Below are 461,373 nucleotides of genomic sequence, written 5' to 3' on the forward strand. Positions count from 1 at the left end.
TGCGCGTCGAGGCGGTCATCCGCCATTCGGATGGAACACGGGCGCCCGTCCGGATGTCCGGCCAGCTCGTCCCGCAGAAGCGGCAAGGGATGACCGATGCCGTGACCTTCACGGCCTTCGGAATCACGTAGAGCGGCGGCCGCGACTCGCCCGTGCGGTGGGCTTTCATCGCCTCCGATTCTTTCCGCGGGCTGGTGGCGTCTTCAATCAGCACTCGCTTATGATTGGGCTCCCGCCTGAACTGGCTCGCCTGTTCGACGTCCTCCCCCCGCCACTGCCTCAGCGAGTTCCCCGTGACACGATCCGGCTCCTCTCTGGCTGTCCGCTTCCTGACCGCCGCTCTTCTGCTCTCGGGTGGGGGAGCTGTCGCCCGGGCTCAGGCTCCGGCGATCTCGGCGGTCGCTCCACGCGGCCTCGCCCCCGGACAGCAGATCAATGTCGTGGTCCGCGGCGAACGGCTCGTCGGAGCGAAAGGTCTGTGGGCCTCGTTCCCGGCCGATATTGCCCTGGCGGCGATCGACAAGAACGGCACCGATGCGGCCCAGGTGACCTTCCAGATCACCCCCCAGCCCGAGGCCCCGCTCGGCATCCACGGCCTCCGGATCCTGACCCCCGGCGGTGTCAGCCCGATCTATCCGGTCATGATCGACCCGCTCCCGGTCGTCGCCGAAGCCGGCACGCACAACACCCCCGCCACGGCCCAGGAGATCACCCTGCCGTGTGCGGTCGAAGGGACCGCCGACAGCCTGGGCCGCGACTTCTTCCGCTTCACCGCCAAGAAAGGGGAGACGATCTCCTTTGAAGTCTTCGCCCGCCGACTCGGTTCGCCTCTCGATCCGAGCCTCGTGATCCACCGCGCGGACGGCAAGCAAATCACCTACTGCGACGACGCCCTCGGCCTGAGCTCCGACTGCCAGCTCGCCTTCACCGCGCCAGACGACGGCACCTTCCTGGCCGAAGTCCGCGACATCCGTTTCCAGGGGGGCGGCAATCACGCCTACCGCCTGCGGGCCGGACAGTTCCCGCTCATCAACCGCGTCGTGCCGTCGGCCGTCCAGAAGGGACAACCGGGGACGATCCAGCCCGCCGGCTCGCTCGTGAAGGACATTCCCGCCGCCACGGTCCCGGCCGGGGACAGCACGTGGCAGGGGGTCCGGTTCCGGGCTTCCGACGCCGCCGCGGACGGGTTCACCTGGGTCTCGGTCGTCGACTCGCCGGTCTTCACCGAACAGGAACCGAACAATACGCCGGCGGAAGCGAAGCCGATTCCGGGAGCGCCAGGGGCGCTGTGCGAAGTCCACGGCCGGTTCGATGCGCCGGGAGACGTCGACCGGTTCGTGATCGACGCCAAGGCCCAGCAGCGGGTCGTGATCCGGGGGATCACCCGGCAGGAGGGCTGGCCGACCGACCTCAACCTGCGGCTCCTCAACAAGGACGGCGGCCAGGTCGCGGCGGCGGAAGACCAGGGGGCCGATGAAGGGATGATCAACTTCACGTTCCCCGCCGATGGCCCCTACACGCTCGAACTCACCGAGCTCCTCGGCCGCGGCGGTCCGGAGTTCGGCTACCGTCTGGAGCTGGAGCCCTATGCCCCCGGCTTCGCCCTCGAAGCCTCGACGGAGTCCGTGACGATCCCCGCTGGCGGCGTCGTCCCGGTGACGGTCACGGCGTCGCGGCTCGACTACGGCGGCGCGATCGATCTGGAAGCGGTCGGGCTGCCGCAGGGAGTCACCTCGGTCCCCACGCGGATCGGCCCCGGCATCAACTCCACGGTCCTGACGCTCCAGGCGGCCAAGGACGCCCCGCAGGCGAACCTGGCGATTGTTCGCATCGTGGGGAAGGCCAAGATCGGCGATCGGGACGTGCAGTCGACCGCCGGTCTGGAAGACGCCCTCAAGGCGAAGTGGTCCGGCGTGAAGGTCGTTCCACCGTTCGCGGCGGAGGAGATCGCGCTCGCGGTCGCTCCCGCGTCGAAGCTCTCGTTGCGGGTCGAGCCGGCGGAGGTCGTCTTCGGTCCCGAGCTCAAGGCGAAGGTGAAGGTCATCGCCGAGCGGGGCGAAGGGCTCGACGAGGCGATCACGCTCGCGACGGAACCCGCCAAGGACGCCGTCCCGGCGACGATCACGATCGCCCCGAAGCCGATTGAGAAGGGGAAGAACGAAGTCGAGATCGAGTTGACCGGGGGTGAAAAGGCCCCGCTCGGTCCGTTCACCCTCGTCTTCCTGGGGACGCACAAGAAGGGCAATGACACCACGACCGCCTACACGCCAGGGGTTGGCCTGAAGCTCGAAGGGGCGTTCACGGTCCAGGTCGACGGAAACCCGAAGAAGATCGCCAAGGGGGCCGAGCTGCCGGTCAAGGTGCAGGTCCAGCGGAACCCGGCGTACCAGGGGGAGATCAAGCTGACGGCCGACAAGCTCCCCAAGGGAGTGACCGCTGCGGAAGTCGTGATCCCGGCTGACAAGTCCGAAGGGGATCTGGTCCTCAAGGCGGCGGCCGACGCGATGCCGGGCGAGGCCAAGGAGGTCGTCCTCCAGGCGGTCTCGCCGGCCAATGCCAAGCTCAAGGCGACCGCTCCGGTCCCGGGAATCGTCGTCGAATAGTCTTGGACCGCCGTCGTCCGTGGAAGAAGATGCATCGAGTTCGGCTCAGTGCTCCAGCGTTCCGCCTTCGGCCTTAAGCCTTCCGGCTCACTCCCATGATTCCCATCTTTGTCACCGGCACCGATACGGGGGTGGGCAAGACCTGGGTCGCCTCGCTCCTGATCCGCGGACTGCGGCAGGCGGGCCATCGGGTTGGCGCCTACAAACCGGCCTGCAGCGGAGCCGAGACCGCGGCCGATGGCACACTCCACTGGGACGACATTGACGCTCTGGCGGCGGCGGTCGATGACCCGCATTTGTCGATTGATGCCATCTGCCCGCAGCGGTTCGCCGCTCCCCTGGCTCCGCCGCTGGCGGCGGCTCGCGAGGGGAAGGACGTCAATCGCAGTCAGCTCACGACCGGGATCGACTGGTGGCGGAGTCGCGTGGACGTGCTGGTGATCGAAGGGGCAGGGGGGATCCACTGTCCGATGACGCACCAGACGACGCTGGCGGACATCCTGGCGGTCTGGCGGTTTCCGACGGTGGTTGTTGCGGCCAACCGGCTCGGGACGATCAACCACACGCTGCTGACGATTGAGGCGGTCCGTTCGCGCGAGATCCCGCTGCTTGGGTTCATCATGAACGATGTGGGGCCGCACCTCGACCGGTCGGCTCGGGACGAGAACATTACGGAGATTGTCCGTCGTGGGCGGGTGGCGTGCCTGGCGCACGTCGATTGGGAGCAGCGGGAGATGGATGTCGGCTGGACGCAGGACGTGCTGGGCGGAAAGACTTAACTCGCGTCCTCGCCGGCACGACTCGATAGCTCAAACCCAACGTGCCACGGCCGCTGGGGTCAAGGGGGTCTCACCCCCTTGCCGCCGGAGGCCTCTTCCATCAGGAACCGTGGGACACAACGGATGTCCCCTTTGTGGTACCGGCGTTGAGGACTCACCGCTCGCTCTGGACTCCCCGCGGGTTGGTGAGGGGGCATCCGGCACGGCGCCCGCGCTCGGATGCTCACTCCTTCAGACATCTCCCGACGGCCAGGCCTCCGGCGGGCAAGGGGCATTCTGCCCCCTGCACCCCCTGACCAGGGTGCCCCTGGACCCAGCTCTTGCTGTCACTTTGTACGCCGCGCCCACGGCGGCCAGAACGCCTTCAAACTCTCAATGATCGGCCGCGGGTCACGCCACGATAACCGCGGATGCTGATGCAGCTGAAGCATCGACTTGAGGTAGCCCGCGACCGTCAGGTCCCCGTTCCAGAGAGCCCCCTTCTTGCGCGAGAAGCAGCAATAAAGATCCGCCGGGATATCGATCCAGGCCACCCCCCGTTCCCGCCGCCGCCGTGGCTTCCGCGTCTCGCGACCGAGCAGGAACGCCAGCAGATGATGTCCCGAACGGTCCGCCAGCGCGAACTGCAACCAGGGACGCGGGTTGACCTCAATCACAAACAGCTCGCCCGTCGCGTCGTCGTACAGGATCTCGATCTCGGCCAACCCATACAGGTCCAGTCGTCGGGCGATCGTCTCAGCCAGTTCCTGGACCCGTCTCTGCGGAGCGAGCGCCACATAGGTGCCGGCTGCACAGTGCCGCGGTGCGGGACGGACCCGCTCAGCAACCAGACTCTCAATCTCCCCGTCGCGGCGGCGGGCCAGTCCCACCGAGTAACAGCGGATCGAAGGCCGCAGCAGCGATTCCGCAAGCACCGGCTCCACGGCCGCGGATCGGAACCGCTCCAGGACGGCGGACAGTTCCTCCGGCGAGCGGACCTCGACCGCCTTCGGAACTTCCCGTGACCGATGATGGCACGTAATCCGTGGCCGGACCACAACCGGAAAATGAACCGCGCCGGAGTCCGCCACGTCGTACCGCCGCGGCGTCGGGACCTCGTTTCGGTCGCACCAGCCGTGGAACGCTTCCTTGTCGAGGCAGAGTCCGAGCGCGGCGTCGTCGGCGTGCAGGATCTGGAACCGCCCCGCGAGCTGGTCGCGGTGCTGCTGCAGGAATCGAAGCCAGACGTCGCTCTCGGCCAGCAGCGCGGTCGGGCCCCCCTGCGACAGGGTCCGGAGTGCTTCGAGGACTTCGGCCGGATGGTCGGAGCGGAGCTGTCGGAACTCGGCAAAGCGGCTGTAAGCGGCGTCGCGGCGCTCCGTGTCGAGCACGATGGTCCGGAGCCCGACGTCCTGTCCGCTGCGGACGACGGCGAGCGCGGTGGCCGAGGCTCCGAGAATCACAAGCGTCGTCAACTCACGTCGCTCCCGGCGGGAAGACGACAGGGGAGGCGGCGCGGGAACCGGTGTCGGAGCGAACACACTCGTCCAGCCGGACGATGTCTTCGAACCGTTCACGTTCGCGGAGGCAACGGACATGGCGGCCCTCAATCAGGACAATGGCAGGTCGCGGCTGCGAGAAGTTGAGCTGGTTGGGAACGAAGTACGCCCCGGCATCCATCACGGCCAGGATGTCCCCGGCCCGCGGCGCGGGCATCCGCTTGTGCCGCGCCAGAACATCCCCCGGATGGCAGAGCGGCCCATACAGGTCGCACGTGGCGGCTTCGGGCTCGTTCATCCGGCTCGCCGGGAAGATCTGATGCGTCTCCCACTCCAGCGGCAGCGTGAGATTCTTTCCGCCGTCGAGGATCACCGAGCGGCGGCCGTCGCCGGCCTCTTTCACCGCCAGGACTCGCAGGAGCAGCACCTGGGCGCTGCTCGTGATCGCCCGGCCCGGCTCCAGCAGGATCTCGGGCTCCCGGTCGCCGCAATGTTTCCGGATCAGCGGAACCAGGGCGGCGGCGTAGTCGTCGGGTGTCGGGCAGTCTGCCGGGATCGCCAGTCGGGCCGGGTGTCCGTGATGGTTCAGGCGGTCGTCCCAGGCCGATCGAGTCCGGACCGTCGGAACGCCGAAGCCGCCGCCGAAGTCGAAGCTCTCGATCGTCACGCCGAGCTTGCGCTGGAGCGTGCCGGCAAAGCGAAGCACCTCTTCGACCGCGGTCGCATACGCCGCAACGTCCTTCACGCCGGTGCCGATATGCAGGTGCAGCCCGACCGGTTCGAGTGCCGGATGCCGCCGCATCTCGGCGAAGGCCCCGAGGGCCGAGCCGTCGGCGAGACTCAGGCCGAACTGCCCCGACCAGCCGACCGAGGTGACGACGCGAAGCCCGACCCTCGGCCGCTTCCCGAACTCCCGGGCGGCGGCGGCAATGGTCTCGATCTCATGCAGGCCGTCGACGTGAATCAGCCGGATCCCCGCCTCGACTGCCTGCCGCAGTGACTCCGGCGTCTTGCCGGGGCCGTTGTAGACGATCTGCTCTCCGGGAACCCCCAGCTGGAGCGCGAGCCACAGCTCGAAGGGAGAGATGACTTCGGCCAGCGTCCCCGCTTCATGCAGGATCTGCAGGACGCCGGGGACGGGATTGGTCTTGTACGAGGAGGCGAGCCGGACGCGGGGATACCGCTGCCGGAAGGGGCCGAGGAAGTCTTCGACGTTCCGCACCAGCCGCTCGCGGTCGACGACATGCAGCGGCGTGCCGTACTGCCGGGCGAGGTCGACGAGCGAGACATCCCGGATCGCGAGCTCACCGCGGTCGTTAACGCCGCAGCCCCACAGCTGGGGAGTGAGCCCCCCGTGCTCGCGCGGCAGGCCCGCCCGCTCCCGCCGATCGGCGCGGACGACCCGCTCGACCATGACGGAGGTCACGGCCCGTTTGAGTCGTCGCGTCAGCGTCAGCCTGGGCATCGAATGGGGGAGGATTCGGGTTCCGAAGTGTGCGAAGGAACTGCGGTAATCTTGCCCGCCAAACGGTCGTCTGCCTGACGACTTCGTAATATTGGCCGCCAGTTGCGAGAAGACCGCATTCCGGATGTTCCGGTTCCAGCGACTGCGCCGGGTTTCGAACTCCTGTTGACTTTCCGCAACGGCCGGACGATGGTCCCGTCGAAATGCTCCCGCTCGAGGCCCCCTCTTCGCCCCCGCTCGAATCGGCTCCGGTCCCCTCCGGAGGTCCGCCCGGTGAACACACGGACGCGTCGGGACCGACGCCGCTCGACCGCCGTCTGGCTCCCGTCATGTTCGGGCTGACGACGCTCTTCACGCTGACGCTCGGAATCCTGCTGCACCTGCCTGCCGGCCAGGCGGATGAGCCCTACGCGATCGGCATCTGGATTTGTGTTGCCATCCTGGCGGGGGCCGCGGGGCTGCTCCTCCTGGAGGCGCTCGGCCATTCGGTGGCGGGGACGCCGCGGTGGGGGCGGGATCTCGTCTGCGTTCTCTTTCCGCCGGCGCGGCTGGTGGGACGGGACCATGCGGGCGGCCGGCACGTCTGGCTGCCCGGCCTCGGCTGGCGGGTGGCGGACGACGAGCTGGCCGAAGAAGTCGAACGGCGGCTGGGGCTGCCGATGATCGGCGTGGCGCTGCTCGTCCTGCCGCTGCTGGGCGTCGAGATGATGTTCCTCGACAAGCAGGAGCAGCTTCGGGGTTGGGAGTTGGCGCTGCGGCTTTGCTCCGCCTTCATCTGGACGCTGTTTACGATGGAGTTCCTGGTGATGATCACGATCGTCACCCGGAAGCTGCAGTACGTGAAGCAGCACTGGCTTGATCTGGCGATCATTCTGTTGCCGCTCGTCGAGTTCCTGCGGGCTCTTCGGATCGGTCGTCTTTTGCGGCTGCATCAGCTCACCAAACTCAGCCGGACGGCGCGTGTCTTCCGGATGCGGGGGATGCTGATGCGGACCTGGCGGGCGTTGTTGCTGCTGGGGGTGGTGCGGCGGCTGCTGAAGGGGTCGACGGCGAAGCAGATTGCGGCGCTGCAGGAGCGGATTAGGACGGCTGAGGAGGAGTTGGCCGAGATGCGGACGGAGCTGGCGCAGCTGGAGGCGGAAGCGGCGTCCTTGCCGGCACGACTCTCGTAGTTCAAACCCAACGTGCTACGGCCGCCGGGGTCAAGGGGGCCTCGCCCCCTTGCCGCCGGAGGCACTTTCACGAGGAACCGTGGTAAACAACGGACGTCCCCTTTGTGGAACCGGCGTTGAGGACTCACCGCTCGCTCCGCAATCCCCGCGGTTTGGTGAGGGGGGCATACGGCACGTTGTCCGCTCTTGGACACCAACTCCTTCAGAGATCTCTCGACGGCCAGGCCTCCGGCGGGCAAGGGGGCCAGAGAAACAACACAGGCCCCCTTGCATCCCCCACCAGGGGTTCCCCCTGGACCCCGGTTCTAAAGCTCCATCAAGACTCAACGCGCCCGAGCCGCGTACACCTGATAATCCATAAACCCGCTCCGCAACGGCTCGGTCCACTCGACCTCGAACACCGGCTCCAGCAGCGACGCATAATGCTCCGCCGTGCGAATCAGACCCCCCGCATCCAACCGGTGCACCAGCCGCCCCACCAGGTTCCCCGCACTGCGGGTCGGGACATCCTCCCACATCAGGAGCCGCCCCCCCGGCCGCAAGACCCGACGAACCTCTCCCAGCAACGCCCCCGCACCGGCATCATCAAGGTGATGGATCACGCCGCACAACAGCGCGGCGTCGAACGCTCCATCCGCCAACCCCAGCCCGCGGGCATCCATCGCGCAGAACACATGGGCCGAATTGCGGACACGAGCCCGTCGAAGGAACTCCGGCTGCAGATCCACCCCCAGATAACGCTCCGGCGGAAAACTCGCGGCCAGCAGTCCCGAGCCGCACCCGACGTCGAGAACCCGCGGACCCGCCTCCGGGAACTCCCGCGCAAGCAACTCGCGATGCCGCCGAAACCCCCCTTCGCAAAGCCCCCGCGCGAAGTCGGAGAACCCCGGATGGCAGGCCAGTCTTTCAAGGAGGGAGACGAGAAAAGTCACTTGGAGGGATCCACCGGCGCGAAGGTGTAGTGGATCAGCCGCGCGGTGCGGAATTCATGGCTCTCCTGCTCCCGCCCTCCCGCCTTCCGGACCAGGTACTGAAAGCCGTGCAGCGACGCCAGGTTGAGGTCGGTGTCGGTCGCCGCGGCGACCCAGAACGTCGGCTGCTCCGCGTCCCGCAGCTCCTCCAGCCGTTCTTCAAAGTACCGGACCATGCCGCCGTTGCTCTTCCACAGGAACGGGAGAGCGAACCGCGGGTGGGGCTGCTTGAGATAGAACCGCCCGAGGCGGCTCGCCGTGTAGTCGTGCATAAGAGGGTCGCGGTAGTCGCGGGGAATCAGGAACCCTTCCCCCAGGCCGCTCTGGACGAAGAGCGGCTCCCCCGCGATCCCCTCCTGGCCGACGATCCGGGCGATCTTCCGCCACTCGCGCGAGGCGACGGAACCGAGCCGCCTCAGCCGCCAGGGAGGGGTGTCGGCCGTTACTGTGGCGACCGTCGCGGCCATGAGGCAGCCGGCAATCGCCGGCAGCGGCCGGACATTCCGCACGATCATCCAGGCGATGAAGCAGGCCCCCGGCACCGCAAAGCCGATGCGGTACCGCGAGTTCGCCAGGCTGGCCAGATCCCCCTGGCAGACGATCGGGACCAGGAGCGCCGGCACCAGACCCCAGAGCCAGAGTGGAACGGGGGGGAGGCGGTTGACCCAGACCGTCCCGAAGACCGGCCGCGAGACGAACCGGTCGACGATCCGCGCCGCGGCCCAGCCGGCCGGGAGCCCCAGCCACCAGATCTTGCTGATATCGCGCCAGAAGGGGAGGTCCCCCTGGAAGCCGAAGTGCCGGCCGTCCTCAGCCATCCGCAGAACGGAAGGAATGAGCGGAACACCGCCGACGGCGACGATGCAGCTGCAGAGGAACAGCCACCGCGTGGTGTGCTTCCCTTCCAGCACGATGGGGAGGAGCGTCAGGAACTGGAAGATCACCACGAAGGCGTTCAGGTAGTGGGTCCACATGAGCGCCACGGCACACAGGGCCCACAGGGGACCCCAGCGGCGCTCGTCCGGTGCCCGCAGCCAGCGGACCGCCAGCCAGAAGCCGATCGTCGCCAGCAGGAGCGACAGGCCATACACGCGGGCGAGGCGGACTTCGCTCACGACCGCCGGCCAGCACGAGAGGATCAGCGCCGTCAGGCTTCCGAGCAGCGGCCCCTGCAGATCCCGCCCCAGCCAGTATGCCGCGGCGATCGCCCCCCAGAAGCAGAGGATCCCCGGGAGCCGGAAGACGAACTCCGACTCGCCGAAGACCTCGAGGAAAGCCCGCTGGATCAGCGGGGCGAGCGGCGGGATGTTCTCGTAGTTGAGGCTCCGGATCGCGAGGGTCGAAGGGTTCTCCGGGCCGGTGAGCCAGTAGGTCCCGTGCTCGTCGAGCGCCAGCGGTCCCGCCCACAGGACCGGCGTCATGAAGGCGACGCCGGACAGGAACGCCAGCACGAGGATCCACCGCGCCCAGTCGTCCGCCGCATACGTTTTCGCGGGACTTGCCTCCTGCGACGGGGAGAGGGCCTGCGCGGTGACGCGGGACTTGGCGGACGATCGCTCGACCGCGGGAGCCTGCGGGGCGGCTGTGCCGGCCACGATGAGGGTCTTCAAGTCGCGTTCTCCGGAGCGGGGGTGGGGACGGAGACGAAAGCGGGGGCAGCGATCTCGCCGGCCAGCGGCTTGCGGCCGACGGCGACAATCGAGCAGCCGAAGGGGAAGCGGATCCCCCGGGCGATCAGCCAGTTTTCGAAGGTGACGATCGAGAGCAGCAGGCGGTTCACCGGCCCCGACGGGACCGAGAGATCGGAGACCGCCTCGTCGCGGCCGACGGCCCGGAGGCCGAGCAGGTCCGGGAGCCGGCGGAGAACGACGAGGGGAAAGAGGAGCGAGAGGCGGTACGTCAGGGTCTCGATCTGCAGCTCCAGCGACGCCAGGAGATCCCGGATCTGCCCGAGCGTGAACCGCTCCCGCGTGTGGACCGCGGCGTCGTGGGCGCTGTAGAGCCACTGATAGGCGGGGACATGCAGGAGCAGCGCCCCTCCCGGCGCGAGGCTGTCCCGGAGAGCGGCCAGCCCGTCGCGGGCGGGACCGAGCCCCGTTGCGTAGAGGACGTCGCAGCAGAGGACCAGCTCATACGGCGCGTGGCGCAGCTCGGGCCGGGTCAGGTCGGAGCGGTAGACGTCCGCCCCCGGGTTTTTCTCCCGCGCCCGCAGGACCGCGTCGTCCGAAAGGTCGAAGCCGGCGAGGTGCCGCGGATGAAGCTGCTCCGCGATGAGTTGCAGGTTCCCCCCCGTGCCGCAACCGGCGTCGAGGATCGAGGTCGGCGCCGGATCGGCGGGAAGCGACGTCCGGAGGAGCTGTGCGAGGAGTCCCCGCAGCCCCCGGAACCACCAGTGGTCCCGTTCGGCGCGATCGAGCCGTTCGTACTCGGCAGCGTTCATCGCGGTTCCTCACCCGGCGAGCAGGACGGAGAGCACCTCGTCGACCTCATCCGGACGGAGCCCCGGATAGAGCGGCAGCGACAGGACCTCCCGCGCGAGCTGCTCCGCCACGGGGAGCGGCGGCCGGCCGGCGTGGAACGGGCGGAAGGCGGGCATATGGTGCAGCGGCGGCGAGTAGTGGATGCCGTATCCGATCTCGTGGCGGCGGAAGCGGTCGATCACTGCGTCGCGGTCCGGGCAGCGGATGACAAACTGGTGGTACACCGCCTCCATCCCCTGCTCGATCTCCTGAACCGCGTAGACGCTGCCGGCCAGGCCGCGGCGGTATTGCTCCGCCAGATCCCGGCGGGCGGCGTTCGTGGCGTCGAGGGCCCGGAGCTCGACCCGCAGGATCGCCGCCTGGATCTCGTCGAGCCGGCTGTTGATCCCGTCGCACTGCGCCACCCGCTCGGCGTCCATGCCGTAGTTCTTGATCGTCCGCAGACGGGCGGCGGTGGCGTCGTCATGAGTCACGCACATCCCGGCGTCACCGAAGGCGCCGAGGTTCTTCGTCGGATAGAACGAGAAGCAGCCGATATCGGCGATCGGGCCGATCCGCTGCGTTCGGCGGCGGGCCCCGTGGGCATGGGCGCAGTCGGAGATGACCCGCAGGCCCAGGTCGTGCGCCCGGGGGACGATCTCGCTCAGTTCGACCGGGTTGCCGTAGAGATGGACGGGGATCACGGCCCGGGTCCGCCCGGTGAGCGCGGCCGACATCGTCTCGGCCGTCATGAGCCACGTCCGCGGGTCAACGTCGGCGAAGCGGGGGATGGCTCCCACGGCGCGGATCGCGGAGGCGGTCGGGACCGAGGTGTTGGCGACCGTCACCACCTCGTCCCCCGGCTCGATGCCGCAGACACGCAGGGCGAGGATCAGGGCGTCCGTCCCCGAGGCGACGCCGATAGCGTGCCTTGCTCCAACGTACTCCGCGAACTCCGCTTCGAAGGCCGCCGACTCCGGACCGAGGATCAGATGGCCCGAGTCGAGGACGCGGGCGATGGCCGCGTCGATCTCGGACCGGTGGCGGGCCAGCTCGGGACGGTAGTCGAAGGCTCGAATCATGCGAGCGTTCTCACGGAAGTGTGGGGGGGAACGGGGGACAGAGTGGAAAACGGAACCTGGTATTCCTCCGCATGGGCCCGGAAGTAGCGGATCGTCCGACGCAGTCCTTCGCGGAGGGGGACCTCCGGGGACCACTCGGTGGCGTTGTGGAACTTCTGATAGTCGCCGCAGTAGTGGCCGATCTCGATTGAGCGGTATCCCTCGGGGAACGGGACGTGCCGAACCGGGACGGGGAGGAGCTCGCTGAGGGCGTCGACGAAGTCGCGGACGGAGCAGGGCCACGGATCTCCGAAGTTCCAGACCTGCCCGTCGAGGTCGCGGGCGGGGAGGTCGGCCGCCAGCTCAAGGGCCCGGACGACATCGCCCACGTAGTTGAAGTCCCGGACCTGCTCTCCCGTTCCGAAGACGGAGATCGGCTCGCCCCGCAGCGCCTTGCCGATCAGGACTCCGGCGAACCCGCGGTCCCCTCGGACGACATCCATCCGCGGGCCGTAGGTGTTGGTCAGCCGCAGCGACGCGGTCCGCAGTCCGTGCTGCTGCGCGTACAGCCGGAAATACTCCTCGACCGCCCGCTTGTGGACTCCGTTGATGTCGACCGGCGCCACGGAACTCCGCTCCGTCACCGGGAGCTCGGTCTGCCGCCCGTAGACCTGCCGGGTGCTGGCGTAGAGAAGCGTCGCCCCGGGATTGGTCTCCCGGCACGCTTCCAGGATGTTGAGATGGATCTGGCAGTTGCCGCGGAGGTCCCCCAGCGGATCGCTCATGCTGGCGATGTGGCTCACCTGCCCGGCGAGGCAGTAGATGATGTCCTGGCCGGTGACCGCCTCGCGGACCGGCTCCGCGTCGAGCAGGTCGAAGCGGCGGATCGCGAGTTCGCCCGCGGCGCCCTGCAGGCGGCTGGCCGCGACGGTCGACCCAGGATCGACGACGTCGGCAGCCGTCACGAGGGCGCCGCGCTCGATCAGGTCCCGCGCCAGGTTCGTTCCGAGGAATCCGAGCCCACCGGCGATCAGCACCCGCCGCCCGCGCCAGTCGTCACGCATGGGAGTCCTCCGGCTGGGCATCGGGATCCAGGTCGGGATTGGTGGAGGAAGCCCGCGGAGCGATCCGGTAGCGGACGATCGACTGCGGCTGGCCGTTCTGCGTCAGGACGATCCGCCCGATGTATTCCCCGAGCATCCCCAGGAGGAACATCTGCAGGCCGGCGAAGAGGGCGATCGCGATCAGGACCGTCGGGATGCCGACGGGGACCTGCGGGTTGACGAAGAGCTTGTCCAGGATGACGGCGAGCAGGAGGAACGCGCTGAAGGCCGACGTCCCGAACCCGAGCATCACCGCCGCGCGGAGGGGCGCGGTCGAGAAGCCGAGGAACATGTTCATCCACAGCCGCACGAGCTTGCGGAACGTGTACCCGGACCGTCCCGCCTGCCGCGGTCCGTGTTCGACGTCGATCTGCTCGATCCGGTCGGTGACCTGGAAGATGAGTCCGTCGATGTAAGGGAAGGGGCCCTCGTACCGCGTCACCTCGCGGACGACGAAGCTGCTGATCGCCTTGAAGCTCGAGAGGTAGAGGTGCCGCGGCTTGCGGAGGAGCCATGTCGCGGCCGCCCCGTTGAGCCGGCTGCCGATGTTGCGGAACCAGTGGTGGCGCTTCTCGCGGTAGCGGCCGTAGACGACGTCGCAGCCACGTTCGCGGATCGCCCGCCAGAGCCGCACGGCCTCCTGCGGGGGGTGCTGGCCGTCGTCATCGAGGACGATCGCGTAGCGGCCGCGGGTCTCGTGCAGTCCCGCCATGACCGCGGGATGCTCTCCGAAGTTCCGCGAGAGCTGGAGGAACCGGACGACCCCGGAATGCTTGGCCGCGAGATGGCGGCAGACCGCTTCGCTGTCGTCGCTCGATCCGTCGTTGACGAGGATGACCTCGAGCCGCCCCCCGGAGCGGAGGTCCACCAGCTCCGGCTCCTCTGCAAAGACCGACAGCGCCGCATCGACGACCGGTTCGATCGTCTGCGCTCCATTGAAGACCGGAATCACGAGCGATAATTCCAACGGTCAGTTCAACAGACGACGGGACTATGAATTGAGGAGATATTCAGGATTTATTGAGAGAGCCTTCATCTGAATGGCTCATGAAGTGTTCAGGTCAGTATGTGCTGATGCAAAACCATGCACAAGCGACCTTAGATGAATTTGGCTTTATCCAGGGAAACCCGGAGGAAACCCTGTCAGTGTGGCCAAACGGAGCACCTGCGATGAACGAGCCGACGGGAATTTCCTGGTCGGGGGTGTTACCGTTCGGCCGGCGCGGGTTGCCCGAGAGTGTTCCGGCGGCACGCGCAGTGAGAAGCTTTTCCGTACCGATCCCGCGAGACGCCCAGACAGGACCAGGCCCATGAAGTACCGCTTTGAAGAGCTTGCGGGGATGATCGATCACTCGCTGCTGCATCCGACGATGACGGACCGGGAGCTGGAGGAGGGGTGTCGGCTGGCGGTGCGGTACGGTGTCGCTTCGGTCTGTATCAAGCCGTATGCGGTCCGGGTGGCGGCGGAGCTGTTACGGGGGAGCGGGGTGCGGGTGGGGGCGGTGATTGGGTTTCCGCACGGGAGCGCGTGTACGGAGTCGAAGCGGTATGAGACGCAGCTGGCGTGTCAGGACGGGGCGGTCGAGATCGACATGGTGATCAATGTCGGCAAGGCGCTGAGTGGCGACTGGGAGTATGTCGAGCGGGACGTGCGGGCCGTGTGCGATGAGGCGCATGGCCGCGGGGCGGTGGTGAAGGTGATTCTGGAGAACGATTTTCTGTCAGGGGGCGGGGCGGGGCTGACGAGTGATGTGCTCAAGGAGAAGTTGTGCCAGATCTGTGAGCGGGCGGGGGCGGACTGGGTGAAGACGTCGACGGGGTATGGTTTCGTGAAGCAGCCGGGCGGGGGCTACGACTACAAGGGGGCGACGGAGCATGACCTGGCGCTGATGCGGCGGTCGTGTTCGGAGAAGGTGCAGGTGAAGGCGGCGGGGGGGGTGCGTGATCTGGATGGGTTGATGCGGGTTCGTGAGTTGGGAGCGTCGCGGTGTGGTGCGTCGGCGACGGCGGCGCTGCTGGATGAGTATCGGCGCAGGGAGAGTGCTGGGGAGTCCGGTGGAGCATCGACGGGCCGACTGGGAGACGGCGGCTACTGAACTTTTTTCACCGGGTCCAGGGGCACCCTGGTGGGGAGTGCAGAGGGGCAACGCCCCTTTGCCCGCCGGAGGCCCTCTCGTCGAGAGATGTCTGAAGGAGATCGTGTCCAAACGCGGACACCGTGCCGGATGCCCCCTCACCAACCCACGGGGAGTCCAGCGCGAGCGTTGAGTCCTCAACGCCGGTTCCACAAAGGGGGCGTCCGTGGCTTACCACGGTTCCTCATGGAAGTGCCTCCGGCGGCAAGGGGGCCTGTGTCGTTTTCTGGCCCCTTGACCCCTGTGGCCGTGGCACATTGGGTTTAAGCGAGCGACGTCGTGCCGGCATGGACGCGGTTAATCACGCTTTGCCACCGGGCCGTGCTTTTCCGTCCAGTCACTCGTCAACCACAGAATCGCCTTCCCGTCCCGGCTGGCCGTCAACACCTCCCGGCCATCCGGCGAGAACGTCACTGCCGTCACCTCCTGCGAATGCCCCTTCAGCGTCAGGATCTCCTTGCTCTCCGCCCGCGTCGCATCCCACAGCTTGGCCGTGTTGTCCTGACTCGCCGTAAAGGCCCGCTTCCCGTCCCGCGAGAACGCCACCGACGTCACCGCGGCCGTGTGCCCCCGCAGGACCGAAACCGTCCCCCGCGACTCCACATCCCACAACCGCGCCTCATTGTCCTCCCCGCCCGTCAGGATCCGTGACCCATCCGGCGAGAACTGACCCGACAGCACTGCCCAGGTATGCCCCTCGAAAGGCTTTCCGACCTGCTCTCCGGTCGCGGTGTTCCACAGCCGCGCGGTCTTGTCATTCGACGTCGTCAGGATCTGGCTCCCATCCCGCGAGAATGTCGCCGACCGCACCCGGTCCGTGTGTCCCTTCAGCGTCCGCAGGATCTTGCCGGTCGCGGCGTCCCACAGCTTGGCGGTCCCGTCGTCGCTGGCGGTCAGGATCAACCGGCCATCGGGCGAATAGACTGTCGCGTTGATGTAACCGTCGTGCCCATGCTCCAGCTTGAGGAGTGCCTGGCCGGTCTCAGCCTGCCAGATCTTGGCGGAGTTGTCCCAGCTCCCCGTCACGACCTTCGCCCCGTCCGGCGAGAACCGCGCCGAGGCGACCGCGCCGTGCGGACTGAAGGTCATGCTCTCGCGGGTCGTCGTCGCATCCCACAGCCGGGCGTCGCTTCCGCCGACCGTGATGATCGAGCGGGCATCGTCGGTCAGCCGCGCCGACCACACGAGTCCGCCGCGGGCGTTGAAGTCGATCAGCGGCGCCGCGACGGGCTTCTCGCCCCCCGGCGTGATGAGACGCACCGTGTTGTCCGAACAGGCGCTGAGCAGGCTCTTGCCGTCCGGCGTGAAGTCGATCGACGTCACGGTGAACTGCTTGATGTCGAACGCCTCCAGCGGCTTGGCCGTCACGGCATCGAAGATCGTGACGTGCGAGCCCTCGGTGAACGCTCCCGCCGCCGACTCCAGCTCGCTCACCGTCGCGATCCGCGTCCGGTCCTTCGAGATGGCCACGACCGTGACCGCCTCGGCGTGCTTGAGAAGCAGCCCGTCGACCTCCTGGCCATTCGCCGCGTTCAGCCGGCCGACCGTGTGGTCGCTGCTGGCGGAGAGGAGCTCCTTTTCATTCAGGAATTTGAGTGACGTCACCCGCCGCGTGTGGTGGCGGACGTTCCAGACAAGCTCCGACGAGCCGTTGTCGTGGATCCGGTGCAGCAGGCATCGGCCGTTCGTGTCGCCCGTCGCGACGAGGTTCGACCCCGGGGCGAACGCGACGGCGGTGATCCGCCCGTTGTGGCCATTGAGCCGCGCCGGCTCGGCGATCCGCCCGGCGTGCTGCGCGTCCTCGCCCGCTTCGCGGCTCAGCGTCCGCAGATCCCACAGCCGAGCTGCCTCGTCGTCACTCCCGGTGACGAGCCACCGCTCGTCGGAGGAGAGCGCGACCGCCGCGGACCAGCCGGTCCCCGGAAGCCGCTGGAACTGCGTCCCGGCGGCGATGTCCCAGAACCGGACCGTGTTGTCGGCCGCGGCCGTGATCAGCGTCCGGCCGTCGCGGAAGACGAGGGCGCTCGAAGCGAGGTAGTCATGCCCCTCGCGGAAGGTCTGCAGCTCCTTACCGGTCCGGGCATCCCACGAGCGGGCGGTCCGGTCGCGGCTGGCGGTCAGGACCTGCTTCCCGTCCGGCGAGAACGAGGCCCCCAGGATGGCGTCGGTATGGCCGGCCAGCGTGCGTCCTTCGAGGACGCGGAACTCTTCGTAATCCTCGACCCCCCACAGGAGGACCCGCTGGTCCTGGCTGGCGGAGGCGACGGTCCGGCCGTCCGGCGAGAAGACCGCCGCGCGAACGGCGCTGTTGTGGCCGCGGAGGGTCTTGAGCGACCGCCCCTGCTCGATACTCCAGACCTTGACGGAGTTGTCCCGTCCGCCGGAGACCAGCAGCGCCCCGTCCTTCGAAAAGGCGACCGACTGGACCGGCGCGGTGTGGCCGTCGAGTTCGCGGAACTTGACTGTCTTACGTCCCTCGGTGTCCGAGAGGCTGAACGGCGGGACGTCGACCGGGTTCCAGAGCAGCACCCGCCGGTCATACCCGGCCGTGGCGACCGACTTGCCGCTCGGATCGAAGGCGACACTGTAGATCGGTCCTTCGTGCGACGTGAACCGGCCGACCGACTCCGCGGTCACGTCCAGGCTCTCTCCGTTCTTCTTCGTCGATACCTTCCAGACCACGGCCTTGCCATCCTGGCTGACCGTCACGATTCCGTTCGTCGAGTTCGGCTCGCCGGGGGCAAAGTTCGGGGAAAAAGCGGCATCCCACACCCACCACGTGTGTTCGCGGAGCACCGCCGCCTCGCGAGGCTTCGCGGGATCGGCCATGTCCCACAGCCGCGCGGTCTCGTCATAGGAGGTCGAGAGGAGCCAGCGACCGTTGTCGGAGAAGTTGACGCTCACGGCGGCATCGGTGTGGCCGGGAAGCGTTGCCACGAGTTCGCCCGTCGCGGCGTTCCACAGGTTGACGTACCGGTCCCGGGCACTTCCCGCCGTCGCGAGCAGTTTTCCGTCCGGAGACCATGCGACGCCGTGAACGTAGAGATCGGGATGCGGGATCGAGAGCTTGAGCTTGCCGGTCGCGGCGTCCCAGATCCGGGCCTGCCGGTCCCAGCTTCCGGTGGCGATCAGCGACCCGTCCGGCGAGACCGCCACGGAGTCGACCGGGCCATCCATCGTCAGGGCTCGCGACGCCTGCCGGCAGAGGTGCATCAGCCGGCCCCACTCCCAGTTCCGGAGCTCCGGCTTGCACTGGTTGAGGAGCGTCTCCGCAACGTCGAAGGCGTTCTCGTCGATCTTGGCCGCCGCCAGCCCGATCCGGGCGACGTAGGACTCGTACTCCTCGGCCTCTTTGGCCGTGACCGCGATCGTCCGCTGCTTGTCCGCCTCCTGCCGCTGGGCCTCCGCGAGGAGCTTCTGCTCTTCGGCGAGCTTCTTCTGCTCGATTGCCCGCATCTCCTGCTTCTTCGCCTCGTCCCGCTGCTCCTGGGCGATCTTCTGCTGCATCTGCGCGTTGTCCCGCTCCTTCTTGGCGATCATCGACTGCTCGACGGCAATCTTCTGCTGCATCTGGGCGTTGTCCCGCTCCGTCTTGGCAATCTGCGTCTGCTCGACGGCGATCTTCTCCTGCTTCTTCGCTTCGTCCCGCTGCTCCTGGGCGATCTTCTGCTGGGTCTGCGCGTTGTCGCGCTCTTTTTTGGCGATCATCGACTGCTCGACGGCAATCTTCTGCTGCGTCTGGGCGTTGTCCCGCTCCGTCTTGGCGATCTCGGTCTGCTCGACCGCAATCTTCTCCTGCTTCTTGGCGTTGTCCCGCTCGACCTGGGCGATTGCCGTCTGTTCCTTGGCAATCCCTTCCTGCTTCTTCGCCTCCTCGCGCTGCGCGATGGCGACGTTCCGTTCCGACCGGATCCAGAAGAACGCCACGCTGGCGATCAGGAAGATCACCGCCGCCATAAGCCCCATGGCCCGCTTGGCCGCCTGGAGCCGTCGCTGCCGGGCGTTCCGTTCCTCGAGACCCGCCTTCAGCTTGTTCCGGACCGCAATGTGGGCCGGCTCGGCGGACGTCGCCAGCGACAGGCCGAGGTCATAGTCGTGCCGTTCGAGGGCGGTCTCGGCGTAGGCCAGCCGGGCCGCCAGAACGCCGGTCCTGGCCTGCGCGTTGGCGGGCCACAGCTCGATCGCTTCTTCGAAGCCGAAGACCGCTTTGTTGAAGCCGGTGTACTCCTTCGTCTTCCGGGCGGCGTCCAGGTCCTCCTGAGCCCGGACCGCCATGGCGATGCTCTCGGAGTGCGAGAGGTACTCGCGGATCGCCGTCTGGAAGTCCTGAACGGTGGCGTATCGATCGGGCGGATTGGTCGCCATCGCCTTGTAGGCGATATCGAGCAGCTCGCCGGACTTGTCGGTCTCGGTAAGGACGTTCCGCATCGCGTTCAGGAGGCACTCCTGAACCTTCTTGCCCGGATGCGGAGCCTTGTTGGTGATCAGCTCAAAGAGGATCGCCCCCAGCAGATAGACGTCGCTGGAGTACGTGATCCGGTCGAGCGGCCCCGTCGCCATTTCGGGGGCCATGTAGGCGGGGGTGCCTCCCATGCCCGGGAGAGCGATGTCCCGCCCCTTCTGGAACTGCTCGGTCGGGAGTGCCAGCCCCCAGTCCATGACGAGGACTTCACCGAAGCTCCCGAGCATCACGTTCTCGGGCTTGAGGTCCCGGTGGATGATCCCGCGGGCATGGGCGAACGCCACGGCGTCCGCCGTCCGGAGGAGAATCTCCAGGTTCTCATGCAGCGTCTTCTTCTTGAGGACCTTGAGCCACGGCGTCCCCTCCACCTTCTTCATGCTGTAGAAGAGGATCCCCTTGGCGTCCGAACCGACGTCGTAGATCGGGACGATGTTGGGGTGCTCGAGGTCCCCGGTGACGATCGCCTCCGCCAGGAACTTCTGCCGCTGGGTGCGGTTCGAGGCGGCCGGCCCCTTGATCATCTTGACCGCCACGTTGCGGTCGACCGAGGTCTGCCGGGCGGTCCAGACGACCCCCATCCCCCCCTCGCCAAGGACCTTGATCAGGTCGTAGTCCGGGCTGCTGATGTGCTGCGTCTCGCCCGAGCGCATCGAGCGGCGGGGGACGGTGTCGAGCGTGCCGCGGACCGACTCCATGCTCTGCGAAGGGAGCTCGCGGGACTTGAGCGTCGCCGCCGGCTGTTCGCCACTGAGGTCCTCGAAGTTCGTCTGCAGCGTCCGCATCTCGCTGGCGCGGACTTCCGCGTCTTCGTCGCCCGCATCCGACATCATCGTCTGGGCGCTCTCGTTCGGCCCTCCGTCGCCGCCGTCGGACTGGAACGTCTGCGCGCTCTCGTCCGGACCCTGGGAGTGGCTCCCCTGGGTCACGATGACGTAGCCGCTCTCGTTGCTCCCCTGATCGAAGTCGTCCGACGTCATCGTCTGGGCGGAGCTGTCGATGGGCGACGGCGGCGAGTCGGAAGCCCGCGTCTTCTTCGAAGGCTCGATCGCCTCGTGCTCCGGCCACTCGTCGGAGACGAACGTCGCGTCGACGCTCGTATCGCCCGTGGCGGGGGGCATCTCGCCGGAGTCGAGCGTCCGGTCGGGCGCGGCGCCGCGGGGAGCGGCCGGCGGCGAATCGGACTCCGCCTCCGCCATGGTCTGATCGGGCCGGGGCTCCGGGCGCGGCTTCGCCGGTTTCGCGGCGGGAGGGGCCGGCCGCGCCGGGGGACGCGAGCGGGCCAGAGTCGGAGCCGGGGCGGGGGGAGCGGTGGCGTCTTCGGCAAACGTCAGATCGGGGCGCTCGGGCCTGGGCGCCGCGGGGGGGCGCTCGGCCGCCGCCTGAGATTCGAAGACGATGTCGGAGGTCATCGGGTCGGCGGACTGCTGGGCCGGCTCCCGTCCGCCGAACCACATGTCGAGGGCTTCATCGGACTGCATGGTCCGGGCGGAGTCGGAGGCGGGACGCGGCTCGCCGGTCCCGTCGTCGGAGAGGAGGGTCTGCGAGGAATCCCCCGTCGCCCGGACATCCTCCTCGGAGGCGAATTCGTCGGCCTGCAGCGTTCCGCCGGGGTTCTCATGCGGCAGGGGAAGGGGGGGAGCGGGGGACTTTGCGAAGTGTTCCGGCAGGGCGCTGCCGCAGCTCGGGCAGCGCTTCAGCCCGGCTCCGAACAGGGGAGCATGACAATCAGGACAGATCATGAGGACACCCGGCCGAAAAAGAACCCGCCGCCATCCTGACATCTTTCGCCGTGGTCCGTCACAGCTGTCAAACGCAAAATGCCCGATCGATCCGCAAACCCCCGGACGTTCCGGCAACAGACGGAGCCCGGTGCCCTCGGCCGTTGCCGGGGGACTGCGCTCCCGGCCAACAGTCACAATCCCTATGTCGGGCCGCATGTCTCGCGAGCCACCGCGACGGCAGACGGTCAAAGGAGGATTGGCGCCGTTGATCCGCCGGCGGATCGGACCCGTTGTGGTCTCCGGTGCCCGCCGGAGGAAAACGGACCCGGAGCTGGAACGTCCTGATTCTACCGAGTTTGGAACGATCCGCTTCTCAAAAGGCCCCGATTTCCGCAGACTGCCCGGCGGCCCGGGTTGACAGCGACTGGAGAGGAAACCAATGGGATTCATTCGCGTGATGGGGATCGTCCCGCTGGGGATCGGGCTGACCGTCCTGGGATTCCTGTGGCTGACGCCGTTCAACGAGTTCGGCTCCCCGCCACTGTTCTTCCGCGTCTTCGGCTCGTTCATCGCCCTGGCGTTCGTCCTCCAGGGGGGCGCGATGGTCTACGGCCGCCTGCCGATGAACGCCGAAGCCCTGCGGAAAGCGATGGACCTGGTCCGCCAGGGAGGCCCGCCGACAGAGCCGGGAACCGGTGTCGGAGCCAGCCAGGGAGCCGCCGGCTACCGCTGCCCGAACTGCGGCGCCTCGATCGCGGAGGGGGCCGACGTCTCCCCCAGCGGCGACGTGAAGTGCGACCACTGCCGCCGCTGGTTCAACATCCACCGCCAGGGCTGAAAGAAAGAACCCTGGGGTCCAAGGCGAGCAGCACTGGCCGCCGGAGGCACTTTCGTTGAAACGGTCGCGGGCGGAGTGCTTTGGCCAGGACGCTTCAAAGCGAGTGGGAAAGGCGACGAGAGAACTTCGCCGGCTTCAGCACCGCGCTGACTCGTTCCGGCGTCGCGACGGAGGGGGCCTCCGACCCCGTCGGCTCGATCCCGTTCGCGAGCTCTCCCCAGGTCTTCGACCAGACCTCCAGAAACATGCACCCGATGGCAATGACCACCGGCGCCGTCAGGATCACCAGCATCGGAATCAGCAGAATTCGTTCTTTCATCTCGGCCTCCTCGTGGAGCCCCTCGGACGCCTGAATGCGACCGACGGGACACCGTTCACAATCGCCATCGCGAGTGAGAGGAGGGTGACGCGTACTTAAAATCGGCTTCAGGGTTCTTCTTGTCCCTGCAGCGCTCTGTGGGAATTGGACCGTTCCTCAGCGAAAAGGCCTCCAGCGGCCAGGGCGGCCCGCCCTGGACTCGGGGGGCTGCGGGAATCCCTTCGGCAAACGGCCCGGCGCGCTACCCGTCGTGGGGCGCACATTCTCCGGCGATCTCGACCTCGTCTCCGGTGACGACCAGCCGCTCTACCGTGTAGGCCCAGTACTTCAGCGGGCCCCCCTTCATCTGCGGCGGGATCCAGGCCCGCAGCGTGTTGAACAGCGAGGCGGTCTTCATCACGCTCAGCTCAATCTCGCCGCGAGCCTCGAACCGGTCCTCCATCTCCCGCCCCAGACCCTCCCGAGCGATCACCAGGACGTACCGGTGCTGGTGCGATTCGGACTTGGCGTGGGCGTGCATCTGAAGAGACCGCAGCTCCACGTCGTTTCCATCCACGGTCAATCGGAATCGGTCCGGCAACGCGACCTCCCGGTTCGGAGTGCTGAGCCTGAATGGCTCAACGGCCCACATCATCGGTAGGGAGCGAAACCATAATACTTCGGTCGTTCATCCAGCCGGACATGGAGCCAGGAGACCCCGGCTCCGGCGGTACTGAGCCAGACGGGCCTGGTCCCGATCCGCCGCGCCGTGGTCTCCCCGACGAGCCGCCACAACGCGTCCCGCTGATCCGTGGGAGCCTGTCGAACGAACGCCGCCAGGTGTCCGTACGCGGATTGGTCGGCGACCGGGCATGGAACGACGAGGATCGCATCCCCGCTGAGATTCGGGATCGCCACGACGTCCTCCTCCGCTCCAGCAAAGTGCTCGGAAAACGCCTGTGGATCGGGAGTCCGAGCCAGCCCCGGAGCATCGAGGACCACGCACTCAAATGGACGCGACACGGTGTCGGTCGTAACGGCTGGCGTCTCCCACCGGAACTCGGCGAAGGGAACCGCGGCCAGCAGCCCGTTGAACCAAGTCCGAAACCCGGCCTCCTCGCGCCAGCCCCGTAGCACCTCCATGACGGTTGCCGGACGCGATTCGAGATCGAGCGCCAACCGCAGGCCGCGGTGACTGGGGAGTTCTTCGCTGCGACTTGTCCACATCGGCAGGGGACTCCATGACGAAGAAGGCGACTGCCGTCACTGTCCTGCCCAGACTTCCGGGGAACAAGTCTCACCCGCTCGAACCGCGTTCTTGCCGGCATAGCGTTGCTCGCTCAAACCCAACTTGCGACGGCAGCCTGGGGTCAAGGGGGCCACGCCCCCTTGCCGCCGGAGGCACTCCTGTGAGGAACCGTGGTGCACAAGGGACGTCCCCTTGGTGGAACGAGTGGCGAGGACTCCCTCAAACCACATCGCTCGCTTTGCAATCCCCGCGGGTTGGTAAGGGGGCATCCGGAACGGTGTCCGCGCTTGGACACGCTCTCCTTCAGACATCTCTCGACGAGAGGGCCTCCGGCGGGCAAAGGGGTCGAGAAAACAACACAGGCCCCTCTGCACTCCCCACCAGGGGGGCCCTGGACCCGGTGGACGAGGGGCGTCGGCTGCGCTGGGGAGACCCGGCCGCCTTGTTGACGATTCCTCGCTGGATATCATCGCCGTCCGCGGGGCATTGAGGCCGGCGCCCTCGTCCAGAAACTCTGAGACCGGCCCGTCCCGACTGTGCGGGAGCAAACTTCGTGGCGAAAGCGAAGACGGCGGCCGTCAACAGGGAGACCCGGAAACCACGAAAGTGGCCCCACACCGCCGACCTCCGGCCATGGCTCGAAGTCCAGCTGGACCTGTGCGAGCAGCACCCCAAGCCAGCTGCCGCCGGACTCCAGGCCTGCGTTCCACTCAAGCAGCTCGCCGAGTGCGGACAAGAGACCGCAGCGCTCAAGCGGCTTCAGCGGCTGCTCGACCGGTTGCCCCCCTCGGAGTGCCAGGCCAGCGGCTTCCTGGCCCTGACGGCAGTCCAGATCGCCCTCGACCTGCCCGATCCCCGCCGCGCCGAAAAGTACCTTCGGCTGGCCGAAGCCCGCGAGTCGAACGCTCCGCCGCGTGAGCGGAAGGCCCTTCAGATCCGGCTCAACCAGGTCCGGAAACTGAACGGACTGCCCGAACCGCCCGGCTCAAGCGCGGGGGGCAAGGACGATCCCCTGTGGCAACTCGGCCAGTCGCGGCTGGCCTTTCGCACGGCGCTCCTGGCGGGGGACAAACCCACCGCCGCCAAGGCCCTTCAGAAGACGACGAAGCTCATCCCGGAGGTCGATCAGTTCTGGCTGAAACCCGGCCTGACGCTCAGCGCGGTGAACGCCTTCCGTCGCCTGGGGGACGACGCGGCCCTGGCCCGGTATGTGACGTGGCTCGACCGGAACAGGCATTCCAGCGACCTCGCCACCGGCAGCCTCTGGGGAATGGGGCTGACCGATCTGGCGAACAAGCGGGCGCAGGACCGCGTCGCCAGCCATTTGAAGAAGCTCAAACGCGATCCCGACTCCAACATCCATTTCCCCGTCCACGAGATCAGCGAGGAGCTGTGGTTCTTCCTCCAGACGGGCCAGGCGGACACGGCGGCCAGACTGCTGCAGCGCACCCTCCGCGATCTCCCCAGTTGGCCGGGCCTCCACGGCGGATTCGTCGGGGCCGGCGTCCTGACGGAGCTGGCCGAACTGCTGGCGGAACTCGACAGTCCCGAGGCGGCTCGTGAGCTGCTCGGCTTCGCTATCCAGGCGGGCAAAGCGGAACGGGACCCCGGATTTCGCAAGGGGGCCCTCAAAGCCGCGGACGAGCAGTTCGAAGCCCCGGGGCTCGCGGCCATGATCGCCAAAGCGAGATCGATCAAGAACGCCGCAAAGCGGCGAGAGACCTTGATCCCTCTCCTGACGAAACAGTCTGCCTGGTCCGAACTGGCCAAGGTCCTCGACGAGATCCCGAACGCCGACGAACTCCTCGGCTCGCTGCACTCTGTCCTGTTCAGGCTCCCCGGCGGATCCAGGCTGGCCTAGCGTAGGCACACCGGCCGGAGATCGTTGGCAGATCGGATGTGTCGATTGTTGTCCCTGCCCGCTTGAAGCCTCCCCGCTTGAAGCCCCCTGCGCGAAGAGAGTCCCCACCATGAAGATCCTTGTCTCGGGCCAGGCGTCGGCTCACGATGACGAGACCGGCGAGATCATCACCGACGCGGCGCGGCTCCGGTCACTCGGCGGCCTGCGGTACGACGGCGACCTGTGCGCGAACTATCTCGATCATGAGCAGCTGAACGACATCAGTATTGTCGGCGGCGCGATTGAAGTTGTGTGGGCTCCGGACCAAAGCGGTCTGCGGGTCGTCAGCGAGTACTGGTCGCCGGTGGAGCTCAGCCCAGACCAGCTCCAGGCGCTCACCGATCAGACTCTCGGACAATGGAGCGACGGCATCGGCGAAGGGTGTTTTGACGAATGGTCGCAGGAGAGCGGCATCGGTCTGGATCTCGCCCCGTTCGCCCGGGACGACTACCAGGATCCGGTCGCCGAGCAGGTGGACGACGACCGCGAAGTCCCTCGCTTTGCCCATCTGGCCAAGGCGGTGTGGAAAGGAAGGCTCGATGTCGTGCAGCAGGCCGTGGAAGAGAAAGCGGACCTGAACGCGGTCTACGACGGCCACACCGCGCTGCTCCTGGCGATTATGAAGAAGGACGTGGCGATCGCGCTCCTCTTGATCGAAGGGGGAGCGGACGTCGATCGCGGCTCCGTCATCGGGACCACCCCGCTGATGGCCTGCACCTCCCTCCCGCCGGCCGACGCAATGCGGGTGGCGAAGGCCCTCGTGGCCCGGGGATGCGATCTCGAGGCGGTCGACTACGAGGGCCAGACTGCCGCCACGATCGCGGTGAACACCAACCAGCCGGAAGTGGCGGAATTCCTGAGAACGCAGAGAACTTCGTAGGGGCCGCCGGTGTCGTTGCCGTCGCTTCGGCAACCGTGCCGAATGTCGGCCGAAATTCCAGAGAGACGCCAGCGCGATGGCAATGTTCGTCCACCTGGCTTCGAATTCGTGCCTGGCCCGAATTCGCCGAAGCGGCATCGCCCGGTTGCGACGTCCTGGAGGAGAATTCCCCGTAGGACTCTTTGCCGTTCCGGTGACGAGGAACTTTTTCCTCTCGCACCAGTGGCTGCGGGAGCTGAGGCGAAACAGTTCGGGTCTCATGTCGGGGGTGTACTTTCGGATTCCCGACGAAGAGGCGGTCTGGGTTGGCCACTACGGCCAGCCCCACCGCTGGATGACCGCCGCCGAAGCGGTATGCGCGTTCTCCTCCGCCGAGGACGCTCGAGGCTGGGAAGTCGTGATTCCGCGGCGGATCGAAGTCGATGAGTTGCACGCGATCCGGAAGGTGCCTCAAGTCGTGGGCTGGCGGTTCTCCCCGTCAGCGAAGGGGAAGCCGCCGTACTGCACCTGTCCGTTCTGCATCCGGGGGACGTACGGAGCCAGGCGGCTGCGGGAGCGGCTGGGAGCCCCGGATGACGGACGACGTTGAACGGGCGAGCCGAGTTTCGCCATCGCTGAAACGGACTCCGTCTGATCGTTCTCCGCGGGCGGCAGTGGAGGGGTAAGTGAGCTCAGGACGCGACCTCTCCTAACTGCCGGACGCCGACCGTCTCCGTGGCGCGGGGGATTCACGCCTCACTTGGCCGCTCGGCACGAGCCGGCCAGCGCGAACGGCTCCGGGCTGGCCTGGAATTGCCGCTCGCGATCCCCCACCCTCTACTGCGACCCGCCGCAACGGACTCCCGTAGTCCGTCGCCCTTCCCCTGCTGTTCCTCCGGAAAGCCGCTCATGAGATTCCCCCTCCGTTCCCTCCTTCTTTGTCTGGCTCTCTGTCCGTTGATGCCGGGCCGGGGCGTCCTCGCTCAGGACGCGGCCCGGAAGCCGTTCGTCCCGCAGCCGATCATCGCCGGCGGGCAGGTTCTCCCGCTCTATCCGGCGGACTCGCCGAAGCTCAAGCGGGAGAAGCTGCACGAGGCGGAGCAGTACAACACGAAGGGAAAGTCGGACAAGACGCTCAACGTCATCGGCGTCCACAACCCCTCGATCGAGGTCCACCTGGCCGGTGATGACCCGGCGAACACCGGCGCGGCGGTCATCATTGCTCCCGGGGGCGGGCATCAGATCCTGTGGGTCGGACCTGAAGGGGGGGACTTCGTCCCGTTCTTCAAGAAGTACGGCGTCTCGACGATCATCCTCCGCAACCGCCTGCGGATCGACGGCTACGAACCGACCACGGACGCCGTGAACGACGCCTTCCAGGCGATCCGTCTCGTCCGCTCGCACGCCGCCGAGTGGAAGCTCGACCCCGCCCGGATCGGGATCATGGGCTTTTCCGCGGGCGCGGAACTCTCCGCGCCGACGGCCCTCTTCTTTGACGACTTTGAAAAAGAGAACTCCGGCTCCGCCGATCCCCTGGCCAAGGTCTCCCCGCGACCGGACTTTGTCGGGGTGATCTACCCCGGCCCGACGCCGTTTACGAAGGCCCCGGAGACGAAGATCCCCAAGAACTGCCCGCCGAGCTTCATCGCCTCGGCCGGCCCCGGTGACCGGGTCCATGCCCTGTGGGCCGCCGACTACTTCACGGCGATGCTGAAGGCGGGGGTTCCGAATCTCGAGATGCACATCTATGGCAACGGCGGGCACGGGGGAGGGCTCACGGCCCGGGGCGGTATTCCGTTTGCCACCTGGACGGACCGCTACATCGACTGGTTCAAGGATCTGGGATTCCTCGACAAGCCGGGAACGCCGACAAAGGCGGCCAAGGATGTTGAGGCGTTCGGGAAGAAGGGGAAGTAGTCTTCGGTTGGCAGGCGTTCGCTGAAGTGAGAGGAACCAGAGCCCCGGGTCCAGGGCTGGAAGCCCTGGCCGCCGGAGGCACTTTCAATGAGGAACGGTCCAAACCACAACGGACATGGCCGAGCGGTCCGAGCGAAAAACCTCAACGCACGACGTGTCCGTTCTTCGGATCCGTCCGCAGGTCCAGCGTCTCGTTGTCGTCGGTGTAGAAGAAAAACCCGAACATCATCTCGTGAATGGTCTGCGGTCCGTTCCGCACCGTCGCCTCCGGGTCGGGATTGAACGGGTTGAACCGCGAGTTGTCGAAGTGCGCGATCACCTCGATCCGCGTTCCCTTCGCGAACCGCTTGTCCCCCGGCGCCCACCGGTAGTTCTGCTGCCAGTCGTAGTGGTAGTTCGGAATCGACAGTAACCGGTCCGGTCCCACTTCGGGTCCCGACGCGCCGGCGTCCCCGGCTTCGGGGGGATGCGCCAGGAACGTCATGTCCTTCCCCCGCAGGTGCATGTGGGCGAACATCCCCACGCCGGTCGCGTCGCAGGGGAGCGTGCGACTCGCCCGGACCTCGTGGGCCCCCGCCCCCGGCGGGATGGCGAACTTCGAGGTCGTGACCTGCAGGTGCTTCAGCTCCTTGCGGACGACCCCCCGCGGATACCGGAACCCGACCGACATCCGGTTCTTCTCTGGCTTGCCGGTCGTTGTGTAGTGGATCTGCAAGCCCACCACCGACCCTGCCGGGATCCGCAGGGCGTAGCCGTCGTCGAGACGCATCGCCGTCCCCCCCGGGACCCGCCCTGTGATGAAGTTGCTGTCGTCGAACTCCTTGCCGATTTGGAAATAGCCCATGTTGCAGTGGTGGACCACGGCCGGATTGGAGGGGAGGGTCTCCGCCGCCGAGATCCAGGTCTCCTGCAGGAACAGGTGCGGCAGGACGACGTACCGGTAGTCGACGAATCCGTCCGCCGGCAGGCTGTGGGTCTCGACCGCCTTCAGCACGAGGTCCGGCTCGCCGATCTCCCACTTTCCGTCCGGGAACGTCCGCGGCGGCGGCGCCTTTGCCGTGTCCCCCGCCGGGCACCCGGCCCGCACCCAGTCGATCACGCGCCGCCGCTCGGCCGAAGTCAGCCCCCGCTCGTTGGCAAAGTGTTCGCTCCGCGCGGCGTGCCAGGGGGGCATCCGGCGGTCGGCCACCACCTCCGCGATCATGGCTCCCTGGCTGCTCGTCTCTTCGTGCGTCATCAGCGGGAACGGCGCTCCGCCCCCCGTGTGGTGACACTCCTGGCAGTGAACCTGGAGGAGCGGGACGATGTGCTCATGAAAGGTGACCGGTTCCGCGGCACGAGGCGCGGTCGATCCCGTCGCGGCCGCGAACTCCGGGATCAGGCATCCGTCGACCGGCGTCTCGCGCACCGCGACCTCCCGTCCGGCCAGCAGGTCCTCGAGGGCCAGACGCAGGTCGTCGCGGGTCGGCTGCGGCCGCGCGCCGCCGAGACGATTCTGATCGTCGATCTGCCCGCGATACCGGAGCCGCCCGTCCGCGTCGAGGACCGCCACCTCCGGCGTCCGCCGCACCCCCAGGGCCTTCGCGCACGAGCCGTCGACATCCTTCACGAGCGGAAAGGGGACGCCAAAGTCGATCCCCTGCTGGGCGATCTCGGCGATCTCATCGTCCGGGCCGACATTCACGCCGACGAACTGGACCCCCCGCGGCCGGAACGCCTCCTCCATCCGGACGAGCCGCGGCCACGACTTCTGGACGATCGGGCAGGTCGTGTTGGTGAAGACCAGGACGTCCCCTTGTTCTCGCCGAGATCGCGAAGCGACCGATTGAGCGAGCGGATGTCCTTGAACCGCAGGTCGCCGATGGTATCCCCGATCGCAGGCTCATCGGCCCGAGCGGCCGCGGCAACGGCTGCGAAGAGACAACACACGAGCAGCGCGCGAAGGAAGGCCATCGGCAGAGTTCCGTGAGGTCAGAGCCCGGTCATCATAGATTTCGGGGGTCACTGCCGAACAGCCGGGTCGTGCTACTTGGACGAGGCCGCCTTGGACGCGGTCTCGATCGTCTCCCGAACGAACTGGGCGTGGAGCACCATGCTCAGCCCCAGCGGAACATGCACCGTCCGCTCTTCGAACTCCGTCGTGATCCGCTCGTCGTGCCGGTACTGGGCGAGGGCCATCCCGATGAGCAGCGGGTTCCCGTTCTTCCCCTCGACAAAGACCGGCCCTCCGCTGTCGCCGCTGAACGCCGTCAGGTCGGCGAGGAACGTGTGATGCCGCTCGATCGGCAGGAACGGATGGCTGGCAATGATTCCCTGCCGCGCCACGGCAAACCCCGCCTCGTTCGCCTCGAACCGCTGCGGGTAGGAGAGGGCGAAGATCGGACTGCAGATGTGCAGCCCGGCATCCCGGAGCGACGCTTCGTCCGCCAGCGCGGACGCCGGCAGCGGCGCGACTGGAACCGGCAGGTTCTCCGCCAGCCGGAGGACCGCCGCATCCTCCGTGGGATGCTTCACCCACAGGGGCTCGTCCCCTTGCCGGACGGCGATCGTGTGGTCGCGCCGGACATAGGAGCCGTCGTCACGCTGTTCCCTGAGTACCAGGATCGCGGTCTCGCCTTTCGTCCGCTCCAGCACGTGGGCCGCCGTCGCCAGGTAGAGGCTCTCGTCCTCCGGCGAACGGTCGCGCCGAATCAGGACGCACGCGGCGGTCGAGTCCTTGTGAAACAGCTTGAACGTCGCGTCGAGCGTGGCGGTAGCGAAGTCGCCTCCCCGGACCGGAGAGGCACTCACCGCGAACAACCCCAGCAGGGCAGTCAAAAAGACGGATCTCATCAGATGGCTCACGGGAACGAGGTCGGCTTGGACCGTGACTCGGTGGAATCTCTCACGCGGCGGTCGGACAAATCGGAGTGGAGGCCGCCTCACGATGGAAAGCTGGGAGCGGAAGGGGCGGGCGTCAATCGGCGCCGGGAGGAAGGGCCCGCAGCAAACCGAGCTCCCAGGGGATCTCGCCGTACTTCCGTCCACGGTAGTTCTCGTCGCGAACCCCCTGGATCAGGAACTCCAGCTTCTTCACCGAGATCTCCATCCGCTCGTCGACCCCGAGCCGCAGGAACTCTCCATGGCTGATGTGGTCGGTCCACCGCGGGGAGACATCCGGGACCACGTTCTCCGACGAGGCGAACGGCCGCTCCCAGGAATCCGCCAGCGGCGACCACTCCCCATCGAGCCGGTCCGAGTCATAGGCCTTGTAGTATCGCCGTCCGTGGCCGATCGCCTCGATGATCGTCAGGTATCGTTCGGTCTCCTTCACGCGGTACGTTTGGCTGGCCTCGAAGATGTCTCCCTGGAGAACGATCTTCGGCTCGTTCCAGCCGAGCGGAAAGTCGGCCAGGAGGGCGTCGGACCGCCACATCCGGCCGTCGTTCGACGTAAAGAAGAGACGCCCGTGGGTCTCGTCGCAGATCACCCAGAAGTCGATCCACGATTTCACGCTCTCGGGATCGCGGGAGAACATCAGCCGCGGCTTCGTCCAGGACGCGGGATCGCCGAGGTCCGCCGTGGTCGAGTAGGCCGGCTGAAGCCCCTGCCGGTGCCCCTTCTCGCTCACCTGATAGACGAGATACCAGAGCTTGTGCGGCGCGTAGTAGAACACCTGCGGGGCGCAGAAGTACCCGTCGTTCAACGTGAGGACGTGCCGCGGCGCGGCGTCGGCGTTCTTCCAGTCGTCGAAGGCGAGGTTCTCGATCTGGTGCGTCCGCTTCTCGCTCCGGATCGTGCAGAAGAGGTGCCACTTTCCGTCGTGGCGGACGACCGTCGGATCCTTGATCGAGACGCACCGGTCGGAGGAGCGCTCGGCGGGCCGGACGAGGGAGGCCGACAGCGACCAGCGGAAGGGCGGACGCAGCTCCGCCGGCTCATCGGCGGCCCGCAAGGCGCCGCATGCCGAGACGACGGACCAGACAAGCAGGAACCGGACAGGCGACATGCAGCGTCCTCCATTTCGAAAGGGCGGGCTCCCGCCGCCGCGCCGAATGTCCGGGGCCGCGCCGGAGTCTCGCGAGGCGACGAGGTCCAGTGCCGGAAGATACCTCGTCCCGTGCCGGCAAACGACCATCGGGCCGGCGGCGGCCAGGCCAGCGCCGGGCAGGGCGGGACAAAGTACGGCGGTGAGAGGACGTTCTTCCCCTCGATGAGCCTTCTTCACCCGCGCCACGTCCCGTGGTCTGGCGACCCGGCGACCGGTATGCTGCCGCCATGCGACCCCTTCGATTTTCCATCAATGTCTCGCTGGACGGGTGCTGCGATCATCGGGAGATGGTCCCGGACGAGGAGCTGCATCGTTACGCGGCGGAGGGGATCGCGCGGGCCGATGCCCTCATTTTCGGCCGGGTGATCTACGAAATGATGGAGTCCGCGTGGCGGCCGGTCGCGGAGACTGGAGTGCGGCCGGACTGGATGCCGGAGTGGACGGAGCCATTCGCCCGATCGATCCACGCGGCCAGGAAGCACGTCGTCTCCAGCACGCTCGACCGCGTCGACTGGAACGCGGAGCTCGTCCGCGGGGACCTGGGAAAGACCGTTCAGCAGCTCAAGGAGGAGCCGGGGGAGGGGCTGTACACGGGAGGGGTGACGCTCCCGCTGGCGCTCGCCGAAATGGGGCTGATCGACGAGTACGAGTTCATCGTGCACCCCAGGCTCGTGGGGCACGGACGGACGTTGTTCGCGGGGCTGTCGAAGTACGTCGACCTGAGGCTGGTCGGCCGGCGCGAGTTTGCCTCGGGGGCGGTGGCGCTGCGCTACGAGCCGAAGCGGTAATCCGCATGCCCTACCGGGCGGGCGACTCCGCGGACGGGCCGGCGATGTGGCCCAGGAGGAGCTTCACGATCAGCGCCACTTTCCGCGGCGGCGTCGGAAGGGGACCGGTCCCTTCGATCGCCAATAGCGCGAACGTGCCGCCGAGCGCGCGGTACTTGGCTTCGGCGACGCGCGATTCGCGGTCCAGGAGCGGGTCGCGGGTGCCGCAGGAATGGATGATCGGGACATGCGCCTTCGCCAGCGTCTCGAGGCCGTCCATCGGCTGGGCCTTCGTCATCGTGCACCGCAGCATCGGGTTCTCGCCGTAGAGGCACGCCACCTTGTCCGGGTTGGCGATCGCCCAGGCGTACGCTTCGCCTGCTGCCCCTCCGGAGCCCGCCAGGACGGGGCGGTTCGAGAACCCGTACTTCGTGAGGTGGGCGTAGACCTTGTTCCAGTCTTGGGCGCGGGGACCGTCGCCGTTGTAGGGGACCGGACCGACGACGATCGCGACCCCCTCGGCGAGGAGCGCGAGATCGACGGTCGAGGCGGCGGTCGGGATGTCGGCCCGGAAGACCCACGGGTTTCCGGCCGCGGCCTTCCGTGGCAGGATCACCTGCACGGTCCCTTCGACGCCATCGAGGCCGAAGGCGTAGCGATCGTAGAACGGGCTGAACAGCGGTCCCCGCCGCGTCAGGAACGTCCCTTCCTGCGGGACTTCCTCGTAGGTCGCCGGCGCGCCGTAGAAAGCGGAGCGGGTCACCCGCCCGGCTCCCCCCACGGCGATCACGTCCGGGACGGTTCTCTCCGGCGCAGGAAAGCTGGCCGTGATGAAGTCCGCGATCAGTTTGGGATCGCGGAGGCTGTGGGGATGGTGACCCACTCCTTCCTTGATGACCACGGAAATCTTCCCGCCGAGCTGGCGGTAGATCGTCTCGATCGTGTTGGAGCAGCGGTCGAGGAGCGGGTCGATGCTGCCGCAGACATGCAGCAGCGGGACCTCGGCCCTGGCGAGGTCCCCGAGCCGCCCGAGCGCCTCGGGGTGAATCGCCGGGTTGTCGCCGTAGACGCAGGAGACCTTGTCCGGGTGCCGCGTGGCCCAGGTGTAGGCGTACTCGCCGCCGCGGCTCATGCCGACGAATGCGGGCCGCGGGGAGAGCCCGTGTTTCTCCGTCAGGAACGCGTACCACGCTTCCCAGGTCTTGTCCGGCTTCAGCGCCGCGTTCGCCGAGACGTAGGCGATGTGGTATCCGCGGCGGAGAAGCTCCACCTCCGCCTGCGGCTGATGGTCCCAGTAGCACCCCTGCCACGACCACGGATTTCCGTCGGCCGGCTTCTTCGGCGCGACGACGAGGCACCGCCGCTTCCCCGCCGGAGGATCCTGGATGCCGAAGCCCTCCTTCTCCGGCCGCTCGAATGGTTCGATCTGGAGCGTCTCCTCATCCAGGAGGTAGTCATACCGGGCGAACCCGTCGTGCCATTCCGAGCGGGCGCCGGTGAAGGGGGCCGGCTCGGCCGCCGCGGCGTCGCCGGGTCCGCCGAGAAGGAGGGCCACCAGGAGCGAGGCGACCGGCAGCCAGGGGGCGATCCCGGAACCGAGGGAACGGAAGCGGCGCATATCCCGATCTCGACGAGGGGGTGTACAGCGGATGAGTGGCGCCGCGGCTCGAGACCGCGTGAACGCCCGGAACCCGCGGCCGATGATAGGCCCGCCGTCGCCCCGGTTCTACCGGCCGCGTCCCATTGCCGCCCGAGCTGACGAATCGGAAAGGTCAGCGCGCGTCCAGTATCCGTGCGCCTCCGATGGACCTGCTGCTCTCGGTTCGTCAACGCAGGCCGCGAAGAGGGGAGGGGGCATCTCGCACCGAGCCGCGATCGGACACAACCCGCTTTCAACGGCTCCCGACGGTCGGCCTCCGGCGGGCAAGAGGGGTGTGACCCCCCTTGCATCCCCTCACCAGGGTGCCCCTGGACCCGGTGAGACAGGAGCGTTGGTCACGTGATCGGCCGCCCCATCGACCTTCGGCCTTCCGCCTTGAGTCTTCAGCCTCGTCACACCGGGAAATTCACCAGCGGATTCACCCGGATCGCCGCATCGTGCGGACAGCTCGAAACACACGCCGGATCCTGACTCGGCAAGTGGCTGCACAGGTCGCAGACCGCCGCCCGGTGCGTCACCAGTTCCAGCTCCGGCCGCTGATCCGGACCGGCGACTTCCATCGCCCGCGCTCCCGCCTCCGGAACCGCGTCGAGTCGCGCGGAGAAGAGAGGCTCGCCGAGCTTCGCAAATTCCTTTCGCAACAGCTCGACCGCCAGCACGTTCCCCGACCGCCGGAACTTCTCCGCCGAGACATCCGCCTCATGCTCCCCGCGGTTCGACTGGGCCATCGACTGCGACAGCTTCAGCGGCTCCCCGTTGAGCCACACCGATGGCGTCGCCCCCTTGGCCTGCAGGATGAGGCGATACATCCGGGAGGACCGGTCCCCCCGCGGAGCGTCGAACAGATGCCGGAAACAGAGATCGAGGACTTCCTCCTGCTCCCAGTTCCCCCGGTGCCGCGGCAGCGAATGGACGAACTCCGTCGTCCACGTGAACGGCGAGAGCCCCGAGGACCACCGCCCCGACGCCCGCCGCGAGGAATACCAGTTCGGACTGACCCGCTTGCGGGTCGCGAACGTCCAGCCGATCGACTGGTCCGGGATCAGCCCCAGGTCGTGCATCTGGATCGAGTCGTACGGACACTGCTCCGCACACTTCTCGCATCCGATGCACCAGTCCGCGATCTCGATCTGGCCGTTGTCTCCCCGCATGATCGAGCCGACCGGGCAGCCGATCATGCACGACGGGTTGAGACAGCTCCGGCAGGCGGACGGAATCAGGAACCGGTCGAACCGCGGCCCGTCGAGGAACAGCCGCGAGTAACCGTCGTCATGCGTCTCGATACAGGCGTTGACGCAGTCCCCGCAGCGGGTGCAGGAATCGAGGTCGATCAGGAGGAGCCGGCTCCCCTGGAACAGCCCCAGATCCTGGAACTCCTTCGAGGAGGTGATCGCCGTTGCGGCCGAGCTGTCTTCCTTCTTCGCGCTCTCGCGGAGCCGGCGGGTCGCCGACTCCCGCATCTTCTTGGAGAGCGAGCGGGACTCCCGCATCAGCTTGCGGAACACGGCGCCCGAGATCCGCACGAGCTCCACCCGCCCCTTGCGGCGCTTGGGGTCGTTCGAAGCATGGTCATAGGCGATACAGCTCGCGCTCCGCGGCTCCTTGCGGATGACCGCGATCTCGCCGAAGCAGTCGCCGCGGGAGAGGTACGCCAGGATCCGCGGCGGCCCCTGCGACTCCTCGCGCTGCTGGATCAGCTTGGGATAAAGGTGCGGGATGAGGACGCGGCCGGCGGTCCGCAGCTCAAGCTCGGACCACTTGTCCTTGATCCCCTTGAAGCCGCCGGGGAACGACGCCGTGTACCGGCTCACCTCGGCGTGCTCGTACTCCTCTTCGAATCCCTTGGAGCCCAGGAACGCCCGCGAGCGGATCAGCTCATTGATCGCCTGCAGGATGATCTCGCACGTCTCGCGGCTCGGTCCGGCGGCCGGAGCGTTCGCCACCTCCCGGACGAGGTCCTGGACCTTGTCGCTCAGCCACAGGAAAACGAGCGCCGGCGGGCTGGCGGTCGACGGCGGGAGCGAGACGCGAACCAGCTGGGCCGGCGCCGCCTTGGGGGCCGCCGGCGCGGCCGCCTTCAGGGGAGCCGCGGCGACAGGGGCGGCGGCCGGCGCGGTAGCCGCCGCCTTCGGCGGGGCGGCGGGGGCCGGCGATTTGGACGGAGAGGGGGAAGGTGCCGCCGCTTTCAGCGAGCTGGCGACCGGCGGAGGAATGATGAGCGAGGCCCCGATATTGTCGCCCAGACCCCCTTCGTCCGACATCAGGTACTTGTCGAAGACGTCCCAGTCCGGCTCCTTCTCCGGTTCCGGATCAGCGGCCGGCGCTGCCTTGGGAGTCGCCGCCGCCACCGGGGCGGTGGGTGGAGCGGCCGGTGCAGCAGGAGCGGCCTCGGCCGGCGCGGCGCCGGCGTCACCCCCGGCCTTCCTGGCCCGGATCGCCGCGAGCATGTCCTGCGGGCTGGCCTTCTTGGGAGCAGCAGCGGGAGCCGCTGCGGTCGGCGCCGGGGTTTCGGCCGGAGCGCCCCCTTCGGCCGCCGCCTTCTTGGCCTTCATGGCGGCGAGCATGTCCTGGGGGCTCGGCTTCTTCTTGACCGGCTCCTCGGCTGCCGGCACCGCGGCAGCCGGTTCTTCGGCGACCGGAGCCGGCGCAGCGCCCCCTTCGGCGGCGGCCTTTTTGGCCTTCATGGCCGCGAGCATTTCCTGCGGGTTCGGCTTCTTCTTGACCGGTTCCGCGGCGGCGGGGGTCGCGGCAGCTGGTTCTTCCGCGACCGGAGCGGGAGCAGCGCCCCCTTCGGCGGCGGCCTTCTTGGCCTTCATGGCCGCGAGCATTTCCTGCGGGTTCGGCTTCTTCTTGGCGGGCTCTTCGGCGGCGGGGGCCGCGGCAGGTGGTTCCTCGGCGACCGGAGCAGGAGCGGCGCCCCCCTCGGCGGCGGCCTTCTTGGCCTTCATGGCCGCGAGCATTTCCTGCGGATTGGGCTTCTTCTTCGCCGGCTCCTCAGCGGCCGGTGCGGGGGCCGGTTCTTCGGCGACCGGAGCGGGAGCAGCGCCCCCTTCGGCGGCGGCCTTCTTGGCCTTCATCGCCGCCAGCATCTCCTGCGGGTTCGGCTTCTTCTTCGGGGCGCCTTCGTCCGCGGCGGGGGCTGGCGCGGGAGAGGCTTCGGCGGCGGGGGCGGCTCCCCCTTCGGCAGCGGCTTTCTTGGCCCGCATGGCGGCCAGGATGTCCTGCGGACTCGGCTTCTTTCCCTCGGCGGGTGCGGCCGCTGGAGCAGCCGGTGCGGCTCCCCCGCCATCGCCCGCCTTCTTGGCCTTCATGGCGGCCAGCATGTCGGCCGGGGAGGGCTTCTTGCCCGGCTCGGCCGGGGCCAGCGCCGCCGCGGCCTTGGGGACCGCAGCTGCTCCGGCGGCGGCTGCGGCCGCCACCTTGGTCGGGGCTGCCTTGACGATCGCCTTCGGCTCCGCGGCGGCCGCCGTCACGATTCCGCCGCTCTTGACCAGCGCCTCGCAGAACCCCTTCCAGTTCAGGATGTCCGAATACTTGAGCGAGACGCTCACGTTACTCGCCACCTGGACCACGCCGCTGCGGACGATGAACACGTCCAGCGCCTTGTCTTCCGTCGCCTCTTCTCCCTCTTCGCAGATGATCGCCCCCGGGTCGACTACCTCCAGCGAGACCCCTTTCCGCAGCGTCTCGATCTGGGCGTCGTCGAAGTCCTGGAAGATCTCCAGGCGGCGGAGGTGGGTGTCGAGGACGCGGGAGATGTAGACCGAGTTGACCCAGTCGTTGTGGTTCTTGTCCTGCTGCATGTGGTCGAAAATGTTCCGGTTGAACTCGATCAACCGGCAGTCCCGCCGCGCAATGACCGTCGCCGAACGGGGGGCGAACGTCATGCAGCTCATCTCGCCGAACATGTCCCCTTCAAACAGAGGGGCCTCGCGGGTGTTGGCGTCGATGTCGGTCGGCCCGTCGTTCGGAATCGCCTTGGGCGCCTTGACCCCCATCCCGACGGTCTTCGAGCCCTTGCTCCCGAACAGCGAACTGAAAAAGCCCTTCTTCTTGGCGGTCGTCCGCCCCGAAAGGATTCGCGCCGTCAGGACCTGCTTGTCCCGGCCGGGATCGGTGGAGAAGGGGATCTCCATCGTGTCCTTGATCGTCCCCTTGATCTCCCGGAACCGCTGCATGTCCTCGCCGGTCGGGATGTAGAAGGCGCTCCCCCCCTCCTGCCCCTGCTGGCAGATCAGCTCCCCCTGCCGATAGCTGCGGAGAACGACCGACCCCGGATAGCGGGTCACGGGAGCCGACTTGGCCAGGCGGCGGAAAATCTCGAAGGCCGCCGCCTCGTTGGAGGTGATGAAGTCATCCCCCGGGCGGTTCTTGAGCTTGATCTCCGCCTTGATGGCGAGAGCCTTGAGTGCCGGTGCGGGCGCACCCGCTGCTCCAACTGCCGCTGCCCCGGCCGCTGCTTCCGCACTCATCCCGCGCCTTCCTGAACTGTCCGAGTTCCTGTAGCTTTAGCGATCAACCGAGTTTATGGTGACGCGGCCTCCGTGGCAATTCGCGGTTCTCGCCGAAGGGCCTGCCAGACGGGGCTGTCCGCATGATGTGGGGAGTTGGGGGTAGGGAATGCTGCTGAACCGCACGCACCGGTCGTGGCTGCTGGCGACGATCGCCGTCGTCCTGCTCTCGTCCGCCGCCTACTGGTGGTACGCCACCTCCGCGGTCAACGGTCCTCGCGGCGGCACCTGGCAGGGATTGCTGTTCGGGATCGCCGGTTCGATCTGCATGATCATCGCCGGGCTCCTCCCGGCGCGGAAAAAGGTCCCCGGCGCCCGGGTCGGAACCGCCAAGGGCTGGTTGCGGGGGCACCTCTGGATCGGGCTGTGGAGCGTCCCCCTGATCCTGTTTCACGCCGGTTTCCGGCTCGGCGGCTCGCTGGAGCAGGTCCTGATGGCGGTCTTCGGCATCGTCATCTTCAGCGGGATCTTCGGCGTCATCCTCCAGCAGTACCTGCCGCGGTACATGACCGCCGCCGTCCCCGCCCAGGCCATTACGGAGCAGATTCCCATTGCCTGCGGCCGGCTGCGGAAGCTGACCGAGGAAGCGGTCCTGGCTGCCTGCGGCCCGGAGGCGCTCGCCGAGGCGATGAAGGCGGAAGAGAAACGTTCCGGCCCGACCGTGACCCTCTCGTCGATCGCCTCGCTCCAGACCAGCTCCAAGACCGGCAAGGCCAAGAGTTCCCTCACGAACGCGACGATCTCCTCGTCGGTCCTGATGGATTTCGTCGTCTCGCCGCTGGACGAGAACTATTCGCCGGAAGGGGAGCTGGCGAAGTTCTTCTGTGAGGACGTCCTGTCGTTTCTCAGCCCGTCCGCGACCCGGGAGCACCCGCTCGCCAGCCCGACGCTGGCGCTCGCCCGCATTTCGCGGCTCGAAGGGAGCGTGCCGACCCGCCTGCGGCCCGCAGTGGAGGAGATCCGCGTCGCCTGCGACGAGCGACGGCAGCTGATGTCGCAGCAGCGGATCCACAACTGGCTCCACGGCTGGCTCTTCCCGCACATCATCCTGTCGATGGTGCTGCTGATTCTGGCGGTGGCCCACACCGTGATGTCGTTGTTTTATTGAGAGTTCTCAGTTGTCAGTTCGCAGCCGGCACGGCCTCGTCTGACTGAGAACTGACAACTGATGACTGACAACTTCCTCACAACATGATCGAAAAATAGTTCTGCACCGCGGCGTCGATGGCGTCTTTTGTGACGGCCCGCGGCAGGCCATGGAGGGTGCAGCGGTTCTCGATCTGTCGCAGGATGTCCCGCGGATGGCAGTAGCGGAACGGCCAGTTCTTGGGCCGGTAGTGCGACTGGATCAGATAGTCGACGTCCGCCTGGGAGACCTCGAAGCCCAGCTCGCGGCATTGCCGCAGGAAGAGGGCGCGGAACTCCTCTTCCGAGGGATCGCGGACTTCAATCTTGTAGGGGATCCGGCGGAGGAAGGCGTCGTCCACGAGGTCCTTCGGCTCGAGGTTGCTGGAGAAGACGATCAACTGGTCGAAGGGGACCTGGATCGACCGGCCGCTCTCGAGCTGCAGGTAGTCGTGCCGCTGCTCCAGCGGGACGATCCAGCGGTTCAGGAGCTCGTCGACCGGCATCCGCTGACGGCCGAAGTCGTCGATGAGCAGGGTGCCGCAATTCGATTTCATCTGCAGCGGGGCTTCGCCGATCCCGGTGCTGCGGATGTAGGTGATCTCCAGGTTCTCCATCCGCAGCTCGCCGCCGGCAATGATCGTCGGACGCTGGATCTGCACCCAGCGGCCGTCGATCTCCTTCCGCTCCTCCGTCGAGAGCGACGGGGCGAGCCGGTGGCGGTTCGGGTCGAAGAGGCGGATGATCTCGCCGTTGGCGTGGACCGCGCGCGGGATCCAGATCGTGTCGCCGAACGACTTCGTGATCCGCTCGGCGATGCTCGTCTTTCCGTTCCCCGGCGGGCCGAAGAGGAACATCCCCCGGCCGGAGTGGATCGCCTGGCCGATCCCGCTGAGGAGACTGTCCTTCAGATTGAGGTCCCCCATCGCCTCGCGGATTGCGGTGAGCGGCGGCTTGCGGCCGGAGAGAGTCTGGGCCGTCACGGAGGCCGCATAGTGGGCCAGCGAGACGGGAGCGGTCCCGCAGTAAGTCGTCTGCCGGCTCAGCTTCTCCCCCCGGACCCGTCCTTCGTCCGTCAGCTCGTAGAGGTAGTCGCCGGCCGTGAGGCTGTTCTTGTAGGTGAGGAGCTTGTCCTGTTTGAGCTGCCGGAGGATCTGGTCGATGATCGGAAACCGGAGGCCGATCTGGTTGGCGATCTGGTATCCGGTCTCCACCGATCGGGGGAGCAGGAACTTGAGGACCAGCGAGCCGACATCGCTCTCCGTCAGGCCCGCCTCCTCGAGGGAGCGGGGGGCGGTGGGCTCGAAGACCGGTTCGGCGCGGGGATCGACTTCCTTGGGCCGCAGCGGTGAAGGGGGCCGGGTCGGCTCATTGAGGATGAAGTTCCGCAGCTCCCGTTCCAGCAGCCCGACTCGGTTTGCCCGCGACGTCGTGGCAGCCGGGGCGGCCGTTGTCTCGACGGCTGTGGGGCGGGGGACGGGAACGGACTGCGGCGGGGCCGGTGTCTCGTCGTTCGCCGGGGACGCAGGAGCCTGAGAGGAGAGCGGGGCCGCGGAAGGCCGGTCTCCTTCCGGGGAACCGGGAGGACGCGGTGCGGCGGCGGTGCTGCGGGGCGCGCCGATCCGAAGGCCGCGGAGGAGAGTATCGAGGGTTTCCATGTCCGTCGTCCGCCCAGGGCAGGGGAGGAGGAGAGGGGATCGGGAGGGGACACTCGAAAGTGTGTCACATCTCCTCATTCGCCAGCGGAATGCGAGGAGGGGGAAGAAGAATTCCTCCGAAGGGACCGATTGTGCAGGAAGTGCCAGTCGTTTGTCTCGCGTCTCGATCCAACAGACTGATGGCCGGATGATCGAATGGGAGTCATCGCCTGCCGCCGCGGTGGCCACCGTCCTCGGGCGAATGTTCCTCTTTCACAACCTCTCCCGGCACCCGCGGAAGGGCGACGCGGATCTCGTCTGGCAATCTCCTTCTCTTGAGGGGAGGCGAAAAATCCGGCGGGCTCGGCGCGGGGGCGGTCATGAAAGTTGCAGCGAGGTTCGAGGCGGGCTCGCTTGGAAAAACCTCAAATCGCCGTTTGCGGATCGACCGGCGTCCCGACGCTTGCGGCGGGTTGGCGGAAAAGCCGCCGCGTTCGGGATGCGCGTTAACGCTGGGACAATTCCGAAAGTCCAATATTTTTTTTGCACCATTCTGCGCGTGACCTAGGGTTGAAGGGAGTCGGAGTCCATTCGCAGCCTGCGCCACGGCGGCGGGCTCGAAGTCTAGGTTGAAGCGAAATGCAGTCGGTCCGTCATCGTCGTCCTGCCTTCCGTCAATCCGGAAGAGGGGCCGCGCGCCGCGGGACCTACATCGTCGAGTTCGCGCTCGTCTTTCCGGTCTTCATGGTGTTCCTGATGGGACTCGTGGAGTTCGGGCACGTCAACCTGGTCATGAACACGTTGAATAACGCGGCCCGCATCGCCGCACGCCTGGGGACGGTGGAGGATGTGACGACCGCCCAGGTCCGGGCTCGCGTCAACGAGATCCTGGGATCCTCCTTTGCCTCCAGCGAGGCGACCGTGCTGGTCAAGGACGCGTCGGTCTTCGACAACGCCGGCGTCGACGCCCGCGATGTCGATTACTCGTCCCTGCCGAACATCGAAGTCAAGAACGCAGACGACTCGCAGCTGTTTCTGGTCCGCATCACGGTCCCCTACGACCGCGTCGCGCTGCTCCCCCCCTTCTGGGCGCGGGAGCTGAACCTGGTCGGTCAGGCGGTCATGCGGCACGAATAATCCATGAAAGCGACACGAATCCACACACCGTCCCGGCTACGACGCTCCCTCTCGCGAGGGATGGCGACGGTGGAGTTCGCGCTCATGGCCCCCCTCTTCCTCCTGCTGATCCTCGGCATGACGGAAGCCGGGCATGCCTTCCAGGTCAGCGGGGACCTGTGCGCCGCCGTCCGCGAAGGGGCCCGGACCGCGTCGATGGACCTCAGCGAAGTCACCTCGTCCACCCAGACGCTCAATCAGAAGGTCACGCAGGACATCCGCAACTTCCTGTCGGCGAACGGGATCGCCGGAGACCGGGTCACGATCACGATCACGCACGCCGACAGCTCCGCCACGTTCAATCTTTCGGACGAGGCGAACTACCTGAAGAGCTTTCGGATCACCGCCAGCGTTCCCTACTCGCAGGTCAGCCGGTTGCCGGCGGACTATCTCTCGGGGCGGACGCTGTCGTTCTCGGCGGTCTACCGCATGGGACGTTCGCAGGTGACAAACTGAATCCGGTCCAGGCGTCTCGGGATCGATGAAGACAGTCGGGGGGGACCGCAGGCCGCTGGCGACGAAACCGCCAGGGTGTCCGGTGCCGTGGGGGGATGGTTCGATGCACGCTGTTACCAGTCAATACTCCCGGCAGCCGGTCGGCTCCGGCCGGCGCGGGTCGTTCATGGTCCTGGGCGTCGTCTGCCTGGTGGCGATGATGGCGTTCGTCGCCTTCTCGGTGGACCTGGGCTACATCTCCGTCACGCGGAGCCAGATGCAGAACGGCGTCGATGCCGCGGCGCTGGCGGCGGCCCTGGAGATCACGAATGCCGTACAGAACGCGGGGCCGGACGTCCAGGACGTGACCGCCTACGCGATGCAGCAGGCCCGCCTCAAGGCGGCCGAGATCGCCGGACTGAACGGGATCTACGTCGATCCGCAGCAGGACGTCGAGTTCGGACTCCGGACGCAGAACGCCCAGACCAAGGCGTATTCGGTGAGCTGGGGCTCCACGCCGGCCAACACCGTCCGGGTCCACGCCCGGCGGACCGAGGACGACACGTCCGCTCCGGACGGGCTCCTGCCCCTCTTCTTCGCCCCGGTCTTCGGCCGCGACACCCAGCAGCTCCAGACCTCGGCCACCGCCTACGTCGAAGCCCGTGACATCGTGGCCGTGCTCGACTACTCCGGCTCCATGAACGACGACAGCACCTATACGTCGCTCAGCCTGCGTTCGCAGTCGGCCATCGAGACCAACATGCAGAACATCTGGAGCGCGCTCATCGCCGTCCGGAATTACGGGACGCTCCCGTTCACGCCCGCCTGGGCGGGTTACACGGTCACGAGCAACAGCCAGAGCGGTACGGGGGAGTTCCGGAACACGCAGTTCGTAGTCAGCAACCTGACGCGGGCCATGAACCAGGTGACGCTGACCTACAGCGACAACACGACTTCCACGCTCACCGCCTCCGGGACGAGCGGAACGTTCACCCGCAGCGGCACGGCCAAGACGATCACGGCCGCGAACGTCCGCATCCAGTACACGACGAACGGCGACCCTGACTCCGGTTCCGGCTCCAGCAGCAGCCGGACCGCGACCGTGACGTTCAACCATCCCAACTACCGCGTGGTGACGAACACGAACATCACGCAGATCGTCCTGAACTACTACGGCGGCGGAAGCTCGACCACGAACGTCTCGGGATCGGTGAAGGACCGGACGGTCTCCGGTAACGGGACCTACGTGAGCAGCGTGACGGTCAAGATGGGGTCGTACACCGTCACCGTGGCGAATCCCAACGGCTCCTCGCCGCCGACGACCACCGTCAATCTGGCCTTCACGTCGAATGCCGCGGCCAAGGCCAAGTTCGGCTGGAACAGCGTGTCGTGGCCTTATGCCGCCGGAAGCTGGGACGGTTTCATCACCTTCTGCCAGACGGACAGCTACATCAATACCGCCGGCTACCGCCACAAGTACGGCGGGATGTGCCTCGTCGACTACCTGATGCGGACCTATCCGAGCTACTCCCAGTGCAACGACCTGTGGCGGACGCCGCACTACCCGTTCCACTCGGTCAAGCAGGGGGCGCAGCTGCTGGCGACGTTCGTCGAGGACCTCGGCTTTGGCGATGAGCTGGGGCTGGTCTGCTATGCCGATACGGCGGTCGACGAGCACACGCTCAACTACGACGGCTACAACATCAACCTCAGCTCCAACCCGATCTGCGACAAGTTTGCGGACCTGCGGCAGATCGTCGGCCACCGTCAGGCGGCTCACTACACGAACAACACGAACATTGGTGACGGGATCGCCCGCGGCAAGCTGATGCTCGACAACTCGAAGCGTCCCGGAACCCGCCCGACGATCGTCCTGATGACCGACGGTCTGGCGAACCGGAACGGCACCCTGCAGATGCCGAACGGCTGGAACTGGAACACGCTGTTCGACTACGACAACAACGGAACCGCGGACTACACGACGACGAACACGGCCGCCCAGTACGCCCTCGTGAAGGCCAAGGAGGCGGTCGACGCCGGCTACACGATTCACTGCATGTCGGTGGGGCTGGGGGCGGACCAGGACCTGATGTCGGCGATCGCGTGGCTGGGGCGGGGGATCTACATCCATGTCCCGGGCGATCAGAGCGTGGCCGAGATGGAGGCGGACGTGCTGGCCGCTTTCAATCGAATCGCCGCCTTCGTCCCGCCGGCCAAGCTCGTCAAGGAATAACCGCCGGCCCGGGCACGGTTCGGAACACTCTCTCAAAGCCACCTGGACGACTTCGCGTCGCACAGGTGGTTTTCCTTTTTGTCGAGCAAAGATGGAACGGTGCGCGGTGCGGGACACGGTGTCCGGTGCTGCCCAGGGGCAGGTCCGTCGCTCATCGCTGCCGATGCTGTTGCGTTTCGTAACGCCTTCGGGTTTTGAAACACAGAGGCACAGAGGACACGGAGAGAAAAGACGCAGACGCCGGACGGGAGGCCGTGGGGGCACCTTCCTGCCCGAATCTGTGTTCATCCGTGTTGATCTGTGGCTCTTTCTCTCCCTCTCGAAAACCTTGCAACCGTCGACTCTCCGGCCGTCCCTCTCCGTGTTCTCTGTGTTTCCAGTCTCTTCTAATCAGGAACCTGCACCGATGCCTCGCGCGCGAGGCTCAGTCGTCAGGACGTCATCCCTACAGAAGTGTTCCGCGGAGGAAGAGAAGCGCGACACTGAAGTAGATGACGAGGCCGGTCACATCGACCAGTGTCGCCACGAAGGGGGCGGAGGAGGTCGCCGGGTCGAGGCCGCAGCGCTTGATCAGAAAGGGGAGCATCGATCCCGAGAGGGTCCCCCAGAGCACGATCCCGACGAGCGAGATCGCCACGGTCAGGCCGATCAGCGGCCAGTGCGGCCCGTAGACGGAGGAGAACGAGGACCACAGGGCGATCCGGACGAAGCCGATCGTCCCCAGGACAAGGCCGAGGAGGAGGCCGGAGAACAGCTCCCGCTTGAGGACGAGCTTCCAGTCCCGCAGCGCGATCTCGCCCACCGCCAGGGCCCGCACGATGAGGGTCGCCGCCTGTGACCCGGAGTTCCCGCCGCTGGAGATGATGAGCGGGACGAAGAGGGCCAGGACGACCGCTTTTTCGATCTCCTCCTCGAAGAAGCCCATCGCGGTGGCGGTCAGGAGTTCCCCCACGAAGAGGATCACGAGCCAGGTGGCCCGCTTGCGGACGAGGGTTCCGACCGGGGTGGCGATGTAGGGCTCGTCGAGGGCTTCGAGGCCCCCGAACCTCTGGGCCTCGCGGGTGGCGGTTTCCTCGGCGACATCGAGGACGTCGTCGACCGTCACGACTCCCACGAGGACTCCTTTGGAGTCAACGACGGGAAGGACGGACCGGTCGTATTTCCGGAAGAGCTCGACCGCGGTCGTCTCGGCGTCGGTCACCCGGAGCGCGACGAACTGTCCGTTCATCAGGCTTCGGACCTGGGCGTCCGGGGGGGCGAGGAGGATCTCCCGCATCCGGATGTCGTCGATGAGGTGGTGCGAGTCGTCGAGGACGTAGACGGCATTCAGGGACTCGCTGTCGCGGCCGACGGCGCGGACGTGTTTCAGGACGTCGGTGATCGTCCATTCCTCGCGGACGGCGATCAGGTCGGGGGTCATGAGCCGGCCGACGGTTCCTTCTCCGTAGGCGAGGAGGGACCGGGCGACGCGCTGGTTTTCCGGCGTGAGCAGCGTGAGGAGCCGCTCGATCTCTTCGGGGCCGAAGCCGCTGAGGAAGGCGGTGCGGTCGTCGGGCGAGAGTTCGTTGAGGATGAACCGCAGGTCGGGTTCAGGGAGGAGCCGGCTGAGTTGTTCCTGGACGGACCATTCGAGGTATTCGAAGGCTCGTGCGGCGCGGGGTGCGTCGAGGCATTGAAAGGCGACGAGGTCTTCTTCGCTGGAGAGGTCGTCGAAGAGCATGCCGAGGTCGGCGGGTTCCCAGCGGTTGAGGACGTCGCGGAGGGTGTCGACGTCGCGTTCCGCGATGAGTTCGCGGATCTCGGGGAGCAGCAGCTTTTCGAGCATCGTCATGATCGGCCTCACAGGAGAGGCCCCGATCATAGCGAATTGCGTCCACCCCCTACCGGGGTCCAGGGGGTACCCCTGGTGGGGGATGCAAGGGGGCAACGCCCATTTGCCCGCCGGAGGCCTGGCCGTCGAGAGATGTCTGAAGGAGATCGTGTCCAAACGCGGGCAACGTACCGGATGCCCTCCACATCAACCCACGGGGATTCCAGGGCGAGCCGTGAGTCCGGAACGCCGTTTCCACAAAGCGGACGTCCGGTACCTACCACGGTTTCTCATGGAAGCGCCTCCGGCGGCAAGGGCGCGGTCAGCGGGCCGGGACATTGACGTAGTTGAAGCGGTTCAGCTCGTTTCCATTGATCGGATCGAGGTCCTGAATCTCCACCATCTTCCAGCCCGCCGGCTCCTTCTGCCAGCGGGCCCGGAAACGGAAGGGGAAATGCGATCCCGCACCATGCCCGCGAAGGCCCACCGTCCCATTGACCCGGAAATGAGAACTCGCCCGCGTCCCCTGCGACAGGACCTCGACCTGGACATCGGTGACGTGAATATCGTTCCCGACCTCGACGACATCGATCGCGTGATCGGCGAGGTCGTAAAGCGTTTTCGCCTGGGGAGACGTCGAAATGTACTGCAGCGTCCCCGGACGGTTCTGCCGCTGGAACTGACGGACCAAGTCGTGAACCGAGGCGTCGATCTGCTCGCGGTCGGTGACGATCGCCTGCTCCAGATAATAGGTCCCCCCTGCGAGAGCCAGCATCAGCCCGATCCCGGCGAGGTAGATCATCCGCTGAGCTCCGCTCCAGGCGATCCCGAAGACGACCGCTCCGCTAAGGAACAGGAAGATCGGCGGCCAGGGATTCTCGGTGAACCACATGATGGGATCTCAAACCAGGGGAAGCAGGGATGCCCTTCATAAGAGGACTACGACTCTGGCAGCTCTCTCTGCAAACGCAATCCGGCCGGCCGAATTCACGAGGAGCGAAGACTCCCCGCGCCATCACGCCTCCATCAGCCGGACCGCGTCACCGGCGAACGGGACCCGGAAAACGAAACAAGCCCCGATCCCCACTTTGGGGACCAGAGCTTGTGCGACTTGCGGCTCGGCGGCGGCGATCCCGGAGGACCATCCGACCGTCCAAGCCTATACTCTGCCTCGCGACCTTCCGATCAACGAGGCTTGTTCACGTTCTGGGCGATGTCCTTCGCCTTCTCGATCATGTCTTCGGCGACTTGCTTCGTCTTGCCCATCGCCTGATCGATCTTCCCTTCCCGGCGAAGCTGATCGTCGTCGGTGATCGCCCCGGCGGCTTCCTTCACCCGGCCTTTGATTTCATCGGTTTTCCCAGACATGACTCTCTCCTATATCTGTGAGTTGTGGAGGTCATTGCCTGGTTGAGCAAATGGTAGGCCTTCCGGGGCGAGGAAGAAGGACCATTCCGGTGAGAGATCTGCAAGCGTCGTGTTCACAGCATGTTAGGGCGGACGGATTCCTCTCGAGCCCCTGGCCGACAGTTGATGGACGACCGATCAGGCTGGCGATGGCGGGGCCAGCACGTCGGCGGGCGAGCTTCCGGGGAGGCCCGGCCCGGCGAGGCACAGGGAACGGGCGGGGCGGCGTTGATTTCCCCAGTCTTGACGACCTCCGGGCGATGCCCTACTTTCGCGCCGCGCTTCGGCACGCACGTGGTTTGCCGACGTCCCGGCGGACGAGTGGGTCGTTTCCCGGCTGTGTTTTGAACTTTGTCCGTGTCGTGACACCTGCGTCGCGAACACAGTCCAGTTCTCGACCGTTATCTCGTAACCACATCCCTTTCCGATTTGAACATGGCCGATCTGATTGCTCCGCATGGTGGCTTGTCTGAACCCGTCTGCCTGACCGTCAAGGACGCCGATGTCGCGGCGTTCAAGGCCGAAGCCGAAGCGCTCCCGAAGGTCCCGGTCTCCGCCGCCGACCTCTCCAGCGTCTACCGCTTCGCCGACGGAACCCTGAGCCCGCTCAAGGGGCCCATGACCTCCGCGGTCTACAACCGCGTCCTCGATGAATCGGTCATCGAGAACAACGGCAAGCTCTACGCCTGGACGATTCCCATCGCGTTCCCGGTCACCGCCGCTCAGGCCAAGGAACTCAAGGCCGGCCAGAAGGTCGCCCTGACGAACCCGGCCAACGAAGTCGTCGCGATCCTGGACGTTGAAGACGTCTACGCCTGGCCGAAGCTCAAGTACATCCAGTCGGTCTACCAGACCGACCGCGTCGACCACGCCGGCGCCAAGATGGTTCTCGAAGGGGACGCGAACAACACGCACCTCATCGGGGGCACCCTCCGCGCCCTGCCGCAGCCGAAGAACGCCAAGTTCGGCAAGTACGTCCTGACGCCGCGGGAAGTCCGCAAGCTGATCGCCGAATCCGGCTGGGACGCGGTCGTCGCCTTCCAGACCCGGAACCCCCTGCACCGGGCTCACGAATACGCGCTGGTCTACGGTCTCGAGACCCTGATCCGCGAAGGGAAGAACGCCGGCGCCGTCCTGAACCCGCTCATCGGCGAGACGAAGGGTGACGACGTCAACGCCGAAATCCGGATGGACACCTACGAGAAGCTGATCACCGAACGCCAGCTCGGCGACGGCGACAGCGACCAGGCCCTGTGGGGCCCGCGGAAGGAGTCGGTGCCCGATCGCGTCAAGCTGCTCGGCCTCGACATCAAGATGTTCTACGGCGGCCCCAAGGAAGCGGTGATGCACGGCATCTACCGTCAGAACATGGGCTACAGCCACATCATCATCGGCCGTAAGCACGCCGACGTGCCGTACTCCGACGGCTCGAACATCTGGGGCGACTTCGACGCCCAGGAAATCTTCGGCAAGCTCAAGGGCGACCTGAAGATCACCCCGGTCAAGGTCGGCTTCGCCGCCTTCTACGAGTCGTGCGGCCGCGTCGACCTGACCGAGAAGCACCCGGGCGAGAAGCCCGTGTCGATCTCGGGCAAGGACGTCCGCAACACCCTCCAGAAGGGTGAGCAGGTCGATCCCCGGATCATGCGTCCGAGCACGTCGCGGATTCTCGCCGCGGCGATGAAGACCGCCTGATCGCTGCGACAATCTGAATGACGCGAACGCCCGAAGTCTTCTTCGGGCGTTCTTTCTTTTGGGGGGGAGGTTTCAGGCGGAAGACTGCAGGGAGAGGGACGGTCGGTCTGGGCGCGACCGTCGTTTTCTGTTGGACAGACTGGCTCGTGATCGCGGTTCGGCAGTGAATCGGCCCTGCCGCTTCGAGGTCGTAGGGTGACTGCCGGGAGGTCCTGATAGACTTCAAACCTCCGAAGTCTCCGCGTTAAGGATCCGCTGCGATGTCCAACTGCTGCCGTCTGTCCGCTATTGGTCTGTGCCTGGGGCTGGCCTTGCCGCTTCTTTGTCTCGCGGACCCGCCGGCTGGGGACCGGGCGAGCACGACGCCAGGGCGGGGGACCGCGTCGCCGCTCCATGTCGGATCGATCGCCTGCGACCGCGTCCTGTATCTCGGGAACTCGATCACGCTGCACGGCCCGGCGGAGAAGATCGGGTGGACCGGGAACTGGGGGATGGCCGCTTCGTCCCAGGCGAAGGACTACGTCCATCTCCTGACGGCGAAGATCGCGGCTGCGGCGGGGGGTGAGCCGCAGGTCCGGATCAAGAACATTGCCGCCTTTGAACGGACTCTCGACCAGTACAACATTGCGACGGAGCTCAAGGAGGAGCTGGCGTTCCGGCCGGAGCTCGTGATCGTCGCCATCGGCGAGAATGTCGCCGCGCTGAAGGAGGACGCCGACCGGGACCGCTTTCGGACATCACTGGACGCCCTGCTGAAGGCGATCAACGCGGCCGGGGCGCGAAAGGTCGTCGTCCGAGGCAACTTCTGGGTCGCTCCGGACAAGGACGCCGTCCTTCGCGAATCCGCAAAGGCCGTCGGGGCGACGTTTGTCGATCTTGGGGAGATTGGCCGCGATCCGTCGATGATGGCCCGCTCCGAGCGGAAGATCGACCACGACGGTGTTGCCGCCCACCCGGGGGACAAGGGAATGAAGGCGATCGCCGATGCCCTGTGGGCCGCGATCGAGGCGGAAGCGAAGGCGGAGGCCCGGTAACAGTCCCTTGTCTGCCGCGACTCAGAGGCGGATCGGTCCCGGAAGCATCCTGTCGGACCGCGTTCGCGTGATTGGACTGGTAAGTGATTGGACCGGGGTAGAACCAGATCATTGAACGTGGGACGTCATGGACGCACGGCTGGACTCTGATTCAAGCGGCTTCACGCTCTCTCCCCCCAAGGGGGAATCCATTCACGTCCGGTGGGAGGAGGTCCGTGAGATCCGGACGTACAAGATCGATCTCCTCTCCTACGATGAAATCTGCCTGTGCTTCGAAGTGGCGGGCACCGGGACGACGGAAGGCGGGACGCTATGGATCGAGGTCACCGAAAGCGATCAGGGATTTCGCTTGCTCACTGATCACATGGAGCGGCGGTTTCCGGAAATTCCATCCGACTGGTATCGAAAGGTCATGTTTCCGGCGTTTGCGACCTGCGAGGCCGTTCTCTACCGGGCCGAGTGATGACGAAACGAGCGGAGCGTGACGGCCGACGCGCCGCCGGATGTGCTTCCTGACAGGACTGTCCGCTGACACAAACACGCGGAAGAAACCGCCCCTGAGCATCTCCGCTTGACTTTTTACTCAGTCTGTCTAAATAATCAGTCATGCAAAGGATCGAGCGAGACACGCTTCGTGGCCACCTCGACGCCATGGTGCTTTCCACCCTGGAACGGGGGGAGGCCCACGGCTTTGAGGTCCTTCGTCGGCTCGAAGAACTCGGCTGCGGGGCCCTGAGCCTCAAGGAGGGGACTCTGTACCCCGTTCTCTATCGCCTCGAAGAAGCCCGCCTGATCCGCGGGGAGTGGGAAGATGACACGCAGGGCCGCCGCGGGCCGCGGCGCCGAATCTACCGCCTCACCGATAAGGGGCGACGCGACCTGGTCCGCCGCCGCGAAGACTGGTCGCATTTCGTCTCGACCATCGGCCGTATCCTGGGAGTGCCGACATGAATCCGCAGGTCTTCATCGAGGCCATTGAACAGGTCGTAGGCCCCGTCCGGGCGAGCGACACGCGGAAAGACCGGATGCGTGAAGAGCTGGCCGCGCACCTGGCGGCCGGCTGGCAGGAGGAGATCGATCGCGAGGGGACCGGTTCCCCCGCCGAACGCGTTCTCCGGCGGTTGGGCCCGATCGACGAGCTGACCCGCAGCCTGCAAGACTCTGTCCCACAGTTCGAACAATGGATGTTCACGCCTCTCCCCGGCGCCAGCGGACTCGATCGCATCGATCGTCTCGTCCAGCGGCGCGAGGGGGAGACGCTCTTTCGTCATGCGACACGGATCACGACCGGGCTCGTCGCGGCGCTCGCGGCCCTCGAACTCGTCGTCGTCCCGCTGGCGATCGCCATCCGGGGAAGGGGACCTTCGTCCTGGCCGACCACGCTGCTCTGGGCCGCCGCGTCGCTGGCGGTCACGGCAATCGGCTGCATGGTCCTGATGCTGCTTGACGCCCGAATGGTCGGCGCGCTTCAGGAACGCCGCCATGACCGTCCTCGCCAGTGGCTGCTCCTCGTGTTCTCGAGCCTCGTTGTGATCGGGCTGGGGGCCGGCTTCGCCGTGACGGTCTCGCTCGGCAGCCGGGACGGGATGATGTTCGTCCGGTCCGACTGGTTGCGGCTGGGGATCTGCTCCCTCCTGGCGCCGGTGGTCCTGGCGGTCTCCGCCCGCGAATCCCTCTCTCGCGGACGTCGACGCCGTGGCTGGGGACTCGCTGAACTCACTCGGTGACGGTGATTCGGCGGCGAGTCGAGAGGGAACTTCCGTTGGCTTGAACCAGTCCTCACTGGAGGTCTCGGGTGGCTACGGCCGCGCGGTCCGTCCCAAGAATGCAGCCAGGGCTGTCACAAATACGAGGCTCCGTTCGTCCTTACTGCAGATGGACGAAACGCACTTCCTCTCCCAGGAGCCTCACATGACCCCTCGCATCGACTATGCCACGACTGCCCCCGAAGCGGTCCGGGCCTTCTACGGCCTCGAAAAGTACCTGTCGGGCTGCGGACTCGAACGCAGCCTGTTCGAACTGATCAAGATCCGCTGCTCGCAGATCAACGGCTGCGCCTACTGCCTCGACATGCACACCAAGGACGCCCGCGCGGCCGGCGAGACCGAGCAGCGGATCTACACCCTCTCAGCCTGGCACGAGACGCCGTTTTTCTCCGAACGCGAACGGACCGCCCTCGCCTGGGTCGAACGCGTGACTCGGATCGCCGACGGCGCCCCCTCCGACGCTCTCTACCAGAAGACCCGCGAACAGTTCTCCGAAAAGGAGGTCGCGGACCTGACCTGGGCCGCCGTGGCGATCAACGGCTGGAACCGGATCGCCCTGAGCTTCGGCAACGTCGCCGGGACGTATCAGCCGCCCAAGTCGCACGCCTGACCCAGCCAGATGCCGGTCGGAAAGAGGTTAAACACCAAGGCACAAAGGAGGCACAAAGATCACCAAGAGAAGACAAGGCAAAGGAAACGCAGTTCCGCTCCTTCGTGTCCTTGGTGCCTCCTTTGTGTCTTGGTGTTTAATCCTGGCTCCCTCAGCTGATGATGCTCTTCCGGCGGTTCACGTAGTCCCAGACGACGAAGCGGTCGAGGTCTCGGCCGGCTGTGAAGAAGACGCGGCCCTTCGTCGTCTCGGCGAGGCGGTGGGCAAAGCGGATGTCCTCTTCCGACTGCGACCAGCTCGACAGGAGGAAGATGTTGATCACGATTCCCTCCCGCTGGCAGAGGAGCGCTTCCCGCATCGTCGCCTGTTCCGTCTTCTGATCGGACGGGTAGAGCAGGTAGAGGTGCGAGCCCTCGAAGTGGGCGGTCGGCAGGCCGTCCGTGATAAGGACCATCTGCCGGTTCGGCGTGTCGCGGGTCGTGAGGAACTGCCGCCCGAGCTGCAGCGCGTGCTGGATGTTCGTGAAGTGCGGCGGGACGTCGCTCTCGCTGATCTCGGGGCGGGACATATCGGCCCGCAGGCGGACGACCGGGTTGAAGATCGTCACCGGCTTGGGCATCAGGGCCGCGATTCCGCTCGGATGAACCGGCTTGGCGAAGCTCGCCATCTCGATGAACTGCAGGAAGTCGCCGGGGTACTCCTTGCGGATCAGGCCGTCGAGGGCGAGGGCCATCCGCTTGACGTTGATGTACTGGCCGCCGTGCCCCATCGAGCCGCTCATGTCCATCAGGACCGCGGTGGCGCACTTGGGGTTGTTCTTGGTGCGGTGGATGACGATGTCTTCCGCCTTCATCCGCAGCGGAACCTGCGGGCCGCCGCGGACGATGGCGTTCATCATCGACTGGACGATGTCCATCTGGGCGACCGAATCGCCGAACTCGTAGTCCTTCGTCGTCGGCAGCTCGACCGCTCCCTCGCCGACGATCGGCCCCTGGTGCCGGCCGCTTCGCGACGCCTGGAGCTGGCTGAAGATCTGCTCCAGCAATCGCCCCTGGAAGATGCGGTACGCCTTGGGGGTCATTTTGTAGCCGCGGCCGGACTTTTCGAGCCCCTGCTCTTCGGCCATCCGCTGCAGGAGCTGTTCGACCTGCTGCTGCAGCCGGTCGAGCTCGCCCATCTGCTCTTCGCTGGCGAACTGGCTCATCTCCGAGAGGTCGATCAGGGCGACCTGGGCGTTCTTCTTGGCCTCTTCGAGCTGCTTCAGAAGCCGGTCGATCGTCTCCAGCTCCTCCTTGACCGCCAGCCCTTCCTCGACCGTCAGCGATTCGCGGCCGGTGAACTCGTATTTCCCCGCTAGCTCATCGATCTGGTATTTTTCCCCCAGCTTATCGACGAGCTTCAGGAGCTCGCGGGCGAACTTGGAACGCTCGCCGCCGGCGCGGTACCAGAGCCGTTCGAGTTCGCGGAGCTGCTCGTCCTTCACCGCGCGGCGGAGCGACTCGGCGTGCTCCTTGGGGGCGTGGGTCGTAGCGGCCTGCTGCTCGAACGCCTTGGCTGCCTCTTTGACGACCTTCGTCGTCTCATAGGTTTCGAGGATCTTCCGCTTCCGCTCCTCGAGCATTTTGCGGAGCGACTCCAGCGTCGGGCCGAGGCCGGCGATCTGGTTGATGTCGAGCTTCACCGCGTTGGCGAGCTGCTCCTCCGTCAGCTCGTCCATGTCGCCGTACGCGAGCATGTGCTCGAATGCTGGCGAGACGAGGTCCGGCGGCGGCTGCGTCGGGCTCGGGAAGTTCTGGGGGTCGTACCGCTGGTACGAATGGATGATCCCGCCAAGCGATTCCGGCTTCATGTTTTGTGGCTGCTGATTGGCGGGGAGGGGATTCAACACCAAGACACCAAGGAGGCACAAAGAGCACCAAGAAGAACTCCAGGGAAAGGCATCGCGGTCGGTGAGACGGCGTCACCTTTAACCCCTTTGTGTCCTTGGTGCCTCCTTAGTGTCTTGGTGTTTAAAATTCGTCAGGTTTCGTAACGGATCCGCCCGTTGGTCTGGGCGCGGGAGATCTGGTCGGTGGCGTAGAGGCCGGCGAGGACGAACTCGACGCACGAGGCCCGGACCGCCGGGTCGCTCGAGGCGTTGAGCTCGAAGGCCTTGTCCCATGCCGGAGGGACGCGCTTGAGCCGCTCTGTGTACTGGGCCGAGGGCAACAGGTCGCCGACTTCGATTTTCACCCCCTGGCAGAAGATCTGGGCAATCTCCTCCAGGCCGTGCCGGTCGACGTACTCCTCGAACACCTTGCGGACCGCCTCGGCGACGAGGGAGTCGAGGATCTGCCGCTCGCTCATCTGGTGGCTCCCCATCAGGTCGAGCTCCAGCTTGCCCAGCGACGACGAGTAGAGGTGGCCGAGGTCGCTGATCCGGGGAACCGCCGGGGCTTCACTGAGGCGGGCGGAACGCTGCCGGGCGCTGGCGATCATGGTCCGGTAGTTGGCGATGCTGAACCGGGCGCTGACGCCGCTGGCGTGGTCGATGTATTTCGACTTCCGGGCGGCGATGCTGATCTCTTCGACGATCTCCTTCATGAACCGCGGCACGACAACGGGGAAGCGACCGCCGAGGTCGAGCCCCGCTTCCTGCTCCATGATGTCGATGCCGAGATCACGCTCCCGCGGATAGTGGGTGTGGATCACCGACCCGATCCGGTCCTTGAGCTGCGGAATCACCTTGCCGCTGCGGTTGTAGGTGGCGGGGTTCGCCGAGAAGAGAATGAGAACGTCGATATCGAACCGGACGGGGTAGCCGCGGATCTGGACGTCGCGCTCTTCGAGGATGTTGAACATCCCGACCTGAACCAGCTCGTCCAGTTCGGGGACTTCGTTCATGGCGAAGATCCCGCGGTGCATGCGGGGGATGAGCCCGAAGTGCAGGGCGGACTCGGCCGACATGCTGGTGCCGCCGGCGAGTTTGGCGGGGTCGATCTCGCCGATGATGTCGGCGAACTTGGTTCCCGGGGCGAGCCGTTCGACGTAGCGTTCCGAGCGGGGCCACCAGGCGATGGGGACCTCTTCTTCGGGGACGCTGGCGACGAGTTCGCGGCCGAGGCGGGTGATTGGCTTGTACGGATCGTCGTGGAGCGGGATCTCGGGGTGGGCGATGTAGGGGATTTCGTCGTCGAGGAACCGGGCGAGGGTTCGCATCAGGCGGCTTTTGCCCTGGCCTTTTTCGCCGAGGAAGAGCATGTCGTGCCCGGCGATGAGGGCGATGCTGATCTCGGGGATGACGGTGCTGTCGTAGCCCAGGATCCCGGGGAAGAGCGTTTCCCCGGAGGCGAGGGCCTTGAGGAAATTGTCCCGCAGCTCGTCTTTGATCGTCTTGGAAACCCACCCGCTCTCGCGGAGCTCTCGCAGATTGCCTGGTTTTTTGACCGCTGTCGCTTCCTGGGCCACTTCGTCTCCGCCTTCCGGACCGGGAGTGTGGTGAAATTGAATGCCGCCGGATTATAGCGCCGGCGGAGTGTCAGCCAAATCGGAGGGGGTGACGGCGTTCCAGCGGGAGGAGCCGAAAGCCGGAGTCAAGGGCCCCAAGACACAACACAGACCCTTGCCACCGGAGGCGCTCCTGTGAGGAACCGTGGTAAACAACGGGTGTCCGCTTTGTGGTTCCGGCGTGAAGGACTCGCTCACATCGGAACGCTCGCTCTGGCGTTCCCGCGGGTTGGTGAGGGGCATACGGCACGGTGTCCGCGTTTGGATATGCACTCCTTCAGACATCTCTCGACGGCCAGGCCTCCGGCGGGCAGGGGGTGGCCCCTGCACGCCACCAGGGGATCCCTGGACCCGGTCAGGGCAGCGATGGAGTGGTCGGAGGTGGTCAAGGGTGCCACAATAGGCGTTTTTCCAGCCCTGAGAGCCCCCGATGAAGTCCACCCCCGCTCCGCTCGACGGCGTAGTGGTTCTCGAAACACCCCTCTTTCACGACGAACGGGGATACTTCCGCGAACTGCACCACGCCCAGAAGTTCAGCGCAGCCGGACTGGAGATGACATTCGTCCAGGACAACCTCTCCCGCTCACGTCGCGGCGTCGTCCGCGGACTGCACTACCAGATCGAGCAGCCCCAGGGAAAACTCGTCACCGCCCTGACCGGAACGATCTTCGACGTCGCCGTCGACCTGCGGCGATCCTCCCCGACCTTCGGACAGTGGTTCGGCGTCGAACTCTCGGAATCGAACGGACGAAGCATCTACATCCCCCCCGGCTTCGCCCACGGCTTCTACGTCCTCTCCGACACCGCGGACGTCCTCTACAAGTGCACGGCCCTCTACGCCCCTCAGTTCGAGCGGACGGTGCTGTGGAACGACCTCGCCCTGGGGATCACGTGGCCGCTCGGTGACCGGCCGACGATCGTCTCCGGGAAGGATCAGGCCGGCGCGCCGCTCGCCCAGGCGGAGACATTCCGATGACCGACCACCGTCCCACGATCGCCCTCACGCTGGGGGATGTGTGCGGCGTCGGTCCCGAAACGGTCGTCCGTGCCCTGGCCACGTTTCCGGCCGAGTCCTTCCTGCCCGTCATCGTCGGACACCCCGACGTCCTGCGGCGGGCGCTGGCGCTCGTCGGGGCATCCCGGATGGTCGTCGAAGTCGATGGCCCGGAGGACGCTGACCGAGGGGGCGAAGCCCTGGCGTGCTGGAATCCTTCGGCGGCGGACGTCGGCTCGCTCCCGCCGGCGAAGGTCGATGCCCGGGCGGGGCAGGCCGCCTACGACTGGCTCGTCGCGGCGACCCGGGCGGCCCTGGCCGACCGGATCGACGCCATCGTCACCGCGCCGCTCAACAAGTACGCGCTGCATCAGGCGGGACTCGACTTCCCCGGCCACACCGAGATCCTGGCCCACGAGTGCGGCGTCGCCGAGTATGCCATGATGCTCTACCTACCGCCGGCCGAAGCCGACGCAGCGGGGGTGAGGAACCCGAATGCGCTCAGCGTCGCCCATGCCACGCTGCACACGTCGATTGCCAGCGTGCCGGGGCTCCTGACGGAGAACCGGATCCGCGAGACGATCGAACTCGTCGATCATTTCCTGCAGCGGATCGGACAGCCGACGCGGCGGATCGGCGTCTGCGCCCTGAATCCGCATGCCGGCGAAGAGGGGCTGTTCGGCGAGGAGGAGATGCGCGTCATCGGTCCTGCGGTCGCCGGCTCGCGACGCGACGGCCTCGATGCCGTGGGACCGTATCCCGCCGATACGCTGCTGAAGCGGGCGGTCGAAGGGGAGTTCGACGGCGTCGTGGCGATGTACCACGACCAGGGGCACATCGCCCTCAAGCTGATCGGCTTCCACCGGGCGGTGAACGTCACGCTCGGCCTGCCGATCATCCGCACGAGCCCCAGCCAGGGGACGGCGTTCGACATCGCCTGGCAGGGAGGGGGGAAAGCGGACCCGTCCGGGATGCAGGCCGCGATCGACGTGGCGCTGCGGCTGGTCGCGTCCCGCGGGTAGGGCGGACTGGCCGAATCGCAGGCTGCAACTGGCTTGCGGCTCGGCGGGAGCCTCGCCCTCCCGAACCAGAGGGCTCAGTAGCTTGAGACGAGCTCGCGGCCGACGCGCCGCTGGCCGTTCTTCAGCGGGGCCGGGCCGTACCAGGGGGGGTGCCAGTCGTTCTCTTCGAGGAGGGCCGTCATCTCCGCCAGCGACTCGACCACCAGATCGGGACGGTAGGCGAACCGATGGAGGTCTTCCCGCTTGGTGCCGCCGCTGAGGACGAGCGCGGCGTGCATTCCGAGCTGGACACCGCCGAGGATGTCGGTCTCCATCGTGTCGCCGATCATCGTCGTCTCGTCGGTCGAGAGCCCCAGCTCCTTTCGGGCGGCCCGCATCATGTAGGGGCTCGGCTTCCCGACGCTGAACGCTTTGACGCCCGTCGCGGTCTCGAGCATCGCCACCATGGCCCCGCAGCCGGGGCGTAGGCCGTTGTGCGTGGGGCAGTTCGGATCGAGGTTCGTCGCGATCAGCTTCGCTCCGCCCAGGATCATCCGGACCGCAGCTTCGACGAGCTCCAGGTTGAACGTCCGCCCTTCGCCGACGACAACGTAATCGGGGTCGTGATCGACGACCGAGTAGCCGTGATTGTGCAGCGCCGTCAGCAGTCCTCCTTCGCCGATGACGAAGGCGGTGCCGTTGGGCTTCTGTTCGGCGAGGTACCGGGCGGTCGCCATCGCGCAGGTGAAGACGTGTTCCTCTTCAACGTCGATCCCCATCCGCTGCAGCTTCGTAACGACGTCGCGCCGTGTCCGCTGGCTGTTGTTCGTGAGAAACCGGAAAGGGATTTCTCTCAGCCGCAACTGTTCGATAAACCGATCCGCACCAGAGATCAACTGGGAGCCTCGATACAGAACACCGTCCATATCGATCAGAAAGCCGTACTTCATCTCACTCGACTCACGTCCATGACTGCTGCGCACGTGTCAAACAGAGAGTGTGGTCACCGTCCCGGTGAGTTCGCTGCGAGGCAAATCGGACACGCACCCAGCGATGAGGCAGAATCGCACTTACCATGCCGGGTTGCCGTTAAGAGGATGTTGCGATCCGATAACCCGTTTCATGCAGGCAGGTTACGGTTTCGTCTTCCACGAATGTTCCGAAGCGTCCGCCCGCGAGGCTGCCGAGATATCAGGCAGCGGAGATCCTGTGAGGCCGGCGCAGTTTCTGTCGCGTTCGTGGCGACAGGGATTGAGCGGCCGGGATTCCCGGTCGGCAGAGAAGTGGCCACACAGCAGGTCGGTTTGATGCGTTGTCGTTTACAATGAATTCCCCCGTGAACCCTCCCCGGCAGACAGCAATGCGATCGATTGGCGTCCGGCAGATTGACCATGTCACGTTCGTCGTGAAGGACCTCGACACGTCGCGGCGGTTCTATGAGGACGCCCTCGGGATGCAGCCGGCGCCGCGGCCGAACTTCCCGTTCCGGGGGCTGTGGTTCTCCGCCGGAGCGACCTACATTCACCTGATCCACGAGCACGACCAGTCCGGTCCCGCCGGGGCGACGATCGATCCTTCCGCCGCCGTCAGCCGGACACGGCACGTAGCGTTCGAGGTCGAGGACGCCGCCCGGACGATCGAGGTCCTCAAGGAGCACGGGATTGCGATCGTCTCCGGTCCCAAGAACCGGCCCGACGGGCCGATCCAGATCTACGTCCTCGACCCGGACAACAACTGCATCGAACTGTTCTCGATGAAGAGCACGCTGTAGCGAAGACAGACGCCTGGGCGCGTCGCTCATGGCATCCACTGAAAACTGACGACTGAAAACTCCCACAATGTCTCGCCACATTCGATGCCGGAAATGCGGGACCGTCTTCTCCATCGAGGAGATGTCGGCCGAGGGCCGGGCGGTCTGCCCGGTGACGGACTGCGGCCAGTCCTACGAAGTCCGGACCCGGCACCGCGCCTTCGCCGCCACCAGGCCCTCCGCGCGTTCTCCGCGGCGACGATCCCGGTGGCCGCTCTGGACGTCGCTCGCCGTAGGGCTGCTGGTCGTGCTGGGCCTGTTCCAGCTCCCGTTCGCGCATCAGGCGGCGATTCTTCCCGGAGCCAATGTGGTCCACGCGGAGGAGACCGCGCCGGCGGCTCCCGCTCAGCCCGACTTTGCGACCGAGATCCGCCCGCTCCTCAAGACCTACTGCTATGACTGCCACACGCAGGAGACGCAGGAGGGGGGGCTCGTCATCGATGGCGACCGGGACCTGGCTTCGATCCTGAAGCACCGCGAGCAGTGGACCAAGGTCTTCGAGCGGGTGCGGATCGGGGCGATGCCCCCCAGCGACGCCCCGCAGCCGACGAAGGAGGAGCGGGAGAAGATCGCCGCCTGGCTCGACCATGCGCTCTTCTATGTCGACTGCAACGGGCCGCCGCATCCGGGGCGCGTCACCGTCCGGCGGCTCAACCGGTCGGAGTACCGCAACACCGTCCGCGACCTCCTGGCGGTCGATCTCGATGTCAGCGCATTCCTGCCGCAGGACGACGTCGGCCACGGGTTCGACAACATCGGCGACGTCCTTTCGGTCCCGCCGCTCCTCATCGAAAAGTACCTCGCGGCGGCCGAGCAGGTGGCGCAGCGCGCGGCCGTCGTCCCGGATGAGCGGGCCTTCGACCGGACCTGGACGCCGAAGGAACTGTCCGAACGGGGAAGCACGCGCGACGAAGACGACGGGACCCGGACCCTGACGGGGCGGGGAGAGTTCTCGGTCGAGATCGACGTGAAGAAACGCGGGACCTACGAGGCCCAGTGGATCGTCTCCGGGGAGCCGATGGGCCGCGATCTTCCGCGGACGAGCCTCCGGATGGGTGAGGACGATGTCCTGCGGTTCGATGTCGTGGGGAGGAAGACACAGACCTTCCGGCAGAAGACGGCGCTCGAGGTCGGCTCGCAGAAGGTGTCGCTGTCGCTCTCCGGCAACCGGGATCGGAAGCCGGAAGATCCGATCCCGACCGCCTCGGTCCACCGTCTTCGGGTCCGCGGGCCCATCGAAAACCTGCCGGACCTTGACGGGCCGGCCTCGAAGGTGACGCTCGTCCAGCCGGATCCGGAGAAGCTGGCCGGCGAGGGCCGCGGTGCCGAGATCCTGCGGGCCGCGCGGGAGACGCTCGCTCCGATCGTCCGCCGGGCTTTCCGCCGGCCGGTGACGGAGGAGGAGATCGCGAAGTTCACCCGCTTTGTCCCCGTCGCCATGGAGCGGGGGGATCCGTACGAGCGGGGCGTGCAGGTGGCCCTTCAGGCGGTCCTCGTCGCGCCGCAGTTCCTCTTCCGCGTGGAGAACGGCCGCCCGGGTTCCGGGAACGGCGCGCGGCGGCTGACGGATCATGAGCTGGCGTCCCGGCTGTCGTACTTCCTGTGGAGCAGCATGCCGGACGAGGAACTCTCGGCCCTGGCGGAGCAGGGGAGGCTGTCGAGCGACGAGGTGCTGACCGAACAGGTCCGGCGGATGCTCGACGATCCGCGGTCGTCGGCGCTGATCGACAACTTCGCCTCGCAGTGGCTGGCCCTGCGGAAGCTCTTTACGGAGGAGGTCTCGCCGGACGTCCAGCAGTTCCCTGAGTTCACTCAGCGGCTCCGCGAGGACATGGCGACCGAGACGGAGATGTTCTTCGGCTCGATCCTTCGGGAGGACCGGCCGCTGACGGACCTGATCGCGGCCGACTACTCGTTTGTGAACGAGCGGCTGGCGCGGCTCTACCGGATTGAGGGGATCGACGGGGACGAGTTCCGCCGCGTGACGCTCCCCGAGGGGCGGCGGGGGCTGCTGACGCATGCCAGCATCCTGACGCTGACGTCGTATCCCAACCGGACTTCACCCGTGAAGCGCGGGGAGTGGATCCTGGCGAATCTGTTGGGGGACAGACCGCCCGATCCGCCGCCGGTGGTGCCGGGGCTGGAGGAGACGCAGAAGTCGAATCCCGATCTGCCGCTGCGGAAGCAGCTGGAGATGCACCGGGCGGACGCGGGGTGTGCTTCGTGTCACAAGGTGATGGACGAGCTGGGATTTGGCCTGGAGAACTATGACGCCATTGGCCGGTGGCGGGAGAAGGATGGGCGGTTTGAGGTCGACAGCACGGGGACGTTGCCGACGGGTGAGACGTTCCGTGGAGCGACGGAATTGACGGCGATTCTGCGGCAGCGGGAGGAGGAGTTTGCGCGGTGCTTTGTCGAGAAGCTGCTGACTTTTGCCTTGGGGCGGGGGCTGGAGTATTACGACAAGTGTGCCGTGGACGGGGTTGTGGATCGTGTGCGGAAGGAAGGGATGCGGGTTTCGGCCGCGGTGCGGGGGATCGTGCTGAGTGCGCCGTTCCGCATGCGGGGCGAGTAACGTGCTTGCCGGCACGACGGTGCTACGTCAAACCCAACGTGCTACGGCAGCCGGGGTCAAGGGGGCAACCCCTTGCCGCCGGAGGCGCTTCCCTGAGGAACCGTGGGACACAACGGACCTCCCCTTTGTGGGACCGGCGTTGAGAACTCACCGCTCGCTTTGCAATGCCCGCGGGTTGGTGAAGGGGCATACGACACGTTGTCCGCGTTTGGACACGTGCTCCTTCAGAGAGACTCCCGACGAGAGGGCCTCCGGCGGGCAAAGGGGCGTTGCCCCTCTGCACTCCCTACCAGGGGTTACCCCCTGGACCCCGGTGATCTTTAGCGGCCGCCGCGGTTTCCGCCGCCGCCGAAGTTGCCACCACCGAAACCGCCGAACCCACCGAAGTTCCCCCGCGAACGACCGCTGTCGCCCCCACCGCGGTTCCCCCGTCCGGAGTCCCCGCCGCCAAACGTCCGGCCGCCTCCTCCGCCACCACCCGGGGTGAACCCGCTCGGTGCGCCGCCTCCACCTCCGCCGCTCCCGCCGCGGTTCTGCATCCGCTGCTCGAACATCCGGCGAAGATCATCCGGATTCGGAGCGGGAGGCGTCGTCGGCTGTCCGCCGCTCTGCCCGTCGTTCGTCGTTGGCCGGCTCCGCCCCCGCGACGACGAGACCCGCACCTTGGGCATCAGTGTCCCGAGAGTGCTGGAAATGACCGCCGCGTTCGTGTTCTCCAGCGAGACGATCCGGACCGACTTGCGGGAGTCGAGAGCCGCCTTGTCGAGCTGCCCCACGAGTTCGCGGATCTCGTTGTACAGCGAGTCATTGGCCGAGACGATCAGCGTATTCGTCTGGTCGTCCATCGAGAGGGCCAGCTTGATCTGCGGCGGACGACCCTGCTCGTTCCCGCGGCCTCCCCCCCCCATCATCATCGCCATGATGTTGGGGCCTCCGCGGCCTCCCATCATCTGGGCCTGCATCCCTTCTTCGGTGTAGTCGCGATACAGCTCCCGGACGGACGTGAAGACGTCCGCCACGTCGGCGTACTCGACGGGGATCATCCGCGGCTGACGGTCCCGGTCGGTGTCCGGGAGCTCCGACAGGTCGAGGATGTCGAGCATCTCTTCCACTTCCCGGACGCGGTGCGGCGGTCCGGAGACGAAGAGGGCGTTCAGCCGCGGCTCGGGGATGATCCGCAGGCTGTTCGTGGCGAGAGTCGAGGTGATCCCCGTGGCGTCCATCATCGTCGAGCCGAAGCCCGACAGGCCGCTGGTCAGGCTGCCGAACGTTCCGGAAGAGCTCGACGATGACATGACCCGGCTGTCCGGGATGAGCTGCTCCAGCATGGTGGCCGCTTCGGTCGCGTCCGCCGAGCGGAGTGTGAAGACGGTCCACGAGTTCCGGATCGGAATCGAGGCAAGCGTGCTTTCCAGCATCTCCTCCAGCCGGTCGAGCGACGCTTCATCGGTCGACGAGAGGATCAGCTCTCCGCCGACGACCGTCACGATGACGGGCGGGGCCTTGGGATTGTTCTGTACCGCGGGATTCCGGGGACTGCTCGCCGGCGGGGCGGCGGGGGCCCCCTCTCCCCCCTGCGGCATCGGCGCGGGACGCTGTGGAGTCGCGGAGCCCGCGTTCGGCGGGGTTTCCGCTGGTTGCGCCGCACCCGCCTGAGCCAGGCGGGCGGGGGCCGGCTCCGCGTCGCTGGAGACGTCGACGAACTGAAGGGCGGAATCGTCGCCCCGCCGGACGCGGGCCTGCGTTCCGTCACGGTCGTTCGGCGCGGAAGTCGGCGTGCTGGGCGGAGAGGCGGCCGGCGCTCCCTGGGGATCAACCGCACTCCGCGGCTCCTCCAGGGGGAGGGCAGCGGGACGCGCGGGCGAGGACGCCGGGGTCTCTCCGGTCGGCGCCCGCATCCCGCGGATCAGACCTCGCTGGTCGGGCGTGACGATCCGGATCGGAGTCGGAGACTCGTTCGCCCAGATCTTTTCGATCAGCGGCATCACCTCTTCCGGATCGCGGCCGTAGAGGGAGAAGGTCCGCACCATCCCCCGCTCGGACGGCTTCTGGCCGGTGCCGTCTTCGCCAAGCTGCGTCAGGAGGTTCTTGACCTGCGTCACCTGGTCGAGCGTGCCGCGGACCATGACCTGCCGGCCCGCGAGGTCCGCCTCGACCGTCGGGGCGTTCTGCCCGTCGGTGGCGAACATCGACCGGATCGTCGCGGCAACGGCGACGGGATCCTTCTTCACGAGCGGGATCACGATGACCTGCTGCGCCCCGAGGCCGACGCCGTCCATCTGGCGGATCAGCGCCTCGACTTCGCGATGCTGCTCCTGCGTCGCCATGATGTGGATCTTGCCGTTGCGGCCGTCCTCATTGATGACGATCCCGGGCATGATCGAGTCGATCGACTTCGTCACTTCGCGGGGATCCGCGTTGTCGATCTTGTAGACGACGAGGTACGGCTTGCGGCTGCCGCGGCCCCCCCCTTCGCCCTCGACGTCGACCGTCTCGAGAGCCGACTTGACGATGTCGTGCTCGGCGATCGTGGCAGTGACGAGGAGCTTGTTCGTCCGTTCGTCCGCGGTGACCTGGGTGTGGCCGGTCGGCGAGGCGGCCGACTGCGCCCGCTGCATCATCGCCTGCATCTCGCGCGGGTCGCGGTCCCCGCGGCCGCGGTCTCCAAACCCGCCGCCGCCGAAGCCGCCGCCAAAGCCCCCGAACCGGGAGTCCCCACCGGCCGAGCTGCTGACGTTCGAGACCGGCTTGGCGATGCCGAGCAGGCTCTTGACGATCGTTTCCGCGTCGTAGGCGTCGATGTTCTTGACCGCATACGCCCGGAAGACCCGGTCCTGCGGCGAGTGCTGGCTCGCCAGGCTGTCGACGATGTCCCGGATGCGGCGGAGGTTGGCCCCGGTGTCGGTGGCCATGATCGTGTTCGTCGACTTGAGGCCGACGACTGAGCCCTGCGGTCCGCGGAGGGAGTCGAGTTCCTTGGCGACCTGGCTGACGTCGACCCCCGTCACCGGGAAGGCGACCGTCAGCAGTTCATTCCGTCCCCGCAGGTCGAGCTCGGAGGGGCGGATCTCGGGAATGAGGTTCGGCGGAATCGGGTTGCCGTCGAGCCGCAGGCAGACGAGGAACTCGTCGCGGCGGACGAGGATGTACCCCTTCTGCAGCAGGTAGCCGTTGAGGATGTCGAGCGCCTCGGTCGGCGTGTACGACTTCTTGTCGTAGTAGTTGAACGTTCCCGGCGGAGTCTCGGTGAGGTCGAGCGTCAGGCCCGCCCGCTCGGCGAACAGCTTGAGGACTTCAGCCCACGGGGCGTAACGGAAGTTGAAGGACATCCGGACGTCGCTGGCGAGTCCGCCCGAGGCGGGCGCTGCGGCCGGCTGTTCGGTCGTTCCCTTGGGCGGGGCCGTTCCGCCTGGGACGGCGGCCAGCATCGCGCCTGCGCCGAAATCGATTGTCGGCACCGCTCCTTCGGGGACCGCTTCGATGAACGGGACGCCGGGGGTGCTGTTGGCGTTCCGCGACCCGCCGCGGCCGCGGTCCCGTCCACCACCCCGGTCCCACCGGTCGTTGGTGTCTTCGGGAGCAGCGGCGCCGAGGCTCGTCGTCCACTTGGACTTCTGGTCCGCCGTCAGGACGCCGTTCATCTTGGCTTCGAAGTCGTCCCGCAGCTTCTGGCGGTCCTCTTCGCTCGCCTGGAAGCCCTGCTGGAAACGGGCGTTGTCGTACTCGGTCTGGAGCGCCCGCATCTGCTCAATCTGCTGCGGGCTGTATCCGAGCTCCTTGGCGACGTCGGTGCGGGTCAGCGCGCGGGTCCCCTGCCGCTGGAGGTTGATCTGCCGGGCGCGGGTGAACTGCTTTTCGTCCAGGACCAGCTTGGCCTTGGCCTCGACTTCCGCGTTCAGGGCCTCGCCGGCGACGCGCATCTCTTCGCGGGCCGCGGCCCGCTGCTCTTCGGTCTCGGCGGACCGCATCTTCTGAAACGCCGGGCCCATCTTGCCGAAGAAGTCCGTCTCTTCCGAGATCTTCCGCAGCTTCTCCGACTGGTCGTCCGTCAGCCCGACCTCGGACTTCACGGAATCCCGCCGCAGTTCGTCGAGGATCCCGCCGCCGCCGAAGCCGCCCCGCGGACCTCCTCCGCCTCCCGGTCCGCCCCCACGGAATCCGCCAGGACCACCGCCCTGTCCGCCGCCTCCCGGCGGTCCGCCGCGTCCCCGCTCTCCGTCCTGGGCGATGACCCCCGAGCACAGGAGGGCCGACGTGATGACGAGGCTGAACAACCTGGAAACCCGTGACCGCATGGACTGCTCCCAACACACGGACGACGATGTCCGGACTGTCGTATTCGGACTGCCTTCTGGCACGCGCTGATCAGGCGCTTCGGCGAATCTGTCGTGGGACAAGACTGCCGCGTGAACGGACGTTTACTGCGGTCGCCGGCATGACCGCTCCGGTCCGGCTGGCCGTGCACTGGCACCAGTCGGACCGCTTCCAACGTCGGAACACACACAATTCGGTCGGGAATGAAACCCGCCAAACCCGGCGCGGTTTCGCCCCGCCTTCGTAGATCGGCGGATGATATCCCGATCCCCGCCTAGTTTACCGGACGACTGCGTTCCGTCCGAGAAGAAAGACGCGCAGAAGCACCGTATTCGTCACAATCCGAATGCCATAACTTGATGGTTCATGAAGAATTGAGGAGAAGGTCGATGGCCGGAAGCCTGCGGCCTGGGGCCAGGCCGTCTTCAGGAGGAAATGAGCGTTCCTCGTGGGCCCTCAGAGCGAGCCCCTTGCCCCGGGGCCTCCCTAAAAACGGCGAACGGGACGTCCCAGCCTCAATGCCGGTTCGTCCCGTTCTTCGTAGTGATGCAGACCCGGGAAGGTCGTGCTTCGTGTGGCCCCGGCCGTGGGGCCTTTCGTCTTCAGTCTAGTTCAAGGCCATCGCGGGGACGCGGCCGAACCGCTTGAATTTCCCATTCGCCGTCGGACCGGGCCGGTCGACGGGGTTAAGCTTAGGACCCGACTCTTCACGGCTACGAGCGCCGGTTCCGGCGTCATCGCGAGGAAGAACCGGTTCCGGCGTCAGAATCGGCTTGGCCACTTCGGTGTCGACCGCACCCGGCACCGTCAGGATGTTCGGCGTGGTCGAAGGGACCGAGTAGGAGGGATCGAACGTGGTGATCGATCCGGGAGCGACGGCCGGCGAACCGGTGACCGGAGCAGGAACTCCAGCCGGAGCGGCGGTGTCGCAGCAGTTCGTCACCGGGACCATCCGGCAGACCTCGTAGGCGACCTGGCGGGGGACCACCTTGGAAACCATCCGCGTGTAGCAGACCGGCTCCTGGCGGCAGACCGTCCGGCTCACCTTGCGGGTCACCGTGTAGGGGACCTGCTTGGCGACGCAGTACGGGACGCGGCAGGTCTTGGTTTCGCAGACCATCTTGCAGGTCTGGACCGGGATCTGACGCTGGCGGGTTTCGCAGACCATCCGGCAGACCTGGTAGGGGACCTGGCGGTTGACCGTCTCGCAGACCATCCGGGTCACCTGGACCGGGATGTTTTCGCAGACCTGTTCCGGGACGACCCGGCAGACCTGGCGGTTGATCGTCTCGCTCACCTGCTGGGGGACCCAGCGGCAGACCTGGATCGGGCAGGACTGGCGGACCACCTGCGGCTGGTAGCTCGTGCAGGGGATCTGCTGGGCGACGATGTTGGGGCACCAGACGCGGTTGCAGACCGTCGTGCCGGGGCACTGGACGTAGCAGACTCGTGGGCAGCCGCAGTTCCAGACGATCCGCGGGACGACCGGTCCCGGGCGGAAGGACTGCTGCATCTGCCACGTTCCGCAGTCGCGGGTGACGGTCCGGTAAGTCGTGACCGGCTGCATGACGGTGTAGCAGCGTTCCTGGTTGACCGTCTCGGTCACCTGCCGCATGACCGTCCGGCAGATCGTCTGCGGGCAGTTCTCGACGACGTTGCGGTAGACCGTGCGGGTCACCTGGCGGTTGACCGTTTCGCAGACGGGCCGCTGGACCTGATAGGAGACGTTGCGGTAGGCCGTCTCGGTGACGGGCCGCTGGACCTGGTATTCTTCGACGCGGCAGGAGGTCTCGTAGACTGGCCGCTGCACCTGGTACTGGACTTCGCGCTGGCACTGTTCCATGACAGTGCGGTAGCAGGTCTCGTGGACGTCTTCGCAGACGTTGTCGTAAACCGTGCGGTTGACCGTGATCTGCTGTGGCTCGCAGACGGTCTCATAGACCGTGCGGTAGCAGGTTTCCCGTTCAACGCGACAGGCGGTGTAGCAGGCTGTCGGCTGGCAGCTCGACACCGGGCAACAGTTGTAACCGGGACTGCAACAGGCCGAGGCCCATGCTGTCCCGCCCGATAGGGAGGCCAACAGGGCCGCCACGCTCAGGAAGGCTCGCTTCATCACAATTCTCCGTAGAGAAGACGTGAACCGAGTCCGTTCGACACAGACCGCCCGGCCATCGGGTCAATTCCCGCCGGTCGGTCACGCAGCAAAGTCCATCCTGCCGCTGAGGGGAGCCTGCATCAAGTGCGCCATGACCGTCACGGCATCAACTTTTCGCAGGGGGGACGCACGTCGCGAATCTTCGGAGATGTCGCCGCAGCCGACGGGACACTCCGAACGCGCAGGCGTTCCCCGACCATCCTAAATTCCGCTCGGAGGGAACTTGAGCACAATCGTGGGGAAAGCGGGTGGAGCGTGTGGGATCTCGTCATCTGTCGGAAAAGACGGCAGAGCTTACCCAGTTTCCGGGGTGGTTCCTGGATTCGTCCGGTGCAAGGTATTGACAGGCTCGCTTGTGCGGGTTGCACCGACGGGGCGGGCGGTACGACGTTCTTGCCGGCACGACGCTGTTCGCTCAAACCCGATGTGCGACGGCAGTCGGGGTCAAGGGGGTCTCACCCCCTTGCCGCCGGAGGCACTTCCATGAGGAACCGCGGTCAGCAACGGACGTCCGTTTTGTGGAACCGGCGTTGAGAACTCATCGCTCGCTCCGCAATCCCCGCGGGTTGGTGAAGGGGCATCCGGCACGTTGTCCGCGTTTGGACACTGACTCCTTCAGACATCTCTCGACGGCCAGGCCTCCGGCGGGCAAAGGGGCGTTGCCCCTCTGCACTCCCCACCAGGGTGCCCCTGGACCCGGTGGAACAGCCGGCAAAGTCCCGCCAACTCACCCCACCGTCACTCCCTGCGCGGCCCGACTCCGCTTCCCGACGCGCACCTTGAATCCCCCTTCGAAGAACGTCGCCCCGCGACTTGCGGGACATTCCACCCTCCGCCACCTCCCAACCGAAAACGACTGTGGAAGAACTCCCGCCGGGATGAGCCCTGCGCGCCCGGAGCGAGACTTCCCAACGGTCCCGAGCGGGCCTTTCACGGAGGAGGGAACATCATGTCCGATGACCAGATGGCGATTCTTGGCTGCGGCGCCGCCGTGGTGATCTGCACCATGATCCTCATGATCAGTGCCCAGATCGGAAAGTACACCCGCCGCCAAGAAACCCAGGCGGAACCGGAGTCGATCCGCCTTCCGCAGCGGCAGGTAGGCCGCCGGGCCGCCTGAGCGGCGCCAGCCGGAAGACGCGGACGGCGGCGGGAAAAGGCGGTCGCTCTGTGCGGACTGTGACGCCGGATCCGGCCATCGCGGTGGTGCGGCGACGGAAACCTCCGCGAAACGCAACCCGCTCGCGGGAAACGAATTGACCACGTTTTTCGGCGGTCGATACATTCGAATGACCCGCCGCGGGCGGCCGGACCCGTTCCGGCGAATGCCCGGTTCGGGGAAACGCCCTGGCCGGGAACAGCACCCGATTCAGGGAATCACAAGGGACTCCTTCATGTCTGACGCGTCTCTCTCCCTGACCCGCCGCGACGTCCTGCGGGGAGCCCTCGCGACGGCGCTCGCCGGAGCCTGGCTGCCGCTGGGCGCGTTCGCCCAGGAGCGGCTCGACATGGGGTTCGCCCGGCTCGTCCCCGGCGTCGCCTCCGGTGAAGAGCTGGCCCGGCAGCCGGAACTGTGGGTGATGGACATCGCCTACAAGCCGATGCGGCTGATGTTTGTCGAAGTCCTCGATAAGGCGACGGGAAAGAAGAAGCGGGAGCAGATCTGGTATCTGTGCTACCGCGTCGTGCGGCGTCCTGTCCAGGGACGCGATCCGGGCGGGGCGGAGCCGATCAATCCGCTCGAGCCGGTGCCGGGGACTCCCAAGTTCCTGCCGCAGTTCACGCTGGTGACGTACGACAATCCGCAGTCGCAGGTTCCGACGCGGATCCAGCTCGACATGATCATTCCGGAGGCGGTCGCGGCGATCAACAAGGTCGAGAAGCCGTACACGTACAAGGATTCGGTCCATATCGTCCAGAACCTTCCCGAGGCGGTTGCGGCGGGGACGCCGGATGTGCCGTACGTTTACGGCGTCGCCACGTGGCGGGGGATCGATCCCCAGACCGACTTCTTCAAGCTGATCGTTTCGGGGATCACGAACATCTACGAGACCCGCGGCGCCGAAGGGGAGGCGAAGTCGCAGTGGCGGAAGGTGCTGGTCCAGAAGTTCCATCGCCGGGGCGACCAGTTCGACCCGAACATTCGTGAGTTCGAGTTCGATGGCGCGGCGGAGTGGCAGTACCAACCTGATCGGCCGGATGCAGTGCCCAGTGCGCCGACAATGTAAGACGGACGCCCCAACGTTTCTTCACCGGGGTCCAGGGGCTCGCCCCTGGTGGGGAGTGCAGAGGGGCAAAGCCCCTTTGCCCGCCGGAGGCCCTCTCGTCGGGAGTCTCTCTGAAGGAGCACGTGTCCAAGCGCGGACACCGTGCCGGATGCCCCCTCACCAACCCGCAGGGATTGCAGAGCGGGTGTGGAGTTCTCAACGCCGGTTCCACAAAGCGGACGCCCGTTGCTGACCAAGGTTCCTCACAGGAGTGCCTCCGGCGGCAAGGGGCCTGCGTCGCTTTTTTGGCCCCTTGACCCCAGATGCCGTGGAACATTGGGGCTGAGCAAACAGCGTCGTGCCGGCAAGCACGCTCGTCGTCTCAGTCCGCGTCGCCATTGCCGTTCTGTGATACACCGGCCCGGTGAAAGTCCGACATTGGGCTGAACCACTGCGGACGCGTCGGCCGGCGAGCATTCGCCCGCGCTTCGGCCTCCGCGTAGACCTCCCGGTTGCGGCGGATCTGGTTTGCCGCGGCCACGAGCCGTTCCCCGATCGGGACCGTCGGCCGGTTCGCCTTCCGGTCTCCCGCGTACGCCAGCTTGGCGTCCTGCACGAGCCGCTTGAGGTCCGCCCCCGAGAACTCGTCCGATCGCTCGACGACGGGAGCCAGGTCGACCCCCTCGAACAGCGGTTGGCCGTCGATGTGCTGCTCCAGGATCTTCTGCCGGGCTGCCGGATCCGGCAGACGCATTTCGAGCCACAGCTCGATCCGCCCGGATCGGACGAGGGCCGGCGGGATGTTGCCGACGTCCATCGCCGTCAGCATGACGCAGACCCGCCCGGCGCTCGCGCTCTCCAGCCCGTCGAGCTTCGTCAGCAGGTAGCGGTAAAGTCCGTGCTCCTTGCCGCTCTCGAAGATCACGTCGCTGTCGTCGATGAACACGACCGACGGTGAGTTGTGGACCGCCCGGCGGAAGGTGAAGTCGATCTGGTGGTAGAAGTGATCGGTCCCCGAGATCGCCGTCCCGTCGACCAGAAAGAACTTTCCTCCGAGGCGATGCGCCAGGGCCCGGCCGACGGTCGTCTTGCCGGTTCCCGGGGGCCCCGCGAGCAGGACGCCCCGCTTGGGCTGCAGGTCGAGTTCCTCGGCCAGTTCGTCGTCCGTCAGCGGGAGGACGATGTTCTCCTCCAGAGCGGCCACGACCTCATCGACTCCGAAGAGATCGGAGAGTTCGATGTCGTCGACCTCGTCGATCTCGACGTTGCTCGCGAGATGGTGGCTCGCCAGGTACTCGAGCAGCGAGTCGGTGTCGAGCGGGGTCTCGTGCGCCACGAGCCACGCGCAGCTTTTGCGGAGCTCCCGCGCGGTGAGGTACGGAGCGAAGCGGTGGACCTTGGTCCAGTCAACCTGCTGGCTCGAATCCCCCAGGCAGTTCCTTCCGATCGCGGCGAAGTCCTCTTCCGCGAAGAGCCCGATTCCGCAGCCGACCATCCGCTTGGCGAGTTCTTCATTGAGACGCCCCTGGGTCGCGACGATCAGCCGGCGGCCGGACCGCTCGGCGTAATCCGAGACCGCTTCCATGGCGGCGGACAGGTAATCGGAGCGGGGGTTGTTGCAGTTCTGGGAGACCGCCTGGGCGAGGTGGAAGTCGTCGACGAAGACGGTCTCGTGCTTCTTCAGCCGGCGGATCAGGAGGTCGCACAGCCACTCGTCGGTTCCCAGCGGAGGCTTGCCGGCGGTCACCTTCACGTAGTCCCGGATGGTGACCATCGACCCCCCGAGCTCCTTGTGAAGAGCTTCGAGGATGCTGGTCCGGCCGGTACCGTCGCGGGCCGAGAGGTGGATGAGGGGATGAAAGGCGAGGCAGCGGCGAACGGTGTCGACGCACGCCGCCTGACGGGGAGTGAATTCTCCCGCAGAGAGTGTTTTCATGTGCCCGGAGAGCGCTTTGGCTCGGTGTTTGGCCGGCAGGCCCGCGGCGCGGGTTGCGACCGGCGCGAACGGAAAGAGTCGAAACAGGAAGAGAAGAAACGTCTCCCGCGGAGGGCGGGGGCTCATTGGCGAAACAAGATAGACGCGTTCGTGTGGTGCGGTGCACCAGGCCAGAGGACGAAGTTGCGAGTCGCCGGGCAACCGGACACGGTGGCCGGAGGCCGGTTCGGAAGATTTTCCGGTTTTTCCGGCGGGACGACAAGGAATCGCAAGAACCGTGTCCCGGCCGGCACTGCACATTCACACCAGCCCGAAGCGCCAGCGAGGGGCGAAGCGTGAATTCCCTCGCCGGCGCTTCGGGCTGGTGTCCCGCCTCCCAGGCAGAACCTAGTCCGGCAGCACGGCCAGAGTGAGCTCGAAATCCTTCGGCTTCCCGTCCCGCAGGACCTGCAGTCGCACCTTGCGACCCGGCTCCTCCTCGCCCACGAGCTCGATCAGCTGCTCCAGCTCGTCGACCTTCTTTCCCTGAAAGGTCACCAGGACGTCATCCGCCTTCAGTCCCGCCTTGTCCGCCGGCGAGTCCCGGAACACCTTGGTGATCTTGAGCCCGGCCGAGACCTTTGTCCCCGCGATCCCCAGGAACGCCCCCGAGTGCTCCTTGACGTCCTCGCCCGACTTCATTGTCTCCCAGTGCTCGCGATAGACGTCGATCGCCACGTGGAAGTTCATCGCCGTCTGCGGCCCGATGCGGCTGTTGATCCCGATCACCTGTCCCGCCATGTCGAAGACCGGCCCCCCCGAATCGCCGCCGACGAGTTCGCAGTCGGTCTGGATCGTGTTCGGAGACATCCCCAGAACCCGGCCGAACCGCAGCGGCGCGGCCCGCTCCTTATTGAATCCGCCTGGGTGGCCGAGCGTGAGGCACCACTCTCCCTCTTCGATGGAGCCTTCCGCCGCCATGGCGGTGTGCGGCCAGTCGGTGCGTTCTCCCTGGATCTTGATGAGGCCGGCGTCCGAGCCCCGCACCCGTCCGAGCGTTCGCCCCTCGACGATCTGACCTGACGGCAGGATCACCCGTGCCCGTCCGTCCGGAGCGCCCGAGACGTGGCCGGCCGTCAGCACATACCCATCCCCGGTGACGATGACCCCGCTCCCCTGGGCCCGGCCGATCTGCAGCCCCACGACCGTCGGACCGACCTTGGCCGCGACCGCTTTGAGATGGGCTTCCATCTCCCGCAGGTCGGCGAGCGTCTCGGGCTTCTTTTTGGAGAAGACCGGCGGGACTTTCAGGCCGGTGTTCGCCTCACTGGAAGCGGAGGCGGTCGGCGGAGCAGGGGATGCGGCTTCCGATTTGACCGGAGAGGTCTTGTCCTGGGCCGACGCACCACCGGCCGCGCCGAGACATCCCAGCACCAACAGGATCCAGACCGAACGGACCATCGCGCGCCTCCCTGGAGCACAGCGGCTTCGTGCCGGCGATGGCCGGTCACGGGGTGTGCCGGTTCCATCGTACGCCGGGAAGGGCGGGGACGCGATGGGAGCTGTGTGGAGGGGCGCCAGTGCGTTCGCCAAACGATCTGCTCGCCGGCGCGACTCTGCTTGCTCAAACCCAACGTGCGACGGCAGCCGGGGTCAAGGGGGCAACCCCTTGCCGCCGGAGGCACTTCTATGAGGAACCGTTGTCAACAACGGATGTCCCCTTTGTGGTACCCGCGTTGAGAACTCCCTCCAGCCACACCGCTCGCTCTGCAATCCCCGCGGATTGGTGAGGGGGCATACGACACGTTGTCCGCGCTTGGACACGATCTCCTTCAGACATCTCTCGACGAGAGGGCCTCCGGCGGGCAAAAGGGCGTTGCCCCTCTGCACTCCCCACCAGGGTGCCCCTGGACCCGGTTCAGTAGCTTCGCGGACGGACTCGGCCCTGGACTCGCAGCGGCAGACCCATGATCCGCAGGAAACCTTCCGCATCCGTCTGGTTATAGCTGCCACCCGCCTCCATCGAGGCAATCGCATCGTCGTACAGGCTGAACGGCGACTTGCGGCTGCTCACCCGCACGTTCCCCTTATACAGCGTCAGCTGCACTTCCCCGGTCACCGGCTTCTCCGTCTCTTCCAGGAACGCCATCAGGGCGTCCATCTTCGCGCAGTACCAGAAGCCGTAATACACCATCTCGGCCACTTCCGGCGCCAGCCGGTCCCGCAGGTGCGTCAGGTCCCGGTCGAGCGTCATCTGCTCCAGACCCTGGTGCGCGGCATACAGCAGCGTCATCCCCGGAGCCTCGTACACGCCGCGGCTCTTCATCCCCACGAAGCGGTTCTCAATGATGTCGATCCGGCCGACACCATTCCGGCCGCCGATCTCGTTCAGCTTCAGAACCAGGTCATCGGCATTCAGCTTCTTCCCGTTCACCGAGATCGGAACGCCCGACGCGAAGCCGATCGTCACGACCTCTTCCTTGTCCGGAGCCTCCTGCGGCGAGACCGTCATCCCGAAGTCGACCGTCGCGATCCCGTCCACCTGCGGATCCTCGAGCTTCCCCGCCTCGTAGCTGATGTGGAGGCAGTTCTCGTCGCTCGAATACGGCTTGGCGATGCTCGCCTTCACCGGAATGTTCTTCTTCTCGCAGTACTCGATCATCTCCTTGCGGCCGGGGAACTGGGCCCGGTACTTCTCCATCCGCCACGGAGCGATGATCTTGACGTCCGGCTGCAGCGCCTCGGCGGCGAGCTGGAACCGGCACTGGTCGTTTCCCTTGCCGGTCGCCCCGTGGGCAAAGGCGACGGCGCCGACTTCGCGGGCCCGCTCCAGGCACTTCTTGGCGATGAGCGGCCGGGCGATCGAGGTGCCGAGGAGATAGATGTTCTCGTACTTGGCCTGCCACTGCATGACCGGGAAGGCGAAGTCGCGGCAGAGCTCCTCGCGAGCGTCAACCGCTTCCGACGAGGCGGCCCCGATCTTGCGGGCCTTCTCGAGGATCTCCTGCCGGTTTTCGCACGGCTGGCCGAGGTCCACGTACAGGCAGTGGACTTCGTAGCCCTCGTCCATCAGCCAGCCCACGAGGACCGACGTATCCAAACCACCGCTGTACGCCAAAACGACTTTGTCTGCCACGGAATTGCCTGTCGGTCTTTTTTCCAGACGTGTTGTCAAGAGGTCGCGCATGTGCGACAAGCGGTAGAAATACACGATTCCCACCCCTGGAACAAAGGTGCCGGCGCGGCATCGCCCGGCGAAGTCTCATGACGATCTCGATCCCCTGTCCGTTGTGCGACCGGACCGTCTCGCTCGACGAGCGGCGGATGGGGCGGCAGGTCGAATGTCCCGCCTGCCGGGGACGGTTTCTCGTCGTCGACGAGGGGAGCCTGTCGGACGGCGCCTACGTCCTCGGAAGCCTGCCTCGGGACGGCGGGACCTCCGCCGCGAATCCTCATCGTCCGGCGTCATCGGGTTCGCCGGGCTGGACGGCCAGGGGAACGGCGGGCGGGGTGGGGATGGGGACGGGGCTGGTCGAAGAGGATGCCGGCGGCGACGAATCGCTGGGGATGCTGGCGACGGTGTCGATGTTTCTGGGCGGGCTCTCGTTGGCGATGGTCTGCATTCCGGCCTTCGCGATCCTGACCTCGGTGCCTGGGATCGTGCTGGGAATCGTGAATCTGAACACGTCGCAGCGGGCCCGGGCGATTACCGGGATTCTGTTGAACGCGTTCGCGTTCTTTGCTGCGGTCATTCTGTATGTGCAGCTGCTTCAGGACGTGGAATTGCGGATGTAGCGGCGAAAGACGCAGATGCCGGCACGGCTGTGCTCGCTCAAACCCATCGTGCGACGGCCGCTGGGGTCAAGGGGGTCTCACCCCCTTGCCGCCGGAGGCGCTTCAGTGAGGCCCCGTGGTACACAACGGGCGACCGTTTTGTGGTACCGGCGTTGAGAACTCATCGCTCGCTCTGCAATCCCCGCGGGTTGATGAGGGGGCACACAGCACCGTGTCCGCGATTGGATACTTACTCCTTCAGACATCTCTCGACGGCCAGGCCTCCGGCGGGCAAGAGGGCGTTGCCCCCTTGCATCCCCCACCAGGGTGCCCCCTGGACCCTGGTGAGGCCGCGACGATGGTACGCGCTGACGACCTTTAGGCCCTCCACCTTCCGCCTCAAGCCTCCCCTCCGCCCCCTCCCCATAGCCCGGCGACCCGCCAACGCGATACCATGACCGTTTCCCCAAGAACCACGATGCACCAATGAGCCTGCTCCCTCCCCGACTCGCCCGCAAAGCCCTCGTCACCGGAGTTACCGGGCAGGATGGGTCCTACCTCGCCGAACTGCTCGTACAGAAAGGCTACGAAGTCTGGGGAATGATGCGGCGGTCCTCCCTCCGCAACACCCAGCGGCTCTCTCCGCTCGAATACGCGATGCGCCGCGAGGACACCCGCCTCCACCTCTGCCACGGCGATCTCTCCGACACCTCGTCCATCCGCCGCATCCTCGACGAGGTCCGCCCCGACGAGATCTACAACCTCGGCGCCCAGTCTCACGTCCACGTCAGCTTCGAGATGCCCGAATACACGGCCGACGTTACCGGCGTCGGGACCGTCCGAATGCTCGAAGCGATCCACCAGCTCCAGCTCCCCGCGAAGTTCTACCAGGCGTCGACCTCCGAGCTGTACGGCAAGGTCCGCGAGACCCCCCAGACCGAGACGACCCCCTTCCACCCCCGCAGCCCCTACGGCGCCGCCAAGGCCTACTCCTTCGAAATCACCCGTGTCTACCGCGAGTCCTACGCGATGTTCGCCGTCAACGGGATCCTCTTCAATCACGAGTCGCCGCGCCGCGGCGAGACCTTCGTGACGCGGAAGATCACCCGGGCCGCCGCGGCTATCGCGGCCGGCCGGCAACGGGTTCTGAAGCTCGGAAACCTCGAGGCCCGCCGCGACTGGGGCTTTGCGGGGGACTTCGTCGAGGCGATGTGGCTCATGCTCCAGGCCCAAGAGCCCCGCGACTACGTCATCGCCACCGGCGAGACCCACGCGGTCCGCGAGTTCTGCTCACTCGCCTTCGACCGTGCCGGCCTGCCGCTTTCATGGCAGGGCTCTGGAGTCAACGAGCGCGGGATCGGCCCCTCGGGAGAGGTATTGGTCGAGGTCGACCCGCAGTTCTTCCGGCCCGCCGAAGTCGATCTCCTGATCGGCGACGCAACGCGGGCCCGGAACGACCTGGGCTGGAAGCCCAAGGTCACGTTTGAGCAACTGGTCAACCTGATGGTTGACCACGACATCTCACTGCTCGAAGCCTGCTGAGCCGCTGGTCCATTACGACTTGGGCTTGAGCGTTACCTCGGTCTTCTCGCCCCCCTTGAGGTCGACCGCCACGGGTGGCGTCTCGTCGTTTGCGCTGCCGGGGTTGGGACGCCCGGTGATCCGGTATTCGCCCGGCGGGACGTTGCGGAACACCATCTTCCGGTCGCCGTCGATGTTCCCCGAGCCGGACCACTTTCCGACCGCTTCGCCCCCCTTGGGGACCATGTTGACGATGTAGCCTCCCGATGTCGGGAGAAGATCCTCCGGCACCGTGATTGTGACTTCCGCGGCAGGGAACATCTTGAGGACGACGTCCTCCGCAGGCGTCTTCATCGGCTGGGCCAAGCCGAGCTTGCAGTAGCCTTCTTTCCAGGTCCAGAGAGCGGCGGTCCCGCGAGGGAGGGCCTCGGCCTTGAACCGGCCGTCGGCGGCGGTCACGAACTCGCGGTCGTCCGGGATCTCGTACTGCATGCCGTCGCCGGCCGAGACCTGGTCCAGGCGGACCTTGACCCCTTCGAGCGGCTTTCCGTCACCGTCGACGACCTGGCCGGTGATCGTCGCCGACTTGGCGAGCGACGTCGGGAGGCTGGCCCACCGTGGTTCGTCGGTCACCTGCCGGTGCCCCAGGACCCGCGGCGCGTGGCCGTCGGCCCGCGCGACGAGCCGAATTCGCCCCGGCGGACAGTTCTTGACGACCCAGCGGCCTGTGGCATCGGTCGTGGCCTTCGTCTTCTCGGTGTAGAGGTAGCCCCCCTTGGGATTGGACTCCATCTCCTCGATCGAGATCGTGGCGGCCACCGGCTTGCCGCCGTCGGCTGCGGTTACGATTCCTTCGAGAACGGTGCCATCCGATGGTTTAAAGCCGTGGGCTTCGAGGCGTTCGTCGACGACTTCGATCCCTTCGGGGACGACGACGTCGGACCAGATGATCCGTCCGCCGGTGTAGACGTCGATCTGGACGGGGGGCTCTTCGCGATCCGGGAGGACGTCGGGCGGGCGGAAGCCGACTGGAAGTTTGCGCTGCCGCTGCCAGTTGGCCGGAACCCAGACGATGAAGGTCCAGTCGGTGACGGCGGCCGCCTTCTTTTCGGGGGCGCTGTTCGTGTTGAGCCAGAAGCTGGCTCCTTCGCCGTCATGGACGACGAGGCGTTTTGTCTTGGCCTCGATCTTGGCGAAGTCTTCGAGGACGAGGTTGAAGACGGCCGCGTTGCCGCGGCATTCGGCGTGGTACTGTCCGCCCCCGAAGGGGGGGCCTTCCCAGTAGGCGATGCGGGATTCGGTATTGAAGACAGCGGCGGCTCCAGCGGGCCAGCCGGGGTCGTTGATCGGGTCGTTTCCTTCGCCCCCGAGGATGAGGGCTGAGGCTGGGGAGGTGATTCCCAGGACGATCGCAGCCAGGAGGAGGGCCTGGCGGGCCCAGTTGAGAACACACACGTGACGCCAGTTCGATCCAGATGTGCGCATATCCGGCCTCGTTGGGGGAGTGTTTGGCGGATTGTGGTGAACGGGTTTCCGCCGGTGCAAGACGCTGCGGTAGTGAGAAAAGTTCCCGAATCGGGACTCATCGAGCATCAGACCGGGGTCCAGGGGGTCACCCCTGGTGGGGAGTGCAGAGGGGCAACGCCCCTTTGCCCGCCGGAGGCCTGGCCGTCGAGAGATGCCTGAAGGAGGGCGTGTCCAAGCGCGGACGACGTGTCGTATGCCCCCTCACCAACCCACGGGGATTGCATAGCGGGCGGTGAGTTCTCAGCGCCGGTTCCACAAAGCGGTCGTCCGTCGCTTACCGCGGTTCCTCATCGAAGCGCCTCCGGCGGCAAGGGGGTGAGACCCCCTTGACCCCGGCTGCCGTCGCACGATGGGCTTGAGCAAACAGAGCCGTGCCGGCAAGGACGTCGTTCGAGCCAGCGCGCAAAAACAAACCCCGCCGACGGCATGTGCCGACGACGGGGTTCAAGACTCATCGTCTCGCTGACGTCATCACTTCAGCGGCAGCGTGAAGTTCTCGATCACGGCACCGTTCTCGTCCGGGATCGCGTAGCTCATCTGCGGACGGAAGTACTTCCGCACCGAATCGAACTCCGGCAGCTTGCTGAAGTCGACCTCGGCTTCGGTCAGACCGTCGATCTTGCCGGTCCGGGCCATCTCGTAAAGCCCTTCGAGAGCCTTGTCGAGCCGGCTGAACGTGAACATCGAGACCGTTTCCGGCGTGTCTTCCATCAGGGCCTTGAAGTCCGCGTTGGCCGAGAGCGGCTTGTCCGCCTTGCCAGTCCGCAGGATCCCCTCGATCGACTCCACGCTCGTGCTGATCATGAGCTGACCGTTCGCAACGGCAAAGGCCGGCTGCAGCGCACCACCCGCCGGGACTTCATAGATCGTCGTCCCCTGGAAATCACGCTTCTCAACCTGCGGAGCCATGCCGGCCAGACGGCCGATCAGGTCCTTGATCTGCGACTCACCCTTGAGTTCGAGCAGGAAGACCTGCTTCTCCTGCGGCTGGCCGCCGTCCTTGCCTTCTTCGATCCCCTTGGAGATGAGCTGCAGCTTGCCGCTGAGCTGGTCGATGACGTCCTTCTTGATGTGAATGTTCGGCGGCTGCTTGGCGAGCTTGTCGACCATCGCCGCCGTGGCTCCCTGCCGGCTCTGAACCGCGTCGCCGACCGCCAGGATCCCCTGCCACGCCGCCTGCGCGTCCCAGTTGAACGAGCTGTACTGAGCGACGCTCTCCTCAACCCAGGCGGGAACTTCCGCCTTGATCGCCGGGAACTGGAAGATCTTCATCACGCCCTTGGAGGGCTGGTCGGAGTAGATGAACGTCTTGGCCCAAGAGTCGTAGTCCTCGCCGCCGATTTCCGCGGCTCCACCGACCCCCTTGAGCTGGCCGAAGCCGAGCGACTGGACGTAGGTGTTGAAGACGACCGCCTGGAACGAGAGCTCCTCGTTCGATTCCATGATCCCCTGGACTAGCTCGATCGGGCTGGCGAAGTAGCTGAAGGCGATGTCTTCCGAATCGCCCTGGCACTTCTCGGCGATGTAGCCGTAGACCTCGTCTTCGGCCAGGCACTCGTCGCTCTTGCCGTCCCAGCGGCCCAGGACCCCTTCGATCAGGTCGGCGCTCGTCGCAAAGACCAGCGTTTCATCCTTCGTGCAGTAAGCAACCTTCTGCGGGACCTCTTCGCCGTCATCCTTCTTGAAGGTGAAGACGGTGATCTCGGTGCCGGCGACGGTGTCGGTCGAGCGCTCGGCTCCCTTTTCTTCGAGAGCCTTGTCGAGCAGGTTCAGGGCGGTCTCGAGGTCCTTGCTCTTGTCGCCGTAGTCGAGGAAGGCAACTCCGCCGACCGGGCCGTCTTCTTCACGAACGACGGCGAAGGCGATCTCGCCCTGCGGCAGCTCGAGGAGGGCCTTGAGGGGAACCCCTTCCTTCTCCGCGTCCTTCAGGGCTTCTTCGTACTTGGCCTCGATTTCCTTGCGGAACTCGGCCATCTGCGACGAGTTCCAGAGCTGTCCGAGGGCGGCCTTGCTCCACGATTCCTTGAGGGCCGGCAGGTCGGAGATCTCGAAGAAGACCGTCGCGCCGCTGGGAACCAGCCGGTCGGCGGGGGCTCGATCCGCCGCCATCAACGGGCTGACGACCAGCACTGCACACACCGCGCAAGCCGATCGCACCTTGGCGGCGGCCCGAGTGAAAATCCCCATCTCCGACATCCCTTTCCGTAACAGCGTCCGAGTGATTGGTGAACAAATCCGCCGGGGCCGATGCCCTGGAGCGACAGATCGGTCGGGATCATATAACCGCAACAACCGTTCTGTCAGCATCGGCTGTACCCCGAAAGAAAGCGTCCGGTTGCGGTCCTCTTCGAGAATTTCTCCGTGTCGCGGTGGCGGTCCGTGTCGGCGGGCCGCCGGGCGTGCTCTACACTGGATGTGTCCGGCGACCGGTCGGGAGGCGGCGATGGCCCTGTCGCGGCGGAGGCCCGTGAAGACGAGGGCGACGCGAAAACTTCATCGGCCGGCGGCACAATTTCGACCGTCCCGCATTCGACTGCCGGACTCGGCAATTCCTTCGAGATTCGAACAGGCAGAGTGGAATGTCTCAGGCGATGGCGTGGGTGCAGTGGCTGATCGGTCTGGCCAAGCCGGAAAACCTCCGTGTCATGGCCGCCGCCTACGGCTGGGTCGGCTATGTGCTGCTCACCGCGATCATCTTCAGCGAGACCGGGCTCCTGATCGGGTTCTTCCTGCCGGGGGACTCGCTCCTCTTTGCGACGGGATTCCTGGCCAGCCAGCGGGTGTTCGACCTCACCCTGATCCTGACGATCCTCTCTGTGGCGGCGATTGTGGGAGACGCGCTCAACTACTCGCTCGGCCATCGGGCGGGGGTGCATGTCTTCGAGAAGGGCCGGCTGCGTTTCGTGAAGCACGAGCACCTGATGGCGGCCAAGGCGTTCTATGATCGGCACGGCGGCAAGGCGATTATCCTGGCCCGGTTCGTCCCTCTCGTCCGAACGTTCACGCCCTTTGTGGCCGGCGTGGCGGGGATGAACTACCGGCAGTTCGCTCTCTACAACATCGCGGGCGGGATCGGCTGGGTCGTCTCGATGACGATGGCGGGGTACTTCCTCGGGCAGATCCCGTGGGTCGAGAAGAACTTCGAGAAGGTGACGCTGATGATCATCTTCATCAGCATCCTGCCGGTACTGATCGGGGCCTGGAAGCATCGTCGGGAAGTCGCCGCTCAGCAGCGGGCGACCGCCTGACGTCGCCGCTTCTGTGCCTATCGGGAGGGCGAGGCTCCGGCCGAGCCGCGGCGGTGGAGAAGGTGTCCGATCATCTCCCTGGCCCAGCGAGAACGAGGCAAAGACGACCGTGGGGATGCTCCTGCGAACCTTCGCGGCTCAGCAGGAGCTTCGCCCTCCCGGGATCGGCGATCGGGCTCTGCTGGCGCGCTGGTCGTCCGATGGACGATCGGCGCGGGTGTTCTGTAACCTCCGGCTCCTTTTCCGGAGAGGACCTCGCGATGGCTGCTCAAGTCGACTGGTATTACCACCGTAAGGGCTGCAAGACGTGCAGCCGGATGGATGCGCTGCTGGAGCAGTGTGGTCTGTCGGCCAAGGAAGTGGTGAGCGCCAACAAGACCAAGCTGAGCTTTGACGACGCGAAGGAACTGGTGTCGCAGGTGAACCGGATTGTCGCTTCGAAGGGGACGAAGCCGGTCGGGATCGATCTCAAGAAGGAGCAGCCGACCGAGGAGGAGCTGCTGGCGCTTCTGATCGGGCCGACGGGGAACTTGCGGGCACCGACGATCCGTCGGGGGAAGACGTTGTTTGTGGGCTTTCACGAAGAGACGTTCGCGCCGGCGCTGGGCGGGAAGTAGCGTCCTTGCCGGCATAGCTGTGCCAGCTCAAACCCATCGTGCTACGGCAGCCTGGGGTCAAGGGGGCCACGCCCCCTTGCCGCCGGAGGCACTTCTGTGAGGAGCCGTGGGGCACAACGGGCGTCCGCTTTGTAGAACCGGCGTTGAGGACTCCCCGCTCGCTCCGGACTCACCACGGGTTGGTGAGGGGGCATACGGCACGCTGTCCGTGCCTGGACACGTGCTCCTTCAGACATCTTCCGACGGCCAGGCCTCCGGCGGGCAAAGGGCCAAGAAAACAACACAGGCCCCTCTGCACTCCCCACCAGGGTGCCCCTGGACCCGGTGAGGGGCGTTGTCGTGGGTTATCACGATCAGTCTCGCTTCACCGCTGCACGAATCTCCTCAATCTGCCGCTGCATGTCCCGCAACATGGTCATCTGCAGGTCCACCCGCTGGCGATCAATCGCCGGACGATACTTGTGCCAGTACAGCGTCAGCAGAACACCCGTCGTCAACAGGCTGAGGTTCCCCAGAACCACATAGGTCACGCGGGCCCAGTGGATCGCACCCAACCGAAAAAACTCGAACGGCAGGATCCCGATCCAGAACGCCACTGTGATCCCCACCCCGATCAACGAGGCCCGGCGGACCTTCTTCGCGAACTCCTCCGTCTCTTCCAGCTTCAGTTCCAGTTCCATGCGTTGTCTCCTCAGAGCGTCTTGGGTCAGGTCAGGGTCTTGTGACAACAGGTTCTCGATAAGCCGGGCAGTCGGGTCATGATCCGGCATGATGGTCTCCTTCAATGAGCCGGCGGATGGCCCGCAACGCATAGTGCAGCCGCGAGCGAACCGTCCCCGCCGGACACTGCACCACCGACGCGATCTCCGCCGGCTCCAGTCCCTCCAGAAACCGCAGCGTCAACACCTCCCGCTGCTCCGACGTCAACTGCGCCAGTCCGTGATGCACGAGCTCGGCTCGTTCCAGTAACTCGAACTCGTTCCCGACATCCCCCTCCGAGAGTCCGTCGAGATCATCCCGGCTCTCCTCCCGCGGCCGGCGTCGGCAGTGCGTCACGACCAGGTCATGCGCAATCCGATACAGCCACACTCGAAAGGCAGCCGGAGACCGCAACGTCGGCAGCCGCCGATAGACCCGCAGCCAGATTTCCTGCGTCACATCCAGGGCCTGGGCCGGATCGCTCAACATCCGCCGGACGTAGTAGGCCACGCGGCGGTCATAGAGCGCCATCAGGTCATGGAACGCCGCCCGGTCGTTCCCCTGAGCCCGCAGGACGAGCAGCTGCTCGTTGAGGGCCTCAAGAGGATCGTGCCGGTGCGGGGCCATGCTCGAAAGTCCGCTGCGGGAAACGTCAGTCCACAGGGAAGCCGCGCGGACGGGGGCCGGCGTTCAGCGATCGCCGACGGATTCTCGCGAATCCAAAAGAAAAACCCGCCGTGCGAAGTTCGCAGGCGGGTTTGAAGGTGGAGGATAGCGGGCTCGAACCGCTCACCTCTTGCATGCCATGCAAGCGCTCTCCCAACTGAGCTAATCCCCCAATGTTGGGCCGACATCAACAAGCCCCTTGGAAGGGGCCGGCATGATGCCGGTGCCCGACTGGTATCGGTCAGCCCACCGCAGTGGGTTGAGCGATTCCTGGCCGGAGGGCAAAAGGTAACGATTGGGGAAAGTTTGTCAAATACATCCGGCCGCGTATCGGGGCTTCTGCACGCTTCGGGCCGGGGCGCTCCCTCCCGGCAAACTGGAGTTGTCCCGTTTCGACGCGCCCGGTAGCATCCCCGCCCGAACGGTCCGGCCGATTTTGCCGGATAAGGGCATGACGCCGCGTTCCGGACACGGAGGTCCCTTTCCATGAGAAGTACGATCGCGGCCTTTCTCATGTCGGTCCCGCTCTCGGCCATCGGTCTGATGGCGGTCTTCGGGATTCCACAGATGGCTCCCGGGTCCCTCTTCAACAAGTCGCAGGACGACGACATCGTCCGCGGCAACTACTTCGACGAAGAAGAACCCGCCTCCCGCCGCCGCCGTTCCCGCGGCGACGGTCACGAGGACCACGCTCACCACGGCCACGACGAAGAGGGCGCGCCGGCGTTCGGTGACAAGTTCGCCGAAGACCGCGAGTCCCGCTCGGACCGGGGCACCCCGCAGTGGAAGCGCGACGAGTTCGCCAGCCGCGACGACGCTCGCGGCAATGCCCGCCCCGCCAGCCACAGCAGTTTTTCGTCGGACGAAGAAGGCCGCGATCACGGTGCTGAGCCTCGCGCTTATATGGAAGCGGGGAGCTCGAACCTGACCTGGAAGGCGGCCCGGCAGCGGCTGGCGGAGCTGGGGGTTACGCACTTCCATCTCGAACGCGGTGCGACCGCCGACAACTTCCTGTTCGTGTGCATGTTCTCGCCGGGCGACGATCCGCGGGTGACCCGCCGGTTTGAAGCCGAGGCTCCGGAACCCTTGGCGGCTGTGGATGGCGTGCTGCGGCAGATCGATGGCTGGATGCAGAAGCGGTTCGCGTATTCGAACTCCGGCGTCTCGTACTCCCGCTGATCGTTCCCGCCCTGGCGGAATCACGCCCCGTTCTTCCGGGCTGACGTTCTGTGTTCATGACCGGTCATTCTTTGTCTGGCCCGCTGCGTTCGCCCATTGCCCGGGCGACTGAGACGCGGAATGCCGCGGAGTTCCGCCGGGTTTTCTTTCGGCGGCGGACGATTGCCGCGGCCGAGTCGAGTGAACGATCGACGCTTCCCCTGACGGTCCGGACGTCGAAGGCGGCGCGGGTCGAGGCGGCGCTGATGGTGGCGGAAGGGGCTTTGTCAGAGCGGAAGCTGTTGCAGTTTGCGGGGCTGGCTGAGGTCGCGGAGGTTCGGCAGGCGATTTCGGAGCTGAACACCGCTTATGACCGGACGCGGTCGGCGTTCCGGATTGAGCGGCTGGCGACGGGGTATCAGCTTTTGACGGACCCGGTGTTTGCGCCGTGGTTGGACCGGATTCATCAGCGGCAGGCGCGGTTGCGGCTTTCTGCGGTGGCGATGGAGACGTTGTCGATCATTGCGTATCGGCAGCCGTTGACGCGGGCGGATATTGAGTCGGTGCGGGGGGTGCAGTCGGCGGAGATTGTGAAGCAGTTGATGGAGCGGAACCTGGTGAAGATCGTGGGTGAGGACGATTCGCTGGGTAAGCCGTATCTGTATGGGACGACGCGGCAGTTTCTGGAGGCGTATGCGTTGGGGAGTCTGGACGATCTGCCGATGTCGGCGGAGATGCGTCGGCCGATGTCGCGGACAAGGATTGAGGAAGAGCCGGCTGAAGACGGTGGAGAGGCAGCAGCTCCGCGAGAGGAATCCGCTTGAACCGGGGTCCAGGGGGTACCCCTGGTGGGGGATGCAAGGGGGCAACGCCCTCTTGCCCGCCGGAGGCCTGGCCGTCGAGAGATGTCTGAAGGAGTGAGTGTCCAAGCGCGGGCAACGTGCCGGATGCCCCCCTCACCAACCCGTGGCAATTGCATCGCAGGCGGTGTATCTGGAGGGAGTCCTCAACGCCGGCTCTACAAAGCGATCATCCGCTGCTTACCGCGGTTCCTCATTGAAGTGCCTCCGGCGGCAAGGGGGGCTGTGTTGTTTCTTTGGCCTCCTTGACCCCCAACTGGAGAATGACGCTGCGTTCGCGTGGGAGATCCGTCCGCCGAGGATGGTGTTAAAAAGGCCGTTTGACACCCCGCCGGGACTCCTCATGATGTCGTCTGCCTCGCTCCTCAGGAACCGGAATGACGTCTTCCCCGCGCCCCGCCAGCCCGCACGCCCGGACCCGTCGCGATCACGCCACGGAACTGGCGGAGGACTACGTCGAAGCGATCGATGACCTCGTCCGCACGACCGGGAAGTGCCGCGTCACCGACCTGGCCAAGCACTTCGGCGTCAGCCACGTCACGGTCAACCGCACCGTCGCCCGCCTCGTCCGCGACGGCTACGTCCAGACCGAACCCTACGGACCCGTCACTCTCACTCCCACCGGCCAGAAAACCGCTCGCACCGCCCGCACCCGCCACGAGATCGTGGAGCGCTTCCTCCGGGCCCTCGGCGTCGGCGACCGCATCGCCGCCATCGACGCGGAAGGGATCGAGCACCACGTCAGCGCGGAAACGCTCCGGGCCATGGAACGCTTCGCCAACGAACACAAGCCCGCTCCGCCGACCGAAGAGGCCTGAGCGGGCGACGACGGCCGAGCGAGGGGGCAGACCGATGCCGCTTCCCCGATTTTTCGAAGCCGGGCCGGCTGGGGCTCATCGGGCGGGAACCGCAAGCTACAATGCGAACCCTCAGCCGTTCCGCGGCGTCTGACCTGAACTCATCGTTTTCCCCCCCAACACAGCCCCCGCCCCATGTCGCAAGACGGCCCCAACTTCGAAAAGTCCGTGCTCATTCCGGTCGTCGCCCAGGACGAGTCGAGCGGCGATGTCCTGATGCTGGCCTACATGAACCAGGAGGCGTACGACGAGACGCTCCAGACTGGGCGGGTCTGCTATTACAGCCGCAGCCGCAAGAAGTTGTGGCGAAAGGGCGAGGAGTCCGGCAACGTCCAGGAACTTAAGTCGATCTACTACGATTGCGACGCCGATACGCTGCTTGTGAAGGTGAACCAGATCGGCGGGGCAGCCTGCCACGAGGGGTACAAGAGCTGTTTCTTCCGCAAGATCGATCCCGCGACGCGGAAGGTCGAAGTGGTCGGCGAACGAGTGTTCGATCCGGCCGAGGTTTATCGCAAGTGAAGGGGATGGCTTCCGGTCGTCGATCGTGAGACAGTTTCTCACTTTCCGACGCGAATCCGCCGCGCCGTCCGCTATCCGGAACTGCCCGCCATGCCCCGTTTCCTGACCGACGTCCGGACCCTCTGCCTGCTCGGCGTGTTCGTCGCCAGCCAGTCCCCGGTCTCGGCCCAGGACGCTCCGGCGGCCGCCCCGAAGGCTCCCGTCGCCGCACCGGCCCCAGCGGCTTCGTCGGACAAGCCGGTTGAACCGACCCTCGCGCCTGACACGGCTCCGAAGACCGAGGCTGGTTCGGCCGCGCCGATGCCGATGGTGTCGCCCGCCGGGACCGTTGTCGCGACGCCTCCCGCGCCCGCTCCGCATCCGGCGGTCTTCCGTTACTACGACAAGGATGGGGACGGCACGCTGTCGCAGGCCGAGTTCGACCAGCTTCCAGAGCCGATCCGCGAATGGCTGACGAAGGAAAAGGTTTCCGCTGAGCAGGGGATTCCCCGTGAGGCCTTTGAGGCGAAGCTTCCGGCCCTGACCGATGCGCTTCGCAAGCGGACCGCAGCCACGGTGCTGGGGCCGACGCCCCTTCCGATGCCCGGTTCCACGCCGGCTCCGTCCGGGAATTCGCGCGGGCAGGGCTCGTCCGAGTTCCAGGGGCTGGATCTCGATCGCGATGGTCAGCTTTCCTTCCGCGAGTGGCGGGCCGGCAAGCGGTTGGCGGCGGACTTTGGCGTCCGTGATCCCAACGGCGACGGGATGGTGACCTCTGCCGAGTTCGACAAGACCCGCGGGCAGACCGCGGCAGCGGCTCCTGCCGTGGCGGGAACGCGGCCGCCTGGCACCCCTGGAGCGCCGCTGGCTCCCCCTTCGGCCCCTGGTACGTCCACTCCGATGCCGACGCCTGGGGCGCCGGCCACCCCGGCAGCGCCTTCGACGACTTCCGGTTTGGGGACGACGGCTTCACGGTCGATGTTTGGAAGCCTGGACCGAAACAAGAACGGCTCGGTCGATCCGGATGAGTGGCAGTACAGCCGCCGTGTCGGCCCCGCGTTCAAGGAGAAGGGGGTCGACATGACGAAGCCGATGTCCGAGGCCCTGTTCCATGAGAACTACGCCAAGGCGTTCCCTCCCTCCAATCGCTCCTGATTCCGCCTCGTCTTCTGGGACTTCATGTCGGAAGAGATCTTCGACGTCTGTGATGAGCAGGACAATGTGATCGGGCAGGCGCCGCGGTCGGTGGTGCATGCCCGCAAGCTCTTGCACCGGGCGGTGCATATCTGGGTGTTCAATTCCAGTGGGGAGCTGCTGACCCATATGCGGTCGGCGACGAAGGATGAGTTTCCTTCGACCTATACGTCGTCGGCGTCTGGGCATCTGTCGGCGGGCGAGACGTATGACGAGGCGGCGCCGCGGGAGCTTGAAGAGGAGTTGGGGATTCGGGCGGAGCTGACGCGGTTGACGTCGCTTCCGGCATCGCCGGCGACGGCTTACGAGCACACGGTTCTTTACCGGTGCACGACGGATGCGACGCCTCGTCCGGATCCGGGCGAGGTGGCGGCGGTTGAGTTCAGGCCGTTTGCGTACGTGGCGGAGATGGCGCGGACGTCGCCGGAGAAGTTCTCGCCGCCGTTTCTGCAGCTGGTGGAGTGGGCTGTGGCGAACGGCGTCGGGCGCTCATGAGCAGGCCCTAGCCGGGGTCCAGGGGGTACCCCTGGTGGGGGATGCAAGGGGGCAACGCCTCCTTGCCCGCCGGAGGCCGTCTCGTCGAGAGATAGTGGAAGGAGCACGTGTCCAAGCGCGGACAGCGTGTCGTATGCCCCCCTCACCAACCCGCGAGGATTACAAGGCCAGCGTTATCGAGTGAGGGAGTCCTCAACGCTGGTATTACAAAGGGGACGCCCGTTGCTCACCGCGGTTCCTCATTGAAGCGCCTCCGGCGGCAAGGGGTTGCCCCCTTGACCCCAGCTGCCATGGCACGTTGGGTTTGAGGTAGCACCCTCGTGCCGGCCAGGACGCGGTTTTGGCTCTGCGCACAAAAACACCCCGGACGCCATTTGGCCTCCGGAGTGCTTCGTTTCTCAGGCGAATCGCTGGCGGCTAGCCGCCAACAACTCAGTTCTTGCCCGGCATCTGGAACAGCGGGCCACCCGTGTCCCCCATACCACCCTTGAGCTCCTTCGGAGCCGCCGGGCGATCGCTCTGGGTCACTTCCGGCTGCTCGACCGGAGCGTCCAGCTTGCGGCTGAGGCCGATCTTCCGGTCGTCCGTGTCGATCCGCAGGATCTTGACCTGGACGCTGTCGCCAACCTTGAGCTGGTCTTCGCCGGCTTCGCCGAGCTCAGACACATGCAAGAGGCCTTCGAGCTGCTCTTCCAGTTCGACGAAGACACCAAAGTTGGTGATCTTCGTGACCTTGCCCTCGACGATCGAACCCGGCTTGTACTGCTGAGGAATCCGGTTTTCCCACGGATCGTTCTCCAGCTGCTTCATGCCGAGAGCAATCCGCTTGCGGACCTCGTCGACCGAGATCACCTGGCAAGTGAGGACGTCCCCCTTCTTCAGCATTTCGCTGGGGTTCGAAATCTTGCGGGTCCAGCTCATGTCGCTGACGTGCAGGAGGCCGTCGACCCCCTCTTCCAGCTCGATGAACGCACCGTAGTTCGTGAGGTTCCGCACCGTTCCCGTGACCGTCGTTCCGATCGGGTACTTGGCCGTGACGTTGTCCCACGGATTCGGCTGGGTCTGCTTCATCCCCAGCGAGATTTCCTGCTTGTCGGTGTTGATGTTGAGAACAACAACCTCGACCTTGTCCCCCTTCTTGACGAGCTCGTCCGGATGGGAAACCCGCTTGGTCCAGGACATTTCGCTGATGTGGACGAGACCTTCGATCCCGTCTTCGAGCTTCACGAAGGCCCCGTAGTTCATCACGTTGACGACTTCGCCTTCGACGCGCGAGCCGACCGGGTACTTCTGCGAAACGTTTTCCCAAGGCGAAGGCAGCTTCTGCTTCAGGCCGAGAGCGATCTTTTCCTTCTCCCGGTCGATGTGCAGGATCTTGACTTCGATTTCGTCGTCGATCTTGACCATTTCGGTCGGGTGATGGATCCGCTTCCACGACATGTCGGTGATGTGGAGCAGACCGTCGATCCCGCCCAAGTCCACGAACGCGCCGAAGTCGGCGATGTTCTTGACGACCCCCTTGCGGATCTGACCTTCGGAAATCTCGGCGAGGAGATTCCGCTTCATCTCGGCCCGCATGTCTTCGATCAGCTTGCGGCGGCTGACGACGACGTTGCGGCGGGTCTCGTCGATCTTGAGGACCACGCAGTCGATGTGCTGGCCGATGTAGGCTTCGATCCGCTGCGGACGGCGGATGTCGACCTGGCTGGCCGGCAGGAACAGGTTGATCCCCTGTCCTGGAGGCGCCGTCGAGGCTCCCTGGCTGATGTTCACCAGCAGACCGCCCTTGATCTGGCGGGTGACGGTGCCGGAGACCTTGTCCCCTTCTTTGAAGTTCGTGGTGAACCAGATCCACTCACGGGCCCGGTCCGCCTTGCGCTTCGAGAGGAGCACGAGGCCGTAGTTGTCTTCGACTTCTTCGAGGAGGACCTCGATCGTGTCGCCGGTCTTCGGCTTTTCTTCGTCATCACCCCATTCGGAGAGGTGGACGGTTCCTTCGCTCTTGTAGCCGATATCGACGAGGACATCGTCTCCATCGATGCTCAGCACCACGCCCTTGACGAGCTGGTTGACGTCGAAGGACTGGGCGGTTTCGTCGTAGATCTGGTCGGCGTAGCCTTCGCCGTCATCGAGCTGACGGAGGACATCGCCGAGTTCGGCTTCGAGATCTTCGTCCGAAACCTGGAATTCACGAATCAAATTGCGATCGACCATGTGGACCCTTGCGCGTCGCCGCGCCTCCAGGCAACACTCCTGGAGTCATGCTGCTGGGTTTTGACCTTTCTGAACGCGACCGGCGATGAGTCAACGTGGCTCATCCAATAGGCGCGGTCCCGCCCGGAAAAATCGGAAGTCGGGAATGGTACTGATCTTCGCGAAGTTTGCCTACCCCATTCGCTGGGGTGGGATGCCGGGGGTAAGTTCGCTGGATACGGGGCCGGCACTACGTCTCTAACCGGGGTCCAGGGGGTACCCCTGGTGGGGAGTGCAGAGGGGCAACGGCCCTTTGCCCGCCGGAGGCTGTCTCGTCGGACACCATTGGAAATCTTGTGTGTCCAAGCGCGGACACCGTGCCGTATGCCTCCTCACCAACCCGGGGGGACCCCAGGGCGAGCGTGGAGTTCTCAACGCCGGTTCCACAAAGCGGACGCCCGTTACTTACCGCGGTTCCTCGTCGAAGAGGCCTCCGGCGGCAAGGGGTTGCCCCCTTGACCCCGGTGGCCGTGGAACGATGGGATTGAGCGGGCGGGAGCTGTGCCGGCGGGGACGTGGTTCGCCCCAATCCCTGAAACCGGCCGACATTCGGCAGGGTAATTCCCACGAGGACTCGTGCTCTAAGAGGCGTTTCTGCCACCGCTTAGGTCGTGGCGGCCGGGACCCCTGATCGAAACGGCCATGATCCAGACGGCGACGCTCGAACCGCACCCCCACCCGCTCGATGAGACGCTTGTCGACGCCGCGGATCCGGGTACGGCGGTGGAGAGGCCGGCGTCGGCCGAAGTCCCAACCTCGGACGACAACCCCGGTGGATGGCGGCTTGGGGCCTGCCCGGTCCCGTGGCGGCATCCGATCCGGGCGACGGGCTGGCTCGTTCGGGCGATTTTCGGCGTGGGGAGCCTGATCCTCCTGCTGGCGGTGATTGCCGCCATCCCGATCGTGAACGTCGCCGCCCTCGGCTACCTGCTGGAGGTGGAGGGCCGTGTCGCCCGCACCGGGAAGCTCCGGAACGGCTTTCTCCTGCTCGACGTCGCCCCGCGGCTCGGGGCGATTGCGCTCGGCGTTTACCTCTGGATCCTGCCGCTCCGGCTGGTCTCCTTCGCCGCGGCGGATGCCCGGATCATCGACCCCGGCGGACCGGCCGACCGGAAGCTCCACTTCGCCGCGCTCGTTCTCTGGGCGCTGATCTCGACCCACCTCTGTCTGGCCCTCGCCCGCGGCGGATCGTTCTGGACGTTCTTCCGGCCGCTCAAGAACGTGCTCTGGTTCCGCCGCCGGCTCCGCGAAGGGAACTACTGGGAGACCGCCAGCGACCATGTCCGTGACTTCGTCTCACGGCTCCAGTTCCGGCACCACTTTTCGCTCGGCCTCCGCGGGTTCCTGGTCGGACTCGCCTGGCTTGTGATTCCCTCGGCGGTCTTCGCGGCGGCGAAGCGCCCGGATGGGCCCGCCGTGCTGCTGCCGCTTGTCGGCGGGATGATGCTGGTGCTCGTCTTCTCCTGGCTGCCGTTCCTCCAGGCACGGTTCGCGTCGACGAACGAGTGGCGGGCCGGCTTCGAACTGCGGGCGGTCCGGGACCTCTTCGGCTACGCCCCGCTGACGTGGCTCGTCACGGTCCTGTTCGTCTACGTCCTGGCCCTGCCGATTTACCTCTTCAAAGCGTTCCTGCTGCCGCCCGACGCCCTCTGGCCCATCACGCTGATTTTCATCGCCTCGAACTACCCCGCCCGCGTTCTGACAGGCTGGGCCTATCACCGGGCGACGCGGCGGAAAGTGCAGGGAAAACGCTCGTGGTGGATCACGAGGACGGCGATCCGCTTCCCGCTCATGCTGGCGGTCCTGGCGGTCTTCACCTTCATCCTCTACTTCACGCAGTTCATCGGCGAGCACGGCCGGGCGGAGCTCTTCAAGCACCACGCCTTCCTGCTCCCGTGGCCGTATCTGCTCCCCTGGCGGCCGCAGTAGAAGCGGTCCGCTGTCAGAGATCAGCCGTCAGCCCAGGACGGGGCCAGGCCGGTTACTCGCGGGACGCTGGCCGTTTCGTCCCAGTACTGGGGCCCGCGCTGGGGCGGATACCGGAGGCCGGGACGACACCGCTGGTGGGGCCCTGGATCAGAACTCCGACCTGGATCGCGTCGAAGTCCTCGTCATTGGTCTTGATGGTCAGCCTGGCAAAGTTGCGTCCGGAGGGGACCTCGCCCGCCACATCAATCCGGATCGGGTACCGCCGCCGGCCGTCGTCGTCGACTTCCAGGCGGCCCACTGTGACCTGGGCGTGGGGCGAGTTGATCTCGGCGGACACGACCTCGAGCTGGCCCCCGCGCGTGTCGACGACGTGGATCGTCCGCGAATCGGGCTGGCCGGTGAGCTGGTAGAAATAGACCTCGGGTGGCTCGACCGTCACCTTCTGCTTCGGCAGGATCACTCGCAGGGCGAGCGTCTCCTCGTAAGTCCGCCCGTCGGCGACGTACTCGACCTTGGTCAGGTACTCCTTCGGTCCCGCCTGCTCGCGGTCGGTCTTCACGCCGACGGTGAACCGCCCCCGCTCGCCGGGGCCGTAGTCCTTCTTGCCGTCGTAGAGCCGCGGGGTGATACAGCCGCAGCTCGGCTCGACCTTGGTGATCTGGATCGGCTTGTCGCCGCGGTTTGTGAACTGGAAGAAGGCGCTGATCACCGGCTGGAGGGCGACTTCATGGAGGTTGACGGTGTACTGGTCAAAGGCGAGCGGCGGCCGTTCGACCGCAGCCGCGAGCGGCGCGGGCCGGACCGGCTGGGCGTGGACGATGACCGCCAGCAGGCAGGGAAGGGCGGCAAGGGCCCAGAGCCCGGCCTTGAGTCGCGTCCCCGTCGAAGGCGAAGCCGCCGCGGGGGCAAGGGGAGGGGCGGGGGCGGGAGAGGAGTCAGAGGGGGCGCCGTCCATGGTCCCGTCGTCCTGAGGTGAGGAATTTTCAGGCCGTTTTGTAGCCGAGCCCCGCAAAACCGGGCAACGCGAATGTTTTCGGCCGTACCCGATCTCCGACCTGTCTTTGTCCGTGTGCATCTGTGTTCATCTGTGGCTCAACAATGTTTTTTGCCACGGATGAACACAGATGAACGCAGATCAGACCCGTTCCGATTCCACACGCAGTGGCTTCGGCCGCAGTCTGGACGGCTCTTGCTGACGGCTGAACGCAGCTTCCGTGGCATCGCTGCCGGGCTTTCGACAGAATCCGGATGCGCGCGGCAACTCACCTGCTTTGAGGATCTTTCCCGATGGATTTGCTGACGACTCTCCCCGGCTCGCTGATGGAACATTTTTTCCCCGCCGGGTGGGATCTCAAGAAGATTGACGCCTGCGTCGACGACGACCCGAAGTCGATCACCATCCGCCAGAAGTTCTGGCATCCCAAGTTCCAGCCGGTCCCCTGCGACTCGATCCACGACTTCGACACGCTACTCGGCCACGAGATCGCCCTCACGATCAAGCAGAGCCGCGACGCCGGCGAGAAGCTGGCCCTGATTCTGCCCGTCGGGCCCATGGGGATGTACCGCTGGGCGGTCTATTTCCTGACCGAGTGGGGTGTGCCATGCGACCACGTCTTCGGCTTCAACATGGATGAGTGGAGCGACGCCCAGGGGAACACTCTGCCGTCGACCAATCCCGGGGCGTTCCAGTACGCGATGGAGCAGGCGTTCTACGGGCCGCTCGGCAAGTTGACCGTCCCCAAGAAGCAGCGGAATTTTGCACTGAAGAAGAATCTGCCGACTTACGCCGACCGGATTGGCGAGTTGAAGTCTGGCGGGGCGAAGCTGGGGGTGATCTTCGGGATCGGGCGGGTCTGTCACATCGCTTTCTGGGAGCCGCACTTTGCGGCGGAATACAAGACCGAGGCGGAGTGGAAGCAGCAGTCGTACCGGATCGGGGCGAAGCTTCATCCGCTGACGGTGGAGCAGAACGCGATTACCAGCTTCAAGAGCCGGACGACGCTTGTTCCGGCATATGCCAACACGATTGGGCCGGCGCTGTTCCTGAGTGCTGATAAGATCATTGGCGGGGCGGACGGGACGCTGGGGCGCGGGATGATGTGGCAGGGTTTGAGCCTGTGGATGACGCTGCGGCACGGTCCGAGTCCGTGGATTCCTTCGAGCTACATGCCGACGCAGCCGGGGCGTTTGTTCTTTTTGAAGGAACTGGCGGGACCGCTTGTGGCCGAGTGCAATTGAGACGCCACAGAGTAGCGCGCCGGTCCAGATCGCGTTCTGGCCGGCAGAGCGCTGTTTGCTCAAACCCAACGTGCGACGGCAGCCGGGGTCAAGGGGGTCACCCCTTGCCGCCGGAGGCAGTCTGGTGAGGAACCGTGGGATACAACGGATGTTTCCTTTATGGGACCGGCGTTGAGGACTCCCTCAAAATACACCGCTTGCGATGCACTCCCCGCGTGTTCGTGATGGGGCATCCGGCACCTTGTCCGCGTTTGGATACGTACTCCTTCAGACATCTCTCGACGGCCAGGCCTCCGGCGGGCAAAGGGGGATTCTCCCCCCTTGCATCCCCCCACCAGGGTGCCCCTGGACCCGGTTGATCGGCCCTGCTGGTCTGCCGCGATCGAGGAAGCGTCTGCGGAGCGGATCCGACGTACACAAAACAGAACCGAGGTCGTATAAGTTAGGACCAGGATTCCGAGAGCGGGGGCGCCTCGACATGATTCGGGATCACTGGCTCGGCTGGCAGGCTCATCCCGCGGAGCGAGATGACTGCATTGATCGCGACGGTGGAGGTTTCGATGGTGCGACGGATTGGCCTCGGTCTTCTTCTGGCCTGGTGTCTGGCGATCTCGGTGCAAGAGGCCACGGCGGGAACGTCGAACAGCCTCATGGACATCTCGACCGACGGGAAGCTGATGGCGTGCGCCAATCGCGACGCCAACAGCCTCTCGATCATCGACCTGTCCTCGAAGAAGACAACTCACGTCCTCCCGATCGGCCTCCATCCCGAAGGAGTGACGTTCCTCGGCGACTCGCACGATGTTGCCGTCGCGGTCTACGGCGACGACCTCATCAAGGTGGTCTCGGCCGAGACGGGCGAGACGAAGCAATCGATCGAAGTCTTCGACGAACCCTACAGCGTCGTGGCCTCGAAGGACGGCGCGACGATCTATGCCACGCTCGACTACCCGGGGAAGGTCCTGGCTATCGACGCGGCGTCCGGGAAGATCACACAGGAGTGGTCCGCCGGCCAGTTCCTCCGCGGGCTCGCCCTCGGTCCGGACGGGACGCGGCTCTACGTCACTGAGTACTACACCGGGATCGTGAAAGCGGTCGACACCGCCACCGGCCAGGTGGTCGAGGAATGGGTCGGCTCCGCGCAGGACAACCTCGCCCGGCAGATCATCCTCCATCCCTCGCGACCCAAGGCATACGTCCCACATATCCGCTCGCGGATCACGGTCGCCCAGGGGGACGGCTCGATCTTTCCATACATCAGCATGATCGACACCGACTCGAAGGAAGAGTCGCGGCGGCGGCGGGTCCAGATGGACTCCTTCCGCGGAACGTATGTGACCGCCAACCCGTCGGAAGTCGCGGTCTCGCCCGACGGCTCGCGGCTCTTCGTCGTGTTCGGCGGAACGGACGACATGTTCGTCTGCGACGTCCTCGACGATAACTACCGCGAGATCAAGTTCCGGCAGCTCATCCAGCTCGGGGCGAATCCCCGCGCAGTCCGCGTCTCGCCCGACGGCGAGCGGTTCTACGTCTACAACGCCCTCGACTATCAGGTCGTCTCCTACGACGCCGGGAGCGGCGAGCCGCTCGGCAAGATTCAGACCTGCGAGAACCCGCACGACGAGGAGATGTGGCTCGGCAAGCGGCTGTTCTATCTCGCGAAGCAGCCAATGGTCGGATTGCGGTGGATCTCCTGCTCGAGCTGCCATCCCGACGGCGACCCCGATGGCCGGACCTGGCAGCAGCCCGAGGGCCTGCGGCAGACGCAGCCCCTCGCCGGCCTCGCCTGGACGCATCCGCTCCACTGGTCGGCGGACCGCGATGAAGTCCAGGACTTCGAACACACCGTCCGCGGACCGCTGATGCAGGGCCGGGGGCTCGTGAAGGGCCGGATCCACGATTCGCTCGCCAATCCGAACAGCGGCCTTTCGAAGGAACTCGACGCCCTCGCGGTCTACTCGAACTCCCACCAGTTCCCGCTGAGCCCGTACGCCAGGAACGGCCTATCGGCCGCCGCGAAGCGTGGTCAGACGCTGTTCCACTCGGAAGCGGTCGGCTGTGCCAAGTGCCACAGCGGCGCGTTCTACAGTGACTCCCGGCCGGGCGAAAAGTTCACGATGCACGACGTCGGGACCGGCACCGCAGACAAGTCCGAGAAGATGGGAACGAAGTACGACAGCCCGACGCTGCTCGGTCTCTATCGCTCCGCCCCGTACCTCCACGATGGCACCGCGGCGACGCTCGAAGAGGTTCTGACGACGCAGAACGCCGGCGACCGCCACGGCAAGACGAGCCAGCTTTCGAAGACAGAAGTCGCCGACCTCGTCGAGTTCCTCAAGGCCCTGCCGTTCGAGGACCCCGTCCCCGCCGCGAAGGACCAGGGACTCAAGCAGGTCCGGAAGTAGCGGCGGATCGGTCGCGAGCCCGGCGGCGGAATCCGACCAGGATCGCGACCCCCGCGGTGGCGATGAGGCTCCACTTGAGCTTCGTCAGGAGCGACGCGGCGACGATCCGGGCGTCTGAGGCGGCGTTCGGATCGGACGCGATCGACGCCAGGAGTCCGTTCTCTCCCCAGTCGGCGAGGACGATCCCGACCGGCAGCCAGAGGAGCCGGGGGCCGGCCCTGGGATAGAGCCGGGCCAGCGGGATCGCCAGGAGCGTCGCGAACAGGACCGGGAAGACGAGATCGAGCGACAGGAGCGTGCGGACATAGAGCGTCCGCCCCTCGTCGCCGATGGTCGCCAGGAAGGTCCGGGCTGACTCTGGCGTGTAATGGAACTGCTCGTCGAGGGCTCTGTTCACCGCGCCGAACTTCGCAGCCCGCAGACGGAAACCGGCTCCCGCGACGAGGAGCAGGATCACGACCGTCAGGACGAAGCCTCGCGGCAGCCGGCGGCGAAGTCGGTCCTGAAGGGGCGTCAGCAGGGGGGGCATGGTCCGTCGGCCGTCAAGAATGGAGGCGGGGGTCAGACGCGGCAGAGGTGGCTCAGGCCCGCGGCTTGGCGAGGGTCACCTTCAGCGTGACCTCCTCCATCCCGCGGCGGACGGTGACGTCCACCTCTTCTCCCGCTTTGAACTTCCGCAGCGCGAGATCGAAGTCGTCGAGGCTGCCGACCTTGTCCTTGCCGACGCCGATGATGACGTCCCCCGCCTTGATCCCACCCTTCTCGGCCGGGCTGTCCGGCGCGACCCCCTGGATGGCGTACCCCTTCGCATCGCTGTTGAAGTCCGGGATGCTGCCGAAGTAGGGCCGGCTTCCTTCGCGGGCGAGCTGCGAATTCCCTTCGATCCGGATGTACTCCGGCCGCTTGTCCGCCCGGGCGATCCCCAGGATGAGCTGCTCGTAGAAGTCGCAGATCCGCCGCATGCCGGGGACGTTGAGCTTGTCCCAGTCGTCCGCCGGGCGGTGGTAGTCGGCATGCAGTCCCGTGAAGACATGCATCACCGGGATCTTTTTGGCGTAGAACGATGAGTGGTCGCTCGGGCCGAACCCTTCGGGCTTCTTCGTGATCTCGAACTTGAGCGACTTGTTCGCTTCGTCGACGAGCGCGTTCCAGACCGGGGCGGTTCCGGTGCCGTAGACCGTGAGCTTGTCGGCGTCGAGGCGGCCGATCATGTCGAGGTTGAACATCGCGATCGTGTCTTCGAGCGGCACGAGCGGCGTCTTGACGTAGTAGGCCGAGCCGAGGAGGCCCCGTTCTTCGCCGGTGAAGGCGATGAAGACGATCCGTCGCGGGATCCGCTCCCGCTCGGCGGAGAGGCGGCGGACGAGTTCCAACAGCCCCGCGGTCCCCGAGGCGTTGTCGTCCGCCCCGTTGTGGATTTCCTTCGAGCCCGGCAGCATCGAGCCTTCCTCGCCGTAGCCGAGGTGATCGTAGTGGGCTCCGACGACGATCGTCTCCTTGGCGAGCGGGCCGGCGGCCGGTTCGAGGACGCCGACGACGTTCTTGATCTTCGCCCGGAGGACTTTGAGGTGAACCTGGCCGACCGCTTTCCAGCCGATCAGGTCGGCGGAGAGGGGCTTGCCGGTCTTGTCGATCTCGGCCTCGATCTCCTCAGAGGTCTTCTTGAGGGTCGCCTTGAGGACCGGGTCGAGGACGGAGCGCTTGAGGTGGAAGATCGGGACCGAGTCCCCCGGCTTCGCGCCGCCGTAGCCGAAGGCCATCAGCGGGTCGGTGTCGTTCTTCTCGACCTGTTCCTTCACTTCGCGGTAGTGCTTGGCTGCTTCGGCGAGGGTCTTGCGGACCTCTTCGTTCTTGTCCGCGGGCGTGGAGTCGAAGGCGAGGGCCGCTTCGGCGATGCGGCTGCGTGCTTTCTCGAGCTGCTCCTGAAGCCGGGCGGCGTCGTCGCGACCGGTGTGCGGGTCGTTGAGGAGGATGATCCCCTTGGCCCCGCGGCGGAAGGCGTTGCTGACCTTGGTCCGGAGGGCTCCGTACTGGGCGGCGCCGTGGCCGGAGAACGGTCCGTCCTTGGCGTCCTGCTGAGGGGTCCGCCGCATCAGGACGACGACCTTGTCCTTGACGTCGATGCCGTCGTAGTCGTTGTAGGCCCCTTCGATGTCGATGCCGTAGCCGACGAAGACGAGGGGCGTGTCGAGTGTCCCGCTGTCGCCGAACGAGCCGACTTCGAAGTCCCCTTTGATCTTGAGGGGCGTCGCCTTCCCGTCCGGTCCGACCAGCGCGAGTTCGTTGGTCCCTTCCAGTTCGACGCCGTTGACGACGTCGAACTCCTGGAAGGCGTCACCGTCGTCGACGGTGACGTTGAGTCCGGCCGCAGCGAACTGGTCGCGGATGAAGTCGGCCGCTTTGTTGATCCCCTGGGTGCCGAGGCCGCGGCCTTCCCATTCGTCGGAGGCGAGCTGGCGGACGTCGTCGAGAAGCCGCTTCTCGGAGTCGGTCGTGGCATCTGCCAGGAGGAGTGATGCTCCGGCGAGGAGGCCAAGAGCTGTCAGGGTTGTCAGGGGGAGCAGACGGCGAAGGGACAACGGCATCGGCGGGACCTTGCTGGCAGGAATTTTCCGTCGCGTTGCGCGGGGAGGGGGCTCGATGTGGTGGAGCGGGTCGAGTCTATCGGACGTCTGTGGATGGACGAAAGCGGTGGGCCGTTCGCTTTTCGGGCGGGTGGGCGGAACCACGTTCATGCCGGACGGACTTTCATGGCTCAAACCCAACGTGCCACGGCAGCCGGGGTCAAGGGGCCAAGAAAACAACACAGCCCCTTGCCGCCGGAGGCGCTTCTGTGAGGAACCGTGGTCAGCAACGGATGTTCCTTTTGTGGGACCAGCGTTGAGGACTCCACGCTCGCCCTGGAATTCCCGTGGGCTGGTGAGGGGGCATCCGGCGCGTTGTCCGCGGTTGGACACGCGTTCCTTCAGACATCTCTCGACGGCCAGGCCTCCGGCGGGCAAAGGGGCGTTGCCCCTCTGCACTCCCCACCAGGGTGCCCCTGGACCCGGTTGGGATGAGTAGGGCATCATCCGTTGGTTCGATGCGGCCAACAGCGGTTCTGTTTCGTGGAGCGCTCCCATGACGCGATCCTTGAGTCGACGGCAGTTTCTCGTTGCGTCCGGCGCGGCCGGGATCGCCGGAACCCAGGGACTCGAATTGTTCGCCGCTGCGGCCGAGGTGAAGGGGGCCGCGGCGCCGCTCCCCTCAATCACGATCCCCGACTGGGTTCGCGACGTCACCCGCATGTCGTTCCTCGCTCCGGGGCTCGTTCCCGACGTCGCCCGCGCCGGCGTTCAGGTCGTCCACGGCAACGCCGTCTGGCCCTACTACCCCCTGCGGCGGGACCGTGGAAACCTCAAGCCAGAAGAACAGACCTCTCTGCGGCAGTTCGTCGACGAAACACACCGCCACGGAATGCGGCTCGTCCTGGGCCTCCCCCCATTCCCCTCCGTCGCGGCGATGCAGGCCCACCCCGAATGGCGGGTCGCGCCGGAGCCCGGCGAAAAGTCACTGGCGGTCGTTCCGGAGGAGGGGAACCTCGGGACCCGGATCCCCTGCAACCTCGGCCCGTGGGGGGACTACCTCATTGAGCTCTGCGCGGAGCTGATGACCGACTACGGCCTCGACGGCTACTCGTTCGACGGCAACTACGCGCCGCCTCTCTGCTACTGCGGGACCTGCCGCGCCGCCTACCGGGCCGAGGCCGGGCAGGAGCTTCCGCCGGCGGTCAATCTCGATGACGTCGCCTATCGCCGCTACCTCGTCTGGCGAGGCGAGAAACTGGAGCAGCACTACGCCCGGCTGCAGGCCCGGCTCAAGGGGCTGCGGCCCGACGCCGTCATCATGACCTGGACCGTCAACGCCGGACGGTACGGGCACTTCCTCCATTCGCCCCGGGCGATGCCGGCGCGGCTCAACCGGCTGATCGACCTGCCGATGCAGGAATGGTGGCTCGACGAAACGAACCTCGGAATGAGTGTCATCCCGTCGTTCGGGGCGGAGTACCTGGCGTGCGTGGCGGGCTACGGTCCCAACGGGTGCGAGCCGTACCTGATGTCGCGGGGCAACCCCTACAGCGGCGACAGTTTTCCGGCCCACGAGCGAATGATCCGCTCGATGCAGGTCCTGGCCCACGGGAGCACGACCGCCCACTCGGTCGGCTGGACGAACGGCGTCGAGGGGGCCGCCCCAATCTTCGCCGAGACGAAACGCCGCGAGCCGTGGATCACCAGGGCCCGACCGCTACCGTGGTGCGCGATGCTCGTCAGCGAGCAGACGCGGCAGTTCTACGCCTACCGGGATATCGCCGAGCGGTTCCTCCCCGCGCCGCTGGGAGCGTACCGCGCGGCGCTCGAAGACCATCTGCCGCTGTCGCTCCTCAACGACTGGGATGTGACGGCCGAATCGCTGGCGAAGTTCCGCGTGCTGGTCCTCCCGAACGCCGCAGCCTTGTCCGAGGTCCAGATCGAAGCGATCCGGAGATACGTGACCGAGGGCGGGGGGCTCGTCGCCTCGACGGAGTCCTCGCTGTGTGACGAACTCGGCCAGCCCCGGAAGGACTTCGGGCTGGCCGATCTCTTCGGTGTCTCGTACCGAGGGCGGCCGCAGACGACGGTGGGGAAGGCGCCGATCGATCCGAACTTCGCCATCGCGCTCGACGAGCGGTACTGGCAGCAGCGAGTCGGTGCCGCGACGCTGGCGTGGGAGGCCCATCCCCTCGTCGACTTCGAAGGACTCCAGGCGCTCGTCCCGGCGAAGCGGTCCCGGTTCAAAGGCCCGCAGGTTCTGGTCAGTCACCCGGAGAAGCCGGAGGAGGTTGCGGCCCGACTGATTCCCGACGGAGAGGGGGGCGTCCCGATGGACCAGGCCGCGTCGCCCGCGATCGTCGCCCGAACCGTCGGACGCGGGCGGGTCGTCTACTTTGCGGCGGGCGTCGATGCGGGGCTGTGGAGCTACGCCTACCCCTACGAGCGGATTCTCTTTAACCGGGCGATCGAATGGGCCGCCGGCGGGCCACCCCCGATCCAGGTCACCGCGCCGCGGTGCGTCGGGGTGACCTTCAAGGAGCGGGATGTCGAGGGAACTGACAGTCGCCAGCTTGTGATCCACTTCCTGAACAACGTGCAGACGACGGCGGGGCACGGCCTTCCGGGGACCGACGTCCCGCTCCGCGAGGAGTCACTCCCGATCCATGGCATCCGCGTCACGTTTCGCGATCGGGCCAGCGTCCCGAGGCGGTTCCACGTCGAGCCAGGGAACATCCAGCCTCGCGTCATCCACGAAGGGGACCGGACCACGGTCGAGCTTCCCCCGCTCGACATCCACTGCATGCTGATCGGCGAGCCAGCCTGAGCCGGTTACGGCCTACAACGTTTCGGAGCGAAGCCACTCCATCCGCACATTCACAAGCCGCTCGCCACGGCACTCGACCGTCTGCCGGGCGATCGTCGAGAAGCCGAGCGATTCGAAGAACGGGAGCGCGGTGAGGCTCGCTTCGACAAAGAGCCGCTCGAGCCCCTGCCGTTCCGCTTCGGCCAGGATCGCTTGCAGCATCGCCCGGCCGACGCCCTGCCGCTGGTGGTCCGCCGAGACGTAGACCCGGTCGATGTGTCCATCGGGCTCCAGCTCGGCGAAGCCTGCCACGCGCGGCGGCTCGGAACTGTCCTCCGCCACGACGACGAAGCGGTCCTCAAACCGCCGGCACCATGCCGATGCGTCGATCTCGTCCGAGGCCCAGGCGGTGATCTGGCTGGCGGGATAGTCGCGGATGTTCACGCGGCGGATCGTGTCGCGGAACAGGTGGAGCAACCGGGGGCCGTCATCGGGGCGGTAGGGGCGGAGGCGGATCATCAGGATGGCGGCGGGGCAGAGAAGGGCGGTGGCGGACGAGGTGACCGGCGTGTCGGGACTCAACCGGCGTAGGCTTTCCGGAGGACTTCGATGTCGAGCTTCTTCATCTAGAACATCGCCTGCATGGCCCGCTGGGACTTCACCGGGTCCGGTCCGGAGATGAGCTCCGGCAGGACCTTCGGGACGATCTGCCAAGAGACGCCGAACTTGTCTTTCAGCCAGCCGCACTGCTGGGCACTCGGGTCGCCGTCTTCGTTGAGCTTCACCCAGTAGTGATCGACTTCCTCCTGCGTGTCGCACATCACCTGGAACGAGATCGCCTCGTTGAATCGGAAGATCGGGCCGCCGTTGAGTCCCGTGAACGGAACTCCGTTGAGCTCGAACTCGACCGTCAGCACCGAGCCCGGCTCCTTTCCGTGGTACTCCTTGCCGGCTTCGCCGTAGTGGGCCGTCCGGCCGATCCGCGAGTTGGGGAAGATCGCTGTATAAAATTTGGCCGCCTCTTCCGCCTGATGATCGAACCACAGGCAGGTGACGATGGGCTGAATGCTGGGCATGAGACGCTCCGGGCTGGGACGGGTGACAAGTCGGCGTTTGAGTGACGCCAGTCCGTCGGAGTGCGAACCGCGCGCCCGAAATGGTAGACTCCGATCGTGGCCGCGTCCCTCGCGGCTCTCGCGGGCAATGCGCAAGAAGGGCACCATGAACGTCGACCAGGTTCAAGAACTGATCGCCTCCGGCGGACTTTTGACCGAGTCCGGTCTCGAGCGACATCGCCAGGCGTGGCGGGAGTCGGGAGGGACGGACGAACAGGGGGATGAGTTCATCCGCTCGCTGGCGGCGCAGCAGATCCTGACCGACTTCCAGGCGGCCGCCCTGCTCGCGGGGATTCCGGGGCCGTACATGCTGGGCCCGTACCGCGTGCAGTCCTATGTGGCGGCGGGGCGGCTGGGGAACGTCTACCGGGCGGTCCATGCGGAGTTCGACCAGCCGGTCAGCCTGAAGGTTTTTCCGGCCTCCCTGGGGCAGAACCCGGAGCGGGTGGCGCGGCTGGGGCGGGAGGCCCGCGTTGGTGTGCTGGTCGACAACCTGCACGTCATCAAGACGTTCCAGGTTGGGAAGGTGGGCGACGTCACGTTCATCGCCATGGAAGAGCTGAACGGCGAGACGCTCCAGAAGCGGCTCGACCGGGAGGGGGCGCTGCCGATCGAGGACGCCTGCCAGCTCATCGCACAGGCGGCGACGGGGCTTGAGTACCTGCACTCGCAGGAGATTATCCATCGCGACATCTGCCCCGCCAACCTGTGGATCACCGCCTACGGGATGGTGAAGATCATGGAGTTCGGGGCGGCCCTCGACGCTCTGGCGTTCCTGGATTCGCTCACGGAGGAGACCCCCGCGGAGCAGGTCCAGCATGCGGATCCGGTCGGGACCTACGCCTATATGTCCGCCGTTCAGGCTCGGGATCCGAACCAGGCGGACGTTTCGACCGATCTCTACAGCCTGGGGTGCACGCTGTACCACGCCTTGGCGGGGCAGGTGCCGTTCCCCGATGCGGATCCGGTGCGGCAGATGCTTCGGCACGCGACGGAGACGCCGCGGCCGCTGAAGCTGTTCAATCCGGACGTTCCCGACGAGCTGCAGGCGATTGTCTCGCGGTTGATGGCCAAGCCGTCCGAGCCTCGATTCGAGTCCGCCGCCGAGGTGTCCGAAGCGCTGGCTGCGATTCACGCTCCCGAGCCGCACTCGAATGTCCCGCTGTTCAAGCAGGACTTTATGACGTGGGTCAGTACGGGAGCGGAGTTGAAGGAGGATCCGGTGGAGGAGTACGAGCCGGAGTTCCAGAATTTTGTGGATTGGGTCGCCGACCAGAGCCTGCCGAGGGTGTAGTCAAAGAACCGGGTCCAGGGGCACCCTGGTGGGGGATGCAAGGGGGCAACGCCCTCTTGCCCGCCGGAGGCCTGGCCGTCGAGAGATGTCTGAAGGAGTTTGTGTCCAAACGCGGACACCGTGCCGTATGCCCCCTCACCAACCCGCGGGGATTCCAGGGCGATCGGTGAGTTCTCAACGCCGGTTCCACAAAGGGGACGTCCGTGGCTTACCACAGTTACTCATAGAAGAGGCCTCCGGCGGCAAGGGGTGACCCCCTTGACCCCGGCTGCCGTCGCACGTTGGGTTTGAGCTATGGGCGTCGCGCCGGCGAGGACGTCGTTCAGTCGCCCGCGCCAGGGGGAAACGAAAAAAGCGTCAGAGGGATCGCATCCCTCTGACGCTTCTCATTCTCAGAGGCTCAATCTCTACCGCACGACGCGGTCCGCGTTGTACCCGACAATCGTCGCCTCGGGAGCCAGGACGTAAATCTCGACGCGGCGGTTCTTTTGACGGTTCGGCTCGCTGACATTCGTCACGACCGGCTGATGCTTGCTGTAGCCGCCAATCCCCATCCGGTACTCAGAGACACCGTTCTTCGCAAGGTGCTTCACGACCGACGTCGCCCGGTGAGCCGACAGCTCCCAGTTCGAGTCATGGCGGGCCTTGGTCGCAGGCCGCACGACCGGCTGGTCATCCGTATGCCCGACGACCAGCACATGGAACTGCTTCGCCTCGGCATCGTTGACGATCGCAGCGAACTCGTTGAGCAGGGCGTGGGCCTCCTGCCGCAGAGCGTCGCTCCCCGATCCGAACAGCAGGTCCTCGTTGAACTTGCTGACACCCGTGACCGGGTCGAACTCGAAGTCCGGGAACCGCCGGGCCAGCTCTTCAAACCGCTTGCTGAGAGCCCCGTTGAGCGGGTTCTTCTGGCTGGCGAGCATGCTCGAATACTTGTTGTGCAGCTTCTCCCGCTCGTCGTTGAGATTCGCCAGCCGCTGGTTGGCGATGTCGAGCGACTGCTTGGCGCCGGCCAGTTCTTGCTGGAGCTGGCTCGACATCATCTGGCTCTCCTGCATCTGCCCCATCAGCATCTGGTTCTCGTTGCAGAGCTCCATCGCCCGCCACTCGGCGTCGCGAAGCCGCATCCGCCGGGCCAGGAACGGCCGGGGCCAGCAACCACAGCACCCGCTGAGTTCGAGAGCGAAGACGCACAGGAGAGACAGGAGGGCGAGGCGTCGCAGGGTGGGGAGGGGCATGATTGGTCCAGGGTCTGGGGCCTAGGGACTAGGGCCAGAAAGGGGACGCAGGGACGGCCGGGCCACCGGGGAAGGGAAGGGGGGGGCTTCGGACGTCCGGAGGGATTTCAGGAAGGGAATCGCCGCCGGGGCGACGATGTCGAGGCTTATAACCGCCGTCTTTGCCGATGAACCAGACCGACCGCGGTTTTGTCTCTCCTGTCCGGCAGCATTCGCCGCAACCGGCCCTCCGGACCGTCGGTTTCTGCTGGTTTCCGCCGGGAATCGGGATTCCAACCAGTTTTCCTCAAGGAGGTTACGGCAGAAACGGCCTGGAGGCTCGAGCCCGGCCACCGGGGCTCGTGGGAGAAAAACCCTCGGTCCTTTTCGGCCCTGGACCTGAGGCCCTAGGACCTCGGCCTCCCTCCACTACAATCCCCACTTGCCGCTGCTCCCCACGGACCACCGCATGTCAGAACGCCGCATCCTCGTCACTTCCGCTCTCCCGTACGCCAACGGGCACATCCACATCGGGCACCTGGTCGAATACATCCAGACCGATATCTGGGTCCGCTTCCAGAAGCTTCGCGGGCACCGGTGCGTCTTTATGTGTGCCGACGACACCCACGGCACCGCGATCATGATCCGCGCCCGTCAGGAGGGGCGGACAGAGGAAGCGGTCATCGCCGATATGCGGGAGGCCCACGTCCGGGACTTCTCCGGGTTCGACATCGCCTTCGACAACTACGGCAGCACGAACAGCGAAGAGAACCGCGAACTGTGCCACGAGATCTGGGGGGCGCTGCGGAAGGCCGACGTGGTCGTCGAGCGGACTTCGGAGCGGCTCTACGATCCGGAATTCCAGACGTTCCTGGCGGACCGGTTCGTGAAGGGAACCTGTCCCAAATGCGGCACGGCGGATCAGCATGGTGACGGCTGTGAAGTTTGCCTGACGCAGTATGCGCCGACGGACCTGATCAATCCCAAGAGCACGCTCTCCGGAGCGACACCGGTCCCGAGAGAGAGCACTCAGCTGTTCGTCCAGATCGAAGGACTGCACGAGTTCCTTGATCAGTGGACGCAGACGAGCGGCGCCCTCCAGAGCGAGACCGCCAACTACCTCAAGAATCATTTCCTCAACGAGCCGCTGCGGGACTGGGACGTCTCGCGCCCGGCGAAGTATTTCGGCTTCGAGATCCCCGACAGCCCGGGGAACTTCTGGTACGTCTGGTTCGACGCTCCGATCGGCTACATCGCCTCGACCGCCGAGTGGTGCCAGAAGAACGGAGAGAAGCTCGACGACTGGTGGAAGAACCCGGCCACAGAGGTCCACCACTTCATCGGCAAGGACATCACGTATTTCCATACACTGTTCTGGCCGGCGATGCTCAAGACCGCCGGGTTCAACCTCCCGAAGAAGGTCCACATCCACGGCTTCCTGACGGTCGACGGGAAGAAGATGTCCAAGCGGGACGGGACCTTCATCAGCGCCGCGACGTACCTCAAGCATCTCGATCCGAGCTACCTGCGGTACTACTACGCCTCCAAGCAGGGGACGCGGCTCGACGACCTGGACCTGAACCTCGACGACTTCCAGAAGAAGATCGACTCCGATCTCGTCGGCAAAGTGGTGAACATCGCCAGCCGGTGCGCGAAGCTTCTGGCCGGGCAGACCCTCGCTCCGACCTATCCGGATGACGGCGGGCTGTTCGCCCAGGGAGCGGCGGCGAGCGAGCGGATCGCCGAGCTGTACGAGGCGTGCGACTACAACGCCGCGATGCGGGAGATCGTCGAGCTCGCCAACCGGGCGAACGAGTACATCGACCGCACGCAGCCCTGGATGGTCCGCAAGGATCCGGCCCGGCAGGAAGAGGTCCGCGCGATCTGCTCGATCGGCCTCAATCTGTTCCGGCAGATCGTGGTCTACCTCGCTCCGGTCCTGCCGCGGCTGGCGCAGCAGACGGGCGAGCTCCTGGGGACGCCGGTTACAACTTGGGCCGACGCCCAGACGCCGCTCGTGGACAAGACCGTCCACGAGTACCAGCACATGATGAAACGAGTCGAACCGAAGAAGGTGAGTGCGATGGTTGATGAATCGAAGCCGGCGGAACCTCAGGTCCAGAAGATGGCTGTCGCCGTGGAGTCGGCGGAGCAGCAGGCGGCCGAAGCGGTTCGTGAAGGGGAAGCCCTCGTGGCGGACAGCGGTGATCAGCTTGCCGCCGAGCCGCTCGTGGCGGATCACTGCTCGATTGACGATTTGATGAAGGCGGACCTCCGCGTCGCCCGCGTCATCGAGGCCAAGCATGTGGAAGGGGCGGACAAGCTGCTCCAGCTGACGCTGAGTCTGGGCGGGGACGTGACTCGCAACGTCTTCGCCGGGATCAAGAAGGCGTACAAGCCCGAAGACATGATCGGCCAGCTCGTCATCTGTTGCGCGAACCTGAAGCCGCGGCAGATGAAGTTCGGCCTCAGCGAGGGGATGGTCCTCGCCGTCGGCCCAGGCGGCAGCGACGTCTTCCTCCTCCGCGCCGACAGCGGGGCGAAGCCGGGGATGCGCGTGCATTGAGAAGAAGTTTTTTAGCCACAGATGAACACAGATAAACACGGATAAGAGGGGCGGCAGGTCGGGCTGTTCCTTTTATCCATTTTCAGTGTTTGTCGTGTGGCCGCTTTTCTCTGGCGGGGTGTTCGATGACCGAACAGGAGTTGAACGCCCTGACGGAGCGCGTCATTGGATGCGCGTTTCAGGTTGGCAATACACTGGGATGCGGTTTCCTGGAGCGCGTTTACGAGAACGCCCTTGCACATGAGCTGCGGCTGAGCTCGATCGTGGTCGAGTCGCAGATTCCGCTCCCCGTCATCTACAAGGGCGTTACAGTTGGAGACTACATCGCGGACCTACTGGTCGAACGAGTCCTGTTGATCGAGGTCAAGGCGACTCGCGAGCACAACGAGGCGTTTGCCGCCCAGTGCTTGAACTATCTGAAAGCGGCCAAGCTCCCGCTGTGTCTCCTGATCAACTTCGGGCGCCCCAAGGTGGACATCCGCAGGCTCCGAGCGAATGACGGTTGGCGCGATCCCTCCTGACCGCGCCACCTCCTCTTATCCGTGTTTATCTGTGTTCATCTGTGGCTAACCCTCTCTCACTCAATCAATCTCGCCAACCATCTCAATCAGCTGGTCGAGCAGTTTGACCGAGGCGTCCCGCTCCAGGCGGTTGGTCCCGATCCACGTCTCGTAGCCGCCAAGGTCGTGCTGCGCCGGCGTCGGCAGATAGCCGTAGTACCCGTGGTTCAGCGAGACCATCCAGGCGGGCTTGAGACCGGACCGCTCGCGGAACTCGAGACCGATCTCACAGAAGACCTCACACGGCATCGTCCCGATCGCCGCGTCACCGATCCGGAAGACCTGGACCGGAACCGGCGTCGTCTCGGGATACTCGGCCAGGGAAAGCGTCCGCTGCGCGTAGATCCGGGAGAGGTCGGTCTTGCCCGGGACCTCGGGACGGTTCGTGAGTGTGTCCTTGGCCCACTGCAACTCGGCGTCCGTGGCGCGGCGCCACTTGAGGACAGGTTCCCGGTAACGGGCCGCGAGTTTGACGTCCGTCTTGTAGGTCAGCTCCGGGAGTTTGGCGTGGACACGCTTCGCCACGTCGTGCGCGACGTACCGCATCTGCTCGTAGGGCTTCTTGCCGGGCCGCGGGTTCTTGAAGTCGATGTTGTTGATGTCGCCGCTCGTCCCGTTGGCCAGGAGGGCGGCGAACGGCGGATCGAGGTGCTCGGCATCGAGGAGCCGGGCCAGCTCGGTGCAGAACATCCCGTAGTAGTCGCTCGAGATGTGGCCGTTCCCCACCCCGCCGACGTAGTGCAGCGAGTAGGTGGCGAAGACCGAGATCGGCGGTCCGCCCGGCTCGCGTACGGAGACGATCGAGACCGTGGGATCGGTCGGCCCGACCGGCTTCACAAGGTTCGGGCTCCCGGCGGGGGGATTCATCTTCGCCTTGTCGATCTTGCCGAAGGGGTTCTCGGGCATCGTCCCCTCCTTCATGAACCAGCGGCGGTTGAAGACATGCTCGGGGATCTCGACGGTCCCGATCGCCAGCTCGGCGGGACGGAGCGTGTTGGCGGCCGAACGGACCCCGTCGGCGATCCGGCGGGCGATGAATTTCTGGTAGTTGTCGAGCTCCTGGTCGTTCTTGAAACGGTTCTGCCCGAGGGCGCTCGCGGCGGAATGGGTGTGCGTCGCGGAGATCAGGACCTGCTCCGGTGGAATCCCGGTCGTCTCCATGATGATCCGGCGGGCCTCTGTGCTGACGCTCCGCCCGATCCCCAGGAGATCGCAGACGACGATGGCGAGCCGGGTCTGCCCGTCGTCCAGGACAAGGCAGCGTGCGCGGAGGTCATCGTGGACATGCGTGGCGGGGAACGGCGCGAACCCGCCGATGATCTCCGAGCCGAGTTCGGGCGTCAGGTCGCTCGTCGCGGCCCCGGCCCGGAATGGACTCGCCGGCGGATCGGCGGCACGGGCCATTGGGCCACTGAGCAGGACGACGAAGACAAAGGCCGCAAAACGAACCATTCAAAAGCTCCCAAGAGGGCAGGTCAATTTCAAAGAGGGAGAGACGCACTGAGAACCGCCGAGGGGCACGCCACCACACCAGCCTGAAGCGCCAGCGAGGGAGGCACGACGAGGAAAATCCCCCGCTGGCGCTGCGGGCTCGTGTGAGCTCCCCAACGCCGCCGCTGGTCCCTCGTCTCTAGACCCTAGTCCCTCGTCCCCTCTCACCCCATCAGGCCGGGGATCACATCCCCCTGATAGATGTGGTGCGGGCGGTTCTGTTCGTCGTGCCAGGCGGCCGACTCGGGGATGCCGAGGGCGGAGTAGATCGTGGCCGCCATGTTCTCCGGAGTCTGCGGCAGAGCGGCCGGGTAGGCCCCCTGGGCGTCGGAGCTGCCGATGACCTGACCGCCGCGGACGCCGCCGCCGGCGAAGAACGCGGTCTGGACGCCCCCCCAGTGATCGCGTCCCGGGCCTTTGTAGTGAGCGGTCAGCGTCGAGGTCTTCGGCGTCCGTCCGAACTCGCCCGCCATGACGACGAGCGTGGAGTCGAGCAGCCCCGAATCGCGAAGGTCGTCCAGCAGTGCGGCGACGGCCCGGTCGGTCGGGGGGAAGAGAAAATTCTTGAGGTGCGGGAAGGCGTTGCCGTGGGTGTCCCACGCCTCGTTGTTGCCGAGGTTCACCTGCACGAAGTTGACCCCCGCCTCGACGAGCCGCCGGGCCATGAGGAGCGACCAGCCGAACGAGTTCTTGCCGTACCGCTCCTGGATCTCGGCCGGAGCGTTGAGGACGTCGAACGAGGCCCGGACCCGCTTCTCGGTCAGGAGGGTGACGGCCGCGTCCCGGTAACGGTCGAACTTGGCCTGGGTCGCGTTCCGCTCCAGCTCACGGCGCTGGGTTTCGATCGTCTCCAGAAGATCGAGCCGCGTCTGGAAACGCTTTTCGAGGAGCCCCTCGGGGAGCGAGAGCTGCGGGACCGTGAAGGCCATCGCCTTATTGTGCTCGGCTCCGTTGGCGTGGTGGAACTCGTACTCGGGGTACGCGCCGTAGGTGACGCTGTTGTATGGGGAGGCTTCGACGAACCAAGCGTCGCCGCGGGAGCCCATCGTGCCGCCGAACTGGCCGGGGATCGTCCGTCCGGTCCGGTGGACGAGCCGCTCCGGCAGGACGACCGCCGGCGGAAGGTTGTTCCGCGGCCGCGTCACGGCGCCGACGACCGAGGCCATTGCGGGCCAGTCGCTCGACTGCGGCTTGTCCGGGAGGAACCGCGGCGGCTTCTCGGCGCGGCCCGTCAGCATGATGTGGTGGGCGAGCGAATGGTCGTTGCTCGGATGCGTCAGCGACCGGACGAGGGCCCAGTCGCGGCTCCGCTTCGCCAGGAGCGGCAGGTGCTCGCAGATCTCGATGCCGGGGGTCGCGGTCGAGATCGGGTTGAACTCGCCGCGGATCGTGTCGGGCGCGTTCGGCTTGAGGTCGAAGCTGTCGTGCTGGCCGAGGCCCCCCGACAGGAAGATGTAGATGATCGACTTGGCCTTCCCCGTCGACCCGGTCACGACATCGGCCGCCTGGAGAGCGGAGGCGGAGTCCATCGACAGCCCCAGCAGTCCGACGGCCCCGGCCTGGATCATCGACCGCCGCGAGACGGCGGGATGGGCGAAGGAGGAGCGGAGCGAGGCGGCCGCGGGCGGGGTGGAGAAGGGGCGGGACATTCGGTCTCACCAGGCAGGAAAGGTGGTGGGAGCGCGGATCGGTAGCGTCGCATAGGAGGAAGGGGAGTTCAAGCCTGCTTCAACATTCGTTGATGCGTTGTCGGCAGGTTGCGGGGCGAATTCAAAGATTTGTCGGTTGGGACTCCGCAACCGGGCTGGGGCCGCAGGGTTGGTGAACGTTTGTGCCAGCTGCGCAAACGTCCGGCTTGTTGGACCGGACGAGGATGAGCAGGATGGTTCAATCTCAGGAGGGCCTCGATGCAGACGGTGCTGCTTGCATGTTGGTTGGTCGGCCAGGTGAGTTGGGCGTCCGAGGTCCCCCCTCCGCCGCCGTTGCCGGTCGTCGTCGAAGCCGATTCCGGCGAAGGTCCCCTCGACGGGTGGGCAAGGTCGCTGGCCGAATCCTGGGATCAAAATTGGAAGCAGGCGTACGCAGAGCGTTCTGCCGTTCTGCCGTTCGACAGTCATGGTCGCGCCGAGGAAGACGCCCCGTCGCTGGAGCCGGCCACCGCGTCGAGCGTGGAGCTGTGGGCCCGCTTCAATCAGCCGGTCCTCCGCTATCGCGTGCGGTTCACCCGCTACCTCTATGAGCCGATCTCGGGGGTCGAGACGCGAGCGGACGGGGAGCTCTTCTGGGATCAGACTTCGGCTCGTCTCGATCTGAATCCCCCCGCGAAGCTCCCCAAGCCGGGCGTGAATCCGGCTCGCAAGGATCGCAGCGGCCAGCCCTACACGGTGGTAGGGGCGAGGCGGGCGTCGTATGTCGTTCGCGGTGAATCGGTGGTCGTCGCGAACCACGAGGAGAAGACGTTTGTGCGGCATCAGGAGCCGCCCCGGAACGCCCGGAACACCTGGAGAGCGAGGTTTCCCGCGATCTCCCCGTTTCTCAAATTCGATCCGGCCGACCGGCAACGGACCTTTGCGATCGACCCGGGGGGGCTCACCGCGACCGAAGAACGCATCCACCTCCGGCTCCGCGGCCTGTGGGACGGCTGGCGGCGGAGCTACGGCCGTGTCGAGATCCTGCTCGACCCGAAGACGGGGCGTCCGCAGGCGATGAAGATCGTCGACTCGCGGGCGGTCCAGACGGTCTATGTCTACCAGGAGGTCCAGCGCGGCGGTCCGGGGGAGGTCTGGCACGGAGATCCCTTTCGGCTCGACCTGAAGGGCTACGTCGATGCCACTCTGCACACAGCGCCCTGAGGATTTGTACGGGCTTGGCTCAGTGTAGGAGCGGTCCGGAAAGACTCGGGATTGCCGTACCAGACCGCGTGTGGCACGCTTCAGCGATCCAGGGAGGGCTTCATGCTGACGGCTTTACTCATCTATTTGCTCCTCGGTCCGCAGGAAACGGCGCCGGCTGTCCCCCCTCCGCCGCCGCTGGCGAGGCTCGAAACCGACTTCCATGTAACACCCTTCGACGCGTGGTGGAGAACACTGGACGCTGATCGTGAGGAACGCTGGAAAACCTTCTTTGAGCGGCTCGCCATCCTGCCTCTGGATACAAATGGCAGGGCGGAGGGGCCGGCCCCTCCTCTGCCGTCGGGGGTCGCACCAAGCCTGGAACTTTGGGCTCACTTCAACCGGCCGGCTCTCCGTCAACGCGTCCGGTTCCGCCGTTACATCTATGACTCAGTGTTCGGAGTCGAAACCCGGGCGGAGGGGGAAATGTTCTGGGACGAGAACTCCGTTCGTCTCGATTTCCGCGCGCCGCGAAACTTGCCCAAAGGGGGCGAGACCGAGACTCGCCAGGATCGGACCGGCCGGCCCTACAAGATTGCGGCGAGCGGCGCGGAATCGTATGTGGTTCGAGGCCGGTCCATGATCACCGTGAATCATGACGCCAAGACCTTCGACCGATGCGAGGCTCCGCCGCTGTGGCTGTCTGGCCTCTATTCTCTACCCGCTTCACCGTTCCATGAGTTTCGTGCTGCCGATCGGGCCAAGACCTTCGCGATCACAACGGGGCCCAAACAAGACCCTAAGCGGCAAATCCATCTGAAGCTCGAAGGCCTGTGGAGAGCCTGGCACCAGAACTATCGCACGGTCGAGGTCCTGCTCGACGCCAAGACGGGACGTCCGCTGGCGATGAGGGTGATCGATCCGGGCGAAACGAGAGAGACGGTTTACGTGTACGAGGACTTCCAGCGCGGGGGCGAGGGGGAAGTCTGGGATGGGGACCCTTTCGACCCGGACCTGGCTGGCTATGCCGGCACCGTGCTCAGTGTGGCGCGCTGATCACCGAACGTCTCTTGAGACGCACGACTCCGAGGGCGAGCAGTCCGCCGAACGCCGTCGCCGTACTGAGGAGGCCTCCCCTGTAAACGCTCCGGGGCCGATAGAGCCACTCGACCGTGTGAACGCCTGCTGGGACTTCGACCGCGCGGAAGCGTTCGAGGGCCACTTCCGCGGTCGACGGTTCACCGTCGACGGTGACCGTCCAGCCCGGATAGGCGAGGTCCTTGAGGACGACCTGTCCCGGTGAGGCGAGGTCACATTCGAGCGTGACGCGGTCGGCCTCATACTTCGCGATCCGGGCCGTTCCCTGAGCTCCCTGGCCGAGTTCCAGTCGCCCCGTCGCGTCGGCTAGCTCGTAGAGATAGAGCGGCCTGTCGAACTGGCCCCAGGCGCGGTTCAGGAATTCGTCGAAGCCCTGCCAGACGAGCTTCAGCGGCCAGCGGGAACTGTCCCACCGCTTCTGCCCGAGGACATGCGTGATGCCGGATTCGCGGAACCACCGGACGTGTTCGGCAATCTCTTCGTCCGTCGGCGGACGGTCTTCGGGGAGCTTCGGGGGATTCAGCTTGGGGGAAAAATACTCGGCGGGGCCGATCCCGAGGTACACGGGGAGCTGCGAGACGCCGAGGATCGTCAGGACGTTCTGGCCGGGGCCGAAGACGCGGGCCTGCGGCGTCCGCCGGAGGATCTCCCGGACTTCGCTTTTGCTGCGGTACTGGAGCGGCGAGGGGACGGTCACCACGTAGCTGACGTAGGGGACGACGCGATAGAGGTCGTAGGCCGTGACCCCCATGAGGAGGGTGAGCGCCACGGTCGCGGTGCCGAGGCTGCGTCCGGCGAGGAGGCGGTCGATCCCGGCACCGCTGGCCAGGGCGATCGAGAAGGCGGTGACCATTCCGTAGCGTCCCGCCCCGCGGAAGAAGCTGAACCCCGGCAGGGCCTTGAGCCAGACCAGTGGCTCCCCGGTCGCCAGGGCGAGAAAGACCACGCCGAGGACCAGCCACGCCGTCACGACCGTCCAGCGGCGCTCCCGGAAGTGCGTCCAGGCGACCCACAGGGCCAAGGCCAGCGGGATCAGGCCGCAGTACAGGTGGGCTTCGACGCGGTTCGATCCGCCGAGGACCGTGTCGGGGTTGGTCTCATCGTTGAACCACATCCACGGAGCGGCAATGTGGCTGAGGTACGGGACCGGGATCCGGCCGTAGAGCGGGTTGTGTTCGCTCGAGAAATCGAACCGCTGGCTCCGCTCGCGGAGTTCGAGCGTCGGCAGGATCTGGACGGCGGCGAGCAGGAACCCGACGGCGATCGCGGCCAGCAATCCGGACGATGTCAGAAGACGGTCCCGCCATCCGTTCGGCGCAGAGGCGGGAGGGGCCGTGGAGGCCGGAGCTTCGACTTCGGGAACCAGGGCCGGGCGGAGGAGGGCGTAGCCAACGACCGCCAGGAGCGTGATGAAGGCCAGGTGGAAGTGGCCTGCGAACAGGAAGACCGCGAGCAGGATCGCGATCGTGACCAGCCATCGCAGGCGGCGCTGCTGGAGCCAGAACTCCGCGGCCCACAGGAGGAAGGGGAAATACGCGCCGCCGATGATCGCCCATTCGAGGCAGGCCCGGGCCGGAAACCAGCCGTAGACGAAGACCAGCCCGCAGAAGAGCGAGCCGAAGGGCAAGAGGCCGAGGCGCCGCGCCAGAAGCCATGTTCCCAGGAACGCGGCTACGGCGTGAAGCAGATGGCTGAGGTTGTAGGCAGTCTGAGTCTCGAACAGCCGGTACAGGACCAGATGGGGCGGATAGAGGACGCCGGTCTGACTCTCGGCGAGCAGCGGATAGCCCTCGCCGACGAGGTTGTTCCACAGCGGAAACGTCCCCTGGCGGAACTGGTCCGAAAGGAACGTCTTCTGAGGGTAGAAGTACGGGTAGGTGTCCCCCCCGACGAAGCTCGCTCCGTTCCACAGCGGGGCCCAGAAGATCCCGGTCAGCAGAATCGCGATTGCCGCGGCGAAGGCACCCGGTGCCCAGGCGGGAGGCACCCACGGTTTCGTCGTCCGGACAGGTCCCCGTTTCGCCATCATGCTCTCAGTTCAGGCCGGGAACCCCCGGATTCAAAGAGGGCATTCTCCACGTCGGAGCGGCGAGAGCAAACGGTCGAGCAGTCTTGTCGTCAGGAGAGGTGAGAAGACCTGGTGCGGGAGAAGAGAACACCGGTCACGGTCGTTCCCAGCGAGGGCCGGAAGCGGAAGAGGTCTGGCTCAGAAAGCCCGGGCGGATGGCGATGGTCAGGGTGAGCGCCAGGAGACGGAAGTCTCGCTCCTGAATGGACTACTGAGCTCTTCATCCGTGTACCGGCCCCCCTGCGTGGAGAAGGCCAGATGAATGGCGTCCGAAAAGCTGCGCTGCTCGTAGACCATCGATCCCGCGATGTCCAGAGTCGTTTCGCCAGCGATCACGCCGCAGAACAGCGTGGTCAGAATCACCAGCTCAGCGAATGGGGGAACTCTCATCATGAGACCCTCCGGAAAAATGGAATACTCAAATATTAACTACGGCTTCATGAGTTGTGAACACAGGAAATCCTACCGATGCAATCGGCGGGCCGGAAGTCGCCGTGAATTGCCGAAGGAAGCGGGGATCGCGGCGGGAATGCACGGCCCGGACACGTCGTACGACGAAGAAGAGATCGCGGGCCTTCGAGAACGAAGAGCTCCGGCGGTTGACGGCGCCCGCGTGATTTCGCGGAGAGAAAACGCCGCCGGCAAATGAAAAAACGCCCGCTGCCTAGAGGGGCAGCGGGCGCTCTCGAAAGTGACCCCACGGGGATTCGAACCCCGGTACTCAGACTGAAAATCTGATGTCCTGGGCCTCTAGACGATGGGGCCGTCGTGTGCCCAAACTTTAGTGGCTGCCCGCTCTCTGTCAACGACGCGTGAACACGGTTTCCCGCATTGGCGTGCGACTCGGACGGACAGATCCCATTCTGTCGGCGACCGCCGGTTTTCCGTCGCAGATCCATCCAGTTTGGCTGGTGGATTCGCGGCGGATCGGACGATCGTGGGCCGGTCCCCCGTGGTTCGGCCGGACAGTCACCGCGAATTGAATCGTTCTGTTAAGATTCCGGGGGATCCACCGACCGGTCCCAATCCCGTCCCTCACTCCGTCACAAAGGTTCCGCATGCGTCTGGCACTGGCTCAGCTCAACCCGACCGTCGGCGACCTGCAGGGGAATGCCGACCGGCTGGCGGCCGTCGTCGGACAGGCGCAATCGGACCAGGCGGAACTGGTCGTCACCCCCGAGCTGTACATCAGCGGCTATCCGCCCAAGGACCTGCTGCTCCGCGCGGGATTCGTCGAGCACTGCGATGAGGTGGTCGAAGAACTCGCGACGCGGTTCCGCAGCGGTCCCGCCGTCCTCGTCGGGCATCCGACCGCCCGCAAGGTCCCCGAGGGACGGATCGCGAACGCTGCGAGCCTGCTGGCCGGCGGAAAGATCGTGGCGACCGTTCAGAAGATGCTTCTCCCGAACTACGACGTCTTCGACGAGCGGCGGTATTTCCGCCCGGCCGAGTACGTCGCCCCGATCGAGTACGACGGCTGGAAGCTCGGGATCCACATCTGTGAAGACGCGTGGTGGAAGGAGCCGGAGACCTCCTACCACATCGACCCCCGGCCATTCCCCGATCCGGTCGAAGAACTGGCGGCGCTCGGCGTGGACGTCTTCATCAATCTCTCGGCCAGCCCCTTTGAGGTCGGGAAGCCGGGCCGGCGGTACCGGCTGCTGGGCCGCCACGTTGCCCGGCACGAGCACCCCTTTGTCTTCGTCAACCAGGTCGGCGGAAACGACGATCTGATCTTCGACGGCAACAGCCTCGTCCTCGACCGCGCCGGCGGTGTCGTCTGGCAGGGGAAGGGGTTTGACGTCGACTACCGGGTGGTCGATCTCGAAGACCTGGGGCCGGTCCACTCCCTCCGCCACGACTCGCGCGAGGGAACGATCCTCGATGCCCTGGTCCTGGGCCTGCGGGACTACATGCGGAAGTGCGGGTTCCGCGACTGTGTGCTCGGCCTCTCGGGGGGGATCGACAGCGCGCTCGCCTGCTACATCGCCGCCAAGGCGGTCGGGCCGGAGCATGTCCACGGCCTCCTGATGCCGAGCCGCTACAGCAGCCGGCACAGTGTCGACGACGCCATGGCGCTCGCCAAGGCGCTCGGGGTCGACGCTCAGGTGATTCCGATCGACGCGGTCCACCGTTCCTATGAGACGCTGGAAACGATCGGCGAGGATCTCTCCTCGCAGCCGCAGGGGCTGGCGGACCAGAACCTCCAGGCCCGGGTCCGCGGCGCGATCGTGATGACCCGCAGCAACCGCTACAACTGGCTCGCCCTGGCGACGGGGAACAAGAGCGAGCTCGCGGTCGGCTACTGCACGCTCTACGGCGACATGTGCGGCGGCTTCGCCGTCCTGAGCGACCTCTTCAAGCGGGACGTCTATGCGGTCTCCCGCTACGTCAACGAGCGCGAGGGGCGGGAGGTCATCCCCTACAGCACCATCGAAAAGGCTCCGAGCGCTGAGCTGGCCCCGAACCAGTTCGACCAGGACACGCTCCCGCCATACCCGATCCTCGACGGCATCCTCGAAGGGCTGATCGAGCGCGAGGAGTCCGTGAAGATCCTCAGCGAAAAGTTCCCGGCCGAGGTCGTGAAGTGGGTGGCGGTGCGGCTCGACCGCAACGAGTTCAAGCGGCGGCAGATGGCCCCGGGGATCAAGCTCTCGGAGCGGGCCTTCGGAACCGGCCGCCGCATGCCGATGGCGGCACGGATCGCATACGAGTGAGGCGAACCGGACAGGTTTAAGAGCGGTGCGGCGGAAAGAGCGAGTCGACGCGGCACTGGAAACCGGGCAGCACGTCGTTCCCCGTGAGGGTCTGCGACGACGTGAGGTGATCGATCCGGCCCGATCGGTCGTACGCGACGATCGTTCGGCTCTCGGGGCTGATGACCCAGATCAGGAGCACGCCGGCGTCGAGGTATTCGTAGACCTTGCGCTCGACTTCGTAATAGGCGTCATGCGGTGAGACGACCTCAACGACCAGCTCCGGTGCGATCGGGCAGTAGCCCTGCGGGAAGAGATCCGGCTTGAACCGCGCCGCACTGAAGTAACAGGCGTCCGGCTTGCGGATGCGGTCCGAATCGTCCGGGAAGCAGCGAAGCTGCAGTCCGTCCGCGAAGGCCACGCCGCGACCATCGACCCTGGCGTACTCCCGGAGGAGGCTGGCGATTTCGAGGCAGATCCAGGCGGACTCGTTGCTCATGCGGTCCTCGACCAGCTGTCCGTCCACGAGTTCGAAGTGATCGCCGTCCGGCATCTTGAGCAGATCGTCCGGCGTGACTCGCGGCGGGCTGGCTGTCGAAGCCATGCGCTAGCTCTCGGAGCGGGTGATGACCGGGAAGTTGTGGCGCTCGCCGCGGCCCTTGAGCGGGTAGTCCTTGCGGAGCGGGTAGGACGTGAATTCTTCGGGCATCAGGATCCGGCGGAGGTCCGGGTGGCCGGCAAAGGTGATGCCGAACATGTCGAACACTTCCCGCTCCATCCAGTCGGCCCCGCGCCACAGGTTCGTGGCGGTTGGGAGCGTCGGGTTCGGCTCGTTGACGTGCGTCTTCACAACGAGCCGCTCGCCGGTCTCTGTGCTCAGGACGCAGTAGACGACGCCGAAGCGGTCCGTCGCCCCTTCGTACTCCAGGTAGTCGACGGCGGTGATGTCGACGAGCATGTCGAAGCCGTGCTGCTCCTTGAGCGTGGTCAGGAGCGCGTGAGCCTTGTCGGCCGCGACGACAACCCGCACGTTGTCACGGAACTGGCTCGTGGTGGCCTGAAACTGATCGAGGAGCGGCTGGAGGTTCAACATGGGGAGTTGTCAGTGGTCGGTCGTCAGTTTCAGTCGGCGGCGGCGCGGGCAGTGGAGCGTTGGGCGGCAGGCCTTGTGTTCTAGCCGAGCTTCGGCGGCTGGAAGATTTCGAGCCCTTCGACCAGGGCCGCTTCCTTGGCGCGGCGGATTTCGTCGAGGTCGAGCGGCACGGGGCCGGTGGCCTGCGTGCGGTGGGCGAACTCGCGGCCGTCGAACGTGCCGGTGTTCATGATCTTGCTCTGCATCTCGATCAGAGCGGCGATGAGCTGTTCCGGACGCGGCGGGCAGCCGGGGATGTAGAGGTCGACCGGGATGAAGCGGTCCACACCCTGAACGACGGCGTAGGTGTCGAACACCCCGCCGGTGCAGGCACAGGCGCCCATCGAGATACACCACTTCGGTTCGGGCATCTGGAGCCAGATCCGCTGGAGAACCGGGAGCATCTTCATCGCGACCCGGCCGGCGACGATCATGAGGTCGCACTGGCGAGGGGAGAACCGCATCACCTCGGCGCCGAAGCGGGCGAGGTCGAACCGGCTGGAGGCGGTCGCCATCAGTTCGATGCCGCAGCAGGCGGTGGCGAAGGGCATCGGCCACAGGCTGTTCGAGCGGGCCCAGTTGGCGGCGGCGTCGATGGTCGTCAGGAAGACGTTGTCGGGCAGGCCGGAACGGGAGTTGGTGGTGCTGTCGACCATGGGGAGCCTGGGGGCTGGGGCCCGGAGCCTGCGGCCGGGAGCCACAGGCGGGGCCTTCAATTTCAATGTTCGCTAGTCGAATTGTACCGGACGGGGCAGCGGAATCGGCATCGCTTTTCGTCGTGGCCTGATCCCGTCGTCTTCTCTGGGCCCGGGGCACTTGTCCCTGCGCCCTACTCCAACTTTACCGCCACTTGAACACACCCTTGCGCCACGCATAAACGTAGGCAATGACGAGCGTGGCCATGAAGACGAGCATGATGCCGAAGACGGTGCCGCGGAGCTCGATCGGGATTCCCCCTTCGCCGGTGTATGCGCTCACCGCCCAGGGGTAGAGGAACAGGAGTTCCACGTCGAACACGAGGAACAGGATCGCGACGAGATAGAACTTGACGTCGAACGGCTGGCGGGCGTCGCCGATCGGGTCCATTCCGGACTCGTACGGCATGTCCTTGACGGGCGTGTGCTTCGTCGGACCGATGATGTGGGTCAGGATCAGGTTCGTCAGCACGAATCCGATCAGGACGCCGATGTAGACGAGAATCGGGGGAATCGACATCCGTCACCCAAGTCGCATGCAAACAATACTTTAGGACGACTTCGGCGGTGAGCGGACCACCATCGTCGGCGTGCGATGCTAGGGGAAGGGGCCGTGGGGTTCAAGCGGGGGTTGCTGGCGTCCCGCCGGGGAGAAGCGTCAGGAGCCAAGTATCAAGTAACAGTAATGTTGAATCGCCCACTGATGACTGAAAACTGACGACTCCCCTCAAATTCCATCGCCGTCGTAGAACTCGTGCTGGAAGCACTGGTTCATTTCCAGGGCAGGGCGGGCGACTTCGGGGCGGCCGACGACGCGGGCCGGGACCCCGGCGACGGTCGTGTGCGGGGCGACCGGATCGAGGACGACACTTCCGGCGCCGATCTTGGCTCCTTCGCCGATCACGATGTTTCCCAGGACCTTGGCTCCGGCGCCGATCAGGACGCCGCAATGCACTTTGGGATGGCGGTCGCCGCAGGACTTGCCCGTTCCGCCGAGGGTGACTTCGTGAAGGATCGAGACGTCGTCTCCGACGACGGCCGTTTCACCGATGACGATGCTGGTTCCGTGGTCGAGGAGGATTCCCGAGCCGATGCGGGCCGCGGGGTGGATGTCGACGGCGAAGACTTCGGAGATCCGGCTCTGCATGTAGACCGCCATCGAGCGGGCGTTGGTCATCCAGAGGTGGTGGGCGACGCGGTAGGCCTGGAGGGCGAGAAAGCCCTTGAAATACAGGAAAGGGACCGAAAACTCGCGGGCTGCGGGGTCCCGTTCGCGGACGGCGCGGAGGTCGGCGCGGATCGCTTCACCGATGCGGGGTTCGGCGAAGGCTTCGTCGAACATCTCCCGGATGGACATTTCCTGGAGGCTGGGGGCGGCGAGTTTGTTGGCGAGGTGGAAGCTGAGAGCGTCTTCGAGGCGGTTGTGTTTGAGGACGGTGGCGTGGAGGAAGCTGGCCAGCATGGGTGTGCGGGCGACTTCCTCGGCGACTTCGGCGCGGATGGATTGCCAGACGTCGTCGTTTTCGGCGGGGTTGACGATCGCGAATTTGAGCGAGGTGGACATGCGGCGATTTCCGGGAGAGGGCTCGGAGACACAGTGTATGCATCCGGGGTTCCGCTGTAGAGGACGGACGGCTCTCTGGCCTCACCGGGTCCAGGGGCACCCTGGTCAGGGGGTGCAGGGGGCAGAATGCCCCTTGCCCGCCGGAGGCCGTCTCGTCGGGCACCGTCTGAAGGAGGGAGTGTCCAAGCGCGGACAACGTGCCGGATGCCCCCTCACCAACCCGAGAGGATTACGGACCGAGCGGTGAGTCCTCGACGCCGGCTCCCCCAAGGCGGTCGTCCGTTGCTTACCACGGTTCCTCATAGAAGTGCCTCCGGGGTCAAGGGGGTGAGACCCCCTTGACCCCAGGCTGCCGTCGCACGTTGGGTTTGAGGTGGCATAGCCGTGCCGGCGAGGACGCGGTTTGAACACTCGTCTGGACGAAAATTGCCTCCGCATGTTACCGAACCGCTTCAACTTCCGACGAAACGCAGGATGCGAGACGCTCCCCGACCCACGTTCACCGCCGACCCGCACCCCGAGCGGTGGTCGGTCGACGCTGCGCCCACCGCCCGCCTCGCACTCCTCTTCCTCGCCTTCCTCACGCTCTTCTCCCTCATCGCGGCCCGCATCGTCTGGATCCAGGGAGGAGCCCGCGACCGCTTCCTCGCTGTCTGGGACCGCCCCGTCGAGTCGCTCGAACCCATCCCCGCCCGCGACGGCCGGATCCTCTCGGCCGACGGCCAAGTCCTCGCCTACGACGCCCCACGGTTTGACCTCCTGATCCACTATCGCTGGCTCGAAGAACCGGCCAACGACGCCTGGCTTACAGCCACAGCCCGTGAACGCCTCGCCCCCTCGGACCGCCGCAAGAAAGCGAAGCTCGCCGCCGCCCGCGAAGAAGTCCTCCGTGAGCGGGTCCGCCTCTGGCAAGGACTCGTCGATGTCACCGGCCGCCCCGCCGAAGAGCTTGCGAGTTCCCGCCAGGCGATCCAGACCCGCGTGGAGCGAATGCTCCGCGCCGTCGAAGCCCGCCGCGGCGGAGCACCGACCGAGCCGGCCTCGGCTCCCCTCGCCGAAGCCCCGGCCCGACCCGGCCTGCCGGGCCTGTGGGACCGAGTCGTCAAGGAGCTGACCACCCCGCCGCAGCGCGATCGCCGCGACCCGCTCGTCATCCAGGAGCAGCTCAACGATCACATCCTCGTCCGAAACGTCCCGCTCCCGGTCGTCGCAGCGGTCGAGTCCCAGGGGGCACGGTTCCCCGGCGTGAAGACACACGTCGCGACCGACCGGGTCTATCCTCACGGCGACCTGGCGGCCCACGTTCTCGGCCTGCGTCAGGAGATCCGGCCGGAGGACCTGGCCGTCCGCCAGGAGCGGTATCCCGGCGGCGACCCGCTCGACTATCGCGCCGGTGACCGGATCGGGCAGGGAGGGATCGAGCGGACCTACGAGGCGGTCCTCCGCGGCCAGCGCGGCGTGCGGCGGATCACACGAAACCGGCGCGGCGAGACGCTGTCGTCGGTCATCGTCCGCGAACCGCGAGATGGGCACGATGTCACACTGACCTTCGACCTGGCGGTTCAGCTTCGCGCGGAGCAGCTCCTCGATGGTGCCCTGTCGGCCGGGTCGAACCGCGTTCCCGAATCGCTCCCCGAGGAAGTGAACGAGGTCTCGTCTCCAACCGGCGGCTGTGTCGTCGCGGTCGATATCCGGACGGGGGCGCTTCTGGCCGCGGCGACCGCACCCCGCGTCGATCAGCAACTGCTTCTCCATCCGGACCGCGACTCGTGGAAACAGATCGCAAAGGATCCGCGGCGGCCTCTCTTCGCGCGACTGACGCAGGCCGCCGTGCCGCCGGGATCGGTGTTCAAGGTGGTCTCCGCCGTGGCCGGACTGCAGGAAGGGGCGATCCAGCCGGACGAGCCCTTCCTCTGCCGCGGGTTTCTGAACGAGCCCGACCGCGACCGCTGTGCCGTCTATCGCCACACCGGCCGCGGGCATGGCGAGACGACGCTGGGCGACGCCCTGTGCTGGTCGTGCAACGTCTACTTCTTCGACATGGCGACGCGGCTCGGTCCCGGTCCGCTGGAGGACTGGGCGTATCGTTTCGGTTTCGGCGTCCGGACGGGGATCGACCTGCCGGGCGAACGGGTCGGGGCGGTTCCCAATCCGCGCGGCGGCGGCGGAAAGTGGTACCCGGGGACGACACGGCAGCTCGCCGTCGGGCAGGCTTCGCTCACGGTCACGCCGCTGCAGGTCGCCCGGATGATGGCGGCCGTCGCCAACGGAGGGACGCTGGTGCCGCTGCATTTGCGTCAGGCACCGGGGGATGAGTCGCCGTCCGCCGGAGGGCAGGGAACGATGGAACTGGTTGAGTTCGCCTCCGGACCGGAGCGTGCCGCTCAGCCGATCGAAGGGCTCATTCCTGGAACGCTGGAGCGGATTCGCGAGGCGCTGCGTCTGGTTGTCGAGGACCCGCAGGGGACGGGGCGGAGCGCCCATCTCGGCCGGGTCGCCATCGCAGGGAAGACTGGGACGGCCGAGGCGGGCGGCGGGAAGCAGGATCATGCGTGGTTCGCCGGATATGCCCCGGCCGAGGAGCCGCGGGTGGCATTCGTCGTGTTTCTGGAACATGGCGGCTCGGGGGGGAAGGCCGCGGGGCCCCTGGTGCGGGAGCTCGTCCGGACGCTGGATGACGCCGGGCTGCTCCGCGGCGAGCGGTAATCGCTCGAACGTGACGTCCGTCCGGCTGCCAGGGCTATTGAGATTCCATCTCGCGTGAGTCCCGCTCTCAGTTCGCTGGAAATGCCGCCAACACGGGACCGGCGGGTAGCCGCAACGGGGGGGCGATTTCTATGATTCCTCTCTTCACAGCACACGCATCGAAACCGGAACGACATCATGCAAGGCAGCCAGAAAGTCATCGACGCCCTCAACGCCGGGCTGACCATCGAACTGACGGCGATCAACCAGTACTTCGTGCAGAGCAAGATGTGCAAGAACTGGGGCCTGAACCGCCTGGCCGCCCACCACTACGAAGAATCGATCGATGAGATGAAGCATGCCGACATGCTCATCGACCGGATTCTGTTCCTGGAAGGGGTTCCCGAGATCGCGCGCTACGACGTGATCCGCGTCGGTTCGGACGTTAAGGAGCAGCTCGAGAACGCCCTGGCGCTCGAGAAGAATGCCAGCGTGACGTACAACCAGGGGGTCGTGATCGCGACCGCCGAAAAGGACGCCGCCAGCAAGATGATCATGGAGCAGATCATCAAGGAGAGCGAAGACAGCATCGACTGGCTCGAGGCTCAGCTCGACCTGATCGCCAAGATGGGGATCGGCAACTACATGGTCACGCAGGTCGGCGAAGACAAGGCCGGCGGCCACTGAGCCGCTCAGACTCTGAGGCCCGCAGAGGCGGCGGTGACGCCGTGAGGTCGAGCCAAATAGGAATCCGTTCGTACAATCAACGGAGTCGGTCACGCCCGGTGGCCGGCTCCGTTTTGGATTTTGCCATGAGTCAGCTGTACCGCAATTTCGGCATCCAGTTCCGCTATCCCGAGAAGTGGACCCTCAACGAAGAGGAGGGGGACGAGGAGCAGGTCACGATCACCGTGATGCGCGATCCCGCCTGCTTCTGGTCCCTGACGCTGTTGGCCGAGCGGCCCGCTCCCGAGGAAGTGCTTGACGAGGCGCTCGACGCTTACCAGGAGGAGTATCCGGACGTCGAGGTCCGCGAGGTGAAGGCGACGATCGCGCGGCGGCCGGCGGTGGCGATCGACGTCGATTTCTTCTGTATGGAGCTGTGCAATACGGCCCATCTGCGGGCGTTTCAGTCGGAGCAGCACACGCTGTTCGTGATGTATCAGGTGACGGATCACGAAGAGGGGGAGACGTACCCCGAGTTCGACGAGATTACGAAGTCGCTGGAAGTCGACCTGCCGGCCTGAGGTCGATCAGCGCGCTTGCCGGCACGGCTATGCCACCTCAAACCCAACGTGCTACGGCCGTTGGGGGCAAGGGGGTCTCACCCCCTTGCCGCCGGAGGCACTTCCATGAGGAACCGTGGTAAACGACGGACGTTCGCTTTGTGGGACCGGCGTTGAGGACTCTCTCAAATACACCGCTGGCGATGCACTCCCGGCGGGTTGGTGAGGGGGCATACGGCACGGTGTCCGCGCTTGGACACGATCTCCTTCAGACATCTCTCGACGGCCAAGCCTCCGGCGGGCAAAGGGGCGTTGCCCCTCTGCACTCCCCACCAGGGGTGCCCCTGGACCCGGTGTGGCTGTGGCGCGGTCGAATGCCCTCTTGACGTGGTAGACTAATTGTCTATTTTGGTGGCATGATTCGGCCCGGGCTTGAGGGTTCCGATGAAAACAGCTCAGCACGTCCTGCGGTGCAGCGGTGACCCAAAGCGGACAACTTGGTTCCGCACTCTCATAGGCCTTCTCGCGATCGCGGTCACTACCGCCGCGTCTGCGGACGAACCCTCCTCCGCAGACGTCCTCAAAGCCATGCACCGCCGCGTCGCCTCACTCAAGGTGACCGCCGGAGCCGAACCAGCCACACCGGTCAAACTCGTCGAAACCCCGCTCCTCCGCTACAGCAACCCCGGAGGACTGACCGTCACCACCGACGGCGCTGTCTGGGCCTGGGGTACAACCGGACGTCCCAAAGCACTCACCGCCATCTTCTTCGAACAGCTCCCCGACAACGCCGGCTCCAAGTGGAGCTGCGAACTGACCGCCCTCGCCGACGAACCGGTCACCGTCACCTCCGCGGCCGGCTGGAAATGGTCGCCCCCTCACTCCGGGACCGAATGGAAAAAGTGCCCCGACGCCCCGGCCGTCGCCGAGTCCGCCAACGAACGGCTCCGGCAGATGAAAGACCTCGCCCGCCAGTTCACGTCGTCCGAATCGTTCCCCACCCAGACGGACGAACTGCGGCTCCTCATCCGTCCGATCCATCGCTACGCGGACGCCGACCACGGACTGATCGACGGCGCCCTGTTCGCATTCAGCGCCGGAACGAACCCGGAATCCGTCCTCGCCCTCGAGGCGGTTGCGGAAGCCGGCGGGGAACGCCGCTGGCAGTACGCCTTCTTCCGGATGGGAGCCGCCGCGACGCGGGCCAAGAGGGGAGAGTCGATTGTCTGGGAACGACCAGCAGTCGATGTCTGGGTTCCCAAAGAACCGTACTTCTCCGCCTTCGGAACCGACCGCGACGTCTTCAACCTGGCGGACTCGACCGAGTGACGAGACGGGCCGGCGTCAGTGGATGCCCCGAACCGCGGAAGTCGACGACCGCGGCACGGTTCGTTTGAGCTCGACCTCGGGATCAAAAGTGAACGCGTCGCTCTGCGACCGCGACGGCCGGACGACGATCCGCGACCCCGTCCGCGGGGCGGAGCCTTCCCCCGGGGCGACCCCGGGCGGCTTGGCCAGCCACGCGTCGGAACTCGATCCGATCTCCCGGCCGGTCCGGTACAGCCGCTGCATCGTCTCGATATCGAACTTCAGCGAGCTGGTACTGAGCAGGATGTGCGGCGGGATGGCCGCCAGGTGGAACGTCGCTCCCGTGAACTGCGTCAGGAGCTGGATCCGGTTGAGCTCATGCGTCTGGAGCGACTTGAGGACCCCCTGCAGCGACGCGCCTGTGATCTGGAGAAGCTCCCGCTCCACCGGCATCCGGTCAGGAATCGCCTTACCGGCCACGATCACGTAGACGTGCGAGTTCGCCGCATCCAGCGATGCCGCGACATCCTGCCGGTCGATGCCGAGCATCTGCGGGAGCAGCAGCATCGACGTGCTGACGCTGCCATCCACGTGGAGCTCCGTGTACGGCTTCCCTTCGACCTGGATGTTGATCGGGACCGGAGGAAGAAGCCCGGGGACGGAGCAGGAGGCGAGCAGAACGTCGCGGAAAAGACGTGTCCGGTTCGGATCGTCCCCCGCGGCGATCGCCCCCAGGTCCCACACCACCAGCTCCTGGGAGTCGAGGCTGGTCGTTCCCGCAAACAGTCTCCGTCCGCGGCGATGCTCGACCGCGATGTGCCGGAGGAGTTCGTCGGTGATCTCGTTCTCGATCCGCTTCCGGAGCGGTTCCGAACTGGCCAGCGCGTCCGACCAGAACAGCAGCGGTCGCGGGCTGTAGACCTGCGTCGCCTCCTTGGAGGTGTAGACGCGCTGCAGCGTCCCGTCGTACTCCCGCCCGAGGAAGGCAAAGGGGGCCACGAGGGCGCCGGTACTGATGCCGGTCACGATGTCGAACTGCGGCCGCGTTCCCGATTCCGACCATCCGGCGAGGACGCCCGCGGTGAAGGCTCCGTTCACGCCTCCTCCGGAGAGGACGAGGATGTGCCGGGGGGCTTCCTGGGTGCCGCTGAGGCTGCCGCCGCCGCTCGTCAGTTGGACGAGCCCTTCCGACGGATCGTCGGTCTCGCCGAGCGACTCCTCGGGCTGGCTATCGGACGGGAGAGGGAAGGGGGGCGGAGGGTAGTCCCGGGCGACGCTCGCGCATCCCGCCAGCGCCAGAGCGAATGCGCACTGGCGGAGGAGGTTGATGACGGAACGAACGCGGTCCATGCTCGGGAGCATCCTACTCACTGAGGCCGGGGCGATGCCCGACGCGGGTCGCCGGGCCGATCTCGCGACGTGAGCGCCGCGCGGGACCGGCTCAGGGACCTGCGACGGGAGTTTCCCGGCAACTCGCGGGAGGGGGCAACGTCAAGTTGGGTTTGAGACGCCCGCATCGGCAATTGGCGGCGATTGGGCGAATGGCAGGTTTCAGCAGTCCCCCCAGTTTGCCACGGCGAACGACGTACTTGCCGGCACAGCCCCCATAGCTCAAATCCAACGTGCTACGGCAGCCTGGGGTCAAGGGGGCCACGCCCCCTTGCCGCCGGAGGCCTCTTCCATGAGGAACCGTGGTAAGCAACGGATGTCCGCTTTGTGGAACCGGCGTTGAGAACTCACCGCTCGTTCTGGAATCCCCGCGGGTTGGTGAGCGGGCATACGGCACGGTCTCCGCGTTTGGACACGCTCTCCTTCAGACATCTCTCGACGAGAGGGCCTCCGGCGGGCAAGGGGCATTCTGCCCCCTGCACCCCCTGACCAGGGTGCCCCTGGACCCGGTTCGATGTGCACGCTTGACCGTGATCGCGGGGTTGACGATGACTTCCGCCGTCACTCCGATTCTTGAGGTGCCGATGCGCTCGTTCCTCCTCTTGGCCGTTGTCCTCTTCGCTCGATCAACAGGACCGTCGCCTCTTCTCGCGGCACCACCGGCCGAAGCGGTCGAACAGGCACATCAGGAGATCTGGCGACGCTTCGTCGACCGGCACGGAGTCATGCTCGACTTCACCGACCTCGACGGCACCGTCACCTGTCCCACGCCCGAAGAGTGCCGCGAAGGAAAACCAAACGCCCTCGGCTGGTGGACCCCGATCGAGAACGGAGCCATGTTCGGCGGCATGTACATGGACGCCGCAGTCCTGCGGTGGGAGCACTCCCGCTCCGACGAGGACGCCGCGAAAGCCCGGCGGCTCATGGAAGGGCTCCTGTTCCTGAACTCCCTCAGCGACGTGAAAGGCTTCGTCGGCCGCGGCGCCAGCACCGACGGAACGTCCCACTACGCGATGGGATCGAACGACCAGACGCTCCCCTGGCTGACAGGGCTCTGGCGATACCGTGAGTCAGCGATCGCGACGGAGGCGGAGAAGACCCGGATCGCGAAACACCTGACCTCGAACGTCGAGGTCATCGCCGCCCGCGGCTGGACGATGCCAGCTGAAGCCCCGTTCGGGACGCGGGGGACGTTCGAGGGATTCCACTTTGAAGAGGTGGCTCGGAAGCTGTTCACGATGAAGATGATGCACCGTCTCACGGGCGATGCAGCCTGGGATGAGAAGTACCGGCTCGAACTCGCCCGCCGCGGTGGTGAGGGGAACCGCACGAAGCGGGAGGTATGCGAGGCCGGGATGGCGTTCTTCTACGCCAAGACGCACAACTGGACGTCGTGCGCCGGCGTCGGTGCACTGCGAGGGCTGTGGGAACTGGAGGCCGATCCAGAGCTCAAGGAGACGTATGCCCGGGGACTGGCGGCCAGTGCCCGGCTGGCGGCGGAGAGTCTGCCGCTCGCGATGGAGTTTGATCCGCAGGATGCGAGCCACTTCGAGATGGACTGGCGGGCGTCGATGCTGCCGCTCTGGAAGCCGCAGCGGACCGAACAGGAGGCGGTGAGCGTCGCTCAGGAGCAATTGCGGGCGTATCTCAAGGTGTCGCCGCGACGGCAGAAGGAGACGGCGTTCATCCGTGAGCCGACGTCGGCGGCGTGGATCGTGACGTTATGTCCGGACCGCGAGGTGGTGCTTCGCCACCGGGAGGCGATCGAGCGGGTGATCGCCAGGTACGACTATTCGCGCCTCTACTATTCGACGTACTTCTGGGTTGAAGGAGCCTGGTGGCGGCTGCACGCGGCAAGCCAGTAGAGGAACCCCGGGTCCAGGGCTGGAAGCCCTGGCCGCCGGAGGCGCTTCCATCGAGGAACCGTCCAATCCACAACGGCGACGGGAACTCAGTGCGCCGTACCGCGGCGCTGAACGCGGACAAACTGCTGGTGGCACGAGAAGCGATATTGCCCGTCCGGCTGAGCGAAGTGCCGAGCGACGTATTCTCTCACGTCATCCCGCGCAGGAGGCGACGGAAGCGGGATCAGGTTCAGCATGAACACGGCAATCTCGTAGGCCGGTTCCAGCGAGTCCGTCGTGATGTGGGCCTCCACGAGATCGTGCCGGACGTCGAACTCGTCCGCGAACTCCCCGGCGAAGCTCTCGGCGACGGACGAGAGGTCGAATCTTAGCCCCGTGAAGTGATGGAGCATCCGCATGCAGTCGGTCCCGTGATGTTGGAGGGCGATCGCCAGGACGCCCCCGGGAGCAACCCAGCTGGCAAGGCGGCGGAGGGTTGCGGCCCACTCGGTGCGGTCGATGTAGTAGAAGACGTGCGAGCAGAGGACGAAGTCGCCGGGGGCGGGGGGCTCTGCCCGGGAGATGATTTCCCCGAGCGCGGTCGCGTCCGGACAGGCGGCGATGAGGTCCGCCCGCAGCGACGAGTTCGGCTCGATCGCGATCGTCTTCGTGAATCGCTCCTGCAGGATCTGGGTGAGCTTTCCGTTCCCCGCTCCGGCGTCGATGAACGTGCCGCGACGGGGGAGGGCCTCGATCTCCCGCTCCAGCCAGACCATCGCGTTGGCCTTCTGGTCGGTGTGGGCGAGGAACGTGCTGAACGCCTTCCGGTACGGTTCTCCGGCTGAATCGAACACGTCAATGAGGCGTGGATCAGGTGTCATGGCGAATCCGATCGGGAGTGCCGCCGCGGCCAATGCGGGGTCTGACACACGGCGAATCGAGGGAGGGCGTTCGAGCCAGCAGCGAAAGTCCCGCGATCAGAATGACTGACCGGATCAGCGTCAACGCCGAGCGGAGCTGCGTCTCGGAGACGGCGCCTCTCCTTCGGCCCGGCGTCACTTCGCCACGGTCGCCCAGATGCGCGTCGGCCCGCCGGAGCCATTCTCGATCTTGATCGGGGCGACGATGACACCGAAGCCGGTCGCCGGCAGGTCTTCAACGTTCGTGACGTTCTCAAGCGCGTAGCGGCCCGCCTTGAGAACAACGTGATGAATCTCGAACTTCGACGAGAGACCCCGGTCGACGCTCATCGTATCGATCCCGATCCCGCGGATATCGCGTTCGCGGACCAGCCAGTCAGCCGCCTCCGCGGAGTAGCCGGGAAAGTGGAGTTTTCCGGTCGCATCCCGGTTCTGGTAGCGGTCGACGTTCCCGACATGCCGTCCCCAGCCGGTCTGGAGCAGGACGATTGTCCCTTTAGGGATCTGCCCATGCCGCCGCTCCCATAGCTCGAGATCGTCCACGGTGAGCATCGCGTCCGCGTCCTGCTCCCCCTTCAGCGACATATCGATCCGCACCCCGGGACCGAAGAGCTGCGAGGCCGCGATCCCATCGACCCCCGGCCGGTCCGCCACGAAGTGGTTCGGGGCATCGATGTGCGTCCCCATGTGCTCAGGCATCGTGAACGCCTTGGCGAGCATCCCGTCCTTCTCGAGCGTATCGATCGTCTGCAACCGAAACGGAGCCGCCCGCTCCCCGGGCCAGACCGGCGTCCGCTCATTGAGAGGGAGGCTGAGGTCCACCAGACGGGTCCGTTCAGAATCGAACGGCGAAGGAATCGATTCCTGCCCATCGGCCGGGCGGATGCCGAGGAAAAATGAGCCGAAGACGGCGAAAACCAGCAGACGCATGAGACGTTCTTCCGAATGTCAGATGAACATTGATGGCGGTCTGCGTTTACTCTTGCAGGCGGAGCCTTCGTTCGAACGAAGTTCTCCGTCTCGCAGTTCGCCGGTCGAAGTCAAACTCAGCCGATTGGCCCTCAAGTCCGGGGCCATGGGCAGGGGCCACAGGGATCTGCGAAGGGACCGTCCCTTCCGCGTTCACCTAAAACACACATTCACGTTGACTGATGCAGCTGCGTCACGGAAGATATCCGGAGACTCCAGCTTCTTTCTCTTTCGGGCATTCATCAAAACGTCAGTTTTTCGGGGGACCTGTCACATGTTGCGCCGACGTGGATTCACTCTGATCGAGCTGCTGGTGGTCATCGCCATCATCGCGGTTCTGGTCGCCATCCTGCTTCCTGCCGTTCAACAAGCCCGCGAAGCGGCCCGCCGTTCGACCTGCACCAACAACCTGAAGCAGTTCGGAATCGCCCTTCACGGCTACCACGAAATTCACGGGATGTTTCCCCGCATGGTGCAGGGGCCGGTGGTTGAAGGGAATGCCGGAAACGGCTGGCGATCCTACAGCGCACACACGATGCTGCTGCCGTTGATGGATCAGTCCGCACTCTACAACCAGATCATTCCCCTCATCGATCAGAATCGCCGGGCGAACGACGACGGAACGGTTAGCGCGGAATCGATTCTTGGATTGAACTCCAAGCGGGTGGCCGGCTTCCTCTGCCCCTCGGACAGCCCCCCGCAGGATCGCGTGGATTGGAACAACTACGCCGGATGCGCTGGTTCGAACAAGGGCTGGGGGATCGGGACCACGGACCAGAACGGGATCTTCAACCAGTCGGTCTGGGTCCGGATCGGCGACATCAATGACGGCACGAGCAACGTGATCGCCTTCGCCGAAATCGTCACGACCGATCAGGGGGGAGCACTGGGAACGCCTGCCAATCTGGCGAAAGTCCGGGAAGGGAACGGGATCTCCGGTGCCAACGCCGCTCCGGACTCCTATCCCACCCTTACGAAGGCCACGATCGACGGCTGGTCGGCGGCTGCGGTTGCGATCACGACCTTCAACGGCAACCGGGTGGGCGAGAAGTGGATCCGGGGCCAACAGTCTCGAACCGGCTTCACGACTCTGTTGACGCCGAATTCACAGACGCCGAACGTGACATTCCATTGTGCGGGATGCAACTACGATGGTCGCGGCATGCACGCGGCCCGCAGCAAGCACGCCGGCGGCGTCATGACGATGCTGGCCGACGGATCGGTCAAGTTCTTCGGCGAAGCGATCGACTGGGAAGTCTACCAGCGATACGGCTCGCGACTGGACGGGCAGAGCGTCCCGCCGATCGAATAGTTCACTCCTGCTGACTGGCTCTCTCGACCCTTCGGGGACCACCCCGAAGGGTTTTGTCGTACCCTGCCGAGGTTCTCCAAGTATGGCCGCTCGCCACCTTTGCGCTCTGATGATCGTCTCGCTCGCGTTCGGATGTGGATCCGGCGCTCCCGCCCCCGCCCCCTCCGTTTCGCCGGAGGTCAGTTCCGCCGACCAGTTGAAGGAGCGGCTGAAGTATGTGGCCGAAAGCGGAAGCGGCGGAAGCGCCCTGGCGGGGATGTCGGAAATGGTCGAGAAAACGGACAAGAGTCTGATGCCGGACTATCAGGCTCTCGAGAGAGCTCAAACTCCCGATCAGGTCAAAGCGGCCGCCAAGAAGCTGTTGGACAAGCTCAAGTAGTTCCGGCCTCCGGAGCCGCTGTTCGGCCGGATCTCTCAGGTCAGGTCGAACGGCGGTGTGAGGTGGACGACAATTTCCGGCATGCGTGCTGGCGTGGTGATGATCGCTTGCTGCTTTGGGCGTCGACGTTGATTTGATCGGGCGCAGCGAGACGTCGAACAGCCTGTGGGCCTTTGGTGAGGCTGCCGTCGAGGGGGACTCGCGACAGTGCCCGCGACCAGTCGGCTGATCCTGAGTCGGCAGTCGATTGATGGCGCCTCTTGACGGCGTCATGCGCGGGCGTTCAGGATGAAGTCTCTGGGCCGAGGCAGGCCGACGTTCTCACGCGAGGTGGCCAGATGCAGTCTGGCCGTGACATCCTCCACGTCCCCTTCGTTCTCCAGGGGAGGGTCCTCCCAGACGTGGCGAACCATGGATCGTCGAAGAGCTGCGCGGCCACCTCGCCGGTTGGGAAAAATCGCTGACGCTCACCTCTCGCTGTCCGGCGACGGTGGACCGAAGCGTGGGCGAGTCCCGGGCGATCGAGTACGAATTCGGATCGTGGGACAAGACGGGAATCGAAGTCTTCCGCCGGGAATTTCGCGACGGCTTCGACGAGTCCCAGCGACGGATCCAAACCTCGTATCTCGCCCGGGGTGTCGTGGTGATATGGGACGACGTCCGGGAAGCTTCCGCCGCGCTCTACCGGACGCGGGCCCAGTAGACCAGCCATGTCTCCCACCGGCCCAAAACTGGCCACGACGGATGTGCCGGATCGGACTTCGGGCCGGCCACGGAGTCGCCTCAACGGGACATCCTGGCGATCCGTCCCGCGGAATGAGGGTTGCTTTCGGCTACGCTGTCCATCGGCCCGATTTCCGGTACTTCTCCGAAAGGATGTTTCCGATGCCAACCCTGGACCCCGCCGCTGACCCGGCGATCGACTTTCGGATTCGTGACTTCCTCAAGGAACTGAACTCCAGCGGAGGGAAACCGATGGAGAAGATGTCGCCCGCTGAGGCCCGCGCGGTCCTTGTCTCCGCGCAGTCCTCCGTGGCGGTGGAACTGCCACCGTGCGACGTTTCCCGGGCGTCATTCGATCACGAGGGGCAGAGCGTCGAACTCACGGTCGTGCGGCCGGCGGGGGTGAAATCGACGCTCCCCGTGTTCATGTTCTTCCACGGGGGAGGCTGGGTCCTGGGGGACTTCCCGACGCACGAACGCTTCGTCCGGGACCTGGTGGCCGGTTCCGGGGCGGCGGCGGTCTTCGTGAACTACACTCCGTCGCCGGAAGCCCGGTTTCCCGTCGCCATCAACCAGGCCTACGCGGCCACGAAGTGGGTTGCCGAGTCCGGCCAGACCCTGAACCTGGACGGCCGGCGGCTGGCGGTCGTCGGGAACAGCGTCGGCGGCAACATGGCGGCGGTTGTCGCTCTCATGGCCAAAGCGCTGGGCGGTCCGGAGATCCGGCTGCAGGTCCTGATGTGGCCCGTCACCGACGCCAGCTTCGAGACCGGCTCGTACCACCAGTATGCCGAGGGACGGTTCCTGACCCGGAACATGATGATGTGGTTCTGGGATCACTACACGACCGATCCCGAGGAACGCGCCACGAGCTACGCGTCGCCCCTCCGAGCCGCCCCGGACGAACTGCGAGGGCTGCCGCCGGCGCTCATTCAGGTCGCGGAGCACGACGTTCTCCGCGACGAAGGAGAGGCGTATGCCCGCAAGCTGAACGACGCCGGTGTCGATGTGACGGTCGTCCGCTACGACGGGATGATTCACGACTGGGGGCTGCTGAATCCGCTTGCCACCATCCCCGCCGTTCGGGCGTCCCTGCGGCAGGTCGCGACGGAACTGAGGCATCACCTGCAGTAGAGGATGCGGGCGGTCATGTATGCCGTGCGTGGCGTCAGGGGCGGTCCGGCGCGGCGGATCGGCGCGCCGGAGGCCGATTCATCAGTTCGTTGAAGGCCTCCGAGGCCGCCGTGGGATCGACGCCGTCCGTGAAGTCCGACGTGTACTGCTGCCGGGAGTCGTCCGGCGACGGCTTCCAGGCGTTGCGGCCGTAGACGTCGATCTCGTTGTGGCCTTCCGTGACGACCCGGAAGAACGGCTCGATTCCCCGGACGGCGATCCACACTGCCACCTGGTCGGCGCTGTGCTGCCGGGTGGAGGTCGCGGCCGGAGAACGTCCGGCGAAGAAGAGCTCATACACCTTGCGGACGGGGTTCGACTCGGGCGTTTCGTGCAGCCGTTCGCCGCTGCCGCACCGCATCGCGAACTCTCCTCCGCCGGTAAAGTGAATCAGGGTCGGCCACTGTTCCGTGACGGTGATGGCCGACTGCGGATCGGGGCGGAAATTGCCCCAGGCCCCTGCCTGGGTCTTCTGGGGCGGCGCCGTATCGGCCGGGTAGCGGCTTCCCATGCTGACGAGAGCTTTCACTTTCTGACGGACCAGGTCGCGGCCACCCAGCGGGCTGTGCTCGTCGGGACCGCTTGCCAGCAGGTCCCGCTGGTTCGTCAGGTAGCCGAGCGTCACGAAGACCACGCTCCCGTCCTTCGCACCCGCCAGAAGCCGCCGCTGCAGCGAGACCGCTTCGACTGCAGATTCGCGGGTGCAATCGTTCGGAAAGTGTTCGGCGACGTACCGGGCATAGCGGGAGTCCTGGTCCACCCCTTTGGCGACCTGGCCGATCGGCAGGTTCGGGCGGCCGTAGTAGGTGTTGATGGCGTCGATGCAGGGGACGGTCCAGCGGTGTCGCGAGCAGGAGAGGATCGCCAGGATTTCGCATTCCCCCTGGTCGGCCAGGGCATGCGCCATCGCGAGGGCTCCCGCGTCGTCGCAGTCCGACTCCATGTCGACGTCGATGATCATCGGGATGGGAGGCTTGGTCGCGGTCGCGTCCGGCTTGGCCCCTTTCTGGTCCGCCGCCCCTGCGGGGCGGATGGAGAACAGAACCATCGCGGCGAGGATCGCTCGGGCGAAGGCGATTCGGATTCCGGAGATCGGTTCATTCGTCATCGGTCGACGGCTCTTCGAAACAGGACTCGGTGTGAACGCCCTGGAGGTCAATGTCCCAGGCGGTGAGGACGAAGTCGGGGAGGAACTGGAAGCACGCCCGTCCGTCAGCCCACTTCCGCGTTTCGGGGCGTCGCGCCGCCTCCGTACAGAGGCGGCTCGGGTGGGGCTCGATGCCGACCCGTCCCAGGTCGAGCCGATCGGCGTCCCAGCAGGTCTGGATCGTGACGTCGGGGTGCGTCAATTCGTGGGTATGCCCCTCGCAGGCCCGGCAGAGCAGGCGGAACGCACCCTCCTCCAGCTCGAAGAGCGAACCGCGGAGCTTCGTTGCCAGCTTCGCCCCGCGCGGTCCATGATCGGGGTCGTACCCTTCGTTGACGCGCCGCGCGTCGTGGAAGACCGCAAAGAGCTCGACGACCGCGATCTCCGCGCCGGTTTCGCCGGCCAGACGCCGTCCGTTCTCGAGGACTCGCGCCCAATGGGCGACGCCGTGCAGGCCGGTCGGAGGGAGCCGGTACGTCCGGAGGATTTCGTCGACGAGCGGTTTGAGGTGTGCAGGCATCGCTGGCCTCGGCCCCTTCACTTCTGGGCGGAGCGTTCGGGAGGTTCGTCGTGCGGGATGGCTCCCAGGAGCGGGCGGATCAGGTAGTTCATGACCGAGACCCGGTGCCGGACCCAGACCGAGAGCGGGAGGGGCTTGGCCCCGAGGCGGGCCTTCGGTTCGAGAGCGGTCCGCCCCAGCGACAGTTGCCGGCAGCCGAGAGAAATGGCGTCCGCCACGGTCGCCTGCAGCAGCCGCAGATAGACCGGCACCTGCTCGTTCGCCGCGTAGTCGATCCCGATGTAGTAGCCGATCGCGGTGTCGCCATCCTTGAGCGTGGTCACGAACCCGGCCACATCGTCTCCCCGGCGGAGCAGCGTGCAGCGGAACCGGTCGGGGCCGAGCGCCCGGGCCAGGGCAGGGAGGTAGCTCTCCGGGGCGGTGACGGGACGGATCGAGGCCCGGTTGTGGACGTTCCCGTACAGCTCGTGGATGCGGCGCTCGTGGCCGCCGCAGTCCGAAAGTGATTCGACGCCATACCCCGCCGATTCGACATCCGCAGCGATCCCGCGGGCCGATTTCCTGTAGCGGGAGTTCAGGCTTCCGAGGTAGTCGTCGTACCCCCGCCACGCGGAGGGGATCGCGAGGAGCATGTCGGGGTCGGTCTCGACGGGGCGGTACCCGAAACGCCGGAGCGCTTCGCTGCCGGCCCGCAGCGGAGCGGGGATGTCCTTGATGAGGACGTAATCGGTCTGATCGAACAGGCCTTCCGAAGCACGGATCCGGTACATCGCCTCCGCGATGGCGGGCCAGAGCCGCGCCGCATCCTCCCCGGGGGCGATCGCGATGCCGTGGTTCCCCCAGGCGAGCAGGTTGCCGCCGACGAGAACGCGGGCCTTGACCGCGGCTGTCCCCTTCTTGCCCAGTTGCTTGAGGGTGTCCTGGGTCCGGGCCTTGAGCGATTTCTCCCGGGTGTTGGCGCCCGTGGCCGCTCGTCCGACGAGGCGGCTTCCGCCGATCGAGATCATCTGGGCCGAGAGGGCGGCGACCGGCCGTCCCTGTTCGGCGATCAGCGCATAACGCGGGCTGATCTCGCGGGGACCGGCTGTTTCGATCGCCTCGAGCACGTCCCGCTGGAGGAAGATCGAGGCCCCCGCGGCGACGGCGTCCCACCCTTCGCGAGAGAGAAGTCCCACGCGATCGGCGAGCGCGAACTCAAACCCGGTTTTCCGCCGCCGTTCCCGATGGTCCGCCTGGGACTGCTTCAGCCGCTCGAGAATCTTCTTCATGGCCGCTCCCTTTGCGCTGGGGGTGCCCTGTGTGCCGCGGTCCCAGTGTAGCGACGGAGAGATGGGAGTTCGCGGCCTCCAGCGAGGGGAGCTTGCGAGGTCGCTCGGCGTTCAGGACCCGCGACCCGCGGCCCGTCGCGGCGGTCCTATCGGGGAACAAGGCGGTCGGCCCGCTCGTTCAGATAGAACTCGAGGTAAGGATACCCCCGGTGCCGGTCCCCCTCGGATCCACCCGTTGGCACAATCCGGCCCGCGTCGGCCGGATCGCGGAGGTCCAGTCCGTGGGCCTGTTCCCAGTCGTCGGGAAGACCGTCGCGATCCGTGTCCCGGGGGGCTGTTCCGGGAGACAGCCCCTCCAGGAACCATTCGTCGGTCGGCTTCAGGGGGGCGTTGCGGCCCCATTGGCCGGACTGTCCCTGGACTTCCTCCACCGTCCGTTTCGTCACCCGATCGCGCGGCCAGCAGCCGGCCTGGGCGAGGACGACCTCATAGGCCGCCTTGGCGTCGACAGTGGTGATCGGAGGAACCTGCGCCGGTTCCGCCAGCTCGCGGCCGTTGTTGTTGAACTGGATCCACCGCGGCACGCTCCCGGCGCCGCCCCCGTACCGCCAGTGCCGCGGGTGCCCCTGGTCGCCCCACCCCTCGAAGTGGTTGTCCGCGACGTAATAGTCCATCTCCGGAGAGAGGGCGTAGGGATAGATCCGGTCCATCGTCTGCGGGCCGCGGCGGTAGTAGTTCCGGTGCAGGTTCACCGGGCTGCGGGCCCGGGCGCCGTGGCCATCGTCGGTGTATCCGCCGCGGCAGTTGTAGACCACGTTGTTGCAGAAGTCCCCCGCCGCGTTCGTCCGGTACGGGGCGAGGCAGGGGACGCGGCGGGCGTGATGAGCCCAGAGGTTGTGGTGCAGCGACACCGCTCCGCTGTCCTCCGCTGCGGAGATCAGTCCGAAGTTGTGGGCCCCCTTTTCATGCCCCTGATCGTCCGATTCCTCGATGGAGCACCACTGGACCGTCACGTCATGGGCGTGATAGAGGTCGATGACCTCGTCGTTTCCCCAGCTCACCGAGAGGTGGTCGAGAATGACGTTGTACGTCCCGCTCCGTCGCGGCCCGAGGCCGCCGATCTGAAGACAATCTCCCCCCTGGCCTGTGCTGCGGGGCGGGCGAACTCGCAAGTGACGGATAATGACATCGTGGACGCCGTGGTCGTACGTGGAGACCAGCCCTTCAATGGTGATCCCCGCGCCCGGCGCGGTCTGTCCGGCGATCGTGATGTGCGGCTGGGTGATCCGGACATCTCCGCGGATGACGCCGCTCACGTCGAAGACCACGATCCGCGGTCCCGCCGCGGCACACGCCTCGGCCAGGCTCCCCGGCCCGGCGCCGTTGAGATTGGTGACGCGGATGACCCGCCCACCGCGCCCGCCGACGCTGGCCGCTCCCCAGCCTTCGGCTCCAGGAAACGCACGAACAACGGGTGACGTGGAGGCTGCTTCCTGGGCCAGGCCGATGGACGAAACCGCCCCCAGGCAAACACCGACCGCGACAGCGAAGAGACTGGCTTTCATGGGAGCCTTGGTGTTCAGCCACCGAAATCGGACTGGGATTCGTCTTCGAGGCTCCGTAACCCCTCCATCAGCGCCTCAAACTCCGCCTGGCAGCACTGGCACTGACGGAGATGCACCTCGACGGCCCGGAGCGCTTCCGGAATCTCCTTGTGAGCCAGTTCCAGCTCCGCGAAGGCCGCCAGTTGCGCAAAGCAGCCGTCACAGTCGAGCCGATCCGTCTCGGCGGTCGCGGCGAGTCTGACCAGATCGGAGATCTGCTCGTCGGAAAGTGACATCTCGCGGTCCTCCCTCCTCAGGCAAAAACGGCGTTCACGTCGCTGGGCGAGATCCCGGCCGCCTCAAAGCCGTCGCGGAGCCGCATCCGCGCATCGTGGACCAGTTTATAGACCGCATTCCGATTGCTCCCGGTCCGCCGGGCGATCTCCTCGACCGGCAGGCCATCCAGGAGCCCCTGCGTCGCCTCCCGCTGCTTCTCGGTCAGGACCGTGTCGATCAGCATCCTGAGCGTTTCGAGCATGCGGCGACGATCGACTTCCCCGTCCGCCAGCTCGCCTCCAGCCGCCGGGACCGCGATACGGAGGTGCGCTCCCGTCATCGAGTCGAGCGAGACCGCCCGGTAGTGCTTCCGCCGCAACTCATCGATCCCGATACGGGTGGCGATCGTCATCGCCCAGGTTGTGAACCGGCTCCGGCCCGCGAACTGATCGAGCGAGGCCAGGATGCGGAGGATCGCCTCCTGAACGACGTCCTCCACCAGGACGCCTCCCCCGTAGCGCTGGGACAGCGACTTCGCCAAACCGCGGGTCAGCAGCCGGGTCAGTTCCGCGAGGGCATGATCGCGAACCGGGCCGCCGGCCTTCAGGCGGTCTGTCCAATCGTCGGTGTATGACGGCTCCCGTTCCACGCGCCTGTCTCGCTGCCGGTCCCTTTGTGCACAACGCCCATCCGGTCCGCAGGCCGCAGCTTGCCGGAAAGGCTGCCTCCTTGTCCATCGACGCCTGAGCCGGTCCGATCGCGGACGCGGCTCCCGGAGATCGACGGCGGCCTACCGTCCGGAGGCGAGCGCCTTCAGAGAATCGCCCAGCGTCCAGAGGGCGGCCCCCAGCAGGACCACATCTTTGAGGAGGAACTGTCCCGGCATCCCGGAGAGCGCGGGGAATCCGACCGAGGCTTCCACGACCCCCGGCGTCGAAAACAGGAAACTGAGCGTCGTGAGGAACATGCCGATCGCGAGCAGGCCGCCGACCGCCGACGCCCGGGCCGACCAGGGACGCAGGGCGATCAGGCCCGCGATCACGAGTTCCGAGGACCCGATGAGTGCCGACAGGCCCCGCACACTGAAGAACGAGTACGTCCAGGACATCAGCGGACTGTTGCGGACCAGCCCGCTGATCCCTTCCGCCTCGTAGGCCGTGAACTTCAAGGCCCCGATATAGACCAGAACCACAACGAGGCTGTACGGGATCGCGAACTGCCCAGCGGCCTCCACGCGAGCGGCCAGCGATGTGAGCCCCGACGGCCTGCTCTCGCGGTCGGAGAGAGCGGAAACGTTCTGAGGCCGGGCCGAAATGACGTTGGACATGATCGAAGCTCCCGAGGCTGACAACAGAGTTGACCGGCAGGCCATTCGGCCTTGCCCACAGCCATGAGACGAAGCCATCGCGCAACGTCTTACCCCCCATCCGTCCCGGTTTTTCCAGGACAGCCGTCGAGTCGCCGGGGCGAAGCGACGAGAGCGGATCACGACTCCGTGTTCCCTTCCGGACTACCGGTGCACAGTTCCGTTCAACACACTCCAGAGGAGCGCGTGAGGTTGTCTTGCTCCCAGGAGGTCCAGGATGAAGTCGTCGTCCGTCGCCACACGCATCCGGCGAAGGAGATCGGGGCCTTGACCGTCGTCCGGCGGGGGCGATTCGAGGAGAGAGGGATCGAGAGCCCAATGAACGACCAGGGACCGTATGGTCACCCTGAGGCTGGTGATCTCCGCATCCTTGTCTCTTAGCTCAATCCCCTGCCGAATCGAGACGACCGTGGTGACGATCGCCAGCAGGAGCGCCCCGATCGTCGTGAGACCGGTCCTGCGAACCAGCCGCCGCAATCGCTGCCACAGTCTCTGCAGGGGGCAGGTCATTCGAGCCACGATGGCATCGCCATCCAGAAAACGCTGCAGGTCCTCAGCCAGCGCTTCCGCCGTCTCGTACCGATCGGCCGGATTTTTGGCGAGACACTTGAGGCAGATCGTCTGGATGTCCACTGCGATCGAGGGGGTCACCTGGCGCGGGGGAATCGGGTCACGTTCGATGATCTGCTTCAACGTTTCGAGGACGCTGGCCGCCTGAAACGGGGGGCGGCCGACGACCAGGCAGTAGAGAATCGCCCCAAGGGAGTAGATGTCGGACCTGGGGCTGATCCGTTCGACGTCTCCCTCGGCCTGCTCGGGAGCCATGTAGCTGGCCGTCCCCATGATCTGGCCGGGGAGGGTCACACCGCTTTCCGCCTCCAGCCGTTTGGCGAGGCCGAAATCCGCGACCCTCGGGTGGTCATCCCGATCGATGAGGACGTTCTTTGGCTTGAGGTCCCGGTGGACGATCCCCTGCGTGTGCGCGTAGTGAACGGCTCGGGCGATCCGCGTGACGAACCAGGCGGCAACGGTACTCGACAACGGACCGTCCGCCAGCCGATCCTCCAGGCTTCCCCCCCTCCACGTACGGCATCGAGAAGTAGTGATACCCTTTCCATTCACCCCGGTCGAAAATCGGGACGATTCCCGGATGGGCCAGCGAGGCGGCCGCCTTCGCTTCCGCCTGAAAGCGGTGGATCTCCTGCGGGGAGGCGGTGGTCCCGCTCCGAATCATCTTCAGCGCGACAGGTCGGTTCAGGCTTCTCTGACGAGCCCGGTACACGATCCCCATCCCGCCACTACTGATTTCTCCGAGGATCTCGTAGTCGTCGAGAAGCGGTGAGCCCGTCGTCTTCCGGTCGGCATTGTCGAATCCCGACGGATGTGATTCCGCGCCTTCGCCGGGGAACGTCTCGGCCAGAGAGGCGATCTGCCGCAGCTTCCCGGGCAGCAGTTCCAGGGGCGAGTCCACGTGACCCGTTGCACCGGAGTTGGTGCTCGCTGACGCTCCACTGGCGCTATCGCCTCCAGACTCCCCCAGGAAGCCGGAGTTGACGTCGTCCGCCGCCAGGAGCCGGAGAACAAGGTCCGCGGTTTCCGGGGAGTCGCCGCAGCGCGCCCGGACCCAGGACTGGCGGTCGGCGGAAGGGACATCCTTGGCCTCGCGGTAAAGGTCATAAAGATTCTCGCCGTCTGGGATCGCCATGGGAGAAGGTCATCATCCTTTCAGGGCGTCGTAGAGAAACGCCTTCGCGAATCTCCAGTCCGTGTGCACGGTGCCACGCGTGACTCCCAGCAGTTCGGCGATCTCCTTGTTCCTGAGGCCGCCGAAATACTTCAGTTCGACGACTTGGGCGGATCGCCGGTGCAGCTTCTTCAGGGCCACCAGGGCGTCGTTCAGGTCGACGATGTCGAAGTCCTCGCCGGACCCCGCGACAGAAACCATGAGTGTTTCCGAAGTCGCACCCGGCGCCTGTTCCACCCGCCGCCGTCGATTTCGTCCGTACTCCACGAGACGCCGCCGAATGATCCTCGCGCCGACCGCCAGGACCCGGTTCCGATTGCCCCGGTCGACGTTCCGCTGTTTGAGCAGTCGGAAGTAGGCGTCGTTCACGAGCAGGGTGGGCTGGAGCGAATGCCCCGGCCGCTCCTTGGAGAGAGCCCTCTCCGCGATCGCTCTCAGTTCGCGGGCGACCTCGGCAAACCACGCGAACTGGGAGTCCGTTGGACGAGGAGTATTCATGACTTCATCAACGCGCTGGCCGTGGCTGACGAATGACTATTTTCGATTCTTCTGATTTTTGACTGCACAGTTTGCCCGCATCGGACGCCAATAGATATGGAGTCCTGATTCAGTTTGAGCAGATGTCGGGAGAAAATGTCGAGCTCGAATCCGGGCTACACGGAGTGATCGCAGCGGACGGAGGCCGAGTCTGCCGAAGGCGGGCGGGCAGAGGGTCTTCGTTGTCGTCTCAATCGCACCGGGCACGACATCGAACGGTGAGGCGGGCCCCGTGCGCGAGGCCCTTCGTCAAGAAGGGTTCTCGCCACGGCCCCCCCCGGCACTACGTTGCTACGTCAAACCCAATGTGCGACGGCAGCCTGGGGGGCCGTGGCAAACAATGGATGTCCCCTCTCTGGTGCCAGCGTTGAGGACTCACGGCTCGCTTTGGAATCCCCGCGGATTGGTGAGTGGGAATCCCATACGTTGTCCGTGCTGGATACATGCTCCTTCTGACGACTCTCGACGGCCAGGCCTCCGGCGGGCAAAGGGGCGTTGCCCCTCTGCACTCCCCACCAGGGTAGCCCCTGGACCCGGTGGATAGACGTCGCGGTGGGCTTGGCTCTTCCATCTCCTCTTAGAAATAAAAAAGCGGCGGACTTTCGTCCGCCGCTTCTGATTGCTATCCGCGAGCAACAACCGACTCTTAGTAGCGGTAATGATCCGGCTTGTATGGGCCGTTCACCGGGATTCCCAGGTAGTCCGCCTGCGTCGGCGTCAGCTTCGTCAGCTTGACACCGAGCTGGTCGAGGTGCAGCCGGGCGACTTCTTCATCGAGGTGCTTCGGCAGCGTGTGGACGCCGATCGAGTACTGCTCGGCCCGCTCCCACAGCTCCAGCTGCGCGATGACCTGGTTCGTGAAGCTGTTGGACATCACGAAGCTCGGGTGGCCGGTCGCGCAGCCGAGGTTCACTAGCCGCCCTTCGGCGAGCATCAGGATCCCCTTGCCGTCCGGGTAGACGTAACGATGGACCGGGCCGCCGGCCTGCGCGTCGGTCTTGATCGTGACCCGCTTGATGTCCTTGCGGCCGTTCAGGTAGGCGACGTCGATCTCGAGGTCAAAGTGGCCGATGTTGCAGACGATGGCGTTGTTCTTCATCACGTCGAGGTGCTCGCCGCGGATGATGTCCCGGCAGCCGGTCGTCGTCACGAAGATATCGCCCTTCGGAGCGATCTCTTCCATCGTCGTGATCTCGTACCCTTCCATCGCCGCCTGGAGGGCGCAGATCGGGTCGATTTCGGTGACGATCACGCGGGCGCCGAGGCCCCGCATCGCGTCCGCACAGCCCTTGCCGACGTCGCCGTAACCGGCGACGACGACGATCTTGCCGGCGACCATCACGTCGGTCGCCCGCTTGATCCCGTCGCCGAGCGATTCACGGCAGCCGTACAGGTTGTCGAACTTGCTCTTGGTGACCGAGTCGTTGACGTTGATCGCCGGAACGGCCAGCTTGCCGGCGGCGTGCATCTGGTACAGGCGGTGGACGCCGGTCGTCGTCTCTTCCGACAGACCCTTGATCCCCTGGAGGAGCTCGGGGAACTTGTCGTGGACCATGACGGTGAGGTCGCCGCCGTCGTCGAGGATCATGTTGAGGGGCTGGCCGTCGTCCCAGAACAGGGTCTGCTCGATGCACCAGTCGAACTCTTCTGCGGTCTCACCCTTCCAGGCGTAGACCGGGATGCCGGCGGCGGCGATGGCGGCGGCGGCGTGGTCCTGGGTCGAGAAGATGTTGCAGCTCGACCACTTCACTTCGGCGCCGAGGGCCGTGAGGGTCTCGATCAGGACGGCCGTCTGGATCGTCATGTGGAGGCAGCCGGCGATGCGGGCCCCCTTGAGCGGCTTCGAGGCGCCGTACTTCTTGCGGAGGGACATGAGGCCGGGCATTTCGTGCTCGGCGATCTCGATCTCCTTGCGACCGAATTCGGCCAGGGACATGTCCTTGACCTTGTACGGCTGAAGTTTGGGCATGGCGGTCGGCATCGGAAAACAATCCTTGGACAGACGAGACAGAACAGACGAAACCGGCCTCCGCGCACGGCCGGAGGGCCTGACCCGTTGGAAACGGACCGCCGCAGAATAGGGGAAGGCCCCCACCATAAACAAGACGCTGGCAAGGAAATCGCTGGGTGGGAGGTCATTTTGACGGATGCGAATTCCTTGTGAAGATGGGAGTTACGGCGAAGAGAACCGGGTCTAGGGCGGATGCCCTGGTGGCGTGCAGGGGCCACCCCCTGCCCGCCGGAGGCCTGTCTCGTCGGGAACCATCGGAAGGAGTTCGTATCCAAGCGCGGACGACGTATCGGATGCCCCCTCACCAACCCGCGGGGATTGCAACGCGAGGGGTGTACTTTGAGGGAGTCCTCAACGCTGGTTCCACAAAGCGGTCGCCCGTTACCTACCACGGTTCCTCATCGAAGCGCCTCCGGCGGCAAGGGGTGACCCCCTTGACCCCGGCTGCCGTGGCACGTTGGGTTAGAGCAAACACAGCTGTGCCGGCAAGGACGCGGTTTGTGCATCCCCGTTAGGAACCCAAACGGCCGAACTGCCGGTCCAGCTCCACCCGCGAGAGCATCAGCGCCGTCGGCCTCCCGTGCGGACAGTGGTGGGCATCGTCCACGAGATGTCGCTGGGCCAGCAGCGACTCGATCTCCTCCGGCTTCAGCCGCTGACCCGCCTTGATCGCCGCCTTGCACGACATCATGTGCAGGATCGAATCGAGGAGATCCCGCCGCGTCACCTTCTGACCGGACGCCTCCAGCTCGTCGACGACGTGCCGCAGGATCTCCGCCGGGTCCGCCTTGGCCAGCATCGTCGGATAGCCCGTCAGCGCAACGGTGTTGCCGCTGAACGACTGCACCTGCAGCCCGAGCTCGGCCAAGACATCGGTCTGGTCGATCAGCAGGCCGACTTCCCGCGGCGACAGTTCGATCGTCACCGGGATCAGGAGTCGCTGGACCTCGACCGACTTCGCCAGGACCCGCTCCCGCAGCCGCTCGTACATGATCCGCTCGTGGAGCGCGTGCTGGTCGATGAGCTGGATCCCCTCCGTCGTCTCGACAATGAGGTAGCAGTCATGGACCTGCATCGCCCGGACTTCGGCACCGGCCGACGTTGGCGCGGACACATCGTGTGCGGTCGGGGCGTAGACGATGGACGAGGGACGCGGCTCGACCTCCGTCGGAGAGAAACGCTCGGCGGGAGGACCTGAATCGGCGAAGCGGTCGTCTGGAGCGGACACCGCCGGTCGCGGGGCGCCGAAGTCGGGATAGGGCCGGAACGGCGCGGGGGCGGCATCGGCACTCCATGAGGAGGACCGCGGGGCGGTGTCTCCCGAATCCCGTTCATGGCCCTCGACGGCCCGGGCGGGGAACGCGGTGCGTTCAGCGTCGCCGTCGCTGCTGGCCGGGCGGTCGAAGAGACTCGGCGCCGGCGGGGCGGGGGAGAGCTGACGGTCGATCCAGGAGGCGAGCTCCTGCTGCATTGTCGGCCGCTGCTCCCACTCGCCGTCGCCCTCGGCGCGACTCGTCTCGCTTGGTCCCCCCAGGCTCGACAAGACGAATCCGCTGCCGGTCTTCACCCCGCCGCCGGACTGCATCCCGCGGGCGTCGAGGTTCGAGTCGAGATTCATCGACAGGAACTTCGTCCGGATCGTCGCCAGCACGAGCCGGAACAGCGGCTGACTGTCGAGGAACCGGACTTCTGACTTCGTGGGATGGACGTTGACGTCGACGTTCTCCGGCGACATCTCGAGGAACAGGAAGGCGATCGGATATCGCCCCACCATGACCAGCCCGCGGTACGATTCGGTCAGTGCCTGCTGGAGCGTCCGGTCCTGAATCCAGCGGCCGTTGAGGAACAGGTACTGCCCCTTGCGGGTCGGCTTCGTCTGGCTCGGATGGGCCACGAAGCCCCACAGTCGGTTGCCGTCCCGCTCCCCTTCGATCGGGATCAGGTGCTTCGCCAGTTCGGAGCCGTAGAATAGCTCCAGCCGCTCGCGGAGCTGGTCTGTCGCCGGGAGCTCATAGATCGTGCGGTCGTTGTGCCGCAGGACCATGTGGAGGTTCGGATTCGCCAAGGCCAGCCGCGTGAACTGTTCGGCGATATGGGCGAACTCGGTCGACGGCGACTTGAGGAACTTCCGGCGGACCGGCGTGCTGACGAAGAGCTGCTTGACCTCGATGGTCGTTCCGACCGGGCCGCCGCTCGGGATCGGCTCTTTGAGGATGCCGGCGTCGACCTGCAGCTCATGGCCGATCGGATGCTCGGCCCGCCGCGAGCGGATGCGGAACTGCGAGACTTCGGCGATCGACGCCAGGGCTTCGCCGCGGAACCCCATCGAGCGGACGTGGAACAGGTCGTCCGCCTCGCGGATCTTGCTCGTGGCGTGCGGCGTCACCGCCAGCAGGAGATCGTCTGGATGGATCCCCTCGCCGTTGTCGAGGATCCGGATCAGCTCCGCGCCCCCCTGGCCGATGTCGACTTCGATCCGGGTCGCGAGGGCGTCGATCGAGTTCTCGACGAGCTCCTTCACGACGCTCGCCGGGCGCTCGATGACTTCCCCGGCGGCGATCTTGTTGACGACGCTGACCGAGAGCTTCTGGATCCGCGATCCGGCGTCGGCGGTGGAAGAGACTTCGGTCGCCGGGAGGTCAGGGTCGGTCGAAGCGGTCATGGAGTCGGACGCGGAAACGCGAGAGGTCGTCAAAGGGTGAAGGTTACCAGAAGGGGGCGGGGGATTCACTTCGCCCTTCCGCGGGTTTTCCCTGTTCATTGGCGTACTCCTTATTGTGTCCTCCGTGTCCTCTGTGATCTCCGTTCCTCTGTGTTTCAAAATTCCTCCGGAAGGAAAACACAGAGGAACGGAGGACACAGAGAGAAGACGAGAGGGGGGAGCGACACATCGGGGGCGGTGGCGATCGCTGCAGCTCAAGATGAGCTTCGCCCTGCCGGTCGCCGGCGATCAGGCTTCCCCGGTCGAGAGACGCCACCGACTTTCGAGACACACGCTCTCCCCTCGATGGACAGTCCCATCAGTCGATCCTAATGTCACCCCGAGCCAAGTCCCCTGGGAGATGACTGATGTTGCGACTGCTGTCTGTGGCGGCCCTGGTGGCCGTGTTCGCCGGATCGATCGTGGCGGGTTCCGCGGCCTCGGCGGCCGAGCCCTCGACCAGCGTCTATGAGATGCGGACCTACTACGCCCCCGAGGGGAAGCTGGATGCGCTCCATGCCCGGTTCCGCGATCACACCCTCAAGCTGTTCGAGAAACACGGGATTCAGAACGTCGGTTACTGGGTGCCGATCGAGAACCCGGACCGCAAGCTGATTTACTTCCTGGTCTATCCGAGCCGCGAGGCCCGCGAGGCGTCGTGGAAGGCGTTCCAGGCCGATCCGGAATGGCAGAAGGCGAAGGCCGAGAGCGAGCGGGACGGGAAGCTGGTCGCCAAGGCGGAGTCGCTGTTCCTGAACCTGACCGATTACTCCGTCCCGGTGGAGCTCAAGAAGGACTCGCCGCGGGTCTTCGAGCTGCGGACCTACACCGCTTCGGAAGGGAACCTCGACGCGCTCCACGCCCGGTTCCGGGACCACACCTGCAAGCTGTTTGAGAAGCACGGGGCGACGAACATCGCCTACTGGTCTCCGATGGCCGATCAGCCCGGCGCCAAAGACACGCTGATCTACATCATCTCCCACAAGTCCCGCGACGCGGCGAAGGAGTCTTTCGCCGCCTTCGGCAAGGACCCCGAGTGGACGGCGGCGCGCAAGGCTTCGGAAGAGAAGGCCGGCGGCTCGCTGACCGTGCCGATGGGAGTGAAGTCGCTGTTCATGAACGCGACCGACTACTCGCCGATCCAGTAGGTCGCGAGTCGCCTGAACCGCTGAGAAGTCATCACGCCAGCCCGAAGCGCGAGCGAGGACCGGACGCACGTTCCCTCGCTGGCGCTTCGGGCTGGTGGCGTTCGTCCACGTTGCCCCCGCTCGGAGGATTTCCGCATGACCTGGTTTCGATGGCTCTCCGGTCTCGCGTTTCTGATGTTCGCGTCGGCTCCTGTCGTCTCGACCGCCGCCGACGAGCCGCTGCGGATCATCGTCTTCGGGGCCCATCCTGATGACGCGGAGTTCAAGACCGGCGGGACGGCGATCAAGTGGGCCCGGCAGGGGCATCAGGTGAAGCTGGTCTCCGTGACGAATGGGGACATCGGGCACTGGCGGATGGCGGGGGGGCCGTTGGCGATCCGCCGGGCTGGCGAGTGCGAAGCGGCGGCGAAGGTGATGGGGACCACCTCGCAGGTTCTCGACATCCACGACGGCGAGCTGGAGCCGACGCTGGAGAATCGCAAGACGATCACCCGTCTGATCCGCGAGTGGAAGGCGGACATCGTCATCGCCCATCGGCCGTGGGACTACCACCCGGACCACCGCTACGTCGGGGTCCTTGTGCAGGACGCCGCCTTTATGGTGACGGTGCCGTTTATCTGTCCTGAGGTTCCGCCGCTTAAGAAGAACCCGGTGTTTCTCTATTCGAGCGATGGGTTCAAGAAGCCGTACCCGTTCCAGGCGGACGTGGCGGTCGCGCTCGATGATGTGTTCGAGAAGAAGCTCGATGCCGTTCACGAGCTGGAGTCGCAGGTCTACGAAGGGGGGGCGTCGGGGAGCGAGGAGTACGTCCGCAATGTCCCGCCGGCGGCGGATTTGCCGGCTCGGAGGGCGTGGCTCAAGCAGCGGTGGGAGCGCCGGCACGGGGATGAGGCGAACAAGTTCCGCGACGTTCTTGTGGAGTGGTATGGCGAAGAGAAGGGGAAGGGGATCCGGTTCGCCGAGACTTTTGAGATCTGCGAGTACGGCCGTCAGCCGACGAAGGAAGAGTTGCGGACGCTGTTTCCGTTTTGAGGGGGGAAGGAGGCTAGGGAAACGAGTTGGGAACTCCGTCAAACCGGGTCCAGGGCGGGCCCTGGTGGGGAGTGCAGAGGGGCGACGCCCCTTTGCCCGCCGGAGGCCTGGCCGTCGAGAGATGTCTGAAGGAGATCGTGTCCAAGCGCGGACACCGTGCCGTATGCCCCCTCACCAACCCGCGGGGATTGCAAAGCCAGCGGTGTGATCTGGGGGAGCCCTCAACGCCGGTGACCTAAAGCGGAAACCTGTTGTGCCCCACGGTTCCGCGTAGAAGAGGCCTCCGGCGGCAAGGGGGCCTGTGTTGTTTCTTGGCCCCTTGACCCCAGGCTGCCGTGGCACGTTGGGCTTGAGCAATCCGAGCGAAACCGGCGAGGACGCGGTTCGAGGTGGCGGGACAAAACTGGACCTCCCGCGCATGTATCCCGTTCGCTCAGTCATCCCTAGACCTGCTCCTACTCCACCAGATCACACGGATGCGGCGTGCGGTCAACGAGCGGAATGACCTGCGGGGCGTAGACCGTCTGGTAGGCGTGGGCCTTGCGGTGTTCGTCGAGGGCTTCCTGCGACTCCCAGTGCTCGTTGAGGATGAACAGGTTCGGCTGGTTCTTCGAGTGGTAGACGTTGAACCGCACGCAGCCCGGTTCCTTCTTCGAGAGCTGGCACTGCAGCTTCAGCAGGTCGCTGACCTTGGGGATGTCGGCTTCGTTCTTGACGGTGAGCAGGACGTTGAGCGTGAGCATCGGGGCTCCCTTCGAGTGGTGTCTCGGTTGGCAGGCGAGAGTCTGATCGGCCCCTTCGCAACATTCAAATCAACGCCAATGCAGCCACACTCAGGGGAACCAGGGAGTGTGTGCCTGGAAAGTCGGTAGCATCTTTCGGGTGGTGAAGGCCTGATCGTTGGGACTGGGAGGGCGAGGCTCCTGCCGAGCCGCGAAGGTTCACAAACGCGTTCCCTTTGTCGCCTCGACGTCCCGCCCCTAATTCCTGGGGAACAGCCTGTCTCTCGTCGGCGGGGACGAGGGGCGATTGGAGACGTGTTCCACCGCCGCGGCTCGGCAGGAGCCTCGCCCTCCCGACATCTTCCCCTCCACCGGCCGGTTGGATTTCTCCCCGGAGATCTGGGACACACATAGCCAGGGACCTCGCCGCCAACTCCCTTGCAACTCGATCTCCGAATGGTCACCCTCGCCGCCTCTCCCCAGACCCTCGTCCCCAGTCCCTAGTCTGCGCCCCATGTCCACCGTCGATCCGGCGAAGCTGACGCCGATGATGCAGCGGTATCTCGAAGTCAAAGCCGAGACTCCGGGAACGATCCTCCTGTTTCGGATGGGGGACTTTTATGAGCTGTTCCACGAGGACGCGGAGATCGCCGCGCGCGTCCTGGGGCTGACGCTGACGAGCCGTGACAAGGGCTCGGCGAACCCGGTCCCGATGGCCGGCTTTCCGTACCACGCTCTCGAAGGCTACCTCCACAAGCTCATCGCCGCGGGGCACAAGGCGGCGATCTGCGAACAGGTCGAGGACCCCAAGACCGCCAAGGGGATGGTCCGCCGGGAAGTGACCCGGATCGTCACCCCCGGCACGCTGACCGATGACGCGCTTCTCGATCCGAAGGAGAGCAACTACCTCGCGGCCGTCATCCCGATGAAGGAATCGATCGGCCTGGCGTGGATGGAGCTCTCGACCGGACTGTTCCAGTGCATGGATGTGGGGAAGGTGGAAGCGGTTCGGCGGAAGGGCGACGGGAAGAATGCGGGACGGGGATCATCTGCGGCCGAGCCGTCGCCCCTCGGTCTTCCGGCGGCTGCCCTCCTCGACGAACTCGCGCGGCTGCGGCCGTCGGAGTGCCTTGTCGCCGAGAACCTGCGCCAGGATCCGACGATCCTCCGGCTGTCCGAGCTGAGCGGGATGGTCCTCACCCACCGGCCGGCGTGGTGCTTCTCCGCGACGCAGTGCCTGGAGCGGCTGCTGAAGCACTTTCAGACGGCCACTCTCGAAGGGTTCGACGTCGAAACCGAGTCGCCGGGAGTCACGGCCGCCGGGGCGCTGCTCGACTATGTGCAGGAGACCCAGAAGGCCTCCGCCGGTCACGTCGTGCGGCTGGAACCGTACCGCCGCGGGGCGAACCTTCTCATCGACGAGGCGACCCGCCGCAGCCTCGAACTGACCCGGACGATCCGCAGCAACGAGCGGGAAGGGAGCCTGCTGGAGGCGATCGATGAGACCTCGACGGCGATGGGGGCCCGCCTTCTGGCGGACTGGCTTTCCAATCCGCTGACCGATCCGGCCGCGATCCACCGGCGGCTCGATGCGGTCGAAGAGCTGACGCGGGACTCGGCCCTCTGCCGCGATCTCCGGGAGCAGCTTCAGCAGGCGTACGACCTCCAGCGGCTCTGTGCCCGCGTGGCGACACTCCGGGCCTCGCCCCGCGATCTGGCGGCGCTCGGCCGGACACTCGGGCTCCTGCCGCGGCTGAAGGCGAAACTCATCGGCCGCTCGTCAGACCTGCTCCGGACGCTCGAAGTCCGGCTCGACCTGTGCGGCGAGATCCGCGGCGAGATCGAGGCGGCGATCGTCGACGAAGCTCCGCTGATCACGAGCGAAGGGGGGATGATCCGCGACGGGTATTCCGCCCCGCTCGACGAGTTCCGCGACCTGGCCCGCGGCGGCAAGAAGTGGATCGCCGAGTACCAGGCCCAAGAGATCCAGCGGACCGGGATTCACAGCCTCAAGGTGGGCTTCAACAAGGTCTTCGGCTATTACCTCGAAGTCACCGCCGCCCACTTCGAGAAGGTCCCGGTCGACTACATCCGCAAGCAGACGCTCAAGAACCAGGAGCGGTTCATCACGCCCGCTCTCAAGGAGTACGAGGACAAGGTCCTGCGGGCGGAAGAGCGGGGGATCGCCCTTGAGAACGAGATCTTCTCGCGACTGCGGGACCGGGTGAACGCCGAGTGCCGGCGGCTGCAACAGACCGCCGAGACGCTGGCCCAGATTGACGTCCTGATTTCGCTGGCGACCCTGGCGGTCCAGCAGCGGTACGTCCGGCCCCGCGTCGTGAGCGAGCCGGTCCTCGATATCCGTGAGGGCCGCCACCCGGTCCTCGACAAGATCCTGAAGAGCGGCGCCTTCGTTCCGAACGACATCCTCCTCGGCGTCCCCCGCGGACCGGTTGCCCCAGGAACGGGAGCCCCTTCGCCGCGGCGAACTCTCAACATCGCTGCTCCCTCAGAGCCTTCAGCCTTCAGCCTTCCGCCTTCAGCCTCTCCTCCTCCCTCCCCCTTCATCCAGCTCATCACCGGCCCCAACATGGCGGGGAAGAGCACCTACATCCGGCAGGCGGCGCTGCTGACGATCCTGGCCCAGATGGGCTCGTTCATCCCGGCGAGCGCGGCGACGATCGGGATCGCGGACCGGATCTTTGCCCGCGTCGGGGCGAGCGACGAACTTGGCCGCGGTCAGAGCACGTTCATGGTCGAGATGACCGAGGCGGCCCGGATTCTGAACGCCGCCTCGGACCGCAGTCTTGTGATCCTCGACGAGATCGGCCGCGGGACGAGCACCTACGACGGGATCTCGCTGGCGTGGGCGATCACGGAGTACATCCACGACGAGCTCCGCTGCCGGACCCTCTTCGCGACGCACTACCACGAGCTCACGGCGCTCCCGGATTCGCTCCCGAACGCGATCAACTGGAACGTCGCGGTGCATGAGCAGGGGGGAGAGCTCGTCTTCCTGCACAAGATCGTCCCCGGGGCGGCGGACCGCAGCTACGGGATCCACGTCGCCCGCCTCGCCGGCGTTCCGCGGCATGTCATCGCCCGCGCGGACACGATCCTGCACCAACTCGAGAACGACCATCAGGACGTCACGGGGAAGACCACAATCCCGCAGCGGAAGCGGACGTCGAAGCATAAGCAGCTCGTCCTGTTCAACCCGGAAGAGCACCCGGTCGTGGACGAGATCCGCCGCCTCGACATCACCGGCTGGACGCCGGATCAGGCGCTGGAGGAGCTGCAGAGACTCAGGAACCAAGTGTCGAAGTAGAGGGGAGGCGGAAGGCTTAAGGCGGAAGGCGGAAGGTAGAGGGAAACAGGCGGGTTCAAACGGGGCTCTCTCTCCACCAGAGGCGGAATTGTCCTCTCTACCTTCAGCCTTCGGTCTTCAGCCTGTCTCCCTCCCTCAAAAAACAAAAGCGGCCGAAGTTCGTCTCCCCCGAGACGTCTTCGGCCGCTTGATTCAAGCCGCTCATCCGCGATTCCGGTCGCGTCACCTCGTCCGTGTCCTGGTCATTCGCTCCGTGAGTTCGTCAGGGTTTCCCGGCACATCTCGGTTCTTCCGCTCCACCTCTCGCCCTCGGGTTTGATGGACCCACGGTTTCGAGAGTTTCGAGGCGTTGCGGGTGGAGAGCCCGCTGTGTGCCTGAATCGCCTTTCGCACGCACTTCGCTCCTGACATCGAACGTGCCCATCTTCCATGACGGGGCCGAACGAGTGCCGGCAATCCGTATTGGCGGCAGCGTCCGCGTGTCCGACTTACGCCAACTGCTTCTTGCGGTTGACGAGGGTCCGGACGCGTTCGGCCAGCAGGGCTGAGTCGAACGGCTTGCGGAACGTTTCGTTGAACATCGACCGGTCGAATCCGGCCGCGTTGTCATCGTCCGAGAGGAGGGCGATCAGAACGGTGTCTGCGTAGTCCGCATTCTTGCGGAGGTTGGCGGCAATCATCAGGGCTTCGTTGCGGCCCATTGCGAAGTCGATGACGACGCAATCGGGATGCAGCGATTCCGCCTGGATGCCGGCTTCGAATCCGCTGGCCGCGAATTCGGTCTTGAACTCTTCCGCCGTAAGGATGGCGGTGAGGTTGCCGCGGACGGCTCCGTCGATGCCGACGAGGAGCAGCTTGCCCATCGCCTCATCTTCGAGCTCACCCAGGGGCATTCCGTGTTCCTTGAGGAACCGGATCAGATGCTCGCGGGGAATGCGGCGGTCCTGGGAGCCAGGAATCCGATACCCACGCAGCCGGCCCGAATCGAACCATTTGCTGACGGTGCGGGGTGCGACCTTACAGATCTTGGCAACCTGTCCGGTCGTGAAAATTGTCCTCATAGCGGGGCTCTCCAAATCTTCATTTTTGTCCGGGTTCGAGGTCATCCCTCGATCGTCCCCCCCGACATGGCCGGCGTCCTTGCCCGTGGGTCCTGGGGCGAGTCACCATGTCGTCGGGCCGACAAAACGTGCGCCCGTCAGCGGCAACCGTGTCCGTTGCCGGCGTGAAACGAAGTCCCCCCCTGGTCATCGCCTGGCCAGAGTTCTTCGCAGTCACATTACGTGCGCGTGGCAGACGCGAGTCTGCTCCTGGGGAGCGGGCCGGTACTGAAGGCGCAAGGACATCCCTGCTCCTGTGGCCGGTCACATACCAACAACTGCCCCCCGATTCCCCTCGACACCACTCGCCTGATCGCCCAGGCGTTCGGTCTCATCACTCCGATGGATGTCGAGATGAATCCACTGAGGTTCTTATCGGAAAAGCGACGCAATGGATTTCAACCTGAATTTCCGGAATCTCGGGTCTCACGGGTGAATCCTGCCGAACCGAGCCTGACCTCCTGTCGGGCTCTGCCGGTTGAATGAACTGTACCGCTTCTCCCGCCGCAGGCCCCCGCGTTTTCCGCTCAGCCCGCATAATCCGATGTTGACCGGACGTAACGCGTCGGCACAACCGGACCATCTTCACATGTGCGGATGACGTTTCGTCCCGCGGCGCGAGAGGGGAGCGCAAAGTCTTCGCTTTTTCCCCACGCGGAACCAGCGGTAAGGTCCATGGCAGTCGTCCGCGAGAAAGCGAATGCGACGATTCACAACCGATGATTCCATTTTGGTTCACCTCGGCGCTTGCACGGCGTTTGTCCTCTTGGCAGAGTGACCTAGGTTCCCAGAAGCCCGTCGTGAATGTGTTCTGACGTTGCCCCTGAGAGGCGCGTTTCGATTCACGGCGGTGACCAGAGTCCGCCGCCTCCGGGACCAGCCGCAATTCACGCGGTTCCCGCCGGCAGCGTGTGGGGGAAACGCTGATGTCGTGTTCGTCATTGCGTCGGTCGATTTGGGAACGCTCCGTCTTCGGTGGCGCAGCGCTCCGCCGGTCTCTGCTGCGGGCCACGGTCTTCTTCGGGGCCGCCGTCGCAGGGATGAGCCAGGCCACCGCCGAGCCGCTGCGGCTGACGGACGCCAAGACCGCCGCGACGGACGCCGCCCGCCTCGAACGGGAGCGGAAGTGGCGCGACGCGATCGACCTCTACAAGCAGGCCCTCAAGACCTGGCCGCAGGACGAGGCCCTGAGCTACGGCCTCCGCCGGTCGCAGTTCCAGTTCGCCGTCGAGCGGCGCTACACCGATCCTTCGTTCACGAAGCAGCTCCGGACGCTCGACCGCGAGACCGCCCTGACGCTGTTTGACGACGTCCTGGACAATATCCAGAACCACTTCGTCGATCCGATCAACACGACCTCGATCGTGGCTCACGGGACGGAAAGCCTGTGGCTGGCCCTCTCGAACGAGCGGTTCCTCGAAAACAACCTGTTCGGCGTGGCGGACGACCGCCTCAAGGCGTTCCGCGACGTCCTCCGCACCCGCTACTGGAACAAGCCGGTCTACTATAAGGAGGGAGCCCGGCAGACGATCAGCGAAGTCTGTGCTCTGGCGCAGGACCAGCTCGGTCTCGATCCGGGTGCGGTCGTCATGGAATACGTCTTCGGGGCCTGCAACTGCCTCGACGACTACAGCAACGTCCTCAGCCCCGGCCGTCGCGGCGACCTTTACAGCAACATCCGCGGTTCGTTCGTCGGGATCGGAATCGTTCTCGAGGCGGAAGTCGGCAAGGGGATGCGTCTGGTCCAGGTCCTGCCGGAGAGCCCGGCGGCCGAGTCCGGTCTTCGGGCCGGGGATCTGATCGCCCGGATCGATGGAACCGATTGCCGGTTCATGTCGACCGACGAATCGGCCAACCTGCTGAGCGGCCAGGAGGGTTCGCGTGTTCAGCTGGAGGTCATCCGCAGCAGCGAGAACCTGAACGTCGCCTGCACCCGCCGTCCGGTGAAGGTCCGCAGCCTGCCGGTGGTCAAGATCATCGATCGGTCGAACGGTGTCGGCTACATCCAGATGACCGGCTTCCAGCAGGGCTCGGTGGCGGAGCTGGATGCCGCTCTGGCTCAGCTGGAGCAGGAAGGGATGAAGTCGCTGGTGTGGGACCTGCGGGGGAATCCCGGCGGCCTGCTCCCCGCTTCCGTCGAAATTCTGGACCGTTTCATTGAAGAAGGGGTGCTGGTCTCGACCCGCGGCCGGAATGCCGACCAGAACTTCACTTATACGGCCCATCGGCCCGGCACGTACAACATGCCGCTCGTTCTGCTGGTCGACGGCAACAGTGCCAGTGCCAGCGAGATCGTGGCGGGGGCGATCCGGGATCACAAGCGGGGCCAGATCGTCGGCCGGAACACTTACGGAAAGTGGTCTGTCCAGAGCATCTACGACATCCGCCTGAGCTGTGGGGTCCGTCTGACGACCGCCAAGTTCTACTCGCCCAAGGGGGACACGCTCGGCAAGATCGGTGTGAAGCCGGACGTCGAAGTTCCGGAAGGGGAGCAGTTCGAGCGGCGGCTGGGCGAGGTTGATGCCGAGAACGATCCGGACGTCGTGAAGGCCCTTGAGATTCTTCGCGGTCCGAACACGTTCACGAAGCGGTAACGGATCCGCTCAACGAGAGAACTCCAGCGACCACCCTTCGGGGTGGTCGTTGACGTTTTAGAGGGCTTGTCCGCTGACGCAAACCGCGTCCTCGCCGGCGCGGCTTCCATAGCTCAAACCCAACGTGCTACGGCCGCTGGGGTCAAGGGGGTCTCACCCCCTTGCCGCCGGAGGCACTTCCATGAGGAACCGTGGTAAGCAACGGGCGTCCGCTTTGTTGAACGGGCGTCGAGAACGCACCGCTCGCTTTGCACTCCCCGGGGGGGTGATAAGGGGGCATACGGCACGTCGTCCGCGCTTGGACACGATCTCCTTCAGACATCTCTCGACGGTCAGGCCTCCGGCGGGCAAAGGGGCGTTGCCCCTCTGCACTCCCCACCAGGGGTGCCCCCTGGACCCCGGCAATGTTCGCCGGTGGCATCGCGCGGACTGCATTCTCCAGCCCGCAGGACCGGAACCCCCCCCACCCATCCGCTCCGATCCAACCCACTTGCTCTCGCACCCCCCGCCAACCGGCGACGATAGACGGAAGACACGTCGATCGTGTCTGCGCGGTGCGCGGAGCCCAGAGGATCCGGATGATCACAGCTCTCTATCAGCGCATCAGTCGCCCGCTCCTCCTCCTGGTGCTCATCAGCACCCCCTTCCTCTGGTATCAGGCCTCCAAGGGGAAGTCCAACAACGATATCGAGACCTGGCTCCCCCGCAACACTCCCGTCCGGGCACGGTACGAGGACTTCAAGCGGAACTTCGGCCTCGAAGAAGTCATCGTCGTCGGCGTCTCCCCCCAGATGGAGCCCCGGCTCGTCGAGGCGGTCGCGAAACGGATCGAGACGACCCACGGCGTCGGTGCCGTCTGGACCCCGACCCGGATGATCGACCGCATGGGCGAATTCGGCGTCGACGCCGACGAAGCCCGCCGCCGCGTCACCGGCCTCCTCGTCGGCGAGAAGGCGACGCTCGACGGAATCATGGTCGTCCTGAACCATGCCGGGACCGCGGACCGCTCCGGCGTCGTCCAGCGGGTCCGGGAAGTCCTCGACTACTGCCGCCTCCAGAACCCCGAAGCCTTCCTGACCGGAGCCGCCGTCGTCGTGACCGAGCTCGACCGGCTCGGAAGCCCGCAGGCATCGATCAAGTTCTTCGGCCTGACGGTCGTGATCTGCCTGGGGCTGCTCCAGTACTCGATCGGCCACTGGCGGATGAGCCTCTCGCTCCTGGGGGTCACCCTCTGGAGCATCTACCTCACGCAGGCGACCGTCAAATACTTCGGCGGGGAGATGAACTTCATCATGGGCGCCCTGAGCGTCATGGTGATGACCTTCACCCTCTCGATCGCCGTCCACTTCCTCGACTACTACTCGGCCGCCAAGGCGTCGGGCGCGGAAGACCCGCTCCGCAAGGCGATGAAGGACTCGCTCGCCCCCTGCCTCTGGTCGACCCTCACGACGCTCCTCGGCCTCCTCTCGCTCAACATCAGCTCGATCGGCCCGGTGAACCAGTTCGGTTTCGCCACCGCCTTCGGAGCGACGGTCGCGGTCGTCGTCGGTCTGGGGATCACCCCCGCCCTCTGCACGATCTGGCCCGCCTGCACGGTCCAGGAAGGGCGGATGCACTTCGACTTCCACGCCTGGGGTGGCTGGATCGGCCGGCACCGCTGGCGGATCTTCCAGTACTCGATGGCGGGCCTCGTGCTCGTCGGGATCGGGATCTCGATGCTGGAGCCGAAGATCGACCCGGTCGACTTCCTCCCGCGGAACAGCATCGTCACGAGCGACCTCAAGCGGGTCGACAGCGAACTGACGAGCGTGAACTCGATCGAAGCGGTGATCGACTTCGGCCTGACCGGCTCCTCGTTCGTCGAGCGGCTCAAGAAGGTCCAGGAGTGGGAAGGGATGATCCGGGCGATGCCGGGGGTCCGGCACACCTTCTCCGTCGCCGACTTTTTCCCGAAACAGCTTCCCGACAGCCCGACCGAGCTCGGGACCATGCTCGGAAAGGCTCAGTCGCAGCAGGCGAGCCAGGGCTACCTCGCCCAGCAGCAGCGGCTGTGGCGGATCTCGGTCCGCATCCAGCCCGGGGTCTCGCCGGCCGTGGCGTGCAGCGACCTGGAGAAGCTCACCGCCGGCCTGCCGATCGAGTATACCGGCGTCTCGCCGCTCCTCGTGAATGCCCAGAACGAGATCTTCACCGGGTTCTGGCAGAGCTTCACCGGTGCGGTCGGGATGATCTCGATCGTGATGGTCGTCGCCCTCCGCTCGTTCAAGATGGCGGCCCTGGCGATGATCCCCAACATCCTGCCGATCTGGCTCGTCTTCGGCCTGATCGGATACGCCGGGGTGCCGGTCGACATCGGGATGATGATGACCGGAAGCATCGCGATCGGGATCTCGGTCGACTGCACGTTCCACTTCCTCGTCGCCTTCCGTGAGAAGCTCGACGAAGGGGGAACGCCGATCGAAGCGTGCCAGGCGGCCCTCGAGCACTCCGGACGCCCGCTCGTCGAGAGCACGTTCATCAGCGCGGTCAGCATGCTGGCCCTGTGCCTCAGCAGCTTCCGCCCGACGTGCCGCTTCGGCTGGATGATGTCGGCCCAGATGCTGGCGTCGCTCCTCGGCGAACTCGTGCTGCTGCCGGTCCTCCTGTGCCTCTTCACCCGGGCCAAAAAAAAGACGAAGGCCAGGCTCGAGTCGCAGGGACACGCTCACGCCGTCCGTCGCGCCGCCTGATTCTTCCCGGAAGAACGCTGCGCTCCGGGAGGGGGAGGCTCCGGCCGAGCCGCGATGGGTCGATCGACTATCAACCCTCGTCGAAGCCGCTCCGCTCCAGCAGCATCACCAGGTAAGACCGCCGTTCCGATTCCCCCAGTCCCAGCCGCGCGGCGAGGGCAAGCAGGGCATCGCGGGCCACGGTCCAGCGGGGTTCGTCGGCAAGCGTCTCCAGCTCGACGAACTCCCCGAGCCCCTCGACCCGGTCGTGGCAGAGATGCAGGTCGAGTGAATCGACGCGGCCCTCATACTCGGTCCGGTCCTTGACGACCGCCGGCCGCGCGACGAACCCGAGCGCGGTGAGCATCTCTTCCATGCTGCGGCGGGCGCTGTCCCCCTCGGCGAAGTCGATCTCGATCTCCTTCCGCGTCTTGCTGACGCGGTCGAGAAGGGGGCCCTTGTAGGTCAGACAGTTCCGCTCGCCGACTGCCCGGATCCGGAATGCCTCGTCGGTCGCGCGGAAGTCGCGGGCAGGGTGCTGGTAGTAGACGTCGATCTGCCGGACCGTCTCGCCCGCCCGTCCGCCGATCTCGGCGACGAGCGAGGCGATCGTCTTTCCTTCGGGCACCCGGAACTTGAGTTCGACTTCGATCACGGGCGTCTTCCTGATCTCGTTTCGCTGAGAGCCACTGATGGCAATTCTCTGCGGATCTGATCTGTGTTCATCTGTGTTGATCCGTGGCTGATGAATTTTTATGCCACTGATGAACACAGATAGACACAGATCAAGGCAGGGGATGCCGGGCGATGAACGACGGCTGTCACAGGATTGCGAGTGGATTGCGGCGCTCTTCCAGCGTGCCCCGTGTAACGCCGACGCGATTCGCCGCCCGCAGGCCTGTCCAGACGTCGCGGCCGGTGACTTCGCCCGCGAGGAGCTGCCGGTAGAGCCGGAGGACGGCGTCCATCTCCTCCGGAGTCTCGCTCAGGAACTCCAGACGGTAGTTCGCGATCCCCTGCGCGAGGAGCGCGGGGACGACCTCCGCGGCGCTCTGCGGGACGGCGTTGAACAGGGTGTTCCGGCAGCCGACGTCGGCCGTCAGCGGGTGCTGCATCCCGATCCGGTCCCGCAGCTTGACCTCGTGGGTGTCGCAGGGGCGGCCGCAGTTCGTCTTGTTCGTCCCGGGGGAGATCACGGCGCAGAACACGCAGTGCTCCATGTGGAACATCGGCATGTGCTGGTGGACCACGACTTCGAGTGCGGAGGCCGGGACGACCCGGACGAGGTCGAGGAGCTGGTCGCGGTTGAGGTCGTACGAGGCGGTGACCCGGCCGCTGCCGAAGGAGAGGAGGTAGTCCGTTGTCAGTTCATTGGTGACGTTCAGCGAGAAATCGGCGACGAACGGAATCTCCTTCTCGCGGAAGTACCGCATCCCGGAAAGGTTCCGGACCAGGACACCGTCCGGGGCGTACTTGGCAAGCAGGTGAAAGATGCCGATCTCGTCCGGCTTCTGGATCCGCGGCGTCGCGAGGAACAGCGGGCGGCCGGCGTCGCGGGCGAGGGCGACTGCTTCGCGATACTCGCGGATGTCGGCGAAGTCGACGTAGTGCTCGAGGCCTTCGTGCGTCAGGAGGTGCCGCAGCTGCGCGAGGCTGCGGCTCAGGACGCGAAGGACAGGTGGAGCCGCTCCACTCTCGGAGCCGGCACTCGAAGCCGCGAGCCGTGAGCGGAGCTCCGTGAGCGCGGAGTCTTCGCGGATCCGCCGCGGCGGAGGGGCGGTGCCGGCGGCATCGAGCCGTTCGATCAACTGCCGCCGCAGTTCGGAGAGAAGACTCAGCGGGACCATCGGCGCGCCGTCGATCTCCACGGCGACCGACCGCAGCTCGTAAACGCTCGCCCCGAGCCGGTCCATCTGCTCCGTCAGCTGTTCCCGCGTGGCAGGGTGCTTCCGGGCAGTCTCCAGCGTTTGCTCGGAGGCGACCGTGACGGCGTGCCCCGAGTCAGTCGTGGCCGAAAGGGCCAGGGACTCTCCGACCGCGGCCCGGACCGTGACCGCGATCGGCACGCGGCGGTGGATCTGCGGCCCGGTGAAGGTCTTCCGCAGGCGGTTCGTCAGCTGCGGATCGTCGGTCTTCCAGACCTTGAGACCCGGACGGAGGAGGGAAAAATCGATCGCCCCGTGCTGGAACTCCAGCTCGACGACGCCGGAATCGGCCACGTCCTCGATGCGGATCCGCCGACGGAGGATCTCGTAGACGCGGCCCCCCTGCTCGGAGTTCGTCGTCCGGTCCCCTTCGAAGACAATCCCGTCCCCCCGCCGCAGCGGCGCCGCGAGCCGGACATCGACGGTCCGGTGCGAGACGCTGACGACTTCGCCGAGCAGCACTCCCCGCTTGGTCGAGCTGAGGCCGGGGACCAGCATCTTGTGGTCGTTGCCCTGAAGCCACCCGGGCGAGAATCCGCGGGAGAAGGAGAGCTCCATCTCCCGGACCTCTTCAGCGGTGAAGTCGACCTTCCGGCCCGCCATCGCGGCGTCGATTGCCCGGCGGTAGTGGCGGGTGATGTTCGCCACGTATTCGGGGGTCTTGAGCCGGCCTTCGATCTTGAACGAGATCACCCCGGCCTCGATCAGGTCATCCGCCAGAGCATAGGCGGCGAGGTCCTGCGGGCTGAGGAGGTACTTCTGGTCGCCGAGGTCGACATCCGCCCCGTCGACGATCAGGTCGTAGGGGAGCCGGCACGCCTGGGCGCACTGGCCGCGGTTGGCGCTGCGGCCTCCGAGTGATTCGCTCGTCAGGCACTGACCGGAGTAGGCGACACACAGGGCCCCGTGGACGAACGCCTCCAGCGGCACGTCGCACTCGCCGGCGATCGAGCGGATCTCGGCGACCGACAGCTCGCGGGCCAGCACGACCCGGTTGACGCCGAGGGCCGCCGCTTCGCGAACGCACTCGGCGCTCGTCAGCGTCATCTGCGTCGAGGCGTGGATGGCAAGGTCCGGGCAGATCTCGCGGACAAGCCGGACCGCTCCCAGGTCCTGCAGCAGCACGGCGTCGACGCCGCACCGGGCGACATGCCGGACGACGTTCTCGAACTCCGGCAGCTCATCGGTGAAGACGAGCGTGTTGAGTGTGACGTACCCCTTCACCCCCCGCTGGTGCAGCTCCGCCAGGATCTCCGGCAGGTCGCCGGGGGTCATGTTCGTCGCCCGGGCGCGGGCGTTGAAGCCGACGTCGAGGCCAAAGTAGACCGCATCGGCCCCGTTCTCGATCGCCGCCCGGATGGACTCCCGCGAACCGGCTGGAGCCAGCAGTTCCGGCGCGAGGGGAGCAGGGGCTGAGGGCCTGTGGGACATCCGCTGCAGTTCGATCAGGACGGTGGGGAGGGGGAGCAGCGTCACGCTGCAGAAGACGATGGAGGATTCTACCGCGTCGGCTCGCCGGACCAGTCCGCATTCGCGACGGCTGGCAGTAAACCCCGGAGAGAGCCATCTGGCAAAACGACATCGGCCATCGGCACGCAGGGCGCCGATGGCCGATCGAGTTCACTGGAACGCCGGACCGATCAGTCGTTCCGCAGCTTGAGGTTGACCTCGGTCAGCTTGGCCCGGATTTCGTTGAGCGACGTCACGCCGAAGTTCTTGGCGGAGAGGAGCTCGTCGGGCGTCCGGGAGGTCAGCTCGCCGATCGTCGTGATGCCGAGGCGGGTCATACACTTGCGGCTGCGGACCGACAGGTTGAGGTCGGCAACCGGCTGGCCGAGGATCGCCTGCTCTTCCGGGGAGAGGTCGCGGTAGTCGACGCTCGCTTCCCGCGGCTTCTCGTGCAGGTTCATTCCGATCTTGAGGCCGTGCAGGCCCATCAGCTCGCGGACTTCCTTCAGCGACGTCTCGCCGAAGTTCTTCCCGGCGAGGAGCTCCTGTTCGGAGATCATCGTCAGGTCGCCGAGGCTCTGGATATTCATCCCCTGGAGGCAGTTGCGGCTGCGGACCGACAGTTCGAAGTCGGTGACCGGGCGGGCCAGGAGCTGCTCGAGCTTCTGCTGCTGCTTGAGGGTCTCGTCGTCGACGAACTGGCCGCTCGTCGCTTCGATGTCCTTGAGGTACAGGGTCGCCCGCTCGTTGTTCGGGTCGTACTTGAGGACCCGCTCAAAGCAGTACTTGGCGGCCGGGAAGTTGTCCTTGTCCTCGTACAGCAGCCCCAGGTTGAGGAGCGCGTTGGAGAAGAACGGCGGCTTGGAGAGGCACCGCTCGTAGAGGCGGATCGCGTCGTCGTCGTTCCCCTGCCGGGAGGCCTGGACCGCCAGCGAGAAGAGAGCCCGCTGGTGGTGCGGGTCCATGTCGACCGCCCGCTCGAAGTACTCGATAGCGCCGTAGGTGTCGCCGCGGTCGGACATGACGCAGCCCATCTGGTACGAATATTCGGCCAGACGAGCCCCTTCCGCTCCCGTGCTGCGGATCAGCTCTTCGGACTTGTCGAGCTGGCCGAGCCGCCGCAGTTCGCCGGCGCGGCGGAGGATGCACTCGATCTTGTTTTCGCCGAGCTTGGCCGCTTCGTCGAATTCGCGGGCGGCGTCTTCATGCTTGCCGAGGCTGGAGTACGCCTGTCCGAGGTAGTACCGGCCGAGTCCGTCCTTGCAGCCGGAGAGGGTCTCGATCGCCCGCTGCGGGTTCCCGAGGAGGAAGAAGCCGATCCCGGCCCGCACGCGGAGGGTCGGGTTGGCGCTCGCTTCCGTGTTGACCGTTTCGACGGCCCGCCGGAATTCCCCCGCTCCGACGCCCGAGGCGGCGCTCAGCATCCGCCGGACGTCGTCTTTTCCGAACGAGGAGGAATCGCGCAGGGTCGAGAGAAAATCGAATTGAGCCATGCCTGAGTTACGATCCGGTCGATGGAAACCCCGGCTCCGCGCGTACCAAATTCGGCGGAGACGAAACCGCCGATGATACCGGGTCCCTCTGGAGTTGCAACCGGCCCCGTCCGCCGGATGGGCCCCTCTCCCGCTCCCGGTCCCGCGGCGACGGTCCCGCGCGTCGTCTACTGACCGGGGACCGCCACGCGCCGACGCGTTTGCGACACTCCCGCCGTCTCTCGCTTTAGTTAGGCCACGAAAGATCGCCCAGAACGGCTTTGGCCCCCGGGTTGGAGACGGCCCAGACCTCCGTCAATCCCTGGTTTGTGTGACTTGTGCGAAAATCCGGGTTTCCCCGGGAGCGTCGTTGACTTCATCGTTAGAACCGGTAGGCTCTTCACTGGCAATTCAGCTTCTGAGCTCTCCAGAGGCGGGAATTTGCGCACGGGCGTTAAGCGGGTTAAGGCTCCAGGCGCGGGTGCCACGAGCAGCTTGGTGCGTCTTCTTCTTTGTGGCAATGAGGAGGGGGTTTGTCATGGGCGCTTTGAAGTCGGGCTTAATGGCATTGGTGGTGGGGCTGACGCTCTTTGGCGCGACGCCGAAGAAGGCTGAGGCATACAGCTTCGGTTCGTATGCTTACGATATCGCGTACGATACCTATGTTTTTGCTCTGTACGGTATTTACGACGACATCAGCTACTACGGCGACTACACGGACAACGCCTTCTACGCCTACTATTACGGCTACTACGGCTATGCGTATGCCGAATACGCCTACTTCTACGACTCCGATTACTCCTACGACGCTTACTATCTGCTGTATTACTCGGCGCTGTATTCGGAGTACACCTATTACTATGAGGTGAGCAGCTTCTACTTCCTGATCTCCTCGCTTTATGGCTATGAGGGGTCCTATTTCTCGCTCTACGCCTACTACTACGGCTTCTATGGGTACTGATCGGCCGTCGGGCAGAGCATTTTCCTGATGAATGGCAGAGCGAAGCCTGGATTGAACACCGTTCGATCCAGGCTTTTTCCGCGAGGTACGATCGATGTTCGGATCCCTCCACTGGATGCTGATTCTCGTGGCGCTGGCGGGGCCCGCTCAGGCCCCCCGTCCCGGACGCCCGCTCCCTGGCGGCGGCCCTCCGCCGGGCGGCCGGCCGCTTCCCGCCGGCCGTACGGCTCCCGCGGCTCCTTCGGCCTCTTGGATTCCGCTCTCGACGGCGGAGCAGTTCGCGATGCTGCTGAAGCTCAAAGAGGTTGGGAAAGAGATCGGAGTCGAGTCGCCGCCGCAGGAAATGCTGGCCGACCTGCGACAGCTGGTCCGGGGAGGCGGCTCGGCCGAGGTAAGCGACTCCACCAAAGGGGCCGAAGGGCTTCCGATCGAAAAAAGGGCCGAAGGGCCCCCGACGGAGAAAGGGGCGGAAGGCCCCCCGACCGATCCGGCCGAATATCTGGCGATCGTGGAAAAGCACTGCGGCCGCGCCCCGGCGAAGCGGCTGCGGGAACTCCGTTTCCAGGCGCTCGGGCTGCGGTTTGCCGCCAAGGCCGATCCGGCACTGGCCAGGGCCCTCAGCCTCAGTCCGTCGCAGACGGCCGGGCTCGGCGAGCTGCCGATTGCGGGGCTCCCCGAGCAGCTCGGCGGGAGTTCGGGAGAGGCGCTGCGGGCGGTCGAGCTCCGGTTTCTCACGGAGTCCCAGCGCGGCAAGTGGCAGGAGGCCTGCGGAACGCCCTCGACCGTGCAGCTCCCGCCGCTGATCTCGGTGGCCGGATTCGGGGGCAAGGTCCGCGTGCCGCAGCTTCTGGCCGGCGGGGGCTTCGCCCGGGTTCTCGGAGATCCGGCCGTTCAGAAAGATCTGTCGATCACGGAGCGTCAGCAGGGGAAGCTGGACGGCCTGATCACCGCTCTCAAGGAGGGGGACGCCGCGGCGCTCGAAGGGGTTCCGGAACGGGTGGAGTATGACGAACTGGCCAGCCTGGCCGAGAAGCGTCGCGATGCGGCCCGGAAGACGATCCAGGACACCCTCGGCACCGAGGTCGAGAAGCGTGTCTCCCAGATTGCGCGGCAGCAGGCGGGCCTCCTGCCTTCGCTGCGGTCTGATCCGGAAATCGAGCGGCTTCTGGCCGTGACGAACGAGCAGCACGACAAGCTGGCGTTTCTGCTGCAGAGCGGCGCGCTGCCGACTCCGCCGCGAGTCGTGGGCCGCCCGACCCCGGAGATGTTCGGCCAGTTTCGGGAGTATCGCCGGATCGTCGACGAGGCGATCTTTGACCAGGTCCTCACCGCCGAGCAGCGGGACGTCTGGAAGGAGCTGACGGGCGAGCCGCTCGATGTCGACCTGAAGCTGCTCCCCTTCCTTCCCGCCCCTCCGCCGCGGTCGCGAACCTCCGAAGCGAACCGCGGCCGCGAGTGACCGCGAGCGGGTGAAGAGGCCAGTGGGCCGAGTCGCTGCGGAGATCGAGCGGGGACTTCCTGTCGGCCGCCGTGATGCCGTTCCTGCCCCGGATATTCCCTCCGCGCAGGCGGACCGGCAGCTCGCGAGAAGCCCTCGACGAAGTCGGCGGTCCCCCGGGGGCGAGGGGAATGCTGCACCGCTTTGGCTGGCCGACGGAATGCAACCGCAATCCGAGATCCCGGTTCGACAGGTCCGCTCTTCCTGAGCGCCGGCAGGGACCAGACCGGTTGTGTCTTCCCTGCAGAGAGATCCGTCCACCCCGATCCTGCCGATCTGTTTGGCAAAATGGGTGGTATGGGTCATTCTTGTTGACAGGGGTCAACGGCTCGATACCTTCGACACTGCCACTCTCGGCTTGGAGCGATTGCGGCGGTTACTCCGAACGTGTCCATCATCCGGTCTGGGCAGTCGCGGGCTCGCTGTGATGAAATTCCTGTTGCCGCCGTGACAAGACGAGGGGGTTCGAATGTTCACTGTCAAGAAAACTCTGCTGGCCCTGCTGGTCGGCATCTCGCTGTTCGCTTCGGCGCCGAGCCAGGCGAAGGCGGCCGGGCTCGACTACTACGCGTACTCGCTGGCCTATGACGGTCTGGTGTACGCGGGCGGGGCCTACCAGCAGTCGCCGTCGCCCACGACCTACGAGTACTACGCGTACATCTACGGCTACTACGGCCTGGTCTACACGGAGTACGCCTACAACGCCAAGGTCTACAGCTACCAGTCCGACGCCTCGACGTTCTGCTACTACTCGGCCCTCTTCGGGAACTACACGTACCAGTACGAAGGCCGCAGCTACCTCTGGTTCGTGTCGGCGATCTTCGAAACGTACGCCTCGGACGTTGCCGAGCTCTCCTACTACTACAGCCCTTACGGCATCTGAAACGCGTCAGAGCCTAGCTCAACTGGCGGGGTCCCGAGCTGCTCGGGGTCCCGCTTTTTCGTTGAAGTCGGCGAGTGCCGCTTGTGTGGTGTCCGGACGGGTCGCAAACTCGCTCCAGCCGATGGCGCGACCCGGGCCGATTCCGACCGGCGTCCCGTCCTCCCGGCGGTCTCTCGTTGAGGAGCCTCTCCCGTGAAGCGTCTTCCCGCGATCTCCGCGTTGGTCCTGCTGCTGACGCTCCTGGCTGGCGGCGCCACGGGCCAGGAGCCCCGGCCGCCGGCGACTCCGGTCATCGAGTGGGGGCTGATCTCGCCCCCCGAGCAGTACCTCCGTCTCCTGGCCAACCCCCGGGTGCTGGAGGACCTGAAAGTCGCCGAAGTTCCCGAATCGCTGTCGAAGGAACTCCACGCGAAGGCCCTCGCGGCGTCGCAGTCGGAGACTCAGCCCGGGAAGTCCGTCCCCCAGCTCCGGGAGTGCGCGGCGCTCGTCGAAGAGGCTCTCGGGAAGGAGGCGGCCCACCGGGTGGAGCAGGTCCGCTACCAGTGCGTCGGCCTGCGATACGCCGTCCAGGAAGATCCGGGGCTGGCGAGCGACCTGAAACTGACCGAAACGCAGCAGGAACGGGTCGCGGCCCTGCCGATCGGCGGTCTCCCCCCGCGCCTGGGAGGGGCCGACTTCGCCTCGTTGCGGACCGCGGAAGCGGAGATCCTCGACGCCGGCCAGAAGCGGCGCTGGGAGGCGCTGTGCGGATCGCTCCTGGAGGGGCGACTGCCGCTCATGATGGCGATCAAGGGGGGCGGGAATGTCGGGAAGGTCAAGATTCCGGTCGTGCTCAGCGGCGGGACCTATGGCCGTCTGCTCGTCGACCCGGCGATCCAGCAGGAGCTCAAGCTGACGCCCCCTCAGGTTGAAAAGGTCCGCGAGGTGATCCCCCGGCTTCAGCAGGGGGACGCCGACGTCATCAAGGAGAACCCGCCGGAAGTCGAACCCCTCCGGCTCCGGGAGATTGCGACCGACCGCCGGGACGCCGTGCGGAAGCTCATCAAGGAGGAGTTCTCGCCCAAGATCGAAACGCGGCTGACGCAGCTGGTCCGCCAGCACCAGGGGCTGCTTCCCAGCCTCCGCTCCGATCCGGAGATCGCGGAGATGCTGAAGTTCACCGAGGAGCAGAACCGGAAGATCGGAATCCTGATGCAGAGCGGCGTGCTCCCGCGCCCGCCCCGTCCGACCGGGACTCCGCAGCAGGTCGAAGCGGCCTTCAACGAGTTTCGGCGGCTCCTCGACGAAGTGATCGTGGCTGAGGTCCTCACCGAGGCCCAGCAGAAGCAGTGGACCGAGATGTCCGGAGAGCCGTACGAGGTCTCGATCCTCATCGGCCCCTTCCTCCCGCTGGTCCCGCGGGGTCCCGCCCCCTGATCGACGGCACGGGCGGCGGGCGGAGGCGTGCTGCCGCCTGACCGCCCGCTCTCTGCGGACCGCTGCGGAAATCGCGGCACGGGGGTTCGTCCGCCATCGAAAATGCTCTATCGTGCAGGAGGCGCCGCGCGCGGCCGCCGTACCTTCACGAGGACTGCATGTCGAACCCGCTGCTCGCCACCTCCGGACTCCCCGCCTTCGACGCCATCCGGCCCGAGCACATCCTGCCGGCGATCGAGGAAGTCCTGGCGGACTCGCGGACGCAGCTTGAGGATCTCGAGATCCACCTCCAGCCGACCTGGGACGGCCTGATGGCCCCGATCGACCGGATCAACCGGCGGTTCGAGCGGGCCTGGGGGCCCGTAGCGCACCTCTTCGGCGTCCTGAATTCGCCGGAGCTGCGGGCCGCCTATGAAGAGGCCCTCCCCAAGGTGGTCGAGTTCGGGCTGCGGATGCGGCAGAGCGAGCCGATCTACAAGACCCTCAAGTACATTAAGGCCAACGACGTCTGGAAGACCCTCACGCCGGTCCAGCAGCGGATCGTCGATCAGCGGATCCTGGCCACGGAACTCTCCGGGATCGGGCTCGCGGGCGATGAGCGGCAGCGGTTCAACGACATCGAGAAGGAGCTCTCGCGGCTCTCGACGGAGTTCTCGAACCATGTCCTCGATTCGACGAAGGCCTGGTCGCTCATCGTGACGGAGGAAGAAGACGGGGCCGGTCTCCCGCTCTCGCTCCGCAGCCTTGCCGCCCAGTCTTACAACAAGTCGAAGCCGGAAGGGGCCGCCGAGGCGACCCCCGAAGCGGGCCCGTGGAAGATCACGCTCGATCTCCCCTCCTACAACCCGTTCCTGCAGCACTGCCGCAACCGGGCCCTCCGCGAAGAGGCGTACCACGCCTACATGACGCGGGCCTCGTCCGGAGAGTTCGACAACACGGAGCTCTGCCGGCAGATCCTGAAGCTCAAGCGGGAGAAGGCCCGGCTCCTCGGCTATGAGAACTTCGCCCAGGTGAGCCTCGCCGAGAAGATGGCGGGCAAGGCCGAGACGGTCCACGAGATGTTCGAGACCCTTCTTGCCGCCGCCCGTCCGGCGGGAGAGAAGGACATGATCGAGCTCCACGAACTGGCGATCGCCTCCGGCCAGGCGGGCCCGATCGAGCACTGGGACGTCCCGTTCTGGGCGGAGCGGCTCCGCGAGCGGAAGTTCAATTTCACCGACGAAGAGCTGCGGCCCTACTTCGCCCATGAGAAGGTCCTCGACGGACTGTTCCAGCTCCTGCAGCGGCTGTTCGGGATCACGGTCGTCCCGGCGGACGGCCAGGCGCCCGTGTGGCACCAGGACGCCCGCTACTTCATGATCCTGAACGAAGCGGGCCAGGAGATCGCCGGGTTCTACTACGACCCGTACTCGCGGCCGGAGAACAAGCGGCCCGGTGCCTGGATGGACGACTGCCTCACCCGCCGGCGGATCGACGGCTCCCTGCAGCATCCGGTCGCGCACCTTGTCTGCAACTGCACGCCGCCGGTCGGGAACGAGCCGGCCCTGATGACCTTCCGCGAAGTCGAGACCCTGTTCCACGAGTTCGGCCACGGCCTGCAGCACATGCTGACGACGGTCGAGCATCCGGAAGTCGCGGGGATCAGCGGCGTCGAGTGGGACGCGGTCGAGCTCCCGAGCCAGTTCATGGAGAACTGGTGTTATCACCGCCCCACGCTGATGAGCCTTGCCCGGCACTACAAGACCGGCGCCCCGCTCCCGAACGATCTCTACGAAAAGCTCGTCGCCGCCAAAACGTTCCGGGCCGGCTCGATGATGCTCCGCCAGATCACGTTCGGCATGACCGACATGGAACTGCACACGAAGTTCGATCCCGAGGGCGGCGAGACGATCTTCGACGTCCAGAAGCGGGTCATGGAGCGGACCGCCGTTCTGCCGATGGACCCTCGCGACCGGTTCTTGTGCGCCTTCTCGCACATCTTCGCCGGCGGCTATTCGGCCGGGTACTACAGCTACAAGTGGGCCGAGGTCCTGAGCGCCGACGCCTTCTCGGCCTTCGAGGAGGCGGGGCTCGACAACGAGGACGCGGTCCAGACGACCGGCCGCCTGTTCCGGGACACGGTCCTGGCCCTCGGCGGAAGCCAGCACCCGATGGAGGTCTACCGCTCCTTCCGCGGCCGCGAGCCCAATGCCGCGGCCCTCCTGCGGCACACGGGGCTGGCCTGAGCCGCTTCGAGGGGGGAAGATTAAACACCAAGACACCAAGATGGCACAAAGGGGACGAAGTGGGGCGGTGATTGCTTTCTTGGTGCCCTTGGTGCGACCTTTGTGCCTTGGTGTTTAATCCGAAGGAATGGACCGCAGCCGGGAGGTCGCGATGCTGCTGTATGCCGACAACCGCTTTACCCATCACGAGACCGGCAATCACCCCGAGCAGCCGGCCCGGATCGAGCGGCTCATGGGGCTGGTCGAGCAGCCGGAGATTGCCGCGCGGGTGACCCGTAGGCCCCTGCGGACCATCACCCGCGACGAGCTGCTCCTCGTTCACGAGCCGGCCTATCTCGACCGTCTCGAGAAGTTCTCCGCGGACGGCGGCGGGAAGATCGATCCCGACACGATTGTCGCGAAGGAGTCGCTCGGCGTCGCCAAGGACGCCGCCGGGACCGCGCTCGCGGCCGTCGATGCCGTCATGACGGGCGAGGACCGCCGCGCCCTGTGTCTTGTCCGCCCCCCCGGACACCACGCGCTCGCCGGGCGGGCGATGGGCTTCTGTCTCTTCAACAACGTCGCTCTCGCGGCCGCCTACGCCCGGAAGAAGCACGAACTCGACCGGGTTCTGATCGTCGACTGGGACGTCCACCACGGGAACGGGACGCAGGACATCTTCTATCGGGACGGCAACGTCTACTTCCTCTCGCTCCACCGTTTCCCGTTCTATCCGGGGACCGGCGACAGCGACGAGATCGGCGAAGGCCGCGGGCTCGGCGCGATCCGCAACGTCCCGCTCCGCTTCGGCATCAGCCGGGAGGACTATCTCGCGGCGTTCCGGCGGTCGATCGACACCTTCACGGAGCGGGTCAAGCCGCAGCTCCTCCTGATCAGCGCCGGCTTCGACGCCCACCGCTCCGATCCGATCGGCTCGCTCGGTCTCGAGAGCGAAGACTTCGCCGCCCTGACGGAGCACGTCCTTCAGGTCGCCCAGACGCACTGCGAAGGGCGGATCGTCAGTCTCCTCGAAGGGGGCTACAACCTCGATGCCCTGAAGGAGTCGGTGAAGCACCACATCGACGTCCTCGCGCCGCCGAAGGAACCGGCATAGGGCCGTAGCACGGACGTTGCCGGCCTACAGGTCGGCATTCCTCTTCAGCCGCTCTGGCCCAAAGGACCATCCCTTCCGCCAGCCAGGGCCAACGGCCCTGGTTTGGTCTTCCAGCACATGGGGGGGCGAGGCTCCTGCCGAGCCGCAGCGGTCGCGTCCGCGGCCGATGAATCCTCGACTCTCCTCTGTGTCCTCCGTTTCTCTGTGTTTCAAAACTCTTCCGGAAGAAAGAAACACAGGGGTGCAGAGAGCATAGAGAGGAGGAGGTGGGCCGATCCGCCGATCCGTGTTCGCTCGCCCTGCTCAGTAGTTCAGCCGCAGCCCGAGACTCCCCATCGTGGCTGCCCGATCCCCCTCGAAGCCCCGCGCGTACTGGCCGCTTCCGTACAGCGACGCGTGCTGCGTGACCTGAACCGTCACGTCTCCGCCGATCTCGGCCCACGCCCCTCCCATGTCCGATGCGAAGCTCAGCGGATTGCTGCCGTCCAGGGCCGTCAGAGTGGCCACATTGTCGCCGAGAAACTCTCCCCAGCTGTCCGCGGTCAGGCCCACGGTCAGCAGTCGCGGCCCCCCGGCCCGCGTCTCCCGCAAGGCAATCGTCCGGGCTCCCCGCACTCCCAGACGACCGCGGAACGAATCATTGTCGTTGAACGAGGTGATCGACGCCGCATCCCGCTGCGATTGGAAGTCGAAGGTCTGGTACACCATCTGGGCCTGCGGCTGGATCAGGAACGTTTCGCCGACCCGGATCGGATATCCCGCTTCCAGCGACGTCGCCAGACCCGCTCCCTTCGGACGAATCCCGCTTCCGTCGACGGTCGTCGCCGTTCCCTCGTACCAGGTTCCCTGGACGACCGCGTCCAGGTATCCGTCGCTCGGTCCATACCAGGTCCAGTAACCTCCGACTGACGCCGCATCGAGAGCGAGTCGCGCCACCTGACCACCCGCATCCGCCCGTCCCTGGCCGCCTGCCACATACACGCCGGCGTAGTGATGGATGCCCCCCGCGACCTCGTCGTGGAAGAGGTCGATCCCCCCCTGTCCCGCGGCGAGCTGATAGTCGAACGGCGTTCCTCCGCCGGTCTGTTCGCCTCCCAGTCCGATGGTCCGGCCCCAGCCGCCGTTGAAGTAGGGCTCGTCGAGGAGATCGGCCCGGTCGCGAAGTTGTTCCTGCGCCCCCAGGCGCCGGTGGAGCGTCCCGAGCAGGCGAGCGCCGTACTCCTGGGCCAGCGAGGGGACAATCGGATAGGCCGCAGCCGCGGGACGCAAGCCGCTTCGCAGGAACCAGTCGTTCGGATCGCCGGAGCCCCCCAGAAAGAGCTGGTAGTTATACGCTCCGGCGTTCACCGGTCCCGCCAGCACGAAGGCATTGGCCGCCGAGACCCCGCCGACGTCGACGATCCGGATCCCGTCGCCCGTGGTCGGAGCCCCCAGCCCGCCGTTGTTCACCACCTGAACGAAGGACTGACCGCTGACGTTCCCGTTGACGACCAGCAGATCGGCCGGGGAGCTGCTGTTCCCCAGCACCGATTCGATCCGGAGCACGCCGCCGGTCCCTGTGTAGTTCCCGTCGATGGTGAACGTGCCGATCCCGGCATTGCCCGGATCCACGATCCCGCCATTGAAGACGTCGCCAACAATCGTGCCGGTCCCCGCCAGCGTGCCTCCGGCTTCAACGGTCGTATCGGACGTCGTCGAGCCGGTGATGAGGAGCGTCCCCTCCTGGATCGTTGTGACGCCGGTGTACGTGTTGCTTCCTGCCAGGGCGAGGGTGCCGGTCCCCACCTTCGTGAGCGAGCCCCCCGTTCCCCCACCTGCACCCCCATCACGGATGACACCGCTGAACTGCGTACTGGCGTCATTGCCGCCAATCTGCAGGGTCTTGCTCCCCAGGGAGATCGTCCCTTCCCCCGCAATCGATCCCAGAGTGGTGCCGGCCGAGTTCAGCTGGCTGATGTCGACGTCGGCGGTCGCTGCGTTGACGACCGCGGCATTCCCACCAGTCGAGTTCCCCCGGAAAACGATCAGGCTGTTGTTCAGAAGGGTGGCATCGCCCGCCGTCGAGTTGCCATTGAAGTCCACTCCAAACCCGTTGAGGGTCAGCGTGGCGTTACCCGCGGTGGCGTTTCCGTAAAAGTTCAGAGTCGAAGCGAAGCCGGTCGTAATCGAAGCGTTGCCGGCCGTCGCGTTGCCAAAGAACTCCGCTCGTCCGACGGGGCCCATCGTCAGGGTCGCGTTCCCCGCCGTAGCGTTGTCTTCAAACAGGAGAATGCTGAGGCCCGAAACAGAAATGGCGGCGTTTCCCGCCGTGGAATTGCCCAGGAACGCAACAGCGCCTGCGTCGAAGTCAATCGTGGCGTTGGCCGCCGTCGCCGTGTCCCGAAACTCGACTCTGTCACTCCCGAAGAGATCAGTGATCACGGCGTTCCCCGCCGAGGACGCATCCTGAAAGATGAGGGCTCCATTGACGTCGATCTGGGCGTTTGCCGCCGTGGAGGCGTTGGCAAAGGTCACGTCGCCATTGAGGAGCAACGCATCACCGGCACTGGCCGAGTTGAGAAAGGTCACCGGTCCGCCAAACACAAGGTTCAGCGTAGGACGATTGGCCGAGTTGTTGACAATCCCGGCCCCGGAAAAAGTGAGTGCCGTGGCGACATTGAAATCGTACGCCGGCGCGCCGGCGTTGAACGTCATCCCCCCGATGACCGTGTCGGCCGAGAAGAACAGAGACGTGACCGTCGAGCTGTCGAAGATCGCCGTCGCACCCGCTCCGCTGGGCGCCAGGCCTCCGACCCAGTTCGCATCGTCATTCCAGTTGTTCGTGCCCGGGTTGGCCAGCCATTGCTGAGCCATGGCCGGCCGGCACCAAGCGCCGAATAGCCCGAGCGCCATCGCGATGGCCAACCCGCAAGTTGAGCGACGAAACATAGACGGCCTCCCAGCCTGCTTGTTCAAGAGTTCGCTCGATGTCGCTTCGGCCCCATTTTCCGCGGAAGAGGCATCCTCTGCCTCGCCCGAAAGCACACCCTGCCCGAGTTCCTTACGGCCGCGTTATTGTTTCGGACGATCCGCCCGTCTCGTGGAGCCGCCCCGGCTCGGATGTCCCGCTTCGTAGTCCTCGCGTTTCCTTCTGGAAGGATTGTGCCGATTAGGCAACTCGGGAAGCGGAACCGGCCGCACGCCAACGTCTCAAGGAATTCCGGCCAGGAGGCGTCCTCTCACGAATGTCGGTCCTTGCGGACCCGGTCGCGGCCCCCGTATCGTCTGAACGCAGCCACTCCGAAGGACCAAGCCGGTCCGCCCCGGACGTTCTGGCATGGGCCCTCAATTGAGCATGGAAGGAAAGTCGATGTTTGCTTCACACGACCCGGTTCGAGCCCTCACGCGTCGCCTGATTGCGGGCTGCCTGGGGATCGCGCTGTTTGCTCTTCCGCTCACCGCGCAGGACAAGCCCGCGGAAGACCCGCCCGCCGAGCCGCAGGCCGCCGCCGACCGCCCGGCACAACAGGCCATGCGGACGCTGGTCAACGGGCTCGCCCTGACCGTCCGGGACGACAAGGCCGCCGAGCCGCGGCCGATCAAGCTCCACCCCCAGCCGCTTGTCTCCTATGGCGACGAGACCCGCTTCATCAAGGACTCCACCCTCTGGGTCTGGCTGGATGGCGAACGTCCCGCCCTCTTCCAGAAACTCGAAGTCAACGACTGGAACGCCGGCTCCCCGCTCTGGACCTGGTGCCTCGCCTCCTCCTCGCCCGGCATCATCGAGGGCCGCTGGCCGAACGTACCGGGCGATCAGAAAACCACGGCCTCGGTCCCCGTGACCGCCATCCCGGAAGCGACCGTCAACGACAACGCCGCCCGGTGGCCATTCGAAGCCCGCACCCTCAACCGCCGCTTCACCGCTGAGACAGGCCCGGAAAAGGGCCGGAGCGAGTTTCCGGAGGTCCTCCGTGTCGTCGCCCGACCGATCTTCGAGTTCAACGCACCAGACCAGGGGGTGCCCTATGGTGCCGTGTTCTCCCATGCCGGCGGAACAAATCCCACCGTCCTCCTGGTCATCCAGGTTGAGACGCAACCGGATGGCAGCCGCCGCTGGACCTACACCCCCATGCACATGACGGCCACCAAAGTGACCCTCAAGCTCGACGGCAAAGAAGTCTGGACCGACCCCGCCCAGCGGGCCGGGCAGGTCACAACCTGGGGCTACTTCTTCACCCGCCGCAGCGCGGCCATCAAGTAGCGTTCGAGACGACAGCAAGCAGACGACGCAGCCGGGGCCATCTCACAGCAGAGCCCCGGCTGCCCGGCCCCGCGATCGACTTCCGCCTGCCTGACCCCGCAGCCCGTCACGGGCTCCGCGCAACAAAAAAGGACTCACGGCTTTTGCCGTAAGTCCTTGGAGGATCCAACAGTGCCCACGACAGGACTTGAACCTGTACGAGTGTTACCTCACTAGGCCCTCAACCTAGCGCGTCTGCCAATTCCGCCACGTGGGCCGCGGGGGAGCGAGGCATCGTAGCCGCGGAACACGGGTTTTCAAGTCCAAGCCGCAGCATCCTTTACCGAGCGAAAAAGATCTCCGCGCCCGCCGGAAAGCCCGCTTTCTCCACCCGACCCGCCGAACGAGATCGTTCGGCGGTCCGACAGGCCCGCCCGGAGTGCCCGCTCCGAGCCAGCGACGCCTGCGGCGTATCTTGTCGACGACCGGTCGATCTGGCCCGCTACTGGTCGATCTTGATCGTCCCGTAGGAGATGAGCCGATTGACGACCCGGTCCACCCCCCGCACCCGACGGGCGATGTCGCAGACATCCGCCGCATCGTCGTCGAGTTCGACGACCCCCGTCAGGCAGACGCCGTCCGGCAACCGATGGACCGACAGGTCGCGGAACCGCATTCCCGGCGACTGCTTGAGCTGGCAGGTCACCTGCTGCTCGAGCGAGTGCGCCGTGTTCAGGAGTTCGCAGGGAAGAAACCACTGCGATCCCGAATCCGACGGGACCGGATCATCCATGGCCGCTGGAACCAAACGTGGCATAGCGATTGAAGGCATGAACCGTCCCTCCTGAGTCATTCCCCTCAGCCCCGGGCACCCCCGGCCCACTCCCCAGTCTAAAAATCGGAATCCATAAACGAAGCGGAATCCGGACAGATCGGCAAAAATCCTGTGAACGGTTCTTCCGTACCTTCCCGGCCCTCCCGGACTCGTCTACTGCTTCTCGACGGGGCCGAGGGCCACGATGCAAATTGGCAACAACGGAGCCGGTTTCAAAAGAGTCGAAGCTGTCCCGAAGCCGGCCGGGGCGAGACAAACTGCGAGACGTCGAGCGACGGAAGGTTTTCGAAGCCCAGCTTCTTCCGGAGCGTCTGGAACAGCTGTTCGATCTGCTCGGCGATCAGCCCTGTCCCCCGCTGTCGCTCCCCCCATTCCGAGCGGTACAGCTTTCCCCCCCGCGTCTGCCGGATCAGGCTTTCCACCCGCTCCGCCTTCAGCGGCTGCGTCCGGCGGAGCCATTCCAGAAAGACCGGCTCCACCGTGATCGGCAGCCGCAGAAGGACGTACCGGGCATCCGTCGCCCCGACGTCGCGGGCCGCTTTGAGGACCTGGGGGATCTCGCTGTCGTTCAGCCCCGGAATGATCGGCCCCATCATGACCCGGACCGGGACCCCGGCCCGGGCGAGCGTCTCGACCGCCCGCAGTCGGGCTGTGGGGATGCTGGTCCGGGGCTCCATCTCCCGCGCGAGCTGCGGGTCGAGGGTCGTGACCGACAGATTGACATGAGCCAGCGAGCGTGCCGCCATCTCGCCGAGGATGTCCAGGTCGCGAACGACGAGGGCGTTCTTCGTGATGAGGCTCACTGGCTGATGGCACTCCCGGGCGACCTCAAGACATCCCCGCGTGATCCGGAACTCCCGCTCCGCCGGCTGATAGCAGTCGGTCACGCCGCAGAAGATGATCGGCTCCGGCTTCCATGCGTCGCGGGCCAGGAACTCCCGCAGCAGCCGCGGGGCGTCGTGCTTGACGACGATCTTCGTCTCAAAGTCGAGGCCGGCGTTGAAGCCCAGGTACTCGTGCGTGTTGCGGGCGTAGCAGTAGGCGCATCCGTGGACGCACCCCCGGTACGGATTGACGCTGTACCGGAAGTGGATGTCCGGCGAATCGTTCTGCGTCACGATCGACTGCGACGCGTCCGTCAGGTACTCGATCGACCGCGAGAACCGCCCCTCCAGGTACTCCGTGTCCCACTCCAGGTGTTCCGAGTCGGGGACGGCGTGAAACTGTTCGAACCGGTTCGGCGGATCGAGTTGAGAGCCGTGCCGCATGATCCACCTTCGTCCGGGGGCAAAGACGAAGTGATCTTATGTACACTTCCGCCGCCGTTCAAGATGAAGAGGGGCCGGAAACCTCTCAGGCCGCGAGGTCGAGGACCGGGGTCCTGGGCTTTCCGATCCCGGCCAGTCCGACGACCAGCATCCCGAAGGTAAACAGCAGGCAGAGTCCCGCGAACCAATCCCCCCAGCGGACATAGAGGCTCGTCCGTCCGTCGAGGGGGACCTCGCTGACCAGGACGGCGTTCAGCTCCTTGTGGTAGCGGCCGGTCTTGGGATCGCGCATCGAGGTCCGGGCATCGACGGGGGTCGCCACAGGGCGGGTGGGGTCGGCGCGGCCGTTGTCGACGGGCTGCTTCATCATGGCGTCGAAGTCGAGGAACAGGTTCGGCTCGCGGATCACGCCGTCGCCGTCGATGAAGGCCGAGATCCCGGTGTTGACCGCCCGGACCATCGGCACGCGGGTCTCGATGCAGCGGAAGGAGGCGGTGATCAGGTGCTGGTCGAGCTCGCTCGAGCCGTGGAACCAGCCGTCGTTCGTCAGGTTGACGAGGCAGTCGATCTCCTTGCCGTTCTCATCGCGGGTCGCCTTGACCGCGGCCCGAACGAGCTGCGGGACGGTGTCCTCAAAGCAGATGAGCGGAACGAGGCGGTGGTCCTTGTGCTGGAAGACGTGAACGTGTTCGCCTGCCGAGAGTCCCATCCCGCCGGCCGCCGGAGTGAGCGTGGCGAGGAACGGGAACAGCTCCCTCATGGGGACGTACTCACCGAACGGCACCCGGTGGAGCTTGTCGTACCGGCCGGCCAGACCCTGTCCCGGTTCGAAGAAGAGGGCCGAGTTGTAGACCCGCATCCCTTCCTGGTCCCCCGCGAAGACGTCGGCGCCGATGACCAGGGCCGCCCGGCTGGCTTCGCTCATGTCCCGGAGGCTCTTCTCGGCCTGGGTGTCTTTCCAGAACTCGAGGGAGAGATCCTGATGGAGAGCCTTGATCTGTTCTTCGGAGAGGGTCGGATCGAGAGCGGGGTACGGCCAGCGGAACATCGTTTCCGGCCAGACAATGAGCTCGGCCTGCTGCCGCGTCGCGAGCCCGGTCAGGGACCGGTGTGTCTGCCAGATCCGGCCGAGCTGGTTCTCCTCATGCTTCAGCGACGAGGGAAAATTCCCCTGGACGAGCCCGATCCGCGGCCCCGGCTGGAAGTCCGCCTGAGACCGCCGGACGGAGCCGTAGGCCAGGACCGCGACCAGGGACAGCACGGTCGCCCCGACCGCGATCGCGTGGGCTCCGAACGGCCGGTCGAGCCTGGCGGTCTCCTCCGCGGTCGACTGCGGCACCAGCTTGAGTTTCTCAAAGGCCGAAGCCGGGATGAGCTCCGCAACGCAGGCATTCCCCATCATGACGAGGAAGCTGACGCCGTAGGCCCCCACGAGGTCGCTGACCTGCAGGAGGTTGATCCAGTGATGCTGCGTGTGACCGAGGTAGTACCACGCGAAGCCGGTCATGATGTACGCGCGGGCGTACTCCAGTCCGACCCACACCAGGGGGGCCGAAACGAGGAGCGGGACGTGCAGCCGGTGCACGGCGATGCGGGCCAGCCCGACGAACACCGGGAAGTAGAGTCCGACATAGAACGCGAGAGCGGCCCAGGCGAAGTACATCGCCGGGTCCCCCAGCCGCATCCACTGGAGCGTCATCAGGGAGAAGAGCCAGCCGCCGACCGCCAGGGCGAGGTACATCTTCCGCGTCGCCTGCGGCATGCGGACGAGCAGGAGCACCGGCACGAGGGCGACCCAGGCCAGCGGACCGAAGTCGAGGGGGGTGAAGCTGGCCCACAGGGCGACGGCCGAGACCGTCGAGAGGAGCCACGGCGTTTTCGATACCGGGGCGACCACCCGGGCGCGGGCGCGGGAGATGATCTCGGCGACCGAGATGTCCGCGTCGGAGCGCTTCGGGCGGCTCGGAATCGCGGAGCCGGAAGCCGGAGGGGGAGTGGCCCCGGAAGCGGGAGGAGCGGGCGCGGGTTCCATGAGCGTCGTCGGCATGGCGGCTTCTTCCGTGAAACCGGAGCGGTAGGCGTGGGACAAAGGCAACCGTCACCACGCGAAGAACGCAACCGCATCCCCCCGGTGGTATTGCCGTTCGCCCGCCGGAAAGTGGGCCGTCCCGTGGGCTTCCACGGTCGCCCGCAGGTCGGAGGAGCCCCGCCATCCGACCGGATGCACCACCGGTCCGTCGGCGCTCCATTCGACTCGAACGGGGAGCCAGGTCGGGCGGTCATCCTTGAACGCGAGGTCCGTTCCGATGCGGGCAGGGATCGGCGCCGGCAACGCCGGATCGATCCCCTGCAGCCGGCGCAGGGCCGTCCGGACGAACAGGTCAAAACAAACCATACTGCTGACCGGATTTCCCGGCAATCCGAATATCCAGTGCGACTTACGATCAGCACTCCGCTCCGCCGGCAGCTCCCCGAACCACAAGGGTTTCCCCGGTTTCATCGCCAGCTTGTGGAAGTTCTCGACAACGCCGCACGCCGCCAGCGCCGCGGGGACGAGATCGAGCTTCCCGGCCGAGACCCCCCCGGAAAGACAGAGGATGTCCGCCTGAAGACCCGCCCGAATCCGGCTCTCCAGTTCCGCCGCATTGTCGCGGGCAATCCCGAGCGGGCGGGGCTCTGCACCGCACTGGCGGATCTGGGCCGTCAGCATCGGCTCATTCGTGTTACGGATCTGCGCGGGGCCGGGGACCGCCCCCACGGGAACGAGCTCATCTCCGGTGGCGATCACCGCCACCGTCGGGCGGGGACGAACGGAGACGCGGGGATGTCCCAACTCGGCGAGCAGGCCGATCTCGCAGGCGCGGAGGATCCGTCCCGCCGGGAGGACCGTCTCCCCGGCCCGCATCGACTGACCGCGGGGAACGATGTCCCGCCCGGACTTCAGCGACGCGAGCCGGATTCGAACCCGGCGCCCCTCGTCGAGCGTCTCGGTGTCCTCGACCCGCACGATGGCGTCCGCACCAGTCGGGATCGGAGCCCCGGTCATGATCCGGACCGCCTGCCCCGGGGCGACTTCTCCGCTGAAGAGACTCCCCGCCATGACCTCCGCCACGACCGGCAGTTCGACACCCGCCGTCACATCGGCCGTCCGGACCGCGTAGCCGTCCATCATCGACTTGTCGAAGGGCGGGGAATCGACGCCGCTGACAACGTCTTCCGCCAGCGTCAGTCCGAGCGCCTCGTTGAGCGGGAGCGGCAACGGGTTTCGCGGGATGACCGCGGCAAGGATCTTTTCGAAGGCCTGTTCGACGGTGAGCATGGCAGAAATCTATGATCATTGCCGGTCGCCTCGCCACCGTTTGTCATCCGGGCGATCTCTCCGATTCGGGTTTGCCACATGCCCGACATCATCTGCTGTCCCCGCTGTCACAAACCGGTTTCCCGCCGGCTTCCCAAGTGCCATTGCGGTCAGGATCTCGGAGAGGCTCCCTGGGCGTTCGACCTTGTCCTGTTGGAAAGTCTGCGCGACGAAGACCTCTCCTGGGCCATCTGGCTTTACTGCTGGAAGCTCTTTGAACCGCTTCAGAACCTGATTGGGGCGTCCAACGACCGAGAACTGGTCGCCACGCTTCCGCCTGGACTCCGCGCCGGCTACTGCCTGTTCCTGTTTGCCAGCGAGGCGGACAACGGCGGCTATTCGCAGTGGCTGACAAATTGCAGCGGGCAACTGACCGCAGAGACCCTGGAAGGAGCCCGGCTGATTCAAGCCGATCAGTGCGTCGAACTTCTGGAAAAGATCCTGAGCATCAACACCCGATTGGAGCGGGAGCATCCCCTCTATCGCGACCGCTGGATGCTGGACGAAAGTCTGCGGCAACGTGGATCGATTGCCGAGTGGAAGGAGTTCCACCGACAGACACAGTCCGACTTCGAAGCCGTCGACGCGCTGTATGGCGAGTACTCCGCCGCGTACAGCGGTTGGTCGATGTGGGAGCCTCATCTGGCCGACTTCGCCCGGGCTCAACCCCAGCAGTTCGTTCACGACGGCTCGCTGAAACTGTAGGCCAGGAGCGTTCGCGCCATTGTCGACACTCTTCCGCTGCTGGCCTATCATTCGGTCGACCACTTTGCCGACCCTGGAGTTTCGATGTCTTCCCCCGCCCCGCATGAGATCTACGACGCCGCGATCAAGCTGAAGGACGCCGGCGACCTGGCCGGGGCGGTGGCGAAGCTGCAGGAAGTCCTGGCGATCGATCCCAACCACGTCGAGACCCACTCGGCTCTGGCGGTCTACTTCCACCGGCTCGGGAAGTTCGACGACGCGATTGCCCACGCCCGCAAGGTGGTCGAGATCGCCCCCAACGACACCTTCTCCTACACGCAGCTCTCCGTCATCTACATGCGCTGCGGCAAGATCCTGGAAGCGGAAGACGCCAAGGCCCGCGCGGCCATGATGTCCGGCCATCGGCACTGAGACGTCCTTGCCGGCACGACTCTGCTCGCTCAAACCCAACGTGCTACGGCAGCCGGGGTCAAGGGGCCAAGAAACAACACAGGCCCCCTTGCCGCCGGAGGCACTCCTGTGAGGAACCGTTGTAAGCAACGGACGTCCCCTTTGTGGTACCGGCGTTGAGGACTCACCGCTCGCTTTGCAATCCCCGCGGGTTGGTGAGGGGGCATACGGCACGTTGTCCGTGCTTGGGCACTTGCTCCTTCAGACATCTCTCGACGGCCAGGCCTCCGGCGGGCAAAGGGCCAGAAAAACAACACAGGCCCCTCTGCACTCCCCACCAGGGTGCCCCTGGGCCCGGTGGGCTGTGACACTCTGCTCTACCTTCAGCCTTCCGCCTTAAGCCTCCAGCCTCTCCCCATCATTTGGACTGTCTCACACGCAGCAGCCCCAGCAGACTGTGCCGGCGGTCCGTCCATGCAAACGCCCGTGAGCTGACCGCCGGCGAATCCATCGTCCCCTCGACCGGCACCCGACCACGCGACAGGATCGCCCAGAGCGATCGCGGATGCGGTCCCGGCTCGTGGTAGTCGACATAGGTGAGATTCAACCCCATCCGGCGGGCGTGGTCGTTGACGATCGGCGTCAGGTCGAGGTGCGAATTGCTGACATGCAGCGCCAGGAACCCCTCCGGCCGCAGCCGCTCGAGATCGAGCGCCAGGGCCTCGGCGGTCAAAAGATGCGTCGGGATGGCGTCCCCGGAAAAGGCGTCGAGAATCACGATGTCGTAGGTCCCGCGGTCCCGCTCCAGGGCGAGACGGCCGTCCGCCACGACAACGTCGACCGCCGCCCGGCTCTCTTTGAGAAAGCTGAAGTCGCGGCGGGCGATCTCTTCGACATCGGGATCGATCTCGAAAAAGCGGATCCGGTCCCCCGGCTGCCCATACGCCGCGATCGTCCCCACGCCGAGGCCGACCGCGGCGATGTTCCGCGGACGGCCGCTGGTGGCGTCGAGCAGCCGCCCGATCCCGCTCCCGCGGTGGTAGTACATGGTCGGCTCATCCCGACGACCGGGCTCCAGGTACTGCCGTCCGTGAGAGACGCTCCCATGAATGAACTCCCGGACCGCCACCGGCTCCCAGCGGTCTTCAACGCGGAGCGTGCCGTAGAAGTTCCGCCGCGCCAGCAGGACTTCTCCCTCGGGCTTCGGGCTGGCAAGCAGGCTGCACGACAGCCCGACGGCGATCACCACCGCCGCGGAGACGAGAGAGCTCAGACGGGTTCGAGCCGGAAACAGCTCGCCGCCCCCCAGTTGCCACGCCGCCGCGAGCCCGCAGCCGGTGAAGAGAACCGGGCCCGGGAGCTGCGGAAACAGCACTCCCAGGACCAGGGCCGCCGCAGCCCCCCCGACTTCCCCAGTGGTCCATCCCTGCGAGTCGTTCGGTCTCCGGCAACGGCCGCGGGCCAGGCCGACGCAAATCATCGCCATCAGGATCTGGAGGCTGAGCGAGATGGCCGAGCCATAGGGAACCGACTGGCTTGCCAACGCCAGGGCGGCGGGGATCGAGACGACGGCTAAGAGTCCCGCTGCCAGTCCGGTCCCGTGCGCCGCGACCCGGTCACGCGACACGAGGAAGGGGCCTCCGATCACGAGACTCGCCAGCCACCACACGGCCGGCGCGTCCGCGACGAGGGACTCGACAAGGACGCGCGTCAGCAGGAGAGTGCCGGCCGCCGTCCACAGCAGGGCGGGCCAGTCCGCCGCAGGCAGGCGATCGCTGCCGCCCGGTTCAGGCGGATTCGTCGCCGGGACTTGTTCCCGCCTCCTCCCGATGCCGACCAGCGTCAGTGCCCCCAGCCCCCACAGCAGCACGGGACTGGTCACCAGCGAGAGGGCCTCGGAACGAACCTCCGTCCGGAGCCCGAAGAGACTCACTCCCAGCACGAACGCCGCCGCGAGCGCCCCGGCCAATCCAAGCGCCAGGCCGGTGATCGCAAGCCACCGCAGCGCCTGTCGCCACCAGGCCATCGGCAGCTGGCGGGCGCGACCTTCCCGCGGGGACCACGCCAACAGACCACCCACGCCGAGCAGCAGCAACGGGAGGAACGCCCCCAACTCGGGAACGGGCGTGACGGTGCGGCCGTGAAGAGCGGCCGGGAGGCTCTGGGCGAGACCCGTCAGGTCGGGACTCAGCCAGAGCGCAATCGCCGCGAACCCGGTGAGGCTCGTCACGATCCGCGGAACGGTCTCTTCGTGCTGCGGCGCTGGGGTCTTTCCCGAGCCGACCACCGCGGCCGGGCCGGGCCGAATGGCGATCGCCAGGGCCACCGCGGCCGCCACCACGAGCGGCAATTCGAGATAGGTCGTGAAAACGAGCGGAGCGCCGAGCGAGACGAAGAGCGTCCCGAGGGCGCCTCCCAGAGACATGCACAGGTAGTACTGTGTCAGCCGGGCCGGTCCCGGTTTGCGGCGGGCGAGTTCGCGGTGGCAGAGCAGGCAGCAGAAGAACAGGACGCCGTACAGCGAGACGCACAGTCCGGCGAGCGACGGATTGCGCAGTCGCAGGAGTGTTCCCGCCAGCAGGAGCGAACCGGCCGTCGCGGCCGGCAGCAGCCACGCGGGCCCCAGGCCGCGCCGTCCGAAGCTGAGGATGAACGTGACGAGGTAGAGGGCCAGCGGAATGATCCACAGCAGCGGGATCGGGGCGACTTCCAGGCTGATCTTGTTCGTCACCGCCAGGAGCACGGCGCAAGGAAGAGCCGAGAGGACGATCCAGAGGCCGGAGTCCGCGATCCACGCGGAAGGCTCGTCGGACTCGGACGCCAGGGAAAAATCCGGGCGGGGGTCGGCCTGCCAGAGCCAGACGAGCAGGAGGCCGAAGAGAGCGAGTTCGAAGCTGGCGAGGCCGGCCCACAGAGCCGCCTGCGCCGGCGTGTCGAGGAGCGGCTCGACCACGAGCGGGTAGGTCAGGAGACCGAGCAGCGACCCGGCGTTCGAGTCGGCGTAGAGGCGATAGGGGTTCCGCTCGCCGAGGGCGGCGTACCACCGCTGGAGCAGGGGAGCGGTGGCGCTCAGAAGGAGGAAGGTCGGCCCGACCGAAGTCGCCAGTCCCCGGACGAGAGTCGCCAGCGGTTGAGAGAGAACCGCCTCAGACTGGAAGTGCGGCAGGATCGTCAGGAACGGCAGGGCCGCTGCGAGGACGAGCCAGTGCATGACCGCCTGCGTGCGGACCGTGTACTGGGCCAGGCTGTGCGCGTAGAGGTATCCCCCCAGGAGCGCGATCTGGAAGAACAGCATGCAGCTCGTCCAGACCATGGCGCTTCCGCCGAACGACGGCGTGATCGCCTTGGCGATGAGGGGCTGCAGCTGGAACAGCAGGAACGCGCTCAGGAAGACGGCGAGTCGATAGCAGGTGCGTTGCATTCCCGTTCCTCTTCCGCAGTGAGCGGAAGGGTTTCATAGGGCGAACGCGTTAGGGAAACGTGAACGCGGACGGCATTCGCCCTGCGGGCGGCCGATCGCGACTTCCCCTCCCTCGCGCCGCGCGGGGCTGCTGAAACGCGAGTTCCCAAGACCTCACAGGTTGACCGTTTCCAGAATCGAGCCGTCGAGGCGGGACATCGTGAGCGTCAATCGCTCCTTCGTCGCCGTGCCGGCGATGATCGTGGCCCCCTGCGGCTTCGGGCCGCCGCCGATCAGCTGGGGAATCGGCCGACCTTCGGCGGCCGGCAGCCACTTGGCGTCATGCGTGTGGCCGGAGATGACGAGCTTGATCCCCCCTTTCCGGAGGAGCGGAAGCCAGGCGTCGCGGCAGACGCGGCTGAACGTCCAAGGCCCGTTTTCGCTCTGCTCTTCGGTCGTCCACCACAGGGGGATGTGGCAGAACAGGACCTTGTGCGGCGCCGCGGCGAACCCGGGTTCTTCGATCGCCTTCGCCAGCCACGCGGTCTGCCGGTCGCGCATCGCCCGGAAGGCGGCCAGTCCGCCGAAGACGGGGTGGTCGTCGGTCTTGTCTTCGCCGGTGTCCATGACCAGGGCCGCCAGGGGACCGCTGCGGAAGGCGTAATAGAAGCGGTCGTCCGGAGTCCCCGTGAACCGGGAGAGCGAGCGGGCCGCCGGGCCGCGGACGTCGTGGTTGCCGCGGGCGTAGGCGAGAGGCCATTCCGCGGCGACCGTCAGCCCGTTCGGGGCGAGGTACTGGTTCCCCATCTTCGCTTCGTCGTAGATGTCGTTCGTCTGGTCGCCGTTCCAGAGGAGAAAGTCGGGCCGCAGCTTTTCCGTAGCGGCGACGAGGGACTGGATCGTCGGCAGGTTCTCGTGGGTGTCGTTCCAGATGACGAACTTTGTCTCAGCCGCGTCCGGATTGAGGGTGCGGACGCTGTGCGTCTCTGAGGTCGTCGCCTCCCCGGGGAGGATCTTGTAGGCGTTCTGGAAGTCGACGGGAGTGGCGGTGACGCGGTACCGGATCTCCTGTCCGGCCGGCAGCGGCGGGAGCCGGAACTTGAGGACGTGGTGGTCGTAGGGGAGGAGGCCGGCGGACTCGGCGTCGATCCGCTGCCAGGAATCGGCTTTCCCCTGGAGTTCCAGGTATCCCGTCGCCGGCCGACGGACCGCCTGGAGGATCGTGAGTGACTCGGCCGCGGGGCCGGTCACCACCGGCGCCCCCTGGAGGAGAGGCTCACTCTTCGCAGAGGCTTCCCCCTCGGCAGCGATTGTCGACGCCGGGGCGAGCGCCGAGAGGGCAAGCGTGGAACCGAGGGCGTCGCGGAGAAATGTTCGTCGTTCCATAACAGTCAGTCTTCTTTCGTCCCCGGCGGGACCCGGTCAGGTCAGAACCGAGCGCGGCGCTGGGAGAGGTATTCGACGAGGGCTTTGTCGAACCGCATGCTGGTGTCGATCTCGACGAAGTCCGCTCCCGCGGCGCGGCACTCCTTGCGGTACATCGCGCGGAGCTTCTTGAGCTCGTCGAGGTAGTCCGCCTGGATCCCCTGGGCGTCGACAATCATGGTCTCGCCCGACTCGGGATCGCGGAGGTCGAGCATCCCGCTGAACGGGAATTTCACTTCCGCTTCGTCGAGGACGTGGAACACGATCACGTCGTGGCCCGAGAACCGGAGGAGGCGGATGGCGTCGAGGACCGGCTGGGGTTCGGTCAGGAGGTCGGAGAAGAGCATCATGAGGCTCTTGTGCCGGACCATCGCGGCGACCTGCCGGAGGTTGCGGGCAATCTCGGTGGGGCCGGTCGGCTTGGCCTTGGCGAGGAGCGTCAGGATGTTGGCGAGCTGGGTCCGCTTGCTGCGGGCGGGGAGGCTGGCCCGGACCTTCTCGTCGAAGGTCACGACGCCGACCGGATCCTGCTGGTGGATCATGAGGTAGGCGAGAGCGGCAGCGAGGCAGATCGAGTATTCGAACTTGGTGAGCTGCTGGCGGTAGGTGTAGGCCATGCTCTCCGAGAGGTCCATCAGGAGGTAGCCCGTGATGTTGGTCTCGGCCTGGTACTTCTTGACGTAGTAGCGGTCGGTCTTGGCGTAGACGAGCCAGTCGATGTCCTTGAGGTCGTCCCCCTGGGTGTAGCGGCGGTGTTCGCTGAACTCGACGCTGAACCCCTGGAAGGGGGAGGCGTGGAGACCGGAGAGGAAGCCTTCGACGATGAACTTGGCCCGGAGGTCGAGCCGGGCGACCGACTGGATGACTTCGGGTTTCAGGTATTGTTCGGCGGTAGGCATGGGGGGATTCTACTGGCGGAATCGCTCCGCGGCATCGTTGGGCGGGCGCCGGCGCGGTCGGCCCGTTGCTGCGTCGTTTGTTCTGGTGGTGAGACCAGGGGGAGGCCGGGGCTACGGAGAAGCCGGGTTTCGCGGGGGCCAGGGGAGGAAGGCGTTAGTTCGACGCTGATAGTCGGCATAGCCGGGGCGCCTGGCGGTGATCGTGGACTCGAGGAGGGAGACTCCTGAGACCTTGAGGAGCAGGGCGGTCATGATCAGGGGGCTGAGGAAGGTCCACCCGCCGCCGGCGGCGAGGCTCAGCAGGTAGTACCCCCAGGCCATGAGGAACTCGCCAAAGTAGTTCGGATGCCGGGTGTATCGCCACAGGCCGCGGTCCATGACCTGTCCCTTGTTGGCGGCGTCGGACTGGAAGCGGGCCATCTGGGTGTCGCCGATCGCTTCGAACAGGAAGCCGACCAGCCAGAGCGCGGCGCCGGTGATGTCGGACCACGTCATCGCCTTCGGGCCGGCGTGGACCGCGGCGACCTGGAAGGGGAACGCCACCCACCACAGGATCACCCCCTGGAGCAGGAACACCGTGAAGAGGCTGACCCACCAGAACTTGGGGCCGTGGTGGTCCCGCATGGCGGTGTAGCGGCGGTCTTCGCCTTCGCCCCACTTCCGCCACAGGAGGTAGGCGGCCAGCCGGACGCCCCAGACCGTCACAAAGATCGCCATGACCAGCGGCCGCGGTGCGGAACCGTTGCGGAAGAGGGCGAGCCAGGCGACGACGGGGAAGCCGAGTCCCCAGTAGATGTCGACGAGGCTCACGTCCCGCCGGAGGGTGGCGAGGATCCACAGGACAAGCATGATCACCAGCGTGACTCCCAGCGTCATGGCGAGGGTGGCGGCGAGCGGCGACATGGTTTCGTCTCCGGGGTCTCGTGTCAGTCGCGTTGGTGCTGCAACGGGTGTTCCCGGACTGCCTGCTAACGGACGGGGCGGAGCCGGCACTGGGTGACGCACCACTCGTTCCCGCCGGCCAGTCCGAACAGCTCTGCGACGGCGAGGAAAAACATCCGCCAGCGGTGGAGCCACCGCGCGGCGTCGGCGGGGCCGTAGGTCTTCGTCAGGATCTGTTCGACCTCCTGGCGGCGGGCGTCGAGGTTCGCCAGCCAGGCGTTCGAGGTCAGTTCGTAGTGCGTGCCGTTCCAGTCCGCCTGAGCTTCGACGGTGAACCGATTGTCGAACCAGCGGAACAGGTCGCGGCTCGGCATCAGGCCGCCGGAGAAGAAGTGCCGGGCCATCCAGTCGGACGGGTCCGCCTCCTCGAAGGGATAGAGGTGGTCGCGGTGGCAGAAGACGTGGACGAACAGCCGGCCGTCGGGAGCGAGCCAGCGGGCGATCCGCTCCAGGAGCCGGTCGTAGTTCCGCATGTGCTCGAACATTTCCACGGAGACGACGCGGTCGAACTCCGTCGGGACGGTGGACGCGTTCGCCGGATCGAACGTGTTCATGTCGGCCGTCACGACGGTCAGGTTCGTGAAGCCCCGTTGTCGTGCCTGGGCTTCGATGAACTGCCGCTGTGGAGCGGAGTTTGAGACGGCGGTGATGAGGCTTTGCGGATAGCGCTCCGCCATCCAGAGCGAGAGCGATCCCCAGCCGCAGCCAAGTTCCAGGACTTGCTGGCCGTTGGAGAGATCCGCGTTGCGGGCGGTCTCCTCGAGGGCGGCGTCTTCGGCTTCGATGAGCGTCGCGGAGGGAGTCCGGAACAGGCAGCAGCTGTACTTCCGCCGCGGGCCGAGGACCGCCTCGAAGAACGCCGGCGGGATTTCGTAGTGCTGCTCATTCGCCCGTTCCGGGACAAGGGCGATCGGTCCGGTCCGGAGGCAGGGGAGGAAGGACGGGACGCCGTCGCGGCGGGGGTAGTCCCGTTCACAGTCGCGGAGCCGGCGGCGGCAGAGACGGCGGATGACGTTCCGCAGGACCGGGTCGGGAACGAGTCCCCGTTCGGCGGCCGCGATCCCGAGGTCGGTCCAGCTCATGTCGCGCTCCGCGTCTCTCCCGGCGAGACCGGTGAGGGGACGGGTGTGGTCGTGGCGGTGTCGAGCGGGCGCGACGCCGCGCGGCCGCCGATCTGGAGCGGGTCGGCGGGGCACTCGGCCTTGTCGAACTGGATCTGGACGACTCCGACCTCCCGCTCGGCGAAAACCGCTTCGCAGTAGCAGAGGTAGTAGTCCCACAGGCGGATGAACCGCTCCGGATAGCCGAGCGCGCGGACCTCCGCGAGTCGCTCCAGGAAGGCGGCCCGCCAGCGGCGGAGAGTCTCGGCGTAGTGCGGCGAGAAGTCCTCAAGGTGCGAGAGCCGCAGGTCGCTCGTCCGGCCGATCGACTCCAGGATCGCCGACACCGAGGGGAGGAAGCCGCCGGGGAAGACGTGCCGCTGGATGAAGTCGACCGACCGGCGGTACTGGGGGTAGCGCCGCTCCGGCATGACGATCGCCTGGATCACGAACGATCCGTGCGGCCGGAGCAGGCGGCCACACTGCCGGAAGTAGTCGTCCAGGAATTCGTCGCCGACCGCCTCGACCATCTCGATGGAGACGAGCTTGTCGTACTGACCGGGGAGGTCGCGGTAGTCGCAGCAAAGGACTTCGACGCGGTCGCGAAGGCCGTGGGCCTCGATCCGTTCGCAGGCGACCCGGTATTGCTCCTGCGAGATCGTGGCGGTCGTGACCCGGCAGCCGTAGCGCGTGGCGGCGTGGATCGCGAAGCCGCCCCAGCCGCTTCCGATTTCCAGCACGTGGTCGGTCGGCTGGAGATCGAGCTTGCGGCAGACGCGGTCGAACTTTTCGAGTGAGGCCTCGCGGAGCGTGGCGTCGAACGTCGGGAAGACGCCGCTCGAGTAGGCCATCGTTTCATCGAGCCACAGCCGGAAGAAGTCGTTGCCGAGGTCGTAGTGCGAGCGGATGTTGCTGCGGCTGCCGCCGCGGGTGTTCGACCGGCGGAGATGGGCGCGTCGCTCGCGGAGCCGCGAGAGCCAGGACCAGCGGTTCGTCGAGAGCTGGTCCGTCGAGTCGGGGCTCTGGATGAAGAGCCGGAAGAGGGCCGTCAGGTTGTCGCAGTCCCAGCCGCCGTCGAGGTAGGCGTCGTCGACGGCATTGACCCCGCCCCGCAGCATCTTTCCGTAGAACGCCGGGTCGCGGACGGTGATCGCCACCTCGGGACCGGCGGCCGGGCCAGCGAATGCCTCGGTGCCGAGGGAGTCGGTCACGATCAGCCGGCCGCGGCGGATCGCTCCCAGGGCGCGGAAGACGACGGACCGAGCGAACCGCTGGAGGAGGCCGGGGCGGACGGTCGGAAGAGTGCCGCATTCAACAGTGGTCGTGGACATCAGGTGCCGGAACGCGTGTGAGATCGGGACGAGGGGGCGAAGGGGCCGCAGGCAAGGTTTGCCCGGTGCTGGATGCAGGCTCCGGCACGGCCGGACCCGCACGGCCCGGATGCGGGACGTAGGGGACTCGCTTCCGCCACAGCCGCAGAGCCTGCCAGTAGATTCCCGCGACGACCCGGAGCGTCATGAGCGGATACTGGAGGAGAACCCGCGTGCGGTTCCAGGCAGTCCAGGGGACGCGGCGGAGGGCGAGGGCGGCGTCGAAGGGCGATCCCTCCGCGGCGACGTTTTCGATAGAGAGCCGCAGCCGCTCGCCGGGGGGCTCGATCCGCCACGTGTAGTCGAAGGCCATCGCGAGGAACGGCGAGACGTGGAACGCTTTCGGGACGACCGGGCGGCGGGGGCCTTCCACGGGGCCGTCCCGCAGATCGAGGACGTAGCAGTGCCGTTCGTTCCAGGGGGTGTTGGTCACCTCGGCGACGAGCACTTCCAGCCGCTCGTCCGGCGAGAACCCGAAGTAGAAGCTGACCGGGTTCATCTTGAAGCCGAACGACCGCAGGTTCGTCAGGAGCCGGACGGGGCCCTGCGGCCGGAAGCCGAGGCGACTCTCGACAAGGTTCCGGACCGATTCATCGAGCGGTTCCTCGGGGGGACCGAGGTAGTCGGCGCGGCGGAACCGGGCCACCGCCGGCCAGCGGGCGGACCACAGCCCCGGGCGGTCGAGGAGCGGGGGAAGCTCCGCGAGGTCGAGATAGGTCATGTAGAGCGCGTACGAAAAGGCATGCTCGACCGGTGTTCTCCGGCGATGCGTCACGGTCCCTTCGTAGAGGCAGCTTTTCATGAGGCGGTCAGGAGGCTCCCCTGCGGCGGTGGCGGCGACGCGGCTTCGGACGGGCCGGTTCCGGCGAGGCGGTGGACCGCCGCGGCCGCCGCCATCCCGCTGGCGACGCCGTCTTCGTGGAAGCCGTTCCCCCAGTACGCCCCGCAGTACGAGGTCCGGTTCCGGCCGAGAAGTTCCGCGTGCCGCGTCTGGAGGGCGCGGCGACGGACCGAGAAGATCGGATGTTCGTAGACGAACCGGCCGAGGACGCGGGCGGGATCGATCGCCTCTTCGCAGTTCAGCGTGACGCAGAAGACATCGTTCGAGGCGATGTGCTGCAGGATGTTCATGCAGTAGGTCAGGGTCGCGGGGGCCGAGGCGTCCTCGCTGCGGCACAGGTAGTTCCAGCTCGCCCAGGCCCTTCGGCGGCGGGGGAGGAAGCGGACGTCCGTATGCAGGACCGCGATGTTGCGGCTGTACGGAAACCCCGAGAGCACCTCCCGCTCCGCGTCGCCCGGGTCCCGCAGGATCCGCAGGGCCTGATCGCTGTGGCAGGCGAAGATGACGTGGTCGAACGTTTCCCGCTCTCCTCCGGCCAGGTCCAGTTCGACCCCGTCCGGGCCGCGGCGGGCCCCTTCGACCGAGGTTCCGAGTCGCAGTCGGACGCCGCCGTTCCAGCGGCGGAGGAGGGCCTCGATGTAGGTTCGCGAACCGCCGCGGATGACCCGCCACTGCGGCCGGTCGCGGATGCTGAGGAGGCCGTGGTGGTGGTAGAACTCCGCGATGAACCGCATCGGGAACTGCTCGAAGGTCCCGGTCGGGCAGGACCAGATCGCGGCCCCCATCGGCAGGAGATACTGGTCGGCGAACGCGCGGGAGTAGCGGCCGTCCTCCAGGAAGCGGCGGACCGTGATTTCGTCACCCGGCGGATCGAGGGCGAGGGCGGTCCCTTCCCGGTTGAAGCGGAGGATGTCCCGGATCAGGCGGTGGAACCTGGGCGAGAAGAGATTCCGCCGCTGCGCGAAGAGGCCGTTGAGGGTGGAGCCGTTGTATTCGAGGCGGGCCGCGTCGTCGCGGACGCTGAAGCTCATATCCGTGGGGTCGGAGGCGACCCCCCATTCCTCGAGCCGGCGGCAGAAGCGGGGGTAGGTCCGGTCATTGAAGACGATGAACCCGGTGTCGATGGCGTAGCGGCGGCCGTGGAGCGTGACGTCGACCGTGTGGGTGTGGCCGCCGAGCGCCGGCCGGGCTTCCAGCAGCGTCACGTCGTGACGGTCTCGCAGGTCTTCGGCGGCGATCAATCCCGAGATTCCGCCGCCGACAATCGCGATCTTCATCCGGACGCTCGATCCTGTTCGGGCAGGGCCTACCGCGGTGGCGCGAACCGCGACATCGCCCCTGACCCGCACTGCGGAGGTCGATTTAACTGGTGGAAGAAACAATTTCCAGAGTTGCGGCGGCGCGTTCCTTGCGGTCGACTCCACGACACCTTGCCGGAGCCCGTCCGATGGCGATCAAGCTGTACCTGATTCTGCTGCCGATCTTCCTGGCGATCGACGCCGTATGGATCGGCGTGGTGATGAAAGCGTTCTACAACGCGGAGCTGGGGGAGCTGGCGAAACGTGGAGCGGACGGGGGGCTCTCGCCCCGGTGGATTCCGGCCGTGCTGGTTTATGCTCTCATTCCGCTGGGGATTGTCGCGTTCGTCCGGCCGGCGATGGGCGCGGAGGCGACGGTGGGCCAGGCGGCGGGCTGGGGAGCGCTGTTCGGCCTGATTGTGTACGGGGTCTATGACCTGACGAATCGGGCCACCATCGAGAAGTTCTCGCTGAGGATGACGCTCGTCGATCTGGCGTGGGGGGCGACGGTCTGTGCCCTCTCGGCGGTCATTGTCCGCGTGGCGGAGCGCTGGATGACGACCCGCCTTCCGGTCGAGTAGTGCCGGCGTCTGTTTGCTGGATGGTGGCGGCGTGCCAGCGGACAAAGGAAACCGGGGTCCAGGGGGTCACCCCTGGTGGGGGATGCAAGGGGGCAACGCCCTCTTGCCCGCCGGAGGCCGTCTCGTCGAACAAGATCGGAAGGGGGACGTGTCCAAGCGCGGACGACGTGTCGCATGCCCCCTCACCAACCCGCGGGGACTCCAAAGCACGCTGTGTGGTTTGAGGGAGTCCTCAACGCTGGTCCCACAAAGGGGACGTCCGTTGCTTACCACGGTTCCTCACAGGAGTGCCTCCGGCGGCAAGGGGGCGTGGCCCCCTTGACCCCAGGCTGCCGTCGCACAATGGGTTTGAGCAAACAGAGCCGCGCCGGCAAGGACGGGATTCGAGATACCGGGCTCATCCTCGCCCTTCGCCCTCCCGATCGGCCGTCTTATGGAATACTGGTGGCCGGTTCCCACTTTCTGTCCGTTTGGGCCTCTCGAAATCCCTGGTTCGTCGGGTGGAGCTTCCAGACATCCACCGTCTTGAACGTCGTGGGGGCGCCGATGGTAAACGCCTCGACGTTCAGCTTGCCGGTGTGGTTCGGGTAGGAGCCGATGAGGGCCTGGCGGCCGTTGACGAAGACTTCCACGAGGTAGCGGTCGACAAAGATCCGCAGTTCGATGTCCTCGTTCTCCGGCAGGTCGGAGATCGCGAACGGGGCCTCAGACGTGCCGACCCGCAGCGCTCCGGTTTCCGGACGGAAAATGATCGGAAGCCCACCCCCCTGGCCGTCGGCGAAGAGCGTGATTCCGAAGAGTTTTCGAAGGGCTTCCCGCCGCGGGATCGTGATCCGGAGCTCAGCCGCTTCGCCCGGTAGCTGGGCGATCGTCTTGCCCTTCGGAAGCTTGTCGGCGAGGAGGTCCCGGGCGATGTCGGTGAGGGCGATGTCGCTGGCGGTCACCGGATCGTGGCGGAGCGACTCAAGCTCGCGAAGCGGTTGGATCCGGAGGCTGCCGTCTTCCGCGAGGCTCAGCTCGCGGGGGAGAGACTGGATCGTCCGCAGGTCCATGTGGCCGTTGTTCCGGTCGAGCGTCGCCAGCCAGGACCACATGACGCGGCGGCCGTCGGGCGTTTTCACGCTCTCGGGAGCGAAGTAGTCGACCCGCCAGGAACTGCGGCCAAAGAGGCTCTGGCCGTCGCGCCGGAAATTCATCCGGCCGTGACGCTCAGGCACGAACTGCTCCGCCTTGGCGTCCCAGTCGCCGAGGTAGTAGCGGCAGCCGAGGTCGTGCGAGATGCACAGCAGCATCCACTTGTCGCCGATCGGGAAGAAGTTGGGGCACGAGATGTCCTCGCCGATCGCGACGTCGGGAAGGTCCCGCTGCAGGAACGGGCCGACGACGGTCCAGTTCTTGAGGTCCTGGGACTTGAAGAGCGGGGGATTCTCGCCGCCGGAGATGGAGTAGTAGGTGTCGCCGATCAGGAAGCAGTCCGGGTCCCAGTGCTGGACTTTGGCTTCGGTGCCGTCCGGATTCTTCGGCTCGACGGGGTAGGGCTTCTCCCACGCGGAGAGCTGGTTGTCCTTGGCGATCGCGATCTGGTTCCGGCCCGAGGACTCGCCGTGATAGATCGCGGCGGGGCGGCCCTCCTTGGTCAGGAATCCGGTGCCGCTGAACATGCCGTGGCCGGTGAACGACGGCTGAAGCTGGGTCGGCTGCCACGTCCAGTGGAGCATGTCCGGGCTCGTCACGTGGACGAACGAAAAGGAGTGCTTCCCATTCCACGGATGCCCGAGGATGTAGTGCAGGTGGTAGACCCCGTCGAGGCAGAACGCGGCATTGGGGTCTCCCGGGACGCTGTCTCCCCCCGGATGCATGAGGTGGTAGTTGAGAACGTACTGCTCCGCGGGGACCGGGGCTCTGGCGGGCGTCTCCGTCTCCGGCGCGGATTTGGCGGCGGTCTCTTCGACGACGCCCGCCTCCACCGCGGCGAAGAGCGCCGCGCCTTGCCCATTCAGGATCAACCGACCTTCTTCCACTTTCGCTCCCCCTTGCAGTCGAACTTGCGGGAAGCGGCCGGTCCGCTCCCGGGCCGTCTTCTCATCGAAACTCCACCACGCCCACGGCGCGGGACCGCCGTTGGTGTCCGGCCGCAGGGCCGCGATCTCCTGCGCCGTCAGGGCGGCGTCGTAGATGCGGGCGTCCTCGATGGCGCCCGCGAAGAACTGCCGGTTCGCGATGTGCCGCGGACCGATCATGACGACCGTTCCCGGGCCGAACGAGACGGGCGCGTCGGCGATCTCGTGCCGCGAATACTCCACGCCGTCGTGGTAGGTGGTGACCGTCCGGCCCCGGTAGGTGATGGCGATCTGGACGAGCTTGGCGGGCGTCGCCGTTTCGGCGGGCCAGTTCTCCTGGTTTTGCATCGTCCGCCGGTAAAACTCGCTCCCCGCCATCCACCTGGCCGGGGTGAGTTCTCCGAAGACGATGCCGTCGAAGTGACCGCCGAGGTCGTCGAGCGTCAGGGCGCTGCCGCCGCGCTGCGTCAGGTTGGCCGGAGCGACCCAGGCGACGAGGGTCTTGTCCTGCAGCGGGCCGTCGGCCGCCATCGCTTTCGTTGCGGTCCCGACCGTGGCGAGCAGCCAGAACCCGGCGACCGCTCCGGCGGCGGCGAGGAGCCCCAGCGTCAGGGCGACGGCTTTGGAAACGGAGCCTCGGGCGTTGCGGGCGCCCGAAGGACGACGCGGGATGGAGTCCGGTGTGTGCATGGCAGGAGCGCGGCGGTCAGGAGGGCGGCGAATGGCCCAATCAATATAATGTGGTCGGCTGACGACCGGCGAGGTTTTCGTCCGGTCTCGAACGACGATTGGCCGAGAGACCATGCAGAACCCTGAAATTGCCCGCCTGTTCGATGAGCTTGGCGACCTGCTGGAGATTCAGGGGGCGAATTCGTTTCGCGTGCGGGCGTACCGGAACGCCTCGCGGACGATCGAAAGCCTGAGCGAGTCGATCGAGACGCTGGCGGAGCAGGGGGTGGCGGCCCTGACCGAGCTGCCGGGGATCGGCGAGGACCTGGCGAAGAAGATCGTCGTCATCGTCGAGACCGGGGCGCTGCCGCAGCTGGAGGAGATTCGCAAGCAGGTGCCGCCGGTGGCGCTCAAGATCCTTCGGATTCCAGGGTTGGGGCCGAAGAAGGTCGCCACGCTTCTGACGGAGCTCAAGGTCAAGACGCTCGAGGCGCTGAAGGCGGCGGCCGAGGGGGGGCAGATCGCGGCCCTCAAAGGATTCGGGAAGAAGACGGCCCAGATGATCCTGGAAGGGCTGCCGATGGCCGAGCAGGCGGGGCAGCGGGTTTATCTGGCGGAGGCGAAGATCCTGGCCGATGCGATCGTGGCGGACCTCCGGACGCTGACGGCGGTGAAGCAGTGCGACGTGGCGGGGAGCTGTCGACGGCGGCGGGAGACGTGCGCGGACCTGGATGTGCTCGCGACGTCGACCGAGCCCGAGGCGGTGATGGACAAGCTGGCGGCGAACCCGCTGGTCGCCGCGGTGCTGCAGCGGGGGGAGACGAAGCAGCGGGTGCGGCTGACGGAGGGGCTGGAGCTGGACCTGCGGGTCGTTCCCGAGGAGTCCTATGGGGCGGCGATGCAGTACTTCACGGGGTCGAAGGAGCACAACATCGTCATTCGCCGCCGGGCGCAGGAGCGGGGGCTGAAGCTGAACGAGTGGGGGCTGTTCCGCGATGACAAGCCGGTCGCGGGGCGGACCGAGGAAGAGATCTATCGGGCGGTCGACCTGGAGTGGATTCCGCCTGAGCTGCGGGAGAACCGCGGCGAGATTGAGCTGGCCGAGCAGGGGAAACTGCCGAAGCTGCTGGAGCTGGAGGACATCCAGGGGGACCTGCACATGCACACGACGGCGTCTGACGGGACGGCGTCGATTCTGGAGATGGCGGAAGCGGCGAAGGCCCGCGGTCTCAAGTACATCGCGATCACGGACCACTCGAAGCGGGTCGCGATGGCGAATGGGCTGGATGGGCCGCGGTGTCTGGAGCACTGGCGGGCGATTCAGTCGGTGCGGAAGTCGATCTCCGGGATTGAAGTACTGTGCGGCATCGAGTGCGACATCCTGGAAGATGCCACAATGGACCTGCCGGACGAGATCCTGCAGGAGGCGGAGTGGGTGGTGGCGGTGTTGCACTATGGGCTGAAGCAGCCGCGCGATCAGATCCGGAAGCGGCTGGTGACAGCCATTCGCAATCCGTATGTGTCGGTGATCGGGCATCCGACGGGGCGGATCATTGGACGGCGGGCGCCGGCGGATGTGGATTTTGAGGATGTGCTGAAGGCGGCGGCGGACCATGGGGTGATGATGGAGATCAATGCCAATCCGGCGCGGCTGGATCTGGACGATATCCATGCGGCGGCGGCTCGGGATCTGGGGATTCCGATCGTCATCAACACCGATGCTCACAGTACGGCGGGGTTTGAGGCGATGGAGTATGGGGTGTATCAGGCTCGGCGGGCGGGGCTGACAAAGGGTGATGTGGCGAACACGAAGCCGTGGTCGGCGTTCAAGAAGCTGTTGAAGAAGACGATCTGAACCGCGTTGATGCCGGCGCAGCTCTGATTGCTCAAACCCAATGTGCCACGGCAGCCTGGGGTCAAGGGGGCCACGCCCCCTTGCCGCCGGAGGCACTTCCATGAGGAACCGTGGTCAACAACGGACGTCCCCTTCGGGGTACCCGCGTGTTGGTGAGGGGGCATACGGCACGTTGTTCGCGATTGGACACTTACTCCTTCAGATGTCTCTCGACGGTCAGGCCTCCGGCGGGCAAGGGGGATTCTCCCCCTTGCATCCCCTGACCAGGGTGCCCCTGGACCGGTCGGACATGCCCCGTGCTCGGGCATCGTTGTTCGCCGTTCTGCTTTTCTATAAACAACCCTGAATGGGTTCCGCGTTCCACTCGTTCAGGATGTGTCGCATGCTTGGCGTCTCGCGCTCTCCGATTCGCTCTCTCCACTGGCTGTCGTCCCGGGCTGCTCTCGTGGCTGCCCTCTCGCTCTCTTCCCTGGCTCTCCCGTCCACCGGTTCCCGGCTGCTGGCACAGGAGGCCGCCAACGAAAAGACCCTCGCCGCGGCACTCGCTCCGTTCGTTGAGAAGCACACGCTGGCCGGAGCCGTCCTCGTCGTGTCCGACAAAAACAAGACACTGGCGACCGAGAGCGTCGGCTTCGCGGACATCGAACGCCAGAAGCCGATGGCGCCGGAAACCGTCTTCTGGATCGCTTCCATGTCGAAGCCGATCACCGCCGCGGCCGTGATGATCCTCGTTGACGAAGGAAAGGTGAAACTCGACGACCCCGTCGAAAAATACCTGCCGGAGTTCAAGACCCTGTGGATGGAAGTGGAGAAGGACGGCAGCCACGTCCTCCTAAAGAAGCCCTCCCACCCGCCGACCGTCCGCGAAGCTCTCTCGCACACGAGCGGCATGCCGTTCAAGTCCGAACTGGAGACGCCGACCCTCGACGGCCTGCCGCTCAAAGACGCCGTCCGCAGCTACGCCATCACGCCGCTGATCTACGATCCGGGGACGAAGTACCAGTACAGCAATGCCGGCATCAACAGCGCCGGGCGGATCATCGAAGTCGTCAGCGGCATGCCGTACGAACAGTTCCTCGAGGAACGCCTCCTGCGCCCGCTCGGAATGAAAGACACCAGCTTCTGGCCGACCGAGGAACAGGTTGCGCGGCTCGCCAAGTCCTACCGGCCCGACAAGGCCAAGACCAATCTCGAGGCGTTCCCGATCTCGCAGCTCCAGTACCCGCTGCAGAAGCACGAAGGACGGTACCCGATGCCCGGCGGCGGACTGTTCGGGACTGCCGAGGACATGGCCCGCTTCTGCCGCATGATCCTCAACGACGGAACGGTCGACGGGAAGCAGATCCTCTCACCGGAGGCGGTCCACGAACTGACGAAGCGGCAGACGCCGCAGTCGGTCAAGGAGAGCTACGGACTGGGGTTCTCGACCGACGGGAACTCGTTCGGTCACGGCGGGGCGCATGCCACGAACATGACCATCGACAAGAAGGCTGGGTTGATCTTCGTCTACATGGTCCAGCACGGCGGCTATGCCAACGATGACGGCGGAAAGATCCAGCCCGCCTTCCAGAAGGCGGCGCGGGAACGGTTCGCGACGGCCAAGTGAATCGGCCTTCGGGCACGCCGTGACGAAGTTTTCGAGTGGGAGCAGCGAGGTGACGGAGATGAACCGCATGACCGGAATCGTGTCCGTCCCTCGCCTCTGTTCGGCGTACCTGTTCGCGGGCATGTTTCTGAGCTGGCTCAGTTCAGCGCGGGGAGCGGAGCCCGCGGACCTGATCGTCCATTCGGGCCGCGTGGTTACGGTCGATAAGGGGTTTTCGATCGCGTCCGCAATGGCGGTCTTGGGATCGAAGATCGTTGCCGTCGGGACGACGGAGGAGATCCTCAAGCATCGCGGCGACAAGACGGAGGTGGTCGACCTCCAGGGGAAGATGGTTCTGCCGGGGCTGATCGACTCGCACGTTCATCCCGGCGGGGCGAGCCTGCATGAGTTCGACCATCCGATCCCGGCGATGGAGTCGATCGCCGATGTGCTGGACTATGTCCGGGCACGAACGAAGGTCGTGCCGGAAGGGGATTGGATCACGCTGCGGCAGGTGTTCATCACCCGTCTGAAGGAGCAGCGGTATCCGAATCGGAAGGAACTCGACGAGGCAGCCCCGAAGCATCCCGTCATGTTCAGCACGGGGCCCGACGCCTCGGTCAACTCGCTGGCTCTCAAGCTGAACGGGATCGACAAGGAGTTCCGCGAAACCGGAGCGGGGAAGATCGAGCGGGACGAGGCGGGCGAGCCGACCGGGATCATCCGGACGGCCGGGCGGTACATCAAGACGCAGGGCTCGTCCGGCCGGTCGCCGACCGCCGCCGAGTCCGACGCGAGGCTGAAGCTGCTCTTTGCAGACTACAACCGCTGGGGGATCACCGGCGTGATCGACCGGAACTGCAGCTCCGGGGGCCAGGAGCAGTACCTCCGGCTGCGCGAGGCAGGGGAACTGACGGTCCGGGTGCGGATGTCGCGGAGCCTGAAGGTCGACCAGCCGATCGAGAAGGTCGTCGCGGACCTCGATAAGCTCGCCGCCGATCCGGCGTTCACGACGGACGACGATCTGGTCCGGATCCTGGGAGTGAAAGTCTTCCTCGATGGCGGGATGCTGACCGGCAGCGCGTACATGCGCGAGCCGTGGGGCGTCAGCCAGATCTACGGGATCGACGACAACCAGTACCGCGGCCTGCTCTACATTCCGCCGGAGACTCTGACGCCGGCCGTGAGGGCCTGTGTCGAACGCGGGCTGGCGTTCACCGCCCACAGCGTCGGGGACGGCGCGGTCCATGCTCTCCTCGGGGCGTATGACGAGGTCAACAAGACGACCCCCGTCGGGCCGACGCGGTCGAGCCTGACGCACTCCAACTTCATGAGCCGTGAGGCGGTCGGGATGTGCGCCCGACTCCAGATCCCGGTCGACATCCAGCCCGCGTGGCTCTATCTCGACACCCGCACTCTGGTCCGGCAGTTCGGCAATGAACGGCTGCGATACTTCCAGCCGCTGAAGAGTCTGTTCGAAGCAGGAGCGATCGCGGGAGGCGGGAGCGACCACATGCAGCGGATCGACGCCGAGACGTCCGTGAATCCGTACCACCCGTTCCTCGGGATGTGGGTCGCGCTGACGCGGCAGGCAAAGTGGTTCGAAGGGACGCTCCATCCGGAGGAGGCCCTCAGCCGCGAGCAGGTGATCCGCTTCTACACCTGGAACAACGCCTACCTGATGAAGCTCGAAGAGAAGGTCGGCTCCCTCGAACCAGGCAAGCTCGCCGACTTCGTGATCGTCGACACCGACCTGCTGAGCTGTCCTGTCGAGGACGTGCGGAAGACGACTGTCCTCGCGACCTATCTGGCCGGGCAGAAGGTGTATGACGCAGGACGGAAGTGAGCCGGTCGGTTAAACACGAAGGCACCAAGAGCACGAAGGTGAGATGCTCAAAGGGGAGCGCCTTGGTGACCTTTGTGAGATCTTTGTGTCTTGGTGTTTCACTTCTGCGGACGAAACAGCCGTGCGGCTGTTCGGCGCGTCGTGGCTGGCCCGGAGCGGGAGCCCGGCAGCGAGGGCTGCCGGGATGTGAAGCCGACTTCAAGAGAGAGACCGCGGCCCGATCAGTGGTTCTTCGAATCCGACATGCTGAAGTCGGGCTCGTTGTCGTGCCGGACTTCAGTGGTCTCGTAGGCGAAGTTCGTCGGGTGGGTGCAGGTCAGGATGCGGAACTGCGCTTCCCGGGCGGAGATGGCGAGCGGCTTCAACTCCTGAATGGAGAATCTGGCGCGAGCCCAATCCGCGCCGTCCACGGCGACTGAAGTGAACAGGGAAAGGCCGGCACTACCGCAAACCGTACCGAAATAGAGGATTGCGAGCAGGAGCAACTCTGCCGCAGGAACATGCCCTCTCATTGAACCTCCACACCTTGGGGATCCAGACCATAACAGTACCGCGTATTTTCGGTAAGTTGACTGGACGCCGAATTAACAAACGGAAGCCGGGCGGAATGGACTGCTGGACGGAGAGCGTCCCGCTCGACGCGATCTCCCAGCCGCCTGCCCGACAGCCGGCTGTCTATGGAAACGCTTCGCGCGGGAAAAGTTTCGCCCGTAATGGTGCCGCGCACAAAGAATCTCGCGGCTGAGCGAACCGCGAGACGCGGGTGAGCGAGTCACACCGACCGGAGAGCGGTGGTCAGGGTGCGGAGCAGGCGGTCAACATCGGCCGGGGTGTTGTAGCCGTGGACCGCGATCCGCAGACGGCCGGCGTGGCTCATGACGTGGATCTGCTCCGCCAGCAGCTGCCGATGGATCTCGTCCGCCTTCGGATGCCGGAAGGCGATGATCCCCGCCGGCGGGACATCGGTCGGCGTCAGCAGCTCGACCGGAAACTTCTTGATCTCGTGAAGAAGCCCTTCGGTGAGCGGGCGGGCGTGGGCGTCGATGGCGTCGACGCCGGCGGACTCGATGTACCGCAGGCCGGCGCGGATGGCGTAAATCGCCGGGAAGTTCGGCATCCCGACCGCGAAGCTCGGTGCGCCCGGGCGGCTGATCGCTTCGTCGAAGCGGTTGGCGCCGAAGGCGTCCTGGAGGTGGTACCAGCCGCCGGCGGGGGCCGTCAGTTCGGCCGCCCGCTGCGAGCGGACGCCGACGAGACCGCCCCCGTGCGAGGCGAGGATCCACTTGTGGGTCGAGCTGACGATCAGGTCGACGTCGTCGAGTTCGAGCGGGATGCGTCCGAGGGCCTGAGTGACGTCGACGGAGAAGAGGGCGGAGGAGTGGCGGCGGACGGCGTCGCGGACGGGGGCGAGCGGGAGGCGGTAGCCGTTGTAGAAGCTGACGAGGGAGGTCGTGACGAGCCGCGTCTTCGGCGAGAGCAGAGGGATCAGGTCTTCGGTCCGCAGGGCTCCGCCGCGGGACCGCCAGACCTTGACGGTGGCGGGGGATTCCTTCTGGAGCCAGGGGGTGACGCCGGCGGGGAAGTCGAGATCGTTGACGACGACTTCGTCCCCTTCGCGGAGCCGGAGGGCCATGGCGGCGAGGTTGTAGGCTTCGGAGGAGCAGGAGCAGATGGCGACTTCGTCGGTGGTGAGTCCGTAGAAGCGGGCGACGAGGGCCTTGGTTTCGTCGAGGGCGGCGAAGTGGGGGACGCGGCCGTCCATGCCGCGCTGTTTGTGTTCGAAGTATTCGAGGAAGGCGTCGCGGACGGCGAGGGGCGAGACCCCTTCGGCGGCTGTGTTGAAGTAGGCCATCTCGCGGAGAGGCGGGAAGTCGCGGAGGCGGGATTCGGCGGTCAGCATGGCGGGGAACTCCAGGAGGGATTGCTGAAGATGACGACCGCCGGGGGCCGCGACAAGAACGGAGCGCAGCGGGAGGGCCGGCATTCAACGATGTCTTCACCGGGTCCAGGGGCACCCTGGTGGGGAGTGCAGAGGGGCCTGTGTCGTTTTCTTGGCCCTTTGCCCGCCGGAGGCCTGGCCGTCGAGAGATATCTGAAACGCGCTGTGTCCAAACACGGACAACGTGCCGTATGCCCCCTCACCAACCCGCGGGGATTGCAATGTAAGCGGTGTGAATTGAGGGAGTCCTCATAGCGGGTACCACAAAGGGGACATCCGTTGTGTCCCACGGTTCCGCGACGAAAATGCCTCCGGCGGCAAGGGGGCGTGGCCCCCTTGACCCCAGGCTGCCGTCGCACGTTGGGTCTGAGCAATGAAAGTCGCGCCGGCGAGAAGAGTGTTCGAGCCACCGGGACAAACCATTCGTTCCGAACCTTCAACGGCATCGATACGCGAGAACACCCCTTTGTGCTCTTGGTGCCCCCTTGGTGTCTTGGTGTTTAACAACCAGCCCACAAGTCCGGGACGACAGCCGAGCACGTCCCTTCCCGCGAAGCGGACATTCGCCGTTACAGCAGGTCCTTCAGCGCGAAGTGGTGCTTGCCAAGCTTGCCGCCATAGTTGCCCGCGGTGATTCGTAGCAGGCCCGGCTGAGTGGCGGCCGCATGCAGCCCGGCCTTCATTGCCGCCTGCACGGCCGCGAAGCTCAGGCCGTCGATGACGATCTCGTAGACCGCCTGGCACTCCGGCGGCAGTTCGGACGCCGTCGTCCCCCGCAGCGTCGGGCAGTAGGCGTCATTGGTGCTCGCCTTGAGCTTCGGATACCGCGAGCCGACCTTGCTCCCCGACCGGACGATGCCGCCGGGGAAGGGGAGGGCGACGTCCGTGAGCGCGCGGATCGCGTCGACCGCCGCCTCGGTGGCCTGGAGTGTCACGGCGGCGCTGCGGCCGCAGAAGAGGAGGTTCCCCCCCGCGATGCCGGTCTGGGTGCCGAACCAGTCCTCGCAGAGAAACTCTCCGTCCATGACCGGGATCCGCCAGTATCGCCGGTCGCCGAGCTTCTTCGACTTCTGGAAGCCGTCGCCGAAGTACCGGATCGCGCCGCCGATCCGGATCCGCTTCTCCTTCGGACAGTCGAAGATTCCGTTGAAGCAGGCGGTCGTCGGGCAGGTGAGGACGCACTGGCCGACGCGGGACTGGAGCGCCTTCCCGAGTCCGTCGGTGCTGAACCCGAACGCCAGCACCGAAACGCCGGGACGTCCGTCGGGCGTGTCGTCCGCCGGGATCTCGCGTTCGATTGCCGCTTCGACGTCGCAGGCGATGACGCTCGTGGCGTTGCCGCAGAGGACGGTGGCGGCGGTGCGGGCCCAGCGGGCGGTGGCGGCGGTGATGACGAGCCGCGCGGCCTTGATGGGGAACGCTTCGGCGAAGGTGTCGACGATCTCGACGCCGTTGACGAAGTGCGATGTCGGAGCCGCCGCGGTGTCCATGTCCCCTGGCCTGTGCGCTGGTGAAGTCGGACGCTCAGGCTAGTCGCTGGCGGCGGATCGACGAAAGGGAAGCGGGAGGCGGCAGAAGGCGCGCAAGCGGGAAGAGAATCGAGAAGCAGAAGACGCGCTGTGCGGCGGACGGGAACGAAAGGCAGCGTGCGCGGTCAAAGAGATCAGACCGCGTACTCGCGGGAGTCTTCGGGATACTCCTGCTCCTGCGGGGCGGCCTTGCGAGGCGGAGCGAAGGAGTCCTCGTCCTCAAGGACATCATCATCGAAGTTGAGCTTCACGACCTCGTGCGGGAGGTTCAGGACTTCCGTGTGCTCTTCGTGGATGGAGCTTGTCTGGCCGGGGCCGAGGAACACCTGGAAGCGGACGGAGGCAAACGAGACTTCGTCGCCTGGGAGCAGGGCGGCCCGCGTCACACGCTGGCCATTCACCTTGGTGCCGTTCGTGCTGCCGAGATCGCGAATGAACAGAAGGCCGTCTGTCCGGGCAAGAACGCAGTGCAGCTTCGAGATGCTGGAGTGATCCAACACGATGTCGCACAGGCCGCTCTTGCGACCGATCAGCGACACTTCGCGCTTGATCACCAGGGGAGGTCCTCCGTCAGCCGGAATGAGTTTCGCGATCATGCGGAGAACCGTTAGCGAGGCATCAAGGCGTACTTCTCAAATTCTCACCGATGTTGGAACGCTGTCAATGGGTTCCACCGGTTGAGAGCTCACTCCACCGCATCCAGTCTGAGGAGTTTGCCGCAGGGACGGGGGACGCCGCCGGCGGGCTTTCCACAATCTTCGACAGGGACACCGTCTGAGAGCGTGGCACTATTTAATCATCGTGGCGAATTGGAAACGTCCCGCAATGGAATCCCGGCCCGAATCCCGTTTCTCCGTGGAAACCCTGGGGAAAGAGGACTGTTGTACAGTAGTTTGTGGGGCGTTCTCCGATTTTCGGCGGGGTGACAGCAAGGATGCGGATGGCCGCGTTCACAAGGTCTTGCGGGATTTCGCCATGCAGCCAGAGTCCGTCGGCGTCCTGGTGGGGTAGCCGGCGCCAGCCGAGGCTGAGCCGGCCCATGGTCCAGCGGGCGTTGATGTCCTGGATCGGCCGGACCCGTTTCGCCGCCCCGTCGCGGTACAGCATGGAGTCGATGCCGAGCGGGCCGAAGTAGCCGTCCCGAGTCAGCCGCTCCGCTACCGGTCGAGTGTCGTGGACCGCCTCGTCCCACCACCGCTCGGTCTTAGCGGAGCGGAACAGGCTGCCGAGATATCGGCCGTCCGGATGGCAGAGCAGGGGCGTGACGCCGACGAGCTGCGGGGCGTTTCCGGCCCGGAGGTCCCACTGCACGCCGACCTCGGCGATCCGTTCCACCCATGGTTCGAGATAGACCGCGCCGTCCCGGGCGATCCGCTTGCGGGCCCATTGCTCCGCGGTCTCGTTCGGCGAGCCACGGCCGAGAAGACGCTCCCGCGCGGCGTGACTGTACTGGGCCTTGATGACCCACCGCGCGTCCCCGAGCTCACGAGTGCACGCGGCGAGGTCCTCCCATGTGCGGCACTCGGCTGAGCCGGCGAGGGCGGTCCCGGTCTCCTGCTCCATCGCGAACGAGAACTGCCGGCTGTTGGCGGCGCGGACGATGTCGAGGGGTGGAGGCGTGGGGGTGAGGCCGTGTCGGCGGGCCCATGCGACGGCGTCGGAGTTCCATCCCCACGGAACGAACTCGGCATCGCGCGGCACCGTGGCGCCGGGGCCGATCGCGATGACTCGCGGGAGGCCTTGTGCGACGAGGCCGTCCCAGAAGTCGGGCGGGATCGGCTCGGGACACCAGATGGCGTCCCCTTCGTCCGCGACGGCGATCCAGGCGGTGGCCAGCTCCGCCTGGATCCGTCGGACTGCGGGAGTGGAGGCGGGCTGGCCGGTGAGGCCCGCTTCGAAGTCGAAGTTGCCGTAGAAGAGTTTCATGTCGGCGCCCGTCGCCGCGGAGCGCTCCGGTCAGGAGGTCTTGTCGGTGAAGAACCGGCCGAAGGTCTGCTTCACCGACTGGATGCCGGCGTTCATGGAGCGGACGTCGTTCGTCGGGGAGAGCATGAGGCAGCCCTTCTCGACGAGCATCGCGGCGTGTTCGGGAGTCGTCGTGACCGCGCCCCAGGTCTTGCCGTGGCGGCGGCAGGCGGCGGCAACGCGGTCGATCGCTTCGAGGCAGCGCTCGTGCATGAACTGGCCGGGGACGCCGAGTTCCTGGCTGAGGTCGGAGGGGCCGATGAAGAGGAGGTCGACGCCGTCGATGGCGGCGATTTCGTCGCAGGTCTGGACTGCCTGGGCGGTTTCGATCTGGATGGCGACGAAGGTTTCGCGGTTCGACTTCTCGCAGAACTCAGCGAGGCCGAGGGTGTTGTACCGGCCGTCATAGCCGCCGACGTTGACGCCGCGGCGACCGCGGGGGGCGAACTTGACCCATTGGACGATGCGTTCGGCTTCGGCGGGGGAGTTGATCTGGGCGGCCATGACGCCGCCGGCGCCCGCTTCGAACATCCGCATGACTTTGGCGTAGTCGGTGGGTGCGAGGCGGACGAAGCTGTCGAGGCCCGCGGCTCGGCCGGCCATGGTGGCGAGCTCGATGTCCTTCATACCGAGACCGGTGTGTTCTTCGTCGATCCAGAAGCCCTGGAAGCCGCCGTGGATCCCGTACATCTCGATGATGTTGGGGTGGAAGATGCGGCCGATGGCAAAGACGTTGACGCGTTCGCCGCGTTGGAGGCGGGACTTGAGGGATGTCATGGCTTGGGGCGGGGGGCGGGGGACGGTGGGGCGTGGGGGGGAGCGAGCGTCCGCAAGTTTAGATTGCGACGCCGTCGATTCTCCATCCCACCGGGTTCAGGCCGATCCCGGTGTCCCGAACCACGTCCATGCCGGCGCAGCGCCGATAGCTCAAACCCAACGCGCGACGGCAGGCTGGGGTCAAGGGGGCCACGCCCCCTTGCCGCCGGAGGCATTTTCGTCGCGGAACCGTGGGACACAACAGACGTCCCCTTTGTGGGACCGGCGTCGAGGACTCACTGGTCGCTCTGCAATCCCCGCGGGTTGGTGAGCGGGCATCCGGCACGTTGTCCGCGCTTGGACACTCACACCTTCAGGCATCTCTCGACGGTCAGGCCTCCGGCGGGCAAAGGGGCGTTGCCCCTCTGCACTCCCCACCAGGGTGCCCCTGGACCCGGTTTTATGAGTCCGCTGTTACGCCACAACGGACCCGTATCCTGGACGCTGGCTACTTATCGATTCGATGTGGCGTGCTCAAGCTGCTCCGGCTCGACATAGATCGTTCCTTCAAACCTTGCGATCTGCTCCAGCGTCGCCGTCAGAATCGAGTCCACGGACGGAACCACGGCCGGCTTCGCCAACCGGAACCCGACAAACCGCGAACAACCCAGGAACCGGTCCACAACAAACGTCTCACCCAGCGTCAGCCCCGCCTTCTCGGCATAACGCGCGATCTGCCGATGCGTCTGACAAAGCGTGTCTCCCCAGAAACCGGGAAGCCGACGGCCGGTCACCGAGTAAACCGCCGTATTGACGAGCATCCGGCATCCATAAACCCGCCGGCCCGGCTCCGTGAGCGCGTAGTGCAACCCATACCCCACGCCGTGGCAGGTGATGTTGATCACGCCCCCCGGCCGGAGAACGCGCGACCACTCCGCGAAAATGTTCTGCTGGTCCGTGTACGGAATCACCACGCTCGAAACGATCGCGTCGAACTCGGCATCGCCGAACGGCAACTCCTCAGCCCGGCCATGTCGGACCGACAGCCCGGCCTCGCAGCATTCCGCGACGAGCCGCTTATCGATCTCGACCCCCTGGACGCGATGCCCCCGCTGGCGGAGGTCGGTCATGAGCTCGCCATGGCCGCAACCGATGTCGAGAATCTGCGACCCGGGCCGCAGTCCATCCACGAGGAACTGGCGGCAGAGGACGTTGGGAGGCGGAGCATGCGGATCCGGAGTCGGGATCGACATCGGGACTATCCACTGAAACGGGGGAGCGGGGTGACCCGACAACCCTAGCTCCCCCGACCAGCCGCTCCCGGCCAATGCCCGCAATCCCGTCCGGATCCCGCCCGTCAAAGTCGGCCTATCCCTCTTTCACCGCTGCGCCCGCCGCCGCCGGTGCCACCGCTCCAGCCCCTGCGGCCGGCCCGTTGGTCGGCATCTCGGCCGAGTCGTGCAGCGGAAGCGTGAAGCCGTGCGCCTGCATGATCTCGTGGATCGCGGGACGCACCCCGGGAAGATGCGCGACGAGCCGCTTGAACGCCTGCCGCGAGACCGTGATGACGTTCACGTCGGTCTTGGCCCGGATCCGGGCGTTCCGGGGCTGGTCCGACACGAGGGCGACCTCCCCGAAGACATCCCCCGCGGAGAGCGTGGCGACGACGTTGTCGTTCTTCACGACCTCAACCTCGCCGTCCGCGATGGCATAGAGCTTGTCGCCGAAGTCCCCGGCGTCAAAGACCGTCTCACCGGCATGGAAGTGCTGCGAGACGACGTTGTCCGGACGGAAGATCCGGACCTGGGTGATGTCCCGCGGGAGGATGAAGTCCAGCAGCCAGTCGAGAGCGATCCGAACCTTGCGGTCGAAGCCCGGGATCTTGGAGAGGTACACCGCCCGCCAGAACATCCACGCCGGAATTCCCCACAGCCGGATGCCGAACACCTCGGCGACGGCGGAGCCCCGCCCCAGCGAGGCGAGCTTTCCGAGACCGGTGAAGAGGAACGGCTTCTTCTTCGTATGACGGATCGTCGCCAGGATGTTCGTGGCGCAGGTCCGGGCCTGGCGAATGGCGTGCTGGGCGGTCGGCGGCGAGATGATGCCGTCCTTCTGCGGGACCGCCGCGCAGTCGCCAAGGGCCCAGACGCCCGGGTACTCGGGGACTTCCAGGAACTCGTTGACCTTGATCCGGCCGGCGTCGCACGGGCAGGGGAGGGTCTCGATCAACGGGGAGGGAGCGGCGGGGACGGTCGTGACGACGGTCCGGGTCGCGATCTGCTCCTGCTCCTTGCTCCCCTTGGCCTGGACGAGAACGGAGTCGGCCGAGACCGCCTTGAGACGGGTGTTGAGCCGGATCTCGATGCCGCGCTTTTCAAGGATCTTGTGAGCGTAGCTGGCGAGCCGCGGGTCCAGCTCGGGGAGGATCCGGTCGGCGCTCTGCAGAAGAATGCAGCGGATCTCGGAGTAGTTGATGTGCTGATACGCCTTCACGGCGGTCTGGAGGAAGTCGTTGAGCTCGGCGAGACACTCGACCCCCGAGAAGCCCCCCCCGGCGACCACGAACGTCAGGAGCTTTTTCTTCTCGACCGGATCGGTCTCGATGTCCGCCTCTTCCAGCATCCCGACCGTCTCGTTCCGCAGCCGGAGGGCGTCCCCCAGGTACTTGAACGGCGTGGCGTGCTCCCGCATCCCCGGGACCAGCTTGTAGTTGAGCCGGGTCCCCAGGCCGATGACGAGCTGGTCGTAATGGAGCGTCAGGAGCTTGGGCTGGAACTCGCCGCCGAGCTGGACCGTCTTGTTGACGAGGTCGATCGCTTCGATCGGGCGGGTGTAGATTTGCGTCCGGCGGGCGAGGCGGCGGATGGGGGTGATGCAGTGCAGGGTCTCGATGGTCCCCGAGATGACCTCGGGGAGCAGCGGCTGGAAAACCATGTAGTTTTCGTTGGTGACGAGCGTCACCTCGATGTCGTCCCGCTCGTCCCGCGTCATGAGGGACTCCAGGTCCTTCGCCGCGTGCACGCCAGCGAAACCGCCGCCGAGAATGAGAATCCGATGCTTGCGTCGAGTGTCCGTCATGGTGGCGCCGGCCGGAGATTTTGCCCGCGGCCCCCTCATGGCGCCGCCTGGTTTTGGTGTTTACCCCGATGTGCAGGGTGAGGTATATGCCGCACTTCTCGTTTCGCCAATGGAACGGGGGGAGCGGGGGCGGTTCCGCGCCCTTCCCAACCGGATCACAGGACGTGCTCCCTCCTTCTTCCCAACGCGCGCTGCCGCTGGTCTGCCGGGCGGACCTGCAGGTCCAGGAGATCGACGTTCGCGGCCGCCGGCACTACGTGGTCAAGGATCCGCTGGGATTGACCTACCTGCGGCTGCTTCCGGTGCAGCACCGCGTCCTGAAACTCCTCGACGGGACCCGCTCGCTGGACGACGTGGTGGCGGTCCTCCACTCCGATCCGGAGTACCGGCGGTTCGATGTCGGCCAGATTCGGGGAATTCTGTTCGATTTGCACGACAAAGGGCTCGTCTGGAGCTCCCGGCCGGGAACGGCGGCTGCCGTCGTGGACCAGCAGAAGAAGGAGCGGGTCCAGCGGTGGAAACGCCGGCTGACGAGTCTGCTCTTCATCCGGCTCCCCGGATGGAACGCCCGGACCTTTCTGGTGCTTCTGACCGACTGTTTTGGGTGGCTGTTCACGCCGTGGGCCTTCGGGCTGGCGGCCCTGTTCGGCCTGTGGACCGGGTTGTTTCTGCTGAGTCACTTCGAAGAATTTCAGCGGCAGCTGCCGTCGCTCGACGAGACGCTGACCGGCCAGAACCTGATGACGCTGTGGTGCGTGGTCGGCGGCCTCAAAATTCTTCACGAATTCGGGCACGGCGTGGCCTGCCGGCGGTTCGGAGGGGAATCGCAGACGATCGGTGCGGCGTTCCTCGTCTTCAGCCCGTGCCTGTATTGCGACGTGTCCGATTCCTGGATGCTTTCCCGCCGCGGACACCGGATGGTGGTTTCGGCGGCGGGGATGTATGTCGAGCTGCTGATTGCCTCGGTCGCCCTGTGGCTGTGGTGGTTCTCGGTGCCGGGGCTGTTTCACTCGCTCTGTCTGCAGATCGTCGTCGTCGGATCGGTCTCGACGCTGCTCTTCAACGCGAATCCGCTGTTGCGGTACGACGGTTACTACCTGCTGCAGGACCTGTTTGGCGTGCCGAACCTGCAGTCCCGGTCGCAACAGGCGATGCAGGATGCTTTGTGGTGGACCTTGCTGGGAGCCGAAATGCCCGACAACCCGCTCATGACTCCCCGTTCCCGGATCGGCTACGTCGCCTACGGACTCGGCTCGGCGGGCTACCGCTGGTCGATGGTCCTGGGGGTCGGCCTGTTCCTCTACAGCGTGCTGGAACCGTACGGCCTGCAGGTCCTGGCCTGGGGCTACGCCCTTGCCAGCGTGGTGGCGGCGGCGGGACTCTTCCTGAACAGCGGGTGGAAGGCGGTCCAGACCCAGGACCTGCGGCGGTCGGCGCCGATCCGGCTGCTGGCGGTCGGAAGCGTCGTCGGCGGATTGGGGTGGTTCGTTCTCTCGTGTCCGATGCCGTTTCACGTCACCGCTCCGCTGATTGTCGAAGCCCGCGGCGTTCAGCACGTTTATTCCGAGTCCCCTGGCCGACTGCAGTCGCTCCTCGTTCGGGAAGGGGAGCGGGTCGAGGCGGGACAGCCGATTGCCGAACTGGTGAACACCGAGTTCGACCATCGGGTCATCGAGCTCGAAGGAAAGATCCGGACGCTCGAGACCGATTCCGAACTGGCCCGGGCGATTTCCGATCCCGACCTCAATGCCCTGGCCCGCGAAGGGCTGCGGACGGTGTTGTACCAACTCGAACATGCCCGGACGGATCGGCAGCGTCTGAGCGTCCGGGCTCCTGTCAGCGGCCGGATCCTGACCGCGCCGCCGGAAGCCGACACCTCGGGCGGTCAGGATGCTTCGGTCCCCGGCCTGCGGGTCGGTGCTTTGAATTCGCAGCGGCTGGAGTCGCATGTCCTGCGTCGGACACACCTGTGCAGCATCGTCCCGGAACGGGGCTGGCAGGCGGTCGCGTGGGTCGATCAGGAGCAGCTGGGGACGATCGCCGCTGACGGGACCGTCGATCTGCGCTTGGAGGCGTTTCCCGGCCGGACGATCCACGGGACCGTGGAGTCGATCGCTGCCGCCGATGAGAGCACCGTGCCGGCCGCCCTGTCGAAGAAGAGCGGCGGGCAGATCACGACCCAGTCTGCGGAGGACGACGAAGTTCCCGACCGCCGGCTCTATCGCGTCGTCGTCCGGCTGGAGGGTGAGGCTCTGCCGCTGCTCGTCGGGATGCGGGGGACGTGTCAGCTCGACAATCCGGCCAACACGATCGGCGAGTGGTTGTACCGCGCGTTCTATCGCACCTTCCCCGCCGGAGGGGCGTCCTGATGGTCACCGGACCTTCGATCACGGGGCCTTCGATTACCGGACCGGCACTTCTGGGACGCGTCCATGCGTGGCCGCTGCCCCGCCTCGTTCGCGACGTGGCGCTCCAGCTGGAGATTGGCCAGATCTTCCGCGAATCGACACGGTGGCAGAGCTGCTCCGATCAGGAGGTCCGGTCCCGGGCCCTGGCCCTCCGGGCCGCGGTACAGGAAGGGGAGGATGTCCGCCGGCTCGTCGTTCCGGTCTATGGGCTCGTCCGGGAGATCTCCCGCCGCAAGCTCGGGATGGCGCACCATCCGGTCCAGATTCGCGGGGCGCTGGTGATGGCCCGCGGCAACATCGCCGAAATGCAGACCGGCGAAGGGAAGACGCTCACCGCTCTCATGCCGATCGTCCTCGGGGCGCTCGACGGGCGGGGGGCGCATGTCATGACTTCCAACGAGTATCTCGCCAAGCGGGATGCGGAGTTTGCGCTGCCGGTCCTCGAAGAGTTCGGCCTGACTGTGGGCTACATCCTCCACGCCAAGCCGCAGGAGGAGCGAGCCCGGGCTTACCAGCAGGACGTCACATATGGGACAGAGAAGCAGTTCGGCTTCGACTTCCTGATCGACACCATGACCCTGACGAAGGCCTTCGGAACGGCAGCCGGGCGACGCGAAGGGGCTCCCTGTCCGGGGCTGCTCCAGCGGGGGCATCACTTTGCTCTCGTGGACGAAGCAGACAGCATCCTCATCGATCAGGCGAGTACGCCGCTCATCATCTCCTGTCCGCAGCCGTGCCCGCCGGATGAACAGGTGCTCTTCCGCTGGTGCGATGCGACCTCCGCGAAACTCATCGCTGACCGCCACTATCGGCTGGACCGGGAGAAACGCTCGGCCAAGCTGACGCAGGCGGGGTGCCGGTCCGTGCTCCTGACGGGACGGCCGCCGCAGATCGGCCGGTTTCCGACGGATCGGTTGTTCGCCCAGGTCGAGCGGTCGCTGGTCGCCCGCGAGTGTTATCGCGGGGAGCGGGATTACATTGTTCTTGATGGGAAGGTCGAGATCGTCGACGAGGGGACGGGGCGCGTGCTTCCCGGCCGGAAGTGGCAGGACGGGCTGCAGCAGGCGATTGAGGTTCAGGCGGGGGTGGCGTTCAGCGATCCGATGGGGACGGCAGCCCGGATCACGCTGCAGAGCTATATGAAGAAGTACGGCCACCTGTGCGGGATGACCGGGACTGCGACCGACGTGGCTGAGGAGTTGCGTGATGTGTATCGCGTGGCGGTGCAGGTCATTCCGCCGCATCGGCGTTGCCGGCGGCAGGAGGCGTCGACGCGGGTGTTCTCGACGCTGGAGGCCAAGCTGGCGGCGGTGACCGAAGAGATTGGCCGGCTGGTGGCGGCGGGGCGGTCGGTGCTGGTGGGGACTTCGTCCGTTCACTCATCCGAGCTGTGTGCGAAGCGGCTGGCGGATGCGGGAATTACCGCGCAGGTTCTGCATGCCCGGCATCATGAGCAGGAGGCCCGGATCGTGGAGGCGGCGGGTGAGCCCGGGATGGTGACCGTGGCGACGAACATGGCGGGGCGGGGGACGGACATCAAGCTGCATGAGTCGGTCCGGACGGCCGGCGGGCTGCATGTTTTGGCGATTGAGCTGAACAGTTCGGCCCGGGTGGATCGGCAGCTGGTGGGACGCAGTGCGCGGCAGGGGGATCCGGGGTCGTTTCAGTTCTTTGTATCGCTGGAAGACGATCTGCTTCGGGCGCTGGGGCCGGAGCGGCATCGGCGGTTGATGGAGTCGGGGCGTCGTCGGCGGCGGATGGAGTTGCCGGGGCGGTGGGTGAAGCCGTTTTATGAGGCTCAGATTCTGTTGGAGCAGCGTGGCGAGAGTGATCGTGGGCGGATGCTGCAGCAGGAGACGCGTCAGTCGCGGATGTTTGATTCGTTGGGTCTCGATCCGCATGTGGACTTGTTGACGGACACGATCTTCTAAGAACCGGGTCCAGGGGCACCCTGGTGGGGAGTGCAGAGGGGCAACGCCCCTTTGCCCGCCGGAGGCCTGGCCGTCGAGAGTCTCTCTGAAGGAGTGAGTGTCCAAACGCGGACAACGTGCCGTATGCCCTCTCACCAACCCGCGGGAATCGCAAAGCCAGCGGTGTGTTGTGAGGGAATCCTCAGCGCCGGTTCCATAAAGGGGACGTCCGTTGCTTACAACGGTTCCTCATGGAAGTGCCTCCGGCGGCAAGGGGGCGTGGCCCCCTTGACCCCAGGCTGCCATGGCACAATGGGTTTAAGGTAGCAGCGTCGTGTCGGCAAGGACACGTTTTGTCTACTCAATCCACCAGTTGCGCTGCAGGTACTCCTGGAACTCACCGAAGTACACAAACAGCCGGCTCCGAGGAGCACACTCCAACCGCGCATTCACCTCCATCCCGATCCGCCGCAGCGGCAACGTCTCCGTCTCCATCGTCCCATACACTGGTACCGCCGTCCCCAACTCCGGCGTGACGACGGACCGATCTCCAATCCGCTCAATCCGCCCCGGATGCGTCTGCTCCGGCCGAGCCACCGCCCGGTACTCCACCGCAATCTCCGGATGCTCCGCCGCCCACGTCAGCAGGTGCCCGGCCCGCTTCTCTGGCACCGACATCTCCACATGCCAAGGGCCGGTCTCATCCATGACGGTCAGAAGCGTCTCCCCCCGCTGCACCGGCCGACCCATCAGCGTCTTCACCGGATCGGACGTCGTCACCGTCCCCGCGATCGGGGCCTTCACGACCAGCTTCTCCCGCTCCGCCTCATCGACCACCAGCTGCTCGCGAAGCGTCTTGATCTCCTGGCTCAGCACCGCCATCTGGGCCTGCAGCCGGGCTGACTGCTCCCGCGACTGCCCGGCCAGCGCCGTCCGCAGCTCCGCCCGCGTCGCATCGACCCGCTTCAGCTTCTCTTCCAGCTGGCTCGACCGTTCCCGGATCGAGTCCTCGATCGGCGTCGACTGCATCCGGACCAGGATGTCTCCCGCCTGAACCGCCTGGGACTCGCGGACCAGCACCTCCGCGACTTCGCCATCAAGGGCCGCATAGACATCCCGCCGGACGACCGGCATCAGATGTCCCCGGCATTCAATCGGAAGCGGGATCTCGCTCGTCGCCAGGAACCACATCGTCCAGGCAAGGCACGCGACCGCAAGCACCACCCACATCAACCGCGACCCGCGAAGGAGCTCGGCCAGGAACCCCGCGGTCTGGAACCCGGGCACCATCGTCAGCCGCCGGTGCCGCCGGGCGTTCTCGAGAGCCAGCGACACCTGTTCGAGACACGGGGCGAGCCGCGCCGCGAGGGCCGGGTGGGGAAGACTCTCGGTGAAGTATTCGAAGGCGATCGCCCCCAGGATCTTCCGCGGGGCGGTCGACGGCTTGCCGTTCTTTCCGGCCGGGGCGGTGGCGAAGACCGGCTCGATCAGGATCACCTGGGCCGAACTGGCTTCGATGTACTCGGCGAGCGTGCGCGAGATATCCCCCGGGAGCTCGTCCCCTTCGCCGGTGAACTGGAAGCGGCGGCCGGTCCGGACGACGCCGAGGGCGAGCGACTGCAGGAGCTGCACCTGCCGCGAGCGGGAGTTGACGGTCTTTTGTCCGCTGGCCGCCGCGAGGACCGGCTTGCGGCGGCGGTGTTCGAAGAAGCTGACCCGGTCGCAGTGGACGATCGGCCGCAGTTCGTGGGCGGCGGTGAGCATCGTCTCGGACGGATCGAGCGAGCCGTGCAGCCGCCGGACGAACGCTTCAAACTCCGGGAAAAAGGCTCCGTGGTCGGAAACCTTTTCGGCCTGGCCGGCGCGGCGGAGGAACCGCTCGACGAGGTCGATGAGCTCGGTGACGGCGGAGACGATCTCCGGTTCTTCGAAGTCGATCTCTTCGTCGGTGAAGAGCTGAATCAGGCCGATCTTCTTCCCGGAGTCCCGGATGGGGATCAGGGCCGTGAAGGGGAAGGGGATCGTGACGCCGAGGGTGTGGCGGCGGGTCAGGGGGCCTTCGGCCTGCCAGCCGTCGATCAGCAGGTGCTGGCAGGAGACGGAGGTCCGGCGGTCATTCATAACGCCGGTTTCGAGGAACCGCAGATGGGTCAGCAGGCCCATTGCGTTCTGCTGCTTCGTCCCCGCCATCCAGATCGCGCCGATTGCGGCGGGGTGATCCGCGGTCAGGAGGGCGAGGAGCTTGTCGAAGAACTCGAGCGGGGCGCAGTCCTTGGTGATGAGACGGCGGACTTGTTCGACGGCGGCGTGGAGTGCCAGGCCGACGGGGGCGGCCGAGGACGAGCCGGCTTCTGTCGCGAGGGAAGGGGACGCGGCGGGTGGTGTTGGAAGCGGCGGTCGTGCCATCTGGGAAATCCTTTTCCACCCCGGTCCGGACGAATGCCGCGCGGGCGGCCTGCTTCGGACGGGCGCTCCGGGCCCGTCTGTGACGGCGTAAGTTCCACTGGAATCGGGGTATGGGTCAAGACGGTTTTCGTCTTGTGACGGCGGCGGACTCGCCCGTAAGTTCCCTCGTCGTCCGTTCCACCGGGTCTCGCCGAGGGGTCCCCATGTCCCGCTGTCTGCTGTTTGCCGTCTGGACTGTTGCCGCCCTCGTCTGTGCCCCGGCCGGATCGTGGGCTGAGGAGCCCGGTGTGCATGTCCCGAACTGCCGCGTGAGCGTGATGCAGCGGGCGGCGGTGGCGGGTGAGAAGTTGGGGGTTCTGACGGAGGTTCTGTTCCGCGAAGGGGAGATGGTCCGCAAGGGGGACCTGGTGGCCCGGTTACGGGATCAGGCGGCGCGGCAGAGTCTTCTGATTGCCCGGAAAGAGGCTGCGAACGAGATCGATCTTCGTTTTGCCGAGAAGGCGAGCGAACTGGCGACGCTGGAGTATTCGAAGGCGGCGGAGCTGAACCGAGATGTGCCGGGGGGGCATTCGGAGCTGGAGATCCGGAAGTTGCGGTTGGCGGCGGAGCGGGCGGTGCTGCAGATTCAGCAGGCGACGTTTCGGCTGGAGCTGGCGGATTTGCGGCGGCGGGAGGCGGAGGTCGCTTTGGAGTCGTTCCGGATTACGGCTCCTTTTGACGGGGTGGTGTTGCGGGTGCACAAGCAGCTGGGTGAGGCGGTGCACCCGGGTGATCCGCTGATTGAGATTGGCAACTTCTCCGTGATGCGGGTGGAGGGGTTTGTGTCTGTGCCGGAGAGTTTGCTCCTTCGGAAGGGGAATCCGGTGACGGTGGCGGTGACGGGTCTGGAGGCGAAGGCGGATGGGCAGCGGCCGTATTTCACGGGTCGGGTGACGTTTGTGGATCCGGTGGTGAATGAGGTGAGTCAGCAGGTGCGGGTGTGGGCTGAGGTGGAGAATCGGGAGGATCTTCTTCGTGATGGGCTGACGGCGGTGATGCGGATTGATCCGAGTACGCGAAGCACGGGTCGTCCGGCTGCGCGAACCGCGACTGCCCCGGAGTGACTCTTCGGACAGCGTGTCGCATAAGAGCCGGGTCCAGGGGCACCCTGGTGGGGGATGCAAGGGGGCAACGCCCCTTTGCCCGCCGGAGGCCTGGCCGTCGAGAGATGTCTGAAGGAGTCCGTGTCCAAGCGCGTACACCGTGCCGTATGCCCCCACGCCAACCCGCGGGGAATGCAAAGCGAGCGGTGAGTCCTCAACGCCGGTTCCACAAAGGGGACGTCCGTTGTGTACCACGGTTCCTCATGGAAGCGCCTCCGGCGGCAAGGGGGCGTGGCCCCCTTGACCCCAGGCTGCCGTAGCACGTTGGGTTTGAGGTAGCATAGCTGTGCCGGCAAGGACGCTTAGCCGTCTGCCTTCACCAGCTCTTCGATCAGGCGGCGGATGCGTTCCCGCTCGCTCGCCTTCTCCGGCTCGGACGCACCGACCGGCCCACGGAAATGGATCGGGCTGTCGAACACGGTTTCCGCATCGTTCGTGAACCGAATCCGCTGAAGCACGTCCCGCAGCGGCTCAGGTGCCTTGTCCGGAACGGAGCGATACGGAGCCGTCAGCCCCAGCACCAGAATCGCCGCCCGGTCCCACGTTCCGACCGACCATGCGGTGTTGGTCTCGCCCCCCGACTTCTCAGCCAGGACGTTCCGCAGCGTCTTCCGGATCTCCGCGTCCGTCGTCGACTGCAGGCTCTCGATCCAGCGGTCGAGATCCTCCGCCGCGGTTCGGGCTTCCGCCTGGACCGTTTCGGCCTTGGCTTGGAGACCGGACGACAGCGTTCGGGAGAGAGCGGCGAACGACGTCACGAACGTCTTCGAAGCGTCGGACTCAAACGCCTCCGCGACCCGTCCAAGCGATTCGAGCGTCCAGTTCCCCCACGCCAGCTGCACGCGGGTGTTCCCCTGCCGGGCGTAGTGGAACTCGTTCGCGTCGGCGGCCGGCTGCCAGAAGCCCCGCTCCTGGCGCCAGGAATTGGACTCCAGGTCATGATGACAGGCGAAACAGCTGTACTCCGAAAGCTCCGGCCAGGGAGCTTTCCCCTGCGTCGAGAGCGCCGCCCGCCGCTCCAGCTGCTGCAGCGCCGTCGAGGCCCCGACCAGCTGGCCGACGAGCCAGTCCCGCATCGGCTGCGGCGCGGTCTCTGGCTTGGCGGCTCCGGTCCGGTTCTCTTTCCAGTGCGACGGGATAAGCGTCTGGTACCACGACATGTCGAACTTCATCCCCGGATGTCCCGCGGCGATGAGGTCGTGGTTCACGTCCCGTCCCGCGTCTCCGACGTGGCACGACGTGCAGATCCTGGCCCGCGACAGCGGAGTCTCCGTGTCGAGGAAACCCAGCTTTGCCTTCTGCTCGTTTGTGTACTTGAGCCACTCAGGCCGGTAGTGAACCTGGATCCACTGGCTCGCGTTCCCGTGGCACCCTTCGCAGCTCACCCCTTCGGAGAGAGACGGGCCGCGGGCGACCGAAGGCTTTCCGGAGTGGGCGTCCCCCGGACCGTGGCAGGCGAGGCAGCTGTCCCAGTACCGCTGGAACTCCGCCTCTTTGCCGGGGCGGGGGACGAGGTTGTCGTCCGCCACGCCGAGGTTCCGCATCATGTGGCGTGAACGCTCTTCGAACAGCACCGCGTAGGCGTGCGAGTGCGGGTCGTCGAGCCAGACGTGGAACTCATCGCCGCGGATCGCCGTCGGCCTGGGATCGACGGTCAAACTTCCGTGGCAGGCGGTCGTGGAGCACGACGGGCTGCCGAGCGGTTTGCCGATCGCCTGGCTGGAGCCCGAGGAGGCGGCGGGGGCCGAAGCTGGCGTCGTCGCATCAGGCGTCTTCGCTTCGAGCCCCGGACGGAAGGCGGTTCCCCCTCCGACAGCCAGGGCGAACAGGAGAGCCGAGGCCGCGCGGACGCCCCGCTTTCCCTTTCGCGGCTGGCTCGGGGCGGCGCCCGTCATTGCAGCGCCTCCGACGGAATGGCGGGCTGGCGATCCTCCGGACGGCCCGCTGGCGAACGACCCTCCAGGAACTCGCGGATGCCGGTCTTGGTCACCTTGTCCCGGGCGCCGTGGTGGAACAGGTGGCACTCGATGCACCCGGCGCCGACTGCCACCGTCCCGGTGTTGACCGCCCGCTGGCCGTGACACTTCTGACAGACCTCGATCGCCGGCATCAGGATGTCCCGCGACGTCGTGCTGGCAAACACCGTCGCCAGTTCGTTCGCGTTCGCCGGAAGCGTCGGGTAGAGCGTCTTGGTGTCGATGTCCTTGTACGGGAGCCCGTTGCGGGTGTGGCACGCCTCGCAGCTCATCGATTCATGCCGGTCGTGGCGGAAGCGGCTGTGCGGCATCCATCGCTCCGGAATCCGCGGCGGGACGACCTTCCAGGAGACCCGCGAGCCCTCTTCGGACTTCTCCGTCTTATGGCACTTCGTACAGGCCGATTCGAGGAGCGACTTGAGCTCGGGGCGGCCGGGCTCGACCGACTTCTGCGACGACGAGAAGAGCCGCTGCTCCCACTCCTCATAGAGAGCGGAGAAGTCGCCGGCCTTCGTCGGCTTCGAGGGGGCTTTCGTCGGTCCGCCGAGCGGATCCTGCGGCGGCTGCGTCTGCTGGGCGGCGGTGGCGCTGAGCCGGTCGACGAGGATCCCGCGGATGATCTCGGGGGCTTCGTGCGGCAGCTCGCCGGTCGCCTTGAAACCGAGCTTGTGGCATTCCTGGCAGTGCCGCTCGAAGTTGATCGGCCGCAGGTAAGCCCCGCTGACGTCCCGCTCGTGGCAGTCGACGCAGGCCAGCGTACGCGTCTTGTCCTTCCCCGCGATCAGGTTCGGCTCAAGGTGCAAGTGGTGGTTGAACTCGAGGGCGACGTTGTCAACCAGCTGTCCTTCTTCGAGCCGCGTGAGCTGAAGCGCCCGGTGGCGGCCGGGGACGGAGGTGTCGGGCGGGGGATCGCGGAGGATCGCGAACTCGGGATGGTCGTGGAAACTCCCCATCGTGAGCTGGAACTTCGGATCGGGGAGGGTCGGAGCGAGCTTGGCGTGGCAGCGGGTGCAGTGCTCGTCCGTGATCGCCGCCAGGAGCGACCCGCCGTTGTGCTCGACGTGGCACCCCGCGCAGCCGATCTCGTCAAACTGCTTCTCGAGGTCCGTGATCGCGGTTCCGGTCAGGAAGTCCCCCAGCAGGAGCTTGTCCGGGAACCGGCCGTTCACCGTGAACTGCTGATGGATGTGGTTCTCGCTCGTCTCCGCGTGGCAGGTCTGGCACTGCGCGTCGGAGGTGGAGTGGATCCGGTTGTCGAAGTGCAGCAGCCGGCGGAAGGTGGCGAACGACTGGTCGTGGCACGCCTTGCAGTTCTTCTCGAAGACCCGGTGCCCGTCCGAGATGGGGCGGGCCTGGAATGCCCGGTGATCGCCGCCGAGGACGGGGATCAGCAGGAACAGCGTCAGGACGCCGGAGAGCCAGACCAGCCGGCGTCTCCAGACGCGCGTGCGGTTGACTTGCCGCGCCACTTCGACGTCATATCGACTCGCGATGTCCTTAAGGCGACGCTGGTCAGGCACTGTCCGAACCCGGTGCAGAACATGTCAGAGGGCCGTGGCCGTCAACGGCGTGGCCATGGTAGCGGTCGACCGGCTGGCGCGACAGTCTTCCGAAGTCAGTTCCCGCGTGGAAAAAGCGGCGTCGGCCCATGGCTGGGCGCGACTTCGTGCGGGGAGGGGGATCGGTCCTTGAGGCTCCTCAGATTGCTCTAGCAGCGATTGTCGAAGTTACGATAGCGTAACCGCGCGTGCGCGAATGGAATGGACTGGTCGCCGTACAGTCGGCGTGTCGTTCCGCACGAACGACCTGAAAAGATCCAGGTTGAGGTGGGGCAGGGGGGGAGTTGGAACCGGACGTTCCGAGGCCCTGGCTGACCCTATGCGCGGCGCCCCGAGCGACAACGCCGGCAACAAGACAGGCAGAAGACAGGACGTCTCACCATGGCTGTACATCCGACCGCCGTCATCGACTCTGCGGCCGTGATCGATCCCACCGCCTCCATCGGGGCGTACTGCGTGATCGAAGGCCCGGTTCGGATCGGAGCCGGGACGGTCCTTTCGCCATTCGTCCACATTCTCGGCGACACGGAAATCGGTTCCGAGTGTCGGATCCACACCGGGACGGTCGTCGGCGACCTCCCACAGGACCGGGCCTTCCAGGGACATCACTCCTCGGTCCGGATCGGGAACCAGACCACGCTGCGGGAGAACGTCACCGTCCATCGCGGGACGATCCCGGAATCGGTCACGAGCATCGGCGACCGCTGCATCCTGATGGCCGGCGCGCACGTCGGTCACAACTGTGTCGTCCGGGACGACGTGATGCTGGTCAACGGCGTGCTGCTGGGGGGCTATGTCGAAGTCGGCCGCCGGGCGGTGATTTCCGGCAACACCGGCGTCCACCAGTTCTGCCGGATCGGCGAGTTCGCGATGATCGGCGGGCTGTCGAAGATCACCCAGGACGTCGTCCCCTACTTCATGGTCGACGGTCACGGACTCTGTGCCGGGATTAACCGCGTCGGTATGCGGCGGGCGGGGATCGGCCGGGACGACATGGAAGAGGCCAAGACCGCGTTCCGGATTCTCTGCCGGACGCCGAGCACGCTGAAGACCGCCGTCGAACGGCTCGATGCCGCCATGGAGACGCCGACCGGCCGTCTGATCTTCGACTTTGTCGCCAAGTCGTCGAAGCGCGGGTTCCATCTGGAGCCGCTTCACGCCGAGGAAATGCCCGCCGCCGTCGCGACGCCGGCTCCCACGATCCTGCCGATCTCCGACGCGGTGGCGCTGCCGAAGGCGGCCTGATCTCCGGCCGCAACGGAATTACGACTCCATCCGCCACGGCTTTGCGCCCGGCGTGTCTCCGCGGCGACCACCTTGAGAGACGGTACTGCGGCCCGCGGCGACCGGTCTCCACGAACTTTCCCATGAAATGCCCGGTTTCGGCTCGCCGGGGCGAAGGAATTGCTTGCGCCGTCTCAAGTGGCGCGTTGTTTGCTTCTGGGCTTTCCCGGTGAAGACGTCCGCGCGTCGATCGTGGGCAGCGCGCTCGTCGGACCGCGTCCGGGTGAGGGAGCAGGCATGCTTGGCTTTTTCTGGTGGATTCTCATCGGCTTCTTTGCCGGCCTGATCGCGCGAGCGCTCGTCCCGGGCAATCACTCGATGGGATGCATGACGACGATCGGCCTGGGACTTCTCGGATCGATTGTCGGTGGAGCGATTTCGTCTGGTTTCAGCGGCGTCGATCCCCGCGACACGCGGCTGCATACGAGCGGCCTGATCATGTCGACGATCGGCGCGATTCTGGTCCTTGTGCTGTACGGCGCGTATTCCCGCCGTCGCGGTCCGTAGTCCGGTCGGTGTTTTGGAAAAGCGGCGTCGCCCGTTCCTTGTTCTCGTGGCTCCGAGTTCATGAAACCGTCTTCGCAGAGTTCAGCGAACACCTCCTCGATCCCGTCCCGCGCGGGGCGGGGAACCGGTGCCGACTCTGTCGCGCCGCTTCGAGAGTCCGCCGCCGGCCGGGGGGCGGAGGGAGCGTGGGGGGCGGCGGCCGGTTTCCGCAGCGTCCAAGTGCTGTTGGGGATCGTGCTGACGGTCACGATTCTTTACTTCGGAAGTTCGATTCTCGTCCCGTTCGCGCTGGCGGTCCTGTTCGCCATGCTCCTGCACCCGATCGTTCATCGGCTGGAGCGATGGATCGGACGGATTGCTTCCGTCGTCACGGTCGTCGCCGCTCTGATGCTTTCGGCCCTGGGAGTGGGCTGGGTCGTCAGTCTGCAGCTGGTCGATCTCGCCAACCGGATTCCCGAGTATCAGAAGCAGCTCGTCGTCAAGCTGGAGCGTCTGCGGGGGAGCGATTCCTCCAGCGGGACGATGCACAAGTTCCAGCAGGCGATGGACCACCTCATGAACGCCATCGAGGCGGGGACGAAGCCTTCGTCCGAGCCTCCCAAGGACGAGCCGTTCTTCAAGGAGATTCTCGACGGCCGCCGTGAGCCCCAGAAGGTTCAGGTCGTCCCGGAGCCGACCTCGCGGTGGGCGGCGATCGCGATCGCGCTGACGTCGCTCGCGAATCCCCTCGCCACGTTCGGGATCGTGACGGTGCTGGTCATCTTCCTGCTGATTCAGCGGGAGGATGTCCGCGACCGGGTCGTGCGGCTGATGGGGACCGGGAAGCTGACGCTGACCACGAACACGCTGGGGGAGATGGGGAGCCGGATCAGCCGCTACCTGCTGATGAACGCGCTCGTCAACGGCGGCTTCGGGCTGGCTGTGACGCTGGGCCTGCTGGCGATCGGGATCGAGTACGCCCTGATGTGGGGGTTCCTGGCGTTCGTCCTGCGGTTCCTTCCCTACATCGGCCCGATTGCCGCTACGGTCCTGCCGGTGGCGATGGCCGCCGTCCAGTTCGAAAGCTGGATGCCGCTGATCTACACCGGCGGACTGTTCCTGGTTCTGGAGCTGTTTACGAACAACGTCGTCGAGCCGCTGGCCTATGGGCACAGCGCGGGTGTCTCGATCATTGCCATCCTTGTCACGGCCACGTTCTGGACGTGGGTGTGGGGACCGGTGGGGCTCGTGCTCTCCGTCCCGATGACCGTGATGCTGGCGGTGCTCGGAAAGCACGTGCCGCAGCTGCAGTCGCTGGGGATCGCCCTCGGGGATGAGCCGCCGCTCGAAACGTACGTTATCTATTACCAGCGGCTACTGGCGGGGGACCAGGAGGAGGCGGAGTCGCTCCTGGAGGAGCATGAGGCGCAGCGGGGGCTTGTCGGCGTGTATGACTCGATCGTCGTTCCGGCGCTGGCGCTCGCGGAACGGGATCGTGTGGGGGGGCAGCTCAGCGCGCGGCAGATCGATTTCATCTGGAAGTCGACGGAAGATCTGGTCGACGAACTAGCGGTCCCGGACCCGATGGTCCGGGGCGATGCGGCGGTCGAGCCGGCGCTGGAGATCCGCATGCTGGGGTGCGCGGTCCAGGACCGGGCGGACGCCCTTGCGTTGCGGATGCTCTCGAACTCGTTGCAGGCGACGGGCGGAACGCTCGATACGATGTCGGATTCGATGCTCGCGGCGGAGCTTCTGGAGCATGTGGAGCGGGATCGGCCGGACATCCTGTTTCTTTCCGCTCTCGGAGGGGGAGGGGCGGTTCAGCTCCGTTACCTGCTGAAGCGGATCCGGCAGCGGGAGCGGAATCTGAATGTGGTCGTGTGCCGGTGGGGGTATCCGGGGGGCAAGGAGCGGATGGCGAACCGGATGCGCGAGTGGGGGGCGAGCCGGGTGGTGACGACGTTGGCTGAGGCGATGCAGATTGCTCGCAGCACGCCGCGGATGGAGCGTGTGCCGGTCGCCGCCAACTGAAAAGCTGAACACCGTCCCGGCCGGAGCAGCGTCGCTAGCTCAAACCCAACGTGCTACGGCCGCTGGGGTCAAGGGGGCAACCCCTTGCCGCCGGAGGCACTTCCACGAGGAACCGTGGGACACAACGGGCGTCCCCTTTGTGGTACCCGCTATGAGGACTCCCTCAACCGATACCGCTCACTTTGCAATCCCCGCGGGTTAGATGAGGGGGCATACGACGCGGTGTCCGCGATTGGACACGATCTCTTTCAGACATCACCCGACGAGAGGGCCTCCGGCGGGCAAAGGGGCGTTGCCCCTCTGCACTCCCCACCAGGGTGCCCCTGGACCCGGTGAGGTGAGGACCAAGTCACCCTAAAGGCACAGTTCCATCTCAATGAACTGCCACGGCGTCTTCTGATACGCCGCCTTCATGATGTGCAGCGTCTTCCACCGCGTGATGTGATGCGGGCTCGTGAACTTCGGCGTTTCCTCCGGAAGGCCAAGCAACACGTCCTTGCGGATCACCATCGCCCGCACCTTCCGGGTCTTCATCTCCCCGGCACACTCGAACGTCAGGGCCACCAGATACCGGCCCGTCACGACCGGCTGCCCAAGATCACGTCGGATGAGGCCCGCGGCAAACTTCTCCGAGACCTCGTTCAGGACAGAGTTCAGGTAGTACCAGTACTCCGCCTGCGGCAGCGGGAGCAGCGGATTCGCCTCGGTCGTCCGCTGGGACGCCCTGAGGACCTCGCTCACCGCCACCTTATTGAGAAAGATGTCCTCACAGCTCTTCTCGAGAAGCGTGCGGATCAGCAGCGTGTTGTCGACGAACAGGTTCAGCGACACATTGATCCGGTCGAGATACTCCTTCCGCTGCCACTTCTGACGGGCCCGCCAATACCCGTACCACCCGGTGAGCGACGCCAGCAGGATCGTGATTCCCCACTGAATCCCCCGTTCCCGCAGATGGGTCAGAATCTGATCGAGCATCCGTCTCTCCAGGGCGTCGGTCGCAGGGAAGCGGGGCCGTTCGATCCACCCGACATGGTCGATCGTGTCCGCGACGGCGGTCTTTGTGGGACAACGTCTCCATGGGGACGCCGGTTCAACAAATCCGGTTCGGGCCGCGGCGACGAGGGACCGTTTCCCGGGGAACCCGGCACTCAGGAAGCGGACTTGGCCGGCGTTTCGGGGCGAACCTCCGGCGTGGACCGGAACTCCTGCTCGTCGACGATCGCCACGCTGTGCGGCTCGATCCGGTACGTGATCCCGCGCCATTCGTGGCGCCGCGTCAGCCAGGCGGTCAGGACGGCCGCCGGATAATAGAACCCGAGGAATAGCAGGGCGAAGGAGCAGCTCAGAATCTGTCCCAGGTCGTATCGCCGGAGCGTCACTCCGCGCCATTCCCTGAGCAGCTTGCGGACAAGGCCGTCGAACTGGAGGACCATAACCTGCACAACGGTTCCATAGAGGAACGTGCAGATCCCCCATGTCGCGATGTTGGCTCCCCCTTCGTAGATCGTCCAGGGGAGGCAGACCCAGCCCAGGGCGCCGAGGAGCATCGCCTGCAGAAGAACCCAATTGGCCGCCGGGTGATGCAGCCGCGCCGCCAACATCTGGCGGAGGAGGAAGCCCCAGAACGAGGCGAACGACGTCCGCTCCTCGTTCAGCATCACCAGCGGAATGACCGGCACGGCGCTCGTGTTCCGCCGGTCCAGGAAGTTGGCGAGCTGCGTGTCCTCGCTGAAGGCATGGGCCAGAAGGTCGAGGTACTCCGGATCGCGAAACACCTCTCGGCGAAGCGCCAGGCTTCCACCCCATGGGATGTGGTACTGGACCATCGACGGGACAGCCATGCCGTTCCAGTAGAACCGCAGCAGTCCCACCGGGTCGCTCCCCTGGGGGGAATACCAGCGGTTGCCGGTCGAGGCCAGGACCCGCGGGTCCTTCATCGGAGCGACGAGCTCCCGCAGCCAGGTCGGATGGGTGATCGCGTCGCCGTCGCAGGTCGCGATGACTTCAACGTCGTCCGGGGTGCGGCTGTAGGCGCAGTGCAGACTGCTCGCCTTGCGGGTGCAGGTTGAGAAGGCGTGGTCCCGGATCATCACCTCGACCCGGTCCGCCCCATGCAGCGCCTGCAGTTCACGGACATGGGGGAGCGCCTCGTCGGTCTCGGTGTCGACGACGATCAGGACCTTGTAGTCCGGGTAGTCCTGATGGACGAGCCCCGAGAGACAGCGGTCGAGGAACGGGTCGCTGCCGCGGAGGCAGAGGACGATCTGGGCCTTGGGGGTATAGTCGCCGAACAGCGCGGGATACCCGTTGTCCAGGGCCTGGCGCAAGGCCCGCCGAGGAGCGCGCGACTGAAGCCAGGTCAGGAGCGACAGGCCGCAGGCGAGAACGATCGATACGATTCCGGACCAACCCAGTGCATTGTCTCCCAATTTGTGACGGAACCGCGAAGTTTTGGCGTATTGAAGTGGGCCCGCATGCGACCGGGCTCGTCCCGGACTATCGTCCAGAGGAGGGGGCCGGATACATCGGATATGCCGCAAGTCCTCGATAGGAAGATACTTTGCGCTCCGACTCCCGGCAAGACGTGTCCCCGGCGGCTGCCCCCGCTCTCCGGCGCGGCGGTGGCTGATTTCTCACCACCCGGCGTGGCGCGATCGGCCTTCGGTCCTTCGAGGTCGGCTTTCGACCTTCGGGGTCGGTCGGTCGCGGGCTGGAGAAGGGGCTCGCCGGGAAAACCACTCCTTCGAAAATTCCGCCCGCGCGATTCGCTTTGCTACACTCGGGTTCACATCACAAACCTCTGTCGCGATTCATCGAGATCGGCGTCCATGGATTTCTACAAGGAATGGCTGGGGATTCCCGACGGGCCGCGTCCGCCCGATCACTACGAGCTGCTGCGGGTCAAGCGGTTCGAAGACGACACGGACAAGATTCGCGCCCACTACAAGAAGCTCAATACCCACGTCCGCAAGTACGCCTCCGGGCAGTATTCGGTCAAGTCGCAGGAGATCCTGAATGAGCTCGCCAAGGCGATGCTCTGCCTCACGGACCTCGACCGCAAGACCGAGTACGACGAGGGGATGGGGCGCGAAGTTCCGGTCCGCAAGGACTCCTTCGGCCGGGCTCCGCTCCTGGACGTGCTCGTCAAGCAGGGAAAGATTTCGCGGCAGCAGAAGACCGAAGTGGAAGAGTTCGCCGGCAAGCGCGGGCTCTCCCATCGGGACGCGGTCGTGCAGATGAAGCTCGTCGAAGCGGATGCCGCCGCCCAGGCGCTCGCCATCCAGCTGGGGTTCTCCTACGTCGACCTCGAGGACATGCTCCCCGAGGACGACATCCTCGATCAGGTCCCCCGCCAGCTCGTCAAGAAGCACACCTTCGTCCCGCTGTTCATCGACGACGACCGGCTGCTCGTGGCGTGCGTGGACGAACTGGAGCATGAACTGGAAGACGAACTGCGGCTGCGGTACGACGTCCCGGTCCGGGCGGTCCTCGCCACCCCGCGGGCGGTCAGCCAGGCGATCGCCAAGTACTACGCCCCCGGCGCGCGCGACGAAGCCAAATCGAGCGCCGCTCCAGCCAAGTCCGGCGGCAAGGGGGCCAAAGGGAAGGCGGCGAAGTCCGATGGCGGAGGCGGCAAGTCGTCCAAGGCCGCGGAAGCGAAAATCCCCTTCAAAGAACTGCCTGCCGAGGAGCAGGCAAGCCGGAAGCAGACGGGCCTCCTGATCATGTGCTGGAGCGTCATGATCCCCATGGCGTTCAAGCTGATGGAGTTCAGCGAGACCCTCAAGCCCTATCTCGCCGACTACAAGTTTCTCGGCTACGCCTGGATGCTGGCCTTCGTGACCGGCCCGCTTGCGGTCCTGTGGGTGACTCAAAAGTACTGGAAGTAGCCCTTTCTGCGTGCCATGAACGTAAAAAGAGGGCGGTCGAGACAATCTCGACCGCCCTCTTTGCATCGATGGTGCAGAATTTCGACTACATCAGGTCAAGCGGGATGTCGTTCGGGCCTTCCGGCTTGATGGTTGCCTTCAATCCCATCGGCGAGGGGGAGGCGTACTTGGCCGGCAGCAGGTTCTTCGGGGGAGGCTGATTTTCTGCGGGCGGACGGTAGTCCCCGGTTTCGGGAGAGCCCGAGCCCTGACCTCCCTTGGGAGCCTCCATCTTGGTCACGGCAACCATGTAATCTCCCGCCGGGGCTCCGTCGCCGGCTGAATGAGTCGTCAGGGCGAACTTGCCTGCGGCATCCGTCGTGGCATAGGCCCCAAGCTTGCCGTCGGTGCTCAGGAACGTGACCGTGGCCCCCTCGACTGGCTGCCCCTTGAAGGTCACCGTCCCTCCCGCCTTGTAGACCGCAGGGCCCTTGGGTGGGGGGGCGCTGCTGCCGCAACCGGCCAGGACGGCAGACAGGAGGCAGAACAGGAGAGAACGCGTCATGAACGAAGAGCCGAAGTGAAGGTTCAAGGGCGGACGGGGCGATCCATGAGAACGCCCGACCGATGCAATGCGAGATTCTATTCTTCACGGCCGATTCGCAAAGGGTCGTCGCACGCTCGCCATTCTGAGTTTTGCCTGAATTTGACTGTTCTCCGCCGATCCCTACTGGCGATTGGGACTGACCAAGTGTTTAGGTGCGTCGCAACATTAATCTATGTACATATGCCCGTTGACACTTCTTCGTTTCCTCACATAATTCCGGGCCCAGGGATTTTCTGAAGGCTTCGCCACGGGTGCGGTGGAGCGCGGCTGAAGGTCATGCGCTGTGGCCGGCTGTTTGCCAGGAGATTCGGTCTTTTTGAGTGGAGTTGGTCGCTTCATGGTCGTACGGAGTCGCAAGGGGTTCACGCTGATCGAACTCCTGGTTGTCATCGCCATCATCGCTGTACTGGTCGCCATTCTTCTCCCCGCCGTTCAGCAGGCGCGGGAAGCGGCGCGGAATTCCCAGTGCAAGAACAATCTGAAGCAGATCGGAATCGCCCTCCACAGCTACCATGAAGTGTTCGGCTGCTTCATGGCACGCAAAGGTGGCAGCGGCAACGGCGGGACGAATGCCAGCCCCTATTACGACGGGAACTACAACCGCCTGAGCGGCTTTGTCCCGATGCTCCCGTACATTGATCAGGGAGCACTCTACGGAAAGATCCAGCAGGGGGATGCGACCCACGCCTCGGGCGGCCCCGCCGGCTGGGACGGGTGGGCGGTCTGGAACGTTAAGATTCCGACCTACCAGTGTCCTTCCGATCGCGAAATCTCCGCCGGCCAGATGCAGCACAGTTATGCATTCAGCATGGGCGACGGTCCGATTCGCGACAACGTGAGTGCGGGTACTGTCCGCGGCTTGTTCGGCTACCAGCGCTGCGTTCGAATCGGCGACATCCAGGACGGAACGAGCAACACGATTGCCATGAGCGAACACTGCAAAGCGGAATTCGCTGCGGTGACGACGACGGCGAACGCCTACCCGGCCATCGAAGGGATTGCCAACAACGTCACCTTCGGCACCCCGGCGATTCCGGGCGTCTGTCTCACGCAGGCCTCGAACGGGTTTTTCATCCCGGGGATTTCTGTGAAGGGAAAGCGTGGATACGTCTACACGGACGGCCAGCCGGAGCGGGTTGGCTTCCACACGATCCTTGGTCCGAACGCTCCGTCCTGCGGTGAAGGCGGCAATACGAATGCCGACAACTCGCACACGTTGCTCCCGCCTTCGAGCCGTCACGCGGGGACTGTCAATGCCGTGATGTCGGACGGTGCTGTGCGGACGATCAGCGACAGCATCGACACCGGCAATCTGGCCATTGGTCCGGCGACCAGCGGCCCGAGCCCCTACGGCGTCTGGGGCGCCATTGGCTCCAAGGACGGTGGCGACAAGGTCCAAGACTTCTAAGCTTCGAAGTCCTATTGTTGGCAACGACCAGCCGACTCTCCGAAAGGAGAGTCGGCTTTTTTGTTGGCCTTCGAGGTCAGCGCCCGGATCGAGGCGTTGAGGAGCAATCGCTCCGACTACCACTTCCAGTCGGAGCGGCCCTTGAGGTTCTGAATCCGCTCCGAGGGCCAGCCGCCGTTCTTGAGGCGGGTGATCGTGTCGGCGCACATCGTGAGCGTGTCCCGCTGGCTTTCGACATCGAGACCGGCGAGGTGGCCGCAGAAGATCACGTTCTCGAACTCCAGCAGCGGGCTGCTCTTGGCGAGGGGCTCTTTCTCAAAGACGTCGAGACCCGCTCCGCGGAGGTGCTTGGACTTGAGGGCGTCGTAGAGCGCCTTCTCGTCGATCAGCGAGCCGCGGGCGGTGTTGATCAGGACCGAGCCGGGCTTCATTTGGCCGATTCGCTCGGCGTTCATCATGTGCCGCGTCTCAGCGGTCGCCGGGTTGTGGAGCGTCACGTAGTCGGAGCGGGAGAGGAGATCGTCGAGCGAGGTGAGCTCGATGCCCCAGGTCTGCACGAATTCCGGGTTCGGATAGGGCTCGCAGGAGAGGACGTTCATCCCCAGGCCAACGGCGCGGGTGGCGACCGCCTGGCCGATCCGGCCGAGGCCGACGATCCCGATCGTGGAGCCCATGATTCGGGGGGTCTGGACCCGCAGCCACTGGCCGCGGCGGCATTCGAGGTCGCGGAAGGGGAAGCCGCGGCCGATCGCCATGAGCATCGCGATGGCGTGCTCGGCGACGGCGTGGTGGTTCACGCCGGGGGTCGTGGCGACGACGATCTCAAGCTCGTCGCAGGTCTTGGTGTCGATGGCGTCGAAGCCGACGCCGGTGCGAGCCAGGACCCGCAGACCGGGGAGGGCGTGGAGGACGTCGCGGGTGTAGGGTTCCGAGCCGGCGACGATGGCGCAGCATCCCTGGGCTTCGCGGATGAGGGTGTCCGGGTTCCAGTAGTCGAGCGTGCGGTCGACTGGCTGGACGGTGAAGCCCGCTTCCTGGAGGAGAGCGACGTGCGGACCTTCGTCCGCGCTGAGGGCAGTGGACTTGACGTTGAGCGGCATGGTGAGAGAAGAGGCTGAGGTCAGAAAGCGTGTGACTGGAAGGCTATCGGAAGGATAGGAGCGTGTGTAGTGGGGCCTCTGGCTCGAACCGCGTTCTCGCCGGCACGACTCCGCTCGCTCAAACCCAATGTGCGACGGCAGCTGGGGTCAAGGGGGGAACCCCCTTGCCGCCGGAGGCCGTTCGATGAGAAACCGTGGTAAGCAACGGACGTCCCCTTTGTGGTACCCGGCGTTGAGGGCTCCCACACATCACACCGCTCGCTTTGCAATCCCCGCGTGTTGGTGAGGGGGGCATCCGGCACGTCGTCCGCGCTTGGACACGCGCTCCTTCAGACATCTCTCGACGGCCAGGCCTCCGGCGGGCAAAGGGGCGTGGCCCCCTTGCATCCCCCACCAGGGTGCCCCTGGACCCGGTGACTTTGGATGTCGTCCCGTGGATGTCCTCGATCGCCCCCCGCCTCCTATCATTCCCACATGTCCACCGAGAAGACCGAAGCCCTCGTCATCCGCCTGGCCGACTTCAGCGAGAGCAGCCGCGTCGTCACCTTCTTCACGCGGGATTTCGGCAAAATCAGCGCTCTGGCGAAAGGAGCGAAACGCCTCAAAGGGCCCTTCGAAGGCGCTCTTGACCTCCTTTCCGAATGTCACCTAGTGTTCATCAGGAAGGAGTCTTCCGCCCTGGATCTGGCCACGGAAACCCAACTGATTCGCCGGTTTCAGCCGCACGGCAAGAACCTGTCGAGCCTGTACGCCGGGTACTACGTGGCCGAGCTCCTGGATGGGCTGACTCTGGAGGATGATCCCCATCCTCACCTGTACGCGGCGGCGACCGATGCCCTCCTGCGACTCTCGCTCGAGGACGACCATCGCCTCCCGGTTTTCCAGTTCGAGCTGCGGCTCCTTCACGAGATCGGACACCTCCCCTCCTTTGAAGCCTGCGAGATTTGCGGGCGGCCGGTCGACTCCGGCGAAACTGCCCGGTTCTGGGTCTCGCAGGGGGGACTGATCTGTGACAAGTGCGGCCGGCCGGAGTATGAACACACCTCAATTCACCCGGAGACGATCTCGGTCCTGCGAAACCTGCTCAGGCCCTCCGACGTTTCCTCCCCGTCCGACCCTTCCCTTTCGTCCTCCTCATCCCTTCCCCTTCCTCCGCTCGCATCGCGGGAACTGAGACGTCTCCTGACGGCGGCCATCGCCCACATCCTGGAGCGTCGACCCAAAATGCTGGCCTATCTCAAGTTCTAGCCTCAATGGACGAGACTGGAACCTGAACCCGACACGGATGTCCCTCAACTGCCGCATCACCTTCGGAGTCCGATCCCGCCGCTGGCGGGGCGCCGCGCTCGGGTGCTTGTGGATCTCCGTCCTGACGGGTTGCCAGGCAACCACCCGCTCCCGCAACACGACCGTGACGATGGTCGCCGACAAGGGAACCAACAAAGAGGAGCAGCGGGACGGCGACTACAACATCCAGGGGCCCACGCAGCGACTCCTGAACGCCCGGAACTGGCAGCGGGAAAAGGAAACGGCGATCGCCCAGGGGAATGAGGCGGCGATCGAAGGGCTCCCCGAGTACCAGGCGGCCGAAGACCTCTACAACGCGGGCAAGTACAAGGAGGCCGAGAAGGCCTTCAAGACTCTCGCCAAGGAACGCCGCAAGAGCTACGAGACCTGGCAGGTCCGCTGGGACAACTGGATCGGCGTCAAGAACGCTGCCAAGTGGGACCCCTATTCGAACTTCGGCGATCCGATCGAGGAAGACTCCCTGTTCATGCTGGCGGAGTGCCAGTTCGCCCAGAAGCGGTACTCCTACGCCCAGGACTCGTATGACGACCTGCTGAACCGCTATCCGTCGACGCGGCACATGGACCATACGACGCGGCAGCTCTTCCGCATCGCCCGGTACTGGCTCGACGTCAAGGACCCGGTCCCCGACGACGGCGACATCCAGGCAACCTCCGGCGAGGAGCAGCGGAAAGAGAGCCTCAAGCCCAAGGCGGCGCGCAGCGGCATCCTGCCGAACGTGGCGGACCGGACGCGGCCGACATTCGACACCGACGGCCGGGCCCTCCAGGCACTCCGCTCGATCTGGCTGCACGATACGACCGGACCGCTGGCGGACGACGCCCTGATGCTCTCCGCCAACTACCACCTGCGGACCGGGGACTTCACGGAGTCGGCCCGGCTCTACAAGCTGCTCCGCGAGCAGTATCCGGACAGCAAGCACTTTGAAGACGCGTTCATGCTCGGCTCGCATGTGACGTTGGCGTCCTACCAGGGCCCGTCCTACGACGGCAAGTCGCTCGACGAGGCGATCAAGCTCAAGGAAGCCGCCCTGCGGATCTTCCCCGATCTCTCCGATGAACAGCGGACCCGGCTCGCCGGCGAGCTGCGGCGGATGTACGACGCGGAAGTCGAGCGGATCTGGGACAAGGTCGAGTTCTACGAAGCGAAGAATTCGCCGAAGTCGGTCGAGCTCTACTGCAACGTGCTGATCAACAAGTATCCGAAGAGCCCGTATGCGGACCTGGCCCGCAAGAAGCTCCAGGAGACGAACCGCGACGTCGCATCCCGCGGCCGGACCCCCGGCTGGTGGCCAGGAGGCGAGAAGTCGGCCGAGGCACCCGAATCCCGTCCCCCGGCCGCGCCCCCGTCGCCTCCGCCGGAAAAGGCGGTTGTTCCCGACGCTCCGGCCGAAGAGAAAGCCGAACCCAAGGAGCCGCGGCGGTTCCAGTTCCCCAACCCGCTCCGGCGGGCTCCCAAGGCCCCCGACCTGCAGTCCCCCGGCAGCGACTCCGCGGAACCTCCGCTCGTGGCGCCGGCGGCCGGTTCGGCCTCACTCGATGAATAGGTTCCTCGTATCGGAATGATCCAGAGAACGGTCATCGCGATGTGCGCTGTCTGCTGGCTGGCGACCAGCGGATGCGGTTATCGCATGGGCGCTCCTTACGCCGCGGAGGTCCGGACGGTTCACGTTCCGACCTTCACGACCGACTCCTTCCGACGGGGTTTCGAGCTCCAGCTCACCGAGTCGGTTCAGAAGCAGATCCAGCTCCGGACTCCGTATCGACTGGCCAAGGAGCCGGGGGCCGATACCCGGCTGACGGGACGGGTCGTTTCGATCTCCAAGCGGGTCGAGAACCAGACGAAGTTTGACGACCCCCGCGAACTCGAGATGCAGTACGGCATCGAGATCAAGTGGGAAGACGTCCGGACGGGGCAGCCGCTGGCTGAACGCTCGATGGCTCTTCCGGGGAACGTCGTCCAGCTCCTGACGGACGTCAGCTTCGCCCCGGAGACTGGACAGTCGCTCGCCGTCGCTCAGCAGCAGGCGGCCGATCAGTTGGCGCGGCAGATCGTGGGGATGATGGAGACGCCTTGGTGAGACCCGTGGAACGATAGGTCTCCAACGCAATTGACCTCACCGGGTCCAGGGGCACCCTGGTGGGGGATGCAAGGGGGTCACACCCCCTTGCCCGCCGGAGGCCCGTCTCGTCTCGACCAAGCTGAAGGAGCGAGTATCCAAACGCGGACACCGTGCCGTATGCCCCCTCACCAACCCGCGGGGATTGCAATGTGGGCGGTGTGATGTGAGGGAGTCCTCAACGCTGTTTGCCCAAAGGGGATGTCCGTTGTGTCCCACGGTTCCTCAACGAAAATGCCTCCGGCGGCAAGGGGGCGTGGCCCCCTTGACCCCAGGCTGCCGTGGAACGTTGGGTTTGAGCTATGGGAGCTGCGCCGGCGAGGACGTGGTTCAAGTTTGCGGATAGGCCCACCTTCATCGACTACGCCTCCCGCGCAAAACCACACTCTGTGGCTCGGCGGCATTCAGGCAGAAACAACAAAAAGAGGGGAGGTGACCGAGTCACCTCCCCTTCTGTTTTGACGCAGGAAGAAACTACCGGATCTCAGGGCTCGGCGGCATGGGGGCCGGCGGAGTCGGGAGCGTCCCGATCATCCCCTCCGGCGCGACGCTCAGCGGCACCGGGTTGCTCGAGGCGCCGTCACCGCGGATCACCAGGACCTGAGCATCCGCGGCTGAATTCCCACCGACATTCGGTACCGTGAACTGCACGCCGAGGTCGTACCACCCCCGGATCTCCGCCGAGAGCTGCTGGTCGCCGACCGTCACGATGAGCTGGCCCGGCTCCGGACCAAACCCTTCACCGGCGAGCGAGACCACCGTGCCAGGGGCAGCGGCGGTGACGTCCGTCGAGAAGGCGGCCGGGTCGACCGAGTAGATCTCGCCGCGGTTCAGGACGGCGCCGTTGTTCGCCTTGTCCGCTTCCGGCAGGGCGCCGCGGCTGTCGACGACGGCGTGCAGGAACTCGAACGGCATCGGTGAGCCGTCGGTGTCGCGGTTCATGGCGTTCGCCTCGAACGGCAGCCGGATGTCGATCGAGACCGTCGCTTCCGGAGCGATCTCGGGAATCGTCACGCCCGACTGCTGGACGTTGCCGGCCAGCTGCTGCGTGTTGGTGGCGAACAGCGAGACGTCGAACGGCTGGCGGATCTCCGTCTTGCTGTTGTTCCGCAACCAGACGCGGAACCGGGGGCCGAGCTTCTCCGTGACGTGCCCCGGATCGACGAACCGGACCGCCAGCAGCTGGAGGTCTTCCGCCGGCACGACCACCGGCGGGACATCGACCCAGGTTCCGGCGGTGACGATCGGGAGCGGCTGCCAGACCGGGTAGTCATAGACCACGATCGGCGGACACGGGTCGTAGAAGTACGGACGGCAGTAGAACGGCCGCGGGTCGTAAATCGGCAGGACGGTCGGCCAGAAGGACCAGCTGACCCAGGGGCTCCAGATCGGCTGCCAGGCCCAGCGGGGATACCATCGCGGGCCGGGATACCAGACGCTGAAGCTCGATCCCGTGTAGCCGGCGAAGATCGGTCCCGACCGCCGCCGTCCCCAGCCCCCGTTCGCGACGAGGGTCGTGTTGAGGTTGAGCTGCCGTGTCACGTCCCCACGACGGTAGAGGTTGAACTGCCGGTCCAGGTCGTACTGCCGGCCGATCCGGGACTGGACGAGCGGGGCGAAGTCGTTGTCGCGGATCCGCGTCTGGAACCGGCCGGAGACGCGGTCCAGATTCAGGGCCGCAAGCTGCGGATTGGAACGAACGGCGTCATTGGTCCGCAGCCGGTCGAACGCCTGCCGCAGGTCGTTCTCGTCCCGGACCCGGCGAAGGTCCGGCAGCCCGCCGGCGACCTTGGGATCCTGGACAAGGTTGTCGAGGCGGAGCTTGGGATCGATCCGCAACTGCTTGACCGGGCGGCTGCCTGGATCGCGGGCGATGTTGTCGCTCAGCCCAGGGCCGCGGTCGCGGTCGCGTCCCGGACCGCCGTCGCGCCCTGGGATGCCGCCGGGAAGCGAACCTGGCGTTACGCCTGGGATGCCGGGGCGACCATTCGGTCCCCGACCCACATCGCCGCGACCGGGGGTTGGGATCGAGGGGGTCACTCCATCCCGTCCCGGACGACCGGGGAGCGTGTTGCCCGGGAGGGGCAGGGTGGGAGTGTTGGCCGACGGGGTGCCCGGAACACGGCCGGGTGTCGACGGCACACCGGGCAGGTCCGTTGAAGGGATGCCGGGGCCGCGGCCTGGTCTTGGCATCGAGGGAGTGTCAGGCGTTCCAGCGCCCGGCCTTCCCGGAAGGCGGCCGGGATTGGGGACCGAGGGAACAGACGGAGTGATTCCTGACGGGACTCCCGAGCCGCGACCGGGCCGGGGGATCGAAGGAGTCGAGGGGACTGAAGGAATCGGGTTCGACGGGATCGGGTTGGAAGGGACTCCTGAGCCGCGGCCCGGCGTCGGGACGGACGGGACTCTCGGCACACCAGCGGGAGGTCCTCCCGGAATCCGGCCCGACGGGATCCCCGGGGCACCGGCGGGCGGTCCGCTGGGAAGGCGGCCGGCGTTGGGAAGCGATGGAACACTCGGAGGATTTCCGGGGAGTCCGCCGGGACCGCGGCCGGGGAGCTGCGCGTTCACCTGGCCCGCAGGAGCACTGGGAGGACGGCGTGTTTCCACCTGCCGGCCCCGCTCCATGGAGCGGCCGATGTCCGGGACCCGCCCGGGTGACCGGTTGTTCGACGGGGGAGCAATCGGCGGCGAGGGGGTGGCGATGCTGGGGGCCGCCGGAGGAGCCGATCGTTCACGGCCGGACGATCGCGGTGGACCGCCCGACGCGCGGCCGGACGGGGGAGCAGCAATCGAAGGAGGAGCCGACGGCCGGGATGGGGGGCCGGGGGGGCGGATCGCGGTGGCGGGGCCGGGCGGGACTCGGCCCCGCGCGGACCGGCGGCGGGGCGCTCGGGAGCTCCTCGGCTCGCCTTATCTTTCTTGTCGGCGAACGCGACATTCAGCAGCAGCACGCCAGCGGTTCCGCAGGCGAGTCCGAATGACTTCCATCGAAAAGGGATCATGACGGACTCCTGCTGTTCGAGCGCATAAGGGAACTGGACACGGCCGAAATGGATACGGCCAGGACCGGTCAGGGCATGTTACGCAATTGGGGATGGCAAATCGGGGGCCGCGCGGGACTGGTCGGCTGAAGATGCCGAAATCCCTTGGACTTCCTGCTCCCATATCGTTCGACGCGCCATCAAAAGGAAAAAACCGCCGTCGAACTGACGGCGGTTTTTCGTGTCATCCAAGTTGACGTGGCGGATTACCACCACCGGCCGCCGCGGCCATAGCTGAAGCCACCCCACGGAGTCGAGACGCTGTAGCCTCGACGACCGCCGTAGTAGCCGTAGCCACCGTAGCCGTAGCCACGGCCGCCGTAGTAGCCGCGGTTGTAGCCGTAGCCGCGTCCGTAGTAGCCGCGGTTGTAGCCGTAGCCGCCGTAGTAGCCACCGTAATACGGCCGGGCGTAGTACCCACCCCCGCCGTAGTAGTACTGAGCCTTCGACTCAGTCGGGGCCATCGTCAGGGCGCCGACGGCCGCAACGGTCGCCAGCAGCAGGGTTCGAATACTGGACATGATCAGACTCCTCAGTTGCGGAACAGGTGATGATCCAGGTCAGCCACCTCTTCCGCAGAAGGTCGGCCGCCGACGTTTTGGGAAACTCAACTCCACGCCATGAGAGGAAACTCCTCTGCGACCTCCGATACCGGGGCTCCGATGGGAGTGGCGGTCACCAGCGGGCCGACCACCGCCGAGAGAGCTCTCGGGCGAACGGAGAACCGTGACAATGGAGTTGAGACACTCTCTCCATCCGTTGAAAACTTCAGCGGGGGACTTCCCTTCAGCGTGATCGACCGGGCCTGCCCGTGAACGATCAGATCGTTCTCGAGCAGCCGGTCCATCACGTAGTCCGCCGCCAGGCTCGTGAGCCGGCCGATGGATCCGTTCAGGACAATCACGTAGTCCAGGAGGCCATCGCTGAGCGACGCCTGTGGTGCTACTTGAACGCCCCCTCCCGAGCTGCGGCCGTTGGCGATGAACACATTGATCGCCTCGCACCGCGGCAGGGGCCGGCCATCGACCTCCACTTGCAGCTCATAGGGTGTCAGGTCCGCCAGCGCCATCACTCCGGCGCGGACGTAGGAGAAGACCCCCCACTGTTTCTTGAAGTCCTCATCGATCGAATCGACGAACCGTCCCGTGTTTCCCGCCGTCGCCATGTTGAAGACGAGGCGTTGTCCTTCCGCGCTGGTCGCCTCGATCGCGTCGATGGCAGCCGTGTCGCCGGAGCGGCAGACCTCAAAGGCTTCTTCGAGATCCAGAGGCATGCCAAGCGACCGGGCGAGGTCGTTTCCTGTTCCAAGCGGCAACACCGCGAGCGTGGCTCGCGCGGCCTGCTGTTCCACGATCGCCGCGGCGACGGCGCTCACAGTCCCATCGCCCCCGGCGGCGACGAGTCGCACATCCGAGTCGGCGTGGGAACGGAGGACTGAGTGGACTTCTGTCCCGAGGTCACCCGCGTCGTGAACGGTGACGTCACGCTGACGATCCAGTGTCTGACGGAACTGCTGCAAGGCACTCGCCCTGCTGGCATCTCCATTCCAGAACACATGAATTGGTTGAGACATCGGATCACCTCATCCTGCGGTTGCAGGAACGATGGATCAAAATGCATGCAGCGTGCCGTACTTTCGATTCGCCGCTCCCGTTTTCGAAAGTCGCGACGAGAATGAGCAAAAACCTTGGTCTCCAAAGCAGTTGCTGCGTGTGCATCTGGGCCGACAGCGGATCGGGGACGTTATTCCATCAAGGCCCGGACATGGATTTTGTCTTCCACACGATCAGGCTGGTTCATCACCGACAGGTTCCCCACGCTGCCCAGTTTGGTGGGCGGAGTTATCGAGACGCGGACGAAGTCAGCCGTTCGAACGTGATCTCTCATTCGCCCGATGTCTTGTCCCACTGGTTCGAAGCCGTCCTTGCCGGCACGGTGTTGCTAGTTCAAACCCAACGTGCGACGGCAGCCGGGGTCAAGGGGCCAAAAAACAACACAGGCCCCCTTGCCGCCGGAGGCGCTTCCATGAGAAACCGTGGTAAGCAATGGACGTCCGCTCCGGAATCCCCGCGGCCTGGAGGGGGCATACGACACGTCGTCCGCGTTACTCTGTCAGACATCTCTCGACGGCCAAGCCTCCGGCGGGCAAGGGGGCCAGAGAAACAACACAGGCCCCCTTGCATCCCCGACCAGGGTGCCCCTGAACCCAGTAGGTCGCCTTGCCGGATCACCATTGCGATCCAATTGGCCGTGCGAAACACTCTCTAAAATCGGACGAGGCGGCCACGGGCGGGCATCAGCGTTGAAGCCCGGCGAAGCGCCGCCCCCGATCGCAGGCCTCACGACATGCCACGGACCTATCGCGTCGGGATCATCGGGCACACAGGACGCGGCGACTACGGCCACGCCGTCGACATGGCGTTCACCAGGCTCCCGAACGTCGAGATCGCAGCCGTCGCCGACGAACACGAAGCCGGCCTCGCCGAGGCGCAGAAGCGGATCGGGGCGAAGAAGGCCTACCGCCGCTACCGGGACATGCTCTCCGAGGAGAAACTCGACATCGTCGCCATCTGCCCCCGGTGGATCGACCAGCACCGGGACATGATCCTGGCCGCGGCTGAAGCAGGGTGCCATGTCTATATGGAGAAGCCGTTCTGCCGCACCCTCGCCGAATGCGACGAAGCGGTCACGCAGCTCGAGATGCGGCACCTCAAGCTCGGCATCGCCCACATCAGCCAGTATTCCCCCGTCCTCGACACCGTCCGCTCGATCCTCCGCCAGGGAGAGATCGGCGATGTCCTGGAACTGCGGGCCCGCGGCAAAGAAGACCGCCGGGGAGGCGGCGAAGACCTATGGGTCCTCGGCTCGCACGTCTTCGGCCTGATGCGCTCGCTCGCCGGAGCCGACGCGCTCTCGTGCTCGGCGACCGTCATGCAGGGGGGGCATCCGGTCGGCAAGGCGGACGTCGCCCAAGGGGCCGAGGGGATCGGACTCCTGGCGGGGGACAACGTCCAGGCGACGTATGCGTTCCCCAGCGGGGCCTTCGGGCACTTCGCCTCCCGCAAGGGGGTAGGAGGCGCGCCGACGCGGTTTGCGATCCAGGTCTTCGGCTCCAAGGGAGTTTTGGAGATGGAGAGCGGATACCTGGCTCCGGCCTACATCCTGAAGGACGCCGCATGGTCCCCGGGGCGGTCGGGCAAGGGATGGCAGAAGATCACGTCGGCCGGAATCGACCAGCCGGAGCCGCGAAAGGATGGGAGCTACCAGGGAGGGCACATCGCCGCGATCAACGACCTCATCGAATCGATCGAGGCGGAGCGGACGACGAGATGTTCCGCCGAGGACTGCCGGCAGATCATCCAGATGATCGCCGCGGTCTTCGAGTCGCACCGCGTCGGCGGGCCGGTCTCACTCCCGCTCAAGACCCGCGAGAACCCGCTGGCGCTGATGTAGCTCTCCCGCTTCCAGACGAAGGCGGAGCGGATCGTTAAACACCAAGACACAAAGACTTCACCAAGAACACAAAGGGAAGGCATGTCGGAGGGCAGCCTTTGTGCTCTTTGTGCCTCCTTGGTGTCTTGGTGTTTAACTCTGCGGCGTCCGGCCGAGGAAGCGGTAGTACGGCGCCCGCACGAGCGGCAGGTACGGGACCTTGCCCTGGGCCTCGATGAGCTGGACCGTCTCCAGACGCGACTGGAGATACGGGATGTGGTCCGGGTTCAGGAAGACGTTCGACGACCCGAACCATGCCGGCCAGAAGAGCCGCGACATCCGGCCGTGCCGTGCCGAGCCTTCGCCCGGGTGCTTGCGGGCGGTGTAGAAGTCGACCACCCCCAGCATCCCTCCCGGCTTGAGCCAGGTCAGCGCCTGGTCGATCACCCGGAACCAGTCGGGGATCATCGTCAGCGAGTAGGAGAAGGTGACGACGTCCGCCTCGCCGGTCGCGGGGCGGTACTGCGTGGCGTCCGCCTCGACCGCTTCCACGTTCGTCCAGCCGTGCCGTGCGATCCGCTCCCGGGCCACGCGGAGGAGAGACGGGCAGAGGTCTACGAGATACAGCTGCCGGACATCCTTGAGTCGCTCGCCGATCCGCTCGGCGTTCTCGCCGGTCCCGGCCCCGAGATCGACCCATACGCCGCCGACCGGCGTCGGGACGGAGTCGATCATCTCCTGCCGGCCGTGGAGGAGCCGCTTCCGGAAGTGGTCGTAGGCGTCCGCCTGTCCCGCGTAGAAGCTGTCCAGCCGGTCCTTGTGCGTCGCTCCGCCGTGCGGATGGACACACATCTGCCACAGGACGCGGGCATCGCGGGCGAGGTTGGCGAACGACATGGAGAGCCAGAAGCGAAGAAGACGAGGGAGACGCGGCCGACGGTCGCGGCGTGAAGTTCGTTCTACCGAACTCACGCGCTCGGGGCGACGGTCGACTTCCGGCGGGCGATCGCAAAGCTGCCGTAGGTGTTGACCCGATCGCGGGTGTGGAGCCGTCCCGCCAGGTCGCGGTCGTATTCGAGCACGTCCCCCACGGTCGTCGGCTTGCCGTCGACCGTCACCTTGACCGGGTTGACGAAGTCGCAGCGGCCGCCGGCGCTCCGCCACAGGATCCGGACGTCCGGCGTCGAACGCTCGAGGATCGCCTGCCATTCTCCCCGGAGGGTGTCCGGCTGGTGCTCGTAGAGCCAGTCCATGTGGTCGAGGAGGACGAGCCGCGTCAGAGGCTGCTCGGCTTCCAACAGGAACCGGAGCAGCGGACCGGTGAAGATCTTCAGCCGGTCGACCGCGCCGTTCTTGAGAGTCTCGAAGTTGGCGGGCTTGAGGTACTCGGGGCAGCACTCCTGGGTGTACTTGCCGGTCAGGTAGACCCGCCAGAAGTAGTTGTCGGCGAGCGACTGGCGGGTGAAGACCTCTTCGACCCGGTCCATGATGAAGGCGGCGATGCCCCCCGGGTAGTCGCGGTCGATCTGACGGCGCTGGCTGGCCGGAACGCCGAGCATCGCCATCGTGGTGTCCCGCCGGAGGGCCCAGCGGATCGCCGGACGGAAGAGCCGGACCTTGAGCCGCTCGCGGTGATAGATCTCCGCCTGCTCTTCGAGCGTCTTGGCGCCGAGGACCGCCTCGACCGGGCCGCGGATCTTGGCGACGCGGTTGATGTAGCCGTTCACCAGCCAGGCGAAGAGGCCCGACGAGCCGCGGAAATAGAAGCTCCGCCGGCTGTTGAAGAATTTTTCCCCGCGCTTGTCCCAGAACCCGGCCGCGATCGGGCTCAGGGAGGGCCGCATGGCGGCATAGGCTTCGGCCCAGCGGTCGCAGTGACCTTCGCCGAAGATCTGGAAGAAGGTCTCGTACGGGAGATGGCGGATCCCCGCGACCTTGAGCTCCAGCAGCGCGTTCTGGATCGGGTTGATGTCGACCGCGGTGACGCGGCCCGCTCCCGCCAGGACGTAGTCGAGGGCATTGCATCCGGCCGACGTGATGACGACGAGGTTGTCCCGCTCGGTGAGCTCGAGCGCTTCCCGGTCAAGCCGCGGATCCTCCCAGCACTGGTTGTAGACGAGATTCTTGAGGTGAATCAGGCTGAACCAGCGGCTGCGGAGAGATTCCAACATGTTCTAGCTCCAGATCCGCGGCGGGCCCGACGGGCGGGGCGGCCGCAGACAGCGACCTCAGCAACTCGGCTCGGTCATGGACGATTCAGGGATCAATCCCGTGCCCTGCACGAGATTGAGAGACGGGCTCTGCATCAGGTTAAGCGACGGAGCCGCGGCACTCCAGTTCTCCAGGCCCATCGGAGCCGCCCCTTTGCGGGAGCTCCTCGGGCGGAGACGGTCGCCGGTGTAGAAGTGCTCGAGCCGCAGTTCGCCGTCGTCGTGCTCGATGATGGCGGTGCAGTTCTCGACCCAGTCCCCGGTGTTGCAGTACACCATCTCCCCGCGGGGAGAAATGATCGGGGTATGAAGGTGTCCGCACATGACCCCGTCGCACCCCTTCGCCCGGGCGTACTCGAGGATCGTCGACTCGAAGGAGCTCAGGAAGCGGATCACCTGCTTGACCCGCTTCTTCGCGCGGGCACACAAGTCGTATGGGCTGACATGGTGCCGGCGGACCATGCGGCTCAGGTGCCAGTTGGCGGTCAGGATGCTGTCGTAGACCACCGTGCTCATCTTGGAGACCCACTGCGCGGAGCCTTCCACAAGATCGAACTGGTCCCCGTGCATGACGAGAAGCTTGCGGCCGTCGATCATGTCGGCCTGGAACTCGTCCTGGATCTCCACGAAGCCGAGCTGCCGCTCGATGACGCGGGCGATTTCGGGGTCACGGAGGAAGTTGTCGTGGTTGCCGGGGGTGTAGTGGATCGTGGTTCCGTGGTCGGCCCAGTACTCGAAGACGTTCAGGATGCGGCTGTAATCCTGATGCCAGCAGCCGCGACGCCACTGCCACCCATCCACGAAGTCGCCGACGACATAGACCTGACTGGGAATCCAGCGTCCCAGGAACTCCAGCAGGGGGCCCGTCTGGGCATGCCGGCTGCCCAGGTGAACGTCGCTCAGGAACAGGGTGCGGATCGGACGGGCTTTCCCAGCCCAGGCTCGCGAAACCATATGGCCTCCACAGGATGCTGCGGTCCAGGGAGCGGGTCCTCCGCTCCACCCAGGGCACTCTCCCTCACCATCCGCCGGGACGAACGCGATCCGTCGTGTTCCGGATCTCCGCAGCGAACGGGCGTGTGCATGGGCATAAGGCGCTGGTACCTGTCTAGATCAGTTTCGACTCTGCATGTTGATTCGCCGTGAAGTTTACGGAAATTTGCCGTGATCGCTGGAGAAAGTGACGACAGGTCGCCCTGTTCTCCCGGGGGCTGAGGACTGCGGTTGTGTCCAAGGGGACACGCTACCGTCCTTGGCCTCATCCGGCGAGCGACCGGAGGCGGGTGAGGCGAAAAGAGACGGTGCCGATCACTTGACCGAGAGCGCCTCCAGGTAGTCCAGCAGCGACGCCAGCTCATGGAGCGTGTAGTTCTTCATGACACCCTCAGGCATCATGGAGACGGGCTGCGTGCCGCGCTCTTCGATGTCGGCCTTGCTGATCACATATTCCTTCGCTTGCGCGTCCCGGAGCGTGACCCGGTCGCTCTCCTCGTTCGTGACGAAGCCGGTGACGACCCGGCCGTCGGTCAGGACGATCACGTTCGTGGTGAAGCCCTGGGCGATCGTCTTGCTCGGGATCAGGATCGCGGTCGCGAGGTCCGGCCGCTTGTAGGTCTTGGCGATGCTGCCGAGGAACGGGCCTTTCTGGGCCTGATCCTTCGACGTTGTGTGACAGGCGATGCAGTTGGCCTTGGTGAAGAGGAGCTCGCCGAGCCCTGGGTCTCCCTTGCGGGGGACGACCTGGGCGATGACCTGCTCCGGCGGGAGCGAGCCGATCTTGGGGCTGGTGTCCGGTGCCCGGCGGCTGAGCTTCAGGTCGCCAATCGCCCGGCGGGCCGCCTCGGCGACCGCTTTGTCCTCATCCCCTTCGGCAAAGAGGATTTCGTCGTCGATGGCGTGGCTGCGGATGCGGGCCGCGGCCTTGATGAGCTGGATCCGGCGGGCCGGCGTGGCCCAGGCGGTTCGGATCGCCTTCTGCGCGGCATCGCGAGCTTCCGGGCTGCCGTTGTTGCGGGAGGCGAGGGTCAGCAGGGCGGCACTGGCCCAGTCGGCGGCGCGGCCCTCGGCTTTCTCGGCGGCCTCTTCGACGGCGGCGTGCTGGCTCTCGATCACGGTCGCGGCGAGGAACGCGTTCCGGGCTGCTTCCTGGTCCTTACCCGATCCCTTCGCTTCATCGAGGGTCGCCAAGGCTGCCAGCAGCGCCGGGACCGCGGCGGGCTCATTCGACTTTGACAGGATCGCGACCGCCCCGGCGAGTGTGGCGGGGGAAGCGTCCCGACTGCGGGCGGCCTCGAGGACGAGCGGGATTCCCGCGGGGGGGACCGTGTCGACCGCCGCCATCTGGAGGACCGCGTCCGGGACGAGCTTCGGGTTCGACTTCGCGAGGGCGATGATCTGTTCCAGCGCCTCGTTCGACTGAATCCGGTTGCGGTTCATCTCGCGGACGAGGTGTCCCGCTTCCTCAGGCGAAGCGGTCTGGAGCGTCGCCTTCAGGACGGCGGCGATCCGCGGGGTCTCGCTCCAGGCTTCGGGCTGGTAGTACGGGCCGCGGGTATCGGGCCGCGTCCCCCACGAGTCCCCCTTCCACGTCCCTTCGTGGTAGTGGAGCCGGCACAAAGCGGAAAGAAGGCCGAGCCGGCTGGCGGTGTCGCGCTCCTGTTCGAGTCGGGCAATCAGGCCGGTGACGACTTCGGGCTCGTGCATCATCGCGAGAGCCCGCAGGGCACCGGCCCGCTGCGGACCGCTGGAGGTCAGGGTGTCGAAGCATCCCTTCGAGAGACGGCGGCGGGCCGCTTCTCGGATGGCGATGTGCCGGATGACCGGATCCTCCGCTCCCAGGTTCGCGACGACATCGGCATCCGATGCGGAGCCGGTCAGCTTACCGGCGAGGGCTCGGGCGTCGTTCTGCTGCCGCAGGCCGCGGGCGAGGAGTTCGTCGCTCCGCTTGTCGCCGCGGCGGACCAGTTCCCGCTGGGCCTCGACGCGGCGGCGATAGCTCGGCGATTCGAACTGCCGGACGAGCTCATCGCCCGTGGCCTTAGCAAAATTCGGGAGCGGCTCGGCGCGAAACCCCTTCGGCTTCACGCAGACGATGTAGCCGACGTCCGGACCTTCCCAGTTGAACGTGGCCCCCTTCCAGCTCGCGCAGTAGACGCGGCTCAGGGCGTCGACGTCGGCATCGGTGGGGCGGGTCATGCGGATGAACGGTTCGGGCTTGGCCGTTTCCGCGAATGTCGATCCCTTGGGCTCGACGGTGTGGCGGTAGAGCGAGCCGGTTCCCCAGTCGGCGGTGAACGGCGCGTCGTTCCACTTCCCGAAGCCGGGCTCGTCGATGTAGACTGCGCCGCAGCCCGAGCCGCCGCCGTAGTCGGCGAGTGGCTGCACGCACTCGTCGTTGAAGTTCTTGTAGAGCCGCGGGTAGCCGTGGTCGTCCCCGCCAGTGAAGTGGTGCAGCCGGACGTCCCATCCGCCGCCGTCGTTCGTGTTGTCGCGGGCGAACATTTCCATCGCGGGGCTGATCGCGACTTCGAGAATGTTCCGCGTGCCGGTCGAGTAGATCTCCAGCCCCGTTCCGTCCGGGCGGACCCGCAGGACGCCGCCGCCGCGGTGCTGGACCTTCCGGCCGTCGGTCCCTTCGGCGTTCAGGAACCCGAAGTCCCCGCCAGCGATGTAGAGCCAGCCGTCGACGCCGAGGCTCATCCCGTTGGTCGTGTGGTCGGCGGGACGATCGGCGTAACCGAAGGCGAGGTCCTTCACGAGAACCTTCTGCTCGTCCGACTTGCCGTCGCCGTCCTTGTCGATGAAGACGCTGAGGTGCGGCGGGTGCATCAAGTACAGGCGGTCATGGTCCCACACGAGGCCGCGGGGAGCGTCGATCTCGCAGAAGACGTTCGTTTCGTCGGCCCGTCCGTCGCCGTCGGTGTCCTTCAGGCGGATGACCCGGCCCCGCTTCGGCGAGCGCCCAAGCGAGCCGTTGCCGTCCGAGCTGACAAACAGCGTTCCGTCCGGCGCGGCGGCAACGAAGACCGGGTAGTTCACCATCGGCGGGGCGGCGAAGACCGTCACGTCGAACCCGTCCGGGACGGTGATGTCCTTGAGGATCGCTGCTTCCTTCTCCGGCGTCAGCTTCTCCGCTTTCGGCGGGACGTTCCCTTCCTTGGAGTAGGGATCGGCGAGCGTCGGCTTTGCTTCGAACGGCTTGCCGTCCGCCCCCGCGGGCCAGAGCGACTGGATCCCGTCCCCTTTGAGGACGATTTCGCGGATGCTGCACCAGCCGCCGTGCTTCATCCCGGTCCCGGTGATCCGGACGAACTTGACCGGGTCGGCCGTGATGAGCTTGTCCTCGTGGATGCCAGGCTGGGTGTTCTTCGTTGCGTCGAGGAGGAGCGTCCAGGTGTTGCCGTCGGCGGAGCCTTCGACGCGGTACTCGTAGGCATTGTTGCTCTCCCACGTGAGCGTGATCGCTTCGAGCTTGTGCGGCTTGGGGAGCTCGAGCTGGAGCCACTGCGGGTAGTTCCCGCCCGCGGCGCACCACCGCGTCTGCGGGTTGCCGTCGACGGCGCCGATCATCGGGTTGTGCCCTTCGGAGCTGGAGGCCGAGAGCTTCACGAGGGTCGCGTTCTTCGGCATCGTCCCCAGGACCGTGGGAGCCGCGGCGGGGGCCTGAGCCTGGGCCTTCGAGGGGATGAAGGTGACCTTGTTCTCGCCGGTGAAGGGGACGAAGTACTCTGGGGTGAGCTTGCCGCAGGACCAGAGGAGGCCGCGGGTCACGAGATCGAGATACTTGGGGTCGGCGACGGTGTCGGTGTTGTGGCCGATCGTCGTGCTGAAGCTCCTGGCTCCCTGCTTGTCGTTGGTCCAGGCGACGACGTATTCGTCCGTGACCTCCTGGCCGTTCTTCTTGTAGGTCTGCTTGCCGATGGCGAGCGGGTGGGCGCCGTGGAGCTTGACGTTGTTGTAGAGCTCTTCCTTGATCGTCTGCCAGTTTTCGAGCGGCTTCGTGATCGGGTGGTCCTTGTCGACGAACTCGATCCGGATCGGCTCCTGGGGGCCGTGGGCGCTCGACTGCACGCCGAGGAAGTCGAACCACATGTCGGTCCCGGTGCGGAAGCTGTGCATGCCGCAGTGGAGGTTCACCGCCGGGATCGTCTCGTGGGTGTCGAGGATCCGCTGGATGAGGGCCTTGTCGTTGATGCTGGAGGCACACTCGTCATGGATGATGACGTCGTAGCCTTTGGCCCAGTCCGGCTTCTCGTAGAGGGGGAAGACGGGGGCGGTTCCCTTGTCGTCGGTCCAGTAGACGTCGACCTGGACGAAGGCCCGCTCGGAGATCCCTTTGCTGAGGACCTTGGTCTGGCCGGCGTAGTCGTGGCAGCAGCCGCCGGCGACAAGAAGGGCCTTGATCGGTTTGGCGGGGGGCTTGGTGGCGGGGGGATCCTGGGCGCGGACCGAGGGTGGGAGAATCGACAAGAGGAGCAGGGCCCCTGTGGCCAGGGCCAGTACGGCGGGTCTCGACATCACGCTCTCCGGGCGAACAATCGATGGATGTCCGAGCGGGAGACTGGTTCACGAGTGCGACCCGTCGGCATTTGTCGGGTGTAGTGTGACGGCTTGCCGGGCGGGAGAGTAGCGACCGGAGGGGAGCGGCCTGTCCCGCTGGATCGAACAGTGTCCTTGCCGGAGGGACTTTCGTTACGCCATTCATCGTGCGACGGCCACGGGGGTCAAGGGGGTCTCACCCCCTTGCCGCCGGAGGCATTTCCTTGAGGAACCGTGGGACACAACGGATATCCGTTTTGTGGAACCAGCGTTGAGGACTCCCTCAAACCAGACCGCTTGCTTTGCAATCCCGGCGGGTTGGTGAAGGTGCATCCGGAACCATGTTCGCGATTGGGCACGTGCTCCTTCAGACAACTCTCGACGGGCCAGGCCTCCGGCGGGCAAAGGGGCGTTGCCCCCTTGCATCCCCCACCAGGGGTTACCCCCTGGACCCCGGTTGGGTTGCGCAATTGGAGTGCGGAGTCGTCGGTTCTGATCACAACAACTCACCGTCCCGAAGACGCGACTGAAGGGACTGCTTCGTCGCCTCGGAAAGCTCCCGCCAGTCCTGGTCGTCCACACCCGCCGCCAGAGTCCACAGAAGATTGAGCGTCACTTCCGGGTGAGCGTCACGAACAAGCCGGTAGGCCGTGACCGGCCCGAGCCGTTCGAGATCGGCTCGCGAAAGGACGCCGACGGACCGGAGCTTCTCCGCCGAAGTCGGGCCGACGTTCCGCAGGTTCTCGATCGGTTCGCTCAACTCCCGCTCCGACTCCGCGCAGCCGACATCCGCGAACTGGGCCTTGAGCGACTCCAGATGCCGGCCGGTGGCGGTGTGAATCACGTAGGAGCGGTTCTTGCCCGCGCTGAGAATCTTCCGGACGCCGTGGCCGAAGCCTTTGAGCCGCCGCCGCGTCTGCGAGGCACCGAGGTTGACGAACAGTTTGTGGCCATTGGGATCGGGCATGACCGCTCATTTTTCGCCGCGGACGTCCGCACGGAAAGGGATCGAGTGGCGAAGGTGTCCAGATAGGAGAGAGCGTACGCAAACCTTCGGGACCGCCAGCCGTGGACCGCCAATGAAGATGCCGGAACCTACAATGGTGCCATCAGCGGTGTTCGCATCCCGACCTGCGAGAAGAGCAAAGAATCATGTCCGAAGACGCAACGACCTGGACCCGGCAGCAGGTAACGGAACTGAAGGGGCCGGCGGTCCTCGAATTCGGGACCGAGTGGTGCGGCTACTGTCGCGTCCTTGCCCCGACGCTCGAGTCGCTGCTGCAGCAGTTCCCGGACGTGCAGCACTTCACGGTCGAGGACGGCCCCGGGCAACCGCTCGGGCGGTCCTTCGGCGTCAAACTCTGGCCGACACTTGTGTTCCTCAAGGACGGACAGCCACTGTCACAGGTCGCCCGGCCCGACCGTCGGCAGGCGCTCGAGGGGCTTCAGCAGATTTCGTCGCCTGCGATGGCGTCGAACACGGCCGAATAAGGGAAGCTCTGCGTCGATCGCCCAGCTGGAGGTACGTTCGACAGGAGTCGAGTCCCTGAGAGAACAACGGGGAAGCTCGATACCCATCGTATTCCAAATCACTCGGAGTCAAACCGCGCCACGGCGGGGTTTGTTCGTTTTGTGACGGGTCCCACGGAGTCGTTGCCTCGTGCCGCGTAAAATGGCTCGCACCACAACAGAGGTTCTCAATGATTCAGAAAGTCTTGGCTGGCGTTGCCGTCACTGTGTTTGCCCTGTCGGCCGCTATCGGCTTCGGCGAGGACATCGACCGAGGCTCCGTGCAACCGATCAATGTGTCTGTCACCTCGGAAGCGGTCGATGGGAGAAACGTGATTTGTGTCGTCAAAGACCCGGGCGTGAAAGAGTTCGACTCGGCGACGTTTGCGAGGCTCAAGGGTGTGACCTTCAAGAACGGCACAATCAAGGCGAGAGTCATGAGTCGGCTGGCGAAAGATGCTCCCGACTTCGCGAGGGGCTTCATCGGCATTGCCTTCCGGATCGGCGACGACAACTCCAAGTTCGAGTGCATCTACGTCCGGCCAGGGAACGCACGGGTCGACGATCAGGTACGTCGGAACCATTCGATTCAATACTTTGCCTACCCGGACTTCAAATTCCAGCGTCTGCGGAAAGAGTCGCCGGAGAAGTACGAGTCCTACGCGGACATGGGGCTGAACGAGTGGATTGACTTGAAGATCGTCGTGAAGGGGGCCGAGGCGAAACTGTATGTCAACGGCGCGGCTCAACCGGCGATCGTGGTGACGGACCTGAAGCTTGGCGACGCTGCGGACGGCGGCGTCGGTCTGTTTGTCGACGTGGGGACGGAAGGCCTCTTTTCCGACGTCATAGTCGAGACCAACTAGAGAGTCCTACTTTCCAAAACCCCGCTTCGGCGGGGTTTCTTTCTTGGTGGCCCAGGCGTTGCGATTTGTAAGGATGTCACCGACAGCTGTCGTGGCCCTCAAAAATCGTCACGTGGCGAGGGATGCCACGCATTCGGCCCGACGACGTGGACCATCAGAGACGGAGGCGGCCCATCCACGATCCAGTCTCGCCATTCTGCGGGGCCGATTTCCGCAGCGGCAGCGACAGGAATGACGCTGACACCTCGGTAGATCAGCTCACGACCCACTAAGTGGGTGCCCCAATGCGATTGGAAGTACGGGATTCCCTCCGCCCAGTCCGCCGTAAGAAACTGGACTCTTTCCTGTTGAGTGAACGAACGGCTGAGGACGATTCGCCCTTCAGCGACCTCTTCGACGCAGCCCGTGACACATTGCGAGCTTCCATCCGCACCGGTGACCCGAATTGAGACCCTCTCGGTGGGCACAAGGTCCTCAACAAGGATCGTTTCCTCGAAAGGCGGCTGCGTTTCAACACGCTGCTCTGTCGCGAAGTGATTCAGCACGGCTGAACCCCATTCGCCAGCGGGAATAACAGCAGACCAAGCGACCGCCGCCAGGGCGAGTTCCTGCAGCATGTGACCGGACCTCCCGTGCGAATCCATAAGACCTGCAGTAAGCATCAACCGCGTACGCTAGGTCGCGCGGGAGGCGCAAGACAACGCTGATTCGCGGTCCCTGTTCGTCCAGAGTTGACGAAGCTTGAAAACGCCGGCACCGGATACTCGGCAGGTCGGGGGCGAATCCAACGAAAAGCCTGTTACACGAGGAGAAACGCTGCCCATCTGAACGAAGAAAATACCCCCGACAGGAGTCGAACCTGTGGCCTCCCATTTAGGAAACGGGCGCTCTATCCTACTGAGCTACGGGGGCATGCCTCAGCGAGGCATCCGGCGGAAGTTCCGCCGCGGGAGGATCTCCTGCGGGGTGCCGGCGGAGGGCATGATACCAGCGGGACGCAAAGATGCGAGAACCCGCGTCGCGAGTGAAGGTTCGCGGATTTCCGCGGCTGTGAACGCGCCGCCTGGAGCGGCCGGCGGGCTCAATCGTGTCTCTTGCGGCCCCGGGCGGACGGTGGCCGAAGAAGATCACTTTCGCGACAGACCGTTCGATTTCTTCGCCTGCACGGTTTCTTCGCGCCGATAAAGCTGGACAGGCCGGTAACGATCAAGCGGGGTCGTTCGACCGGCCAAATCTGCCGTCGCCCAGTGAGGGGGGCATGGCGTCGAAGGAGTCGCCGCGCATGATGCCTCGGGATCTTCCCGTTGCACGGACCGATTCGGTGGTCCCCGCCGCCGACGGAACTGCGCTCTACCTGCGCTGCTACGCACCGGAAGAACGTTCGCCCGACCGCACGCTGGTGATCGTCCACGGGACGGGGGAGCACGGCGACAGGTACGACCGGTTCGCCCGAATGGCGGCCGGCCGCGGCTGGTCGGTAGTCGCCGGGGATCTTCGTGGTCACGGCCGGTCCGGGGGGACGCCGACGCACCTGCAGCGGTTTGAGCAGTACCTTGAGGACCTCGACGTCGTTCTGGCGCACATCGGGGCGATTCCCGACCGGACGGTCCTGGTGGCCCACAGCATGGGGGGGCTGACGGGGATCCGCTATGCCCAGACCCGGCCCGACCGCATCGGCGCCCTCGTGGCCCTTTCACCCCTGCTGGCGATGGGGCTGCGTGTTCCGCCGCTCAAAATTCTGCTCGGCAAGCTTTGCCTGGCGGTCGCCCCGACGGCGCGGTTCCGCAGCCCGATCCAGTCGTCTCAGGTGACGCGCTGTCACGAGGCCCGCCGCGCCCGCGACAAGGATCCCTTGCGGCATCGAACGGTCACCGCGAGCTGGTACTTCCGGGTCCAGGAGGCGGTTGAGGAGGCTTGGGAGGCAGCCGGGGCGATGACGACTCCGCTGCTGCTGCTCCAGGGGGAACGGGACGAGGTGGTCTGTCCGAACGCTCCGCTGCGGTGGTATCCGCAGGTCGCCGCGCACGACAAGAGTCTGCTGACGCTCCGCGACCATCTCCACGAGCTGCTGACGGAGCCGGACTGGTACCATACGGCGAAGCTGATCCTCGACTGGCTGGAGGTCCGAATGCCGCTCGAGCGGGCGACGATCCCGTTTCCGGTGGCGGTGACGAACCGGATGATCGAGCCGGTCCGCCGCGCGGCGTGATTCTCTCTGTGGCGATCTGTGGCCCGAATCGATTTTTTAGCCGCAGATGAACACGGATTAGAGCTGGGGGTATTCGTCGAACGGTGGTCGTTCGAGGAGTGAGTCTGACCACGGTGTCTCGAACCACGTCCTTGCCGGCGCGGCTCTGCTCGCTCAAACCCAACGTGCGACGGCAGCCTGGGGGTCAAGGGGGTCACCCCTTGCCGCCGGAGGCACTTCTATGAGGAACCGTGGTACACGACGAATGTCCCCTTTGTGGTACCGACCTTGAGGACTCTCTCAAACCGCACCGCTGGCTTTGCAATCCTCGCGGGTTGGTGAGGGGGCATCCGACACGTTGTTCGCGCTCGGATACGCACTCCTTCCGACAGTTTCCGACGAGACGGCCTCCGGCGGGCAAAGGGGCGTTGCCCCTCTGCACTCCCCACCAGGGTGCCCCTGGACCCGGTGAGGCTATGCACTGGGGCATCCGTCAGCCGGCACACCACTCCTCCGACCGCCATCCAGCGAACGCACCCAATCAGAGCCAGTCGCGCGGAGTCAGTCCTGCTTGACCGGGGCGGGAGGCTTGAGCTCGATGTGTTCCGTGCTCACGACACAGTTGCGATCGTCGAAGAGATTGAGGTAGGCGACCGTGGCGGCGGCCGGGATGGCCGCTGAGGCTCGCTTGCCGGCGGCGTCGAGGGTTGCCGCGGCCGCTTCCCACTTGCGGTCCTTCCAGGCCCCGCTGTCGCTGGTGAAACAGAGCTCCGCCTTGGCGATCGGCTGCGCGGCTTCGAACTCACACCACAGTTCCGTCTCGGTCCGGCCCTGCTTCGCGATCCGGGCAAGGGGAGCGCCGCCGGTCAGGATCTGGTTGGCGAAGGCGTGGATCTCCTCGGGATTCTCTCCCGCCGCTCCGTGCCCATGCGGCATCCGGATTCGCAGACAGAGCGTCCGGTCGGCCTCCGGCAGGCGATACGACTTCTGCCAGGAGTCCATCGGGTAGGCGAAGTCGTTCGTCCCGTTGACCCACAGGAACGGCATCTTCGCCTTGGGGAGATAGTGTGACGGATCCCACTGCTTGAGCCACAGGGCGGACTTCTCAGGGCCGATCATCTCCAACCGGCCCAGCCAGGCGGAATTGTCCCCCAGGAAGCCGCAGCCATAGACCGGGACGGCGAACCGGAATCGGGAGTCGACCCCCGAGACGACCGAGGTCATGTAGCCCCCCCACGAGATCCCGGTCATGCCGATCCGCTCGGAGTCGACATCGGGATGCGCGCGGAGCAGCGTGTGGCCGAGCGCGACGGCGCTGACGGCGTGGTACGTCCACTGGTCTTCGACCGGGGAGTCGAGCTGTCCGAAGCTGGCGTCCCAACCCGGGGGGCCGCCATGCTCGTGCCGCTCCCATTTGCCGTAGCTCCCGATCGGCACGCAGCCGCACAGGTCCATCGCGATCGCGGCGTACCCGCGGCCGTTCCAGAGCTTGACCCAGCGGTCGAACGCCGTCCCGCCGCCGCCATGGATCAGGACGATCCCCGGAACCTTCCCGGTGGCTTCGCCCGCTTTCGGCTTCGGGACTCCGCGGTAGGCAAAGATCCGCGTCGGTTTCCCCTGAAGCTTCGGACCGGCGTAGAAGAAGGTCTCGACCCCTTCGACTTCGAGCTCCTTGGCGGGAAAGACTTCGGGAACGACGGAGAGAGCCTTGAGATCGAAGGCCACGCCCCCCGGCAGGGGAGTCGCCGCGGTCTCCTGACCGGAGGCCGGCGTCCGGGCCGCGCCGGTCGCCAGGAGCAGGCCAAGGACGAGGGACCGCAACAGGGCTCGCAGCATGGGGGCCTCTCGATGCCGGTTTCCGCGGGGCGGAGCAGGGGACTAGACCGCCAGATGGGTCAGTTCAGCGACGACTGGGCGAGCAGCTTGCGGGTCGTTTCCGTCTGCGGCGAACCGAAGATCTGCTCGGGTGGCCCCGATTCGGCCACCCGTCCCGCTTCCATGACGTGGACCCGATGGCCGACCGCGCGGGCGAACCCCATGGCATGCGTGACGACGATCATCGTCTGGCCGCTCTTGGCGAGGTCCGAGATCACGCCGACGACTTCGGCGGTCGACCGCGGGTCGAGGGCGCTCGTCGGCTCGTCGAACAGGATCACTTCGGGCTTCATCGCCAGGGCCCGGGCGATCGCCGCCCGCTGCTGCTGGCCGCCCGAGAGGGCTCCCGGCATCTCGTGGATCTTTTCGATCATCCCCACCCGCTCCAGTAGGGCTTCCGCCTCGGGGACGACTTCCTTGCGGGGCCGGCCGAGAACATGAACCGGGGCCTCGAGGATGTTGTCGAGGACGCTGCGGTGCGGGAAGAGGTGGAACTGCTGGAAGACCATCCCGACCCGCTTGCGGATGGCGGTCAGCGAGGTATCGCGGTTCGGGTCGCTGGCGGGGCCGAGCGTGATCTCATCGACCTGGATCGCCCCGTCGTCGAACGTCTCGAGGCCGTTGATCGTTCGCAGGAGTGTGCTCTTGCCCCCGCCCGACGGGCCAAGCAGGACGCAGACTTCGCCCTTGGCCACTTCCAGCGAGACTCCCCGCAGCACATGGTTTCCGGCGAAACGTTTATGAATGTTCCGGAGGGAGATCATGAAGGGCTCTGGGGGACAACCGAATCTCCGGAGCCGCAAAGAGTTCCGGAAATGCCTGGTGCAACGGGCCGGGAAGGAGTCGCTCCCGGACCGAACCTTTTTGCGGAGCGCCGGTCCAACGTTCGCCCTGCCGCTCGTTCGAGAGGCGAGGCGGCAGAACGCGGGCCGGAAGTGTAACCTGTCCCGCTGCGCCGCGTGAATGCGTTGGCCTGACATTCTGAAAGGGAGTGATGATGCCAACGCCGACCGCCTCGCAACGGCCCCCCGCGACACCGGGGACGCAGGCTCCGCCCGTGTCCCGGCCAGCGATCCCCTGGTCTGTCTGGAAGACCGAAGTCCGCGAGACCCTGATCCTGGGGGGCCCGGTCGTCGGCACGCAGCTCGCCCAGATCCTGCTCAGCGCGACTGACACCGTCATGGCGGGTCGGCTGGGGGCGGCGGACCTGGCCTCCGTCGCGCTCGGGGGCGGGGTGTTCTATCCGCTCTGCCTCTACGGAATGGGGGTTCTGATGTCGGTCAGTCCGACGGTCTCCCAGCTCTACGGGGCCGGACGGCACGACGAGATCGGCCGGCAGCTTCACCAGGGGCTGTGGGTGGCGCTCGTGCTGGGGGTGTTCACAGCGGGCGCGGCGCAGTTCTGCGAGCCGATCTTCCACGCTTTGGACGTGAACGCCGACCTGATTCCGGGGGCGATGGGCTACCTCACGGCCATCGCGTGGGGCCTGCCGGCGATGTATTGCCAGATCGCCCTCCGGGGAATGAGCGACGGAGTATCGCGGACACGGCCGATGTTCTTCATCAGCCTCCTCAGTTTCCCGATGAACGTCTTCGGCAACTGGGTCTTCATGTACGGCCACTTCGGCATGCCGCGACTCGGCGGCGTCGGCTGCGGTGTGGCGAGCGCCATCGTCCTGTGGCTGAACTTCTTCATGATGGCCAGCTGGGTCTATTTCTCCGGCGGGTATCGCCCTTACCGGGTCTTCGAGCGGTTCGAGTGGCCGCGGTGGGCCGACATCCGCAAGCTGCTCGCTCTCGGAACTCCGATCGGGGTCGGCCTGTTCATGGAATGCACGCTGTTTGCGGCCGGTGCCCTTCTCCTGGGCCGGTTCGGCGACACCGTGGTGGCGGCCCACCAGGCGGCGCTCAACGTCGCTTCCGTGACGTTCATGATTCCGCTGGGGATTTCGACCGCGGCCTCGATTCGCGTCGGGCAGGCCGTGGGCCGGCGGGATCCGGCGGCGGTCCGCCGCGCCGGGTTCACCGGCATCGGCCTGGCGGCCTTCATCATGCTGGGCTGCGCGACGCTCCTGGCGCTCGCGCCGGGACCCATCGCGCGGCTCTATTCGAGCGATCCGGCCGTCCTGACGCTGATGAGCCGGCTGCTGCTCTATGCCGCCGTGTTCCAGCTCTTCGACGGTTTCCAGGTGGCGTCGAACGCCTGCCTGCGGGGACTGAAGGACACCTCGGTCCCGGCGCTCATCACGGTGGTCGTCTACTGGGTGATCGGTGTTCCGGTCGCCTATTGGCTGGCGATCGGTCGGGGGCAGCAGGCGGACGGGATCTGGAGCGGGTTCATCGTGGCTCTCTTCCTGGCGGCTGTGCTGCTGACGATCCGGTTCGACCGGATCAGCCGGCGTTTCGCGTCTGCCGCGGGATCACCCGGCGAAAGCTGACCGCCGGGGCTGGATTTCCGACGGAAGGGGAAGCCGATCGGCAACTTCGTTAGTGCCGTGCAAGTGGCACACTCGAAATAAGTTCCGTCCGATGCACGAAAACCGGAGCGGTCCGGGTGAACCTGGCAGGGAATCTGCTCGTTCTCCCCTCTGCGAGCCCGGGGCGATTCGCGAAAAGAATCGTTCCCGCGCCCTGAGAGGCGCGGATTGGATACCGGCCGGTTGTGGAGGCGGAGATGCTGATCGCCAAGCTGTTTGAGTCGACTGCCGCGATGTGGTGGATGATCGGCGGCACCGTCGTGATGTTCTTGGGGACGTTGGCGTTGCTTCCCTGGATCGTCTGTCGGATGCCGGAGGACTACTTTGTTCGTCCCGAGCTGCCGATGGAGGACTGGTCGTGGAAGACGATCGCCGTCCGCCTCGCGCGGAATTTTGTCGGCGTGATCCTCATCCTCGCGGGGATCGCGATGCTCGTCCTTCCGGGGCAGGGGGTGCTGACCATTCTGGTCGGCCTCGCCTGCCTCAGTTTTCGCGGCAAGCGGAAGCTGATGCGGTGGTTCGTCTACCACAAGGGCGTGCTGCACGGCCTGAACTGGATCCGCCAGCGGCGAAATCTTCCGCCGTTCTGCAACGACACGGGCGACATGGGGCTCCCGCATTGCCCCATGCCCAAGACTTCACAGGTGCCGGCGTCGCGGTGACGGCGCGACGCTGATCCTCTTGCCTTGCGTCTCTTCCTACGTCACCGCCGCGATGAGCTCACCCGGACTCACCGGGAACGGCCGGCCAACCATGTCGTGGATCTCGGTCGTCGGCGCGAAGCCGAGGCAGTGGAGGATCGTGGCGGTCAGGTCCTGCGGGCGGACGATCCCTTCCAGCGGATAGGCTCCCTGGGCGTCCGACGCGCCATGGACCACGCCGCCGCGGATGCCGCCGCCAGCGAGGGCCACAGAAAAGACGTGGCCCCAATGATCTCGTCCGCCTCGGCCGTTGAAGCGTGGCGTCCGGCCGAACTCGCTCAGGATGCAGACCAGCGTGTCATCGAGCATGCCGCGGTGTTCCAGGTCTTCGACGAGGGCCGAAGCGGCGAGGTCCGTCGGCGGCATGAGCACGGTCCGCAGCCGCTCGGTCTCCATCGTGTGGCTGTCCCAGCAGGGGGCATCGGACGGCTCGTCCGCTCCTCGAAACCAGTTCACATGAATGAAGGAGACTCCCGCTTCCGCGAGACGGCGGGCCAGGAGGACGCTCTGACCGAACTGAGTCCGTCCGTAACGGTCGCGGACCTCGGCCGGTTCGAGGCTGAGGTCGCAGGCGGCTCGGGCCCCCGCGGAGGAAAGGAGTTCGAAAGCCTGCCGCTGCTCGCGATCAAACCGCTCCATCGTCTGCTGGGCCGCGAGCGCGCGGAGCTGCTCGTCCATCTGGCTCAGGAGCGACCGACGCGAACCGAGCCGGTCGAGCGAGACATCGGCCGCGAGCCGGAAGTCGGGGACGTCGTAGTTCGCCGAGCCCGGCTCGCAGCGGAACAGCCACGGATTCGCCGCGTGCCCCAGGTAACCTGACTCCTGCCCCGGCCAGACCGACTGATCGGTATTGAAGATGTGATGCGGCAGCCGCACGGCGGGCGGGAGAAGCGGATGGCCGGACTGCAGGTGCTGGACGATTGCCGCCACATTGGGGCGGTCATTCGGGAAGCCGGGGTTGGCGTTCTCCGCGTTCATCGGGATGTGCGGGTGCCCCGTGAGCATGAAGTAGCCGCTCGACGAATGGGCGTTGTCATCCGTCACGACCGCCCGCAGGACCGCGAACCGGTCCATCAGCGATGCCAGCCGCGGGTATCCCTCGCCGATCAGAAGGCCCGGGACGCTGGTTGCGATCGGAGCGATCTCTCCCCGAACTTCCGCCACTGCGTCGGGTTTGGGATCCCAGGTCGAATGCTGCGGTGGGCCCCCCATCAGGAAGAGGACGATGCACCGCTTGGCGCGGCCGAACGAGATCGAGCCGGTCTGTGCGAGAGCCGTCAGCGGTTGCGCCGCGGCAAGGCCCCCGGTCAGAAGCCCCAGTCCCCCGGCGCGAAGCAGGCTGCGGCGGGTGAGGCCGTCACACAATCCACCTGAGTGTGTCGAGATGTCGAGCAACGACGGTCTCCCCGGCGCCAGTGAGACAAGCGACGCATTGTCGGTGGCTGATGCGTTTGTCGCAAGTGGATTCGGGGGCCGTGCACGCAGAGGGCATGTCGTGTGGCGTGGAGGCGGATGAAGGATCCAGCCGGGGTCCAGGGGCACCCCTGGTGGGGAGTGCAGAGGGGCCTGTGTTGTTTTCTTGGCCCTTTGCCCGCCGGAGGCCTGGCCGTCGAGAGATGTCTGAAGGAGTGAGCATCCAGACGCGGACGACGTTCCGTATGCCCCCTCAACAACCCGCGGGGATTGCAAAGCGAGCGGTGAGTTCTCAACGCCGGTCCCACAAAACGATCGCCCGTTGTGTACCACGGTTCCTCACAGGAGTGCCTCCGGCGGCAAGGGGGCGAGGCCCCCTTGACCCCGGCTGCCGTCGCACGTTGGGTTTGAGGTAGCAGAGCCGTGCCGGCAAGGACGTGCATTGAGGCACCGGAATCGGACTCACTCCTCGATCGGCGACTGCACTCGTGTAAATCCTGCACTCGAATACGGGCCGGATTGCAAACCCTGCCCGGCATCAACCCCTTGGCTTGCCCCACAGACCCCGAAATCCCTGAGGATCACAAGAGGCCGCCACACTCCCTTGACGCGCCGCCCAAAAGGCACGCCCCATGCATTGCTCACAACCGCACGTCATGGACTGACGACTTCCGGCCGGGACGCTCTCTTCTCCCCGCACCCGCTCTCCCTCCCTGCGAGTCCATGCCATGCTCCGTTCCGCCGATCACTCGATTCTGACCACGGGCGATGTTGCCCGGATCTGCCAGGTCGCCCCCCGGACCGTCGGAAAGTGGTTCGACTCCGGCCGGCTCAAGGGCTATCGCGTTCCCGGCTCACAGGATCGCCGCATCCCGAGGGACAACCTCATCGAGTTCATGCGGGCCCACCGCATGCCCCTCGGGGAACTCGCCGACGACGCGGAGCGGCACGCCCTCGTCATCGGCCTGCCGGAGACGGAGTGGGAGGCGCTCCAGGCGGAACTCGCCGCGGTCGGCGTGAGTGCGAAGCGGGCCGCGTCGCTCTTCGAGGCCGGGATCGTCGTTGCCGAGAGTGAGCCGGAATGCGTCGTCATCGACTCCCGGTTCGGCGCCGGCGATGCCGCCCGGGTCCTCCGGGCCGTGAAGGGACTCAAGGCCGGTCCCGTGCGGACGATCGCCCTCGTCGGCGATGAAGATGGGAACGACTTCTGGATGTCCGGCGGCTTCGACGACCGCTTCCGCCGCCCGTTCGATCTGGCTCTCCTCGCGGTCCGGACCCGCTCGCTCACCGAGACGGCCCGTCCCCGATAAGACCACGGGCGGAGCGGTCAGCGAGTGCCGGCCTCCGGTTTCAGGCGGGCCGTCGTCCCGTCAATCTCGGAGACCGCCCGGAGCTGAGCGGCGATCGCCTCCACGACTTCCGCGGGAGTCGCGTCGCGGAGCTCCAGCGAGAGACGGGTGTCGAGGTCGATCCCTTCCGCGACGTCGAAGGCCAGCCCGGTCGCCTCGAGGGCCTTGAGGACGTCCCGGGCCGGCGTCTGGGCGACCCGGAACGTGAGCCGCTTGCGGGAGAGATCGACCGGCTTCGGCTTGGGCCGGACGGGCTTGGAAGCGGGGCGGATCCACTCTTCGACCTGCTCGTGCTGTTCGATCCGCCCCGCGAACTCGACCTTCCCCGCCGTCGTGGTGACCGCCAGCTCGGGCCACGCCGACCGGATCTGGCCCGTGATCTCTTTCATCCTTGCGGCGGGGACCGGGTGCGGGCGGGTGATCGTCGCCGCGGCAGGGAAGGGGACGAGGCGAATCGCAGCCGCGTTCTCCGACCATTCGAACCCGAGGCCGAACTGGGCGCAGAAGAGCGTCAGGCTCTCGACGGTCGACGACTGCGGAAGCGTCTCTTCCGCCATGAGGTCATAGGGGAGCTGCTCCGGGTTCAGCACCCGCAGGCCGGCGGGGCGGGTGAGGCGGTCGAGGACCTCCCGTGGTTCGGCGAGATCGGCCCACGCGACCTCCCGCGGGCGGGCGAGCTCCGCGCGGCGCTTGGGGGGGCTCGCGGTCAGCTCCATTCGTCGCAGTTCCGCCATCGTCCGCAGCGCGCCGGCGCTCTCCGGCGGACCGAAGTAGAGGACGCTCCCCACGGTCGTCATGGCCGTTCCGGATTGCTCGGCGGCTGCCGCCAATGCCTCTTTCAGCGAGAGGCGATTGTCGGCGAGCGTGACCGTCCGGTTGGGATCACAGCGGCGGTCCAGCACCATCGCGATCCGCAGTTGCCCGCTGAGATCGCGGAGGGCCAGACGGATCGGCTTCTTATTGAAGAGAGCGAGGCACGGTTCTTCGAGGGCCGCGGAGACCGACGAACCGGCAAGCCACGGATCGGCCGCATCCACCGGCAGTGCGGTGGTCAGGCCGAACACAAGGCCGACGAAGAAGAACCGCCACGCCATGCGGATCTCGAGGGGAGGAACGACGCCGAGCCACGAAACCATCAGTTGTCGGCATCTTCACTCAATGCTGACGGCTGACGGCAGGTGGCTCAAGGCTCAGTAGTTCCGGATCAGGCCGACCAGGACCCCCAGGATCTCGACGTTCTGAGAGTAGATCGGCGACATCGTCGGGTTGCAGGGCTCGAGGCGGTACCGGTGATCCTCGCGGTAGAACTTCTTGAGAGTCGCGTCGTCATGGTCGACGAGGGCCGCCACGATCTCTCCATCGCGGGCATGCGGCTGCTTGCGGATCACCGCGTAGTCCCCGTCCGCGATATGGGCGTCGATCATCGACTCCCCGCGGACCTTCAGGCAGAAGTGGTCGGCGTCCTGAAAGAGGGGACCGAAGTCGATCCGCTCCGCCTGCTCGACCGCCAGGACCGGCGTACCGGCGGCGATCTGGCCGCACATCGGGAGGCTGGCCCGCTTGAGCTGCGGCTGGTCGGTGAGCTGGATGGCCCGGGACATCCCCTGCTCCCGCAGGATGAGCCCCTTCCGCTCCAGGGCCTTGAGATGGCACATGACGCCGTTGGGGGAGCGGATCTCGAACGCCGAGCCGATCTCACGTACCGTCGGCCCGTAGCCCCGATTCAGGATCTTGTCCTTGATGAACTCGTAGATCTCCTGCTGCCGCTGCGTCAGGGTCGTCCGCTCAAATGACATTCGACTGTCCTCCCGACCGCTCGCTCTTCTGAAACCACCTTTTTCAGGGTGGTCCCCTTTGCAGAGCCGTTCGTCGACCGCGTGCGTCCCACCATCGACAGTCAAGTATCGACGGCGAACAGAACCTTTGTTCAGATGTGTTTTCTATTATACTAGTGGCTTTCGTACAAGTGGATTTCTGTACAGAATTGCCGTTGACACTGCGGGGTGTGCCGGCGAGTCGGCCCGCCGACCCCCGCAAAGTTTGACTGACCCGAATGACGCACACGCCACGCTCAATCCCGTCCGGCAGAGCATCCGTTGCGATGAGTCCATGCGGACTCCCCGCCGATACGACTCTCGACCGAGACCCCCGGGAGGGAGCGATTGCGAACGTTCGGAACTCTCTGTCGATTGACCGCCTCCGCCGCATTCCTGTGGGCGGCGGCGGGACTGTTGCCCGCACAGGCCCTCGCCCGCGAAGCGGTTCGGCCCGGAGGGCTGGTCCGGCTCGATAGGATCGAGGAGGTCTTTGAGGCCCCGGCGGATCCGGTCGGGCGGCAGACGCTCGATGACTGGGACTGCCGCGATGCCGAAGCGGTCTTCAAGGAGCCCAAGGTGGGGCCCGTCCAGCGGATGGCCTTTGAAGAGGTGGTCCCGCCGGTTCCGCCAGACGTCGTTCCGGCCGGGCCGCCGGTCGATGTCCCCCGGTCCCTGCTGTCCGACGACGTCTGGCAGCTGCTTCCGGACGGCGTGATGTACCCGTCCTACCTCGCCGGTGAGAAGGAGCCCCGCTTCCAGGCGGTCTGGCTCCGCGGACCGGACGGGATCTGGCGCTGGGAAACGGCGCTCGGGGGCCGCATGTCGCTCCTCCGCAAGGGGACGCTCGACGACGTCCATCCCGAGGGCTGGGAACTGCAGCTCGAGGGGGCCGCGCTCGCCCGCGTTCAGGTCTTCGAAGAATCGGCCCCCCTTGATGCGACCGATTACCGGATCGGCTTCCTGAGCGTCTGGCGGGAAGGTCCCTGGGCGTTCAAGGCGGGCTACTATCACCTGAGCTCGCACGCCGGGGATGAGTTCCTGCTGGCGAACCCCGCCTACCAGCGGATCAACTACGTCCGCGACTCGGCGATCTTCGGCACGTTCTACGAGGTCTCGGACTCCATCCAGATCTACGGGGAAGTCGGGCTGGCGGCGGTCGACGGCGGAGCGGAGCCGCTCGAGTTCCAGTACGGGATCCAGTACAGCCCGCAGGGGCCGACGGGGCTCAAGGGGACGCCGTTCGCCGCCGTGAACGGCCACACCCGCCAGGACGACGGCTGGATCACGAGCTTCAACCTCGTGGCCGGCTGGCAATGGCGGGGACGGTACTCGAACCACCTGTGGCGAGCCGGCTTCCAGTTCTACAACGGCCCGGCGATGCAGTGGGAGTTCGTCGGCCGCCGCGAGACGCTCGGCGGGGCGGGGATCTGGTACGACTTCTGACGTCGTCGTTGTCCCCGTTCACCCCCTGGGTCATGCTGTCACGGCCCGCTCAGACGTCATCAGTGTCACGCGGGTTCTGCGGCTGAAAGGTGACGCCGGGGTGACAATGGACACTGATTCCCGATGGGAAATCGAGGCTCACCTCGTGCCTCAGGTGAAGGAGCAGGCGAACTTCTTCTCCGAGTTCATCGAGGCGTTTGCGAGAGAGCCCGAGGTGGCACATCGGTTCGCCACAGCAGAAGGGCGAACCCTCGGAGAGAAAATGCAGGGTTGCGGCCACGCGAAGCGAGCGAATCGGGTGGCCGGTCGCGGCCACGTGATTCACGACGAGCCATAGGGCGGCGTCGGGAAGCGGGCAGATCTTGGCAAGAGCCGCTTCGACGATTCGTTTCAGTTCGAGCTGGGAACGTTTGCCCGACATTGGCTGTGATGTGGTTGTCACTTGGGGGTTCTGTTCACCAGCGGAAATCTCCACCCACCCCTGCCGTGACCAGAAGCGGCCCGTCCTTCGTGACGGCGACCGTGTGTTCGAAGTGGACGCTCGGCTGGCCGTCGACCGTGACGGCGGTCCAGTGGTCCCGCAGGACCTTGATTCCCTTCCGGCCGGCGTTGATCATCGGCTCGATCGCCAGGACGAGTCCCGGACGGATCTCGAAGTCCTCCTTGGCCAGCTCCTTCGAGACGTAATTCGGGATCTGCGGCGACTCGTGCATCTTCCGGCCGATCCCGTGGCCGACGAACTCCTCGACGATGCTGCAGCCGGCGGCGTGGATCACTTTCTCCATCCGGCGGGCGATCGCGGACCATTTTCGCTCAGTTGTCAGGCCGCGGATCGCTTCCCGCAGGGCCTCCTCGCCGCACTGCATCAGCTTCTGCTTCTGAGGGCTGATCGTTCCGACGGCGTAGGTCCAGGCGGAGTCCGCGCACCAGCCGGCGAGGCGGCAGCCGGTGTCGACGCTGATGATGTCCCCCTCCTTGAGCCGGTAATCCCCGGGAATGCCGTGCACGACCTGCTCGTTGGGGCTGATGCAGGTCACGGCGGGGAAGGGGACTTTGCCCGGATACCCCTTGAAAAGGGGCTCCGCCTTGTGCCGCTCGAAGAGGGCCTCGATCTCCCTGTCGATCGCCCGCGTCTCGACCCCCGGCGTCATCATCGAGGCGGCGATGCGGTGCGCCTCGGCGACGAGCTTGCCCGCCTCCTGCATGAGGGCGATTTCGCGGGGAGACTTGAGCGTGATCATGCGGGAATCGTAGCGAAGCGAGAGTGACGAGGTGCCCCGAAGACCGCCTCCGTGAGGGGGCGACCGGGGCGGAAACGAAAAGACCGCGTTGAATCGGAATCAACGCGGTCGGAATCGGACGGCAGCCGAACCGAAGGCCAGGGCCTACAGGTTCTCGTCGGTCTCGAGGAGACCGCCCTTACCCCGCATGACGAGGTGGCTGTCGATCTTCTGCACGACGTCGAGGGCCACGGAGACGACGATCATGAGACCCGTTCCTCCGTAGAAGCTCGCCACGAGCGGGTTGATGTTCATCCCCGCCGCCATGAGGGTCGGGACGATCGCGATCAGGGCCAGGGCCCCGGCCCCGACGTAGGTGACGCGGTGCATCACGTCGTCCAGGTACTCGGCGGTCCGCTGGCCGGGGCGATACCCCGGGACGAAGCTTCCGTAGTCCTTCAGGTTGTCGGCCATTTCCTTCGGGTTGAAGGTGATCGACGTCCAGAAGTAGGCAAAGAAGTAGATCAGGAGGATGTAGCAGACGTTGTAGACGAAGCCCCGGTCGAGGCCGAAGAGCTGCGACAGCGTGAGCAGCCAGATCTGGCTGGGGAAGACCTGGTAGGCCCAGCTGAAGATCATCTGCGGGATGACGAGGAGGCTCGACGCGAAGATGATCGGCATGACGCCCGACTGGTTGAGCCGGAGCGGGAGGAACTGCCGCGTCCCGCCCAGGACCCGGCGGCCGCGGACGTGCTTCGCGCTCTGGATTGGGATCCGCCGCTGGGCCTGCGTGATCGCCACGACGCCGATGATGACCGCCACGAAGAGGAAGACGAGCAGCAGCAGCTTGTCGACCCCGGCGTCGCTGCCGAGCTTGATGTTGAACCGGCCGCTCTGGAACGCCGGAGCGAGGATTTCCCCCAGGGCCCGCGGCATCTGGGCCAGGATCCCCGCCATGATCAGGAGCGAGATCCCGTTGCCGATGCCGTATTCGTCGATCTGCTCGCCAATCCACATCAGGAGCACGGTCCCGGCGGTCATCATGAAGGCCGCCATGATCTGGTACCAGATGCCGGAATAGTCCGAGAGCAGGAAGCCGGTGCCGCCGTCGGCCTGCCCCTGGCTCTGGAGGACGCGGACCCAGAAGAAGCTCTGAGCGAGGGCAATGGCGACGGTCGCGTAGCGGGTGTACTCGTTAATCTTCTTGCGGCCCGCTTCCCCTTCCTTCTGAAGGGCTTCGAGCGGGGGATAGACGGTCCCCAGGAGCTGGAAAATGATCGACGCCGAGATATACGGCATGATCCCCAGTCCGAAGATTGTCGCGTTCCCCAGCGCGCCGGCCGAGAAGAGCGACATCGTCTGCATGATCTGGCCGAGTGTCCCCTGGCTGGTGCGCTGCAGGATCTCGACGAATCGCTCCTGATCGATGATCGGCAGGAGAAGCGAGTAGCCGAGCCGGTACACGGCGAGCAGAATCAACGTCAGGATGATCTTCTGCCGGAGTTCCGGAATCTTGAAGACCATCAACAAACGCGAAAGCATGTTTCGAGTCCCTTCCGCCTGACACTACGGACCGGATCTTCGCGGAAAGACACGCTTCCGGGAAGACCGTTCGGGGAGCCGGAAGGAACGCCCTTGCCGGTCACCACCAGAGCCGGTGACCGGAAGCGGACGGTTCGGTTGGCCATCCGCAGCGAGCAGCCCTGACAAACGGAATGCCGCGTGGAACGGGGAACCGTCGGGAGTCCACTCTACTGGGGTGGCGGACGGAAAAGCCGTTCGCAATCACCTGCTGGCCGCCGCTAGAGCGTTCTGCTCTACCGTGTCCCTGCGACGGGAGCCTTCGCTTGGAAAAGCCGGAACTCCGCGAGGCAGGGCACCCTAACGCTTGATCGGTACGTTCGATCGGTCTCTGATCTAGCCCGGGCGGCCACGCGGACTATGACAGAATCTTTTCAACCGTGCCACCCGCCGCCTGGATCTTCTGTTCCGCCTGGGCGGAGAAGCGGTGGGCCTGGACGGTCAGCTTCTTGTTCAGGTCGCCGTTGCCAAGGACCTTGATGACGTCGTAACGGCCCTTGGCGAGGCCGACGGTCTTCAGCGATTCCTCGTTGACCACCGCGCCGCTCTCGAACTTGAGCTCAAGCCACTTGAGGTTGATCTCGAGGATCTTGGGGGCGTGGGCGCGGTTGTTGAAACCCCGCTTGGCGACGAGGCGGAGGAGGGGCTTCTGACCCCCTTCGAAGTTCGCCTTGACGGCCGAACCGCGACGGCTTCCCTGACCCTTGTGACCGCGGCCCGAGGTCTTGCCGTGGCCCGAACCGCAACCGCGGCCAATCCGCTTGCGCGGCTTGTGGGCGTGGATTCCCTGGTGGACGTCGTGAATGATCATGGGAGCCGTAATCCTTGGATTCGCCGGTCGTCGCGACCCGAATCCCTCTTCGTGTAACCTGTGCCGTCCGAACTGTCCCGTCCCGGGCTATGCCGTCGGAACCCACTACAACCGCCAGCCGGGGCCGGTCTCAGACTTCGATGCCCCGCAGGCGGGCGACGTCTTCACGCGTCCGGAGCTTGCTGAGGGCGTCCATCGTCGCCTTGACAACATTCGACGGGTTGCTGGACCCGCGCTTCTTGGTGAGGATGTCCCGGACGCCGACCGACTCGACGACCGCCCGCACCGTGGCCCCGGCGATGATGCCGGTTCCAGGAGCGGCGGGCATCAGCAGGACGCGGGAGGCGCCGTAACGGCCTTCCACGACGTGCGGAATCGTCGTCCCTTCGAGCGGAAACTGCTTCAGCGACCGCTCGGCGTACTTCTTGGCCTTGTCCACGGCGTTCGGCACTTCCACGCCCTTGGCGTAGCCGTAGCCGACCTTGCCCCGTTCATCGCCGACGACCACGAGCGCCGCAAAGCTGAACCGGCGGCCACCCTTCACCACGCAGGCGCACCGACGGATCTGAACGATCTTCTCGGGTGAGCTGCCGCCGCCGCCTTGTCCTTGTTCCCGTTCCCCTGCCACTGCGAACTCCCGTGGGTCGACACCTCGGACGGATCTGTCCGCGGGGTCCTGAAAATACTCTGGAGTGTATTAAAACTGAAGGCCGGCTTCACGAGCAGCGTCCGCCAATGCGGCAACGCGGCCATGATATCGATAGGAACCGCGGTCGAACGACACGACCGAAACTCCCTTGGCGATGGCCCGCTTGCCGATCGCGGCACCGACGCGGGCGGCCGCTTCCTTGTTGCCATTGTCCTTGGCGGCGCCCCCCAGTTCCTTCTCGGTCGAGCTGGCGGAGGCGATCGTCACACCCGCTTCGTCGTCGATCAGCTGGGCGTAAATGTGGTTGTTGCTGCGGAAGATCGACAGGCGCGGCCGGCCGGTCGCCCGGCAGCGGTTCCGGACGCGAAACGTCCGACGTTCCCGCTGCTTCGCAATACGCTTCTCAAGTCGCATGTCTCTGACTCCCAAGACCCTGGATTGTGCAGGGCCGCTGTCTGTCTCTTGTGCTCTGTTCTGCCCGGTCTGCCATTAGCAACCCGGCTTCCATTCACCGCGTCCGAAGGGACCCACTTAAAGTGAGGCCTACTTCATCACAGCCTTACCAGCCTTGCGGCGAACCTGTTCGCCCGAGTATCGGATTCCCTTGCCCTTGTACGGCTCGGGGGGACGGACGCGGCGGATGTTGGCGGCGAACTGGCCGACGACTCCCTTGTCGATGCCGGTCACGACGACCGAGGTCGGGGTCGGGACGGTGCAGGTGATCCCGGCCGGAATCGGCAGTTCGATGACGTTGGCGAAACCGACGGTCAGGGCCAGCTTCTTCCCCTTGAGGACCGCCTGGTAACCGACGCCGACGATTTCGAGCTTCTTCTCGTACGGCTTCTGAACCCCTTCAACCATGTTGGCGATCATGGCGCGGGTCAGGCCGTGAAGAGCGCGGTTCTGGCGGGCGTCATCCGGACGCTCGACGACGATCTCACGGGCGTCGCTGTTCCACTTGACGGCCATGGCCGGATGCCAGCGGAGCGACAGCTCCCCCTTGGGGCCCTTGACCTTCAGCGTCCCCGACTGGACTGCGATATCCAGGCCGGCGGCGACGGGGACAGGCTTCTTTCCGATTCTCGACATGGCTCACGCCGCTGTGGTTTGGACTCAAACGGACTGGCGAGTTTGCCCGCCAGCAGGAGGTCAGCGAGCGATCTCGCTGGAGGAGCCGCTCCGAGGCGGCTCAAATCCGAACAGGCCGCCGCAGCGGCCGAATCAACTAGTACAGTTCGCAGAGGACTTCGCCGCCAACGTTCTTGGCCTTGGCTTCGCGGTCGCTCAGCACGCCGGCGTTCGTCGACAGGATCCGGATTCCGAGACCCTGGCGAACTCCCTTGAGCTCGGCGACTCCCTGGTAAATCCGCAGGCCGGGCTTGCTGACCCGCTTGATCATCTGAATCAGCGGCTCGCCGTTCTGGCCGTACTTCAGGTTGACCCGCAGGGTCTTGCCGGGCTGTCCTTCGGTCTCCAGGACTTCGGAGTCCCAGATGTAACCTTCACGCTGGAGCGCGGCGGCGACGGCGACCTTCTCCTTGGAGGAGGGCATGTCGACGAATGGACGCTCGATCTGGATCGCGTTGCGCATCCGGGTCAGCATGTCGGCGATCGGGTCGGTCATCATAGCTTGAGTGCTCTCTTCAAATCCTGCAGCCAGGTCAAAACCCGCTGCCCGGGACTACCAGCTCGCCTTGCGGACACCCGGGATCAGGCCGTCGAGGGCCAGGTTCCGGAAACAGATGCGGCAGACCGTGAACTTGCGGTACACGGCGCTCGGGCGGCCGCACAGCTGACACCGGTTTTCCTTCCGGCTGCTGAACTTGGGCTTGCGGTTCGCCTTGGCGATCTTGGCTTTGCTGGCCATGCCAGTCCCTTAGGGGTCTAGGGTCGAGGGACTGGAGGCCGGGATTTCCACCCCGGCGTCTCGTCTGGAGTCCCTGGACGAGGTCTAACGTGTTGAACGAAAACTACTTGGCCGCGCCGTCCTTGCGGAACGGAAACTTGAACGCGTCGAGGAGGGCCTTGCCCCCTTCATCGTTCCCGGCCGACGTGCAGATGGCGATGTTCATCCCCTGCGTCGTCTTGATCTTGTCCGCCTGGATTTCCGGGAAGACGGTCTGCTCGCCGAGGCCCAGGCTGTAATTCCCGCGGCCGTCGAAGGCCTTCGGGTTGACGCCCCGGAAGTCGCGGACGCGGGGGAGAGCGAGGGTGATGAGGCGGTCGAGGAACTCGTACATCCGCTGGCCGCGAAGCGTCACGCGGCAGCCGATGGCGAGGCCTTCACGCAGCTTGAACTGCGAAACAGACTTCCGGGCCCGGGTAATCGCCGCCCGCTGGCCGGTGAGCTGGCTGAGGTGTTCGGAGACTTCTTCGAGGATCTTCTGATCCTGGACAGCCTTCCCCACGCCCATGCTGACAACGATCTTGGTGATCTGCGGAATCGCGTGCGGATTCTTGGTGTTCAGCTTTTCCCCAAGTTCCTTCGCGAGTTCCTTCCGATAATGGTCTTGCAGCCGGGCGGCCATCTCTTGTCTCTTTCCTGCCGGGGCGGAGCGGTCAACGAAGCGGACCGTTCACACCGCAGCGAATGTTTGGGCCAAACAGTGTAATCAGTTACTTCGTCTTCGCATAGCGTGCGCGGGCCGGGCTCACCTGGCCGGCGGACGTGCCGCACTTTTTGCAATACCGCTCCTTCGAGCCGTCCGGCTGGAAGCGGTATCCGAGGCGAACCCCCTTCTTGCAGGAGTCGCAGTAATAGGCGACGTTCGAGGCGCTGACCGACTTCTCCAGGCGGAGGCGGCCCCCCTGCGGGCTCTTGGGGTGGCCCTTCTTGACGTGCTTGTAGACGAGGTTGACCCCTTCGAGGACAACACGCTCGCCCCCATCGACGACTTCCGTCACCTTGCGCGGCGTCGCGGTCGCTTCATCGCCGGCGGTCAGGAGGACCATGTCCCCTTTTTTGATCTTCATGGCTAAGGCTTTACGGTAGGCGGAACTGCGGTGGAATCCCGCAGTCTATCGTGCCTGGACTTGCAGGGCCACTCTCACGGGCCATTCAAGGGCGAGGGCAAAGGTGCGGCGGGTGTCTCAGACGACTTCGGCCGCGAGACTGATGATCTTCATGAACTTCCGATCGCGGAGTTCCTTGGCGACGGCGCCGAAGATACGCGTGCCGCGGGGATTGCCGTCGGCGTCGATCAGGACGACCGCGTTCTTGTCGAAGCGGACGTAGCTGCCGTCAGCCCGGCGGTAGGCCTTCTTGGTCCGGACGATGACCGCCCGGGCGACCTTCCCCTTCTTGACCGGTTCGGCGGCCCCGGCGATCGACTTCTGGATGGCGACCATCACGATGTCGCCCAGGCCGGCGCTGCGGCGGCCCGTGCCACCCATCACGCGGATGCACCGCGCGCTCTTGGCGCCGGTGTTGTCTGCAATATCGACCATGGTCTGCATGTGAATCATGGTTCGACCTCTCTTGGAAATATCGCTGCCGGCATCACGCCGGCAGTCTGGTCGGTCGCCTCGTCAGTCGGCGACGGTCTGTCTGGGGAAGGGGAGTCGAGCGATCGCTCGTTCCGTCTCTGGGCTCAGCCGGTTCAGGTGGCGGCGGCTTCGGACGAGGCCGGGTCGACCGTGGTGACGCCAACCGCCGCGCTCGCCTTCTGGACGATGCGGACGAGGTTCCACCGCTTCAGCTTCGACAGCGGGCGGGATTCTTCGATCTCGACCGTGTCGCCGACGTGCGACTCGTTGTTTTCATCGTGGACGTGGCAGACGGTCCGGGCCCGGACAATCTTCCCGTACTTCGGGTGCCGGTAGGTCCGCGGAACTTCGACGCGCCGGGTCTTGCTCAGCGTGTCGCTCTTCACCAATCCAATCAAATGCCGTCGCATGGTCTAACCCTGTTCCCGAACTGTCTGTCTGTGCCGGCTGTCTCGGGCCGGCGATCTCGACGCGGCCTGGATCCGGCCGCTCCGGCGGTCCTTGGCCTATTTCTTGGCGGCGTCGGTCGCCCGCTGGTGGGTGATCGTCTTGATGCGGGCGATCTGGCGGCGCAGTTCCCGGAGCTTGCTGGGAGTATCCAGCTTCTCCGTGGAGGCCTGAATCCGCAGGCGGAACAGCTCCTTCTTGGCCGCCGCTTCTTCGGCGGTCAGCTGCTCCACGCTCATTTCGCGAAGTTCTTTGGCTTTGGACATGGTTGAGACTGAAATCTGAAGTGGAAGGTGGAGTCTGCGGCTTCGCAGGGACACCCACGTCCGGGGATCAGCCCGGACGGCGTTCGATCATGCGGACGTTCAGCGGGAGCTTGTGGGCCACCCGGTTGAAACATTCCCGCGCCAGGTCCTTGGTGCCACCCGCGATCTCGAACAGCACGAGGCCAGGCTTGACCACGGCGACCCAGTGATCCGGCTCGCCCTTACCGGTACCCATTCGGGTTTCCAGCGGGCGGGCGGTCACGGGCTTGTTCGGGAAAATGCGGATGTGCAGCTTCCCCTCACCGCGAATGTACTGATTCGCGGCGATGCGGCACGCTTCGATCGTAACGGCGCTGATATGGCCGGCGTCGATCGACTGCAGACCAAACTCACCGAAGACGACCGTGTTGCCACGGGTCGCATTACCTTTTATGCGACCTCTTTGGCTTTTTCGATGCTTGACCCGTTTGGGCATTAGCGCCATCGCCGGTCTCCTCGTCCGAATAATTTCCGAGATCGATCCACACCTTCACGCCGATGGAGCCCATCGCGGTCTGGGAGATCGTAAATCCATACGCCACGTGACGCTGAAGGGTGGAGAGGGGGATCGACCCCCGGCTCGCCTTCTCACACCGTGACATTTCCGCGCCCCCGAGACGTCCCGAGAGCTGAATCTTGACTCCGTACGCACCCGCTTCCATGACCTGGTCGAGCGTCCGCTTGATCGCCCGGCGGAAGCTGCCGCGCTTGGCGAGCTGCTGGGCGATGTCTTCGGCGACGAGGAACGGGCAGCGGAACGGGTTGTTGATTTCGACGATCTTGACTTCCATCCGGCGACCGGTCAGGTCTTCCAGACGAGCCTTGAGCTTGTCGATCTCCGAACCCTTCTTCCCGATGATGATCCCGGGACGGGCACTGTGCAGGAGGACGATGACCTGGTCGCGGGTCCGCTCGATCTCGACCTTCTCGATGGCGGCCGCCCGGTACTCCTTGCGGATGAACCGGCGGATCTTGAAGTCTTCGACGAGCAGCGCACCGAACTCCCGCTTCGGCGCGAACCACCGGCTGCGGTGCTCTTCGACGATGCCGACGCGAAATCCGGTAGGTCGTGTCTTCTGTCCCATGTTTCGACTGCTGGATCTGGGCTTTTGGGCTGTGGGCCGGAGCCGCGTTGAGCTTCCGGTCCGTAACGCGATGCGATTACTTAGCTTCGACTTCCGGGGCGTCGACGCCGATATGAATGTGGGCGAACCGCTTGCGGAGGGTGTAGACCATCCCGCGGGCACGCGGGCGGATCCGCTTGAACATCGGGCCGCCGTCAACCTGGGCGTCCTCGACGATCAGCCCCTCGATGTTCCGGGCCCCGCGGTCTTCCGCGTTGGCGGCGGCGCTGTTCAGGACCTTCTCGAGGAACCGGGCGCCGCGATTCGGAACGTACTTGAGGGCTTCGCGAGCCTGCTCGACGGTCAGGCCGCGGATCATGTCCGCGAAGGGACGAACCTTCCGGGCGGAGATGCGGGCGTACTTGTGATGGGCTTTGACGATCGCCATGTCTGGATCCTCGAGAGGCATTCGCCTCTCACACTGCGGTCACACGACCGCTTGATCTGTTCGAAGGGCTTACTTGTTGCCCTTGGCTCCGTGACCGCGGAAGGTCCGGGTCGGAGCGAATTCGCCGAGCTTGTGGCCGACCATGTCTTCGGTCACATACACGTTGATGTGCTGCCGGCCGTTGTGGACCAGGAACGTGAAGCCCACGAACGTCGGGGGAATGGTGGACCGACGAGCCCAGGTCTTGATCGGATCCTTGCGTCCCGACGCTTCCAGCTTGGCGACCTTGGCCGCCAGCTTCTCGTCGATAAACGGACCCTTCTTGAGTGAACGTCCCATGGCCTGTGTCCTTCGACTCCGACTCGTCCCGACACCCCGCCCGAGCGGGGCACGACTTCAAATGGTTGCGATCAAATCTTCTTCTGGCCGTACCGGCGGGAGACGCGGCGACGAACGATCGCCCGGCTCGACGGCTTGCGGCGCTTCCGGGTGTTTCCACCCTTCGCCAGCTTTCCGGTGGGGCTGACCGGGTGACGACCACCCGAGCGACGACCTTCACCCCCACCCATCGGGTGAGCGATCGGGTTCATCGCCGAACCGCGGACGGTGGGGCGAATTCCCATCCACCGCTTACGTCCGGCCTTACCGAGAACAATCTTCGAATGATCGAGGTTACCGACCTGGCCGATCGTGGCGCGGCAGGTCGCCGGAATCCGGCGGACTTCGCCCGACGGCAGGGTGATCTGGGCCCACTGCTTGTCGCGGGCGTTCAGGACCGCCAGGGTGCCGGCACTGCGGACCATCTGGCCGCCGCGTCCAGGCTGGAGCTCGATGTTGTAAATCTGCGTTCCGGGCGGAATATGAGTCAGCGGCATGCAGTTGCCGACCTTGGGCTCATACTTCGTTCCGCTGTAAATCACGTCGCCGGCCTTGAGGCCCAGCGGAGCGATGATGTACCGCTTTTCCCCGTCCGTGTAGTGGAGCAGGGCGATGCGGGCCGTGCGGTTCGGATCGTATTCGATGAAGGCGACCTTCGCCGGAATATCGTCCTTGTCCCGCTTGAAGTCGATGATGCGGTACTGGTACTTGTGACCGCCCCCGCGATGACGGGTGGTGATCCGACCGTGATGGTTGCGACCCGAGGGCTTCGGGAGGCGGACCGTCAGGGACTTTTCCGGCTGCTTCTTACGGCACGTCAGGTCCGCGAAGTCGCTGACGGACGCCCCGCGGCGGCCAGGACTCGTCGGTTTGTAGAAGCGAATTCCCATGGGAGTGTTCCCTTGTCTTCCGTCTTGTCGTCTTGTCTTCAGTGACCCCGGAGGAGGGGGCCGGCTCGATCGACCGCAGTGAACTTAGAAGAACGAGATCCGGTCTTCATCGTGCAGCTTGACGATCGCCTTCTTCCAGTCGCGGGTGTGACCCATCTTGGTCTTGAACCGCCGCGGCTTCCCCTTGTAGAGCTGCGTCCGGACGGCGGCGACGCGAACGCCCCACAGCTCCGACACGGCCTTCCGGATGTCGTCCTTGGTCGCGATCATCGCGACTTCGAACTGGTAGGCGTTGTAACGCTCCGCGTGGTGCGTTCCCTTTTCCGTGACGAGCGGACGAAGGATCACCTGGTGCGGCTCGAGAACGATTCCGGGCTTTGCGATCTTGGACATGTTGAGGCTCGTCATCCGGTTGCGGCCGTGGCGGCAACCCACTGGTGTCCGCAATGGCGGACGAAACCGATACCGTCCGCGGCTGCGGATGGGGCGATAGTCTGCGTTACTTGCCGCGGAGGGCGTCCAGGGCGTCCTTGGTGACGATCAGCCGCTTCTGGTGCAGCAGGTCGTACGCGTTGAGTTCCTTCGACGGCGAGACCCACAGCTTTTCGATGTTGCGGGCACACCGCCAGACGGTGGCGTCGTGGTCCTTGGTCGTCAGCAGGCAGGACTGGTCCTGCACGCCGAGGGCCTTGAGGAGGGTCGAGACGACCTTGGTCTTGGGTTCGTTGATCGCGATGCTGTCGACGACGATCGCTTCGCCGTCCTGGAACTTGCTCAGGAGGGCCATCTTGGTGGCGATCTGGAGCGATTTCCGCGGCATCCGGTAGCCGAAGTCCCGGGGGACCTTGGCGAAGGCGTGACCACCGCCGACGCGGGTGGGGGACCGCTTTCCGCCCGCACGGGCGTTACCGGTGCCCTTCTGCTTGAACAGCTTCTTCTTGCTGCCGGCGACTTCCGACCGGGTCTTGGTCTTGAACGTTCCGGCCCGCTTGTTCGCTTCGTACATGATCACGACTTCGTGCAGCAGCTGCTTGCTGATCCGGTCAGCAAGGTCTGCTCCATCGAACTCGTACTTGCCGACGGTCTTGCCAGACATGTCGACGACGGGAACCGAAATCATGATCTCACCTTGAGGGTCGTCCAGGGCTCAGGGCCCGGGGGCGATGTCTTGTGCGGCTGGCGGGGGGAGGGCTCGGAATCGTTCTCGAGGCCTACTTGGCCCGCTGGATCATCACGTAACCGCCGTTCGGGCCCGGGATCGAGCCTTCGACGACGATCATGTTGTTGTCCTTGTCGATCTGCAGCACGCGGAGATTCCGCGAGGTGCAGCGCTCGTTACCGAAGTGACCGGCCATCCGCTTCCCCTTCCACACGCGGGAGGGGTAGGTGTTGTTACCGATGCTTCCGGGCTTGCGGTGGGCCTTCTTGACACCGTGGCTCGCGCAGGTACCGGAGAAGTTGTGCCGCTTCATAACCCCGGTGAAGCCACGGCCCTTGCTGGTGCCGATGACGTCGACCCGGGCGACTCCGTCGAAGCTGTCCGCCGCGACGACGTGACCGACCTGGACTTCGACCGTTTCGCCGTCGACGCGGAATTCACGGACGAAACGCTTGGCTTCGCAGCCGGCCTTCGGCACGGCGGGGACGCCGGACTCGGCGAGCTTCTTCTGCCGCTTGCTCTTAAGGTCGGCGACGTGGCCGCGTTCGGCGCGGGAGGCCCGCGACCGCTTCCGCTGGTCTTCCGGGCGATCCTTGTCCTTGTCGCTGATCTTGTCGTCGAATCCGAGCTGAACCGCTTCGTAGCCGTCGCGATCCTTCGTCTTGACCTGCAGGACCGTGCACGGGCCAGCTTCGACGACGGTGGCGGAGTGGATGTTCCCCTGCGCGTCGTAGACCTGCGTCATTCCAATCTTGCGTCCGAGAATACCGACTGGCATGGCGATGACCTTGCACGATATCTCTGGCGACAAAGCCAGAGGGATTCACTTTAACGGGGTCTGCACGATCCTTCGCGACTCGGTCCGCTCCTGCGAGACCGTGGGGAATCGTGTCCTCGGCTCGCCAGATGCGAACCGGCTTCAGAATGGGCTTGTCCGTCCGTCCGTCTCTTCGTTCGATCCGTACGCTTAACCGATTCGTTCCACTGCTGTGCGACTACATCTGCCATTTGGCTCGGCTGGCTGCAGCCGGGGCCGTCCGGCCGGCCTAAGTCGTGGCCTTGATCTTGATGTCCACGCCGGCGGGGAGCGACAGCTTGTTGAGAGCGTCGATCGTCTTGCCGGTCGGCTGGACGATATCGATCACCCGCTTGTGCGTCCGGATTTCGAACTGCTCGCGGGACTTCTTGTCAATGTGCGGGCTGCGGAGGACGGTATAACGCTCGATCCGCGTGGGGAGCGGAATCGGTCCGTGAACCACCGCCCCCGTCCGCTTGGCCGTGTCAACGATGTCGGAAGCCGACTGATCGAGCACCGTGTGATCGTAGGCTTCCATCCGAATTCGAATTCGCTCGTTGCCAGCCACCGAACGTTACCTCTTGTTTCAGTGCCTGAGCTGCCGCACGTCGCGTTGCAACTCTGCTTACGTCAATGCTTTCCGACGAAAGCACCCCGCCCTCGAGACACCGGGAGCGGGGTGGGAAGCGAGGGATGATAAGAATGCGCCCGCGGAGTGTCAATTGAGTGGGGCGGGTTTACGTCGTTTCCGGACAGATTCACGACCGGTCGTCAAGGGGGATCCGGCGACCTCATCGCGATTTGATTAGTCTTTCAAAATCAGTTCAACCGGTTTGCCGTCGGTCGGGACCGTGGCGGTCAGGCCGGAGGTCCTCAAGTTGGCGTACTTCGCAGGGAAAATCGGTTGGAGGGGACGTTTCGATTCCGGCGTTCCGGGCATCGGCGGGGGTGTGGAAGGGGCGAGGCAGATGGCGTGCTTTCCGGCGACTGCTCCGGACTGTCCGTTGGTCTTGAGAACAAATGTTCCGTCCGAGCCGGTCGTCGCGAAGGCGGCGGGGCCGGAGGCGGGTACGAAACTGACGTTCAGGCCCGCGGCCGGCGACCCCTTGTAGGTCACGACGCCGCGGACGGGGCTCAGGTTCGGGATCCGCGGCTTCCCTCCACATCCGGCGGCCAGGAGCGGAACCAGAAGTAGACAGGCGTGCAGGCTGGGGCTCATGGGAATGTCGGACTCAGGGAGGACGTTGGCCCGACAGTCGAAGCGGAAAAATTCAGAACGCCTGGTGAAAGTGGAAGGCAACGGGGATCGACGGGGGTGTCATTCGATGGCCGGGACCGGGTCGCTGCCGTCGATCGTTGCCAGGAACCGGTAGCTCTGGAGGTCGATGTTCTCCGACAGGAACTTGATCCCGCCGTCGGCCATCAGGAAGTTCGCGCCCCCCTCGTGGTAGCTGGCAAAGGCGTAGTTGTTGGGCCAGTCGTCCGGCGGAAAGCTGTTCAGCACATAGTGATTGAGCGGAATGGCGGCCGTCGCGTTGACGCTGTTGAACCAGTACCACATCGACCGCGTGCACAGTCCGGCCACCGCCTCGCCCCCCGCGAGCGTGTTGCTGGTCCCGTCGCGGATCTGCGCTTCCCGGGTGGTGATCAGGCCGTCGGCGCACCGCCCCTGGAACCCGTTGGCAGCGTCGAGGCCGTTGGGGTGGTTGGCGAAGCGGCCCCGGGGGGAGGAGTTGATGAACGTTCCCCAAGCCCAGTTCGAGCCGGAGCAGAGCTTGTAATTCGTCACGCCGTAGGTGTTGGCGGCCCTCATGTCTCCGCGAGTGTCCAGCCGGCCCTGGTTGTTCGTGGAGTCCGACGGGCAGAGGAAAACCGGGATGACGAGCTGCGAGACGGCGTAGTTCTGCTGCACCCCCGGGTCGCCCGGGGCGGCGGACGCGTTGAAGTGCTTGTCGAAGTCGATCTTGTGGTAGATCGCCGCCTGATCGAGATACGGGAGGGCGAACTGGCACCACGATCGCGAGTCGTAGGCGTTGTCCGTGTAGTCGGCCCGCATGTTGAAGGTCGGCGGAAAGATGCCGAACACCTCGTGGTAGCTGTAGAGGGCGATCCCGATCTGCTTGAGATTGGCCCGGCACCGCGTGGCGCGGGCCGCTTCGCGGGCCTGCTGGACGGCGGGGAGCAGGAGCGCCACCAGGATGGCGATGATGGCGATGACGACGAGCAGTTCGATCAGTGTGAAGCCGGAGCGGCGCCGCAACATCCCATCCCCTCCGACGCCAAAAACGGCTGATCGCCCCCTCGACTGAGCCGTCGAGTTCGAATTTATCGTGCCTAGTGCGGTGTGGGTCGTCAAGCGGCGACAGGAGGCTGCGGCGCTGCTACGCTCGCTCGTTTTCCGTCCGCCCCATCCCTCTCCGCCGGTGTCATGCCCAAGCTGAAAACCGTCGCCGCCAGCATTTACGACTTCCCCAAGTATTACGACATGGTGTTCAACGCCGACTGGGGGACGGAGCTGAAGTTCATCGAGGCGGCTCTGGAGAAGCATTCTCGGCGGACCGTGAAACGGGTGTTCGAGCCGGCGTGCGGGACCGGCCGGCTGCTGGTGAAGCTTGCCAAACGCGGGTACGAGGCGTCAGGCAACGACCTCAATCCCAAGGCGGTCGCCTACTGCAATCGCCGGCTGCGGAGGCACGGGCTCCCCGAGACCGTCGAGGTGGGGGACATGTCCGCTTTTCGGCTGAAACGGAAGGTCGACGCGGGATTTAACCTGATCAATACGTTTCGTCATCTGGGGACGGAGGAGCAGGCGGAGGGGCATCTCCGCTGCATGGCGGAGGCCTTGAATCGGGGCGGGATTTACCTGCTGGGGCTGCACCTGCTCGCGAAGCGAGGGGAGCTGTGCGACGAGGAGTCATGGTCCGCGAAGCGGGGTGGGACCTCGGTGACGTCCCACATGTGGACCAAGAAGATCGATCGGCCGGGGCGGATGGAGTATCTCGGGATGACGATTGACGTCGTCGGTCCGACGGAGGAGTTCCGGATTGATGACGAGATGCATTACCGGACCTACACGATGTCGGAGATGCGGGATCTGCTGGGGCGTGTACCGGAGTTTGAGGTCGTCGAGACCTACAACTTTCACTGCGATATCGACAAGCCGCAGAAGCTGGACGACTGGACGCAGGATGTGATTTACGTTCTGAAGCGGAAGTAAGCGGTCGGTCGTCGGCTCGAACCGCTTTCGTGCCGGCACGACTGCGCTAGGTGAAACCCAACGTGCCACGGCCGCTGGGGTCAAGCGGGCCAAAAAACAACACAGGCCCCCTTGCCGCCGGAGGCACTTCCATGAGGAACCGTGGTAAACAACGGATGTCCCTTTTGTGGTACCAGCGTTGAGGACTCCCTCACATCACACCGCTCGCTCTGGTATCCCCGCGGGTTGGTGAGGGGCATACGGCACGGTGTCCGCGCTTGGACACTCACTCCTTCAGGCATCTTTCGACGGCCAGGCCTCCGGCGGGCAAGAGGGCGTTGCCCCCTTGCATCCCCCACCAGGGTGCCCCTGGACCCGGTGAAGTGCAGCCCCTCTATTCCCAGCCTGTGCCGGTCTCGCGGCAAAGAACATCCGGGAACGAATGCCTCTCCCCTTTGACCGTGATGCCCAGCATCGGCCATTGATCCGGAATCGTGAGCCACTCCGGACCCTCCGGTTGAACCAGCACCGTCTCACCCGTCAGCGCAAAACGAACCCCGGGATGCCAGTGCACCACGGTGCCACTGCCCAGGGTTGCCGGCTCGTCCGGACGGACCGTCAGCCCCGGCTGGTCATACCCCAGCGTCTCCCCCTGATCCGCCAGCCGCCATTCGTCCGCCACGCCGAACTTCTCATAAATGCGGTGGACCCGTTTCCAGGTCTCGCCGATCGACCAGCCCGCGAGCGAGAAGTGCATGGCGGTCGCCAGCACCAGCGTTGCCGCATTGTGGGTTTCAACAATCGATGCGGGGGGCTGACCGAAACAGACACTGCGGGAGACCCCGACATAAAGCCCGTTGCGGCGGCCGATCGCCGAGAGCACGCAGTGCCGGTTGACCGTGTCGGTCCCAAAGCCCCAGTGGCGATACCGGTGACCCTGAAAGTCCGCCATCACCTGCAGGCGATAGGGAGTGATGCCGTGCCGCAACAGGCGGTGGGCCAGGTGCCCCGCGACCTCGGACTCATTCTCTCCCTGACTGAAACTGCGAGCCGTCGCCTCGACAGCATGGGTGACTTCCCGGGCCAGCACGCGGATCCGGTTCGCCTCCAGATCGGTCAACGTCCGCCGGAAGTCCTGCAGCTCCGCGTCGATGCTCTGCGGGCCCGTGTCGTAAAGGACATTGCGGCCGCGGCACATGTCGTTGCAGAGCGTCCCGGTGATCTCCTGCCAGGGGCGCTCCTTGACCTGGAAACCGAGGCCGTTGAGCTGATGATCGAAGATGTGGCTCGAGTCCACGTTGCTCGTCAGGATCACGCGGACGTCGCGGGTGATGAACAGCGCGGCAACCGGGTCCAGCGTGCCCGGGCGGGTGTTTTCCGTTCCGCAGGTGAACCAGGCGAAGTTGGCTGGAGAGCGGAGGAGCAGTCCGTCGACGTTCTTGAGAGAAATGTATTCCGCCAGCAGTTGATGCTTGCGGTTGATAGACGCCGCACGGTCTACATCGAGAATCGGGATCTCCCCGGACGACGGGGGGGAGTAAGGTTCGAGTTCGGCGAAAGCCATGCTCGCGAGTTTTCCTGTGAGATGCCGGAAAAACCGTGAACGTCCGCTCCAAGACGGGCAACACGCGAGCTTAGCAAACGGAGTGCACCCGACACAGATATTGATGTCGGATCGCAACAAATCGCGGAATCCTGGTGCATGTGGCGTCATTTGCGATATCTGGGAGGGGCCGGAGTCCGCTATCGAACGCGCCGTCACGCCCGCGAATACCTGCATCTCCTGCAGAACTGTCGCGACGCTCAGCAGGTGAGCCTGCGAACGATCCTCGCCCTGAACGCCGACAGCGCGTTCAGCCGGGAACGGGGTCTCGATAGCACGCTTACGATCGAGGAATTCCGGCGACGGGTGCCAGTGGCGGGCTACGAAGCGTTCCGGCCCTACATCGAACGGACGATGCGGGGAGAGGCGACTGCGCTCCTCGGCCAGGCCAACCCGCCCATCATGTTCGCGCAGACGAGCGGCACGACCGCCGCTTCGAAGTCGATCCCGATCACGCGTCGGTTCCTCGACGATTACCGCCGCGGCTGGCAGGTGTGGGGGATCCGGAACTTCGACGATCATCCGCGCCTGCACCGGATGAACCTGTTCCAGGCGGTGAGCGATCACGACCAGTTCCGCTCCCCCTCCGGGCTGCCGTGCGGGAACATCAGCGGGCTCGTCCAAGCCATGCAGGGGCGGGTGATCAAGCTGCTCTACACCGTCCCGGACGCTGTGACGAAGGTCGCCGACCCGGAGGCGAAGTATTACGCCGCGCTGCGGCTGGGGATTGCCGACCCGCATGTCGGCTCGCTGATGACCGCCAACCCAAGCACGCTGGTCCTGATGGCGAAGCTGGCGGTCCGGTATGCCGAGTCTCTCATTCGCGATGTCCGCGACGGCACGCTCTCGAGCGAGTTCCCGTACGGCTCCGCCGATCACGACCGGCTCCGTCCGTGGATCCGGCGGCGGGATCCCGCGCGGGCCCGCGTCCTGGATAGGCTCGCCGAGAAGGCCGGGATGCTCCGGCCGCGCGACGTCTGGCCGGACCTGCAGGTCATCGCGGTCTGGACCGGCGGGAGCGTGGGGGCGTATCTGCCGCAGGTTCGCGAGTGGTACGGCGATGTTCCGTTCCGCGATCACGGACTCTCGGCGAGCGAAGGGCGGATGACGCTGCCGCTGGGGGACAACACGTCGGCGGGGCCGCTCGATGTCGGGACCCACTTCTTCGAGTTCATTCCGGTGAGCGAGATCGAATCGGCGTCGCCGACGGTCCTGCTGGCCGACGAACTGCGGGAGGGGGAGGAGTATTTCATCCTGCTGACGACGGCCTCGGGGCTGTACCGCTACGACATCCGCGATGTTGTCCGCTGCACCGGGTTTCTGGGGACGACGCCGGTGCTGGAGTTCCGGCACAAGGGGGCGCACATCTCCAGTATCACGGGAGAGAAGCTCACGGAATCGCAGGTGGCCGAGGCGCTGCGGGGGGCGAGCGAGCAGACGGGGCTGTGTCTCCCTCCGGTGACGCTCTGTCCGGCCTGGGGAGACCCACCGCGATACGAGTTGCTGGTGGAGGAGGATGAGACGACGCCGGCGGCGCGGTGGGTTCAGTTCGCCGAGGTGCTGGAGGGGCTGCTGCGGGCCGGGAACATTGAGTACGCCGACAAGCGGAAGACGCAGCGGTTGGCTGCCGTAGGGTTGCGGATTCTGGGGGCGGGGACCTGGGAGCGGTTCATTCGGGACCGGCAGACGCGGCCCGGCGGGAGCGTGGAGCAGTACAAGCATCCGATCCTGAAGCCGGATCTCAGCTTCGCGGAGACGCTGGTGCGGGAGTTCAGTCCGCAGTCGGTGTCGGCGGCGGCGAAACGGTCGCGATCGTCGCTGGAGCCTCGTTAGGGGGCGGGGGAAGAGGCTTGAGGCGGAAGGCTGAAGGTCGAGGGCGAACGGGAGGCCTTTGCTCGATCCGACGTCAATCGCCCACGATCCCGCTCAGCTCTTCGCTGGCTGCGTGTTTGAGCGATGAGCAGTGCCTCCGTTGTCGGTTCGTCCGCGCGGCGCGTGACTCGGCTCTGCAGCGATATCGGCCCTCGGATGGCGCCTTGAGAATCTTCCGAAATCCCGCGTGACTTTCCGGCGGCCGCTTCGCCAGTGGTAGCAGGCGGGAGACGTCTCCCGTCGATCCGGTGAGGTTCGCACGATGACCCGGGACGATCCGGTTTCCGCTTTCGCCGACGGCGTTTCCAGCGCGTTGGGGGGCGTCGCGTGGTTTCTGACCCTGTTCGCGGCGGGGGCGTGGCTGGGGCTGTCGTATCGAGCGGGGAGCTGGGCCGACGGTCGGGAGACGTACTTCTTTCTGCTTGGATCGGTCCTGCTGGCCCCCTTCTCGCCGCAGCGGCTTCTGTGTTGGGGGACTTCCGTTGGTCTGTGGTTGATGGGACGCCGGTCACAGTCCGCGGTCGTGGGAGCCGGCGGCGGGCTGAGCGTCCTGCTGATCTGGGCTGGAATGGCGGCCTGGGAATGGAGACTGCGGTGGTGACTGTGTTTCGAACGCCTGCGGAGTGAGGAGATGGCAATGAGCCGAAACCTGAGCGACGAACGGCGGCGATGGTTCCTGAAGGGAGCGGCTGGGCTGGGGATCCTGCTCGGGGCGGCTCATCTGGCCGCCGATGTCTTCTGGATGAAGTTCAATTTCCGGGAGCATCCGACGCTCGGCCTGATGCTGGTCCTGTCTCCTTGCCTTTCGTTCTTGGTGCTCGGGCTGGTGGCCCGGTCTCAAGGCCGGGGCCGGTACCTCGTCTCGATGCCGAGCCTGTGCTTCGGGGCGGCGGTCGGAGTCGTCATCAACGTGTTCACGATCTGGATGGAGCTCATTGAGTTTCTGACGCCGTACAATGGCGGGGGCGCGAACATTGGAATGGGGCTTCTGCTGCTCGGAACGCCGATCTTCACGCCGCCGCTGATGTTTGCGACCGTGCTCGCGGTCGAGCTGGCCGTTCGCAGCATCGGGCCGCGCAGGCCGCAGACTCATTCCTGAAGCTTGACCGCCCTGGGGATCGAAACGCGGAGTCCCGTTCCCGGCGCGTTGCCCCAGGCGATGGCGTTTCACGCCTTCGGCGTGCCGGGCTCGATCCGAGGGCGATGACACGGCGCGACCGCGCCGGGCGCCTGCGAACCAGCAAGGGGAGGGCGACAGAACGGGACGTCAATTGCCCAGCGTCCTGGCGAGCTGGCCCGCTTTGACGATGCCGCCCTGCAGGACGGCGATGAATCGCCGGCGGTCTTCGAGGACGGAGATATCCGCGACGACGTCGCCGTCGACGATCAGGACGTCCGCCAGTTTGCCCGGTTCGAGCGTCCCGAGCTCGTGGCCGCGGCCGAGGATCTCCGCTCCGTTCCGGGTGGCGCAGCGGAGCGTTTCGAGCGGCGTGAAGCCGACGTGCCGGACGAAGAATGTCAGCTCGCGGGCGTAGTCGCCGTGCGGGTTCCAGGCGAAGCCGTAGTCGCCCCCCATGCCGAGCCGGCCGCCCGCCTTGAGGATCCGGCGGGCGCTCTCGGCGCCCCCTTCGAGCGTCTCCTTGTGGCCGTCGATGACCCGCGGCGGCAGACCGAACTCGGGGCCGCGGACGATGCTCGCGTATTCGAAGTAGAGGGCGGGCACGCAAGGGACGTCCCGCTCCAGCAGCAGGTCCATCGCCTCGTCGTCCATGAACGTGCCGTGCTCGATCGCGTCGTAGCCGGCGCGAAGGGCGTTCTTGATCCCTTCGGTGGCGCGGCAGTGGCCGGTCACCTTGAGTCCATGGTTGTGGGCGGTCGAGACAACCGCCGCCATCTCCTCGAAGGTCATGCAGAGTGTGTGGTGGTCGTTGATGTCCGGCGAGGCGGCGTCGCCCGTGGGGTAGGTCTTGACCCACTCGACGCCGTCCTTGACGAGTTTGCGGACCGCCTGCCGCGCCTCGTGCGGGCCGTTGACGATCAGAACCAGCCCTTCCATCCCGATCTTGCGGAAGTCCGGGTTCCAGTCCATCAGGCCGCCGGCGCCGCAGATCTCCCGCCCGCTGGCGGCGAGCCGCGGGCCCGGCATCTGGTCCTCTTCGATCGCCTTCTTGAGCCAGAAGTCGATGTTGAACAGGCTCCCTCCGCTGCGGGCGGAAGTGTAGCCACATTCCAGGGCCAGCTTGGCGTTGCAAGCCGCGAGGAGCGTGACGTATTCGACCGGGTACTTGATATCGAGGTCTTCGAGGGCCGCGACGTTGAAGTAGGTCGGGTGGAAATGGGCCTCGACGAGCCCCGGCAGGATCGTTCCGCCGCGGGCGTCGATCGTCTGGTCCGGCTCTCGGTCCCGCGGGTGACCCGCGGCGGCCAGTCCGGCGATCGGGCCGGCGTAAGCGATCCGGCCCTCTTCAATGAGCAGGGCAGCGTCGGGGATCGGCGGAGTGCCGTTTCCGTCGACGAGCTGGCCGTTCCGAATCAGCGTGCAACCGGTCCCGGAGCGCATGGGACGTGGCCTCGAAAGGGGGACTGATGGACGTGGCCCGATTCTGCCGTGAGAGATCGGCCCGCACAAGCAGCGACGGCTTGAGTCTCAACCGGAAGGCCGGCCCCGCCGAACGCGAAGGTCTGTGGCGAGATTCCAGCAGAGCGCTGGGTTTCGAAGACTCAACCCAGCCTACGACGAACCTTCCCCGGAGACGGCCTCGGTCCTGTGCCACCCGTCTTGAACCATGTCTCGGATGTCAGACGCGAACAGGAAGGTTGAGAGAAAGAACACGAGTCCGAGAGGAAGGGCCGCGAATTGGAAGCCCCTGGTCAACACGCCGGTCAGCTCAAGAACGAATCGCAGCGTCGCTTCATCCTCGAACTGAATGTGGCTCGCCACACTGGAAGCACACATTGCGGTGGAAAGGACCAGCCCCGAAGCCGAAAGAAGGCACGCGAAGAATGTTTTCGACAGCAGCGCTGTGGCCGAGAGACTTCGCTGCGACCGGATTCGCCAGATGAGACTTGCTACGGCGACTGAGACGCACCCCGCAATCAACACGCTCAACAAGACCGCGGCCACAGTTCGCTCCTGGGGTTCCCTGGTGACTGTTGTCGGACTGTCTCGCCGTCCTGCCGCACTTCAGGAACGTCACCGTTCCACCGCGGTCATGCCGGGACTCGTATTGAGGACACCCTTCCCGCGAAAACTGGCCCAAACTCCGCGCCACCCTCGGCGCAAAAAAGAACCTCCGCCTGTGCCGTTCGAACTGTCTGGCTGGACCCGCAGTTTGAGGTGGAAACCGCGCTTCCGGGTTGTGTGAGCCGTGGTGCCGACGAATCGGTCACCCGGATATACACGCAGCCGAAAGTGCAGCCCCCTGCGAGATAGTTGTAGGGTCCGCGCACTTCACAATTCGTGATCGAACACCGCAGAGGTGTAAGCTCCGAAGAGCTCAACGGCATGCTAGTCCCGGGGAAGGAGGGGGACAAGGAGTCGTTCCGTTCGTTTGCCGAATTGACAGGAGTTTTGCCGTCGCTGAACGCGTTCGTCATCCGTCTGCCGCGAACGACGCCTTTGCGGTTGAACATCGAACACGTTGCGAGATTGCGACAGGTCGGATGCCTTCAGGAACCTGCGCGGCTCAGCAGGAGCTTCGCCCTCCCCGGGCGCGGCGTTAGGATGCCGGAGTCGACTTGCTCGCCGCCGGAAGGTGCTGTTTGGATCAGGAACCGCCATCACGACTTGCGAATGTCTTGTGGCCGACGGCAAGCGGTTTGCGGCTCTGGGCCGGGCTGGTCGTCTGTCTCTGTGGAGTGATTGCCGGGGCCGCGCCGCCGAAGCTGGAGTACACGCTCGACGGCGTTTCGCCTTTGGCGGAGAAACGGATCGAAGCGGCCGAAGACTTTCTGTCCGCGAAGCAGTGGGATGAGGCGTTCCGGCTTCTCGATGAAGTCCTCCGCGAGTATCGGCGGGACCTCGTCGAAGCGGAGCCGGGGCGGTGGGTGAGCGTTCCGCGGCGCGTCAGCGAGATCACCGCCGCGCTGGAGCCGGAGGGGCTGGCGGCGTACCGCCAGCGGGTCGATGCGCAGGCGTCCGAGTTGTTTCGGGAAGCGGAGGCGGCCGGCGACGTGCCGCGGCTGGAACGGCTGGTGACGGAGTTCTTTGCCAGTACGCCGGCCGAAGGGGCGCTGTGGCGTCTTGGGGAGCGGTATTGGCAGGCGGGGGAGATTGCCGCTGCACGGGACGTGTGGCGGTCGCTGATCGCCGAGGGAATGATCGCCCGGAACTACCCATCGCCAACGATGGCCCAGCCGCTGGTTTGGGCGCGTGTGGCCCTGTGTCACCTGCTGCTCAATGACATCGATTCCGCCAACGGATGTGTCGGGCGGCTCTATGACAACTTTCCCGATGCGACCGGAACGATCGGCGGTCGGGAGGGACTATTGAAGGAGCTGATTTTAGAGACGATCGAAGAGCGGAGGGCGCATCGGCCCGCCGGAGGGGGATCGGCACCCTGGCAGGGAGCCGGGTCCGCCGCCGAAACACGGGTGAACGGTCTTCGCTGGTCGTCGGCGGGTGGAGCGGTTCCATCCTTCGGCGACCGCGTCGTACAGGAGGTTCCGGCCGCCTGGTCGAACGTGCTGCTGGCTTCGACAAACGACCGCGTCCGAGCCCTCGATCTTCGGACCGGCCGGCCGGCGTGGCCTTCGGGGAAGCGCGAGGATGACGGCTCCGTCTTCGAGACCGATCCGGCCCCGTTGACGGATCCCTGGCCGCGGCCGCTTCATCGTCCGGCGATTGGTGACGGGGTCGGCTTTGTCCGCCTCGGCGTCGGCGGGAAGCCGAACCGGCTGTCGCTTCTGCAGAACGATACCTCCCGCATTGTGGCCCTCGACCTGAAGGCCGGGGAGGGAAAACTGCTGTGGTCGACGATGGCGGGGGATCTGGACCGGTCGCAGTCGTGGGGGTTTGCCAGTTCGCCGGTCGTCTCCGAAGACCGGGTCCTGGCGGTGGTCCGGACGCCGGGGACGGAGTCACAGTTGGGGGTGGCGTGTCTTTCGGCGAGGACCGGCCAGCGGCTGTGGCTGCGGGCTGTGGGGACCGTGCTGTCCGAGGCGGATCCGCTGTGGGGACGCGAGGTGCTCGTGGCCGCGTCCGGGCGGATTGTGCTCAACGTGGCGGGGCTGGTGGCGCTGTTGCGGTTGGATGATGGGTCGGTGGAGTGGGTCGTTCGCGAGAGCCGGCGGGAGGGGGCGGGTGAGCCGGGTTCGGACCTGACGGCCACGATCGTTCCGCTGGTAGAGAAGGGGACGATCTATGCGGTCGTTGGTCCGCGGACGGCGGCCTGTCTCGACTGGGAGGACGGGCGGCGGGAGTGGACGGCCGAGTTTGACGACGAGATCGAGGCGGCGGTCGCTCGCGGTGAGAGGATTGTCGCTTTCGCGGGACGGTCGCTGACGGGGGTCCATATCTGGTCGGGGAAGCCGATGTGGCGGCTGCGGTTTCCGGATGCAGGGATGGGGCCGGGGTGGCAGGCGGGGCGCGATCTGTTCTGGTCGACGAATGAGGATCTGCTGACGGTTGATCTGGCCCGCGGAAGTGTCGTGCATCGTGTCCCTCTTCCGTTCCGTGGCGAGCGGGGCAGGGAGGGGATTCAGGGGGGCTGGCTGTCCGGTGCGGCGGGCTCGCTGATTCTGGCTGCGCCGGCGGGCCTGCGTGTCTTTGAGGTTGGTCCGTCGGCGGACGGGCGAGGCGCCACGCGATGATCTGGACGGTCCGGGTCGTGGCGGGTCGGGAGGGCGCATTCGTCGATTGGTCGTTGCCAAATACTGACCAACCGGGTCCAGGGGCACCCTGGTGGGGAGTGCAGAGGGGCAACGCTCCTTTGCCCGCCGGAGGCCTGGCCGTCGAGAGATGTCTGAAGGAGTGAGTGTCCAGACGCGGACACTGTGTCGTATGCCCCCTTACCAACCCGCGGGGATTCCAGTGCGAGCGGCGAGTTCTCAACGCTGGTCCCACAAAGCGGACATCCGTTGTTTACCAAGGTTCCTCGTTGAAGTGCCTCCGGCGGCAAGGGCCTGTGTTGTTTTTTTGGCCCCCTTGACCCCAGGCTGCCGTCGCACGTTGGGTTTGAGGTAGCAGTGTCGCATCGGCAAGGACGCCGTTCGGCAGGCTTGTCGGAGACCCGACTCCGATTCACGATACGGGAATGGATTCGCTTCCCGCCTCCCGCACTGCGATCGAACGCGTTCAGCTCAACAAACTCCGCATGCTGCTGCGCGCCCTCTGGCAGCGCAACCCCTTCTGGACAGCGCGGCTCCAGGTCGCCGGCGTCACTCCGGAAATCACCAGCCTCGCCGACTTCCGCCGCCTCCCGTTCACGACGAAGCAGGAACTCGTCGACGACCAGAACACCCACGCCCCCTACGGCACCAACCTGACGTTCCCGCTCCCGCAGTACGTCCGCCTCCACCAGACCTCCGGCACGACCGGTCGCCCCATGCGGTGGCTCGACACCCAGGACAGCTGGGACTGGTTCATGCGGTGCTGGAGCCAGATCTACACCGCCGCCGGCGTCGAACGCGACGCCGTCGTCGCCTTCCCGTTCTCCTTCGGCCCGTTCATCGGCTTCTGGGCCGCCTTCGATGGCGCCGTCCGCCGCGGCTACCGCTGCCTCCCCCTCGGCGGGCTGGCGACCGAGACGCGGCTCGACGTGATCGTCGAGAACCGCGCCACCGTCGTCTGCTGCACCCCGACCTACGCCCTCCGGATGACCGACGTCGCCGAGCAGCGGGGGATGGACCTCCGCAAGGCCTCGGTCCGACGGTTCATCTTCGCCGGCGAACCGGGGGCGTGCCTGGAGCCGATCCGCGATCGGATTCACGACGTCTGGGGAGCCCGGGTCTTCGACCACTGGGGGATGACCGACATCGGCTCGCTCGGGATCGAGCACGAGTGCGAACCGGGTGTGCTGCGGATCCTGGAGTCCGAGTGCATCGGCGAGATCGTCCATCCCGAGACCGGCGAGCCGATCCCGGCGGGTGAACTGGGCGAGCTCGTGATCACGAACCTCGGCCGCCACGGCCAGCCGGTACTGCGCTACCGGACTGGCGACCTCGTCCGGGCCGCCACGACGCCCGCTCCCGATGGGGCTGAGACGCTACGGTTGCCCGGAGGGATCCTCGGCCGGACCGACGACATGGTCGTGATCCGCGGGAACAACGTCTTTCCGTCGAGCATCGATGCGGTGATGCGGTCGATTCCCGACGTGATTGAGTACCGGGCGACGGTGAAGACGGTGCGGGCGATGCCGCATCTCGTCCTCGAAGTCGAGCCCCGCACGGCAGAGGTCGCGGCCGCGCTGGCCAGCGTTGTGCAGCGGGCGTTTCGGGAGCGGCTGGGGTTTCAGACGGAAGTTGCCCTGGCGGAGATGAACTCGCTTCCGCGGTTCGAGCTCAAGGCCCGCCGGTTCCACCGTGTATAGGTCTCTCTGCCTTGCGCTCATCTTGCGGAGCAAGATGGCTACAGTGGTGCCATGACACCCTTTCAGGAGAGCCTGGTCGTCTGGACTGCCCGCGCGGCGGTGGCGGCTTATGCTGTCTCGATCGGGAGCTGGCTGTGGCGGCCCCGCACGGGGGCGGGGAGTGAGCGGGCTCGGCTGGTCTCGGATGTCGCGTGGACGATCGCTGGGGGTGTGTTTCTCGTTCACGTCGGGCTGGCGTTTCACTATCTCCATCACTGGAGTCACGCCGCGGCGATGCAGCACACCGCCGAACGGACCGCCCAGGCCCTCGGGCAGGCGGTGGGGGAGGGGATCTACGTCAACTACGTCTTCCTGGCGTGGTGGTTCGCCGACCTCGTGCTTCTGTGGACCTGGCCCGCCGTCCGCAGTTCCGCCTACCGCGGGGCGGTTCACGCCTTCTTCGCCTTCATCCTGTTTAACGCCACGATTGTGTTTGGGCCGCCGTGGTGGCGGTGGACGCTGATTCCGGTGGGACTCGCCGCCGTCGCCGCACTCCAGGCAAGGCGACTGCAACCTTTGCGAGTGCAGGAATGAGCGACAATCAGGTGGATGCCAGAGTCGATCGTGTCGTCGCGAACCTGCAGGCGAAGGGAATCGAGATCCGCAGGGCGAACAATCTCAGTGTCGTTCAGACCCTTGAACAAGATGCGAACGGAACTTGCCCGGCTTTCTTTCGAAGTCTGGTGTCCCGATATACCTATCCGCAGTTGGAGATCGGCCCGCTCTTGATGTTTGCGAGCCAGGGAGGACGGTCCTCGAACGATCTCAGCGTGGCCCCGTTTCGAGATCCGATCCTCGCTCAGTGGATGAAGACAAATCGTCTCCTGCAGATCGGTCGTGCTGTCAGCCGTTTCTACGATCCGATCTGTCTTCCCCTGCGAGGCTTCAACGCACTTTCAACGAAGGACCCGCTCCGCCAGTTCAACCACGAGGCGATCTTGCAGGAGGAGGCCGAAATCAGTCCCGTCGAAACGTGGAACTCCTGGATCGAGTTGCTTGAATGGTCGGAGTGCTCTGTAGTCGACTCCGAGCTCGACGACAGTCCCGAGTAATGCGTTCGACCATCCGAAGGCGACTCACTACACCTGCCACATCCGCTGGTCGAAGTCGGTCGAGGGGACGGCGGCGTCGATGTAGCCTTCGCCCGGGGCTCGGTCGAGACTCTGCCGCTCGCTGTAGACCTCGACGAAGAGGTGCAGCGACGCCCCCGGCTTGACCCCCAGCGACGCCAGCGGGACGCCGATCTCCACGAGGTCGGAAAGGGCGACCCGGATTCCCGTGGCCGGCGACTCTTTGCCGTCCCGCAGGAACGTTGGTGTTCCCGCCTTCCCGTCCGAGATCGGAATCCGGACTTCGGTCCCGTCCGGTTCGAGGAACCGCAGCCGGAGTTCGTCCACGTCGGCCAAGTCTTCTGCCGCCTTGCCGGTCGTGTCGACCCGCACGAGCAGGTTCTCGTTGTCGAAGCCGAAGTAGACCTGCTTGATGACGCCGGTCGTGACCTTGGTCATCGTCCCGCGTTCGCTGCCGGCGGTGTAGACGCCGGCCATGAGCCAGTCGAAGTAATTCCGCTTGGCGTCGAACCGGACCCGCAGCAGGCTCCGCGGCTGCGAGTGGATGATCCGCTTCTCCAGCCGCTTGATCGGGCGGAAGAGATGCGAGGGGACCGCTTCGCCGAGGAGCTGGTAGATGTTCTGCAGGTGGCGGCGGAAGAGCTGGTCGAACAGCGCGTCCTGGGCCGAACTGTGATCGTCGCCGTACCACCAGAACCAGTCGCTTCCTTCCGCGATCATGAGTTCGCGGCGGGCGGCGGTCAGGACCTCGGCGGAGTGCTTCGCCGCCTTCTCCGCCTTGACGAGCACTTCGCGGGCGAGGTGCAGGGCGTCCCAGGCGTCGCGGTCTTCGCGGTGGCCGATCCAGATGTAGAAGTCGTGGTTGATCCAGCTTCCGGCGAAGAGGCGGTTGATCTTGTCGGTCGCCGGGTGGCGGTCGAGGTGGTCCTGGACCCGGACCGGTTCCAGGTACGGATGCTTCGCCGCTTCACGGTAGAGCGTGCGGAGGAACGTCACGCCGCCGTCGCGGTAGTACTCCCAGCAGTTTTCGCCGTCGAGGATGATCGGAATCAGCGGCGGGTTGCCCCCCGAGTGCCCGCGGCAGGCGCGGCCGATGTCCGTGCACTTGTGGAGCATGTCCTTGGCGGACCAGACCGAGTCCGGATTCCGCTGGTACTCGAAGCCGACGAGGTCGCTCAGGCCGTGGTCGCGGAAGATGATCTGGAGGCTCTGGCCGTCCGCCTCGACGCGCCACGGGCGGTAGAGCATCTCCGGGCGGTTGATGTGGTGCGATGCGGTCCGGTGGACGAAGAAGTCGGTCGAGTGCGACAGGATCTCTTCGTCGGTGGCGATCCACTCGATGCCAGTCTCGGCAATCGCGCCGAGGATGTCCTGCGAGACCGAGCCTTCCGAAGGCCACATGCCGCGGGGCTTGGAGCCGAAGACCTCTTCGTGTTGGGCGACCCCCATCTTGAGGTGTTGCCGGGCGTCTTCCTTGTACTGGTCGAGGTACTTGGGGAGGTCGCACTGCGGCATCGCCTGGCGGGCGGCCCGCTTGTCCCACAGGAGCGGGAGGATCGGGTGGTAGAAGGGGGTGGTCGTCAGCTCGACCTGGCCGCCGGCCGAGAGTTTGGCGTGGAGCGGCAGGATGTCGGCCATGATGGCCCGCTGCTTCTCGAGGAGCCAGGCCTTTTCGGCTTCGGTCCAGTCGCGGCCTTTCTCGCGGAACTTGCGGAGTTCCTTGTCCTGTTCGAAGACGAGCTCGTGGATCCAGGTGAGGTTGCTCCAGACCTGGAGGTCGCGGAGGTCCTGTACGTTGAAGTGCGAGAGGGCCTGTTCTCCGGTGAACCGGCCGGGGGACCGCTTGTGGTAGAGCTCGCGGTACCGGGGGTACGGGTCGATCATGTTGGCCGGGTTGGCCATGAAGAAATGATCGAGCAGGTAGTAGGCGTCGGTCCGGTCGAGGCTGTCGGCGGGAGCGCGGGAGACGTCGAGGTGGCGGTCGCTGCCGCCGTTGACGTATCGCTGGATCTGGACGACGAGGCTGGGGACGAGGTTGATGGAGCAGCGGAACTCAGGGACCTCCTGGATGTGGAGGGCCATGCCGATGTAGTCCTTCGTGCCGTGGAGCCGGACCCACGGCATCAGCGTTTCGCCGGTGATGTCGTCGGGGTAGTAGGGCTGATGTTGGTGCCAGAAGAAGGCGACGGAAGCTTTGCTCATCAGGCTGCGGCGACGATGGTGGGGAGATTCGGCTCAAACCGGGTTGGATTGGGAGTTTAGTCCATTCGGGCGATCGGACGAGCGGAGTCCGCTTTGGAGCCGGAAGTTGAGATTGACAAACGGGGGGAGCTGCGTTGGGGAGGCGAGACGCGCGCTTGCCGGCACGACGTTGTTAGCTCAAACCCAACGTGCCACGGCAGGCTGGGGGCAAGGGGGCCACGCCCCCTTGCCGCCGGAGGCATTTTCGATGGGGAACCGTGGTCAGCAACGGACATCCCTTTTGTGGTACCGGCGTTGGGGATTCCACACTCGATTTGCAATCCCCGCGGGTTGGTGAGGGGGGCATACGACACGGTGTCCGCGCTTGGACACGATCTCCTTCAGACATCTCCCGACGGCCAGGCCTCCGGCGGGCAAAGGGGCGTTGCCCCTCTGCACTCCCCACCAGGGTGCCCCTGGACCCGGTGATTTAGAATGCTGGGACGCTCATCAGGCCTGCACTCTGCGTCGGAGCAGTTGACGTCGCCTGCGGCATCGGCTGCGTCGACCACGTCGTCGCCGTCGGGACCCCGCCACCACTGAAAGAGACATTCTGAGCGAACGGATTCGTCCCCGGCGCCACCGGCTTACCATCAACAGTCACACTGACAATCTGCCCCCCCGGAGGAAGACTCCCCGGATCAAAATACTGCTGATACTGCTGGGCCGCGACGGCGTTCATCGGACCCGGGACAGAACCGCCCTGCGGCATCTCCCCACCCTGCGACATCATGCTCGCCTGCCCGGTCGGCTGGCCGTCGAACGACGCGGTGATGATCCCATTCCCGCCCGCCGAGCCCGACAGCGCGGCGGCCTGGGCCTGATACTGCTGCTGCGTCGGATCGAGGCCAATCGCCTGGTTGTACATCGCGACCGCTTCCGGGTTTCTTCCCTGGCGGCCATAGATCTGCCCCATGTGGGCCAGCACGCGGGAATCGCGGGGGCTGATCTGGCGGGCCCGCTGCAGCGACTGCTCCGCCGCCGTGAGGTTGCCGGTGTTGCCGTGGAGCGCGGCCAGTTCGAGCTGCGGCTCGGCCGAGTTCGGCTGGCTTCCGGCCCAGGCGGAGAGGAGTTGCGTGGCGTCGTTGGTCCGCCCCTGATCCTGCATCAGCTTGGCGAGGCCGTGGTAGGAGGGCTGGTGCGTCGGATCGGCGGCGATGCCGCGGCGGTACGCCTGCTCGGCGGCGGGAAGGTCCCCCTGCTTGTGCATGGCGGCCGCGAGGTTGAAGGCGTAATCCGCATTGTCCGGATTCGCGGCGACCGCCTGCTCGAAGTCACGACGGGCGACCTCGTAGTTCCCCTGCTTGAAGGCCCGGCGGCCCGAGTAGTTGTAGGCCATGCTGCTCGTCGCCCCGCAGCCGCACAGGGAGCAGGCAAGTCCGATCCAGACCAGCCCCGCAATACCCATGCAGAACCGCCAGACGCGGGACGCGAGGGGGTGGAGATTCGGCGAGTGGCGGCGCGCGACGGCGAAAGTCGAAGGCAGCTCAGTCGTGGGCATGGGGATCTCGATGTGCTGCGGACCGCCGGGGAAGGGGAGGGCGACCTGGGCGGACGCCGGGGCGGGGGCGGGCAACGGCACGAAGGGGGGAAATCGAGGGATGGGAACCGTCGGCAGCATCAGAATGCGCCAATGGTTACGGCGAAAACTAGCAGGGATTGCCGAAACGGAACAAGACGTTCCGGCGGCCCGTTGCCGGGCGCAGGGGCCTCTTGGCCAGTCCGAGAGGTCGATTCTGCGCGTAAGTCCCTGCAGGCTCGACGACTTTCGACGATCGGCATCGATCGGCCGATCCTGCGGCTCCCCGCGCAGTTTCTGCCGAAGTCCGCGATTCCTGCGGCGGTCGGGGAGTTTGGCTCAAGTCGGGAAGAGGGAGCTCGGCCCGCCTCGATCTCGCGAGGGGGCTGCGACCGGCAGCGCGATCGCTCTATGACGGCGAATGGTCGAAACTGTCCGGCGTTGCGCCGGGTATCTGCCCCTGATGCTTCGCTTGCGGTGTTCCTGCCGACCGACTCATGCTTCCCTCATGACTGAATCTTTCGCTTCGCCGTCTCGCCCGCTCGCCACCGGTCTCCTCCGGCGGCTCCCGTCGTGGCTCGGTGCCGCCTGCCTCTTGCTGGCCGCCTGCACGGCCCTGGCGCGGGAGCCGCTGTTCGTGGTCCGCGTCGCGGGGGTGAACCGACTGCTGGAGGATGTCGACTACCTCACGGCCCTCGCCGAGCGGCCGGAACTCGCCGGATTTGTCCGCGGGCTGCCGGGGATCGTGAACGACCTGCGGGGGCTCGACCGGGCCCGCCCGATCTGTCTGGCGGCTTATGTGCCGGCGGACGGTAAGGTCGGCAAGCACATGGATGTCGCGCTCCTCGTCCCGGTGATCGACACGACCGCTCTCCAGAAGACGATCGGGATGACAAAGCGGGCCAAGCTCGTCGCCGGGGAGTCCGAGGGACGGTTCGTGCTCGAAGCCCCGCGGCGGACGATTCCGGTGCGGGTCATCGACGGGTGGGCGGTCGTGAGCGAGCAGGAGGAGTTGCTGAAGGACCTGGCGCCGGAATCGATCGTCGGGACTTCGGAGGGTTCACAGCCCGACATCGTGGTGCGGCTCAACTGGGCGGGGCTTCCCGAGGCGATCCGGGCCGAAGTCATCCGCAAGATGGAGCGCGACCGCGACCAGGAACGGACGCAGCGGGAGTCGGAGGACGAGGCCGAGTTTGCTATCCGGCAGGGTGTCCTGGATGTCCTGCTGACCGCCGGCCGGACGATCCTGCGGGATCTCTCGGGAACCGTCCTGACCGTGGATATCGATGCCGGTCGCCGGCAGGTCGTGGCGGTGGCGTCGTTCGTGCCGCGGGACGGCAGTTCGCTCGAGCGGGCGATTGCCGAACTGCCGGTCGAGTCGCAGTTCTCGGAGCCGGTGGGCCGCTCGGCGGCGGGGGTCCTCGCGATCTCCTGCCGGACGCCGGAGTTCATTCGGAAGGGGACTCAGGACGTCCTCGACAAGATCGCCGCCCGGACGGACGGCGAAGTCACGAACGAGGTCGAGGCGAAGCTGGTTCGCCAGATCCTGGATCTTGTCCAGGATGGGCTGTGCGGAGAGCGCTACGACGGGTTTGTGGCAGTCACGCCAACGGAGCAGAGCACGATCTCGCTCGCCGCGGCGGTCCGGTCGGGGCTGACCGACGAGGCCGAGACGCTGCTGGGCTGGATTCTTCCCGAGGCGGCCAAGCACGAGGACGTGAAGTCGATCGCGATGAAGGCTCTGGTGACGGAGGGAATCGCGTTCCACCGGATCACGCCGGCCGATCCGCGGGCGGAGGATGAGGAGGTGTTTGGCGCGGCTCCCTCGATCTATATCGGAACCGGCCACGGCGCGATCTGGATCGGAATGGGAGGTGCGCCGATCGAAAGCACCCTCAAGTCGCTTGTCTCGCCGGCGGAGCCGTCGGACGGGGCTCGGGAAGGCTCGCCGGTGGCGATGCTTTCCATGCATCTGCGTCCGTGGGCCGGCATCATCGCCGCCAAGGGGGATGGGCCGGTTCGCGTGCGGGACGCGATGGCCGATGCGATCCGCGCGGGGGAGGCGGACGAGGTCTCACTGAAGCTTCGTGCGTCGGAGGCGGGGTTGACCGCGACTCTCCGGGCGGACGATCTGTTGCTCAAGACGTTGTTCGCGGCCATCGCCGCTGAGCAGGGCGATGAGTAGCGATCAGGATCGTGCTACGGGCCTCCTGAAGGCTCACCGTCTGACCGGGTCCAGGGGGTACCCCTGGTGGGGGATGCAAGGGGGCGAAGCCTCCTTGCCCGCCGGAGGCCTGGCCGTCGAGAGACGTCTGAAGGAGATCGTGTCCAAACGCGGACAGGGTGCCGGATGCCCCCGCACCAACCCGCGCGGATTCCTGGGCGAGCGGTGATCCTCAACGCCGGTACCACAAAGCGGACGCCCGTTGCTTACCACGGTTCCTCATAGAAGTGCCTCCGGCGGCAAGGGGTGACCCCCTTGACCCTTGGCCGGTGGAAGTTGGGTTCGAGCCAACAGCGCGCAGCCGGCAAGCACGCGGTTTGAGACAGCAGGACAAAAGGTGACCGCCCACGCAATCCGTTCAATCCCATTGTGCGACGACCACCAGCACCGGCCGATCAATCCATAAGCTCCAACTGCAGGTCAACCGGACCGGGGCCCTTGACCTGCGGAGTGATCACCGTGGTCCGGACGCTGGCGTACTTGGCCGGAAGGAGTGAACGGCCCGGATCTTTGCCGAGCACCCGTGACGTGTAGGCATTCGCGTCTTCACCCGCCTGCTGTTGCAACGCGGGATCGAGCTTGATGATCGTCGCTCGGTGGCTGCCCGGGACGGCGCCATCGTTGGGACGGAAGGTCGACAACGTAAACTTGCCCGCGGCGTCGGTGGTCCCGGTGGCGGCGTGCGAGACCTGTTCGGTCAGCAGGCTCACGACGGCCCCCTCCACGGCTTTGCCGCGGTAGGTGACCGTTCCCGTGACAGGAATCGTCTGAGGTTGTTCCACTGCCTTTTGTCCGCAGCCTGCGGCCAGGAACAGGACACCACCGAGCACAATGCGATAGGAATTGAACATGGGAAACGATCTTGAAATAGACGCCGGGAGCGAGCGGCGGCCGAAACCTTGAGGGAATCGGACGACGGGCAGTCGCCCTTGGCGGAGAGTCGAGCAGGAAGCGAGAACGGCCGGAGAAACAGCACCGGCACAAAAAAGGAGATCCCTCGTCGGAGAGGGATCTCACAGGAAGACGCCGCATCCGGGCGTGAACGGGACAAAACCACCGACGGGGCGTCATCCCGGTCGCCGACCGCGGGGCGCGCCGACGGATTTAGAAGTCCGCGACGGACTTGTTGTCGCGACGATCGCCGAGCCGCTGATAGTTATCGTAGTCGATGTTCTCGGTGATGAACCGCACGCCCCCGTCGCCGAGAAGGAATTGGGCGCCGCCGACGTGCAGCGACTTGAAGGCGATGGCCGTGGCCCGGTCCGAGATCGTATTGCAGCCAATCGTGCTGCCGTTGCCCGGGCAACCGGCGATGTTGATCGGGTAGTTCATGGGACCGGTCGTTGCGGCCCACAGGGCGGAGGTGCTCCACCAGGCGCGGTTCGTGTGATCGGAGCAGACCGGAACGACCTCGCCGACCATGATCGTGTTCGACAGCCCGTCTGAGACGTCGGCCACGCGGGCCCCCCAGGCTTCCATGGCAAACATCCCGGAGATGTCGCCCGCGCGATTGGAGAACGGTTCGCCCGCACCGTTTCCGAAGTGGTTCCCCGGGTAGGCGGCGCAGTTGATCATCCGCTGGGCGCCGACCGACGGCGAATAGTTGGACAGCGCGTTGCCGTTGTTCGAGTTCATCCCGCCGGCCGGATCGGACGGGCAGATGAAGGTCGGGATCTTTTTCGTACGGAGTTCCGTGTAGTTCTGTCCCGCCTCGACGTCGAGCTGGAAGTCGACCTTGTTGTACAGGGCTCCCTGATCCACAAACGGAAGGAGCTTCAGCAGCACGCTCCCCTTGCGATGGTTCCCGGCTTCCCAGGCGCGGTTGCCGGCGATGGTGACGCCGCCGCTGATCGGGAACTGCCCGGCCACCTCGTGGTAGCTGTGCATCGCGATCCCAAGCTGCTTGAGATTGTTGCCGCACTGCGACCGGCGGGCGGCTTCGCGGGCCTGCTGAACGGCGGGGAGCAGGATGGCGACGAGCACGGCGATGATCGCAATCACCACCAAGAGCTCAATCAACGTGAATCCAGCCTGCCGTCTACGAAAAACTTTAAGCATCTCGACTCGACTCTCAGTGACTCTGTTGGTGGTGATCCGCGAAAGCGCGGGGATGAGGGATTTGCCGACTCGCCCGAGGACGAAAAAATCGGGAATTCTAGATGCTACGTTAGGTTGGAGGGTTGTCGAGTCAAGGTGTGGACGCGAATTCACACATCGTCTTGAGCGAGCCGCGACGGCCGGTGAACTGTGTTCCCTTTGACGGACAAATGAAGGCTTCTGCTGCGGTTCGCCACAACCCTGACGGCAAATCGCCCCGTGCATGACGCCTCGACACTCTGACCGGAGCGTCCCGTCCCCTATCCTGTCCGGTGGATTCTGTGACAGTGCCGCCCGGTCCAGACGACCGTCCCGCGGACAGGAGAAAGTACGCCGCAATGATCATCGGACTGGGGACGGACATTGTTGAGGTGGACCGCATCGGAGAGATGATCGACCGGCATGGCGATCTGTTTCTCAAGCGGGTCTTTACCGAGCAGGAGATCGAATACTGCCGAGTCAAGAAGGCGTGCAACCAGCACTACGCCGGGCGATGGGCCGCCAAGGAGGCGGTCATGAAGACCCTGGGGACGGGCTTCACCAAGGGAGTGGGCTGGACCGACATCGAGGTTCAGTCCCGCCGCAGCGGGCAGCCGGTGATCCAACTCACCGGCGGAGCGGCGGAGTACGCCAGGGGGCTGGGGATCGACCAGGTCCTGATCACGATCTCGCACTGCCGGAAGTACGCCACCGCGACCGCCATCGCCTTTCACCATCCGAAGCCCGCTGCCGCGGAGACCCCCCGCTGATCTCGGACGAGCCTGGCATCGTCCCGACTGCCATCCAGAACCTGCGAATCTGGGTGGGCTGGGGGCAATCTGCCTTGTTTTGCGTCACTGACCGTTCGTTCCGGGCGGATCGATCAAACCTGCTGGGCCGGTTATGCCGATTTGACTTCCAGTGGCGCTCTCAATCCAAGGAGTCGGGCAATGCGGAAGGCGTTCGGATCGGCCGTACTGGCAATGGGCCTGCTGGTGATCGTGGCCGCGACGTGGGGGGCCGGCCCGCAGAAGTCGAACGTCGCCTGGCAGCCGAATCTCCAGACGGCCCACAAGGTTTCGCAGAAGACCGGCAAGCCGATGCTTCTCGTCTTCGGGGCGGAGTGGTGCACGTTCTGCAAGAAGCTCGAGAGCCAGACGCTCGGCAACGAAAACCTGGCCAAGTACATCAACATGAACTTTGTGCCGGTTCACATCGACGTCGATGCGGAGCCGAAGGTCGGTGAGATCCTCGAAGTTTCGAAGCTCCCGTGCACGATCGTCCTCTCGCCGGAAGCGGATCTTCTCGGTCGGTACGAGGGCTTCTGCCAGCCGAACCAGTTTCACCAGAAGCTGACCGCCGCCCAGAAGCTCCACCGGGAAGTCCAGCAGACGGGCGGCCAGCGGTAACACGCGGCTGCCGAGATCGCTTCACGCCCGCCCGAATGCAGAACCCCGAATGTCCCGGCCGTTGGCCCGGATGCTCGGGGTTCTTGGTTTTTGGCGGGGTGGTGCGTCCCGCTGTCTCGGACCGCGTTCTTGCCGGCGCAGCTCTGTTTGCTCAATCCCAACGTGCCACGGCCGCTGGAGGTCAAGGGGGGGCAACCCCCTTGCCGCCGGAGGCACTTCCATGAGGAACCGCGGTACGCAACGGACGTCCGCTTTGTGGTACCGGCGTTGAGGACTCCCTCAATCTACACCGCTTGCTTTGCAATCCCAGCGGGTTGGTGAGGGGGCATACGACACGGTGTCCGCGCTTGGACACGTGCTCCTTCAGACATCTCCCGACGGCCAGGCCTCCGGCGGGCAAGAGGGCGTTGCCCCCTTGCATCCCCCACCAGGGTGCCCCTGGACCCGGTTGGGGGGCGAAATGGCTGGCCACCATCCAGCGAACGCACCCAGCGCCATGAGCGATCGAAAAAACCTCGCTGGCGCGAAGCGCGGCAGGAACTGCGGGCTTATCCGCGGGAGTCGTCGTTCACGGCGTGCCACCGCTGCCAGGCCCGCTGGTCGTAGCCAAAGTCCTTCCCCGTGATCTTCCGCAGGGCGAGGAGGACTTCTTCGTTCCGGACATCCACGTTCACGTTGGCCGTGTGGATGATCTCGTTCGGCTCGGGGATCACGATCGCGCCGTACGGCATCTGGCCGGTGAGGGCCATCCCTTCGATCTGGCTGGGATAGAGGCCGTTGTAGTTGTTCGGGTTCACCTGCGCGACGCCGCCGGGGGTGTTGGCGAAGCCGAGCGCGTTGGAGGAGGGGACCTGGACCGTGATCCGATGCGAGCTGATGAGGGCCGCGATCAGGTTGGGGACCGTGCGGCGGTCGCCGAATTTGCCGATCCCGACCGCGGCGCGGCGGATGACGGCGTTGTCCTTGTTCTTGAGGCCGGGGAGGAGATACCGCACCGCCTCTTCGGACTGATCGGGGGCGATGCCGGCGAGGGCGGCCTCGCGGACGACCTGCTCGGGGTCGAGGAGGATCCGGTCGACGAGTCGGCGGACGGGCTTCTTCCCCGGAATCCGCGAGACGATGTCGACGAACATCTTGCGGCCGTGCGGGTTTTTGTGGCTCGCCAGGAACTGATTCAGGCCGGAGACGGCGTCCGGGTCGGTGATGCCACGGAGGGCCTGCTCTCCTTCGGTCCGGCGGAGAGGGTCGCGGTCGGTCAGCATGTTGACCCAGCGGCGGACCTTGGGGTGCCAGTCCGCTTCGGCGGCCCGTTCGGACGCGGTCTTTTCGAGCAGGTCGAACTCGTGTTCGGTGACGTAGCGGCCCTTGTATTTGACGTATCCCTGGCGGGCCATGGAGTCGTCTTTCGACATCCATTCCCCCTGGTAGCGGACGTGGCCGAGCGACTTGCGGGCATCAACGTGGTTCGGGTCGATCTCGACGATCCGTTCCAGCTCCTCGCGCCGCTGCGTCTGCATCTGCCGCTGGAGGCACCAGGCGGCGAGTTCCCAGTGGGCCTCGACGGTGTTGGGGACGCGGCGGGCGCGGGTGTGGTATTCCTCGATGAGGGGGGAGCGGGTGGAGATGAACTCGATTTCGGAGCGGTCGACCGTGATCTCGGTGCCGCTGGTGCTGCGGATGAGGACGGTGGGGTCCTGGGGGGCGGAGGTTTTGCTGACGAGGCCCCGCAGTTCGCCGCCGTTCTTGAGGCGGATGACGTCGCCCGTGGCCGACAAGGGATGCGCGGCGAGAAGGCCGCCGAAGAGGCCCCCGAGAACAGTGCGGCGGATCCAAGGTTGAACGGGGACGGGCACTCCAGGCTCCCGGAAGATGCGTGTGGGTATTGTATCGGCGGGATTTGGCGTGACTCAATCACGTGACGGGGCTGGTCGGAAAATCCGGGGGAATCGTTTGGTGGAAAATCTTGCGCAATCGGCAGCCCCAGCGTGCTTGGCAATAGCGGGGTCCAGGGGGTACCCCTGGTGGGGGATGCAAGGGGGCGAAGCCTCCTTGCCCGCCGGAGGCCTGGTCGTCGAGAGACGTCTGAAGGAGATCGTGTCCAAACGCGGACAGTGTGCCGGATGCCCCCGCACCAACCCGCGCGGATTCCTGGGCGAGCGGTGATCCTCAACGCCGGTACCACAAAGCGGACGCCCGTTGCTTACCACGGTTCCTCATAGAAGCGCCTCCGGCGGCAAGGGGTTGCCCCCTGGACCCCGGCTGCCGTGGCACGTTGGGTTTGAGCGATCAGAGTCGCGCCGGCGAGGACGGGGTTTGAGCAACCAATGCATCCGCCAGAGTTGAGACTCCTCCCACCGTCCGACACAATAACGGATCGACTGCCTCTGATTTGATAGACGTCTGCCGGTTCGCCGATCGCCGCCGGAAAGGAACCGTTCCCGTGCTCCGCCCGCTCTTCGCCGCGCTCCTGCTCCTTTTTGCCTCATCGACCGGGTGGGCCGAGGACGCCGTCGTCGCTTTACCGTCCCAGTTCACGCTCCAGGGAACGAAGGCGTTCCAACGCGTCCTCGTCGAAAAAACGATCGACGGCACCGCGACCGAACAGCTTCGAACCGGCGTCGAGTTCGTTTCGAGCGACCCCGAAGTTGTGGTCGTCGAAGAGGGGATCGCCCGTCCGAAGGGGAACGGTCAGGCCGAGATCACGGCCAAAGTCGGCGACCGCTCCGCCACGATGAAGGTCAGCGTCTCCGGAATGGACCAACCGTCCGCCCTGAGTTTCCGGCACGACGTTCTCCCCATTCTCTCGAAGCTGAACTGCAACTCCGGGGCGTGCCATGGCGCGCTGGCCGGGAAGGGGGGCTTCCGGCTCTCGCTGCGAGGGTACGATCCGGTCACCGACCACTTCACGATCGTCAAGCAGGACCGCGGCCGCCGCATCGAGCTGGCCGATCCGGGCCGCAGCCTCCTGATCGCCAAGCCCTCCGGCGCCATCCCGCACAAGGGAGGACTGCGGTTCGAGACCGAGTCGGTCGACTACCGCATTCTGGCGGATTGGATCGCCAGCGGGGCCACCGAACCGCAGGCCGATGACCCCGAGGTGAGCCGGCTGGAAATCCTTCCGGAGCGAGCGGTGCTGAAGGTGAAAGACGCCGAGCAGCTCGTCGTCCGGGCACATTTCTCGAACGGGACGAGCCGCGACGTCACCCCGTGGGTGAAGTGGTCTTCGGCGAATGAGGCGGTCGCCCGCGTCGACGACAACGGGCTCGTTTCGATCGTCGGCCACGGCGAAGGAGCGCTCGTCGCGTGGTATTCCAGCAAGCTCGTGATCGCGAGCGTCACGGTGCCGTACCCCAATCAGGTCCCGGACTCCGCCTTCGCCCAGAAGCCGCGGAACGTCCTCGACGAACTGATCGACGCCAAGCTCAAGAGCCTGAACCTCCCGCCGTCGCCGCAGAGCGACGATGCCGAGTTCGTCCGCCGCGTCTACCTCGACACGATCGGGACGCTGCCGACGACCGACGAGGTTCGGACGTTCCTGGGGGACGCGTCGGCCGACAAGCGGGACAAGCTCATCGACGCCCTCCTGGCCCGGCCGGAGTTCGTCGATTACTGGACCTACCGCACGTCCGACGTCCTGATGCTGAACGGCACGCTGCTGCGGCCGGAGGCGATCAAGGCGTACTACGGCTGGATCCGGAAGAACATCGCCGCCAATACGCCGTGGGATCAGTTCGTCCGCGAGATCCTGACGGCCGTGGGGAGCAGCACCGAGAACGGCGCAACCAACTTCTACGCCCTCCACCAAGACCCCGAGAACATGACCGAGAACGCCTGCCAGGCGTTCCTCGGGCTCTCGATCGCCTGTGCCAAGTGCCACAACCATCCGCTCGAGAAATGGACCAACGACCAGTACTACGCGATGGCCAACCTCTTCGCCCGGGTCCGGGCCAAGGGGTGGGGCGGGGAGCCGCGGAACGGGGACGGCAAGCGGACGCTGTATGTCGCGGATATCGGCGACCTGATCCAGCCGCGGACCGGCAAACCGCAGCCGCCGACGCCGCTCGATGGCGTCCCGGTTGCGTTTGAGGATCCGTCGGACCGCCGCATTCATCTGGCGAAGTGGATGACCTCGCCGGAGAATCCGTACTTCGCCCGCTCGATCACGAACCGCGTCTGGAAGAATTTCTTCGGCGTCGGGCTCGTCGAGCAGGTGGACGACATGCGGGCCTCGAACCCGTCCAGCAATGACGCGCTTCTAAACGCGGCGGCGAAGCACCTCGTCGACAACAAGTTCGATCTCAAGTCGCTGATGAAGCTCATCCTCCAGTCGAACGCCTACCAGCGGACCAGCCAGCCGCTGGAGGAGAACAAGACTGAGCAGCGGTTCTACAGCCGCTACTACCCCAAGCGGATGATGGCCGAGGTCATGCACGATGCGGTCTGCCAGGTGGCGGAGGTTCCGAGCGACTTCACGCAGATCGCCTTCCCGGGGGCGGACAAGCAGAAGACCGACTTCTATCCCAAGGGGACGCGGGCGATTCAGCTCTACGACAGCGCCGTCGACAACTACTTCCTCCAGGCGTTCGGCCGGAATCAGCGGCGGATCACCTGCGAGTGCGAGCGGTCCGACGAGCCGAGCATGGTTCAGGTACTCCACATCGCCAACGGCGACACCGTGAACCAGAAGCTGAAGGCAGCCGATAGCCGCGTCGAGAAACTCATGCGGCTCCACGCGAGCGGAATGTCCCCCGAGGCCCTCGTCGACGAAGCGTACCTCTGTTCACTCTCGCGGTATCCGACGGCCCAGGAACGTTCGAACCTCCTGACGGTCCTGAACCAGACGCCGGAGACCGAGCTCCGCGGCGCGGTCGAGGACCTGTTCTGGGCAATCCTGAGCAGCCGCGAGTTCCTGTTCAATCACTGACGAAGGGCGGGGCGACTGTGGATCCGGCGGGCGTCGACGCCGCTGTTGCCGAAGCGGCCAACCTGATCCGCGACGCCGAGGCGATCGTCATCGGCGCCGGGGCCGGCATGGGAGTCGACTCTGGGCTGCCGGACTTCCGTGGGCCCGAGGGGTTCTGGCGGGCGTATCCGGCGTTCAAAGGGCGCCAGTTTTCGGAGATGTCGAACCCGTACTGGTTCGATCGAGACCCTGAGCTGGCGTGGGGCTTCTTCGGCCATCGCTTGCAGCTCTATCGCGATACGCCGCCGCACGCGGGCTTCTGGATCCTCAAGACCTGGATGGACTCGAAGCTGCTCGGCGGATTCGTCGTCACGAGCAACGTCGACGGGCAGTTCTCCAAGGCGGGGTTCGACCCGGAGCGGATCGTTGAGATCCACGGATCGATTCATCATCTACAGTGCGTCAAACGGTGCGGCCGAACGAGCGACATCTGGCCGGAGCCGGGACTGACGTTCGACATCGACGAGGCGGTCCGCACCTGTTCGCCATTGCCGCGCTGCCCGGGCTGCGGAGCGCTCGCCCGGCCGAACGTCCTCATGTTCGGTGACTACGGTTGGATTGGGGCGCGGTCGAACCAGCAGAGACGTCGCTTCGAGACCTGGATGCGGACGGTGAGACAGCGTCGGATCGCCGTCGTCGAACTCGGCGCCGGAACGGCGATCCCGTCGATTCGGATGGCCTGTGAATCGCTCGCCGATCAGGTAATCCGCATCAACCCTCGCGATCCCGATGGCCCGGTCGGAACGGTGTCGATCCCGCTGGGAGCGCTGGAGGGACTGCGGAGGATCGACACGCTTCTGTGAGCCCGCAGGAGCGGCTGGATGGACGCCGTGGAACGATCTGCGGACTTGGGGCTCTGTCGGCCCGGTGAAGGGCGTGTACGAAGCCAGTCGTGCCGATTCTGTGGGACGCCCCAAAACCGTCCTTGCCGGCACGACGCTGCTACCTCAAACCCAACGTGCCCCGGCAGCCTGGGGTCAAGGGGCCTGTGTTGTTTCTTTGGCCCCCTTGCCGCCGGAGGCATTTTCGTCGCGGAACCGTGGGACACAACAGATGTCCCCTTTGTGGTACCGGCGTTGAGGACTCCCTCACATCACACCGCTTGCGATGCAATCCCCGCGGGTTGGTGAGGGGGCATACGGCACGGTGTCCGCGCTTGGACACTCACTCCTTCAGACATCTTTCGACGGCCAGGCCTCCGGCGGGCAAGAGGGCGTTGCCCCCTTGCATCCCCCACCAGGGTGCCCCTGGACCCGGTGGGGCGATAGGTTCTCGCGACGTTCGGTCTTCGGTCTCGTCGCGGGCAACTTCTAGCCCTTGACCCCCAAGCCGACCATCTGCCGGTTCAGGTCCGCTTCCGCCTTCTCCAGCAACGTTCGCAGGTCGTCGACCAGGCCGGACGATCGTGTCGCATCGCCGAACATGAGCCGGTTGTACTGGGCGGCGTTCTTCCGGATCCTCGATGCCAGGGCGTCGTCGTCTTCCGCCCGCGCGGCCTGAGTCGCATCGCCGCGGAAGTCGAACGTCAGGCCAAGCTGCGTCCGGAAGGTATCAAGGTCCGACGGCGCTCCCGCGGTGACGACCCGCTCCACGGACTTTCGCAACTGGGCGGCGTAGGAGCCCGCGTTCTCCTCATCGAACAGGTCGCTGAACAACTCCGCGAACCTCTCGACCGCCACCGCCGTGTTCCGCGCCTGCTGCGGCACGACCGTCGACACGGTGCGGCGATACGTCGTTTCACTCCGGCTCGGCTCATAGGTCGCCGACGTCAGGCCGAGGGCGGACAGAAGACCCGTGCCGTTGTCATCCAGCGACAGGTTCGCCGAGGCGTTCCGCGATCGGAACTGCACCCGCTGTCCCGCGGCATCGAGCGTCGCATCGGCGCCGGTGAGGGACTGGGAGACGCGGTCCAGGATCGAGCGGAGCGAATCGGCGGCGGTGTTGAAGGCGATCTCTTCGCCGTTCACGACGAGCGAGCCGGACGTGACCCCCTGAAAGCCGGCCAACTCGCCGAGGGGCCGGTCGGCATCGTTCCCTGCGTCCTGACCGGGGGAGAGGGGGGCTCCGGTCAGCTTGGCGGCGGCCAGGAAGCCGGAGGTGTCGTTGTCGAGCGTGATCGTGGGGGCCGCCCCTTCGGTCTTCTGGGTGAGGAGGACTCGTTCCCCGGCGGCGTCGTAGGTGGCGGTCACTCCGGCGGTGGACTGTGTGATCTTCGTCAGGACGGAGTTGATGGAGTCGTTGGCCAGGACGTTGATCGTGGCGCCGTTCACGCGGAACGAGCCGCTCGTGACCGCCAGACCCGGCTGCAGGTTGGGGGAGTTGTTGCGCGTGCCGTTGAACGCCTTGGACGGGTCGGGGGCGCTGCCGACGTTGGCGAAGACTTCGACCGTGAAGGTGTTGTTGACCCGCAGGGTGCCGCTGGAGAGTGAGAGCGTCAGGCCGTTCTGAAGCGTGTAGACGGACCCGGCGGGCTGGAATCCGATGCTGATGTTGTCGAGGAGCTGGTTCGACTCATCCCGGACCTCGACGCGGGTGAAGAGCGCGGAGCCGACGGTGCCGTTGCCGCCGGCGACCCGGAAGGTGAGGGTCTGGGAGCCGTTCTGGCCGTTATAGACTCCGCCGATGGTGGGGAGCGCGGTCGATGCGCCGTTGAACGAGGGACCGAAGGGGGTGTAGGAGGTGGGGGTGGTGTTGAGCTGGGTTGTGGATTCGAGCCGTGCGGCGCTGGCCTGACGGTCCTGGAGGCCGAGGTTGGTGCCGAGTGGTGATTGGGCGGCGGCGCCGATGACGGTCTCGGTCCGAGTTTCGGACTGTTTCCGGATCTGGAGGCGGTCGAGGGTTCCGAGGAAGTCACTGAGGCGGGCGACGTCCTCCCGCAGTCCGGTGAGGTCGGTGGTGGGGCCGGCGCTGGGGGTGATTGGCGCCGCGGCGCGGGGGGAGGTTGCGAACCGGATCGATTCGGATCGGATTGAAATCAGTCCATACAAACGGCTTACCTCGCGGCTGGCGATCCGGTGTGGCGGATTGGCAGCATTCCGCACGCAGGAGAGCCTAGGTCGCGTGAGTGCGGGAGGTGGTTGCCGGGTTGTTTCCGCCTGGTGAAGGGGGTGTACGAATCCGGTCGTGCCGATTCTGAGGCCACTCCAAACCGCGTCCTCGCCGGCGCGGCTTTGATTGCTCAAACCCAACGTGCCACGGCCGCTGGGGTCAAGGGGGCAACCCCTTGCCGCCGGAGGCACTCCTGTGAGGAACCGTGGTAAGTGACGGACGTCCCCTTTGTGGTGCCCGCGTTGAAGACTCAACGCTCGTTGCGATATCCCCGCGGGTTCTTGAAGGAGCATCCGGCACGTTGTCCGCGCTTGGACGCGCGCTCCTTCAGACATCTCTCGACGGCCAGGCCTCCGGCGGGCAAAGGGCCAAGAAAACAAGACAGGCCCCTCTCCACTCCCCACCAGGGGCCAGCCCCTGGACCCCGGTCGACGTTTCCAGGATCACGTTTCTGTCATTGTTCGCACGGCAGCCTTACCGGCACCCTGGCTCCTGCGACGCCGGTGGACACCTCCTCACCGGATTTGTATTGTCCACGGGCTTATCACTTCGCAGGAAATACGCAGAATGGTCGCTGCAGAATCGTCGGTTTCGTCCCGGTGGCACAGACTCGCCGGACAAGTCTTGAACGGGCACCAGCTGGATCGCGACGAATGCCGCTCGATCCTCGAATGCCCCGACGTCGAGATCCTCGACCTCCTCGCCGCCACCTTCCGCGTCCGACAGCAACACTTCGGACTCAAGGTTCACTTCTACCTTCTCAAGAACGCCAAAAGCGGCCTCTGCCCCGAAGACTGCCACTACTGCTCGCAGTCCGTCATCTCCGAAGCCGAGATCGACAAGTACGTCATCGCCAACGAACGCGTCCTCATGGACGGCGCCCGCCGGGCCAAGGAACTCAACTCCCGCACCTACTGCATCGTCGCCAGCGGCCGCGGCCCCAGCGACCGCGAAGTTGACCACGTCTGCGGCGTCGTCAGGAAGATCAAGGATGAACTTGGCCTCCACATCTGCGTCTGCCTCGGCTTCCTCAAGCCTGAGCAGGCCCAGCGGCTGGCCGATGCCGGCGTCGACCGCGTCAACCACAACCTCAACACGAGCGAGCGGTTCTACCCCGAGATCTGCACCACCCACACCTACGCCGACCGCGTCGACACGCTCAACGTCGTCAAGAACGCGGGGATGGAGCTCTGCAGCGGCCTGATCGTCGGGATGGGCGAGCAGAACGAAGACATCATCGACGTGATCATGGACCTGCACGGCCTGAAGGTCGCGTCGATCCCGGTCAACTTCCTGCACGCCGTCGACGGCACCCCGCTCCAGCGGAAGCACGACCTCGACCCGCGGTACTGCCTGAAGGTCCTCTGCCTTCTCCGGCTCGCCCACCCGGCGGTCGAGATCCGCATCGCTGGCGGACGGGAGCTCAACCTGCGTTCGATGCAGGCCATGGGACTTTACGCTGCCAACTCGCTGTTCGTCAGTGACTACCTGACGACGAAGGGGCAGAGCCCCGAGCTCGACTTTGAGATGATCAAGGACCTCGGTTTTGAGATCATTGTTGACGACCACCATGAGTCGCCATCTGGCCACGAAGCCGCAGCCGAGCAGCCGGCCCTGGCCTAGCGCACGGCGTTCTGGCCGGACGGACGCCCATAGCTCAAACCCAACGTGCCACGGCAGCCGGGGTCAAGGGGCCACGCCCCTTGCCGCCGGAGGCACTTCCATGAGGAACCGTGGTACACAACGGATGTCCGCATTGTGGTACCAGCGTTGAGGACTCCCTCATACCACACCGCTGGCTTTGCAATCCCCGCGGGTTGGTAATGGGGCATGCGGCACGGTGTCCGCGTTTGGATACGCACTCCTGCCGATGTTGTCCGACGAGCCAGGCCTCCGGCGGGCAAGGGGGCCAAAGAAACAACACAGGCCCCCCTGCACCCCCTGACCAGGGTCCCCCTGGACCCGGTGGACTAGGCCGCTCCGAAAAATCCCTCTACAGTCGGCACCGAGTCTCGCTTTCTCTCCCAGGTTCGATCGCCCCATGCCCACTCGCTACGTAGTTCGCTTCGGCATGATGCGGCAGGTCGCGGAGTTCGGCGTCAAACAGGACGACGTCTACGCCCGTGGGGCTCAGGTCATCGTCCGCAGCCCCCGCGGACTGGAATGGGGCGAAGTCCTCTGCGAGGCGACCGAGCGGACCCGGGAGTACCTCGGCGGCCAGGATCCCGTCGGCCGGGTCATGCGGCAGGCGAACGCCGACGACGAACGGCTCCGCGATGAGCTGTGGCGGAAGGAACAGGACGCCTTCCTGATCGCCCGCGAACTCGTCGAGGAACACAAGCTCGCGATGCAGCTCGTCGATGTCGAACACCTCTTCGGCGGCGAAAAGCTCACCTTCTACTACGTCTCCGAGGCCCGCATCGACTTCCGCGAACTGGTCAAGTCGATGGCCAAGCGGTTCAACCTGCGGATCGAGCTGCGGCAGATGGGGATCCGCGACGAGGCGAAGCTCCTCGCGGACTACGGCGACTGTGGCAAGCCGGTCTGCTGCAACACGCACCTCCACGAGATGCCCCCGGTCTCGATGAAGATGGCCAAGCTCCAGAAGGCGACGCTCGATCCCGCCAAAATCTCCGGCCGCTGTGGACGCCTCAAGTGCTGCCTCCGCTACGAGTACGACACCTACGAGGAATACCGCAAGGAACTCCCGGGCGTAGGGAAATTCGTCATCACCCGCGACGGCAAGGGGAAGGTCATCGGGCAGGAGATCCTCGCCCGTAAGGTGCTCGTCGTCTACGAGGACAACCGGCGGGTGCTGCTCGGCGAGAGCGACATCGTCACTGTCGTCGGCTCGGCCCAGAAGACGCGCGAGGAGCGGAGTGATGACGCCGATGACCGCACCGAATAGTGCGGCGGGCCGTTCCGGCGGAGTCGAGTCCAAGCGGGCGATCATCGTCGGGGCGAGCTCCGGGATCGGCCGCGAACTGGCGATCGTGCTGTCGCAGGCGGGGTGGTCTGTTGGTCTGATGGCCCGCCGGCACGAAGAGCTGGAAGAGACCGCGCGCAGGATGACGTCGCCCGGAATCGTCACGGTGGCTGATCTCGCGGACGTCGAAGCGGCTCAGGTTCGCTTTGCCGAACTGATGGCACAGCTCGGTGGGGTCGAGCTGGTGGTCCTCTCGTCCGGCGTCGGCTTTCTGAATCCCGACCTGAGCTGGCCTGAGGAGCAGCAGACAATCGCAGTGAACGTCACCGGCTGTGCGGCTCTGGCAGGGGCCGCCTTTCGGGAGTTCGAGCGGGCAGGGCGGGGACACCTCGTCGGGATCTCCTCGATCGCAGCGATCCGCGGAGGAGCAGCCGCGCCCGCCTACGGGGCGTCGAAGGCGTTCCTCTCGAACTACCTGGAGGCGCTCCGCTGCCGGGCGATCAAGAAGCGGCTGCCGATTGCCGTCACGGACATCCAGCCCGGCTTCGTCGACACCGCGATGGCGAAGGGTGAGGGAAAATTCTGGGTCGCCTCGCCGCAGGTCGCGGCCCGGCAGATCTACGGCGCGATCCTTCGCCGCCGCCGCCACGCTTACGTCACACGGCGATGGCGGCTCATCGCGTGGCTCCTCCGGTGGCTTCCCGAGTCGCTGTACGCGCGGATGTAGTTCCCGCGGCGCCGCGGGAGAGGATTCCCGTCGAATCGGGACACACCCGGTGGTCCTCTCCCGGTAAAATAGGCGGCCTCGCCAGCACGTCGCGCGCGTGGCCGCGACGGACCGGAAACCCGGAGAATCGCCGGAGAGAGTGGACGCGGCACCCGAATGCACATTGCGATCGTCACCGCCGGCGGCGCGGGTATGTTCTGCGGCTCGTGCATGCACGACAACGCCTGGGCCCGCGCGCTGATCGCGGCTGGCCACCGGGCGACGCTGATCCCGACCTACACGCCGATCCGGGTTGATGAAGAAGACCTCAGCATCGACCGGGTCTTCTTCGGCGGGATCAACGTCTATCTCGACGCCCGCTCCCGGCTGTGGCGGAGTCTCCCGCCGGTTTTCAAAAAGTGGCTCGACCGCCCCGGTGTGATCTCGGCGATCACCCGCTGGGCCGGCGGAGTCAGCAACAGCGCGGCCGATCTCGGCGACCTGACGCTCGCGATCCTCGAAGGGGAGGCGGGGCCGCTCCGCGAGGCGGGGGATGAACTGGCCCGGTTCCTCCGGGACCTCAATCCCGATGCCGTGATCTTCAGCAACGCTCTCCTGTGCGGGGCGGTGCGGCGGCTCAAGGAGCTTTACCGGGGGCCGGTCTACTGCATCCTCCAGGGAGATGATGTTTTCCTCGACGAACTGACGCCGGCGCTCCGGCGGCAGGCAGTCGAGCGGATCAGCGCCCGGGCGGCGGAGTTCGACGGGTTCATCGCCCACAGCGCCTTCTACCGCGACTACATCGCCGCGTACCTGCAGTTGCCCGTCGAAAAGTTCTTCACGATCCCGCTCTCGATCGATGCCAGCGAGCTTCCCGTTCCGGCCGAGCCCCGTCCGGCGGACGCGCCGTTCACGATCGGCTACTTCGCCCGGCTCGCTCCCGAGAAGGGGCTGCACCATCTGATCGACGCCTTCGAGATCCACCACCGGAGCCATCCCGACTCGCGGCTGCGGATCGGCGGCTATCTGCCGGAACGCCATGTGAAGTGGGTCGAGAACCTCAAGGCCCGCGCTCAGAAACTGGATGGAGCAGTGGAGTTCGTCGGCAGTCCCGACACGCTCGAAGAGAAACGTGACTTCTACCGGAGTATTGACGTCCTGTCGGTCCCCACCGAGTTCCTGGAACCGAAGGGGATCTACGTCCTGGAAGCCCTGGCGACGGGCGTTCCGGTCGTTCAGCCAGCCCACGGGGCGTTCCCCGAGCTGCTGGAGGCAACCGAGGGAGGGCTGCTGGTTCCACCGAAGAATCCTGTCGCCCTGGCTGACACGTTTTCCCGACTGAAGGCGGACCGGGCCGAGCGGCGGCGGCTTGGGGAGCGGGGCGCCAGGGGGGTGCGCGAGTCGCATTCGCCGGCGGCGCTTGCGGCGGCGACGATCCGCGGGCTGGAGGCGAGTGCTGCGTCGACCGCGTCCTTGCCGGTAAAGCTCCCATAGCTCAAACCCAATGTGCCACGGCAGCCTGGGGTCAAGGGGGCCTGTGTTGTTTCTTTGGCCCCCTTGCCGCCGGAGGCATTCCGGTGAGGAACCGTCGTACACAACGGACGTCCCCTTTGTGGAGACGGTGTTGAGGACTCCCTCACACTGGAACGCTCGCTCTGGAATCCCTGCGGGTTAGGTGAGGGGGCATCCGGCACGGTGTCCGCGTTTGGACACTCTCTCCTTCAGATATCTCTCGACGAGAGGGCCTCCGGCGGGCAAAGGGGCGTTGCCCCTCTGCACTCCCCACCAGGGGCCCCCTGGACCCAGTAGGACTGTGATGTGGGGGGGCGCATAATAAGCTCGTCTCCTTATGAGGTCGTTTTGACTGAACTCGCCGCCACCGTCCTGATCGCCCACGGCAGCCGCCGCCCCGAAGCCAATGCAGACCTCGTCCGCCTGGCCGAACTGCTCCATCCGCGCCTGCCGCAGGACCGGATCGAAATCGCCTACCTCGAACTGGCGGAGCCTTCGATTCCGACCGCCCTGCAGAAGTGCGTCGATGCCGGGGCGGCAACGGTGCGGATGCTTCCGTTCTTCCTCTCGGCCGGCGCGCACGTCACCGAGGACCTGGAAGAGTTCCGCCGCGAGTTCGCCGGACAGCATCCGGCCATCCGTTTCCTGCTCGCTCCGCCGATCGGACTGCACCCCGGCATTGTCGACATCCTCGTCGATCGGCTGGCCGAAGCGTCATGAGCCGGACGCGGGAAACTGCACGGCGACCTGCGTGAAGTGGTAGAGGAAGATCCCGGCCGAAACCGTGACGTTAAGGGAATCGGTCCCGAGGGCCATCGGGATCAGGACTTTGTGGTCGCAGCGCTCGGCCCACTCCGGCTCGAGCCCATCCGCCTCGTTCCCGAGGAGCAGCGCCAGCCGCCGCGGGCGGGCCATCGTCGCGAGCGGCACAGCGGCCGGATCGAGGAGCGTTGCCGCCAGCTCGAAGCCCGCCGCCTTGAGGTCCGACAGAGTCCCGCCGAGATCCGTCGGCTGAACGATCGGCAGGTGGAACGCGTTCCCCATCGAGACGCGAAGGACGCGGCGGCTGAAGGGATCGACGCTCGGCGGCCCGACGACCAGGGCCGCGGCTCCGAACGCCCGGCACAGCCGCATCAGCCCGCCGAGGTTGTCCGGGTCGGTGATCCGCGGGCAGACGACGACAAGCTCGACTGGCACCGAGTCGGCGGCCGCGTCCGTCGCTGGCGGGAAGAGGTCGCCGATCGCCGGTCCCGGCAGCCGCGTGCCGCAGGCCATGATCCCGCCGTGGAACTGATACCCGACCAGCTCGCTGGCGAGGTCCTCGGGGAGCAGCAGGACCGGGGCGCCGCGGAGGTCGACGCGGTCGAGGAGATGCCGCCGCCGGTCCGTTGCCAGGATCGACTCAACGGGATAGCGGCTCGCGAGCAGCCGCTCGACGACGCGGTGCCCCTCGGCGATGAACTTCCCTTCGCGGGCCTCGGCTCGCTTTGTTTTGACGTCCCGGTAGGACGCGAGCCGCGGATCATCGAGCGAGGCGATCGGGATGTCCGGTATGGCCGCTACAGGATCCACAGCCGCACGTACCAGTTCAGAAAGTGACCCAGCGGAGGAAACACGCCGGCCAGGACCCACAGCGGATAGTAGAACGCGACGACCCACGAGGAGCCGCTCGCATAGACCGCCTCATACCACCGCCAGTACATCGGCCCGATCGAGAGGGCGTAGAGGACGAACAGAAACGCGTAGCGGTAGACGATCCCCCGGAAACGGCCCCACTGCGGGCCCGTGGCCACCTGCTTGCCGAACTCCAGGATCGAGCTTCCAGAGGGCACGGATAACTCCGGTCGGGATCATCCCGGAACCGAGGAGCGGGGGGCGGCGGAGGGGCAGGGCGGGGGACGCGAGCGGAGCGGACGCAAGGCAACCCGTCCGGGCGAGCGGAGTCGATCCGCCCGCCCGGACCGAATCGGTTCAGATGGCGGGGTCCGCGGCGGCTTCGCTCGAGGACTTGAGCAGCGACCGGAGCACGTTGTGCATGATCCCGCCGTTGCGGTAATACTCGACTTCGACCGGGGTATCGATCCGGCAGGTCGTGACGAAGTGGACCACGTCGCCATCGGTCTTGGTCGCCGTGACTTCGACCGCCTGCCGGGGCTTGAGGCTGTCGTTCAGAGCGACTTCGAAGGTCTCGGTTCCGTCGAGGCCGAGGGTCTCGCGGTTTTCCCCTTCACGGAACTGGAGCGGCAGGACTCCCATGCCGACGAGGTTCGAGCGGTGGATCCGCTCGAAGCTTTCAGCGATGACGCAGCGGACGCCGAGCAGGTACGTCCCCTTGGCGGCCCAGTCGCGGGAGGAGCCCGTTCCGTACTCCTTGCCGGCCAGGACCATCAGCGGGATCGAGGCCGCCTGGTACTTGACCGAGGCGTCGAAGATCGACATCTGCTCGCCCGTCGGGAGGAACTTGGTGGCGTTCCCCTCGACACCCGGGACAAGCAGGTTCTTGAGGCGGATGTTGGCGAACGTGCCGCGGGTCATGACCCGGTCGTTGCCGCGGCGGGCGCCGTAGCTGTTGAAGTCGTCCGGCTTCACGCCGTGCTTCTGCAAATAGAGTCCGGCCGGCGAATCCTTCTTGATGTTGCCGGCCGGGCTGATGTGGTCGGTCGTGACCGAGTCGGCGACCGAGACGAGGACGCGGGCATTCTTGATCGAGCCGATCGGCTTGGGGACCGCCGGCATGTCGACGAAGAACGGGGGCTCCTGGATGTAGGTGCTGTCCTTGTCCCACTCGTACAGGTCGCCGGTCGTGCCTGCGATCGCCTGCCACTCCGGAGGACCGTCGGCGGCGTGCGAGTATTCGCGGACGAACATATCGGGCGACATGCTCTTGGCGATGGCGTCCGAGATCTCCTTCTGCGTCGGCCAGATGTCCTTGAGGAACACCGGTTCGCCCTTGGTGTCGTTGCCGAGCGGCTCGGTGTCGAGGTCGATGTCTGTCGTCCCGGCGAGGGCGTAGGCGACGACGAGCGGCGGGCTGGCGAGGTAATTCGCCTTCACGTGCTGCTGCACGCGGCCTTCGAAGTTCCGGTTCCCCGAGAGGACCGAGGTCGCCACGAGATTCCCGTCGACGATCGCCTGGGCGACCGGCTCCGGCAGCGGACCCGAGTTTCCGATGCAGGTCGTGCATCCGTAGCCGACGGTCTGGAAACCGAGGGCGTCGAGGTGCGGCGTGAGGCCGGCCCGGTTGAGGTAGTCAGTCACGACGCGGCTGCCGGGGGCGAGGCTCGACTTGACCCACGGCTTGCGGGTCAGGCCCTTGGCGACCGCCTTCTTGGCAACGAGGCCGGCGCCGATCATGACGCTCGGGTTACTCGTATTCGTGCAGCTCGTGATGGCGGCGATGACGACGGCGCCGTCGGTGATCGAGACCGGGCCGCCGTTTGCTCCGGGGACCGGCGGATCGTCGCCGGCGATGAGGCTGTCGGAGATCGACTGGGCCGCCTTGATCTCGACCGGCTTCGAGGCTTCGGCCTTGCCGAACGCGCCGGCGAGGTCCTTCCGCCAGTTCGTCTTCATGTCCTTGAGGAGGATCCGGTCCTGCGGTCGCTTCGGGCCGGCCATCGAGGGCTGGACGACCGACAGGTCGAGTTCGAGCGTGCTGGTGAAAATCGGGTCCGGCGAGCCGGGCGTGCGGAAGAGGCCCTGTTCCTTGTAGTAGCTCTCGACGAGGTCGAGGACCGCCCGCGGGCGGCCGGTCCGCTCGAGGTACCGGAGGGTCTCGTGGTCGACCGGGAAGAACCCGATCGTCGCTCCGTATTCGGGGGCCATGTTGGCGATCGTGGCGCGGTCGGCGAGCGACATCGCGTCGAGGCCGGGGCCGAAGAACTCGACGAACTTCCCGACGACCCCGTGCTTGCGGAGCATCTGGGTGACGGTGAGGACCATGTCGGTCGCGGTCGCCCCTTCGGGGAGCTGGCCGGTAAGGCGGAAGCCAACGACTTCCGGCATGAGCATGTAGATCGGCTGGCCGAGCATCACCGCTTCGGCCTCGATCCCGCCGACCCCCCAGCCGACGACCCCCAGGCCGTTGATCATGGTGGTGTGGCTGTCGGTCCCGACGAGCGAGTCGGGATAGGCGACGCCGTTCTTCTCGAGGACGACGGTCGCCAGGTATTCGAGGTTCACCTGGTGGACGATGCCGGTCGCGGGGGGAACGACGCGGAAGTTCTGGAACGCCTTCTGTCCCCACTTGAGGAACTGGTAGCGTTCCATGTTCCGTTCGAACTCGATGTCGATATTCCGCTGGAGGGCGGTGGCGGTGGCGAATTCATCGACCTGAACGGAGTGGTCGATGACGAGGTCGCACTGGACGAGGGGGTTGATCTTCTTGGGATCGCCGCCCATGCGGACCATGGCGGCCCGGAGGGCGGCGAGGTCGACGACGGCCGGGACGCCGGTGAAGTCCTGGAGGACGACGCGTCCCGGCATGAACGGGATTTCGACTTCCTTGGGCTTGGCCGCCTTCCACTGGGCGACTTCTTTGACGTGTTCTTCGTTGACGATGAAGTCGTCGACGTTCCGGAGGCACGCTTCGAGCAGTACGCGGATCGAGTAGGGGAGCTTGTCGATCGGTCCCAGGCCCGCCTTTTCGAGGGCGTCGAGGCGGAAGATGGTGTAATCGCCGTGGGAGGTCTTGAGGGTGCTGCGGGAACCGAAAGCGTTACCGGTCATTGAAGGGGGTGCGGAACGAGGGAGGATCGCGGAGCCTGAAGCCGATGGGCAGGGCACATCAGGTGGTAAGTTATCAGAAAGGCGAGGCAGGGGCCAACGGCGGGTGAATTCGTTGATGTATTCGCGGAAAGGGTGGACTGGCGTTGTTGGAAGTCGCGAACGACGTCCTTGCCGGCACAGCGTCGCTTGCTCAGACCCAACGTGCGCCGGCAGCCGGGGTCAAGGGGGGAACCCCTTGCCGCCGGAGGCGCTTCCACGAGGAACCGTGGTAAGTAACGGGCGACCGCTTTGGGCAGCCGGCGTTGAGGACTCACCGCTCGCTCTGCAATCCCGGCGGGTTGGTGAGGGGGCATACGGCACGTTGTCCGCGTTTGGATACGCACTCCTTCAGAGAAACTCTCGACGGCCAGGCCTCCGGCGGGCAAGGGGGCGTGGCCCCCTTGCATCCCCCACCAGGGGTTACCCCCTGGACCCCGGTGAACAAAAAAAGGCACGCCTTCCGTTTCCGGAAAGCGTGCCTTTAGTTCTTGGACTTCGACGGGCGAACTAGACCGCCGCGGCCATCCGCTTCGCCTGTTCAGCCGCTTCTTCGATCACACCCACATACATGAACGCCGATTCCGGCAGATGATCCCACTTGCCGTCACAGATCTCATCGAAGCTGCGGATCGTCTCGGCCAGCGGGGTAATGTTCCCCTTCTTGCCGGTGAACGCTTCCGCCACAAGGAACGGCTGCGACAGGAACCGCTCGATCCGGCGAGCCCGGAGAACGATCAGCTTGTCTTCTTCCGCCAGTTCGTCGACCCCGAGGATCGCGATGATGTCCTGCAGTTCGCGATACCGCTGGAGAGTCTTCTGAACCCGGCGAGCCACGCGGTAGTGGTTCTCCCCGACGATCTGCGGGTCGAGAATTCGGCTCGACGAAGCCAGCGGATCGATCGCGGGATAAATCCCCTTCTCGGCGATCTTCCGCTCCAGATAAATGAACGCGTCCAGGTGGCTGAACGCCGTCGCCGGAGCAGGGTCCGTCGGGTCGTCGGCAGGGACGTACACCGCCTGCACCGACGTAATGGCCCCGCGCTTCGTCGAGGTGATCCGCTCCTGAAGAGCACCGAGCTCGGTCGCCAGGGTCGGCTGGTAACCGACGGCGCTCGGCATACGGCCGAGAAGAGCAGACACTTCCGAACCGGCCTGCGAGAACCGGAAGATGTTGTCGACGAACAGGAGCGTGTCGGCCCCGGTCGCGTCGCGGAACCATTCGGCCATCGTCAGGGCCGAGAGAGCGACGCGGAGACGGGCTCCGGGGGGCTCGTTCATCTGGCCGAACACCATGCAGGTCTGTTCGATGACCGAACGACCGGTGTTGCCGATCTCCGTTTCCTGCATTTCGAGCCAGAGGTCGTTCCCTTCGCGGGTCCGCTCACCCACGCCGGCGAACACCGAGTAACCCCCGTGGGCACTGGCGATACGGGCGATGAGCTCCTGCAGAATGACGGTCTTACCGAGACCGGCACCGCCGAACAGACCCGCCTTACCGCCGCGGACAAACGGCGTCAGGAGGTCGACGACCTTGATCCCGGTTTCGAAGACTTCCGTCTTCGACGAGAGGTCTTCGTTCTTCGGGGGAGCCCGGTGGATCGGCCACTGCTCGGCGGCATTCACGGGACCACGGCCGTCGATGACGTCGCCGGTGACGTTGAAGACGCGGCCCAGGGTTTCCTTGCCGACAGGAACGGCGAGCGGAGCGCCCGTGTCGAGGACCTCCATCCCGCGGACCATTCCGTCCGTCGTCCCGAGAGCGATGCAGCGGACGCGTCCGCCGCCGAGGTGCTGCTGGACCTCGCCGGTCACCTTGACCGCGACGCCCTTGGTCTCAGCCTGGATCTTGACGGCGTTGAAGATGTCCGGAAGACGGTCGGGCGCGAACTCAACGTCGAACGTCGAGCCGATGATCTGCGTCACGCGACCGGTATTGGAAGCGGTAACCATGTCGTAGTTCCTGAGTGAGACGGAAGGAGGCAGCTCGTTCCGTTATTCCAAAGCGGCGGCGCCGCCGATGATTTCGCTGAGTTCCGACGTGATCTGGCTCTGGCGAGCCCGGTTGTAGGCCATCGAGAGGGACTTGATCATGTCCTGCGCGTTCTCGTTGGCCGCCTTCATGGCGACGCGGCGGGCAATCTGCTCACCGACCGCCGAATCGAGGAAGCACTTGAAGAACCGGGCCTTGAAGGCCTCCGGGACGATCTGCTCCAGGATCTCCCGCGGGCTCGGCAGGAACTCGTAGTCGACGTTCGTCGTCCCGCTTCCGGCTTCTTCGGCGAGGTCGCCGATCGGCAGAAGGGTCTGGACCGACGCCTGCTGACGGGCCGCCGACAGGAACCGCTGGTAGACGACGTCGACGCGGTCAATCTTTCCCGCGATGAAGTCGTTGATGTAGCGGGTCGCGATCGGGTTGACCTCGTCGAAACGAGGCTTGTCTTCGAACTCGGTGTAGCTGTGGGCCAGCGGCAGCTTTTCGAACTTGGCGAAGGCGATCCCGCGACGGCCCGACATCTCGATCTGAACGTTCTTCCCCTGAGCCCGGAGCTCCTTCAGGCGAGCCATCGCCAGCCGCAGGAGACCCGAGTTGTAGCCGCCGCACAGGCCGCGGTTCGACGTCAGGATCAGGAGGACGACGTTCTTCTCTTCCGCCGGCTGCTTCAGGAGCGGGTGCTCGAAGCTCAGCTTCGCCTTGGCCAGGTCGGCGACGATCTCGTTGATCTTCTTCGTGTACGACGCGGCGGCGGCAGCCCGGTCCATTGCCTTCTTGAACCGCGCGGTGGCGATGAGTTCCATCGTCCGCGTGATCTTGGCAATATTCCGAACCGCCTTGCGGCGCTTCACAAGAAGTCGAGCGTTGGCCATGGGGAGTCGTCAGTTCTCGGTTGTCAGTAACCGGTCGGCCGAGCCGAAGCTCCGCCGACCGATGGTCCGCTTGGCACCGACTAGTGGGCGGCCACAGCCTTCTTCGGTTCGGCCTTCGGAGCCGCCGCTGCGGTCGGGGCGGCTGCTGCGGCCGGAGCGGTCTCGTACTTGTACCGGGCGCGGAACGCTTCCAGGGCGGCCTTGAGGAGGTTCTCGGTGTCGCCGCTCAGGTCCTTCGTGTTCAGAAGGGCGTCGCGGACTTCCGACTTCTCATCGCGGATGAACTGGAGGAGCTGCTTCTCGGCTTCGGCCACGCGGGCGACCGGAACGTGGTCGAGGTACCCCTTCGTACCGGCGTAGATCGAGATGACTTGGTCGGCGAAGGAGAGCGGCTCGTACTGCGGCTGCTTGAGGAGCTCGATCATCCGCTTGCCGCGGTCGAGCTGTGTCTGCGTCGCCTTGTCGAGTTCGGTACCGAGCTGGGCGAACGCTTCCAGTTCGCGGAAGGCGGCGAGGTCGAGACGGAGCGAGCCGGCGACCTTTTTCATGGCCTTCGTCTGGGCGTTACCACCGACGCGAGACACGGAAATACCGACGTTGATGGCGGGGCGGACCCCGGCGAAGAACAGCGACGGTTCGAGGTAGATCTGGCCGTCCGTGATCGAAATCACGTTCGTCGGGATGTAGGCCGACACTTCCCCTTCGAGCGTTTCGATGATCGGCAGGGCGGTCATCGAGCCGCCGCCGAGCTCGTCCGAGAGCTTGGCCGCGCGTTCGAGGAGGCGGCTGTGGCAGTAGAAGATGTCCCCGGGATACGCCTCGCGTCCGGGAGGACGCCGCATGAGGAGCGACATCTGGCGGTAGGCCTGGGCCTGCTTCGTCAGGTCGTCGTACACGCACAGGGTGTGCTTCCCCTGGTACATGAAGTGTTCGGCGATCGCCGCCCCGGCGTAGGGGGCGAAGTACTGCAGCGGAGCGGGGTCCGAAGCGGACGCGGAGACGACGATGGTGTAGTCCATCGCGCCTTTCTCGCGGAGCGCTTCCACGATCCCGGCGACCGACGACGCCCGCTGTCCGCAGGCGACGTAGATACAGATGACGTCGCCGCCCTTCTGGTTGATGATCGTGTCGATCGCGACGGCCGACTTGCCGGTCTTGCGGTCGCCGATGATCAGTTCCCGCTGGCCGCGGCCGACGGGGGTCATGGCGTCGACCGCCTTGATCCCGGTCTGGAGCGGCTGCTTGACCGGCTGCCGCTGGGCGACGCCGGGGGCCGGGAACTCGATCGGGCGGGTCTGGTCGGTGATGACCGGGCCCTTGCCGTCGAGCGGGTTGCCGAGCGGGTCGATGACGCGGCCGATCATCGATTCCCCGACGGGAACCGAGAGGAGCGCGCCGGTCGTCTTGACTTCGTCCCCTTCCTGGATCTTGAGATAGTCCCCGAGGATCACGATCCCCACGGAGTTCTCTTCCAGGTTGAAGCACATGCCGCGCGTGCCGCTCTTGAACTCGACCATCTCCCCCGCCATGGCGGAGGAGAGACCGACGGCGCGGGCGATCCCGTCCCCGACCTCGATGACCTTGCCCACTTCGGCAGTCTGGAGCTGCCCCTGGAAGTTGGCAATTTCACCCGTCAATACTGAAGCGATTTCGTCCGCTTTGAATTTCATTGAGGTACCTCTCGCGCAAACGCTGCTTGAGTGACTTGAGCTGAGTGCGCAGTGAACCGTCGTAAACGGTGTCGCCGACCTGAACGACCAACCCTCCCAACAGGGAGGGGTCGACCTGCGTTTCGAGAATGGGCTCGAAACCGAATGTACTTCTTAAACGCTCGGCCACGGCGCCGGACTGCTCATCGCTGAGCGGGACTGCGCTCTTGACCGCCACCCGCTTGCGATTCGACCGGACGTCGAACTCCAACCGCGCCTGCTGGGCAATGACCGGAAGCAGGTCGAGCCGTTCGTGCCGGGCCAGGACGTGCAGGAAGTTCGTAAAGAACTCCGACGCCCGCGGCTTGACGATGCGGTCGATCAGTTCCGCCTTCTGCTCCCGGGTCGTAACGACCGAGGTCAGAAGCGAATTGAAATCGCGGGAGCTTCCGAGAACCTCGGAAACGAACGACTCCAAGTCCTCAAGCGGGTCGTGCTGACCCGCCTGCTGGGCGGCATCGAGATAGGACACCGCGTAGACCCGCGCCACGGCCTGCTCGCTGGGATCAGCCAGGACATGGGTGGGGCGGACCGGTGCTTGTTCGATGTGCGTCGTCATCGTGGTTCGAGGAGTCGGCGAAAGTTAGGGCAGCGGACGACAGGCAGCGGAAACCGCGACCCGACCGCCAGCGGATTGCCGGCAACACTTCACCAAAGACCTGCTTGCTCCCTTACGCCTTGGACGAAACCTGATTGATAGCGTCCCGGATGAGGCGGTCATGGTCCGCCCCGCTCAGGCCGCTTCCGAGAACCCGCTCCGTCGCCGCGCTGACCTGGCCGGCCAGCGAGTCGAAGATCTCGCTGAGCGCCTGGTCCTTGGCCCGGCTGATCTCGGCGAGAGCGCGGTTCTTGATCGCTTCCGCTTCCGCTTCCGCCTGCTTCAGGATGCTCGCCTTGACGGTCTCCGCATCGCGGCGACCTTCGGCAACGAGCCCCTTGACGTGCTCTTCCACCGCCTCGAGACGCCCCTTGTGCTCCTTCATGAACGACTCGGCCTGGAGACGCGAGGTCTCGGCATCGGCGATCGCCTGCCGGATTCCCGCTTCACGGGCATCGAGCGCCCCGGAGATCTTCGGCCAGGCCAGGGACTGGAGGCTGAAGAACAGCACGAGGAAGACGATGAAGGTGTAGATCGCGAGGTCGGGCGAGAACTCCGAAGGGTCCTTCACCGCCTTGCTGACATCTTCGCCGATGTGGGCGTGGTGCCCGCCGTGACCGTGATCGGCATGAGCGTCGCCATGAGCGGCTTCGCCGGCAGCAGGGGCTGCGGCGGCCGGTGCGGGGGGGGCTTCCTGGGCCCGCGCGGCGGAGCCGGCGGCCAGGGTGAATCCCAGCGAGAGGGCGATCGTCAGGACGAGACGGCGAATGCGTTGCACGGAGGCACCTATCGACAAGCGACCGAGGCATCACGCGGGCAGGACCCGCGGCTGTAGCGGCAGGAGGGCGACCGGGGTCAGCCGGTCGTCCGGATTCAGTTAGCCGCCCACGGGTTCTGCTGCATGCAGACGAAGATCGCGAAGAAGGTGAAACCTTCGATAAGGGCGGCCGCGATGATCATGGCGATCTGGATGTTGCCGGCGACTTCCGGCTGGCGGGCCATGCTCTCGAGAGCGGCGGCGGCCAGCTTGCTGATGCCGTAGGAAGCGCCGATGGCGACGAGGCCGGCGCCGAAGGCTCCGGAGAACGTGATCAGCGGCGGATTGACGGCGCCAGGAGCCTGGGCCATGGCCGGTGCGGCGGTGATCAGGACGACCGCGATCATGACAGAGAGAACTCGAACGAACTTGCTCACGGACACTACTCCCAGCTTGTGAGGAAAACCTCTGACCAGTGATTCACACTCTCCACGACCCGCTGCCGCGGAGAGTCGACAATTTCAACGGAACACGTCATGCGGAGCGGAACACCGAGGGAGTCCGTCCGGCAGTTGTGGCTTAGTGGTGATGGGTGGCGGCGGAAATGAACAGGGCCGACAGGAAGGTGAATACGTACGCCTGAAGGAAGGCGACGCCGAGTTCCAGGACGCTGAGCGTCGCCGCTCCGAAGACGCTGAGGACCGAGGTCGTCAGGAAGACTCCGGTGCTCGCCTTGGCGGCCGCGACGACCATGCCAAGGATCGCCAGGAGCACGAGGTGGCCCGCCACCATATTCGCCAGGAGTCGAATCCCCAGCACCGCGTGCTTGATGATCGTCCCCAGGAGTTCGATGAAGAAAATGCCGATCTTGAGCGGGAAGAGCCAGGCCGGCAGGTCCATGTGCGGAACAAGATTCAGCCAGAAGCCCGCCACGCCCAGTTCCTTGGTGCCGTACACGAGGCCGACCAGGAAGGTCATGATCCCCAGCGTCAGCGTCACCCCGAAGGCCCCCGTCGCCGCTCCGACCCAGGGGAGCATGCCGAACAGGTTCATCGTCAGGATGAAGAAGAAGACCGTCCACAGGTAGGGGACGAACTTCTCGTAACCGTGGCCGATCGCCGGGTGGGCGACTTCGTCACGGATGAAGACGAGGCTGGTTTCCAGAGCGTTCCAGCCGCGGCCCCGCGGGGGCTCGCCCGCCTTCACGCGGTCGGCGAGGCTCTTGAACATCCAGAAGACGAGGATCGCGGCGATCGTTTCGACGATCATGAACCGCGAGATCGCGAAGCCCGATTCCTTCTCGTAGAGATTCTTCAGCGTCCCGAACGGCTGGGGGATCAGGATCTTCCCGGCCATCGCGTCGGTGAATTCCTTCGGCGACGACGTGGGGTGCGCCTTGACGAGGAACTCGGGGACGTCGCTCTTCGAGTGGTAGACAGGACGCCACAGAAAACGAGGGACCTCGAAGAAATAGCTGTCCTTGATGTGGAGGATCGGGTCAGCCATGGGTTTTCGAAGACGTGTTCGATTCCGTGTTGTGTGAGGCCCCAGCCGAAGGGGCGCTCACGATAACGACCGACAAAACGGTTTCAACCATTAACGAAACGAGAAAAAAGCACAGGAGCATCCCCACGATGCCGGCCTTCGCCAGCGTCGGGCTGGAGACCGCCAGAACAAAGGCGGACGCCAGGGGAACTCCCGTTCTCAATCCCATCGCACCGAACGTTCCGGTCAGGGCGTTCGGGGTGGCGGCTGTGATCGCGACCAGCAGCAGGGCGCTGAGGGAGGCGATCCAGCAGATCACCGCCGCCAGGAGGGCGGAGACGATCCCATTGGACCCGTATCGCTCGTGGCCGATGGCGGCCCCGATGCATCCCCCGACCGCCATGACGACCGACAACATCAGGCAGCAGCCGGCGACAAGTCGTCGGGACGGGGGCTGTCTGGGAGGTTTCGGCGTCCGCGGAGTCGCGGGGGGTGAAGTCTGTGGCCCGGAGGCCTTCATCTCTGCCGCGTCGTCCGGTTCACTCACGTTTTACGAACTCGGCGGCCGGGGTGTCTTGTTGGACGGGATCTTGGTCGGCGGCGCTTTGACGACCGCCAGCAGGGCGACGATTCCAATCGTCAGCCCGAGGGCGAAACCCGCCAGGGTGAACACCTGCGTTCCGAACCGGCTGTCCAGCCAGGTTCCTCCCAGCCCGGGAAGCACCATCACGGCCACGATCGCCAAGATCCGAGAGACCCACTCGATTGCCGTGGCGGTGGCTTTCGCCTGCTGGGCAATCTGGTTGTCGTCGGGTTCCTTGGGCTGATACACGCGACCTGGTATCCGCCTGGGACGGGGGCCGGATCCTGCGGTCGGAGGGCAGAACGCCCCCGCAGTTGTGCTCCGGCGTCGCGAGTCTACTGCCGGGTTTTGGGGGTGTCAAAGAGGGGTTTCTTGCAGAAATGTGATTCCCAGCGGTGGCATCGGTTTCTCACGGCGGAGAAAGGCCGCGCCTTCCATTTCGCTCTCGCGCACTCGGCTAACCGCGTTTTCGTACGGCCTCGCGGATCTGCCGGCCCGCCTCGTTCTTCTTCAGTTTGTCCCGCTTGTCGTGCTCTTTCCGTCCCTTGCCGACCGCCAGCGTCACCTTCACGATTCCCCGCGTGAAATGGACGTCGAGGGCGATCAGCGTAAACCCCCGCTGCTCGGCGGTCTCGGCGAACTTCCGCAGGTCGCGCTTCTTGACGAGGAGTTTCCGCTGCCGCTTCCGGACATGGTTCATGTACGACGCCTGCGGGTACTCCGCGATGTCGGCGCCAAACAGCCACAGTTCCTCGTTTTCGACCCGGCCGAAGGCCTCGTCGATCGTCACCTTGCCGTTGCGGATGCTCTTGACCTCGCTCCCCATGAGGACGATCCCGCACTCGATCTCGTCCAAGATCTCGTAGTCGTGCCGCGCGCGGCGGTTCCGGCACACGACCCGGTCGGTGTTCTTCTTGTCGTCGCCTTTGTCCTTGGCTGCCATCGGGGTTCTGGTGAGAAGGGCTGTGGCCCTTGAGGGTTCGAAGGGTGTGGAATGGGGCCCGAACGTCTCTGTCGAAGAAATTTGGGTGGCTTCAGGACACCGTGTTGAAGCGCGAGGTTCAGGGCACCTTGTGAATACCGGAACTTTTGTGTGGACAACAGTGTTTCACGCGGGCGGATCACGAAGCAACTGATTGTTCGCGATCGTGATTCCCGAAAGCATCGAGCCGATGATCCCGAGGAATCCCTGGTCGGTGCCGCACAGGAACAGGTTTTCGACGGGCGTCTCCCCTGTGAGGATCTTTCGCGGCGCGCCGTAGACCGCCCCGCGGGCGTGGCCGGTGAACCGCTTGATGGTCTTGGGGGTGAAAATGTCCGTGTCGACGACGTGCGGGCGGAAGTCGGGCATGAACCGCAGGGCGGACTCGACCATCCGGTCCCCCCAGGCCGCTTTTTGCCGGGCGTATTCCTCGTCCGGGAGGGAAAACCAGTAGGCCGGGTTCGCCAGAGCGGTGATCCGGACGATCCCGTCTTCCAAGGGTGGCTTTGCCTCCGCCGTCCCTAGTCCCTCGTCCCCAGACCCTGGTCCTTCCTCGTATCGAAAATTGTTCGGCGAGCAGACGATCAGGCTCCGGACATCGCACGGCTCGTCCGGAACGGCGTAGGTGAACCGCTCGGAGTCGTTGTAGAAAATGATCGTTTCGCGGTGGCCGAGGTCCGCCGGCTGCTTGTCGAGGACAAAGATCGTCTCGTTGAACGACAGTTCCCCCTCGGCGGGGCGGGGGACCGTTTCCCGGTTCGTTCCCGGCAGGAGGTCGACCGTTTCGGCGGCCCCGGCGGAGGAGAGGACGTTGTCCGCCTCGATCTCCCGGCCGTCGTCGAGGATCACGCCGACCGCCCTGCCGTTTTCGACCTTGATCTCCCGCACGCCGTGGCGGAGCTTCAGCTCGCCCCCCAGCTCTTTGAAGTGCCGGGTCAGCACCTTGAGGATCTGCCGGACGCCGTCGAGCGGCCGGCCGAACCCCTGCTGGAAAATGCTCTTGAACATGATGACGAACTGGCTGAAGTCCATGTCGTGCGGGATTGCCGACCCGTAGAACATCAGCGGGCAGAAGAGCATGTCGATCAGGACCGGATCGCTCAGGTGCTCCTGAAGGACCTTGCGGGCCGAGACCGGCTCCTGCGACAGGTCCAGCTCGTCGAAGGCGTTGATCGTCTCGACGAGGCGGCGGAAGCGGTCCGCCTGCTGCGGGAAGACCGCCGCGACTTCATCGACAAAGGCCGGGAAATCGTTGGTGAAATTGAGCCGCCGGCCGGGGAAGACGACCGCCGATCCGCACTGCGGTTTGAGCGAAAAATCGTCCCAGCGGAGCCGGAGCTGTTTGAGGAGCTTGGCGAGCGGGCCGGTCCGGGTCCCGGGCGGGGCGTAGTTCGTGACGGCGTGCAGGCCGACGTCGTAGTTTCGCCCGCGGAGGCGGTAGAACGAGTTCAGGCCGCCGATGGTGGTGTGGCGCTCGAGGATGCAAACCGGTTTCTCGTAGTAGGCGAGCCGGATTCCAGCCGCCAACCCGGACATACCGGCGCCGATGATGAGGGTGTGGTAACGCAAGGCCAGGAGGGGCTGGAGTGGGGAAGCCCGGAAGTATAGGGAGTTGCGGTGTCAGCGTCCTGCCAGGATATGGCGATGTCACGGCTTGGGTGCATTCGCCGATTGGTAGTCACCCAGTGTCGGCCCACCGGGGTCCAGGGGGCACCCCTGGTAGGGAGTGCAGAGGGGCAACGCCCCTTTGCCCGCCGGAGGCCGTCTCGTCGAGAGATGTCTGAAGGAGCACGTGTCCAAGCGCGGACAACGTGTCGTGTACCCCCTCACCAACCCGCTGGGATTGCAAAGCGAGCGGTGTAGGTTGGGGGAGTCCTCAACGCCGGTACCACAAAGCGGACATCCGTTGTGTCCCACGGTTCCTCACAGGAAGTGCCTCCGGCGGCAAGGGGGCGAGGCCCCCTTGACCCCAGTGGCCGTGGCACGTTGCGTTTGAGCGAGCAGAGTCGAGCCGGCAAGGACGTGTTCCCTCGTTGACCGACCACCATCCGGCGAATGCCCCCCTCACGGCTCCGACCACGGACGTCGCGGTTGTCGACCGTCCCTCTGCAGAACCGCCAGCGCTGCGGCGGTCGCGGCTCCATAAAGGAGGCCGGTGATCGCAGCCGCGGGATCGCAGCCGAGTTCTGCGGTCGCCGGTGCGACCCAGAGGCTGCCGACGAGGCCTCCCGCGGCCCACCCCGCGGAACTCGCCACCAGCCAGAGTCCCGCCCGCCGATAGCCGCTCTCCTGCAGCAGGCCGAACTGGGCCAGTCCCAGCAGGAGGCCGAATTGCCACGCGAACATCCACGGAAAGAACTGGGCGATCAACACTCCTGCACACGTCAGGACGGGCCACTGCCAGCGCCCATCGACGGCGGGGAGGAGAGCCGCCTGCCAGAGTCCCAGCGCGGGAGCGAAGCCGAAGAACGCGATGCTGCTCCCTCCGCTGATCCCCGATCGGGAGAGCAGGGCCGTCCCGCCAAAGAGTGCCGCGTGGCCGACGATCCAGATGAGTGTGGTCACCGTTGGAGCTCCCGCTCCTCCGGACCGCAAAGGTTCGAGTCCTGTAACGTCCCGAACCCCGGGAATTCGGCTCGTCGGACCAACTGCAAAGTCAACGCTTTCATGGCCCGTCCGCGTCTCGGGCACGAAGGCTCGCGGCAAATTGCCCTCGCCGGGTTTCGTTGTCTTGTCCCAGGGGATCGCCGGGTCAATACTTCTGTCGCGCCGGTCCCGGACAGTCCCCTCGCCACGGTTGATTCGAGGGTTCGTCCGGCGGTGCCGAGGATGAGGAACGCAGATGGCAGGTCAGTCTCGGAAGGTGCGGGTCGGTCTCGTGCAGACGCATGCGACGAAGGACGTGGCGGACAACCGCGCGCGGACCGTCGCTCTCGTCGACAAGGCGGCCAAGCAGGGGGCCCAGATCATCAGCACGCAGGAGCTGTTCTGCTCCGAATACTTCTGCCAGTCCGAAGACTACGCCTGCTTCGAACTCGCCGAGACGATCCCCGGGCCGTCGACCGAGGCGTTCTCGAAGGTCGCGAAAGACAACGGAGTCGTCGTCATCGCGTCGCTGTTCGAGCAGCGGGCGGCGGGGCTGTACCACAACACGGCTGCGGTGTTCGACACCGACGGGAGCCTGATGGGGCTCTACCGGAAGATGCACATTCCGGACGACCCGCTCTTCTATGAAAAATTCTACTTCACGCCCGGTGACCTCGGCTTCAAGGTCTTTCCGACGAAGTTCGGCAAGGTCGGCGTCCTGATCTGCTGGGATCAGTGGTATCCGGAAGGGGCCCGGCTCACCGCGCTCGCCGGAGCGGAGATCCTCTTCTACCCGACGGCCATCGGCTGGCATCCGACCGAGAAGGCGGAGCAGGGGGCGGGGCAGCACAGCTCGTGGGAGACGATCCAGCGGAGCCACGCCATCGCCAACGGCGTCTATGTCGCCTCAGTCAACCGGATCGGTCACGAGGGAGCGAAGGATGGCGGGCTCGAGTTCTGGGGGCAGAGCTTTGTCTGCGACCCGCAGGGGGTGATTCTCAAGAAGGCGAGCGTCGACAAGGAAGAGATCCTGATCACCGAATGCGACCTGGGCCGGCTCGACTACCAGCGGACCCACTGGCCGTTCCTCCGCGATCGCCGGATCGACGCCTACGGCGACATCACGAAGCGGTACCTGGGATAGTTCCCTTGGTTACCACTGAGTCATTTCGCCCCACCGACGACGCCGTCGGTGGGGCGACTCTGTTTCTGTGACGCGGTGGCTGTCCTGGCCGGGCCGGCTTGGGACAGGGACGTGAGCGGAATTCTCTCGGTACGTCGGGCAGCTGCAGCATCCTGAGCACGGGGCAGAACTGACTGGTCAGTCAGTTGCGGTCGGCCTCTCCGTGCAGCGTGCGCTCATTCCGATGAAGCACAACGTCGATGCTGTTTCCTCCGCCACGCGGGCGTGATTTTCGCCGGCCGTCCTCTCCTCTTTGGCACTTGGCCGATGATCCATTCCGCACTGCGCTCCGTTCTGGATCGCGAACATCAGCGATCCTGTCCCGATCTGCAGTCCCATCAGCCCGCGTGATTGGGACCGTCTCGCGGTACCGCGCGGCGACTCGCGATCTTTGCAAAAAGGGATAGCCAAACCGGGTTTTCCCGCTTAGCGTGCGTCGCCAGTGGGGGTCGCGCTTCCGATCGAATTGCAAACAGCCGTCGGCACAGGAGTCTGTCCGGCGTTCCTTCTCAGGAGATGTCTCACATGTTGCGCTGGTTCGTGGTGGCCGTTGGTGGGTGGTTGTGCTGCGCGGGGGCGGCTCTTGCCCAGGAGGACAAGAGTCCCCTGGCGCGGTTTTCGTCGGATGCCTCGGTCGTGATCCGGCTGAGCGAGTTCGACAAGACGCTCAAGCAGATTGCGGAACTGGTCGATGCGATTCAGCCCGGCTTCGGAGAACAGGTCGAGCAGCAGGGGGGCCTGATCGGCGTCGCCCTCTCGAACCCGACGCTCGCCGGCGTCGACCGCGAAGAGGACTGGTTCATCATCGTTTACGCGAGCGGTGAAGGGGAGCCGAACGTCGTCTTCGCCATCCCGGCGACGGACGCCGACGCGATGAAGGATGCCATTGATTCGAAGATGACCGCGGTCGTCGACGGCGACTGGGTCTACTACGCCGACAAGGACAAGGGAGTCCCCGAGGCGGTCAAGGCGGAGGACTCGATTGAAGAGAACATGAGCGAAGAAGGGGACAAGCTCTTCTACGCCGGCGACCTGGCGATCTACATCAACGTCGCCCAGCTTGCCGAAGCATATGAGGACGAGATCGACGCCGCCCAGACGCAGGGGCATGCCGCGATCGAACAGCTCGGAGAGCAGCTCGGCCCGCAGGGCGAACAGATCAAGCCGATGCTCGCCGTCTATTCGACGATGCTCGACAAGGCCCTCGCCGCCCTCGGTGACGCCGAAGAGCTGACGATTGCTCTCAACGCCGACAAGACCGGCCTGAAGATCGAGGACTACGCGGTCTTCGAAGAGGACTCCAGCACGTCGAAGGCGCTCGCGGCCCATCCCCGCTCCAAGATGGCGCTCCTGGGCAAGCTGCCGGGCGACTCGGTTGGATACCTTGGGATTTCGGCCGACATCCAGGCCCTGATGCAGTGGGGGATGAAGTACAACGCCGAGATGCTGAAGGACGAGGCCCAGAAGGCGGCCATGACCAAGGCTCTCGACGGGATGAAGGGGGTCAAGTTCTCCGGGATGGCGACCTCGTTCGACATCGGCGACGCGGCCACGGGCCTGCTGAAGGCCGTTGGCGTGACCGAGTGCGGACCGGTCGACACCCTCAAGAAGCAGATGCGGGCGATCACGAAGAGCATGGGGACGATCGAAGCTCCGGGCCTCAAGCAGGAGACGACGCTTGCCGAAGACGCCGAGACGATCGGTGGCACGAAGATCGACGTCATCACGATGAAGCAGGAAGTCGAAGACCCGCAGGCCGCCGCGTTCCAGACCATCGCCTTTGGTCCGGACGGGATGGTGGCCCGCGTCGCCTACCTCGACAAGGGGTATCTGCAGGCCTTCGGCGGCGGCAAGGAACTGATGGAAGCCGCGCTCAAGACCTACAAGTCGGCCAGCGCGACGAGCCCGGCCGTGGCGTTCAGCAAGACCCTGCTCCCCGAGTCGAACCTCGTGTGGATGCTCGACCTGCCGACGCTGGCGGTCCGCGGAGCCAAGCAGGCCGGGAACTTCGGAGCCCAGCTCCCGTTCGATCCGAGCGAGCTCGACGCTCTGGAAGTCGCTCCGTCCTTCATGGGAGGGGCGATCGGGATCGAGAAGGACGCGATTCGCGCCAAGTTCAGCCTGCCGGTCGAGAACGCCCAGAACATCTCCAAGCTGGTGATGTTCGGCATTCAGAAGCAGCAGGGCCAGTGAGATGACCGGTCCCGCGGCGTGCGGGACGCCAGTCTGAGAGTTCGAAGCCGGCAGGGGACATCAGTTCCCTGCCGGCTTCTTTTCTTGCCCTTTCCTATCTGTGTCCATCTGTGTTCATCCGTGGCTCAATCAGATCAGTTCAGCCACAGATAAACACAGATGAACACGGATAAGAGGGCTTATCGCCGATGGCAGCCGCTGGATGCCCCTACCGCTTCATCAGGACTTCGTCGAGATTGAGAAGGACGTTGGCAACGACCGTCCACGCCGCCGCTTCGGGCGGGGCGAGGCCGGCCGGCAGGTCGCCGAGGGGCTTCGTGGCGACCGCCTTGGCCTTCTCCGGAGCGGCGTCGAACTCCGTCTTGAGCTGCTCGTAGAGGGCGATGAGTCGAGCCGATTCGGTCGCCGAAGGGCTGCGGCTCGCGCACAGTCGGAAGCCCAGTTCCAGGTGCTCCGCCGGCGTCGCACCGTGTGCGGCCATCCGGCGGGCCAGGGCCTGGGAGGCTTCGATGAAGACCGGGTCGTTCAGAGTGACGAGCGCCTGGAGCGGAGTATTGGTCCGCGAGCGGCTGATCGTGCAGACCTCGCGGTTGGGGGCGTCGAAGGTCGTCATCGACGGGTACGGGTTCGACCGCCGCCAGGTCGTGTAGAGGCCGCGGCGGAACTTGTCGTCGCCGGTGCTGGTCTGCCAGTCGATCCCGGCGCCGAAGGCCGCGTTGAGTCCCGTCGACGGCTGCGGCGGCTTGGTCGGCGGGCCGTACATCTTGGGGCTGAGGAGTCCGGAGACGAACAGGGCCTGGTCGCGGATCGTCTCGGCCGGAAGCCGGAAGCGGGGGCCGCGGGCGACGAGGCGGTTGTCCGGGTCGCGCTCGTAGAGTTCGGGAGAAACGCGCGACGACTGGCGATAGGCGGACGAGGTGACGAGGAGCCGCAGCAGAGCCTTGGCGTCCCACCGTTCCCGGACGATCTCCGTGGCGAGCCAGTCGAGCAACTCCGGGTGATAGGGGAGCTCTCCCTGGGAGCCGAACTCTTCGCTCGTCCGGACGATCCCGATGCCGAAGAGCTGCTCCCAGTAGCGATTGACGAGGATGCGGGCCGTCATGGGATTCGTATCGCTGATGAGCCACTTCGCAAGATCGAGCCGGCTCATCGGGGTCGATGGGGTGCCGGTCGCAAAGACGGCCGGGATCCCTTCATGAACCTCCTGGCCGAGGTCCAGGAAGTTTCCGCGATGCTGGAGCCGGGTGACACGGCGGGTCTCCTTGGCGAGCTCCTTCATCACCGGGACCGTTGTCTCGGGCTTGGCGTCGGCGAGTTGCTTCCGGACGAGAGCCAGCTGGTCGTGGGTCGGTTGGAGCAGGGGCGTTGTCGACAGGAAGAACTCTTGAATGGCGGTCGACTGTTCGGCGGTCCGCTGGTCGGCCGGGAGACCGACGATCTCGAGGATTTTCGAGGGGACGCGGGCGAACTCGGAGATCTTGGGCTCGGTCGTCGTCGCGAGGCGGAACTGGCCGAGGAGGTGATTGGGGTGCGGGGAGGACTGCTCGATCATGACGACCAGCCGGCCGCCGGCCGGGAGCTCGACGGGGGACTCGGGGATGAGCGTCAGCTGATGCGGCTGATCGATCGCTCCGCCGACGGCCCATCCATTCTGTTCCGGACGCTTTGCGTTCTTATTTCCTTTTTCGGCGGGAGCGTCGAGGACACCTGCGGCGGGGAAGTCCTTCTGGGCGTAGTCGGCCAGGGCGGTCGTGAAGCGGATGCCGCGGGCTCCGCTCAGCGAAGACGTCCGGCTCGGCATCGGGGCTTCGGCGACCTCTTCCTGCCATACCGGCTTCCGCTGGTCATCAAGGAGCGTGAGGCGGAAGTTCGAGAGCCGGTTCTCGACGCCGCCCGTCCGGTTCCAGAGGACGATCGAGTCGATCGCCTCGGTCCCCTTGAGGTCGAGCTCCCACCACGGATCGTCGGAGATCGCGGTGTGGGTCACCGAGCCCTGGGCGTAGTCGCCGTCCGGGTTCCCGTCGATGGCCAGCTTGGCTGGGCCGTTGTAGTCGGTCGTGCTCTGGGACGCCTCGCCGCGGCTGGCGAGGTTGTCCGTCCCGCGGAGGACCTGGACCTCGGCCAGCGAGAGGATCTTCTGCGGACCGGGGATCTCGATCCGCACGAACCGCCCGGCGACCTGCGTCCCCGTCGGCGGGACGACGCTCATCCCGACGCGGGTCACGACGAAGTTTCCTCCGCCGAATCCCGCCCCCTGGCCGGGGAGGCCGGCGCCGGGCTGCGTTTCGAGACGGAGTGCCGTCACGGTCTCGGCCGTCACGATGGGAAGTTCGACGGTGTAGGTGTCGGTCGCCGCCTCCTTCTCGACCCGCACGGTGCCGTCTTCGCGGATGGCCGCCGTCAGACCCGCCTTCGATTCAAAGCGGCTCGGCGTCCGGTTCCGCCAAGCGACTTCGCGGGGGAGGGATCGTTCCCATTCGGCCTGGGCGGCGGAGAGTTCGGGAGTCGCGGTTTTGAGCTTCTGTTCCAGGGTGGCGATCTGCTTGGTCCAGTCTTCCTTGCGGCGGAGCTGTTCGTCGGACCAGAGCTCGACGAGGGGGGATTCGTCGCGGCGGTCGGCGTCGTCCGTGTTGTTGAAGATCGCGAACAGGCGGAAGAATTCCTCCTGGGAGAGCGGGTCGTACTTGTGCGTGTGGCACTGGGCGCAGGCGATCGTCGTTCCCATCCAGACCGCCATCGTGGTGTTGACGCGGTCGACGATGGCGACGTTCCGGAACTCCTCGTCGTTCGTGCCCCCTTCGTTGTTGGTCAGGGTGTTGCGGTGGAACGCCGTGGCGACGAGCTGGGAGCGGGTGGGGCTGGGGAGGAGGTCGCCGGCGATCTGTTCGACTGTGAACTGGTCGAACGGCATGTTTCCGTTGTAGGCCTGGATGACCCAGTCGCGGTACGCCCAGATCGTGCGGGAAGGGTCATCGGCGTAGCCGGCGCTATCGGCGTAGCGGGCGAGGTCCAGCCACAGTCGCGCCCAGTGTTCGCCGTACGTGTCCTTGCTCAGGAGGGCGTCGATCATCTGTTCGTAGGCGTCGGGGCGGGTGTCCTGGACGAAGGCGTCGACTTCTTCGGGGGTGGGTGGGAGGCCGATGAGGTCTAGGCTGGCGCGGCGGATGAGCGAGGCGCGGTCCGCTTCGGGGGCGGGGGAGAGGCCTTCTTTTTCGAGGCAGGCGAGGAGGAAGCGGTCGACGTCGTTCCGGGGCCACGCTGTGTTCTTCACTGCGGGGACGGGGGGGCGGATGGGGAGTTCGTAGGACCAGTGTTTGGCGTATTTGGCTCCTTGGCGGATCCATTCGCGGACGAGTTCGACTTCGGCGGGGGTGAGGCGTTTGCCTTTGCCCTTGGGGGGCATCTGGAGGTCGGGGTCATCGGTGGTGATGCGTTCGAGGAGGGCGCTGGTGTCGGGTTTGCCGGGTGAAATCGCGACGTGGCCGGAGCCGAGGTCGGTGGTGGCGCCCTCGAAGGTGTCGAGGCGGAGGCCGTCGACGCCCCCTTTGCGTTCGGCGGGGTCGGGGCCGTGGCAGAAGAAGCAGTTATTGGAGAGGAGGGGGCGGATGTCCCGGTTGAAGTCGATGGGAGGGGCGGCCTGCCCAGGCTGGGTGGTGAGGGAGAGGAGGATTGCCGGGATGACGAACCACAACCGCATCGGACCGGGCTCCGTGGAGGAGACGAACGCATCAATGTCGGTTAATCATACGATGGCTACCGGTGATGAACCATCGAAGTGCCGCTCAAGAACCGGGTCCAGGGGCTACCCTGGTGGGGGATGCAAGGGGGCAACGCCCTCTTGCCCGCCGGAGGCCTAGCCGTCGGACACCATCGGAAACCTTGTGTGTCCAAACGCGGACGACGTGTCGGATGCCCCCTCACCAACCCGCGGGGATTCCAGGGCGAGCGGTGAGTCCTCAACGCTGGTTCCACAAAGGGGACGTCCGTTGTGTCCCACGGTTCCGCGACGAAAATGCCTCCGGCGGCAAGGGGCGAGGCCCCCTTGACCCCGGCTGCCGTGGCACGTTGGGTTTGAGCGAGCACAGCTGTGCCGGCAAAGACGGTGTTTGAGCCACCATTGAAATCGACCTGGGGGCCTCGCTGTGATACGGCTTCCCCAACCCGATCCACGGAGCCCCTCCATGCGACGAGCCTTTCTCACCAGCCTCACCCTCCTGCTCGTCACAGTTCCCTCCTTCGCCGACGACAAGCCGCAAGCCGCCGCCCCCGCCGTCGAAAACACCGCCATCCTCCCCGCCCCCGCCTGCGAAAAAGACTTCTACGACTGGAACGAACGCCACGCCGCCGTCCGCAAGACCATCGCCGAAACCCCGCCCGACCTCATCTTCATCGGCGACTCCATCACCCACCTCTGGGGCGGACGCCCGCAACCCAACCGCTCCTCCGGTCAGAAGGTCTGGGACGATTACTACGCCAAGCGGAACGCCGCCAACCTCGGCTTCGGCTGGGACCGCACACAGCAGGTCCTGTGGCGGCTTGAGAACGGTGAGTTCGAAGGAATCGCTCCGAAGGTCGCGGTCGTCCTGATCGGGACCAACAACCTCACCTCGCACAACGTCCGCGAGAACACGGACGACGAGATCGTTGCGGGGATTCGAGCCGTCTGCGAGACGATCCAGAAGAAATCGCCGCAAACCAAGATCCTCCTGCTGGGCCTCCTTCCCCGAGGAAAAGACCCCAAGAACCCCCACCGCCAGCGGATCCAGAACATCAACGCCTCTCTGAAAGAGTCGATGGAGGATCAGGGAGGCGTGACCTTCCTCGATATCGGCCCCTCATTCCTGATCGAGACGGGCGAGTTCCGGCCGGGGCTCGCTCCGGACCACCTCCATCTCAGCGAAGAGGGCTACCGCGTGTGGGCCGAGGCGATGGAGCCGACCCTGGTGCGGCTTCTCGGCGAGTGATTGTCCGAGCAGGGACCATTAACCGAAGTCACGCGATCCCCAGGCGGCTCTGCAACTCGGCGACCGTCCGGCTCAACAGCACCCGGACGGCACCGTCGGTCTTGCCGAGCCGCGCCGCGATCTCCTTCGTCGGCAACTGCTCAACGTATCGAAGCCGGAGGGCGGTCTGCTGCTCAGGGCTGAGCTGCTCGACGGCGAGGGCGAGTTGCAGCTCCCGCTGATTTCGCGAGTACGCCTGACTGGCTGAGGTCATGCTGGCGACAAGCCAGTCCACGAAGTTCGCGCTGGCGTCCGTCGCGGCAGGACGGTCGAGCTCCCGTTCCCGCTCGCTGCTGCGGCGCTGGGCGGTGTGGTGCCGATGGGCGTCGATGATCCGCTGCTCCGCCATCTGGCACAGGAGCCGGAACGGGTCCCGCCCGGGGACCAGGAACGGATCGAGCGAGGCGAGGGCCGAGACCGTCACTTCCTGGAGGATGTCCTCGGGCTCGACCTTCTTGCGGAGGGCCGGCCCCAGATTGCGGTCGATGTAGACCAGGAGCGGCCGGCGGCTCTCCTGAACGAAGCGGCCGAGCGACGCCTCATCGGTGATCGAAATCGGATTGTCCGGTTCGGCCATCATCCTGCTGTGTCGTTCGGGCGTTTCGGCGCGTGGGGATCGTAGCGGCGGGCCCCAGGACGGGCCATGCGGGTGGCATCCCGCTTCGAGTTGAGGGAAGATGACGAGAGCCGCGTGGCCGTCCGGGATGTCCCCGGCTCGTTCTGCTTTCGCACAACACTCTCCCCGCACTTCGAGTCTCCGTGACCGATTCGTCGCGTCCTGTCCCGCGTTCGGAACTGGCGAGCCGCCGGCCGCCGGAGGACGACAATACATGGCGCGATGAACGCCTCGACCGCCGCGCCCAGGCCGCCGGAGCCGACTGGGACGAGGTGGCCCGGATTGTCGAGGCGTTTTCGAATGCCTGGTCTGAAGGAGGCTATCCGCCGACGATTGCGGAATACGTTCTCGAAGCGAACGGAAGCACGCGGGCGATCGTCGCGGCGGAGCTCATCAAGCTCGATCTCGAACAGCGGTGGCGGCAGGGACTCCGTCGGCTGGTCGAGGACTACCTCCCGGATGTTCCCGACCTGGGGGAGATTCCGGCCTCCGTGATCCTCGAGGAGTTCCACGTCCGCCGGCTGGCAGGGGACGTGGTTCAGGCCGGTGAGTATTTCCAAAGGTTCCCCGGCCGGGCGGCGGAGCTGCGGCACCTGTTCGGGATGGATCCGGCGCTGCACTCGACGCACGCCGCCGGTTCTGGAAGACGGCCCCGCGTCGACCTGCGGCCGGGGGAGACGATCGGCGATTTCGAGCTCCTGATCCGGCTGGGGGAGGGGGCCTTCGGGGCGGTGTTCCTCGCGCGGCAGACGTCGATGCAGCGGCTGGTGGCCCTCAAGGTCTCGGCCGACGCCGGGACCGAACCGCAGACCCTCGCCCAACTGGACCACGACCACATCATCCGGGTCTACGACCAGCAGCAGCTCCCCGAACGGCGGCTCCGTCTCCTCTATATGCAGTACGCGGCGGGAGGGACCCTGGATGACGTCATCCAGCGGCTCGGCGACGTCGCGCCGCGGAGCCGGACCGGGCGGCACTATCTCGACGGCGTGGCCGCCATCCTCGACGCCCGGGGCGAATCCCGCCCGGCCGAATCGCCTGTCTCCCGCGAGCTGGCGGGACTGGCCTGGCCGCAGGTCGTCGCCTGGATCGGCAGCCGTCTCGCGCGGGCCCTGGCCTATGCCCATGGCAAGGGGGTTCTGCACCGCGACCTCAAACCGGCGAACGTCCTCCTCATGGCGGACGGGACCCCCAAGCTGGCGGACTTCAACGTCAGTTTCAGCAGCCAGCTTCCGGACGCCTCCGCGGAGTCGCAGTTCGGCGGAAGCCTCGCCTACATGGCTCCGGAGCATCTGGAAGCTCTCAATCCGCAGCATCCCCGGTCTCCGGCTGATCTCGATGTCCGTTGCGACCTGTATTCGCTGGGGATGTTGCTCAGCGAACTGCTGACGGGGGGGCGTCCCTTCCGTGGCTCGCCGCCGGGACGAGATCTCCCGGCGCGATGGATCGAGCGGCTCACGATCGAACGCAGAACATCGCGGCCGGCCGGGCTCGACGATGGGGCGCTCGACGCAGCCGCGCCCGGTCTGGCCGAGACGCTCCGTCGCTGCCTGGCGCCGGAGCCAGCGGACCGGTTCGCCTCGGCGATCGACCTGGCGACGGAGCTGGAGCTGTCCCTCAATCCGGCCGCCCGGAGGCTGTTCCGGGGAACCCGCGGCGGGTGGGAAGGGATCGTGCCGCGGCATCCCGTCCTGGCGATGACGGCGGTCACCGTCTTCCCCAACGCGGTCGCGGCCGTCTGCAATTTTCTGCACAACGCGCACGTCATCGCGACGCAGTGGCCGGCCGCCGAGCCGACGTTCATGCGGGTCCAGTCGGTCATCAACCTGATCGCGTTCCCCGTCGGCGCCTTCCTGGCGGTGGTCTTCGCCCGAGAGATCTCCCGCTGCCTGCAGGCGAACTACGCGGAGAGCCTGTCGGCCGAGGAGCTGGCGGGCGTCCGCCGCCGGTGTCTCAACCTGGGTCACGTCGCGGCCGCCATCGGGTTGAGCCTCTGGCTCCTCGCCGCCCCCGCGTATCCCGTCTCGCTCTGGCTCATCCTGGGAGAGCTGCCCGGCGCGGTCGTGATTCACTTCCTGGCGTCGCTGACGCTGTGCGGCCTGATCGCCTCCGCCTATCCGTTCCTGGCGGTCTCGGCACTGGCGGTCCGGAACTTCTATCCGGTCCTGCTGCGGTGGAACGTCCCCCACGGGGCGGACATCGAGGGGCTGGAACGCCTCCATCGGCACTCCTGGTTCTATCTCGCCCTGGCGGCGCTCGTCCCGATGCTCTCGACCGCCGTGCTCGCGGTTGTGGGGGACGGTCAGCGTCGGTCGCTGATTCTCACGGCGGTGGCCGGGGGGCTGGGGTTCGCCTTCGCCCTGCTGCTGTTCCGCCGGCTTCAGAACGACCTCAACACGCTGACGGAGTTCCTCCGCCGGTCGGATCGATGAGCGATGGCCGGGGGGCGATGAGGGACGGAAATAAGGAAACCTCGGAAGCGGTCGCTTCCGAGGTCATCGGGTGAGGTCGCTCCGGAAGGCGATCTCTTCGAGGTGTCGTGAGCGACACGGCGTTCAGTTCGCTGCGGTCTGCATCCCGAGGAGCTGATCAACCGGGCCCTGGGCGACGTTGTCCTTGTCGTTGGCATCGACATAGTTCTCCGGGAGCTCGACGCCGGCGATCAGCATCGGCATCCCGTTCGCCGTCACCGGCATGTCGATCTCGACTTCCTTCGTCTGCCCCGCCGCGAGGCCGTTCAGCATCGCCATCGAGCGGGGGAGTTCTCCCGTCGGCTCTCCCGAGTTCGCGGCAAAGGCGGCCACGCGGCTTGCGTCCATGAGGTCCATCGGTCCCTTGTTGGCAACCTTCACCCGCAGCCGCATCCCGCGCTCCGCGGTTCCGCGGTCCATCACCTGGACGCCGGCGATGCTCAGGTCGACCGTCCGCATCGTAGCCACCGGTGCGGCGACCGAGGCGGACTGCGTCACGCTGACCGCGGGGGCCGGCACCGACGTGTAGACCGGCTCATACACCGGGATCGGGCAGGGCTGGACGACCGGCAGACGGAATCCGCCGTAGCAGCCGGGCCAGGGGTTCCAGGCCGAGGTCGTCGGCCACCATCCCCCCGGCCAGTAGGGCCAGTGCGGGTGGTGATGGCCGTGACCATGCCCGTGGCCGTGACCATGCCCGTGGTCGTGATCGTCGTGTCCACCGACCGGCGGCTTGACCGGACCGATGGGACCGATCGGCGGTTTGATGGGGCCGATCGGGGGCTTCACCGGACCGACAACCGGGCCGATGGGGCCAATCGGGGGCTTGATCGGGCCGATGGGCGGTTTCACGGGACCGACAACCGGACCGATAGGACCGATCGGCGGCTTAATGGGACCAATCGGTCCGCCGGGGAACTTGGGAGGCTTCACGGGGCCAACGCCCGTTCCGAACGGCGGCTTGAACGGTCCGAACGGCCCGCTTGGAAACGTCGGCGGCTTCACGGGACCGACGATCGGTCCGGTTCCCACGGGCGGCTTGAACGGCCCCGTCGGGAACGTCGGGGGCTTGAACGGGCCGGACCCGGTTCCCGTGGGGAACTTGGTCGGGAACGTGGGGAACTTCGGCGTCGTGACCGGGCCGGTCGGGAACTTGTGACCGGTCACAGGCGGGACGTGCGTGCCGTTGGTCGGGAACTTCGGAGTGAACTTGGGGAAGGTCGTGACGCCGCCCCCCTTGAAGCTCCCGCCACCGCCGTTGCCGTTGCCACCGTTTCCGTTTCCGAAGCCGCCGGTCCCGCGGGAACGGGAGTCCGACGAGCCCTGCCGGACAAAGTTCCCCTTGCCACCGAAGTTACCCTTACCGCCAAAGCCCGGGGGCCCCGCGTGGGCGGCCGACTGGCTCAGCATCAACAGCATCAGCAGGGCGTTCACCCGGCGGAAAAGACGTGTCCTGACCATGATCTTCACTCCTGAGTCTCTCGCGGCGGGAGCGGATTGCCCCGGCCTGAGTCTCGAAGCGGGATCGCGGACGATCTGTTACAGAATATTCTTTCGAGGTTTCGACGAGCGGTCGGAGCCTGGCGGCATCTGCCTGGAGAGCAAGAGGTTACGCTGCGGCATTGCCGGTCAGCTTCGGCCGGGATCGGCGGTCTTGTCCGGCGAGCGGGTGCCGGTGGAATCGAAATTCATGTTCCCCAGCGTCCCCTCCTCCACGGTCAGGGTTCCGCCGCTGACCCGCGCCCGTCCCGGCTTCGGCCGGTCCGGGGCGTCGATAGCGACCCGGATCAGCTTGAGGTCGAACGACGCGTCCTTGGCGCGGGGGCCGGCCGAGAGGGCGGTGACGGCGGTCGTGTTCACGATCCGGCAGTCGATGAGCTGGTGCGCGGCGCCGGCGAACAGGACCTCGAAATTGACGTTCCCGGTGAACTCGCAGTTCCGGTAGATCGTCTCCGACGAGTTGACGTCCGCCACGCCGTTTTCGTTTCCGTAGAACCGGCCGCCGTCGATCTGGCATTCGCTCGTCTCGTGCGCCGAGAACCCTTCGTCGAAGCAGTCGTAGCCGGTGATGCTTTCGAACCGCAGTTCCCGGCAGCCGCCGTGGATGTTGAAGCCGTCGTTCAGGAAGTTCCGCGTATTGAGGTTCCGGACGACAAGGTTCCGGCACGTCCCTCCCGTGGCGATGCCGTTGACCCGGGTGGCCCACTCCAGGTTCTTCGTCGAGCCGCGGACGTAGAGCCATCCCGACTTCTCGCCGTCGTTCTCAAAGCAGAACTGTCCGCGCTTCAAGTCCGCCACAGCCGGGAACGCGGGCGAGTTCGCGCTCTGCGTCCGTCCCATCCGCTCCATCCGTCCACTAGTAATGAGCAGGTGTCGGTCGAGGGCGGGCCGCGGGAGCTTTCGCCGGACGAGGCCGGGCTCGACTTCTTCCCAACCGTCCGCGGGGAGCGGGTCCGCGCCGTCGAGCGTGACGTCGTTCCCTTCGATCGTGAGGTTCGAGCGGTTGTGGAAGGTGGCCGACTGCCGGAAGACCGCTCCCTGGGGGTGGAGCTCGATCACGTCGCCGTCCCTGGCCGTCTGGATCGCCTTCTGAATCGTGGCAAAGGGGGCGTCCTCGTGTCCGCCGGCGGTGTCCTTTCCCGTTTCACAGTTCACATGCCAGCGGGCGGCGTGCAGCGGCCCCGCGGAAAGGAACGCCGCCATGCCTCCGACGACGGCCAGAATATAAAGCCGACGAGGCAGGGAACGACGGGGGGCCACAGGGCAGGGGAGGGACATTCGCAACCTCAAAGGGGACCGGAGACTGCGGTTGATACCTTTCCGATGATCCGCAGTCGAACGATCGGCGTTCGTCTATCGAGACGCCCCCCGCCGCGGTAATCTGGGACGGAGGCGGATCGCTCCGATCAGGACTCTGTCCGTTCCATGTGAGGCCAATATGACGTGGTATGTTGCCCTGGCACTCCTGGTGTCGATTCCGCTGGCGCTGCAGTTCGTGCGTGAGAAGCGGCTGTTCCGTCGGTTGGGGCCGGTTCTCGTTGAATGCGGCCGGGTTCGGTGGGCCGGGGGTTTCCGTCTCTTTTCAGCGGTCTGGATGACGGGCCTCGTCCTGGCAAACACGCTCTTACCCGACCGGACCCCATTCGGACCGCTGGCGCAGTTCGGGTTCGTGGTCATGGCCGGGGCCCAATACTCATGGCTGCTGGCCCGATATGAGATTCGCGAACGGGGAATCGTGACTGCCGGGGGCGGTCTTCCTTGGGATGCTTTTAAGAGCGGCCGCTGGAAGAACGCGACGACCGTCGTGTTTCAGACGACGTCGCACTGTACGTTCACGCTCGACGTTCCCGCCGATCAGGCCGATCGGTGCGGTGCGATTCTGGAGAGGAGCCTGGGGATCCCGTTCGATCCCTCTCGATCCGAAGCCGCGGCTGTGCCGGCTGGAGATCCAGCGACCTCTTCGGTTTGAGGGGCTGAGGCCGCGGAGCGCGGCGACGATCTGAGGGAGTGGCGATGATCGACTTCCTGATGCTCGACCTGCAGCATCTTCTGGTCACGCTCGGGCTGTATCAGGATCCCGAGCAGGTGTCCGCATGGCCGGCGCTGAAGGGCCGGGTGCTGGCTGAGGCGGGGCGGCGTCCCGGGTGGGCGTGGACCGTGGGACTGCTGACGCTCGCGGGACTATACGGTGTGAAGCTGATCGTGGAAGCGGATCGACTCGAGTTCCAGATCCTTGGGTTGTTCACGCTGCTGCTCTCCGCATATCTCGTGTTCCGGGCGATGCAGCCCTTGCGGGTTCGGAGCGAAGGTCTCGATCTCTACGGTGTCTTCTTTCCGTGGAAGGCGATCCGCTCCGTCCGGTGGACACCGCGGGGTCAGGCGGTGGTGGGGACCGGCAACGGGTTCACCTGCACCCTCTCTTTGCCAGAGAGCGTGCGGGAGGAGTTCCGCGGCGCGGTTGATAGCGCTCGGGCCGAGCACGCGTCTCGTGATTCGGTGGCGCAGGCCGACATGCGGGCCCTGGGGTAAAGCGAAGGTCGTCGTGGTCGGGCTCCGCGCTACAATTCGGTGAGGACGAAGAGTCATCGGGGAGTTGCCGGGAGGTCGGAGGATGGCAGACGAACAGACACGCTTTCGCGAAATCTGCCGGCCGCGGAATGTTCCAGAGGCCCATGTGGTCCGGCTGCGGCTGGAGGAGGCGGGCATTCCGGTGATGGTCGAGAACGAGATCCTGCAGGGGGTGGTGGGGGAGCTTCCGTTCGGGTGGCCGACGGCTCCGCGGTTGCTGGTGGCGGACGAGGACGTCGCGATCGCCCGGGAGCTTCTGCGGACGCTTGAAGCGGAGCGTCCGGAGGCGAGGGCTGAGCTGCCGGCTGACAATGTCTGTCTCGCCTGCGGAGCGGAGATGGCAAGTGCGGTGGAGTGTCCGCAGTGCGGGTGGACGTTCACGGCTCCGAGCGTCAGCTGAACCGCGTTCTTGCCGGCACGACTCTGCTTGCTCAAACCCAACGTGCCACGGCAGCCGGGGTCAAGGGGGTCTCACCCCCTTGCCGCCGGAGGCGCTTCTATGAGGAACCGTGGTAAGCAACGGGCGTCCGCTTTGTGGTACCGGCGTTGAGGATCACCGCTCGCCGTGAAGACGCCGCGGGTTGTTGAGGGGGCATACGGCACGGTGTCCGCGCTTGGACACGTACTCTTTCCGACACCTCTCGGCGGCTAGGCCTCCGGCGGGCAAAGGGGCGTTGCCCCTCTGCACTCCCCACCAGGGGTTCCCCCTGGACCCCGGCAAGGGAGGACTTGGTTCTTTGGTTGCGGTCGGCAATTCTCATTCCCTACCCTCCGACCACGTCTCCATCGCCACGAGTTTCTCTAGCCGGAGCCACACATGCCGCGTCATCTCCTCGCCACGCTGGCCTGCTTCTTCATCTCCTCCCTCGCCCTCGCCCAGACCCGCGAAGAAAAAGTCCGCAACGATCGCCAGAAAGTCGAGAAGACCGGCTACTGGATCTACAACGACCTCCCCCGTGGATTCGCCGAAGCCAAGTCCTCGGGCAAACCCCTCATCGTCGTCCTCCGCTGCATCCCCTGCGAGGAATGCGTCAAACTCGACGACGAACTGATCGACCAGCACCCCGCCGTCGCTCCCCTCCTCGATAAGTTCGTCCGCGTCCGCCAGATCTCCACCAACGGCCTCGACCTCGCCACCTTCCAGTACGACTACGATCAGTCCTTCGCCGTCTTCCTCCTCAACGCGGAAGGACAGATCTACGGCCGCTTCGGGACCCGCTCCCACCGCACCGACTGGCACGACGACGTCTCGATCGACGGCCTCGGAAAGGCGATGCAGAAAGCACTCGACCTGCACGCAAAGTGGCCCGCGGGCCAGCCGCTCGTGGAAGGAAAACGCGGCCCGGCACCGGAAGTCGCTTCGCCGGAGAAGTTCCCCGAGCTCAAGGACAAATACGGCCCCGCGCTCGCGACCTCAGGTGAGATCGTCAAGAGCTGCATCCACTGCCATCAGGTCGGAGAAGCCCTGAAGTCCTGGCATCGCGAGAAAGACGGCGGACGGCTGGCCGACAAGGTTCTGTTCCCCTATCCGCACCCCAAAAGCCTCGGCCTGATCCTCGATCCGCGAGAATGCGCCACGGTGGAACGGGGCGAGCCCGAGTCGCCAGCGGCCAAGGCCGGTTTCGAGGCGGGCGACGTCATCGAGAGCCTGGGTGGACAGATCCCTCTGAGCATCGCCGACGTGCAGTGGTTCCTGCACCACGTCCCGGCCGAAGGGGGACCGGTCGAGGCAGTCGTCACCCGCGGAGGGGCGAAGAAGACGCTGACGATGACGCTGGCCCCCGGCTGGCGGCGGAAGGACGACATCGCCTGGCGGGCTTCGAGCTGGACGCTCCGCCGCTGGGGAACCGGCGGGATCTTCAGCGAGGCGGTCCCGGCCGAAGAGCGGGCGCCGCTGAAGCTCGAACCGAACGCCATGGCGCTTCGGATCAAGCACGTCGGCCAGTACCCGCCGCACAACGTCGCACAGAAGGCGGGCTTCCAGAAAGGGGACATCCTCGTCTCCTTCGACGGCCGCGCCGATCTCGTCCGCGAGACCGATCTCCTGGCCTACACGATGTCGGACCTCAAGCCGGGAGCCCGCGTGGAGGTTGGCGTCCTCCGCGACGGTGCGCGGAAGACGCTCTCATTCACCCTTCCCGAGTGAGCGGAGGGCCGCGCACGTCGGCCGCACCGGGACACTCTTAAGTCCCGGTGAAACTTGGCGACGCCTCTCGCCGCCGGTGTGACAGTCTCCCGTCAAGCGGGATCGCGCGGATTCGGTCGGGGAGCTGTCCCCGGCGATGGTGCGCTGTCGACCCGCGAATTACACTCGTGGCAACTGTGGTGAGATGTTGCGGCAGAAGGCGTGCGACGGCTCTCTCGCATCGGTCCGAATCCCGGCACTCTCGAAGTCTCTCCGGCGGAAACGGCCCTCATTGGGCACTCCCTCGGAGGGACATAGACGCAGGGGACGCGCATTTGATGCCTGAATGCCTCCGCTGGAGTTCCCGCGGTCCGGTCTCTTCGGACGGACGACGCTCCCGGTGTTGGAGGCAGGTGGACGAGCTCCCCCGGATGAAGGGGGCGGCGCTATGGCTCGCCCTCATAGTGGCGGTGCTGCTCTGCCAGGCCGCCTCGGCCGACTATGACTCCGCGATGGCCCTCTATCGCTCCGGCAAGTACCAGGAGTCCGCGGCGGATGTGACTGCCGAGATCCCCCGGAACCCGTACAGCGAGAACCTGCACGTCCTCCTCGTCCGCGCCGAGATGCAGCAAGGACGTTACCCAGAAGCCCTCGCCGCCCTGGACGCGGGGATCGGAAAACTGCCGCAGAGCGTGCGGCTCCGCTGGATCGGCCGTGAGGTCGTCCGCTTCAACGGACAGCCGGAACGGGTTGCCCGCTTCGACGAAGAGATCCGGCAGTTCGTCACGCAGTTCGCCTGGCGGTACAGCGATTCCCCCAACCAGCTCGACATCGCCCGGCTGATGCTCGACCAGGGAGTCGATCCGAAGAAAGTCCTCAGCGGCATCTACGGGCCGATCAAGAAACGCGAGCCGAACTACGCTGACGTCCACATCGCCAGCGGCGACCTGGCGCTGGAGAAGTCCGACTACCAGCTCGCGGCGGAAGCCTACGAGCAGGCGATCAAGCTCGATCCGAACAGCGCTGACGCCCACGTCGGTCTGGCGCGGGCCTTCGCTCCCAGCGACGACGAGAAGGTCCAGGAAGAGGTCACCGCGGCGCTCACGCAAAACCCCCGGCATGTCGGGGCGCTGTTGCTGGTCGTCGACAACCATGTCGACGCCGAACGCTACGCCGAGGCCGAAAAGGTGCTCGCGGAGATCGAGGCGGTCAATCCCCGCCATCCGCGGGCACTGGCCTACCGGGCGGTTCTGGCCCATCTCAACAACAAGCTGGACGAAGAGAAACGGCTGCGGGACAAGGCGCTCGAGTTCTGGAAGCAGAACCCGGACGTCGATCATCTGATCGGGAAGAAGCTGTCGCAGAAGTACCGGTTCCGCGAAGGGGAGGCGTACCAGCGGCAGGCGCTCGCCTTCGACGGCAAGTTCCTCGCGGCGAAGTCCCAGCTCGCGCAGGACCTGCTCCGGCTGGGGCAGGAAGAGGAAGGACTCCGATTGGCACAGGAGGTCTCCGAGACGGACGAATACAACGTCCACGCCCACAACCTCGTCGTCCTCCAGGAGAGCCTTGCGGAGTTCCGGACGATCGAGTCCGACGGGTTCCAGCTTCGGATGGACGCCCGCGAGGCGGACCTGTACGGCGAGCGGGTTCTCGCGCTCTTGAAGCGGGCCAAGCACGATCTGTGCGCGAAGTACGAGGTCGAACTTCCCGGACCGATCATCGTCGAGATGTTCCCGCGGCAGGAGGATTTTGCCATCCGGACCTTCGGGATGCCGGGGGGAGCGGGGTTCCTGGCGGTCTGCTTCGGGACGGTCATCACGGCCAACAGCCCGGCGTCTCAGGGACGGACTCCCGCCTGCTGGGAGGCGACGCTGTGGCATGAGTTCTGTCACGTCGTCACGCTGAACAAGACCCGTAACAAGATGCCTCGCTGGCTCAGCGAGGGAATCTCGGTCTATGAGGAGCGGCAGGCCGACCCGCGGTGGGGGCAGGCGATGACTCCCCAGTACCGGCAGATGATCCTCGGGGACGACTTCGTCCCGGTCAGCAAGCTCAGCGGCGCATTCCTGGGGCCCAAGTCCGGCCTGCACCTCCAGTTCGCCTACTTCGAGTCGTCGCTCGTCGTTCAGTACCTCGTCGAGAACCACGGACTGGCGACCGTCAAGAAAGTCCTCGATGACCTGGCGGTCGGAATGCCGATCAACGAAGCCCTCGGTCGGCACACCGGCTCGATCGAAGAGCTCGACGCCAAGTTCGCCGAGTACGCCCGCGTCGCGGCGCACGCGATGGCGCCGCTGGCCGACTGGGCGCCGCCGGAGCTCCCGGCCAAGGCTGACCTGCGGATCATCGACGACTACCTGAGCCGCCATCCGCACAACTACGCCGCTCTCGCCCGGAAGGCGGACCAGCTCATCGAGGCGAAACGGTGGGAAGAGGCCCGCGCCGTCGCCGAGACGATGCTCTCGCTCTTTCCGCACGATGAGGGGGCGACCAGCCCACAGGCCCGGCTGGCCCGGATCGGGCGGGGGCGGGGAGACGCGGCCGAAGAGAAAGCGGCTCTCCTGGCGCTGACGGAACTGACCGACGATCAGGTCGACGTCCTCGACCGGCTCACCGAGCTCGCCGTTTCAGAAAAGGACTGGGGCACCGTTCGCGAGCAGGGGCTCCGCTGGCTGGCGGTCAACCCGCTCAACCCGCAGCCCTACCGGCGTCTGGCGGTCGCGGCGATCGAGCTCAAAGACTATCCGCTGGCGGTCGAAAGCCGCTCGGCGCTGCTGCGGCTCGATCCGTTCGATCGGGCCGAGGCGCACTATCAACTCGCACGGGCGCACCAGCTCGCCGGCAGCCCGACCGATGCAAAGCGGCATGTCCTCCTCGCTCTCGAAGAGACCCCCCGTTACCGGGCGGCACAGCGGCTTCTGCTGGAAATCGTCAGCGACACTCCCTCTCCGAGCAGTCCCGCCCCGAAACCTTCCGATGCCGCGTCCCCGACAACGGAGGAGCCTCTCGTCCCTCCACCGCCGCCGTTGCCCGCAGTGACCGAAAAGAGACGTGTCGCGTTTTGAAGCCGAGACGTTTCCCGTTCCCAGGCCCCCGATCGACACCCGCATGAACCGCCCCCCTTCGCTCCGCCGCCGTTCGCTCATGCTGCTGGCGCTTGTCGTCGTCGGCTCGCTGGCGACCGTCGCGGTGGCCCAGCGCGGCCGGTGGCGGCGGGAGGCTCCGTCCGAGATCGTCGACCGCAACGGCGTCCCGGACTGGAAGAACAGCGAGCAGTTCAAGCACGACGTCTTTACCTTCGTGCGCATCCGGTACGGCTCCTATGGCGGGCGGGGCTTCAAGTGGCAGACCGACTACCCGGACGCGGACCTGAACTTCTCCTATCGCCTCCATGAACTGACGGCACTCGAAGTCGATCCCAACGGCAAGATCCTGGAGCTAACCGATCCGCAGCTCTTCGACTACCCGTTCATCTACATCATCGAGCCGGGGGACATGTGGCTGGAAGAGGCCGAGGTCGCGGCCCTGCGGAAGTACCTGCTCAACGGCGGCTTCCTGATGGTGGACGACTTCTGGGGGGAAGCCGAATGGGAAGGCTTCTACCGGAACATCAAGCGGGCCTTTCCGGACAAGGAGCCGGTCGAGTTGCCGCTCGAGCATGAGATCTTCCACATCGTCTATGACCTCAAGAAGAAGCCGCAGGTCCCGAGCATCCACGCCTGGATGAGCGGCTATACCGCCGAGCGGTTCGACGCTCAGGAGCCGCACTACCGCGGCCTGTTCGACGACAAGGGGCGGATGATGGCGATCATCTGCCACAACACGGACCTGGGGGACGGCTGGGAGCGCGAGGGAGAATCCCCCGACTACTTCCGCGAGATGTCGGAGAAGTGGAGTTATCCCCTCGGCATCAACATCGTCACGTACGCCATGACCCATTGATGGAATTGGAAACACGAAGACACCAAGGAGGCACGAAGGACACAAAGAATCGAGAGCAAGTGCATGCTTTCTCCTCTTCGTGATCTTGGTGCCTCCTTCGTGTCTTGGTGTTTAGTCTCCTAACAGCGAGCCAAGAGTGATCCCTGAACTGGATGAGTACGAGCTGGAACAGCAGACGGTCGAGCAGATCCGCTCCAGCCGCAAGAAGATCGACGCCGAGCTGTCGAAAACGATCGTCGGCCAGCACGACGTCGTCGAGCAGCTGCTGATCAGCCTCTTCGCCGGCGGGCACTGCCTCATCACCGGGGCGCCGGGGCTCGCGAAGACGCTCCTCGTCCGGTCGATCGCGCAGATCTTCCATCTCCAGTTCCAGCGGATCCAGTTCACGCCGGACCTGATGCCCGCCGACATCACCGGGACCGAGATCCTGGAGCAGGAGACCGGCGGCCACCGGAAGATGCAGTTCGTGAAGGGGCCGATCTTCGGCAACGTCATCCTGGCGGACGAAATCAACCGCACGCCCCCCAAGACCCAGGCGGCGCTCCTCGAAGCAATGCAGGAGCATCAGGTCACGGTCGCGGGCCAGCGGTATGTCCTGGAGGAGCCGTTCTTCGTCCTGGCGACGCAGAACCCGATCGAGATGGAGGGGACGTACCCGCTCCCCGAGGCGCAGCTCGACCGGTTCATGTTCAATGTCCTCATCGACTACCTGCCCGAGAACGACGAAGTCGCCGTCGTGAAGCAGACGACCTCCCGGCGCTCGGCCAAGATCGAGCCGCTGTTCACCGGCGAAGACGTGAAGCGGTTCCACGAAGTCGTCCAGCGGGTCCCGATCTCGGAGGACGTCATCCGCTACGCGGTGCGGCTGGCCTCGGCGAGCCGGCCGGGCCAGAAGGGGACGCCGGACTTCGTCACGAACTGGGTCAGCTGGGGAGCGGGGACGCGGGCGGCGCAGTACCTCGTCCTGGGGGCCAAGGCCCGGGCGCTCCTCTCGGGCCGCAGCCACGCGACCCCCGACGACATCAAGGCCCTCGTTCATCCGACGCTCCGGCACCGGATCCTCGTCGGCTACCGGGCGGAGGCCGAGGGGGTGACGGTCGACAACGTCATCAACCGGCTGCTGGAACACGTTCCGGCCCCGTAGCGGTGCGTCGCGGCCGGGCTGTTGAGTCTCCTTCGTTGAACTGCTTGGAATGCCGAAAGCCAACCCCATCTCCGCCGCGGCCACTGCGACCGGCCGCTCCTATCTCGATCCCGCGACGCTGATGCGGATCAAGAACCTGGAGCTCCGCGCGCGGCTCGTGGTCGAAGGTTTTCTGAGCGGGATGCACCGCAGTCCGTACCACGGCTTCTCGGTCGAGTTCACGGAGTATCGCCAGTACACGCCGGGGGACGACCCGCGGTATCTCGACTGGAAACTCTATGCCCGGAGCGACCGGTACTACCTCAAGCGGTTCGAGGACGAGACCAATCTGCGGTGCTACCTGCTCGTCGACCTCAGCCGGTCGATGAGCTACGGATCGCTCGACTACGACAAGGCGACTTACGCCAAGACCGCGGCCGCGACGATCGCCTACTTCCTGGCCCAGCAGCGGGACGGCGTGGGGCTCGTCACCTTCGACCGGGAGATCCACGACTACCTGCCGGCGCGGTATCGCCCAGGGCATCTCCACAGGATCTTCGTCGCTCTCGAACGGGCCCCGGCCGGGACCGCGACCGATATCGCCGCGCCGCTGGAGCAGATTGCCAAGACCGCCCGCAAGCGGGGGATGGTGGTCCTCCTCTCCGATCTCCTGGCGCCCCCCGAGATGCTGGAGGTCCGCCTCGGCTATCTCCGGTCGCAAGGGCACGAGGTCGTCCTGCTGCGGACGCTCGATCCGGCCGAGCGGGACTTCCCGTTCCAGGACCCGACGATGTTTCAGGACGTCGAGACCGGACGGGAGCTGTATGTCGACCCGGACGCGATCCGCGGCCAGTACCGCGAGCGGTTCGCCGCCCACGCCGAGTCGCTCAAGACCCTCTGCAGCCGGTTGGGGGTCGACCTCTATGACCTCACGACCGATCAGCCCCTGGAGCACGCCCTCTTCGATCTCCTGAACGCCCGGATGCGCCGCGGCCGGCAGGTCGCCCGGCGTCCGGCGGTCCGCGGAAGGGGGGCCAGCTGATGGGACTCCTCGCTCCGCTCTACCTCGCCGGGCTCGCCGCGCTGTCGCTGCCGCTGGTCCTGCACCTGATCCGCCGGACCCCCAAGGGGAAGCAGGTCTTCAGCTCGCTGATGTTCCTCTCGCCGACCCCGCCGCGGCTCACCCGCCGCAGCCGGCTCGACCAGATTTTTCTCCTCCTGATGCGGCTGGGCGTCCTGGCCCTCCTGGCCCTCGCCTTCACACGGCCGTTCCTCCGCGAGTCGGCTCTCCTTTCGGTAAGCGACCTACCGCGACGGCGGATTGCGATCCTCGTCGACGGCAGCGCCAGCCTTCGCCGCGGCGACCTGTGGCAGCAGGCGATCGCGAAGGTCGAAGACGAACTCAAGCAGGTTTCGCCGCAGGACGATGTCGCCCTGTTCCGGTTTAGCGACCGGCTGGAGACGGTCGTCGGTTTCGACCGCGATCCCTCGGTCGATGAAGCGGCCGCCGCGCAGCTTCTGCTGACGAGCGCGCGGGAGATGAAGCCGACCTGGAGCACGGGAGACCTGGGGCTGGCGCTGACGACGCTCGCCGGGGAGCTCGATGCGTCGAGCGACGTCCAGCAGTCCCTCTCCGAGCCGCAGATCATTCTCATCAGCGACCTTCAGAAGGGGAGCCGGCTCGAAGCCCTCCAGGCGTATGAGTGGCCCGAGCGGGTCCGCGTCGTTTCCCGACTCCTCGTGCCTGCCAAGACCTCGAATGCCGCCGTGCAGCTCCTTTCCACAGCGGCGGACGAGCCGAACGCCGAGCCGCGGGTCAAGGTGGCGAGCGCCGCCGATTCGACGGTCGATCAGTTCTTCGTCCGCTGGGGGACCGCGACGGACACCGGCGGGTCGAAGGAGACGGACGTCGCGGTCTACGTCCCGGCGGGCGAGAGCCGCGTCGTGAAGCTCCCCCGGCCGGAAGGGAACGCCGTCTTCGACCGGATCATCCTCCACGGCGACGATCACGAGTTCGACAACACGCACTACGTCGTCCCGCTCGCGAAGCCGACCGTCCTGATTCCGTACTACGGCCCCGAGAAAGCGGATGACCCCAATGGGCTGCGGTACTACCTTCAGATCGCGACCCTCGACGACCCGTATCGGGCGATCGAGATCGTCGATGGAACGGCCGACGCTCCGGCTGCTGTCGCGCCCACCGTCACCGTGGTTACGGCGCGGCCTGACGATGCGATCGCCGATCGTCACCTGAAAGAGGTCGAGCGGGGAGGGACGCTGCTCGTCGTGGCGGCGAGCGACGGGACACGGGACTGGCTGCCGCGGCTCCTCGACGACATCGAGATCCCGGAGGCCGCCGCCGCGAAGGGGAAGCGGGAGTATCAGCTGCTCGGCGAGATCGACTTCACGCATCCGCTGTTCGTTCCGTTCGCCAATCCCCGCTACAGCGACTTCACGAAGATCCACTTCTGGCAGCATCGCCCGGTCCGGCTGACCGAAGGGGGAGCGAGCCGCGCCGTGGCCCGCTTCGATGACGGCACGCCGTGGCTCATCGAGCGTCCGGTCGGGAAGGGGCGGATTCTCGTCATGACGAGTGGCTGGCACCCGGACGACAGCCAGCTCGCCCTCTCCAGCAAGTTCGTGATGTTCCTCGGCGGGCTGCTCGACCAGACCCTCGGCTCGGCGCGGCTGCTCGCCGGGATTCCGGTCGGCACGCCGATTCCTCTGCGAGCGGACCGCGATGGTCCGGTTGTCGTCCGAACGCCCGAGGGGCGGGATGTGTCGGTTCCTCTCTCCGAGGCCCGGTTCACAGAAACGACCGTCCCCGGGATCTACCAGGGCGCGGGGATGGGGGCGGATGTGCTCACGTTCGCGGTCAATATTCCGGCGGCCGAGAGCGACACCGCGCCGCTTCCGGTCGAGTCGCTGGAACAGCTTGGCGTGCGGCTCGGGACGGTCGCCACGCAGACCGAGCGGCTCGGAAAGATCCGCCAGCAGCGGGACGTCGAACTCGAAAGCCGCCAGAAAGTCTGGCGGTGGCTGATCGTCGGCTGCCTGCTCCTCGTCATGGCAGAAACCTGGTACTCGGGACGTTCGGCCGCGGGATCGCCCCCCTCCGGCTCCGCGTCGCCGCTCCCTTCGGCTGAGGCCGTCACATGATTCAGACCCGTTTGCGGATGCAGCTCGACCGCGTCGCGGCCCGCTACCGGCGGCTCCGGACCTGGCAGGTTCTGGCGGTCGTCTGGCTCCTCGCCGCCCTCCTGGGAGCGGTCGTTCTCGGCGTCCGGATCGCGACGTCGCTCCCGGCCTCCGCCGTGATTCCGGTCCTGTGCCTCGCGCCCTGTGTCCTCGCCGCCGTCGGCCTCTGGTGGGTCTTCCGCTCCGCCGCCAACGAGGAGTGGGTCGCCCGGCAGCTCGAACAGCGGTTCCCGGACCTCAAGCAGTCGCTCCTGGCGGCGATCGAGCTCCGTCCCGATCTTCCCGACGGGCGGTTCGGCTTCCTCCAGGCGAGCGTCATCCAGCAGGCGCTCGACCACTCCCGCAAGAACCCGTGGGCCGAGATCGTCTCCCGCCGGCAGCTCCTCTTTGCCGCGTTCGCCAATGTCGCCACGTTCCTGCTGTTTGTCGTGGTCGTCGTGGCGGTCGCCCGCTTCGTTCCGCCCGCGATGGCGGCCGGCCTTGTCGCCGAGCCGCTCAGGGCGCTCCTCCCGGGGAACGGCTTCGCGGTGACGGTCGAGCCGGGCGATACCGAGGTCGAGAAGGGGACAAGTCTTCTCGTTCTGGCCCGGATCGCGGGGACGATGCCGCCGCAGGCGACGCTTCACTTCCATCCCGAAGGGGGCGAGGTGTCGGTACTCGCGATGTCGGCCAGCCTGAGCGACCCGGTCTTCGGCGGACGGATTCCGTCGGTCGACCGGACCCTCACGTACCATGTCGATGCCGAAGGGCAGGTCTCGCCGACCTATCGGGCCACGGTGTTCGAGTACCCGCGGCTCGAACGGGCCGACGCGAAGCTCGTCTTCCCCGCCTACACCGGGATGGAGGAGCGGCTCCTGCAGGATGTCCGGACCGTCTCGGTCGTCGAGGGGACGAGCGTCACGCTCCGCTGCAAACTCAATAAGCCGGTGGTGAGCGCCGTGCTGGCCGATCTCGCCAAGGAGACCCCGCAGCCGCCGATCGTCCTCGCCGCCGCGTCCGAGCCGGCGACCTATGAGGTGACGCTCCTCTGCACCGAGACCCGCAAGTACCGGCTCGACCTCGTCGACGACGCCGGCCGGAAGAACGTCAAACCGGCCGAGTTCCGGATCAACGTCAACCCGAACCGCCCGCCGACGATCAAGCCCCTCTTTCCCGGCCGGGACATGGAGCTCTCGGCGATCGAGGAGCTCGACGTGCGGGCCACGATCGTCGACGACTTTGGCCTCCCGAAGGCCGGAGTCTCCTACTCCCTGGCCGGCAAGGACCCGGTCGATGTGACGCTGATCGAAAACGGCAAAGCCCGCGACAAGCGGGAGATCGCGTCGCAGATCCGCCTCGAAGAGCTCGACGCCAAGCCGGACGAGCTCCTCTCCTATTTCTGGTGGGCGGACGACATCGGTCCCGACGGCCAGCTCCGCCGGACCGCGAGCGACATGTACTTCGGCGAGGTCCGGCCGTTCGAAGAGCTCTTCCGCCAGGGGCAGCCGCAGCCGCGGGGGGCCCAGCAGCAGCAACAGCAGCAGGGCCAGAGTCCTGCCGGGCAGCAGGCGGAGGAGCTGGCGAAGCTCCAGAAGGACATCATCAACGCCACCTGGAAGGTCCTCCGCCGGGAGATCACCAAGACCGTCACGCCCGCCTTCCAGAGCGACGTCGAGCAGCTCGAAGCGTCGCAGCAGCAGGCGCTCGAGATGGCGAACGAGCTCCGCTCGAAGGTGCAGGACGAGAAGTCCAAGGGCTACGTTCAGGACATCCTGCGGCACATGTCGACGGCGATCACGGAACTCGAACGGTCGCACGACAAGCAGGAGCCCGAGGCCCTGCGGCCGGCTCTTTCGGCCGAGCAGGCGGCCTACCAGGGGCTGCTCAAGCTGCGGGCCCGGGAGCACGAGATCGTCCGGCAACAGCAGCAGCAAGGCCAGGGGCAGGGAGCCGGGCGGTCCCAGCAGCAGCGGCAGCAGATGAACCAGCTCGATCTCAAGGACCAGGAGAGCCGGTACGAGACCGAGCGGACCGCGCAGCAGCGGCAGGAAGAGACCGCCGAGCAGCGGGAGAACCGGCAGGTCCTCAATCGCCTCCGCGAGCTCGCCCGCCGGCAGACCGACCTCAACGAGCGTCTGAAGGAGCTCCAGACGGCGCTGACGGCAGCCGAGACCGAACAGCAGAAGGAAGAGGTCCGCAAGCAGCTCAAGCGGCTGCAGGACGAGCAGCGCCAGATCCTTCAGGACACGGAAGAGCTCCAGTCGCGGCTCGACCAGCCGGAGAACTCGGAGCGGCTCTCGGAGCAGCGGGAGCAGCTGCAGGAGACCCGCGAGGAAGTCCGGAAGGCGTCGGAGTCGCTGGAGAATGAGCGGGTCACGCAGGCGGCCGCGGCCGGGACGCGGGCCGAGGAGCAGTTCGACGAGCTGCGGGAAGAGTTCCGCCGCCGTGCCTCGGAAGGGTTCACCGACGAGATGCGGCAGATGCGGCAGGCGGCCCGCGAGCTCGACGAGAAGGAGAAGGAGCTGGCGCAGAAGATCAAGGACGAAGCGAGCCCTCCGATGGGCCAGGCCCCGACCCTGCGCGAGCAGGGACCGCAGGGACGGGAGAAGATTGGCGAGGAACTGTCGCAGCAGCGGCAGCGGTTCTCGGACCTGCAGGAGCAGATGCGGCAGACGATCGACGAGGCGGCCGAGACCGAGCCCCTCCTGTCCGAGCGGCTGTACGAGACCGCCCGCGACGCCCGCGACACCGAAGTCGACCGGGCCCTGCAGGTCTCCGAGCAGGCGATCCGCCGGGGCTTCGCGGAGGATGCCCAGCGGATCGAATCGATCGCCAATCAGGGAATCGAAAAACTCCGGCAGGGGATCGAGAAAGCGGCGGATGGCGTCATCGGCGACGACACCGAGGCCCTCCGCCGCGCCCGCCAGGAACTTCAGACTCTCTCCCGGGATCTGAACGGCGAAATGACCCGCAACGGCGCGGAGCCGCCGCAGCGGCCAGGAGACCAGACGCCCCGCGACGGAGCGGCAGCCGGCCAGCGGGAGGGGAACGAAGAGCCGATGTCGTCGCAGCACATCGGCGAAGATCCCTCGCAGCCGGGACAGCTTGGGCAGCCGGAAGGCGAATCGCCGATGCCGCGCGAAGGGGAGCGGCCCGGACAGAGTCGCCGGTCGCAGTCCCAGCCGGGCCGCGAGACGCCGGGCGAAGGAACGGCCGGGGAGCCGATGGAGGGCGAGCCCGGGGAACGTCCGGGTCAGGGAACGGCAGAGCGGCCGGAGACCGAGTCGCCGATGCCGGGACAGCAACCCGGCCCGCAGCCAGGCCAGGGGCGGGGACAGCGTTCACCAATGAACGGCGGCTCGCCGATGCCGGGGGGGCAACCCGGCGGAGAGCCGATGCCTGCCGGAGAACCGGGCGAGCAGCCGATGGAGGGCCAGGCCGGTCAGAACCCGTCCGGCCAGAGTCCATCCGGTCAGGGCCAGCAGCCCGGTGGTCAGCAGCCGGGACAGCCGGGGCCGCGGGGCCAGCAAGGCCAGCGTGGGCAGCGCGGACAGCAGGGCCAATCCGGACAACAGGGAGAAGCGGACTCGCCGATGCCCGGTGAAGGACAAGGCCAGGGCGGGGGACAAGGGACCGGAAACCGCCCGCGCGGGAACCAGACCGATCCGCGGCAACGGGGCGCTCGTCAGCCGAGCCGGCTTTCCGATGGGCCGCGGCCCGACGGGAGTCCGAACGGCGGGGGAGCGATCACGTCGGGGGGCGGGAACATCGAGATGGCCCCGCAGGAGCGCTCGCCGCTCGTCGGGGAAGATTTCCGCGAGTGGTCGGACCGGCTCCGCGACGTCGAGGAGATGGTCGACGATCCCGAGATGCGAGCCCTCGCGGCGCGGATCCGCGAACAGGCCCGCGCGATGCGGGCCGAGTTCAAGCGGCACTCCAAGGAGCCGAACTGGGACCTCGTCCGACGACAGGTCGCCGAGCCCTTGATCGAACTCGAGAACCGCGTCGCGCAGGAACTCCTTCGCCGTGCCGGGAAGAAAGCCCTCGTCCCGCTCGACCGCGACCCGGTCGCCCCCGAGTACGCCGAGAAGACCCGCCGCTACTACGAGCGGCTCGGCGGAGCGGGTGGGGGCTGAATGTGGCTGCGGCGCTTGGGGATTGGAAACACAGAGGCACAGAGATCATAGAGAGGAGGGAGTGCATGGGCAGAGCATGGCACGTTCACCGCTGGCGTCGCCGGAGCCCTCCCGGAGATGGAGGTTTGTGGCCCCTCAGCGCCTCATCCTCGTCCGCCTGACTTCTCCTCCTCTGTGCCTCTCCATATCTCGGTGTTCAACCTCTTCTTCTTCCCCCTCTGATGCTTCTTCTGTTGCCCCTCGCCGCCATTGTCCTGGGAGCCCGCACCTGGCTCGCTCCTGCGATCCTGCTGATCGCGGCCGCGCTCGCGATGCTTGCCTGGAATCTCTCCCGCGGCCGGCCGCGGGGCTGGGCCGGCGTCGTCGCGCCGATCCTCAAGTCCCTGGGGATCGTCCTGCTCGGCGTCTGTCTCGTCGAGCCGCTCTACACCGGCACGCGGCCCCGGCCGGGGAGCAACCTGTTCCTCGTCGTGGCCGATACGAGCCGCAGCCTCCAGCTCACGAACCCCGGCGAGCGGGAGTCGCGGGGGGCGGGGATTCAGAAGCAGCTCGCTCCCGATGCGGAGTGGCTGACGCGGCTGGGGCAGGATTTCGATGTCCGCCGCTACACCTTCGATTCGTCCGTCCAGCCAGTCGAGGATTTTTCGAAGCTCGAATTCGAAGGGGAGTCCTCGTCGATCGCGACGACGCTCGCCTCCCTCCGCGACCGTTTTCGCGGACAGCCGGTCGCCGGGATCCTGCTCCTCTCGGACGGCAACGCGACCGACCTCGCGGATGACGCGGGGGACTGGAAGTCGCTGCCGCCGGTCTATCCCGTGAAGGTCGCCTCGGGGCAGGAATCACCCGATGTCTCGGTCTCCGGCGTCTCGGTCACGACGACAAACTTCGACGCCGCGCCGGTCACGATCCAGGCGGAGTTTGCGGCGAAGGCGGTGACGGGGAAGAAGATCGTCGTCCGCGTCGTGGACGAGGCGGGGAAAGAGGTCGAGCGGCGGACGCTGGCGGCGGACGGAAAGCGGCTTTCGGAGCGGTTCCTCATCAAGCCCGAGAAGGCGGGGATCAGTTTCTACCAGGTCGAAGCGGCCCTCGAAGGGGAAGAGAACAAGAAGCCCGGCGAGTTCACGAGCGAGGAGGCGACGCTCGCCAACAACCGCCGCTACGCGACGGTCGACCGCGGCGGGGGCCCGTTCCGCGTTCTCTATGTGGGTGGCTCCCCGAACTGGGAGTACAAGTTCCTCCGCCGCTCGGTCGAGTCGGACGACGAGGTGAAGCTCGTCGGGCTCCTGCGGGTCGCCAAAAAGGAGCCGAAGTTCAACTTCCTGAGCCGCACGGGGGAGCGGACGAACCCCCTCTTTCGCGGCTTCGGCAACGACAAGGACGAGACCGCCGAGCAGTACGACGAGCCGGTCCTGATCCGGCTGGGGGCCGAGGACCAGGAGGAGCTCAAGGGCGGGTTTCCCAAGAGTTCGGAAGATCTCTTCCGCTACCACGCGATCGTCCTCGACGACATCGAGGCGGCGTTTTTCAACCAGGACCAGCTTTCGCTGATCGAGCGGTTCGTCAGCCAGCGGGGCGGCGGACTCCTGATGCTCGGCGGCAAGGACTCGTTCGCCGAAGGGGGTTATGTCCGGACGCCCGTCGGAGACATGCTGCCGGTCTATCTCGACCGGGCCGCCCCTTCCGAGACGCCGGGGGAGCATCGTCTCAAGCTGACCCGCGAGGGCTGGGTCCAGCCCTGGGTCCGGGTGAAGGCCAACGAGCAGGAAGAAGAGAAACGGCTCGCCACGATGCCCCCCTTCCGGTCGTTCAACCGGATCGAGTCGATCAAGCCGGGGGCTTCGGTCCTGGCGGAGGTCGAGACGGAGGAGGGGGGCTCGCGACCGGCGCTGGCGGTCCAGCCGTTCGGCCGGGGTCGGGTCGGCTCGATCCTGATCGGCGACCTCTGGCGGTGGGAGCTCAAGCGGGACGAGCCGAAGGACAGCGATTTCGAAAAGTCCTGGCGGCAGACGGTCCGCTGGCTGGTGGCGGACGTGCCGCAACGGGTTGAGGTCGATGTGAAGCGGAAGACGGGACCCGGTCTCGCGCCGGTGGACCTCGTGATCCGGACGCGGGACAAGGAGTACGCCCCGCTCGACAACGCGACGATCACGGTCGCCGTGAAAACGCCCGACGGGCGGGAGATCCAGCTCGTCGCGGAGGCGAGCGACCGGACGCCGGGAGAATACGTGGCGAGCTTTGCGCCCCGCGTCGCCGGGACCTACCGGGCCGAGGTCAAGGCGACCGATGCCGACGGGAGCGAGGTCGGGGGGCGTTCGACCGGTTGGGCGGTCGAGCCTGAGACCGAGGAGTTCTCGCGGCTCACCGGGAACGAGGCTCTCCTGACCCGGATGGCCCAGGAGAGCGGCGGCGAAGTGCTGTCGCCCGATGGACTCGGAGACTTCGTGACGGGTCTCCCCAATCGCAAGATCCCGGTCGTGGAGAACTGGACGTACCCGCTGTGGCACCAGTGGAGCGTGGCGACGCTGGCGATGGTGTGCCTGATCGGGGAATGGGCGCTGCGGCGGATGAAAGGGGTGCCGTGATGGAAGCGGATCGACAGATCGGGATGGTCCTTCGCGGCGGCGGACTCCGGACGCTCTGCTTTTGGGCGTGTGCCTTTGTCCTGCTGGTGTCGAGCGGTCCGCTCTCGGCCGAGGCTCCGACGCCGGAAGCGGCCACGGTGATCGTTGTCGTCGGGGCGGCCGGGGAAGAGTCATTCGCGGAACCGTTCCGGACCTGGAGCGGGAACTGGAAGGCCGCCGCGGAGAAGGCCAAGGCGGAGTTGCAGGTGATCGGTCTCGACGACGCTGGCGAGACGAGCGACCGGGATCGGCTGAAGAAGGCTCTGACGGACGCGCAGGGCCGCACCTCTCCACTCTGGCTGGTTCTGATCGGACACGGGACGTTTGATGGAAAGGTCGCCCGGTTCAATCTGCGGGGGCCCGATCTGACCCCCGGAGACCTCTCCGAATGGCTCCGGCCGGTCAAGCGGCCGGTGGCGGTCATCAACAGTGCGTCGGCGAGCGGCCCGTTCCTGGCGGAGCTTTCGGGGCCCGGCCGGGTGGTCGTCACGGCGACCCGGAGCGGGCATGAGTACAACTTCGCCCGCCTGGGGGGCTATCTGGCGGAGGCGATTGCCGATCCGGCGGCGGATCTCGACAAGGACGAACAGACGTCGCTTCTCGAAGCGTGGCTCGCCGCCGCGGCCCGGACCGCGGAGTTCTACGCGGGCGACACCCGGCTCCAGACGGAGCACGCCCTGCTTGACGACAACGGCGACAAACTGGGGACGCCACCGGATTTTTTCCAGGGGATCCGGCCGGTCAAGGGGGCGAAGGAGGGGGCGGCGCTCGACGGCCCTTTGGCGGCCCGGCTCGTGCTCGTTCCCGGAAATCGCGAGGAAACGCTTTCGCCGGAGCAGCGAACCCGGCGGGATGAGATCGAAAAGACCCTCGCCGCGATGCGGAGCCGCCGGGCCGACATGGACGAAAGCCGCTATCTTGAGCAAATCGAGCCGCTGCTCGTGGAACTGGCCCGGATCTATGCCGGGGAGAAGTAGCCTGCCGGTTCTCCGCACGCGCCTACGGCTTGTTCGTTTGTTCACTGGGTCGACGCTGGCGAGAATCCTTGAACTCGGCGGTCACTCTCGTTAACCTCCTCCCTTCCACAAAATGACCGGGAGATGATCGGGCGATCATCGATGGAGTTCGATTCATGACAATTACCAAAGAACGCAAGACCGCGGTGATCAGCGAGTACCGTCGCAGCCCGGAAGACACCGGCTCCCCGGACGTGCAGGTCGCGGTCCTGACGACCAAGATCAACACTCTGACCGAGCATCTCCGGTCCCATATGAAGGACCATGCCGGTCGCCGCGGCCTGCTGATGATGGTCAGCCGCCGCCGCCAGCTTCTCGAATACGTCAAGCGGTCCGATCCCCAGCGTTACCTGGACCTGATCGGCCGCCTGAATCTCCGCAAGTAGATTCGCTCGCAGGACGGAAGCTCTCCGTCCTGCTTTCGTTTTGTCGGGGGCCGGGTTTCCATCGGCGCGTGCATGCGGGCTCGTGGCCGCGGGATCCGGGACCGGCTGTTTGAGGTGTTGCTGATCGGGCGGATCGTCGGGAGCAAATCCATCTGCCACCGGGGCGGATGGGACCGACGGGCTCGGAAGGCATGTAGCGGTCGAGCAATCGATCAGGGGCTCCGCGGACAGGCCGCGTCGAGCCGGTTGTTTCGGACGGGTTTTGCGACTTCCCGTCCGGCTGCTCAAGAGTCGGTAGGCTGTCATCCGGCACAGGGTCGGGAGGCGGCGGCAGAACCAGGTGGGGTCGAAGTGCTCTGGAGACGGATTTCCGCTGCTGCGGACCGCGATGCGTGGGCGTCTTCCAGACCCGCTGGGGGCAGGGCAGGTTCAGAGAGTCGTTGTCGTTGCTGATAGAAAAGAGAAACCCGTGAAGGTATCCGTATCGAAGGAAGTCGCTGGCCGGACAGTCACCATCACCACCGGTGAGATCGCCAAGCAGGCCGATGGGGCCGTGCAGGTTCAGTTTGGAGAAACCCTCGTCTTCACCGCCGCCCAGAGCGGCCCGTCCCGTCCCGGGACCGATTTCTTCCCCCTGACCGTCGAATACCGCGAGCGGCTGGCTGCCGCCGGTAAGTTCCCCGGCGGATTTCTGAAGCGGGAAGGCCGTCCGACGCAGAAGGAAATTCTGACGTCCCGCCTGACCGACCGCCCGATCCGCCCGCTCTTCCCGGAAGGCTACCGGGACGAAGTCCAGATCATCGCCAGCGTCCTCGCCTTTGATGGCGAGAACGATCCGGACGTCTGGTCGATCACCGCGGCCAGCAGCGCCCTGATGGTCGCGCCGCTCCCGTTCCAGGGACCGATCGCCGGTGCCCGCGTCGGCCTGATCGACGGCCAGTTCATCGCGTTCCCGACGAAGGAGCAGATCGAAAAGAGCGACCTCGACCTCGTGGTCGCGGGAAGCACGGAATCGATCCTCATGATCGAAGGCTTCGGGAACAAGATTCCCGAAGAGCAGATGGCCGACGCTCTGATGTTCGGCCACAAGGTCATCAAGGAACTCTGCCAGCTCCAAAAGGATCTCGTCGCCAAGATTGACAAGAAGCCGGTCGAGTTCAAGAAGCCCGCCGACAACCCGTTCGCCGGCGTCGTGAAGACCGAAGCGTACGAGCAGATCAAGGCGGCCCGCCAGAACCCGAAGAAGTCCGAGCGCTCCGCCGCGACCGCCAAGGTCAAGGAAGCCCTCGTCGAGAAGTACTTCCCGAACAAGACGACCGCCCTGGAAGACGGCCGGACCGTCGACCAGCTGAAGGCCGCCTTCTCGGACCTCGATCACCACGTCTGCCGCGAGCTGACCCTCAGCGGCAACCGTCTCGACGGCCGCCCGCTGAACCAGCTCCGCAACGTCAACTGCGACGTCTCGGTCATCCCCCGCGTCCACGGCTCGTCCCTCTTCACCCGCGGTGAAACGCAGTCGCTCTGCACGATCGTCCTCGGCACCGTCCGCGACCAGCAGCGGAACGACTCGCTGTACGGCGAGCAGTCCAAGGGCTTCATGCTCGAGTACAACTTCCCGTCGTACTCGGTCGGCGAATGCCGCCCGATCCGCGGACCGGGACGCCGGGAAATCGGCCACGGTGCCCTCGCCGAGCGGTCGCTCGCCTGGGTCCTGCCGAAGGCGGACGCGTTCCCCTACACGGTCAAGGTCATTTCGGACATCACCGAGTCGAACGGCTCGAGCTCGATGGCCAGCGTGTGCAGCGGGACCCTGGCCATGATGGACGCGGGGATCCCGCTCCAGCAGCCGGTGGCCGGGATCTCGATCGGCCTCGTCAAAGAAGGAAGCAAGTACGTCCTCCTGACCGACATCATCGGGGACGAAGACCACTTCGGCGATATGGACTTCAAGATCGCCGGGACGCCGCACGGCATCACCGGGATTCAGCTCGACCTGAAGATCGACGGGATCAACGAAGAGATCATCCGGGCGACCCTGGCTCAGGCCCGCGAAGCCCGCCGCGAGCTCCTCAAGATCATGCTGACCACGATCCGCCGTCCGCGGACCGAACTCTCGGCCAGTGCGCCGCGGGTCCTCAGCACGAAGATCGATCCGGAGAAGATCGGCCTCCTCATCGGCCCGGGGGGCAAGACGATCCGCGCCATGCAGGAAGAGACCCAGACGACGATCGACGTCGTCGACGACGGGACGGTCACGATCGCCGGTGCCAACAAGCAGGCGTGCGACGCCGCCATGGCCCGCCTCGAGGCCCTGACCGAAGAGATCAAGGTCGGCCGCGTCTACATGGGGACCGTCAGCTCGATCAAGGACTTCGGAGCCTTCATCGAGATCGCTCCGGGCAAGGACGGCCTGTGCCACATCAGCGAGCTGGCCGAAGGCTACGTCAAGTCGGTCCACGACGTGGTCAAGGTCGGCGACAAGCTGGAGGTCAAGGTGATCGCCGTCGACGAGCAGAACCGCGTCAAGCTCTCGCACAAGGCGCTCCTGGCCGACCGCAAGGAAGACTGAGTTGAGATCGGGCGTGAGCCCGATCAGACTCCCGATACGAGCAAACGACCTTGAGGAGCCGTTCCTCAAGGCCGTTTGCGTTTCAGGACCGGATTAAACACCAAGACACAAAGGATTCACGAAGAACACAAAGGGGAAAGAGTGGTGCGAGCCGGTCTCTCTTAGTGTCCTTCGTGCCTCCTTGGTGCCTTGGTGTTTAATCCCCACCCTCTTCAAACCCCATGACTTCTCCCGTTCAGCCCGTCGATTCCGTCGAGCACGTTCTCGTGACGCCGACGCTTCTCTTTCATCAGGTCGGAGTCTTCCAGGGCTTCACGGCGGACGCGGCGCGGTACCTCGACGTGCTGCTCGATCCCTCCTACACGAGCTACCGGCCCCGCTCGGAAGTCGAAGTCGACCCCAGCTACAAGCAGCTCATTCCGTACTGCATCTTCCGCTGCGAAGGGAAGATTTTTCACTACCGCCGCGGCAAGCTGCAGGGGGACGGACGTCTCCGCAGCAAGCGGTCGGTCGGGATTGGCGGGCACATCTCGTCGGACGACCAGCACGCCGTCGAGTCGGTTTACCGGGAGGCGATGCGGCGGGAAATTGCCGAAGAGGTGTTCCTGGAGTCCGCCTTCCGCGAAGAATGCGTGGGGCTCATCAATGACGACTTGACGGAAGTGGGCCGGGTCCATTTGGGAATTGTTCACATTTTTGATCTGGAAGCGCCCAAAGTTCGCCCCCGTGAAGAGTCGATCATAGAGTCAGGATTCGCAGAACCCGCAGAGTTGATCCGGAGTCGGGACGAATTCGAGACCTGGTCGCAGATCTGTCTCGATTACCTCATGAAGTGACCCGTCCCCGTCCGATGGGCTGCGATCCCAGGCAGGGAGGTTCCCTGCCGCACCCGGCGCCCTCGCGGCCCAGGCCGCGGCGGTGGAGGAAAGTGGTCGACCGGCTCCGACGACGCGAGCCGGCCATCGGACAAGGGAGTGTCATCTCGATGAAAAGTCTTGCGCGCAAATGGATTCTGGCCGGTGCGACCCTCGGCGTCCTCGCCGGAGCCCCTCTGGCCCGCCTTGCTCTCGCCCAGCAGCCCGCCGCCGCTCCGGCGGCTGCCGCCCCCGCCGCGGTTCCCGCCGGCGGCGTCAATGAAGAACAGCTCGGCCAGCTCGTGGCCGCTCTCGGCCTGAAGCCGGAGAAGCAGCAGCAGCGGTACGACTTCGCCTTCCGGGCGACGCTCGACGATCAGGAATGGACTCTCTCGATGTCGTCGGTGCTCAGCACCGACCAGCAGTCGATCTGGATCATGGCCTGGCTCGACGAGCTCCCGAAGAACGCGGCCGACGTCCCCCGCAACGCCCTCCTGCGGATGCTCGCCACGAACGACGCCATGGGAAGCGGCAAGTTCTTTGCCTACATCCCGAACAACCGCCGGTTCGTCCTCCAGCGTTCGTTCCCGAACGAAGGGATGACCCAGGCCAAGTTCCGCCAGCTCCTTCAGGACCTCGGCAGCACGGTCGTCGAGACCTACCCGGTCTGGACCGTCTCGAACTGGAACGCCAACGGCGCCGCCGTCGCCCAGCCGGCCAACCCGGCCACCGCGACGCAGCCGGGGGGCGCTCCGACGCAGTCGGCCGCTAACGATCCGAAGAACACCGGAACGATTCAGCGCTAGTCGAAGAAAACGGCGGGCCTGTTTTCGGGGGCGATGCCAAGACAACCGCGACGAGACGGTCCGAAGGACCAGTTTCGCCGCGGTTGCGGCATTTGGGGGAGGACGAAGTTCCAAGTTTCAAGTGGCAGGTATCAAGGATCAGGAGGAATTGCCTGGCACCTGGTCCCTCTCACTCCGTGTATGTCCGTAGCCACTCGACTCCCTTGGCGAAGGCGTCCGGCGTCAGCGGATGTCCCATGCCGTGGTTGAGGAGGCCGAGCCGCGCGGGGGAGCCGTAGAGGGCGTAGACGGGCTCCGCGGCGCGGAGGTAGGGGAGCGAGCGCGTGCCGTCCGCCGCACCTGGGCCGTGTTCGCCGCCGATGACGAGGAACGGCCGGGGGGCGATCAGGGCCAGAAGCTCGTGGTGGTTGCGGGACCATTTCGAGTCCTTCGCCATCGGGCCGAGATACCAGGCGGCGTCCCAGTTCGTGGAGTCGAGGGCGATGCCTCCTTCGCTGGCGACTCCGGCATGGACGCGGTCGTCGAACGCGAGCAGATAGAGAACTTCCTTCGCCCCGAGTGAATGGCCGAACGCGGCCACGCGTTTGGCATCGACGTCGGGCTGCGCCAGCAGCAGGTCGACGCCCCGCTCGGCGTCGTAGAGCATCTTCGCCATCCCCTTCGCGTCCGGATGGCGGGCCTGGAACTTCTCGACCGCAACATTGAGCGTCTTGGCGTCCTTCCAGAGGAAGTTCATCGGGCAGACGACGACAAAGCCCGCCCCGGCGAGCTTGAGCCCGGTGTGCTGCCGGTCTTCCCCCTGGACGCCGGCGATGGCGTCGATCGTCAGGGCGGTCGTCGGATGGAGCGCGACGATTCCGGCCCGCGTTCCCGGCTTCGCGTCCCCGGCGGGGCGGAGGATGTAGGCTCGCTCCCGAAGGCCCGGCTCGCCCGTGTACTCGACGAGCTCGCGCGTTCCCCAGTCGAAGGTCTCCTTGGAGATCGACTTGATCTCCAGGTCGGCCGGCCGTTTTGGCATCGGGCCGAGGAACGTGCGCCACTCACTGCGGAGAGTGTCCCGCCGGGCATTCCACGCATCGAGCGACGCGATCGGGGTGCCGGCGGCGTCCTGAAGCAGGGGTGTCAGCGGCTTCCAGACCGGAACGTTTGCCGCGGTCTCCGGAGCCAGCACATCCTTGAGCCAGGGGACGTCGTCCGCCGATGCCGCCAGGGGCCACAGACACACGAAGAGGGCGAGAAGACGAAAGTTCATCGGGAAGAATCGCTCCGGGGGGAAATGTCGAATCGGCGGGAGGCGGCGGCGCGTCACCCTCGCCACGTCGCATTACATCAGCCATCGTCGATGGACGATAGCGTCCGCGTCCGAGGACTCTCCTCGGGGCGCTGAGGCATCCCGCGCTGCGAGGGCGTACAATCGAGGCTCCTCGTCTTGGTCGTCGGAGCACCTCGCGTGCGTACGTGCCTTGTCCTGTTGTCTCTCCTGATTCTGTCCGGGCCGGTCGCCGCCTTCGCTGCGGCCGCCGCTCCTGACATGCCGCCGCCGTCCGCTCCGATGGTGGATTTCAATCGAGACATCCAGCCGCTGCTCGCCCAGCATTGCCTCCGTTGTCACGGCCCGATGAAGCAGGACGGCGACCTGCGGCTCGATTCCCGCGTAGCGGCGGAAAAGGGAGGGGATTCGGGCCGGAGCGTCCTGATGCTGCCTCCGGAGAAGAACGAGATCCTGCGGCGGCTCCGGTCGATGGAACCGGGGGACCGGATGCCGCTCGAAGGGCCGCCGCTCGACGAGGCGTCGCTCCAGAAGTTCGAAGCCTGGATCCGCGCCGGTGCCGTCTGGCCGGAGAAAATGGTGGCCAAGTTCACGCCGTACCAGGAGGCGTGGTGGGAAACGGCCGCCGGCTGGCTGCTGAGCAAGTGGGAGGAGTGGTACGGAAAGACGATCGTGCCCGCCCTCTACTTCCTGATACCGCTCGCGATCGTGGTCCTGTTCCTGGAGCGGGCCCGTGAGACGCGGCGGGCGCAGCTCAGGAAGGGGGAGCCGGTCAGCCCCTGGGCGGAGCGGTGGGCTCACGTCTCGCGGGCGTGGCAGCTCGCCGGGTTCCTGGCGGTGACGGTCGGGGCGCTGGTCCTCTGGACGCGCAGCCGGCTTGCGGAGATTCCGCGGCTGCAGGGGGAAGTGACCAAGCTGCAGAAGCAGCTCAGCAAGATGGATGCGGATCCGGAGCGGACTGTCCGACCCGTTCACGCGCCGCGGATGGGGGGGAAATACTATCGCGGGAACGACGAGCGGAGCCCGGCCCTCTTCAACGGGGGCTATTACCGGACGGCGACCTTCGAAATCCATCTCCTCGATCCGGCGGGGCAGCCGCTGATCTGGGGCGATCCGATTCCCGCGCGGGCGACGGTCCAGGTCTTGATCGCGAAAGCGCCGTTTGCGGCTCCCTCGCTCTTCACGGGCGAGATGATGGGAGCAGTGGGGATGTCGGCCAAGCACATCAATGCGCAGGGGACCGGGGAAGAGGTCCCCCCGTATTCGTTTCTCAAGCCGAGCGATCAGGAAGGGATCTGGGTCGCCGAACTGCCGGTGACGCTCGACCCGCAGGCGCCGCGGCAGGAGGGGAAGGTCTATCTCAACGCCGGGATGCAGGAGACGGGGGGCCGTCTTCAGGGGGTCTGCCACTATTCCGTGGGCTACAAGCTCGTCGCGGCGGACGGAAAGCTGACGACCGAGTCCGAGGTCTGGATGGAGTCGATCCTGAAGCCGGGGCAGCTCATCTGGACCCCGGAGGGGCGGATCAGTGCGCAGGAGTGGTTCGACGCTCTTCCGATCCCTGAGATCGTCAACGGCAACAGCAGCGATCCGAAGCTGCTGGGGACCGAAGTCCACATCGAGATGCTCCGCCGGCTTCGCGAGGATCGCGAAAGGGAACGGGCCCTGGCGCCCGAGCCGGCAACGCCGCCTCCACCGCCGCCGGCGGTTCTTCAGCCCATGACTCCGAACTCCTCACCACCATGATCGATGAACATTTTGTGACGGGTGCTTTTGAACTTCCGGGGTGCCGGATCGTGGCCAGTCATGGCCTGGTCCGCGGGATCGTGTGTCGGTCGCGGAGCGTCGTGGGCAACTTTGCCGCGGGGCTGCAGACGATCTTTGGCGGGAACATCACGATCTATACGCAGCTGTGTGAGCGGGCGCGGCAGGATGCGTATGAGCTGATGATTCAGCATGCCGATGAGCGGGGGGCGAATGCGGTGATTGGTGTGCGGTATGACGCCAATGAGGTGATGGCGGGGGTGACGGAAGTCCTCGCTTACGGGACGGCGGTGACGGTGGAGCAAGTTCGGTAGGCGAACCGCGTCCTTGCCGGCACGACTCTGCTCGCTCAAACCCAACGTGCGACGGCAGCATGGGGTCAAGGGGGTACCCCTTTAAAGGTGAGCGAGTCAGTCCTTACCCTGTCTCTGTCTGGAGGTTGCGACGGACTCCTGGAGAGGACAACAGGGATGTTGCCAGCCGAAGTGTTGGAGCGTTTTGTCGAATGCTGTCCCGCCGCGGTCATGGTGCGGGCCGTTCTGGAGAACCTGCTGCGGCCCGAGCGGCTGGATGAGGTCTTCCAGCGGGCCGCCCAGCGGCAATACAGCCGCCAGCTCCTGTTCTCGCAGCTCGTGGCGATCATGTCGGCTGTCGCCACCCGTTCGCAGCCGTCTGTCCATGCCGCCTATCTGGCGGCTCAGGACAAGCTCGACATCTCACCCCAGGCCCTGTACGACAAACTTCGACGGCTTGAACCGGCCGTCACGGCCGCCCTGGTCCGCGAGACCGCCCGCGATGCCGCACGAGCCATCGATGCTCTGCCGGGCCTGCGGCCACCCGTGCTGACCGGGGGACTGAAGACGTACGACGTCTATTGTGTCGACGGGAATCACCTGGCCAGCACGGAGCACCGGCTTGCCGAGTTGCGGACGACCCGCGAAGCGGCCCTCCCCGGACAGACGCTGGCCCTGCTGGACCTTCGTCGGGGGCTGATCACGGAACTTGTTCCCGGCGAGGATGGCCATGCCCAGGAACGCTCGCTCGTCCCGGAGCTGCTGGAGCGGTTGCGGAAGGGGATGGTGCTCGTCGCCGACCGGAACTTCTGCACGAGCCGGATCCTGTTCGGAATCGTGCAGCGTTCGGCCTTCTTTGTGATCCGTCAACATGGCTCGACCCTCTCCTGGGAGCGGGAGGGGAAGCGGCGGCGGATCGGCCGGACGGTGACGGGGATGATGTTCGAGCAGATCCTGGACCTGAACTATGAGGGCCAGACGCTGCCGGTCCGGCGGCTGACGATCGAACTGGACGGACCGACGAACCAGGGGGAGAGCGAAGTCCACATCCTGACGAATCTTCCGGCCGAAACAGTCCCGGCCGGCGAGGTGGTGGAGGCGTACCGCCTGCGGTGGACGATCGAAGAGGCGTTCCAGTGTCTGACGGAGGTTCTGCGGTGCGAGGTGGAAACGCTGGGCTATCCGCGGGCGGCCCTGTTCTCGTTTGCCGTGGCGGTGGTGGCCTGGAACACGTATGCGGTGGTCAAGGGGGCGCTGAAGTCGGTTCACGGCTGGGAGACGATCGAGGCGACGCTGTCCGACTATCACCTGATGCATGACGTGCTGCTGACGCACTGCGGCCTGGAGATCGCTGTGGAGGCTTCGGCGTGGTTCTGGCACCAGGGGTTGTGCCCCCAGGGGCTGGCGAAGGAGCTGGTTCGTCTGGCGAAGACGGTGAAGTTGTCCCGGTATCCCAAGCGGAAGCGAGGTCCGAAACACCCGCCTCCCGCGAAAACAGGACGCCGCAACGATCACCTCTCGACCGCCAGACTCCTTGAGAAACGCAAAGACAAACGACCTTGAAAGGGGTAGGTCAAGGGGGCCACGCCCCCTTGCCGCCGGAGGCACTCCTGAGAGGAACCGTTGTAAGCAATGGGCGGCCCCTTTGTGGTACCAGCGTTGAGGACTCCCCGCTCGCTCTGCAATCCCCGCGGGTTGGTGAGGGGGCATCCGGCACGTTGTCCGCGCCTGGACACTCGCTCCTTCAGACAACTCTCGACGAGACGGCCTCCGGCGGGCAAAGGGGCGTTGCCCCTCTGCACTCCCCACCAGGGGGCCCCTGGACCCGGTGAGGCACTACCCGATGAATTCCAGCTCGACCGGGTTCGGAATGATCCCCGCCTCATATCCCTTCTTCAGCAACAGCGCGACTGCCTCACGGCCCCGAGGACCAAAGTCGAGCGTCCAGTCGTTCACATACATCCCGACAAACTTGTCCGACTTCGCCACATCGAGATCCCGCCCATACTTCATCGCATAGTCGAGCGCTTCCTTCCGGTGCGCCAGAGCGTACTCAATGCTCTTCTTGAGCAGCGCGGTCACCTCATCCATCGCCTTCCGGCCCAAGTCCTTCCGGATCGCGTTCCCGCCCAGCGGCAGCGGCAACCCCGTCTCCTCCATCCACCACACGCCAAGATCGACAACCAGGTGCAGGCCCTGGTTCTGATACGTCAGCTGTCCCTCGTGAATGATCAGCCCGGCATCAACCTCGCCCTTCTCGACGAGATTCAGGATCTCGTCAAACGGGCGGATCACAAACCGCACCGTCGTCTCGCCGGCGAGACCGGCCGGAGCCCCGACTTCTTCTGCCGGAGCGGCGTCGAGTCCCTTCGACTTCAGACACAACCGCAGAGCCAGGAACGCAGTCGTCAGCGTGCCGGGAATGGCGATCGTCTTGCCCGCCAGATCCTCGATCTTCATCGGCTTGGGGGTGACGACCATCGGGCCGTAACCATCCCCCATGCTGCATCCGCACGCGCACAAGGCGTACTTGTCCGTCATGAACGAATAGCCGTGCAGGCTCACCGCCGTCAGCTCCAGCTCCCCCTTGAGAGCCCGGTGGTTCAGCGTCTCGATGTCCTGGAGCTGATGCGTGAAGCGGTAATCCCCCGTGTCGACCTTGTCGTTCGTGAGGGCGTGGAACATGAAGGCATCGTCGGGATCAGGACTGTGGCCGACGCGGATCAGTGTGGGCATGGCGGGGGGGAGGGAGGGACGAGGGTCTAGGGACTAGAGACTAGGGAGTGAGGCCGAGCGGTGAAAGCGATCGGATGACCAGGGCTGCGTTGGATCGGCGAACTCCGATTCGCTGCCTTGGAGCGAAAATATCGGGCTCAGGCGGCGTCTCTCCACCCGTCATCCCAGCACGGACTTAACCGCCGCCACGACCGCTTCATGCAGGCCGCCGTTCGTCACGACGACACCGCGGTTCTCGCGCAGCTCGCGTCCCAGCGAGAAATCGAGCGGCCGGCCGTCGACGTCCGTGACCCGGCCGCCGGCTTCTTCGACGCAGATCACGCCGCCGGCGTGGTCCCAGATCTTCTCGCGGTAATCCGCCCGGGTCGGGAGGCGGAGATAGATGTCCGATTCCCCGCGGGCGACGGTGGCGTACTTGGCCTGACTGTCCATCCGGACCGGCGGAGCGGTGATCCCGAGCTTTGCGGCGATCAGGGCACTGGCATCCTGCGAGCTGTGGCCGGACTCGACCGATTCGCAGACCCGGGCCATGTCGGCGCGGGTCGTCGAACTCGTGCGGACCGCCTGCGGAGCGGCATCGGGCTGCGACAGCGGACGGAGCTGCGTCCCCTGTCCCCGGACCGCCGACATCAGGACCCCCTTGGCATTATCCCAGGCGTCCGCGGACGAGAGGTTGGGGCAGCCCAGCACCCCCAGCTCAATCCGGCCGTGGACGATGAGAGCCAGCGAGACCGCGTACTGCTCGCCCCGGAGGAACCCCTTGGTGCCGTCGATCGGGTCGAGCGTCCAGAACCGCCCGCTTCCCCCCTGTCCGTTGCCGCGGTCGATCCACTCGCAGAGATCGGCCTCGCTGGCGTCGATGCCGACTTTCGAAAGCTCGGACCGCAGGTCCCCCATATGGCGGGCGTTGTCCGGAGCCTTGAGGGCCTCGGCCTCCTCCTCGCCGACGATCTCATCGCCGGGGAAAGCGTCTCCCAGAATCCGGCAGATCGCCGCCTGGGACGCGAAGTCTGCGATCGTGACCGGGCTGCGGTCTTTCTTCTCGATCGACTCGCGGGTGATCCGGGACTGGACCGACTGGCAAACCCGGGCGGCCACGGCGACCGCCTTCAGGGCGACTTGGAGTTCAGCTTCGAAAGACATCAGCAGAGAGATCAGGGTTTTCAGTTGTCCGTCATCGGTTTTCAGTCAGAGTGCTCGCGACGTGCCGCGCCTCTGACTGAAAACTAACAACTGACGACTGATGACTAGCTTCTGGTAAAATCGAACATCGGCGTCGAGAGGTAGCGTTCGCCGGAGTCGGGCAGGACGACGACGATCGTCTTCCCTTCGTTCTCAGGACGGGCAGCAACCTTGACGGCGGCGGCCATCGCGGCGCCGCAGCTGATCCCCGCCAGGATCCCCTCTTCGCGAGCCAACCGGGGAGCCATTTCGAGCGACTCCTCGTCTGTGACCTGGATCACCTCGTCGATCAGCTTCATGTCGAGGATCTTCGGGATGAAGCCGGCGCCCAATCCCTGAATCTTGTGTTTCCCTCGCTGACCACCGGAAAGGACCGGGCTGCCGGACGGTTCGACGGCGATCGACTGGATCTTCTTGCCGCGGACTTCCTTGAAGTACCGCGAGACGCCGGTGATCGTTCCGCCGGTGCCGACCCCCGCCACAAAGATGTCGACGTTGCCGTTCGTGTCGTCCCAGATCTCAGGGCCGGTCGTGACGACGTGGATCGCCGGGTTGGCGGGGTTCTCGAACTGCTGGGGGATGAAGTAGCTGGGATCCTTGGCGATCTCTTCCGCTTTGGCGATCGCGCCCGGCATCCCCTCGGCCCCGGGGGTCAGGACGAGCGTGGCACCGAACGCCTTGAGGAGCATCCGCCGCTCGATCGACATCGTGTCCGGCATCGTGAGCGTCAGGGGGTATCCCTTGGCGGCACAGACGTAGGCCAGGGCGATTCCGGTGTTGCCGCTGGTCGGCTCGACAACCTGCATTCCCGGCTTGAGTTTGCCCGACTTCTCGGCGTCCCAGATCATCGCCGCGCCGATGCGGCACTTGACGCTGTAGGCGGGGTTGCGGCCTTCGATCTTGGCCAGGACGGTCGCCTTGAGTCCCTTGGTCAGGCGGTTGATTTTGACGAGCGGGGTTTTGCCGATCGACTCGGCGTTGTCCTGGTAGACGGGCATGCTGCGACTCCGTTCGGGGTTTCGTGGTGCGGGTTCGATTATGGAGGGAAGTTCCGATTGGAACAATCCCTCTGAGGCCGGGAAGCGACTCCCGTCTCGAAACCGAACTCTCCGCAGGAAACGGGTTTCCGGCTCACGTTCCCTGGGGGCGCGAGGCGGACTGCGTCCACCGCGCGAGTCGCTCCAGGAACGCCGCTCCCCGGCCGGAATCGAGGGTCTCGGCCGCGGTCCGGACCCCCTCTTGAAGCGACGCCGCGCGGCCCGAGACAAGCAGGGCGGCAGCGGTGTTGGCCAGGACCATGTTGCGGGCCGGTCCCTGAACGCCCGAGAGGATGCCGCGGATCGTCTGGGCACTGGAGTCGGCGCCGGTGATCCGCAGGTCTTCCACGCGGCATTCGGGGAGTCCGAAGTCGGCGGCGGTCCAGATCCGCTCCTCGATCTCGCCCCCCCGGACCTCAAAGACCCGCGTCGTCCCCCACAGGGCGACTTCGTCGAGCTGATCGTTCCCGCAGACGACGAGCGTGCGGTTCGTCCCCAGGCGCCGGGCTGCATCGGCCATCAGGGCGGCGGTGGCGGTCCGGTTCGTGCCGATGAGCTGGAACTCCGCTCTAGCCGGGTTCGTCAGCGGGCCGAGGAGGTTGAAGATCGTCCGGAATCCGAGCATCGCCCGGACCGGGCCGACGTGCCGCATCGCCGTGTGAAGCGTCCGGGCGAAGCAGAACCCGAGTCCCGTTTCATCGAGGCACCGGCCGACTTCGTCCGGCGTCAGGTTCAAATTCAGTCCGAGCGACTCCAGGACGTCCGCCGAGCCGCTCGTGCTGGTCGCGCTACGGTTCCCGTGCTTCGCGACCGGCACCCCGCTCGCCGCGGCGACGATTGCCGTCGCGGTACTGATGTTGAAGGTGTTCAGCCGGTCCCCGCCGGTGCCGCAGGTGTCGAGGAGTCCCGTCCGCCGGGTGGGGATCGTCGAGGCCCGTTGCCGCATGGCCCGCGCGGCTCCGGCCAGCAGCTCTCCGGTTTCGCCCGCGATGGCGAGCCCCGTCAACAGGGCCGCGGTCTCCGCCTCATGGGCGCGGCCGTCCATCAGCGCGCCGATGGCCGACTCGACCTGGAACTCGTCGGGAGCCTCGTGGCGGATCAGGGTTTCGAGGAGAGAGGAGAGCTCAGGAATCATCGAAGCATCGTAAAGACTGAGTCGAGAAGTCTCGACGGTCCGAACCGGATCGTCGCCTCCAGTTGCTCAAGGGACTTCTTCTCGGACTGGCCAGAAATCCTTCCAGTTCGTCGGCTCCCGCTCAAACGCCACGATCCTCCCGAGTGCGTCGGTCGTGACCTGATCGGTGATGGTCCCTTCCGGGGACCGAAACGTCCGTTTCACCAGTTCGCCATTCTTGTATTCGAAGTCGATCTGAACTCTGCCGTAGTCATGCTGGGTGTCCCGTGTGTTCCAGATCGATCCGTCCGCCACCCAGGAGTTGCCATGGCTCGACATGCGTCCCTGGGGCAGTGGTACCGACTCCCATTCCCGGTACAGAACCTCGTCTTTGATCAGAAACTGATCGGACGTTTCCCAATTGCCAAGGAGATCCTTCGATGTCTTCTCCGGGGTGCGGCAGGCCGTCCTGCCGCTATCGCCCGTCATCAGAATCACGGAGTCATATCCCTCCTGAGGTTTCTCGGCGAGGAGAACCCAGTGCGATGGAGAACCTTGCAGTCGAGGCGGATTGAGATACTCGAAATCGGACTGTTCCAGGCGCCCTTGAGTGTGATCCCACCGAGCCTCCGCACGCGGTTGCCTTCTGGGATAGCCGTCGAAGACGGATGCCGGCAGTTCTGCCGACAGTCTGTAGAGTGCGTACTCTGCTCCGCGCGGGTCGTAGGGAAACGCCCCATGTTTCGCTTCGTATGTCGCCAGCGCAATGACGATCTGCCGCATGTTCCGGTAAACCTGCGGAATTGGCCGGCTCCCGACTTGCTGCACGGCGGGGAGCAGCATCGCGACCAGAAGGACGAGGACGAGAAAACCTGTTGCCACGTACCAGGCTGAGCTCACATTCCGGCCTGTCGGCGTCTCGTTCGGCGATTTGACGTCCTCAAGGGGCATGAACCAGACCCTGATGTGCTACGGCGTGCCGTCGATCTTCTTGAGAAGCTCCGCCGCTTTGCCCTGCGCCGTGTCGAGCGGTTCGCCCTTTGGCATGTCGGGACGTTTGTGGCCGACGTGGACGAGCCAGGCGTTGTGGAGGAGCGTCTGGCGCTGCGAATGAAGATTGAGCCGTTCGCCGGTCGGGAGCGGACCGGGGTCAGTGGGCTGGAGATGCCAGGCGGACCAGAGCGTGCGGGCGATGACCTCGTGGCCGTCCGTGTTGAAGTGGATCCCGTCTCCGGCGAGGTGGTACTTCGCGTCTGCGGCTTGCTTGCGCTTCAGAAAGTCGAGCAGCGGCGTGCGGATGTCGACAACCATGTCGACGTCCTTGTCCATTTTCAGGACCGCCGCCGAGAACTCGGCCAGGGCGTCGTCGTACTTCTCGTAGGGGGCGAACCAGGCGTATTCCTTCTCGCCAGCCGGCCGGAGTTTTCCGCCGGGCCGGAGGGCGTCCGCTTCGAAGGGCGGGGGAGTGAGGAAGCAGATCCGGGCTCCGATCGCCCGGGACTTGTCGGCGATGATCTTCATCCCCTTCTTGTAGGCATCCAGGCGTTCCGGCGACGGCGGGTAGTAGATGCCGTCGTTCATCCCGTAGCAGGCGATGACGACCTGGGGCTTCACTTTTTCCAGGGCCCGGTCGAGGCGCTCGTGGACGGTGGGGCGGGGGAAGGGGTGAGCTGGTTCGGAGAGGCCGCTTGAGGTTTCGCTGGGGAGGCCGAGGTTGAGGAGTTCGTAGGTCTCGGTCGGGTGATGTTTCGTCAGCCAGGCTTCGAGGTAGACGATGTAGTGTCCGGCGTTGGTGTTGGAGTCGCCGAGGAACAGGACGCGTTCGCCGGGGCGGAGGAATGGCTTGTCGTCGGCGGGGGCGGTTGTGCCGAGGCCGGTCAGGAGGAGGAGGGCGATGACGAGGAGTCGGCAGGCGAGCGGCATGGCGGTTCGTCCAGAGTGGGGAGTCTTCAGATCGTCGTGACCGTCGGCGGGGAATTCAATCCGTGAGGCACTCTTCGAACGCGCACTCGCCGGCGCAGCGTTCATAGCTCAAACCCAATGTGCGACGGCCGCCGGGGTCAAGGGGGTCTCACCCCCTTGCCGCCGGAGGCATTCCTGTGAGGAACCGTTGTAAGCAACGGGCGTCCCCTTTGTGGGACCAGCGTTGAGGACTCCCCCACACGCAACCGCTCGCTTTGCAATCTCCGCGGAGTAGTGAGGGGGCATCCGGCACGGTGTCCGCGCCTGGACATGTGCTCCTTCAGATATCTCTCGACGGCCAGGCCTCCGGCGGGCAAAGGGGCGTTGCCCCTCTGCACTCCCCACCAGGGGGACCCTGGACCCGATAGAAAAAGAAAAGGACGGCTTGTGGGGCCGTCCTTTGAGAGTGCTGGTTGGAGGCCGGCGAGCTCACTCCTCATTCGCCTTGCCGTTGAGAACCGTTCCATCGAGCGGAATCACCACGCCCCCCTCCTGCTCCACCGCCCACGTAAACCGCCGCGGCAGCCGGCATTCGTAAGCGACCTGATTCTCATCATACTCCGTCTTGAGAAGCTCCGAATGCTGCTGCAGATACCGCAGCAGCCGGCCATTCCCAGCCGACCCCTCCACCCGGGCCTTCATGAACCCGTCGCTCAAGCGGTCGGCCACCGCCCGCCCCAACTCCGCGATCCCCGTCCCCTCCACCGCACTGACCGAGATCGCCTCCGGATATCGCGACTGGAGAACATCCAGGAACGAGCGGTCCTCCACTGCGTCGGTCTTGTTCAGAACGAGCAGCGGGTGATGGTCCTCCACCCCCAGCTCCCCCAGAACCTCTTGCACCGTCGTGATCTGGAGCTGCGCCTCCGGATGGCTGGCATCCACGACATGCAGCAGCAGATCGGCGTGCCGGGCCTCCTCCAGCGTCGACCGGAACGAGGCGACGAGATGGTGGGGCAGGTTCCGGATGAATCCGACGGTGTCGCTCAGCAGCACGTCCCCCCAGTGGGGAATCGTCCACGAGCGGGTCCGCGTGTCGAGCGTGGCGAACAGCTGGTTGGCGATATAGACGTCCGCCCCGGTCAAAGCCCGCATCAGCGTGCTCTTGCCGGCGTTCGTATAGCCAACGAGCGAGACCGTCATCTTCTCCTTGCGGCCCGCGACTTCCCGCTCGCGGCGCTTCTCGACCTCGGCCAGCTTCCGCTTGAGGTCGGTGATCCGCTTGTCGATGAGCCGGCGGTCGGTTTCGAGCTGCTTTTCACCAGGACCGCGTCCGCCGACGATACCGCCGGCGATACGCTCAAGGTGGGTCCACATCCGCGTCAGGCGGGACCGCATATAAAGGAGCTGTGCGAGTTCGACCTGCAGCCGGGACTCGTGCGTCCGGGCATGCGTGGCGAAGATGTCGAGGATCACCTCGCTCCGGTCGACCACCTGCGTCTTCGTCAGCTCCTCGACCGCCTTGGCCTGTGATGGCGAAAGGCTGTTGTCGAAGGCGATCAGGTTCGCGTCGGTGGCGTGGATCAGCTCCCGGAGCTCATCGATTTTGCCGCTGCCGATATAGGTCCCGATGTCGGGTTTGTCCCGCATCTGGACGACCGAGCCGACGACCTCCGCTCCGGCCGTTTCCACCAGCCCCTGCATTTCTTCCAGGGCCTTGTCCTTCCCGCGCTGTTCGCGAGGGTCGACGACGGCCACAAGAATCGCCCGCTGGGCGTGAACTTTCAGTTTGTCGCGAGTCGGCTCACCCAAGTGTTTTTCGTCTCCTGAGGACTGCGTCCGTGGAACTCGGTCCCGTTGAATCGGCTTTCCGGCCGCTGGACGCGACCCGCCGAATTCTACGCAACGCGCCGGCCCGTTCCCAACACCAGCTCGGAATCCGGGAAAATCCTGGCCCTCGCCGGACACGCGGAATTCCCAGGGGTTCACGGGAAACTCGGCGGGAGTTCACGCGGCCGTCTCAGCTCCCCGATTCCGGGGGCCGGTCGTCGGCGCATTCCGAACGCCGATGCGCAGCCAGCAGAAACGAAGCGGCCGCTCCGGTGAACACCGAATAGTCGAGCGGCGGCTTCACGCCCAGCGCGGCGATCATCGTCACGCCGAAGATCGACAGCAGCACCCCCGAGGCCGCCGCAAACCAGCCGAGCCGCCATCCGACGAGCAGTCCCACCGCCAGAATCCCCTCGGCAATCGTCGCGGTCCAGGCCAGGGCGGGCTGCACCGCAGCGGGCGCGTACCTGTTGAGGAGCGACGCATACTCCAGGAACGGCTGCCAGGCCCCCCAGGCGACGCCGGGGGTTCCCGGCGGTCCCCAGAACCCGAACCGGTCGGCGACGGCGGAGAGATACGTGGTGGCCAGGGCAATCCGCAGGAACCACTCCGCCCCGGTCAGGGCCCAGTCGCGACGTTTCGAAGTCATGGCGGATTGCTCGATCGGGATCAGAGGAACAGGAGGGGCCGCCGCACGGGTGCTGTCGGTGTCGGCCGCGGGATCGCCTCCCGGGATGCTCAGCGGGGCCTACTTGTCCGCCTCGGGGATGGCGAGCTGCTTGGCATCGCGGGGATGCAGGACGACGGCCAGGACCCGCGTCGTTCCCGTCTCCGCCGGGTTCTTTGACACCCGGTGCAGGCAGCCGGTCGGCTCGTAGAACGTCTCGCCCGCCTTGAAGATCTTCGTCGGCTGGTCGTCGATCCCGAGTTCGTAAGTCCCCTCCAGCACATAGCCGAAGACCGGTCCCGGATGCCGGTGCGGTTTCCCCGCGACTCCCGGGCCGAGCGTCACCTCGACCACGCTGGTGTTCGTCTCGTGTCCGTCGAGCTTTTCCGTGATCTCCTGCATGGAGATCAGCCGGACCTTGTCGGCCCCGTCCTTCGGCAAGGCGCACATGCCGGCGATTCCAAATGAAACGCCTAGCGTCAGAGCGATGATCGTGCGAGCCATGGCTTTCCTCTCAATCTGAAGTCCTGTTTCCGGGCCGACGATCGGCCAATTCACCAAGAGGACTCCCGGGTGAGCGAATTTGTGACAGAGGGGGCGGGAATTGCGGAGAGATCGAGCTCCACGATTCAAAGAAGGCAGGTCCCGTTGCCCGGGCCCGCTCTCCGAGCAACTGTGGGAGATCGGCCGTCCTCTCTACCTTCGGCCTTCCGCCTTAAGCCTCCAGCCTCTCCCAATCGGACACTCGCCGCTACGCTGTCCGCATGTCCCACCTCGAACAGAACCGCCACGCCTGGAACTACCTGGCCGAGTCGAAAAGCCAGTTCGCCCACACCGCCACGGACGAGGAGTGCGCCCACCCGCTCGTCCCGCTCGACGGCCGGGGCTGGCTCCCCGGCAGCGTCCAGGGGCTCAACGTCCTCTGCCTGGCGGCGGCCGGCGGCTGGCAGTCGGTCCTTTATGCGTGCGCCGGGGCGAACGTCACGGTCGTCGACCTCAGCCCCTCGATGCTGGCCCTCGACCGGCAGGAGGCCGACCGCCGCGGACTTTCGATGACGATCCTTGAAGGGAGCATGGACAACCTCTCGATGCTCGAAGACGCCAGCTTCGACATCGTCCACCAGCCGGTCAGCACCTGCTACATCCCGCGGCTCCAGGACGTCTACAACGAGATCGCCCGCGTCCTCCGGGACAAGGGCCTCTACATCAGCCAGCACAAGACCCCCACGTGTCTGCAGGTGGTCGACCGGGATCGGCATGACCGGTACGTCATCGGGATTCCGTACTACATCGGCGACGACCCGCTTCCGCCGGTCGGGGACACGTCGTACCGGGAGCCGGGGGCGACGGAGTACCTCCATCGCTGGGAAGAACTCGTCGGCGGGCTGTGCCGGGCGGGCTTCGTGATCGAGGACCTTACCGAGCCGAAACGGGGCGATCCGGCGGCAAAACCGGGGAACTTCCGTCATCGCGGCATGTACGTCGCCCCGTATTTAAGGATCAAAGCCCGGCGAATGCGGGAAAAGACCGCGATTCCCGGCACGAAGCCGATCTGGCTGCCGTAGGGACGGACGCGGCGAGGCGGATCGGCCAAATTGCCTCGCGGCATTCGTGACCGGCGCCGCTTTCGCCCGTAGAATTCAACCGGCCTCCTGTCTGGAGTATGGTTCCGGTGCCCCGGAGCCGGGATCGGCTCGGGCGCAGTGGAATCAACTCTCCCGTTCCCACCGATCAGGTCAGGAGGAGAGTGGTCATGACTACGGCGGTAGCAACAGCGATGAGCGACGAACAGCCCGAGTTCCGCAACAGCGAAGACAACATCAAGCGGGCCACGCTCTGCTACAAGCGCGGGGTCGAGGCGGTCGAGAAGCTGAACTGGGACCTGGCGGGGGAGATGTTCCTCAACGCCGTCAAGTTCTGTCCGGACAAGCTGAACTTCCGCCAGCTCCTCCGCAACAGCCAGTGCAAGCGGTACAAGGACAACAAGACCGGGGCCGGCACCCTCGCCAAGATGAAGCTGACCGGGATCCGGGGCCGGATCAAGAAGGCCAAGGTCGCCCAGACCTGGGCCGAGGCCGACCTGGCCTGCGAAGAAGGGCTGATGCTGAACCCTTGGGACGTCGCCCTGAATGTCGAGCTCGGCGAAGTGGCCCGGGCCCGCGGCTTTCTGGACATCGCCAAGTTCAGCCTCAACTTCGCGCGGGGGCTCGACCTCAAGAACCGCGACATCAACGTCCGGCTCGCCGAAGTCCTCAAGGAGAAGGGGGAGTACGACGAGGCGACCAAGATCTGGCAGCACCTCTACAACCTCGACCCGACCGACGCCCAGGCCCGGTCGGAGATGACCCGTCTCCAGTCGCAGAAGGTGGCGGAGAAGGTCGAAGGGGCGACGACCTCGCGCGAGGCGATGAAGGAACCGAACGTCTTCGCGAAGCCGCAGCGGGAAGCGGCCGCCCCCGGCCAGTCGATCGAGCTGGACCTCAAGCACGCCATCCGCAAGGAGCCGACGCGGCTGGAGCACTACCTCAAGCTCGGCGAGTTCTACAAGCGGGCCAACAAGTTCGAGGAAGCGATCGAGGTCCTCAATCAGGGGCTCGCGGTCAGCGGCAACTCGCCCGACGTCCGGGAGAAGATCGAGGATATCGACCTCCTGCTCCTTGAGCGGAACCTGGAGAACGCCAAGGTCGAAGCGAGCAAGGGGGAGAACGAGCAGGCCCGCCTGCACGCCCGGTCCCTGGCCGAAGAACTGCTTAAGCGGGAGATCGAAGTCCTCCAGCGACGGACCGAGCGGTATCCGGCGGACCTCGGCCGGAAGTATGAGCTGGCCTCCCGCTACATGCGGGTCCAGAACTGGGCCCAGGCCATCCCGCTGTTCCAGAAGGCGACCCAGGACCCGCGACTCAAGGTCAAGGCGCTGTTCAACCTCGGCAAGAGCTTCATGTACGACAAGAAGCTCAGCCTCGCCCGGGGGCAGTTCGAGCGGGCGATCCCCGATCTGAACTTCGACTTTGATCCCGAGCTCTTCAAGGAGTGCTACTACTGGGCGGGCCGGATTGCGGAAGAACTGAAGGATCCGGCCAAGGCCGAAGAATACTACGGCCGCGTCCTCGAACGGGACTACGACTACAAGGACACGAAGGATCGCCTCGAAGGTCTCCAGGGGGGAGGCTGAACTCGGCTCGCGCATCCGCGGTCCGCAGGTCACAGCCGGTTCCCGCGGACGGAACGCCTGGTTCCGACGAACGCCGCCGCGGGGTGAGTTTCCTTTTGCGTTTGGGACGTTCGGAACGTATCTCCCGCGTCGAGGCGCGAAAACGCGCCTCGACGTTTCGGGAGAGCGAAATGGGCCAGACCGTTCTGAGTCGAACGTTGGACCGGGAGATCCGTCTCTTCATGCGGCCTCTCGTCTGTCTGTTCTGCGCCGCGTTGGTCGGCGCGGGTCTGATGGCGAAGGTCGCCGCAGCCGAGCCGGACCGACCCACGGCCGCGGAGATCGGGCTGGAATGGGGGCCGGAGACGACGGTCATTTCAGAACCGCGGACGGCCGACGGCTATCCGGACTACGTCGAGTTCCTCAACCGGCGGATGAGCGCCGGCGTCCCGAAGGAGGAGAACTTCTGGGCCGCGATGTGGGGGGCGGTGGGGAACATCGAGCGCCTCCCGGAGCCGCTTCTGGAGCGGGTCGAGCGCGGACTGCTGAGCGACATCGATTCCGAACCCCGGATGGAAGCGCTCTGGACCCTGGTCGGGGTGACAGGGGAGGCGGAGGCGGCGCTGAGCAAAGCCGTTGGGCAGGCGCAATCGGGTCCCTGGCGGCGGGGAGACCATCCCGAGCTTCAGCTCTGGCTCGATGTCAACGACGAGGTCCTCGCAAGAGCGTCCGAGGCGGCTCGCCGCCCGCGGGGCTGGATGCCAGTGCTGGGGATTTCCGACCCACGTGTGACCACAAGGACCGTCGCGCACGTGGCGGCGGCCCGGTCCGTGGCCCGCCTGCTGAAGATCCGGGCGATGCGGTGCCTGGGGGATGGTGATCATGAAGGGGCCTGGAGCGACCTGATGACCGCGCATCGCATCGCGGGGCACCTGGAGCGGGAAGACTTCCTGTTCGATCGCCTGTGCGGGATGGAGATGCGGGCGTCCTTGCGGAAGCCGCTCGGGCACTGGCTGTCCCGGACTTCGCTCGCGGCAGAGGAGCTCGAACGCCGGCGCTTGGAATGGGCCTCGGTCATCCCGGTCTGGTCCGCGTCCGCAACCCTGGAGACGATGCGGTTCGAGTTCCTGGAGAAGGTGCTGGCTCTCAAGTCGGGGGCCTGTTCGATCGAGATGTTCACCGGCAGCCGGGATCACGCCGCCACCAACCAGCTGGTCGTCGACGCCGTGGACCTGAACGAGGTTCTCCGCGAGGGGAACCGGATCTTGGACGCGCTGGACGCGGTGCTGAAGCTCGACCATCAGGCGACCCGCCTCGTCGGTCTCCGCGAGATCGTGAAGCCCCTCGAGGAGGTCCAGCAGCGGATCGGAGGCGAAGGGAATCTGATGCCGGTGTTCCTCCAGTCTCTCCTGGAAGGGCAGGACCGTTTCCTGGCCCAGTTTCTCGTCCGTTTTGACGCCCGAAGCATCGAGATTCTGGAGATCCAGTCGGTCGCGGATGCGGCCAAGCGGGCTCTCATGAAAGCCGCTTTCCTGGCCAGGATCCAGATGGCCGACAGCGGAGCGGCGGCGATGACGGTCAACGCCTCCTATCCCCTCGACCCATTCTCCGGCGCGGCGCTCCGCTCGCAGCGGACGGAGAAGCAGTTCGTCCTCTACAGCGTGGGGCCCGACCGGCAGGACGACGGGGCCAAAGAGCACGAGGAGGGGCCGGGAAACGACGACATCCGCATTGTCCTCGATCTGCCGTAAACTCCGGACTCGGTTTTTACCTCCGGATTCGATGAAGCACGATCGATGCGCCACCTCCTGACGCTCGCTGTTCTTGCCTGCGGGATGATGTGGTCCGCAGCCCCTCGCGGCGTGGAGGGGGCCGACCCGCTGCGTCGGCGTTCGGCCGCCGAAGTCGGCCTGCGGCTCGGCCCGCAGACCACCGTCATCACGGCGCCGCTGACGGATGAGGGCTACCCCGACTATGTCGAGTTCCTCAATCGTCGGCGGCGGGCCGGAGTCAAACCGGAGGAGAACTTCTGGGCGGCCATGTGGGGGGCGATGGGGAGCGTCGGCCGGATTCCGGAGGCCCGCCGGAAACAGCTCGAGCTGCGTCTCGAGGTCCGCATTCCCGCTGAGCCGCAGATCCGCGAACTGACTCCGATCGCCGCCCGGTTGGGGCTCTCCGCGGACCTGACGGAACAGATGCGGACGACGTCGTCCCGCCCCTGGCTCCCCGAGGATCACCCCGCGATCCAGCGGTGGCTGGAAGAGAACGAGGCACTCCTTGCCGCGGTGACCACGGCCGCCCGACGCCCCAAGGCCTTTACCCCGCTTTTCCGGCTGGAGGGCGAGCCGCTCGTGTTCCAGTCGTTGGCCCACGTCGATGGAGCCCGCACGGTCGCCCGGATGCTCGCCTGCCGTTCCATGCGGCGGATCGGAGCAGGGGACCTCGACGGCGCCTGGAGCGATCTGCTCACCGTGATCCGGATCGCGCGGCACATCCAGGGGGGAGAATTGCTGGTGGAGTGGCATCTGGCGGCGAGCGTTCGCGGGCTGGCCTGGGCTCCGCTGGCCGAGTGGCTTTCCGTCTCCCCGCACCCCGCGGACGAACTGCGTCGGAAGTGGGAGGAACTCTCGGAGGTTGCGATCCCGAGGCCGTTTCACGAGGCGGTGGAATCCGAGCGGTATCTCTACCTGGACTTCCTGCTGAGGCTGAAGTCGGGAGATCTCCTGCTGGAAAGCTGGATCGGGGGAAAGGGGAACTGGGCCGCAAATCAGCTGGTCGTCAGCGGCATGGACATCAACGCGGTCCTGACGCGTGGGAATCAGACCTACGACGCGGTCGCGGCGGCCATGAAGGCGGAGGAGCACGCGTTGCGGTTGCGCGACATCGAGAAGGCGGTCAGCCCCCTGCACGAGGCCGATCGTCGCGTCGGGACCGACACCGATCTTGTCGCCGCGATGGCCCGGTCGATTTTCCAGGAGCCGACGACCCTCCTGGCGGACTTCCTTGCGGCCCGATTCATCAGCTTCGGCGTCAACAACGAAGAGATCCTGACCGAAGATCTCGCTCGAACGGCGGTTGCGAAGGGGGCCTTCCAGCTGCGAATCGCCGTCGCGGAAGGACGCGATCTCCCGGCCGAGGGGGCGGGAGCGCTACCCAGTGACCCCTTTTCCGACGCGCCGCTGAAGATGGCCCGGACCGGGGAGCGGACGATCATTTACAGCGTCGGGCGCAACGGGCGGGACGACAACGGGAATGGCTATGGCGACCGTCCGGACACCGACGACATCCGGCTGATCCTGACCGGGCCGTGACCGGACTCCCTGCGGTTTGGTGAGGGGGCATACGGCACGCTGTCCGCGCTTGGACACGCAAGGTTTCCGATGGCGTCCGAAGAGACAGGCCTTCGGCGGGCAAGGGGGCCCAAAGAAGAACAAGACAGTCCCCCTTGCATCCCCCACCGGGGTCGCCCTTGGCCCCGGTGGTCGTGCCCGGAACGACGGTTTCCGGTCAGGCCTCCGTGCGGGAGTCCATGTCCATGTAGTCCATCTGGATTTCGATGATTTCGGCGCTGCGGCGGAAGAAGGCGTCCAGCACCGTCGGATCGAAGTGCGTGCCGCGGCCTTCGTTGAGGATCGCGAAGCACTTCTCGCGGGGGAAGGCGGGCTTGTAGGGACGCTTCGTGCTCAGCGCGTCGAAAACGTCCGCCACGGCGGTCATCCGGCCTTCGATCGGGATGTCTTCCCCCTGCAACCCCAGCGGATACCCCGTCCCGTCCCACCGCTCATGGTGCGTCTGGGCGATCCGGGCCGCGAGCATCAGGAGCGGCGAACTGGCGACGTTCAGCAGGTTCGCCCCCAGGTTGGCGTGGCTCTTGAGCATCCGCCAGTCGGAGCTGGTCAGCGGGGAGATGATGTCCTTCCCCATTGCGCAGTGCCGGCGGATCCGCTCGAGCTCGTCCGGCTCGAACTTGCCGGGCTTCCGCAGCACCGCGTCCGGGACGCCGATCTTGCCGATGTCGTGAAGCTGCGCGGCTAGCTCCAGGACCTCAACCCGCGACTCGGCGTAGCCAAGCTCGCGGGCGATGACCCCGACGTACTTTCCAACGCGGACGACGTGCCGGCCTGTGTCGTCGTCGCGGTATTCCGCGGCCCGGGCCAGGCAGTGCACGACCTCCTCGCGGGAGGCGGCGAGCTCGGCGGTCCGCTGGCGGACCTGCTCTTCGAGCTGTTCGGCGTGCTGGGCGAGCTGGTCCCGGTCGTGCTTGCTGAGGAGGACGTTCCGGACGCGGGGGAGGAGCTCGTACGGATCGACCGGCTTGGCGAGGAAGTCCGTGACCCCCAGCTCCAGGCAGACCCGCTTGAGCTCCACCTCGGTCGAGGCCGAGAGGATCAGGACGGGAATCTGCCGCAGGCGGTCTTCCAGGCTCAGGAGATGCAGGATGTCGAGCCCGCTCACTTCGGGCATCATGATGTCGAGCAGGATCAGGTCGGGCCGGTCCGCCCGGATGCTGGCGATCGCCTGCCTCGAATCGGTGATCGGGAGAAAATTCGAATAGCCCGCGTCCGCCAGGTGCTTCCGGACGACGCGGACGTTCAGCTCCTCGTCGTCGATGATCGCGATCCGCGCGTTCTTGACGTTGACCGAGCGGCGGTGCGCGAACAGGTCGAACGGTCGCGGCTGCGAACCTCCCCCGGTCCGCGGGACCGCGGGTGCGGGGGCCGGAGTCGGGTCGGTGGGGATGTGATCGAGCGGGGAGATCGAGGACAGCATGAGGCGTTTCCGATGGGACAGCCTCCCTGCCTTCTTCAACTGATAGGTCACTCGCCGCGTGCCGCGTGGCGATTTCTCAACGGAACGTCCGAATCCCCGGAACCGGATGGAGCGGTCGCAGCGGTTGTGCCGCCGTCTCCGACGGCGTCAGGCGGAAATCTCGACCCGTCCGAGGAGCTCGCCGATGGCCTGGATCGCCTGAGCGGCTGCCTGGGGATTCTTCTCCTGGGCAGCCCGCTCCAGATCCCGGGCTGGCGTGGTGAATTCGGGGAACCCTACGGTTCCGCCCGCCCCTTTGAGCCAATGCCCCCGCCGGGCGAGGGATTCGAGCCCGCCCGGATGCAGGTCCGCGATCATCAGCCGGTGCTCGTCCCGGAGCTTGCCGACGAACTGCTCGACGATCGACCGGAATTCCGGGTCGCTCATTGGCAGACGCGAGGTGATCGGACCCTCTTTGCGGAGGGGGGGCGGCGCCGGTGGGGCAGGGAGGGGGCCGCCGCGGGTGCGGGCCGCCTCCAGGAGACGGAGGGAGGGGCGGGTGAACTCCCGGCCGGTCTCGTCCGGCACGGGAAGGGGTGAGTACGCTGCCGTCGCGGGAGCAGCGACGGGAGCGGTGGGGGCGGTGGAGAGGGGAGGCTGGACGGTCCGGATCTCCCGGTGAGGGAACGGGGCGGACAGAATGCCGCTTTCCGAGGCGGTCCGGGGGCCGGTACCGCGGGAGGAAGCTGCCGGCTCCTGGGGGGCCGCTGCCGGGGCGGGGAGGCTCGCCGGTTCCGCCGGTTCTTCGGCCCGCCCGACGATGTTGGCGATCCGGCCGAGCAGGACGTCGATGTCGACCGGCTTCGTCAGGAAGTCAGAGCATCCGGCCTCCAGGCACTTCTCGTCGTCCCCGGTCATGGCGTGCCCGGTGAGGGCGATGATCGGCTTGCGGAAGTTGTGGTCGCGGAGTTCGCGCGTCGCCGTGTATCCGTCCTTGACCGGCATCTGCATGTCCATCAGGACGACGTCGAAGTCCCGGAGGGAGACGATGTCGACTGCCTCCTGCCCGTTGATCGCCTGCTCCACCGTGGCTCCGGCCCGCTTGAGGACCAGGCAGAGGAGGCGGCGGTTCGCCTCGCCGTCGTCGACCACCAGGATCCGGCACTTTCGCAGCCGGATCGACACGGGATTGGTGTTGCGGTTCTGCTGGCGGTTCCGGATCTCGACCAGCGCCTCGTCCGCCGTCGTGAGCCGGAACCCCTTGGTGTTTCCGGTCGGAATCCGCAGCGAAAACGTGCTCCCCTCGCCGGGCTGGCTGGTGACGACGATGTCACCCCCCATCGCCCGCGCGTACCGCCGGCTGATGACGAGCCCCAGTCCCGTCCCGCCGAATTTTCGCGTCACGGTCGAGTCCGCCTGAACGAACGCCTCGAACAGACCCGCGACGACGCTCTCGGACATCCCGACGCCGGAATCGGTGACGTCGACCCGCAGGATCGGAGCTTTCCCTTTCTCCGCCTCGTAGGACGAGACGACCGTCACGCCCCCCTTCTCGGTGAACTTCACCGCGTTCCCGACGAGGTTCATGAGGATCTGCCGCAGCCGCGTCGGGTCGGACTGGATCCCTTCCGGGATCGGCGCGGCGGAGCTGTACTGGAGCGTGATCGCCTTCTCGCGGGCGTTGACCCCCAGGACGTTCACGACGTCGAACAGGATCTCGTGCGGATGGGTCTCGAGCGTCTCGATCTGGAGGTGTCCCGCCTCAATCTTCGAGAGGTCGAGGACGTCGTTGATGAGCCCCAGGAGGTGCGTGCCGCTGGAGTGGATCGTGTTGAGGTATTCGACGGCGTGCTGCCGCGACTCCGCCAGCCCCCGCCGGAGGACGTCCGTGAAGCCCAGGATGGCGTTCATCGGCGTGCGGATCTCATGGCTGATGTTGGCCAGGAACTCGCTCTTGGTCCGGCTCGCCTGTTCGGCGGCATCGCGGGCGGCGCTCAGGTCCAGCTTGTACTGCTCGAACAGGGAGATGTCGTCGAACGAGGCGATCTGGCCGGCGAACGCCCCCCCCTCGGAATAGAGAGGAGAGGCCGTCACCCGCAGCACGAGTGTCCGGCCGTCGATGTTCCGCAGGTGGAGGGTGGCGTTCTCGACCCGGCACTCGTCGTGGATCACCACGGTCCAGGGGGGCTTGAAGTCGTCCTTCGGAGGGAGGATCCACGGCAGGATCTCGGGCCGCTTCCCCGTCAGCAGTTCGAGCGGCTTGTTGACCAGCCCGCAGAACGCGGAGTTGGCGTACTGGATCTGTCCGCCCGCGTCGAGGACCAGCACCCCTTCGGACAGCCCCTCCAGGAGCCGCCGCATCTTGCCGGGGACGAGCGAGTCGGTCAGGGCGGCCGAGTCCGCCAGGGCCATTCCGGTCCGGAAGATCTGGTACAGGACGAGGAACAGGATGGCCGCCGCCCCGACCCAGATCGAAACCAGCCGCAGGGAGGGGACGATGCGGGGGATCGGATGCATCCGCAGGTCGAGCGTCCCCCACCGCTGCTGGCCCTGGAACAGGGGGACCTCCAGATGCTGCTCGGGGTCGGCGAATCCCGTGTCCCAGTCCTGGTGGGTTGCCGACGTGATCGCCGGCTGCTCCCCTTCGGGAATGAGCCGGACCGACGCGATCTCCGGATGGATCTCCGGCAGCAGTTCGATCGTCCGCTGGAGCGTCTCGTTGTCCCCGCGCGTCAGGAGGACCGAGGCGTTCGAGGCGATGACGTGCGCCAGGTTGGAGCGTTCCCGGACGATCGAAATCATCCGGTTTTCCGTCAGCCAGTGCGTCGAGAGCACGCCGGAGACGCACAGCGCGATGAACGAGACCTGCAGGGCTCGACGTCCGCGAGCGGTCCGGACGTGCGGGGACATGGGGGCTCCGAGGCGGCAGGGAGGCGGGGGACCGGGCGAAACGGGACCGGGAATCAGGGACGAGGCGCGGGAGTAGGCTCCGCACGCGCCCTGTTGAAGATCGGCAGGGGGGGAGGGAGGAGTTGGCGCGATGCGGGATTGTCGCCCGGTCGGGCTGCGGATGAGGACGCGGATAGGGGATATGCCGTGACCAGCCAGCGGGAGGACCCTTCGGATTGCGGCGACCCTGACGGTCGTACGGCGGGCTGCGGTCGGGATTGGCCTCTTCGACGCGGTCGAGAAGGATTTCCTTCAGTCGGGCGGTGCGGGGGAGGCCGTGAACAGTTTGCCCAGACTCTCTGGAATCGAGTTTTCTGCCGATTGGACCTCGCGGGCCGGAACGAGCATGGGCCGGCCCGCGAGGCCCGTCCGATGTGACGAAGGGCTGGCCCGCACGCACCCGGCGGGCCGGAAGTCTCGGGAGAGTGGACTTGAAACCGACCTACTCATGGCTGGCGACCGCCTGGCTCGTCGCGTTCAGCGCGGCCTCCCTTTCCGCGGGAGAGTTTGTCGGGGTGTTCGAGTCGCCGAGCGAGGTATCGCTCCGGTTCGCTCAGGCCGGCCGGATCGGCTCGGTCGCGGTGTCGGCCGGCGATCAGGTCGCGACCGGTCAGATCCTGGCGACGCTGGAATCGGACTCGGATGCGGCGTGGGCCCGCATCCAGCAGGCGCGGCAGGAAGCCGCGGACCTGTGGAGCGCGGCGGCGGCTCGCTCGGCCGCCGGACAGGAAGCCCGGGACCGCGAACTCCGGTTTCGCGAGCTCGATCTCGAATTCCGTCGGCTGCAGGCCACCCGTGAAGCCCTCCTGATTCGGGCTCCGACCGGAGGCGTCGTGACGAAGATCCAGTTCCAGAGGGGAGCGGACATCCTCCCGGGGGGACCGGCCGTCGTGACTCTGCAGCCGATCAACGCTCTGTTCGTCTCCGTGGCGATTCCCGCGACGGATGCGGCCCGGCTGGCGCCGGGAGCGGGCGTCCGGATCCAGGCGGGGCAGCCATCGCAGTCCGGGGAAGGCGTGGTCTTTCGGCTCGATTCCCACGGTCCGTCGCCGCGGGCCCTGATTCGCGTCGAAAACAACCAGCAGCAGTTCGTCCCCGGCCAGACGTGTCGCGTGTCGACCTCAGCCGCGGGGGCCCCGACGCAGATCGCCGAAATCGACGATTTCACTCCGGTCCGCTAGACCGCTTTCACGGCGGCGAGCATCTCGGGGGGCCGTTTCGGACGGACAACCCGGTCTGAGGCCCAAACCCGGCGGCACATCCGTCTGGAATCGGGCCCGAGGCCCTTTCCGACGTCGACGGCAGGGGGCTCACCCGTTCTCAGGCGGACCGGCTCCGCTGATGGTTCCGACGGGCGGGGACCGTCGGATTCTGGAGCGGGCTTTCGGGCGTTCGCCGCGTGGCGCTCTGCCCCGCTTTCTTTCCGAAGGCACCGGAATTCCCTTTAACGGAACGACACATTTTGATGGAATGTCCTGTTCATGGGAAGGATCACAAACTTTTCATCGCGTTGTAAGTGGCTTTTGGGTAACGCGTTGTGGAAAAGCTGTTCGTGCATGACCCCACAAGGTCATTGACGACCTCGAATCAGTGAATGATAATCCGGCCGGTCGCACACGATCCTTCGAACGCTCAGGTTCGCCAATGTCCCGCAGCCTTGTTTCCCATTCCGTATCCTTTCTGACGGATGGCTGCTGTCGAGCCTGATGGTTCGAAACGTAAGTTTCGTCCGTTGCCACCCATCCCTTCTGGCAACGGTTTTCAATCAGAACACGCCAATTCGGAAAACTGGAGTCGTCCTCACTTCGAGGGCCCGCTCACGGTGTTTTTGTTGGCGCTGAAAGATCCGACCTTTGGACGAAGAACTTCCGCACAAAGCGGACTCCATATTCCCAGCCGAGACTGGTTCGGACGACCCGTTTCCGGCGCCCTCTTCTCAGAACGAGAGTGACATGAATTCTGCCGTGTTGGATGCACAGTTGGCCAAGGCGACGGCCACCCAGATTCCCGAGCTGTCGGATAAGCTCGAGAAGGACCTTGTGCAGGTCTTCAAGCTGATGGCGGACGAAACCCGCCTCAAGATCCTCATGTATCTGATCCGCGAAGGCGAGCTGCACGTCTCGGCTCTCTGCGAGCGGCTCAACCAGAGCCAGCCGGCCGTCAGCCACCACCTCGCCCTGCTGCGGGTGGCCGGTTTGATCGAGCCCCGCCGCGACGGCAAGCACAACTTCTACTCGGTCCAGAAGAACAAATTCCACGAGATCGTGGCTCAGGTCTTCGAGAACTTCTCCGGCGAGAACCAGTCGGTGAAGTTCGAAGAGTTCACGATCAGCCAGAAGAGCTAGATCTTCGGCGACCGCTGCTGGACTCGACGCCCGACGCAAGTCGGGCGTTTTTTTTGTAGCCACGTCGTTCCGGCTTTCTTGAACCGCGTCCTTGCCGGCACGGCGTGATAGCTCAGACCCAACGTGCTACGGCAGCCGGGGTCAAGGGGGCAACCCCTTGCCGCCGGAGGCGCTTCCATGAGGAACCGTGGGGCACAACGGGCGTCCCTTTTGTGGTACCCGCGTTGAATCACACTGCTGGCTTTGCAATCCCCGCGGGTTGGTGAGGGGGCATACGGCACGGTGTCCGCGTTTGGACACGATCTCCTTCAGATATCTTTCGACGGCCAGGCCTCCGGCGGGCAAAGGGGGCCAAGAAAACAAGACAGGCCCCTCTGCACTCCCCACCAGGGGTTACCCCTGGACCCCGGCGAATATGACCGGAGCGAGATGGCTACTCGGCCCAGGCAATCGCAAGCTGAACCAGAACGTCGACCGCCTTCTGCATCTCCTCCAGGCTCGTCCACTCGAGCGGCGAATGAGGATTGTGCTGCCCGGACGAGAGGTTCGGCGTCGGCAAACCCGCTTCGGTCATCAACGCTCCATCCGTCCCGCCGCGGATGATGTCGAGCCGCGGCTCCTGGCCCGTGCGGCGGACCGCCTCAATCGCCTTCGCCAGAGCCCGCGGCTCCTTCTGCAGCCCATCCCGCATGTTCCGGTACTGCCGCCGAATCTCGACATCGATCCGACAACGCGGCTCCTGCTTCATGAGCTCCGCCGCGATCCCGGAGAGCAGGTTGGCGTGGTCCTTCAGCTTCTCGGTCTCGAAGTCCCGGAGGATGATCCGCGCCGACGCCTGCGCCACCCCTCCTTCAATGTGATAAGGATGGAGAAACCCGTCCCGGCCATCGGTCGACTCCGGAGAGAGGACCTCCCGCGGGAGACGGTCGAGGAACTGGCTGAGCAGCCGGATGGCGTTGACCAGCACTCCCTTGCCGACCGAGGGATGGGTGTTCCTCCCGTGGACAGTGACGATCGCCAGGTCGGCCGAGAACGTCTCGTAGTCGATCCGCCCCATGCCGCCGGAGTCGAGGGTGTAACCGCACACTCCGCCGAGCTTCTGGAAGTCGAGCCCTTCGATCCCCCGGCCGATCTCCTCATCGACCGTGAAGCAGACCCGGACCGGCCCATGCGGGATTTCGGAGTGGGCCATGAGGTGCGCGGCGGCGCTCATGATCTCCGCCACCCCCGCCTTGTCATCGGACCCCAGCAGCGTGGTGCCGTCGGTCGTGATGATCGTCCCGCCGATGAGCTTCTTGAGCGACGGATTCTCCGCCACGGTCAGGATCTTCGTCGGGTCGCCCGGCAGGACGAGGTCTCCTCCGGCGTAGTTCCGATGCACGATCGGTTTCACGTTCGTGCCCGAGTATTCGGGCGACGTGTCGACATGGGAGTTCCACACGATCATCGGCGCGTCGTGCGGGACGTTCGACGGAACAGTCGCCATCACGATCCCGCGCTCATCGCACGAGACGTCGGCCAGACCCATCGCCCGACACTCGTCGGCGAGCATCCGGGACAACACGAGCTGCTTGGCAGTGCTCGGCGAAGTCGAGCTCGTTTCATCCGACTGCGTATCGATCTGGACGTACCGCAGGAAGCGTTCGAGGAGCGTGGACATGGTGAGTTTTCAGTTCTCAGTAATCAGTTGTCAGTCAGAGGGGCGGGGCAGAGTGAGACGAAGCCGGCCAGTTCTACGAAAAAGCCCGCGGAACGGATCCCGCGGGGCTGAGGTTTTACTGAGAACTGACGACTGACAACTCCCCCTACTCGTTCAGTTCCTTTTCCTTGTCCGTCGCGAAGCCGTTGACCTTGGTTTCGTAGGTCTTGGTCAGTTCCTGGACCTGTTCCTTGCCATCCTTCGCCTCGTCCTCGGTCATCGTCTTCTCTTTTTCCGCCGTCTCGACCGCCTTGTTGGCGTCGCGGCGGATGTTGCGGATGGCGACGCGGGCCTCTTCGGCCATCTTGTGGACCCGCTGGATCAGCTCCTTGCGGCGCTCGCCGGAGAGGGCGGGGACGTTGATCCGGACCATGCGGCCGTCGGACATCGGGGCCATCCCGGCGTCGCTCGACTGGATCCCCTTGACGATGTCCTGGAGCTGGGCGGCATTGAACGGGCGGATCACGATCTGCTGCGGCTCGGGACAGCTGATGTTCGCGATGTGCTTGAGCGGGGTCCACGTGCCGTACACTTCGACCTTGATCGAGTCGACGAGGCCCGGCGTGGCCCGGCCGGTGCGGAGACCCTGCAGCTGCGTCCGGTACACGTCGGTCGCCTTGTCCATACGTTCTTCGGCGTCGAACAGAATCTCTTCCAGCGTCATGGCATCACTCGTTGGTCGGGAACAATTCGGTCACGCGCAGGGAGGTCGGCGACCGGGGTAGTCCGGATTCGTGGCGACGATATCCGAGAGACTCCTTATTGAGAAGACACGGGCCGGGGGCCCCTTCCCGAAATCCCGTTCCAGGCACTGCTTCCGTGGCGGCGCGAGGAATCGGCTCGGGGTGGAGCAGGGGACCGGAGGGGTTTTCGCTCGAGTGACTTCTTTTCGCCGAAAGGGCCGTTTTCATCTTCCCTTGAAGGAGCCCCGGAGCCGATTCCCCACAATAGGACCGAAGACCCCCGAGCGGCTTCGCCCGACGATCGCGGGGACGGTCCGACTCCACTCCGAATTCCGGACAAGAGGTCGCATCAACAAACGCCTCGCCCTCCCCGAATCGCCCCCCGCCTCTTAGAATCGGAAGTCCCTCCAACCCACGCCCAGCCCTCCCCCGATGATCGAGCCCAACCTCCTCTCCTCGGAACTGGCACCCTTCGACTTCGACCCCCGGACCCGTGTCGTCTTCGGCCCGGGAACCCTCTCCCGTCTCGGTGAACTGGCCCGCGAAATCGGCGGTCACAGGGTTCTGCTGGTGACGGACGCGGGGCTCAAGAAGGCGGGGCACCAGGACCGGGCTGCGGGGCTGCTGCGGGAGGCCGATTTCGACGTGGCCGTTTTCGACGAGGTCCGTCCCAATCCGACAACGGCGGATGTCGACCGCGGGACCGCGTTCGCGAAAGAGAGGGGGGTCGACCTGATCGTCGGCCTCGGGGGCGGGAGCAGCATGGACGCCGCCAAGGGGATCAATTTTCTCCTGACGAACGGCGGGCGGATGCAGGACTACAAGGGGAACAACAAGGCGACCAGGCCGATGCTCCCCCTGATCGCGATCCCGACGACCTCCGGGACGGGCAGCGAGGCCCAGTCCTACGCAGTCATTGCGGACGCCGAGACGCACATGAAAATGGCGTGCGGCGACAAGAAGGCCGCGGCCCGCATCGCCATCCTGGATGCGGAGTTGACGGTCACGATGCCGGCGTCGGTCACCGCGGCGACCGGGATCGACGCGATGAGCCATGCCCTCGAAAGCTACGTCTCGACGGCACGGAACCCGGTGTCGATGCTGGTGGCCCGCCGCGCCTGGAATCTCCTGGCGCGAGCCTTCCCGATCGTGCTGACGAACCCGGATGACGTTGAGGCCCGCGGGGCGATGCTGCTCGGCGCCCATCTGGCCGGGATGGCGATCGAGAATTCGATGCTGGGGGCGACGCACGCCCTGGTGAACCCGCTCTCGGCCCACTTCGGAACGGTTCACGGTGTTGCGATCGGGATCATGCTCCCGCATGTCCTGCGGTTCAACAGTGAGCTCGTCGACCCGCACTACCAGGATCTCGCCTGGGACCTGGGAGTGGACGTCCCGCCCGGCGAAACGGGCGGTGAAGTCCTCGCCCGGGCGATCACGAGCTATGTCAAGGCGGCCGAGTCGCCGACGACCTTGTCCGCGTGCGGGGTGAATGGCGACCTCTTCTCCCAGATGGCGGGTGAAGCGTCGGAGCAGTGGACCGCCCGATTCAATCCGCGCGCGGTCGATGCACGGGCCCTCGAGCGTCTCTATCATGCGGCTTTTGACGCGTGAGCGGCGACGGTGGCGGAGACCATGGCGGCAGCACTGGAGATTCTTTGCGAGGACGGGCCGGTGATTGCCGTCAACAAGCCGCCGGGGATGGTCTCGCAGGCGGGGCCACCGGGGATTCCGAGCATCGTCAACGAGGTGAAGGCCTACCTCGCCCGCAAGTACAACAAGCCCGGGGAGGTCTACCTCGGCGTTCCGCATCGTCTGGACCGGCCGGTCTCCGGTGTGCTGGTCTTCTCGCGGAACTCAAAGTGTGCGGCCCGGCTGGCGGAGCAGTTTGCCGAGCGGCAGGTGAAGAAGGTGTACAGGGCGGTTGTCGAGCGGCCGCCGGAGCCGGAGAGCGGAGAGTTAGTCGACTGGCTGTATCGGATTCCGAATGAGCCCCGCACGGTCATCGCGACGCCCGACACTCCGGACGCTCGGGAAGCGCGGCTGAAGTACCGGACGATTGCCCGGGCGAAGGGGAGGGCTCTTGTCGAAGTCGATCTGGGGACGGGGCGGATGCACCAGATCCGGATTCAGCTTGGGAGCCGGGGCTGGCCGATCGTTGGCGATGCGCAGTACGGGGCGACGACGTCGTTTCCGGGGACGCGGAAGAGCGATGAGTACGACGTCCCGATCGGGCTGCATGCGTATCAGCTGACGATCCTGCATCCGATTCGGTATGAGCCGCTGACGATCACGGCGCCGTTGCCGAAGACGTGGGATGTGTTCGGCTTCTAACGATGTGCGAAAACCAGAAGCGCGTCCACCAACCGGGTCCAGGGGCTACCCTGGTGGGGAGTGCAGAGGGGCAACGCCCCTTTGCCCGCCGGAGGCCTGGCCGTCGGGGATGTCTGAAGGAGTAAGTGTCCAGGCGCGGCCAACGTGCCGGATGCCCCCTCACCAACCCGCGGGGAGTGCAGGGCGTGCGGTGAGTCGTCAACGCCGGTTCCGCAAAGGGAAAGCCCGTCGTTTGCCACGGTTCCTCATGGAAGTGCCTCCGGCGGCAAGGGGGTGAGACCCCCTTGACCCCATCGGCCGTAGCACATTGGGTTTGAGCTATGGGCGCCGCGCCGGCATGAACGGGGGCGATCAGCGCGCGGGAGTCAGCCCCAGGCCCATCTTCTTGCAGTACGCAATGCTCCGCTCAATCTCGCTCTTCTGATACTCCTGATCCGCCAGCTTCCGGTCCGCGCCAGCCGGCGGCGACCACGGATCACGCGGCTTGCCGGTCTTGGCAATCGCGATCATCCGCGACAGATCCTTCGCCTTCGACTTCGGCCACGCCTTCCAGAACTCCTCCGTCAGATACGGGATCTCCCGGTTGAATCCGGAGATCGTCTCAATGTTCACCGGAATGCCGGGACAAAGCTCCGCGAACCGCGCGAAGTACGGCTTCCAGTCAATGTTGCCGTCCCCCATCGCCGTCCACTGAACCGTCAGCCCCTTCGGGCTCTCCCAGATCGCCGAATCGCGAAGGCTCGTCGTGATGACGTAGGGACCGAGCGTCTCCAGATTCGTCATCGGGTCCTCAAGCGTCCAGACGGCGTTTCCGCTGTCCATGTTCGCCCCGACATAGTCCTTGCCCGCCTCTTCGATCAGCTGGACCAGCTCCCACGACTGCATATCGCCGGCATGGTTCTCGACGGCGATCTTCACTCCCGAATCGATCGCCTCGCTCCGGCACGCCTTGCAGACTTTGACCGTGTCTGCGATGCGGGCCTCGATACCGCCCGGGGTAAGCCGGTCGGAACCATTTCCGAGGATCACGCGGATCACCGGCGAACCGAGATCTTTGGCCGCCCGGATCCCCAGCCGAAGGTGCTCCTCGGCCGTGCCGCGGTTGTTGCGGAACGTCGTGGAGGTCGGACAGATGCTCCAGGAGCCGAGGTAGATCTTGAGGCCTGCGTCGTCCGCCTGCTTGCGGATCGGCACGAGGGCCTTCGTCTCCAGGCTCTCGAAGGCGTCGAGGTCCGTGATGAACAGGATGTCGACCTGGAGCTTGGCCGCGTATTCGATCAGCTGCGGAGCCTTCCACCCCATCGCCCGCACGGCAAAGTTGTCGATCCCCAGCGGAGTCCCGGACTTGGCTGATTCTCCCGCTCCCCAGGCGGCACCGGTCCAGGCGGGGACCGCCACAGCCGAAGTCAGGGCGGCCCGCAGAAACGAGCGGCGGGAAAGATCGAACGCGGCGCGGCGGTCAGTCATGGTTCGCAGGGGCAGATGAGTCAATCTGGGCAAGCGCCGCGGACCCTCCGAAGAGTGCAAACCCGCGGGGCGCCTGATGATGCCGTCCATCGTGGTAGGCGGCAACGGAACCGGGTAGGATCCCTCGACAACGGCCCGGCAGTCTCGACGTTCGGGTGACACAGAACGGAATCAACTCTTCTGCAGGGATGACGCGCATGCCGCTGGAAATCTTCTATCCCGGACTTCGTGGGGTCATTGCCGGGGAAACGAATATCTCCTCCCTCGACGACGGGCTGACCTACCGCGGCTACTGCATTCACGAGCTGATCCAGGATTCGACGTTCCTGGAAGTCGCCTACCTCCTCCTCAACGAGGACCTGCCGAACGAAGAGGAACTGGCGGACCTGCGGAGCATCGTCCTCGACGAGAGCGAGCTCCCCGAGCAGGTCCTGGCCATCCTCGACGGCCTGCCGATGCACGTCGCCCCGATCGACGCTCTCCGCACCGGGATCACGACGCTGGCGCATTTCGACCTCCAGCCCGCCGACGGTCCGCTCCAGGGGGGAATGACCCAGGCGGTCCGGCTGCTGGCCAAGGCCCCGCTCATCGCCGCGGCGTGGCACCGGGGACGCCGCGGTCTGCCGCTGCTCGAGCCGCAGGTCCACCTGGGCTACGGCGCGAACATCATGTACCTGTTCACGGGGAACGAGCCCCCAGTCCTGTTCGAGCGGGCCTTCGAGGCGGCCCTGATCGCCGCCGCCGAGCACGAATTCAATCCGTCGACGTTCGCGGCTCGGCTGGCCGGATCGACCGGCAGCGACGTCTTTGCCGCGGTCTCCGCGGCGCTCTCCGTCCGGTCGGGGGATCGGGCCGGGGGAGGGGATGATCGCGTTCTGGACTCGCTTGAGGAGGTTGAAACGGCGGACCGGGCAGTCGCCTGGGCCGAGGCTCACTCGGATCCCGATCTCGCCCTGCCGGGGTTTGGGCATCCGGTCTTCAAGGACTGCGATCCCCGGGCGGCGGCGCTCGAAACCCACTGTGCGGAACTCGCCGAAGGGTGCGGTCACGCGTCAATGGAAGAGATCGCCGACGCCGTCGAGCGGGCGGTGTGGGAAGTCCGGACGCAGCCGGCGAATCTCGACTGGTCGTTCGTCCGCCTGATGCACTACCTCGGAATCCCGCGGGACGCGATTCCGGTCGTGTTCGTCCTGGCCCGGATGGTCGGCTGGTGCGCTCACGCCATCGAGCAGGCGGAGACCGGTCACATCATCCGTCCGCGAGCCCGCTATCGCGGCGTGGAAGCCCGGCCGTACGTTTCGCTCGCCAGTCGGTAACACGACAGGGCAGGGGACAGGCGGCCCGGGGCGGGGAACGGCGTTCGGTGACGCGGCCAGGGGGCGGTCGGGCGGAGTCGCGGCCGGCTTTGGGCAACTTGCGAAAGCTCTCTGTCCAAACTGGCGGCGGGCCATCATCCTTCTCCCTTCAGTCTTAAGACTTCCGCCTTCAGTCTCCCCCCGCCTCCGTTCCCCATGTCGTATCGCACGATCAAGCGGCTCTTCGGCGAAACAAGCCTGGAACGCAAGACGCGGTTCTTTCTGGGGGGGGCCCTCCTGATCCTGATCTCGGGAAGCTTCTACGTTTACGCCCAGCTCAACCTGGGGGTCGTCCGCGATCAGTTCCGTCAGCGGGTGCAGCTCCTCATCGCGCACAACCTGAGCTCGATCCACTGGCAGCACAACGCCACGTCCCACGAGGACGCGAACTTCGGCAGCGAATTCGAACTCCTCGCGTCGAGCCGGAACATCCGGGACCTGTCGCAGGAGCTCAAGCCGGAGACGCTGCGGGAGGACCGCTGGAAGTTCCTGTCCGCCGATCCCAAGGCCCCCACGGAGAAACGCCCCGCCGACGACGCGGAATCGTCCGCCGTGCTGGAGATCGAGCAGGAGCTCAAGAAGATGAAGGACCAGCTCGCCGATCCGGCGGTGGCGCTCCCTTACATCATTTCTCCCAGCCCCAAGACCGGTGAGGACTTCTACTTCCAGCCGATCCTGGCCCGTCCCTACTGCGTCACCTGCCACCAGCGGAGTGATCCGGAGCTCAAACCGAACGGCCTTCTGGGCGTGGGCAAGGTGACGTTTCAGCTCAAGGAGACCGAAGGGGACATTGCCCGCAACAACGCCATTCTGATCACGCTGGCGATCGTGACGAGCTTCCTGGCGATGATCGCCACGTACTCGATCGTGCGGTACGTCGTGGTGCGGCCGGTGCAGCACCTCAAAGAAGTCTCGGACTCGATTGCTCACGGCGACCTTGAGCAGCGGGCCGACATCCGGACGGGGGACGAATTCGAGGAACTGAGCCACGCCTTCAACCGCATGCTCCGCCACCTTGTGACTACGCAGGACGAACTCAAGGAGGTGAACGCCAGCCTCGATCACAAGGTCGACGAACTGGCCCAGGCCAACCTCAGCCTGCATGAGATGAACAAGCTTCGGAGCGAGTTCCTGGCAACGATGACGCATGAGCTCCGGACCCCACTGAACAGCATTCTGGGGTTTAGCGACGTTCTGGCATCGGCGGACAACCTCGATACGCGGCAGCAGAAGTATGTCGGGAATATCCAGGTGTCCGGCCGGGCCCTGATGACGCTGATCAATGACATCCTCGACCTCGCCAAGATGGAGGCGGGGAAGATGCAGCTGCACGTCATCGAGTTCGTGGTCGCCGACCTCGTGGAGCGGCTGGCCGGCTCGATGCTTCCGCTGGCCGAGAAGAAGAACATCAGCCTTGATTCCGAGGTCGATCCGGCGATTCCGGTGGTTCGGCAGGATGCGGGGAAGATCCAGCAGATTCTGTACAACCTTCTCTCCAACGCGGTGAAGTTCACTCCCGAGGGAGGCCGGATCCGGATTACGGCGAAGCGTTACGATGAGAAGTTCTTTGATCTGATCGTGACGGATACGGGGATCGGGATTCCGCTGGATGATCAGTCGGTGATTTTTGACAAGTTCCGGCAGGGGCGTTCCATTCCGGGGCAGAGCAATCCGCTGACTCGTGAGTACGAAGGGACGGGGCTGGGTCTGTCGATCGTCAACGAGCTTTGCCGGCTGTTGGGTGGCGACATTTTGTTGGAGAGTGAGTTCGGGAAGGGGAGTACGTTTACCGCGCGGCTGCCGATTGACATTGAGGCGGCCCGGACGGAGGCGGAAGGCGGAATGGAGCGGCTTTGATCACACCGGGGTCCAGGGGGAACCCCTGGTGGGGGATGCAAGGGGGCAACGCCCCTTTGCCCGCCGGAGGCCTGGCCGTCGAGAGATGTCTGAAGGAGTGAGTATCCAAGCGCGGACAACGTGCCGGATGCCCCCCTCACCAACCCGCGGGGATTGCAAAGCCAGCGGTGTGGCTTGAGGGAGTCCTCATAGCTGGTGCCACAAAGCGGGGTCCGTTGCTTACCACGGTTCCTCATGAAAGTGCCTCCGGCGGCAAGGGGTTGAGACCCCCTTGACCCCAGGCGGCCGTGGCACATTGGGTTTGAGCAATGGAAGTCGTGCCGGCAAGGACGCGGTTCGAGCCAGCGGGACAACTGCGGTTTTCCATCCGTTCCATGAGATGGCAGCTTCACCTCGCCCCCCGTAATATGCGGGGCTCCCGTTTTGCAAAGGAGTGGCTTGGTGGTGACGAGTTCGACCGCATTGGAAGACGAAATCGAACAGCGGACCCGGGAGATCGGCCGCGATATCTGGAACCGCCTCGAACGGCGACGTCCCACCGTGTTCGAATCCCGCTGGTGGCTCGATCACGTCCTCGAATGGGCCATGGCCGATCAGGCGGTCAAAGTCCAGATGTTCCGCTTCGTCGACGCGCTCCCCATGCTTCGCTCGAGCGAGTCCGTCACCCAGCACCTCCAGGAATACTTCGAAGACGTCCGGCTGAAGCTGCCCCTCGCCGCCCGCCTGGGGCTCGACATCGCCGAGCATGACTCGCTCCTCGGCAAGGCCCTCGCCTTCAGCGCCCGGACCAACGCCCGGAAAATGGCGGAACGGTTCATCGCCGGCTCCCGCGTCGACGAAATCTTCCAGGCGGTCACCAAACTGCGGAAAAAAGGACTCGCCTTCACCCTCGACCTCCTCGGCGAGGCGGTCATCAGCGAACCCGAGGCCGAAGCCTACCAGCGGGCCTACCTCGATCTGATCACCGGACTCGCGCCGCAGGTCGCCAAGTGGCCGGAGCACCCGGTCATCGACCGCGACCTCCGGACCTGGGCGCCGCGGTGTAACGTCTCGCTCAAGCTGAGTGCCCTCGACAGCCAGTTCAAGCCGCTCGACGCCCGCGGGACCTCGGAACGGGTCAAGGCCCGGCTGCGGCCGATCCTCCGGGCGGCCCTCGAGCACGACGCCCATGTCCACATTGACATGGAGCACTACCACTACAAGAACCTGACGCTGCGGATCTTCAAGGAGGTCCTGCTGGAAGAGGAATTCCAGCGAATGGACCACGTCGGCATCGTGATTCAGGCCTACCTGCGCGACTCGGGCGAGGATCTTCGTTCGCTGCGGCAGTGGGCGGAAGAGCGGGGGACCCCGGTGTGGGTCCGGCTGGTCAAGGGGGCCTACTGGGACTACGAGACGGTCGCGGCCCAGTACCGCGGCTGGCCGACGCCCGTCTACCTGGAGAAATGGCAGACCGACGCCAACTTCGAGCAGCAGACCCGCTACCTGTTCCAGAATCACGAATGGCTGCGTCCGGCGATCGCCAGCCACAACCTGCGAAGCCTCGCCTACGCGATGGCCGCCGCCGACGTCGAAGAGCTGCCGGAAGAGGCCTGGGAAATCCAGATGCTGTACGGCATGGCGGAAGATCAGGCCCTGCTGTTCGCCGAAGAAGGCCAGCGGGTCCGCGTCTACACGCCGTTCGGCGAAATGCTGCCAGGGATGGCCTACCTCGTGCGGCGGCTCCTGGAAAACACGTCCAACGACTCGTTCCTGCGTCACGCTTACGACCGGGATGTGAAGATCGACGACCTGTTGAGAAGCCCGTCGCCGCCGCGGTCGACTCTCCCTTGAGACCGGACTCCGATGACCCGCCTTACCGAACACTCGATGGAGATCCGCGTCCGCTACAGCGAGACGGACGCGATGGCCTTCCTGCACCACGCGACGTTCTTCGTCTATTTCGAAATGGGGCGGACGGAGCTGTTTCGCGCGGCGGGCGGGAGCTACCGCCGGATGGAAGAGCGGGGGTTGTTTTTCGTCGTGACCCACATCGAGTGCGACTACAAGACCCCGGGGCGTTACGACGATCTCCTGACGCTGACGACCCGGATCTCGCGGATGTCGTTCGCCAAGCTGGAGCACACCTACGAGGTCACCCGCCAGGGGACGCTGGTCGCCAAGGGGAAGAGCGTCCTGGCGTGCCTCGACAGAAAAGGTGAAGTCCAAAGACTTTCGGAAGAATTGCTCTACGAGACGCCGTCGGCCGAAGGCGACGCGTGATCCGGCTCTGCCAAACGAGACAGACGTCCGCCGTCGCCTTCCCGTCGTCGCGACGCAATTCGCCTTTTCTTCCTTCGGCCTTAAGCCTTCCGCCTTCAGCCTCTTTTGTCCCCGCTCCAGTTGAACGCACGGGCCGCTTCCGATACACTGCGCGTTTCCGCATTTGGCCGGGGATCCGTATCCCATTTGGTGGTTGAGAGTTAGAGGATCTGAGCAGTGTCCAAGACGTTCATGGCGAAGAAGGAATTGACGCAACCCAACTGGTACGTTGTGGATGCGGACAATCAGATCGTGGGCCGTCTGGCGACGAAAATTGCGACGATCCTCATGGGCAAGCACAAGCCGGAGTACACGCCGCACGTGCTGTCCGGTGACTGCATCGTGGTGATCAACGCCGAGAAGATCCGCTTCAGCGGTAAGAAGCTCTCCCGCGAAGAAAGCCCGTATTTCACCACCAAGATGGCCGCCAAGGGCTATTCCCGTTACACGGGTTACCCGGGTGGTCACCGCACCGACACTGCCGCCGAGCTGCTCACCAAGAAGCCGGCGTTCATCCTCCGGGAAGCGGTTCGCCGGATGCTGCCGAAGAACAAGCTCGCGTACAAGATGCTCAAGAACCTGCGGCTCTTCGTGGGGACGAACCATCCTCACCAGGCTCAGCAGCCGCAGGAACTGCCCGCTTATCTCAAGTAGTCTGTCGGCTCGTCGTCCCGTTGTTGCCCGCCGGCTGTCTGCCTGTTTCCCGTCTTTGACTCTGCCTGTTTGCCAGGATTTGTTTGATGTCGACTGACACTCTGCCCGCCACCGAGGCTGTAAGCGATCTGACCCTGGGAACCGGCGCCGTCGAAGGTGCCGAAGCCGAAGTGGCGCCGGTCGAGCGTCCCGCTCCGGTCATTCGGGGTAAGATTGACCGCTTTGGTGCGGCTCTCGGGACCGGCCGTCGGAAGACCGCCGTTGCTCGCGTCCGCATCACGGACGGCTCGGGCAAGATCACCGTCAACGGCCGCGAGTTCAAGGAATTCGTGACCCTCGTCCGCGACCAGCACGACGTTCTCGCTCCGCTGCGGGCGACGAACATGGCGGAAGCGGTTGACATCGCCATCCAGGTCAACGGCGGCGGCCCGACCGGTCAGACCGGGGCAATGGTCCTCGGGATTGCCCGTGCCCTTGAAGCCAAGAACCCGCAGCTGCACGCGACCCTCGCCGAAGGCAAGTTCCTGAGCCGCGACGGTCGTGCGGTTGAACGTAAGAAGTATGGCCATAAGAAGGCCCGCCGCAGCTTCCAGTTCTCGAAGCGTTAATCGGTTGGTGTTCCGGTCCGGTCCAGTCCACTGCGTCGGCTGTCAGCTTTGAGCTTTCGGCCCTCAGCCTTTTGAAGTCCCATGAAGAACGACATCCATCCCGACTATCACCCGGTCGTCTTCCACGACATCGGTGCCAACTTCAAGTTCCTGACCCGCTCCACGATGACTTCCAAGGAGAAGATCAAGTGGGAGGACGGGAACGAGTATCCGCTCGTCACGATCGACATCAGCGCTGCCTCGCACCCGTTCTTCACCGGCAAGATGAAGTTCATCGACACCGCCGGCCGGATCGAGAAGTTCCAGAAGAAGTGGGGCGTCAAGAAGCCTGAGGGCGAAGCCTCCAAGTAGCGGCCATCTCTCAACGAGCGGTCGACGCACCCGGTGCGACGCCCGCTCGTTTTGTTTTGCGCGGTGGTTGGTTTCGGTACCGTCGGTGATGGGGTGCCCCTGGCCAACCGCCCGTTCTGTTTTCTCGAGCTGGTGTTCTCCCTTCCCGGACGCGTCAAACCATGTTCCCCAGTCTGGACCTGAAGCTGCGGCGGTTTGAGGAGCTGGAGATGATGCTCCAGAGTGCCGAGGTGCTGGCCAATCCTCAGAAGATGGTCGAGGTGCAGCGGGAGTACGGCGGACTGCGGAAGGTGGCGGAGACGGTCCGGACGTTCAACAAGCTCTCGACCGACATCGCGGATCTCGAAGGGATGCTGGAGGCGGAGGCGGACGACGAGACCCGTTCCTACGCGGAGTCGGAGCTCAAGGGGCTGCGTCAGCAGTTCGAGGGAATGAAGACGGAGCTCGAGGACCTGGTGACGGCGGGGGACTCGATCACCCGCGGCGGGCTCATCATGGAAATCCGCGGCGGGACCGGCGGGGACGAGGCGGCGCTGTTTGCCGGTGACCTCTACAACATGTATTCCCGCTACGTCGACATCCGCGGCTGGTCGCAGGAAATCCTGGACGCCAGTCCCGGGGAGCAGGGGGGCTTCAAGGAAATCGTCTTCTCTGTTTCCGGGGAAGGGGCTTTCCACGCGCTCCAGTTCGAGAGCGGGGGCCATCGGGTCCAGCGCGTCCCCGCGACCGAGACCCAGGGGCGGATCCACACGAGCGCCGCGACGGTGGCTGTGCTTCCCGAGGCGGAAGAAGTCGAAGTCGACATTAACGACAAAGACCTGATCGTCGAAACGATGCGGGCGGGCGGGCCGGGCGGTCAGAAGGTGAACAAGATCGAGAGCGCCGTCCGGATCACGCACGTCCCGTCGGGGATTGCGGTGAAGTGTCAGGACGAGAAGAGCCAGCACAAGAACCGGGCCAAGGCGATGCGAATGCTGCGGAGCCGGTTGCTGGAGGCGGAGCAGAACAAGGCGCAGCAGGCGCGGGCGGATCAACGGCGGACCCTGATCGGGTCGGGGGACCGCAGCGAGCGGATCCGGACCTACAACTTTCCGCAGTCGCGGGTGACGGATCATCGGATTGGTCTGACGCTCCACAAGCTGGACGCGATCATGACGGGGGAGCTGGATGAACTGGTAAAGTCGCTGATCGAGTTTGATCGCCAGGAGCGGCTGAAGGGGATGAACGAAAGCTGATTCCCAGAGGTGTTGGAGAGAACGATGGGATGGTCGATGCTTTTCACCGTCCTTTCGTTCGTCGCGTCCTTGAGCGGGTTTCTCGGGGCACGAGCGATCCGCGATGCTCGTTGGCGATTCTATCTCAAGTTGTCGCTGCCGCTGATCAGTCTTCTCTTTGCGTGTGCTGCCTGGGGCTGTTTCTGGGTGGCCAGGGGGTGGTCGATCCTTGGGCTTTTGACGTTGAGCTCGGCCTGCCTGCTGTGGATTCTTGCCTTGGGCGCATTTCACTGGGGCATCTCGGAACTATACGACCGGCTGGAGCGGCGGTACCCGGAGTTGAGATCGGGTCCCTTCTCGTACCTTATGGATGGCATAAGGACACGGCGGCTACACGGTAGCGACGGCAATGCGGTAAACTCCTCGCTCCATTCGCCACGTGAGTCGAAGGTTTCGCCCATGCCCCCCCGGACCGGACTGTTCCCCAACGTCATCGAGATGAACCACCAGGCCCGCCGCCGCCTGGGCTGCTGCGTCTATCTCGTCCACGACGGGGACGACTGGATGCTGATCGACATCGGCTACCAGGACACGCTCGACGACATCCTGGGACTCATCCGCCAACTCGACTTCCGCCTCGCCAACTGCCGCTACCTCGTCGCCACCCACGCGGACGTCGACCACATCCAGGGACTCAAGCGGGCCAAGGAACTGATGCCCCAGGCCCAGGTCGTCGGACACCCGCAGGCCGAAGGGCTCCTCCGCGAAGGCGAGCGGATCATGACCTACGCCGAGATCACCGCGCAGGGGATCTCGATCGACCTGCCCCAGGTCGGCTTCGACCGGACGATTGACGAAGGAGACGTGCTGACCCTCGGCAACCTCAAGCTCGAAGTCTGGCACACCCCCGGCCACGCCCCGGCCCAGCTCTCGTTCCGGATGGGGAACCTGCTGTTCTCTGGGGACAACATCTACCGCGACGGCTGCGTCGGCAACATCGACGCCCACCACGGGTCGGACCTCCCCGCCTTCATCAAGTCGCTGGAGCGCATCAAGAAGGGCGATGTCGAATGGCTCCTCCCCAGCCACGGCCCGGTCTTCCGCAAGGACAATAAGATGCTCCAGAAGACGATCGACCGTCTGACGGAGTACCAGCACATGGCGGACTTCGGGACGTGTGCTGTGGACTGGCCGTTGCTTGATGAGTGGGATGAAGAGTTGGCGCGTGGGGCGAGTGCCGCGACGCAGTCGTGATGCTGGTTGTGCGCCGAACGTTGGCGACGTAGTCGGGGTCCAGGGGGGCACCCCTGGTGGGGGATGCAAGGGGGCGAAGCCCTCTTGCCCGCCGGAGGCCTGGCCGTCGAGGGATGTCTGAAGGAGTTTGTGTCCAAACGCGGACACCGTACCGGATGCCCCCTCACCAACCCGCCAGGACTCCAGGGCGAGTGTTGAGTCTCAACGCCGGTTCCATAAAGCGGACGTCCGTTGCTGACCACGGTTCCTCATGGAAGCGCCTCCGGCGGCAAGGGGGCCTGTGTTGTTTCTTGGCCACTTGACCCCGGCTGCCGTGGCACGTTGGGTTTGAACGATGGGAACTGTGCCGGCGAGGGCGTGGTTCGAGCCAACGGGATGGCCGATGACCCGTGACCTCCCGATCGGGAATTGACGCCCTAAACGTTGGAACGGCAAACTGCCCGCACGGCTGTCGAACGGTTCACCGGCAAGCGGAGACGGAAGCATGCGCGTCAAGGGCCTAGTTCTTGTTGCCTCGGCATTGGTCTCCGGAGTCGGCCTCATGGCCGTCGGCAACGCAGTCGGCGGCGGCGAAGCCCGCAAATCGCGCGAGCCGATTTCCGCGCCGGTGTTCTACAAGGACACCATGGTGGTCGCCGTCTCGGAGAAGGGGGTGGCCGCGATCGTCTTTGAGCAGCCCCACGAGAACGGGGTGAAGTATCGCTACCGCTTTCTGGCCAAAGGAGCCAAGGAGGAGGTGACCGGCGGCGGGCGGGTGTACGAGCTCTACACAGATGGAAAGTACGACGGCGGCGAACTGACGATCAAAGCGGGCGAAGTCGACGTCGTGTGGTCGGTGGGCGGTCTAGACCGGGGATGGCTGTACTACGAGCCCGAGACGCTTCGGCTGCAGATCGCGAACGCCAACCGCTTCGACAACACCTATCAGGATGAGGAGAAGCAGGTCATCGACCGGCCGCAGGTTGACCTGAAACGCTTCCTGTCGCAGCCCTGAGGGAAACGCCCGACCGGATGGTCACGCGCGCGGGAGGGGTCTTCGGATGACCGCCGCAAGAACTGGTCTTGTCCCGTTTTGCATCGCCGCGGTAGTTTCCAGGGTCGTCCGTCTGGGAAGATCAAGGGGGAAGAGCGGTGATGTCGCAAGGACGCGGTCACTTTGTGTGCGGGGCGGTCTTCGGAATCGCCATCGGGTTCGCCGTCGGCCACCTCTCCTGGTCCCTCGCGACCCGCAAGCGGCCCGCAGCGGCCGATGGCCCCCGCCTGTCCCTGATCCTGCCGGAAAACGAAGGTCCGGGCGACGGTTCTCCCCGTCTCTCCCTGCTCCCGGCTGGCTCCGATTCCCGTTTTGAGCCGTATCCCGCTCCCGACGCCGACTCCCCTCCGGCGCGGCCCCGGATCGTGAATGCCGATGCCTTCCGCCCGCAATTCGGCGTTTCGACGACGATCGGGGCCCGGGAAGGAGCGGCTGAGGAATTCGAGCCGCAGCGGCCGGTGGTTTCCGAACCGAAGCCGCTTCCCGAGACCCAGGCCGCCCCGCTGAAGCCCGCTGGCAGCAGCGGATCCGCCGCGCCCTCACCGCTCGAAAGCCTTGTGGACAGCGAACTCCAGGGAGGCTCGCCCCACGAACGGGAAGTCTGGCGCGACACCCTGCATGGCGTCCCTCCGCAGGCGGCGGCCGAGATTCTGAACCTCTGGAAATCGATGGGAAGTGGCTCCCCGGGACTCATGATGCCGGGGCCCGGTCTGCCGCAGACGGCGGACCTTCCGCCCGTCCCGGTCCACTCGTCGCCACTCGCCTCCTTGCCCTCCGCTCCGGAGATGGTCCCGCGGTCCGCCGCAGTCGCTCCGGCGACGGTGCGGCAGCTCGAGCGGAACCTGCTGCACGCGTCGACTCCCGGCTACCGCCAGTTCCTCCCCGAGATCGTCGACGTCGACCAAGGTGGATCGCCGGGTTGTCGCGCGGCGGCCCTGCGGATCGATCTTCGCCGGGCCCCGGCCGAGCAGACCGGAAACGCTTGGGATCTGGCGATCGTTGGCGACGGCTTTTTCGAGGTCGTGACTCAGGATGGCACGGCGCTGACCCGCCGGGGAACGATGGCACTCGACAGTGAGCGGCGCCTCGGCGTGAAGATCGGCGAGACGGTCTTTCCCTTGGCCGGGGAGATGCGCGTGCCGGAGGACTCCGCTGTCCTCGCGGTGTCACCCGACGGTCTCGCCCAGAGCCGTTCCGTGGACCAGAAGGTGACGGAACTGGGCCGCATCTCCCTCGTGACGGTTCCGCGGGAAGGGGAGCTCAAGGAGCATCCGCTCGGCGGTGGCCTCCTGATGCCTCCAGGGGGAGGCGAGGACGTGGCGCCGATCGCTACTGCCATTCAGATCGAACAGGGGGCCTTGGAGAGCTCCAACACGCGTGTCGAAGAGAACAACAACTGGCTTCAGCGTCTCGACCGGGCGGCGGGATCGGGGCTTCTGATTCCGTAGCGAGGAATTGCCTCGTTTCTCTGTTTTTTCTGGTTTATCCTGTCCTTCGGGTCATGCCGGCTCACCAGGATCGCCACGTGGCGGCGTTCCTGCCGATGGGAAGTGACCCTCGGTTTAGTGTTCTGGTGTCCACTTGTTGGGCGCAAAACCTTGACCCCGCCTGTTCCTTCGGGTATTGATTCACCCACGGAAAGTCGATGAATGGGGTCAGGTCGCCGAATTGGGTCGGGGATTTGACACACACCGTTGCAACGACCTCTGGCTGGATTCAGGTACGTTGATCTCCGGAAGGGTCTCCGGTCGTCACCGTTGCGCTTGAAGTTCGGACAGTGGTCTTCAGAGGTTGGGTACCTTTGAGCCACGGATCGGCACCGTGTCCCAGGACGGGGAGGAACACGTCGTTCCGTATGGGGTCAGTCTATGATGGCTGAGAAACACGCCCCCCGCGTGGTTGTCACCGGGGTGGGGGTCATCTCGCCGGTCGGTATCGGCAAAGAGAACTTCTGGCGGAACCTGATCGAAGGTCGATCGGGGATCGGGGAGCTGCGCGCCGTTCCGAACCAGGCGCTTCCGACCAAGCTCGCCGCCGAAGTCCGCGATTTCAATCCGCTCGACTTCATCTATCAGAAGAAGTTCCTCAAGGTCATGTCGCGGGACGTCCAGCTGGGTGTCTCCGCCGCTTCGATCGCCATGAAGGACGCCGGGCTGCGGCGAGGGGACGTCGATCCCGAGCGGATGGGGGTCGAATTCGGCTGCGGCCACATCTCGTTCACGCCGGAAGAACTGGCGGAAGCGGCCCGGACCTACCAGGACAGCACGAACGACGAGAATTTCACCCGCTGGGGCGAGAGCGAGATGGGGAAAATTGCCCCGCTCTGGCTCCTGCGGCAGCTTCCGAACATGCCCGCCTGTCACGTGGCGATCGAGCACGACGCCCGCGGCCCGAACAACACGATCACGAGCGCCGAAGCCTCCGCCCTCCTGGCGATGCAGGAGGCGATCCGCGTCATCAACCGCGGCCAGGCGGACGTGATGGTCGTCGGCGCGGCGAGCTCGCACATTCATCCGGTCGATATTTCCCGGATCTGCCTCTACGAAGACCTTTCCCGGAGCGACGATCCGCTGCGGGCCTGCCGGCCGTTCGACCGGGACCGCGACGGCGCGGTCGTGGGCGAAGGCTCGGCGGTGTTCGTCCTGGAGCGTTACGGCCACGCCGTGGCCCGCGGGGCGGACATCTACTGCGAAGTTCTCGGGATCGGCGCCGGCTGCGATGGCGACGGCACCGGGGCGGCGACGGGGGCGGGGCTGGTCAACGCCATCCGCCAGTCGCTCCAGAAGTCGGGTCTTGCCCCTCGCGACCTGGGACACATCAACGCCCACGGCAAGAGCACCCGCCGCGACGATTGCGTCGAGTCGGTTGCGTACCACCAGGCGTTCGGCGCCGAGGCGGAGAAGATTCCGGTCACCGCCCTCAAGAGCTATCTCGGCAGTTTCGATGCCGGGACCGGCGCGGTGGAGCTGGCGGGAAGCATCCTCGCCCTGCGGAACGGCCGCCTGCCGATGACGCTCAACTACGAGCATCCGGACCCGGCGTGCCGGCGTCTTAACGTCGTCCGCGAGCCGATGCGGCTACGGAATTCCGTGGCGATGAGCGTGAACCGGACGATTATGGGTCAGAGCGTCGCCGCGGTTCTGCGGGCGGTGTGACGGTCCGCATTCTGGTCTTTTGTGAAATATCGGCGGGCGTTGCTGAGTCTAGGGCTGAGCATACATACGCATCCGCGTCCCCCAGCATTCCCGGCCCAAGAACCGGGGTCCAGGGGTTACCCCTGGTGGGGAGTGCAGAGGGGCAACGCCCTTTTGCCCGCCGGAGGCCGTCTCGTCGAGCGATGTCTGAAGGAGCAAGTGTCCAAGCGCGGACAAGGTGCCGTATGACCACTCACCAACCCGCGGGGATTGCAAAGCCAGCGGTGCGGTTTGAGGGAGTCCTCAACGCTGGTTCCACAAAGCGGACATCCGTTGTGTCCCACGGTTCCGCTACGAAAGTGCCTCCGGCGGCAAGGGGGCGTGGCCCCCTTGACCCCAGCGGCCGTAGCACGTTGGGCTTGAGCAAACGACACTGCGCCGGCAAGAACGCGGTTTGGGCTAGCGTTGCGAGCCCATCCCCCCCCGACCTATCGACCTTCACGCTCCCGGGCGGACGCGGTTGTAGGCAGTCAGCAGCTCGTAGAGATCGGGCGTGATCGCCACTTCATCGTCGGCGAAGTCCCGCAGCCAGGTCCGGCGCGAGTCGACGGCGTCGCTCAAAAGCTTGGTCAGTTCCCCGAAGGTGATCGTCTTCTTCGGCAGCGACAGGGCAATGGCCTCGTCCTCGCCGCAGAACAATCGCAATGTGGGCCGCATTGGGTTCCCTCCCGGCACGGAGACCCGGCACCCGCGGAAAAGCCCGCAGGGCTGTCTCGACAGACATAGTCATCGGCGCCTCAACGGCATTTCTTGCCGCTGAGGGGTGTCGACGTCACGGTCTTCCTCACCCGCAGGGTCGAACCTGCGTCGGAGCGTGCCTCCCCAATGATCGACGGGCGACTGGGGAATCTTGATCGATTCTTCCGCGCGGCCCGGCACCGTCTTGTTTGTTCGGAAGGCCGCTTCGATTCGGGCTCAAGTTGCGCTGAAAGCGGACCGGCGGCAGCTCATGACAACCTCGAATATCGCCCGTCTTCGATGGGTTGCTCCGTCGCCCTTTCGACCCGTGACTTCTGCCGCCCCCGGGCCTCGGATTCCGCTTCTGTTCGACCGAACCTTTTCCGTCGGGGCGCGGGGCTGCTAACGTCCGACGTTCCGGATTGGATCGTTCGCTCCTTCCTCGATCGCGCTCTTCTGCCATGGCTCGTCCGCTTGTCGTCGTCTCGGATTTCATTAACCCACCGCTCACGCATGAGGAGCGGATCCTGGGGGACATCGCCGACATCGTCGCGCTGAATGCCTTCAGCGAGGAGGACCTCGTCGGTCGGATCGAAGAGGCCGACGCGATCATGCTCTACCACTTCATCTCGATCACGCGGAAGACGATCGAGCGGCTGAAGAAGTGCAAGCTGATCGTTCGCTGCGGTGTCGGGTACGACAACGTCGATCGGGCCTACGCGCGGGAGCGGGGGATCAACGTCGCGAACGTTCCGGACTATGGCTCTGAAGAAGTTGCGGACTCGGCGATCGGGATGATGCTGACGCTGATGCGAGGGGTGCATTACCTCAACAGCCGCTGCCAGCATGATCAGGGGCCGTGGATCTATGAGCAGGTCCGTCCGATTCAGCGGCTCCGCGGCCTGACGTTCGGCGTCGTCGGGATTGGCCGGATCGGGACTGCCACGGCGCTGCGGGCGAAGGCGTTCGGGTTCCAGGTCGTCTTCTACGACCCGTATGTTGTCGACGGGACAGACAAGGCGCTTGGCGTTCGGCGATGCGAGACGCTGGAGGAATTGCTGCGGCAGAGCGATGTGGTGAGCGTCCACACGCCCCGGACTGCGGAGACGCAGCACATTCTCAACGACAAGACGATTGCCCAGATGAAGCCGGGGTCGTATCTCGTCAACACGGCCCGGGGCGGGTGTGTGGATGCTCATGCGGTCTTGCGGGCGGTGGAGGCGAATCATCTGCGGGGGGCGGGGCTGGACGTTCTGGAGATTGAGCCGCCGCCGGCGGATGATCCGCTGATCCGGGCGTGGCGGGACCCGTCGCATCCGGCGCACGACCGGATCATTATCAATCCGCATTCCGCGTTTTATTCGGAGCAGGGGCTGGATGACATGCGGATCAAGGGGAGTGAGAACTGTCGCCGTGTGTTGCTTGGCCAGCCTCCAAGAAACGTAGTCAACTGAGCCAATGGTCGCCGGGCGTGAGTCGCGTCACGCCAATCCAACGTCCCTGGCCCAAGAAACCGGGGTCCAGGGGGAACCCCTGGTGGGGAGTGCAGAGGGGCCTGTGTTGTTTTCTTGGCCCTTTGCCCGCCGGAGGCTGTCTCGCCGGAAGATGTCTGAAGGAGCTCGTGTCCAAGCGCGGACACCGTGTCGTATGCCCCCTCACCAACCCGCGGGGATTCCAGAGCGAGCTCTGAGTCCTCAACGCCGGTACCACAAAGGGGACATCCGTTGCTTACCACGGTTCCTCATGGAAGTGCCTCCGGCGGCAAGGGGGCGTGGCCCCCTTGACCCCAGGCTGCCGTAGCACGTTGGGTTTGAGCTGGCATAGTCGTGCCGGCCAGGACGTGGTTCGCGTCGACGGACACCCTCCCGCGAAGGCACTCCGAACAGCTCAATGCGACGGGACTACTCGACTCCCCCCGCCGCCGTCCACTAAGCTCCCGGTTTTCCCGAGAGTTCACAGGCGTCCATCGCCACACGAGACCGTCCATGAAAGCCCTCGCCGTTCGAGCCGGAGTGAAGCACTCCGCTCACGTCGCCGATCTTCCCGAACCCCGCCTTGAGGAGATCCCCGGGGGACGGGGTGTGCTCGTCCGCACGCTGCAGGTCGGCGTCGACGCCACGGATCAGGAGATCGATGAGGCTCTCTACGGTCGGGCGCCGGAGGGGTTCGATTTCCTGGTGCTGGGACACGAGGTCTTCGGACAGGTCGAGGCAGTCGGTCCGAATGTCGACCATGTGAAACCCGGCGACTACTGCACCTGCACGGTCCGCCGTCCTGGGCCGACGATTTACGACAAGATCGGCCGCAACGACATCACGGGGCACGAGGAGTATTACGAGCGCGGGATCAACCTGCGGCACGGCTACATGACGTCGAAGTTCGTCGATGACGCCGAGTTCATCGTCAAGGTGCCCGTCGGGATGAAGGAGATCGGCGTTCTGTCCGAGCCCGCCAGCGTGTGTGCCAAGGCGATCGAGCAGGCGTACCTGGCGCAGCAGCGGCTGCAGGTGTGGGAGCCGAAGGTCGCCTGGGTCACCGGCTCGGGGCAGATCGGTCTGCTGACGACGATGATGCTCCGGCTCCGTGGTCTGCAGGTCTACACCCTGGCCCGGACCCCGAATCCGGGGCTGAAAGAGGAGATCTGCCGGGGGTACGGCGCGACGTATGTCAGCACCAAGGAGACTCCGGTCGAGGAACTGGTCAAGAAGACGGGGCGCCCCGACCTGATCGTCGAGGCGACGGGGAGCAGCCATGTCGCTTTCGAGGCGATGCGGTACTTGAACCTGAACGGAGCGCTGGTCTGGACGAGCGTCACGGGCGGCAGCAAGACCCTCTCGGACTTTCCTTCGGACAAGGTCAACCTGGAGTGGGTGCTGGGGAACAAGCTGCTCGTCGGCTCGGTGAATGGCAATCGGACGCACTTTGCCAAGGGGATTGCCGACATGGCGCTGGGTGAGGTGATGTTCCCCGGCGTCACGAAGAAGATCCTGACGACGCCGGTGCAGGGGATTGATGATCCCAAGAAGATCATGAGTCTGCTGGCTGAGGGAACCCACCTCAAGGTGTATGTGAATATGGCCTAGGGGCGAGGCCTCAAGCCCCCGGGGCAGAAGGTCATCCCCTAACGCCGACATCGTCGTCCGAACGGCTTCGGCGACAATCGAACTATCCATTCCTCCTCTGGCCCTCGCCTCCATGCTCCGGGCCCCAGGACTTTCCAATGACTCCACTCCATCAGCGCCTTTTCGACGAACTCGAGCGGTTTCCGCTGATCGATCCGCACTCGCACATCAACCCGCATGCGGCTGCGTCGAAGACGCTGGCCGACATCATGGGATACCACTACTACACCGAGCTGGCGCACTCGGCCGGACTGCCGAAGTCCAAGATCGAGAGCCCGGACATCGGCCCCAAGGAGAAGGTGGGCCGGCTCGTCGAGAAGGTCGCGGACCTGGAGAACACGGCCCAGCTCGACTGGCTGATGGATCTCTGCCGCACGTTTTTCGGCTTCGAGGAGGAGCGGATCACCTCGAAGAACTGGGAAAAGCTGTACGACGCCGCCTCGGCCAAGATGGCACAGAAGGACTGGGAAGAGCAGGTCCTCAAGATCAGCCGGCTCGACAAGGTGTTCCTGACGAACGATTACGACGATCCCCTCACCGGGTTCGACACGCGGCGCTACGTCCCCTGCCTGCGGACAGACGATCTGGTCTTCCACTTCACGAAGCCCGGGACCCGCGAGCGGCTCGCCAAGGCGACCGGCATCGAGGTCGGTGACTCGGTGACCCTTCGCAAGGCGATCGGGGCGCTGTTCACGCACTTCGTGAACCACAACGCCAAGGCGTGTGCGATCTCGCTCCCGCCGTCGTTCACGCCGCGGCCAGTCGACGGCCTGACGGTCGAAGGAATCCTCCGCCGCGTTGCCGCCGGCGGGGACCTGATCCCGTCTGATGCGGAACTGCTGAGCCAGCACGTCTTCTGGACGTTGGCCGAGCACTGCGCCGAGCACAAGCTGCCGTTCGACCTGATGATCGGCGTTAACCGCAAGGTCTACGCGGCGGGTGTCTACCAGGGACAGGATCTGTTCGACCAGCGGGTCTCGCTGATCCAGTACCGCGAGCTGTTCAACTCCTTCCCGCAGGTCACGTTCCCGGTCTCGGTTCTGGCCCAGACGAGTAACCAGGAACTCGTCAGCTACGCCTGGATCTTCCCGAACGTCGTGACGAACGGGCACTGGTGGTATTCGAACATCCCGTCCTACATCGAGCTCGACACCCGGGCTCGGATCGAGGCGGTGCCGCAGAACAAGCAGATCGGCTACTACAGCGACATGTACAAGCTGGAGTTCGGCCTGCCGAAGTTCCGGATGTACCGCCGGATCCTCTCGAAGGTCCTCGCCGACGAATACGTGACGAACCGCCGCTGGCCCGAAGAGCGGGCGATCGCCCTCGGCCAGCAGATCCTCCGCGGCAACGTCGAGCGGATCTTTGGCGTCTGAGGTCCTCCTGGCCGCACATTGGCAACTCGTCCCATGACCGAACCCGAACCTGCCTCCCCCCGAGTCCTCCGGGCCGACCGCGATCGCCGGATCTCGGGGCGGACGGTCGTGTTCGGGATGTTCGGGTTTGCGTTCCTGGTCATCGGCGCGCTGTTTGGTTACTGGGACCTCTATACCCGGCCGTTCCGGCAGTTGCAGGTCGCCCTCGCCGAGCGGTTTCCGGGCTCGCAGCCGCAGGTGATCGGCGGCAAGCACAAGAGCCACCAGCCGGGCGCGGTCAACACGCTGCGGATCGTCCTCCGCGTGTCGGAGAGTCCGCTGGCCGATGAAGCCCGCTCGGAGGCGAAGGCGGAGCAGGTCGTCGAGCTCGCCGATAAGAAACAGGATCTCTCGCTCTATCAGACGGTCGAGGTGGTGCTGATCCACATCGTTCCCGAGGAGAACAGCGACAACTGGAAGGTCGCCCGGCCGCTGACGGAATGGCGGGAGCGGATCGCCAAGGCGGGCATTCAGGCCGGCGAGCGGGGGGCGTCAGCCCCCTGATTCGGGATCAGGCGTCGCTTGCCGCGAAGCCACCGTGACTGGGCATCAGACCCGAGATTGGGAGAACGCCGGAATCCGTATTGGGCGCTATCAGGGGGGCTGACGCCCCCCGCTCGCCTTTGTGGAGATGTGTTGTTGCGCGCTGAAGTCCCGTTAGGGACGGCCGAAAATAGCCCACCACTTCAGTGGTGGGGATCGGCCGCCGCGCACGGGCAGTCCCGTGAGGGACGAAAGAGAGAATCGGGAGACCGCGAACCGTTGTGTTCTTCCGTCCCTGGCGGGACTCGATCGAAATGTCGACGTGTGTCCCCCCGTTGAAACGGGGGGCTATTTTCTGTCGTCCCTGCCGGGACTCTCTTGTCGTGGTCGCCTTGATCTGTGTGCATCTGTGTTCATCTGTGGCTCAATTCCTTCGGGGGAGCCGGGTTGAACGCGTCATCAGGGGGCTGCCGCCCCCCGCTCGCCACATCGGTTGGCGGTTCTGGTTTGCGAACCGGCCGAGACGCTTTCACAATCCGAGGGCCACTCGCACCTTCGGATCCCCACGATGCAGCGCCGCCCTCTCGCTCACACTGATCTGACCCTCCCCGTCCTGAGCTTCGGAGCGTCCTCGCTCGGTCAGGAGTTCCGCCAGGTCGATCTGGCCGAAGCCCTCAAAACCGTCCCCGCGGCGCTCGAGTGCGGGCTGAACTACATCGACACCTCACCCTTTTACGGCCGCGGCATGTCGGAGGTGCTGCTCGGTGTCGCTCTGCGGGGGATTCCGCGGGAGTCGTACGTCCTCAGCACCAAGCTTGGACGCTACAGCGGGACGCACTTCGACTTCTCCGCCCGCCGCGTGCTCGAAAGCGTCGACATCAGCCTGGAGCGGATGGGAGTCGAGTACATCGACATCATGCTCTGCCACGACATCGAGTTTGTCGACATGCGGCAGATCGTCGAGGAAACGCTCCCGGCCCTCCGCAAGGAGCAGGAAAAGGGGAAGGTGAAGTACGTCGGGATCAGCGGCTACCCGATGAACATCTTCCGTTACGTCCTCGACCGGGCTCCGCTGGACGTCGTCCTGTCGTACAACCACTACACGCTTCAGAACACGATGTTCGGGGACCTGATCCCGTACCTGAAGGAGAAGAAGGTTGGAATCATGAATGCCGCGCCGTTCTCCGCCCGGCTTCTCTCAAACGATCCGCTTCCGAAGTGGCACAAGGCGACCCCGCTCGTCCGCGAGACCGCCCGCCGGGCGGCGGAGCACTGCCGAAAGGCGGGAAGCGACATCGCCAAGCTGGCGCTGCAGTTCTCGATCGCGAATCCCGAAATCTCGACCTGCATTACCGGCACCGCCCGGCCGGAACGGGTTCGGGAATGGGCCCGCTGGGCCGAGGAGCCGATCGATGCGCAGCTGGTTCGGGAGGTCCAAGAGATCCTCAAACCGATCCACAACTGGTTCTATATCGAGGGGCGGCCGGAGAATAACGATCCTCGGTAAGGTCTGTAGGTGGGGGCATTCGCTGGATGGTGGTCGGTCAACGAGGGCTTGTCCCGCTGGCTCAAACCGCGTTCTTGCCGGTGTGACTCGATAGCTCAAACCCAACGTGCCACGGCAGCCTGGGGTCAAGGGGGCCACGCCCCCTTGCCGCCGGAGGCATTTTCGATGGGGAACCGTGGTACACAACGGATGTCCCCTTTGTGGGACCGGCATTGAGGACTCCCTCAGAACACACCGCGAGCATTGCAATGCCCGCGGGTTAGTGAGGGGGCATACGACACGGTGTCCGCGTTTGGACACGCGCTTCTTCAGACATCTCTCGACGGCCAGGCCTCCGGCGGGCAAGGGGGATTCTCCCCCTTGCATCCCCTGACCAGGGTGCCCCTGGACCCGACGGGCCAGTATTGGGTGACCACCGATCGGCGAATGCACCGGAGAGAAGACCGTTCTCTTGAGATCGCTACATTGCCGGTTCCTCCCCCGATACACTTCGGGTTTCCACCCGCGATCGGCATCGCCGAGCAGGTGACGGACCGGAGAGGGAGGATGTCTCCCGCTTCATGGAGATGGATCGATCAATGGCGAAGAAGAAGGCTACGGCAGTTTCGTCCACCTCGTCCCCCACGACGTCGGTCGACGACGTGACCGAGCGGAATGAGGAGCTCGGAATGGAAGCCGGGGCGGCGGACGCTTCGGACACCGTCGTCTCCCCCATCGCCGGCAAACCGGCCCCGCCGGAATGGGTTGTCACCGGCTACCCCTTCCAGAACGAGCCCCCCACCGACTTCAGCCGCGATGACATGCGGGAAGCGATGGAACAGGCCCTCGCCGATGTCGCGGACCAGCTCGGCGGCGAGTACGGCCTCGTCATCAACGGCAAGACGATCGACACCCGCGCCAAGCTGACGTCGAAAAACCCCGCCCATCGCAAGCAGGTCGTCGGCACGCTCGCCGCCGCCCACCCGGACCACGTCCCGCAAGCGGTCGACGCCGCACGCCGCGCCTACCGCGGCTGGTCCCGCACACCTGCCCAGCAGCGCGCGGAGTACCTCGAAGTCATCGCCGCCGAGATGCGGAACCGCCGCTTCGAGCTCGCCGCCTGGGAGATCTACGAGTGCGGCAAGACCTGGGCGGAAGCGGACGCCGACGTCGCGGAGGCGATCGACTTCTGCATGTACTACGCCGCCCAGATGCGGGACCTCTCGGTCACCGTCCAGTGCGACTTCCCGGGTGAGGAGAATTCCTACACCTACCGCCCCCGCGGTGTCGTCGGCGTGATCGCCCCCTGGAACTTTCCGCTGGCGATCCTGACCGGGATGACCGTCGCGGCGCTCGTGGCCGGCAACACCGTTGTCATGAAGCCGGCGGAACAGTCTTCGGTCGTTGCGGCCAAGCTGATGGAAATGTTCCGCGACGCCGGACTGCCGAACGGCGTCGTCAACTTCCTCCCCGGTATCGGCGAGGAACTGGGACCGGCGCTCGTCGCGCACACGGACGTCGACATGATCGTCTTCACCGGCTCGCGGGCCGTGGGGCTGGCGATCAACAAGGACGCCGCCGACACCGACCCGCGGCAGTCGATGGTCAAGCGGGTTGTCGCCGAGATGGGCGGGAAGAACGCCATCATTATCGACGACGACGCCGACCTCGACGAGGCGGTCCTCGGCGTCCTCCAGAGTGCCTTCGGCTACAGTGGCCAGAAGTGCTCGGCCTGCTCGCGGGTCATCGTCCTGGGAGCGGTCTACGACGCCTTCCTGGCGCGGCTCAAGCCGGCGGTCGAAAGCCTCCGCATCGGTCCGCCCGAGGAGCCCGCGACGTCGATCGGCCCCGTGATCGACGAAGAGGCCCAGAAGCGGATCCAGGACTACATCGCCGTCGGGATGGAAGAGCACCGGGTGATCGTCGCCATGGGAGCCGATGGCTTGACGAAGGAGGGCTACTACGTCGGCCCGCACGTCTTCGCCGATGTGGAGCCGACGGCGCGGATCGCCCAGGATGAGATCTTCGGGCCCGTCCTCGCCGTGATCCGGGCCAAAAACCTCGACGAGGCGATCGATTTCGCCAATCGGACCCCCTACGCCCTGACCGCCGGGATCTACTCCCGCAGCCCCCGCAACCTGCAGCGGGTGAAGCAGGAGTTGCAGGTCGGAAACCTGTACATCAACCGCGGCATCACCGGGGCCCTGGTCCAGCGGCATCCGTTTGGCGGATACAAGATGTCCGGGATCGGCTCCAAGGCCGGGGGGCGGGACTACCTGCTCCAGTTCCTGATTCCGGTCTGCGTCTCCGAGAACACGATGCGGCGCGGGTTCGCGCCCGACGTCGATGCGACCGCTTGAGCGGTGGCTTCGCCGTCTTCGGTTTTCCCTGCGTCCTTCAGCGAGAGGTCTCCGTGATGCGCACGCTTCTGATTCTCGGCCTGCTCCTGGGACCGATCGCGACCGCCCGCGGTGACGAACTGGTCCTGTTCGCCGGCGGAGGGACGGGGGAGGACAACGTCCCGGCAGCGGAGGCCAAGTTCGTCCAGCCGTTCGGCATCGACTTCGACACCGCGGGGAACGCGTACGTCGTCGAACTGAAGGGAGAACGGCTCCTGGGGATCGACACGAAGGGGACCTTCCGCATCCTCGGGGGGAACGGGACGACCGGAAGCGATGGGGACGGCGGCCCGGCGCGACAGGCCCGGTTCAACGGGATGCACAGCCTGGCGATGGGCCGCGACGGACAGGTCTATCTGGCCGACACCTGGAACAACCGTATCCGGCGCTACGATCCCAAGAGCAGCGTGATCGAAGCCTTCGCGGGGACGGGGGAGAAGAAGTACGGCGGCGACGGCGGACCGGCGAAGTCCGCTCTCTTTACCGGCGTCTTCTGCATCGCCTTCAACCCGGCGGGAGAAAAGCTCTACGTGACTGACCTCGACAACCGCCGGATCCGCGTTGTCGACATGGGGACCGGTGTCGTGGATCTCGTGGCCGGCAATGGCAAGAAGGGCCTTCCGGAAGATGGCGCGGATGCCAGGACCTCTCCGCTAGTCGATCCGCGGGCCTGCACCGTCGACCGGAAGGGGAACGTCTACATCCTGGAGCGCGGCGGCCACGCTCTCCGCGTCGTGCGTCCCGATGGCAAGATCTACACCCTCGCCGGAACGGGCAAGGCGGGGCTGACGGGAGACGATGGCGACGCGAAGCTGGCGACGCTGAACGGTCCGAAGCACCTGTGCATCGACCTGGACGACAACGTGATCATCGCCGATACGGCGAACCACGTGATCCGGAAGTACACCCCCACTGACGGTCGGATCACCCGCGTCGCTGGCACGGGAAAGAAGGGGGATTCGGGAACCGGGGGCGATCCGCTCATGATCACCTTCAACGAGCCGCACGGCGTGCATGTCCGTCCGGACGGCTCGTTCTACATCGTCGACAGCATGAACCACCGGATCTTCCGCTGGAAGAAGTAGAGCCTCCTTCTGGGCTCGGCACGCAGCGGATGTTCGTTTTTTTTAGGAACCGGCGTTGAGGACTCAACGCCCGCTTTGCGGTCCCTGCGGATTGGTGAGGGGGCATCCGGCACTGTGTCCGCGCTTGGACACTGGCTCCTTCAGACATCTCTCGACGGCCAAAGCCTCCGGCGGGCAAAGGGGATTCTCCCCTCTGCACTCCCTGACCAGGGTGCCCCTGGACCCGGCATTACTCCGACAGCAGCCGCAGCGCCCGCCACGTGTATTCGATGCCGCTGTAGGCCGTGATTCCCACGGTCGCCATCACGGTCCCGTTCCGCAGCCAGATCAGCGCGGTCCAGGAGAGACCGAGCGATTCGCTCCACAGCTCGCGGAACTCGGGGCTGAGGGAGAGCAGGGCGAGCGACACCGCCACGCACTGCACCCCCATCTTCCACTTGCCGATCCACGCCGCGGAGAAATCTTTCCCCCGCTGTTCGAGGAACCCGCGGAGGCTCGTGATGAACATCTCGCGGCCCACGATGATGAGCGTCACCCAGGCGTTGACGCCGCTGCCGGCCCACTGCTGCAGGAAGATGAACGCCCCGCAGATGATGATCTTGTCCACGAACGGATCCATGATCCGTCCCAGGACCGTGACCTGACCGTACTTACGGGCCAGATAGCCATCGAGGAAGTCCGTCGCCGCGGCGACGATGAAGACGATCGCCGAGGTCTGCCAGTACCGTCCCGACCAGATGAGGCCGAACAGGACCACGGAAAGCACGAGCCGGCTCAGCGTGATCGCGTTGGGCAGATTGAGCGAGCGAGCGTCGACGACCTGATCCGCTGTCGGGCGGCTGGCGGGAGTCCCCGGCTGCGTGAGCGTCGGAGAGGGGGGCGAGATGGCGGTCGACTGCTCCATGCCAGACCGAAGGAATTGAATGCCAGGATTGATCGTCAACCCGAGTGTAGCGTTCCGGCGCAGGGGGATGCGACCTGCTCCCCAGGAAATTCGGCCGGTCTGCAGAATCCCCGCGTCGGCGGCCGCTCGGTTCCGACTACAATTGATCGGAACTTTCCCACGTGTTACCGTTCCCAAGTGGCCTCGATGTCTCCAGCCCGGATCGGTCCGGGCTGTCCGTTAAAATATCTCTGGCCCTCAAACGTCTCAGGGAGAACGTTCAATGAAACGCGGACTTCTGTCTCTGCTCGGATTGGCTCTCGTTGTGACTCTGGCCGGCGCGGCCGAAGACAAGATTACCGGCAAGTGCCCGGTGTCCGGCAAGGACATCACCAAGGACGTTTCGGTCGACTACAAGGGAGCGAAGGTCTACTTCTGCTGCCCCGGCTGCCCGGACGCCTTCAAGGGTGACACCGCCAAGTACGCCTCCAAGGCGAACCAGCAGCTCGTCCAGACCGGGCAGGCGACCCAGGAAAAGTGCCCGCTCTCCGGCGGCAAGATCAACCCGGACAAGACGGCCAAGGTCGGCGAAGTGACCGTCAAGTTCTGCTGTGAAAAGTGCCAGGGGAAGGTCGCTGCCGCGGAAGGGGATGCCCAGCGGGATCTCGTCTTCTCGGACACCGCCTTCGGCAAGGGATTCAAAGTCGGCAAGTAGTTCGCCGATTCCCCAACGCTGCGATCGATCAAACCCCGGATGACCTCCGGGGTTTTTGTTTGGGCCTGGGGAGGGATTCGCCGCGGCAGTCCCCCGCAACGCTGCGTCTCTTCACACGCTCTAAAAATGGATCGCGACACTGTCTGCCGGCCCACGTCCTTCTCCGTTCATCTCTGAGGCACCGATGCCGTACCGGTCTCTTTCGGCTTTCGTGGTGGTTCTGGCTCTGTTCACTCCGGTGTGTACAGCTGTCGCAGATGACTACCTCAAGATTGGCGCCTGGAACATCGAGAACCTCGGCGGCCGTGTCCCCAACCAGCATCCCGCCGCCATTGCGGAGCATCTCCTGGTGGCGGATGTGGACATCCTCGCCCTGGAGGAGATCTGGGACACCGACGGCGTTCCGGAGACGATGACGAGTCCCGCTCTCGATCAGATCTTTCAGCGGGTCAACGAAGGGGACGATGCGGACTGGACCTACGTTCTGTTCGCCAACCGCACGGACGGTCCCGAGCGGCACACGGGGATCGCCTGGAACCGCAAGCGGGCGACGATGGTGGGAGAGCCGATGAAGGTCCCTGTGGCCTTCGCGAGCGACGCGACGTGGAACCGGATTCCGCACGCCGTGAAGTTCTCGGCCGGGGAGGGGAAGACGGACCTCGTTCTCATTCCGCTTCACATGAAGTCGAATCGTGTCGATGACTCGATGCCGGGGCTCCCCGCGACGGAGCAGATCCGGCGGCAGGAGGCGGAGGCTCTGGTGGCGCAGCTTCCGGCGATCAAGGCACATTTCCACGATGAGGACATCGTGCTGCTCGGGGACACGAACTGCCTGAGCGAGACGGAGCCGGCGCTGGTGGCGTACAAGGAGGCGGGGTTTACGGACCTGAACTCGGCCAATGTCGTCACGTATGACAAGGGGATGTACCGCAGCCCGTTTGACCGGATCCTCATTCCGAGTGGTCAGCAGGAGTTCCGGTACTCGAACCAGTATGTCCTGACTCCCACTTCGTCGCAGGACCACCGTCGGAAGTTGTCGGATCACTTTCTGGTGCTGACGGCCGTGAGGGTGCTTCAGGATGACGATGAGTAAGAGGACAGTCCGCTACTTGTCGCAGTCCGAGCATTGCAGGTAGGGCCGCATGGCGGCGAGTTTGGCGTCGCCGATGCCTCGGACGCGGCTGACGTCTTCCACGTTCTGGAACGGACCTCGCTTCTCCCGGTCGGCGACGATGTTGCGGGCGGTGGTTTCGCCGATCCCTTCGAGCTGCATCCACTCGACCCAGGTGGCGGAGTTGATCTCGACCCGCATGGCGAGTGTGTTCTCGGGTGAGCGGAAGACTTCGACTTCGGGGGGGCGGAGGAGTCGAAGCGAGACGATCCGCAGGGTCATGAGGGCGAGGATGACGAGTGCGCAGCCGCTGAGGAACAGCCGGTCGCGCCGCGTCAGAGTGAGCGCTGTGTCGGGCGCGGGAGTCAGGTCGGGCGACGGAGCGGGGGAGTCCGGGGTGGCGGCGGGGTGTTCGGATTCGATGTTGCCCACGGTCGATGGCCTTTGACCGGAAACAGAGGTGTGGCCAGAGATGTCTCGGCCCATGCGTCCAGTCTCTCGATTTCATCGGACGCGTCCAGAGAGCGCGATCCCATCTCGCTGGGTCCAGGGGCACCCTGGTGGGGGGATGCAAGGGGGGCAACGCCCCTTTGCCCGCCGGAGGCCTCCCCGTCTAGAGATGTCTGAAGGCGTTAGTGTCCAAACGCGAACAACGTGTCGTATGCCCCTCACCAACCCGCGGGGATTGCAAAGCCAGCGGTGTGATGTGAGGGAGTCCTCAACGCCGGCACCACAAAGGGGACGTCCGTTGCTTACCACGGTTCCTCATGGAAGTGCCTCCGGCGGCAAGGGGGTGAGACCCCCTTGACCCCAGCCTGCCGTGGCACGTCGGGTCTGAGCTATGGGAGTCGTGCCGGCGAGGACGCGGTTCGAGCGATCACGTGCGCCGATGGCGGGGCGCGCCTCACACCCGTAGACTGATCAACCTCCCCTCGCTTCTGGCTCCCCGGCACGCTCCATGACGACCACCGAAGTCCTCGACGACCTCCGCTCGCGGATCCTCTCCCGTTACTCCCTCATCAGCCTCCGCACCTACGAAGAGGACCGCTGGGAAAACCTCCTCGCCGACCTCGCCCTCGAACTCGAACGAGGCTTCGTCGTCTGGTCCATCACCAGCGGCCCCCAACCACCCCTCGACTCCCGCCAGACAACCGTCCCCGAACCCCTCGAACTCCTCGACCAGATCGCCCGCGTCGAGCCCGACCACCTGTTCCTCCTCAAGGACTTCCACCCCTACCTCAGCGACCCCAAAATCACCCGCAAGCTCCGCGACCTCCTGCCGATCCTGGCGGAACAGCGGAAAACCCTCGTCTGGATGGGGCCGGTCGAAAATACCCCCATCGAACTGCTCAAAGACGTCACCTCAATCGAACTCCCGCTCCCCGGGATCGAGGAAATGACCGACGTCCTCCGCTCGACCATCGACCGCATGATGCCCGGTCGGACCGTCGAGACGAACCACGAAGAACACATGGTGAAAGCGGTCCTGGGCCTCACGACCCGCGAGGCCGGGAAAGCCTTCGCGCGAGCCCTCACCGGCGTCGAAGAGATCACCGAGGAGGTCTACCCGGCGCTCGTCCGCGAGAAGCGGCACATGGTCCAGGGCTCGGACCTCCTGGAGTTCTTCGACCTCGACGAAAGCATCGACAGCATCGGCGGACTCGAGGCCCTTAAGGACTGGGTGAAGCAGCGGTCCGAAGCCTACTCGTCCGACGCCCGGGCGCGGGGCATCTCCTATCCCAAGGGGGTCCTGCTGGCCGGGGTCCAGGGGTGCGGAAAGTCGCTCAGCGCCAAAGCGATCGCCCGCGTCCTCGGTTTCCCGCTCGTCCGGATGGACATGGCGAACCTCCTCGAATCGACGCGCGGCGGCTCCGAGCAGAACCTCCGCGAAGTGCTGCGGTTGATGGAGATGATCGCTCCCTCGGTGCTTTGGCTTGAAGAAATCGACAAGGCGTTTGCCGGTTTCGACTCCGAGGCGGGCTCGGGCGGCGACGCCACGATGTCCCGGATCATCGCCCGGTTCCTGACCTGGCTTCAGGAGCACACCTCGCCGGTGTTCGTCGTGGCGACCGCCAACAACGTCTCGAAGCTCCCCCCGGAACTCCTGCGGCGCGGTCGCTTCGACGAGATGTTCTTCGTCGACCTGCCGAACTTCCACGAGCGGAAGATGATCTTCGGCATCCACCTCAAGAAGCGGGGCTGGAAGCCGGACAAGTTCGACATCGAAACTCTGTCGAACAACACGGAAGGCTACAGCGGGGCCGAGATCGAGCAGATCGTGAACGCCGCGATCATCGAGTCCTACAGCAAGGGGCGGATGCTGAGCGACAAGGACCTCGACGATGCCCGGGAGCTCCTGGTCCCGCTCTCCGTCACGATGGAGGACCAGATCTTCGGCCTGCGGGAGTGGGCCCGGACCCGCTGCCGCCCGGCGACTCCGGACAGCCGGATCATGCAGATCATGGAGGAGGAAGAACGCCGCGGCGAGCAGGATGTTCAGGACGGAAGCGGCGCGGCTCCCAAGCTCAAGTGGCTGGAGCTGGCGGAGCACGGTCAGATCGCAGCCGCGGTTGTCGAGCACGTGCGGTTCTACGACAACGTGACGTTCGACCGGCTGCTGAATGACTTCGGGAACTTTGCGCAGAAGGGCGGTGACTTCGGGCTCGTCCTGCGGGCCGATCCGAAGGTCGTGCTGTGGACCCGGATGTCGCAGGACTTTGCCGACATGATCGCCGAGTTCATCGCCAAGAAGCGGCTCTACATCACTCCCGTAACGCCCGAGCCCTATGCGGGGACGCGGCATCCCAACCTCCCGGTCGTCGAAGAGCTGGTTGAAGAGAAGCAGGAGAAACCGGTCTGGCTGCCGACGGTTCTCCGTCTGGTGCCGCCGCGGGGAGGGAGTGCCAAGTTCAGCACGTTGGCGCGGATCCGGATGGGAAAGTAGTCGTCCCGAGACGTCCATCAGCCCGAAGCGCGAGCGAGGGAATTGCCTTTGGCTCGAACCGCGTCCTTGCCGGCACGGCGTTGCTACGTCAAACCCAACGTGCCCCGGCAGGCTGGGGTCAAGGGGGCCACGCCCCCTTGCCGCCGGAGGCACTTCCTGTGAGGAACCGTGGTACGCAACGGACCTCCCCTTTGTGGTACCGACGTTGAGGACTCACCCACACAACACCGCTGGCTTTGTAATCCCCGCGGGTTGGTGAGGGGGCATACGGCACGTTGTTCGCGATTGGACACGGACTCCTTCAGACATCTCTCGACGGCCAAGCCTCCGGCGGGCAAAGGGGCGTTGCCCCTCTGCACTCCCCCCCAGGGTGCCCCTGGACCCGGTTCCTGGGCCGGTAATGCTGGGGGACGCGGATGCGCCCGTCTCCATGGTTCACAAAACGACTACGCAACGCACCGTCTTCGGTTCAGTGGCCCGAGCCGCTTCAAGCCGCGTCCTTGGCCCGGACTCGCTTCGCGGGAGCGTCGGTCTTCCAGCGGCGGTGGACCCAGAAGTACTGCTCTGGCGCCCGACGAATCGCCGCCTCGAGTGCCTGCGTGTAGCGGGTCGTGATCTCTTTCACGGGGTCGTTGGAGTCGACTTCCAGCGGATCAATGACGTCCTCGACACCGATCTCGAACCGGGCCCAGCGGGCGTCCGGATGGTCCGGCAAGCGAATGCCGTAGCCGACGATGAGGAGAGCCTTGTACTCCATCGCCATCAGGGCGATCGACTTGAAGGTCGAGGCGGGGCGGCCGAAGAAGTCGACGAAGACTCCCCGCTTGCCGGCGTCCTGGTCGCCGAGAAGTCCCAGGCTTCCTCCGGCCTGGAGGAGCTTCACCATCTCGTCCCAGCTCCCCCGCTTGAGGTAGAGCTTGTGGCCGGTGTACTGCCGGGCCCGAACGAACCAGTTGTGCAGGTAGGGGTTGTCCATCTCGCGGGCGATGATCCCCATCGGGTATCCGAACAGCCCGAAGGCGGCGGTGGAGACCTCCCAGTTGCCGTAGTGGCCTCCCAGCATGAAGACGGGGCGGCCGGAGAGGATGGCCTTGACCGCCTGGTCCCGCTGGCGGAAGACGAAGACTTCGCGGCAGTTGGTGAGGGTGACCTTCCGCGGGAGCTGGATCATCTCCGCCATGAGCCGGACGAAGTGGACCCACATCCCGTGGATCATCCGGTCGATTTCGGCGGGTGAGCGGTCCGGGAAGGACTTCTGGATGTTTTCGAAGGCGACGTTGTAGCGGGTGATTTTTCGCGGCAGGACGCGGGTCATGACCCACGCGGTCGTTTCGGCGAAGGTCTTGGTCTGACCGACGGAGAGGATCCCCAGGACGACGCCGACCATCCGGAAGGCGACGTATTCCCCGATGTGGCGGAGTTTGAGGATCGACAAGGGGTTTCCCTCCCTGGAAAGCCGGCGAAACGGATCCGGACGATATACGCCGAAAGTGCCGAAACGGTCAATTCGAAGCTGATGTACGGCTCAAACCGCGTCCTCGCCGGCGCGGCCTCCATAGCTCAAACCCATCGTGCGACGGCAGCTGGGGTCAAGGGGGCCTTGCCCCCTTGCCGCCGGAGGCACTTCAACGAGGAACCGTGGTAAACAACGGGCGTCCCCTTTGTGGAACCGGCGTTGAGAACTCTCCTCTCGCTTTGGAGTCCGCGCGGGTTGGTGCGGGACATCCGGCACGCTGTCCGCGCTTGGACCCTCGCTCCTTCAGAGAGATCGAGACGAGACGGGCCTCCGGCGGGCAAGAGGGGCGTTGCCCCCCTTGCATCCCCCCACCAGGGTGCCCCTGGACCCGGTCGGCGTTACAGCGTGGCGAAGACTTCTCGCGCGGCCTGCACCGTCGCATCAATGTCCTCATCCGTATGGCAGGCTGAAACGAAGTGCGCTTCAAACTGGCTGCACGCCAGATAAATCCCACGGCCCAACATCCCATGGAAGAACTTCGCAAACCGCTGCGTGTCCGAAGTCTTCGCCACCCGGAAACCAGTCACCGGCTCCGGATTGAAGAACAACGTGAACATGCTCCCCACCCGCGGGCAGGTATGCGGAATCCCCGCCGCCGTCGCCGCCTTCGACAGCTCCCCACACAACCGCGCCGACTTCGCTTCCAGCTCCGGGTAAGGATTCGTCTTCTTGAGGACCCGCAGCGTCGCCAGCCCGCTCGCCATCGCCAGCGGATTCCCTGACAGCGTTCCCGCCTGATACACCGGACCGACCGGCGAGATGGCGTCCATCACGTCCGCCCGCCCGCCATACGCGCCGACCGGCATCCCCCCACCGACAATCTTTCCGAGCGTCGTCAAATCCGGCTTGATCCCGAACAGCTCCTGAGCCCCGCCGAAGGCGACCCGGAAACCGGTCATGACCTCGTCGAAAATCAGGAGAGCCCCGTGCCGCGTGCAGAGCTCCCGCAGGGCCGCGAGGAACTCCGGCGTCGGCTTCACGAGTCCCATGTTGCCGACGACCGGCTCCAGGATCACCGCGGCGATCTCCGAGCCCCGCTTGGCAAACGTGTCGGAAAGCTCCTGAACGTCGTTGTACTCCAGGTTGACAGTGTCGGCAGTGCAACCGGCTGGAACGCCCGGGCTGCTCGGGACGCCGAGCGTCAGGGCCCCGCTCCCGGCCTGCACGAGCAGGCTGTCGACATGCCCGTGATAGCAGCCCGCGAACTTGACGATCACGCTCCGCCCGGTGAAGCCGCGGGCCAGCCGGATGGCGCTCATCGTCGCTTCGGTGCCGGAGTTCACCATCCGGACCTTCTCGATCGACGGAATCGTGTGGACGATGAACTCCGCGAGCTCCGTCTCCGCTTCGGTCGGCGCACCAAAGCTCGTGCCGGTTTCGAGGGCCTGCGTGATGGCGGCAATCACCTCCGGGTGCCGGTGCCCCAGGATGTGCGGCCCCCAGGAGCCGATGTAGTCGAGGAGCCGGTTCCCATCGATGTCGTACAGGTACTGCCGGTCCCCGCGGGCGATGATCGACGGGTGCCCGCCGACACCGCCGAAGGCCCGGGCCGGGCTGTTGACCCCGCCCGGAATCGATCGACTGGCCCGCTCAAAATGTTCCCGGCTCTTGGTGCGCGACTGCATGCTCGTCCCAACGAATGAAAAAAGGCCGGTCGCCCTGTGAAGGACGACCGGCCTGAGATTGTAGCTGCCGACGAGATTAACGACCGCCCTGCGCGGCGGCCGGAGAGGCCGGGCGGCGGGAACGACGGCGGCGCGGCGCACCGGCCTGGTTCCCCTGACCGGACGACTGCTCCGAACGCTGCTCGCCAGCCGGGCGGCGGGCCCGTCCGGATTCACCCTGCGATTGATGTCCCCGTCCCGCGCCGGTGCTGCCGGCCTGGTGACCGGGGCGAGCCGGACGACGTTCCCCGGCAGGCCGCTGACCAGCTGCCTGCCGCGACTCACCGCCGCGGCGCTGCTCGCCGCCGTTGCGGCGGTCGGATTCCCGCCGACGCTCGCCAGCGGGACGCGAACCGCCCCCTTCGGCGGCGATCCGCTGCTGGTTCGCCCGCTGCTCCGGACGACGAGGTCCCGCGGGACCACGCCGCCGCGATCCGCCACCGGCAGGAGCGTTTCCGCTCTGCGGGGCAGGGGAGGCAGCGTCCGTCGCGGCGGGGATCGAGGATCCCGGAATCGCCCGCTTGTTCAGCGTCATCTTGATCGTCTTCTCGATCAGCCGCAGGTCGGCCTGGTCCTCGGGGGTGCAGAACGTGACCGCGATCCCTTCGGCCCCCGCGCGGCCGGTCCGGCCAATGCGGTGGACGTAGCTCTCGGGGTCGGTCGGCATGTCGTAGTTGATGACGTGCGAGATCCCGTCGATGTCGATCCCGCGGGCGGCGACGTCGGTCGCCACCAGCACGCGGATCCGGCCGGTGCGGAACTGGAGCAGAGCCCGCGTCCGCATCCCCTGCGTCTTGTCGCCGTGGATCGAGTCCGCGTCCACGTCTGCCTGACGGAGCTGCCGGCAGACGATGTCCGCCCGCCGCTTCGTCCGGACAAAGACGAGAACCTGCGAGAAGTTGTTGTCCTGCAGCAACCGGTTGAGCGTATCCCGCTTGGCCGTGTTCGGCATCATCAGGACCCGCTGCTCGACCCGTTCGGTCGTCGTCGACTGCGGGGCGACGCTGATGTGGACCGGATCGGTCAGCAGCGAATTCGCAAAGTCGGCCACGGTCGGCGGCATCGTCGCAGAGAAGAACAGCGACTGCCGGTCGGCCGGGAGCTTGGCGACGATCCGCTTGAGGTCGGGCAGGAAGCCCATGTCGCACATCTGGTCCGCTTCGTCGAGGACGAGGACTTCGACGCGGTCGAGCCGGACGTGACCCTGACTCATCAGGTCCTGCAGGCGACCCGGAGTGGCGACGAGGATGTGGACTCCCTTGCGGAGAGCCTGAACCTGCGTCCCCTGGCCGACGCCGCCGAAGATGGCGGTCTGGCGGACATGGGTCCGGCGGCCGTAGGTCTTGATGCTCTCGCTGATCTGCGAGGCAAGCTCGCGGGTCGGGGACAGGATCAGGACGAGGGGGGAATTCGGCTGGCAGCCGCGGCGCTCTTCATGAATGCGGGTCAGCAGGGGCAGGGCAAAGGCGGCCGTCTTGCCCGTCCCGGTCTGGGCGGTCCCGAGGACGTCGCGGTCCTCGTCGATCGGCGGGATGGCCTGCGCCTGGATCGGGGTGGGAATGGTGTAGCCCTCTTCCACCAGCACGGCTTGGATGTCTTCGTGCAGGGGAAGGTCAGCAAACGAAACGCTTTTCAAATCGAACTCTCTTCCAAGGGATTCACTCGCGACGGTCGCGTTCGACCGTCCGCAGACGCACTCCGTCCCACTCAGGATGTTCCGTCAGCCGGACGCGACTGCGGATAAGGCTGAGAGGCGGGACGATGGCGACACTCAAGTCCGCCGGATCACGCGATCCGACACGCGGACTGAGCACACCCATCACGGCCCGGTACGGTCCTGCCCACGGAGAATCCGTGCGAAGAAGCCTGTTGCTGGTCGAACACTCATCTGTGAGTGATTCGACACGGGAGCCGCACTCGTTGCGTTTGCGTTGGCAAGAAGTCTTGGAGGCCGCCGGTCGCCTGGACACTGGTCTTCATCGACACAGGTCACTTGGACGCGGGCCACACATTCCCCAGCGGGGAGATGCCAAAACGAGCAAGCATTTGCAAAAGCAACCCTGCCGAAATCGTCGGCATTCCTTGGGTGCTGCGAGAAGTCTAGCGGACGATATCGGTTTGCGACAGGGGAAATCCGCAGGAAAGGCGGATCCGGGAATCAGGATCCACGATTTCGGGAGGACGCCTCGACCCATCGCAGCGCTTGGCGCGGGCGCTGCTCCACTGGATCCTGATTCCTAGATTCCGAATCCTGGCTCCTCCCTCCATCTCCTCCCATGAGCAACTTCAACACGGAAAAGAACCGGATCGTCTGGGCCGATATCCCGGTGGCCGACCTCGACCGGGCCGCCCGGTTTTATGGAGCGGTCCTCAAGAATCAGGTCACGAAACAGGAGTTCAACGGCTACCAGTTCTGCGTGCTGGATCACCACGACGGCAACGGCGGCTGCCTGATCCTGCACCCCGACCAGATTTCGTCGAGCGGCGGGATCCTGGTGTACTTCAACGTCGACGGGCGGATCCGCGACGCCGTGGCGCAGGCGGAAACGCACGGCGGGATGGTGACGGAAGCGGTCCATTCGATGGGGCCGCACGGTCACCGGGCCCTGGTTCTCGACAGCGAAGGGAACCGCATCGCCCTCCACTCCAACACGGACGCCTGACCCCGGGCGCGGAGAGCGGTGAAGGGAAGGTCACTCGACGGTCTTGAACCCGAACCGGGTGACGCCGAGCTTCGCGCACTCCAGGAGGATCGGCTCGACCGCCTCGTAGGGGACCGCCTTGTCCGCCCGGATCTGGACGGCAAAGTCCTCGTGCTGGCGGCCGGCGATCAGCATCTCGCGGATCTCCTCGAGCGTCACCTCGCGGCTGTTGACCCGCAACGTTTTGTCGATCGGGACCGTGATCGCCAGCCGGTGCGGGAGGTTTTCCTCCTCGACGCTCTGCGTGGCCTTCGGCAGGTCGACCGGATCGACCGCCTCGCTCCGGGCGAAGTGCGACGTCACCAGGAAGAAGATGACGAGGTTGAACACGACGTCGATCATCGGCGTCAGGTTGAGCGACATTCCGTAGCTGCGACGGCGGGTCGGGGCTCTCATGGCCGCCTCTTCTTGAGCGGCCCCAGCGCGTGGCCGGCGAGCAGCGACGCCTCGGCCACGAACTCGTCGATCCGGTTGCGGAAGATCGCAAAGAACGTCTGGGCGGGGATCGCCAGCGTCAGACCGAAGAACGTCGAGACGAGAGCCTCGGAGATTCCGGGGGCAAAGTCAGCGGTCTGCGGGTTGGCTTTCTCGGCGAATTCCGAGAACGCCTGGATCATCCCCCAGACGGTCCCCATCAGCCCCAGCAGGGGGCCGAGAACACCGATCAGCGAGAGGTATTCGATCCTCCGCGACAGGCGGGCCGCCTGCTCGACCGCCGTGTCTTCCATCGCCTTTTCGGCGGCGTCGTGGCCGTACTGGGCCTCCTGGAGTCCCGACTGCAGCAGGTAGCCCAGAAAGCTCGGGTACCGCTTCGCCTGCTCGTAAGCCTGCACGATCTGGCCGGCGGAGACGAGTTTGTGAACCTCTTCGGCGAGCCCGTAGGGGATCATCGCTCCGCGGCGGATCGTCAGGACGTGCTCCACGACGAGGGCCACCATCGCGATGCTGAGAGCGATGACGACGTAACCGATCGCCCCTCCGGCCCGGAGCAGGGCCCGGACTTCCAGGCGGCCGTGGCGAAAGATCGGGTCTTCCAGTGCCGCCCAAGCATCGTTGGGCAAAACGAGGAACAGCGCGACCAGCACCAGAATCCCGATCCGGACCCAGCGCACTCCGACTCCCTTTGGCATGCCACACCCTCCCTTGGCGTTATTCCGGCGACGGCACATTACCCCTTTTTAGAAGGGAGGTTAAGTGGAACCGGCCTGTCGAGCCGCGGGGAGCCAGCCCGGCGATCGGAGCCGCGGAAACTTGAATCCAAACCCCGGCGGGGCGGGCAATCAGGAGCCGCGGAGCCGCGGATCGCCGGTCAGGCGGCAGGGGCGGCAAGCTTGAGCGGACTGCCCGAGAGCGATTTGGGGTTATGACCGGCAGAGGTCGCCGCCGGATGTGGAATTGGCCCCGAGTCGGGGGCCGACCCCTCAAAGCGATGCGTGCGAATGGTCGAGATAGTTCCTGCTTGCTCGACACAGGGGTGTGTACTCTTGTTCACATTCCCGCCGGTGGTACTTTGTCATCTACGGGTAAATGCCCGTTGAGACAACGAATCGACCCGGGTAGCATGAAGAACTTGACGTCCGACGTGAATTGGGTCGCGATGGATGTCGAGCGCTTGGCGGTCGACTTCGGCCGCTGGAGATGCTGTTCCTTCAGGGACGTTGTTCCTTGAGGACACTGTCTCACGGCTATGTGCCCGCTGACGCGTGTCAGAGGGCTGGTGTCATGACTCTGGTCGCCTGATGTTCCGACCGGATCGCTGGAATTGGGTCCAGCTGTCCGCGTCCCAACTCCCTCAGTTGCCGCATCGGGCGGACCGCAATCGGAAGCACAGATGGGTTACACGATTCTGACGGGAGCCACGGGTCTCCTGGGACGGTATCTGGTGCGGGATCTCCTCGAGCAGGACGTCCCCCTCGCGGTTCTGGTTCGCCCCAGCCGCAAGAAGTCCCCGCAGGTCCGCGTCGAAGCGATGATGCGATCCTGGGAGAACCAGCTCGGACGTTCGCTGGGGCGGCCGGTGGTTCTGGAAGGGGACATCAACCAGCCGGACTTCGGCCTCAATGCCGACCAGATCAAGTGGGCGGCGGAGAACTGCGACGGCCTGATCCACAATGCCGCCAGCCTCGCCTTCGTCACGACCGGCCGGCACGCGGAGCCGTACCGCACGAACGTCGACGGGACGCGCAACGTCCTGGAGTTCTGCCGTCAGGCGGACATCCGCCGGTTCTTCCACGTCTCGACCGCCTATGTCGCGGGGAAACGCGTGGGCCGCTGCTTCGAGGATGAGGTCAATGTCGGCCAGGAGGTCTCGAACTGCTACGAGCAGAGCAAGATCGAGGCGGAGGAACTGGTCCGGGGGGCGGCTCCGGACATGTTCGACTCGCTGACCGTCTTCCGGCCGGGGATCATCATCGGGGACAGCCAGACCGGGATGACCACGACCTATCACAACTTCTACGCGATGCTGCAGATCGCCAACACCCTGGTTTCGCAGCTGGGTGAGCCCAATGCGACCGGGCTGACTCGGGCGGACCTCGTGAAGTTCAATCTCGACGGCCACGAGCGGAAGAACCTCGTGCCGGTCGACTGGGTCTCCGAAGTGATGAGCTGGATCATCACGCACCCGGAGAACCACGGAAAGACCTACCACCTGACCCCCCGGGCCACGGCAACAACGCGGCTCATGCGGGACGTCGTCGAGGCGTCGGTCGGCGTCTACGGCGTCGAGTTCTACGGCGCGGGAGAGCGGGTCCGGGAGACCCGCCACGATGCCGAAGACCTGTTCTTCGAGCACATGCAGGTGTACAGCTCCTACTGGCGCGACGATCCGGAGTTCGACACCACGAACACCCGCCTCGCCGCTCCGCACCTTCCCTGTCCGCACGTCGACCGGACGATGCTCCTCAAGCTGGCGCGGATCGTCATCCAGTCCCGCTTCCAGTGGAAGGACCCGGTTGTCACGGTGCCGCCGAAGGCCGCGGCTCAGCTTGAGTCGGCCGGCGTCTGAGTTCGGAGTCGCCTGCGAATCTGAAAACGCACGGTCCGTCGCCCGACGGACCGTGCGTTTGTTTTTTGTCCGATCCTTACCGGAAGACGCGGCGGAACGTCTCGATCGTCTGCCTGGCCGCGGCGTCAGGATCGGGATAGGCGAACGCTTCGGCCGAGGCGTACCGGTCGTATCCGATTTCGCTCAATGCGGCCGCGACAGGCCCGTAGTCCATGTGGCCGAGTCCCGCCGGCCGGCGGTTGGAATCGACGAAGTGGACGTGGCCGATCCACCGTCCCCCGTCGCGGAGCCCGGCGGCGATCGACGTCTCCTCGATGTTCATGTGGAACAGGTCCGCCAGCAGCCGGACGTTGATCGCCGGGTGCCGTTCCAGCAGCGAGACTCCGTCCTGTTGCGTGTTGCAGAGGTTCGTCTCGTAGCGGTTGAGCGGCTCGTAGATCAGTGGAACGCCGTATTGCCGGGCGTGATCCCCCAGTTCCACGAGGGCCTCCAGGAGCATGTCGAGCGCCGCGGGCTTCGTGACCTCGCCCTGCCACCGTCCCTGCATGGAGCCGATGATCGCCGGAGCTCCCAACGCGCCGCCGAAGTCGATCATGGAGCGGATGAAGTCGATCGCGGCTCTTCTCCCCGCGGCATCCGGATCGCAGAGCTGCCGTTTGTGGATCACCCAGCCGGCGCCGGTCCCGACCGCCGCCATCTTGAGGCCGTGGCCGTCGAGCAGCGACCGGACCCGTTCCACCGAGACGGCGTCCGGCCCGGGGGCGAAGAGTTCGACGGCGTCGAACCCGAGCTCCGCCGCCTTTCGGATCCCGGCCTCGACGTCGTCCCAGAAGACGAAAGGGCCCCCGCGGGCCTGCTCGACGAGGCTGATCGTGACGGCGGAACGGATCATGGAGCTTTTCTCTCGATGTCAGGGGGCCGAGCCAGGGCGGGGCGGAGGAGATCGCCTCAAGCCCTGTGAACTTCTTCGATCCGAGGCTCGACCGCACGGAGGGCGTCCAGAATAATCCGGGCTCACCGCGTTCGCACCTGTTTTGAGCCGCCGGCGTGCCTGACAACGACCGTGTCACGGAAGGACTGTCGGAGCCGGAGCCCGCGATCGGATGGGAGATCATCCGGCTGGCGATGCCCGTCCTGGCAGAGCAGTGCCTCCAGTTCTTCGTCGGCCTGTGGGACTACTACCTGTCGGGGCATCTCACCGGCCCGGGGGCGGCTGAGGCGACCGAGGCGGTCGGCACGACAGTCTACGGGAGCTGGCTCGCCTCGCTGATTTTCACGCTCGTCTCGGCTGGGACCACCGCACTGATCTCGAGGGCCTGGGGGGCGGGGGACTCCCGTTACGCGGCCCGGATCGGGACCGTCTCGCTCGGCCTGGGGATGGTGGCGGGGATCGTCTACGGAACGCTCGCCTGGACCGGCGCGCCGTATCTGGCGGCGTTCCTCAAACTCTCGCCGACGGCCGCGGCGCTCGCCGTCGAGTACCTGCGATGGGACGCGATCGCGGCGGTCCCGTTCAGCGTCACGATCGTCGGGGCCGCCGCGCTCCGCGGGACGGGGAACATGCGGACGCCGCTCCTGATCTTCTCGGTCGTGAGTGCCGTCAACGTCCTGATGGCGTGGAGCTTTGTCGACGGGTTCGGTCCGATTCCGTCCCTGGGGGCGAGCGGGATCATCTTCGGGACGTTCATCGCCAAGTGGATCGGCGGGACGCTGATGGCCCTCTGTTTCGCGCTCGGGCTGGGGGGCGTGCGGCTCACGGCGGTCTCGCGAGGCGAGGCGTTGTCTCTGGTCCGCCGGATGCTGCGGATCGGGCTGCCGGCAGCGGTGGACGGGATCTCGCTTTGGTGTGCCCAGATCTTCTTTCTGCGGATCATTCACCAGGCGGGGGATACCGCTCTCAAGGCCCATTTCGTGGGGATCGAGATGGAGTCGCTCTCGTACCTGCCGGCGATGGCGTGGGGGATCGCAACGGCAACGCTGGTAGGGCATCGGCTAGGGGCCGGGTTCCCGGGCCGGGCGATCCAGGTAGCCCGCGCCGCCCTTCAGCAGGTGATCTTCGTCGGCGCGCTGGCGGGGTTGGCGTTCTACTTCGGAGCGGAACGGATCTTCGGGCTGATGCACCAGGACGAGGCGGTGCGGCGGGTCGGGGCGGACGCGCTTCGGCTCCTGGCGGCGTTTGAGCCGCTGCTCGTGATCGGCATCGTCTCCGTGTACGCGCTCCGCGGGGCCGGGGAGACGCGGCTGCCGATGCTCCTGACCGTCTTCTCGACCGTCTTTGTCCGGCTTCCGCTGGCGTATTGGGCCGTCGGTGCGGGGTGGGGGCTGAGGGGGGCGTGGATGGGGATGTGTGCGGACATCACGCTCCGCGGGATCGCGAGTTCGTTGCTGTTGCTGAGTGGGCGGTGGGCCCGGACCCGCGTTTGATTCCGACCCGCTCGCTCGAACCACGTCCTTGCCGGCACGACTCTGTTCGCTCAAACCCAATGTGCGACGGCAGCCGGGGTCAAGGGGGCAACCCCTTGCCGCCGGAGGCGCTTCCCTGAGGAACCGTGGTCAACAACGGGTGTCCCCTTTGTGTACCGGCGATGGGGACTCGCCGCTCGCTTTGTATTCCCCGCGAATTGGTGAGGGGGCATACGACACGGCGTCCGCGCTTGGACACGGTCTCCTTCAGACATCTCTCGACGAGTGGGCCTCCGGCGGGCAAAGGGCCAATAAAAACAACACAGGCCCCTCTGCACTCCCCACCAGGGTGCCCCTGGACCCGGTGTGGCTGGCGACATGGGAGTTCACGTCCGAACCACATCGACCGCCGCGAACTGATCGCCCCAAGTACTATCCTGAACAAGCCCCGGATGCTTGTACTGATAGTCCCCCGTCCCGCGCCGGTCGGTCTCCTCCCTCACATACCGAGCCCACGTCCCCTCCGGCAGCCGCACAAGATGCGGCGGCGCTAGCGTCCCCTCCTTCCGACGAGCCCGCCACAGGAAGTTCAACGCCGCCAGCTCCCGATCCAGCTCCTCCAGAAACCGCCGGGCCTGGGCCTCTTCCGGCAGATCGGTGATCTCAACCAGAAAGTCATACCGCGGGTGCTCGCGCTCAAGTCGACGCGGGATCGCCGTGAACAGCCCCAGCGGAATCCCCAGCGTCTTCGCCGCGCGATGCGCCCCTTCAAGGACCTGGTGCTCCGTCACCTTCTCCCCTTCCAGATCGCCGACGCGCGTCCCCTTCTGAACAAACTCAAGCAGCGGCGCCTCGCCAATAAAGCCGTTGCAGCGGACAACGTCGCCAATGTGGAAGCGGTAGTAACCCGCCGACGTCGACATCACGAGATAGTAGTCCCGCCCCTCGATCAGCTCGTGCCCATCGAGCGCCGTCGGATGGGGCTGGTCAATCTCATCGACCGGGACGAACTCGTAAGCCCCCGCTCCCAGCGCCGGGACCCCTTCCGGGCGGCCGTCTTCAAGAGGGATCGTGTGCCGCCCCTCGCTGGAAACAAGCCCCATGTCCCGCAGCGGAACATCACCGAAGTAGTCCCGGACGTAGCGGACCTGGAACCCCGCTGTCCCGCCGATCCAGCCGCCGACGACCGGCTGCCGCCAGTAGTCCCGCGGATAGAGGTGCCCGGTCCGGTTGCGGATCGCCTCGAGCCACGCCGACCCGCGGCGGTTTTTGCGGGCCAGTCGGCTGCAGAGCCGCTCGCGGATTTCGCTTGGGATGTCAAGCTTCGTCGTGAGCGTGCCGTCGTGGATGTCGCGGATCAGCTCGTCCGAATGCTCGTCGCCGATCTGGGCGAGGCGGATCATCGTCCCCGGGTTCATGAGGATGATCCAGCCGACGTCGTCGAGGATGCACAGCCGCAAGGCGGTGTAGTAGCGTGCGACCGGGTCCTTGATGTCGTTGAGATCGCTGGGGACGGCGTAGAACGGGCGGATGAAGGGACTCGTGTAGCGGGCCAGGAGGGCGCTGACCATGCTGATCTTGTAGCCGCCGGGCGTGGTCCCCATGTCCCACGTCCCCGCCATCTGGAGGAGCTTCCGTCCCAGGTGCGTGGGGTGGTCGAGGAACAGTTTGAGGCCCCAGATGTCCCAGACCTCTTTGTATTCCTTGAGCCAGGTGGTGGTGACCGGGTTGAGTTTGGGGACGCCGCTGCTGCCGGTCGTGATCGTGAAGCGGAGGAGTTTTTCGTGAGCGGGGATGAGGGCGGAGGGATCGCCGCCGGCGACGGCGTCGATGTAGGGAGCGAAGTAGTCGTAGCCGGAGACCGGGACGCGTTTACGGAATTCGGCGATGGAGCGGATTTCGGAGAAGCCGTGATCGCGGCCGAAGCGGGTGTCGCGGCATTGGGCGACGCGGTGCATGAGCCATTCGCGTTGGAAGCGGGTCGCTTCCTGCATGGCGGATTGGAGGCGGCGGAATTTGGGTGTGGCGGCCGATTCGAGGGCGGCGCGTCCGAAGGTGGTGATGACGGAGGACTGGAGTGTGCGAAAGATCATGGATCCGGAACGGCGATCGTGGTGAAAACTTGGGCACCCATTCGACCATCCCATTTAACCCGGGTCCAGCCAGCGTCCCGCTGGACCGGGTTGCCGTGGAACGATGGGATTGAGGTGGCGGGAGTCGAGTCGGCGAGGACATGGTTCGAGCATAAGGGCGGACCGCGATGCCTACGACAGCTCGAATATGGCGCCTGGCCGCCCGAGCCCCGATGTTTAACCCAAGGTCGCCGACTCACCGGGTCCAGGGGCACCCTGGTGGGGAGTGCAGAGGGGCAACGCCCCTTTGCCCGCCGGAGGCCTGGCCGTCGAGAGATGTCTGAAGGAGGGGGTGTCCAAGCGCGGACCGCGTGTCGGATGCCCCCTCACCAACCCGCCGGGATTCCACAGCGAGCGGTGAATCCTCTACGCCGGTCCCACAAAGGGACATCCGTTGTTCACAACGGTTCCTCATGGAAGTGCCTCCGGCGGCAAGGGGGCCTGTGTTCTTTCTTTGGCCCCTTGACCCCAGGCTGCCGTGGCACGTTGGGTTTGAGGTGGCAGAGCTGCGCCGGCCAGGACGCGGTTCAAGCGAAGACTTACTTCAGCCCGTGCCGCTTCAGCTTGAAGAAGAACGTACTCCGCGGCATCCCCAGAATCTTCGCCGCCTCAGTCTTGTTCCCCCCGCACTTCTGCAGCGCCTCCGCCAACAACCCCCGCTCATCGTCCGAACCCACAACAATCGTTCGCGTCGGCCCCAGATTCGACAGCGCCCGCGGCACAGGCAAAGGAGCCCCCAGCAACTTCGGCTCGACCACCCGGGCCGTCGCCGACGATCGACCCGGCCGCCGGATCTCCGTCGGCAAATCCTTCAGCGTGATGATGTCGTTCTCGGCCAGCACCACCGACCGGTTCACCGCGTTCTGCAACTCCCGGATGTTCCCCGGCCACGAGTAGTTCATCAGCGCCTCGAGCGCCGCATCGTCGATCCGCGTGATCCGCCGCCCCTCCCGCTCCGCCGCCCCCTTCAGGAAGTGCGCCGCCAGTTCCAGGATGTCCTCGCGACGTTCCCGCAGCGCCGGTAACGTCACCGTGATGACGTTCAGCCGGTAATAAAGGTCCTCGCGGAAACGATGCTCCTGGATCAGCCGCTCCAGGTTCTGGTGCGTGGCGGCGATGATCCGGACATCGACCTGCACCGGCTTCGTGCTCCCCACTGGCTCGAACGTCCGCTCCTGCAGCACCCGCAGCAGCTTCACCTGAACGTCCAGCGAGATGTCCCCGATTTCGTCGAGGAACAGCGTCCCGCTGTGGGCCAGGGCAAACCGCCCCACCTTGTCCTCGCGGGCGTCGGTGAACGCCCCTTTCACATGGCCGAACAGCTCGCTCTCCAGCAGGGAAGGGGAGAGAGCCGCGCAGTGGACGCTTACGAGCGGCCCATTGCGGCGGGGACTGTTCTCATGCAGCGTGCGGGCCAGCAGCTCCTTGCCGGTCCCGCTCTCGCCACGGACGAGAACCGAGGCATCGCTGCTCGAAACCTTGCGGACCGTTTCCAGGACCTCGGTCATCGCCGGCCCGTGACCCACGATGGCGGTCCGCTGCAGCCCTTCGGCCGGTTCGTTGGCGGACCGGTTGTTCGGCGAGATGCTGTCCAGAATGCTCTGCAGCATCGCGATCTGCCGCTCCTGCTCGACGATCTTGACCGACTTCGACTGGAGGTCGTCGTTGAGTCGCGTCAGGTCCTCATGGACCCGGGCGCAGTGGAAGGCGACGCCCGTGATTCGACCGAGGGCATTGAGGAAGGTCGCGTCCTCGGCGGTGTAGGCCATCCCGTTCGGCTTGGACCCCAGCGTCAGGAATCCCGCGACTTCACTGTCGATCTCCAGCCCCGTGACAAGCTCTGTCCCGAGCCGGCGGATCAGCGACTGCTCCGGAGAGGTCGCCCCGGGAACCCGCTGGAATGAGGCTCCGTTTTTCAGGACCAGCAGCACCTCATCGGCGACCGTGATGTTGGGGGGAAAATCCCCCTTGCCGACGATTGCCGCGAGGGAAAATCGGGTCCGGGCATGGTCCCACAGGTAAAGGGCTGCGAGCTCGACCCGGAGAACTTCGCAGCAGGAGTTCAGGAGGTTCGAGGCGACGGCGTCCCGCTCCAGCAGGTTGGCCACGGCGCGGTTCATCCGCTGGAGGGCCCGGTCGAGTTGGTACTTCTCGCCGAAGAACTGCCGGTCGATCCACCGCTGGATGCGATCCCTCATCCAGGTGAGGGTCAGGACGCTCAGGATCAGCAGGCCAATCAGCGGCAGCGTCCGGTTGAGGAGCCCCAGGTCATTCCGGCTGGCGTACAGGACCCCCAGGGCGATCGAGAGGCTGAAGACGACCGACAGAAGGCTGTTGCTGACGTAGTACCACATCCCCCGCGTCAGAACCTGATCGATCAGAAGCAGCTTGTGGCGGGCGATGCCGATGGCGTAAGCGACCATAAACGAGGCCCCCGCCAGGAACATCGGGAGCTGAGCGGCGCCGAGGGCGAAATCGGTCCGGCGGAAGAGAGCCAGGAAGAGGGAGTAGGTGACCGGGATCGCCGCCAGGATTCCGGCCCACAGAATCCACTTGACCTGGTTCCGTTCAATGACGTTCTGCGCGTGGACGATGCTGTGAAGGGCCGCCGCCAGACTCCCGATGAAGTAACCCCCGGCGACCAGCAGGTAAGCCTGGATGGCGTATCGCAGACCGTGAAGGACCATGGCGGCGAACTGCCGCTGAACCGCTTCCGTCCCCCGAGCCAGGGGGCCGGGGCCGTAGTCCGCGGAAAGCCACCACGACAGCGCGATGAGGACGGTGATGATTGACGCCACGAGCGTCGGGATGCCGTAGATCAGGCCGAAGGTTGCCTTCGGATGCTGGCGGACGATTTCCTTCGGCGCGGGGAACGTCAGGAAGAACTGGAACAGGACCGCCGGGAAGAGGGTGGCGGCCACTCCGAAGGGAATGATCAGGGCCGGGATACCGCCGATGACCCACCAGTGATTGCCGCCGACGAAGGCGACGAGGCTGACGAACGTCGTCGCAAAGAAGACGTTGAGCGGCTGGTCAAACGGCCGCCGCCAGCAGGCGATCCCGCTCAATAGGACAATCGGGGTCTCGATCATCAGCCACAGCAGCGTCAGCAGCACCGCCCCCGCCGGGGGAGGGGTCAGTTCGACGTAGGTCCGTCGGATCTGCTCGTCAGGCGTCCGGATCCGACAGAGGACGTATCGCTGTCCCTCTTCGGACTCAACCAGCCGCGGCGGATCGGTCTCCTGGAGCAGCCGGGTGTCGAAGCCGGCGGTCTTCAGCCGGGCTCCGACCCGTGGAACGGCGGAGCGGAGGTTCCGAAGCTCGCGCGCATAGTCGACGAAGGAGTAGATCGGTTCGCCGTTGAGCTCAATCAGCGTGTCGCCCGACGCGATCGCGTCGCCGTGAGAGCGAAGGTCCGTCGAGAGCGCGCGGATCTCCAGACCGGGGCGGAATGGGGTTTCGCTCGTCAGCAGGCAGCGGAGGCCGATGTCCGGGCTTGTCGCCACGAACCACATCGCCGCGATGCAGTAGAGGAAGCTGACCACGGCCCCGATCGTCAACAGGCGTTGCGAGGTGCTGTGGATGGCCATGTGTCTGTACCTGCGTGCACTGTTTTCGGCGCCGTTGACGCGCCGAAATTGCCGATCTTATCGTAGCGGCGCTGGCGCTTAGGCGTCAACGAATTCGAACTTGAATGAAAATCCTTGGTGAAAAGAGATTTCAGCGCTGCATTTCAGAACGGCACGACGAGTGCATTACCAAAAACTGTCTGACCCAGCCCGACCCTTGGAGATACGCTGACGCCGAGTCCCGCTACTGACAGCAGCCTGACCCAATCTGCCGTCCTCTCAAGTTTCGTTTCTTCGGCTCGCGTTCTCCAAGGGTCTCTCTTTCGCTCCCTCTGAGCACTTCAGCCCTCAGCCGCAGCGTTGCCTTGAGCCGTGATGTCGGCATACTGCTCCAGCAGGTCGGCGATCCTCAGCAACAGATCAGCCAATGCCGGTGCGTCCGCCTCGACCACCCGCCGCAGCCCCGACAGACGTCCTCGCAGCTCGTCCGTCTCGTGACTCAGTTTGACGGCCCAGCGGGTGGTCCGCTCCACCTGCTCCTGGCAGTGCTGCAGTCGCCGCTTGGCCGCCTCGTGGGCCTGCTTCTCCTCGATGCAGGAGGGCTTGCGGTCCCCGACCCCCCGCATCAGGCAGCTCTGGAGGGCGATCCGCGTCGCCGACACATTGTCGAACGCCTTGCGGGTCTGCTGCGTCCAGTACAGCGGCCGGTCCTGGGAGATCCACTGGCTGACCCGCTGGAGCTCCATCTGGATCGCCTCGATCCCGCCTCCCGCTTCCTCGCGGAACTTCAGGACCGCCGCCCGGAACTGCCGGACCTCGGGAATCGCATG

Annotated in this window: 358 protein-coding genes, 4 tRNA genes, 1 other RNA gene and 1 pseudogene (2 of these 364 running past the window's edge); 168 read left to right on the plus strand and 196 right to left on the minus strand. The window is 65.8% G+C overall.

The genetic code is table 11. The features are described 5' to 3' along the window. The 3 genes from VT03_RS23905 to bioD form a co-directional block, all read left to right on the plus strand. A protein-coding gene (locus tag VT03_RS23905; protein ID WP_075095332.1) for a hypothetical protein crosses the window boundary here: on the plus strand, nt 1-131 show its end. 424 nt of this gene lie to the left of the window's left edge; 131 of the gene's 555 nt are visible here — the last part of the coding sequence; the start codon falls outside the window, past its left edge; it ends in the stop codon at nt 129-131. Nucleotides 132-293: 162 nt separating this feature from the next. After that, the gene (locus tag VT03_RS23910) at nt 294-2,603 is read left to right on the plus strand and encodes a PPC domain-containing protein (protein WP_075095333.1); all 2,310 of its coding nucleotides are present in this window, start codon (nt 294-296) and stop codon (nt 2,601-2,603) included. Nucleotides 2,604-2,698: 95 nt separating this feature from the next. After that, nucleotides 2,699-3,382 carry a dethiobiotin synthase gene (gene bioD, locus VT03_RS23915; RefSeq protein ID WP_075095334.1) on the plus strand — a complete coding sequence of 228 codons (684 nt, stop codon included), beginning with the start codon at nt 2,699-2,701 and terminating at the stop codon, nt 3,380-3,382. Between the two features lie 326 nt (nt 3,383-3,708). Here the strand turns inward: bioD and VT03_RS23920 are convergent, their stop codons facing one another. Then, nucleotides 3,709-4,836, minus strand: coding sequence for a hypothetical protein (locus VT03_RS23920; protein WP_075095335.1), 1,128 nt, complete (start codon nt 4,834-4,836; stop codon nt 3,709-3,711). 1 nt (nt 4,837) lies between these two features. Beyond that, nucleotides 4,838-6,325: a diaminopimelate decarboxylase family protein gene (locus tag VT03_RS23925; protein WP_075095336.1), complete on the minus strand. Its 1,488-nt coding sequence runs from the start codon at nt 6,323-6,325 to the stop codon at nt 4,838-4,840. A 203-nt stretch (nt 6,326-6,528) separates the two neighbouring features. Between VT03_RS23925 and VT03_RS23930 the strand changes: the two genes are divergently transcribed. Beyond that, entirely contained in the window at nt 6,529-7,497 is a 969-nt protein-coding gene (locus VT03_RS23930; RefSeq protein WP_075095337.1) for a hypothetical protein, read from the plus strand. Nucleotides 7,498-7,820: 323 nt separating this feature from the next. Here VT03_RS23930 and VT03_RS23935 read toward each other — a convergent pair whose 3' ends face one another. The 6 genes from VT03_RS23935 to VT03_RS23960 are packed head-to-tail and all read right to left on the minus strand — an operon-like array spanning nt 7,821 to nt 14,043. Next, complete coding sequence (locus tag VT03_RS23935) at nt 7,821-8,429, minus strand: class I SAM-dependent methyltransferase (protein WP_075095338.1); 609 nt, start codon at nt 8,427-8,429, stop codon at nt 7,821-7,823. Beyond that, a complete protein-coding gene (locus VT03_RS23940; protein WP_075095339.1) occupies nt 8,426-10,078 on the minus strand; it encodes a glycosyltransferase family 39 protein in 1,653 nt (550 codons plus the stop codon). Before VT03_RS23940 ends, VT03_RS23935 begins: the two co-directional genes overlap by 4 nt. Further along, nucleotides 10,075-10,908: a class I SAM-dependent DNA methyltransferase gene (locus VT03_RS23945; RefSeq protein WP_075095340.1), complete on the minus strand. Its 834-nt coding sequence runs from the start codon at nt 10,906-10,908 to the stop codon at nt 10,075-10,077. Before VT03_RS23945 ends, VT03_RS23940 begins: the two co-directional genes overlap by 4 nt. 9 nt (nt 10,909-10,917) lie before the next feature. Next, entirely contained in the window at nt 10,918-12,009 is a 1,092-nt protein-coding gene (locus VT03_RS23950; protein WP_075095341.1) for a DegT/DnrJ/EryC1/StrS family aminotransferase, read from the minus strand. Next, nucleotides 12,006-13,052: an NAD-dependent epimerase/dehydratase family protein gene (locus tag VT03_RS23955; RefSeq protein ID WP_075095342.1), complete on the minus strand. Its 1,047-nt coding sequence runs from the start codon at nt 13,050-13,052 to the stop codon at nt 12,006-12,008. The genes VT03_RS23950 and VT03_RS23955 overlap by 4 nt, the downstream gene beginning before the upstream one ends. Next, entirely contained in the window at nt 13,045-14,043 is a 999-nt protein-coding gene (locus VT03_RS23960; protein ID WP_231870503.1) for a glycosyltransferase family 2 protein, read from the minus strand. Before VT03_RS23960 ends, VT03_RS23955 begins: the two co-directional genes overlap by 8 nt. A 358-nt stretch (nt 14,044-14,401) precedes the next feature. On the opposite strand from VT03_RS23960, the gene deoC reads away from it, so the two are divergent. Beyond that, a complete protein-coding gene (gene deoC / locus VT03_RS23965) occupies nt 14,402-15,187 on the plus strand; it encodes a deoxyribose-phosphate aldolase (protein WP_075095344.1) in 786 nt (261 codons plus the stop codon). Between the two features lie 336 nt (nt 15,188-15,523). Here deoC and VT03_RS23970 read toward each other — a convergent pair whose 3' ends face one another. Then, nucleotides 15,524-21,427, minus strand: a complete 5,904-nt coding sequence (locus tag VT03_RS23970; protein WP_075095345.1) for a protein kinase domain-containing protein — start codon at nt 21,425-21,427, stop codon at nt 15,524-15,526. 421 nt (nt 21,428-21,848) lie between these two features. Here VT03_RS23970 and VT03_RS23975 point away from each other — a divergent pair, with 421 nt between their 5' ends. Then, nucleotides 21,849-22,247 (plus strand): hypothetical protein, encoded by a 399-nt coding sequence (locus tag VT03_RS23975; RefSeq protein WP_075095346.1) that lies wholly within the window; start codon nt 21,849-21,851, stop codon nt 22,245-22,247. A gap of 94 nt (nt 22,248-22,341) precedes the next feature. On the opposite strand, the gene VT03_RS23980 is transcribed toward VT03_RS23975, so the two are convergent. From VT03_RS23980 to VT03_RS23990, 3 genes are all read right to left on the minus strand, one after another. Then, nucleotides 22,342-22,566 (minus strand): hypothetical protein, encoded by a 225-nt coding sequence (locus VT03_RS23980; RefSeq protein WP_075095347.1) that lies wholly within the window; start codon nt 22,564-22,566, stop codon nt 22,342-22,344. Nucleotides 22,567-22,807: 241 nt separating this feature from the next. Beyond that, on the minus strand, nt 22,808-23,146 hold the full coding sequence (locus VT03_RS23985; RefSeq protein WP_156514718.1) for a hypothetical protein: 339 nt from the start codon (nt 23,144-23,146) through the stop codon (nt 22,808-22,810). A 50-nt stretch (nt 23,147-23,196) separates the two neighbouring features. Continuing rightward, nucleotides 23,197-23,772 carry a DUF6940 family protein gene (locus tag VT03_RS23990; protein ID WP_075095349.1) on the minus strand — a complete coding sequence of 192 codons (576 nt, stop codon included), beginning with the start codon at nt 23,770-23,772 and terminating at the stop codon, nt 23,197-23,199. Nucleotides 23,773-24,347: 575 nt separating this feature from the next. Between VT03_RS23990 and VT03_RS23995 the strand changes: the two genes are divergently transcribed. The 4 genes from VT03_RS23995 to VT03_RS24010 all read left to right on the plus strand — a co-directional run bounded on the left by VT03_RS23995 (nt 24,348) and on the right by VT03_RS24010 (nt 28,470). Next, nucleotides 24,348-25,655, plus strand: a complete 1,308-nt coding sequence (locus VT03_RS23995) for a hypothetical protein (protein ID WP_075095350.1) — start codon at nt 24,348-24,350, stop codon at nt 25,653-25,655. Between the two features lie 109 nt (nt 25,656-25,764). Then, nucleotides 25,765-26,574 (plus strand): ankyrin repeat domain-containing protein, encoded by an 810-nt coding sequence (locus tag VT03_RS24000; RefSeq protein WP_075095351.1) that lies wholly within the window; start codon nt 25,765-25,767, stop codon nt 26,572-26,574. Nucleotides 26,575-26,767: 193 nt separating this feature from the next. Next, on the plus strand, nt 26,768-27,163 hold the full coding sequence (locus tag VT03_RS24005; protein WP_197489061.1) for a hypothetical protein: 396 nt from the start codon (nt 26,768-26,770) through the stop codon (nt 27,161-27,163). A 299-nt stretch (nt 27,164-27,462) separates the two neighbouring features. Continuing rightward, nucleotides 27,463-28,470, plus strand: coding sequence for an alpha/beta hydrolase (locus VT03_RS24010; RefSeq protein WP_082846477.1), 1,008 nt, complete (start codon nt 27,463-27,465; stop codon nt 28,468-28,470). A gap of 142 nt (nt 28,471-28,612) precedes the next feature. On the opposite strand, the gene VT03_RS24015 is transcribed toward VT03_RS24010, so the two are convergent. The 3 genes from VT03_RS24015 to VT03_RS24025 form a co-directional block, all read right to left on the minus strand. Next, nucleotides 28,613-30,256 carry a redoxin family protein gene (locus VT03_RS24015; RefSeq protein ID WP_156514719.1) on the minus strand — a complete coding sequence of 548 codons (1,644 nt, stop codon included), beginning with the start codon at nt 30,254-30,256 and terminating at the stop codon, nt 28,613-28,615. A 239-nt stretch (nt 30,257-30,495) separates the two neighbouring features. Next, the gene (locus VT03_RS24020) at nt 30,496-31,302 is read right to left on the minus strand and encodes a serine protease (RefSeq protein ID WP_082846478.1); all 807 of its coding nucleotides are present in this window, start codon (nt 31,300-31,302) and stop codon (nt 30,496-30,498) included. 124 nt (nt 31,303-31,426) lie between these two features. Beyond that, nucleotides 31,427-32,458 (minus strand): non-reducing end alpha-L-arabinofuranosidase family hydrolase, encoded by a 1,032-nt coding sequence (locus tag VT03_RS24025; protein ID WP_075095354.1) that lies wholly within the window; start codon nt 32,456-32,458, stop codon nt 31,427-31,429. Nucleotides 32,459-32,727: 269 nt separating this feature from the next. On the opposite strand from VT03_RS24025, the gene VT03_RS24030 reads away from it, so the two are divergent. Beyond that, the gene (locus VT03_RS24030) at nt 32,728-33,288 is read left to right on the plus strand and encodes a dihydrofolate reductase family protein (RefSeq protein ID WP_075095355.1); all 561 of its coding nucleotides are present in this window, start codon (nt 32,728-32,730) and stop codon (nt 33,286-33,288) included. Nucleotides 33,289-33,298: 10 nt separating this feature from the next. Here the strand turns inward: VT03_RS24030 and VT03_RS24035 are convergent, their stop codons facing one another. Together VT03_RS24035 and VT03_RS24040 are read right to left on the minus strand one after the other, a co-directional pair. Continuing rightward, nucleotides 33,299-34,885: an alpha/beta fold hydrolase gene (locus VT03_RS24035; RefSeq protein ID WP_075095356.1), complete on the minus strand. Its 1,587-nt coding sequence runs from the start codon at nt 34,883-34,885 to the stop codon at nt 33,299-33,301. Between the two features lie 434 nt (nt 34,886-35,319). Further along, nucleotides 35,320-39,399: a cyclic nucleotide-binding domain-containing protein gene (locus VT03_RS24040; protein ID WP_075095357.1), complete on the minus strand. Its 4,080-nt coding sequence runs from the start codon at nt 39,397-39,399 to the stop codon at nt 35,320-35,322. 148 nt (nt 39,400-39,547) lie between these two features. Here VT03_RS24040 and VT03_RS24045 point away from each other — a divergent pair, with 148 nt between their 5' ends. Next, entirely contained in the window at nt 39,548-40,546 is a 999-nt protein-coding gene (locus VT03_RS24045) for a hypothetical protein (RefSeq protein ID WP_075095358.1), read from the plus strand. A gap of 76 nt (nt 40,547-40,622) precedes the next feature. Here VT03_RS24045 and VT03_RS24050 read toward each other — a convergent pair whose 3' ends face one another. Continuing rightward, nucleotides 40,623-42,221, minus strand: a complete 1,599-nt coding sequence (locus VT03_RS24050) for an AAA family ATPase (RefSeq protein ID WP_197489062.1) — start codon at nt 42,219-42,221, stop codon at nt 40,623-40,625. Nucleotides 42,222-42,839: 618 nt separating this feature from the next. Between VT03_RS24050 and VT03_RS24055 the strand changes: the two genes are divergently transcribed. The 3 genes from VT03_RS24055 to VT03_RS24065 all read left to right on the plus strand — a co-directional run bounded on the left by VT03_RS24055 (nt 42,840) and on the right by VT03_RS24065 (nt 46,044). Then, nucleotides 42,840-43,337, plus strand: coding sequence for a TadE/TadG family type IV pilus assembly protein (locus tag VT03_RS24055; RefSeq protein ID WP_075095359.1), 498 nt, complete (start codon nt 42,840-42,842; stop codon nt 43,335-43,337). Between the two features lie 3 nt (nt 43,338-43,340). Next, the gene (locus VT03_RS24060) at nt 43,341-43,832 is read left to right on the plus strand and encodes a TadE/TadG family type IV pilus assembly protein (protein WP_082846480.1); all 492 of its coding nucleotides are present in this window, start codon (nt 43,341-43,343) and stop codon (nt 43,830-43,832) included. Nucleotides 43,833-43,935: 103 nt separating this feature from the next. Continuing rightward, nucleotides 43,936-46,044: a pilus assembly protein TadG-related protein gene (locus tag VT03_RS24065; protein WP_075095361.1), complete on the plus strand. Its 2,109-nt coding sequence runs from the start codon at nt 43,936-43,938 to the stop codon at nt 46,042-46,044. A 445-nt stretch (nt 46,045-46,489) separates the two neighbouring features. On the opposite strand, the gene mgtE is transcribed toward VT03_RS24065, so the two are convergent. The 3 genes from mgtE to VT03_RS24080 form a co-directional block, all read right to left on the minus strand. Continuing rightward, nucleotides 46,490-47,869, minus strand: a complete 1,380-nt coding sequence (gene mgtE / locus VT03_RS24070) for a magnesium transporter (protein ID WP_075097266.1) — start codon at nt 47,867-47,869, stop codon at nt 46,490-46,492. Nucleotides 47,870-48,176: 307 nt separating this feature from the next. Then, the gene (locus VT03_RS24075; RefSeq protein WP_075095362.1) at nt 48,177-48,746 is read right to left on the minus strand and encodes a hypothetical protein; all 570 of its coding nucleotides are present in this window, start codon (nt 48,744-48,746) and stop codon (nt 48,177-48,179) included. A gap of 293 nt (nt 48,747-49,039) precedes the next feature. Next, the gene (locus VT03_RS24080; protein WP_075095363.1) at nt 49,040-49,222 is read right to left on the minus strand and encodes a CsbD family protein; all 183 of its coding nucleotides are present in this window, start codon (nt 49,220-49,222) and stop codon (nt 49,040-49,042) included. A 474-nt stretch (nt 49,223-49,696) separates the two neighbouring features. On the opposite strand from VT03_RS24080, the gene VT03_RS24085 reads away from it, so the two are divergent. From VT03_RS24085 to VT03_RS24110, 6 genes are all read left to right on the plus strand, one after another. Further along, nucleotides 49,697-50,956: a sulfate adenylyltransferase gene (locus VT03_RS24085; RefSeq protein WP_075095364.1), complete on the plus strand. Its 1,260-nt coding sequence runs from the start codon at nt 49,697-49,699 to the stop codon at nt 50,954-50,956. Between the two features lie 260 nt (nt 50,957-51,216). Next, nucleotides 51,217-51,990 (plus strand): SGNH/GDSL hydrolase family protein, encoded by a 774-nt coding sequence (locus tag VT03_RS24090; RefSeq protein WP_075095365.1) that lies wholly within the window; start codon nt 51,217-51,219, stop codon nt 51,988-51,990. A 127-nt stretch (nt 51,991-52,117) separates the two neighbouring features. After that, complete coding sequence (locus tag VT03_RS24095) at nt 52,118-52,453, plus strand: hypothetical protein (RefSeq protein ID WP_075095366.1); 336 nt, start codon at nt 52,118-52,120, stop codon at nt 52,451-52,453. A gap of 188 nt (nt 52,454-52,641) precedes the next feature. After that, nucleotides 52,642-52,941 carry a helix-turn-helix transcriptional regulator gene (locus tag VT03_RS24100; RefSeq protein ID WP_231870505.1) on the plus strand — a complete coding sequence of 100 codons (300 nt, stop codon included), beginning with the start codon at nt 52,642-52,644 and terminating at the stop codon, nt 52,939-52,941. Next, nucleotides 52,938-53,717: a hypothetical protein gene (locus tag VT03_RS24105; RefSeq protein WP_075095368.1), complete on the plus strand. Its 780-nt coding sequence runs from the start codon at nt 52,938-52,940 to the stop codon at nt 53,715-53,717. Before VT03_RS24100 ends, VT03_RS24105 begins: the two co-directional genes overlap by 4 nt. A 184-nt stretch (nt 53,718-53,901) precedes the next feature. Further along, a complete protein-coding gene (locus VT03_RS24110) occupies nt 53,902-54,366 on the plus strand; it encodes a carboxymuconolactone decarboxylase family protein (protein WP_075097267.1) in 465 nt (154 codons plus the stop codon). A gap of 151 nt (nt 54,367-54,517) precedes the next feature. Here the strand turns inward: VT03_RS24110 and VT03_RS24115 are convergent, their stop codons facing one another. Next, on the minus strand, nt 54,518-56,215 hold the full coding sequence (locus VT03_RS24115) for a hypothetical protein (RefSeq protein ID WP_075095369.1): 1,698 nt from the start codon (nt 56,213-56,215) through the stop codon (nt 54,518-54,520). Nucleotides 56,216-56,385: 170 nt separating this feature from the next. After that, the gene (locus VT03_RS24120) at nt 56,386-57,813 is read right to left on the minus strand and encodes a magnesium chelatase (RefSeq protein WP_075095370.1); all 1,428 of its coding nucleotides are present in this window, start codon (nt 57,811-57,813) and stop codon (nt 56,386-56,388) included. A gap of 469 nt (nt 57,814-58,282) precedes the next feature. On the opposite strand from VT03_RS24120, the gene rfbC reads away from it, so the two are divergent. Further along, nucleotides 58,283-58,828, plus strand: a complete 546-nt coding sequence (gene rfbC / locus VT03_RS24125) for a dTDP-4-dehydrorhamnose 3,5-epimerase (RefSeq protein ID WP_075095371.1) — start codon at nt 58,283-58,285, stop codon at nt 58,826-58,828. After that, nucleotides 58,825-59,868, plus strand: a complete 1,044-nt coding sequence (gene pdxA / locus VT03_RS24130; protein ID WP_197489063.1) for a 4-hydroxythreonine-4-phosphate dehydrogenase PdxA — start codon at nt 58,825-58,827, stop codon at nt 59,866-59,868. The genes rfbC and pdxA overlap by 4 nt, the downstream gene beginning before the upstream one ends. 74 nt (nt 59,869-59,942) lie before the next feature. On the opposite strand, the gene VT03_RS24135 is transcribed toward pdxA, so the two are convergent. Then, complete coding sequence (locus VT03_RS24135) at nt 59,943-60,797, minus strand: TIGR01457 family HAD-type hydrolase (protein WP_075095373.1); 855 nt, start codon at nt 60,795-60,797, stop codon at nt 59,943-59,945. Nucleotides 60,798-61,207: 410 nt separating this feature from the next. Here VT03_RS24135 and VT03_RS24140 point away from each other — a divergent pair, with 410 nt between their 5' ends. Further along, complete coding sequence (locus VT03_RS24140) at nt 61,208-61,618, plus strand: VOC family protein (protein WP_075095374.1); 411 nt, start codon at nt 61,208-61,210, stop codon at nt 61,616-61,618. A 67-nt stretch (nt 61,619-61,685) separates the two neighbouring features. Next, nucleotides 61,686-64,232 (plus strand): DUF1592 domain-containing protein, encoded by a 2,547-nt coding sequence (locus VT03_RS24145; protein ID WP_082846482.1) that lies wholly within the window; start codon nt 61,686-61,688, stop codon nt 64,230-64,232. Between the two features lie 320 nt (nt 64,233-64,552). Here VT03_RS24145 and VT03_RS24150 read toward each other — a convergent pair whose 3' ends face one another. Then, on the minus strand, nt 64,553-68,527 hold the full coding sequence (locus VT03_RS24150) for a secretin N-terminal domain-containing protein (RefSeq protein ID WP_156514721.1): 3,975 nt from the start codon (nt 68,525-68,527) through the stop codon (nt 64,553-64,555). 626 nt (nt 68,528-69,153) lie between these two features. Next, nucleotides 69,154-70,659 (minus strand): hypothetical protein, encoded by a 1,506-nt coding sequence (locus VT03_RS24155; protein ID WP_082846485.1) that lies wholly within the window; start codon nt 70,657-70,659, stop codon nt 69,154-69,156. A gap of 991 nt (nt 70,660-71,650) precedes the next feature. Here VT03_RS24155 and VT03_RS33765 point away from each other — a divergent pair. Further along, nucleotides 71,651-71,821: a hypothetical protein gene (locus tag VT03_RS33765; RefSeq protein ID WP_156514722.1), complete on the plus strand. Its 171-nt coding sequence runs from the start codon at nt 71,651-71,653 to the stop codon at nt 71,819-71,821. 274 nt (nt 71,822-72,095) lie between these two features. Then, nucleotides 72,096-72,929: a hypothetical protein gene (locus tag VT03_RS24160; RefSeq protein ID WP_075095377.1), complete on the plus strand. Its 834-nt coding sequence runs from the start codon at nt 72,096-72,098 to the stop codon at nt 72,927-72,929. A 361-nt stretch (nt 72,930-73,290) separates the two neighbouring features. Here VT03_RS24160 and VT03_RS24165 read toward each other — a convergent pair whose 3' ends face one another. From VT03_RS24165 to VT03_RS24175, 3 genes are all read right to left on the minus strand, one after another. Then, nucleotides 73,291-74,844 carry an AAA family ATPase gene (locus VT03_RS24165; protein ID WP_156514723.1) on the minus strand — a complete coding sequence of 518 codons (1,554 nt, stop codon included), beginning with the start codon at nt 74,842-74,844 and terminating at the stop codon, nt 73,291-73,293. A 387-nt stretch (nt 74,845-75,231) separates the two neighbouring features. Further along, a complete protein-coding gene (locus tag VT03_RS24170) occupies nt 75,232-76,284 on the minus strand; it encodes a S1C family serine protease (RefSeq protein ID WP_075095379.1) in 1,053 nt (350 codons plus the stop codon). A gap of 457 nt (nt 76,285-76,741) precedes the next feature. After that, complete coding sequence (locus VT03_RS24175; protein ID WP_075095380.1) at nt 76,742-77,959, minus strand: argininosuccinate synthase; 1,218 nt, start codon at nt 77,957-77,959, stop codon at nt 76,742-76,744. A gap of 128 nt (nt 77,960-78,087) precedes the next feature. On the opposite strand from VT03_RS24175, the gene VT03_RS24180 reads away from it, so the two are divergent. Together VT03_RS24180 and gmd are read left to right on the plus strand one after the other, a co-directional pair. Then, complete coding sequence (locus VT03_RS24180; RefSeq protein WP_075095381.1) at nt 78,088-78,618, plus strand: hypothetical protein; 531 nt, start codon at nt 78,088-78,090, stop codon at nt 78,616-78,618. 465 nt (nt 78,619-79,083) lie between these two features. Next, nucleotides 79,084-80,139 carry a GDP-mannose 4,6-dehydratase gene (gmd, locus tag VT03_RS24185; protein WP_075095382.1) on the plus strand — a complete coding sequence of 352 codons (1,056 nt, stop codon included), beginning with the start codon at nt 79,084-79,086 and terminating at the stop codon, nt 80,137-80,139. A gap of 12 nt (nt 80,140-80,151) precedes the next feature. Here the strand turns inward: gmd and VT03_RS24190 are convergent, their stop codons facing one another. Both VT03_RS24190 and VT03_RS24195 read right to left on the minus strand, forming a co-directional pair. Then, nucleotides 80,152-81,603, minus strand: a complete 1,452-nt coding sequence (locus VT03_RS24190) for a carboxypeptidase-like regulatory domain-containing protein (protein ID WP_197489064.1) — start codon at nt 81,601-81,603, stop codon at nt 80,152-80,154. A 513-nt stretch (nt 81,604-82,116) separates the two neighbouring features. Then, the gene (locus VT03_RS24195; protein WP_156514724.1) at nt 82,117-83,832 is read right to left on the minus strand and encodes a hypothetical protein; all 1,716 of its coding nucleotides are present in this window, start codon (nt 83,830-83,832) and stop codon (nt 82,117-82,119) included. 392 nt (nt 83,833-84,224) lie between these two features. On the opposite strand from VT03_RS24195, the gene VT03_RS24200 reads away from it, so the two are divergent. After that, a complete protein-coding gene (locus tag VT03_RS24200) occupies nt 84,225-84,893 on the plus strand; it encodes a VTT domain-containing protein (protein ID WP_075095385.1) in 669 nt (222 codons plus the stop codon). 260 nt (nt 84,894-85,153) lie between these two features. Next, nucleotides 85,154-85,510: an ArsC family (seleno)protein gene (locus VT03_RS24205; RefSeq protein ID WP_075095386.1), complete on the plus strand. Its 357-nt coding sequence runs from the start codon at nt 85,154-85,156 to the stop codon at nt 85,508-85,510. Between the two features lie 353 nt (nt 85,511-85,863). Here VT03_RS24205 and VT03_RS24210 read toward each other — a convergent pair whose 3' ends face one another. The 3 genes from VT03_RS24210 to VT03_RS24220 form a co-directional block, all read right to left on the minus strand. Then, nucleotides 85,864-86,190 (minus strand): hypothetical protein, encoded by a 327-nt coding sequence (locus VT03_RS24210; RefSeq protein ID WP_075095387.1) that lies wholly within the window; start codon nt 86,188-86,190, stop codon nt 85,864-85,866. 76 nt (nt 86,191-86,266) lie between these two features. Then, the gene (locus VT03_RS24215) at nt 86,267-86,836 is read right to left on the minus strand and encodes an RNA polymerase sigma factor (RefSeq protein WP_075095388.1); all 570 of its coding nucleotides are present in this window, start codon (nt 86,834-86,836) and stop codon (nt 86,267-86,269) included. 138 nt (nt 86,837-86,974) lie between these two features. Further along, a tRNA-Ala gene (locus tag VT03_RS24220) sits at nt 86,975-87,047 on the minus strand. A 314-nt stretch (nt 87,048-87,361) separates the two neighbouring features. Between VT03_RS24220 and VT03_RS24225 the strand changes: the two genes are divergently transcribed. From VT03_RS24225 to VT03_RS24250, 6 genes are all read left to right on the plus strand, one after another. Then, a complete protein-coding gene (locus VT03_RS24225) occupies nt 87,362-88,054 on the plus strand; it encodes a hypothetical protein (RefSeq protein ID WP_156514725.1) in 693 nt (230 codons plus the stop codon). 56 nt (nt 88,055-88,110) lie between these two features. Beyond that, nucleotides 88,111-88,857, plus strand: a complete 747-nt coding sequence (scpB, locus tag VT03_RS24230) for an SMC-Scp complex subunit ScpB (RefSeq protein ID WP_075095390.1) — start codon at nt 88,111-88,113, stop codon at nt 88,855-88,857. A 413-nt stretch (nt 88,858-89,270) separates the two neighbouring features. Then, nucleotides 89,271-89,711, plus strand: coding sequence for a manganese-binding transcriptional regulator MntR (gene mntR / locus VT03_RS24235; protein WP_075095391.1), 441 nt, complete (start codon nt 89,271-89,273; stop codon nt 89,709-89,711). Between the two features lie 174 nt (nt 89,712-89,885). Beyond that, on the plus strand, nt 89,886-90,272 hold the full coding sequence (gene hisI / locus VT03_RS24240) for a phosphoribosyl-AMP cyclohydrolase (RefSeq protein WP_075095392.1): 387 nt from the start codon (nt 89,886-89,888) through the stop codon (nt 90,270-90,272). Between the two features lie 90 nt (nt 90,273-90,362). Then, entirely contained in the window at nt 90,363-91,406 is a 1,044-nt protein-coding gene (locus tag VT03_RS24245; RefSeq protein ID WP_075095393.1) for a hypothetical protein, read from the plus strand. 24 nt (nt 91,407-91,430) lie between these two features. Beyond that, on the plus strand, nt 91,431-91,940 hold the full coding sequence (locus VT03_RS24250; protein ID WP_075095394.1) for an NUDIX hydrolase: 510 nt from the start codon (nt 91,431-91,433) through the stop codon (nt 91,938-91,940). Nucleotides 91,941-92,372: 432 nt separating this feature from the next. Here the strand turns inward: VT03_RS24250 and VT03_RS24255 are convergent, their stop codons facing one another. Beyond that, the gene (locus tag VT03_RS24255) at nt 92,373-94,154 is read right to left on the minus strand and encodes a 30S ribosomal protein S1 (RefSeq protein ID WP_075095395.1); all 1,782 of its coding nucleotides are present in this window, start codon (nt 94,152-94,154) and stop codon (nt 92,373-92,375) included. A 681-nt stretch (nt 94,155-94,835) separates the two neighbouring features. Here VT03_RS24255 and VT03_RS24260 point away from each other — a divergent pair. Beyond that, on the plus strand, nt 94,836-96,122 hold the full coding sequence (locus tag VT03_RS24260; protein WP_075095396.1) for a DUF4013 domain-containing protein: 1,287 nt from the start codon (nt 94,836-94,838) through the stop codon (nt 96,120-96,122). Between the two features lie 52 nt (nt 96,123-96,174). On the opposite strand, the gene VT03_RS24265 is transcribed toward VT03_RS24260, so the two are convergent. After that, nucleotides 96,175-97,077, minus strand: coding sequence for a DUF1573 domain-containing protein (locus VT03_RS24265; RefSeq protein WP_075095397.1), 903 nt, complete (start codon nt 97,075-97,077; stop codon nt 96,175-96,177). 332 nt (nt 97,078-97,409) lie between these two features. Between VT03_RS24265 and VT03_RS24270 the strand changes: the two genes are divergently transcribed. Both VT03_RS24270 and VT03_RS24275 read left to right on the plus strand, forming a co-directional pair. Then, entirely contained in the window at nt 97,410-98,360 is a 951-nt protein-coding gene (locus VT03_RS24270; RefSeq protein WP_075095398.1) for a glucosamine-6-phosphate isomerase, read from the plus strand. A 560-nt stretch (nt 98,361-98,920) separates the two neighbouring features. Beyond that, nucleotides 98,921-100,765 (plus strand): beta-propeller fold lactonase family protein, encoded by a 1,845-nt coding sequence (locus VT03_RS24275; RefSeq protein ID WP_156514726.1) that lies wholly within the window; start codon nt 98,921-98,923, stop codon nt 100,763-100,765. Here the strand turns inward: VT03_RS24275 and VT03_RS24280 are convergent. Both VT03_RS24280 and VT03_RS24285 read right to left on the minus strand, forming a co-directional pair. Further along, complete coding sequence (locus VT03_RS24280; protein WP_075095400.1) at nt 100,746-101,294, minus strand: hypothetical protein; 549 nt, start codon at nt 101,292-101,294, stop codon at nt 100,746-100,748. The two genes, VT03_RS24275 and VT03_RS24280, sit on opposite strands and share 20 nt — an antisense overlap. Before the next feature lie 52 nt (nt 101,295-101,346). Next, complete coding sequence (locus VT03_RS24285; protein WP_075095401.1) at nt 101,347-103,350, minus strand: M20/M25/M40 family metallo-hydrolase; 2,004 nt, start codon at nt 103,348-103,350, stop codon at nt 101,347-101,349. Between the two features lie 535 nt (nt 103,351-103,885). Between VT03_RS24285 and VT03_RS24290 the strand changes: the two genes are divergently transcribed. After that, entirely contained in the window at nt 103,886-106,159 is a 2,274-nt protein-coding gene (locus VT03_RS24290) for an alpha-amylase family protein (protein ID WP_075095402.1), read from the plus strand. Between the two features lie 12 nt (nt 106,160-106,171). On the opposite strand, the gene VT03_RS24295 is transcribed toward VT03_RS24290, so the two are convergent. Continuing rightward, on the minus strand, nt 106,172-106,720 hold the full coding sequence (locus VT03_RS24295) for a GNAT family N-acetyltransferase (protein ID WP_197489065.1): 549 nt from the start codon (nt 106,718-106,720) through the stop codon (nt 106,172-106,174). A 44-nt stretch (nt 106,721-106,764) separates the two neighbouring features. Beyond that, nucleotides 106,765-107,214 (minus strand): VOC family protein, encoded by a 450-nt coding sequence (locus VT03_RS24300; protein ID WP_075095403.1) that lies wholly within the window; start codon nt 107,212-107,214, stop codon nt 106,765-106,767. A 145-nt stretch (nt 107,215-107,359) separates the two neighbouring features. Here VT03_RS24300 and VT03_RS24305 point away from each other — a divergent pair, with 145 nt between their 5' ends. Then, nucleotides 107,360-108,547: a serine/threonine-protein kinase gene (locus VT03_RS24305; RefSeq protein WP_197489066.1), complete on the plus strand. Its 1,188-nt coding sequence runs from the start codon at nt 107,360-107,362 to the stop codon at nt 108,545-108,547. A gap of 407 nt (nt 108,548-108,954) precedes the next feature. Here the strand turns inward: VT03_RS24305 and VT03_RS24310 are convergent, their stop codons facing one another. Continuing rightward, complete coding sequence (locus tag VT03_RS24310) at nt 108,955-109,785, minus strand: flagellar motor protein MotB (protein ID WP_075095405.1); 831 nt, start codon at nt 109,783-109,785, stop codon at nt 108,955-108,957. Between the two features lie 448 nt (nt 109,786-110,233). Between VT03_RS24310 and metG the strand changes: the two genes are divergently transcribed. Both metG and VT03_RS24320 read left to right on the plus strand, forming a co-directional pair. Then, nucleotides 110,234-112,330 carry a methionine--tRNA ligase gene (gene metG, locus VT03_RS24315; protein ID WP_075095406.1) on the plus strand — a complete coding sequence of 699 codons (2,097 nt, stop codon included), beginning with the start codon at nt 110,234-110,236 and terminating at the stop codon, nt 112,328-112,330. Between the two features lie 125 nt (nt 112,331-112,455). Further along, nucleotides 112,456-112,851 (plus strand): GxxExxY protein, encoded by a 396-nt coding sequence (locus VT03_RS24320; RefSeq protein WP_075095407.1) that lies wholly within the window; start codon nt 112,456-112,458, stop codon nt 112,849-112,851. Between the two features lie 60 nt (nt 112,852-112,911). On the opposite strand, the gene VT03_RS24325 is transcribed toward VT03_RS24320, so the two are convergent. Beyond that, nucleotides 112,912-114,342, minus strand: a complete 1,431-nt coding sequence (locus VT03_RS24325; protein ID WP_082846494.1) for a neutral/alkaline non-lysosomal ceramidase N-terminal domain-containing protein — start codon at nt 114,340-114,342, stop codon at nt 112,912-112,914. 203 nt (nt 114,343-114,545) lie between these two features. Beyond that, nucleotides 114,546-116,030, minus strand: coding sequence for a DUF1501 domain-containing protein (locus VT03_RS24330; protein WP_075095408.1), 1,485 nt, complete (start codon nt 116,028-116,030; stop codon nt 114,546-114,548). Between the two features lie 297 nt (nt 116,031-116,327). Here VT03_RS24330 and VT03_RS24335 point away from each other — a divergent pair, with 297 nt between their 5' ends. Further along, complete coding sequence (locus VT03_RS24335) at nt 116,328-117,233, plus strand: hypothetical protein (RefSeq protein ID WP_156514727.1); 906 nt, start codon at nt 116,328-116,330, stop codon at nt 117,231-117,233. A gap of 618 nt (nt 117,234-117,851) precedes the next feature. After that, complete coding sequence (locus VT03_RS33770) at nt 117,852-118,268, plus strand: hypothetical protein (RefSeq protein WP_156514728.1); 417 nt, start codon at nt 117,852-117,854, stop codon at nt 118,266-118,268. Here VT03_RS33770 and VT03_RS24345 read toward each other — a convergent pair. The 3 genes from VT03_RS24345 to VT03_RS24355 form a co-directional block, all read right to left on the minus strand. After that, nucleotides 118,252-120,297 carry a hypothetical protein gene (locus VT03_RS24345; protein WP_156514729.1) on the minus strand — a complete coding sequence of 682 codons (2,046 nt, stop codon included), beginning with the start codon at nt 120,295-120,297 and terminating at the stop codon, nt 118,252-118,254. The genes VT03_RS33770 and VT03_RS24345 overlap by 17 nt on opposite strands. Before the next feature lie 246 nt (nt 120,298-120,543). Next, on the minus strand, nt 120,544-120,771 hold the full coding sequence (locus tag VT03_RS24350; protein WP_075095412.1) for a hypothetical protein: 228 nt from the start codon (nt 120,769-120,771) through the stop codon (nt 120,544-120,546). A gap of 299 nt (nt 120,772-121,070) precedes the next feature. Then, nucleotides 121,071-121,143: transfer RNA gene (locus VT03_RS24355), tRNA-Glu, on the minus strand. 293 nt (nt 121,144-121,436) lie between these two features. Here VT03_RS24355 and VT03_RS24360 point away from each other — a divergent pair. Next, complete coding sequence (locus VT03_RS24360) at nt 121,437-123,095, plus strand: NAD+ synthase (protein ID WP_075095413.1); 1,659 nt, start codon at nt 121,437-121,439, stop codon at nt 123,093-123,095. Nucleotides 123,096-123,111: 16 nt separating this feature from the next. On the opposite strand, the gene VT03_RS24365 is transcribed toward VT03_RS24360, so the two are convergent. The 5 genes from VT03_RS24365 to cysE all read right to left on the minus strand — a co-directional run bounded on the left by VT03_RS24365 (nt 123,112) and on the right by cysE (nt 126,465). Next, nucleotides 123,112-123,678 (minus strand): Uma2 family endonuclease, encoded by a 567-nt coding sequence (locus VT03_RS24365; RefSeq protein ID WP_075095414.1) that lies wholly within the window; start codon nt 123,676-123,678, stop codon nt 123,112-123,114. A 3-nt stretch (nt 123,679-123,681) separates the two neighbouring features. Next, entirely contained in the window at nt 123,682-124,167 is a 486-nt protein-coding gene (locus VT03_RS24370) for an NADH-quinone oxidoreductase subunit C (RefSeq protein WP_075095415.1), read from the minus strand. Between the two features lie 80 nt (nt 124,168-124,247). Next, nucleotides 124,248-124,862: an NADH-quinone oxidoreductase subunit B gene (locus VT03_RS24375; RefSeq protein ID WP_075095416.1), complete on the minus strand. Its 615-nt coding sequence runs from the start codon at nt 124,860-124,862 to the stop codon at nt 124,248-124,250. Nucleotides 124,863-125,046: 184 nt separating this feature from the next. Beyond that, nucleotides 125,047-125,421, minus strand: coding sequence for an NADH-quinone oxidoreductase subunit A (locus VT03_RS24380; protein ID WP_075095417.1), 375 nt, complete (start codon nt 125,419-125,421; stop codon nt 125,047-125,049). Nucleotides 125,422-125,628: 207 nt separating this feature from the next. After that, nucleotides 125,629-126,465, minus strand: a complete 837-nt coding sequence (cysE, locus tag VT03_RS24385) for a serine O-acetyltransferase (RefSeq protein WP_075095418.1) — start codon at nt 126,463-126,465, stop codon at nt 125,629-125,631. A gap of 474 nt (nt 126,466-126,939) precedes the next feature. Here cysE and VT03_RS24390 point away from each other — a divergent pair, with 474 nt between their 5' ends. The 4 genes from VT03_RS24390 to VT03_RS24405 all read left to right on the plus strand — a co-directional run bounded on the left by VT03_RS24390 (nt 126,940) and on the right by VT03_RS24405 (nt 131,705). After that, nucleotides 126,940-129,171, plus strand: coding sequence for a peptidoglycan D,D-transpeptidase FtsI family protein (locus VT03_RS24390; RefSeq protein ID WP_075095419.1), 2,232 nt, complete (start codon nt 126,940-126,942; stop codon nt 129,169-129,171). A gap of 177 nt (nt 129,172-129,348) precedes the next feature. After that, entirely contained in the window at nt 129,349-129,837 is a 489-nt protein-coding gene (gene bfr / locus VT03_RS24395) for a bacterioferritin (protein WP_075095420.1), read from the plus strand. 125 nt (nt 129,838-129,962) lie between these two features. Further along, nucleotides 129,963-130,397: a hypothetical protein gene (locus tag VT03_RS24400; protein ID WP_075095421.1), complete on the plus strand. Its 435-nt coding sequence runs from the start codon at nt 129,963-129,965 to the stop codon at nt 130,395-130,397. Between the two features lie 423 nt (nt 130,398-130,820). Then, on the plus strand, nt 130,821-131,705 hold the full coding sequence (locus tag VT03_RS24405) for a hypothetical protein (protein WP_156514730.1): 885 nt from the start codon (nt 130,821-130,823) through the stop codon (nt 131,703-131,705). A gap of 15 nt (nt 131,706-131,720) precedes the next feature. Here the strand turns inward: VT03_RS24405 and VT03_RS24410 are convergent, their stop codons facing one another. Further along, a complete protein-coding gene (locus VT03_RS24410; protein ID WP_197489067.1) occupies nt 131,721-133,034 on the minus strand; it encodes a patatin-like phospholipase family protein in 1,314 nt (437 codons plus the stop codon). A gap of 623 nt (nt 133,035-133,657) precedes the next feature. Between VT03_RS24410 and VT03_RS24415 the strand changes: the two genes are divergently transcribed. Further along, nucleotides 133,658-134,938 carry a hypothetical protein gene (locus VT03_RS24415; RefSeq protein ID WP_197489068.1) on the plus strand — a complete coding sequence of 427 codons (1,281 nt, stop codon included), beginning with the start codon at nt 133,658-133,660 and terminating at the stop codon, nt 134,936-134,938. 86 nt (nt 134,939-135,024) lie between these two features. On the opposite strand, the gene VT03_RS24420 is transcribed toward VT03_RS24415, so the two are convergent. Both VT03_RS24420 and VT03_RS24425 read right to left on the minus strand, forming a co-directional pair. Next, nucleotides 135,025-135,798, minus strand: coding sequence for a class I SAM-dependent methyltransferase (locus VT03_RS24420; protein ID WP_156514732.1), 774 nt, complete (start codon nt 135,796-135,798; stop codon nt 135,025-135,027). A 174-nt stretch (nt 135,799-135,972) separates the two neighbouring features. Then, complete coding sequence (locus tag VT03_RS24425) at nt 135,973-136,767, minus strand: cyclase family protein (RefSeq protein WP_082846497.1); 795 nt, start codon at nt 136,765-136,767, stop codon at nt 135,973-135,975. A 313-nt stretch (nt 136,768-137,080) separates the two neighbouring features. Between VT03_RS24425 and VT03_RS32910 the strand changes: the two genes are divergently transcribed. From VT03_RS32910 to VT03_RS24445, 4 genes are all read left to right on the plus strand, one after another. After that, complete coding sequence (locus tag VT03_RS32910; RefSeq protein WP_075095425.1) at nt 137,081-138,118, plus strand: DUF1559 domain-containing protein; 1,038 nt, start codon at nt 137,081-137,083, stop codon at nt 138,116-138,118. Nucleotides 138,119-138,200: 82 nt separating this feature from the next. Next, a complete protein-coding gene (locus VT03_RS24435; RefSeq protein ID WP_075095426.1) occupies nt 138,201-138,497 on the plus strand; it encodes a hypothetical protein in 297 nt (98 codons plus the stop codon). Between the two features lie 502 nt (nt 138,498-138,999). Further along, complete coding sequence (locus VT03_RS24440) at nt 139,000-139,200, plus strand: hypothetical protein (protein WP_156514734.1); 201 nt, start codon at nt 139,000-139,002, stop codon at nt 139,198-139,200. Nucleotides 139,201-139,382: 182 nt separating this feature from the next. After that, complete coding sequence (locus VT03_RS24445; protein WP_197489069.1) at nt 139,383-140,354, plus strand: alpha/beta hydrolase; 972 nt, start codon at nt 139,383-139,385, stop codon at nt 140,352-140,354. 34 nt (nt 140,355-140,388) lie between these two features. Here VT03_RS24445 and VT03_RS24450 read toward each other — a convergent pair whose 3' ends face one another. The 12 genes and pseudogenes from VT03_RS24450 to mutL form a co-directional block, all read right to left on the minus strand. Then, nucleotides 140,389-141,501 (minus strand): nucleoside hydrolase, encoded by a 1,113-nt coding sequence (locus VT03_RS24450; RefSeq protein WP_075095429.1) that lies wholly within the window; start codon nt 141,499-141,501, stop codon nt 140,389-140,391. After that, entirely contained in the window at nt 141,491-142,060 is a 570-nt protein-coding gene (locus tag VT03_RS24455) for a hypothetical protein (RefSeq protein ID WP_075095430.1), read from the minus strand. Before VT03_RS24455 ends, VT03_RS24450 begins: the two co-directional genes overlap by 11 nt. A 17-nt stretch (nt 142,061-142,077) precedes the next feature. Continuing rightward, the gene (locus VT03_RS24460) at nt 142,078-143,328 is read right to left on the minus strand and encodes a GNAT family N-acetyltransferase (protein ID WP_075095431.1); all 1,251 of its coding nucleotides are present in this window, start codon (nt 143,326-143,328) and stop codon (nt 142,078-142,080) included. 146 nt (nt 143,329-143,474) lie between these two features. Further along, complete coding sequence (locus VT03_RS24465) at nt 143,475-144,893, minus strand: polysaccharide lyase family 1 protein (RefSeq protein WP_082846499.1); 1,419 nt, start codon at nt 144,891-144,893, stop codon at nt 143,475-143,477. Between the two features lie 14 nt (nt 144,894-144,907). Beyond that, nucleotides 144,908-145,168 carry a hypothetical protein gene (locus VT03_RS24470; protein ID WP_075095432.1) on the minus strand — a complete coding sequence of 87 codons (261 nt, stop codon included), beginning with the start codon at nt 145,166-145,168 and terminating at the stop codon, nt 144,908-144,910. Nucleotides 145,169-145,185: 17 nt separating this feature from the next. Beyond that, nucleotides 145,186-145,797, minus strand: a complete 612-nt coding sequence (locus tag VT03_RS24475) for an RNA polymerase sigma factor (RefSeq protein ID WP_075095433.1) — start codon at nt 145,795-145,797, stop codon at nt 145,186-145,188. Nucleotides 145,798-145,938: 141 nt separating this feature from the next. After that, on the minus strand, nt 145,939-146,475 hold the full coding sequence (locus VT03_RS24480) for a YkgB family protein (RefSeq protein WP_075095434.1): 537 nt from the start codon (nt 146,473-146,475) through the stop codon (nt 145,939-145,941). A gap of 183 nt (nt 146,476-146,658) precedes the next feature. Continuing rightward, nucleotides 146,659-147,555, minus strand: a complete 897-nt coding sequence (locus VT03_RS24485; RefSeq protein ID WP_197489070.1) for a serine/threonine protein kinase — start codon at nt 147,553-147,555, stop codon at nt 146,659-146,661. A 40-nt stretch (nt 147,556-147,595) separates the two neighbouring features. Beyond that, a pseudogene (locus tag VT03_RS35015) lies at nt 147,596-148,219 on the minus strand (hypothetical protein); the annotation flags it as partial. 12 nt (nt 148,220-148,231) lie between these two features. After that, nucleotides 148,232-148,756 carry an ECF-type sigma factor gene (locus VT03_RS24495; protein WP_075095437.1) on the minus strand — a complete coding sequence of 175 codons (525 nt, stop codon included), beginning with the start codon at nt 148,754-148,756 and terminating at the stop codon, nt 148,232-148,234. A gap of 685 nt (nt 148,757-149,441) precedes the next feature. After that, a complete protein-coding gene (gene ahcY / locus VT03_RS24500) occupies nt 149,442-150,776 on the minus strand; it encodes an adenosylhomocysteinase (protein ID WP_075095438.1) in 1,335 nt (444 codons plus the stop codon). A gap of 541 nt (nt 150,777-151,317) precedes the next feature. Further along, a complete protein-coding gene (gene mutL, locus VT03_RS24505; protein ID WP_082846501.1) occupies nt 151,318-153,468 on the minus strand; it encodes a DNA mismatch repair endonuclease MutL in 2,151 nt (716 codons plus the stop codon). A gap of 407 nt (nt 153,469-153,875) precedes the next feature. On the opposite strand from mutL, the gene VT03_RS24510 reads away from it, so the two are divergent. Together VT03_RS24510 and VT03_RS24515 are read left to right on the plus strand one after the other, a co-directional pair. Continuing rightward, a complete protein-coding gene (locus VT03_RS24510; RefSeq protein ID WP_075095439.1) occupies nt 153,876-154,655 on the plus strand; it encodes an NIPSNAP family protein in 780 nt (259 codons plus the stop codon). 135 nt (nt 154,656-154,790) lie between these two features. Beyond that, nucleotides 154,791-155,687 (plus strand): PIG-L deacetylase family protein, encoded by an 897-nt coding sequence (locus VT03_RS24515; RefSeq protein WP_075095440.1) that lies wholly within the window; start codon nt 154,791-154,793, stop codon nt 155,685-155,687. Between the two features lie 455 nt (nt 155,688-156,142). On the opposite strand, the gene VT03_RS24520 is transcribed toward VT03_RS24515, so the two are convergent. Further along, nucleotides 156,143-156,430 (minus strand): putative quinol monooxygenase, encoded by a 288-nt coding sequence (locus VT03_RS24520; protein ID WP_075095441.1) that lies wholly within the window; start codon nt 156,428-156,430, stop codon nt 156,143-156,145. Between the two features lie 493 nt (nt 156,431-156,923). Here VT03_RS24520 and mutS point away from each other — a divergent pair, with 493 nt between their 5' ends. Continuing rightward, complete coding sequence (gene mutS / locus VT03_RS24525) at nt 156,924-159,737, plus strand: DNA mismatch repair protein MutS (protein WP_197489071.1); 2,814 nt, start codon at nt 156,924-156,926, stop codon at nt 159,735-159,737. 488 nt (nt 159,738-160,225) lie between these two features. On the opposite strand, the gene VT03_RS24530 is transcribed toward mutS, so the two are convergent. After that, nucleotides 160,226-160,798, minus strand: a complete 573-nt coding sequence (locus VT03_RS24530) for a helix-turn-helix domain-containing protein (protein ID WP_075095442.1) — start codon at nt 160,796-160,798, stop codon at nt 160,226-160,228. A 965-nt stretch (nt 160,799-161,763) separates the two neighbouring features. On the opposite strand from VT03_RS24530, the gene VT03_RS24535 reads away from it, so the two are divergent. Both VT03_RS24535 and VT03_RS24540 read left to right on the plus strand, forming a co-directional pair. Next, complete coding sequence (locus tag VT03_RS24535) at nt 161,764-163,431, plus strand: S41 family peptidase (protein ID WP_082846502.1); 1,668 nt, start codon at nt 161,764-161,766, stop codon at nt 163,429-163,431. Between the two features lie 578 nt (nt 163,432-164,009). Next, complete coding sequence (locus VT03_RS24540) at nt 164,010-166,160, plus strand: efflux RND transporter permease subunit (RefSeq protein ID WP_075095444.1); 2,151 nt, start codon at nt 164,010-164,012, stop codon at nt 166,158-166,160. Nucleotides 166,161-166,230: 70 nt separating this feature from the next. On the opposite strand, the gene cyaB is transcribed toward VT03_RS24540, so the two are convergent. The 3 genes from cyaB to VT03_RS24555 form a co-directional block, all read right to left on the minus strand. Then, nucleotides 166,231-166,794: a class IV adenylate cyclase gene (gene cyaB / locus VT03_RS24545; RefSeq protein WP_075095445.1), complete on the minus strand. Its 564-nt coding sequence runs from the start codon at nt 166,792-166,794 to the stop codon at nt 166,231-166,233. Nucleotides 166,795-166,960: 166 nt separating this feature from the next. Beyond that, on the minus strand, nt 166,961-169,540 hold the full coding sequence (locus VT03_RS24550) for a U32 family peptidase (protein WP_231870507.1): 2,580 nt from the start codon (nt 169,538-169,540) through the stop codon (nt 166,961-166,963). A 164-nt stretch (nt 169,541-169,704) separates the two neighbouring features. Further along, complete coding sequence (locus VT03_RS24555) at nt 169,705-171,006, minus strand: DNA-directed RNA polymerase subunit alpha C-terminal domain-containing protein (protein WP_075095446.1); 1,302 nt, start codon at nt 171,004-171,006, stop codon at nt 169,705-169,707. 349 nt (nt 171,007-171,355) lie between these two features. On the opposite strand from VT03_RS24555, the gene VT03_RS24560 reads away from it, so the two are divergent. The 6 genes from VT03_RS24560 to VT03_RS24585 all read left to right on the plus strand — a co-directional run bounded on the left by VT03_RS24560 (nt 171,356) and on the right by VT03_RS24585 (nt 179,061). Beyond that, complete coding sequence (locus tag VT03_RS24560) at nt 171,356-171,946, plus strand: hypothetical protein (protein ID WP_156514735.1); 591 nt, start codon at nt 171,356-171,358, stop codon at nt 171,944-171,946. Between the two features lie 94 nt (nt 171,947-172,040). Beyond that, the gene (locus VT03_RS24565; protein WP_075095448.1) at nt 172,041-173,405 is read left to right on the plus strand and encodes a hypothetical protein; all 1,365 of its coding nucleotides are present in this window, start codon (nt 172,041-172,043) and stop codon (nt 173,403-173,405) included. A gap of 508 nt (nt 173,406-173,913) precedes the next feature. Beyond that, nucleotides 173,914-174,327, plus strand: coding sequence for a hypothetical protein (locus tag VT03_RS24570; RefSeq protein ID WP_075095449.1), 414 nt, complete (start codon nt 173,914-173,916; stop codon nt 174,325-174,327). A gap of 192 nt (nt 174,328-174,519) precedes the next feature. Further along, nucleotides 174,520-175,743 carry a hypothetical protein gene (locus tag VT03_RS24575; RefSeq protein WP_075095450.1) on the plus strand — a complete coding sequence of 408 codons (1,224 nt, stop codon included), beginning with the start codon at nt 174,520-174,522 and terminating at the stop codon, nt 175,741-175,743. 158 nt (nt 175,744-175,901) lie between these two features. Next, nucleotides 175,902-177,968 (plus strand): M3 family metallopeptidase, encoded by a 2,067-nt coding sequence (locus tag VT03_RS24580; protein WP_075095451.1) that lies wholly within the window; start codon nt 175,902-175,904, stop codon nt 177,966-177,968. Between the two features lie 127 nt (nt 177,969-178,095). After that, nucleotides 178,096-179,061, plus strand: a complete 966-nt coding sequence (locus tag VT03_RS24585) for a histone deacetylase (protein ID WP_231870508.1) — start codon at nt 178,096-178,098, stop codon at nt 179,059-179,061. A 303-nt stretch (nt 179,062-179,364) separates the two neighbouring features. On the opposite strand, the gene VT03_RS24590 is transcribed toward VT03_RS24585, so the two are convergent. Beyond that, nucleotides 179,365-181,914 (minus strand): autotransporter outer membrane beta-barrel domain-containing protein, encoded by a 2,550-nt coding sequence (locus VT03_RS24590; RefSeq protein WP_197489072.1) that lies wholly within the window; start codon nt 181,912-181,914, stop codon nt 179,365-179,367. 496 nt (nt 181,915-182,410) lie between these two features. On the opposite strand from VT03_RS24590, the gene VT03_RS33775 reads away from it, so the two are divergent. After that, complete coding sequence (locus VT03_RS33775) at nt 182,411-183,301, plus strand: hypothetical protein (RefSeq protein ID WP_156514736.1); 891 nt, start codon at nt 182,411-182,413, stop codon at nt 183,299-183,301. A gap of 172 nt (nt 183,302-183,473) precedes the next feature. Here VT03_RS33775 and VT03_RS24600 read toward each other — a convergent pair. The 5 genes from VT03_RS24600 to glp all read right to left on the minus strand — a co-directional run bounded on the left by VT03_RS24600 (nt 183,474) and on the right by glp (nt 188,702). Further along, nucleotides 183,474-183,557 (minus strand) — tRNA-Leu (locus VT03_RS24600). Between the two features lie 225 nt (nt 183,558-183,782). Beyond that, a complete protein-coding gene (locus VT03_RS24605) occupies nt 183,783-184,073 on the minus strand; it encodes a BON domain-containing protein (protein WP_075095454.1) in 291 nt (96 codons plus the stop codon). Nucleotides 184,074-184,327: 254 nt separating this feature from the next. Beyond that, complete coding sequence (locus VT03_RS24610) at nt 184,328-185,383, minus strand: PA0069 family radical SAM protein (protein ID WP_075095455.1); 1,056 nt, start codon at nt 185,381-185,383, stop codon at nt 184,328-184,330. Nucleotides 185,384-185,468: 85 nt separating this feature from the next. Next, complete coding sequence (gene lnt, locus VT03_RS24615; protein WP_075095456.1) at nt 185,469-187,430, minus strand: apolipoprotein N-acyltransferase; 1,962 nt, start codon at nt 187,428-187,430, stop codon at nt 185,469-185,471. A 51-nt stretch (nt 187,431-187,481) separates the two neighbouring features. Continuing rightward, nucleotides 187,482-188,702: a gephyrin-like molybdotransferase Glp gene (glp, locus tag VT03_RS24620; RefSeq protein ID WP_075095457.1), complete on the minus strand. Its 1,221-nt coding sequence runs from the start codon at nt 188,700-188,702 to the stop codon at nt 187,482-187,484. A gap of 78 nt (nt 188,703-188,780) precedes the next feature. On the opposite strand from glp, the gene VT03_RS24625 reads away from it, so the two are divergent. Both VT03_RS24625 and VT03_RS24630 read left to right on the plus strand, forming a co-directional pair. Next, nucleotides 188,781-189,446 (plus strand): DUF4375 domain-containing protein, encoded by a 666-nt coding sequence (locus VT03_RS24625; RefSeq protein ID WP_075095458.1) that lies wholly within the window; start codon nt 188,781-188,783, stop codon nt 189,444-189,446. An 84-nt stretch (nt 189,447-189,530) separates the two neighbouring features. Beyond that, nucleotides 189,531-189,857: a tetratricopeptide repeat protein gene (locus tag VT03_RS24630; protein WP_075095459.1), complete on the plus strand. Its 327-nt coding sequence runs from the start codon at nt 189,531-189,533 to the stop codon at nt 189,855-189,857. 397 nt (nt 189,858-190,254) lie between these two features. Here VT03_RS24630 and VT03_RS24635 read toward each other — a convergent pair whose 3' ends face one another. The 8 genes from VT03_RS24635 to VT03_RS24670 all read right to left on the minus strand — a co-directional run bounded on the left by VT03_RS24635 (nt 190,255) and on the right by VT03_RS24670 (nt 201,090). Next, a complete protein-coding gene (locus VT03_RS24635) occupies nt 190,255-193,257 on the minus strand; it encodes a fused MFS/spermidine synthase (protein ID WP_075095460.1) in 3,003 nt (1,000 codons plus the stop codon). A gap of 153 nt (nt 193,258-193,410) precedes the next feature. Beyond that, complete coding sequence (locus VT03_RS24640; protein ID WP_075095461.1) at nt 193,411-194,622, minus strand: metallophosphoesterase family protein; 1,212 nt, start codon at nt 194,620-194,622, stop codon at nt 193,411-193,413. A gap of 41 nt (nt 194,623-194,663) precedes the next feature. Further along, nucleotides 194,664-195,560 carry a DUF58 domain-containing protein gene (locus tag VT03_RS24645; protein WP_075095462.1) on the minus strand — a complete coding sequence of 299 codons (897 nt, stop codon included), beginning with the start codon at nt 195,558-195,560 and terminating at the stop codon, nt 194,664-194,666. Nucleotides 195,561-195,671: 111 nt separating this feature from the next. After that, nucleotides 195,672-196,463, minus strand: coding sequence for a DUF1295 domain-containing protein (locus tag VT03_RS24650; RefSeq protein WP_075095463.1), 792 nt, complete (start codon nt 196,461-196,463; stop codon nt 195,672-195,674). Between the two features lie 65 nt (nt 196,464-196,528). After that, nucleotides 196,529-197,584 carry an SAM-dependent methyltransferase gene (locus tag VT03_RS24655; RefSeq protein WP_075095464.1) on the minus strand — a complete coding sequence of 352 codons (1,056 nt, stop codon included), beginning with the start codon at nt 197,582-197,584 and terminating at the stop codon, nt 196,529-196,531. Beyond that, complete coding sequence (locus VT03_RS24660; protein WP_075095465.1) at nt 197,581-198,933, minus strand: SAM-dependent methyltransferase; 1,353 nt, start codon at nt 198,931-198,933, stop codon at nt 197,581-197,583. Before VT03_RS24660 ends, VT03_RS24655 begins: the two co-directional genes overlap by 4 nt. After that, nucleotides 198,914-199,774, minus strand: a complete 861-nt coding sequence (locus tag VT03_RS24665; RefSeq protein ID WP_075095466.1) for a DUF1365 domain-containing protein — start codon at nt 199,772-199,774, stop codon at nt 198,914-198,916. The genes VT03_RS24660 and VT03_RS24665 overlap by 20 nt, the downstream gene beginning before the upstream one ends. Beyond that, on the minus strand, nt 199,771-201,090 hold the full coding sequence (locus VT03_RS24670) for an NAD(P)/FAD-dependent oxidoreductase (RefSeq protein ID WP_075095467.1): 1,320 nt from the start codon (nt 201,088-201,090) through the stop codon (nt 199,771-199,773). The genes VT03_RS24665 and VT03_RS24670 overlap by 4 nt, the downstream gene beginning before the upstream one ends. A 170-nt stretch (nt 201,091-201,260) precedes the next feature. Between VT03_RS24670 and VT03_RS24675 the strand changes: the two genes are divergently transcribed. Next, on the plus strand, nt 201,261-201,692 hold the full coding sequence (locus VT03_RS24675) for a DUF2177 family protein (RefSeq protein ID WP_075095468.1): 432 nt from the start codon (nt 201,261-201,263) through the stop codon (nt 201,690-201,692). Between the two features lie 431 nt (nt 201,693-202,123). Here the strand turns inward: VT03_RS24675 and VT03_RS24680 are convergent, their stop codons facing one another. Beyond that, entirely contained in the window at nt 202,124-204,442 is a 2,319-nt protein-coding gene (locus VT03_RS24680; protein WP_075095469.1) for a LamG-like jellyroll fold domain-containing protein, read from the minus strand. 112 nt (nt 204,443-204,554) lie between these two features. On the opposite strand from VT03_RS24680, the gene polX reads away from it, so the two are divergent. The 3 genes from polX to VT03_RS24695 all read left to right on the plus strand — a co-directional run bounded on the left by polX (nt 204,555) and on the right by VT03_RS24695 (nt 209,707). After that, nucleotides 204,555-206,276, plus strand: coding sequence for a DNA polymerase/3'-5' exonuclease PolX (gene polX / locus VT03_RS24685; RefSeq protein WP_075095470.1), 1,722 nt, complete (start codon nt 204,555-204,557; stop codon nt 206,274-206,276). Between the two features lie 382 nt (nt 206,277-206,658). Then, nucleotides 206,659-207,882 carry a serine hydrolase domain-containing protein gene (locus VT03_RS24690; protein WP_082846510.1) on the plus strand — a complete coding sequence of 408 codons (1,224 nt, stop codon included), beginning with the start codon at nt 206,659-206,661 and terminating at the stop codon, nt 207,880-207,882. A gap of 67 nt (nt 207,883-207,949) precedes the next feature. Next, complete coding sequence (locus VT03_RS24695; RefSeq protein ID WP_082846816.1) at nt 207,950-209,707, plus strand: amidohydrolase; 1,758 nt, start codon at nt 207,950-207,952, stop codon at nt 209,705-209,707. Between the two features lie 221 nt (nt 209,708-209,928). Here VT03_RS24695 and VT03_RS33780 read toward each other — a convergent pair whose 3' ends face one another. The 8 genes from VT03_RS33780 to VT03_RS24730 all read right to left on the minus strand — a co-directional run bounded on the left by VT03_RS33780 (nt 209,929) and on the right by VT03_RS24730 (nt 218,974). Then, complete coding sequence (locus VT03_RS33780) at nt 209,929-210,072, minus strand: hypothetical protein (RefSeq protein ID WP_156514737.1); 144 nt, start codon at nt 210,070-210,072, stop codon at nt 209,929-209,931. A gap of 407 nt (nt 210,073-210,479) precedes the next feature. Next, nucleotides 210,480-211,607: an aminotransferase class V-fold PLP-dependent enzyme gene (locus VT03_RS24700; protein ID WP_075097279.1), complete on the minus strand. Its 1,128-nt coding sequence runs from the start codon at nt 211,605-211,607 to the stop codon at nt 210,480-210,482. Between the two features lie 608 nt (nt 211,608-212,215). Continuing rightward, nucleotides 212,216-213,136 carry a formylmethanofuran--tetrahydromethanopterin N-formyltransferase gene (gene fhcD, locus VT03_RS24705; protein WP_075095471.1) on the minus strand — a complete coding sequence of 307 codons (921 nt, stop codon included), beginning with the start codon at nt 213,134-213,136 and terminating at the stop codon, nt 212,216-212,218. A gap of 173 nt (nt 213,137-213,309) precedes the next feature. After that, nucleotides 213,310-213,729: an FHA domain-containing protein gene (locus tag VT03_RS24710; protein ID WP_231870509.1), complete on the minus strand. Its 420-nt coding sequence runs from the start codon at nt 213,727-213,729 to the stop codon at nt 213,310-213,312. A gap of 238 nt (nt 213,730-213,967) precedes the next feature. Then, on the minus strand, nt 213,968-215,101 hold the full coding sequence (locus VT03_RS24715) for a hypothetical protein (RefSeq protein ID WP_075095473.1): 1,134 nt from the start codon (nt 215,099-215,101) through the stop codon (nt 213,968-213,970). Nucleotides 215,102-215,131: 30 nt separating this feature from the next. Beyond that, the gene (locus VT03_RS24720) at nt 215,132-215,917 is read right to left on the minus strand and encodes an HpcH/HpaI aldolase family protein (protein ID WP_075095474.1); all 786 of its coding nucleotides are present in this window, start codon (nt 215,915-215,917) and stop codon (nt 215,132-215,134) included. Between the two features lie 491 nt (nt 215,918-216,408). Then, nucleotides 216,409-217,149 carry a class I SAM-dependent methyltransferase gene (locus tag VT03_RS24725; RefSeq protein WP_075095475.1) on the minus strand — a complete coding sequence of 247 codons (741 nt, stop codon included), beginning with the start codon at nt 217,147-217,149 and terminating at the stop codon, nt 216,409-216,411. A 115-nt stretch (nt 217,150-217,264) separates the two neighbouring features. Further along, a complete protein-coding gene (locus VT03_RS24730) occupies nt 217,265-218,974 on the minus strand; it encodes an FAD-dependent oxidoreductase (protein ID WP_075095476.1) in 1,710 nt (569 codons plus the stop codon). Between the two features lie 164 nt (nt 218,975-219,138). Here VT03_RS24730 and VT03_RS24735 point away from each other — a divergent pair, with 164 nt between their 5' ends. Both VT03_RS24735 and VT03_RS24740 read left to right on the plus strand, forming a co-directional pair. Beyond that, complete coding sequence (locus VT03_RS24735; RefSeq protein WP_075095477.1) at nt 219,139-221,343, plus strand: HlyD family efflux transporter periplasmic adaptor subunit; 2,205 nt, start codon at nt 219,139-219,141, stop codon at nt 221,341-221,343. Next, entirely contained in the window at nt 221,343-223,313 is a 1,971-nt protein-coding gene (locus tag VT03_RS24740; protein ID WP_082846512.1) for a hypothetical protein, read from the plus strand. Before VT03_RS24735 ends, VT03_RS24740 begins: the two co-directional genes overlap by 1 nt. Before the next feature lie 336 nt (nt 223,314-223,649). Here the strand turns inward: VT03_RS24740 and VT03_RS24745 are convergent, their stop codons facing one another. After that, nucleotides 223,650-225,698 carry an efflux RND transporter periplasmic adaptor subunit gene (locus VT03_RS24745; protein ID WP_075095478.1) on the minus strand — a complete coding sequence of 683 codons (2,049 nt, stop codon included), beginning with the start codon at nt 225,696-225,698 and terminating at the stop codon, nt 223,650-223,652. A gap of 203 nt (nt 225,699-225,901) precedes the next feature. Here VT03_RS24745 and VT03_RS24750 point away from each other — a divergent pair, with 203 nt between their 5' ends. After that, nucleotides 225,902-226,801: an efflux RND transporter periplasmic adaptor subunit gene (locus VT03_RS24750; protein WP_075095479.1), complete on the plus strand. Its 900-nt coding sequence runs from the start codon at nt 225,902-225,904 to the stop codon at nt 226,799-226,801. A gap of 341 nt (nt 226,802-227,142) precedes the next feature. Here the strand turns inward: VT03_RS24750 and VT03_RS24755 are convergent, their stop codons facing one another. Both VT03_RS24755 and VT03_RS24760 read right to left on the minus strand, forming a co-directional pair. Then, the gene (locus VT03_RS24755) at nt 227,143-228,735 is read right to left on the minus strand and encodes a multiheme c-type cytochrome (RefSeq protein WP_075095480.1); all 1,593 of its coding nucleotides are present in this window, start codon (nt 228,733-228,735) and stop codon (nt 227,143-227,145) included. Next, nucleotides 228,732-230,336, minus strand: a complete 1,605-nt coding sequence (locus tag VT03_RS24760; RefSeq protein WP_156514739.1) for a cytochrome c3 family protein — start codon at nt 230,334-230,336, stop codon at nt 228,732-228,734. The genes VT03_RS24755 and VT03_RS24760 overlap by 4 nt, the downstream gene beginning before the upstream one ends. A gap of 420 nt (nt 230,337-230,756) precedes the next feature. Here VT03_RS24760 and lpxA point away from each other — a divergent pair, with 420 nt between their 5' ends. The 3 genes from lpxA to VT03_RS24775 all read left to right on the plus strand — a co-directional run bounded on the left by lpxA (nt 230,757) and on the right by VT03_RS24775 (nt 234,176). After that, nucleotides 230,757-231,620 carry an acyl-ACP--UDP-N-acetylglucosamine O-acyltransferase gene (gene lpxA / locus VT03_RS24765; protein WP_075095482.1) on the plus strand — a complete coding sequence of 288 codons (864 nt, stop codon included), beginning with the start codon at nt 230,757-230,759 and terminating at the stop codon, nt 231,618-231,620. A gap of 276 nt (nt 231,621-231,896) precedes the next feature. Next, entirely contained in the window at nt 231,897-232,166 is a 270-nt protein-coding gene (locus VT03_RS24770; protein ID WP_075097281.1) for a GlsB/YeaQ/YmgE family stress response membrane protein, read from the plus strand. A 60-nt stretch (nt 232,167-232,226) separates the two neighbouring features. Further along, nucleotides 232,227-234,176, plus strand: coding sequence for an AI-2E family transporter (locus VT03_RS24775; protein ID WP_082846514.1), 1,950 nt, complete (start codon nt 232,227-232,229; stop codon nt 234,174-234,176). 354 nt (nt 234,177-234,530) lie between these two features. Here the strand turns inward: VT03_RS24775 and VT03_RS24780 are convergent, their stop codons facing one another. Both VT03_RS24780 and VT03_RS24785 read right to left on the minus strand, forming a co-directional pair. Further along, a complete protein-coding gene (locus VT03_RS24780) occupies nt 234,531-235,151 on the minus strand; it encodes a hypothetical protein (RefSeq protein ID WP_075095484.1) in 621 nt (206 codons plus the stop codon). 173 nt (nt 235,152-235,324) lie between these two features. Continuing rightward, on the minus strand, nt 235,325-236,503 hold the full coding sequence (locus VT03_RS24785) for a glycosyltransferase (protein WP_197489073.1): 1,179 nt from the start codon (nt 236,501-236,503) through the stop codon (nt 235,325-235,327). A 501-nt stretch (nt 236,504-237,004) separates the two neighbouring features. Here VT03_RS24785 and VT03_RS24790 point away from each other — a divergent pair. Further along, nucleotides 237,005-238,066, plus strand: a complete 1,062-nt coding sequence (locus VT03_RS24790; RefSeq protein WP_075095486.1) for a hypothetical protein — start codon at nt 237,005-237,007, stop codon at nt 238,064-238,066. Between the two features lie 85 nt (nt 238,067-238,151). Here VT03_RS24790 and VT03_RS24795 read toward each other — a convergent pair whose 3' ends face one another. Further along, on the minus strand, nt 238,152-238,610 hold the full coding sequence (locus tag VT03_RS24795) for a carboxypeptidase-like regulatory domain-containing protein (RefSeq protein ID WP_156514740.1): 459 nt from the start codon (nt 238,608-238,610) through the stop codon (nt 238,152-238,154). Between the two features lie 379 nt (nt 238,611-238,989). On the opposite strand from VT03_RS24795, the gene VT03_RS24800 reads away from it, so the two are divergent. Beyond that, nucleotides 238,990-240,060: a DUF1559 domain-containing protein gene (locus VT03_RS24800; protein ID WP_075095488.1), complete on the plus strand. Its 1,071-nt coding sequence runs from the start codon at nt 238,990-238,992 to the stop codon at nt 240,058-240,060. Between the two features lie 116 nt (nt 240,061-240,176). Here VT03_RS24800 and VT03_RS24805 read toward each other — a convergent pair whose 3' ends face one another. Further along, the gene (locus tag VT03_RS24805) at nt 240,177-241,160 is read right to left on the minus strand and encodes a phosphoglycerate dehydrogenase (RefSeq protein ID WP_075095489.1); all 984 of its coding nucleotides are present in this window, start codon (nt 241,158-241,160) and stop codon (nt 240,177-240,179) included. A 474-nt stretch (nt 241,161-241,634) separates the two neighbouring features. Between VT03_RS24805 and recO the strand changes: the two genes are divergently transcribed. Genes recO through lptE form a run of 3 tightly spaced genes read left to right on the plus strand, consistent with a single transcriptional unit; the run spans nt 241,635 to nt 244,548 of the window. After that, a complete protein-coding gene (gene recO, locus VT03_RS24810; protein WP_075095490.1) occupies nt 241,635-242,408 on the plus strand; it encodes a DNA repair protein RecO in 774 nt (257 codons plus the stop codon). Nucleotides 242,409-242,445: 37 nt separating this feature from the next. Beyond that, nucleotides 242,446-244,014: a tetratricopeptide repeat protein gene (locus VT03_RS24815; protein WP_075095491.1), complete on the plus strand. Its 1,569-nt coding sequence runs from the start codon at nt 242,446-242,448 to the stop codon at nt 244,012-244,014. Between the two features lie 15 nt (nt 244,015-244,029). Then, nucleotides 244,030-244,548, plus strand: coding sequence for an LPS assembly lipoprotein LptE (gene lptE, locus VT03_RS24820; RefSeq protein WP_075095492.1), 519 nt, complete (start codon nt 244,030-244,032; stop codon nt 244,546-244,548). 513 nt (nt 244,549-245,061) lie between these two features. Here lptE and VT03_RS24825 read toward each other — a convergent pair. Continuing rightward, nucleotides 245,062-246,627, minus strand: coding sequence for a hypothetical protein (locus tag VT03_RS24825; RefSeq protein ID WP_156514741.1), 1,566 nt, complete (start codon nt 246,625-246,627; stop codon nt 245,062-245,064). A gap of 617 nt (nt 246,628-247,244) precedes the next feature. Between VT03_RS24825 and VT03_RS24830 the strand changes: the two genes are divergently transcribed. Continuing rightward, nucleotides 247,245-247,571, plus strand: coding sequence for a hypothetical protein (locus VT03_RS24830; RefSeq protein ID WP_156514742.1), 327 nt, complete (start codon nt 247,245-247,247; stop codon nt 247,569-247,571). Nucleotides 247,572-247,837: 266 nt separating this feature from the next. Here VT03_RS24830 and VT03_RS24835 read toward each other — a convergent pair whose 3' ends face one another. After that, on the minus strand, nt 247,838-248,152 hold the full coding sequence (locus VT03_RS24835; RefSeq protein ID WP_075095495.1) for a hypothetical protein: 315 nt from the start codon (nt 248,150-248,152) through the stop codon (nt 247,838-247,840). Between the two features lie 86 nt (nt 248,153-248,238). Further along, nucleotides 248,239-249,204, minus strand: a complete 966-nt coding sequence (locus VT03_RS24840) for a diacylglycerol/lipid kinase family protein (protein WP_075095496.1) — start codon at nt 249,202-249,204, stop codon at nt 248,239-248,241. Between the two features lie 773 nt (nt 249,205-249,977). On the opposite strand from VT03_RS24840, the gene VT03_RS24845 reads away from it, so the two are divergent. Continuing rightward, nucleotides 249,978-251,084, plus strand: a complete 1,107-nt coding sequence (locus VT03_RS24845) for a Gfo/Idh/MocA family protein (RefSeq protein WP_075095497.1) — start codon at nt 249,978-249,980, stop codon at nt 251,082-251,084. A gap of 132 nt (nt 251,085-251,216) precedes the next feature. Here VT03_RS24845 and VT03_RS24850 read toward each other — a convergent pair whose 3' ends face one another. The 5 genes from VT03_RS24850 to VT03_RS32925 form a co-directional block, all read right to left on the minus strand. Then, nucleotides 251,217-251,960 carry a class I SAM-dependent methyltransferase gene (locus tag VT03_RS24850; RefSeq protein WP_075095498.1) on the minus strand — a complete coding sequence of 248 codons (744 nt, stop codon included), beginning with the start codon at nt 251,958-251,960 and terminating at the stop codon, nt 251,217-251,219. Nucleotides 251,961-252,031: 71 nt separating this feature from the next. Then, entirely contained in the window at nt 252,032-253,234 is a 1,203-nt protein-coding gene (locus tag VT03_RS24855; protein WP_075095499.1) for a DUF3419 family protein, read from the minus strand. Nucleotides 253,235-253,291: 57 nt separating this feature from the next. After that, complete coding sequence (locus tag VT03_RS24860; RefSeq protein ID WP_075095500.1) at nt 253,292-254,227, minus strand: UDP-2,3-diacylglucosamine diphosphatase; 936 nt, start codon at nt 254,225-254,227, stop codon at nt 253,292-253,294. A gap of 354 nt (nt 254,228-254,581) precedes the next feature. Continuing rightward, entirely contained in the window at nt 254,582-258,790 is a 4,209-nt protein-coding gene (locus VT03_RS24865) for a discoidin domain-containing protein (protein WP_075095501.1), read from the minus strand. A gap of 517 nt (nt 258,791-259,307) precedes the next feature. Continuing rightward, entirely contained in the window at nt 259,308-259,778 is a 471-nt protein-coding gene (locus tag VT03_RS32925; protein ID WP_082846516.1) for a TfoX/Sxy family DNA transformation protein, read from the minus strand. Between the two features lie 185 nt (nt 259,779-259,963). Between VT03_RS32925 and VT03_RS24875 the strand changes: the two genes are divergently transcribed. Further along, complete coding sequence (locus tag VT03_RS24875) at nt 259,964-260,302, plus strand: thioredoxin family protein (RefSeq protein WP_075095502.1); 339 nt, start codon at nt 259,964-259,966, stop codon at nt 260,300-260,302. A 209-nt stretch (nt 260,303-260,511) separates the two neighbouring features. Beyond that, nucleotides 260,512-261,186 carry a hypothetical protein gene (locus VT03_RS24880; protein ID WP_197489074.1) on the plus strand — a complete coding sequence of 225 codons (675 nt, stop codon included), beginning with the start codon at nt 260,512-260,514 and terminating at the stop codon, nt 261,184-261,186. Between the two features lie 98 nt (nt 261,187-261,284). On the opposite strand, the gene VT03_RS24885 is transcribed toward VT03_RS24880, so the two are convergent. Together VT03_RS24885 and VT03_RS24890 are read right to left on the minus strand one after the other, a co-directional pair. Further along, nucleotides 261,285-261,803, minus strand: a complete 519-nt coding sequence (locus tag VT03_RS24885) for a hypothetical protein (RefSeq protein ID WP_075095503.1) — start codon at nt 261,801-261,803, stop codon at nt 261,285-261,287. 221 nt (nt 261,804-262,024) lie between these two features. Beyond that, nucleotides 262,025-262,098, minus strand: a tRNA-Arg gene (locus VT03_RS24890). A gap of 370 nt (nt 262,099-262,468) precedes the next feature. On the opposite strand from VT03_RS24890, the gene VT03_RS24895 reads away from it, so the two are divergent. After that, nucleotides 262,469-263,395 carry an alpha/beta fold hydrolase gene (locus VT03_RS24895; RefSeq protein WP_197489075.1) on the plus strand — a complete coding sequence of 309 codons (927 nt, stop codon included), beginning with the start codon at nt 262,469-262,471 and terminating at the stop codon, nt 263,393-263,395. Nucleotides 263,396-263,935: 540 nt separating this feature from the next. On the opposite strand, the gene VT03_RS24900 is transcribed toward VT03_RS24895, so the two are convergent. After that, complete coding sequence (locus VT03_RS24900; RefSeq protein WP_075095505.1) at nt 263,936-265,210, minus strand: alpha/beta hydrolase family protein; 1,275 nt, start codon at nt 265,208-265,210, stop codon at nt 263,936-263,938. Between the two features lie 59 nt (nt 265,211-265,269). Continuing rightward, on the minus strand, nt 265,270-266,013 hold the full coding sequence (locus tag VT03_RS24905; protein ID WP_075095506.1) for an amino acid ABC transporter ATP-binding protein: 744 nt from the start codon (nt 266,011-266,013) through the stop codon (nt 265,270-265,272). A 293-nt stretch (nt 266,014-266,306) separates the two neighbouring features. Between VT03_RS24905 and VT03_RS24910 the strand changes: the two genes are divergently transcribed. Together VT03_RS24910 and VT03_RS24915 are read left to right on the plus strand one after the other, a co-directional pair. Then, entirely contained in the window at nt 266,307-267,686 is a 1,380-nt protein-coding gene (locus VT03_RS24910; protein ID WP_197489076.1) for an MATE family efflux transporter, read from the plus strand. 236 nt (nt 267,687-267,922) lie between these two features. Further along, nucleotides 267,923-268,387, plus strand: coding sequence for a PGPGW domain-containing protein (locus VT03_RS24915; protein ID WP_156514743.1), 465 nt, complete (start codon nt 267,923-267,925; stop codon nt 268,385-268,387). 36 nt (nt 268,388-268,423) lie between these two features. Here VT03_RS24915 and VT03_RS24920 read toward each other — a convergent pair whose 3' ends face one another. Beyond that, complete coding sequence (locus VT03_RS24920) at nt 268,424-269,821, minus strand: DUF1501 domain-containing protein (RefSeq protein ID WP_075095508.1); 1,398 nt, start codon at nt 269,819-269,821, stop codon at nt 268,424-268,426. Nucleotides 269,822-270,567: 746 nt separating this feature from the next. Here VT03_RS24920 and VT03_RS24925 point away from each other — a divergent pair. Then, nucleotides 270,568-271,149 (plus strand): helix-turn-helix domain-containing protein, encoded by a 582-nt coding sequence (locus tag VT03_RS24925; RefSeq protein WP_075095509.1) that lies wholly within the window; start codon nt 270,568-270,570, stop codon nt 271,147-271,149. Between the two features lie 17 nt (nt 271,150-271,166). On the opposite strand, the gene VT03_RS24930 is transcribed toward VT03_RS24925, so the two are convergent. Both VT03_RS24930 and lexA read right to left on the minus strand, forming a co-directional pair. Further along, nucleotides 271,167-272,324 (minus strand): hypothetical protein, encoded by a 1,158-nt coding sequence (locus VT03_RS24930; RefSeq protein ID WP_075095510.1) that lies wholly within the window; start codon nt 272,322-272,324, stop codon nt 271,167-271,169. 54 nt (nt 272,325-272,378) lie between these two features. Next, entirely contained in the window at nt 272,379-272,984 is a 606-nt protein-coding gene (gene lexA, locus VT03_RS24935; protein WP_075095511.1) for a transcriptional repressor LexA, read from the minus strand. Nucleotides 272,985-273,350: 366 nt separating this feature from the next. On the opposite strand from lexA, the gene VT03_RS24940 reads away from it, so the two are divergent. Further along, nucleotides 273,351-274,448 (plus strand): DUF1207 domain-containing protein, encoded by a 1,098-nt coding sequence (locus VT03_RS24940; RefSeq protein ID WP_156514744.1) that lies wholly within the window; start codon nt 273,351-273,353, stop codon nt 274,446-274,448. Nucleotides 274,449-274,497: 49 nt separating this feature from the next. On the opposite strand, the gene VT03_RS24945 is transcribed toward VT03_RS24940, so the two are convergent. The 25 genes from VT03_RS24945 to VT03_RS25070 all read right to left on the minus strand — a co-directional run bounded on the left by VT03_RS24945 (nt 274,498) and on the right by VT03_RS25070 (nt 289,945). Then, nucleotides 274,498-274,923: a hypothetical protein gene (locus tag VT03_RS24945; RefSeq protein ID WP_156514745.1), complete on the minus strand. Its 426-nt coding sequence runs from the start codon at nt 274,921-274,923 to the stop codon at nt 274,498-274,500. Further along, nucleotides 274,904-275,689, minus strand: coding sequence for a type I methionyl aminopeptidase (map, locus tag VT03_RS24950; protein ID WP_075095514.1), 786 nt, complete (start codon nt 275,687-275,689; stop codon nt 274,904-274,906). Before map ends, VT03_RS24945 begins: the two co-directional genes overlap by 20 nt. Nucleotides 275,690-275,833: 144 nt before the next feature. Further along, complete coding sequence (gene secY / locus VT03_RS24955; RefSeq protein WP_075095515.1) at nt 275,834-277,210, minus strand: preprotein translocase subunit SecY; 1,377 nt, start codon at nt 277,208-277,210, stop codon at nt 275,834-275,836. 397 nt (nt 277,211-277,607) lie between these two features. Continuing rightward, a complete protein-coding gene (gene rplO / locus VT03_RS24960) occupies nt 277,608-278,060 on the minus strand; it encodes a 50S ribosomal protein L15 (RefSeq protein ID WP_075095516.1) in 453 nt (150 codons plus the stop codon). A gap of 130 nt (nt 278,061-278,190) precedes the next feature. Beyond that, complete coding sequence (gene rpsE, locus VT03_RS24965) at nt 278,191-278,688, minus strand: 30S ribosomal protein S5 (RefSeq protein WP_075095517.1); 498 nt, start codon at nt 278,686-278,688, stop codon at nt 278,191-278,193. Nucleotides 278,689-278,757: 69 nt separating this feature from the next. Continuing rightward, nucleotides 278,758-279,123 carry a 50S ribosomal protein L18 gene (gene rplR / locus VT03_RS24970; protein WP_075095518.1) on the minus strand — a complete coding sequence of 122 codons (366 nt, stop codon included), beginning with the start codon at nt 279,121-279,123 and terminating at the stop codon, nt 278,758-278,760. 129 nt (nt 279,124-279,252) lie between these two features. Next, nucleotides 279,253-279,798, minus strand: coding sequence for a 50S ribosomal protein L6 (rplF, locus tag VT03_RS24975; protein WP_075095519.1), 546 nt, complete (start codon nt 279,796-279,798; stop codon nt 279,253-279,255). 136 nt (nt 279,799-279,934) lie between these two features. Further along, nucleotides 279,935-280,336: a 30S ribosomal protein S8 gene (rpsH, locus tag VT03_RS24980; RefSeq protein WP_075095520.1), complete on the minus strand. Its 402-nt coding sequence runs from the start codon at nt 280,334-280,336 to the stop codon at nt 279,935-279,937. Nucleotides 280,337-280,390: 54 nt separating this feature from the next. Further along, nucleotides 280,391-280,576 carry a type Z 30S ribosomal protein S14 gene (locus tag VT03_RS24985; RefSeq protein WP_075095521.1) on the minus strand — a complete coding sequence of 62 codons (186 nt, stop codon included), beginning with the start codon at nt 280,574-280,576 and terminating at the stop codon, nt 280,391-280,393. 103 nt (nt 280,577-280,679) lie between these two features. Beyond that, nucleotides 280,680-281,237 carry a 50S ribosomal protein L5 gene (rplE, locus tag VT03_RS24990; protein WP_075095522.1) on the minus strand — a complete coding sequence of 186 codons (558 nt, stop codon included), beginning with the start codon at nt 281,235-281,237 and terminating at the stop codon, nt 280,680-280,682. A gap of 88 nt (nt 281,238-281,325) precedes the next feature. Next, on the minus strand, nt 281,326-281,682 hold the full coding sequence (rplX, locus tag VT03_RS24995; protein ID WP_075095523.1) for a 50S ribosomal protein L24: 357 nt from the start codon (nt 281,680-281,682) through the stop codon (nt 281,326-281,328). Between the two features lie 117 nt (nt 281,683-281,799). After that, nucleotides 281,800-282,174: a 50S ribosomal protein L14 gene (gene rplN, locus VT03_RS25000; protein WP_075095524.1), complete on the minus strand. Its 375-nt coding sequence runs from the start codon at nt 282,172-282,174 to the stop codon at nt 281,800-281,802. 134 nt (nt 282,175-282,308) lie between these two features. Continuing rightward, on the minus strand, nt 282,309-282,605 hold the full coding sequence (rpsQ, locus tag VT03_RS25005) for a 30S ribosomal protein S17 (RefSeq protein ID WP_075095525.1): 297 nt from the start codon (nt 282,603-282,605) through the stop codon (nt 282,309-282,311). Between the two features lie 96 nt (nt 282,606-282,701). Beyond that, nucleotides 282,702-282,908, minus strand: a complete 207-nt coding sequence (rpmC, locus tag VT03_RS25010; RefSeq protein ID WP_075095526.1) for a 50S ribosomal protein L29 — start codon at nt 282,906-282,908, stop codon at nt 282,702-282,704. A 67-nt stretch (nt 282,909-282,975) separates the two neighbouring features. Next, entirely contained in the window at nt 282,976-283,392 is a 417-nt protein-coding gene (rplP, locus tag VT03_RS25015; protein WP_075095527.1) for a 50S ribosomal protein L16, read from the minus strand. Then, the gene (gene rpsC, locus VT03_RS25020; protein WP_075095528.1) at nt 283,331-284,032 is read right to left on the minus strand and encodes a 30S ribosomal protein S3; all 702 of its coding nucleotides are present in this window, start codon (nt 284,030-284,032) and stop codon (nt 283,331-283,333) included. The genes rplP and rpsC overlap by 62 nt, the downstream gene beginning before the upstream one ends. Before the next feature lie 76 nt (nt 284,033-284,108). Next, a complete protein-coding gene (gene rplV / locus VT03_RS25025) occupies nt 284,109-284,459 on the minus strand; it encodes a 50S ribosomal protein L22 (RefSeq protein ID WP_075097285.1) in 351 nt (116 codons plus the stop codon). A 69-nt stretch (nt 284,460-284,528) separates the two neighbouring features. Then, nucleotides 284,529-284,798, minus strand: a complete 270-nt coding sequence (gene rpsS, locus VT03_RS25030; protein WP_075095529.1) for a 30S ribosomal protein S19 — start codon at nt 284,796-284,798, stop codon at nt 284,529-284,531. A gap of 71 nt (nt 284,799-284,869) precedes the next feature. Next, nucleotides 284,870-285,727 carry a 50S ribosomal protein L2 gene (gene rplB / locus VT03_RS25035; RefSeq protein ID WP_075095530.1) on the minus strand — a complete coding sequence of 286 codons (858 nt, stop codon included), beginning with the start codon at nt 285,725-285,727 and terminating at the stop codon, nt 284,870-284,872. Nucleotides 285,728-285,811: 84 nt separating this feature from the next. Further along, nucleotides 285,812-286,120: a 50S ribosomal protein L23 gene (rplW, locus tag VT03_RS25040; protein ID WP_197489077.1), complete on the minus strand. Its 309-nt coding sequence runs from the start codon at nt 286,118-286,120 to the stop codon at nt 285,812-285,814. Between the two features lie 106 nt (nt 286,121-286,226). After that, nucleotides 286,227-286,847, minus strand: a complete 621-nt coding sequence (gene rplD / locus VT03_RS25045) for a 50S ribosomal protein L4 (RefSeq protein WP_075095532.1) — start codon at nt 286,845-286,847, stop codon at nt 286,227-286,229. A gap of 91 nt (nt 286,848-286,938) precedes the next feature. After that, on the minus strand, nt 286,939-287,664 hold the full coding sequence (gene rplC / locus VT03_RS25050; protein WP_075095533.1) for a 50S ribosomal protein L3: 726 nt from the start codon (nt 287,662-287,664) through the stop codon (nt 286,939-286,941). A gap of 268 nt (nt 287,665-287,932) precedes the next feature. Further along, nucleotides 287,933-288,250 carry a 30S ribosomal protein S10 gene (gene rpsJ, locus VT03_RS25060; protein WP_075095535.1) on the minus strand — a complete coding sequence of 106 codons (318 nt, stop codon included), beginning with the start codon at nt 288,248-288,250 and terminating at the stop codon, nt 287,933-287,935. Nucleotides 288,251-288,487: 237 nt separating this feature from the next. Beyond that, complete coding sequence (locus tag VT03_RS25065; protein WP_075095536.1) at nt 288,488-288,901, minus strand: hypothetical protein; 414 nt, start codon at nt 288,899-288,901, stop codon at nt 288,488-288,490. Nucleotides 288,902-289,000: 99 nt separating this feature from the next. Further along, complete coding sequence (locus VT03_RS25070) at nt 289,001-289,945, minus strand: DUF1559 domain-containing protein (protein WP_075095537.1); 945 nt, start codon at nt 289,943-289,945, stop codon at nt 289,001-289,003. A 165-nt stretch (nt 289,946-290,110) separates the two neighbouring features. Here VT03_RS25070 and VT03_RS25075 point away from each other — a divergent pair, with 165 nt between their 5' ends. Then, nucleotides 290,111-290,899 (plus strand): class I SAM-dependent methyltransferase, encoded by a 789-nt coding sequence (locus VT03_RS25075; protein WP_231870512.1) that lies wholly within the window; start codon nt 290,111-290,113, stop codon nt 290,897-290,899. A 373-nt stretch (nt 290,900-291,272) separates the two neighbouring features. Here VT03_RS25075 and VT03_RS25080 read toward each other — a convergent pair whose 3' ends face one another. Continuing rightward, nucleotides 291,273-292,442: a M24 family metallopeptidase gene (locus tag VT03_RS25080; protein ID WP_075095538.1), complete on the minus strand. Its 1,170-nt coding sequence runs from the start codon at nt 292,440-292,442 to the stop codon at nt 291,273-291,275. 138 nt (nt 292,443-292,580) lie between these two features. Here VT03_RS25080 and VT03_RS25085 point away from each other — a divergent pair, with 138 nt between their 5' ends. The 3 genes from VT03_RS25085 to VT03_RS25095 all read left to right on the plus strand — a co-directional run bounded on the left by VT03_RS25085 (nt 292,581) and on the right by VT03_RS25095 (nt 295,452). Next, entirely contained in the window at nt 292,581-294,314 is a 1,734-nt protein-coding gene (locus VT03_RS25085; protein ID WP_075095539.1) for a GH3 auxin-responsive promoter family protein, read from the plus strand. Nucleotides 294,315-294,615: 301 nt separating this feature from the next. Further along, nucleotides 294,616-294,954, plus strand: a complete 339-nt coding sequence (locus VT03_RS25090) for a hypothetical protein (RefSeq protein WP_075095540.1) — start codon at nt 294,616-294,618, stop codon at nt 294,952-294,954. 36 nt (nt 294,955-294,990) lie between these two features. Continuing rightward, nucleotides 294,991-295,452 (plus strand): hypothetical protein, encoded by a 462-nt coding sequence (locus VT03_RS25095; protein ID WP_075095541.1) that lies wholly within the window; start codon nt 294,991-294,993, stop codon nt 295,450-295,452. 168 nt (nt 295,453-295,620) lie between these two features. Here VT03_RS25095 and VT03_RS25100 read toward each other — a convergent pair whose 3' ends face one another. Together VT03_RS25100 and ssrS are read right to left on the minus strand one after the other, a co-directional pair. Further along, nucleotides 295,621-296,913, minus strand: a complete 1,293-nt coding sequence (locus tag VT03_RS25100; RefSeq protein ID WP_075095542.1) for a metal-dependent hydrolase family protein — start codon at nt 296,911-296,913, stop codon at nt 295,621-295,623. 726 nt (nt 296,914-297,639) lie between these two features. Then, nucleotides 297,640-297,836: non-coding RNA, 6S RNA (gene ssrS, locus VT03_RS25110), on the minus strand. A gap of 336 nt (nt 297,837-298,172) precedes the next feature. Between ssrS and VT03_RS25115 the strand changes: the two genes are divergently transcribed. The 4 genes from VT03_RS25115 (at nt 298,173) to VT03_RS25130 (ending at nt 302,973) form a co-directional block, all read left to right on the plus strand. Further along, entirely contained in the window at nt 298,173-300,164 is a 1,992-nt protein-coding gene (locus VT03_RS25115) for a PQQ-binding-like beta-propeller repeat protein (protein WP_075095544.1), read from the plus strand. A 443-nt stretch (nt 300,165-300,607) separates the two neighbouring features. Then, a complete protein-coding gene (locus VT03_RS25120; RefSeq protein ID WP_075095545.1) occupies nt 300,608-301,882 on the plus strand; it encodes a phenylacetate--CoA ligase family protein in 1,275 nt (424 codons plus the stop codon). Nucleotides 301,883-301,933: 51 nt separating this feature from the next. Next, complete coding sequence (locus tag VT03_RS25125; RefSeq protein ID WP_075095546.1) at nt 301,934-302,455, plus strand: hypothetical protein; 522 nt, start codon at nt 301,934-301,936, stop codon at nt 302,453-302,455. Continuing rightward, nucleotides 302,374-302,973 carry a hypothetical protein gene (locus tag VT03_RS25130; RefSeq protein WP_156514746.1) on the plus strand — a complete coding sequence of 200 codons (600 nt, stop codon included), beginning with the start codon at nt 302,374-302,376 and terminating at the stop codon, nt 302,971-302,973. The genes VT03_RS25125 and VT03_RS25130 overlap by 82 nt, the downstream gene beginning before the upstream one ends. 27 nt (nt 302,974-303,000) lie before the next feature. On the opposite strand, the gene VT03_RS25135 is transcribed toward VT03_RS25130, so the two are convergent. Next, nucleotides 303,001-305,193, minus strand: coding sequence for a glycoside hydrolase family 57 protein (locus VT03_RS25135; RefSeq protein WP_075095548.1), 2,193 nt, complete (start codon nt 305,191-305,193; stop codon nt 303,001-303,003). Between the two features lie 469 nt (nt 305,194-305,662). Beyond that, nucleotides 305,663-306,733 carry a tetratricopeptide repeat protein gene (locus VT03_RS25140; protein WP_197489079.1) on the minus strand — a complete coding sequence of 357 codons (1,071 nt, stop codon included), beginning with the start codon at nt 306,731-306,733 and terminating at the stop codon, nt 305,663-305,665. Nucleotides 306,734-307,259: 526 nt separating this feature from the next. On the opposite strand from VT03_RS25140, the gene VT03_RS25145 reads away from it, so the two are divergent. After that, entirely contained in the window at nt 307,260-308,936 is a 1,677-nt protein-coding gene (locus VT03_RS25145; RefSeq protein ID WP_075095550.1) for a hypothetical protein, read from the plus strand. A gap of 434 nt (nt 308,937-309,370) precedes the next feature. Here the strand turns inward: VT03_RS25145 and VT03_RS25150 are convergent, their stop codons facing one another. Then, the gene (locus tag VT03_RS25150) at nt 309,371-309,826 is read right to left on the minus strand and encodes a carboxypeptidase-like regulatory domain-containing protein (RefSeq protein WP_156514747.1); all 456 of its coding nucleotides are present in this window, start codon (nt 309,824-309,826) and stop codon (nt 309,371-309,373) included. 253 nt (nt 309,827-310,079) lie between these two features. Further along, the gene (locus VT03_RS25155; protein WP_082846520.1) at nt 310,080-311,297 is read right to left on the minus strand and encodes a DUF1559 domain-containing protein; all 1,218 of its coding nucleotides are present in this window, start codon (nt 311,295-311,297) and stop codon (nt 310,080-310,082) included. 113 nt (nt 311,298-311,410) lie between these two features. Between VT03_RS25155 and acpS the strand changes: the two genes are divergently transcribed. After that, nucleotides 311,411-311,821, plus strand: coding sequence for a holo-ACP synthase (gene acpS, locus VT03_RS25160; RefSeq protein WP_075095553.1), 411 nt, complete (start codon nt 311,411-311,413; stop codon nt 311,819-311,821). Between the two features lie 180 nt (nt 311,822-312,001). Beyond that, on the plus strand, nt 312,002-312,460 hold the full coding sequence (locus tag VT03_RS25165) for a thioredoxin family protein (RefSeq protein WP_075095554.1): 459 nt from the start codon (nt 312,002-312,004) through the stop codon (nt 312,458-312,460). Between the two features lie 548 nt (nt 312,461-313,008). Here VT03_RS25165 and VT03_RS25170 read toward each other — a convergent pair. Further along, complete coding sequence (locus VT03_RS25170) at nt 313,009-314,313, minus strand: HEAT repeat domain-containing protein (RefSeq protein WP_075095555.1); 1,305 nt, start codon at nt 314,311-314,313, stop codon at nt 313,009-313,011. Nucleotides 314,314-314,900: 587 nt separating this feature from the next. On the opposite strand from VT03_RS25170, the gene VT03_RS25175 reads away from it, so the two are divergent. Together VT03_RS25175 and VT03_RS25180 are read left to right on the plus strand one after the other, a co-directional pair. Beyond that, nucleotides 314,901-317,384 (plus strand): DUF1553 domain-containing protein, encoded by a 2,484-nt coding sequence (locus tag VT03_RS25175; RefSeq protein ID WP_075095556.1) that lies wholly within the window; start codon nt 314,901-314,903, stop codon nt 317,382-317,384. 17 nt (nt 317,385-317,401) lie between these two features. Then, a complete protein-coding gene (locus tag VT03_RS25180; protein WP_075095557.1) occupies nt 317,402-318,226 on the plus strand; it encodes an SIR2 family NAD-dependent protein deacylase in 825 nt (274 codons plus the stop codon). A 507-nt stretch (nt 318,227-318,733) separates the two neighbouring features. On the opposite strand, the gene VT03_RS25185 is transcribed toward VT03_RS25180, so the two are convergent. After that, nucleotides 318,734-320,410: a hypothetical protein gene (locus VT03_RS25185; protein ID WP_075095558.1), complete on the minus strand. Its 1,677-nt coding sequence runs from the start codon at nt 320,408-320,410 to the stop codon at nt 318,734-318,736. Between the two features lie 685 nt (nt 320,411-321,095). Between VT03_RS25185 and bioB the strand changes: the two genes are divergently transcribed. The 5 genes from bioB (at nt 321,096) to VT03_RS25210 (ending at nt 326,335) form a co-directional block, all read left to right on the plus strand. After that, entirely contained in the window at nt 321,096-322,094 is a 999-nt protein-coding gene (bioB, locus tag VT03_RS25190) for a biotin synthase BioB (RefSeq protein WP_231870513.1), read from the plus strand. 418 nt (nt 322,095-322,512) lie between these two features. Next, entirely contained in the window at nt 322,513-323,379 is an 867-nt protein-coding gene (locus VT03_RS25195) for a stage 0 sporulation family protein (protein ID WP_075095560.1), read from the plus strand. Continuing rightward, complete coding sequence (locus tag VT03_RS25200; RefSeq protein ID WP_075097287.1) at nt 323,363-324,124, plus strand: SDR family NAD(P)-dependent oxidoreductase; 762 nt, start codon at nt 323,363-323,365, stop codon at nt 324,122-324,124. Before VT03_RS25195 ends, VT03_RS25200 begins: the two co-directional genes overlap by 17 nt. Before the next feature lie 156 nt (nt 324,125-324,280). After that, nucleotides 324,281-325,597 carry a glycosyltransferase family 4 protein gene (locus VT03_RS25205; protein ID WP_075095561.1) on the plus strand — a complete coding sequence of 439 codons (1,317 nt, stop codon included), beginning with the start codon at nt 324,281-324,283 and terminating at the stop codon, nt 325,595-325,597. A gap of 366 nt (nt 325,598-325,963) precedes the next feature. After that, nucleotides 325,964-326,335 (plus strand): sirohydrochlorin chelatase, encoded by a 372-nt coding sequence (locus VT03_RS25210; RefSeq protein ID WP_075095562.1) that lies wholly within the window; start codon nt 325,964-325,966, stop codon nt 326,333-326,335. Here VT03_RS25210 and VT03_RS25215 read toward each other — a convergent pair. The 15 genes from VT03_RS25215 to VT03_RS25285 all read right to left on the minus strand — a co-directional run bounded on the left by VT03_RS25215 (nt 326,330) and on the right by VT03_RS25285 (nt 341,926). Then, nucleotides 326,330-327,187 (minus strand): TrmH family RNA methyltransferase, encoded by an 858-nt coding sequence (locus VT03_RS25215; protein ID WP_082846521.1) that lies wholly within the window; start codon nt 327,185-327,187, stop codon nt 326,330-326,332. The two genes, VT03_RS25210 and VT03_RS25215, sit on opposite strands and share 6 nt — an antisense overlap. Beyond that, a complete protein-coding gene (locus VT03_RS25220) occupies nt 327,175-327,447 on the minus strand; it encodes a hypothetical protein (RefSeq protein ID WP_075095563.1) in 273 nt (90 codons plus the stop codon). The genes VT03_RS25215 and VT03_RS25220 overlap by 13 nt, the downstream gene beginning before the upstream one ends. 139 nt (nt 327,448-327,586) lie before the next feature. Continuing rightward, a complete protein-coding gene (acnA, locus tag VT03_RS25225) occupies nt 327,587-330,343 on the minus strand; it encodes an aconitate hydratase AcnA (protein WP_075095564.1) in 2,757 nt (918 codons plus the stop codon). Nucleotides 330,344-330,889: 546 nt separating this feature from the next. Continuing rightward, nucleotides 330,890-332,332 (minus strand): F0F1 ATP synthase subunit beta, encoded by a 1,443-nt coding sequence (gene atpD, locus VT03_RS25230; RefSeq protein ID WP_075095565.1) that lies wholly within the window; start codon nt 332,330-332,332, stop codon nt 330,890-330,892. 42 nt (nt 332,333-332,374) lie between these two features. Continuing rightward, entirely contained in the window at nt 332,375-333,247 is an 873-nt protein-coding gene (gene atpG / locus VT03_RS25235) for an ATP synthase F1 subunit gamma (protein WP_075095566.1), read from the minus strand. Between the two features lie 80 nt (nt 333,248-333,327). Next, entirely contained in the window at nt 333,328-334,917 is a 1,590-nt protein-coding gene (gene atpA / locus VT03_RS25240; RefSeq protein WP_082846522.1) for a F0F1 ATP synthase subunit alpha, read from the minus strand. Further along, nucleotides 334,874-335,515, minus strand: a complete 642-nt coding sequence (gene atpH, locus VT03_RS25245) for an ATP synthase F1 subunit delta (protein WP_075095567.1) — start codon at nt 335,513-335,515, stop codon at nt 334,874-334,876. The genes atpA and atpH overlap by 44 nt, the downstream gene beginning before the upstream one ends. 112 nt (nt 335,516-335,627) lie before the next feature. Next, entirely contained in the window at nt 335,628-336,332 is a 705-nt protein-coding gene (locus tag VT03_RS25250) for an ATP synthase F0 subunit B (protein ID WP_075095568.1), read from the minus strand. Nucleotides 336,333-336,427: 95 nt separating this feature from the next. Further along, the gene (gene atpE / locus VT03_RS25255; RefSeq protein WP_231870514.1) at nt 336,428-336,748 is read right to left on the minus strand and encodes an ATP synthase F0 subunit C; all 321 of its coding nucleotides are present in this window, start codon (nt 336,746-336,748) and stop codon (nt 336,428-336,430) included. Nucleotides 336,749-336,890: 142 nt separating this feature from the next. Continuing rightward, nucleotides 336,891-337,817, minus strand: coding sequence for a F0F1 ATP synthase subunit A (gene atpB, locus VT03_RS25260; RefSeq protein WP_075095570.1), 927 nt, complete (start codon nt 337,815-337,817; stop codon nt 336,891-336,893). Continuing rightward, nucleotides 337,810-338,214 carry a hypothetical protein gene (locus VT03_RS25265; RefSeq protein WP_075095571.1) on the minus strand — a complete coding sequence of 135 codons (405 nt, stop codon included), beginning with the start codon at nt 338,212-338,214 and terminating at the stop codon, nt 337,810-337,812. Before VT03_RS25265 ends, atpB begins: the two co-directional genes overlap by 8 nt. A 132-nt stretch (nt 338,215-338,346) precedes the next feature. After that, the gene (locus VT03_RS25270; protein WP_075095572.1) at nt 338,347-338,628 is read right to left on the minus strand and encodes an AtpZ/AtpI family protein; all 282 of its coding nucleotides are present in this window, start codon (nt 338,626-338,628) and stop codon (nt 338,347-338,349) included. Nucleotides 338,629-338,836: 208 nt separating this feature from the next. Next, a complete protein-coding gene (smpB, locus tag VT03_RS25275) occupies nt 338,837-339,322 on the minus strand; it encodes an SsrA-binding protein SmpB (RefSeq protein WP_075095573.1) in 486 nt (161 codons plus the stop codon). Nucleotides 339,323-339,487: 165 nt separating this feature from the next. Further along, the gene (locus VT03_RS25280; protein WP_075095574.1) at nt 339,488-340,930 is read right to left on the minus strand and encodes a phytoene desaturase family protein; all 1,443 of its coding nucleotides are present in this window, start codon (nt 340,928-340,930) and stop codon (nt 339,488-339,490) included. Between the two features lie 495 nt (nt 340,931-341,425). Further along, entirely contained in the window at nt 341,426-341,926 is a 501-nt protein-coding gene (locus tag VT03_RS25285; RefSeq protein WP_075095575.1) for a hypothetical protein, read from the minus strand. A 277-nt stretch (nt 341,927-342,203) separates the two neighbouring features. Here VT03_RS25285 and VT03_RS25290 point away from each other — a divergent pair, with 277 nt between their 5' ends. Beyond that, entirely contained in the window at nt 342,204-343,091 is an 888-nt protein-coding gene (locus VT03_RS25290) for a carbon-nitrogen hydrolase (RefSeq protein ID WP_075095576.1), read from the plus strand. A 564-nt stretch (nt 343,092-343,655) separates the two neighbouring features. Next, nucleotides 343,656-345,323 (plus strand): hypothetical protein, encoded by a 1,668-nt coding sequence (locus tag VT03_RS25295; RefSeq protein WP_075095577.1) that lies wholly within the window; start codon nt 343,656-343,658, stop codon nt 345,321-345,323. Between the two features lie 208 nt (nt 345,324-345,531). Here VT03_RS25295 and VT03_RS25300 read toward each other — a convergent pair whose 3' ends face one another. Next, nucleotides 345,532-349,020 carry a DUF1553 domain-containing protein gene (locus VT03_RS25300; RefSeq protein WP_075095578.1) on the minus strand — a complete coding sequence of 1,163 codons (3,489 nt, stop codon included), beginning with the start codon at nt 349,018-349,020 and terminating at the stop codon, nt 345,532-345,534. 484 nt (nt 349,021-349,504) lie between these two features. Between VT03_RS25300 and VT03_RS25305 the strand changes: the two genes are divergently transcribed. Then, entirely contained in the window at nt 349,505-350,287 is a 783-nt protein-coding gene (locus VT03_RS25305) for a GDSL-type esterase/lipase family protein (protein WP_082846524.1), read from the plus strand. 28 nt (nt 350,288-350,315) lie between these two features. Here VT03_RS25305 and VT03_RS25310 read toward each other — a convergent pair whose 3' ends face one another. Continuing rightward, nucleotides 350,316-350,906: an RNA polymerase sigma factor gene (locus VT03_RS25310; protein WP_231870515.1), complete on the minus strand. Its 591-nt coding sequence runs from the start codon at nt 350,904-350,906 to the stop codon at nt 350,316-350,318. Nucleotides 350,907-351,085: 179 nt separating this feature from the next. Between VT03_RS25310 and VT03_RS25315 the strand changes: the two genes are divergently transcribed. Then, nucleotides 351,086-353,374, plus strand: coding sequence for a serine/threonine-protein kinase (locus VT03_RS25315; protein WP_075095579.1), 2,289 nt, complete (start codon nt 351,086-351,088; stop codon nt 353,372-353,374). Between the two features lie 123 nt (nt 353,375-353,497). On the opposite strand, the gene VT03_RS35120 is transcribed toward VT03_RS25315, so the two are convergent. Together VT03_RS35120 and VT03_RS25325 are read right to left on the minus strand one after the other, a co-directional pair. Further along, nucleotides 353,498-354,874 carry a hypothetical protein gene (locus VT03_RS35120; protein ID WP_156514748.1) on the minus strand — a complete coding sequence of 459 codons (1,377 nt, stop codon included), beginning with the start codon at nt 354,872-354,874 and terminating at the stop codon, nt 353,498-353,500. 168 nt (nt 354,875-355,042) lie between these two features. After that, nucleotides 355,043-356,116: a right-handed parallel beta-helix repeat-containing protein gene (locus tag VT03_RS25325; RefSeq protein ID WP_075095581.1), complete on the minus strand. Its 1,074-nt coding sequence runs from the start codon at nt 356,114-356,116 to the stop codon at nt 355,043-355,045. A 235-nt stretch (nt 356,117-356,351) separates the two neighbouring features. On the opposite strand from VT03_RS25325, the gene VT03_RS25330 reads away from it, so the two are divergent. From VT03_RS25330 to VT03_RS25405, 16 genes are all read left to right on the plus strand, one after another. Continuing rightward, complete coding sequence (locus VT03_RS25330) at nt 356,352-356,882, plus strand: hypothetical protein (RefSeq protein WP_075095582.1); 531 nt, start codon at nt 356,352-356,354, stop codon at nt 356,880-356,882. Nucleotides 356,883-356,926: 44 nt separating this feature from the next. Beyond that, nucleotides 356,927-357,442, plus strand: coding sequence for a hypothetical protein (locus VT03_RS25335; RefSeq protein WP_075095583.1), 516 nt, complete (start codon nt 356,927-356,929; stop codon nt 357,440-357,442). A gap of 82 nt (nt 357,443-357,524) precedes the next feature. Continuing rightward, a complete protein-coding gene (locus tag VT03_RS25340; protein ID WP_075095584.1) occupies nt 357,525-357,881 on the plus strand; it encodes a DUF2007 domain-containing protein in 357 nt (118 codons plus the stop codon). A 417-nt stretch (nt 357,882-358,298) separates the two neighbouring features. Further along, nucleotides 358,299-359,627 carry a Trx7/PDZ domain-containing (seleno)protein gene (locus VT03_RS25345; protein ID WP_075095585.1) on the plus strand — a complete coding sequence of 443 codons (1,329 nt, stop codon included), beginning with the start codon at nt 358,299-358,301 and terminating at the stop codon, nt 359,625-359,627. 392 nt (nt 359,628-360,019) lie between these two features. Further along, nucleotides 360,020-362,671 (plus strand): tetratricopeptide repeat protein, encoded by a 2,652-nt coding sequence (locus VT03_RS25350; RefSeq protein ID WP_197489080.1) that lies wholly within the window; start codon nt 360,020-360,022, stop codon nt 362,669-362,671. Nucleotides 362,672-362,714: 43 nt separating this feature from the next. Continuing rightward, on the plus strand, nt 362,715-363,548 hold the full coding sequence (locus VT03_RS25355) for a DUF4159 domain-containing protein (protein WP_075097292.1): 834 nt from the start codon (nt 362,715-362,717) through the stop codon (nt 363,546-363,548). A 136-nt stretch (nt 363,549-363,684) separates the two neighbouring features. Continuing rightward, nucleotides 363,685-364,692, plus strand: coding sequence for an AAA family ATPase (locus VT03_RS25360; protein ID WP_075095586.1), 1,008 nt, complete (start codon nt 363,685-363,687; stop codon nt 364,690-364,692). A 49-nt stretch (nt 364,693-364,741) separates the two neighbouring features. Beyond that, nucleotides 364,742-365,713, plus strand: coding sequence for a DUF58 domain-containing protein (locus VT03_RS25365; protein ID WP_075095587.1), 972 nt, complete (start codon nt 364,742-364,744; stop codon nt 365,711-365,713). Further along, the gene (locus tag VT03_RS25370) at nt 365,713-367,830 is read left to right on the plus strand and encodes a BatA domain-containing protein (protein ID WP_075095588.1); all 2,118 of its coding nucleotides are present in this window, start codon (nt 365,713-365,715) and stop codon (nt 367,828-367,830) included. The genes VT03_RS25365 and VT03_RS25370 overlap by 1 nt, the downstream gene beginning before the upstream one ends. Beyond that, on the plus strand, nt 367,827-371,984 hold the full coding sequence (locus VT03_RS25375) for a DUF4175 family protein (RefSeq protein WP_075095589.1): 4,158 nt from the start codon (nt 367,827-367,829) through the stop codon (nt 371,982-371,984). Before VT03_RS25370 ends, VT03_RS25375 begins: the two co-directional genes overlap by 4 nt. Nucleotides 371,985-372,217: 233 nt before the next feature. Further along, entirely contained in the window at nt 372,218-374,566 is a 2,349-nt protein-coding gene (locus tag VT03_RS25380) for a glutamine amidotransferase (protein ID WP_156514749.1), read from the plus strand. Then, nucleotides 374,566-375,582, plus strand: a complete 1,017-nt coding sequence (locus VT03_RS25385; protein WP_197489081.1) for a hypothetical protein — start codon at nt 374,566-374,568, stop codon at nt 375,580-375,582. The genes VT03_RS25380 and VT03_RS25385 overlap by 1 nt, the downstream gene beginning before the upstream one ends. A 155-nt stretch (nt 375,583-375,737) precedes the next feature. After that, nucleotides 375,738-376,007: a 30S ribosomal protein S15 gene (gene rpsO / locus VT03_RS25390; protein ID WP_075095591.1), complete on the plus strand. Its 270-nt coding sequence runs from the start codon at nt 375,738-375,740 to the stop codon at nt 376,005-376,007. A gap of 469 nt (nt 376,008-376,476) precedes the next feature. Next, entirely contained in the window at nt 376,477-378,576 is a 2,100-nt protein-coding gene (locus tag VT03_RS25395; RefSeq protein ID WP_075095592.1) for a polyribonucleotide nucleotidyltransferase, read from the plus strand. A gap of 221 nt (nt 378,577-378,797) precedes the next feature. Further along, the gene (locus tag VT03_RS25400) at nt 378,798-379,412 is read left to right on the plus strand and encodes a phosphoesterase (RefSeq protein WP_075095593.1); all 615 of its coding nucleotides are present in this window, start codon (nt 378,798-378,800) and stop codon (nt 379,410-379,412) included. 149 nt (nt 379,413-379,561) lie between these two features. Further along, complete coding sequence (locus tag VT03_RS25405) at nt 379,562-380,236, plus strand: type III secretion system chaperone (RefSeq protein WP_075095594.1); 675 nt, start codon at nt 379,562-379,564, stop codon at nt 380,234-380,236. A gap of 169 nt (nt 380,237-380,405) precedes the next feature. Here the strand turns inward: VT03_RS25405 and VT03_RS25410 are convergent, their stop codons facing one another. Then, nucleotides 380,406-381,488, minus strand: a complete 1,083-nt coding sequence (locus VT03_RS25410; protein WP_075095595.1) for an alpha/beta hydrolase family protein — start codon at nt 381,486-381,488, stop codon at nt 380,406-380,408. A gap of 198 nt (nt 381,489-381,686) precedes the next feature. On the opposite strand from VT03_RS25410, the gene VT03_RS25415 reads away from it, so the two are divergent. From VT03_RS25415 to VT03_RS25425, 3 genes are all read left to right on the plus strand, one after another. Continuing rightward, nucleotides 381,687-383,252 carry a c-type cytochrome domain-containing protein gene (locus VT03_RS25415; protein ID WP_156514750.1) on the plus strand — a complete coding sequence of 522 codons (1,566 nt, stop codon included), beginning with the start codon at nt 381,687-381,689 and terminating at the stop codon, nt 383,250-383,252. After that, nucleotides 383,249-383,584, plus strand: a complete 336-nt coding sequence (locus VT03_RS25420; protein WP_075095597.1) for a YbjQ family protein — start codon at nt 383,249-383,251, stop codon at nt 383,582-383,584. The genes VT03_RS25415 and VT03_RS25420 overlap by 4 nt, the downstream gene beginning before the upstream one ends. A gap of 156 nt (nt 383,585-383,740) precedes the next feature. After that, nucleotides 383,741-385,126, plus strand: coding sequence for an IS4 family transposase (locus tag VT03_RS25425; protein ID WP_082846526.1), 1,386 nt, complete (start codon nt 383,741-383,743; stop codon nt 385,124-385,126). Between the two features lie 273 nt (nt 385,127-385,399). On the opposite strand, the gene VT03_RS25430 is transcribed toward VT03_RS25425, so the two are convergent. From VT03_RS25430 to VT03_RS25470, 9 genes are all read right to left on the minus strand, one after another. Then, entirely contained in the window at nt 385,400-386,248 is an 849-nt protein-coding gene (locus VT03_RS25430) for an MqnA/MqnD/SBP family protein (RefSeq protein ID WP_231870519.1), read from the minus strand. Between the two features lie 210 nt (nt 386,249-386,458). Then, entirely contained in the window at nt 386,459-387,442 is a 984-nt protein-coding gene (locus VT03_RS25435) for a 3'(2'),5'-bisphosphate nucleotidase (RefSeq protein WP_075095599.1), read from the minus strand. A 104-nt stretch (nt 387,443-387,546) separates the two neighbouring features. Next, nucleotides 387,547-388,479: a cysteine synthase A gene (gene cysK / locus VT03_RS25440; RefSeq protein ID WP_075095600.1), complete on the minus strand. Its 933-nt coding sequence runs from the start codon at nt 388,477-388,479 to the stop codon at nt 387,547-387,549. A gap of 133 nt (nt 388,480-388,612) precedes the next feature. Then, nucleotides 388,613-389,653, minus strand: coding sequence for an anthranilate phosphoribosyltransferase (gene trpD, locus VT03_RS25445; RefSeq protein ID WP_075095601.1), 1,041 nt, complete (start codon nt 389,651-389,653; stop codon nt 388,613-388,615). Nucleotides 389,654-389,719: 66 nt separating this feature from the next. Further along, complete coding sequence (locus VT03_RS25450; RefSeq protein ID WP_075095602.1) at nt 389,720-390,583, minus strand: hypothetical protein; 864 nt, start codon at nt 390,581-390,583, stop codon at nt 389,720-389,722. Nucleotides 390,584-390,601: 18 nt separating this feature from the next. After that, nucleotides 390,602-391,555: a GDSL-type esterase/lipase family protein gene (locus tag VT03_RS25455; RefSeq protein WP_075095603.1), complete on the minus strand. Its 954-nt coding sequence runs from the start codon at nt 391,553-391,555 to the stop codon at nt 390,602-390,604. 468 nt (nt 391,556-392,023) lie between these two features. Then, complete coding sequence (hflX, locus tag VT03_RS25460; RefSeq protein WP_075095604.1) at nt 392,024-393,346, minus strand: GTPase HflX; 1,323 nt, start codon at nt 393,344-393,346, stop codon at nt 392,024-392,026. 208 nt (nt 393,347-393,554) lie between these two features. After that, complete coding sequence (locus VT03_RS25465; RefSeq protein ID WP_075095605.1) at nt 393,555-394,013, minus strand: hypothetical protein; 459 nt, start codon at nt 394,011-394,013, stop codon at nt 393,555-393,557. A 99-nt stretch (nt 394,014-394,112) separates the two neighbouring features. Further along, on the minus strand, nt 394,113-394,535 hold the full coding sequence (locus VT03_RS25470) for a cupin domain-containing protein (RefSeq protein ID WP_075095606.1): 423 nt from the start codon (nt 394,533-394,535) through the stop codon (nt 394,113-394,115). A gap of 260 nt (nt 394,536-394,795) precedes the next feature. Here VT03_RS25470 and VT03_RS25475 point away from each other — a divergent pair, with 260 nt between their 5' ends. The 4 genes from VT03_RS25475 (at nt 394,796) to VT03_RS25490 (ending at nt 400,493) form a co-directional block, all read left to right on the plus strand. Further along, nucleotides 394,796-395,596 (plus strand): class I SAM-dependent methyltransferase, encoded by an 801-nt coding sequence (locus VT03_RS25475; protein ID WP_082846528.1) that lies wholly within the window; start codon nt 394,796-394,798, stop codon nt 395,594-395,596. Nucleotides 395,597-395,784: 188 nt separating this feature from the next. Continuing rightward, a complete protein-coding gene (locus tag VT03_RS25480; protein ID WP_197489082.1) occupies nt 395,785-397,203 on the plus strand; it encodes a tetratricopeptide repeat protein in 1,419 nt (472 codons plus the stop codon). Nucleotides 397,204-397,373: 170 nt separating this feature from the next. After that, entirely contained in the window at nt 397,374-398,933 is a 1,560-nt protein-coding gene (locus VT03_RS33785) for a hypothetical protein (protein WP_075095608.1), read from the plus strand. 45 nt (nt 398,934-398,978) lie between these two features. Then, a complete protein-coding gene (locus tag VT03_RS25490; RefSeq protein WP_075095609.1) occupies nt 398,979-400,493 on the plus strand; it encodes a hypothetical protein in 1,515 nt (504 codons plus the stop codon). Nucleotides 400,494-400,689: 196 nt separating this feature from the next. Here VT03_RS25490 and VT03_RS25495 read toward each other — a convergent pair whose 3' ends face one another. Beyond that, complete coding sequence (locus VT03_RS25495; RefSeq protein ID WP_075095610.1) at nt 400,690-401,952, minus strand: HD-GYP domain-containing protein; 1,263 nt, start codon at nt 401,950-401,952, stop codon at nt 400,690-400,692. A gap of 147 nt (nt 401,953-402,099) precedes the next feature. Next, entirely contained in the window at nt 402,100-404,841 is a 2,742-nt protein-coding gene (locus tag VT03_RS25500; protein WP_075095611.1) for a response regulator, read from the minus strand. 470 nt (nt 404,842-405,311) lie between these two features. On the opposite strand from VT03_RS25500, the gene VT03_RS25505 reads away from it, so the two are divergent. Then, on the plus strand, nt 405,312-406,061 hold the full coding sequence (locus VT03_RS25505) for an efflux RND transporter periplasmic adaptor subunit (RefSeq protein WP_075095612.1): 750 nt from the start codon (nt 405,312-405,314) through the stop codon (nt 406,059-406,061). 771 nt (nt 406,062-406,832) lie between these two features. Continuing rightward, nucleotides 406,833-407,225, plus strand: coding sequence for an ArsR/SmtB family transcription factor (locus tag VT03_RS25510; RefSeq protein ID WP_075095613.1), 393 nt, complete (start codon nt 406,833-406,835; stop codon nt 407,223-407,225). Nucleotides 407,226-407,658: 433 nt separating this feature from the next. Here the strand turns inward: VT03_RS25510 and pepT are convergent, their stop codons facing one another. After that, the gene (pepT, locus tag VT03_RS25515) at nt 407,659-408,885 is read right to left on the minus strand and encodes a peptidase T (protein WP_075095614.1); all 1,227 of its coding nucleotides are present in this window, start codon (nt 408,883-408,885) and stop codon (nt 407,659-407,661) included. 145 nt (nt 408,886-409,030) lie between these two features. Then, nucleotides 409,031-409,588, minus strand: coding sequence for a ribosome recycling factor (frr, locus tag VT03_RS25520; protein ID WP_075095615.1), 558 nt, complete (start codon nt 409,586-409,588; stop codon nt 409,031-409,033). Nucleotides 409,589-410,039: 451 nt separating this feature from the next. On the opposite strand from frr, the gene VT03_RS25525 reads away from it, so the two are divergent. Continuing rightward, the gene (locus VT03_RS25525; RefSeq protein WP_075095616.1) at nt 410,040-411,221 is read left to right on the plus strand and encodes an iron-containing alcohol dehydrogenase; all 1,182 of its coding nucleotides are present in this window, start codon (nt 410,040-410,042) and stop codon (nt 411,219-411,221) included. Nucleotides 411,222-411,242: 21 nt separating this feature from the next. Continuing rightward, entirely contained in the window at nt 411,243-411,941 is a 699-nt protein-coding gene (locus VT03_RS25530; RefSeq protein WP_075095617.1) for an RluA family pseudouridine synthase, read from the plus strand. Between the two features lie 351 nt (nt 411,942-412,292). Here the strand turns inward: VT03_RS25530 and VT03_RS25535 are convergent, their stop codons facing one another. Further along, nucleotides 412,293-413,408: a sugar phosphate isomerase/epimerase family protein gene (locus VT03_RS25535; protein ID WP_075095618.1), complete on the minus strand. Its 1,116-nt coding sequence runs from the start codon at nt 413,406-413,408 to the stop codon at nt 412,293-412,295. A 197-nt stretch (nt 413,409-413,605) separates the two neighbouring features. Between VT03_RS25535 and VT03_RS25540 the strand changes: the two genes are divergently transcribed. The 12 genes from VT03_RS25540 to VT03_RS25595 all read left to right on the plus strand — a co-directional run bounded on the left by VT03_RS25540 (nt 413,606) and on the right by VT03_RS25595 (nt 427,190). After that, nucleotides 413,606-414,724: a citrate/2-methylcitrate synthase gene (locus tag VT03_RS25540; protein ID WP_075095619.1), complete on the plus strand. Its 1,119-nt coding sequence runs from the start codon at nt 413,606-413,608 to the stop codon at nt 414,722-414,724. 195 nt (nt 414,725-414,919) lie between these two features. After that, on the plus strand, nt 414,920-416,620 hold the full coding sequence (locus VT03_RS25545; RefSeq protein ID WP_075095620.1) for a sensor histidine kinase: 1,701 nt from the start codon (nt 414,920-414,922) through the stop codon (nt 416,618-416,620). A 444-nt stretch (nt 416,621-417,064) separates the two neighbouring features. Next, nucleotides 417,065-418,453 carry a proline dehydrogenase family protein gene (locus tag VT03_RS25550; protein WP_231870521.1) on the plus strand — a complete coding sequence of 463 codons (1,389 nt, stop codon included), beginning with the start codon at nt 417,065-417,067 and terminating at the stop codon, nt 418,451-418,453. Nucleotides 418,454-418,465: 12 nt separating this feature from the next. Next, nucleotides 418,466-418,882 (plus strand): acyl-CoA thioesterase, encoded by a 417-nt coding sequence (locus VT03_RS25555; RefSeq protein ID WP_075095622.1) that lies wholly within the window; start codon nt 418,466-418,468, stop codon nt 418,880-418,882. A 216-nt stretch (nt 418,883-419,098) separates the two neighbouring features. Continuing rightward, nucleotides 419,099-419,575, plus strand: coding sequence for a 50S ribosomal protein L13 (rplM, locus tag VT03_RS25560; protein ID WP_231870522.1), 477 nt, complete (start codon nt 419,099-419,101; stop codon nt 419,573-419,575). An 86-nt stretch (nt 419,576-419,661) separates the two neighbouring features. Next, nucleotides 419,662-420,183, plus strand: a complete 522-nt coding sequence (gene rpsI / locus VT03_RS25565; protein WP_075095623.1) for a 30S ribosomal protein S9 — start codon at nt 419,662-419,664, stop codon at nt 420,181-420,183. A gap of 81 nt (nt 420,184-420,264) precedes the next feature. Then, a complete protein-coding gene (locus VT03_RS25570; RefSeq protein WP_075095624.1) occupies nt 420,265-420,534 on the plus strand; it encodes a type B 50S ribosomal protein L31 in 270 nt (89 codons plus the stop codon). Nucleotides 420,535-420,695: 161 nt separating this feature from the next. After that, nucleotides 420,696-421,769, plus strand: a complete 1,074-nt coding sequence (prfA, locus tag VT03_RS25575) for a peptide chain release factor 1 (RefSeq protein WP_075095625.1) — start codon at nt 420,696-420,698, stop codon at nt 421,767-421,769. Nucleotides 421,770-422,207: 438 nt separating this feature from the next. After that, nucleotides 422,208-423,002, plus strand: coding sequence for an MBL fold metallo-hydrolase (locus tag VT03_RS25580; protein WP_075095626.1), 795 nt, complete (start codon nt 422,208-422,210; stop codon nt 423,000-423,002). A gap of 541 nt (nt 423,003-423,543) precedes the next feature. Beyond that, entirely contained in the window at nt 423,544-423,996 is a 453-nt protein-coding gene (locus tag VT03_RS25585) for a hypothetical protein (RefSeq protein WP_075095627.1), read from the plus strand. 140 nt (nt 423,997-424,136) lie between these two features. Then, complete coding sequence (locus VT03_RS25590) at nt 424,137-425,483, plus strand: hypothetical protein (RefSeq protein WP_075095628.1); 1,347 nt, start codon at nt 424,137-424,139, stop codon at nt 425,481-425,483. Nucleotides 425,484-425,903: 420 nt separating this feature from the next. Next, nucleotides 425,904-427,190, plus strand: coding sequence for a beta-ketoacyl-[acyl-carrier-protein] synthase family protein (locus VT03_RS25595; protein WP_075095629.1), 1,287 nt, complete (start codon nt 425,904-425,906; stop codon nt 427,188-427,190). Between the two features lie 477 nt (nt 427,191-427,667). Here the strand turns inward: VT03_RS25595 and VT03_RS25600 are convergent, their stop codons facing one another. Next, entirely contained in the window at nt 427,668-427,886 is a 219-nt protein-coding gene (locus VT03_RS25600) for a hypothetical protein (RefSeq protein ID WP_075095630.1), read from the minus strand. Between the two features lie 482 nt (nt 427,887-428,368). Between VT03_RS25600 and VT03_RS25605 the strand changes: the two genes are divergently transcribed. From VT03_RS25605 to VT03_RS25635, 7 genes are all read left to right on the plus strand, one after another. Beyond that, nucleotides 428,369-429,361: a C-terminal binding protein gene (locus VT03_RS25605; RefSeq protein ID WP_075095631.1), complete on the plus strand. Its 993-nt coding sequence runs from the start codon at nt 428,369-428,371 to the stop codon at nt 429,359-429,361. Nucleotides 429,362-429,892: 531 nt separating this feature from the next. Continuing rightward, on the plus strand, nt 429,893-430,990 hold the full coding sequence (locus tag VT03_RS25610) for a glucose 1-dehydrogenase (RefSeq protein ID WP_075095632.1): 1,098 nt from the start codon (nt 429,893-429,895) through the stop codon (nt 430,988-430,990). 137 nt (nt 430,991-431,127) lie between these two features. Next, nucleotides 431,128-432,405 carry a glucuronate isomerase gene (locus VT03_RS25615; RefSeq protein ID WP_075095633.1) on the plus strand — a complete coding sequence of 426 codons (1,278 nt, stop codon included), beginning with the start codon at nt 431,128-431,130 and terminating at the stop codon, nt 432,403-432,405. A 33-nt stretch (nt 432,406-432,438) separates the two neighbouring features. Continuing rightward, a complete protein-coding gene (locus tag VT03_RS25620; RefSeq protein ID WP_075095634.1) occupies nt 432,439-432,948 on the plus strand; it encodes a hypothetical protein in 510 nt (169 codons plus the stop codon). 547 nt (nt 432,949-433,495) lie between these two features. Then, on the plus strand, nt 433,496-434,434 hold the full coding sequence (locus VT03_RS25625) for an aldo/keto reductase (RefSeq protein WP_075095635.1): 939 nt from the start codon (nt 433,496-433,498) through the stop codon (nt 434,432-434,434). Nucleotides 434,435-435,012: 578 nt separating this feature from the next. Further along, complete coding sequence (gene pruA, locus VT03_RS25630) at nt 435,013-436,773, plus strand: L-glutamate gamma-semialdehyde dehydrogenase (RefSeq protein ID WP_075095636.1); 1,761 nt, start codon at nt 435,013-435,015, stop codon at nt 436,771-436,773. 56 nt (nt 436,774-436,829) lie between these two features. Then, nucleotides 436,830-437,897, plus strand: a complete 1,068-nt coding sequence (locus tag VT03_RS25635; protein WP_075097297.1) for a hypothetical protein — start codon at nt 436,830-436,832, stop codon at nt 437,895-437,897. A gap of 229 nt (nt 437,898-438,126) precedes the next feature. On the opposite strand, the gene pgsA is transcribed toward VT03_RS25635, so the two are convergent. Then, nucleotides 438,127-438,801, minus strand: coding sequence for a CDP-diacylglycerol--glycerol-3-phosphate 3-phosphatidyltransferase (gene pgsA, locus VT03_RS25640; RefSeq protein ID WP_082846537.1), 675 nt, complete (start codon nt 438,799-438,801; stop codon nt 438,127-438,129). Between the two features lie 262 nt (nt 438,802-439,063). Between pgsA and VT03_RS25645 the strand changes: the two genes are divergently transcribed. Both VT03_RS25645 and VT03_RS25650 read left to right on the plus strand, forming a co-directional pair. Then, nucleotides 439,064-439,495, plus strand: coding sequence for a YHS domain-containing protein (locus VT03_RS25645; protein WP_075095637.1), 432 nt, complete (start codon nt 439,064-439,066; stop codon nt 439,493-439,495). Between the two features lie 184 nt (nt 439,496-439,679). Next, entirely contained in the window at nt 439,680-440,588 is a 909-nt protein-coding gene (locus tag VT03_RS25650) for an endonuclease/exonuclease/phosphatase family protein (RefSeq protein WP_075095638.1), read from the plus strand. Between the two features lie 12 nt (nt 440,589-440,600). Here the strand turns inward: VT03_RS25650 and VT03_RS25655 are convergent, their stop codons facing one another. Then, on the minus strand, nt 440,601-441,038 hold the full coding sequence (locus tag VT03_RS25655) for a ComEA family DNA-binding protein (RefSeq protein ID WP_075095639.1): 438 nt from the start codon (nt 441,036-441,038) through the stop codon (nt 440,601-440,603). A 526-nt stretch (nt 441,039-441,564) separates the two neighbouring features. Between VT03_RS25655 and VT03_RS25660 the strand changes: the two genes are divergently transcribed. Next, entirely contained in the window at nt 441,565-443,550 is a 1,986-nt protein-coding gene (locus VT03_RS25660) for an AAA family ATPase (RefSeq protein WP_075095640.1), read from the plus strand. Between the two features lie 487 nt (nt 443,551-444,037). Here VT03_RS25660 and VT03_RS25665 read toward each other — a convergent pair whose 3' ends face one another. From VT03_RS25665 to VT03_RS25675, 3 genes are all read right to left on the minus strand, one after another. Next, nucleotides 444,038-444,985, minus strand: a complete 948-nt coding sequence (locus VT03_RS25665) for a lysophospholipid acyltransferase family protein (protein WP_231870523.1) — start codon at nt 444,983-444,985, stop codon at nt 444,038-444,040. Nucleotides 444,986-445,404: 419 nt separating this feature from the next. Further along, on the minus strand, nt 445,405-446,691 hold the full coding sequence (gene hemL / locus VT03_RS25670) for a glutamate-1-semialdehyde 2,1-aminomutase (protein WP_075097300.1): 1,287 nt from the start codon (nt 446,689-446,691) through the stop codon (nt 445,405-445,407). A 76-nt stretch (nt 446,692-446,767) separates the two neighbouring features. Continuing rightward, the gene (locus VT03_RS25675) at nt 446,768-448,366 is read right to left on the minus strand and encodes a DEAD/DEAH box helicase (RefSeq protein WP_075095641.1); all 1,599 of its coding nucleotides are present in this window, start codon (nt 448,364-448,366) and stop codon (nt 446,768-446,770) included. Nucleotides 448,367-449,006: 640 nt separating this feature from the next. Here VT03_RS25675 and VT03_RS25680 point away from each other — a divergent pair. After that, nucleotides 449,007-449,393, plus strand: a complete 387-nt coding sequence (locus VT03_RS25680; protein ID WP_075095642.1) for a VOC family protein — start codon at nt 449,007-449,009, stop codon at nt 449,391-449,393. Between the two features lie 30 nt (nt 449,394-449,423). Here VT03_RS25680 and VT03_RS25685 read toward each other — a convergent pair whose 3' ends face one another. Continuing rightward, entirely contained in the window at nt 449,424-449,828 is a 405-nt protein-coding gene (locus VT03_RS25685) for an ExbD/TolR family protein (RefSeq protein WP_075095643.1), read from the minus strand. Continuing rightward, entirely contained in the window at nt 449,825-450,562 is a 738-nt protein-coding gene (locus VT03_RS25690) for a MotA/TolQ/ExbB proton channel family protein (protein WP_075095644.1), read from the minus strand. The genes VT03_RS25685 and VT03_RS25690 overlap by 4 nt, the downstream gene beginning before the upstream one ends. 701 nt (nt 450,563-451,263) lie before the next feature. Between VT03_RS25690 and VT03_RS25695 the strand changes: the two genes are divergently transcribed. Next, a complete protein-coding gene (locus VT03_RS25695) occupies nt 451,264-452,439 on the plus strand; it encodes an SDR family oxidoreductase (RefSeq protein ID WP_075095645.1) in 1,176 nt (391 codons plus the stop codon). A gap of 76 nt (nt 452,440-452,515) precedes the next feature. Here the strand turns inward: VT03_RS25695 and VT03_RS25700 are convergent, their stop codons facing one another. Next, the gene (locus tag VT03_RS25700) at nt 452,516-453,331 is read right to left on the minus strand and encodes a sugar phosphate isomerase/epimerase family protein (RefSeq protein WP_075095646.1); all 816 of its coding nucleotides are present in this window, start codon (nt 453,329-453,331) and stop codon (nt 452,516-452,518) included. Between the two features lie 155 nt (nt 453,332-453,486). Here VT03_RS25700 and VT03_RS25705 point away from each other — a divergent pair, with 155 nt between their 5' ends. Beyond that, entirely contained in the window at nt 453,487-454,863 is a 1,377-nt protein-coding gene (locus VT03_RS25705) for an MATE family efflux transporter (RefSeq protein ID WP_075095647.1), read from the plus strand. Nucleotides 454,864-455,228: 365 nt separating this feature from the next. Here VT03_RS25705 and VT03_RS25710 read toward each other — a convergent pair whose 3' ends face one another. The 3 genes from VT03_RS25710 to VT03_RS25720 all read right to left on the minus strand — a co-directional run. Further along, nucleotides 455,229-456,935 (minus strand): GH3 auxin-responsive promoter family protein, encoded by a 1,707-nt coding sequence (locus tag VT03_RS25710; RefSeq protein WP_075095648.1) that lies wholly within the window; start codon nt 456,933-456,935, stop codon nt 455,229-455,231. 578 nt (nt 456,936-457,513) lie between these two features. After that, nucleotides 457,514-460,564 carry a sigma-54-dependent Fis family transcriptional regulator gene (locus tag VT03_RS25715; RefSeq protein ID WP_075095649.1) on the minus strand — a complete coding sequence of 1,017 codons (3,051 nt, stop codon included), beginning with the start codon at nt 460,562-460,564 and terminating at the stop codon, nt 457,514-457,516. Between the two features lie 320 nt (nt 460,565-460,884). Further along, nucleotides 460,885-461,373: the 3' portion of a hypothetical protein gene (locus VT03_RS25720; RefSeq protein ID WP_156514752.1), read on the minus strand. Its footprint extends 24 nt past the window's final position; only the last 489 of its 513 coding nucleotides appear in the window; the start codon falls outside the window, past its right edge — the gene reads right to left on this strand; the stop codon is at nt 460,885-460,887.

The sequence above is a fragment of the Planctomyces sp. SH-PL14 genome, assembly GCF_001610835.1.
GTDB lineage: Bacteria > Planctomycetota > Planctomycetia > Planctomycetales > Planctomycetaceae > Planctomyces_A.

Coding starts and splice junctions, on each gene's coding strand:
- metG (WP_075095406.1), top strand. CDS start 110,234: ATGTCAGAACGCCGCATCCTCGTCACTTCCGCTCTCCCGTACGCCAAC.
- VT03_RS24805 (WP_075095489.1), bottom strand. CDS start 241,160: ATGCCGCTCAACGTCAAGTCCACTGCCCTCAGCGCGGACGAAGGTCCG.
- VT03_RS24700 (WP_075097279.1), bottom strand. CDS start 211,607: ATGCTGACCGCCGAATCCCGCCTCCGCGACTTCCCGCCTCTCCGCGAG.
- VT03_RS25420 (WP_075095597.1), top strand. CDS start 383,249: ATGATCGATGAACATTTTGTGACGGGTGCTTTTGAACTTCCGGGGTGC.
- VT03_RS24520 (WP_075095441.1), bottom strand. CDS start 156,430: ATGCTCACGCTCAACGTCCTGCTCACCGTCAAGAACGAAGCCGACATC.
- VT03_RS25555 (WP_075095622.1), top strand. CDS start 418,466: ATGACCCGCCTTACCGAACACTCGATGGAGATCCGCGTCCGCTACAGC.
- VT03_RS24455 (WP_075095430.1), bottom strand. CDS start 142,060: ATGCCTGCACACCTCAAACCGCTCGTCGACGAAATCCTCCGGACGTAC.
- VT03_RS24105 (WP_075095368.1), top strand. CDS start 52,938: ATGAATCCGCAGGTCTTCATCGAGGCCATTGAACAGGTCGTAGGCCCC.
- VT03_RS25340 (WP_075095584.1), top strand. CDS start 357,525: ATGGCAGACGAACAGACACGCTTTCGCGAAATCTGCCGGCCGCGGAAT.
- VT03_RS24645 (WP_075095462.1), bottom strand. CDS start 195,560: ATGCCTACCGCCGAACAATACCTGAAACCCGAAGTCATCCAGTCGGTC.
- cysE (WP_075095418.1), bottom strand. CDS start 126,465: ATGTCCACCTCGCTCAAATTCGCGATCGTCAACCCCGCCGAAAACGAC.
- VT03_RS24145 (WP_082846482.1), top strand. CDS start 61,686: ATGTCTCGCCACATTCGATGCCGGAAATGCGGGACCGTCTTCTCCATC.
- VT03_RS24305 (WP_197489066.1), top strand. CDS start 107,360: ATGAACGTCGACCAGGTTCAAGAACTGATCGCCTCCGGCGGACTTTTG.
- VT03_RS24680 (WP_075095469.1), bottom strand. CDS start 204,442: ATGCACACACCGGACTCCATCCCGCGTCGTCCTTCGGGCGCCCGCAAC.
- VT03_RS25715 (WP_075095649.1), bottom strand. CDS start 460,564: ATGGCCATCCACAGCACCTCGCAACGCCTGTTGACGATCGGGGCCGTG.
- VT03_RS24775 (WP_082846514.1), top strand. CDS start 232,227: ATGAAACCGTCTTCGCAGAGTTCAGCGAACACCTCCTCGATCCCGTCC.
- VT03_RS25500 (WP_075095611.1), bottom strand. CDS start 404,841: ATGTCCCCGCACGTCCGGACCGCTCGCGGACGTCGAGCCCTGCAGGTC.
- VT03_RS25150 (WP_156514747.1), bottom strand. CDS start 309,826: ATGTTCAATTCCTATCGCATTGTGCTCGGTGGTGTCCTGTTCCTGGCC.
- VT03_RS24000 (WP_075095351.1), top strand. CDS start 25,765: ATGAAGATCCTTGTCTCGGGCCAGGCGTCGGCTCACGATGACGAGACC.
- VT03_RS24445 (WP_197489069.1), top strand. CDS start 139,383: ATGCCAACCCTGGACCCCGCCGCTGACCCGGCGATCGACTTTCGGATT.
- VT03_RS24675 (WP_075095468.1), top strand. CDS start 201,261: ATGGCGATCAAGCTGTACCTGATTCTGCTGCCGATCTTCCTGGCGATC.
- polX (WP_075095470.1), top strand. CDS start 204,555: ATGCAGAACCCTGAAATTGCCCGCCTGTTCGATGAGCTTGGCGACCTG.
- rpsC (WP_075095528.1), bottom strand. CDS start 284,032: ATGGGACAGAAGACACGACCTACCGGATTTCGCGTCGGCATCGTCGAA.
- VT03_RS25290 (WP_075095576.1), top strand. CDS start 342,204: ATGGCAGGTCAGTCTCGGAAGGTGCGGGTCGGTCTCGTGCAGACGCAT.
- rpsQ (WP_075095525.1), bottom strand. CDS start 282,605: ATGCGACGGCATTTGATTGGATTGGTGAAGAGCGACACGCTGAGCAAG.
- VT03_RS24770 (WP_075097281.1), top strand. CDS start 231,897: ATGCTTGGCTTTTTCTGGTGGATTCTCATCGGCTTCTTTGCCGGCCTG.
- VT03_RS24655 (WP_075095464.1), bottom strand. CDS start 197,584: ATGAGCTGGACCGACCTCGGGATCGCGGCCGCCGAACGGGGACTCGTT.
- VT03_RS23980 (WP_075095347.1), bottom strand. CDS start 22,566: ATGAAAGAACGAATTCTGCTGATTCCGATGCTGGTGATCCTGACGGCG.
- VT03_RS24570 (WP_075095449.1), top strand. CDS start 173,914: ATGTTCACTGTCAAGAAAACTCTGCTGGCCCTGCTGGTCGGCATCTCG.
- VT03_RS24815 (WP_075095491.1), top strand. CDS start 242,446: ATGTCCCTCAACTGCCGCATCACCTTCGGAGTCCGATCCCGCCGCTGG.
- VT03_RS24350 (WP_075095412.1), bottom strand. CDS start 120,771: ATGATGAGAGTTCCCCCATTCGCTGAGCTGGTGATTCTGACCACGCTG.
- VT03_RS25570 (WP_075095624.1), top strand. CDS start 420,265: ATGAAGAACGACATCCATCCCGACTATCACCCGGTCGTCTTCCACGAC.
- VT03_RS24730 (WP_075095476.1), bottom strand. CDS start 218,974: ATGACGGACACTCGACGCAAGCATCGGATTCTCATTCTCGGCGGCGGT.
- VT03_RS25700 (WP_075095646.1), bottom strand. CDS start 453,331: ATGATCCGTTCCGCCGTCACGATCAGCCTCGTCGAGCAGGCCCGCGGG.
- VT03_RS23930 (WP_075095337.1), top strand. CDS start 6,529: ATGCTCCCGCTCGAGGCCCCCTCTTCGCCCCCGCTCGAATCGGCTCCG.
- VT03_RS24930 (WP_075095510.1), bottom strand. CDS start 272,324: ATGGTTTCGTGGCTCGGCGTCGTTCCTCCCCTCGAGATCCGCATGGCG.
- VT03_RS25525 (WP_075095616.1), top strand. CDS start 410,040: ATGATCGAGCCCAACCTCCTCTCCTCGGAACTGGCACCCTTCGACTTC.
- pdxA (WP_197489063.1), top strand. CDS start 58,825: ATGACCGACCACCGTCCCACGATCGCCCTCACGCTGGGGGATGTGTGC.
- lptE (WP_075095492.1), top strand. CDS start 244,030: ATGATCCAGAGAACGGTCATCGCGATGTGCGCTGTCTGCTGGCTGGCG.
- acpS (WP_075095553.1), top strand. CDS start 311,411: ATGATCATCGGACTGGGGACGGACATTGTTGAGGTGGACCGCATCGGA.
- VT03_RS24740 (WP_082846512.1), top strand. CDS start 221,343: ATGGTCACCGGACCTTCGATCACGGGGCCTTCGATTACCGGACCGGCA.
- VT03_RS25400 (WP_075095593.1), top strand. CDS start 378,798: ATGACTTCTCCCGTTCAGCCCGTCGATTCCGTCGAGCACGTTCTCGTG.
- VT03_RS33770 (WP_156514728.1), top strand. CDS start 117,852: ATGATCACCGTGAATCATGACGCCAAGACCTTCGACCGATGCGAGGCT.
- VT03_RS25300 (WP_075095578.1), bottom strand. CDS start 349,020: ATGCGGTTGTGGTTCGTCATCCCGGCAATCCTCCTCTCCCTCACCACC.
- VT03_RS25385 (WP_197489081.1), top strand. CDS start 374,566: ATGGAAGCGGATCGACAGATCGGGATGGTCCTTCGCGGCGGCGGACTC.
- VT03_RS25120 (WP_075095545.1), top strand. CDS start 300,608: ATGGATTCGCTTCCCGCCTCCCGCACTGCGATCGAACGCGTTCAGCTC.
- VT03_RS25545 (WP_075095620.1), top strand. CDS start 414,920: ATGTCGTATCGCACGATCAAGCGGCTCTTCGGCGAAACAAGCCTGGAA.
- lpxA (WP_075095482.1), top strand. CDS start 230,757: ATGGCTGTACATCCGACCGCCGTCATCGACTCTGCGGCCGTGATCGAT.
- VT03_RS25145 (WP_075095550.1), top strand. CDS start 307,260: ATGACTGAATCTTTCGCTTCGCCGTCTCGCCCGCTCGCCACCGGTCTC.
- VT03_RS24460 (WP_075095431.1), bottom strand. CDS start 143,328: ATGAAGAAGATTCTCGAGCGGCTGAAGCAGTCCCAGGCGGACCATCGG.
- VT03_RS24795 (WP_156514740.1), bottom strand. CDS start 238,610: ATGACGCGTTCTCTCCTGTTCTGCCTCCTGTCTGCCGTCCTGGCCGGT.
- hisI (WP_075095392.1), top strand. CDS start 89,886: ATGTCGCAAGACGGCCCCAACTTCGAAAAGTCCGTGCTCATTCCGGTC.
- VT03_RS23925 (WP_075095336.1), bottom strand. CDS start 6,325: ATGCCCAGGCTGACGCTGACGCGACGACTCAAACGGGCCGTGACCTCC.
- VT03_RS23990 (WP_075095349.1), bottom strand. CDS start 23,772: ATGTGGACAAGTCGCAGCGAAGAACTCCCCAGTCACCGCGGCCTGCGG.
- VT03_RS24195 (WP_156514724.1), bottom strand. CDS start 83,832: ATGGGGATTTTCACTCGGGCCGCCGCCAAGGTGCGATCGGCTTGCGCG.
- rpsH (WP_075095520.1), bottom strand. CDS start 280,336: ATGATGACCGACCCGATCGCCGACATGCTGACCCGGATGCGCAACGCG.
- VT03_RS24055 (WP_075095359.1), top strand. CDS start 42,840: ATGCAGTCGGTCCGTCATCGTCGTCCTGCCTTCCGTCAATCCGGAAGA.
- VT03_RS25475 (WP_082846528.1), top strand. CDS start 394,796: ATGTCCCACCTCGAACAGAACCGCCACGCCTGGAACTACCTGGCCGAG.
- VT03_RS25200 (WP_075097287.1), top strand. CDS start 323,363: ATGACCGCACCGAATAGTGCGGCGGGCCGTTCCGGCGGAGTCGAGTCC.
- VT03_RS24265 (WP_075095397.1), bottom strand. CDS start 97,077: ATGGACGGCGCCCCCTCTGACTCCTCTCCCGCCCCCGCCCCTCCCCTT.
- VT03_RS25080 (WP_075095538.1), bottom strand. CDS start 292,442: ATGGCTTTCGCCGAACTCGAACCTTACTCCCCCCCGTCGTCCGGGGAG.
- VT03_RS24160 (WP_075095377.1), top strand. CDS start 72,096: ATGTCTGACGCGTCTCTCTCCCTGACCCGCCGCGACGTCCTGCGGGGA.
- VT03_RS25265 (WP_075095571.1), bottom strand. CDS start 338,214: ATGTTGTCGGTCGTCATGGCGGTCGGGGGATGCATCGGGGCCGCCATC.
- VT03_RS24835 (WP_075095495.1), bottom strand. CDS start 248,152: ATGTCCAGTATTCGAACCCTGCTGCTGGCGACCGTTGCGGCCGTCGGC.
- VT03_RS25065 (WP_075095536.1), bottom strand. CDS start 288,901: ATGAGCCCCAGCCTGCACGCCTGTCTACTTCTGGTTCCGCTCCTGGCC.
- VT03_RS24420 (WP_156514732.1), bottom strand. CDS start 135,798: ATGACACCTGATCCACGCCTCATTGACGTGTTCGATTCAGCCGGAGAA.
- VT03_RS25325 (WP_075095581.1), bottom strand. CDS start 356,116: ATGGCGGCGTTCCTTTCCGCGGGGCCGCTGCACGCCGCCCGCTGGCAT.
- VT03_RS25620 (WP_075095634.1), top strand. CDS start 432,439: ATGACCGAACCCGAACCTGCCTCCCCCCGAGTCCTCCGGGCCGACCGC.
- VT03_RS24020 (WP_082846478.1), bottom strand. CDS start 31,302: ATGAGATCCGTCTTTTTGACTGCCCTGCTGGGGTTGTTCGCGGTGAGT.
- gmd (WP_075095382.1), top strand. CDS start 79,084: ATGAGCCTGCTCCCTCCCCGACTCGCCCGCAAAGCCCTCGTCACCGGA.
- lnt (WP_075095456.1), bottom strand. CDS start 187,430: ATGCCGACGACGCTCATGGAACCCGCGCCCGCTCCTCCCGCTTCCGGG.
- VT03_RS25490 (WP_075095609.1), top strand. CDS start 398,979: ATGCGCCACCTCCTGACGCTCGCTGTTCTTGCCTGCGGGATGATGTGG.
- VT03_RS24840 (WP_075095496.1), bottom strand. CDS start 249,204: ATGTCTCAACCAATTCATGTGTTCTGGAATGGAGATGCCAGCAGGGCG.
- VT03_RS24745 (WP_075095478.1), bottom strand. CDS start 225,698: ATGGCACGACCGCCGCTTCCAACACCACCCGCCGCGTCCCCTTCCCTC.
- VT03_RS25590 (WP_075095628.1), top strand. CDS start 424,137: ATGTCGCAAGGACGCGGTCACTTTGTGTGCGGGGCGGTCTTCGGAATC.
- mgtE (WP_075097266.1), bottom strand. CDS start 47,869: ATGCTCGAAAAGCTGCTGCTCCCCGAGATCCGCGAACTCATCGCGGAA.
- VT03_RS24880 (WP_197489074.1), top strand. CDS start 260,512: ATGATTCAGAAAGTCTTGGCTGGCGTTGCCGTCACTGTGTTTGCCCTG.
- VT03_RS25645 (WP_075095637.1), top strand. CDS start 439,064: ATGAAACGCGGACTTCTGTCTCTGCTCGGATTGGCTCTCGTTGTGACT.
- VT03_RS33765 (WP_156514722.1), top strand. CDS start 71,651: ATGTCCGATGACCAGATGGCGATTCTTGGCTGCGGCGCCGCCGTGGTG.
- secY (WP_075095515.1), bottom strand. CDS start 277,210: ATGCTTTCGCGTTTGTTGATGGTCTTCAAGATTCCGGAACTCCGGCAG.
- VT03_RS24095 (WP_075095366.1), top strand. CDS start 52,118: ATGGACGCACGGCTGGACTCTGATTCAAGCGGCTTCACGCTCTCTCCC.
- VT03_RS24530 (WP_075095442.1), bottom strand. CDS start 160,798: ATGAGGACAATTTTCACGACCGGACAGGTTGCCAAGATCTGTAAGGTC.
- VT03_RS24865 (WP_075095501.1), bottom strand. CDS start 258,790: ATGTCGAGACCCGCCGTACTGGCCCTGGCCACAGGGGCCCTGCTCCTC.
- VT03_RS24405 (WP_156514730.1), top strand. CDS start 130,821: ATGAAAACAGCTCAGCACGTCCTGCGGTGCAGCGGTGACCCAAAGCGG.
- VT03_RS32925 (WP_082846516.1), bottom strand. CDS start 259,778: ATGCCCGATCCCAATGGCCACAAACTGTTCGTCAACCTCGGTGCCTCG.
- VT03_RS24450 (WP_075095429.1), bottom strand. CDS start 141,501: ATGACGAATGAACCGATCTCCGGAATCCGAATCGCCTTCGCCCGAGCG.
- VT03_RS24275 (WP_156514726.1), top strand. CDS start 98,921: ATGGTGCGACGGATTGGCCTCGGTCTTCTTCTGGCCTGGTGTCTGGCG.
- frr (WP_075095615.1), bottom strand. CDS start 409,588: ATGACGCTGGAAGAGATTCTGTTCGACGCCGAAGAACGTATGGACAAG.
- glp (WP_075095457.1), bottom strand. CDS start 188,702: ATGCTCACCGTCGAACAGGCCTTCGAAAAGATCCTTGCCGCGGTCATC.
- VT03_RS24085 (WP_075095364.1), top strand. CDS start 49,697: ATGGCCGATCTGATTGCTCCGCATGGTGGCTTGTCTGAACCCGTCTGC.
- VT03_RS25140 (WP_197489079.1), bottom strand. CDS start 306,733: ATGCCCACGACTGAGCTGCCTTCGACTTTCGCCGTCGCGCGCCGCCAC.
- VT03_RS24045 (WP_075095358.1), top strand. CDS start 39,548: ATGCTGCTGAACCGCACGCACCGGTCGTGGCTGCTGGCGACGATCGCC.
- VT03_RS24580 (WP_075095451.1), top strand. CDS start 175,902: ATGTCGAACCCGCTGCTCGCCACCTCCGGACTCCCCGCCTTCGACGCC.
- VT03_RS25125 (WP_075095546.1), top strand. CDS start 301,934: ATGACACCCTTTCAGGAGAGCCTGGTCGTCTGGACTGCCCGCGCGGCG.
- rplO (WP_075095516.1), bottom strand. CDS start 278,060: ATGATCATTCACGACGTCCACCAGGGAATCCACGCCCACAAGCCGCGC.
- atpH (WP_075095567.1), bottom strand. CDS start 335,515: ATGACGACGCACATCGAACAAGCACCGGTCCGCCCCACCCATGTCCTG.
- VT03_RS24080 (WP_075095363.1), bottom strand. CDS start 49,222: ATGTCTGGGAAAACCGATGAAATCAAAGGCCGGGTGAAGGAAGCCGCC.
- VT03_RS24670 (WP_075095467.1), bottom strand. CDS start 201,090: ATGAAGATCGCGATTGTCGGCGGCGGAATCTCGGGATTGATCGCCGCC.
- rfbC (WP_075095371.1), top strand. CDS start 58,283: ATGAAGTCCACCCCCGCTCCGCTCGACGGCGTAGTGGTTCTCGAAACA.
- VT03_RS24415 (WP_197489068.1), top strand. CDS start 133,658: ATGCGCTCGTTCCTCCTCTTGGCCGTTGTCCTCTTCGCTCGATCAACA.
- VT03_RS24690 (WP_082846510.1), top strand. CDS start 206,659: ATGCTTGGCGTCTCGCGCTCTCCGATTCGCTCTCTCCACTGGCTGTCG.
- VT03_RS24860 (WP_075095500.1), bottom strand. CDS start 254,227: ATGGTTTCGCGAGCCTGGGCTGGGAAAGCCCGTCCGATCCGCACCCTG.
- VT03_RS25330 (WP_075095582.1), top strand. CDS start 356,352: ATGACGTGGTATGTTGCCCTGGCACTCCTGGTGTCGATTCCGCTGGCG.
- rplF (WP_075095519.1), bottom strand. CDS start 279,798: ATGTCGAGAATCGGAAAGAAGCCTGTCCCCGTCGCCGCCGGCCTGGAT.
- VT03_RS24850 (WP_075095498.1), bottom strand. CDS start 251,960: ATGTCGTTCGCCAACCTCGCCCGCGATGCCCGCGTCCTGTGGCAGATG.
- VT03_RS24065 (WP_075095361.1), top strand. CDS start 43,936: ATGCACGCTGTTACCAGTCAATACTCCCGGCAGCCGGTCGGCTCCGGC.
- VT03_RS25195 (WP_075095560.1), top strand. CDS start 322,513: ATGCCCACTCGCTACGTAGTTCGCTTCGGCATGATGCGGCAGGTCGCG.
- mutS (WP_197489071.1), top strand. CDS start 156,924: ATGTCCACCGTCGATCCGGCGAAGCTGACGCCGATGATGCAGCGGTAT.
- VT03_RS25495 (WP_075095610.1), bottom strand. CDS start 401,952: ATGCTGTCCTCGATCTCCCCGCTCGATCACATCCCCACCGACCCGACT.
- lexA (WP_075095511.1), bottom strand. CDS start 272,984: ATGTCATTTGAGCGGACGACCCTGACGCAGCGGCAGCAGGAGATCTAC.
- VT03_RS24310 (WP_075095405.1), bottom strand. CDS start 109,785: ATGCCCCTCCCCACCCTGCGACGCCTCGCCCTCCTGTCTCTCCTGTGC.
- VT03_RS24255 (WP_075095395.1), bottom strand. CDS start 94,154: ATGGTCGATCGCAATTTGATTCGTGAATTCCAGGTTTCGGACGAAGAT.
- VT03_RS25470 (WP_075095606.1), bottom strand. CDS start 394,535: ATGGCTCGCACGATCATCGCTCTGACGCTAGGCGTTTCATTTGGAATC.
- VT03_RS24715 (WP_075095473.1), bottom strand. CDS start 215,101: ATGAAACTCTTCTACGGCAACTTCGACTTCGAAGCGGGCCTCACCGGC.
- VT03_RS25430 (WP_231870519.1), bottom strand. CDS start 386,248: ATGTTCCACGCCCTCACGAACGACAAGGTCGACACGGGGGATTACCGC.
- smpB (WP_075095573.1), bottom strand. CDS start 339,322: ATGGCAGCCAAGGACAAAGGCGACGACAAGAAGAACACCGACCGGGTC.
- VT03_RS25450 (WP_075095602.1), bottom strand. CDS start 390,583: ATGCCCCTTGAGGACGTCAAATCGCCGAACGAGACGCCGACAGGCCGG.
- VT03_RS24915 (WP_156514743.1), top strand. CDS start 267,923: ATGCTGATCGCCAAGCTGTTTGAGTCGACTGCCGCGATGTGGTGGATG.
- VT03_RS24635 (WP_075095460.1), bottom strand. CDS start 193,257: ATGCAACGCACCTGCTATCGACTCGCCGTCTTCCTGAGCGCGTTCCTG.
- pgsA (WP_082846537.1), bottom strand. CDS start 438,801: ATGGAGCAGTCGACCGCCATCTCGCCCCCCTCTCCGACGCTCACGCAG.
- VT03_RS24025 (WP_075095354.1), bottom strand. CDS start 32,458: ATGTCGCCTGTCCGGTTCCTGCTTGTCTGGTCCGTCGTCTCGGCATGC.
- pruA (WP_075095636.1), top strand. CDS start 435,013: ATGGCGAAGAAGAAGGCTACGGCAGTTTCGTCCACCTCGTCCCCCACG.
- VT03_RS35120 (WP_156514748.1), bottom strand. CDS start 354,874: ATGGTCAGGACACGTCTTTTCCGCCGGGTGAACGCCCTGCTGATGCTG.
- atpA (WP_082846522.1), bottom strand. CDS start 334,917: ATGAAATTCAAAGCGGACGAAATCGCTTCAGTATTGACGGGTGAAATT.
- atpB (WP_075095570.1), bottom strand. CDS start 337,817: ATGGCTGACCCGATCCTCCACATCAAGGACAGCTATTTCTTCGAGGTC.
- VT03_RS25625 (WP_075095635.1), top strand. CDS start 433,496: ATGCAGCGCCGCCCTCTCGCTCACACTGATCTGACCCTCCCCGTCCTG.
- rplD (WP_075095532.1), bottom strand. CDS start 286,847: ATGATTTCGGTTCCCGTCGTCGACATGTCTGGCAAGACCGTCGGCAAG.
- VT03_RS24590 (WP_197489072.1), bottom strand. CDS start 181,914: ATGGCTCAGCAATGGCTGGCCAACCCGGGCACGAACAACTGGAATGAC.
- VT03_RS24535 (WP_082846502.1), top strand. CDS start 161,764: ATGTCGTGTTCGTCATTGCGTCGGTCGATTTGGGAACGCTCCGTCTTC.
- hemL (WP_075097300.1), bottom strand. CDS start 446,691: ATGCAGTCGCGCACCAAGAGCCGGGAACATTTTGAGCGGGCCAGTCGA.
- trpD (WP_075095601.1), bottom strand. CDS start 389,653: ATGATTCCTGAGCTCTCCTCTCTCCTCGAAACCCTGATCCGCCACGAG.
- VT03_RS33785 (WP_075095608.1), top strand. CDS start 397,374: ATGGGCCAGACCGTTCTGAGTCGAACGTTGGACCGGGAGATCCGTCTC.
- deoC (WP_075095344.1), top strand. CDS start 14,402: ATGAAGTACCGCTTTGAAGAGCTTGCGGGGATGATCGATCACTCGCTG.
- VT03_RS24330 (WP_075095408.1), bottom strand. CDS start 116,030: ATGTCCCGCCCCTTCTCCACCCCGCCCGCGGCCGCCTCGCTCCGCTCC.
- VT03_RS25510 (WP_075095613.1), top strand. CDS start 406,833: ATGAATTCTGCCGTGTTGGATGCACAGTTGGCCAAGGCGACGGCCACC.
- ahcY (WP_075095438.1), bottom strand. CDS start 150,776: ATGCCGACCGCCATGCCCAAACTTCAGCCGTACAAGGTCAAGGACATG.
- VT03_RS24320 (WP_075095407.1), top strand. CDS start 112,456: ATGACCGAACAGGAGTTGAACGCCCTGACGGAGCGCGTCATTGGATGC.
- VT03_RS25610 (WP_075095632.1), top strand. CDS start 429,893: ATGAAAGCCCTCGCCGTTCGAGCCGGAGTGAAGCACTCCGCTCACGTC.
- VT03_RS24140 (WP_075095374.1), top strand. CDS start 61,208: ATGCGATCGATTGGCGTCCGGCAGATTGACCATGTCACGTTCGTCGTG.
- VT03_RS24390 (WP_075095419.1), top strand. CDS start 126,940: ATGCGAGACGCTCCCCGACCCACGTTCACCGCCGACCCGCACCCCGAG.
- VT03_RS24215 (WP_075095388.1), bottom strand. CDS start 86,836: ATGGCCCCGCACCGGCACGATCCTCTTGAGGCCCTCAACGAGCAGCTG.
- VT03_RS24270 (WP_075095398.1), top strand. CDS start 97,410: ATGGATTTGCTGACGACTCTCCCCGGCTCGCTGATGGAACATTTTTTC.
- VT03_RS24470 (WP_075095432.1), bottom strand. CDS start 145,168: ATGTCACTTTCCGACGAGCAGATCTCCGATCTGGTCAGACTCGCCGCG.
- VT03_RS24260 (WP_075095396.1), top strand. CDS start 94,836: ATGATCCAGACGGCGACGCTCGAACCGCACCCCCACCCGCTCGATGAG.
- mutL (WP_082846501.1), bottom strand. CDS start 153,468: ATGACCGCTTCGACCGACCCTGACCTCCCGGCGACCGAAGTCTCTTCC.
- VT03_RS33775 (WP_156514736.1), top strand. CDS start 182,411: ATGTTTGCTTCACACGACCCGGTTCGAGCCCTCACGCGTCGCCTGATT.
- VT03_RS25425 (WP_082846526.1), top strand. CDS start 383,741: ATGTTGCCAGCCGAAGTGTTGGAGCGTTTTGTCGAATGCTGTCCCGCC.
- VT03_RS24110 (WP_075097267.1), top strand. CDS start 53,902: ATGACCCCTCGCATCGACTATGCCACGACTGCCCCCGAAGCGGTCCGG.
- VT03_RS24090 (WP_075095365.1), top strand. CDS start 51,217: ATGTCCAACTGCTGCCGTCTGTCCGCTATTGGTCTGTGCCTGGGGCTG.
- VT03_RS24565 (WP_075095448.1), top strand. CDS start 172,041: ATGTTCGGATCCCTCCACTGGATGCTGATTCTCGTGGCGCTGGCGGGG.
- VT03_RS24325 (WP_082846494.1), bottom strand. CDS start 114,342: ATGGTTCGTTTTGCGGCCTTTGTCTTCGTCGTCCTGCTCAGTGGCCCA.
- VT03_RS25305 (WP_082846524.1), top strand. CDS start 349,505: ATGCGACGAGCCTTTCTCACCAGCCTCACCCTCCTGCTCGTCACAGTT.
- VT03_RS24155 (WP_082846485.1), bottom strand. CDS start 70,659: ATGAAGCGAGCCTTCCTGAGCGTGGCGGCCCTGTTGGCCTCCCTATCG.
- VT03_RS24855 (WP_075095499.1), bottom strand. CDS start 253,234: ATGTTGGAATCTCTCCGCAGCCGCTGGTTCAGCCTGATTCACCTCAAG.
- VT03_RS25540 (WP_075095619.1), top strand. CDS start 413,606: ATGCCGCTGGAAATCTTCTATCCCGGACTTCGTGGGGTCATTGCCGGG.
- VT03_RS24435 (WP_075095426.1), top strand. CDS start 138,201: ATGGCCGCTCGCCACCTTTGCGCTCTGATGATCGTCTCGCTCGCGTTC.
- VT03_RS25095 (WP_075095541.1), top strand. CDS start 294,991: ATGAGCCGAAACCTGAGCGACGAACGGCGGCGATGGTTCCTGAAGGGA.
- VT03_RS24895 (WP_197489075.1), top strand. CDS start 262,469: ATGATGCCTCGGGATCTTCCCGTTGCACGGACCGATTCGGTGGTCCCC.
- VT03_RS24640 (WP_075095461.1), bottom strand. CDS start 194,622: ATGGAACGACGAACATTTCTCCGCGACGCCCTCGGTTCCACGCTTGCC.
- VT03_RS25365 (WP_075095587.1), top strand. CDS start 364,742: ATGCCGAAAGCCAACCCCATCTCCGCCGCGGCCACTGCGACCGGCCGC.
- atpD (WP_075095565.1), bottom strand. CDS start 332,332: ATGGTTACCGCTTCCAATACCGGTCGCGTGACGCAGATCATCGGCTCG.
- VT03_RS24280 (WP_075095400.1), bottom strand. CDS start 101,294: ATGCCCCCCCTGCTGACGCCCCTTCAGGACCGACTTCGCCGCCGGCTG.
- VT03_RS24115 (WP_075095369.1), bottom strand. CDS start 56,215: ATGAAGCCGGAATCGCTTGGCGGGATCATCCATTCGTACCAGCGGTAC.
- VT03_RS25710 (WP_075095648.1), bottom strand. CDS start 456,935: ATGATCTTTCGCACACTCCAGTCCTCCGTCATCACCACCTTCGGACGC.
- prfA (WP_075095625.1), top strand. CDS start 420,696: ATGTTCCCCAGTCTGGACCTGAAGCTGCGGCGGTTTGAGGAGCTGGAG.
- VT03_RS32910 (WP_075095425.1), top strand. CDS start 137,081: ATGTTGCGCCGACGTGGATTCACTCTGATCGAGCTGCTGGTGGTCATC.
- VT03_RS25530 (WP_075095617.1), top strand. CDS start 411,243: ATGGCGGCAGCACTGGAGATTCTTTGCGAGGACGGGCCGGTGATTGCC.
- VT03_RS24290 (WP_075095402.1), top strand. CDS start 103,886: ATGACGCGATCCTTGAGTCGACGGCAGTTTCTCGTTGCGTCCGGCGCG.
- VT03_RS24410 (WP_197489067.1), bottom strand. CDS start 133,034: ATGGACCGCGTTCGTTCCGTCATCAACCTCCTCCGCCAGTGCGCATTC.
- VT03_RS24135 (WP_075095373.1), bottom strand. CDS start 60,797: ATGAAGTACGGCTTTCTGATCGATATGGACGGTGTTCTGTATCGAGGC.
- VT03_RS24400 (WP_075095421.1), top strand. CDS start 129,963: ATGAGTCAGCTGTACCGCAATTTCGGCATCCAGTTCCGCTATCCCGAG.
- VT03_RS25690 (WP_075095644.1), bottom strand. CDS start 450,562: ATGCCAAAGGGAGTCGGAGTGCGCTGGGTCCGGATCGGGATTCTGGTG.
- VT03_RS24875 (WP_075095502.1), top strand. CDS start 259,964: ATGTCCGAAGACGCAACGACCTGGACCCGGCAGCAGGTAACGGAACTG.
- VT03_RS25355 (WP_075097292.1), top strand. CDS start 362,715: ATGAACCGCCCCCCTTCGCTCCGCCGCCGTTCGCTCATGCTGCTGGCG.
- VT03_RS25580 (WP_075095626.1), top strand. CDS start 422,208: ATGCCCCCCCGGACCGGACTGTTCCCCAACGTCATCGAGATGAACCAC.
- VT03_RS24250 (WP_075095394.1), top strand. CDS start 91,431: ATGTCGGAAGAGATCTTCGACGTCTGTGATGAGCAGGACAATGTGATC.
- recO (WP_075095490.1), top strand. CDS start 241,635: ATGTCCACCGAGAAGACCGAAGCCCTCGTCATCCGCCTGGCCGACTTC.
- VT03_RS23945 (WP_075095340.1), bottom strand. CDS start 10,908: ATGAACGCTGCCGAGTACGAACGGCTCGATCGCGCCGAACGGGACCAC.
- VT03_RS24695 (WP_082846816.1), top strand. CDS start 207,950: ATGACCGGAATCGTGTCCGTCCCTCGCCTCTGTTCGGCGTACCTGTTC.
- VT03_RS24790 (WP_075095486.1), top strand. CDS start 237,005: ATGGATTTCTACAAGGAATGGCTGGGGATTCCCGACGGGCCGCGTCCG.
- VT03_RS24170 (WP_075095379.1), bottom strand. CDS start 76,284: ATGGTCCGTTCGGTCTGGATCCTGTTGGTGCTGGGATGTCTCGGCGCG.
- VT03_RS25405 (WP_075095594.1), top strand. CDS start 379,562: ATGAAAAGTCTTGCGCGCAAATGGATTCTGGCCGGTGCGACCCTCGGC.
- rplN (WP_075095524.1), bottom strand. CDS start 282,174: ATGATTCACATGCAGACCATGGTCGATATTGCAGACAACACCGGCGCC.
- VT03_RS25600 (WP_075095630.1), bottom strand. CDS start 427,886: ATGCGGCCCACATTGCGATTGTTCTGCGGCGAGGACGAGGCCATTGCC.
- rplB (WP_075095530.1), bottom strand. CDS start 285,727: ATGGGAATTCGCTTCTACAAACCGACGAGTCCTGGCCGCCGCGGGGCG.
- VT03_RS24060 (WP_082846480.1), top strand. CDS start 43,341: ATGAAAGCGACACGAATCCACACACCGTCCCGGCTACGACGCTCCCTC.
- VT03_RS25345 (WP_075095585.1), top strand. CDS start 358,299: ATGCCGCGTCATCTCCTCGCCACGCTGGCCTGCTTCTTCATCTCCTCC.
- rpsI (WP_075095623.1), top strand. CDS start 419,662: ATGTCGACTGACACTCTGCCCGCCACCGAGGCTGTAAGCGATCTGACC.
- VT03_RS24180 (WP_075095381.1), top strand. CDS start 78,088: ATGACGATCTCGATCCCCTGTCCGTTGTGCGACCGGACCGTCTCGCTC.
- VT03_RS24050 (WP_197489062.1), bottom strand. CDS start 42,221: ATGGAAACCCTCGATACTCTCCTCCGCGGCCTTCGGATCGGCGCGCCC.
- VT03_RS25075 (WP_231870512.1), top strand. CDS start 290,111: ATGCCCAAGCTGAAAACCGTCGCCGCCAGCATTTACGACTTCCCCAAG.
- VT03_RS24780 (WP_075095484.1), bottom strand. CDS start 235,151: ATGCTCGATCAGATTCTGACCCATCTGCGGGAACGGGGGATTCAGTGG.
- VT03_RS25135 (WP_075095548.1), bottom strand. CDS start 305,193: ATGAGCAAAGCTTCCGTCGCCTTCTTCTGGCACCAACATCAGCCCTAC.
- VT03_RS25165 (WP_075095554.1), top strand. CDS start 312,002: ATGCGGAAGGCGTTCGGATCGGCCGTACTGGCAATGGGCCTGCTGGTG.
- rplX (WP_075095523.1), bottom strand. CDS start 281,682: ATGAAGATCAAAAAAGGGGACATGGTCCTCCTGACCGCCGGCGATGAA.
- rpmC (WP_075095526.1), bottom strand. CDS start 282,908: ATGTCCAAAGCCAAAGAACTTCGCGAAATGAGCGTGGAGCAGCTGACC.
- VT03_RS24925 (WP_075095509.1), top strand. CDS start 270,568: ATGCTCCGTTCCGCCGATCACTCGATTCTGACCACGGGCGATGTTGCC.
- VT03_RS24755 (WP_075095480.1), bottom strand. CDS start 228,735: ATGACGGGCGCCGCCCCGAGCCAGCCGCGAAAGGGAAAGCGGGGCGTC.
- VT03_RS24375 (WP_075095416.1), bottom strand. CDS start 124,862: ATGGTCGACAGCACCACCAACTCCCGTTCCGGCCTGCCCGACAACGTC.
- atpG (WP_075095566.1), bottom strand. CDS start 333,247: ATGGCCAACGCTCGACTTCTTGTGAAGCGCCGCAAGGCGGTTCGGAAT.
- VT03_RS25070 (WP_075095537.1), bottom strand. CDS start 289,945: ATGTTGCGGCGCCGCTCCGGCTTCACACTGATCGAACTGCTCGTCGTC.
- VT03_RS24225 (WP_156514725.1), top strand. CDS start 87,362: ATGAGAAGTACGATCGCGGCCTTTCTCATGTCGGTCCCGCTCTCGGCC.
- VT03_RS25435 (WP_075095599.1), bottom strand. CDS start 387,442: ATGTCTTTCGAAGCTGAACTCCAAGTCGCCCTGAAGGCGGTCGCCGTG.
- VT03_RS24665 (WP_075095466.1), bottom strand. CDS start 199,774: ATGAAAAGCTGCCTCTACGAAGGGACCGTGACGCATCGCCGGAGAACA.
- VT03_RS25535 (WP_075095618.1), bottom strand. CDS start 413,408: ATGACTGACCGCCGCGCCGCGTTCGATCTTTCCCGCCGCTCGTTTCTG.
- VT03_RS24210 (WP_075095387.1), bottom strand. CDS start 86,190: ATGGAACTGGAACTGAAGCTGGAAGAGACGGAGGAGTTCGCGAAGAAG.
- VT03_RS25310 (WP_231870515.1), bottom strand. CDS start 350,906: ATGATGGCCGAACCGGACAATCCGATTTCGATCACCGATGAGGCGTCG.
- VT03_RS25480 (WP_197489082.1), top strand. CDS start 395,785: ATGACTACGGCGGTAGCAACAGCGATGAGCGACGAACAGCCCGAGTTC.
- VT03_RS24480 (WP_075095434.1), bottom strand. CDS start 146,475: ATGTCCAACGTCATTTCGGCCCGGCCTCAGAACGTTTCCGCTCTCTCC.
- VT03_RS24750 (WP_075095479.1), top strand. CDS start 225,902: ATGTCCCGCTGTCTGCTGTTTGCCGTCTGGACTGTTGCCGCCCTCGTC.
- VT03_RS25695 (WP_075095645.1), top strand. CDS start 451,264: ATGGGTTACACGATTCTGACGGGAGCCACGGGTCTCCTGGGACGGTAT.
- VT03_RS25465 (WP_075095605.1), bottom strand. CDS start 394,013: ATGACTTCGAAACGTCGCGACTGGGCCCTGACCGGGGCGGAGTGGTTC.
- VT03_RS24300 (WP_075095403.1), bottom strand. CDS start 107,214: ATGCCCAGCATTCAGCCCATCGTCACCTGCCTGTGGTTCGATCATCAG.
- VT03_RS23970 (WP_075095345.1), bottom strand. CDS start 21,427: ATGATCTGTCCTGATTGTCATGCTCCCCTGTTCGGAGCCGGGCTGAAG.
- VT03_RS25410 (WP_075095595.1), bottom strand. CDS start 381,488: ATGAACTTTCGTCTTCTCGCCCTCTTCGTGTGTCTGTGGCCCCTGGCG.
- VT03_RS24165 (WP_156514723.1), bottom strand. CDS start 74,844: ATGAAAACACTCTCTGCGGGAGAATTCACTCCCCGTCAGGCGGCGTGC.
- VT03_RS24150 (WP_156514721.1), bottom strand. CDS start 68,527: ATGCGGTCACGGGTTTCCAGGTTGTTCAGCCTCGTCATCACGTCGGCC.
- VT03_RS25295 (WP_075095577.1), top strand. CDS start 343,656: ATGTTGCGCTGGTTCGTGGTGGCCGTTGGTGGGTGGTTGTGCTGCGCG.
- rplC (WP_075095533.1), bottom strand. CDS start 287,664: ATGCCAGTCGGTATTCTCGGACGCAAGATTGGAATGACGCAGGTCTAC.
- VT03_RS24030 (WP_075095355.1), top strand. CDS start 32,728: ATGCGACCCCTTCGATTTTCCATCAATGTCTCGCTGGACGGGTGCTGC.
- VT03_RS24010 (WP_082846477.1), top strand. CDS start 27,463: ATGAGATTCCCCCTCCGTTCCCTCCTTCTTTGTCTGGCTCTCTGTCCG.
- VT03_RS24905 (WP_075095506.1), bottom strand. CDS start 266,013: ATGATCTCCCTCCGGAACATTCATAAACGTTTCGCCGGAAACCATGTG.
- VT03_RS24100 (WP_231870505.1), top strand. CDS start 52,642: ATGGTGCTTTCCACCCTGGAACGGGGGGAGGCCCACGGCTTTGAGGTC.
- VT03_RS24365 (WP_075095414.1), bottom strand. CDS start 123,678: ATGGCTTCGACAGCCAGCCCGCCGCGAGTCACGCCGGACGATCTGCTC.
- VT03_RS24845 (WP_075095497.1), top strand. CDS start 249,978: ATGCCACGGACCTATCGCGTCGGGATCATCGGGCACACAGGACGCGGC.
- map (WP_075095514.1), bottom strand. CDS start 275,689: ATGATCACGCTCAAGTCTCCCCGCGAAATCGCCCTCATGCAGGAGGCG.
- VT03_RS25090 (WP_075095540.1), top strand. CDS start 294,616: ATGACCCGGGACGATCCGGTTTCCGCTTTCGCCGACGGCGTTTCCAGC.
- VT03_RS24035 (WP_075095356.1), bottom strand. CDS start 34,885: ATGCGCCGCTTCCGTTCCCTCGGTTCCGGGATCGCCCCCTGGCTGCCG.
- VT03_RS24205 (WP_075095386.1), top strand. CDS start 85,154: ATGGCTGCTCAAGTCGACTGGTATTACCACCGTAAGGGCTGCAAGACG.
- VT03_RS25335 (WP_075095583.1), top strand. CDS start 356,927: ATGATCGACTTCCTGATGCTCGACCTGCAGCATCTTCTGGTCACGCTC.
- VT03_RS25085 (WP_075095539.1), top strand. CDS start 292,581: ATGTGGCGTCATTTGCGATATCTGGGAGGGGCCGGAGTCCGCTATCGA.
- VT03_RS24630 (WP_075095459.1), top strand. CDS start 189,531: ATGTCTTCCCCCGCCCCGCATGAGATCTACGACGCCGCGATCAAGCTG.
- VT03_RS24585 (WP_231870508.1), top strand. CDS start 178,096: ATGGACCGCAGCCGGGAGGTCGCGATGCTGCTGTATGCCGACAACCGC.
- VT03_RS25585 (WP_075095627.1), top strand. CDS start 423,544: ATGGCCGTCGGCAACGCAGTCGGCGGCGGCGAAGCCCGCAAATCGCGC.
- rplE (WP_075095522.1), bottom strand. CDS start 281,237: ATGGCCGCCCGGCTGCAAGACCATTATCGGAAGGAACTCGCGAAGGAA.
- VT03_RS23975 (WP_075095346.1), top strand. CDS start 21,849: ATGGGATTCATTCGCGTGATGGGGATCGTCCCGCTGGGGATCGGGCTG.
- rpsS (WP_075095529.1), bottom strand. CDS start 284,798: ATGGGACGTTCACTCAAGAAGGGTCCGTTTATCGACGAGAAGCTGGCG.
- bfr (WP_075095420.1), top strand. CDS start 129,349: ATGCAAGGCAGCCAGAAAGTCATCGACGCCCTCAACGCCGGGCTGACC.
- VT03_RS24075 (WP_075095362.1), bottom strand. CDS start 48,746: ATGTGGTTCACCGAGAATCCCTGGCCGCCGATCTTCCTGTTCCTTAGC.
- rplW (WP_197489077.1), bottom strand. CDS start 286,120: ATGTCCAAGATCGCAAAGCCCGGAATCGTTCTCGAGCCGCACCAGGTG.
- VT03_RS24515 (WP_075095440.1), top strand. CDS start 154,791: ATGACCTGGTTTCGATGGCTCTCCGGTCTCGCGTTTCTGATGTTCGCG.
- VT03_RS24650 (WP_075095463.1), bottom strand. CDS start 196,463: ATGTCGCCGCTCGCCGCCACCCTCGCCATGACGCTGGGAGTCACGCTG.
- VT03_RS24495 (WP_075095437.1), bottom strand. CDS start 148,756: ATGAATACTCCTCGTCCAACGGACTCCCAGTTCGCGTGGTTTGCCGAG.
- VT03_RS25100 (WP_075095542.1), bottom strand. CDS start 296,913: ATGCGCTCCGGGACCGGTTGCACGCTGATTCGGAACGGCCAGCTCGTC.
- VT03_RS24285 (WP_075095401.1), bottom strand. CDS start 103,350: ATGCCGTTGTCCCTTCGCCGTCTGCTCCCCCTGACAACCCTGACAGCT.
- rpsO (WP_075095591.1), top strand. CDS start 375,738: ATGACAATTACCAAAGAACGCAAGACCGCGGTGATCAGCGAGTACCGT.
- cysK (WP_075095600.1), bottom strand. CDS start 388,479: ATGCCCGTCTACCAGGACAACGCCGAGTCGATCGGCAAAACCCCGCTC.
- VT03_RS25375 (WP_075095589.1), top strand. CDS start 367,827: ATGATTCAGACCCGTTTGCGGATGCAGCTCGACCGCGTCGCGGCCCGC.
- VT03_RS25205 (WP_075095561.1), top strand. CDS start 324,281: ATGCACATTGCGATCGTCACCGCCGGCGGCGCGGGTATGTTCTGCGGC.
- acnA (WP_075095564.1), bottom strand. CDS start 330,343: ATGACCGGTAACGCTTTCGGTTCCCGCAGCACCCTCAAGACCTCCCAC.
- VT03_RS25660 (WP_075095640.1), top strand. CDS start 441,565: ATGACGACCACCGAAGTCCTCGACGACCTCCGCTCGCGGATCCTCTCC.
- VT03_RS24610 (WP_075095455.1), bottom strand. CDS start 185,383: ATGCGGCACGGCTCTCAACTCGATCCGCCGAACCGGTTCGAACAGTTT.
- VT03_RS24660 (WP_075095465.1), bottom strand. CDS start 198,933: ATGTCCACGACCACTGTTGAATGCGGCACTCTTCCGACCGTCCGCCCC.
- mntR (WP_075095391.1), top strand. CDS start 89,271: ATGACGTCTTCCCCGCGCCCCGCCAGCCCGCACGCCCGGACCCGTCGC.
- VT03_RS23950 (WP_075095341.1), bottom strand. CDS start 12,009: ATGATTCGAGCCTTCGACTACCGTCCCGAGCTGGCCCGCCACCGGTCC.
- rplV (WP_075097285.1), bottom strand. CDS start 284,459: ATGGCGATCGTCAAAGCCCATCACAAGTACGCCCGCATCTCCGCCCGG.
- VT03_RS25595 (WP_075095629.1), top strand. CDS start 425,904: ATGATGGCTGAGAAACACGCCCCCCGCGTGGTTGTCACCGGGGTGGGG.
- VT03_RS24510 (WP_075095439.1), top strand. CDS start 153,876: ATGTTGCGACTGCTGTCTGTGGCGGCCCTGGTGGCCGTGTTCGCCGGA.
- VT03_RS24425 (WP_082846497.1), bottom strand. CDS start 136,767: ATGCGTCTGCTGGTTTTCGCCGTCTTCGGCTCATTTTTCCTCGGCATC.
- VT03_RS24380 (WP_075095417.1), bottom strand. CDS start 125,421: ATGTCGATTCCCCCGATTCTCGTCTACATCGGCGTCCTGATCGGATTC.
- VT03_RS25685 (WP_075095643.1), bottom strand. CDS start 449,828: ATGAGAGCCCCGACCCGCCGTCGCAGCTACGGAATGTCGCTCAACCTG.
- VT03_RS25650 (WP_075095638.1), top strand. CDS start 439,680: ATGCCGTACCGGTCTCTTTCGGCTTTCGTGGTGGTTCTGGCTCTGTTC.
- VT03_RS25680 (WP_075095642.1), top strand. CDS start 449,007: ATGAGCAACTTCAACACGGAAAAGAACCGGATCGTCTGGGCCGATATC.
- VT03_RS25605 (WP_075095631.1), top strand. CDS start 428,369: ATGGCTCGTCCGCTTGTCGTCGTCTCGGATTTCATTAACCCACCGCTC.
- scpB (WP_075095390.1), top strand. CDS start 88,111: ATGACCGGTCATTCTTTGTCTGGCCCGCTGCGTTCGCCCATTGCCCGG.
- VT03_RS24725 (WP_075095475.1), bottom strand. CDS start 217,149: ATGTCGATCCCGACTCCGGATCCGCATGCTCCGCCTCCCAACGTCCTC.
- rplP (WP_075095527.1), bottom strand. CDS start 283,392: ATGGCGCTAATGCCCAAACGGGTCAAGCATCGAAAAAGCCAAAGAGGT.
- rplR (WP_075095518.1), bottom strand. CDS start 279,123: ATGCGACTTGAGAAGCGTATTGCGAAGCAGCGGGAACGTCGGACGTTT.
- VT03_RS24800 (WP_075095488.1), top strand. CDS start 238,990: ATGGTCGTACGGAGTCGCAAGGGGTTCACGCTGATCGAACTCCTGGTT.
- VT03_RS24720 (WP_075095474.1), bottom strand. CDS start 215,917: ATGACATCCCTCAAGTCCCGCCTCCAACGCGGCGAACGCGTCAACGTC.
- VT03_RS25455 (WP_075095603.1), bottom strand. CDS start 391,555: ATGCCGCTCGCCTGCCGACTCCTCGTCATCGCCCTCCTCCTCCTGACC.
- VT03_RS24625 (WP_075095458.1), top strand. CDS start 188,781: ATGCCCGACATCATCTGCTGTCCCCGCTGTCACAAACCGGTTTCCCGC.
- VT03_RS24555 (WP_075095446.1), bottom strand. CDS start 171,006: ATGGCTCAATTCGATTTTCTCTCGACCCTGCGCGATTCCTCCTCGTTC.
- VT03_RS24605 (WP_075095454.1), bottom strand. CDS start 184,073: ATGGATGATCCGGTCCCGTCGGATTCGGGATCGCAGTGGTTTCTTCCC.
- VT03_RS24370 (WP_075095415.1), bottom strand. CDS start 124,167: ATGTTGAACCTCCAGCCGCTCCTCGATCAGTTTCAGGCCACCACGAGC.
- fhcD (WP_075095471.1), bottom strand. CDS start 213,136: ATGGACACCGCGGCGGCTCCGACATCGCACTTCGTCAACGGCGTCGAG.
- VT03_RS24190 (WP_197489064.1), bottom strand. CDS start 81,603: ATGCGCACATCTGGATCGAACTGGCGTCACGTGTGTGTTCTCAACTGG.
- pepT (WP_075095614.1), bottom strand. CDS start 408,885: ATGTCCACGCTCCTCGAACGCTTCCTGCGGTACGTCCAGATCGATACG.
- VT03_RS24245 (WP_075095393.1), top strand. CDS start 90,363: ATGCCCCGTTTCCTGACCGACGTCCGGACCCTCTGCCTGCTCGGCGTG.
- VT03_RS24040 (WP_075095357.1), bottom strand. CDS start 39,399: ATGAGTGCGGAAGCAGCGGCCGGGGCAGCGGCAGTTGGAGCAGCGGGT.
- VT03_RS25635 (WP_075097297.1), top strand. CDS start 436,830: ATGCGCACGCTTCTGATTCTCGGCCTGCTCCTGGGACCGATCGCGACC.
- VT03_RS24985 (WP_075095521.1), bottom strand. CDS start 280,576: ATGGCCAGCAAAGCCAAGATCGCCAAGGCGAACCGCAAGCCCAAGTTC.
- VT03_RS25370 (WP_075095588.1), top strand. CDS start 365,713: ATGGGACTCCTCGCTCCGCTCTACCTCGCCGGGCTCGCCGCGCTGTCG.
- VT03_RS24465 (WP_082846499.1), bottom strand. CDS start 144,893: ATGAAAGCCAGTCTCTTCGCTGTCGCGGTCGGTGTTTGCCTGGGGGCG.
- VT03_RS25615 (WP_075095633.1), top strand. CDS start 431,128: ATGACTCCACTCCATCAGCGCCTTTTCGACGAACTCGAGCGGTTTCCG.
- bioD (WP_075095334.1), top strand. CDS start 2,699: ATGATTCCCATCTTTGTCACCGGCACCGATACGGGGGTGGGCAAGACC.
- VT03_RS23955 (WP_075095342.1), bottom strand. CDS start 13,052: ATGCGTGACGACTGGCGCGGGCGGCGGGTGCTGATCGCCGGTGGGCTC.
- VT03_RS24885 (WP_075095503.1), bottom strand. CDS start 261,803: ATGCTGCAGGAACTCGCCCTGGCGGCGGTCGCTTGGTCTGCTGTTATT.
- VT03_RS25155 (WP_082846520.1), bottom strand. CDS start 311,297: ATGCACGGGGCGATTTGCCGTCAGGGTTGTGGCGAACCGCAGCAGAAG.
- VT03_RS24900 (WP_075095505.1), bottom strand. CDS start 265,210: ATGCTGCGAGCCCTGTTGCGGTCCCTCGTCCTTGGCCTGCTCCTGGCG.
- VT03_RS24200 (WP_075095385.1), top strand. CDS start 84,225: ATGTCTCAGGCGATGGCGTGGGTGCAGTGGCTGATCGGTCTGGCCAAG.
- VT03_RS24360 (WP_075095413.1), top strand. CDS start 121,437: ATGCGTCTGGCACTGGCTCAGCTCAACCCGACCGTCGGCGACCTGCAG.
- VT03_RS24540 (WP_075095444.1), top strand. CDS start 164,010: ATGATCACAGCTCTCTATCAGCGCATCAGTCGCCCGCTCCTCCTCCTG.